The organism is Paenibacillus glufosinatiresistens (genome assembly GCF_031470375.1).
Classification (GTDB): Bacteria; Bacillota; Bacilli; order Paenibacillales; family Paenibacillaceae; genus Paenibacillus_AQ; species Paenibacillus_AQ glufosinatiresistens.
The window spans coordinates 1-461,373 of the sequence record NZ_JAVFHT010000001.1; the positions used below are offsets into that span (position 1 = coordinate 1).

General features: G+C 58.0%; 410 protein-coding genes, 7 tRNA genes, 1 other RNA gene, 1 pseudogene and 1 riboswitch (1 of these 420 only partly in view). Of the genes and pseudogenes, 313 read left to right on the plus strand and 106 right to left on the minus strand.

Annotation, left to right across the window (positions count from 1 at the left end; genetic code table 11):
• The first annotated feature begins 202 nt into the window (after positions 1–202).
• Positions 203–2,077, plus strand: coding sequence for a peptidoglycan D,D-transpeptidase FtsI family protein (locus RBI05_RS00005; protein ID WP_310549687.1), 1,875 nt, complete (start codon positions 203–205; stop codon positions 2,075–2,077).
• Between the two features lie 162 nt (positions 2,078–2,239).
• Here the strand turns inward: RBI05_RS00005 and RBI05_RS00010 are convergent, their stop codons facing one another.
• Positions 2,240–3,445 (minus strand): AI-2E family transporter, encoded by a 1,206-nt coding sequence (locus RBI05_RS00010; protein WP_310549688.1) that lies wholly within the window; start codon positions 3,443–3,445, stop codon positions 2,240–2,242.
• A 174-nt stretch (positions 3,446–3,619) separates the two neighbouring features.
• On the opposite strand from RBI05_RS00010, the gene RBI05_RS00015 reads away from it, so the two are divergent.
• Both RBI05_RS00015 and RBI05_RS00020 read left to right on the plus strand, forming a co-directional pair.
• The gene (locus RBI05_RS00015) at positions 3,620–5,011 is read left to right on the plus strand and encodes a polysaccharide deacetylase family protein (RefSeq protein WP_150457682.1); all 1,392 of its coding nucleotides are present in this window, start codon (positions 3,620–3,622) and stop codon (positions 5,009–5,011) included.
• Positions 5,012–5,223: 212 nt separating this feature from the next.
• Positions 5,224–6,567, plus strand: coding sequence for a GH1 family beta-glucosidase (locus RBI05_RS00020; RefSeq protein ID WP_310549689.1), 1,344 nt, complete (start codon positions 5,224–5,226; stop codon positions 6,565–6,567).
• A gap of 581 nt (positions 6,568–7,148) precedes the next feature.
• Here RBI05_RS00020 and RBI05_RS00025 read toward each other — a convergent pair.
• From RBI05_RS00025 to RBI05_RS00035, 3 genes are all read right to left on the minus strand, one after another.
• Entirely contained in the window at positions 7,149–8,165 is a 1,017-nt protein-coding gene (locus RBI05_RS00025; RefSeq protein ID WP_310549690.1) for a S66 family peptidase, read from the minus strand.
• Between the two features lie 111 nt (positions 8,166–8,276).
• Positions 8,277–9,965 (minus strand): dihydroxy-acid dehydratase, encoded by a 1,689-nt coding sequence (gene ilvD / locus RBI05_RS00030; protein ID WP_310549691.1) that lies wholly within the window; start codon positions 9,963–9,965, stop codon positions 8,277–8,279.
• A 189-nt stretch (positions 9,966–10,154) separates the two neighbouring features.
• Positions 10,155–11,252: an acyltransferase family protein gene (locus tag RBI05_RS00035; protein WP_310549692.1), complete on the minus strand. Its 1,098-nt coding sequence runs from the start codon at positions 11,250–11,252 to the stop codon at positions 10,155–10,157.
• A 199-nt stretch (positions 11,253–11,451) separates the two neighbouring features.
• Between RBI05_RS00035 and RBI05_RS00040 the strand changes: the two genes are divergently transcribed.
• Together RBI05_RS00040 and RBI05_RS00045 are read left to right on the plus strand one after the other, a co-directional pair.
• Positions 11,452–12,219, plus strand: a complete 768-nt coding sequence (locus RBI05_RS00040; RefSeq protein WP_310549693.1) for an HAD family hydrolase — start codon at positions 11,452–11,454, stop codon at positions 12,217–12,219.
• Positions 12,220–12,258: 39 nt separating this feature from the next.
• A complete protein-coding gene (locus tag RBI05_RS00045) occupies positions 12,259–13,008 on the plus strand; it encodes an NAD-dependent protein deacylase (protein ID WP_150457831.1) in 750 nt (249 codons plus the stop codon).
• Positions 13,009–13,021: 13 nt separating this feature from the next.
• Here RBI05_RS00045 and RBI05_RS00050 read toward each other — a convergent pair whose 3' ends face one another.
• A complete protein-coding gene (locus RBI05_RS00050) occupies positions 13,022–13,879 on the minus strand; it encodes an AraC family transcriptional regulator (protein WP_150457677.1) in 858 nt (285 codons plus the stop codon).
• 145 nt (positions 13,880–14,024) lie between these two features.
• Here RBI05_RS00050 and RBI05_RS00055 point away from each other — a divergent pair, with 145 nt between their 5' ends.
• The 4 genes from RBI05_RS00055 to RBI05_RS00070 all read left to right on the plus strand — a co-directional run bounded on the left by RBI05_RS00055 (position 14,025) and on the right by RBI05_RS00070 (position 19,161).
• On the plus strand, positions 14,025–15,206 hold the full coding sequence (locus tag RBI05_RS00055) for a galactokinase (RefSeq protein ID WP_310549694.1): 1,182 nt from the start codon (positions 14,025–14,027) through the stop codon (positions 15,204–15,206).
• A gap of 69 nt (positions 15,207–15,275) precedes the next feature.
• Positions 15,276–16,265: a UDP-glucose 4-epimerase GalE gene (galE, locus tag RBI05_RS00060; protein WP_150457675.1), complete on the plus strand. Its 990-nt coding sequence runs from the start codon at positions 15,276–15,278 to the stop codon at positions 16,263–16,265.
• A 24-nt stretch (positions 16,266–16,289) separates the two neighbouring features.
• Complete coding sequence (locus tag RBI05_RS00065; protein ID WP_310549695.1) at positions 16,290–17,879, plus strand: UDP-glucose--hexose-1-phosphate uridylyltransferase; 1,590 nt, start codon at positions 16,290–16,292, stop codon at positions 17,877–17,879.
• Positions 17,880–17,997: 118 nt separating this feature from the next.
• Positions 17,998–19,161 carry an iron-containing alcohol dehydrogenase gene (locus tag RBI05_RS00070; RefSeq protein ID WP_310549696.1) on the plus strand — a complete coding sequence of 388 codons (1,164 nt, stop codon included), beginning with the start codon at positions 17,998–18,000 and terminating at the stop codon, positions 19,159–19,161.
• 154 nt (positions 19,162–19,315) lie between these two features.
• Here RBI05_RS00070 and RBI05_RS00075 read toward each other — a convergent pair whose 3' ends face one another.
• Positions 19,316–19,840: a hypothetical protein gene (locus RBI05_RS00075; protein WP_310549697.1), complete on the minus strand. Its 525-nt coding sequence runs from the start codon at positions 19,838–19,840 to the stop codon at positions 19,316–19,318.
• A gap of 417 nt (positions 19,841–20,257) precedes the next feature.
• Here RBI05_RS00075 and RBI05_RS00080 point away from each other — a divergent pair, with 417 nt between their 5' ends.
• The 7 genes from RBI05_RS00080 (at position 20,258) to pulA (ending at position 30,403) form a co-directional block, all read left to right on the plus strand.
• On the plus strand, positions 20,258–20,800 hold the full coding sequence (locus tag RBI05_RS00080) for a protease (protein ID WP_310549698.1): 543 nt from the start codon (positions 20,258–20,260) through the stop codon (positions 20,798–20,800).
• 2 nt (positions 20,801–20,802) lie between these two features.
• Positions 20,803–22,335, plus strand: coding sequence for a flotillin family protein (locus tag RBI05_RS00085; protein WP_310549699.1), 1,533 nt, complete (start codon positions 20,803–20,805; stop codon positions 22,333–22,335).
• 233 nt (positions 22,336–22,568) lie between these two features.
• Positions 22,569–23,444 carry a glucose PTS transporter transcription antiterminator GlcT gene (gene glcT / locus RBI05_RS00090; protein WP_310549700.1) on the plus strand — a complete coding sequence of 292 codons (876 nt, stop codon included), beginning with the start codon at positions 22,569–22,571 and terminating at the stop codon, positions 23,442–23,444.
• 235 nt (positions 23,445–23,679) lie between these two features.
• Positions 23,680–25,743 carry a glucose-specific PTS transporter subunit IIBC gene (gene ptsG / locus RBI05_RS00095; RefSeq protein ID WP_150457669.1) on the plus strand — a complete coding sequence of 688 codons (2,064 nt, stop codon included), beginning with the start codon at positions 23,680–23,682 and terminating at the stop codon, positions 25,741–25,743.
• 39 nt (positions 25,744–25,782) lie between these two features.
• Positions 25,783–26,058 (plus strand): HPr family phosphocarrier protein, encoded by a 276-nt coding sequence (locus tag RBI05_RS00100; RefSeq protein ID WP_310549701.1) that lies wholly within the window; start codon positions 25,783–25,785, stop codon positions 26,056–26,058.
• Positions 26,051–27,763, plus strand: a complete 1,713-nt coding sequence (gene ptsP, locus RBI05_RS00105; protein WP_310549702.1) for a phosphoenolpyruvate--protein phosphotransferase — start codon at positions 26,051–26,053, stop codon at positions 27,761–27,763. The genes RBI05_RS00100 and ptsP (RBI05_RS00105) overlap by 8 nt, the downstream gene beginning before the upstream one ends.
• Positions 27,764–28,039: 276 nt before the next feature.
• Positions 28,040–30,403, plus strand: a complete 2,364-nt coding sequence (gene pulA / locus RBI05_RS00110) for a type I pullulanase (protein ID WP_310549703.1) — start codon at positions 28,040–28,042, stop codon at positions 30,401–30,403.
• 44 nt (positions 30,404–30,447) lie between these two features.
• Here the strand turns inward: pulA and RBI05_RS00115 are convergent, their stop codons facing one another.
• Positions 30,448–32,040, minus strand: a complete 1,593-nt coding sequence (locus tag RBI05_RS00115) for a sensor domain-containing diguanylate cyclase (protein WP_310549704.1) — start codon at positions 32,038–32,040, stop codon at positions 30,448–30,450.
• Positions 32,041–32,768: 728 nt separating this feature from the next.
• On the opposite strand from RBI05_RS00115, the gene pheS reads away from it, so the two are divergent.
• The 4 genes from pheS (at position 32,769) to RBI05_RS00135 (ending at position 40,118) form a co-directional block, all read left to right on the plus strand.
• Positions 32,769–33,800, plus strand: a complete 1,032-nt coding sequence (gene pheS / locus RBI05_RS00120) for a phenylalanine--tRNA ligase subunit alpha (RefSeq protein WP_150457664.1) — start codon at positions 32,769–32,771, stop codon at positions 33,798–33,800.
• A gap of 32 nt (positions 33,801–33,832) precedes the next feature.
• On the plus strand, positions 33,833–36,277 hold the full coding sequence (gene pheT, locus RBI05_RS00125) for a phenylalanine--tRNA ligase subunit beta (RefSeq protein WP_310549705.1): 2,445 nt from the start codon (positions 33,833–33,835) through the stop codon (positions 36,275–36,277).
• 226 nt (positions 36,278–36,503) lie between these two features.
• On the plus strand, positions 36,504–38,765 hold the full coding sequence (gene zapA / locus RBI05_RS00130) for a cell division protein ZapA (RefSeq protein WP_408638278.1): 2,262 nt from the start codon (positions 36,504–36,506) through the stop codon (positions 38,763–38,765).
• 306 nt (positions 38,766–39,071) lie between these two features.
• On the plus strand, positions 39,072–40,118 hold the full coding sequence (locus RBI05_RS00135) for a GGDEF domain-containing protein (protein ID WP_310549707.1): 1,047 nt from the start codon (positions 39,072–39,074) through the stop codon (positions 40,116–40,118).
• An 82-nt stretch (positions 40,119–40,200) separates the two neighbouring features.
• Here the strand turns inward: RBI05_RS00135 and RBI05_RS00140 are convergent, their stop codons facing one another.
• Complete coding sequence (locus RBI05_RS00140) at positions 40,201–40,548, minus strand: phage holin family protein (protein WP_150457660.1); 348 nt, start codon at positions 40,546–40,548, stop codon at positions 40,201–40,203.
• 172 nt (positions 40,549–40,720) lie between these two features.
• Here RBI05_RS00140 and RBI05_RS00145 point away from each other — a divergent pair, with 172 nt between their 5' ends.
• From RBI05_RS00145 to RBI05_RS00160, 4 genes are all read left to right on the plus strand, one after another.
• Positions 40,721–43,084: an endonuclease MutS2 gene (locus RBI05_RS00145; protein ID WP_310549708.1), complete on the plus strand. Its 2,364-nt coding sequence runs from the start codon at positions 40,721–40,723 to the stop codon at positions 43,082–43,084.
• A gap of 41 nt (positions 43,085–43,125) precedes the next feature.
• A complete protein-coding gene (locus RBI05_RS00150; RefSeq protein ID WP_150457658.1) occupies positions 43,126–43,545 on the plus strand; it encodes a DUF350 domain-containing protein in 420 nt (139 codons plus the stop codon).
• Between the two features lie 21 nt (positions 43,546–43,566).
• Complete coding sequence (locus tag RBI05_RS00155; RefSeq protein WP_310549709.1) at positions 43,567–44,109, plus strand: hypothetical protein; 543 nt, start codon at positions 43,567–43,569, stop codon at positions 44,107–44,109.
• Between the two features lie 91 nt (positions 44,110–44,200).
• On the plus strand, positions 44,201–45,463 hold the full coding sequence (locus RBI05_RS00160) for an MFS transporter (RefSeq protein ID WP_408638279.1): 1,263 nt from the start codon (positions 44,201–44,203) through the stop codon (positions 45,461–45,463).
• Positions 45,464–45,563: 100 nt separating this feature from the next.
• On the opposite strand, the gene RBI05_RS00165 is transcribed toward RBI05_RS00160, so the two are convergent.
• Positions 45,564–46,790, minus strand: coding sequence for an NAD(P)/FAD-dependent oxidoreductase (locus tag RBI05_RS00165; protein WP_310549711.1), 1,227 nt, complete (start codon positions 46,788–46,790; stop codon positions 45,564–45,566).
• A 152-nt stretch (positions 46,791–46,942) separates the two neighbouring features.
• Between RBI05_RS00165 and RBI05_RS00170 the strand changes: the two genes are divergently transcribed.
• From RBI05_RS00170 to RBI05_RS00220, 11 genes are all read left to right on the plus strand, one after another.
• Positions 46,943–47,179, plus strand: a complete 237-nt coding sequence (locus RBI05_RS00170; protein WP_310549712.1) for a spore coat protein — start codon at positions 46,943–46,945, stop codon at positions 47,177–47,179.
• A 33-nt stretch (positions 47,180–47,212) separates the two neighbouring features.
• On the plus strand, positions 47,213–47,608 hold the full coding sequence (locus RBI05_RS00175; protein WP_150457653.1) for a spore coat protein: 396 nt from the start codon (positions 47,213–47,215) through the stop codon (positions 47,606–47,608).
• Positions 47,609–47,894: 286 nt separating this feature from the next.
• On the plus strand, positions 47,895–49,589 hold the full coding sequence (locus RBI05_RS00180; protein WP_310549713.1) for a type 2 periplasmic-binding domain-containing protein: 1,695 nt from the start codon (positions 47,895–47,897) through the stop codon (positions 49,587–49,589).
• A gap of 112 nt (positions 49,590–49,701) precedes the next feature.
• Positions 49,702–50,679 carry an ABC transporter permease gene (locus tag RBI05_RS00185; protein WP_150457830.1) on the plus strand — a complete coding sequence of 326 codons (978 nt, stop codon included), beginning with the start codon at positions 49,702–49,704 and terminating at the stop codon, positions 50,677–50,679.
• Positions 50,680–50,692: 13 nt separating this feature from the next.
• A complete protein-coding gene (locus RBI05_RS00190; protein ID WP_150457651.1) occupies positions 50,693–51,604 on the plus strand; it encodes a carbohydrate ABC transporter permease in 912 nt (303 codons plus the stop codon).
• A gap of 88 nt (positions 51,605–51,692) precedes the next feature.
• Complete coding sequence (locus RBI05_RS00195; protein ID WP_310549714.1) at positions 51,693–53,243, plus strand: response regulator transcription factor; 1,551 nt, start codon at positions 51,693–51,695, stop codon at positions 53,241–53,243.
• A 1-nt stretch (position 53,244) separates the two neighbouring features.
• Positions 53,245–55,062, plus strand: a complete 1,818-nt coding sequence (locus RBI05_RS00200) for a cache domain-containing sensor histidine kinase (protein WP_150457649.1) — start codon at positions 53,245–53,247, stop codon at positions 55,060–55,062.
• A complete protein-coding gene (locus RBI05_RS00205; RefSeq protein ID WP_310549715.1) occupies positions 55,049–56,572 on the plus strand; it encodes a response regulator transcription factor in 1,524 nt (507 codons plus the stop codon). The genes RBI05_RS00200 and RBI05_RS00205 overlap by 14 nt, the downstream gene beginning before the upstream one ends.
• 101 nt (positions 56,573–56,673) lie before the next feature.
• On the plus strand, positions 56,674–57,714 hold the full coding sequence (locus RBI05_RS00210) for an endo-1,4-beta-xylanase (protein WP_150457647.1): 1,041 nt from the start codon (positions 56,674–56,676) through the stop codon (positions 57,712–57,714).
• Between the two features lie 5 nt (positions 57,715–57,719).
• Positions 57,720–59,840, plus strand: a complete 2,121-nt coding sequence (locus RBI05_RS00215) for a glycoside hydrolase family 52 protein (RefSeq protein WP_310550066.1) — start codon at positions 57,720–57,722, stop codon at positions 59,838–59,840.
• Complete coding sequence (locus RBI05_RS00220; protein ID WP_310549716.1) at positions 59,840–60,496, plus strand: polysaccharide deacetylase family protein; 657 nt, start codon at positions 59,840–59,842, stop codon at positions 60,494–60,496. Before RBI05_RS00215 ends, RBI05_RS00220 begins: the two co-directional genes overlap by 1 nt.
• A gap of 207 nt (positions 60,497–60,703) precedes the next feature.
• Here RBI05_RS00220 and RBI05_RS00225 read toward each other — a convergent pair whose 3' ends face one another.
• A complete protein-coding gene (locus RBI05_RS00225; RefSeq protein ID WP_310549717.1) occupies positions 60,704–64,858 on the minus strand; it encodes an endo-1,4-beta-xylanase in 4,155 nt (1,384 codons plus the stop codon).
• A 219-nt stretch (positions 64,859–65,077) separates the two neighbouring features.
• Between RBI05_RS00225 and RBI05_RS00230 the strand changes: the two genes are divergently transcribed.
• The 10 genes from RBI05_RS00230 (at position 65,078) to RBI05_RS00275 (ending at position 73,413) form a co-directional block, all read left to right on the plus strand.
• Positions 65,078–65,569 (plus strand): Lrp/AsnC family transcriptional regulator, encoded by a 492-nt coding sequence (locus RBI05_RS00230; protein ID WP_408638280.1) that lies wholly within the window; start codon positions 65,078–65,080, stop codon positions 65,567–65,569.
• A gap of 16 nt (positions 65,570–65,585) precedes the next feature.
• Positions 65,586–66,806: an aminotransferase class I/II-fold pyridoxal phosphate-dependent enzyme gene (locus RBI05_RS00235; protein WP_310549718.1), complete on the plus strand. Its 1,221-nt coding sequence runs from the start codon at positions 65,586–65,588 to the stop codon at positions 66,804–66,806.
• Between the two features lie 166 nt (positions 66,807–66,972).
• Positions 66,973–67,215, plus strand: coding sequence for an aspartyl-phosphate phosphatase Spo0E family protein (locus RBI05_RS00240; RefSeq protein WP_150457642.1), 243 nt, complete (start codon positions 66,973–66,975; stop codon positions 67,213–67,215).
• 203 nt (positions 67,216–67,418) lie between these two features.
• Positions 67,419–67,988, plus strand: coding sequence for a cob(I)yrinic acid a,c-diamide adenosyltransferase (locus RBI05_RS00245; protein ID WP_310549719.1), 570 nt, complete (start codon positions 67,419–67,421; stop codon positions 67,986–67,988).
• 2 nt (positions 67,989–67,990) lie between these two features.
• Entirely contained in the window at positions 67,991–69,073 is a 1,083-nt protein-coding gene (locus RBI05_RS00250; RefSeq protein WP_310549720.1) for an RluA family pseudouridine synthase, read from the plus strand.
• A gap of 32 nt (positions 69,074–69,105) precedes the next feature.
• Positions 69,106–69,474 (plus strand): arsenate reductase family protein, encoded by a 369-nt coding sequence (locus RBI05_RS00255; RefSeq protein ID WP_310549721.1) that lies wholly within the window; start codon positions 69,106–69,108, stop codon positions 69,472–69,474.
• A gap of 3 nt (positions 69,475–69,477) precedes the next feature.
• A complete protein-coding gene (locus RBI05_RS00260; RefSeq protein WP_310549722.1) occupies positions 69,478–70,440 on the plus strand; it encodes a 5'-3' exonuclease in 963 nt (320 codons plus the stop codon).
• Between the two features lie 125 nt (positions 70,441–70,565).
• Entirely contained in the window at positions 70,566–71,447 is an 882-nt protein-coding gene (locus tag RBI05_RS00265; RefSeq protein WP_310549723.1) for an ROK family protein, read from the plus strand.
• Between the two features lie 160 nt (positions 71,448–71,607).
• Positions 71,608–72,633 carry an HRDC domain-containing protein gene (locus RBI05_RS00270; RefSeq protein WP_310549724.1) on the plus strand — a complete coding sequence of 342 codons (1,026 nt, stop codon included), beginning with the start codon at positions 71,608–71,610 and terminating at the stop codon, positions 72,631–72,633.
• 354 nt (positions 72,634–72,987) lie between these two features.
• Positions 72,988–73,413 (plus strand): hypothetical protein, encoded by a 426-nt coding sequence (locus RBI05_RS00275; RefSeq protein WP_150457635.1) that lies wholly within the window; start codon positions 72,988–72,990, stop codon positions 73,411–73,413.
• A 115-nt stretch (positions 73,414–73,528) separates the two neighbouring features.
• Here RBI05_RS00275 and corA read toward each other — a convergent pair whose 3' ends face one another.
• On the minus strand, positions 73,529–74,464 hold the full coding sequence (gene corA, locus RBI05_RS00280; protein WP_310549725.1) for a magnesium/cobalt transporter CorA: 936 nt from the start codon (positions 74,462–74,464) through the stop codon (positions 73,529–73,531).
• A 412-nt stretch (positions 74,465–74,876) separates the two neighbouring features.
• Positions 74,877–74,988: riboswitch (SAM riboswitch) on the plus strand.
• An 89-nt stretch (positions 74,989–75,077) separates the two neighbouring features.
• Here corA and metA point away from each other — a divergent pair.
• From metA to mqnC, 3 genes are all read left to right on the plus strand, one after another.
• Positions 75,078–75,995: a homoserine O-acetyltransferase MetA gene (gene metA, locus RBI05_RS00285; RefSeq protein WP_150457633.1), complete on the plus strand. Its 918-nt coding sequence runs from the start codon at positions 75,078–75,080 to the stop codon at positions 75,993–75,995.
• A 17-nt stretch (positions 75,996–76,012) separates the two neighbouring features.
• Positions 76,013–77,197 (plus strand): aminotransferase class I/II-fold pyridoxal phosphate-dependent enzyme, encoded by a 1,185-nt coding sequence (locus RBI05_RS00290; RefSeq protein ID WP_310549726.1) that lies wholly within the window; start codon positions 76,013–76,015, stop codon positions 77,195–77,197.
• 176 nt (positions 77,198–77,373) lie between these two features.
• Complete coding sequence (mqnC, locus tag RBI05_RS00295) at positions 77,374–78,510, plus strand: cyclic dehypoxanthinyl futalosine synthase (protein WP_310549727.1); 1,137 nt, start codon at positions 77,374–77,376, stop codon at positions 78,508–78,510.
• Between the two features lie 83 nt (positions 78,511–78,593).
• On the opposite strand, the gene RBI05_RS00300 is transcribed toward mqnC, so the two are convergent.
• A complete protein-coding gene (locus tag RBI05_RS00300; RefSeq protein ID WP_310549728.1) occupies positions 78,594–79,241 on the minus strand; it encodes a hypothetical protein in 648 nt (215 codons plus the stop codon).
• 147 nt (positions 79,242–79,388) lie between these two features.
• On the opposite strand from RBI05_RS00300, the gene RBI05_RS00305 reads away from it, so the two are divergent.
• The 18 genes from RBI05_RS00305 to RBI05_RS00390 all read left to right on the plus strand — a co-directional run bounded on the left by RBI05_RS00305 (position 79,389) and on the right by RBI05_RS00390 (position 97,991).
• The gene (locus tag RBI05_RS00305; RefSeq protein WP_191089603.1) at positions 79,389–79,559 is read left to right on the plus strand and encodes a hypothetical protein; all 171 of its coding nucleotides are present in this window, start codon (positions 79,389–79,391) and stop codon (positions 79,557–79,559) included.
• 171 nt (positions 79,560–79,730) lie between these two features.
• Positions 79,731–80,576, plus strand: a complete 846-nt coding sequence (locus RBI05_RS00310) for an SPFH domain-containing protein (protein WP_150459063.1) — start codon at positions 79,731–79,733, stop codon at positions 80,574–80,576.
• Positions 80,577–80,590: 14 nt separating this feature from the next.
• Complete coding sequence (locus RBI05_RS00315) at positions 80,591–80,764, plus strand: toxin-antitoxin system HicB family antitoxin (protein WP_150459064.1); 174 nt, start codon at positions 80,591–80,593, stop codon at positions 80,762–80,764.
• Positions 80,765–81,161: 397 nt separating this feature from the next.
• Positions 81,162–83,099, plus strand: a complete 1,938-nt coding sequence (thrS, locus tag RBI05_RS00320; protein WP_310549729.1) for a threonine--tRNA ligase — start codon at positions 81,162–81,164, stop codon at positions 83,097–83,099.
• A 158-nt stretch (positions 83,100–83,257) separates the two neighbouring features.
• Entirely contained in the window at positions 83,258–83,998 is a 741-nt protein-coding gene (locus tag RBI05_RS00325) for a 3D domain-containing protein (RefSeq protein ID WP_191089604.1), read from the plus strand.
• A 94-nt stretch (positions 83,999–84,092) separates the two neighbouring features.
• A complete protein-coding gene (locus RBI05_RS00330; protein WP_263406134.1) occupies positions 84,093–84,221 on the plus strand; it encodes a hypothetical protein in 129 nt (42 codons plus the stop codon).
• A 256-nt stretch (positions 84,222–84,477) separates the two neighbouring features.
• Positions 84,478–85,689 carry a cell wall-active antibiotics response protein LiaF gene (gene liaF / locus RBI05_RS00335; protein WP_310549730.1) on the plus strand — a complete coding sequence of 404 codons (1,212 nt, stop codon included), beginning with the start codon at positions 84,478–84,480 and terminating at the stop codon, positions 85,687–85,689.
• Between the two features lie 3 nt (positions 85,690–85,692).
• Positions 85,693–86,724: a sensor histidine kinase gene (locus RBI05_RS00340; protein ID WP_150459066.1), complete on the plus strand. Its 1,032-nt coding sequence runs from the start codon at positions 85,693–85,695 to the stop codon at positions 86,722–86,724.
• Entirely contained in the window at positions 86,721–87,371 is a 651-nt protein-coding gene (locus RBI05_RS00345) for a response regulator (protein ID WP_150459067.1), read from the plus strand. Before RBI05_RS00340 ends, RBI05_RS00345 begins: the two co-directional genes overlap by 4 nt.
• A gap of 258 nt (positions 87,372–87,629) precedes the next feature.
• Positions 87,630–89,255, plus strand: coding sequence for a S1C family serine protease (locus RBI05_RS00350; protein WP_310549731.1), 1,626 nt, complete (start codon positions 87,630–87,632; stop codon positions 89,253–89,255).
• Positions 89,256–89,363: 108 nt separating this feature from the next.
• Positions 89,364–90,053, plus strand: a complete 690-nt coding sequence (locus tag RBI05_RS00355) for a response regulator transcription factor (protein WP_150459069.1) — start codon at positions 89,364–89,366, stop codon at positions 90,051–90,053.
• A 1-nt stretch (position 90,054) separates the two neighbouring features.
• Positions 90,055–91,512 (plus strand): sensor histidine kinase, encoded by a 1,458-nt coding sequence (locus RBI05_RS00360; protein WP_310549732.1) that lies wholly within the window; start codon positions 90,055–90,057, stop codon positions 91,510–91,512.
• Between the two features lie 69 nt (positions 91,513–91,581).
• Positions 91,582–92,541, plus strand: coding sequence for a 4-hydroxy-3-methylbut-2-enyl diphosphate reductase (locus tag RBI05_RS00365; RefSeq protein ID WP_310549733.1), 960 nt, complete (start codon positions 91,582–91,584; stop codon positions 92,539–92,541).
• Between the two features lie 231 nt (positions 92,542–92,772).
• Complete coding sequence (gene aroF / locus RBI05_RS00370) at positions 92,773–93,819, plus strand: 3-deoxy-7-phosphoheptulonate synthase (protein ID WP_310549734.1); 1,047 nt, start codon at positions 92,773–92,775, stop codon at positions 93,817–93,819.
• A gap of 222 nt (positions 93,820–94,041) precedes the next feature.
• Positions 94,042–95,466 (plus strand): type I glutamate--ammonia ligase, encoded by a 1,425-nt coding sequence (gene glnA, locus RBI05_RS00375; protein ID WP_150459073.1) that lies wholly within the window; start codon positions 94,042–94,044, stop codon positions 95,464–95,466.
• Positions 95,467–95,912: 446 nt separating this feature from the next.
• Complete coding sequence (gene serC, locus RBI05_RS00380; RefSeq protein WP_310549735.1) at positions 95,913–97,022, plus strand: 3-phosphoserine/phosphohydroxythreonine transaminase; 1,110 nt, start codon at positions 95,913–95,915, stop codon at positions 97,020–97,022.
• A 118-nt stretch (positions 97,023–97,140) separates the two neighbouring features.
• Positions 97,141–97,605: a tRNA (uridine(34)/cytosine(34)/5-carboxymethylaminomethyluridine(34)-2'-O)-methyltransferase TrmL gene (gene trmL, locus RBI05_RS00385; protein WP_150459075.1), complete on the plus strand. Its 465-nt coding sequence runs from the start codon at positions 97,141–97,143 to the stop codon at positions 97,603–97,605.
• Between the two features lie 131 nt (positions 97,606–97,736).
• Positions 97,737–97,991: an AbrB/MazE/SpoVT family DNA-binding domain-containing protein gene (locus RBI05_RS00390; RefSeq protein WP_150459076.1), complete on the plus strand. Its 255-nt coding sequence runs from the start codon at positions 97,737–97,739 to the stop codon at positions 97,989–97,991.
• A 239-nt stretch (positions 97,992–98,230) separates the two neighbouring features.
• On the opposite strand, the gene RBI05_RS00395 is transcribed toward RBI05_RS00390, so the two are convergent.
• Together RBI05_RS00395 and RBI05_RS00400 are read right to left on the minus strand one after the other, a co-directional pair.
• Positions 98,231–99,298, minus strand: coding sequence for a phosphodiester glycosidase family protein (locus tag RBI05_RS00395; RefSeq protein ID WP_310549736.1), 1,068 nt, complete (start codon positions 99,296–99,298; stop codon positions 98,231–98,233).
• Entirely contained in the window at positions 99,295–99,702 is a 408-nt protein-coding gene (locus RBI05_RS00400) for a hypothetical protein (RefSeq protein WP_310549737.1), read from the minus strand. The genes RBI05_RS00395 and RBI05_RS00400 overlap by 4 nt, the downstream gene beginning before the upstream one ends.
• A 211-nt stretch (positions 99,703–99,913) precedes the next feature.
• Between RBI05_RS00400 and RBI05_RS00405 the strand changes: the two genes are divergently transcribed.
• Positions 99,914–100,570, plus strand: a complete 657-nt coding sequence (locus RBI05_RS00405) for a response regulator transcription factor (RefSeq protein ID WP_310549738.1) — start codon at positions 99,914–99,916, stop codon at positions 100,568–100,570.
• Between the two features lie 73 nt (positions 100,571–100,643).
• Entirely contained in the window at positions 100,644–101,864 is a 1,221-nt protein-coding gene (locus RBI05_RS00410; RefSeq protein WP_310549739.1) for an aminotransferase-like domain-containing protein, read from the plus strand.
• On the opposite strand, the gene RBI05_RS00415 is transcribed toward RBI05_RS00410, so the two are convergent.
• A complete protein-coding gene (locus RBI05_RS00415) occupies positions 101,861–102,862 on the minus strand; it encodes a DUF2161 family putative PD-(D/E)XK-type phosphodiesterase (RefSeq protein ID WP_310549740.1) in 1,002 nt (333 codons plus the stop codon). The two genes, RBI05_RS00410 and RBI05_RS00415, sit on opposite strands and share 4 nt — an antisense overlap.
• Positions 102,863–103,065: 203 nt before the next feature.
• Here RBI05_RS00415 and RBI05_RS00420 point away from each other — a divergent pair, with 203 nt between their 5' ends.
• The 5 genes from RBI05_RS00420 to RBI05_RS00440 all read left to right on the plus strand — a co-directional run bounded on the left by RBI05_RS00420 (position 103,066) and on the right by RBI05_RS00440 (position 109,502).
• The gene (locus RBI05_RS00420) at positions 103,066–104,961 is read left to right on the plus strand and encodes a PrkA family serine protein kinase (RefSeq protein ID WP_310549741.1); all 1,896 of its coding nucleotides are present in this window, start codon (positions 103,066–103,068) and stop codon (positions 104,959–104,961) included.
• A gap of 215 nt (positions 104,962–105,176) precedes the next feature.
• Positions 105,177–105,536, plus strand: a complete 360-nt coding sequence (locus tag RBI05_RS00425; RefSeq protein WP_150459082.1) for a GntR family transcriptional regulator — start codon at positions 105,177–105,179, stop codon at positions 105,534–105,536.
• A complete protein-coding gene (locus RBI05_RS00430; protein WP_310549742.1) occupies positions 105,533–106,429 on the plus strand; it encodes an ABC transporter ATP-binding protein in 897 nt (298 codons plus the stop codon). Before RBI05_RS00425 ends, RBI05_RS00430 begins: the two co-directional genes overlap by 4 nt.
• Positions 106,426–107,115 (plus strand): hypothetical protein, encoded by a 690-nt coding sequence (locus RBI05_RS00435; RefSeq protein ID WP_310549743.1) that lies wholly within the window; start codon positions 106,426–106,428, stop codon positions 107,113–107,115. Before RBI05_RS00430 ends, RBI05_RS00435 begins: the two co-directional genes overlap by 4 nt.
• 149 nt (positions 107,116–107,264) lie before the next feature.
• Positions 107,265–109,502, plus strand: a complete 2,238-nt coding sequence (locus RBI05_RS00440; protein ID WP_310549744.1) for an LTA synthase family protein — start codon at positions 107,265–107,267, stop codon at positions 109,500–109,502.
• A gap of 157 nt (positions 109,503–109,659) precedes the next feature.
• Here the strand turns inward: RBI05_RS00440 and RBI05_RS00445 are convergent, their stop codons facing one another.
• Positions 109,660–111,138 (minus strand): SpoVR family protein, encoded by a 1,479-nt coding sequence (locus tag RBI05_RS00445; RefSeq protein WP_310549745.1) that lies wholly within the window; start codon positions 111,136–111,138, stop codon positions 109,660–109,662.
• A gap of 194 nt (positions 111,139–111,332) precedes the next feature.
• Between RBI05_RS00445 and RBI05_RS00450 the strand changes: the two genes are divergently transcribed.
• The 5 genes from RBI05_RS00450 to RBI05_RS00470 all read left to right on the plus strand — a co-directional run bounded on the left by RBI05_RS00450 (position 111,333) and on the right by RBI05_RS00470 (position 116,473).
• Positions 111,333–112,109 carry a response regulator transcription factor gene (locus tag RBI05_RS00450; RefSeq protein ID WP_310549746.1) on the plus strand — a complete coding sequence of 259 codons (777 nt, stop codon included), beginning with the start codon at positions 111,333–111,335 and terminating at the stop codon, positions 112,107–112,109.
• Complete coding sequence (locus RBI05_RS00455; RefSeq protein WP_310549747.1) at positions 112,106–113,074, plus strand: sensor histidine kinase; 969 nt, start codon at positions 112,106–112,108, stop codon at positions 113,072–113,074. The genes RBI05_RS00450 and RBI05_RS00455 overlap by 4 nt, the downstream gene beginning before the upstream one ends.
• A 102-nt stretch (positions 113,075–113,176) precedes the next feature.
• Positions 113,177–114,100 (plus strand): ABC transporter ATP-binding protein, encoded by a 924-nt coding sequence (locus RBI05_RS00460; protein ID WP_310549748.1) that lies wholly within the window; start codon positions 113,177–113,179, stop codon positions 114,098–114,100.
• A complete protein-coding gene (locus tag RBI05_RS00465; RefSeq protein ID WP_310549749.1) occupies positions 114,093–114,779 on the plus strand; it encodes an ABC transporter permease in 687 nt (228 codons plus the stop codon). The genes RBI05_RS00460 and RBI05_RS00465 overlap by 8 nt, the downstream gene beginning before the upstream one ends.
• A gap of 89 nt (positions 114,780–114,868) precedes the next feature.
• On the plus strand, positions 114,869–116,473 hold the full coding sequence (locus tag RBI05_RS00470) for an ATP-binding protein (protein ID WP_310549750.1): 1,605 nt from the start codon (positions 114,869–114,871) through the stop codon (positions 116,471–116,473).
• A 70-nt stretch (positions 116,474–116,543) separates the two neighbouring features.
• On the opposite strand, the gene RBI05_RS00475 is transcribed toward RBI05_RS00470, so the two are convergent.
• On the minus strand, positions 116,544–117,392 hold the full coding sequence (locus RBI05_RS00475) for a DegV family protein (RefSeq protein WP_150459091.1): 849 nt from the start codon (positions 117,390–117,392) through the stop codon (positions 116,544–116,546).
• A 191-nt stretch (positions 117,393–117,583) separates the two neighbouring features.
• Here RBI05_RS00475 and RBI05_RS00480 point away from each other — a divergent pair, with 191 nt between their 5' ends.
• Positions 117,584–119,065, plus strand: coding sequence for an ArnT family glycosyltransferase (locus RBI05_RS00480; protein WP_310549751.1), 1,482 nt, complete (start codon positions 117,584–117,586; stop codon positions 119,063–119,065).
• A gap of 129 nt (positions 119,066–119,194) precedes the next feature.
• Here RBI05_RS00480 and RBI05_RS00485 read toward each other — a convergent pair whose 3' ends face one another.
• The 4 genes from RBI05_RS00485 to RBI05_RS00500 form a co-directional block, all read right to left on the minus strand.
• Positions 119,195–121,510, minus strand: coding sequence for a glycoside hydrolase family 65 protein (locus RBI05_RS00485; protein ID WP_150459093.1), 2,316 nt, complete (start codon positions 121,508–121,510; stop codon positions 119,195–119,197).
• Between the two features lie 44 nt (positions 121,511–121,554).
• Entirely contained in the window at positions 121,555–122,217 is a 663-nt protein-coding gene (gene pgmB, locus RBI05_RS00490; RefSeq protein WP_310549752.1) for a beta-phosphoglucomutase, read from the minus strand.
• 107 nt (positions 122,218–122,324) lie between these two features.
• Positions 122,325–123,362: a LacI family DNA-binding transcriptional regulator gene (locus tag RBI05_RS00495; protein ID WP_150459095.1), complete on the minus strand. Its 1,038-nt coding sequence runs from the start codon at positions 123,360–123,362 to the stop codon at positions 122,325–122,327.
• A 231-nt stretch (positions 123,363–123,593) separates the two neighbouring features.
• The gene (locus tag RBI05_RS00500) at positions 123,594–125,342 is read right to left on the minus strand and encodes an alpha-glycosidase (protein ID WP_310549753.1); all 1,749 of its coding nucleotides are present in this window, start codon (positions 125,340–125,342) and stop codon (positions 123,594–123,596) included.
• Between the two features lie 630 nt (positions 125,343–125,972).
• On the opposite strand from RBI05_RS00500, the gene RBI05_RS00505 reads away from it, so the two are divergent.
• The 4 genes from RBI05_RS00505 to RBI05_RS00520 all read left to right on the plus strand — a co-directional run bounded on the left by RBI05_RS00505 (position 125,973) and on the right by RBI05_RS00520 (position 131,819).
• A complete protein-coding gene (locus RBI05_RS00505; RefSeq protein ID WP_310549754.1) occupies positions 125,973–127,304 on the plus strand; it encodes a sugar ABC transporter substrate-binding protein in 1,332 nt (443 codons plus the stop codon).
• 117 nt (positions 127,305–127,421) lie between these two features.
• The gene (locus tag RBI05_RS00510) at positions 127,422–128,735 is read left to right on the plus strand and encodes a sugar ABC transporter permease (RefSeq protein ID WP_150459098.1); all 1,314 of its coding nucleotides are present in this window, start codon (positions 127,422–127,424) and stop codon (positions 128,733–128,735) included.
• Complete coding sequence (locus RBI05_RS00515) at positions 128,732–129,574, plus strand: sugar ABC transporter permease (RefSeq protein WP_150459099.1); 843 nt, start codon at positions 128,732–128,734, stop codon at positions 129,572–129,574. The genes RBI05_RS00510 and RBI05_RS00515 overlap by 4 nt, the downstream gene beginning before the upstream one ends.
• A 115-nt stretch (positions 129,575–129,689) precedes the next feature.
• Positions 129,690–131,819, plus strand: coding sequence for a methyl-accepting chemotaxis protein (locus RBI05_RS00520; protein WP_310549755.1), 2,130 nt, complete (start codon positions 129,690–129,692; stop codon positions 131,817–131,819).
• A 118-nt stretch (positions 131,820–131,937) separates the two neighbouring features.
• Here the strand turns inward: RBI05_RS00520 and yhbH are convergent, their stop codons facing one another.
• From yhbH to RBI05_RS00535, 3 genes are all read right to left on the minus strand, one after another.
• On the minus strand, positions 131,938–133,101 hold the full coding sequence (gene yhbH, locus RBI05_RS00525) for a sporulation protein YhbH (protein WP_310549756.1): 1,164 nt from the start codon (positions 133,099–133,101) through the stop codon (positions 131,938–131,940).
• A gap of 82 nt (positions 133,102–133,183) precedes the next feature.
• Positions 133,184–134,854: a hypothetical protein gene (locus RBI05_RS00530; protein ID WP_310549757.1), complete on the minus strand. Its 1,671-nt coding sequence runs from the start codon at positions 134,852–134,854 to the stop codon at positions 133,184–133,186.
• Positions 134,851–141,570 (minus strand): DUF7507 domain-containing protein, encoded by a 6,720-nt coding sequence (locus RBI05_RS00535; RefSeq protein ID WP_310549758.1) that lies wholly within the window; start codon positions 141,568–141,570, stop codon positions 134,851–134,853. The genes RBI05_RS00530 and RBI05_RS00535 overlap by 4 nt, the downstream gene beginning before the upstream one ends.
• Before the next feature lie 135 nt (positions 141,571–141,705).
• On the opposite strand from RBI05_RS00535, the gene RBI05_RS00540 reads away from it, so the two are divergent.
• Both RBI05_RS00540 and RBI05_RS00545 read left to right on the plus strand, forming a co-directional pair.
• Positions 141,706–143,304, plus strand: coding sequence for an amidohydrolase (locus RBI05_RS00540; protein WP_310549759.1), 1,599 nt, complete (start codon positions 141,706–141,708; stop codon positions 143,302–143,304).
• 112 nt (positions 143,305–143,416) lie between these two features.
• Positions 143,417–144,583, plus strand: a complete 1,167-nt coding sequence (locus RBI05_RS00545) for a copper amine oxidase N-terminal domain-containing protein (RefSeq protein ID WP_310549760.1) — start codon at positions 143,417–143,419, stop codon at positions 144,581–144,583.
• Between the two features lie 81 nt (positions 144,584–144,664).
• On the opposite strand, the gene RBI05_RS00550 is transcribed toward RBI05_RS00545, so the two are convergent.
• Positions 144,665–145,120, minus strand: coding sequence for a hypothetical protein (locus tag RBI05_RS00550; protein ID WP_310549761.1), 456 nt, complete (start codon positions 145,118–145,120; stop codon positions 144,665–144,667).
• 182 nt (positions 145,121–145,302) lie between these two features.
• Between RBI05_RS00550 and RBI05_RS00555 the strand changes: the two genes are divergently transcribed.
• Positions 145,303–145,689: a DUF423 domain-containing protein gene (locus RBI05_RS00555; protein WP_310549762.1), complete on the plus strand. Its 387-nt coding sequence runs from the start codon at positions 145,303–145,305 to the stop codon at positions 145,687–145,689.
• 72 nt (positions 145,690–145,761) lie between these two features.
• Here the strand turns inward: RBI05_RS00555 and RBI05_RS00560 are convergent, their stop codons facing one another.
• Positions 145,762–146,349 (minus strand): hypothetical protein, encoded by a 588-nt coding sequence (locus RBI05_RS00560; RefSeq protein ID WP_310549763.1) that lies wholly within the window; start codon positions 146,347–146,349, stop codon positions 145,762–145,764.
• Between the two features lie 215 nt (positions 146,350–146,564).
• Here RBI05_RS00560 and RBI05_RS00565 point away from each other — a divergent pair, with 215 nt between their 5' ends.
• From RBI05_RS00565 to sufB, 8 genes are all read left to right on the plus strand, one after another.
• Entirely contained in the window at positions 146,565–146,867 is a 303-nt protein-coding gene (locus RBI05_RS00565; protein WP_310549764.1) for a YunC family protein, read from the plus strand.
• Between the two features lie 284 nt (positions 146,868–147,151).
• Positions 147,152–147,616, plus strand: a complete 465-nt coding sequence (locus tag RBI05_RS00570) for a Dps family protein (RefSeq protein WP_150459110.1) — start codon at positions 147,152–147,154, stop codon at positions 147,614–147,616.
• 185 nt (positions 147,617–147,801) lie between these two features.
• Positions 147,802–148,407, plus strand: a complete 606-nt coding sequence (locus RBI05_RS00575; RefSeq protein ID WP_310549765.1) for a DUF1802 family protein — start codon at positions 147,802–147,804, stop codon at positions 148,405–148,407.
• A gap of 134 nt (positions 148,408–148,541) precedes the next feature.
• The gene (gene sufC, locus RBI05_RS00580; protein WP_150459112.1) at positions 148,542–149,324 is read left to right on the plus strand and encodes a Fe-S cluster assembly ATPase SufC; all 783 of its coding nucleotides are present in this window, start codon (positions 148,542–148,544) and stop codon (positions 149,322–149,324) included.
• 25 nt (positions 149,325–149,349) lie between these two features.
• Positions 149,350–150,651, plus strand: a complete 1,302-nt coding sequence (gene sufD, locus RBI05_RS00585; RefSeq protein ID WP_150459113.1) for a Fe-S cluster assembly protein SufD — start codon at positions 149,350–149,352, stop codon at positions 150,649–150,651.
• The gene (locus tag RBI05_RS00590; protein WP_150459114.1) at positions 150,648–151,871 is read left to right on the plus strand and encodes a cysteine desulfurase; all 1,224 of its coding nucleotides are present in this window, start codon (positions 150,648–150,650) and stop codon (positions 151,869–151,871) included. Before sufD ends, RBI05_RS00590 begins: the two co-directional genes overlap by 4 nt.
• A complete protein-coding gene (sufU, locus tag RBI05_RS00595) occupies positions 151,858–152,292 on the plus strand; it encodes a Fe-S cluster assembly sulfur transfer protein SufU (RefSeq protein WP_310549766.1) in 435 nt (144 codons plus the stop codon). Before RBI05_RS00590 ends, sufU begins: the two co-directional genes overlap by 14 nt.
• A gap of 47 nt (positions 152,293–152,339) precedes the next feature.
• The gene (sufB, locus tag RBI05_RS00600) at positions 152,340–153,737 is read left to right on the plus strand and encodes a Fe-S cluster assembly protein SufB (protein WP_150459116.1); all 1,398 of its coding nucleotides are present in this window, start codon (positions 152,340–152,342) and stop codon (positions 153,735–153,737) included.
• Between the two features lie 141 nt (positions 153,738–153,878).
• On the opposite strand, the gene RBI05_RS00605 is transcribed toward sufB, so the two are convergent.
• The 3 genes from RBI05_RS00605 to RBI05_RS00615 all read right to left on the minus strand — a co-directional run bounded on the left by RBI05_RS00605 (position 153,879) and on the right by RBI05_RS00615 (position 156,193).
• Positions 153,879–154,115, minus strand: a complete 237-nt coding sequence (locus RBI05_RS00605; RefSeq protein ID WP_150459117.1) for a translation initiation factor 2 — start codon at positions 154,113–154,115, stop codon at positions 153,879–153,881.
• Positions 154,116–154,277: 162 nt separating this feature from the next.
• On the minus strand, positions 154,278–155,318 hold the full coding sequence (locus RBI05_RS00610; RefSeq protein WP_150459118.1) for an HD-GYP domain-containing protein: 1,041 nt from the start codon (positions 155,316–155,318) through the stop codon (positions 154,278–154,280).
• Positions 155,319–155,518: 200 nt separating this feature from the next.
• Positions 155,519–156,193 carry a molybdenum cofactor biosynthesis protein gene (locus RBI05_RS00615; RefSeq protein WP_150459119.1) on the minus strand — a complete coding sequence of 225 codons (675 nt, stop codon included), beginning with the start codon at positions 156,191–156,193 and terminating at the stop codon, positions 155,519–155,521.
• A 132-nt stretch (positions 156,194–156,325) separates the two neighbouring features.
• Here RBI05_RS00615 and RBI05_RS00620 point away from each other — a divergent pair, with 132 nt between their 5' ends.
• From RBI05_RS00620 to RBI05_RS00640, 5 genes are all read left to right on the plus strand, one after another.
• The gene (locus tag RBI05_RS00620) at positions 156,326–157,762 is read left to right on the plus strand and encodes a bifunctional metallophosphatase/5'-nucleotidase (RefSeq protein WP_310549767.1); all 1,437 of its coding nucleotides are present in this window, start codon (positions 156,326–156,328) and stop codon (positions 157,760–157,762) included.
• 61 nt (positions 157,763–157,823) lie between these two features.
• Positions 157,824–158,648, plus strand: coding sequence for an undecaprenyl-diphosphate phosphatase (locus RBI05_RS00625; RefSeq protein ID WP_150459121.1), 825 nt, complete (start codon positions 157,824–157,826; stop codon positions 158,646–158,648).
• Positions 158,649–158,765: 117 nt separating this feature from the next.
• Positions 158,766–159,842 (plus strand): HD-GYP domain-containing protein, encoded by a 1,077-nt coding sequence (locus RBI05_RS00630; RefSeq protein ID WP_150459122.1) that lies wholly within the window; start codon positions 158,766–158,768, stop codon positions 159,840–159,842.
• Between the two features lie 213 nt (positions 159,843–160,055).
• Positions 160,056–161,192 carry a radical SAM/CxCxxxxC motif protein YfkAB gene (gene yfkAB, locus RBI05_RS00635; protein WP_310549768.1) on the plus strand — a complete coding sequence of 379 codons (1,137 nt, stop codon included), beginning with the start codon at positions 160,056–160,058 and terminating at the stop codon, positions 161,190–161,192.
• A 19-nt stretch (positions 161,193–161,211) separates the two neighbouring features.
• Positions 161,212–162,576 carry a hemolysin family protein gene (locus RBI05_RS00640; protein WP_310549769.1) on the plus strand — a complete coding sequence of 455 codons (1,365 nt, stop codon included), beginning with the start codon at positions 161,212–161,214 and terminating at the stop codon, positions 162,574–162,576.
• 43 nt (positions 162,577–162,619) lie between these two features.
• Here RBI05_RS00640 and RBI05_RS00645 read toward each other — a convergent pair whose 3' ends face one another.
• The gene (locus tag RBI05_RS00645) at positions 162,620–163,129 is read right to left on the minus strand and encodes a hypothetical protein (RefSeq protein WP_150459125.1); all 510 of its coding nucleotides are present in this window, start codon (positions 163,127–163,129) and stop codon (positions 162,620–162,622) included.
• Positions 163,130–163,308: 179 nt separating this feature from the next.
• On the opposite strand from RBI05_RS00645, the gene RBI05_RS00650 reads away from it, so the two are divergent.
• From RBI05_RS00650 to RBI05_RS00660, 3 genes are read left to right on the plus strand one after another with little or no spacing between them, the layout of a single operon-like run.
• On the plus strand, positions 163,309–163,515 hold the full coding sequence (locus tag RBI05_RS00650; RefSeq protein ID WP_150459126.1) for a spore coat associated protein CotJA: 207 nt from the start codon (positions 163,309–163,311) through the stop codon (positions 163,513–163,515).
• A gap of 13 nt (positions 163,516–163,528) precedes the next feature.
• Positions 163,529–163,795 carry a spore coat protein CotJB gene (locus RBI05_RS00655; RefSeq protein ID WP_150459127.1) on the plus strand — a complete coding sequence of 89 codons (267 nt, stop codon included), beginning with the start codon at positions 163,529–163,531 and terminating at the stop codon, positions 163,793–163,795.
• 58 nt (positions 163,796–163,853) lie between these two features.
• Positions 163,854–164,423 carry a manganese catalase family protein gene (locus RBI05_RS00660; RefSeq protein ID WP_150459128.1) on the plus strand — a complete coding sequence of 190 codons (570 nt, stop codon included), beginning with the start codon at positions 163,854–163,856 and terminating at the stop codon, positions 164,421–164,423.
• Between the two features lie 107 nt (positions 164,424–164,530).
• Here RBI05_RS00660 and RBI05_RS00665 read toward each other — a convergent pair whose 3' ends face one another.
• A complete protein-coding gene (locus RBI05_RS00665) occupies positions 164,531–165,397 on the minus strand; it encodes a nitroreductase family protein (RefSeq protein WP_310549770.1) in 867 nt (288 codons plus the stop codon).
• A 259-nt stretch (positions 165,398–165,656) separates the two neighbouring features.
• Between RBI05_RS00665 and RBI05_RS00670 the strand changes: the two genes are divergently transcribed.
• Positions 165,657–167,750 carry an alpha-galactosidase gene (locus RBI05_RS00670; RefSeq protein ID WP_310549771.1) on the plus strand — a complete coding sequence of 698 codons (2,094 nt, stop codon included), beginning with the start codon at positions 165,657–165,659 and terminating at the stop codon, positions 167,748–167,750.
• A 116-nt stretch (positions 167,751–167,866) separates the two neighbouring features.
• On the opposite strand, the gene RBI05_RS00675 is transcribed toward RBI05_RS00670, so the two are convergent.
• On the minus strand, positions 167,867–168,712 hold the full coding sequence (locus tag RBI05_RS00675) for a polysaccharide deacetylase family protein (protein WP_150459132.1): 846 nt from the start codon (positions 168,710–168,712) through the stop codon (positions 167,867–167,869).
• Between the two features lie 229 nt (positions 168,713–168,941).
• On the opposite strand from RBI05_RS00675, the gene RBI05_RS00680 reads away from it, so the two are divergent.
• The 6 genes from RBI05_RS00680 to RBI05_RS00705 all read left to right on the plus strand — a co-directional run bounded on the left by RBI05_RS00680 (position 168,942) and on the right by RBI05_RS00705 (position 175,173).
• A complete protein-coding gene (locus RBI05_RS00680) occupies positions 168,942–169,988 on the plus strand; it encodes a CapA family protein (RefSeq protein WP_408638281.1) in 1,047 nt (348 codons plus the stop codon).
• 233 nt (positions 169,989–170,221) lie between these two features.
• Positions 170,222–170,476: an AbrB/MazE/SpoVT family DNA-binding domain-containing protein gene (locus RBI05_RS00685; RefSeq protein ID WP_150459133.1), complete on the plus strand. Its 255-nt coding sequence runs from the start codon at positions 170,222–170,224 to the stop codon at positions 170,474–170,476.
• Positions 170,477–170,561: 85 nt separating this feature from the next.
• On the plus strand, positions 170,562–171,482 hold the full coding sequence (locus tag RBI05_RS00690) for a LacI family DNA-binding transcriptional regulator (protein WP_310549772.1): 921 nt from the start codon (positions 170,562–170,564) through the stop codon (positions 171,480–171,482).
• A gap of 260 nt (positions 171,483–171,742) precedes the next feature.
• On the plus strand, positions 171,743–173,590 hold the full coding sequence (locus RBI05_RS00695; protein WP_150459135.1) for an alpha-glycosidase: 1,848 nt from the start codon (positions 171,743–171,745) through the stop codon (positions 173,588–173,590).
• A gap of 129 nt (positions 173,591–173,719) precedes the next feature.
• Complete coding sequence (locus RBI05_RS00700; protein ID WP_310549773.1) at positions 173,720–174,445, plus strand: HAD family hydrolase; 726 nt, start codon at positions 173,720–173,722, stop codon at positions 174,443–174,445.
• Between the two features lie 92 nt (positions 174,446–174,537).
• On the plus strand, positions 174,538–175,173 hold the full coding sequence (locus RBI05_RS00705) for a LysE family transporter (RefSeq protein ID WP_310549774.1): 636 nt from the start codon (positions 174,538–174,540) through the stop codon (positions 175,171–175,173).
• 27 nt (positions 175,174–175,200) lie between these two features.
• Here the strand turns inward: RBI05_RS00705 and RBI05_RS00710 are convergent.
• The 6 genes and pseudogenes from RBI05_RS00710 to RBI05_RS00735 form a co-directional block, all read right to left on the minus strand.
• Positions 175,201–175,401, minus strand: a pseudogene (locus RBI05_RS00710) (amino acid permease); the annotation flags it as partial.
• A 113-nt stretch (positions 175,402–175,514) separates the two neighbouring features.
• Positions 175,515–176,642, minus strand: coding sequence for a YheC/YheD family endospore coat-associated protein (locus tag RBI05_RS00715; RefSeq protein ID WP_310549775.1), 1,128 nt, complete (start codon positions 176,640–176,642; stop codon positions 175,515–175,517).
• A gap of 6 nt (positions 176,643–176,648) precedes the next feature.
• The gene (locus RBI05_RS00720; RefSeq protein WP_150459137.1) at positions 176,649–177,773 is read right to left on the minus strand and encodes a YheC/YheD family endospore coat-associated protein; all 1,125 of its coding nucleotides are present in this window, start codon (positions 177,771–177,773) and stop codon (positions 176,649–176,651) included.
• A complete protein-coding gene (locus RBI05_RS00725) occupies positions 177,770–179,143 on the minus strand; it encodes a YheC/YheD family endospore coat-associated protein (protein WP_310549776.1) in 1,374 nt (457 codons plus the stop codon). The genes RBI05_RS00720 and RBI05_RS00725 overlap by 4 nt, the downstream gene beginning before the upstream one ends.
• A 19-nt stretch (positions 179,144–179,162) precedes the next feature.
• On the minus strand, positions 179,163–180,275 hold the full coding sequence (locus RBI05_RS00730; protein WP_310549777.1) for a YheC/YheD family endospore coat-associated protein: 1,113 nt from the start codon (positions 180,273–180,275) through the stop codon (positions 179,163–179,165).
• A gap of 8 nt (positions 180,276–180,283) precedes the next feature.
• Positions 180,284–181,654 (minus strand): YheC/YheD family endospore coat-associated protein, encoded by a 1,371-nt coding sequence (locus RBI05_RS00735; RefSeq protein ID WP_310549778.1) that lies wholly within the window; start codon positions 181,652–181,654, stop codon positions 180,284–180,286.
• Between the two features lie 136 nt (positions 181,655–181,790).
• Here RBI05_RS00735 and RBI05_RS00740 point away from each other — a divergent pair, with 136 nt between their 5' ends.
• The 6 genes from RBI05_RS00740 to RBI05_RS00765 all read left to right on the plus strand — a co-directional run bounded on the left by RBI05_RS00740 (position 181,791) and on the right by RBI05_RS00765 (position 188,351).
• Positions 181,791–182,138: a YlbF family regulator gene (locus RBI05_RS00740; RefSeq protein WP_150459141.1), complete on the plus strand. Its 348-nt coding sequence runs from the start codon at positions 181,791–181,793 to the stop codon at positions 182,136–182,138.
• Positions 182,139–182,215: 77 nt separating this feature from the next.
• On the plus strand, positions 182,216–182,497 hold the full coding sequence (locus RBI05_RS00745) for a hypothetical protein (protein WP_150459142.1): 282 nt from the start codon (positions 182,216–182,218) through the stop codon (positions 182,495–182,497).
• A gap of 190 nt (positions 182,498–182,687) precedes the next feature.
• Positions 182,688–184,022 (plus strand): DRTGG domain-containing protein, encoded by a 1,335-nt coding sequence (locus RBI05_RS00750; RefSeq protein WP_310549779.1) that lies wholly within the window; start codon positions 182,688–182,690, stop codon positions 184,020–184,022.
• Between the two features lie 203 nt (positions 184,023–184,225).
• Entirely contained in the window at positions 184,226–185,401 is a 1,176-nt protein-coding gene (locus tag RBI05_RS00755) for a polysaccharide pyruvyl transferase family protein (RefSeq protein WP_310550067.1), read from the plus strand.
• Positions 185,391–186,935, plus strand: a complete 1,545-nt coding sequence (locus tag RBI05_RS00760; protein ID WP_310549780.1) for a lipopolysaccharide biosynthesis protein — start codon at positions 185,391–185,393, stop codon at positions 186,933–186,935. Before RBI05_RS00755 ends, RBI05_RS00760 begins: the two co-directional genes overlap by 11 nt.
• Positions 186,936–187,031: 96 nt before the next feature.
• Entirely contained in the window at positions 187,032–188,351 is a 1,320-nt protein-coding gene (locus tag RBI05_RS00765) for a glycosyltransferase family 2 protein (protein WP_310549781.1), read from the plus strand.
• A 203-nt stretch (positions 188,352–188,554) separates the two neighbouring features.
• Here RBI05_RS00765 and RBI05_RS00770 read toward each other — a convergent pair whose 3' ends face one another.
• Positions 188,555–189,058 carry a hypothetical protein gene (locus tag RBI05_RS00770; RefSeq protein WP_310549782.1) on the minus strand — a complete coding sequence of 168 codons (504 nt, stop codon included), beginning with the start codon at positions 189,056–189,058 and terminating at the stop codon, positions 188,555–188,557.
• 3 nt (positions 189,059–189,061) lie between these two features.
• On the minus strand, positions 189,062–189,385 hold the full coding sequence (locus RBI05_RS00775; RefSeq protein WP_150459148.1) for a YtrH family sporulation protein: 324 nt from the start codon (positions 189,383–189,385) through the stop codon (positions 189,062–189,064).
• Positions 189,386–189,539: 154 nt separating this feature from the next.
• Between RBI05_RS00775 and RBI05_RS00780 the strand changes: the two genes are divergently transcribed.
• The 6 genes from RBI05_RS00780 (at position 189,540) to pyk (ending at position 197,798) form a co-directional block, all read left to right on the plus strand.
• A complete protein-coding gene (locus RBI05_RS00780) occupies positions 189,540–193,196 on the plus strand; it encodes a DNA polymerase III subunit alpha (RefSeq protein ID WP_310549783.1) in 3,657 nt (1,218 codons plus the stop codon).
• Between the two features lie 74 nt (positions 193,197–193,270).
• Entirely contained in the window at positions 193,271–193,759 is a 489-nt protein-coding gene (locus RBI05_RS00785; RefSeq protein ID WP_150459150.1) for a phosphatidylglycerophosphatase A family protein, read from the plus strand.
• Positions 193,760–193,937: 178 nt separating this feature from the next.
• Entirely contained in the window at positions 193,938–194,126 is a 189-nt protein-coding gene (locus RBI05_RS00790; protein ID WP_150459151.1) for a glutamate decarboxylase, read from the plus strand.
• A gap of 75 nt (positions 194,127–194,201) precedes the next feature.
• Entirely contained in the window at positions 194,202–195,095 is an 894-nt protein-coding gene (gene accD, locus RBI05_RS00795) for an acetyl-CoA carboxylase, carboxyltransferase subunit beta (RefSeq protein WP_310549784.1), read from the plus strand.
• Between the two features lies 1 nt (position 195,096).
• Positions 195,097–196,098, plus strand: coding sequence for an acetyl-CoA carboxylase carboxyltransferase subunit alpha (locus tag RBI05_RS00800; protein ID WP_310549785.1), 1,002 nt, complete (start codon positions 195,097–195,099; stop codon positions 196,096–196,098).
• Between the two features lie 275 nt (positions 196,099–196,373).
• On the plus strand, positions 196,374–197,798 hold the full coding sequence (gene pyk / locus RBI05_RS00805; RefSeq protein WP_310549786.1) for a pyruvate kinase: 1,425 nt from the start codon (positions 196,374–196,376) through the stop codon (positions 197,796–197,798).
• 84 nt (positions 197,799–197,882) lie between these two features.
• Here the strand turns inward: pyk and RBI05_RS00810 are convergent, their stop codons facing one another.
• Positions 197,883–198,728 carry a G1 family glutamic endopeptidase gene (locus RBI05_RS00810; protein WP_310549787.1) on the minus strand — a complete coding sequence of 282 codons (846 nt, stop codon included), beginning with the start codon at positions 198,726–198,728 and terminating at the stop codon, positions 197,883–197,885.
• A 118-nt stretch (positions 198,729–198,846) separates the two neighbouring features.
• Here RBI05_RS00810 and RBI05_RS00815 point away from each other — a divergent pair, with 118 nt between their 5' ends.
• From RBI05_RS00815 to RBI05_RS00825, 3 genes are read left to right on the plus strand one after another with little or no spacing between them, the layout of a single operon-like run.
• On the plus strand, positions 198,847–200,025 hold the full coding sequence (locus RBI05_RS00815; RefSeq protein ID WP_150459155.1) for an MFS transporter: 1,179 nt from the start codon (positions 198,847–198,849) through the stop codon (positions 200,023–200,025).
• A gap of 52 nt (positions 200,026–200,077) precedes the next feature.
• Complete coding sequence (locus RBI05_RS00820) at positions 200,078–200,551, plus strand: acyl-CoA thioesterase (protein ID WP_310549788.1); 474 nt, start codon at positions 200,078–200,080, stop codon at positions 200,549–200,551.
• 13 nt (positions 200,552–200,564) lie between these two features.
• Positions 200,565–200,966: an FxsA family protein gene (locus RBI05_RS00825; protein ID WP_310549789.1), complete on the plus strand. Its 402-nt coding sequence runs from the start codon at positions 200,565–200,567 to the stop codon at positions 200,964–200,966.
• A 57-nt stretch (positions 200,967–201,023) separates the two neighbouring features.
• Here RBI05_RS00825 and ytvI read toward each other — a convergent pair whose 3' ends face one another.
• Positions 201,024–202,139 (minus strand): sporulation integral membrane protein YtvI, encoded by a 1,116-nt coding sequence (gene ytvI, locus RBI05_RS00830; protein WP_150459158.1) that lies wholly within the window; start codon positions 202,137–202,139, stop codon positions 201,024–201,026.
• Positions 202,140–202,484: 345 nt separating this feature from the next.
• On the opposite strand from ytvI, the gene RBI05_RS00835 reads away from it, so the two are divergent.
• The 9 genes from RBI05_RS00835 to RBI05_RS00875 all read left to right on the plus strand — a co-directional run bounded on the left by RBI05_RS00835 (position 202,485) and on the right by RBI05_RS00875 (position 211,183).
• Positions 202,485–203,597 (plus strand): citrate/2-methylcitrate synthase, encoded by a 1,113-nt coding sequence (locus RBI05_RS00835; protein WP_310549790.1) that lies wholly within the window; start codon positions 202,485–202,487, stop codon positions 203,595–203,597.
• Positions 203,598–203,755: 158 nt separating this feature from the next.
• Positions 203,756–205,051, plus strand: coding sequence for an NADP-dependent isocitrate dehydrogenase (gene icd / locus RBI05_RS00840; RefSeq protein WP_150459160.1), 1,296 nt, complete (start codon positions 203,756–203,758; stop codon positions 205,049–205,051).
• Positions 205,052–205,110: 59 nt separating this feature from the next.
• Positions 205,111–206,055: a malate dehydrogenase gene (gene mdh / locus RBI05_RS00845; RefSeq protein WP_310549791.1), complete on the plus strand. Its 945-nt coding sequence runs from the start codon at positions 205,111–205,113 to the stop codon at positions 206,053–206,055.
• 125 nt (positions 206,056–206,180) lie between these two features.
• Complete coding sequence (locus RBI05_RS00850; protein WP_310549792.1) at positions 206,181–206,612, plus strand: hypothetical protein; 432 nt, start codon at positions 206,181–206,183, stop codon at positions 206,610–206,612.
• 214 nt (positions 206,613–206,826) lie between these two features.
• The gene (locus RBI05_RS00855) at positions 206,827–207,450 is read left to right on the plus strand and encodes a hypothetical protein (RefSeq protein ID WP_310549793.1); all 624 of its coding nucleotides are present in this window, start codon (positions 206,827–206,829) and stop codon (positions 207,448–207,450) included.
• A gap of 215 nt (positions 207,451–207,665) precedes the next feature.
• Complete coding sequence (locus tag RBI05_RS00860) at positions 207,666–208,061, plus strand: hypothetical protein (protein ID WP_310549794.1); 396 nt, start codon at positions 207,666–207,668, stop codon at positions 208,059–208,061.
• 529 nt (positions 208,062–208,590) lie between these two features.
• Positions 208,591–209,040, plus strand: coding sequence for a hypothetical protein (locus RBI05_RS00865; protein WP_310549795.1), 450 nt, complete (start codon positions 208,591–208,593; stop codon positions 209,038–209,040).
• Positions 209,024–209,926 (plus strand): S8 family peptidase, encoded by a 903-nt coding sequence (locus RBI05_RS00870; RefSeq protein WP_310549796.1) that lies wholly within the window; start codon positions 209,024–209,026, stop codon positions 209,924–209,926. Before RBI05_RS00865 ends, RBI05_RS00870 begins: the two co-directional genes overlap by 17 nt.
• A 387-nt stretch (positions 209,927–210,313) precedes the next feature.
• A complete protein-coding gene (locus tag RBI05_RS00875; protein ID WP_310549797.1) occupies positions 210,314–211,183 on the plus strand; it encodes an SDR family oxidoreductase in 870 nt (289 codons plus the stop codon).
• A 101-nt stretch (positions 211,184–211,284) separates the two neighbouring features.
• On the opposite strand, the gene RBI05_RS00880 is transcribed toward RBI05_RS00875, so the two are convergent.
• A complete protein-coding gene (locus tag RBI05_RS00880; protein ID WP_150459165.1) occupies positions 211,285–212,280 on the minus strand; it encodes a MerR family transcriptional regulator in 996 nt (331 codons plus the stop codon).
• 253 nt (positions 212,281–212,533) lie between these two features.
• On the opposite strand from RBI05_RS00880, the gene pnpS reads away from it, so the two are divergent.
• From pnpS to RBI05_RS00925, 9 genes are all read left to right on the plus strand, one after another.
• Positions 212,534–214,327 carry a two-component system histidine kinase PnpS gene (gene pnpS / locus RBI05_RS00885; RefSeq protein WP_310549798.1) on the plus strand — a complete coding sequence of 598 codons (1,794 nt, stop codon included), beginning with the start codon at positions 212,534–212,536 and terminating at the stop codon, positions 214,325–214,327.
• Positions 214,328–214,416: 89 nt separating this feature from the next.
• Complete coding sequence (locus RBI05_RS00890; RefSeq protein ID WP_310549799.1) at positions 214,417–215,151, plus strand: response regulator transcription factor; 735 nt, start codon at positions 214,417–214,419, stop codon at positions 215,149–215,151.
• Between the two features lie 217 nt (positions 215,152–215,368).
• A complete protein-coding gene (gene pstB / locus RBI05_RS00895) occupies positions 215,369–216,124 on the plus strand; it encodes a phosphate ABC transporter ATP-binding protein PstB (RefSeq protein WP_150459168.1) in 756 nt (251 codons plus the stop codon).
• 25 nt (positions 216,125–216,149) lie between these two features.
• Entirely contained in the window at positions 216,150–216,809 is a 660-nt protein-coding gene (gene phoU / locus RBI05_RS00900; protein WP_150459169.1) for a phosphate signaling complex protein PhoU, read from the plus strand.
• A gap of 165 nt (positions 216,810–216,974) precedes the next feature.
• On the plus strand, positions 216,975–219,638 hold the full coding sequence (polA, locus tag RBI05_RS00905) for a DNA polymerase I (RefSeq protein ID WP_310549800.1): 2,664 nt from the start codon (positions 216,975–216,977) through the stop codon (positions 219,636–219,638).
• A 53-nt stretch (positions 219,639–219,691) separates the two neighbouring features.
• Positions 219,692–220,525, plus strand: coding sequence for a DNA-formamidopyrimidine glycosylase (gene mutM / locus RBI05_RS00910; protein ID WP_310549801.1), 834 nt, complete (start codon positions 219,692–219,694; stop codon positions 220,523–220,525).
• 158 nt (positions 220,526–220,683) lie between these two features.
• Positions 220,684–221,406 carry a manganese efflux pump gene (locus RBI05_RS00915; RefSeq protein WP_310549802.1) on the plus strand — a complete coding sequence of 241 codons (723 nt, stop codon included), beginning with the start codon at positions 220,684–220,686 and terminating at the stop codon, positions 221,404–221,406.
• Between the two features lie 23 nt (positions 221,407–221,429).
• A complete protein-coding gene (coaE, locus tag RBI05_RS00920; protein ID WP_310549803.1) occupies positions 221,430–222,026 on the plus strand; it encodes a dephospho-CoA kinase in 597 nt (198 codons plus the stop codon).
• Positions 222,023–222,586 carry a lytic transglycosylase domain-containing protein gene (locus RBI05_RS00925; RefSeq protein ID WP_150459174.1) on the plus strand — a complete coding sequence of 188 codons (564 nt, stop codon included), beginning with the start codon at positions 222,023–222,025 and terminating at the stop codon, positions 222,584–222,586. Before coaE ends, RBI05_RS00925 begins: the two co-directional genes overlap by 4 nt.
• An 82-nt stretch (positions 222,587–222,668) precedes the next feature.
• On the opposite strand, the gene RBI05_RS00930 is transcribed toward RBI05_RS00925, so the two are convergent.
• Positions 222,669–222,899 carry an alpha/beta-type small acid-soluble spore protein gene (locus RBI05_RS00930; RefSeq protein WP_150459175.1) on the minus strand — a complete coding sequence of 77 codons (231 nt, stop codon included), beginning with the start codon at positions 222,897–222,899 and terminating at the stop codon, positions 222,669–222,671.
• A 101-nt stretch (positions 222,900–223,000) separates the two neighbouring features.
• On the opposite strand from RBI05_RS00930, the gene nrdR reads away from it, so the two are divergent.
• From nrdR to RBI05_RS00955, 5 genes are all read left to right on the plus strand, one after another.
• Positions 223,001–223,477 carry a transcriptional regulator NrdR gene (gene nrdR / locus RBI05_RS00935; RefSeq protein ID WP_150459176.1) on the plus strand — a complete coding sequence of 159 codons (477 nt, stop codon included), beginning with the start codon at positions 223,001–223,003 and terminating at the stop codon, positions 223,475–223,477.
• Positions 223,478–223,613: 136 nt separating this feature from the next.
• Positions 223,614–223,689: transfer RNA gene (locus tag RBI05_RS00940), tRNA-Ala, on the plus strand.
• A gap of 11 nt (positions 223,690–223,700) precedes the next feature.
• A tRNA-Lys gene (locus tag RBI05_RS00945) sits at positions 223,701–223,773 on the plus strand.
• A 150-nt stretch (positions 223,774–223,923) separates the two neighbouring features.
• A tRNA-Ala gene (locus RBI05_RS00950) sits at positions 223,924–223,999 on the plus strand.
• 11 nt (positions 224,000–224,010) lie between these two features.
• Positions 224,011–224,083, plus strand: a tRNA-Lys gene (locus RBI05_RS00955).
• A 55-nt stretch (positions 224,084–224,138) separates the two neighbouring features.
• Here the strand turns inward: RBI05_RS00955 and RBI05_RS00960 are convergent.
• Positions 224,139–224,507 carry a VOC family protein gene (locus tag RBI05_RS00960; protein ID WP_310549804.1) on the minus strand — a complete coding sequence of 123 codons (369 nt, stop codon included), beginning with the start codon at positions 224,505–224,507 and terminating at the stop codon, positions 224,139–224,141.
• A gap of 24 nt (positions 224,508–224,531) precedes the next feature.
• On the minus strand, positions 224,532–225,419 hold the full coding sequence (locus tag RBI05_RS00965) for a fructose bisphosphate aldolase (RefSeq protein ID WP_150459178.1): 888 nt from the start codon (positions 225,417–225,419) through the stop codon (positions 224,532–224,534).
• A 513-nt stretch (positions 225,420–225,932) separates the two neighbouring features.
• Between RBI05_RS00965 and RBI05_RS00970 the strand changes: the two genes are divergently transcribed.
• The 6 genes from RBI05_RS00970 (at position 225,933) to RBI05_RS00995 (ending at position 232,580) form a co-directional block, all read left to right on the plus strand.
• Positions 225,933–227,609 (plus strand): peptide ABC transporter substrate-binding protein, encoded by a 1,677-nt coding sequence (locus RBI05_RS00970; RefSeq protein WP_310549805.1) that lies wholly within the window; start codon positions 225,933–225,935, stop codon positions 227,607–227,609.
• Positions 227,610–227,748: 139 nt separating this feature from the next.
• A complete protein-coding gene (locus RBI05_RS00975; protein ID WP_150459180.1) occupies positions 227,749–228,690 on the plus strand; it encodes an ABC transporter permease in 942 nt (313 codons plus the stop codon).
• The gene (opp3C, locus tag RBI05_RS00980; RefSeq protein WP_150459181.1) at positions 228,683–229,711 is read left to right on the plus strand and encodes an oligopeptide ABC transporter permease; all 1,029 of its coding nucleotides are present in this window, start codon (positions 228,683–228,685) and stop codon (positions 229,709–229,711) included. Before RBI05_RS00975 ends, opp3C begins: the two co-directional genes overlap by 8 nt.
• A 12-nt stretch (positions 229,712–229,723) precedes the next feature.
• The gene (locus RBI05_RS00985; protein ID WP_150459182.1) at positions 229,724–230,821 is read left to right on the plus strand and encodes an ABC transporter ATP-binding protein; all 1,098 of its coding nucleotides are present in this window, start codon (positions 229,724–229,726) and stop codon (positions 230,819–230,821) included.
• Positions 230,822–230,844: 23 nt separating this feature from the next.
• Complete coding sequence (locus RBI05_RS00990) at positions 230,845–231,735, plus strand: ABC transporter ATP-binding protein (RefSeq protein ID WP_408638282.1); 891 nt, start codon at positions 230,845–230,847, stop codon at positions 231,733–231,735.
• Between the two features lie 164 nt (positions 231,736–231,899).
• Positions 231,900–232,580 carry a protein kinase family protein gene (locus RBI05_RS00995; RefSeq protein ID WP_310549806.1) on the plus strand — a complete coding sequence of 227 codons (681 nt, stop codon included), beginning with the start codon at positions 231,900–231,902 and terminating at the stop codon, positions 232,578–232,580.
• 32 nt (positions 232,581–232,612) lie between these two features.
• Here the strand turns inward: RBI05_RS00995 and RBI05_RS01000 are convergent, their stop codons facing one another.
• The gene (locus RBI05_RS01000) at positions 232,613–233,755 is read right to left on the minus strand and encodes an acyltransferase family protein (protein ID WP_310549807.1); all 1,143 of its coding nucleotides are present in this window, start codon (positions 233,753–233,755) and stop codon (positions 232,613–232,615) included.
• An 809-nt stretch (positions 233,756–234,564) separates the two neighbouring features.
• On the opposite strand from RBI05_RS01000, the gene RBI05_RS01005 reads away from it, so the two are divergent.
• The 16 genes from RBI05_RS01005 to RBI05_RS01080 all read left to right on the plus strand — a co-directional run bounded on the left by RBI05_RS01005 (position 234,565) and on the right by RBI05_RS01080 (position 259,602).
• Positions 234,565–235,983, plus strand: coding sequence for an NAD(P)/FAD-dependent oxidoreductase (locus tag RBI05_RS01005; protein ID WP_310549808.1), 1,419 nt, complete (start codon positions 234,565–234,567; stop codon positions 235,981–235,983).
• A 124-nt stretch (positions 235,984–236,107) separates the two neighbouring features.
• The gene (locus RBI05_RS01010; RefSeq protein ID WP_310549809.1) at positions 236,108–236,902 is read left to right on the plus strand and encodes a TIGR00266 family protein; all 795 of its coding nucleotides are present in this window, start codon (positions 236,108–236,110) and stop codon (positions 236,900–236,902) included.
• Between the two features lie 209 nt (positions 236,903–237,111).
• Positions 237,112–237,591 carry a DUF6530 family protein gene (locus tag RBI05_RS01015; protein ID WP_310549810.1) on the plus strand — a complete coding sequence of 160 codons (480 nt, stop codon included), beginning with the start codon at positions 237,112–237,114 and terminating at the stop codon, positions 237,589–237,591.
• Between the two features lie 102 nt (positions 237,592–237,693).
• Positions 237,694–242,091 (plus strand): PAS domain S-box protein, encoded by a 4,398-nt coding sequence (locus RBI05_RS01020; RefSeq protein ID WP_310549811.1) that lies wholly within the window; start codon positions 237,694–237,696, stop codon positions 242,089–242,091.
• Positions 242,084–243,172 carry a response regulator gene (locus RBI05_RS01025; RefSeq protein WP_150459190.1) on the plus strand — a complete coding sequence of 363 codons (1,089 nt, stop codon included), beginning with the start codon at positions 242,084–242,086 and terminating at the stop codon, positions 243,170–243,172. Before RBI05_RS01020 ends, RBI05_RS01025 begins: the two co-directional genes overlap by 8 nt.
• A 206-nt stretch (positions 243,173–243,378) precedes the next feature.
• Positions 243,379–244,404, plus strand: coding sequence for a LacI family DNA-binding transcriptional regulator (locus RBI05_RS01030; protein ID WP_310550068.1), 1,026 nt, complete (start codon positions 243,379–243,381; stop codon positions 244,402–244,404).
• Positions 244,405–244,546: 142 nt separating this feature from the next.
• A complete protein-coding gene (locus RBI05_RS01035) occupies positions 244,547–247,882 on the plus strand; it encodes a cellobiose phosphorylase (RefSeq protein WP_310549812.1) in 3,336 nt (1,111 codons plus the stop codon).
• A gap of 131 nt (positions 247,883–248,013) precedes the next feature.
• The gene (locus RBI05_RS01040; protein WP_310549813.1) at positions 248,014–250,764 is read left to right on the plus strand and encodes a GH36-type glycosyl hydrolase domain-containing protein; all 2,751 of its coding nucleotides are present in this window, start codon (positions 248,014–248,016) and stop codon (positions 250,762–250,764) included.
• A gap of 398 nt (positions 250,765–251,162) precedes the next feature.
• A complete protein-coding gene (locus RBI05_RS01045) occupies positions 251,163–252,179 on the plus strand; it encodes a glycosyltransferase (protein WP_310549814.1) in 1,017 nt (338 codons plus the stop codon).
• 69 nt (positions 252,180–252,248) lie between these two features.
• Positions 252,249–253,337 carry a glycosyltransferase family 2 protein gene (locus RBI05_RS01050; protein WP_310549815.1) on the plus strand — a complete coding sequence of 363 codons (1,089 nt, stop codon included), beginning with the start codon at positions 252,249–252,251 and terminating at the stop codon, positions 253,335–253,337.
• A gap of 44 nt (positions 253,338–253,381) precedes the next feature.
• Positions 253,382–254,917 (plus strand): lipopolysaccharide biosynthesis protein, encoded by a 1,536-nt coding sequence (locus RBI05_RS01055; RefSeq protein ID WP_310549816.1) that lies wholly within the window; start codon positions 253,382–253,384, stop codon positions 254,915–254,917.
• 146 nt (positions 254,918–255,063) lie between these two features.
• On the plus strand, positions 255,064–255,357 hold the full coding sequence (locus tag RBI05_RS01060; RefSeq protein WP_310549817.1) for a hypothetical protein: 294 nt from the start codon (positions 255,064–255,066) through the stop codon (positions 255,355–255,357).
• A 178-nt stretch (positions 255,358–255,535) separates the two neighbouring features.
• On the plus strand, positions 255,536–256,501 hold the full coding sequence (locus RBI05_RS01065) for a WD40/YVTN/BNR-like repeat-containing protein (protein WP_310549818.1): 966 nt from the start codon (positions 255,536–255,538) through the stop codon (positions 256,499–256,501).
• Between the two features lie 174 nt (positions 256,502–256,675).
• Positions 256,676–257,434, plus strand: coding sequence for an NADPH-dependent oxidoreductase (locus tag RBI05_RS01070; protein ID WP_310549819.1), 759 nt, complete (start codon positions 256,676–256,678; stop codon positions 257,432–257,434).
• Positions 257,431–258,342 carry a LysR family transcriptional regulator gene (locus tag RBI05_RS01075; protein ID WP_310549820.1) on the plus strand — a complete coding sequence of 304 codons (912 nt, stop codon included), beginning with the start codon at positions 257,431–257,433 and terminating at the stop codon, positions 258,340–258,342. The genes RBI05_RS01070 and RBI05_RS01075 overlap by 4 nt, the downstream gene beginning before the upstream one ends.
• 111 nt (positions 258,343–258,453) lie before the next feature.
• Positions 258,454–259,602 (plus strand): 5-methyltetrahydropteroyltriglutamate--homocysteine S-methyltransferase, encoded by a 1,149-nt coding sequence (locus RBI05_RS01080; protein WP_310549821.1) that lies wholly within the window; start codon positions 258,454–258,456, stop codon positions 259,600–259,602.
• A gap of 177 nt (positions 259,603–259,779) precedes the next feature.
• Here RBI05_RS01080 and RBI05_RS01085 read toward each other — a convergent pair whose 3' ends face one another.
• Entirely contained in the window at positions 259,780–260,793 is a 1,014-nt protein-coding gene (locus tag RBI05_RS01085) for a glycosyltransferase family 2 protein (protein WP_310549822.1), read from the minus strand.
• A 409-nt stretch (positions 260,794–261,202) separates the two neighbouring features.
• Here RBI05_RS01085 and RBI05_RS01090 point away from each other — a divergent pair, with 409 nt between their 5' ends.
• Both RBI05_RS01090 and nspC read left to right on the plus strand, forming a co-directional pair.
• The gene (locus RBI05_RS01090) at positions 261,203–262,402 is read left to right on the plus strand and encodes a saccharopine dehydrogenase family protein (protein WP_150459203.1); all 1,200 of its coding nucleotides are present in this window, start codon (positions 261,203–261,205) and stop codon (positions 262,400–262,402) included.
• A 10-nt stretch (positions 262,403–262,412) separates the two neighbouring features.
• A complete protein-coding gene (gene nspC / locus RBI05_RS01095) occupies positions 262,413–263,552 on the plus strand; it encodes a carboxynorspermidine decarboxylase (RefSeq protein WP_150459204.1) in 1,140 nt (379 codons plus the stop codon).
• 50 nt (positions 263,553–263,602) lie between these two features.
• On the opposite strand, the gene RBI05_RS01100 is transcribed toward nspC, so the two are convergent.
• From RBI05_RS01100 to RBI05_RS01110, 3 genes are all read right to left on the minus strand, one after another.
• On the minus strand, positions 263,603–264,964 hold the full coding sequence (locus RBI05_RS01100) for an ABC transporter substrate-binding protein (RefSeq protein WP_150459205.1): 1,362 nt from the start codon (positions 264,962–264,964) through the stop codon (positions 263,603–263,605).
• The gene (locus tag RBI05_RS01105) at positions 264,961–266,826 is read right to left on the minus strand and encodes a GGDEF domain-containing protein (protein WP_150459206.1); all 1,866 of its coding nucleotides are present in this window, start codon (positions 266,824–266,826) and stop codon (positions 264,961–264,963) included. The genes RBI05_RS01100 and RBI05_RS01105 overlap by 4 nt, the downstream gene beginning before the upstream one ends.
• A gap of 169 nt (positions 266,827–266,995) precedes the next feature.
• Positions 266,996–268,516, minus strand: a complete 1,521-nt coding sequence (locus RBI05_RS01110) for a stalk domain-containing protein (RefSeq protein WP_310549823.1) — start codon at positions 268,514–268,516, stop codon at positions 266,996–266,998.
• 221 nt (positions 268,517–268,737) lie between these two features.
• Between RBI05_RS01110 and RBI05_RS01115 the strand changes: the two genes are divergently transcribed.
• From RBI05_RS01115 to RBI05_RS01140, 6 genes are all read left to right on the plus strand, one after another.
• Positions 268,738–269,361 carry a deoxynucleoside kinase gene (locus RBI05_RS01115; RefSeq protein WP_150459208.1) on the plus strand — a complete coding sequence of 208 codons (624 nt, stop codon included), beginning with the start codon at positions 268,738–268,740 and terminating at the stop codon, positions 269,359–269,361.
• A complete protein-coding gene (locus RBI05_RS01120) occupies positions 269,358–270,011 on the plus strand; it encodes a deoxynucleoside kinase (protein WP_310549824.1) in 654 nt (217 codons plus the stop codon). The genes RBI05_RS01115 and RBI05_RS01120 overlap by 4 nt, the downstream gene beginning before the upstream one ends.
• 192 nt (positions 270,012–270,203) lie before the next feature.
• Positions 270,204–271,472 carry a stalk domain-containing protein gene (locus tag RBI05_RS01125; RefSeq protein WP_310549825.1) on the plus strand — a complete coding sequence of 423 codons (1,269 nt, stop codon included), beginning with the start codon at positions 270,204–270,206 and terminating at the stop codon, positions 271,470–271,472.
• Between the two features lie 88 nt (positions 271,473–271,560).
• Positions 271,561–272,511, plus strand: coding sequence for a radical SAM protein (locus RBI05_RS01130; RefSeq protein WP_310549826.1), 951 nt, complete (start codon positions 271,561–271,563; stop codon positions 272,509–272,511).
• Between the two features lie 61 nt (positions 272,512–272,572).
• Positions 272,573–273,196 carry a hypothetical protein gene (locus RBI05_RS01135; protein ID WP_150459212.1) on the plus strand — a complete coding sequence of 208 codons (624 nt, stop codon included), beginning with the start codon at positions 272,573–272,575 and terminating at the stop codon, positions 273,194–273,196.
• Positions 273,197–273,407: 211 nt separating this feature from the next.
• Positions 273,408–275,441: a methyl-accepting chemotaxis protein gene (locus RBI05_RS01140; protein ID WP_310549827.1), complete on the plus strand. Its 2,034-nt coding sequence runs from the start codon at positions 273,408–273,410 to the stop codon at positions 275,439–275,441.
• Here the strand turns inward: RBI05_RS01140 and RBI05_RS01145 are convergent.
• Entirely contained in the window at positions 275,438–276,079 is a 642-nt protein-coding gene (locus RBI05_RS01145) for a LysE family transporter (RefSeq protein ID WP_310549828.1), read from the minus strand. The genes RBI05_RS01140 and RBI05_RS01145 overlap by 4 nt on opposite strands.
• The gene (locus tag RBI05_RS01150; RefSeq protein ID WP_310549829.1) at positions 276,076–276,546 is read right to left on the minus strand and encodes an Lrp/AsnC family transcriptional regulator; all 471 of its coding nucleotides are present in this window, start codon (positions 276,544–276,546) and stop codon (positions 276,076–276,078) included. Before RBI05_RS01150 ends, RBI05_RS01145 begins: the two co-directional genes overlap by 4 nt.
• Positions 276,547–276,837: 291 nt before the next feature.
• Here RBI05_RS01150 and RBI05_RS01155 point away from each other — a divergent pair.
• The 3 genes from RBI05_RS01155 (at position 276,838) to RBI05_RS01165 (ending at position 281,395) form a co-directional block, all read left to right on the plus strand.
• Positions 276,838–276,922 (plus strand) — tRNA-Leu (locus tag RBI05_RS01155).
• 254 nt (positions 276,923–277,176) lie between these two features.
• Entirely contained in the window at positions 277,177–280,677 is a 3,501-nt protein-coding gene (locus RBI05_RS01160; protein WP_310549830.1) for a PAS domain S-box protein, read from the plus strand.
• A gap of 46 nt (positions 280,678–280,723) precedes the next feature.
• Entirely contained in the window at positions 280,724–281,395 is a 672-nt protein-coding gene (locus tag RBI05_RS01165) for a class I SAM-dependent methyltransferase (RefSeq protein ID WP_310549831.1), read from the plus strand.
• A gap of 46 nt (positions 281,396–281,441) precedes the next feature.
• Here the strand turns inward: RBI05_RS01165 and RBI05_RS01170 are convergent, their stop codons facing one another.
• Positions 281,442–282,029, minus strand: a complete 588-nt coding sequence (locus tag RBI05_RS01170) for a helix-turn-helix domain-containing protein (protein ID WP_310549832.1) — start codon at positions 282,027–282,029, stop codon at positions 281,442–281,444.
• A 171-nt stretch (positions 282,030–282,200) separates the two neighbouring features.
• Here RBI05_RS01170 and RBI05_RS01175 point away from each other — a divergent pair, with 171 nt between their 5' ends.
• The 9 genes from RBI05_RS01175 to RBI05_RS01215 all read left to right on the plus strand — a co-directional run bounded on the left by RBI05_RS01175 (position 282,201) and on the right by RBI05_RS01215 (position 287,560).
• The gene (locus RBI05_RS01175) at positions 282,201–282,488 is read left to right on the plus strand and encodes a Dabb family protein (RefSeq protein ID WP_150459219.1); all 288 of its coding nucleotides are present in this window, start codon (positions 282,201–282,203) and stop codon (positions 282,486–282,488) included.
• 15 nt (positions 282,489–282,503) lie between these two features.
• Complete coding sequence (locus RBI05_RS01180) at positions 282,504–282,944, plus strand: DUF86 domain-containing protein (RefSeq protein WP_150459220.1); 441 nt, start codon at positions 282,504–282,506, stop codon at positions 282,942–282,944.
• A 57-nt stretch (positions 282,945–283,001) separates the two neighbouring features.
• Positions 283,002–283,655, plus strand: coding sequence for a helix-turn-helix transcriptional regulator (locus RBI05_RS01185; protein WP_310549833.1), 654 nt, complete (start codon positions 283,002–283,004; stop codon positions 283,653–283,655).
• A gap of 89 nt (positions 283,656–283,744) precedes the next feature.
• Positions 283,745–284,095 carry a YtxH domain-containing protein gene (locus RBI05_RS01190; protein WP_310549834.1) on the plus strand — a complete coding sequence of 117 codons (351 nt, stop codon included), beginning with the start codon at positions 283,745–283,747 and terminating at the stop codon, positions 284,093–284,095.
• A gap of 192 nt (positions 284,096–284,287) precedes the next feature.
• Complete coding sequence (racE, locus tag RBI05_RS01195; RefSeq protein ID WP_150459223.1) at positions 284,288–285,121, plus strand: glutamate racemase; 834 nt, start codon at positions 284,288–284,290, stop codon at positions 285,119–285,121.
• A gap of 161 nt (positions 285,122–285,282) precedes the next feature.
• Complete coding sequence (locus RBI05_RS01200) at positions 285,283–286,485, plus strand: M14 family metallopeptidase (RefSeq protein WP_310549835.1); 1,203 nt, start codon at positions 285,283–285,285, stop codon at positions 286,483–286,485.
• A 140-nt stretch (positions 286,486–286,625) separates the two neighbouring features.
• Positions 286,626–286,898, plus strand: a complete 273-nt coding sequence (locus RBI05_RS01205; protein WP_310549836.1) for a hypothetical protein — start codon at positions 286,626–286,628, stop codon at positions 286,896–286,898.
• Positions 286,899–286,977: 79 nt separating this feature from the next.
• Positions 286,978–287,280 (plus strand): iron-sulfur cluster assembly accessory protein, encoded by a 303-nt coding sequence (locus RBI05_RS01210; protein WP_310549837.1) that lies wholly within the window; start codon positions 286,978–286,980, stop codon positions 287,278–287,280.
• Between the two features lie 37 nt (positions 287,281–287,317).
• Positions 287,318–287,560 (plus strand): DUF1450 domain-containing protein, encoded by a 243-nt coding sequence (locus RBI05_RS01215; protein ID WP_310549838.1) that lies wholly within the window; start codon positions 287,318–287,320, stop codon positions 287,558–287,560.
• A gap of 93 nt (positions 287,561–287,653) precedes the next feature.
• Here RBI05_RS01215 and RBI05_RS01220 read toward each other — a convergent pair whose 3' ends face one another.
• Positions 287,654–288,067, minus strand: coding sequence for an NUDIX hydrolase (locus RBI05_RS01220; RefSeq protein WP_310550069.1), 414 nt, complete (start codon positions 288,065–288,067; stop codon positions 287,654–287,656).
• Between the two features lie 139 nt (positions 288,068–288,206).
• On the opposite strand from RBI05_RS01220, the gene RBI05_RS01225 reads away from it, so the two are divergent.
• Complete coding sequence (locus tag RBI05_RS01225; protein ID WP_310549839.1) at positions 288,207–289,037, plus strand: aldo/keto reductase; 831 nt, start codon at positions 288,207–288,209, stop codon at positions 289,035–289,037.
• Between the two features lie 115 nt (positions 289,038–289,152).
• On the opposite strand, the gene RBI05_RS01230 is transcribed toward RBI05_RS01225, so the two are convergent.
• Complete coding sequence (locus RBI05_RS01230) at positions 289,153–290,310, minus strand: THUMP domain-containing class I SAM-dependent RNA methyltransferase (RefSeq protein ID WP_150459271.1); 1,158 nt, start codon at positions 290,308–290,310, stop codon at positions 289,153–289,155.
• A gap of 55 nt (positions 290,311–290,365) precedes the next feature.
• Here RBI05_RS01230 and RBI05_RS01235 point away from each other — a divergent pair, with 55 nt between their 5' ends.
• Entirely contained in the window at positions 290,366–291,031 is a 666-nt protein-coding gene (locus tag RBI05_RS01235; protein WP_310549840.1) for an O-methyltransferase, read from the plus strand.
• 28 nt (positions 291,032–291,059) lie between these two features.
• On the opposite strand, the gene RBI05_RS01240 is transcribed toward RBI05_RS01235, so the two are convergent.
• Complete coding sequence (locus tag RBI05_RS01240) at positions 291,060–292,283, minus strand: MFS transporter (RefSeq protein WP_310550070.1); 1,224 nt, start codon at positions 292,281–292,283, stop codon at positions 291,060–291,062.
• 221 nt (positions 292,284–292,504) lie between these two features.
• On the opposite strand from RBI05_RS01240, the gene hemE reads away from it, so the two are divergent.
• The 15 genes from hemE (at position 292,505) to RBI05_RS01315 (ending at position 310,165) form a co-directional block, all read left to right on the plus strand.
• On the plus strand, positions 292,505–293,578 hold the full coding sequence (gene hemE / locus RBI05_RS01245; protein ID WP_310549841.1) for a uroporphyrinogen decarboxylase: 1,074 nt from the start codon (positions 292,505–292,507) through the stop codon (positions 293,576–293,578).
• A 22-nt stretch (positions 293,579–293,600) separates the two neighbouring features.
• Entirely contained in the window at positions 293,601–294,557 is a 957-nt protein-coding gene (gene hemH / locus RBI05_RS01250; protein WP_150459232.1) for a ferrochelatase, read from the plus strand.
• Entirely contained in the window at positions 294,554–295,987 is a 1,434-nt protein-coding gene (gene hemG, locus RBI05_RS01255; protein ID WP_150459233.1) for a protoporphyrinogen oxidase, read from the plus strand. The genes hemH and hemG overlap by 4 nt, the downstream gene beginning before the upstream one ends.
• A gap of 372 nt (positions 295,988–296,359) precedes the next feature.
• Positions 296,360–299,896: an alpha-amylase family glycosyl hydrolase gene (locus RBI05_RS01260; protein ID WP_310549842.1), complete on the plus strand. Its 3,537-nt coding sequence runs from the start codon at positions 296,360–296,362 to the stop codon at positions 299,894–299,896.
• A gap of 130 nt (positions 299,897–300,026) precedes the next feature.
• Positions 300,027–300,578, plus strand: coding sequence for an SdpA family antimicrobial peptide system protein (locus RBI05_RS01265; protein WP_310549843.1), 552 nt, complete (start codon positions 300,027–300,029; stop codon positions 300,576–300,578).
• A gap of 20 nt (positions 300,579–300,598) precedes the next feature.
• Complete coding sequence (locus tag RBI05_RS01270) at positions 300,599–301,522, plus strand: sporulation-delaying protein SdpB family protein (RefSeq protein ID WP_150459236.1); 924 nt, start codon at positions 300,599–300,601, stop codon at positions 301,520–301,522.
• A complete protein-coding gene (locus RBI05_RS01275; RefSeq protein ID WP_310549844.1) occupies positions 301,519–302,160 on the plus strand; it encodes a sporulation delaying protein family toxin in 642 nt (213 codons plus the stop codon). The genes RBI05_RS01270 and RBI05_RS01275 overlap by 4 nt, the downstream gene beginning before the upstream one ends.
• 40 nt (positions 302,161–302,200) lie before the next feature.
• The gene (locus RBI05_RS01280) at positions 302,201–302,515 is read left to right on the plus strand and encodes an SdpI family protein (protein WP_150459238.1); all 315 of its coding nucleotides are present in this window, start codon (positions 302,201–302,203) and stop codon (positions 302,513–302,515) included.
• A gap of 89 nt (positions 302,516–302,604) precedes the next feature.
• Positions 302,605–303,981, plus strand: a complete 1,377-nt coding sequence (locus RBI05_RS01285) for a CapA family protein (RefSeq protein ID WP_310549845.1) — start codon at positions 302,605–302,607, stop codon at positions 303,979–303,981.
• 57 nt (positions 303,982–304,038) lie between these two features.
• On the plus strand, positions 304,039–304,776 hold the full coding sequence (locus RBI05_RS01290) for a glycerophosphodiester phosphodiesterase (RefSeq protein ID WP_150459240.1): 738 nt from the start codon (positions 304,039–304,041) through the stop codon (positions 304,774–304,776).
• 33 nt (positions 304,777–304,809) lie between these two features.
• On the plus strand, positions 304,810–305,433 hold the full coding sequence (locus RBI05_RS01295; protein ID WP_310549846.1) for a fumarylacetoacetate hydrolase family protein: 624 nt from the start codon (positions 304,810–304,812) through the stop codon (positions 305,431–305,433).
• Positions 305,430–306,257 carry a DUF92 domain-containing protein gene (locus RBI05_RS01300; protein ID WP_310549847.1) on the plus strand — a complete coding sequence of 276 codons (828 nt, stop codon included), beginning with the start codon at positions 305,430–305,432 and terminating at the stop codon, positions 306,255–306,257. Before RBI05_RS01295 ends, RBI05_RS01300 begins: the two co-directional genes overlap by 4 nt.
• Positions 306,258–306,333: 76 nt before the next feature.
• On the plus strand, positions 306,334–306,942 hold the full coding sequence (locus RBI05_RS01305) for a TetR/AcrR family transcriptional regulator (RefSeq protein ID WP_310549848.1): 609 nt from the start codon (positions 306,334–306,336) through the stop codon (positions 306,940–306,942).
• Positions 306,943–306,994: 52 nt separating this feature from the next.
• Positions 306,995–308,944: an ABC-F family ATP-binding cassette domain-containing protein gene (locus RBI05_RS01310; RefSeq protein WP_310549849.1), complete on the plus strand. Its 1,950-nt coding sequence runs from the start codon at positions 306,995–306,997 to the stop codon at positions 308,942–308,944.
• A 42-nt stretch (positions 308,945–308,986) separates the two neighbouring features.
• Complete coding sequence (locus tag RBI05_RS01315) at positions 308,987–310,165, plus strand: MalY/PatB family protein (RefSeq protein WP_310550071.1); 1,179 nt, start codon at positions 308,987–308,989, stop codon at positions 310,163–310,165.
• 87 nt (positions 310,166–310,252) lie between these two features.
• Here RBI05_RS01315 and RBI05_RS01320 read toward each other — a convergent pair whose 3' ends face one another.
• The 7 genes from RBI05_RS01320 to RBI05_RS01350 form a co-directional block, all read right to left on the minus strand.
• Entirely contained in the window at positions 310,253–310,519 is a 267-nt protein-coding gene (locus RBI05_RS01320; RefSeq protein ID WP_310549850.1) for a SunI/YnzG family protein, read from the minus strand.
• Positions 310,520–310,559: 40 nt separating this feature from the next.
• Complete coding sequence (locus RBI05_RS01325) at positions 310,560–311,480, minus strand: hypothetical protein (protein WP_310549851.1); 921 nt, start codon at positions 311,478–311,480, stop codon at positions 310,560–310,562.
• Positions 311,464–312,513, minus strand: coding sequence for a M42 family metallopeptidase (locus RBI05_RS01330; protein ID WP_310549852.1), 1,050 nt, complete (start codon positions 312,511–312,513; stop codon positions 311,464–311,466). Before RBI05_RS01330 ends, RBI05_RS01325 begins: the two co-directional genes overlap by 17 nt.
• Before the next feature lie 69 nt (positions 312,514–312,582).
• A complete protein-coding gene (locus RBI05_RS01335; protein ID WP_310549853.1) occupies positions 312,583–312,927 on the minus strand; it encodes a LapA family protein in 345 nt (114 codons plus the stop codon).
• Positions 312,928–313,052: 125 nt separating this feature from the next.
• Entirely contained in the window at positions 313,053–314,843 is a 1,791-nt protein-coding gene (gene pepF / locus RBI05_RS01340; protein WP_150459276.1) for an oligoendopeptidase F, read from the minus strand.
• Between the two features lie 196 nt (positions 314,844–315,039).
• Entirely contained in the window at positions 315,040–315,216 is a 177-nt protein-coding gene (locus tag RBI05_RS01345; RefSeq protein ID WP_310549854.1) for a hypothetical protein, read from the minus strand.
• Positions 315,217–315,219: 3 nt separating this feature from the next.
• On the minus strand, positions 315,220–315,453 hold the full coding sequence (locus RBI05_RS01350; RefSeq protein ID WP_310549855.1) for a hypothetical protein: 234 nt from the start codon (positions 315,451–315,453) through the stop codon (positions 315,220–315,222).
• 171 nt (positions 315,454–315,624) lie between these two features.
• Here RBI05_RS01350 and RBI05_RS01355 point away from each other — a divergent pair, with 171 nt between their 5' ends.
• On the plus strand, positions 315,625–315,822 hold the full coding sequence (locus RBI05_RS01355) for a cold shock domain-containing protein (protein WP_150459248.1): 198 nt from the start codon (positions 315,625–315,627) through the stop codon (positions 315,820–315,822).
• A 209-nt stretch (positions 315,823–316,031) separates the two neighbouring features.
• Here the strand turns inward: RBI05_RS01355 and RBI05_RS01360 are convergent, their stop codons facing one another.
• Both RBI05_RS01360 and RBI05_RS01365 read right to left on the minus strand, forming a co-directional pair.
• Positions 316,032–316,679: a nitroreductase family protein gene (locus RBI05_RS01360; RefSeq protein ID WP_310549856.1), complete on the minus strand. Its 648-nt coding sequence runs from the start codon at positions 316,677–316,679 to the stop codon at positions 316,032–316,034.
• A gap of 58 nt (positions 316,680–316,737) precedes the next feature.
• Positions 316,738–317,985, minus strand: a complete 1,248-nt coding sequence (locus RBI05_RS01365) for an MFS transporter (RefSeq protein ID WP_310549857.1) — start codon at positions 317,983–317,985, stop codon at positions 316,738–316,740.
• A gap of 174 nt (positions 317,986–318,159) precedes the next feature.
• On the opposite strand from RBI05_RS01365, the gene RBI05_RS01370 reads away from it, so the two are divergent.
• Both RBI05_RS01370 and pfkA read left to right on the plus strand, forming a co-directional pair.
• Positions 318,160–319,242: a tetraprenyl-beta-curcumene synthase family protein gene (locus RBI05_RS01370; protein WP_310549858.1), complete on the plus strand. Its 1,083-nt coding sequence runs from the start codon at positions 318,160–318,162 to the stop codon at positions 319,240–319,242.
• 98 nt (positions 319,243–319,340) lie between these two features.
• Entirely contained in the window at positions 319,341–320,312 is a 972-nt protein-coding gene (gene pfkA, locus RBI05_RS01375; protein WP_150459251.1) for a 6-phosphofructokinase, read from the plus strand.
• A gap of 93 nt (positions 320,313–320,405) precedes the next feature.
• Here pfkA and RBI05_RS01380 read toward each other — a convergent pair whose 3' ends face one another.
• The 4 genes from RBI05_RS01380 to RBI05_RS01395 all read right to left on the minus strand — a co-directional run bounded on the left by RBI05_RS01380 (position 320,406) and on the right by RBI05_RS01395 (position 324,602).
• Positions 320,406–321,770: an MATE family efflux transporter gene (locus RBI05_RS01380; RefSeq protein ID WP_310549859.1), complete on the minus strand. Its 1,365-nt coding sequence runs from the start codon at positions 321,768–321,770 to the stop codon at positions 320,406–320,408.
• 102 nt (positions 321,771–321,872) lie between these two features.
• Positions 321,873–323,174 carry a putative glycoside hydrolase gene (locus tag RBI05_RS01385; protein WP_310549860.1) on the minus strand — a complete coding sequence of 434 codons (1,302 nt, stop codon included), beginning with the start codon at positions 323,172–323,174 and terminating at the stop codon, positions 321,873–321,875.
• A 228-nt stretch (positions 323,175–323,402) separates the two neighbouring features.
• Complete coding sequence (locus RBI05_RS01390) at positions 323,403–323,591, minus strand: hypothetical protein (RefSeq protein WP_150459254.1); 189 nt, start codon at positions 323,589–323,591, stop codon at positions 323,403–323,405.
• 189 nt (positions 323,592–323,780) lie between these two features.
• Positions 323,781–324,602, minus strand: coding sequence for a YitT family protein (locus tag RBI05_RS01395; RefSeq protein ID WP_150459255.1), 822 nt, complete (start codon positions 324,600–324,602; stop codon positions 323,781–323,783).
• Positions 324,603–324,916: 314 nt separating this feature from the next.
• Between RBI05_RS01395 and RBI05_RS01400 the strand changes: the two genes are divergently transcribed.
• Positions 324,917–326,539, plus strand: a complete 1,623-nt coding sequence (locus RBI05_RS01400) for a DEAD/DEAH box helicase (RefSeq protein ID WP_150459256.1) — start codon at positions 324,917–324,919, stop codon at positions 326,537–326,539.
• 95 nt (positions 326,540–326,634) lie between these two features.
• Here RBI05_RS01400 and RBI05_RS01405 read toward each other — a convergent pair whose 3' ends face one another.
• Positions 326,635–326,736 carry a dihydroorotate dehydrogenase gene (locus RBI05_RS01405; RefSeq protein ID WP_150459257.1) on the minus strand — a complete coding sequence of 34 codons (102 nt, stop codon included), beginning with the start codon at positions 326,734–326,736 and terminating at the stop codon, positions 326,635–326,637.
• 174 nt (positions 326,737–326,910) lie between these two features.
• On the opposite strand from RBI05_RS01405, the gene RBI05_RS01410 reads away from it, so the two are divergent.
• The 3 genes from RBI05_RS01410 to RBI05_RS01420 all read left to right on the plus strand — a co-directional run bounded on the left by RBI05_RS01410 (position 326,911) and on the right by RBI05_RS01420 (position 328,587).
• A complete protein-coding gene (locus RBI05_RS01410) occupies positions 326,911–327,744 on the plus strand; it encodes a YesL family protein (RefSeq protein WP_310549861.1) in 834 nt (277 codons plus the stop codon).
• Positions 327,745–327,849: 105 nt separating this feature from the next.
• Positions 327,850–328,043, plus strand: a non-coding RNA gene (gene ssrS, locus RBI05_RS01415) — 6S RNA.
• Positions 328,044–328,197: 154 nt separating this feature from the next.
• Positions 328,198–328,587, plus strand: coding sequence for a DUF1499 domain-containing protein (locus RBI05_RS01420; protein WP_150459259.1), 390 nt, complete (start codon positions 328,198–328,200; stop codon positions 328,585–328,587).
• 94 nt (positions 328,588–328,681) lie between these two features.
• On the opposite strand, the gene tpx is transcribed toward RBI05_RS01420, so the two are convergent.
• Complete coding sequence (tpx, locus tag RBI05_RS01425; protein WP_150459260.1) at positions 328,682–329,200, minus strand: thiol peroxidase; 519 nt, start codon at positions 329,198–329,200, stop codon at positions 328,682–328,684.
• A gap of 119 nt (positions 329,201–329,319) precedes the next feature.
• On the opposite strand from tpx, the gene RBI05_RS01430 reads away from it, so the two are divergent.
• Together RBI05_RS01430 and RBI05_RS01435 are read left to right on the plus strand one after the other, a co-directional pair.
• Complete coding sequence (locus tag RBI05_RS01430; RefSeq protein ID WP_310549862.1) at positions 329,320–329,946, plus strand: rhomboid family intramembrane serine protease; 627 nt, start codon at positions 329,320–329,322, stop codon at positions 329,944–329,946.
• A gap of 21 nt (positions 329,947–329,967) precedes the next feature.
• Entirely contained in the window at positions 329,968–330,882 is a 915-nt protein-coding gene (locus RBI05_RS01435; RefSeq protein ID WP_310549863.1) for a LysR family transcriptional regulator, read from the plus strand.
• A gap of 31 nt (positions 330,883–330,913) precedes the next feature.
• On the opposite strand, the gene RBI05_RS01440 is transcribed toward RBI05_RS01435, so the two are convergent.
• Together RBI05_RS01440 and RBI05_RS01445 are read right to left on the minus strand one after the other, a co-directional pair.
• Positions 330,914–331,579 (minus strand): zinc metallopeptidase, encoded by a 666-nt coding sequence (locus tag RBI05_RS01440; protein ID WP_150458259.1) that lies wholly within the window; start codon positions 331,577–331,579, stop codon positions 330,914–330,916.
• Positions 331,580–331,617: 38 nt separating this feature from the next.
• A complete protein-coding gene (locus RBI05_RS01445) occupies positions 331,618–332,043 on the minus strand; it encodes a MerR family transcriptional regulator (protein WP_150458260.1) in 426 nt (141 codons plus the stop codon).
• 243 nt (positions 332,044–332,286) lie between these two features.
• On the opposite strand from RBI05_RS01445, the gene RBI05_RS01450 reads away from it, so the two are divergent.
• From RBI05_RS01450 to RBI05_RS01460, 3 genes are read left to right on the plus strand one after another with little or no spacing between them, the layout of a single operon-like run.
• Entirely contained in the window at positions 332,287–333,684 is a 1,398-nt protein-coding gene (locus RBI05_RS01450) for an ammonium transporter (RefSeq protein WP_150458261.1), read from the plus strand.
• A gap of 37 nt (positions 333,685–333,721) precedes the next feature.
• Positions 333,722–334,804 carry a DUF294 nucleotidyltransferase-like domain-containing protein gene (locus RBI05_RS01455; protein ID WP_310549864.1) on the plus strand — a complete coding sequence of 361 codons (1,083 nt, stop codon included), beginning with the start codon at positions 333,722–333,724 and terminating at the stop codon, positions 334,802–334,804.
• Positions 334,801–335,544 (plus strand): exonuclease domain-containing protein, encoded by a 744-nt coding sequence (locus RBI05_RS01460; protein WP_150458263.1) that lies wholly within the window; start codon positions 334,801–334,803, stop codon positions 335,542–335,544. The genes RBI05_RS01455 and RBI05_RS01460 overlap by 4 nt, the downstream gene beginning before the upstream one ends.
• Here the strand turns inward: RBI05_RS01460 and RBI05_RS01465 are convergent.
• Positions 335,526–336,032, minus strand: a complete 507-nt coding sequence (locus tag RBI05_RS01465; protein ID WP_310549865.1) for a M67 family metallopeptidase — start codon at positions 336,030–336,032, stop codon at positions 335,526–335,528. The genes RBI05_RS01460 and RBI05_RS01465 overlap by 19 nt on opposite strands.
• 131 nt (positions 336,033–336,163) lie before the next feature.
• Between RBI05_RS01465 and RBI05_RS01470 the strand changes: the two genes are divergently transcribed.
• On the plus strand, positions 336,164–336,814 hold the full coding sequence (locus tag RBI05_RS01470; protein ID WP_310549866.1) for a TlpA family protein disulfide reductase: 651 nt from the start codon (positions 336,164–336,166) through the stop codon (positions 336,812–336,814).
• A 68-nt stretch (positions 336,815–336,882) separates the two neighbouring features.
• Here RBI05_RS01470 and cimA read toward each other — a convergent pair whose 3' ends face one another.
• Positions 336,883–338,499 (minus strand): citramalate synthase, encoded by a 1,617-nt coding sequence (gene cimA / locus RBI05_RS01475; protein WP_310549867.1) that lies wholly within the window; start codon positions 338,497–338,499, stop codon positions 336,883–336,885.
• Between the two features lie 189 nt (positions 338,500–338,688).
• Here cimA and RBI05_RS01480 point away from each other — a divergent pair, with 189 nt between their 5' ends.
• From RBI05_RS01480 to RBI05_RS01490, 3 genes are all read left to right on the plus strand, one after another.
• Positions 338,689–339,981, plus strand: a complete 1,293-nt coding sequence (locus RBI05_RS01480) for a DNA polymerase IV (RefSeq protein ID WP_310549868.1) — start codon at positions 338,689–338,691, stop codon at positions 339,979–339,981.
• A gap of 132 nt (positions 339,982–340,113) precedes the next feature.
• Entirely contained in the window at positions 340,114–340,350 is a 237-nt protein-coding gene (locus RBI05_RS01485) for a ferredoxin (RefSeq protein WP_150458268.1), read from the plus strand.
• A gap of 116 nt (positions 340,351–340,466) precedes the next feature.
• A complete protein-coding gene (locus RBI05_RS01490) occupies positions 340,467–341,900 on the plus strand; it encodes a L,D-transpeptidase (RefSeq protein WP_310549869.1) in 1,434 nt (477 codons plus the stop codon).
• A 19-nt stretch (positions 341,901–341,919) separates the two neighbouring features.
• On the opposite strand, the gene RBI05_RS01495 is transcribed toward RBI05_RS01490, so the two are convergent.
• On the minus strand, positions 341,920–342,060 hold the full coding sequence (locus RBI05_RS01495) for a hypothetical protein (protein ID WP_310549870.1): 141 nt from the start codon (positions 342,058–342,060) through the stop codon (positions 341,920–341,922).
• Positions 342,061–342,266: 206 nt separating this feature from the next.
• On the opposite strand from RBI05_RS01495, the gene RBI05_RS01500 reads away from it, so the two are divergent.
• The 6 genes from RBI05_RS01500 to RBI05_RS01525 all read left to right on the plus strand — a co-directional run bounded on the left by RBI05_RS01500 (position 342,267) and on the right by RBI05_RS01525 (position 347,944).
• Positions 342,267–343,358: a quinone-dependent dihydroorotate dehydrogenase gene (locus RBI05_RS01500; protein WP_310549871.1), complete on the plus strand. Its 1,092-nt coding sequence runs from the start codon at positions 342,267–342,269 to the stop codon at positions 343,356–343,358.
• Positions 343,359–343,400: 42 nt separating this feature from the next.
• Positions 343,401–344,213 (plus strand): GTP pyrophosphokinase, encoded by an 813-nt coding sequence (locus RBI05_RS01505; protein WP_150458271.1) that lies wholly within the window; start codon positions 343,401–343,403, stop codon positions 344,211–344,213.
• Positions 344,191–344,670 carry a DUF309 domain-containing protein gene (locus RBI05_RS01510; protein WP_310549872.1) on the plus strand — a complete coding sequence of 160 codons (480 nt, stop codon included), beginning with the start codon at positions 344,191–344,193 and terminating at the stop codon, positions 344,668–344,670. Before RBI05_RS01505 ends, RBI05_RS01510 begins: the two co-directional genes overlap by 23 nt.
• Before the next feature lie 97 nt (positions 344,671–344,767).
• The gene (locus RBI05_RS01515) at positions 344,768–346,348 is read left to right on the plus strand and encodes an RsmB/NOP family class I SAM-dependent RNA methyltransferase (RefSeq protein ID WP_310549873.1); all 1,581 of its coding nucleotides are present in this window, start codon (positions 344,768–344,770) and stop codon (positions 346,346–346,348) included.
• A 4-nt stretch (positions 346,349–346,352) separates the two neighbouring features.
• Positions 346,353–347,120: a pseudouridine synthase gene (locus tag RBI05_RS01520; RefSeq protein WP_310549874.1), complete on the plus strand. Its 768-nt coding sequence runs from the start codon at positions 346,353–346,355 to the stop codon at positions 347,118–347,120.
• Between the two features lie 23 nt (positions 347,121–347,143).
• Positions 347,144–347,944: an HAD family hydrolase gene (locus RBI05_RS01525; RefSeq protein ID WP_150458274.1), complete on the plus strand. Its 801-nt coding sequence runs from the start codon at positions 347,144–347,146 to the stop codon at positions 347,942–347,944.
• Positions 347,945–348,066: 122 nt separating this feature from the next.
• On the opposite strand, the gene RBI05_RS01530 is transcribed toward RBI05_RS01525, so the two are convergent.
• Positions 348,067–349,503: an RsmB/NOP family class I SAM-dependent RNA methyltransferase gene (locus RBI05_RS01530; RefSeq protein ID WP_310550072.1), complete on the minus strand. Its 1,437-nt coding sequence runs from the start codon at positions 349,501–349,503 to the stop codon at positions 348,067–348,069.
• Positions 349,504–349,690: 187 nt separating this feature from the next.
• On the opposite strand from RBI05_RS01530, the gene RBI05_RS01535 reads away from it, so the two are divergent.
• Positions 349,691–350,830 carry a glycosyltransferase family 4 protein gene (locus RBI05_RS01535; RefSeq protein WP_310549875.1) on the plus strand — a complete coding sequence of 380 codons (1,140 nt, stop codon included), beginning with the start codon at positions 349,691–349,693 and terminating at the stop codon, positions 350,828–350,830.
• 494 nt (positions 350,831–351,324) lie between these two features.
• Here RBI05_RS01535 and radC read toward each other — a convergent pair whose 3' ends face one another.
• On the minus strand, positions 351,325–351,933 hold the full coding sequence (gene radC, locus RBI05_RS01540; RefSeq protein WP_310549876.1) for a RadC family protein: 609 nt from the start codon (positions 351,931–351,933) through the stop codon (positions 351,325–351,327).
• A gap of 183 nt (positions 351,934–352,116) precedes the next feature.
• Between radC and RBI05_RS01545 the strand changes: the two genes are divergently transcribed.
• From RBI05_RS01545 to RBI05_RS01560, 4 genes are all read left to right on the plus strand, one after another.
• Positions 352,117–353,316 carry an ABC-three component system protein gene (locus RBI05_RS01545; protein WP_310549877.1) on the plus strand — a complete coding sequence of 400 codons (1,200 nt, stop codon included), beginning with the start codon at positions 352,117–352,119 and terminating at the stop codon, positions 353,314–353,316.
• Positions 353,313–353,828 carry a three component ABC system middle component gene (locus RBI05_RS01550; protein ID WP_310549878.1) on the plus strand — a complete coding sequence of 172 codons (516 nt, stop codon included), beginning with the start codon at positions 353,313–353,315 and terminating at the stop codon, positions 353,826–353,828. The genes RBI05_RS01545 and RBI05_RS01550 overlap by 4 nt, the downstream gene beginning before the upstream one ends.
• The gene (locus RBI05_RS01555; protein WP_310549879.1) at positions 353,791–355,740 is read left to right on the plus strand and encodes a DUF3732 domain-containing protein; all 1,950 of its coding nucleotides are present in this window, start codon (positions 353,791–353,793) and stop codon (positions 355,738–355,740) included. The genes RBI05_RS01550 and RBI05_RS01555 overlap by 38 nt, the downstream gene beginning before the upstream one ends.
• Positions 355,741–355,821: 81 nt before the next feature.
• Positions 355,822–360,846: a sacsin N-terminal ATP-binding-like domain-containing protein gene (locus tag RBI05_RS01560; RefSeq protein ID WP_310549880.1), complete on the plus strand. Its 5,025-nt coding sequence runs from the start codon at positions 355,822–355,824 to the stop codon at positions 360,844–360,846.
• A 326-nt stretch (positions 360,847–361,172) separates the two neighbouring features.
• On the opposite strand, the gene RBI05_RS01565 is transcribed toward RBI05_RS01560, so the two are convergent.
• Complete coding sequence (locus tag RBI05_RS01565; RefSeq protein ID WP_310549881.1) at positions 361,173–362,288, minus strand: YkvI family membrane protein; 1,116 nt, start codon at positions 362,286–362,288, stop codon at positions 361,173–361,175.
• A 189-nt stretch (positions 362,289–362,477) separates the two neighbouring features.
• Between RBI05_RS01565 and RBI05_RS01570 the strand changes: the two genes are divergently transcribed.
• The 3 genes from RBI05_RS01570 to RBI05_RS01580 all read left to right on the plus strand — a co-directional run bounded on the left by RBI05_RS01570 (position 362,478) and on the right by RBI05_RS01580 (position 363,791).
• Positions 362,478–363,050 (plus strand): xanthine phosphoribosyltransferase, encoded by a 573-nt coding sequence (locus tag RBI05_RS01570; RefSeq protein ID WP_310549882.1) that lies wholly within the window; start codon positions 362,478–362,480, stop codon positions 363,048–363,050.
• Positions 363,051–363,156: 106 nt separating this feature from the next.
• Entirely contained in the window at positions 363,157–363,474 is a 318-nt protein-coding gene (locus RBI05_RS01575; protein WP_310549883.1) for a hypothetical protein, read from the plus strand.
• Between the two features lie 89 nt (positions 363,475–363,563).
• Positions 363,564–363,791 carry a hypothetical protein gene (locus RBI05_RS01580; protein ID WP_150458282.1) on the plus strand — a complete coding sequence of 76 codons (228 nt, stop codon included), beginning with the start codon at positions 363,564–363,566 and terminating at the stop codon, positions 363,789–363,791.
• 92 nt (positions 363,792–363,883) lie between these two features.
• Here the strand turns inward: RBI05_RS01580 and RBI05_RS01585 are convergent, their stop codons facing one another.
• Complete coding sequence (locus RBI05_RS01585) at positions 363,884–364,318, minus strand: hypothetical protein (RefSeq protein ID WP_310549884.1); 435 nt, start codon at positions 364,316–364,318, stop codon at positions 363,884–363,886.
• A 180-nt stretch (positions 364,319–364,498) separates the two neighbouring features.
• Here RBI05_RS01585 and RBI05_RS01590 point away from each other — a divergent pair.
• The 7 genes from RBI05_RS01590 (at position 364,499) to RBI05_RS01620 (ending at position 373,888) form a co-directional block, all read left to right on the plus strand.
• Positions 364,499–364,583 (plus strand) — tRNA-Leu (locus tag RBI05_RS01590).
• Positions 364,584–364,779: 196 nt separating this feature from the next.
• Positions 364,780–368,940 carry an Ig-like domain-containing protein gene (locus RBI05_RS01595; RefSeq protein WP_310549885.1) on the plus strand — a complete coding sequence of 1,387 codons (4,161 nt, stop codon included), beginning with the start codon at positions 364,780–364,782 and terminating at the stop codon, positions 368,938–368,940.
• A gap of 42 nt (positions 368,941–368,982) precedes the next feature.
• Positions 368,983–370,872: an S-layer homology domain-containing protein gene (locus RBI05_RS01600; protein WP_310549886.1), complete on the plus strand. Its 1,890-nt coding sequence runs from the start codon at positions 368,983–368,985 to the stop codon at positions 370,870–370,872.
• 161 nt (positions 370,873–371,033) lie between these two features.
• Positions 371,034–371,834, plus strand: coding sequence for a class I SAM-dependent methyltransferase (locus RBI05_RS01605; RefSeq protein WP_310549887.1), 801 nt, complete (start codon positions 371,034–371,036; stop codon positions 371,832–371,834).
• A gap of 10 nt (positions 371,835–371,844) precedes the next feature.
• Complete coding sequence (locus RBI05_RS01610) at positions 371,845–372,192, plus strand: hypothetical protein (RefSeq protein ID WP_310549888.1); 348 nt, start codon at positions 371,845–371,847, stop codon at positions 372,190–372,192.
• Between the two features lie 147 nt (positions 372,193–372,339).
• Positions 372,340–372,810 carry an aminoacyl-tRNA deacylase gene (locus tag RBI05_RS01615; protein ID WP_310549889.1) on the plus strand — a complete coding sequence of 157 codons (471 nt, stop codon included), beginning with the start codon at positions 372,340–372,342 and terminating at the stop codon, positions 372,808–372,810.
• A gap of 130 nt (positions 372,811–372,940) precedes the next feature.
• The gene (locus RBI05_RS01620) at positions 372,941–373,888 is read left to right on the plus strand and encodes a divergent polysaccharide deacetylase family protein (protein ID WP_310549890.1); all 948 of its coding nucleotides are present in this window, start codon (positions 372,941–372,943) and stop codon (positions 373,886–373,888) included.
• Between the two features lie 4 nt (positions 373,889–373,892).
• On the opposite strand, the gene RBI05_RS01625 is transcribed toward RBI05_RS01620, so the two are convergent.
• Positions 373,893–374,624: an N-acetylmuramoyl-L-alanine amidase gene (locus RBI05_RS01625; RefSeq protein WP_310549891.1), complete on the minus strand. Its 732-nt coding sequence runs from the start codon at positions 374,622–374,624 to the stop codon at positions 373,893–373,895.
• A 182-nt stretch (positions 374,625–374,806) separates the two neighbouring features.
• Here RBI05_RS01625 and RBI05_RS01630 point away from each other — a divergent pair, with 182 nt between their 5' ends.
• Positions 374,807–374,989 carry a YqzE family protein gene (locus RBI05_RS01630; RefSeq protein ID WP_310549892.1) on the plus strand — a complete coding sequence of 61 codons (183 nt, stop codon included), beginning with the start codon at positions 374,807–374,809 and terminating at the stop codon, positions 374,987–374,989.
• Between the two features lie 104 nt (positions 374,990–375,093).
• Here the strand turns inward: RBI05_RS01630 and RBI05_RS01635 are convergent, their stop codons facing one another.
• From RBI05_RS01635 to RBI05_RS01645, 3 genes are all read right to left on the minus strand, one after another.
• Positions 375,094–376,125 (minus strand): hypothetical protein, encoded by a 1,032-nt coding sequence (locus RBI05_RS01635; RefSeq protein WP_310549893.1) that lies wholly within the window; start codon positions 376,123–376,125, stop codon positions 375,094–375,096.
• Between the two features lie 112 nt (positions 376,126–376,237).
• Positions 376,238–377,317, minus strand: a complete 1,080-nt coding sequence (locus RBI05_RS01640) for a YqhG family protein (protein ID WP_310549894.1) — start codon at positions 377,315–377,317, stop codon at positions 376,238–376,240.
• Positions 377,314–379,104, minus strand: a complete 1,791-nt coding sequence (locus RBI05_RS01645; RefSeq protein WP_310549895.1) for a DEAD/DEAH box helicase — start codon at positions 379,102–379,104, stop codon at positions 377,314–377,316. Before RBI05_RS01645 ends, RBI05_RS01640 begins: the two co-directional genes overlap by 4 nt.
• A 344-nt stretch (positions 379,105–379,448) precedes the next feature.
• Between RBI05_RS01645 and RBI05_RS01650 the strand changes: the two genes are divergently transcribed.
• A complete protein-coding gene (locus RBI05_RS01650) occupies positions 379,449–382,097 on the plus strand; it encodes an adenosylcobalamin-dependent ribonucleoside-diphosphate reductase (protein ID WP_310549896.1) in 2,649 nt (882 codons plus the stop codon).
• Positions 382,098–382,206: 109 nt separating this feature from the next.
• Here RBI05_RS01650 and RBI05_RS01655 read toward each other — a convergent pair whose 3' ends face one another.
• The gene (locus RBI05_RS01655) at positions 382,207–382,857 is read right to left on the minus strand and encodes a TetR/AcrR family transcriptional regulator (protein ID WP_310549897.1); all 651 of its coding nucleotides are present in this window, start codon (positions 382,855–382,857) and stop codon (positions 382,207–382,209) included.
• 179 nt (positions 382,858–383,036) lie between these two features.
• Between RBI05_RS01655 and RBI05_RS01660 the strand changes: the two genes are divergently transcribed.
• From RBI05_RS01660 to RBI05_RS01675, 4 genes are all read left to right on the plus strand, one after another.
• Entirely contained in the window at positions 383,037–383,477 is a 441-nt protein-coding gene (locus RBI05_RS01660; protein WP_310549898.1) for a VOC family protein, read from the plus strand.
• A 120-nt stretch (positions 383,478–383,597) separates the two neighbouring features.
• Positions 383,598–384,473 (plus strand): beta-1,6-N-acetylglucosaminyltransferase, encoded by an 876-nt coding sequence (locus RBI05_RS01665; protein ID WP_310549899.1) that lies wholly within the window; start codon positions 383,598–383,600, stop codon positions 384,471–384,473.
• A 142-nt stretch (positions 384,474–384,615) separates the two neighbouring features.
• Positions 384,616–385,194 (plus strand): TetR/AcrR family transcriptional regulator, encoded by a 579-nt coding sequence (locus RBI05_RS01670; RefSeq protein WP_150458296.1) that lies wholly within the window; start codon positions 384,616–384,618, stop codon positions 385,192–385,194.
• Between the two features lie 17 nt (positions 385,195–385,211).
• Entirely contained in the window at positions 385,212–386,057 is an 846-nt protein-coding gene (locus tag RBI05_RS01675; protein ID WP_310549900.1) for an SDR family oxidoreductase, read from the plus strand.
• Positions 386,058–386,248: 191 nt separating this feature from the next.
• Here RBI05_RS01675 and ahpF read toward each other — a convergent pair whose 3' ends face one another.
• Together ahpF and ahpC are read right to left on the minus strand one after the other, a co-directional pair.
• Complete coding sequence (gene ahpF, locus RBI05_RS01680; protein ID WP_310549901.1) at positions 386,249–387,778, minus strand: alkyl hydroperoxide reductase subunit F; 1,530 nt, start codon at positions 387,776–387,778, stop codon at positions 386,249–386,251.
• Between the two features lie 27 nt (positions 387,779–387,805).
• A complete protein-coding gene (gene ahpC / locus RBI05_RS01685; protein WP_310549902.1) occupies positions 387,806–388,369 on the minus strand; it encodes an alkyl hydroperoxide reductase subunit C in 564 nt (187 codons plus the stop codon).
• A 248-nt stretch (positions 388,370–388,617) separates the two neighbouring features.
• On the opposite strand from ahpC, the gene hprK reads away from it, so the two are divergent.
• The 7 genes from hprK to RBI05_RS01720 all read left to right on the plus strand — a co-directional run bounded on the left by hprK (position 388,618) and on the right by RBI05_RS01720 (position 394,260).
• Positions 388,618–389,535 (plus strand): HPr(Ser) kinase/phosphatase, encoded by a 918-nt coding sequence (hprK, locus tag RBI05_RS01690; RefSeq protein ID WP_310550073.1) that lies wholly within the window; start codon positions 388,618–388,620, stop codon positions 389,533–389,535.
• Between the two features lie 84 nt (positions 389,536–389,619).
• A complete protein-coding gene (locus RBI05_RS01695; protein WP_191089559.1) occupies positions 389,620–389,793 on the plus strand; it encodes a hypothetical protein in 174 nt (57 codons plus the stop codon).
• Between the two features lie 155 nt (positions 389,794–389,948).
• Positions 389,949–390,146 (plus strand): hypothetical protein, encoded by a 198-nt coding sequence (locus RBI05_RS01700; protein ID WP_310549903.1) that lies wholly within the window; start codon positions 389,949–389,951, stop codon positions 390,144–390,146.
• Positions 390,147–390,321: 175 nt separating this feature from the next.
• The gene (locus RBI05_RS01705) at positions 390,322–390,867 is read left to right on the plus strand and encodes a putative ABC transporter permease (RefSeq protein ID WP_310549904.1); all 546 of its coding nucleotides are present in this window, start codon (positions 390,322–390,324) and stop codon (positions 390,865–390,867) included.
• A 187-nt stretch (positions 390,868–391,054) separates the two neighbouring features.
• On the plus strand, positions 391,055–391,927 hold the full coding sequence (locus tag RBI05_RS01710) for an SDR family oxidoreductase (protein WP_310549905.1): 873 nt from the start codon (positions 391,055–391,057) through the stop codon (positions 391,925–391,927).
• Positions 391,928–391,985: 58 nt separating this feature from the next.
• On the plus strand, positions 391,986–392,492 hold the full coding sequence (lepB, locus tag RBI05_RS01715) for a signal peptidase I (RefSeq protein ID WP_191089560.1): 507 nt from the start codon (positions 391,986–391,988) through the stop codon (positions 392,490–392,492).
• Positions 392,493–392,667: 175 nt separating this feature from the next.
• A complete protein-coding gene (locus tag RBI05_RS01720) occupies positions 392,668–394,260 on the plus strand; it encodes a sensor domain-containing diguanylate cyclase (protein WP_310549906.1) in 1,593 nt (530 codons plus the stop codon).
• 102 nt (positions 394,261–394,362) lie between these two features.
• Here the strand turns inward: RBI05_RS01720 and RBI05_RS01725 are convergent, their stop codons facing one another.
• Together RBI05_RS01725 and RBI05_RS01730 are read right to left on the minus strand one after the other, a co-directional pair.
• The gene (locus RBI05_RS01725) at positions 394,363–395,358 is read right to left on the minus strand and encodes an acrylyl-CoA reductase family protein (protein ID WP_310549907.1); all 996 of its coding nucleotides are present in this window, start codon (positions 395,356–395,358) and stop codon (positions 394,363–394,365) included.
• An 86-nt stretch (positions 395,359–395,444) separates the two neighbouring features.
• Positions 395,445–396,254 carry a 4Fe-4S binding protein gene (locus RBI05_RS01730; protein ID WP_310549908.1) on the minus strand — a complete coding sequence of 270 codons (810 nt, stop codon included), beginning with the start codon at positions 396,252–396,254 and terminating at the stop codon, positions 395,445–395,447.
• Between the two features lie 108 nt (positions 396,255–396,362).
• Between RBI05_RS01730 and RBI05_RS01735 the strand changes: the two genes are divergently transcribed.
• Positions 396,363–396,923 (plus strand): PadR family transcriptional regulator, encoded by a 561-nt coding sequence (locus RBI05_RS01735; RefSeq protein ID WP_150458308.1) that lies wholly within the window; start codon positions 396,363–396,365, stop codon positions 396,921–396,923.
• A 111-nt stretch (positions 396,924–397,034) separates the two neighbouring features.
• Here the strand turns inward: RBI05_RS01735 and RBI05_RS01740 are convergent, their stop codons facing one another.
• The gene (locus RBI05_RS01740; protein WP_150458309.1) at positions 397,035–397,952 is read right to left on the minus strand and encodes an AraC family transcriptional regulator; all 918 of its coding nucleotides are present in this window, start codon (positions 397,950–397,952) and stop codon (positions 397,035–397,037) included.
• Positions 397,953–398,077: 125 nt separating this feature from the next.
• Here RBI05_RS01740 and cysK point away from each other — a divergent pair, with 125 nt between their 5' ends.
• Positions 398,078–398,998 carry a cysteine synthase A gene (cysK, locus tag RBI05_RS01745; protein WP_310549909.1) on the plus strand — a complete coding sequence of 307 codons (921 nt, stop codon included), beginning with the start codon at positions 398,078–398,080 and terminating at the stop codon, positions 398,996–398,998.
• Positions 398,999–399,026: 28 nt separating this feature from the next.
• On the opposite strand, the gene RBI05_RS01750 is transcribed toward cysK, so the two are convergent.
• On the minus strand, positions 399,027–400,370 hold the full coding sequence (locus tag RBI05_RS01750; RefSeq protein ID WP_150458311.1) for a sugar efflux transporter: 1,344 nt from the start codon (positions 400,368–400,370) through the stop codon (positions 399,027–399,029).
• A gap of 108 nt (positions 400,371–400,478) precedes the next feature.
• On the opposite strand from RBI05_RS01750, the gene RBI05_RS01755 reads away from it, so the two are divergent.
• From RBI05_RS01755 to RBI05_RS01770, 4 genes are all read left to right on the plus strand, one after another.
• Positions 400,479–401,102 (plus strand): SGNH/GDSL hydrolase family protein, encoded by a 624-nt coding sequence (locus RBI05_RS01755; RefSeq protein ID WP_150458312.1) that lies wholly within the window; start codon positions 400,479–400,481, stop codon positions 401,100–401,102.
• 186 nt (positions 401,103–401,288) lie between these two features.
• Positions 401,289–402,035, plus strand: a complete 747-nt coding sequence (gene map / locus RBI05_RS01760) for a type I methionyl aminopeptidase (RefSeq protein WP_150458313.1) — start codon at positions 401,289–401,291, stop codon at positions 402,033–402,035.
• Between the two features lie 20 nt (positions 402,036–402,055).
• Complete coding sequence (locus RBI05_RS01765; protein WP_310549910.1) at positions 402,056–402,892, plus strand: hypothetical protein; 837 nt, start codon at positions 402,056–402,058, stop codon at positions 402,890–402,892.
• A gap of 222 nt (positions 402,893–403,114) precedes the next feature.
• Positions 403,115–403,972, plus strand: a complete 858-nt coding sequence (locus RBI05_RS01770; RefSeq protein ID WP_310549911.1) for a VOC family protein — start codon at positions 403,115–403,117, stop codon at positions 403,970–403,972.
• 48 nt (positions 403,973–404,020) lie between these two features.
• Here the strand turns inward: RBI05_RS01770 and RBI05_RS01775 are convergent, their stop codons facing one another.
• Complete coding sequence (locus tag RBI05_RS01775) at positions 404,021–404,779, minus strand: MBL fold metallo-hydrolase (protein WP_310549912.1); 759 nt, start codon at positions 404,777–404,779, stop codon at positions 404,021–404,023.
• 239 nt (positions 404,780–405,018) lie between these two features.
• On the opposite strand from RBI05_RS01775, the gene RBI05_RS01780 reads away from it, so the two are divergent.
• Both RBI05_RS01780 and RBI05_RS01785 read left to right on the plus strand, forming a co-directional pair.
• Entirely contained in the window at positions 405,019–407,034 is a 2,016-nt protein-coding gene (locus RBI05_RS01780) for a Na+/H+ antiporter (RefSeq protein ID WP_310549913.1), read from the plus strand.
• 116 nt (positions 407,035–407,150) lie between these two features.
• Positions 407,151–408,017 (plus strand): DegV family protein, encoded by an 867-nt coding sequence (locus tag RBI05_RS01785; protein ID WP_310549914.1) that lies wholly within the window; start codon positions 407,151–407,153, stop codon positions 408,015–408,017.
• Between the two features lie 114 nt (positions 408,018–408,131).
• On the opposite strand, the gene RBI05_RS01790 is transcribed toward RBI05_RS01785, so the two are convergent.
• Positions 408,132–408,560: a threonine/serine exporter family protein gene (locus RBI05_RS01790; protein WP_150458318.1), complete on the minus strand. Its 429-nt coding sequence runs from the start codon at positions 408,558–408,560 to the stop codon at positions 408,132–408,134.
• 27 nt (positions 408,561–408,587) lie between these two features.
• Positions 408,588–409,346, minus strand: coding sequence for a threonine/serine exporter family protein (locus RBI05_RS01795; protein ID WP_150458319.1), 759 nt, complete (start codon positions 409,344–409,346; stop codon positions 408,588–408,590).
• A 179-nt stretch (positions 409,347–409,525) separates the two neighbouring features.
• Here RBI05_RS01795 and RBI05_RS01800 point away from each other — a divergent pair, with 179 nt between their 5' ends.
• From RBI05_RS01800 to RBI05_RS01825, 6 genes are all read left to right on the plus strand, one after another.
• Positions 409,526–411,754, plus strand: coding sequence for a chemotaxis protein CheA (locus RBI05_RS01800; RefSeq protein ID WP_150458320.1), 2,229 nt, complete (start codon positions 409,526–409,528; stop codon positions 411,752–411,754).
• 5 nt (positions 411,755–411,759) lie between these two features.
• Positions 411,760–412,263, plus strand: a complete 504-nt coding sequence (locus RBI05_RS01805) for a chemotaxis protein CheW (RefSeq protein WP_223879861.1) — start codon at positions 411,760–411,762, stop codon at positions 412,261–412,263.
• Positions 412,260–413,981, plus strand: coding sequence for a HAMP domain-containing methyl-accepting chemotaxis protein (locus RBI05_RS01810; RefSeq protein ID WP_310549915.1), 1,722 nt, complete (start codon positions 412,260–412,262; stop codon positions 413,979–413,981). The genes RBI05_RS01805 and RBI05_RS01810 overlap by 4 nt, the downstream gene beginning before the upstream one ends.
• Positions 413,982–413,984: 3 nt before the next feature.
• Positions 413,985–414,803: a CheR family methyltransferase gene (locus tag RBI05_RS01815; RefSeq protein ID WP_310549916.1), complete on the plus strand. Its 819-nt coding sequence runs from the start codon at positions 413,985–413,987 to the stop codon at positions 414,801–414,803.
• Positions 414,804–414,838: 35 nt separating this feature from the next.
• The gene (gene cheB / locus RBI05_RS01820; RefSeq protein ID WP_310549917.1) at positions 414,839–415,906 is read left to right on the plus strand and encodes a chemotaxis-specific protein-glutamate methyltransferase CheB; all 1,068 of its coding nucleotides are present in this window, start codon (positions 414,839–414,841) and stop codon (positions 415,904–415,906) included.
• Positions 415,907–416,111: 205 nt separating this feature from the next.
• Positions 416,112–416,312, plus strand: coding sequence for a hypothetical protein (locus RBI05_RS01825; protein ID WP_150458325.1), 201 nt, complete (start codon positions 416,112–416,114; stop codon positions 416,310–416,312).
• A gap of 111 nt (positions 416,313–416,423) precedes the next feature.
• Here the strand turns inward: RBI05_RS01825 and RBI05_RS01830 are convergent, their stop codons facing one another.
• Positions 416,424–418,859 (minus strand): GH36-type glycosyl hydrolase domain-containing protein, encoded by a 2,436-nt coding sequence (locus RBI05_RS01830; protein ID WP_310549918.1) that lies wholly within the window; start codon positions 418,857–418,859, stop codon positions 416,424–416,426.
• 198 nt (positions 418,860–419,057) lie between these two features.
• Positions 419,058–420,131, minus strand: a complete 1,074-nt coding sequence (locus tag RBI05_RS01835) for a LacI family DNA-binding transcriptional regulator (protein WP_310549919.1) — start codon at positions 420,129–420,131, stop codon at positions 419,058–419,060.
• 215 nt (positions 420,132–420,346) lie between these two features.
• On the opposite strand from RBI05_RS01835, the gene RBI05_RS01840 reads away from it, so the two are divergent.
• Positions 420,347–420,991 carry a YdhK family protein gene (locus RBI05_RS01840; RefSeq protein WP_310549920.1) on the plus strand — a complete coding sequence of 215 codons (645 nt, stop codon included), beginning with the start codon at positions 420,347–420,349 and terminating at the stop codon, positions 420,989–420,991.
• A 131-nt stretch (positions 420,992–421,122) separates the two neighbouring features.
• Here RBI05_RS01840 and RBI05_RS01845 read toward each other — a convergent pair whose 3' ends face one another.
• Together RBI05_RS01845 and RBI05_RS01850 are read right to left on the minus strand one after the other, a co-directional pair.
• A complete protein-coding gene (locus RBI05_RS01845) occupies positions 421,123–421,593 on the minus strand; it encodes an ImmA/IrrE family metallo-endopeptidase (RefSeq protein WP_150458336.1) in 471 nt (156 codons plus the stop codon).
• A gap of 12 nt (positions 421,594–421,605) precedes the next feature.
• Complete coding sequence (locus RBI05_RS01850) at positions 421,606–421,959, minus strand: helix-turn-helix transcriptional regulator (RefSeq protein WP_150458337.1); 354 nt, start codon at positions 421,957–421,959, stop codon at positions 421,606–421,608.
• A gap of 172 nt (positions 421,960–422,131) precedes the next feature.
• On the opposite strand from RBI05_RS01850, the gene RBI05_RS01855 reads away from it, so the two are divergent.
• The 28 genes from RBI05_RS01855 to RBI05_RS01990 all read left to right on the plus strand — a co-directional run bounded on the left by RBI05_RS01855 (position 422,132) and on the right by RBI05_RS01990 (position 441,933).
• Positions 422,132–422,716 (plus strand): hypothetical protein, encoded by a 585-nt coding sequence (locus RBI05_RS01855; protein ID WP_310549921.1) that lies wholly within the window; start codon positions 422,132–422,134, stop codon positions 422,714–422,716.
• Entirely contained in the window at positions 422,713–423,276 is a 564-nt protein-coding gene (locus RBI05_RS01860; protein WP_310549922.1) for a sigma factor-like helix-turn-helix DNA-binding protein, read from the plus strand. Before RBI05_RS01855 ends, RBI05_RS01860 begins: the two co-directional genes overlap by 4 nt.
• Positions 423,277–423,364: 88 nt before the next feature.
• The gene (locus RBI05_RS01865; RefSeq protein ID WP_150458339.1) at positions 423,365–423,784 is read left to right on the plus strand and encodes a hypothetical protein; all 420 of its coding nucleotides are present in this window, start codon (positions 423,365–423,367) and stop codon (positions 423,782–423,784) included.
• Positions 423,777–424,076 carry a hypothetical protein gene (locus RBI05_RS01870; protein ID WP_310549923.1) on the plus strand — a complete coding sequence of 100 codons (300 nt, stop codon included), beginning with the start codon at positions 423,777–423,779 and terminating at the stop codon, positions 424,074–424,076. The genes RBI05_RS01865 and RBI05_RS01870 overlap by 8 nt, the downstream gene beginning before the upstream one ends.
• Positions 424,077–424,079: 3 nt before the next feature.
• Positions 424,080–425,525 carry a phage tail sheath family protein gene (locus RBI05_RS01875; protein ID WP_310549924.1) on the plus strand — a complete coding sequence of 482 codons (1,446 nt, stop codon included), beginning with the start codon at positions 424,080–424,082 and terminating at the stop codon, positions 425,523–425,525.
• A 14-nt stretch (positions 425,526–425,539) separates the two neighbouring features.
• Complete coding sequence (locus RBI05_RS01880) at positions 425,540–426,067, plus strand: phage major tail tube protein (protein WP_150458342.1); 528 nt, start codon at positions 425,540–425,542, stop codon at positions 426,065–426,067.
• 17 nt (positions 426,068–426,084) lie between these two features.
• Positions 426,085–426,420, plus strand: a complete 336-nt coding sequence (locus RBI05_RS01885) for a phage tail assembly protein (RefSeq protein ID WP_150458343.1) — start codon at positions 426,085–426,087, stop codon at positions 426,418–426,420.
• 20 nt (positions 426,421–426,440) lie between these two features.
• Positions 426,441–426,566 carry a hypothetical protein gene (locus RBI05_RS01890; RefSeq protein WP_263406099.1) on the plus strand — a complete coding sequence of 42 codons (126 nt, stop codon included), beginning with the start codon at positions 426,441–426,443 and terminating at the stop codon, positions 426,564–426,566.
• 33 nt (positions 426,567–426,599) lie between these two features.
• The gene (locus RBI05_RS01895) at positions 426,600–428,603 is read left to right on the plus strand and encodes a hypothetical protein (protein ID WP_310549925.1); all 2,004 of its coding nucleotides are present in this window, start codon (positions 426,600–426,602) and stop codon (positions 428,601–428,603) included.
• Complete coding sequence (locus tag RBI05_RS01900) at positions 428,600–428,806, plus strand: tail protein X (protein ID WP_150458345.1); 207 nt, start codon at positions 428,600–428,602, stop codon at positions 428,804–428,806. The genes RBI05_RS01895 and RBI05_RS01900 overlap by 4 nt, the downstream gene beginning before the upstream one ends.
• Positions 428,807–428,812: 6 nt before the next feature.
• Positions 428,813–429,847, plus strand: a complete 1,035-nt coding sequence (locus tag RBI05_RS01905) for a phage late control D family protein (protein ID WP_310549926.1) — start codon at positions 428,813–428,815, stop codon at positions 429,845–429,847.
• A 1-nt stretch (position 429,848) separates the two neighbouring features.
• Positions 429,849–430,253 carry a phage baseplate assembly protein V gene (locus tag RBI05_RS01910; protein ID WP_310549927.1) on the plus strand — a complete coding sequence of 135 codons (405 nt, stop codon included), beginning with the start codon at positions 429,849–429,851 and terminating at the stop codon, positions 430,251–430,253.
• On the plus strand, positions 430,250–430,810 hold the full coding sequence (locus RBI05_RS01915) for a phage tail protein (RefSeq protein ID WP_310549928.1): 561 nt from the start codon (positions 430,250–430,252) through the stop codon (positions 430,808–430,810). Before RBI05_RS01910 ends, RBI05_RS01915 begins: the two co-directional genes overlap by 4 nt.
• The gene (locus RBI05_RS01920; RefSeq protein ID WP_310549929.1) at positions 430,807–431,151 is read left to right on the plus strand and encodes a GPW/gp25 family protein; all 345 of its coding nucleotides are present in this window, start codon (positions 430,807–430,809) and stop codon (positions 431,149–431,151) included. Before RBI05_RS01915 ends, RBI05_RS01920 begins: the two co-directional genes overlap by 4 nt.
• Positions 431,145–432,290: a baseplate assembly protein gene (locus RBI05_RS01925; protein ID WP_310549930.1), complete on the plus strand. Its 1,146-nt coding sequence runs from the start codon at positions 431,145–431,147 to the stop codon at positions 432,288–432,290. Before RBI05_RS01920 ends, RBI05_RS01925 begins: the two co-directional genes overlap by 7 nt.
• Positions 432,283–432,834 carry a phage tail protein I gene (locus RBI05_RS01930; protein WP_310549931.1) on the plus strand — a complete coding sequence of 184 codons (552 nt, stop codon included), beginning with the start codon at positions 432,283–432,285 and terminating at the stop codon, positions 432,832–432,834. The genes RBI05_RS01925 and RBI05_RS01930 overlap by 8 nt, the downstream gene beginning before the upstream one ends.
• A 25-nt stretch (positions 432,835–432,859) precedes the next feature.
• Positions 432,860–434,959: a phage tail-collar fiber domain-containing protein gene (locus RBI05_RS01935; protein WP_310549932.1), complete on the plus strand. Its 2,100-nt coding sequence runs from the start codon at positions 432,860–432,862 to the stop codon at positions 434,957–434,959.
• A 12-nt stretch (positions 434,960–434,971) separates the two neighbouring features.
• Positions 434,972–435,301: an XkdW family protein gene (locus tag RBI05_RS01940; RefSeq protein WP_310549933.1), complete on the plus strand. Its 330-nt coding sequence runs from the start codon at positions 434,972–434,974 to the stop codon at positions 435,299–435,301.
• A 98-nt stretch (positions 435,302–435,399) separates the two neighbouring features.
• On the plus strand, positions 435,400–437,373 hold the full coding sequence (locus tag RBI05_RS01945) for a phage tail-collar fiber domain-containing protein (RefSeq protein WP_310549934.1): 1,974 nt from the start codon (positions 435,400–435,402) through the stop codon (positions 437,371–437,373).
• Between the two features lie 13 nt (positions 437,374–437,386).
• Complete coding sequence (locus tag RBI05_RS01950; RefSeq protein WP_310549935.1) at positions 437,387–437,797, plus strand: hypothetical protein; 411 nt, start codon at positions 437,387–437,389, stop codon at positions 437,795–437,797.
• 2 nt (positions 437,798–437,799) lie between these two features.
• Complete coding sequence (locus RBI05_RS01955; RefSeq protein ID WP_310549936.1) at positions 437,800–437,937, plus strand: hypothetical protein; 138 nt, start codon at positions 437,800–437,802, stop codon at positions 437,935–437,937.
• A gap of 566 nt (positions 437,938–438,503) precedes the next feature.
• Positions 438,504–438,875, plus strand: coding sequence for a hypothetical protein (locus RBI05_RS01960; protein WP_310549937.1), 372 nt, complete (start codon positions 438,504–438,506; stop codon positions 438,873–438,875).
• A gap of 93 nt (positions 438,876–438,968) precedes the next feature.
• Positions 438,969–439,277: a hypothetical protein gene (locus tag RBI05_RS01965; RefSeq protein WP_310549938.1), complete on the plus strand. Its 309-nt coding sequence runs from the start codon at positions 438,969–438,971 to the stop codon at positions 439,275–439,277.
• A gap of 74 nt (positions 439,278–439,351) precedes the next feature.
• Positions 439,352–439,708 (plus strand): hypothetical protein, encoded by a 357-nt coding sequence (locus RBI05_RS01970; RefSeq protein WP_310549939.1) that lies wholly within the window; start codon positions 439,352–439,354, stop codon positions 439,706–439,708.
• Positions 439,709–440,458, plus strand: coding sequence for a M15 family metallopeptidase (locus RBI05_RS01975; protein ID WP_310549940.1), 750 nt, complete (start codon positions 439,709–439,711; stop codon positions 440,456–440,458). It abuts the gene before it with no gap.
• The gene (locus RBI05_RS01980) at positions 440,455–440,736 is read left to right on the plus strand and encodes a phage holin family protein (protein ID WP_310549941.1); all 282 of its coding nucleotides are present in this window, start codon (positions 440,455–440,457) and stop codon (positions 440,734–440,736) included. The genes RBI05_RS01975 and RBI05_RS01980 overlap by 4 nt, the downstream gene beginning before the upstream one ends.
• Positions 440,737–440,958: 222 nt before the next feature.
• Positions 440,959–441,030: transfer RNA gene (locus RBI05_RS01985), tRNA-Val, on the plus strand.
• 216 nt (positions 441,031–441,246) lie between these two features.
• A complete protein-coding gene (locus RBI05_RS01990; protein WP_310549942.1) occupies positions 441,247–441,933 on the plus strand; it encodes a zinc ribbon domain-containing protein in 687 nt (228 codons plus the stop codon).
• A gap of 175 nt (positions 441,934–442,108) precedes the next feature.
• Here RBI05_RS01990 and RBI05_RS01995 read toward each other — a convergent pair whose 3' ends face one another.
• Positions 442,109–442,222, minus strand: a complete 114-nt coding sequence (locus RBI05_RS01995; protein WP_191089562.1) for a putative holin-like toxin — start codon at positions 442,220–442,222, stop codon at positions 442,109–442,111.
• 107 nt (positions 442,223–442,329) lie between these two features.
• Positions 442,330–442,764 (minus strand): hypothetical protein, encoded by a 435-nt coding sequence (locus tag RBI05_RS02000; protein ID WP_150458357.1) that lies wholly within the window; start codon positions 442,762–442,764, stop codon positions 442,330–442,332.
• Positions 442,765–442,905: 141 nt separating this feature from the next.
• Here RBI05_RS02000 and RBI05_RS02005 point away from each other — a divergent pair, with 141 nt between their 5' ends.
• Entirely contained in the window at positions 442,906–443,586 is a 681-nt protein-coding gene (locus RBI05_RS02005) for an HD domain-containing protein (protein WP_310549943.1), read from the plus strand.
• 13 nt (positions 443,587–443,599) lie between these two features.
• Here RBI05_RS02005 and RBI05_RS02010 read toward each other — a convergent pair whose 3' ends face one another.
• A complete protein-coding gene (locus RBI05_RS02010) occupies positions 443,600–444,526 on the minus strand; it encodes an AEC family transporter (RefSeq protein ID WP_310549944.1) in 927 nt (308 codons plus the stop codon).
• Positions 444,527–444,668: 142 nt separating this feature from the next.
• On the opposite strand from RBI05_RS02010, the gene RBI05_RS02015 reads away from it, so the two are divergent.
• The 5 genes from RBI05_RS02015 to RBI05_RS02035 all read left to right on the plus strand — a co-directional run bounded on the left by RBI05_RS02015 (position 444,669) and on the right by RBI05_RS02035 (position 446,976).
• Positions 444,669–444,920, plus strand: coding sequence for a hypothetical protein (locus RBI05_RS02015; RefSeq protein WP_310549945.1), 252 nt, complete (start codon positions 444,669–444,671; stop codon positions 444,918–444,920).
• Positions 444,921–445,034: 114 nt separating this feature from the next.
• Entirely contained in the window at positions 445,035–445,478 is a 444-nt protein-coding gene (locus RBI05_RS02020) for a GNAT family N-acetyltransferase (protein WP_310549946.1), read from the plus strand.
• Positions 445,479–445,619: 141 nt separating this feature from the next.
• Positions 445,620–445,856 (plus strand): DUF3892 domain-containing protein, encoded by a 237-nt coding sequence (locus RBI05_RS02025; protein WP_310549947.1) that lies wholly within the window; start codon positions 445,620–445,622, stop codon positions 445,854–445,856.
• A 153-nt stretch (positions 445,857–446,009) separates the two neighbouring features.
• Entirely contained in the window at positions 446,010–446,570 is a 561-nt protein-coding gene (locus RBI05_RS02030; protein WP_310549948.1) for a copper amine oxidase, read from the plus strand.
• 79 nt (positions 446,571–446,649) lie between these two features.
• Entirely contained in the window at positions 446,650–446,976 is a 327-nt protein-coding gene (locus tag RBI05_RS02035) for a DUF1292 domain-containing protein (RefSeq protein WP_150458364.1), read from the plus strand.
• A 261-nt stretch (positions 446,977–447,237) separates the two neighbouring features.
• Here the strand turns inward: RBI05_RS02035 and RBI05_RS02040 are convergent, their stop codons facing one another.
• Positions 447,238–448,713 (minus strand): aminotransferase class I/II-fold pyridoxal phosphate-dependent enzyme, encoded by a 1,476-nt coding sequence (locus RBI05_RS02040; protein WP_150458365.1) that lies wholly within the window; start codon positions 448,711–448,713, stop codon positions 447,238–447,240.
• 89 nt (positions 448,714–448,802) lie between these two features.
• Here RBI05_RS02040 and RBI05_RS02045 point away from each other — a divergent pair, with 89 nt between their 5' ends.
• Entirely contained in the window at positions 448,803–450,095 is a 1,293-nt protein-coding gene (locus RBI05_RS02045) for an MFS transporter (protein WP_310549949.1), read from the plus strand.
• Positions 450,096–450,224: 129 nt separating this feature from the next.
• On the opposite strand, the gene RBI05_RS02050 is transcribed toward RBI05_RS02045, so the two are convergent.
• The gene (locus tag RBI05_RS02050; protein WP_310549950.1) at positions 450,225–450,848 is read right to left on the minus strand and encodes a DUF1054 domain-containing protein; all 624 of its coding nucleotides are present in this window, start codon (positions 450,846–450,848) and stop codon (positions 450,225–450,227) included.
• 187 nt (positions 450,849–451,035) lie between these two features.
• On the opposite strand from RBI05_RS02050, the gene RBI05_RS02055 reads away from it, so the two are divergent.
• The 3 genes from RBI05_RS02055 (at position 451,036) to RBI05_RS02065 (ending at position 454,015) form a co-directional block, all read left to right on the plus strand.
• The gene (locus RBI05_RS02055; protein ID WP_310549951.1) at positions 451,036–451,632 is read left to right on the plus strand and encodes a hypothetical protein; all 597 of its coding nucleotides are present in this window, start codon (positions 451,036–451,038) and stop codon (positions 451,630–451,632) included.
• Between the two features lie 202 nt (positions 451,633–451,834).
• Entirely contained in the window at positions 451,835–453,259 is a 1,425-nt protein-coding gene (gene gndA / locus RBI05_RS02060) for an NADP-dependent phosphogluconate dehydrogenase (RefSeq protein WP_150458368.1), read from the plus strand.
• 216 nt (positions 453,260–453,475) lie between these two features.
• Entirely contained in the window at positions 453,476–454,015 is a 540-nt protein-coding gene (locus RBI05_RS02065) for a shikimate kinase (protein ID WP_310549952.1), read from the plus strand.
• A gap of 6 nt (positions 454,016–454,021) precedes the next feature.
• Here RBI05_RS02065 and RBI05_RS02070 read toward each other — a convergent pair whose 3' ends face one another.
• Positions 454,022–454,327: a rhodanese-like domain-containing protein gene (locus tag RBI05_RS02070; RefSeq protein WP_150458370.1), complete on the minus strand. Its 306-nt coding sequence runs from the start codon at positions 454,325–454,327 to the stop codon at positions 454,022–454,024.
• Positions 454,328–454,402: 75 nt separating this feature from the next.
• Here RBI05_RS02070 and aroA point away from each other — a divergent pair, with 75 nt between their 5' ends.
• The 4 genes from aroA (at position 454,403) to ptsP (RBI05_RS02090) (ending at position 459,939) form a co-directional block, all read left to right on the plus strand.
• Positions 454,403–455,695, plus strand: coding sequence for a 3-phosphoshikimate 1-carboxyvinyltransferase (gene aroA / locus RBI05_RS02075; RefSeq protein ID WP_310549953.1), 1,293 nt, complete (start codon positions 454,403–454,405; stop codon positions 455,693–455,695).
• Positions 455,696–455,730: 35 nt separating this feature from the next.
• The gene (locus RBI05_RS02080) at positions 455,731–456,165 is read left to right on the plus strand and encodes a CoA-binding protein (RefSeq protein WP_310549954.1); all 435 of its coding nucleotides are present in this window, start codon (positions 455,731–455,733) and stop codon (positions 456,163–456,165) included.
• 148 nt (positions 456,166–456,313) lie between these two features.
• A complete protein-coding gene (locus tag RBI05_RS02085; RefSeq protein WP_150458373.1) occupies positions 456,314–458,194 on the plus strand; it encodes a glucose PTS transporter subunit IIA in 1,881 nt (626 codons plus the stop codon).
• Entirely contained in the window at positions 458,191–459,939 is a 1,749-nt protein-coding gene (gene ptsP / locus RBI05_RS02090) for a phosphoenolpyruvate--protein phosphotransferase (protein WP_310549955.1), read from the plus strand. Before RBI05_RS02085 ends, ptsP (RBI05_RS02090) begins: the two co-directional genes overlap by 4 nt.
• A 132-nt stretch (positions 459,940–460,071) precedes the next feature.
• On the opposite strand, the gene RBI05_RS02095 is transcribed toward ptsP (RBI05_RS02090), so the two are convergent.
• Positions 460,072–461,373 carry the 3' portion of a lipopolysaccharide biosynthesis protein gene (locus RBI05_RS02095; protein ID WP_310549956.1) on the minus strand. 102 nt of this gene lie beyond the right edge of the window, so only the last 1,302 of its 1,404 coding nucleotides appear in the window; the start codon falls outside the window, past its right edge — the gene reads right to left on this strand; it ends in the stop codon at positions 460,072–460,074.

The following is a 461,373-nucleotide window of genomic DNA, read 5'->3' on the forward strand; positions in this document are numbered from 1 at the left end:
GGTTTCTTTTTGTATTCCACCAGCAAAAAAACGGGGCTGTCTCTCAGGTCATTTTATGACCCTTTTGAGACAGCCCCTTTTTGGTGAATGGAGCTGGGTAACGGAGCTGAAGGCGAGCCGAACGAGCCGTATAAGAAAATCATGTATATTTTCCTCTTCCTGGGTCAATCTAGGGGCAGACTCGATCGGATGGGGGACAGCTATGGGACAGTCAGAACGAAGACATATCGCCGGATTGGTCATTTTGGTAGGATTGGTGGGACTTCTCGCGGTCCGTCTGGCCTGGGTGCAGTTCGTCCTGTCCCGTCAAGTTGTGCCGGGGGGACGCTATACACTGGCCAAGACCGCCAAGGTCCAGAGCGAGCGGGAGGTCGTGCTGGACAGCGGCCGGGGGCGGCTTCTGGACCGCAGCGGACGACCGCTGGCCGGAGAGACGATCTGGACGGCGGTCTTCTTCCCGGAGAGCGGGGCAGCGGCCGGCGGACCGCAGGGGCCGGATCGGGCGGCAGCGGACCGGAAGGAGGCGCTGAAGCGGCTCGCTCCGCTGCTCGGTACGACGCCGGCAGAGCTGGAGAAGCGGCTTGCGGAAGAAGAGCGGCCCTATGTCTGGCGAGAGAAGGGCGGCCGGGAGCCTCTGGCGCTGAGCCCGGAACAGGCGTCTGCCATCTGGCAGAGCGGCTTCGACGGCCTTGCCGTGCTGCCGTGGACCCGACGATACGGCGGCGAGCCCGTCGGTCGCCAGTGGCAAGGCTACCTATCCGAAGCGCCCCGCACAGACGGGAGGGGTGCGGACGGAGGACTGCGTGTTCCGCTGAACGGAAGCGCCGGACTGGAGAGGACGCTGGAGCCGCTGCTTCGGGGCGTCGGACACACGGAGGTCTATGCCCGGGTCGATGCGGAAGGGAAGCGGATTCCCGGTACCGGTCTGACGGTTCGGACGCCGGCCAACCCTTATTATCCGCTCTCCTTGTATACAACCATTGACCTTGAGTTGCAGGAAGAAGTAGAGCGGCTGGCCCGGCAGGCCGGCGTCCGGGAGGGCGCGGTTGTGGTGCTGGATGCTGCCACGGGCGATATCGCGGCGATGGCGTCGCTGCCCCTGTACAACCCGAACGAGGTCTCCCCTGAAGGCGGGGAATGGAACAACCGGGCGCTCCAGGCGGCGGTTCCCGGCTCGATCTTCAAGATCGTCACCGCCGCTGCGGCGCTGGAAGCCGGGCTGGCTTCGCCCGGCGAAGTCTTCTCCTGCGCCCCCGGGCAGGAGAAATACGGCCTGAAGTGCCCGCCCTCGGCCGGGCACGGCGCGTCCATGACGCTGGAGCAGGGCTTTGCCCGCTCCTGCAACCTGGTGTTCGCCGAGCTGGCGGACCGGCTCGGCGGGGAGCGCCTGGAGGCCGCTGCGCTGGCGCTCGGCCTCGGGCGGGACATCGGCTGGCGCGAGCCGCATGCGCTCGGCCTGCCGGAGCTGCGGCCGCTCGGCGGCGAGCAGGCCGGCCGCATCTTCGCCGCCGGCTCCCGGCGGGACGCCGCCGCCTGCGCGCAGACGGCGATCGGGCAGCGCGACGCCGCCGTTACGCCGCTTCAGGCGGCGAATCTCGTCGTGACGCTGCTGCACGGCGGCGAAGTGACCGCGCCGCGCATCCTGCGGCGCGCCGTATTCGCCAGCGGCCAGACACTGGCCGAGCTGCCCCGCCACGGCACCCCTTCTCCGGCGGGGCGCATCTCCCCGCGCACCGCTTCGCAGGTGCTGCGGATGATGCGGGCCGTCGTCACCGAAGGAACGGGCCGGTCGCTTCGCGGCGCGGCATGGCCGCTTGCCGGCAAGTCCGGCACCGCCCAGACGACGGTGAAGGGCGCGCCCCGCAACAATCAGTGGTTCGTCGGCTACGGCCCCGCCGACCGGCCGAAGTACGCCGCTGCGGTGCTGGTGCAGAACGTCGCGCCGGACAGTCCGCCGGCTGCGGCTCCGCTGTTCGGCCGAATCATGGACTTCCTGGCCGAACGGGAGAAGACAGCGGTTGCGGCCGAAGTCCAGCCAAGGGCCCGTCGGTTCTTCTCCGCGGAGCCGAAGGCATAACCGGGGCCCATTCCGGCTCCCGCATCCCTGATGGGATAGACAAAGGCCCGATGTGCAGACGGGGGAAGTTCATTCCCCGGAAGCTGCGCATCGGGCCTTTCCGGTCAAGCGGAAGCGGAGCGGATATAGCGCTCGCCGGAACAGGAACCGGCCGCCGTGCTGTTACTCCGGACGGTCCGGCGTGTCGTCGGATGCGGCCGGCTTCTCGGCCCTGCGCAGCCAGGCCAGCTTGTCGTCCGGTTCGGCAGGCTCGGGCGGCGGCGTATACGCGAACGGCGAGACCAGGAATTCTTCCTGGGGCAGCGAAATCCAGCGCTGCAGATAACCTTGCTGAAGCAGCTCCTTGAGCAGAATCAGCAGAATCGGCGACAGAATCAGACCGGCCACCCCGAAGGCGGAGGTTGAGATCAGCACGAAGCTCAGCATCAGAAAAGCTGAGGAGACGCCGATGGAATTGCCGGTGATTTTGGGCTCCAGCAGCTGTCTCACGACCAGGACGACCGCCAGCAGAATAATAAGGCCGATAGCGACGGAGGTATGTCCCACAATGAACAGATAGATGATCCAGGGGACGAGGATCGTCGTGACGCCGAGCAGCGGGAGCAAGTCGAATACGGCACAGATCAGGGCCATCGTCAGCTCGTTGCCCGTGCCGATTATGTATAGTCCGGCCAGCACCAGCACGAAAGTGATCGAGATCAGAATAAGCTGGGCCTTGAAATAGGAGCCGATGGCCCGGAAGACATTGCCTTGAAGAAACGCGTATGCCGTCTTGAGTGTTTTGGGCATTTTATCATGAGCGATTTGGCGCCAGTCCTTGATCTCCATGCTGAGGAAGAAGGCGAGAATGATCGCAACCCCGAAGTTGCCCATGAACGAGGAGAACGAGCCCAGCAGGTTGATCAGATAATTGAAGAAGACGACCAGCCAGTCGGACAGGACATCGGTGCCTTTGGTGAAGTATTCATTCAGTTTGACGGTAATATCGGGCGGAAGCGCATCGACCTTGTGCTGCAGGTAGATCGTCATCTCCCGGAAGTTCTCCTGGACAATGCGGGTGTAATACGGAAAATTCTCTTCCAGCCGCATCGCCTGGGTGGCAATCAGCAGTCCGGCGCCGAACAGGGCGCCCAGAAGGAGGGTCAGGAACAGCAGCACGGAGATTGCCGATGCGAACGGCTTGGCCATGCCCTTGCGGTTGAGGAACCGCGCCAGAGGCTCAATCAGCAGGAACACGAAGAACGAGAGAAAGACAGGAGCGGCCAGCTGATACAGCTTGCTGAAGACCAGCATGATCAAGTAGACGGTAAGAATCACCAGCCCGATGTCGAAGAAGGTGCGCCCGTACTTTTTGTAAAACGGCAGCATAAATCGTAACGACTCCTTTGCTTGAGAGCTTTATATTCCATTATTGTAACCGATTTGGAGCGGGGGCCGACGGTTTCTTTTCATAAAAAAAGTCTATTTGTCCGGCGGCTGTGTTAGAATAAGGGGTAAACGCCGTCCGGGCGTTTCTACTTTGACAAAGCGGGGAAATGCGAAATGGAGACTTTGCTGCTCTGGTTATTCTACATCACAACCTTTTATGCCTTCATACCCGGTCTTATCACCCGGATTTTTGGATATCGGGTCTTCCGCCGCGGCGTCGGCGTGAAGGATTACGCGCTGACTTTCGATGACGGGCCCGATCCGGAGTACACGCCAAGGCTGCTGGATCTGCTGAAAGAGCATGATGCCAAGGCTACCTTCTTCGTCGTCGGCGCCCATGCCGAACGCCATCCGGAGCTGATCCGCCGGATGCACGACGAGGGCCATCTGATCGGCATCCACAATTATGTGCATAAGAGCAACTGGATCATGCGGCCGGGAACGGTCCGCAAGCAGATTCAGCGTACCGACGATATTATCCATTCCATTACGGGCCAGCGCAGCATCTACTACCGGCCGCCGTGGGGGATTGTCAACCTGTTCGACTTCTCCAAGCGGCGCCAGGTCCGGATTATTCTGTGGTCGGCCATGTTCGGCGACTGGAAGGAGAAGCTCGGCGCGAAGAAGCTGACCGCCAAGCTGCTGTCCCGGCTGAACCCCGGAGAAGTCATGCTGCTGCATGACTGCGGCCGGACGCTTGGAGCGGACCCGAAGGCTCCCGCCAATATGCTGACGGCTCTGAAGACCATGCTGGAGGAGGCCGACAAGCGCGGTCTGAAGAGCATCCGGGTCGACGAGATGATCCGCGCTTCCGAGAAAGCCCGAGAGGGTCGGCTCTCGTTCGGCAAAATGCTGCTCGTCTGGTGCTGGCTGATGTGGGAGAAGGCGTTCCAGTTCATGTTCCGCCTGAAGACCGTATCGCCCGAGAACCCGTTCTTTCATTACCGGCTGCGCTCTTATTCCGGTGATACGATCGAAATGGGCGAAGGTTCCGTCCTGAAGAAAGGCGACCGCATCGTGGAGCTGCATTTCGATAACCGCCGACTGTTCGAGCTGGGCGTAAGCTCCCGCTCCGAGGCCCAGCTCGCGATCCGGATGATCCGCTATACGCAGAAGGAATTGCCGGATCTGGCCGAGATTATCGCGTCAAGCGAGGAGCTGGCCTCCGCCAAGGCGCTCTACGGAGTCAGCATGATTAACCGGGGACCGGAGAAATTCGGCTTTCTCGTCACGGACCTGCCGGATGGCCTGTTCGCCAAGTCCACACGGGTGTACTTGCGGATTCTGCTCAGCGTAATTCACCCGAGCGGCGGGAACCGTCTGAAGCGGCGCGCCGATGCGCTGGTGCCCAAGACAATGCTGATGCCGATTACCGATCTGCTGCGGTCCTACGGCAAGCCGCATCCGGGTTCCCTGACGAAGTCCGTCAAGCACAGCGAGGAGGACGCCGAGCTGTCCGTTACTCTGTCCGATGCCGATCTGCCGGGGGTCCACGCCGTTCATTAGCCCCTAATAATGAAATGTCTACCGCTATTATTCCCTCAAGCTCCCTTGTCCGAAGAAATCCGCCTGATGCGGCATTTCAAGGCCAAGGGAGCTTTTTTGAACAGCGATAAAGCGAGCGGGAAAGGGTTTTCTTTTGATTGCTTTTTTGGTATCATCGTTAGTTAGTAAGTGCAAATTTTCCTAACAATAATAACAATTCGGAGGTTCATCATATGGGGAGTGTGCAATATCCGGCTGATTTTGTATGGGGGGCGGCAACGGCCGCGTATCAGGTAGAAGGCGCTTATCAGGAAGGCGGAAGAGGGCTGTCGATCTGGGATACCTTCTCCCGGGAACCGGGCAAAGTCTGGAACGGCGACAACGGCGATGTCGCCTGCGATTCCTATCACCGCTTCCGCGAGGATATCGCGCTTATGAAAGAACTGGGACTGAAGGCGTACCGCTTCTCGGTGGCCTGGCCCCGTATTTACCCGAACGGCCGCGGCGAGGTCAATGCCGAGGGCCTGGCCTTCTATGATGCCTTTATTGATGAGCTGGTTGCCGCCGGCATAGAACCGGTCTGCACGCTCTACCATTGGGATCTTCCGCAGGCGCTCCAGGATGAGGGCGGCTGGGAGAACCGCGATACCATTGCGGCGTTCGCCGACTATGCCGAGACGCTGTTCCGCCGCTACGGCGACCGGATTGCCAAATGGTTCACGATCAATGAGCCGTGGTGCGCCTCGTTCCTGTCCAACTATCACGGCGAGCATGCTCCCGGCAACCGGAATCTGCAGACCGCTGTCACGGTCAGCCATCATCTCATGCTGGCCCACGGCGCAGCCGTGCGCCGGTTCCGCGAGACCGGCATTTCCGGCGAGATCGGCTGCGCTCCGAATGTGACCTGGATGGAGCCGTACAGCACGCGGGAAGAGGACAAGGAAGCCTGCCGGCGGGAGAACGGCTGGTTCATTGAATGGTACTTCGATCCGATGTACAAAGGTGAATATCCGGAATTTCTGGTCGAGCGCTTCCGCGCCCACGGCGCCGAGGTTCCGATTCAGGAAGGCGACATGGAGCTGATCAGCGAGCCGGCGGATTTTGTCGGGATCAACTACTACAACGGCTCGGTAGCTCGGTATGAAGAAGGCGCCGGCATTATGGAATGCAGCCGGATAAACATGGGGTATGAGCATACGGATATCGGCTGGCCGATCTATCCGGAAGGCTTTCACAAGGTCCTCAGCTATCTCCATGAACGCTATGGAGACATTGCCATTTATATCACCGAGAACGGAGCCTGCTACAACGACGGGGTAGAAGAAGGAACCGTTGCGGACATGAAGCGGATTGACTATCTGCACAAGCATCTGCTGTCGCTGCACCGCTGCATCGCGTCCGGCATTTCGGTCAAGGGCTATTTTGCCTGGTCGCTGATGGATAACTTCGAGTGGGCCTACGGATACAGCATGCGGTTCGGGCTGATCCATGTCGATTACGAGACGCTGCGGCGCACGCCGAAGGACAGCTACTACTGGTATCAAGACGTCATCAAGCGGGGCGGGGTAGAACTGTAGAGCAGGGCCACAAGAGAGAACAGGTTTCAATCGGTTCAATAAGACAGGTAAAGGGTCGTCCCAAAAGACGGCCTCTTTCTTTTATTTAGGAGTTTAAGTGTTGTTCTAAAGGCTCCGAGAACGACCATTGCTCCCATCGCTGTTGTATTCGGATATAAGAAATGATTGCTAGTGGAAGATATCCGAATACAAAGGCGACCGCTACCGCTTGTCCGCAATCGTTCGTCTCTCCGCAGGAGTCAGCGAAATTTCAAAACCCAACAACAAGAGAAGGATTTTCCAAAATCTTTAAATCATCGTGAATTGACTTTATACTGGAGCTCATATTCAGGGCACCGACTAAACGAATACCAAGTTGTTCATTTGTCAATGAGTGTAATTATTAATCGAAATGAGAAGAAGGTAGGAGAGGGATGATTATATCCCTCTCCTTTGTCTGTGAAAGGACCACAATTTGCTGAAAAAGCACACCGCAGACCAAAACTGCAAAGCGGCCGTCCAAGGATAACCCCTTGAACGGTCGCTTTTGCTTACTTTTTGGGGAAGATGCCCCTTTTAACATGATTCCTCCACGGCCGCCGTCAGGGACGAAAAACCTGTTCAACGATTCCCCGGCCATTCCGGGCTTCAATCCGGGCATAGGCCCCGTTCACGAAGGTGAGCTGGGGCGGAACATGCCCGCAATCGGCATCGTAGACGACGGGAATTTGCAATTCCTCATGAAGATCCCGGTAGACGTCTTCAGCCGTGTAGCCCTCCACAGGCCGGTTCGCGGGACTTCTCCCGAACAATATCCCCGAACAATGGCGGAACCAGCCCGCAAGCTTCATCTGTACGAGCGAACGGCGCAGGTCCGCTGTGGACAGCTCGCAGTTCTCCAGATACCAGAGAATCGGTTCGGCGCCAATCCGGTCCTGCTGGAAGCCGGCCACATCGCCGTAAGGAGTGCCTGCCAAATGCCGAATCACATCGATGCATCCGCCCAGCAGCCGGCCTTCCATGGCGACAGGGTTCCCGTGCACCGTCTTCCATTCGGTCTTCTCCGTCAGATGAAATACACACGGCGAGGGAGAGGCGTGATTCCACTCCTTCTGGTAGCGTTCCGACGAATGCTGGAGTACGGACTCCCCTTCCCGGGTGTGCAGGACGGAGAACCACCGATCGGTTACGGGGTCCGAATAGTTGCCCCGGAGATCAATCAGGTTGGTGCCGTGCGCGGTTGCGATTCCGGTCCGGAGGGTGAAGGCCAACAGAAGCAGGCTGATGTCGGAATAGCCGAGCATCCATTTACAGCCGAATCGGTTCCACTCGAGTTCTTCCAGAATTTCAATCAGCAGCTCTCCGCCCCAGGGCGGGATGACGGCTTCGATGGCGTCGTCTGTCATCATGGCATCCAGTTCAGCGGCCCGTACGCGCGCCGGAGCGGACTTCGCCTTATGCTGGGTCCACGGGGTCTCTCCGCAGACGACCTGGAAGCCGCGCTGTTCCATGCGCCGGATGGCCGAGTCCAGCAGGGGCCGCCACTCCTCCCCGGTCCCCGATGAGGGAGCGGTAACGCCGATCACGGCGCCTTCGTGCAGCAGAGGATATCGAATCATAATTGTGCCTCCTTGGTTGTGGATTTATAAGGATGTAAAAAGGCCCCGTGCCCGCTCATCAAGCGGGACGGGGCCGGGAATTAACGGTTGGACAGCTTCGGATTCCGCGTCCTAGATCTTCAGCACGCCGCCCTTGCTGGCGTTCGTGACAAGCTTCGAGTAGCGGGCCAGGTAGCCGGTCTTGACCTTCGGCTCGAATTCCTTCCACTCGGTGCTGCGGCGGTGGGCCAGCTCTTCTTCGTCGACGAGCAGTTCGATCTTGCGGTTGATGAGGTCGAGTTCAATCATATCGCCGTCGTGGACAAAAGCGATCGGTCCGCCCTCGGCGGCTTCCGGCGAAATATGCCCGATGCTGATGCCGCGGGAAGCGCCGGAGAAGCGGCCGTCCGTAATCAGGCCGACCTTGGCGCCAAGGCCCATGCCGACGATCTGGGAAGTCGGGGCCAGCATTTCCGGCATGCCGGGGCCGCCCTTCGGTCCTTCGTAGCGGATGACCACAACGTGGCCTTCCTTGACCTTGCCGTTCGCAATGCCTTCCAGTGCTTCTTCCTGGGAGTCGAAGCAGATGGCAGGACCCTTGTGGTAGCCGCCGACGGACGGATCTACGGCGCCGACCTTAATGATCGAGCCTTCCGGCGCAAGGTTGCCGTACAGCACGGCGAGGCCGCCGACTTCGGAGTAAGGACTATCCAGCGGATGGATGACGCCGGTATCCAGAATCTCATGGCCGCGCACGTTCTCGGCCAGCGTCTTGCCGGTTACGGTCATGCATTCGCCGAACAGAGTGCCTTCCTTCTTGAGCAGTTCGTTCAGCACGGCGCTGACGCCGCCGGCCCGGTCCACGTCTTCAATGAAGATGTCGGAAGCCGGAGCAAGCTTCGACAGGTAAGGGGTACGGTTGGCGACTTCGTTGATCCGTTCCAGCGGATAATCGATGCCGGCTTCCTGGGCCAAGGCGAGGGTATGCAGTACGGTATTGGTCGAGCCGCCCATCGCCATGTCGAGCGCGAAGGCGTTGTCGATGGATTCCCTGGTTACGATATCGCGCGGCTTCAGATCCAGCTTGATCAGCTCCATGAGCTGCTTCGCGGATTTGCGCACGAAGTCGCGGCGTTCCTCGGCGACGGCCAGAATCGTGCCGTTGCCCGGCAGCGCCAGACCGAGCGCTTCGGCCAGGCAGTTCATCGAATTGGCGGTGAACATGCCGGAACAGGAGCCGCAGGTCGGACAGCCGTATTGTTCAAGCTCCAGCAGCTCGGCGTCGTCGATCTTGCCGACCTGGTGGGCGCCGACGCCCTCGAAGACGGAGGTCAGGGAGAGCTTGCGGCCCTTGCTGTCCACGCCGGCCTTCATCGGGCCGCCGCTGACGAAGACGGTTGGAATGTTGACGCGCAGGGCGCCCATCATCATGCCGGGGGTAATCTTGTCGCAGTTCGGGATGCAGACCATGCCGTCGAACCAGTGGGCGTTGACGACCGTCTCCAGCGAGTCGGCAATGATCTCCCGGCTCGGCAGGGAATAGCGCATGCCGATATGGCCCATGGCGATCCCGTCGTCGACGCCGATGGTATTGAATTCAAAAGGCACGCCGCCCGCTTCGCGGATGGCTTCCTTGACGATTTTGCCGAATTCCTGCAGATGGACATGCCCCGGAACAATATCGATGTAAGAATTGCACACCGCGATAAACGGCTTGCCGAAATCCTCTTCCTTAACGCCGGCCGCCCGCAGAAGACTGCGGTGCGGAGCCCGGTCGAAGCCCTTGGTGATCATGTCGGAACGCTTTTTCGTGCCTGCCATTTGCTGGTTTCCCCCTTATGTGAAATCGGTGCCGGAACATCGGTTCCTTGTACCGCTTTAAAGCGCTGATAAGCCGCTTTTATATTATCTGACAGTCTACCACATCAGCCCCGTTTTTTCTACCGCAGGATGGAAGTTTGCAAGAAGCAAAAAATCCGCCCGGAGGCGGATTTCAAGAGAAGTGGAAGCCTAGCGGGAACGCGGACGTCCGGGCTGCGCCGACAGGCGGGGCAGCGGACCTTGCTTGGCTTCTGCGCTGGCGAGCCGCTGCCGGAGGTTCCACAGCCAGCCGACCTGGGGTTCGACGGCGACATGCAGGCAGGCGCGGACTTGCTTCTGCGCCAGGATTACGGCAAGAGACAGCGAAGCGGCCAGAACGGCGGCATAGCCGCCGGGACGGTCCAGATGCGCATAGATTCCGGAAACGACGGCGAAGCGGATGACGAGCCCGTGAAGAAGGAAGACGTAGAGGGTGCGGCGTCCCCAATCGGTCATGGCGCTTGCGGCGTAAGGAACCCAGCCGAGAAAGGCGGCAGCCGAGAGAACCTGCAAGCCGTACATGCCGAGACGATAGAGTCCGGCATACCCGTGCGCGGTCCCGAGTTCACCGAAGGTCATGCTGCCGTACAGCCAGCCCGGAGAGGGCATCGGCAGCGCTCCCGCCATGAAGAGAACGAGCAGCGCCAGCGAGAGCAGCGCGGCGATCCGGCGGCGGCTGCCGCGCAAGAACCGGGCAACGGCACTGAACGGGAGGTGATAGCCGGCGACAAAATAGGGAAGGTAGACGAAGGTGCGGCTGACGCTGAGCCAGACGCCGTCCAGCGGCAGGTAGCCGACGAGCACGCCGGCTGCGGCAGCGGCCGCAAGCTGCCAGAGCGGGTTCCAGCGGCGAACGGCAAGAAGCAGAAGGCGCCAGCAGGCGTGGCTGGCCAGGAACCAGAGCAGCAGATAGGGGGCGAAGAAGGAACGGTGGATATGGGCCACCTGGAAGAAGCAGGCGTCAAGGACCGAATAGAGGGACTGAAAGATTACATATTGAAGCCCGATCTGGGCGAGCACGCGCCGTCCGGCCTCACCGGTGAGGGACAGGCGGGCAAAATAGCCGGTAACCAGCACGAACAGAGGCATATGGAAGCTGAAGATCCAGGTGAACAGCCCGTGCATGGCCGAACTGGAGGTGATCAGCGGCTCGATGGCATTCCCGGCGATGACGGTCACAATGAGCATGAACCGCAGATTCAGAAAGAATGTTTCGCCCCGCTCGTCAAGGTGTGTGCTGCTGGTCATGAGCCTGCCTCCCTGTCTTATTATTTTAATTTTAAAATAACGGATTCTCCTATTGGCAATTGTGAATTAAATCACACTTGCAAGCGCTGTCAGTTCCCAAAGTTATGGCGAACTGATGAAGGTTGTGCCCTCCGGATCGTTCTACTATAATTTTGGTAAATGTACAGGCTGCTGCATGCAGGAGAAGAGGAGAAATGCGATGGCTGAATTGAGGATAAGAAACGGCAGCCCGGTTCCCTGCCGCGCCGTTCTGTTCGACAAGGACGGGACGCTTCTGGACATGCTGCGCATGTGGGGAGCCTGGGCGGAAGAGGTGCTGGACGGCCTTGAACACAGGCTGAATCATGAAGGGGTGGGCTGGATCGGTCTCCGGGACAGCGTGCTGGGAACGGTAAGGGGAGCGGAGGGCCGAATCGCCGCTTACGACCCGGCCGGTCCGCTGCCGATGGCGACGGAGGAGCAAGCCTACGGACTGCTTGCCTGGCAGCTATACGCGGCTGCGGGAATGCCTTGGAACGAGGCGCTTACGGAAGTGATGGCGATTTGCGGTAGGGCGTCAGAAGGCGTTCGCCGCCGCCGGCTGGCGTATCCGGTGCCGGGGCTGCTGCCCTTCCTGGAGAGCTGCCGGGCTGCTTCCATCCCGCTCGGCGTCGTGACTTCCGACGGATCGGCTGCAACCGCCGAGCATCTGGACTGGCTCGGCGTCGCCGACCGCTTCGCCGCAGTTGTAACCAGGGACCGGGTCCGCCTTGGCAAGCCCGATCCCGAGATGGCGCTTATGGCCCTCCGCGAGCTGGGCGTCTCTGCCGACGAGACCGTGTTGATCGGAGACAGCAACGCGGACATGCAGATGGGCCGGCACGCGGGCCTGCGCTGCTGCATCGGACTCTCGCCTTCGGGCGAACGGGGACCGCTGCTGGATGCGGATGTGATCGTGAAGGACTATACCGAACTTGATCTGCAATAGGCGCGGCGCGCAAGGACACAAGAGAGGGGAAGGGAACCTATGGATGCTGTGGATACGCTGGCGCAGTGGGTGAAGGAGAGCCGGCGGATTGTCTTTTTTGGAGGGGCCGGAACGTCGACGGAGAGCGGCATACCCGATTTCCGTTCGGCGGCCGGACTCTATGTCACCGAGCAGGACTCGCCCTATGCGCCGGAGCAGATTCTGAGCCGGTCATTCTTCATGGCCCGGCCCGAAGTTTTCTTTGATTTCTACCGGGGTAAAATGCTGCACCCCGAAGCCCGTCCGGGCAGCGCGCATCGGCTGCTCGCCCGGCTTGAGGCCGACGGCAAGCTGACGTCGGTCATTACCCAGAACATCGACGGGCTTCACCAGCTTGCTGGGAGCCGGCGGGTGCTGGAACTGCACGGTTCGGTGCACCGGAACCGCTGCATGAAGTGCGGCCGCTTCTTCACGCTGGAAGAAGTGCTTGCGGACACGTCTGCCGTGCCCCGCTGCCCGGACTGCGGCGGCATCGTCAAACCGGAGGTCGTGCTGTACGAGGAGCCGCTGGACAGGGGCGTGCTGGAAGCGGCAATATCCGATATCTCGGAGGCGGATCTGCTCCTGATTGGCGGGACCTCGCTGACCGTTCAGCCTGCGGCCGGGCTGGTGCGTTATTTTCAGGGACGGCACGTTGCCGTACTGAATATGGAAGCAACCGGATTTGATCCGAGAGCGGATCTGCTCATCCAGGAGAAGATCGGCAGCGTGATGGAAGCGCTGGAAGCGAGACTCTACCCGGCGGAATGAAGCCTGCGGAGCCCTATCGGCCGGCCGCGGAAGTTCGGTACTGGCTGGGCGACTCTCCGCAGAACCGCTTGAACTGGCGCGAGAAGTAGAGCGGGTCGTTGAGCCCGACGGAGGCAGCCACCTGCTCGATCGACAGCTCGGGACGCTCCCGGAGAAGCCGCCGGGATTTGTCGATCCGCAGCTTGAGCAGGTAGGTGACCGGAGAATAGCCGGTCTCGGCCTTGAAGATTCGGGACAGATGGGCTCTGCTGTAGCCCAGGCTGGCGCTCATCCCTTCGATGGAGACCGGATGGGCATACTGGGAGGACATATAATGAATCATTTGCATAACCGTCCGCTTCGCCTGGGAATCCGGTCCGGCGGGACGCTCCTCGGGGACAAGCCGGGAAGCGGCCTCTCCGAGCGTCAGATACAGGCAGCCGAGCGCCGTCAGGACGCCGCTCTCACGGCCTGAGCCGAAGGCTTCCATGATGCCGGCCAGCGCCCGGGGAATGATGCTGCTCTTCCCCGCGGAGACTACAGGATCAGCCGGAGTGAAGCCCGCGCCGGCGACCAGCCGGTCCGCTTCGGCGCCGGCGAAGGCCATCCACCGGTAGCGCCAGGGCGTCTCTTCGTCGGAGACGTAGCTGACGAGCCGGGCGGGATGGATCAGGAAGAGGTCGCCCGCGCCAAGCGAGTAAGTGCGGTGCTCCGTGCGGAAGATTCCCCTTCCGGATTCGATATAATGCAACAGGTAATAATCGTAGATCTTGGGTCCGGCCTGATGCAGCGCCCGGGTCTGGCTGCGTCCGGCGAAGAGAACGCTGAGGGCATCCTTCTCGTTGTACAGCGGATTGGAGGCGACAGCGTAATCGGGTTCGGGCAGACTCATAAGCTCACCGTCCATTGTCACATTTGTCCATGAGTAACGCACATGATTGCATTATCGGCGCGCACCTGTTTTTATTATAATATAGCCATAAAGAAGCCGGAAGGGCGAGATTTCGCTGGAACGGCGAAAGGATGGCGCATCATTTATGAGCATATCGGATTTGCAGGAGAGCTTTATCGCCAAGCATGGGGACACCGGCGCGGAGACGCGTGTGTTCTACGCTCCGGGACGGGTTAATCTGATCGGAGAGCATCTCGATTACAATGGAGGCTACGTGCTTCCGGCCGCGCTGGAATTCGGCACAACGCTGCTGGCCCGTCCGCGGGAGGACGACCGGGTCCGGTTCGTCTCCACGCATTTTGAGTATGAAGCGGATATCCGCATTCCCGACATTGGTCTTGCGAAGACCGGCGAATGGGTGGATTACCCCGTCGGCGTACTGGTGGAGCTGGCCAAGACAGGAATCGCGCCGACCCGGGGCTACGACCTGCTCTTCCACGGGGATATTCCCAACGGAGCGGGCCTGTCCTCATCGGCCTCGATTGAGGTCGTGACCGCCTTCGCCTTCCTGACACTCGAGGGCGGAGACACCGATACCGTAGAAATTGCGCGTCTGTCCCAACGGGCGGAGAACGGCTATGTCGGCGTCAACTCCGGCATCATGGACCAGTTCGCGGTCGCAGTCGGACGCCGCAGCCATGCGATTCTGCTGATGTGCGACACGCTGGATTACGAGCTGGTGCCGTTTGAGGCCGGGAACTATAAGCTCATTATCGGCAACACCAACAAACGCCGCGGCCTGGTTGATTCCAAGTACAATGAACGCCGCTCCCAGTGCGATGAAGCGCTTGCCGCGCTGCGAACGAGGGTGTCGGAGCTGGCTTGTCTGGCCGGACTGACGCCTCAAGAACTGGAAGCGCACAAGGATGCGCTCCGGGACGAGACGGTGCTGCGGCGGGCGCAGCACGTTGTAACCGAGAACCGGCGCGTGCTGGATTCGGTCGAGGCGCTGCGGCGCGGGGACCTCCGGACGTTCGGGACGTTCATGAACGCCTCGCATGAATCGCTCCGCGATCTCTACGAAGTAAGCTGCCCGGAACTCGACGTCATGGTGGAAGAGGCGCAGCGCATCCCGGGCACGCTCGGATCGCGCATGACCGGCGCCGGGTTCGGCGGCTGCACCGTATCCCTGGTTCACGAAGATGAGGTGGAACGGTTCATTGCGGAGGTCGGAGCGGCCTATAAGGAACGCACCGGTCTTACCGGCGATTTCTACGTCTGCGGCATCGGCGACGGTGTTCGTGAGCAGAGCGCCGTCAAGCGGTAAATCAAGCGATCAGTCAAGCGATACGTAAGGAATGACCTGTTGGACCATAACGAGAGGAGTGGAGAGACAATGGCAATTCTTGTAACGGGCGGAGCGGGGTATATCGGCTCCCACACGGTAGCGGAGCTTTTGGATCGGGGAGAAGAGGTGGTTGTAATCGACAGTCTGCTGACCGGGCACCGGGAAGCGCTGTTGGGCGGCAAGCTGTACGAGGGAGACCTCCGGGACAAGGAGCTGCTGAAGAAGCTGTTCGCCGAGAATGAGATTGACGCCGTCATCCACTTTGCGGCCAGCTCCCTGGTCGGGGAGAGTATGAAAGACCCGGCGAAATATTACGACAACAATGTCTATGGAACGCTCTGTCTGCTGCAGGCGATGCAGGAGGCGGGCGTCGATAAAATCGTCTTCTCCTCCACCGCCGCCACCTATGGCGAGCCCGAGAAGGTGCCGATCGAGGAGAGCGACCGCACCGAGCCGGCCAACGTCTACGGCGAAACCAAGCTGACGATGGAACGGATGATGTCCTGGTTCGATAAAGTGCTCGGCATCCGTTATGTAGCGCTCCGCTACTTCAACGCGGCGGGCGCGCATGCCAGCGGCAAGATCGGCGAGGACCACCGTCCCGAGAGCCATCTGATTCCGCTCGTTCTGCAAGCGGCGCTGAAGCAGCGCGAACATATCGCCATCTTCGGCGAAGACTATCCGACAGAAGACGGAACCTGTATCCGCGACTATATCCATGTCAGCGATCTGGCCGACGCCCATGTGCGGGCGGTGAATTATCTGCGCAGCGGCAGCGGGAGCAATGTGTTCAACCTGGGCAACGGCCTCGGCTTCTCCGTGAAGCAGGTGATCGAGACGGCCAAGAAGGTGACCGGCCTCGACATCCCGGTGGCGGTCCAGGAACGCCGCGCCGGCGATCCGGCCGTGCTGGTCGCTTCCTCGGACAAAGCGCGCAGCGTGCTCGGCTGGAACCCTTCGCGGGCCGATCTGGAGGGCATCATCGCCAGCGCATGGAGCTGGCACTCCAGCCATCCGCAGGGCTACGGCGACAAGTAATCAGATCAGCTAAGGAGACGGACCATGAACAACGAGACCGAGCACCACGCACCCGCCGGAGGCGAACGGGCCCTGCTGGCGATCGAAGAGCTGCTGCTCTTCGCCGCCGCCAAGCGCTTGATCGAGCCGGAGGACATCGACTACAGCCGCAATGTGCTGCTGGAGCAGTTCCGCTTCGATGAGCCGTACGCCGGACTGGCGCCGGAAGAGGCGGCTGACAGCCCGCAGTCCATGCTGGACGCCCTGATTGACTACGGCTATGAGATCGGGCTGATTCCGGAGAATACGGATACGTACCGGGATCTCTTGGACGCGAAGATTATGGGGCTGCTGCTGGCCCGTCCGTCCGAGATTATCGGCGAATTCGGGAAGCTGGCCGGGGAGCAGGGAATTTCGGCGGCGACCGACCGCTTTTACCGGCTCAATATCGACTCGAACTACATCCGGATGGACCGGATTTCGAAGAATCTGTACTGGCTGTACGCCTCGGCTTACGGGGACATCGAGATTACGATCAATCTCTCCAAGCCGGAGAAGAATCCGAAGGAGATCGCCATGGCGCGGCTGCTGCCGCCTCCGGTGTATCCGAAATGTCTGCTGTGCCGCGAGAACGTCGGCTATGCCGGGCGCCTCAACCACCCTGCGCGCCAGAATCTGCGGACCCTTCCGCTGAAGCTCGCCGGGGAGGACTGGTTCTTCCAGTATTCGCCTTACGTCTATTACAACGAACACTGTATCGTATTCCATCACGATCATGTGCCGATGAAGCTGACGAAGAAGACGCTGGAGCGGCTGCTGGATTTTGTCGGCCAGTTCCCGCACTATTTCCTCGGTTCCAATGCCGATCTGCCGATTGTCGGCGGTTCGATTCTGACGCACGATCATTTCCAGGGCGGACGCCATACCTTCCCGATTCAAAAAGCGGCCCGCGAGAGCAGCTTCGCGCATCCCGGGTATCCCGGAGTGACGATCAGCATCGTCAACTGGCCGATGTCGGTCCTGCGCCTGAGCGGCGCGGACAAGGAAGCGCTGCTGGAATGCGGCAGCGCCGTCTACGAAGCCTGGAAGAGCTACAGCGATCCGGCGGCGGAGATTCACGCCTTTACGGAGACGGATGGAGAGCGCCAGCCGCACAACACCGTTACACCGATCGTGCGCCGCAGCGAAGACGGCGGCTATGAGATGGATCTGGTGCTGCGCAACAACCGGACGAGCGAAGAGCATCCCGAAGGGATCTTTCATCCGCACCGGGAGATGCACCATATCAAGAAGGAGAACATCGGTCTGATTGAAGTAATGGGACTGGCGATTCTGCCGGGCCGTCTGAAGACCGAGCTCGATGAAATCGCCGGAGTCCTGAGCGGCGACAGCGGCCTGCTCACGGCGATCCGCGGCGGCGGGCATCCGCTGGCCCAGCACGGACCCTGGTTGGAGGAACTCGTCGCCCGCTTCGGCACGGAAATGCAGCGCGATGACGCGGTTCAGGCGATTCGGACCGAGGTCGGCGCCAAGTTCACGGCCATTCTCGAGCAGGCGGGTGTCTATAAGACGACGCCGGAGGGACGCAAGGCGTTCGCCCGGTTCGTCGAAGCCTTCGGGGCCTCTCGCATTTAAATCCGACATCCGGCTTGTCTCCAGCAGGGGAGAGCCGGATGTTCGTTTTTTATCCGTTACAGGGGTATAATGTTATATTGTACGCAACTATCTTGTGAACTGGAGGGTTAAAACGCATATGCGCAACTTTGAATTCTACAATCCCACCAAGCTGATCTTCGGCAAGGATACCCTGGAGGCCCTCAAGACCGAGGTGCCCAAGTACGGCAAGAAGGTGCTGCTCGTCTACGGGGGAGGCAGCATCAAGCGCAACGGCTTGTATGACCGCACCCTGTCGCTGCTCTCGGAGATCGGGGCTGAAATATCCGAACTCGCCGGCGTCGAGCCGAACCCGCGGCTGTCCACGGTACACCGGGGCGTCGAGCTGTGCCGGGAGAAGGGAATCGAGCTGATTCTGGCCGTCGGGGGCGGAAGCGTTCTGGACTGTGCGAAGGCCGTTGCGGTCGGCGCGAAATACGAGGGAGACATGTGGGATTTCGTGGACCGCAAGGCGGCTCCCCAGGGCGCTCTGCCGCTCGGAACCGTGCTGACCATGGCGGCGACCGGCTCGGAAATGAACAACGGATCAGTGATTACCAACGAGAAGACGCAGGAGAAAATGGGCTGGGGCAGCGTGCACGCCTACCCGGCCTTCAGTATTCTGGACCCGGTGAACACCTATTCCGTTCCCCGCGACCAGACCATTTACGGCGTCGTCGATATGATGTCGCATGTGCTGGAGCACTACTTCCATCAGGATGCCAACACGCCGGTGCAGGACGGCTTCTGCGAAGCGCTGCTGCGCACGATGATGGAGGCCGGATCGAAGCTCGTGAATGATCTGGAGAACTACGAACTCCGCGAGACGATTCTCTACTGCGGCACGATGGCGCTGAACGGTATGGTCAGCATGGGCTTTGCCGGCGACTGGGCGACCCACAATATCGAGCATGCCGTATCGGCGGTCTACGATATTCCGCACGGCGGAGGGCTCGCCATTCTGTTCCCGAACTGGATGAAGCATAATCTGGATGTGAATCCGGCCCGATTCCGCCAGCTCGCGGTCAACGTCTTCGGCGTGGACGCAGCAGGCAAAACCGACCGCGAAGCCGGTCTGGAAGGCATCGAGGCGCTGAGCCGCTTCTGGACGTCCATCGGCGCACCGTCGCGGCTGGCCGATTATGACATCGACGACAGCCAGATCGGCGCAATGGCCGACAAGGCGGTCAAATTCGGCCCCTTCGGTAACTTCAGCAAGCTGCAGCGAGAGGATGTCATCGAGATTTACAAGATGTCGCTCTAAGAAATCAGGCCAAAAGCTGCGGAGGCAAGGCATCTCGCCACCGTCATTCTGCATTAGCCGTCCGGGCGCTTCCGGGCGGCTAATGGCGCTGTCCAGCTGAACTAAAAGCACCGGGACAGAAAATAAATTACGGATGCTTTCTGTAATAAGCAAATTAGTTGAAGTCGGAATACTGAACATTGAATCCTCTTGCGATTTTACCTTGATCTGATAAATCAATACCAAACGAAAAGTCTGCTGAGGGACCCAATCCTATTTGTGATGGGATCAGACGTTGGTGGTCCGAAGTGACAAGCAAAAATTCCTCTTGTGGCGTCGAAAAAAAACCATTTTGCTTCAGGTCGCCGGGGAAAATAAATCGGCCTTCTTCCTGAAGGTTCAACGATGTATGAAAGCTGAAATAAATATCTCTCTCCCGGTAGACAACGTCACTAAGAAAAATTTCGGATTCCCCTACTTTAAAAACCTTGACGTTTAAACGTTTGGATTTTTTGGTAATCCACTCAGGCTTAATAGTAAAATGAATAGCTAAATTAGCTTCAACTTTATTTACAATATAATTTTTTTTCGTTACTATTTTTTGCAGTTTTTCTTCATCAGATTGTTGGTTGGATCTCAACATAATAATTGATACACCAACTATGAACAATATAACAATAAAAAAAGTTTTTAATTTCATGCCGTAATCCTTTCAAGTAAATTTAGCAAGGCTGTCCTACTATCAGGACAGCCCTTGTTTAAATTAAATTAGCACCTTTTTATATCAGTCGACTTGCCAAAGGGATCAGCTATCAATTTTTCTACAAAATCATTATATCATCCATTAATGGAAATCTATAGATAAAATTTGTTTTTATTCTTTTTTCTATATAATTTTTCGGTAGATTACAGAATATATAGTTTTCCGATAGAGTAAACCATGTTAAGACTCCATTCCAAATACTTTGCTTTCGACGTTGTCTATCCCTTTTGGTGCTCTGGCACTAAACTTGACCCCATTTATTGGGAGAATTTCTCTGGAAATCCGAAACCATCCGCAATGATTTACGTTAAACTAAGAGAGGCCGCATACATATGACAACGGAGGGAAAGCGCAATGCAAACGCTCTATATGGCCGCTCTGACGCTCGGAGTTCTGTTCGCTCTGGTCAGCCTGCTGGCGGGAGACATTATCGGCGATGTTCTGCACAGCTCACTGGGCTTTCTGTCGGTTGACTTCTTAAGTCCGGCGGTGCTGGCGGGCGGCGTTACCGTGTTCGGCGGCGCCGGAATTCTCCTTGGCCGATACAGCGGGCTGGGCTCGGGAGCGGTGGCCGCCCTGTCGCTGCTGGCCGCTCTGGCGGTGGCCGCCGCCTTGTATCTCGGCGTGGTGAAGCCGATGGAGCGCAGCGAGGTATCATCGGGCTTCTCGATGACCGAGCTGCCGGGAAGGCTCGGCGAAATTACGGTGCCGGTCCCGGCAGGCGGCTTCGGCGAAGTCATGGTGAGATTCGGAGCGTCGAACAGCCTGCATACCGCGGCAAGCTTTGACGGTAAGCCGCTCCCGGCCGGGCTGCGCGTCGTAGTCGTGGAGGTCAGGGAAGGCGTGGCTTATGCGGCCGGACTGGATGAGGAAGAGCTGAAGAGAGGGGATTTGTGAACATGTCAGGAATACCGGATTACCTGTTGATTCCCGTGGTTGTGATCGCTGTGCTGCTGGTGCTGGCGCTCGCCTTCTGGGCGCGTTACCGGACGGTGGGACCGGATGAGGCGATGATCGTTACCGGGTCCTTCCTGGGCAGCAGCCATATTTCCGACGATGGATCGGGACGGAAGATCAAGATTGTCAGAGGCGGGGGCGCCTTCATTCTGCCTGTGTTCCAGAAGGCGGAGTTCATGTCGCTGCTGTCCCATAAGCTGGATGTGACTACGCCAGAGGTCTATACCGAGCAAGGCGTGCCCGTTATCGCAGATGGCGTGGCGATCATCAAGGTCGGAAGCGCCATCGAAGATGTCGCGACAGCCGCCGAGCAATTCATGGGCAAGCCGATCGAAGCGCTGAAATCGGAAGCGCAGGAAGTGCTGGAAGGCCATCTGCGCGCCATTCTCGGAACGATGACGGTCGAGGAAGTGTACCGGAACCGGGACCGGTTCGCCCAGGAGGTGCAGGGCGTGGCTGCCCGGGATTTGAAGAAGATGGGCCTGCAGATCGTGTCGTTCACGATCAAGGATGTGCGCGATAAGCACGGCTACCTGGAAGCCTTGGGCAAGCCGCGGATTGCGGCCGTCAAGCGCGATGCCGAGATCGCCGAAGCCGAAGCAATGCGGGACGCCCGGATTCAGAAAGCCAGCGCCGAGGAGCAGGGGCAGAAGGCGGAGCTGCTGCGGGACACGAATATCGCGGAAGCGTCCAAGGAGAATCAGCTGAAGGTAGCGGCGTTCAAGAAAGACCAGGATACCGCCAAGGCCGAAGCGGACCAGGCCTATCATATCCAGGAGGCCCGGGCGAAGCAGATCGTGGTCGAAGAGCAAATGAAGGTCGAGCTTGTCCGCAAGGAGCGGGAGATCGACCTGCAGGAGAAGGAGATCGCGGTCCGCGAGAAGCAGTACGACGCGGAAGTGAAGAAGAAAGCCGAAGCCGACCGTTACGCGGTGGAACAGGCGGCGGAAGCCGACCGCGTGAAGCGGATGCGCGAGGCGGATGCCGTGCAGTACAGCATCGAGACCCATGCCAAGGCAACGGCGGAGCAGAAGCGGCTCGAGGGCCAGGCCATCGCAGACGCGGAGCGGGCCAAGGGGACGGCGGAGGCGGAAGTCATCCGGCTGCGCGGTCTGGCGGAAGCCGAAGCGAAGGAGAAGCTGGCCGAGGCGTTCCAGAAGTTCGGCGAAGCGGCGGTGCTGGACATTATCGTCAAGATGCTGCCTGAACTGGCGGGCAAGATTGCCCAGCCGATTGCTTCCATCGACAAGCTGACGGTCGTTGACACCGGCAAGGGCGAGGGCGCGGCCCGGGTCAGCAACTATGTGACCGAGCTGATGGCGACCGCACCCGAAATGCTCAAGAGCGTGTCCGGCATCGACGCCCTGTCGCTGATCCAGGGCCTTACCGGCAAATCGGTGCCTTCGAAGGCGCCGGTCGCGGCTGCTGCGGCGCCGGTCGGGCCGGAAGGACTGCCGGGAAGCGCGGGTCAATAAGCGGAGCCGGCTTCATGAAGCGGCTGGACGACAGCCGCACGGGAAGGAGGACCGTCAGGGATTGGGGCCTGACGGTTTTTTTTGGGATCGGCAGAAAGTTCGAATGAGGCACATTCATATATTGGATGGCTCCAGGAGGCCGCCGGAGCTTCCCGTCATCTTGCGGGCGGTCGGCCGCCCCCGTATAATAGAGCGATATCGTTTTTTTTGATGAAAGGTAAAGAGGTGTAGATGTGAGCAGCCTAACCGTCGCGAAGGTGCTGAACAACAATGTCATCATCGCCGACCATCCGCAGTATGCCGAAGTCGTCGTCATCGGCAAGGGCATCGGCTTCAACCGCAAGAGCCGCGACAGAATTGACCTGTCCGCTGTGGAGAAGATGTTCATTCTGCGCAGCCAGGCCGAGCAGGAGCAGTACAAGCAGCTGATTCCCCAGGTTGACGAGAAGCTGATCGAAGTGATTCAGGAGATTGTCCTGCACATCATGAGGCAGACGGGAACAACGCTCAACGAGCATATTCATATTGCGCTTACGGATCATATCGCCTTCGCTATCCGCCGCATGGAGCAGCATATTATTCTGCACAATCCGTTTCTGTATGAGACCCGGGAGATCTATCCGAAGGAATATGCGCTGGCGGAATATGCCGTGGGACGGATCAACGAGACGATGAATGTCCAGCTTCCTGTCGATGAGATCGGGTTTGTGGCCCTGCATATTTACAGCGCAATCAGCAACCGGCATATCTCCGAGGTCAAGGAGCATTCCCAGTTAATCGGAGACTTGGTGGGGCTGGCGGAGAACGGACTGGAGTACCGGGTCCCCCGGGATTCCCTCGATTATTCACGGCTTGTCACCCATCTGCGGTTCGTGCTGGAGCGGCTGCGCCGTGGCGAGACGGTCCGCCAGACATCATCGCTGGACAATCTGATGAAGCGCGAATACCCTGAGATGTATATGCTGGCCTGGAAGCTGACGAAGGTGATGGAGAAACGTCTGAAGCTGCCCGTATATCCGGCGGAAGTGAGCTATCTGACCGTTCATCTCCAGCGTCTGGCCCAGAAGAAAGCCGAAGAAGAGGAGCCGCTCGTGGACCCGGAAGTTTAGGTATTGCCACCGGTTGCAAACGGTGTTATACTGGCAGCAAGTTGTGGCTAACTGAATATAACGTGTAACTGATTCGATCAGGCATGAGTGATTTACAGGTTTATGGTTGTCTTTTTCCCTCTTGGGGTAATCTAACTTTAGTGTTGGATAGACGACCATGCATCTGTGATTGCTTATGCCTTTTTTGCGCTGTGTTCTGCTAGCTATCCATTTCAAGAAGGAGTGAAACCTCTACATGTTCAAGAAACTGTTTGGCGTCTTGCAGCGTGTCGGCAAGGCGCTGATGCTGCCGGTAGCTATCCTTCCGGCGGCGGGGCTGCTGCTGGGGATCGGCAATATGCTGGTCAATCCCGACTTCCTGCAATACGTACCGGCTCTTGAGAATGATACGGTTCAAGCGATCGCGAACGTTCTCATGAACGCCGGCCAGATCGTATTCAGCAATCTGTCCCTCCTCTTCGCGGTCGGGGTGGCCATCGGCCTTGCAGGCGGCGAAGGCGTGGCCGGTCTTGCGGCCATTATCGGCTTCCTCGTCATGAACGTGACGATGGGCACCGTGCTGGGGATCAACAGCTACGTGCTGACCTGGGGCGACTTCTCGTACGCCAGCGTCCTCGGCATTCCTACGCTGCAGACCGGGGTATTCGGCGGTATTCTCGTCGGTATTCTGGCGTCTGCGATGTACAAGCGGTTCTTCAAAATCGAGCTGCCGTCGTATCTCGGCTTCTTCGCCGGCAAACGCTTCGTTCCGATTATGACCGCTGTAACCTCGCTGATCCTGGGCTTGATTCTCTGCCTGGTCTGGCCGCCGATCCAGCATGGACTGAATTATCTGTCCCAGAACATGATCGACACGAACAAGACGCTGGCCGCCTTCATCTTCGGCGTCATCGAACGTTCGCTCATTCCGTTCGGCCTGCACCACATCTTCTACTCGCCGTTCTGGTATGAGTTCGGCAGTTATGTGAGCAAGTCGGGACAGCTGATCCGCGGCGACCAGAGTATCTTCATGGCGCAGCTGCGCGACGGCGTGCCGTTCACTGCGGGTACGTTCACGACCGGTAAGTATCCGTTTATGATGTTCGGTCTGCCGGCAGCCGCCCTGGCCATTTACCATGAAGCGAAGCCGGAGAACCGCAAGGTAGTCGGCTCCCTGATGGTATCCGCTGCACTGACCTCGTTCCTGACGGGGATTACAGAGCCAATCGAATTCTCGTTCCTGTTCGTGGCTCCGCTGCTGTTCGCCGTTCACGCCGTATTTGCCGGTCTGAGCTTCATGACGATGCACATCTTGGATGTCAAAATCGGGATGACGTTCTCAGGCGGCTTCATCGACTATGTGCTGTTCGGTATTATTCCGAACCGTACGGACTGGTGGCTCGTCATTCCGGTCGGTCTCGTCTTCTCAGTGATTTACTACTTCGGCTTCCGCTTTGTTATCCGCAAGTTCAACCTTAAGACGCCGGGCCGTGAAGAGGAGAACGCCGATGAGGACAATGCCGGAGCGGACGCCGCTGCCGTATCGACGGCGGGCGACGATCTGCCGCGCAACATTCTGGCCGCCCTTGGCGGTTCGCCGAATATCGTCCATCTGGATGCCTGCATCACGCGTCTGCGGGTTGAGGTTAAGGATAAAGCCGGCGTCGACAAGAACCGGCTGAAGAAGCTCGGCGCTTCCGGCGTGCTGGAAGTGGGTAATAACGTACAGGCGATCTTCGGAACGCGTTCGGATACCATCAAATCGCAGATCCAGGATGTCATGGCCGGACGGACTCCTGCCGCCGCTCCTGTGGCTCCGGCTCCGGAAGCCGAGAAGCAGGCGGGCGAGGAAGGCCAGGCAATCGTTCCGGAAGATATCGTATCTCCGGTCAACGGCGAGCTGATGGATATTACGCTGGTTCCGGATGAAGTCTTCTCCCAGAAAATGACGGGCGACGGCTTCGCCTTCCTCTCAAGCGACGGCAAGATCGCTTCGCCGGTCTACGGCAAGGTGTTCAATGTCTTCCCGAGCAAACACGCGGTCGGCATCATGTCCGACGGAGGCAAGGAAGTTCTGGTGCACATCGGCGTCAATACCGTCAAGCTGAAAGGCCAGGGCTTCAACGTACTGGTTCAGGAAGGCGATCTGGTCGCAGCCGGCCAGCCGATTATGGAAGTTGATCTGGAATATGTCCGGGCCCATGCGCCTTCCGTCATTTCTCCGGTCATCTTCTCCAATCTGCCGGAAGGTTCGGCCGTTACGCTGAAGAAGCCGGGCGCTGTCCGCATCGGCGACCGGGATATTATCGAGATCCGTTAATTTAAAATCCAATTACCAACAGAAAGCGAGTGGGATAACATGCAACAAACATTCCGTATTATCGACGAAGACGGCATTCATGCACGTCCGGCTACCGCGCTGGTGAACACGGCAACCAAGTTCAAGGGCACGGAAGCTTTTGCCGAAGCCAAGGGTAAGAAAGTTACGCTGAAATCCATCCTGGGCGTTCTGTCCTTGGGACTGGAAACCGGCGATACGCTGACCCTGATTACGGAAGGCGCTGAGGAAGCCGAAGCGTTGAACGCACTGCAGGAAGTGATGGTTAAAGAAGGGCTGGGAGAAGTGCATGAGTAAGCTGACCGGAATCGCGGCTTCGGCCGGGATTGCGATCGCCCGGGCTTTCATTCTGGAACATCCCGATTACAGCATTGCCCGGAAGACGATTGCCGACCCGGAAGCCGAGGTTGCCAAGCTGGAAGCTGCCCTGGAGAAATCCAGGGCGGAGCTTCAGGCAATCAAGGAACGGACGCTGGCGGAGCTGGGAGAGAAGAAGGCGGAGATCTTTGAATCGCATCTGCTGATTCTCGATGATCCCGAACTGATCAGCCCGGTAGCCGACAAAATCCGCGAAGAGTCCGTCAATGCGGATTATGCGCTCCAAGAGGTTGCCGGCCAGTTCGTCACCATGTTCGAGAATATGAAGAGCGCGTACCTGCAGGAACGCGCCTCCGATATGCGCGATGTGACCAAGCGCGTGCTGAACCATCTACTGGGCATTACGTACATCAGCCCGGCCGAAATCAGCGAAGAGGTTATCGTCATTGCGGAAGACCTGACGCCTTCCGACACGGCCCAGCTCAACCGCAATTATGTCAAAGGCTTCACGACGAACATCGGAGGCCGGACTTCGCACTCCGCCATCATGGCCCGGTCGCTGGAAATTCCGGCAGTCGTGGGAACCAAGACAGTGCTGTCCGAAGTGAAGGCAGGCGATCTCGTCATCATCGACGGTTTGAACGGCGATGTGCTGGTTAACCCGAGCGATGCGGAGATTGCCGAGTACACGGCGAAGCGCGAAGCTTACCAGCAGCAGATTGCCGAATGGCGCAAGCTGCGGGACGAGCCGACGGTATCGGCGGACGGCAAGCACGTGGAGCTGGCCGCGAATATCGGGACACCGAACGACGTTGCCGGCGTTATCGAGAACGGCGGCGAAGGCGTCGGCCTGTACCGGACCGAATTTCTCTATATGGGCCGCGATAAGCTGCCCTCCGAAGAGGTCCAGTACAATGCGTACCGGACGGTTCTGGAGAACATGAACGGCAAGCCGGTGGTCGTGCGCACGCTGGACATCGGGGGAGACAAGGAGCTTCCTTATCTCGATCTGCCGAAAGAGATGAACCCGTTCCTGGGCTTCCGCGCTATCCGGCTGTGCCTGGACCGCCAGGACATTTTCCGAACCCAGCTTCGGGCTCTGCTCCGGGCCAGCGTGCACGGCAATCTGCGGATCATGTTCCCGATGATTGCAACGCTGGCTGAATTCCGGGCCGCTCGCGATCTGCTGCTGGAGGAGAAGGCGAAGCTGAAGGCCGAAGGCCAGGAAGTCTCCGACCAGATTCAGCTTGGCATCATGGTCGAGATTCCTTCCACCGCCGTACTGGCGGACCAATTTGCGAAGGAAGTGGATTTCTTCAGCATCGGAACCAACGACCTGATCCAGTATACAATGGCCGCCGACCGGATGAACGAGCGGGTGTCTTATCTGTATCAGCCGTACAATCCGGCGATTCTCCGGCTTATCAAGAACGTCATCGACGCCGCCCATGCTGAAGGCAAGTGGACAGGAATGTGCGGGGAGATGGCCGGTGATTCGACGGCGATTCCGCTGCTGCTCGGTCTGGGCCTCGACGAATTCAGCATGAGCGCCACTTCGATTCTTCCGGCGCGGAGCCAGATTTCCAAGCTGTCCGCTGCCGAGATGAAGGAACTCGCGGCCAAGGCGCTGCAGATGGGTACGGCCGAAGAAGTGGCCGCTCTGGTTCAGCGTACCGCGCAATAATTCACAACCTTATTATGCTTGTCCAACCGCACTTGCCGGCCCATTCGGGCCGGCTCTTTTTGTGCAGTCTCCCGTTCTTCAGAGCGGGCCGGATGTTACAAATTCAGCGAAACCGTCAGCGGGATAACCTGCGCTGCCGATATAAGAACTATAGAAGCGTTCTCCGGCATAGACCCGGTCTTGCTTGGGAGAAGGAACATATTCTATGAGGAAAGACTCGGCTGCCGAGTATGCCTGTCCGCCAAAGCGGACATATCTGGATGTAACGGGAAGGTGATGAACAAGATGATTAGCGCAGTGAATGCGGAGTGGGTCATAGAGGAGTACAGGGGCAGGGATTTGGGATTAACGTATACGAAGGAGGAGAGTCTGTTCAAGGTATGGGCGCCTGCGGCTTCCGCGGTATCGCTCGTGCTGTATGAATCCGGCGGTGTGCCGGGCGAGAGTGCCGAAGAAGCCGGCGATGCGAAGCTGGCCCTGATGAGCCGCCAGGGATCGGGCCTGTGGGAAGTGCGGATAGCCGGAGACCTGGCCGGTCTCTTCTATATGTTTCGGGCGGTCTATGAAGACGGTACTGTTAAAGAATGCCCGGATCCGTATGCCTTCGCCGTGTCCGCCAACGGTCTTCGTTCGGCCATTGTGGATCTGCGGGAGACCGATCCGGAGGGCTGGGAGGCGGATGAATCGCCCCGACTTGCCCATCCGGTAGATGCCGTGCTGTATGAGCTGCATGTCCGGGACTTCTCCATTCATGAGAGTCTGGGGGCGGCGCATAGAGGCCAATACCTGGCATTCACCGAAGGAGAGCTTCGCGATGATGCAGGGAATCGGCTGGGCGTCGATCATCTGGCCGAGCTCGGTATTACCCATGTGCATCTCATGCCGGTGTTCGATTATCAGACCGTCGATGAACTGGACCAAGGCGGACCTCGTTATAACTGGGGCTACGATCCCCAGCACTACAATGCGCCGGAAGGGTCATACAGCACAGACCCTGCTGATCCGAGGGCCCGCATCCGCGAGTTCAAGAAGATGGTCCAGGCCCTCCATGCCCGGGGAATCGGCGTCGTGATGGATGTGGTCTATAACCATACGTATGCTGTGGATACGGGGCCTTTTGAAGGATTGGCTCCGGGCTACTTCTACCGGCGGGACCCTGCCGGACGGCTGACCAACGGCTCGGGCGTAGGCAACGAACTGGCGACAGAGCGGCCGATGGTCCGCAAGTACATCAAGGATTCGCTGCGCTACTGGCTGACGGAGTATCACATCGACGGCTTCCGCTTCGACCTGATGGGCGTCATCGATACCGTAACGATGCGGGAGATTGCGGAGGAGCTGCGGATCGATTTCAGGCCGGACCTGCTGTTCTACGGCGAGCCGTGGACGGGCGGAGATTCGCCGCTGATGAACAAGACGCTCAAAGGAGCGCAGAAAGGCAAAGGATACGCGGTCTTCAACGATAATTACCGTTCGGCGATCAAGGGCGATAACGACGGATGGGGCAGAGGCTATGCCACAGGCGAATGGGGAAGAGAAGGCGCGGTGGCGGCCGGCATCAAGGGAGCGATCCATGACTTCGCCGATTCTCCCCGGGAGACGGTCAATTATGTGTCGGCCCATGACAATCTGAACCTCTGGGACAAAATCCTGACCGTACAGGGCCTGCGCGGCCACTGCCGGTTCCCCGATTTAGCCGACGGCCGCCTTGTGGGCGGCGGAGATGCCGAAGAAGCGATAGCGAAGGCCGATCCCTACGCCGTCCTGGAAGAAGGCGAATTGCTTCAGGATGAGACGGTCCGAAGATCGCTGCTTGCGAGCGCTCTCGTGCTGACTTCGCAGGGCATTCCGTTCCTGCAGGCGGGCGACGAGCTGCTGCGCAGCAAATTCGGAGACCATAACAGCTACCGGAGCAGCGATTCCATCAATGCGATCCGCTGGGGGAACAAAGCGCGCTTCCGGCAGGTATTTGATTACTACCGCGGCCTGATTGCCCTTCGCAAGCAGCATCCGGCGTTCCGCCTGCGCGGACGGCAGGAGGTGGAGCGCGCGCTTCATTTCACACGGTGTGACGGAGGGGTGGTCTCCTACCTGCTGAAGGATCACGCGGGAGGCGACGCATGGCGCAATATCGCCGTTCTGTTCAACGCCAATCCGTGGCCGGTGACGGCCTGGCTGCCGCCGAGCGAAGAAGGATGGCAGGTGGTGGCCGATCATACCGGCGCCGGCACGGAGACTCTTCGCAGGGTGGAGGGCCCGGAGATCACGGTTGAAGGCTTGTCCCTGATGATTCTCTATGACCTCTGCGAAGAGCCCCGTCCCCGTTCCAGAACGATCGAGATTCATTACGAGCGGGAAGACGGCGATTACCGGGGCTGGAACTTGTGGGTATGGGGAACAGGCATCCAGGACGGGCAATGCGACTTCACCCGCCTCAAGGACGGACGCGCGGTCGCACTGCTGGAGGTACAGCCGGAGACCGCTTCCGTCGGATATTTGTTGCGGCTCAATGACTGGGAAGCCAAGGACGGCAGCGCGGACTGCTATATCGACTGCTCCGGCGAAGAAGATTTAATTCGTGTTCGGATTCGCGGAGCAGGCGGAATGCAGCCGGATTCCTCTCTTGGACTGACAAGCTGAACCCGGAGTTTTCGGGATAATCGGCAGAGACCTAAAGAGTGCTCCTAATTACGGTTCGCCGCCCGCTCCTCCCGTCCCGGATCACCGTCCATGGCCGGCGTGTACAGGGTCGCCTCATTCCCGCCGTGGTCCTTGGAGCGGTACATGGCCAGATCGGCGGCGCGGAGAAGTTCGTTAATGGTCTTGCCGTGCTTCGGATAGAGCGCTACGCCAATGCTCGCAGAAGTATGGAAGCTGGAGCCGTTGTTGATGGACCAGGTCTTGTTGAACAGTTTCAGCAGCCGGTCCAGAATCTCTTCCAGCATCTCCGGAGAAGAGAAACGGTGCAGCACAACGGCGAATTCGTCTCCGCCGATCCGGAAGGCTTGTCCAACGCCCTTGACGGTCTGCTGAAGCTGGCCTGAGAGCAGCTGCAGGAATTCGTCTCCGGCGAGATGTCCCAGCGTATCATTCAGTTGCTTGAACCGGTCGCAGTCCAGAAGCGCAAGGGCGATCATGGTCTGATTGCCCTTCGGCTGGGAGAACAGGTTCTCCATGTACATTTTGAAATGCGCCCGGTTCGGAATGGAAGTCAGATGGTCATAGAATGCCAGCTTGTGCAGCCGTTCTTCGTGCTGCTTGCGCTGGGTGATTTCCCGCGAGACCAGCATGAACCGGGCGGGATAGGACTCCGACCCCGTTATGGCGGATACTTTGGTCTCCATCCAGACCCAGTGGCCGTCTGCGCTTCGCATGCGCAGCTCCGAGGCTTTGGAAGCGGAAGACCCGGAAGCGGCGTTCTTCAGCTTGGCCCAGGCAATGTCCGGTTCCCGGATATATTGCGAGAGCGGAGCGCCGGTCTTCGGCGTGTAGCCGAGAACGGGCAGATGGGACGGCGAAGCATACAGAATAGAGCCGTTGGCATCGGTCAGCAGAATAAAATCGGTCATGGATTCTCCGATGAGCTGGTACATGCCGCTCTCTTCCTGCCGCTGCTTCTGAAGGAAGAGCATCCGGCGGCCCAGATAAAAGATAAATAAGAAGAGCACAATGAGCATGAGGGAATAGACAGCGAACAGGGAGCTCTTCCGCTCTTTGAATATGTCCATCACCTGATCGCCGTAGCGGGAGAGCAGGTCTTCCGAACGGTCGAGGTGCCCGCGGGCATTGTCCAGCAGCTTGTTCAGCGATGACGGAGGGGTAGCGGCGGGATCGCCGGAAGCCAGCATGTTCCGGCCTGCTGCCAGCCACTCGTCCCGGGCGGCGGCAAACCCGGCAAGCTCGGAGCGGATCTGCTCCAGCACATAGTCATTGGAACGCAGGCTCTCATACGGCTTGCCTCCCGACAACCGGCCGGCGGCGGCATTCACACGCCGGGAAGCTTCCTCTACATTGTTCTCGAATTGGCTTCCCGCTAGCAGGCGGTCGCGGCCGTCCGAGGTATAAAGCGTGTACAGGGCGAGCGAAGACTGGTACAGGTCGCGATCCGCATTCAGGATCAATTCATGGCTCTTGTCAACGTCTTGAAAGAGTACACCCGAAATCCGGTCGATGGAATAGTTGAGATAGATAAGGACGGCGACACTGGCGCCGACCAGCACAGCTGCAATTGCGGCAAGCATCAGAATGAGACGCTTGGTCGTTTGGGTCTCGGTCACGTGCATCTCCCCCTGAAAAACCTGATGGTAGCGGCTAAGCCGGTGAGTTCAATCTTGCTCCCGCAGCGGGCATGAACCTGCTCTCGGGCCGGATCGCGGCGGGCGGGGGTTAAGTACCTATGCGGGCAGGCAAGCGCATACAGCTGCAGTGTGGATGCGGAGCAAGAAGCTCCGAAGTGCAATTATGTATGTACAGATTGTACCAGAGCAGTAGGCTTGAGACTTATTACCCATTGCCGACGCAAACGATTCAGACGGTTCGGGAATTTTTTTTGGCGCCTGTTCTGCGGCTGATTCCTCCGTTCATCCGGCCGGATGCGCTTCTGGCGGCTTGCCAAACGCCGGAGAAGCCCCTATAATTAAACGATGTATAATTGATGAATAACCAGCAAATGCAGCGATGGAGAAGAGTAAGCAGCCAAGGCCCACAGGGAGAAGCCGCCGATGGATTGAGAGCGCGCTTCGGGAACCGAATCTGCTGAAGTTCACTCCGGAGCAGTACCCTGAACAGCTGCGACAAGCAGCCTTGCGTAGGGGTCAACCGGCCGCAGCCCGTTACCGCTGCACGGAGTGAGACAGAAGGCGCGGAAGCATGAAGCCGGCGCGGAGCAATTCTGTCTAACAAGGGTGGTACCACGGTCTTCTCGTCCCTTTTACAGGGAGGGAAGGCCTTTTTTGGTATTTTGGTAGGGTATGGCGAAGCAAAGTGAAGGAGGATGGCTCAAGCCATGAAAGAAAAACTGGAAGCATTGAGAATCGAAGCGCTGGCGAAGCTGGCGGAGGTGAACGATCCGGGAACGCTCAACGACCTTCGGGTTAAGTATCTCGGCAAAAAAGGCGAGCTTACCGAAGTGCTGCGGGGCATGGGCTCGCTCAGCGCGGAAGAACGGCCGGTTATCGGCCAAGTGGCCAACACGGTCCGGTCAGCCATCGAAGAAGTCATTGCAGCCAAGCAGGAAGAATTTCAGCAGCGGGAGACCCAATCCCGGCTTCAAGCCGAGACGGTGGACGTCACGCTGCCGGGACGGAAGCTTCCTCAGGGCGGGATGCATCCGCTGAGCCGGGTCATCGAGGAGATCGAGGATATCTTTATCGGAATGGGCTATGAAATTGCGGAAGGTCCCGAAGTGGAGACCGATTATTATAACTTTGAGGCGCTTAATCTGCCCAAAGACCATCCGGCCCGGGATATGCAGGATTCGTTCTACGTTACGGACGAGCTGCTGGTCCGCACCCAGACCTCTCCCGTCCAGATCCGGACGATGCAGGCGAAGAAGGGCGAAGCCCCGGTCAAGGTTATCTGCCCGGGCCGGGTGTACCGGCGCGATAATGACGCCACGCACTCCTTCCAGTTCCATCAAATCGAAGGCCTTGTCGTTGCGCCGAATGTGCGCATGTCCGATCTGAAGGGAACGCTGCACGAATTCGTCAAGAAGATGTTCGGTCCGACCACCAGCATCCGGCTGCGCCCGAGCTTCTTCCCGTTCACCGAGCCGAGCGCGGAGGTGGATGTAAGCTGCTTCAAATGCGGCGGAAGCGGCTGCCGGCTCTGCAAGGGCACGGGCTGGATCGAGGTGCTCGGCTCCGGGATGGTGCATCCGAAGGTGCTGCAAGAGGGCGGCTACGATCCCGAAGTATACAGCGGATTCGCTTTTGGCATGGGCGTCGAGCGGATTGCCATGCTGAAATACGGCGTGGACGACATCCGTTACTTTTTTGCCAACGACATGTCTTTCCTGAAGCAGTTCCGGGGAATCTGACGATAAATTACGGTTAAGGACGTGAGAGAAGGATGAAAGTATCAACCAGCTGGTTGAAGGATTATATTTCGCTTGAAGGCGTAACGGCCGCCGAACTGGCGGAGAAGATTACGGCTGCGGGCATTGAAATCGACGGCATCGAGAACCGCAATCAAGGGCTGTCGGGCATCGTGGTCGGCTTGGTGAAATCCAAGGAGAAGCACCCCGATGCGGATAAGCTGAATGTATGCGTGGTCGATGCCGGCCAGGGCGAAGATCTGCAGATTGTCTGCGGAGCGAAGAATGTCGCGGCCGGACAGAAGGTGCCGGTGGCGCTCGTAGGCGCGGCTCTGCCGGGTCTTACCATCAAGAAGGCGAAGCTGCGCGGCGTGCTCTCCCAGGGCATGATCTGCTCCGCCAAGGAGCTCGGCATGAACGACAAGCTGCTGCCGAAGGAACAGCAGGAAGGCATTCTGGTGCTGCCGGAGGAGACCGAGATCGGTCTGCCTGTCACCCGTGTGCTCGGTCTGGACGACGAGGTCTTGGAGTTCGACCTGACGCCGAACCGTTCCGACTGTCTCAGCATGATCGGCGCCGCCTATGAGGTCGGGGCGATTCTCGGCCAGGAGCCCCGGCTGCCCAAGCCGGAGGAAGAGCTGATTCAAGCCGGCGGGCCGGCTTCCGATGCCGTAACCGTATCGGTGGAAGACGAGTCGCTCTGCACGCACTATGCCGTCCGTTATATTTCGGGCGTTAAGCCCGGGCCGTCGCCGCAGTGGATGCAGAACCGGCTGATGGCGGCAGGCATCCGTCCGATCAGCAACATTGTGGATATTACAAACTATGTCATGCTGGAATACGGGCAGCCGCTGCATGCTTTTGACGCCGACAAACTGGCGGGAGGCCGACTTGCGGTGCGCTTGGCCCATGAAGGCGAGAAGCTGGTTACGCTGGATGGACAGGAGCGTACGCTCGGCGCGCATATGATCGTAATTGCCGATGCCGAGAAGCCGGTCGGCCTGGCCGGCGTCATGGGCGGCCTGGACTCGGAAGTCACCGATGCCACAGTGAACATTGCGCTGGAATCGGCCCGCTTCAACGGATCGCTTGTACGCAAAACCGCGCGCCAGCTCGGTCTTCGTTCCGAAGCCAGCCTGCGCTTTGAGAAGACGGTCGATCCGGGTTCGGTTCTCCCGGCTCTGGACCGCGCCGCTTCGCTGATCGCCCGCTACGCAGGCGGCGCGGTTCTCGAGGGGGTTGTCCAGGCGGGGAATGCAGCCGCCGAACCGATTGTTCTCACCCTCTCGCTGGATAAGGTCAACGCGCGGCTTGGAACCGAGCTCTCCCTGCTGGAGGTCAAAACGCTGCTGCTTCGCCTGGGACTCCCGTGCGGAGACGCCGCCCACGGCCTGCTGGAAGTGCGGGTGCCGACCCGACGCGGGGATATTACGCGCGATGTGGATCTGATTGAGGAAGTCGCCCGGCTGTACGGGTACGACAATATTCCGTCCACTCCGATTGAAGGACCGACGACGCCGGGCAGTCTGACGCGTCCGCAGGCGCTGCGCCGCGAGCTTCGCCACCTGCTGGCGCACGGCGGCTATCAGGAGACGATGGGCTATTCGTTCATCCAGCCGGACCGGACCGGTCTGTTCCCGGCCCTGCAAGGCGGTGCCTTCGCCGTCAAGCTGGCGATGCCGATGAGCGAGGACCGCAGCGTCCTCCGCACCAGCCTGCTGCCGGAGCTGCTCAGCATCGCCGAATACAATACGAACCGCCGGCAGAGCGATCTGGCGCTGTTCGAGATCGGCAATATCTTCCTGGCCGACGAAGAGCGCTTGACCCGGCAGCCCCGCGAGCTGCCGGTGCTGGGAATGCTGCTCAGCGGCAACCGGTCCTCCAAGCAGTGGAACCGTCCCGCCGAACCGGTCGATTTCTTCGACCTGAAGGGTGCGCTGGAGACAGTGTTCGACCAGTTCGGACTGTCGGACCGGATCGTCTATGAAGCCGACCGGCCGGAGGGCTTCCATCCCGGGCGTTCCGCTTCCGTCTATCTGCTGGATGGAGACGCCCGGAACCTGATCGGGACGCTGGGCCAGATTCATCCCGAGCTCGCCCGCAGGCACGACCTCACGGATACGTATGCGGCCGAGCTGCTGCTGGAGCCTATGTATGCAGCTGCCCGCACAGCCATTCAGTATACCGAACCGCCGCGGTTCCCGGGAATGGAGCGCGATATCGCGCTTGTCGTGGAGCGCAGCGTCCCTTCGGCGGACCTGCTGAAGACGATTCGCGAGCACGGCGGCAGCCTGTTGCAGACGGCGCAGGTCTTCGACGTCTATACAGGCGGCCGACTGGGCGAGAATCAGAAGAGCATCGCCGTATCGCTGCTCTACCGTCACCCGGAACACACGCTTACGGAAGAAGAAGTGACGGAAGTGCATGACCGTGTGCTGGCCGCCCTTCAGCAAAGTTTTGGCGCCGAACTTCGAAAATAGAAGGAAATGAACAAAGCCGCAGCGAATCCATTACTTAAGGGGATCGTCTGCGGCTTTTTCTCCATGAAGCGCCCGGATATCCCGTTCAATTTCGGTCCTTCGAACGAAGAATCAGGGGCCGAGAGCGCAACACTTGGTACGTTATCAGGTTATATTATATAGATTTCTTTATTCCACCCCTTACAGGATGCAGGCGTACTAACAGAAGGAGGGCACCACTGTGGCAATGGACCGGACACGCGTCGCCGTAGAAATCTACGGCACTTCCTATAAACTTGTCGGAAGCAGCACCGAATATATGAAGCAGGTCGCCCGCTATGTCGATGAGCACATGAAGGCGATCTCGAAATCCCATAACCGGCTGGATACGCCCCGCATCGCGGTGCTGGCCGCCGTTCATATGGCGGAACAGGCGATTCAGGCGCAGGATCTGCGCAACGAAGTCAATATGCTCACCGGCGAACGCAGCGAGCTGCGCGCTGAAGTCTCGCGCATGCTGGAGGTGCAGCGGGAACGCCAGGAGGAATGGGAGCGGACAAGCGCAGCCGCCGAAGCCGAGACGAAGCGGCTGATTGCGGAAGCCGAAGAGGCGCGGCGCTCCCACCTGGAACAGCTGGAACAGGAGCGCGCGGCGCAGGCCGAACGCGTTCGCGAAGCCGGTGAGAGCACAGCGGCGGTCCGCCGCGAACTGGAAGCGGAGCTTGCTCGCAGGGAAGACGAGATTGCCGAGCTTCGGACGGCCCGTGAACTGGAAGCAACCGAAGCGAGGGAGCAGCTTCGTTCAGAGCTTGCAAGAGCCGAAGCGCTGCGCCTGGTGCAGATCGAAGAGCTGAAGGCCGCGCATGCCAAGGAGCTGGAAGAGCTTCGGGCTGCACAGGCGGCCGAGCTGGAGGAGGACGTCTCCCGCCTGCGCCGCGAACTGGAAGAGACGAAGGCGATGCATTCCGGCCAATTGGAAGAGACGCGGGCGGGATTGAATCTTCAACTGGCAGAGAGCCGTGAAGCTTCGGCCCGGGAGTTGGAAGCGGTCAGAGCGGCGCTGACCAAGGAACTGGAGGCCGGGAAGGAAGCTCTGGAACGCGAGCTGGCCCGCAATAAGGACATGCGGCAGAGCATCGGCAATCAGGAACAGCGGCATAGAGGGCAGCTTCAAGAACTGGAGAAGCAGCTCGCCGAGATGAAGGGGACGGTCAGACAGCTTCAATCCCGGCTGCGTGCCGAGGAAGCGGCCGTGCGAGGCGAACGCGAGGCGCGCAGCGAGCTGCAGACCCGGCATGAAGCGGCGCTTGCGCTGGAGTCCGGACTGCGCGAAGAACTGGAAGCCAAGACGGGGCAGGCGGCTCTGCTGGAAGCCCAGCTGGATGAGCTGCGGGGACTGGAGGCGGCGGCCCGCAGCGAGGCGGCTGCGGCGGAAGCCTCTCTGGCGGAATGGCAGCGACGGACGCAGAACCTGGAGTCGGAGCTGGCGGGTGCGCTGGCGGAGCGCGAGGACTGGAAGGAGCTGGCCGCGAAGCGGCAGAACGAACTCGGCGAGCTGGAACAGATGGTGCTGGAGAGCGGCGAAGCGCTGGAACGCGAGCATCGTTCCCGTACGGAGCTGGAATCCGCGCTCGAGACGCTGCGCGGCGAAGCTGCGGCTGCGGCGCAAGAGGCAGGCCGCAAGGAAGCGGAGCTGGCCGGTCTGCGTCAGGAGCTGGAGCAGACCGCCGGAGAACGCGAAGCGTTCCGATCGGAACTGGAGCGCCTGCGGCATGAGCGCGAGAAGCTCCGGGAGGAGATCGGACGGCGGGACGAAGAGCTGGCCGGTCTCGGGGAAGAGCGGACGCGCCTCGGCGAAGCGCTGGAGCGGGAAGCCCGGCGGCGCGAGACGGCGGAAGAGCGTCAGGCGGAGCTGCTGGAGCTCGGACGCCGGAAGGAAGAGGAACTCGCGGCGCTGCAGAACCGCTATGAAGAGCTGATTATCCAGTATGACGATGTGCTGCAGAATGGCGACAGCCTGCAGGAGCGCTGCCGTCTGCTGGAAGAAGAGAAGGAAGAGCTGGCCTTCCGTCTGGACGAACTGTCGGAGGCGGCAAGAGAAGCCGCCGCAGCGGCAGCGATGCAGCAGGAAGGGCTGAACGACGCCCGCCGCGAGACCGAGGCGTGGAAATCGAAGTACGAGGAACTCAAGCGGGCCCAGGGCTCCTGGGCAGAAGCGGAGCGCAGTCTCCGCGAAGAGATCGAGCTCTGGCAGCAGGAAGTGGAAGAGAGCGAGAAGGTGCGCTCTTCGCTGAAGCTTGAGCAAGAGGAGCTTCGGAGCCAGCTGGATGACGTCGCCGGCCACTACGAACTGTCGCAGGGCCAGCTCCGGCTGCTTCAGGCCGAGTTCGGAATGCGGCAGGAAGAGCTGGAGCAGATGACGGATGCCTTCCAGAAGCTGCAGGCCGAATATGCCAAGCTGCAGACGGAATATAATGAATGGATTCAACTGATCGAGCAGGACAGCTAGAGCGGCCTAATGACGGATGAAGGAGCTTAAGGGGCGGAATTGCGGAGGACGGCGAGCAGCCGAGCCGCGGTTGCGCCTCTTTTGCCGTGCGCACGGATCGTCCGGCTCCGCCGATTATCCGCGTGGAGACGGAACAGGCGGACATTCCAGAAAGGGGATGCAAACCCGGGGGTTATTGATTATAATAAAAAGCATTATATCCGGGGACAAAAGTAGGGGATCCGCATTCGAAGTAAGGCCGCTTCACTGGAAAAAGAATCCTGGCACCGCAGAGTGATGAAGGGGTATTGGGCGGTTATCCTCATCATGATCGTTATTCAGATTTCGTTCTTCTGGGCAGGGGTCAAGCCTGCCTGCGCTCTTGCCGACAGCCGGGATTGCGGAAGACTGTATCTGCTCAGCAATGGCGCCGTTGCGGCCGCCATCGGCTCGGCCGAGCTCTGGCTGCGTGTGCGCAGCCGCTACCACAAGCAGGTGGTAACGGGCTGCGGCTTTGTGCTGTCCTGCCTGCTCTATTTTATCGTCGAACCCTTCGCCGACGGAGCCCAAATGGCCTGGATTGTGCCTATCGTGGTTCCGCTGGTCTACTTTGACCGCAGGCTTCTGCTCATAACGGGCGGCATGACATCCGTGTCCTACGCCGGCGTCTATCTGCTGCTGGAGCGGCCGGTATTCGACAAGCCTCTGCTAGAATTTCTGCTCGTCGAGGCGATGATTGCGCTGTTCGTCTTCATTGCGAACGGGGTCATCGTCCGGGCCTATGAAGCCAGCATGGAGCTGGAGCAGCTGACCAAGTCGGAACAGAGCCTGCTCGTCGAACGCGCCATTTCGGACCGGCTGCTGAAGATCGACGCGCTAACCGAATTGTACAATCACAAGACATTTCACGAATATCTGGATTCCCTGCTGGAGCAATGCGAGAAGAATGGACTTAAGCTCCAGCTCGGCCTGCTGGATATCGACAACTTCAAGCAGGTCAACGATACGTACGGTCATTGGATCGGCGACATCGTACTGAAAGAGGTAGCGGCCCGGCTCCGCGAGACAATTGGATTGAATGACTTTGCCGCCCGCTACGGGGGAGAAGAGTTCGCCGTTATCTTTACCGACAAGACGCTCGAAGAGTCCAGAGAGATGGTGGAGAAGCTGCGCGAAGCCGTGGAACGGATGGAGCATCCGTATGCCGGGGACAAGCCGATTACCGTCAGCATCGGACTCTGTGAGTATGAGCGGGGCGACGCGAAGGAGATGCTCTTCCGCAAGACGGACGACGCGCTCTATGAAGCCAAGCGGACCGGCAAGAACAAGGTCGGCCTCTGCACCGGCGCCTATGCCTCCCTATCCTCCAAATGATGAAGCGCAAAAGCCGTCGCCTTCCCGAACGGGAAGACGGCGGCTTTTGGCATTGAGCGGCGGTCCGATCCGGGTACCGGCCTTATTTGCCTGCGTCAAAAGGGGTAGGCACAGGCAGGAACAGGTCGATGATCCCGATCACCAGCGCAGCCAGAAGGGCGCCGATAATGGATACGTCAACGCCGCTGACGACGAATTGGGCGACCCAGATCACGAGGGCGCTCACCAGGAAGCCGACGATGCCGCGGCCGAAAGGCGTCGCTTTTTTGCCGAAGATGCCCTCCACAACCCAGCCCAGCAGGGCGATGACCAGTGCCAGCACCAGGGCGCTCCAGAACCCGCCCACCGTGAACTGGGGAACGATCCAGCCCACAATCAGCAGGACGATAGCCGACACGATAAAGCGGACTACATGACCGAGAAATTTCACGGTACAGCCTCCTTTACGCTTTGAAATTGCGGGATTTGTGCAAGGTATAGGATACCCGGCAGGCAGCGGGATTATGCGAGATCGGGAAAATTCATGCAGGGAGTATGCAAATGGCGCAGGTGAGGCTTATCCGGTATAATAAGAAAAGATGTGAAGGGAGTTGTGACTGGTCTTGGACGACAAAATTCTGCATACGCTGGAGTATCGCAAAATTCTAAATAAATTGGCAGCGTATACGCAAACGCCGATGGGTACGGAGAAGGCGGAAGGCCTGAAGCCGATCGGCGATCTGGAAGGCGTGAAGCTGCTTCAGCAGGCTACCGACGAAGCTTCGGACGTAGACCGGCTGAAAGGAATCCCGTCGCTCAGCGGCGTCACGGACATTCGCCCTGCGCTGAAACGGGCTTCCATCGGCGGAACGCTCGGTACGCATGAGCTGCTGGCCGTAGCCCGGACCATTCAGGGCGGACGGCGGGTCAAGCGCTTCCTGGCCGCGCTGCACGAAGAGAAGCCGGTGCCCATGCTCTATGAGCTGAGCGATCTGATCTCGGAGCAAAAGGACGTCGAGGATGCGATCCTGGCCTGCATCGACGAGAACGCCGACATTCTGGATACGGCGAGCCCGGAACTCGCCGCCATCCGCCGGGAACTGCGTTCCGGCGAGAGCCGGATCCGCGAGAAGCTGGATTCGATGATCCGCTCTTCTTCGGTGGCGAAGATGCTGCAGGACCAGCTGGTGACCATCCGCGGCGACCGGTTCGTCATTCCGGTCAAGGCCGAATACCGCTCGCATTTCGGCGGCATCGTCCACGACCAATCCGGTTCGGGAGCGACGCTGTTCATCGAGCCGGAAGCCATAGTTGCGATGAACAACAAGCTGCGGGAGACCCGGCTGCGCGAAGAACGGGAGATCGAGGTTATTCTGCAGAAGCTGACGGCCCGGGTGGGCGGGATTGCCGAAGAGACGGGCTATGACATTGATGTGCTGGGCCAGCTCGATTTCAACTTTGCGAAGGCCCGTCTTGCCCGCGAAATGAAGGCTTCCCAACCCCGGATGAACGACCGGGGCTATCTGAAGATCCGCAAGGGACGGCATCCGCTCATTCCGGCGGAATCGGTCGTGCCGCTCGATGTGGAGCTCGGCAATCAGTACAGCACCATTCTTGTCACAGGCCCGAACACGGGAGGCAAGACGGTTACCCTCAAGACCATCGGCCTCCTGAGCCTTCTGGCCATGTCGGGGCTGTTCATTCCGGCGGAGGAAGGCAGCCAGATGTGCGTCTTTGACGCCATTTATGCCGATATCGGCGACGAGCAGAGCATCGAGCAGAGCCTCAGCACGTTCTCCAGCCACATGACGAACATCATTACGATTCTGCGGCGGATGACGCCCAAGAGTCTGATTCTGCTGGATGAAGTCGGTGCGGGCACAGACCCGGCCGAGGGATCGGCGCTGGCCATCGCGATCCTGGAGCATATTCACCGGGCCGGAACCCGGATGGTTGCCACCACGCATTACAGCGAGCTGAAGGCCTACGCCTATGAACGCAAGGGCGTTATCAACGCCAGCATGGAATTCGATGTCCAGAGCCTGAGCCCGACATACCGGCTGCTGGTCGGGGTTCCGGGCCGAAGCAACGCTTTTGCCATCGCGGAGCGTCTCGGCCTGCCGGGACCGATTCTGGAACATGCGCGCGGCGAGGTCAAGGAAGAGGACCTGCGCGTCGAGAACATGATCGCTTCGCTGGAGGAGAACCGGCTCGGCGCCGAGAACGAGCGCGAGCGGGCCGAGCAGATCCGGGCCGAAGCCGAGGAACTGCGCGGACGCCAGAAGCGCGAGCTGGAGAAGCTGGAGGGACAGCGCGACAAGCTGATCGGCAGGGCGGAGACGGAGGCGGCTGCAATCGTCGAGAAGGCGCGCAAGGAAGCCGAGACGATCATCGCCGACCTGCGGCGTCTGGCCATGGAGGAAGGGGCTTCGGTCAAGGAGCACAAGCTGATCGAAGCCAGACGCCGGCTCGACGAGGCGCAGCCTGCGCCGCGGAAGAAAGAGCCGGCCCGCAAGGCGAAGGCGCCCCGGCAGATCGGGCCGGGCGACGAGGTTCAGGTATACAGCCTGAACCAGAAGGGGCATGTCGTGGAGCTGAGCGGTTCCAAGGAAGCGCTGGTGCAGCTCGGGATTTTGAAGATGAAGGTCGCTCTGAGCGATCTGGAGCTGCTCTCTCCGGCGAAGCCGCAGGCGCCTGCGCCGCTGCGGCAGGCCACGACGGTCAAGCGGACACGGGACGAGAACGTGCGCACCGAGCTGGATCTCCGGGGAGCGAATCTGGAGGAAGCCCTGATCGAGACAGACCGGTTCATCGACGAAGCCTTCCTGGGCAATCTGGGCCAGATCTACATTATTCACGGCAAAGGAACAGGCGTCCTGCGCACCGGGATTCAGGATTATCTGCGCAAGCACCGGCACGTGAAGAGCTACCGGCTCGGCAATTATAATGAAGGCGGCGCGGGCGTAACGGTGGCGGAGCTGGAGTAAGGCCCTCCGCGCGATACGCTTCGTCCAAAGGAGAACGATCGATGGAAAATGCGGTGGATTCTTTGCTGGAGCACCCGCTCGGGGCGATGCTCGGCAATTTTACGGTCGCCATTCTGGGCCTGGTTCTGTTCTTGGCCGTATTTGAAATGGTAACGAAGTACAACTGCTGGGACGAAATCCGCAAGGGCAACGTGGCCGTCGCGATGGCTACAGGCGGCAAAATCTTCGGCATCTGCAATGTGCTCCGCTTCAGCATCCAGGCCAAGGTCTCCATCTACGAGACGATGAAATGGTCGGTGGTCGGGTTCGTGTTGCTGCTGGCGGCGTATTTTATGTTCGAATTTCTGACCCCCGTGTTCTCCATCGACGATGAGATTGCGGCGGACAACCGGGCGGTCGGGCTGACAGCGATGCTGATTTCGGTCTCGCTGTCCTACGTGATCGGAGCATCTATTTTCTAAGTGAATGAAGGAGCGATTGGAATGGATACAACCATCTGTCCCTGGTGCCATACGGAGATTGTGTGGGATGAGGAATTGGGTCCCGAGGAGACCTGTCCGCACTGCGACAACGAGCTGAGCGGGTACCGGACGGTCAGCCTGAGCGCGGATGAACTGGATGAGGAAGAAGACGATGATTTCGGAGAAGAAGAGGAGACCGAAGAAGACGATCTGTGGGGCGAGGAAGACCGCAGCAGCGTAGTTCCGGTGTTCAACGGACTCGACAAATACCGAGATGCCTACGATCTGGACCGGTATGACACGGCTCTGGCTTCCGTCCTGGACGGACAGGAAGAGGTACCGGAATGCCCGCAGTGCCATGAACTGATGGTCCTGGCCGGCACGCGTACGGTGGAAGCGGAGCAATTCCGCGGCATCCGGCCGGCAGGGCTCGGAACCGAGCTGCTGACAGCGCCGTTCGCCCTGAACCTGCATGTCTGCCCGTCCTGCTTCCTGGTTCAGGAGAGCCTGACGGAAGAATTCCGGTCCCGGTGGATTCGGAACATCGGCGGCACCCGCAAGTAATTCGGCGCTAAATCACGCAGCATTCGGAATCCAACCGGCATAGGAATCCCCCCGGACCGGGCATCTTAAGCGAGAGCCTGCGAATGGGGGGATTTGTGTGAACAAGGAGCCGCTGGGGAAGCAGGCCTGGCTGCTGCTGGCGGTCGACGGCCTTTTCGTGCTGTCGGGCGCGTTGTCGGGCACGTTCCTGAACATCTATCTGTGGAGAAGCCGGTCCGATTACGCGATGATCGGCTGGTTCACGGCCGCGCAGCAGGCGGCGCTCGGCATCAGCTTCTGGATCGGCGGAAGGTGGGTGAAGGGCCGCGGCAAAATGAACGCCCTGCGCGTCGGCATCGCGCTGTCCGGGCTGTTCTATCTCCTGGTGCTGCGGCTGGGGCCGCGGTCGGTGGATTACATCTGGCCGCTCGGCGCGCTGCTGGGCGCTGCGCTGGGCCTGTTCTGGCTCTCGTTCAACGTGGTGTATTTCGAGATCACCGGCCCCGGCAACCGGGACCGGTTCAACGGATGGACCGGACTGCTCGGTTCGCTGACCGGCATTGTCGGTCCCTGGACCTCGGGGGCGCTGATCAGCGCCATGAAGGGAGAACGGGGCTACCGGGTAGTGTTCCTGGCGTCTCTGTCGATCTATGGGGCTGCGGCGGCTCTCAGCTTAGCGCTGCGGAGAAGGAAGGCGGCCGGGAGCTACAGGTGGCTGGAGCCGGTCCGCCGTCTGCGCGTGAGCGAGCAGTGGCGGTGCATGGCGGGAGCTCTGTTCTTTCAGGGTCTTCGGGAAGGGGTCTTCTCGTTTCTGGTCGGGCTGCTGGTCTATCTGGCGACCCGGGAAGAGAACCGGCTGGGGCAGTTCACGCTGATGACCTCGGCGATCGCCCTGGTCAGCTACGGAGCGGCGGGCCGGTGGCTGACGCCCCGCCGCCGGCTGCCGGGAATGCTGGCGGGAGCCGTGCTGCTGACGGCGGTCACGCTTCCCCTGCTGGCCGGTACCCGGTACAGCACCCTGCTGCTGTTCGGAGCCGGCACCGCGCTGTTTCTGCCGCTCTACATGCTTCCGATGGTCTCTTCGAGCTTCGATCTGATGGGCGACTCGGAAGACAGCGTCGGCAAGCGGGTGGAACTGATCGTGTTGCGCGAGCTGAGCCTGATGGCGGGCAGGCTGACCGGAACGCTGCTCTTCGTCTCGCTGCTGCCGCTGGGACCCAAGCTTCGGCTGTTCACGCTGCTGCTGCTTGGCCTGGGGGCGGCCCCGTTCGGCAGCTGGTTCTTTCTTCGGCGGAGCTCACAGGCGCTTTCGGCGGCCGGGAAGCCGAAGCCGAGGAGCCTTCACGGATATGTGCGGAACCGGCGGGAGCGCTGAAGACCACCCATTACGCCAGATTACAGCCGTCTATGCATACAGGGACGCCCCGACGGGGCGTCCCTGTGGCCGTTTATCCGGCTGAAGCCTGATGAAGGTCTTATCCTGCCGGAGCCGGCTTGGGCGACCGGGTCAGCGAGAACAGATCCAGCTCGGGCCGGGTCCGGCCGGCCACGGTATCGGTCACGAGCTCGGCTCCGATCATGCTGCATACCGTTCCGTTGCCCCCGTAGCCTTCAATAAAGTAGCAGTGCGGGTAGTCCGGATGAGGACCGATGAAGGGCAGACCGTCCCGGGAGAGGCCGAACACCGCTCCCCAGGCGAACTCCGCGCGCACTCCCTGAAGCTCGGGGAAATGCTCCGCCAGCTTCTCCAGCAGCTTGTCCCGGCGCGAGAGCGACCGGACCTCCCGTTCCTGCGGGTCGGTCAGCGGCTCATCCAGGCCGCCGGCAATGATCCGGCCCTCCGGCGTCGTCCGGAAATACAGATACGGCCGGGCCGTCTCCCAGATCAGGCAGCGCTCATGCCATTTCGGCAGAGACGGGACCGGCTCTGTTACAATGGCGTAGGAGTTGACCAGATCGGCGCCGCGGTCCCGCTTGATCTCCTGGGTCTCGTAGCCAGTTGTGAAGATAACCTGCCGCGCCGAGATGCTCCCGCGCTTCGTCCGGCAGAAGACTCCATCCGGCAGAAAGTCCAGATGCAGAGCTTGGGTGCCGCTGCAGATTCGCACTCCCGCCGAAGCGGCCCCGGCCAGAAGTCCGTGCACGAACCGGTAAGGGTTCACTTCGGCGTCTCCGTGGGTATACAGCGCGGCCGAACGCGAGAAAGGGAAGCGGGCGGCAATGGTCTTCTCGTCCCAGAGCTCGCATTCAATTCCCACCGAGCGGAGAAGCTCGCCCTCTTCGCGGAGCAGATCCGCGTCCCGGGGCGTGCTTGCATAGTACAGGCTGCTGCGCGGAATGAATTGAGGATCGATCGCAAGCTCTCCGGCGGCCTGCCGCAGGTTCAGGAGAGCGTCTTTCGAGAGGCGGTAGAATTGTTCGCCTTTCTCCTTGCCGAAGGTGTGAATGAACGAGCCAAGCCGCTTGTCGCTGCTCGCTTGCAGCAGGCCGGTGTTGGCGTGCGTGCTTCCGGTGCCGACTGCCCTCTTGTCGATCAGGACGGTGTCCGCCCCAAGCTTCGACAACCGGTGGGCGCAGAGCGCTCCGGCCATGCCGCCGCCGATAATCAGCACGTCGCAGACGGCATCATTTTCGAGGGGGGGATAGGACGGGGGATCAGACAGAGTGTGCTCCCAGAAGGTAGATCCGGCGCTTAACTTCATCTTCAGTCCTCTCTTTCAATTATAGGCTGTTATGCAGTATCCTCCGATTGAAGTTCCCTCATTCATGGCGCTGCTCCGGGCACATAAACGCCGTAAACCTGCGGCATACTAGATTTGCCAGGCACTATTTCCAAGGAGGAATCCACCCAGACATGCAATCTACGCACATGCAACCGCTCAGCGCGAAGGAACTGGAGTATATCTCCGATTCCATCTCCAACGAAGATTTGCTTCTGAAGCAATATGCCGCCACCGCAAGCGTTACGCAGAACCCGACCGTCCGCCAGCTCTGCCAGCAGCATATCCAGAGCCACCATCACCATATGGGCATGCTGATTGATCTGCTTCAGCAGCATCAGCAATATGCCCCAACGCAGCCGCAAGCATAGAAGAATGACTTCAACGAGGAGGGATTATCTAACATGAATGCATCGAACAACTCCGCTTTTATGCCCGACGAGGATCTGCTGACGACCGTTCTGTGCGACCTGAAGCGTACGGTCCGTGAATATACAACAGCGGCTACAGAGTCCAATTGCCCGTCCGTCCGCCGGGTATTCAACGACCTGACGATGGATACGCTTCGCCTTCAGGGAGAGCTGTATCAGCAGATGGGACAGCTTCATATGTATCAGACGCCGGGCAAGGCGCTGCGCCAGACCGTGGATCAGGCGATTCAGAGCGGGCAGCAGACCCAGCAGAAATGCCAGCAGTTCGTCCAGCAGAAGCTGGGCGGCCAGAATTCGGCCCAAAGCCAGGGCTTTGATCCACAAGCTTCCATGCAGCAGCAGAACGGACAGAGTCCCTACTATATGTAAGCACCCTCTGCAGGCAGGCATCCACCGGCCTATATGTAGAATACCCCTTGCGCTCCTCACATGAAGCAGCGGGCGGGCATCCGAGGGTTATCAGGCGTTCTCCGCTCCGGCGGAGAACGCCTGTTTGAGCAATGCCGCCCTTGGGGCAGAGCTTCATAATTCAAGGGGGGTAGAACTTTACTTTATGAATTGTAAGCGTATTCTTAAAAGGTATAATTTAACTATCACCAGGTGAGATAAGAAGACAAGAACCAGTTCGGCACGATAAAAGGGAGGGCATTGATTTATGAACAAGACAACAAAGCGCACGGCTACGACGGCATGGGCAGCCGTGTGTGCGCTGGCATTGGTTCTAAGCGGCTGCGGCGGCAACAACAGCGGGAACAATGCAGCCAAAGAAAGCACCGCGCCTGCGGCTTCGGGAGCGCCTGCCAGCCAGGCGGCGGCTGCGAAGGAAGAAGTGAAGCCGGTTACCCTGTCGGTCTTCATCGACAGCCCGTATCAGCAACCGACTTCGGATAACAAGATCTACAAGATGCTCAAAGAGAAGACCGGCGTCAGCCTGAACATGGAATTCCTGGTCGGCGACCTTCAGCAGAAGCTGGGCGTCATGATTGCCGGCGGCGATTATCCCGACCTCATGACAGGCAACGACAAGCTGATTGCAGCAGGCGCCTTCATCCCGCTTGAGGATCTGATCGAGAAATACGCTCCGAACTTGAAGGAACATTACGCTGCGGTCTGGAACCAAATGAAGGACCCGGCCACCGGACATATCTTCGTTCTTCCGAACTTCAACGTCTTCACAGGCAAATTCAATGAAACCGCATACGAAGGCCCGGGCTTCTACCTCCAGAAAGACGTTCTGAAGGAAATGGGCTATCCGACGCCCAAGACGCTGGACGAATACTTCGACATTATTGCGAAATATAAAGAAAAACATCCCGATATGATCGGATTTGAAACCCTCAATTTCGACTGGAGAACCTTCCCGCTCCAGAATCCGCCGGAGCATCTGGCCGGACATCCGAACGACGGCGGCGTAATCGTAGAGAACGGCAAAGCCCAGATTTTTGCAGACAAGGACATTGCGAAGAACTACTACAAGAAATTGAACGAGATCAATGCCCAGGGACTGATGGATCAGGAAGCGCTGGTTCAGAACTATGACCAATATCTCGCGAAAATCGCCAGCGGCAAGGTCATCGGCATGTTCGACCAGCACTGGAACTTCTCCGACGGCGAGAAATCGCTGATTTCGCAAGGCAAGACCGGCAGCACCTATGTCGGGTTCCCGCTGGTGTATGATGGCGCTACGGAGTACTATCGCGACCGCCCGTCCGTCAATATTAACCGCGGCTACGGCATTTCGGTGAAAGCCAAGGACCCGGAACGCATTATTAAATTCCTGGATTCCCTGATGACGGAAGAATGGCAGAAGACGCTGCAATGGGGGATTGAAGGCGAAGACTATATGGTCAAGGAAGACGGGTCTTTCTACCGGACCGCCGAACAGCGGGCCCATGCCGACGACAATACCTGGAAGCTGGCGAACAAGGCTGAAGCCTTCTTCTATAACATGCCGAAGATGCAGGGCACATACAGCGACGGCAATGCGACCGATCCCGGAACGCAGCCGCAGGAATTCTTCGACAGCCTGAAGCCGCAGGACCAGGAAATTCTGAAGGCCTACGGGCATAAGACCTGGGCTGAGTTCTTCAAGGAACCGGGAGAGAATCCGGTCTACTATCCGGCATGGAGCATCGACCTGGTGGACGGATCGCCGGCCAAGCTGGCGAATACGAAGCTGAATGACCTTTCGGTCAAATATTTGCCGAAAGCCGTTATGGCCAAACCGGCCGATTTCGAGAAGGTCTGGCAGGAATATGTGAACAAGATCTCCAAGATCAACATCAAGGCCTATGAAGACCGCATCAACGAACAGATTCAGTGGCGCATTGATAACTGGTCCACCAAGTAATCCGGATACGGCGCGGGCGAAGAAGACCTTCTTCTTCGCCCGGTCTGCCCTTGAGTCAGATTTTGCATAGGAGGGAACATCTGTGGCCGAAACAACCGTATCGGAACCCGTTATGGAAACCATACCGACCAAAAAGATCAAGGTTCGCAAGAAACGCAAAGTGGACCCAGAGATCGGCGTCGCACTCAGCTGGAAAACCATTAAGAGCCAGAAACAGTTGATCTTCATGTCTGTCCCGCTCTTGATTTATCTGATCGTCTTCAACTATATCCCGATCTGGGGCTGGCTGATGGCCTTTCAGAATTACCGCCCGAATCTGTCGTTCTCCCAGCAGGACTGGGTCGGTCTGCAGCAGTTCAAATTTCTGTTCCAGGACGATACCTTCATGCTGGTGCTCCGCAACACACTGGCGATGAGCTTCATCAATCTGGTGCTGGGCTTCGCAACTGCAATTGTGCTGGCGCTGCTGCTGAACGAGATCAAAGTCCGTTTCTTCAAAAGCGCCGTGCAGACGATTTCATACCTTCCCCACTTTCTGTCCTGGATCATTGCCGCCGGAATCGTCTCCACCTCCTTGTCGGTTGACGACGGGATTGTGAACACCCTGCTGATGAAGCTGCACCTGATCCATTCGCCGATTATGTGGCTGAGCGAAGGCAAATACTTCTGGGGGATTGTAGGCGCGGCCAACGTCTGGAAAGAGGTCGGCTGGAATACGATCATCTATCTGGCCGCCATCACTTCGATTGACCCGTCGCTGTACGAAGCGGCGTCCATCGACGGCGCGCGGCGCTTCCAGAAGATGAGATATGTGACGCTTCCCGGGATCAAGGCGACGTTTATCATTCTGCTGATTATGAATGTGGGACATATTCTGGACGCCGGGTTTGAAATCCAGTACCTGCTCGGCAACGGGCTGATTGTAGACTGGTCGCAGACGATTGACATCTTCGTGCTGAAATACGGAATATCCATGGGCAACTACTCGCTGGCGACAGCCGCCGGCATCTTCAAGACGGTCGTCAGCGTGGCGCTGATTCTGATCGCCAATTCCATCGCGAAGCGCCTTGGCGAAGAGCGGCTCATCTAAGGGGGGAACGACTATGGAGCGCACTGAAATCCGAAGCAAACGGCTGGAGCCGGTTGTCTTTCACACCTTCAATACTGTGTTCATGCTTCTGCTGGTTGTCGTGACTCTCTATCCTTTCCTTCATACGCTGACCGTCTCGTTCAACGAAGGCAATGATACGCTTCGCGGCAACCTGTATCTCTGGCCCCGGGCATGGAGCTTGCAGAACTACAAGGCCGTCTTCATCTCCGGAACGATCTACCACGCGGCATTCATCTCTGTGGCCCGGACGCTGCTGTCCACGGTGCTCGGGGTGTTCCTGACCACGATGCTGGCCTATACACTGGCGCAGCCGCATTATATTTTCCGCAAAATTATCGGCCTGCTCTTTATCCTGACCATGTACTTCAATGCCGGACTGATTCCGAACTACTTCCTGATCAAGAGCCTTGGCCTTCTCGGAAGCTTCTGGGTCTACGTGCTGCCGACGCTGGTCAGCGCGTTCAACCTGATTGTCATCCGGACGTATATCCGGTCGCTGCCGGGCAGTCTGGTGGAATCGGCAAAGATCGACGGCGCCGGGGATTTCCGGATCTTCCTGCGGATCATTCTTCCGCTGTGTCTGCCCGTTCTGGCAACGATTGCGCTGTTCATCGCCGTCGGTTCCTGGAACGCCTGGTTCGATACGTTCCTGTATGCTTCGTCCGACATCAAGCTGAGCACGCTCCAGTATGAGATGATGAAGCTGCTGGGTTCGACGATGAATACGAATACCGATCCGGCTCTGCTGGCCGGGACGAAGATGAACCAGTCGCAGGCGATGGTTACGCCGGCTTCGATCCGTGCAGCCATCACAATTGTGACGGCGGTGCCCATCCTGTTCGTCTACCCTTTCCTGCAGCGGTACTTTGTGGTAGGTTTGAATCTGGGGAGTGTCAAAGAATAGCCGATTCCCATTCGGGAAGAGACCGTTTCAGCCTGTGGCTGGGACGGTTTTCGCCTGTTTCGGAAGCAGCAGGGAGGCGATTGAAGAGATGCGGAAGGTGCTGTTCGCCGACGACGAGCCGATGATGCTGGAAGGGCTCCGGCTGATGATTGACTGGGAACGGTTCGGCTTTCAAATCTGCGGCGAGGCGCTGGACGGGGAAGATGCGCTTCTGCTCATGGAAGAGCGGAAGCCGGAGCTGGTCATCACCGATGTCCGCATGCCGGTTATCGACGGTCTGGAGCTGATCCGTGAGGCGTCGGAACGCCGTCTCGGGGCGGAATTCATCATCCTGAGCGGGTATGCCGACTTTCAGTATGCGCGCCAGGCCATGGAATATGGAATCTGCAATTATTTGACGAAGCCGCTGGATGAAGCCGAACTGGAGAATGCGGTGGCCGGCGTGGCGGCCAAAATCCGGCAGAGGGAAGAAGAACGGAACCAGCAGCTTCTTATGGAAGAAAGGGTCCGGAGCGAGGCGCTGGTGCGGCTGCTGCTCGGCGAAGGCAGTCCGGTCCCAGCAGCCGGCAGAGAGGAGTCCCTTGCCCTCTTGCCGGAACTGGGGCGGTTCCGCTGCGTGCTGGTGGATGGCGGCTCCGGGCCCGGAGGCGGTCCCCCGCTCCGCGACCGGCTTGCCGCTCTGGCCCAGGAGCATCCTTGGCCGGAGGCGGAGCTTATGCCGTTCGCCGTCGGGCCGGGGCGCTGCGGCTTCCTGCTGGCATCGGGGTCCCCCCGGCATCCGCTGCCTTCCGGACTGGTCGAAGCGGCGGCGGGGATGATCGCGGAACGCTTCCTGCCCGGAGCAAGGCTATATGCGAGCCGGGAGCATGAAGGTCTTCCTTCCGCTGCGTTAGCCTACCAGGAAGCCGCAGCCGTCAGGAATCTCGATTCTGCAAGCGCTACCGAAACCGCTTCCGAACGGATTCTCTACTATGACAACCGGCTTCCGGCCGATGCGCCGCTACCGGCGGAGGCGATGAACCGGCTGCAGCAGGCGGTTCTGGAGGGAGACCGGGAGGAGGTTGTCCTCCAGAACCGCCGCCTCTTTCACTTGCTGCGGGCGAACGGGGTGTCGGCGGCCTGGACGGCGGCTTGTCTTGCTACCTTCAAGCTGAAGCTTCTGCGCGCAATCGAGCGGCAGACGGGGGACAGCTCGGAATGGGAAGCCCGCTGGTTCCCGGCCGCCCCGCTGCCGACGGAGCAGGCGACGGCCGAGGAATTGCTGGAGACGGCAGACTGGTTCGCGAAGCGGGACGATAAGCGGGAGCATGCGCTGACCTTGGCGGTAGGGGACTATATCCGGGAGCATTACCGGGAGAAGCTGCAGCTCCGGCAGGTGGCGGAGCAGTTCCATATCAATCCGGCCTATCTGGGGCAGCGGTTCAAGAAGCGGTTCGGCTTGGCCTTCAATGAATATTTGCACAGCGTGCGGATTGAGGAGGCCAAGAAGCTGCTCAGACGCACCGATTACGCCGTATCCGATATAGCCGGACGCGTCGGCTACACGGTCACCGACCATTTTACCGAGAAATTCAAGGCCCTGAACGGCATGTCGCCATCGGCATACCGCAAAGGCGGAAGCGGAGGCCGGGAGGGCTGACATGAGGAGCAAATGGAATCTGTTCGGTCTCGTCAACGATATTCCCATCAAGCAGAAGTTCCTGTTCATTTATCTGCTCTGTGTGCTGGCGCCGATTCTGAGCATCAACACGCTGTTCTACCGGCAGATCGGCCATAATGCCCAGGTGCAGGAGCAGGAGAACCTGCAGATTTCAGTCGACCGGGCCAGCTATGATCTGCTGCAGATGGTCGACGAATGCGTGGCGATTGGCAATACGATTGCAGCGGACCGGACATTCAATGAACTGCTGGACCGGGATTATGCCGATTTCTCGGATTACTACGATACGTACAACGACATTCTGCGCGACAAGCTTCGCCAATATACGAATCTGCATTCCTACATTTCGTGGATCGGCGTGTATACATCGAACACGACGATCAGCAGCGGGGGAAGTTATTTTGCCATCAAGCCGGAGGACGCCGGGAGCGGATGGTACCGCAAAATCGCGGCCAGCCGGGACAAGGCCATCCTGGTCTCCTACCTGGATGCCAACCCGATGAATCCGCAGCAGCAAATGGTGTATGTCAGCATTATCCGCAAGCTGGACAATTATCCCGATCTGTTCAATCATACGCAATATCTGCGGATTGACCTTCGCCTGGACAACCTGATGGAGCTGTTCCGGAAGGAACGGAGCTACCTGAAGCTTCGGCTGGTGGACGACGATAACCGGGTGGTGCTGGAGTCCGGCCGTTCGTATTATGCAGTCAACGGCCTCCTGACTCCGCTCGAAGAAGGAACGGAGGAGTCGAGACACAACGGGAAGGAGTTCTCCGCGCCTCTTGGCTCGGCAAGCTATCTGCAGGGCTGGCGTCTGATCGGCGTGCCTGAGAGCGAACAGGCCGACCAGGCGCAGCGGTCGGCGTGGCGGCTGTTCATCCTGCTTGCGCTGGCGACCATTATTGTCCCGAGCGTGCTGATTACTATCATCTTCCGCTCATACAATACGCGGGTGAGCCGGCTCTACAAGCATATGAAGCTGGTCAAATACGAGCGCTTCGAGCCGATTGCGATGTATGAGGGCAAGGATGAGATCGGAGGACTGCTGCGCAGCTTCAATCTCATGACCGAGAAGATCAAGAATCTCATCAACGATGTCTACAAGCTGGAGATACAGAAGAAAGACCTGGAGCTGGAGCAGGTCCGGGCAGAGCTGAAGCTGCTGCAGAGCCAGGTGGACCCGCATTTTCTGTTCAATACCTTGAATGCGGTGCTCGTCGTCTGCAAGAAATACCAGTATGAGCAAGTCACCGATATTATCCGCAATCTGTCCCAGATTCTGCGCCGGCTGCTGAACTGGAAGGATGACATGGTTACCATCAGCGAGGAGATCGAGCTGATCGAGATGTACCTCCAGATCGAGAAATTCCGCTTCCAGGACCGGTTCAGCTATGAGCTGAATGTAGATCCCGGCGTGCTCAGCGGCCGGATTCCGAAGATGAGCATCCAATCGCTCGTCGAGAACTCCTGCAAGCATGGGCTGCAATCCGTCAAGGGGCTGCGGCGGATTGCCATCGGAGTCTACGCGCAAGGAGAAGAGCTGCGGATTGCGGTCCGGGACAACGGAATCGGACTGGACGCGGAGAAGCTGGAGGAGATTGAACGGCATCTGCGAAGCGACGAGAATTCGGGGCGGAATATCGGACTGCGCAACGTGTCCAAGCGACTGGACCTCTATTATCAGGGCCGGGCCGAGCTCCGCATCGAGAGCCGGATTCATGAAGGAACCACAATACGGATCCGGATTCCGCTGGAATTGGTCATAACGAAGGAAGAGGAGAATGGCGATGTATAAGGTCGTGCTGGCGGACGATGAACTTATGGCGCTGGAAGGACTCCGGCTTATGGCGGATTGGAAGGAAGAAGGCTTCGAAATCTGCGGAATGTGCGAGAACGGAGAGGAGGCTCTCTCCCGGATTCTCGACTGCCGTCCGGATCTCGTGATTACCGACATCCGGATGCCGGGAATGGACGGCCTAGAGCTGATCAGCCGGGTGCGGGAAGCCGGCGTCTGCGACCCGCTCTTCGTGATCTTAAGCGGGTACGGCGACTTCGACTATGCCCGGACGGCGCTGAGACACGGGGTGCGCTCCTATCTGCTCAAGCCGGTGATGGAGCCCGAATGGGAAGCAACGCTTGCGAAGGTTCAGCGGGAACTGAATGAACGCTCTCTGCGGAAGCAGCAGCAGAGCCGGATGAACGAGCTGCTGCTGTCCGCGGCGATAGCCGGTTCTCTCCGGGGGGAGAGCCTGGAGGCTGCGGACAAGGAGGCAGCGGCGCTGGACCGGATCGACGAGCAGACCCCCGGCTGGAGATACATCCATCTGGAGGGCGTCACGGAAGCGGATATGCAGTGGTGCCGCTCGCTTGAGCTTCCGGCAGGAACCTGGTTCATTGAACTGTATGCGAATCAGGCGGGCTTGGCGTCGGCCGACCCGGACCAGGCCGGACCGCTGGCCCGTCGGATTCACGCGGGCCTGCGCAGCCGGGGTTCCCGGCGTCCGGTAACCGTCGGACCGCAGGTACGCTCCTGGCGGGAGCTTGCCGCCTCCTACGCGGGAGCTGCGGATACGGCGCTCCGCTTCTTTTTTCATACCGATCTGGACGGTCCGGTCGATTACGCGCAGAGCATTCCGCCCTCCTTCAGCTACGACCTCGGATCCTTCGGCATTGCCGATGAGCTGATGGCCCACGTCGAATGTCTCCGGGAGGAGGAGGCCGGGGAGCGGATGAGACGGCTCTTCGACCGCTTCCGCGAGGAACGAACCGCCCCGGAGGTCGTCTATATGGTCGGCATTAATCTCGTGCTCCGCAGTCTGGAAGCGCTCCGGGAAATGGGCGACTCCTCCGATTTGGGAAGAGATTTCATTGCTCTGGTGCGGAGCGAGCCGAAGTCGCTGCACGCGCTGGAGGAGTCGCTTCATGCCTTTCTGCTTCAGGTAATGCGCCGCATCCGGGACCACCGGGAGCAGGACTCCCGGCATCCGCTGACGCAGATCGAGCGGTATTTGCAGCAGCATTTCCGGGAGCCGCTGACCGTCAAGGAGCTGGGGGAGCAGTTCTTTATTCATCCGGTCTATCTCGGCCAGGCGTTCATCAAGAAGAACGGAATCAGCCTGCTGGAATATGTGCATGATCTCCGGATCGAAGAGGCCAAGAAGCGTCTGGGGGAATCGGAGGAGACGATCCGGCTGATTGCGGAAGAAACGGGGTACCAGCATTATCACCATTTTCTGAAGGAATTCGAGAAGCGCACCGGCATGAAGCCGGCGGCTTACCGGCAGCTTCAACAATCTAAAGGATGAGGGGGAGATTGCTTTAATCTATGGATGGCGGCGGATTTGGAGAGCGCTATCATTAGAGTAGGCCCCGTGCGGGCCACAGCGATCTTTGAGGAGGAACAGACATGGAATTGGATATCCGACAAGCAATGCCGTCGCTGAAAGAGACGTTCCGGAAGCACTTTAAGGTCGGCGCGGCTGTAAGCACGCGCATTCTGGAGGCGCAGGGCGACTTCATAGCCGGGCACTTCAGCAGCGTCACCGCCGAGAATGAGATGAAGCCGGAAGAGATTCATCCGGAGGAAGAGCGGTATGATTTTGCGGCGGCGGACCGGATTATTGACTGGGCCGGGAAGAACGGGATTGCCGTCCGGGGACATACCCTGGTCTGGCACAATCAGGTGCCGGCCTGGATGTTCCTGGAGAAGGACGGGACGCCGGTTGCCCGGGAGCGGCTGCTGGAACGGATGCGGGAGCATATCCGGACGGTCGTGGGACGCTATAAGGGCCGGGCTTACGCCTGGGATGTCGTCAACGAAGCCGTCGACGACAAGACGGACCGGGCGCTTCGCCCGTCGCCGTGGCTGGATATCATCGGCCCGGACTTCATTCAGGCCGCCTTTGAAGCCGCCCATGAAGCCGACCCGGAGGCGCTGCTCTTCTATAATGACTATAACGAGACCGACCCGGTCAAGAGGGAGAAAATCTACGAGCTGCTGCGGTCCCTGCTGGAACAGGGCGCGCCGATCCACGGCGTCGGCCTTCAGGCGCACTGGAATATCTACGAACCGTCTCTTGCGGAGATCCGGGAGGCCATCGAGCGTTACGCCTCGCTGGGACTGCGGCTGCATATCACCGAGCTGGACCTGTCGATGTACCGGTTCGAGGACCGGCGCAATGACCTTGACTTCCCGTCCGTAGAGATGATGTCTCTCCAGCGGCAGCGGTACGAGGAAATCTTCGGGCTCTTCCGGGAATATGCCGATGTGATCGATTCCGTCACCTTCTGGGGAGTCGCCGACGATTATACCTGGCTGGATTATTTCCCGGTGCGGGGCCGCAAAAACTGGCCGTTCCTGTTCGACGAGAAGCTTCGGCCAAAAGCTTCGTTCTGGAGCGTAACCGACGCAGCCCGTACGGGTACAAAAGGAGAAGAAGACGAATGATCAAATTGCCTGCCAATCGAATGTTCAATGCCCATCATGCGCCGATCGGCGCATTCTCCAGCTTCACTCTCGGCTCTCCGGGCCGAAGCGGCGGTCTGGATCTCGAACTGGGAAGGCCGCCGCGCCAGAACCTGTTCATCGGGCTGGAACGGGCTGACCGGCCGGGTCTCTATGAGACGCTCCCGTTCTTCGAGAGCCAGGCCGACGAGAGCTCCCGCTACGACATCGAGAACCCGGACCCGAATCCGGTCAAGCCGAGGATTCTGCTTCCGGCGGACCCCGATGCCATCGAACGGGATTTCCGGCTTGGAAGCGATACCTGGACCTGCGGCGATCTGAGCCTGTCGCTCTATTCGCCGGTCCGCTCGGTTCCCGATCCGGACACCGCCGGCGATGATGAACTGAAGGAAGTGCTGGTGCCTGCGGTGTTGGCCGAGCTTGTCATCGACAATACCCGCGGCAAGTCGGTCCGCCGCGCCTTCTTCGGCTACCAAGGCAGCGATCCGTACACCGCCATGAGAAGACTGGACGATACGGATGAGCGGCTGACGGGGATCGCCCAGGGACGGATCACGGCCATTGCCGCCCGCCGGGGCAGCTGCCGGTCGGCCATGCACTTCAGCCTGGAGAATATCATCACGGCAGAGCTGAAGGAGAATTGGTCCTTCGGCCTGGGGCCGGTCGGGGCCCTGGTCATGGATGTGCCGCCGGGAGAATCGCAGACCTTCCGGTTCGCCGTCGCTTTTCACCGGTCGGGGCTGGTCACGGCGGGGCTGGACACCCGCTATTACTACAACCGCTACTTCGCCAGTCTGGAAGAGGTGGCCGCCTTCGCGCTTGACCGCTTCGATGCCATCAAGTCGGCGGCGCTGGCCTGCAACGCGATTATCGACGAAGCGCCGCTCTCGGATGACCAGAAATTCATGATGGCCCACGCCATCCGCAGCTATTACGGCTGCACTCAGCTGCTGGAGTCGGACGGGCGGCCCCTCTGGGTTGTCAACGAAGGCGAATACCGGATGATGAATACGTTCGACCTGACGGTGGATCAAATGTTCTTCGAGCTGAAAATGAACCCTTGGACTGTGCGCAATGAACTGGACCTGTTCCTGGAGCGCTACAGCTACGAGGACCGTGTCCGCTTCCCCGGCGACCCGGAGGTGTATCCGGGCGGCCTGAGCTTCACCCACGATATGGGCGTCGCCAATGTGTTCTCCCGGCCGGGCTATTCCGCCTATGAGCTCTATGGTCTGAACGATTGCTTCTCGCACATGACGCATGAGCAGCTCGTGAATTGGGTGCTGACTGCGGCGGCCTACATCGAGCAGACGGGAGACCGCGGCTGGGCCGCCCGCCGTCTGGACACCTTCGCCTCCTGCCTGGCCAGCATGCAGAACCGGGATCATCCCGATCCCGGGAAGCGAAGCGGCATCATGGGGCTGGACAGCACCCGCTGCATGGGCGGGGCAGAGATTACGACCTATGACAGTCTCGATGTCTCGCTGGGCCAGGCCCGGGGCAATATTTATCTGGCCGGCAAATGCTGGGCCGCCTATGTGGCGATGGAACGGCTGTTCCGCGAAGGGGGGCGCCCCGAGGAAGCGAAGGCGGCTGCGGAACAGGCCCGCCGGTGCGCGGATACGCTCGTTGCCCATGCTACGGAGGAAGGCTACATCCCCGCCGTTCTCGGAGAAGGCAACGACTCCCGGATTATCCCGGCCATCGAAGGTCTCGTCTTCCCCAAGTATACCGGCTGCGCCGAAGCACTGGAGGAAGAAGGCCTCTACGGCGCCTATATCCGCATGCTGAAGACGCATCTGACTACGGTGCTGAAGCCGGGGGTATGCCTGTTCCCGGACGGAGGCTGGAAGATCTCCTCGACGAGCAACAATTCCTGGCTGAGTAAAATCTACCTCTGCCAGTATATTGCCCGCGAGCTGCTGGGTCTGGCCTGGACTGAGCAGGGAAAGGCCGCAGACGCCGCCCATGCCGCCTGGCTGACGCATCCCGAGCTGTCGGTCTGGAGCTGGAGCGATCAGATCATCTCCGGGGAGATCTCGGGCAGCAAGTACTATCCGCGCGGCGTAACCAGCATTCTGTGGCTGGATGAACGGAGAGGACGCTGATGGAGACGGGAGACGCTGGAGAGAAGAGGACGGAATCCTTCCTGGTGGACCGGGTTCCGGTACGGAGGCTGGCGGTTGCCCTGACCTTCGACGACGGACCTGATCCGGCCTATACGCCGGAAATCGCGGACATTCTGCGCCGGAACGGCGGCAGAGCCACCTTCTTCGTGATCGGACAGGAGCTAGAGCGCAGCGCGGACATCGCCCGGATGCTTCATGTGGAAGGGCATGAGCTCGGCAACCACACGCAGACCCATGCCAGTCTGACCGCATTGACCGAAGCGGAACGCCGGGCGGAGCTGGAATCTGCGGACCGGCTGCTGGAAGCCTTGACGGGAAGAAGACCCCGGCTGTTCCGTCCTCCGTATCTTGCCATTGACGCGGAGACGGCCCGGACGGGCGCGGCTATGGGCTACAGAGCCGTAGGCGCCGCCAATCTGGAGGCCGAAGACTGGAGAATGCCGGGGACGGCGCATATTCTGGAGCATACGCGCAGCGAGGTCCGGCCCGGCAGCATCCTGATCTTCCACGACGGCCTGGGGGATCGGTCCCAGACAGTCGAAGCGGTATCGGTGCTCGTTCCCGAGCTGCGAAAGCAGGGGTATGAACTGGTGACGGTAAGCCGCCTGCTGGAGATGGCCGAGCAGGGACTGTAACTACAGAGCTGGCCGAACACAAGAAAGAGCCTTCGCTGGAAGGCTCTTTTCTTATGCCGACTTGGAGGGACCGGGGAATCTTGCCAATCCTGGGGATGCCCTCCGCAATGCGGCGGGCAGCCGGGGCAGCAATCCGGCGGCCGTGCCACGGCCGGGAGGCGGTTCGCCGCCCTTTTGGCCGCGGTCAGTGCCGTGTGCCGCCCAGGCCTAGGACTGCGGGAGCAGTCCGGCGACGAGCACGGCGGCCTCGGCGCGCGACGCGGCCGCTCCCGGCCGGAGCGTGCCGTCGGGGTAGCCGCTCAGCTTGCCGGAAGCAAGAAGCGCGGCCAGCGGGGCCTTCGCCCAGGCGGAGACTGCCTTGCCGTCGCGAAAGCTCAGCAGGTCCGGCCCGGAAGCGCCGGAGGAGAGCTTGGCGGCGCGGGCGGTCATGACCGCCATCTGTTCGCGGGTAAGCGGGGCGGCCGGACGGAAGGTTCCGTCTTCGTAACCCTCTGTAATGCCGAAGGCCGCCGCCGTTCCGATGGCCGCTTCAGCCCAGTGGCCGCGCGTATCCGTGAAGGCCGCTGACTGCGCAGCGGACAGCTTGAACGCCTGGACCAGCAGCGATGTGAATTCGGCGCGCGTGATAGCGGCATCCGGCCGGAAGGTGTGGTCGGGATAGCCATGCAGGGCGCCGCGCTCAATCAGCCGGGAGACGGCTTCGGCGGCCCAGTGGCCCTTCAGGTCCTTCAGTTCCGGCGCGGCGGGAACAACCGCAGCCGACGGGGCCACCGCCAGCACGGCGTACTTGGAGAAGTGATAGACGGCAGCGGTCACGGTGGCGCGTTCCGGATTCACTACGGCCTTCTCCAGCGGACTCCAGGTCCGCGCCGTTTCGTCATAGGTGTAAAGGCCGGCCTGCTCGCCCTTGCTCAGCCGGGAAGGGTCAAACGGAAGCGTAAGCGTTACCGGCTTGACGAAGTTCCCGGTCCGATCCTTGGACAGATCATAGACGTCGCCCGCGAGCTTCTGACCGGCGGCCAGAACAAGGTTACCGGTGTTGGTGACTTTCGAGACCGTAACCCGCAGGACGCCGTTGTCCATGGCTCCTGCCGGGAATACCAGAGTTGCGCCGTTAAGCGTCAAGGTCCCGCCGGAAGCCAGCTGAATTTCGCCGGTATTGGCCGGTCGGGAAGCCGCCGGCGCCGAAGCGGAAGGGGCCGGGCTTGCCGTCTCGGAAGCGGAAGCCGGGGCCTTCAGCAGAAGGGTGCCCCACTTGGAGGTGTTCTGCCAGGACTGTCCCGACGGGTCGCTCCAGATCATGACATGATCGCGGACGCCGTCCCCGTCGCCGTCATCGTTGACCTGAAGGTCGAAGCCGATCAGCTGTCCCGCCGCAGCGGCCGAAGGAAGCTGAATGGCGGCTTCGACATCGTACCCGGCATCGGTCACCCGGGTCTTGGCCGTGAAGTTGGAAGCCGAAGCGGCTCCGCCATAGCTCTGTTCATTGTCGAAGTTCACCCGGTACTGGCCGTCCTCCGCACCGTAATACGAAGTCTTGCCGTTGTCGGGATCGACAAAAATTTCGATCGAGTCCTGCTCATAGGCATTCGCGCTGGCCTTGCTGAGATGGCTGTCCTGAACATGCGCGAAGACGTACAGCCGGTCGGCGTTCCAGAGAACCTTGAAGGAAGCGGCCGCTCCGTCTGTGCCTTGAACCGGTACCGCCGTGCGGTATTCCGGAGCGGCGGCCCAGGCGGCGTCTTCTGCGCCGTCTACTGCGGGCGCAGCCGGCGCAGCCTCGCCGAGCTTCAGGGCGTCGCCATAGACCAATGTCCCGAATTGGGACGGGTCCTGTTCCTGGCGGCCGGTAAAATCATTCCACGAAGCGGACGCGCCGGTGCCGGCATTCGTCATCCGCAGATCATAACCGATCTTCTTGCCGGCTGCGCCGGCCAGCGGAATCTTCGCCTCGACCGCGTAGCCGCCGGAACGCTCGTAGACGCGGTACACGATGCCGTCCGTTCCGCTGCCCGAACGGTTCAGCGTCAGGCGGCGGTCATTGGCGTCATAGCTCTTGCTCTTGGCATTGTCGGCGTCAAGGAACAGTTCAATCCGGTCATTGGACTGGTAGGAGGCATCCTCCGCTTCCGCATAGACATACAGATTGCCCTCATCCCACATGGCCTTGAAGGCGCCTGCGGAGTTCCCGTCTTCCGTCTGGACGGATACAGGGCTTATCGCATCCCACAGCGTCTCCGTCCGTCCGTCGACGACCGGAGTTCCGCGGCTGATGGTGAGCGTGCGGTTCAGCACCGGGAGCTCGCCGGGGGCTGCTACCCCGTAATAGGCAGGCTTGGCCTGAAGCTGATGGTCGAACAGCAGCGGATAATCGGTCCGCTCCGGCTTCGACAGCCAGGAGTTGTCGTCCGCCATTCCCCAGAGCGTGACGCCGGTCAAATGGGCCGTAGTCTTCAGGGTTTTGAAGGTCCGGAACATATCGCGGTAATAGTAGGCTTGTCTGAGCGCAAGCTCTTGCGGGAGCGAACTGTAGCCGCTCGCGCTGTCGTTCGGATAGACACTGACATCGAGCTCCGTCACCTGGTTCTCGACCCCGAGGCCGGCGAACATTTCCATGGTCTGCCGGATTTCGGCAGGCGAAGGGCCTTCCACGGTGTTGTGCATCTGATGGCCGACCCCGTCCACCGGAATGCCGCGGGCTTTCATGTCTTTGACAAGGTTGTACAGGAACTGGCGCTTCTTCACGTTGGTGGTGCCGTAATCGTTGATAATAAGCGTAGCGCCGGGCTTGACATATTTCTTGGCATAGAGAAAAGCATCGTCGATGTATTCCGGTCCAAGAATCTGATACCATTTGCTCCGGCGGAATCCGTCGGGCTGGGTCTCGTCGATGACTTCGTTGACGACGTCCCAGGTGTAGACGACGTCGTTGAAATGCTGAACGACATGCTTGATATGGTTCTCCAGACGGCTCCGGAGCAGCGCCTTGTCTTCTTCGGAGCCGGTCAGATCCGTGCCGTCGGCATGCTTGAACAGCCAGTCTGGCACCTGCTGGTGCCACAGCAGCGTATGGCCGCGCATGCCGATGCCGTTCGCTCTGGCATAATCCGCCAGAACGTCGCCCCTGCCCTCGAACACGAACTGGTTCTCCTGCGGCTCGGTGGCATCCCATTTCATGGAGTTCCCGGCCACGATGCTGTTGAAATGCAGCGCCAGCAGCTTGCCGTGCTCGCCGGTAACTTCGCCGGGCTCTACTTCCACGCCCACCGGGAAATAACCGCTGTAGGCCTGATAGACGGAAGCCAGCGAAGTCTGGACGGGCAGTGTGGTGAGAGAGTCCAGCTCAAAATGATCCAGGTAGAAGGAGTCCGTGCCGCTGGCCGACTCTACATAGATTGACAGCGTATCGAACGCGGCGCTAATGACATAATCGCCGGTCAGATGAACCCACTGCGCACCGGTTACGGTCGTATTGCCGACGGCGGTCAGGTAGGACGTCTTGCCGCCGCTGTCCGCCTGAAGGCTCAGACGAAGCTCGGCGGAAGCGGCGGGATCGGCGAGCTTGGCCCAGGCGGAGATCCGGTACTTGGAGCCGGCATGAACCCGGTCGGTCAGATCCAGAGCCGGTCCGGCGTAGCTCTGGGGCCGTTCGGTAATCAGCAGGCTGCGGGAACCGGATTGAGCGGTGTCCGCAACGACCGCAACCTTCTCGGTTCCGGTGCGGCTGGCCCAGCCTTGCAGAGTGCCGTCTTCATAATCCGTGTGGATCGCCACGGCCTCGCCTCCGCCATTGCCCGGATCTCCCCCGGGGGCCGGGGCCGCAGTCTCTTCGATCCGGACATCGTCGATCAAATAAGGCGCGGAGGCCTGATCGCTCTCGATGTACAGAAGCAGAGAGGAGGCAGCGGAATACGTATAGCTGCCTTCAAGCTTGACCCAGCCGCTCCCGGCGACGGAAGCCGCATCGGTAACCTGGTCATAATGATCGGAGCCGTCTGCGGTACGCTTGACGGTGATCTTAAGCTTGCCGGCGTCCGCAGGCAGCGCAGCCCGGACATAGGCGGAGATGGAATAGACGCCTCCGGCTTTCAGCAGGGGTGTGACATTCAGGCTCGGCGCATTCCAGGCGGCGGTGCGTCCGCTTGTGAGCAGACTGTAGCTCCCGCCGTGGGACGCATAGACATCCTGGCTCACTGCCGCGAGAGAGCCGCTGCCCATCTGGGACCAGCCCTGGGCAGTATTGTTCTCGAAGCCGTAATCCGCAATGACCACGGAGGCGGCCGAAGCGGCCGGCGGCGCCATCAGGCCCGGCCAGCTGAGCAACAGCAGGCAGGTCAGCGCCACATTCCAAAACTTCCTCATAAACATGCTTCCTCCTTGAACTTTATGGAATCGCTTACAATTTCGAAGCGTGTTTATCTTATCGCTTCCGGGAACCGGTTAGCGATAATGAAATTAAAGGAATACCCCCCTGAAATTATCCTTCTTGCTGCCGGTTCAGACCCGGATTTTGTTTGCAGAGATCCCCCTTTCATGTCATATTAGTAATAAACTCTAACCCGGAGGGAAGGCGTGGAAGCGATGGACGAACTGAAGAGGAAAGTGCTGGAGCTGCTCAAGGAGGATTCGAGACGGACCCCTGCGCTGCTGGCAACACTGCTCGGTGCGGAGGAAGAAGAGATCAAGGCCGCCATCGAACAGATGGAACAGGAGCATGTCATTGTGAAATACGCGACGGTCGTCAACTGGGACAAGGTGGACGACGAACGGGTAACCGCACTGATCGAGGTACAGATCACGCCCGAGCGCGGCCGCGGGTTCGAGGGTATCGCCGAGCGTATTTATTTATATCCGCAGGTGAAATCGGTCTATCTGATGTCGGGCGCCTATGACCTGCTGGTCGAGGTGGAGGGCCGGAATCTGCGCGAGGTGGCGAATTTCGTCTCCGAGAAGCTGTCCCCGATCGACTCCGTTCTCTCGACCAAGACCAACTTTACCCTGAAGAAATACAAGCAGGACGGCATTATCTTTGAAGAGCACGAAGAAGATAACCGCCTGATGATCTCCCCGTAAAGGATGAACTGAAGCCATGATAACGAACCAGACCCCATCCGCCGGGGAACAGGGCGGCCGGTCGATGGGCTCGTACCTGTCGCCGCTTGTACAGCAGATCCAGCCGTCCGGAATCCGCAAATTCTTCGACCTGGCGGCTGGCAGCAAGGACATCATTTCGCTCGGCGTCGGCGAACCCGATTTCAAGACGCCATGGCATGTCCGGGAAGCCTGCGTCTATTCGCTGGAACGCGGCTTCACGGGCTATACCTCCAATGCAGGCATGCCGGAGCTGAGAGAAGCCATCGCAAGCTATCTGCACCGCCGCTTCTCCGTCGATTACAACCCGGCCAATGAAATTATCGCAACCGTCGGAGGCAGCGAAGCGATTGATCTGGCGCTTCGGGCCCTGATTGCTCCGGGAGACGAGATTCTCATTCCCGAGCCTTGCTATATTTCCTACTCTCCGATTACTTCGATCGGAGGAGGGGTTCCGGTCGGCATCGAGACCTTCGGCGCCGACGAATTCAAGCTGACGGCGGCTGCTCTGGAAGCAGCGGTTACGCCGCGGTCGAAGGTGCTGATTCTCTGCTATCCGAGCAATCCGACGGGCGCGATCATGACCCGGGAAGACTGGGAACCGATCGCGAAGGTGGTCGAGAAGCATGATCTGATCGTCATTTCCGACGAAATCTACGCAGAGCTGACCTACGGTTCGAATCATATCAGCTTCGCTTCGCTGCCGGGCATGCGGGACCGGACGATTCTCGTCAGCGGCTTCTCGAAGGCTTTCGCCATGACCGGCTGGCGGATGGGCTACGCCTGCGGGCATCCCGAGCTGATTGCCGCAATGCTGAAGATCCATCAATACACAGTGATGTGCGCGCCTTCCATGGGACAGGTTGCGGCGCTTGAAGCGCTGACGAACGGACTGGAAGAGAAGGACCGGATGGTGGATTCGTATAACCAGCGCCGCCGGCTGATCGTCAAAGGGCTGCGGGAAGCGGGTCTGGAATGCCATGAGCCGCAGGGAGCGTTCTATGCGTTCCCCAGCATAGCGGCCACTGGCCTCTCCTCCGACGAATTCGCCCGGCGGCTGTTGCTGGAATATCGCGTGGCGGCGGTCCCCGGTAATGTATTCGGTCTGGGCGGGGAAGGCTACCTCCGCTGTTCGTATGCCACTTCCGTGGCGCAGTTGAACGAAGCGCTGGAACGTATCGGCTCTCTTGTGGAACAGCTCCGCATAGAAGGCGCATAATCCGGCACGACACGGGTTTTGGTTTAAAACTTAAAATTTTAAATTTTCGCGATAACAGGTAAAATTAGGTTAGAACTTTTAAAAATTGAATGTTATAATTTTACTTTGAAGTATCGTGAATTTTAAGGCTTTTGAACCGATAACTGGATAAGCTGGAGGGATCGAGATGCCGGATGCTTATGATTACAGCCGCATAAGCGGACCGTGGTACACGGCGGGGGACGGCTCCGCCGACTGCGGCAGGTCCGCTTTGCCGAATCTGTCTCTGGAAGATGAAATTCTGCTGCTGCGCAGCCGGATGGAACAGTTGTATATCCAAGAACAATCCCTGACTGCCGATAAGGTGGTTCGGGCCAGCGGTATGCTGGATCTGAAGATTAATGAATATATGAGGCTGCGCCGGAAGTAATGTTCCCGGCGCCTCCTCCTGCTATCCTTGAATCCCCGCTGGCGGGGGAACGGCTTTTGAGCCGGTCGTACCCTGCCTTGCGGGGATGTTTTGCGCTAAAGGCCCATCCGGGAGAAGCGCTGGAAAGAAGACCCCGCCTTACAACCGGCGGCGGATATGATAAAGTAAGAGAAGTCTTAGGAAATGACGGGAGGAAGACGAAGATGGCCATATATACACGTTCCGGCGACCGGGGCGAGACGTCCGTAATCGGCGGCCGCGTCTCCAAGGATGATGCCAGAGTGGAAGCGTACGGCACCATCGACGAACTGAACAGCCTGGTCGGTCAGGCGCACAGTCTGGCGGATTCCGAACACTTTGCCGATCTTCGGGAGCAGCTGCTGGAGATCCAGCATGAGCTGTTCGACTGCGGGTCGGATCTCGCCTATGCGAAACCGGAAGACAGCGGCATGACGCCCAAAGTCACGTCCGCTCTGGTGGAACGGCTGGAGAAATGGATCGACGCGCTGCAGGCGGAGAATCCGCCGCTTGAGAAATTCATTCTGCCTGGAGGAACCCTGCTTTCCAGCACGCTACATGTCTGCCGGACGGTCTGCCGCCGGGCGGAGCGGCGCACGATTACGCTGGCCCGGGAGACGGCTGTCCCGCCGGAGTCGATCCGGTATCTCAACCGGCTGTCCGATTATTTCTTTGCCGCCGCCCGAACGGCGAATGTGCGGTCGGGAGTAGCCGATGTAGAATATGTAAGAGGAAGCCGGGTGTTCCGCAACTGACAATGGACAATTCCTACTATGACCCGATCGTCTATACGATCCCGGAAGCGGACGACGGGCTGACTCTGAAGACCGTTCTCCACAAGCGCATGAATATTTCGCGGAAGCTGCTGTCCCGGCTCAAGCTGACCGAGCGAGGGATTATGCTGAACGGCGAACGGGTCTACATCAGCGTCTCCGTCAAGACGGGAGATGTGGTGGAGCTGCGGATGGAGACGGAGACGTCGGACGACATCATGCCCCAGCCGATTCCGTTCGACATTCTGTACGAAGACGACCATCTGCTGGTGGTCAACAAGCCGGCGGGGCTGATCGTACATCCGACGCACGGACATTACACGGACACGCTGGCCAACGGCGTGGTCCATTACTGGGCCGAGCGGGGCCAGCGGTACCGCTTCCGGCCGGTTCACCGGCTGGACCAGGAGACGTCCGGCGTACTTGCCATCGCCAAGAATCCGTACAGTCACCAGCAGATTTCGGAGCAAATGCTGGCGGGAACCGTGGACAAGTCCTATCTGGCCTTCGTCCACGGCACGGCGCTGCCGGATGCGGGCGAGCTGGATGGCCCGATCGACCGGGACCCGCTGGAGCCGCACCGGCGGATCGTTACGCCGGACGGCTATCCGTCCCTGACCCGGTACGCAGTCCGGGAACGCTTCGCCGCCGGAGCGGCGGTGGAGCTGACGCTGCTCACGGGACGCACGCATCAGATCCGCGTGCATCTGAGCGCGGCGGGCGCGCCGCTGATCGGCGACCGGATGTACCGGCATCCGTGCTACGGACGGGCGGAACGGGCGGAGCTGCCGGATGCGGGCGGGGCAGCCTCTGCGGCTGCGGCGGAAGCCGCGGCAGAGGGCGCCGCACCTGAGGCGCACGGCGGCGAAGCCGGAGACTGCGCCGCCGTGCGGGCGCTGGACGCGGCCATCGGCCGCCAGGCGCTGCATGCCGCCCGCCTGGCGCTGACGCATCCGGCGCTCGGCAGCCGGATGGTCTTCGAGGCGCCGCTGCCGCCGGATATGGCGGCGCTGGAAGCGCGCCTCTCGGGGAGAGAGAAGGACGCCGGAGACGACCGGCGTCCTTGATTTTGGAAGAAAGAAAGTGGAGGAGAATCCGCATGGCACAACTGAAAGTGTATCATTATCCGCCCTGCAGCACCTGCCGCAAGGCAATTAAGTGGCTGAAGGCGCACGGGCATGAGCTGACGCTGGTGAACATCGCCGAGCAGCCGCCGGGCGTGGCGGAATTGAAGGAAATGACGTCGCTGAGCGGTCTTGCGCTCCGCAAGTGGTTCAATACGAGCGGCGAGGTCTATAAGCGGGAGAACCTCAAGGAGGTGCTGCCGAATCTCGGCGAGCCGGAGCAGCTGGAGCTGCTGGCGGGCAACGGGATGCTCATCAAGCGTCCGGTGGTCTGCAGCGGCGATGCGGTCACGGTAGGCTTCCGCGAGGAAGAATACGAGCAGATCTGGGGACAGGAGGGATAGCGAATGGGAACAAGCGCCGCGGCGGGAGGCCGCGTTCTGATTGTGGATGGAATGGCGCTGCTCTTCCGGGCGTATTATGCCACTGCCTACGGCGGGTATATCCGCAAAACCAAGGCAGGACTGCCGACCAATGCGGTCTACGGGTTCCTGCAGTATTTTTTTGACGCGGTCAGCCAGTTCGAGCCGAGCCATGTCGTCTGCTGCTGGGATATGGGCAAGGGGACGTTCCGCACCGAGAAGTTCGACGGCTACAAGTCCAACCGCTCCGAGCCGCCGCTGGAGCTGATTCCGCAGTTCGATCTCGCGAAGGAGGTTGTGGCGGAGCTCGGCGTGCCCAATATCGGGCTGGCCGGCTATGAAGCCGACGATTGCATCGGGACGCTGGCGGGCTGCTTCGGCGGGGATGCCGACGTCTACATTCTGACCGGGGACCATGACATGCTCCAGCTGGTGGACGAGCGGGTCCGGGTTATTATTATGAAGAAGGGCCGCGGCAATTACAAGGTCTACGACCGGGACGTTCTGCTTGAGGAAAAAGGGCTGACGCCCGCCCAGATCATTGATCTGAAGGGCTTCATGGGCGACGCCAGCGACAACTATCCCGGCGTTCGCGGGATCGGGGAGAAGACGGCGCTGAAGCTGCTGACCGAGTTCGGCAGCGTGGAAGGCGTTATCGAGAACCTGCCGCAGCTGCCCAAAGGGGTTCGCGCCAAGATCGAAGCCGACCTCGACATGCTCCATCTCTCGCGCGAGCTGGCGGAGATTCGCCGCGATGTCCCGGTCGTCTGCACACTGGCCGAGTGCCAGTGGGCCGTTCAGCGGGAGTCGGCGGCCCGCAAATTCCAGGAGCTGGAATTCGGCAGTCTCATGTACCTGATCGCAGCCGCCCGGGAGGAATCGGCCGACGAGGAAGGCATCGTGGAGATTCTGCTACCGGACGATTCCGGATTCAATCCGTTCGCCTGAGCGGACCGCAGCACCCGGCCCAAAGCAGCCCTGGCCGGCCGGTTGTCCCTCCCGGGAAAGCGGTTTATAATGGAGCGGAAATCAATTGTCAGATGCCACTGGAATGCATCGGGGAGGAATTGCGCTTGAAGCTGCTGGGAGCGATTGAAGCCGGAGGCACCAAGTTTGTGTGCGGGATCGGTTATGAAGACGGAACGATACTGGAGAGAGCGAGCTTTCCGACAACGACGCCGGAAGAGACGATGGCTCTGGTGTTCGAATACTTCAGGGACAAAGCGGTTGAAGCGGTCGGTATCGGTTCGTTCGGGCCGATTGACCCGGTTCCGGGAAGCCCGACTTACGGGTATATTACGACGACCCCCAAACCGCATTGGGGCGGTTATAATCTGGTCGGGGCGGTGCGTGCAGAGCTGAATGTGCCGGTCGGCTTCGACACGGATGTGAACGGAGCCGCGCTCGGCGAATCGCTGTGGGGAGCGGCCCAGGGCCTGGAGAGCTGCCTCTACATTACGGTTGGAACCGGCATCGGTGCAGGAGCCGTGGTTCACGGCGAGCTGATTCACGGACTTTCGCACCCGGAGATGGGCCATATCTATGTGCGGCGTCATCCGGATGACCGTTACGAAGGATTCTGTCCGTACCACGGAGACTGCCTGGAGGGCGTAGCCGCCGGACCGGCCATCGGAGCGCGCTGGGGCAAGCCGGCTGCCGAGCTTGAGGCCGGGCACCCGGCCTGGGAGATGGAGGCCCATTACCTGGCCCATGCCCTGATGAATTATGTGCTGGTTCTGTCCCCGCAGCGCATCGTGATGGGCGGCGGGGTCATGAAGCAGAGCCATCTGTTCCCGCTGATCCGCACCCAATTGCAAGAGCTGCTCGCCGGTTATGTGCAGCACACTTCGCTCAAGGACGGAATTGACCGCTACGTGGTTCCGCCCGGACTCGGAGACAATGCCGGTCTGGCCGGCGCGCTCGCGCTCGCCCGGATGGCCGCAGAAAAGAATTGACAGAACGCAATTATCTGGTATTGTAGGAAATAACAGTATAGGTGTTCGGCCATGAGGAAGCGCCTCTTTCACGTTCAACGTGGAGGAGGCGCTTTTGTGCTGTCTTGGCCCGGGAAGCCGTACTGACCGTCCCGTTGTAACGGAGAGGAGAAGATTGAGGATGCAGATTGTATTTATGAACCGGCTGACCAAATGGATCGATGACACGGAGGAGGCTTCCGCCGTGCTGTGGATCGGCGAAGAAGAAGGCGTATGGCGTCTGGGCTGGCGTTCTTGCGACGCGGACGAGAAGGATGACGACCTTCTCTGGTATGAAGGCGGCTCCTGGAACGAGCTGCTGGGCGTCTACCGACAGGAGCTGGCGGCGAGAATGGGCGAGGGGTACCGTCCGATTATCGGCGGCGTCTTTCACGAGGAAGAGACCTTCGCGGCCCGAACCCGGGAGCAGCTGAAGCTTCAATATTACAGCGAGCAGTATGCCGATGAGAGGATCTATGAAGAACTCTGCGGCTGGCGCCGCCGCAGGTCGGGTGCGGAGCGCAAGGCTCCGTATCTGCTGGCCAGCAACCGGCTGTTGAAGCTGCTGAGCGCTTTTCTTCCCCGAACGCAGGAGGAGCTGCTGCAGATTCCCGGCGTCGGAGAAGCCAAGGCCGCCCAGTACGGTCCCGAACTGCTGGCCATTACGGGCGCGGCGGAGCGGGAACGCGGCTTTCCGCTGGACTGGGTAGCGGAGGAGGTGGCGGACGACGCTTTTGCCTGCTGGATGTACAAGCGGCGGGAAGAGAAGTACCGCAAGCAGCTGGAGCAGATGCGGCTCCGCCGGAGTCTGCTGCAGGGAATTGCCGACGGCAGCGGCATTGCCGCACTGGCCGCCGATTCCTCCTGCACCCGCCGCGAAGTTATCGAAGCGCTGGAGGAGCTGGAGCGGGAGGGCTATCTTATAGATCCCCTTCTGGACCGGGAGCTGGAGCCGATGCCGCAGGCGGAATGCGAAGCGGTGCTGGGAGCCTTCCGCGCCCTGGGCACCACTTTCCTGAAGCCGGTGCTTCATCAGGTATACGGACAGGGGTTCGCGCCTGAAGGCGGACTTGATCTCTACTATGAGCGTCTGCGCCTGCTGCGGATCATTGTCCGCCGTGAGCAGACGCCCGGAGCGGAGAGCTCCGGTGCCGCCTCGGGGATGTAGGAAGAGAGAACAGGGACCGGGCGCTGCTCCGCCGTCCTGAAATGCGAAGCCCCTGTCCGCTTTGGTCAAGCCCCATTGGAGGCGTTGTCCAGGCAGTTGCCCGGCGAGACATGCTGATTTGGACGCCAACCTTTGGCAGCATGTCGTGGTTAGGGCGTGAGATGTGTACTGGATTTTATATGAAAGTATTACCAACGGGTTCTCCAGACAAAAAAGGCCGTAATCTCTGCAACTGTAGAAATTACGGTCTTTCCGTTGTCCTAATGTATTCTTGTACCGCCTACGCAGGCAAGTTCATCATTTTCAAAAAGTAAAACAGGGTATAATATTCCTAAAAATAGGAGGAAAAAGAATATGAAGATTTTAAAATGGTGTTTACTCTTACTACTCGCATTAACAATAATGGCTTTTTCAGGTTGTAGCAAAAAAACAGATATAAATCAAAAGGAAGTACTAAAATTACAAGGGAGTAGTGCCCATTGGAACGCTGAATATATGATCAAGGAATCCAATTCAGAATCAAAGTATCTCCTTCAATGTTATATAACTCCGTTGAATCAAGATGAGCAGATTTATAGCATATCCTATGACATTGAAAGCCCGGGTTCAGTATCTCAATTAAGTGGAACTTTATTCTCTAACAAAAACAGTTCAATCTTTCCTACTAATACCATTTCACCTTCCATTTCAACCGATTCACTACCACCAAAAGGTGAGGACATTGTTATAACAATTAAATGGAATGAACAGAATGAGGAGAAAATAAAGCTTAACCCATAAAATCTTCTTTACTCTATCTCGCCATAAAAAATACACCCCTTAGATTTCATCGGAATAACCAAGGGTTCTTCCAATGTCGATTCTAAGGGGTGCACTTCACCTTGCATGTCGGGGACTACAGCCATTCTTTCTTGCGGAAGACATACAGCATGGCGCAGCCCAGTGTAATCATGACGGCAATGACGCCGTAATACCCGTACCGGGAATGCGTCTCCGGGATGTTGTCGAAGTTCATGCCGTAGATTCCGGTAATTACAGTGAGCGGCATGAATATGGTGGTTATAGCGGTGAACACGCGCATGATTTCGTTCGCGCGGTTCGCAATACTGGACTGGTAGGCTTCTCGAAGGTTGCCCATCAGGTCGCGGTAGGTTTCGAACGTTTCATAGACCTTGACCGCATTCTCGTAAATATCGCTGAAGTATTTCTGAAGCTGGTCGTCAATCAGGCGAAGGTCTTTCTTATTCAGGGTATTGATAACTTCCTTCTGAGGTCCCAGCATTTTCTTCAGCCAGAGAATTTCGCTTCGCAGACCGATAATTTCGCTTAAGTGGCTCTTCTTGGTGTGCATCAGAATGTCCTCTTCCAGCTTCTCGATGCGGGCTTCGATCCGGTCGCCGACGGCGAAATAGTTGTCGACGACCAGGTCGGTCAGCAGATAGAGGAAACGGTCGGGTTCGCTGACTTCCTGTTCCCAAAGAATAGGCTTCAGAATGCGCAGCTCGTTGATCTTCTGCTTCGTAACGGTAATGATATAATGCCGCCCGAGGAACATGTTGAGCGCCCGCAGGAAGATTTCTTCATCGTCGAACCGGATGCTGTTGACTACGATAAAATAATGGCTCTCGTAAATCTCGATCTTCGGCCGCTGCTCCTCGTCGCTGAGGCAGTCCTCCACGGCCAGATCATGCAAATTGAATAAAGGTTGAAGCACGCCGAGATCCTCGACGTCGGCATCTATCCAGTAGAATCCCTCTGCCGGAGGGGTAAGGGTCATTTCCAGGTCGTCGACGGGCGTGAAGACTCCCGTGTTCACCAGCCGAATTTTCATCTGATTTCCTCCTTCTCGCCCCTAGTGTTCCCAGGGACCTGCTAATGAAAGCACAGAGAAAAAATCAGCAGCCGGCCATCTCCAACAGCCGGTAGGCTGGTCACTGAGACCGTACAAGGGCGCGAAGAAGAAACGCTCCCGCGGCCGGCAAGCTGATCGTAATCCTGTGCGGTTGTTGCTCCTGCTCGGCGCTGCTGCGCTTGCTCGGGTCGCCTTCCATTCTTCGTCTCACCTCTTCTGGGTCTTCAGGTTCAAATACTTGTTTAGTATAACGCCCGCCCTGACGCCTTACAAGAATAAATGTTGTCAGTTTCAGGACTTTCAGGGGCCTGCAATCAGGGTATGGGCTTGACGAATCGAGGGTGCATGATTTAAAGTAATTTTTAAAGAATTTCAACTGAATATTTGCAAAATCTTATCAAGAGCAGGTGGAGGGACTGGCCCGATGAAACCCGGCAACCGGCGCGAAGCGCACGGTGCTAATTCTTGCAGATACGCTGGAAGCGTAGTCTGGCAGATGAGAGAGCATCATATGGCTAATGGATATGACCTTTCTCGCGTGCGGGAAAGGTTTTTTATTTTATACAGGAACAGAAGGAGAGAGGATAGCATCATGCCGATCAAAGTGCCCGACAGCTTGCCCGCGAAGGAAGTCCTGAGCGGAGAGAACATTTTTGTAATGGACGAGAGCCAGGCCTATCACCAGGATATCCGTCCTCTGCGGATTGCCATTCTGAATCTGATGCCTACCAAGGAGACCACGGAGACGCAACTCCTGCGTCTGGTCGGCAACTCTCCGCTGCAGGTGGATGTAACGCTGCTGCACCCCCGCTCGCATACGTCGAAGAATACATCGGCCGAGCATCTCCGCAGCTTCTACAAGACCTTCGACGAGATCAGCGACCGCCGGCTGGACGGTCTGATTATTACCGGAGCGCCGGTGGAGCAGCTGGAATTCGAAGAAGTGAATTACTGGGAAGAGCTGACCGAGATTCTGGACTGGAGCAAGGCAAATGTCACGTCGACCATGCATATCTGTTGGGCCGCCCAGGCGGGATTGTACCATCATTTCGGGGTCCGCAAGGTGAGCCTTCCGGACAAATGCTTCGGCGTGTTCCCGCACCGCCCGGTCTCCGGCCATGTCAAGCTGCTGCGCGGCTTTGATGAACAGTTCTATGTGCCGCATTCCCGGCACACGGACGTCTCCCGGGAGGACATCGAGAAGACGCCGGAGCTTCGGATTCTGGCGGAATCCGAAGAAGCGGGCATTTACCTGGTCGCGACGGAGGACGGACGGCAGATCTTCGTAACCGGCCACTCCGAGTATGATCCGCTGTCGCTGAAGTGGGAGTACGACCGCGATGCGGCCAAGGGGCTGGACATTGCCCTGCCGAAGCATTATTACCCGAACGATGACCCGGCGCAGACGCCGCCCGCGGTATGGCGCGCCCACGCCAACCTGCTGTTCTCGAACTGGCTGAATTATTATGTCTATCAGGAGACGCCTTACGACATCGGTCCAATGATCTAAAAGACGGAGGGATAATAATGGAAGGAAAATTCAGAATCGAGAGCCGTCTGGCTCAAATCGGCTCCATGGAAGACCCGGCGACGGGCGCAGTGAACGCTCCGATCTATCATTCCACCGCCTACCGGCATCCGCGGCTCGGACAGAGCACCGGCTTTGATTATATCCGGACGAAGAATCCGACGCGTTCGGTTCTGGAGCGCTCGGCGGCAGAGCTGGAAGGGGCGGACGCCGCCTTTGCCTGCAGCTCCGGGATGGCTGCGCTGCAGACGATCTTTGCGCTCTTCAGCCAGGGCGATCATCTCATTGTATCGCTGGATCTCTACGGCGGTACATACCGGATGCTGGAGCGGATCATGAAGCGGTTCGGGGTAGCGGCTTCCTATGTGGACACGAACAACCCGGATGAGCTGGAAGCCGCGCGCCGGGAGAATACGAAGGCGGTCTTCATCGAGACGCCGACGAACCCGCTGATGATGATTACGGACATTGAGGCGGTCTGTACATGGGCCAAGCGGCACGGCCTGCTGACCATCGTGGACAATACGCTGATGACGCCGTTCTTCCAGCGCCCGATCGAACTCGGCGCGGATATTGTGACCCACAGCGCGACCAAGTATCTCGGCGGCCACAACGACGTCTTGGCCGGACTTATCATGACGAAGGGCCATGCGCTCTCGGAGGAAATGGCGGTGCTGCATAACTCCATCGGCGCGGTCCTCTCGCCGGCGGATAGCTATCAGCTGATGCGCGGCATGAAGACGCTGGCGCTGCGGATGGAACGCCATGAGTTCAACTCGCTGGCGATTGCCCGCTTCCTTCAGACCCATGAAGCGATTGCCGAGGTGTTCCATCCCGGCCTGCCGGAGCATCCGGGCCACGAGATTCAGAAGCGCCAGGCGAGCGGCAACACCGGCATCTTCTCGTTCAAGGTGAAGGATGCCCGGTATGTCGAGCCGGTCCTGCGGCATATCCGGCTGATCGCTTTTGCCGAGAGTCTCGGAGGCGTCGAGTCGCTGATGACTTATCCGGCTGTGCAGACCCATGCCGACATCCCGGCGGAGATTCGCGATGCGGTCGGCGTCGATGACCGGCTCCTGCGCTTCTCCGTCGGAATCGAGCATATCGACGACTTGATCGCCGACCTCTCGCGTGCGCTGGATGCGGCCCGTGCGGAAGTGGAAGCGCAGGAGCCGACGCTATAGCCCTTGTTCCCCGAAAGCATAAGTGCCGGGGAATAGGAAGGATTAACCCCGGACGGAAGCGTCCGGGGCTTTTTCAACCCGTCCGGTTTGTGGTACGATGATAGAATCAATACGGTCCGGAATATCGCAAATTTGCGTGAATGGGCTCCGCGGCCGGTCATGGGGAGGACACAAGAGTGAGTGCAATTGATTCGATTCTGGAGAAGGCGCTGCGGGGCGACCGCTTGGGGCTGGAAGATACGATAACGCTGTTCGAGAGCAACGAGATTGAGAAAATGGGGGCGGCGGCAGACGTTATAATGAAGCGCTGGCATCCGGACCCGCTGGCAACCTTTGTCATCGGGCGGAATGTCAACTATACGAATGTCTGCGATGTCTACTGCCGGTTCTGTGCGTTCTATCGGCGTCCGGGCTCTCCCGAAGGATACGTGCTGCCCGATGAGACGATCTATCAGAAGATCCGGGAGACCATCGCGGTGAACGGTACGGAGATTCTGATGCAGGGCGGAACGAATCCGAATCTGCCGTTCAGTTACTACACGGATCTGCTTCGGAATATCAAATCCCGGTTCCCGGACATTACGATGCACTCGTTCTCGCCTGCGGAGATTATGAAGATGAAGGAGCTCTCCGGGCTTACGCTGGAAGAGACGCTGAGCCAGATTCACGCCGCCGGTCTGGATTCGCTGCCCGGCGGCGGCGCCGAGATTCTGGACGACCGCACCCGTCGCCGGATCAGCCGGCTCAAGGGCTCCTGGCGGGACTGGATGGAAGTGATGCGGACCGCTCACCGGATCGGCATGAATACGACCGCGACCATGGTGATCGGTCTCGGCGAGAGCTTGGAAGAACGGGCGCTTCACCTGCTGCGCGTGCGGGAGGCGCAGGATGAATGCATTGCCGGCAACTATAATTCGGAAGGCTTCCTGGCGTTCATCTCCTGGACCTTCCAGCCTGACAATACGAATCTGAAGCTGGAACGGCAGTCGCCGGAAGAGTACCTCAAGACGGTGGCGATCAGCCGGCTTGTGCTGGATAATATCAAGAACTTCCAGTCCTCCTGGGTGACGATGGGACCGGAGATCGGCCGGCTGTCGCTTCAGTACGGCTGTAACGATTTCGGCAGCACGATGATCGAGGAGAATGTCGTCTCCTCCGCAGGCGCTACGCACAAGGTCAATATTCAGGAGACGCTGGATATTATCCGGGCGGCGGGCAAGGTTCCGGCGCAGCGGAATACGCGCTACGATATTCTTCGCGTGTTCGACGATGTGAACGCGAAGGTGGAGCATGATTTTGTGATGCAGAATTAGGACTGGACTATTCAGAACCAGGTTATACAGAAACAGGGCGTCCGTAATGGAGGCCCTGTTTCTGCTTGGGGCTTAGCCGTTATTTATAGAGCTGATTTTACAGCGGGAGACGGAGCGATCGCATGTGGTTTCATGCTCTCCGTGAGAAAATCAACCAACTCTTTAGAAGTTTCCCCGGTAACAGCGATGAATTGGCTTTCTTTAACTCCCTCCGAGTTATTCCACACAATATGGACATATATCCTTTGGTAGAGGTTCAAAAATTCCTGGTCGATAGCTTTCGGATCAATGATAAAAGCGCGAAAAGCCGTAGTTCCTTTTAGTTCTCCGTCAGGGGACAAATCGCTGAGCGTCTTGACGTCACCATTCAGGTTCGTAAAAAAAACATCATTTGTTATTAATTTTACATTCATTTTGTCCTCTAAGAGAAAACTGACAACCACATCATCCATTGCGACCTTGGGATGGTCCACAATCACATTGTAAACGATCCTTAAATCGTTATTTTCCTGATCTAACCCAATCTCCGCGCGGATTTGATAATCATCTATGGATTGCGCTGAAGAGAAGGAGTCTGCATGGTGCATTTGATCTTGTAAAATGGTCAACTCCGATTGCCGAAGGGCGGTAAACTTTTCGCCAGTTTTAGTGTCATTGCTAGGTGTCGTGGAACATCCGCTTATCAGTAAGAGTATTAATCCGCTTATTAGTATGGTCGCTTGCTTCATCATTATTTCGCTCCTTATCAGATGTAAATTAATTATACCCGCATGTCAGAAAGGGAGTAAGTTATAAAAGATATATTTGTACGAACCAGCGTTCAAGCATAACAATGATTTCGGATGGACGATACTAGCCGTACAACGGAGGTGAAATCCATGCACAAGACCAATCCCGACCCCAAGCTGGACCGGGCCGACAACAAGGCCGACGTCAAGGACAGCCAGCAGAACCGATCCAGCATTCTGGAGGAGCCGCAGATGCTGAACAGCTTGAAGGCGGCCGATTATCCGCCCAGCCTGAACGGCGTGACGAAGAACGAGACCTAAGCGTTCAGCGTTCGTGCATAGGGCGGCATACAGGTTAACCCCGCAGGCTGCCTTCCCATCAGGACGATGGGGAGGCGGCTTGTTTTGGATAAAACTCATTTACATCAGTTACCAAAAGTGATATCATGAATATATCAAATACATATCCACTTTGAAGGAGTGCTGATGAAGATGAAGGAACGGATTTTGCACCCGATTAACGGCTTTTGGGTCATTGGGCTGGTTGTGCTGTTGTGCGGGGCGGGGATTTACCTGGGGCCGGTGAAGGAGTATGTCGCAGTTCCTGCCCTTTTATTTCTTCTGGCTGGTCTGCTGCTGACAGGCATCACGATTGTCCAGCCGAATAAAGCGGAGGTCGTAACGTTCTTCGGGAAATACGTCGGAACCATCAATAAGAGCGGACTCTGGGCGGTTATTCCGCTCAGTCTGCGGAAGACCGTATCGCTGCGGGTGCGCAACTTCAACAGCGTCAAGCTGAAGGTGAACGATGTCGAGGGGAATCCGATCGAAATTGCAGCCGTCGTGGTATTCCGGGTCGTCGATTCGGCCAAGGCGCTGTTCGACGTGGACAACTACCGGGGATTCGTGGAGATTCAGAGCGAGACGGCGCTGCGCCATGTAGCGAGCAAATACCCGTACGACAATTTCAATGAGACCGGGCTGTCGCTGCGCGCCAATTCCGATGAGATTGCCCGTCAGCTTACGACAGAGCTTCAGGACCGGTTGTCCATGGCGGGGGTAGTGGTGCTGGAAGCCCGTCTGACGCATCTGGCTTACTCCACCGAGATTGCCAGCACCATGCTGCAGCGCCAGCAGGCATCGGCGATTCTCTCGGCCCGGCAGATTATTGTGGAAGGAGCGGTCGGCATGGTGGATATGGCGATCAAGCAGCTCAAGGAGAGCGGCGTAGTCGATCTGGATGAAGAGCGCAAGGCGGCCATGATTAACAATCTGATGGTGGCCATTGTATCCGAGCGCGGGGCGAGCCCGGTCATTAACGCCGGCTCGCTCTACTAAGGGGTCAGACCCTAATGGCGGCCAAGAAGAACTTCCCGCTGCGCATCGATCCGGAGCTGCATGCTGCGCTTGAGCGATGGGCGGCCGAAGAATTCCGCAGTGTCAACGGGCATATTGAGTACCTGCTGCGGGAAAGCTTGAAACGGGCGGGCCGCTTGCCCGGACGCGCAGCGTCCGAAGACGAATGAAGCGTAATGACCGGACGAACCGGGCGGCGGCGCACGCCTTACGGCTTGACTCCCGGAAGCATTCGGAATTATAATTACTCATGCCAAAAGCAACGACAAAGATATGAACCGAATGTACACGGACCGTACAGAGAGAGGAAAGTTACGCTGCAATTTCCTCCGGAATCCCGGCTTCGGTTTACCCCTTTGTAGCTGCGGCTCCCAACGTTCCTTCAAGGCGCGAGGCCTGGAGTGAACCAGTAAGAACCGCCGGTCCATGGCCGTTACCCCATGCTGATGAAGGATTTCCGCCTCCGGCGGCAATCGAATTTGGGTGGAACCACGGGTGATCTGACGCTCGTCCCTTTGCGGGACGGGCGTTTTTTGTTGTTTCCAAGATGAGAAGGAGGATATGAACATGGCAGTAAGCATCAAGCTTCCGGACGGCTCGGTCCGGGAATACGCAGAGGGCAGTACGATTGACGATGTCGCAGCGTCGATCAGCAGCGGTCTGCGCAAGAACGCCGCGGCGGGCAAGCTGAACGGCATTCTGGTCGATCTGTCCGCGCAGGTGGGTGAAGGCGACCTGGTGGAAATTGTAACGCTTGATTCCAAGGAAGGGCTGGACGTGATGCGTCACAGCACCGCCCACCTGATGGCCCAGGCCGTCAGACGTCTGTTCGGCCAGAAGGAAGTCTTCTTCGGGGTCGGTCCGGTCATCGAGGACGGGTTCTATTATGATATAAATCTGGATCATCCGCTGAATCCCGAAGATCTGCTGAAGATCGAGAAGGAAATGGAGCGCATCGTATCCGAGAACCTGCCGATCGTCCGCAAGGAAGTCAGCCGGGAAGAGGCGCTGGCCATCTTCAGCGAGCTTGGCGACCCTTATAAGAAAGAACTGATTGAAGCGCTGCCCGACGGCCAACCGATCACGATCTACGAGCAGGGCGAGTTCTTCGATCTCTGCCGCGGGCCGCATGTGCCGTCAACCGGTAAGATCAAGGTCTTCAAGCTGATGAGCGTAGCCGGAGCGTACTGGCGCGGGGATGCGAAGAACAAAATGCTCCAGCGTGTCTACGGCACCGCCTGGCTGAAGAAAGCCCAGCTGGACGAGCATCTGCGCCTTCTGGAAGAAGCGAAGAAGCGCGATCACCGGCGTCTCGGCAAGGAGCTGGAGATCTTTACCTTCAATCAATTAGTAGGCCAGGGTCTGCCGATCTGGCTGCCGAAGGGTGCGAAGCTCCGCAGCATTCTGGAACGCTATATCGTGGATCTGGAAGCAAGCCTCGGCTACCAGCATGTCTACACGCCGGTACTGGGCAACGTGGAGCTGTACAAGACTTCCGGCCACTGGGATCACTATCAGGAAGACATGTTCCCGAAGATGACGATTGATACGGAGGAGTTCGTGCTTCGGCCGATGAACTGCCCGCATCATATGATGATCTACAAGAGCAGCATGCACAGCTACCGGGACCTGCCGATCCGCATCGCCGAGCTGGGTATCCAGCACCGCTATGAAATGTCCGGCGCGCTTACGGGTCTGCACCGCGTACGCTCGATGACTCTGAACGACTCGCATATCTTCTGCCGCCTCGACCAGATCAAGGGCGAATTCACCCGCGTGCTGGAGCTGATCAAGCAGGTCTACAGCGACTTCGGCATCCATGATTACCGGTTCCGCCTGTCCTACCGGGATCCGCAGGACACGGAGAAATACTACCAGAACGACGAGATGTGGACGACGGCCCAGCGCATGCTGCGCGAAGTTGTAGAAGAAGCCGGCCTGCCGTTCTATGAGGCGGAAGGCGAAGCGGCGTTCTACGGTCCGAAGCTGGACGTGCAGATCAAGACCGTCCTGGGCAAGGAAGAGACGCTCTCGACCGTACAGATCGACTTCCTGCTGCCGGAGAAATTCGAGCTGGAATATGTCGGTGAAGACGGTCAGAAGCACCGTCCGGTCGTGCTGCACCGCGGGATTCTGGGAACGATGGAACGGTTCGTGGCCTTCCTGCTGGAGAACTTCGCCGGCGCTCTGCCGCTGTGGCTGTCGCCGCAGCAGGTCAAGGTTATCCCGGTATCGAACGCGTTCGACGACTATGCGAACGAAGTTGTGGACCAGCTTCGCCGCCGCGGTCTCCGCGCGGAAGCGGATCTGCGCAACGAGAAGCTCGGCTACAAAATCCGCGAAGGCCAGCTTGAGAAGCTGCCGTATATGTTCATCGTCGGCGAGAACGAGAAATCCTCCGGCACCGTCTCGGTCCGCAAGCGCGGAGAAGGCGACATCGGCGCGAAATCGCTCGATGAAGTGCTGGGCCTGCTGACCGAAGAAGTAGCCAACCGTACGATCTGACGGTGATCTGCCCGTAGCGATATATCGCTGTACCTGATACCGCCGCGTCTGTCCTAACGGGACGGCGCGGCTTTTTGACGCGGGACGCTTGTTTCACTAATTCGGGTATAAAATGTTCCAGATCGGGAAACCCTCGCTAGTAAGGGGGAGGTAATGACATGATTTCATTTCGATCTGGATCACGAATTTGGTGCGCACTCGTCACTGTGGCGGTCGCGTTCTTCTTGATGCATAAGGAACAACCTGCGCTCGGCCGCGCAATCGAGGGCGATCCGCCCCGCATTGCCGTTGCCGCCGCAGCGGATGATGCGGCGCCTGAACGGGGCGTCGGACGCCGGGCGGAATACCGCGAAGCGGCACGGGCCGCTGCGGAAGCGGCGCAGGCCAAGGCCGAAGAGCAGGCCCGGCTCCAGGCAGCCGAGCGGCTGAGAACGGCCGATCCGGCCATTCCGGTGTCGGCTCCGGAGCCGGAGCAGATCATCCGGACGTTCACGGTTACGGCGACCGGATATACCGCCGGGTATGAATCGACGGGCAAACGGCCGAACCATCCCGAATACGGAATTACGTATTCCGGCGTCAAGGTTCGCCGGGACAAGAATGCCGTCTCCACCATAGCGGCAGACCCGAAGGTGTTGCCGCTCGGAAGCATTCTGTATATCCCGGGATACGGCTATGCCGTCGTCGCGGACACGGGGTCGGCGATCAAGGGACAGAAGATCGATCTTTATTTTGCCACCACGAAGCAGGTTTATAACGAATGGGGCAAGAAGAAGGTCGAGGTGCAGCTTATCCGCCGCGGCAGCGGCAAATGCTCTGAAGCCATGCTCCGCGACCTGGCCAGAACGATCCGCACGTATGACTTTGTCCCGCAGTCCAAGCTCGATGAGCTGATCTGACGGGCTTCCGGAATCCGGCAGGCTCCTGCAGGTTCAGCGCCGCATAATTGGACTGGCTCCTTCCCATACTACATGTCGAGGGAGGTGACCATCCATGGCCAAGAAACCGAAAGTCCAGGAGAACTACCAGACACCGAACGAGAAGTACAACGCCGAGTTTGCCGTAGAGAACGACGGCGCAACGAAGGCTGCCGCCAAACCGGCAATGAAGCCGTCCAAATAAGGAGCTTCCGCCGACTTATGCGGTCCGAAGGCACCTGCGTCCACAAGGACGCAGGTGTTTTTGCGTGGACATGGAACGGATCGGAAGGCAGGCTGTGCCAAGAAAGCTTGGGCCCTCCCGTTTCCCCCGTCGTTCTCGGTCCCTGGACCGAGTCCGCATTCATTCCGCCGCCGCTGTCGGGTCACCGGACTTTCCGTTAAACTGAATTCATAAAGCCAGTGAGTGTGTTACAATATGGCAGAAGGAGACATGAGGCATGAAGAGAAGAGCATCCAGCCAAGCGTTTGGCGGTCTGGTCCTGATCGGAGTCGGGGCTCTGTTTCTGGCCCGCCAACTGGGATATATAGATTTTTCAATAGGAGAACTGTTCGCGAATTTCTGGCCGGCCATCTTAATTTTGTGGGGCGTGCAGCAGATCCTGGGGGTCCTGGAGGGCCGCCAAGGTGCAGGTTCCATGTTCAGCGCCCTGATCTGCACCGGACTCGGCGTATTCTTCCTCGGGAATAACCTGGAGTGGTTTGCTCTTACTTTTGGGGATTTGGTCAAAATGCTGCTCCCCGCCGCACTGATTATCGGCGGACTGAGCGTCATTCTGCGGCCCCGCCGAAACGACCCTCCGGCTCCTCCGGTGCCTCCGGTACCGCCGGCTCCGCCGCAGGGCCCGTCGTTCTACGAGCCGGCCTCCGGCTCATCCGCCGGACCTGAAGTGCCGCCGGCCGCGCCGCTGGCATCGACGCTCGACGAGGAGTTCGAGCGCAAGTTCGGCAAGCTGGGCGGACCGGGAGCGGACTCTTCAGACGGACAGGGGACAACCCTCGGCGCGCAGAATGCTGCCGATCCGGGTGCCGCCGGCAATTTCGGACCGTCGCTGGCCTCTGCGCCGCGCCGGAGGGAGACCGATGACAGCGAGGATCGGGACGAAGAGGACTTTTACGGCGATCATGGCTCCCGGGACCGGCACCAGCGCCGCCGGGAAGAACGCCACGAACGGCACATGGAGCGCCGCCGGGAACAGGCGGAACGGCATCGCCGCACCTGGGAAGAACGCGGGAGACACGGGGGCGGTCACAGTTCGCACGACAACGAGCATTCGACCAACCGGTCCACGTTCATTGGTGATGTGCATCTGGGCCGGGAGTATTTCCAGCTGAAGCATACGAATATCTCCCAATTTATCGGAGATACCGTGCTGGATCTGACGAATGCGCAGATTCCATACGGGGAGACGAAGATCAACATCAGCGCTTTTATCGGCGATCTGAAGATCTACATTCCCGACGATATGGATCTTGGCATTTCGGTCAACAGCAGCTCGTTTATCGGAGATATGGAGGTGCTCGAGCAGGCCCGAAGCGGATTCATGAGCAGCGTACAATTCAAGACGCCGTACTACAAGGAGGCGGGCCGCCGGCTCAAGATCAACATCAGCGCTTTTATCGGCGACATTAAGGTCAAAACGGTGGGGTGAGACATGGGGACGATGCTTAAGAATACGAAATGGGTGCTGCTTCTGTACTTCCTGATTTCGGGCAGTATGACAGCTCTGCTGATGTATGCAGGCACCTGCTTCGGGTACATCCGGGTCGCGGATTACCGGATGTGGGTCTATCTCACCGCCTCGATTGTGCTGTTCACGGTTGTCATCGGCTATATGGCGGTCCAGCGCATCCAGCGCCGGATCGACCATCTGGACCTCAATATGCTTCAGGTGGCGAAGGGAAATCTCTCGGTCCGCATGCCGGACAGCGACGACCCTTCGTTTGCCCGCGTCTACCATGAGTTCAATATGATGATGGATACGGTCGAGAATAAAATGAAGCTCCTGCAGCGCCTCGGCGAGCAGGATGTAATCGAGAAGGAGAAGGCGACGGAGAGCGCCGTGCTGGAGGAGCGCCGCCGGATGGCGCGGGATCTGCACGACACCGTCAGCCAGCAGCTGTTCGCCATCCACATGTCGGCCTCCTCGCTGCCGAAGGTGCTGGAAGTCAACCCGGCGCAGGGCCGTACAGTCATGGGCCAGCTGATTACGATGTCGCAGATGGCGCAGAAGCAGATGCGGGCCCTGATCGCCCAGCTTCGTCCGGTGGAACTCGAAGGCCGCAATCTGTATGAGGCGCTGGAGAAATGGTTCCCGGACTACTGCCGACAGAACGGGCTGAAAGGCATCAAGGAGCTGGAGCTTCAGGGGGGCTTGTCCGAGGCGATTGAGTATCAGCTCTTCCTGATTATCCAGGAGGCCATGGCCAATATCGTCAAGCATGCCGAGGCGAGGCTGGTCAGCCTGTCTCTCCGCGAGACGCCGCGCCAGGTGGCGCTGAGCATCAGCGACGACGGCCAGGGCTTCGAGCTTGGAGGACAGAAGCAGGGCTCATACGGGCTCAGCACGATGCGGGAGCGAGCCGAGAAGCTCGGCGGCCAGGTCGAGATCATCAGCCGGTCCGGGGCAGGCACGACAATCCGCGTACATATACCGAAATACTCGATGGAGGAGGCGACTTCATGAGCGCCATACGTATTCTGCTGGTGGACGACCATGACATGGTCCGGATGGGGTTGAAGACCTATCTGATGCTGGAGCCAAGCTTCGACGTAATCGCAGAGGCCGCGAACGGGAAGGAAGCGCTGGAATTGCTTCGGAGCCGGGGAGAGGAGCAGCTTCCGGACCTTGTGCTGATGGACCTGATGATGCCGGTCATGAACGGCGTGGAGACCACCCGGGCCATGCTGGCAGAATTTCCGGGCCTGAAGATCGTGATTCTGACCAGCTTCCTGGAGGATGACCTTGTGGTCGATGCCATTGAAGCGGGCGCGGTCAGCTATGTGCTGAAGACCGTCTCGGCGGAGGAACTGATCTATGCGCTGCAGGGGGCCTACCGGGGAATGCCGGTCATGACCGGCGATGTCTCGCAGGCGCTGACCCGCGGCATCCGGCAGCGGACCGTGCAGGGCGATTCCTCGGGCCTGACCGAGCGCGAGAAGGAAGTGCTGCTGCTCATTGCCGAGGGCAAGAGCAACAAGGATATCGGCGAAGAGCTGCATATCAGCATCAAGACCGTGAAGACCCATGTCAGCAATCTGCTGATGAAATGCGAGCTGGAGGACCGCACCCAGCTGGCCATCTACGCCCACCGCAAAGGCTGGGTGGGATAGAGACAGAGGCGAGGCGCCTGGAACGGGACGCCGTATGGATGGGCTCCAAGCAGAGCTTTCTCGGCAGAGAAAGCTCTGTTTTTATTTTTAATAACAGAAGAAACAGGGGCAGCTCCCGCCATGTTTTATCTCCACTTAAATTGTTTTTAATGTGGACTTAAGGTTTAAAGTCCATTATAAAGACAAGAAAAGGAACAAACTTACACCTGCCGCAGGCGAAATGCGAAGCGGCAGAGATGCGGGAGGTTGAAATAGATTATGGAAGACAACAACAAATTCAATGGGGAAGAGACTCCTAACCGCAGCAGCGATTACAATACCAGCCGGGACGGAGCGGGAAGCGAAGCTTCGGCCGAACCCGGGTCGTCCTATTACTATTCGTACGGTCCCTTCAAATCGGTGAATGCGGACAGCGAGCGGGAGCCGGAACGGGTGGAGGTCACTCCGCCGCAGCCGGTTAAACCGCTCTCCTCGTTCAGTCCGGCGGTTCGTCCGGGCGGCGGATACGACGGAGGCAGCGGCTCGGGCGGACGCGGCGGAGCGGACGGCAACTGGCAGTACAACAACAAGAAGCCGAAGAGCGCTTTGAAGACAGGAGTTCTCTCCTTTCTGGCCGGCATGCTCGTCCTTGGCGGTTCGATGTTCGCGGCGGACCGGGGCAACTGGTTCACGTCAAACGACGCCAAGGCGACAGTCGTCGCTACCACTACGGCGAAGGCAGCCAACGAGAGCGCGAAGGTAAGCCCCAGCACGACGACCACTTCCCTGACCTCGGGTTCGGGCGATGTCTCTTCCGTGGTGGATCAGGCTGGTCCGGCCGTCGTCAAGATCGAGACGCTGGTCAAGAGCAGTTCGCGCGGCAGCCAGTCCAGCCCGTATTCCAATGATCCGTTCTACCAATTCTTCTTCGGCGACCAGTTCGGAGGAAGCAGCGGTAATTCGCGCAATAATAACGGAAAATCCAATTCGAATTCCAACTCTGGTTCGGATGCTCAGCTTACGCCTTATGGGATCGGTACAGGTTTCATCTATGATGCCAACGGCTATATCCTGACGAACGAACATGTTATCGAAGGCGCTGACGTCATTCAGGTTACGGTTGACGGAACAACCAAGCCGTATGAAGCGAAGCTGCTGGGCAAGAGCAAAGACCTGGATCTGGCTGTGCTGAAGATTGAAGGCACGGACTTCCCGACCGTACCGCTCGGCGATTCGGATTCGATCAAGGTGGGTTCCGAAGTGGTAGCCATCGGGAACCCGCAGGGCTTTGACCACACCGTAACGGCAGGCGTGCTCAGCGCGAAGGACCGCAGCATCGACATTAATGAAGAGGACGGCAGCGGCACGCGCAACTATAAGAACCTGCTGCAGACCGACGCTTCCATTAACCCCGGGAACTCCGGCGGCCCGCTGCTGAATGCGGACGGCCAGGTCATCGGGATGAATGTGGCGGTAAGCACGGATTCCCAGGGCATCGGCTTCGCCATTGCAGTGAACACCATCAAGGAAGTCGTCGATAAGCTGGAGTCGAACCAGGCTATTCCGAAGGAACCGGTGCCGTTCATCGGCGCCACACTGATGACGATCACGGATGAAGTGGCCAGCCAGATGGGAACCAACCTCAAGGACGGCTCCGTTGTGGCCGAGATTATCTATAAGTCCCCGGCTTATGTCGCCGACCTTCGCCCTTATGACATCATCACCGGGGCGAACGGCAAGAAATATGCGACCAGCCAGGATCTGATTGATTATATTCAGACCCTGAAGGTGGGCGACAAGATTACGCTGAATGTCGTCCGGGACGGCAAATCGCTGGACCTGCCGGTAACCATCGGCAACAAGAACGACTTCAATACAGGCAGCTCGCAGAACTCGAACCGTTAATCCAGGCGGACGGGACGGGAGAAGAGGCGGGAGGGGCATCCCTCCCGCCTTCTCTCGTATGATACAATATAGACAATTCTTGAAGAGTAAAGGGGCGGCTCTACACCGATGCGACCGAGTATTCTGATTATCGACGACGACGACAAAATTATTTCCATGCTGCGGCGGGGGCTCGCTTTTGAAGGCTACGAAGTCAAGACGGCTTCCAACGGAGCGGAGGGCTTGCGGGCGGTGCTGGACAGCGAGCCCGATGCGGTCATTCTGGACGTGATGATGCCGCAGGTGGACGGATTCGAAGTATGCCGGCGTCTGCGGGAAGGGGGCAGCAGCGTTCCGGTCCTCATGCTGACGGCGAAGGACGAAGTGGAGCACCGGGTCAAGGGTCTCGATCTCGGAGCGGACGATTATCTGGTCAAGCCCTTTGCGCTCGAAGAGCTGCTTGCGCGGGTGCGCGCGCTGCTGCGCCGCAAGAGCGAGCAGGCCGGCGGGGGCGAACAGGGTCTGGTCTATGAGGATCTGATGCTGGATGTCGATTCCCGCGAAGTGACCCGGGCCGGGAAACGCCTGGAATTGACGGCGAAGGAATTCGAGCTGCTGCATCTGTTCATGCAGAATCCGAAACGGGTGCTCTCCCGCGATCTCATTATGGATAAGATCTGGGGATATGACTACAGCGGGGAATCCAACGTGCTGGAGGTCTACATTGCGATGCTCCGGCAGAAGACGGAGGAGCATGGGGGCAAGCGTCTGATTCAGACGATCCGCGGTGCCGGCTATATCCTAAGAGGAGATAACTGACATGTCGATCCGGTTGCGGCTGACCGCCTGGTATTCGGGAATATTGGCCGTCATGCTGCTGGTCTTCTCGGGTGCGATTTACGTTTTTTTCTATATCAACACCTATGGCGATTTGAAGGACCGGCTGCGGGCGCAGGCCGAGCGGCCCGAGCTTCTGCAGCCCACGCTCAATTTCGACGGATCGCTGGATCTGTCGTTCAATAACAGGCTGGACGCGCAGTACATGTTCGGGCAGATGTATATTTATGATTCCCGCAAGCTGACGCTTAGCGGCAATCTGCAGGACCTTGGATTACAGTTTGATGTGCCGAGCCGCGAGCAGGTGAAGAACAAAATGCAGTTCGTCCAGGGGACGTACGGAGGCTACCATTTCCTGATTTATCAGGTGGCGGTCAACGCCGAGAACTATAACAACAACCCGGTCGGAGTGCTTCAGATCGCCTCTTACACGGGGGAGCAGGACAAGCTTCTTCACCGGCTCAAAACCATTCTGATTGCAGGGTCCTTCGCCACCCTGCTCGCCGCCTTTACCTTCGGGCTGTTCATGGCCCGCAAGTCGATGACTCCGATCGGCAAGGTTACCGAAGCCGCCGAGAGCATTCAGACCGGCAACGATCTCAGCGTGCGGATCGAATATGACGGACCGCCGGACGAGATCGGACGGCTGATCCATACGGTCAACGGCATGCTGGCGCGGATGGATGGCATCTACAAAGACATGGAAGAGGCCTATGCGGTACAGCGGCGGTTCGTGTCCGACGCCTCGCACGAGCTGCGGACGCCGCTGACGACGATCCGCGGCAATATCGACCTGCTCCGCAAGATTTGGGAGCTGGAACCGGGCAAGGATCGGGGCTTCAGCGAAGCCGACATCCGCCAAATGTCCGTCGAGGCGATCCAGGATATTGCGGATGAAGCCCAGCGGATGACCCGGCTGGTGGCCGATATGCTGACGCTGGCCCGTTCAGACACCGGACGGACGTTCGAGAAGGAGCCGGTAGCTTTGGAGCCGATGATGAACGAGGTGGCCCGCCGGGCTGCGCTTCTTCCGAGACAGGCGGATTGGTCCGCCGGCGATCTGTCGGTGCTGAACGGCAAATATGTCGTCGGCAACAAGGATTACCTGCAGCAAATGCTGTTTATTTTTATCGACAACGCCTTCAAATACACCCCCTCCGGAGAAGTCCGGTTCGATGCAGTGCTGTATCAGAACCAGGTCGGGCTGCGAATTGCGGATACGGGCATCGGAATGGCCAAAAGCGAGGTTCCGCATATCTTCGACCGGTTCTACCGGGCCGACGAATCACGTGGCAATACCGAAGGCATCGGCCTGGGGCTCTCGATCGCCAAATGGATCATTGAAGAGCACGGGGGCTCCGTGGAAGTGGTAACCCGTCAGGGCGAGGGGACGACCTTTGTCGTCTGGCTGCCGCTGCTCTTTGCTCCTCCGCTGGAATAGCGGTATAATAGGACGGATTCGATTTCATTCTTACGCCCGTTAACAGGCAGAAAGCACGGTGATAGAAGCATGGAAGTCATCAAGATTTCTCCCCGGGGATACTGCTATGGAGTCGTCGATGCCATGGTGCTGGCCCGGCAGGCCGCCCAGAACCTCGATCTTCCCCGGCCGATTTATATATTGGGCATGATTGTCCACAACAGCCATGTGACCCAGTCCTTTGAAGACGAAGGCATCGTTACGCTCGACGGGCACAACCGGCTCGATATTCTGGATCAGGTGGAGAGCGGGACGGTGATCTTCACGGCCCACGGCGTTTCTCCCGAAGTGCGGCGGATCGCCCGCCAGAAGGGTCTGACGACCGTCGATGCCACTTGCCCCGATGTGACGAAGACGCATGATCTGATCAAGGAGAAGACGGGGGAAGGCTGCGAGATTATCTATATCGGCAAAAAAGGCCATCCCGAGCCCGAGGGCGCGGTCGGCATTGCCCCGGATCACGTCCACCTGATTGAGAGGGAGGACGAGATCGACTCGCTGTCGCTACCGGAAGGCTCAAGCATCGTCATTACCAACCAGACGACGATGAGCCAATGGGACATTCGGCATATCATGAAGAAGCTGCTGGAACGGTTCCCCGGAGCGGAAGTGCACAATGAAATCTGCATGGCGACGCAGGTCCGCCAGGAAGCCGTGGCGGAGCAGGCCGGCCAGGCCGATCTGGTCATTGTCGTCGGCGACCCGCGCAGCAACAACTCTAACCGGCTGGCCCAGGTCTCGGAGGAGATTGCCGGCACGCCGGCGCACCGGATTGCCGACCTGTCGGAGCTGAAGACGGAGTGGCTGCAGGGAATCTCCAAGGTGGCCGTGACGTCCGGCGCCTCGACGCCCACGCCGATCACGAAGGAAGTCATCGCTTATCTGGAGCAGTACGACCCTGCGAAGCCGGAGACCTGGGAGATCAAGCGTACCGTAAATATGGCGAAGCTGCTTCCTCCGGTGAAGAACAAGACCGCAGGCCGAGCCTGAAATCCGCGTCCGATACAGCCTGAAATGTTATCATTCGGGAAGCCGTCTCCTTCGGGAGCGGCTTTTTTGATTTGCCGGTTGACGGCAGGGAGGAATTCGGGTAAAATTACTTTAGTGGATAAAAGCACAAAAGCTTAAAAGCAGCAAAGTAATAATCATCACGGATTCCAGCCTTTGAGCGACTGTTCTACATACAACCCAAGCCCTGTACAAGGAAAGGAAGGATTGCAAATGATCGTCATTACATCGAATCATACTCCCGAGGAACAGCTTCAGGATATCATTTCCGTTATTGAGAAGGAAGGGCTTCAGGCGCATGTCTCCCGCGGCGCGGACCGGACGGTTATCGGACTAATCGGAAGCGTGAATCCGCAGCTTGCGGCGCATCTGCGGCAGATGAAGGGGGTCGAGAACGTAGTGAAGATCTCCAAATCTTACAAGCTCGCCAGCCGGGATTTCCATCCGGACGATACGGTCATTGATATCCGGGGCGTCAAGATCGGCGGCGGGAACCTGGTCATCATGGGCGGACCCTGCGCCGTCGAATCGCCGGAGCAGATCGACGAGATCGCCCGGCTGGTCAAGGCTTCTGGCGCCCAGGTGCTCCGCGGCGGCGCCTTCAAGCCGCGCACGGGTCCGTACAGCTTCCAAGGAGTCGGCGTGGAAGGACTGACCATGATGCAGGAAGCGGGACGGCGTCACGGACTGCTCACCATCACCGAAGTCATGACGCCCGAATACGTCGATATCTGCGCCGAGCACGCCGATATTCTTCAGGTCGGCACGCGCAATATGCAGAATTTCGATCTGCTCCGCAAGCTCGGAACCTGCGGCCGGCCGGTGCTGCTCAAGCGCGGCTTCAGCGCCACCTATGACGAGCTGCTGAACGCGGCCGAGTACATTCTGGCCGGCGGCAATAAGGACGTCATGCTGTGCGAACGCGGCGTGCGCACTTTTGAGACCTACACCCGCAATACGCTGGATCTGGCTGCCATTCCGGCGCTGCAGAGCCTGAGCCATCTGCCCGTGATCTCCGATCCTTCGCACGGAACGGGCCGTCGCGAGCTGGTCGAGCCGATGTCCAAGGCATCCGTGGCGGCAGGGGCAGACGGTCTGATTATTGAAATGCATACCGATCCGGACAACTCCATGACGGGCGATGGCGTTCAGTCCCTGTTCCCGGACCAGTTCCACAATCTGGTTCAGGATCTCGGCAGGCTGGCTCCGCTTGTGGGCAGACAAATGTCTCCCCAAGCCCGCGATGCGGTGACGATCTAGAGGCTGCCGAAGGCCGTGAAAGCCGCGATATTACGCGGCTTTTTTGCCATTCGGCCCCGTTCACGAAAGCGTCAGAATATCTCACATTAGCATAAAAAATACCTGACATAAGGATTGACGATGTCAGGTATGAGTTTTATAATGACGACAGTAAAAAAACAAAACAAGAACATTGGAGATGTGGGATTGGCTTAATGTTCGGAACTTGGGGAGGAAAATTTCATGTCGGTTGAAAAAGTATTGCAGACGATCAAAGATAACAACATTGAATGGGTAGATTTCCGTTTTGTTGACCTGGGCGGTCGGGCCCACCATATCACTTTGCCGGCTGCAGCCGTCGAGGAAGAGACATTCGAGAACGGCGTGGCTTTTGACGGCTCCTCGATTGCGGGCTTCCGCGGAATTGAAGAATCCGACATGGTCATGATGCCGGATCCAAGTGCTACATACATTGATCCATTTACCGCCCATCCTACGCTTAACGTTATGTGCGACATCTTCACGCCGGACGGCGAACGCTATGACCGCGACCCGCGCGGCATTGCTATCAAAGCCGAAGAGTACCTGCAGAAGAGCGGAATCGGCACGGCGGCTTTCTTTGCTCCGGAATCCGAATTCTTTATCTTTGACGATGTCCGCTACGAGAGCGGAATGAATACGTCCTTCTACTCGGTAGATTCCGAAGAAGCGGCCTGGAATACAGCCCGCAAGGAAGAGGGCGGCAACCTGGGCTTCAAGGTAGACGTCAAGGGCGGTTACGTGCCGGTAGCTCCGGTGGATACCCAGCAGGATATCCGCAGCGAAATGTGTCGTCTCCTGGCTGAAGCCGGTCTTGTGATCGAGCGTCATCACCACGAGGTGGCAACGGCCGGACAGGCGGAGATCAACTTCCGCTTCGACACTCTCAAGAAGACGGCTGACAATCTGCTGACTTACAAATACATCGTGCACAACACGGCCCGCCAGTATGGCAAAGTGGCCACTTTCATGCCAAAGCCGCTGTTCGGCGACAACGGAAGCGGAATGCACGTTCACCAATCCATCTTCAACGGTTCCGAACCGCTGTTTTATGAGAAAGGCGCCTACGCCAACCTGAGCGAAATGGCCCTGCATTATATCGGCGGCATTCTGTATCATGCTCCGGCCCTGATTGCGCTGACGAACCCGAGCACCAACTCGTTCAAGCGTCTGGTTCCGGGTTATGAAGCGCCGGTTAATCTGGTCTTCTCCAAAGGCAACCGTTCCGCTGCGATCCGCATTCCGGTCGCTGCCGTAACGCCGAAGGGCTGCCGTATCGAGTTCCGCACACCGGACTCCACAGCGAACCCTTACCTGTCCTTCTCCGCTATGCTGCTGGCCGGTCTGGACGGCATCAAGAAGAAGATCAATCCGGTTGAACTGGGATACGGTCCGCTGGACAAGAACATCTATGAACTGCCGGATGCCGAGAAAGCGAAGATCCGCAGCGTACCGGGCAGCCTGAACGAAGCGCTGGACGCTCTGGAAGGCGATTATGAGTTCCTGACAGAAGGCGGCGTCTTCTCGAAGGACTTCATCGACAACTACATCGCACTCAAACGCGGCGAAGCTCAAGCGGTAGCGATCCGCGTTCATCCACATGAATATTCCCTCTACTTCGATGTATAATTATTAGTTTATCCGGATGCGGAGCTTCGGCTCCGCATCCTCGGTCTACGGCCGGCTGCACCTTCTGGGGTGCGGCCGGTTTTTTTTGGAAGGAAAATAAGAAGCAAGGGGCCTAGAGGCCAGCGAAGCAAGCGGGAGAAAGGGAGTGTCCGTTGCCAAGTGTGCTCTGCAAGCGCCCGGAAGGCCCTCTGAGGCCGTTGTTTTATTGATGTGAAGGAATAACGCGGTTCAGCGGAAAAATGTCTTAGAAGCTAGTTCAAGCGCCTCTCCCCGAGCGTCCGTCCGTGACTGAAGGTCTGTTGGCTCCGGACGGAGGACAAACAGACAGCTGCATATTTATCGGGAACAGGAACTTTGGTCCGTTCAACGCGCTTTAGTTGTGAATATTTATACTTGCTGCCATGTCAGATACTTGCTATCATAGCAGATATCCATTGTGATGAGAGATGAAAGGGTGGGGAGTTCATTTGAGCAAAAGAGCGTACAACTTCAATGCGGGCCCGGCCGCACTGCCGCTGCCGGTTCTGGAACGCGCACAGTCGGAATTTGTAGATTTCCGCAACAGCGGAATGTCGATCATGGAAATGTCGCACCGCGGGGCGATATACGAATCTGTGCATAACGAAGCGCAGGAACGGCTGCTTGGCCTCCTCGGCAATCCGGCCGGATACAAAGTACTGTTCCTCCAGGGAGGGGCTACGACCCAATTTGCGATGGTACCGATGAATTTCCTGAAGGAAGGCCAGGTCGGAAGCTATGTCATGACCGGCAGTTGGGCCGACAAGGCCTACAAGGAAGCGAAGCTGCTCGGAGGCGCTCATGTGGCAGCCAGCTCGGAGGAGCAGAAGTTCCGGGCCATTCCGGATCTGAATGCTATTGTTCCTGCGGAGAACGCGGCCTACCTGCACATCACATCCAATGAAACGATCGAAGGCACGCAGTATTTCAAGTTCCCGGATTCGGGCAAGCTGCCGCTGATTGCCGACATGTCCAGCGATATACTGAGCCATGACTTGGATATCAACCAGTTCGGGCTGATCTATGCCGGGGCGCAGAAGAACCTGGGCCCGTCCGGCGTCACCGTTGTGATCGCCAAGGAAGAGCTGCTTGCGGAATCGCCTTCCCATATCCCGACCATTATGCGGTACAGCACGCATTACAAGAACAATTCGCTCTACAATACGCCGCCTTCCTTCTCCGTCTATATGGTCAATGAGGTCCTGAAATGGGTGGAAGAGCAGGGCGGTCTTGCAGGCGTCGAAGCGAAGAACCGCGAGAAGGCCGGGCTGCTCTATCAGACCATCGACGGAAGCGGAGGCTTCTACTGCGGGGTCGCCGAAGAAGCAAGCCGTTCCATTATGAACGTTACGTTCCGGATGGAATCCGAGGAATTGGAGAAGAAATTTATCAAAGGCGCCGAAGCGGAAGGCTTTGTCGGTCTGAAGGGCCACCGAAGCGTCGGAGGACTGCGCGCATCGATTTACAACGCGGTGCCTTATGAGAGCTGCAAGGCACTGGCCGATTACATGACGCATTTCCAGAAGACGCAGGCTTAATAATCTGTTCCCGATTCGATCGAACCGTCCGTCCTCAGCCTTCCGCCCTGCCGGGTGGAGGGCTGAGGCGTTTTTGTCTGGAAGATGGCGTATAATACAACCAGAGGAGGAATTCATCATGGCGCTTCATATCGTATTGGTGGAACCGGAGATTCCGGCCAACACCGGCAACATCTCGCGGACCTGTGCCGCAACCGGCACCCATCTGCACCTGGTCCGTCCGCTCGGCTTCCGGACCGACGACGCTGCCCTTAAGCGGGCGGGACTGGATTATTGGCCGGCAGTCCATATCGAGTATCACGATTCTTTTCAGGAAGTAAGACAAATGTACCCGGAGGGCCGTTTCTTTTACGCAACGACGAAGGCCGACAAACGGTATACGGATTATTCCTTCCGGGACGGAGATTTCCTGGTCTTCGGGAAGGAGACGAAGGGATTATCCCCCGAAATTCTGGAACAGGGCAAGGATTCGCTCATGCGAATGCCGATGAGCGGGGATGTCCGTTCGCTGAATTTATCCAATTCCGCAGCCATTATCGTCTACGAGGCGCTTCGGCAGCTTGATTTTCCGGGTCTTACCTAAAGAAAATTTGAGAAAATATTGAAAAGTCATAATTTTCAGCAGGATTCGACAGAAGCTTTAGCGAAAAGTATGAATATGGCAACAGGAATAAAGATTCAATATTCGTATAACAGGAGAGGTGTAAGCAAGAAATGAAGCCTGCTGGTGTAGTCCGCAAAGTCGATCAATTGGGCAGAATTGTACTGCCAAAATCCTTGCGCAAAAGGTACCAGATGAATGAAGGAGACCCTGTCGAAATTCTGGTTCAGGGCGATCACATCATTCTGGAACGGTATCGCCCGAAATGCGTATTCTGCGGCTCGATGGAAGAAGTCAGCGAGTACAAGGAACGCTATATTTGCGGACAATGCCTGAATGAAATGACCCAGCTCCAGCGCCACGCGTAAGCAGGGACATTCTTCGGCTTGCACGAAGCGCCTGACGGCGCAGTCCGTTAAGGACCGTGACCTGGCTTACAACCCCACGGCCTGAGGTCCTGCTGGATACATAGCCCCTTCCGGTCGGTTACCGGTGCGGCAAGCACCGCCTAAGCGGCAGGAAGACACACGTAAACACACAGAAGCCCTGCATCCATTCGGATGCAGGGCTTCTGTGCATGCGCGGGGGATTCATGCGCGGTCTTCAGTTATTTGAAGAACAGAAAATGGGTAGGCACCTGCCGCAGCCTTCCGTCCGAAGGACGGTTCAGCACGGTTCCGTTCAGAATAAGCGAGGAAGAGCCGCCCCCGTCCAGATTGTAGGCATCGACAACGCCGAGCGCCCGCAGCTTGTTCTGCAGCTCCGCCAGCGTCGCGCCGGAGTTGCCTGATTCATTGTAGCCGTTGACGACAAGGACGAGAAGCTGATCGTCTTTATAATTCCCGATTACGGTACGCGGAGCGCGGGTCGGCGATGTTCTCCATTTCTCCGGAATCGGAAGCGGAACGCCGCCGCGCAGAAGAACCGGGACGAAGGTAGCGCCGAAGGAAGGCTGGAGCCGGTCCAGCTGGCTCCGGGAGGAGAACGCGCCTCCAATCAGTCTCCCCTTCTTGTTCAATCCGACAAAAGTAAGGTTCTTGGAGCTGGGCTGGAATCCGTCCACATACTGCCCGCCGATCATGGTAGTGCCGAGCGGGTAGCGCTTGCCGCTCCGGTCTGCAAATCCGCCGGCATTGATTCCGGCCACCGCTCCGCTACGGAGAACCGCCTGCAGGGTCGTCTCGGAGCTGCCCGGACTGCCGGTTCCGAGACTCATGGCCATGGCGGAAGGGTCCTTCAATTTCACCTTCAGGGCATAACCGTTATAGCTGCCGGGGTTGATCCGGTACAGCTCGAGATTGATCCGCTGGCTGTCGACGATCTTGAGCGGCCACCCCAGACGCGTCTGGATGCGCCGGTTGTATATAGAAGCCGGACGTCCGGCCTGAGCCTTGGCCTGAACGACGATGCCGTTCATTACGGCCGTGGTCCGGTTGTACAGCTTGACGCTGTCTCCGATCGTCCGCGCGGTCTCTGCGGCCGTATGCCCCGCAGTCTGCAGCTCGCCCTTCAGCTTGGCGGTCTCGGCCAGCGGCCCGTCCGCGGGAGAGTACAGCTCTGTCTTCAAATCCAGTTCCAACGCCGGTTGAACAAGCATCAGACAGAGCAGCAGCCCGAAGAAAGGAGCCGTCGCGAGAAGAAAGAAGCGGTTCACGCGTTTGACCGGCGTCATCATTTCAGCAGATCCATTTCTTTCTTCAAGGCATCCAGCTGCTTGCGGACTTCGGCAAGCTGCGTATAGAGCTTGTTGCTGTTGTCTGTCTTGGCGTTGGCGTTGTCTTTCGTGAACGTCAGCAGTTCATTGAACGTCTGGACCTGGGTCTGAAGCTCCCCGATCTCGGCGGTCAGAGCGGACAGCTTCCGGTCGTAATCGGCCTGAACGGCAGCGAGCTGCTGCTGGCTCTGGACGGTGAGCTGCTCCAGGACCTGGCTCTTCAGTTGATGCGTGTACCGGTAGGTGCCGTAGCTTCCGGCCGCGATGACCAGAACCCAGAACAGCAGAAACCATTTGACGGAGGAGCCGTTTCGTGCAGTATTCCGGCGCGGGTAGACACCGGACGGTTCCGTTGACGGTTGCATGCCTCAATCACCTCAAATCTAAAGATCAAGTTCCCATTCTAGCAGATCATGATAGGTTTCGCAAAATTACAGGAGGAAAAAACAGGAAGAAAATCATTGCGCTTTTGGAAACGGATGTTATACAATTTCATCTATACTGAAAAATCAGGCATAGCTCTTTCACACGGAGGCAGGATTTTTATTCTAGATCTAGCAGGAGGTTCAGGCACGGATGAACAACGTTTGGCGGGTTGTTATTATGGGCAATTACCCTACGGGGATGCTGGGAACAAAGCTGATTTTGGAGGAAGACGGAGATTTGGAGGTGGCCGGAATGCTGCCCTGCGGTTTTGCTTCGGCAGCGGCTGTGCAGGAGCTGTCTCCGGATGTGGTGCTGGTGGACGGAGAACTGAACCGGGAAGAGCTGGGCGCGCTGCTCCCGGGGCTGAAGAAGGCCTGTCCGACTTCCTATTACATTCTGATAGCCGATTTGGAAGAGGGAGAAGGATTCTATCCGCTGATCGAGCAGGGAGCAAGCGGAATTCTTCCGCGGGAAGCCTCTCCGCAGCAGCTGCTCCAGATGATTCGGGGACTTCGGCAGGGGTTTCTCTCCATGCCGCTGGATTGGCTGTCCCGGGGGCCTTGGAACCCGGCGGCCCACAAGAGAAACGAGAAGCTGATGAAGCTGAACCCGACGGAAATCTTCATTATGGAGCGAATCGTTCAGGGGATTACATACGACAAGATTGCCGTTGAGCTGGATGTCAGCCGGCGTTCCATTGACAATTACCTGCGCAAGATTTATGTTAAACTCGACGTTTCAACACGGGCCCAGGCCATTGAGCAGTTCGCGCTCTACTCCCGGGGCGGCGCTCCCGTCTATGCCTGAAGCCGGGCGGTCCCGGCCCGGAGCATAAAGCCGCCGGAAACGGAATAGGCTGGTGCAAGAGAGGGGGGCGGACATGAAGTACGAGTTTTCCGAAAGGGCTTATACGCTGCTGCGTTCACCGCTGCTTGGCATTCGAATGCAGGTGCGGCGGGGATCGCTGATTTCGCTGGCCGAGGAACTGCCCGCCGAGGAACTGTTCCCGCTGCCGATGCTGGCCGAGGCCGCAGCCTCCGTCATTTCGGCGGATGCCCAGGCGCTGCAGTACGGTGATCCGGAGGGCTATGCGCCGCTTCGGGAATGGCTGATCGGAGATTGGCTGAAGAGCAAGGACGTCCATGTCGGCGAAGGAGGGGTGCTGCTCACCACGGGCAGCCAGCAAGCCGTCGATCTGTTCGCGAGGGTCTACATCGACCCCGGCGACCGGGTGCTCGTCGAGAATCCGACCTCTCCCGGCGTATTACAGGCGCTAAGGATGCAGGGAGCCGTCATCATTGCCGCCGAAGGGGACGGGGAAGGTCTTCATCCCGAGCATCTGCGCCAACTGCTGGACCGGCATCGGCCGAAAGCTCTGTTCGCGGCGCCGAACTTCACGAATCCGAGCGGCATTCTCTGGAGCGTTCAGCGCCGCAAGGAAGTGCTGGAGCTGTGTCTGGAGCGGGATGTGCTGATTGTGGAGGATGACTCCTACGGGGATCTGCATTTTCATTCTTACAGCCAGCCGCCGTCTGTCCGCTATCCCTCGCTGTACGCCCTGGAGAACAATGCGGTCTCGGGGCATGTGCTGTATATCGGTTCGTTCAGCAAAACGGTCGCTCCCGCGCTGCGGACGGGCTGGGCGGCCGGGAGCCGGGAAATCATCGCCATGATGGCAGCGGCGAAGGGCATGGCGGACTGGCAATCGAGCTCGCTGAATCAGCGGCTGCTCTATCATCTGCTGGATGTGACCGCGTTCGATCTTCGCGACCACATTGCCTTGCTGAACCGGGAATACCATACCCGGCTCAAGCTGATGGCGGAGCTGCTGAAACGCAGCGCCTGGAAGGAGGCCGCTTACCGGTATCCGGGAGGCGGCATGTTCCTGTGGGTCTGCCTGCCGGAAGGGCTGGATGCCGAAGTGCTGCTGAAGGCGGCGCTGGCCAAAGGCGTCGCCTTCCTGCCGGGCCCTCTGTGCAGCCCGGACGGGGGCAGCCGGAGATACATCCGGCTGAACTTCAGCCACCCGGGCCGGGACGAGCTGCTGCTTGGGATGAACCTGCTCGGCGAAGCCGTGGCAGAGTTCACGGCCCGCAGCTAGAGCGGACGCCCGGGTCCGGCCTCGCCGCCCCGGCCGTCCGGGGCGGACGACTCGCCGTGCGCTGCGGCAGCGAATCTCTGCCGGACCGAGACGGCGGCATATTCCAGCAGCGCGGCCTGCCCCTGGGCCGTCAGCTCGTAGCGGCCCCGCCCGGTCCGGCGGAACCAGCCGTAGTAGTTCCGCTGCAGGATGTCCGCTGCGGCGGGCACCCCGCTGCGCCGGCGAAGCTCCGCCGGCGTGATGCCGCCGGGCTGAGCCGCCCGGCTTCCGCCGCCTTGCGCCGCTGTCCGGCCTTCCGCCGGAGAGCGGCGTTTGTTATGCCGCGGCGCAGCAGCCTCCGCCGCGGCGCTATCGCCCGGCGCGTCCCCTTCGGCCGCAGCCGGGGACGCCGCGCTGCCGGCGCGGGAAGCCGCTCCGGCTGTACCGGCAGCCTCGGCAGTCTCGGCGGCCTGCAGGGCGGCTTCCCGCGCCGCCGCCTCCAGGGCGCTGGCAACGCGCAGCGCCTTCTCTCGGTACGCCGTCACCAGCTTGACGCGGGTGCTGCCGCCGACGTTGAAATCGCCGCTGCGTTCCTGGAATTCCCGCAGCAGCCGCTCCTGCCGCCGTCCGGGACGGCGGACAGGCTGGGCGTTCTCCGGCTCGGCGAGCACCTCGACGAGCGGAGCTTTTGTCTTGTAGAAGATGACGGTTACCAGACCCAGACCGAGCCGCCGGCACAGGCCGGTAATCTCGCCCCAGCGCTGGTTCGCGGCACCCTTCTTGGTCCGGTTGCGTTCTACCGCCAGGTAGACAACCGGACTGAGCTTCTGGCGTTCAAGTCCCTGCAGCAGCAGCGGCAGATTGAACGTCTTTTTCATTTCCACGATGAGCGGCGGCCCCCCTTCCGGCGGGAGACCGACCAGATCGCACGACCGCACTTCCCCCTTCACTTCGTACCCCCTGGCCTCAAAGAAAGCCTTCAATGGAGCGTACAGCTCCGTCTCGTGACGCACCGCCATCTTCGCCTTCCCCTTTCTTGAATCCCTATTATAGCACAGCAAAAAAGTGGTCAACTACGCGATACCCGGCGCATAGGTATGTAATACACTTTTTTCAGTGCTAAAAGAGCGAGGCGGGGCGGCGGGAACGGACAGAAGCACGGCACGGCGCGGGCAGTCGGCCGGGCCGACGAGAAGAGCGCAAGGTGAGGAGGCAGCAAGCAATGGACATTTTTGAGCGTATCGCATCGTATCGGGCAGAGAACGACCGGTTGGCTTGGAGCGGAACTTTTAAGGAATATATCGAATTACTGCATCAGGACCCCTCTCCCGCCAAGACGGCCCATGCCCGGGTCTATGACATGATCCAGTCGCACGGAGTGGAGGAGATGGGCGGGCGCAAGCGATACAAATTTTTTGAACAGGAGATCTTCGGTCTGGACCGGGCCATCGAGAAGCTGGTGGAGGAATACTTCCATTCTGCGGCCCGAAGGCTGGATGTCCGCAAACGCATTCTGCTGCTGATGGGACCGGTCAGCGGCGGCAAATCGACGATTGTGACGCTGCTTAAGCGGGGGCTGGAGCAGTATTCCCGTACCCAGCAGGGAGCGGTCTACGCGATTGAAGGCTGCCCGATGCACGAGGAACCGCTGCATCTGATCCCGCATGAGCTGCGGCCCGAGATCGAACGGGAGCTGTCGGTGCGAATCGAGGGCAATCTCTGCCCGTCCTGCCAAATGCGGCTGAGAACCGAATACGGCGGCGATATCGAACGCGTGAAGGTCGTCCGCGTGCTGCTCTCCGAAGAGGACCGCATCGGCGTCGGCACGTTCAGCCCGTCTGATCCGAAATCGCAGGACATCGCCGACCTGACAGGGAGCATCGACTTCTCGACGATTACGGAATTCGGCTCGGAATCCGATCCGCGGGCGTACCGGTTCGACGGCGAGCTGAACAAAGCCAACCGCGGCCTGATGGAATTTCAGGAAATGTTGAAATGCGACGAGAAATTCCTGTGGAACCTGCTGTCCCTGACCCAGGAGGGCAATTTCAAGGCCGGACGGTTCGCGCTGATCAGCGCCGATGAATTGATTGTGGCCCATACCAACGAGACAGAGTACAAATCCTTCATCGCCAACAAGAAGAACGAGGCGCTCCAGTCCCGGATGATCGTCATGCCGGTCCCGTACAATCTGAAGGTGTCGGAAGAGGAGAAAATCTACGCCAAGCTGATCGCGCAGAGCGACATGAAGCATGTGCATATCGCGCCCCACGCGCTGCGTGCCGCCGCGATCTTCTCGGTACTGACCCGGCTCAAGGAGAGCCGGAAGCAGGGCATGGACCTCGTCAAGAAGCTGCGGATGTACGACGGCGAGGAAGTGGAAGGCTACAAGGAAGCGGACCTGAAGGAAATGCAGAACGAGCATCTGGATGAAGGGATGTCCGGCATCGACCCCCGCTATGTCATCAATCGCATCTCCAGCGCATTAATCAAGGGCGACCTGCAGTGCATGAACGCGCTCGATGTGCTCCGGGCGATCAAGGACGGGTTGGATCAGCATCCGTCGATCACGAAGGAAGAACGGGAGCGCGATCTCAATTTCATCTCCATTGCCCGCAAGGAGTACGACGCGCTGGCCAAGAACGAAGTCCAGAAGGCGTTCGTGTACTCATTCGACGAATCGGCCAAGACGCTGTTCGAGAACTATCTCGACAATATTGAAGCATACTGCAACTGGACCAAGATCCGGGACCCGCTTACCGATGAAGAGATGGAGCCGGACGAACGGCTCATGCGGTCGATCGAGGAGCAGATCGGTATTTCCGAGAACGCCAAGAAGGCGTTCCGCGAAGAGATTCTGATCCGGATTTCGGCGTATTCCCGCAAGGGCAAGAAGTTCGAGTACAGCAACCATGACCGGCTGCGGGAAGCGATCGAGAAGAAGCTGTTCGCCGACCTCAAGGATATTGTGAAAATCACCACCTCGTCCAAAACGCCCGACGAAAGCCAGCTCAAACGGATCAACGAGGTCAGCCGCCGCCTGATCGACGATCACGGCTACTGCCCGACCTGCGCCAATGAACTGCTGCGTTACGTCGGGAGCCTGCTGAACCGCTAGGAATCTGCGGACTGCCCGCCAGGAATCCGGCGGCCTGAACCGCCGCCCGGCTTTCTTTTCGCTGATGGTCCTGCCCAACGGGCAGGGCCTTTTTGGCGTAAGATCCGGGGGATTCGGGGAGAAGCTGTGCCCGCCTGTTGACAGTTCGCTTCTTTGGTTGTATGGTTAGTTACATGAGTAATTAACCAATGAACCGTGGGACGGAGAGGTGAAGCATGGACGACAACCGGCCGATCTTTCAACAAATTGCCGAGAAAATCGAGAACGACATCCTGGAGCTGCGGCTGCCGGAAGAGGCCCAGGTTCCATCGACGAACCAGTTCGCTTCGCTCTATCAGATCAACCCGGCGACAGCGGCCAAAGGGGTCAATGTGCTGGCAGATGAAGGCATTCTGTATAAGAAACGGGGGATCGGAATGTTCGTGGCGGAAGGAGCGAGAGAGAAGCTTATGGAGAAACGGCGGGAACAGTTCTATCAGCTGTATATCAACACGCTGCTTCAGGAAGCCAGAAAGCTCGGCATTACCACCGAGCAGGTATGCGATATGATCGCGAAGGGGGCGAGAGAGCTATGACAGAGATCGTGAGGGCCGAGGGTCTGAGCAAGCGTTACGGCCGGACGGCGGTTGTCGAGAAGGTCGGCTTTGCTCTGGAGGAAGAACGAATCTACGGCCTAATCGGCCGCAACGGGGCGGGGAAGACAACGCTGATGCGCATGCTGACGGCCCAGCTTCAGGCAACGGAAGGCAAGATCCGCATCTTCGGGGAACATCCCTACGAGAATCGCCGGGTGCTGGAGCGGATCTGCTTCATCAAGGAGAGCCAGCAGTACCCCGACTCTCTCAAGGTCCGTGAAGCGCTCGACATTGCGGGAGCCGTATTTCCGAACTGGGATGCGGCATTCGCCGAACAGTTGAGGGAAGAATTTGAGCTTCCGGCCAGCCGGCTCATCAAGAAGCTGTCACGCGGCATGCTCTCCGCTCTCGGTGTGGTCACCGGCCTTGCCAGCCGGGCGCCCCTGACCCTCTTCGACGAGCCCTATCTGGGCCTGGACGCCGTGGCCCGCAGTCTCTTCTATGAGCGCCTGCTGGAGGACTACAGTCTCCATCCGCGGACGATTCTGCTCTCTACGCATCTTATAGATGAAGTCAGCCGGATTCTGGAACATATTCTGCTGATCGACAAGGGCCGCCTGATCCTCGATACCGACGCCGACGAACTGCGCGGCAGCGCTTATACGGTCATGGGACCCGCTTCAAAAGTGGAGGCGTTCCTCGCAGGCCGCAAGGTCATGAGCCGGGAAGCGATCGGAGGCTACCTCAAGGCGACGGTGCATGAACGGATGGATGCCATGGCTCGTTCCAAGGCCGGGCAGTTCGGCGTGGAGCTGTCGGCGGTATCGCTGCAGGAATTGATGGTGCAGATGACAGGCCCGGCGGTTGCGGCCAAGGAGGAGGAAGCGGTATGAGCGGATTTCAGGGAGCCTGGAGGCTCCATGCCAAAGGGTTCAAGGGCTATCTCAAGACACCGTGGCTGGTGATGGCATCCATCCTTGTCATCACGCTGCTTACAGGCAAATTCGGGGATGCCGGAACCGGGGAACGCTACAACGGCTCCATTTCAGTTCTGCTGATCTTCGGCTTTGTCTACAGCATTCTGCTCATTGCCCAGACCTTCCCGTATGCCATTGGCATCAGTCTCCGGCGAACGGATTTTTTCCTTAGCAGCACGGCTTTTCTGGCCTGCGCAAGCGCCGCAACGGCCGCTGTCTATCTGGCGCTGAGCTTTATCGAGAAGGCTGCCGATTACTGGGGACAGCACCTGCATTATTTCAATCTGCCGTATCTGAGCGGCGCCAATGCAGCCGAGCTGTTCTTCATCTACTGGCTGTTTCTGATGAATTTCAATGCCTTCGGTTATTTTCTCGGAAGTCTGTACCGGCGGTTCGGCGGAAGAGCGGTCTGGATCTTTTTCGGCGTGCTGGCTGCGGCGGCCGCTCTGGCCGGAGGACTGCCGGACGTTCAGAACGGAATAACAGACTGGTTCGCGGCGCATGAGTCGGATACGGCGCTGCAGTGGACGCTGCGGAGCCTGCCGCTGCTGCCGGCTTTCCTGCTGGGTTCCTTCCTGCTGCTTCGCAGAGCGGAAGGATAAGCGGACAGCCGGATAGAGGATGCCATCCCTGAAGCTTCGCAGGGAGGCATCCTCTTTGATTTTCAACAAATATTAAGACCGGGCGGGGACAAAGTATTATATAATAGTAAACGATTGTTCAATTTGTGTTAAATGTCAGGAGCGAGAACATGAAGAAGCGTTTACTTTATTTGATACCGCCCGTACTTTTTATTGCGGTGTTCGGCTATGGACGCACCCTGCTCTATTCCCAGAAGAACCTCGATGCGAGCTTGTCGGGACTTGCGCTGCCTTTCCTGAAGGATGCCTTCGCCGGGCTGCTCGTGCTGGCGCTGCTCTATGCTGCCGGCAAGCTGCTGCGCGTTCTGCCTTATCTGCTGGCCGTCGTCATCGGCGTCTTTCATCTGGCCAACGTGGAATATATCTATGCCCTGGACCATGTCATTAACATCAACGACATCAAGATGGCTTCCGACGCGGAATTCATCAAGGGCACCTTGTTTCATGTCAGCTTCCCGCTGTACACGACGCTGCTCGCGGTTACTCTGCTGGCGTCGGTGTTCTGCCTTAACCGGCTGCCGGGCATTGCCCGCCGGGCCCGCTACCGGACCGCTGCATTCGCAGGCGTACTTTTGCTCTACGCCGTAGTCGCGGTCAACTCGGGCGGGGACTGGAAGACCGGCAACTTCGTGTCGGCTTCGATCAGCAACTCCGTGGCTCTGATGACCTTCAATGCGGACAACCTGACTGATTATCCGCCCGACATCGAGCAGAAGATCGATACCTCGCAGAAGCTGGAGGACGGCGAATACCTGCTGGAGAACCACACCGGCGGCAAGAATGTCCTGATGGTGGTCATGGAAGGCATTCCGGGTGCGTATTCTCCGTTCAATCAGGAGCTGCTCGGCGTCAAGAACGATATCCGGATGGACAGCCTGGAGAAGATCAAGAATCACAGTCTGGTCGTTCCCAACTACATCACGCACAACAACCAGACGATTCGGGGTATGTACTCGCTGATCAGCGGCGACTACCCGAAGCTGGACGCTTCGACGCCGAAGGCGTACGAGTATTTGCAGCAGGACCCGGCTACCCGGGCGGCGCTGCTGCCGCAGCTGCTGAAGGACCGCGGGTACGCGACGGAGTTCATCCAGGCCGCGAATCTGGATTACATGTCCAAAGGCGACTTCATGACCGCAGCCGGGTTCGATACCGTTATCGGAGGCGAGAGCTTCAAGAACGCTTATGTGCCGTTCGGGTGGGGGCCGGACGACAAAGCTTTCTTCGAGCAGAGCCGTACCCATCTGAACGAGCTGAACGCCAAAGGCAAACCGTGGTTCGCCGCCATGCTGACGGTCGGCACGCATCATCCTTACGCGGTAACGGATTCCTATGCCGCCGACTATCCGAGCCGGAAGGCAGCCGCGGTCGCCTATCTCGACGAAGCGCTGTCCGACTTCATTGATTATATCAACGCCTCGGAGTGGGGCAAGAACACGCTGGTGCTGTTCGTCTCCGATGAGTCGCACGGCGTCAACGATCAGCCTTACGGATCGAACTGGGGCATCTTCGCCGCCTACTCGCCGGATATCCAGGGCCAAGTGGTCAATGAGGGCGTCTACGGCCAGAAGGATGTCCTGAACTCGGTGCTCGACTACGCCGACCCTTCGCTGGACACGGCCCTGACCGGCCGGAGCCTCTTCCGGGACTATTCCGGGGAATCGCCGATTCTGTTCGCCTCCCACTATAACGGGGATGTCTTCTATTCGGTCAAGAAGGGCGAAGTCTATCAGGTCGACAACAGCGGCCAGCTCTACCAATTGACGACCGACAACGGCGAAATGTTCGGCAATGATTACACGAAGACCTCCATGAAGGACAGCGAGCTGAAGAAGAGCATTCTGACCTACAAAAACTACATCGACAAGTCTTCCTCCGGCGACAAGTCGATCGTGGTGACCAGGAATAAGGACATGACGCTTAAGCACGCCGTCACCAACTTCATTACCGACGGGCAGTTCCTGTCCCTCCCGGCCAAATCCTATGTCACCATCAGCTTCGAGTACGACGCCTCGTCGATCGGACCGGACGACCGGCTGACCGTGGAATTCCAGGACTACACCACGCACGACATCAAGGACGTGATTACGCCGGAGAACCGCACCGGCGTGCTGAAGTACCGCTTCTACAACGAGCACGCCGTCAGCGGCTTCTCGTTCCGGATGACGTCGCTCTTCCAGGCTTCGGATGCCGCCGATACCGCGAAGAGCCTCAAGGTGAAGGCGATTACCGTCGATTATGCCAAGGCGGACGCCTCGCCCGCGCCATCCGGCTCGCCTGCGCCATCCGCCTCGGCCGAGCCGGTGAGCGTGAAGGTGCACGAACTGGACACGGACGAGAAGAAGTAGACCGTCCATAGCACCTATGGCGCCAAGGGCGCGGCGCTTTCCGCTGCCGGCCAAGCGGCGGCGTGATGCGGAGCAAATAGCAGAGGGTTCCAGTCCGCCGTACAGGCGGCCGTGGAACCCTCTTTTTTGGCGGAATTTCACGAAATCTCAGAGACTTTCATTGAAGGAACTTGCGGATCACCTTCTTGCCGTCGTAGGAGAACAGCGCCTTCTTGTCTTCGATCACCGTCTGCAGATGCACGGTCCGGCCCCAGAGCGTATGGAGATAAGGCAGCGTCCGCTCCAGGTATTTCAGGTCCAGCTCAATGCCTTCATAGCGGTGCGCGATGTACAGCTCGCTGTTGCGGTCATAATCGGCGTCTTCGACCACCAGATAGGGATTGCCCCCGTTGATGCGCGCCTGCACCAGCTGGTCGCGGACATTCTCCCAGGTCTTGTCGGTGATCTTCCATTCCGGGCCCTTCTTCTCGAAGACGTACAGATCAAGGTCCTGCACCAGCTCCTTCGTCAGATAGCTGCGGATGAACGAAATATCGGAGTCCAGCTCGCGCACCTCGAAGATTTTGTCCCGGTCGAAGCGGCGTTCGATGTCTTCGAAGATTTTCAGGCCGAGATAGTAGGGATTCAGGCTCTGCCGCGACGGCTGCACGACCGCCGAATTCAGCTTGGCGTATTCCACGGTCTCCTCGGAAGTGAGGTCCAGCTCGCGCATGATCCGCTGATGCCAGTAGGACGCCCAGCCTTCGTTCATGATCTTCGTCTCCATCTGGGGCCAGAAGTAGAGCATCTCGTCGTGGAGCATCGTCATGATGTCGCGCTGCCAGTCGGCGAGAACGGGGGAGTACTGCTGGATGAACCAGACCAGATCCTTCTCCGGCTCCTCGGGAAAAGAGCGCCGCTCCCCCGCCTTCTCCTTCGGGGCGGGGGAAGGCGTTCCGTCGAGCTTCCACAGCTCGTCGTAGGGACCGGGGGGCGCGGCAGGCGGGTTCGCCGCGCCTCCGCGGGCCGCTCCCCCGCCGGCGGCCGTCCTGCCCGGGCTGCCCGGAGCCCGGCTGCCGGCAGCAAGCCGCCCGCCGTCCGCTGCGCCCGGCGGCTTGCGGACGGTGCTCTGCCGGCCGGCTGTGCTGCCGGCCCGCAGGAGGCCGGGATCGATGTGCTCCTGAATCGCCAGCACGGCGTCGATGAAGCGTTCCACCTCGTCGATCCCGTACTGGATGCTGTACTCCGCCACGCGGTCGGCGGTGGAGGACATGCTCTCCACCATGTTGCGGTTGGAGGCGGAGAAGCGCATGTTGTTCTTGAAGAAGTCGCAGTGGGCAAGGACATGCGCGACGATGAGCTTGTTCTGGACGAGGCTGTTGCCGTCCAGGAGAAAGGCGTAGCAGGGGTTGGAGTTGATGACAAGCTCATAGATTTTGCTGAGGCCGAAGTCGTATTGGGACTTCATCTTATGGAACGTCTTGCCGAAGCTCCAGTGGCCGAACCGGGTCGGCATCCCGTAGGCGCCGAACGTATAGATGATGTCCGCCGGACAGATCTCATAGCGCATCGGATAGAAGTCGAGGCCGAAGCCGGTCGCGATCTCCGTAATCTCGGCAATCGCCCGCTCCAGCGCGGCAATCTCACTGCTGGGCACGCACCCATCCCTCCCGTCTGTGCAGGACCCGCCATAGAGCAGGCGGCAGGCCGCTTATCTAGGATGTATATGAGGCGGGGGCATGAGGTATGCCATTTCAACCGGAAGCCCGCCCTTTGTCTCACACCGCAGGGAGAATCTGCTATACTTACATTTAACTTGAGATAGAGCCCTGCGCACAAAGGAGAGGGAACATGACGGAACGGCATATATTGCTGGTGGAAGACGATGAGGCGATCAGCGGGATGGTCTCGTCCTATTTGTCAAAAGAAGGCTACGCGGTCACCCCCGCGTATGACGGAGAGGCGGCGGTCGAGGCCTTCCGCCGGGAGCGGGGCGGCTTCGATCTCGTCCTGCTCGATCTGATGCTGCCGAAGCTCGGAGGCGCCGAGGTGCTGCGCCTGATCCGCGCCGAGAGCCTCGTCCCGGTGCTGATCCTGTCCGCCAAGGACGGCGAACTGGACAAGGCGCTGTCGCTCGGCTTCGGGGCGGATGATTATATCACCAAGCCGTTCTCGATGATCGAGCTGACGGCCAGAGTCCAGGCGGCCATCCGCCGGGCCGGCTATGCCGCCGCTTCGGCCGCCATGGCCCCGGGATCGGCGGCTTCGGCCAAAGCGAAGACGGGGGACGCTGCAGCCGATCCCGAACAGCCGGAGCCCCGGCTGCTGTCCCTCGGCAGCCTGACCGTCGATCTCGACAATTACAGCGCCGTGAAGAACGGCGAACCGGTCCGGCTGACGGCCAAGGAATTCCAGATTCTGAAGCTGTTCGCCGAGCATCCCGGGCGGGTATTCACGAAGGCCCAGGTCTACGCCGCGGTCTGGCAGGATGCGTATTACGGGGACGAGAACGTCATCAATGTGCACATGAGACGGCTACGGGAGAAGATTGAGGAGGACCCGTCGAAGCCCGAGATCATCAAGACGCTGTGGGGCATCGGCTACCGCTTGGGAGAATCGTTCGCATGACGATGGCCCCGGGAATATACATAGCCGCTCTGGCGCTGCTGGCCGCGGCCGCCGGGCTGGCCGCCCTGTGGCAGCGGCGGAAAGCCGGCAATTTGGGCCGCCAGCTCGATTACATCCATGAGAAGCTGGGGATGATCATCGACCGGAAGACGAACGAACGGCTGCTGCTCTTCAGCGAAGAACCGGAGATGCGGCGGCTGCTGACTGACATTAACCGGCTCCTGGACCACAACCACAGCGGCAACGTCGAGCGCGCCCGTCTGGAGCAGTCGCTTCGCCGGATGCTTGCCAATGTCTCGCATGATCTGAAGACGCCGCTGACCGTCATTCTCGGCTATATCGAGATGCTGGAGCGCGGCGGAGAGAACGGCATCCCGGAGGAAGAGCATCTGCGGATGCTCGGGATGATTCACCGCAAAGCCGAGGAAGTCATCGCGCTGATGAACCGCTTCTTCGACCTGGCGAAGCTGGAGGCGGGGGATACGGAACTGCCGCTGTCCCGAACCGAGCTGAATGAGGCCGGACGGCGCGGAATTCTGGCTTTCTACGAGCTGCTGGAGAGCCGTGGACTCCGGGTAGAGATCGAGATTCCGGAGGAGCCGTATTACTGCCTGGCCAACGCGGAGGCGCTGGACCGGGTGCTGGCCAATCTTCTCTCCAACGCCATTGCCTACGGCAGCGACGGCGGCGTAGTCGGCCTTCGGGTATATGCCCGGGAGAAGCAGGTGTGCGCCGTGGTCTGGGACCGGGGCAAAGGCATTCCGGCCTCCGAGCAGAACCGGATCTTCGAGCGGCTCTACACGCTGGAGGATTCGCGCAACCGGGGCTACCAGGGAAGCGGACTCGGGCTTGCGATTACGAAGCGGCTGACGGAGCAGATGGGCGGGAGCCTGTCGGTGGACAGCGTTCCCGGACAGGGCGCGGCCTTTACGGCGGCTTTTCCGAGAATGCGGGAGCGGCTGTGAGCGGCTTAAGATTTTCGTAAGAATCGGTTAAGAAAAAAGCAAAATCCGGTCTGTACAATAAAGACATGAAGCATACAGCGTACAGCAAAGGAGAGGGAAGACATGACAACCCTGCTGCGAACCGACCGGTTGATCAAAACCTTTGACGGCAAGGAAGCCGTGAAGGACATCAGCATGACGATCAGACAAGGTGAAATCTACGGATTTCTTGGCCCGAACGGAGCCGGCAAAACGACAGTCATGAAGATGATAACCGGACTCGTGCGGCCCTCGGCCGGAGAGATCGAATTTCTGGGCAATCCCGTCCGGGCGGGACAGTCGCTGGAGCTGCTGAAGCGGATGGGCTGCATCATTGAATACCCCGTCTTCTATGACCGGCTGAGCGGCCGGGAGAACCTGGAGCTGCATGGCGAGTATATGGGATATTACAATCCCGAAGCGGTCGACAATGCGCTGTCGGCGGTGGGACTGGATCTGCGCGATTCCCGGCCGGTGAAGCAGTACTCGCTCGGCATGAAGCAGCGCCTGGGTATTGCCCGGGCAATGATGACCCGGCCTGAACTGCTCATCCTGGATGAACCGATCAACGGTCTGGACCCCGTCGGCATCCGGGAGATGCGCGAACTGTTCCGGCGTCTGAGCAGAGACTATGGCATGACACTTCTGATCTCCAGCCATATTCTCGGCGAAATCGAGCAGATTGCGGATACGATCGGCGTTATTCGAAGCGGACGGCTTGTCCGGGAAGTGGCGATGGAAGAAGTCCGAGGCCGCGATGCCGATTATATCGAGCTGGTCACCCCGGATACGTCCAGAGCGCTGGCCGTTCTGGAACGAAAGCTGGGACTTGGCTCATACAAACTGGCCGGAGAACGGACCATCCGGATTTACGATTCCGCAACGTCGCTTCAGAGCATCAACCGGGCGCTTGTGGAAGCGGACGTTCCGCTTGACAGCTTCAGCCGCAAGTCGCAGTCGCTGGAAGACTACTTTATGGAATTGATCAGGGGTGGAGACGTTGCGTAAACTCATGTCGCTGGAATGGCGCAAGCATCGTCTGGGCGGATTGTTCAAAGGCGTGCTGATCGCCAATCTCTGCATTCTGGGACTTATGGTCGGCCTGCTTCTTAGTGCCGAGGACGGAGACTTCTCGACCTGGACGGAAGCCATGCAGGGTCTGTTCCTCTTCTGCAAGGCTACCTTCGTCGTCTTCGCTTCCGTTGTCATCAGCCGGCTGGTGATCGAGGAATACCGGAGTCAGACCATCTCGCTGCTCTTTATGTACCCGATTCCCCGCCGCACGATGATGCTTGCGAAGCTGATGATCGTCTTTATCTTCACTTTTGTGAATATTCTGCTCTCGGAGCTGGTGCTGGGCGCTGCTTTGGCAGCAATTATTCACGGAACCCATCACTTCGCGGAGCCGCTGACGGGGGAACTGGTCCGAAATCTGTTGGCCCAGGCCGGACTCAATGCTGTATACGCTTCGGGAATTGCCATGATTCCGCTCTTCTTCGGAATGCGGCGCAAATCGGTTCCCACAACGATTGTATCGTCGGTTCTCATCATCTCGCTGACCTCCTCCGGGTTCGGGAGCCTGCGGCTGGAGAACTTCGCGAGCATCTCGATTGCGCTCTGCCTGGCCGGTCTCTTCATTGCCTGGCTTGCCATCCGGCGCGTGGAGACCGACGATGTAGTCGGATAAGCCAAATGGATTAAATTTAACGAAGTTACCTGCCCGGATGTGACAAACTTTGCTATAATGAAGGCAGATACGGCGCAGGGGGGAAGTGGATGGTGCACAAGGACAAGACTGCTGTGCTGAAGCGAATGATTGCCGGGGCCGGGATCTTCCGTGATCTATATGCGGAACATCCCGATCCGATCTACATACTGAGCCTGGACGGACAGCTGATGGATGCGAACCGCATGTCGATCTGCGGCCGGGCGATTACCTCCGGAGACGTCGGCGAATGGATCCGGAGCTTTCTGCTGTTCGATAGCCGGAGTGAAGCCCGCCAGTGCTTTGAGCGGGCGCTGCAAGGAGAAGCCTCCCGGATGAAGCTTGCCTACAAGGAACCGGACGGACTTCTGCAGTACGTGGATTTAAGCTTTGCCCCGATTCGCGGCGAAGGAGAAGTTGTCGGCGTCTTTGCCATTCTCCGCAGACCCGAAGCAGGGCCCGGTGAATCGGAACGGAACGGGGGAGGCTGGCACGGACGGATACTCGATTCCGTGACCGAGGGGATTTTCGTACTGGATGAAGAGGGCGGCATGGTCTTTGCCAATCCGGCGGCTCTTGAGATGCTCGGCTATACGTACAGGGAAGCAATGGGCCTCCACAGTCTAAGGCAGGTTCATCATACCCGGCCGGACGGATCGCCCTACTGTTCCCGGGAGTGTCCGATTACCCGGACGATTGCGGACGGGGTTACCCGCCGGATGAGCGAAGAGATTTTCTGGCGCAAGGATGGGACCAGCTTCTTCGTGAATTACCAAGTATCGCCGATACTGAAGCAGGGACGCGTAGAGGGCGTCGTGGTTGCGTTCAGCGATATTACCGGAGAGCGGGAGATCATCCGCGCCAAGGAGATGGCCGAGCAGACCGCGAGGCACAAGTCGGAATTTCTGGCGATGATGAGCCATGAGATCCGCACTCCTATGAACGGCATCATCGGGATGGCCGACCTGCTCGCCGACAGCGAGCTGACCGAAGAACAGCGGGCGTACGCCGAGATTCTGCGAAGCAGCAGCTACAGTCTGCTCGGCATCCTGAACGATATTCTCGATTTCAGCAAGATGGAAGCCGGCAAAATGCAGCTGCAGTCCGACTGGTTCGACCTTCGAGGGGTGGTCTCCGGCGTCATTGATCTGTTCATGCCGAAGGCGGAGGAGAAAGGGCTTGCGCTTCGCTGGTGGGCGGATACGAGCGTGCCGGAGCTGGTCGAGGGGGATGCCGTGCGGTTGCGGCAGGTGCTGGTGAACCTGGTCGGCAATGCGCTGAAATTCACCGAGAAGGGCAGCATTAACCTGTCCGTCAAAAGCATTCCGCTGCCCGGCTCGGAGAGCGGCCTTCTGGAATTCTCGGTCCGCGATACCGGTGTCGGGATTGCCGTGAACAAGCTGGACCTGCTCTTCACTTCGTTCTCGCAGCTTCATCCCTCCATTACCCGCAAGTACGGAGGGACTGGCCTGGGACTGGCCATATGCAAGCAGCTGGTTGAGCTGATGGGCGGGACCATTTTTGTCGAGAGCGAGGAAGGAATGGGATCGGCCTTCCGGTTCCTGCTCCCGGTCAGCCGGCTGTCGCTGGACTCCGAGGATGAGGACGAGGATGAAAATGAGGATGAGAATGAGGATGAGGGTAAGGATACCGGTAATAGGAACAGCTATGTCTAGAAAGGCCAAAGGCCGTGGCGGCCGGTGCTTGCGCACCGGAGCCACGGCCTTTGCTTATGGGGCCGGAAATTTAGGATTTAAGAAACATCAGTCCGACCGTGTGCGGGCCGCAGTGGCTGCCAATGACGCAGCCGGCCTCAATCACGGCAATTTCCCGGGCTCCGGTTGATTCCTGGAGCGCCCGGCGCAGAAACTCCGCATCCTCCGGGGCCTGGGTATGGGCCACAATAATCAGTTCGCGGTCGATCACGTCCAGATTCTCCAGGGCATGGTTCAGCATCTGCTCCACGGCCTTCTCTTTCTTGCCGCGAATCCGGCCGATCGGAAGAATCTTGCCTTCCACAAGCCGAAGGACGGGACGAATCTTGAGCAGGCTTCCGATAAAATTCGCCATACCGGAACACCGGCCGCCCATATACAGATAATCGAGTGTATCTACAACAAATTCGGTGCTCAGGCGTCGGCGTTCATCTTCCAGCGCCGAGACAATGCTGGCCGCGCCGGCGCCGTTCTCGGCGGCGCGTGCTGCCCGGACGGCAAGCAGGGCAATGCCCCCGCAGAGCGATTCGGAGTCCACCACATGAACGCGGCCCTCGGGGAACTCCCCCGCAGCGATCAGGGCGTTCTGGTATGTAGAAGACAGGGACGACGAGAGACTGAGATAGACGACATCGCGGCCCTGTTCAACAGCCGGTGCGAACGCTCGAATGAAATCCGCCGGCGAAGGCGCCGCAGTCTTGGGCAGCGCTCCTTCGGCGGCAACCTGCCGGTAGACGTCATCCGGCGTAATTTCGATCCCGTCCCGGCGGGTATCATTGCCGAACACGACATACAGCGGGATGACCCCGATGTCATAGCGGTCTTGCCAATATCCGGGCAAATCGGACGTGCTGTCGGTAAATATTTTTACAGTGGGCATGTGCTTCTCCTTCGCCGATGATCAGGTACGTCCTAATTATACCAAGCTTGGGGCGAATCATAAACCTTGAACCCGAATTTAGGCATGTTTCCAATCCGTCCCTCTCGGGGTAATGGTTCGTAATCGGGAATGTAACGGCATCCGGAGAGCAGAGCCCGGAAGAATAGAGACGAAGGGGAAGAGGAGAAAGAATGAGAAACCGGGAAGGGATGTCCGATCGTCTGTACCTGCTGCTGGCTCTGCTGCTGCTGGCTGCGGCCTGCTTCAACCTGTTCATGAATCTCGGCGTCAAGCCGATTGAGGACTGGGATGAGGCCAGACACGGAGTCAGCGCCTATGAGATGCTGAAGAGCGGAAATTATGCGGTGAATACATACAACGGGGAGACGGATTACTGGAATCTGAAGCCCCCGCTGAGCTTCTGGGCAGTGGCGCTCGGCTACAAGCTGGCCGGCTTCAATTTGCTCGGACTTCGGCTCGTGTCCGCTATCGCAGCTCTGCTGACGATAGCGGCGACTGCCGGATACGCGCGCTACCGCTACGGGAATGCGGCCTCGCTGGTTGCGGCTGCCGTGCTGATAACCAGCACGCAGTTTATCTTTCACCATTCCGCCCGGGCAGGCGACGCGGACGCGCTCTTCGTGCTGTGGCTGACTGTCGGGATGATTGCCCTGCTGATGACCGAGCGCCGTCCGGGCTGGATAGCCCTCACCGGCCTGATGTTCGCCCTGGCCTTCCTGACCAAGAGCTGGCATGCAGGCATCCTGCTGGTCATCGCCGGATTGTACACTGTCTTCACGCGCCGGTACCGGGAGATGAAGCCCAGGCATCTGGCCGGATTCGGGCTCGCGGCATCCCTGCCGGTTCTGCTCTGGCTGGCGCTTCGGTATCCGCACGACGGCTTTCGGTTTGTGCGGGAGATGATCCGGTACGATCTGCTGGCGCGTTCCTCTACGGCGATTGAGCAGCATGCCAACGGCCCGACCTACTATCTCCACATTCTGAAGCTCTATCACTTGGAATGGAGCGCAGCGCTGCTCGCGCTTGCCGTCGGCACTGCATTCGTCATGCTGCTTCGGCGGAACCGGGACATCCTTCCGCTGGACAGCGACATGCTGGGTCTCATTCTCTGGATTGCGGTGCCCTTGCTGCTGTTCTCGGCCGTCTCCACCAAGATCCGCTGGTACATTATGCCGGTCTACCCCGCACTCGCTCTGGCTACCGCCGTCCTGCTGGCCGCTCTCCTTCGGAATGTACGGCGAAGGGAGGGAAGGGCCGCTCTGGCCGGCGCCTTTGTCCTGCTCTTTCTTCTCATGGAGAGCGGCGCGGTGCGGACGGCGTCTTCGCCGGACGCGCCCGATGCGGGGCCGGAGCAGGCGCTGCTTCGGAAGCTGCCGGCCGGAGACTCGCTGAGGGAATATACGTTGTACTATTACGACCATCCGGGCGAAGACATGCCGCAGAGCGTAGTGCTCGCATCCAAGCTCTACGGCGGAATGAGAGCGGCGGAAGAGGGGAAGCTCCAGGAGTTCAGGAACCATCCCCGATCGCTGCTGCTGCTTCCAAGGAGCCCTGCCAATGAGTCCTTAATTGCCGATGACAAGCTTAAGATCGTGGAAGCTTCCGACTGGGGATATCTGGTCAGTTCGGAATATGTGAAACCTGCTCCGTAATCTGCCTGACCGTCCGACCAGGCAGCACGGCAGTAGGACAGTAGGACAGCATGACAGCACGACAAAGGCCGCCCCTTTCGGGACGGCCCTTTCTGTATGAAGCTGGTATTGGACGAGATTCTGCTCCTCTTAAGCAGAGACGGTCTGCTGAACAGTCACGGAGCTCAGTCCGCCTACCGTCAACTCTTCGCCGTATACTTTCAGCTGTGCCGGAACGTCGGTCTCGTTGGCCACGATCACTTCGCGGTCCGTTACGCTGATCTTGAGGCGGGAGCCGCGGAATACGATCTTGAAGGAATACGAGGTCCAGTGGCCCGGGTTCGAAGGCTGAAGCACCAGGCGTCCGTCATGAACGCGCAGTCCGCCGAAGCCGTGTACGATCGACATCCAGGTACCGGCCATGCTGGTCGTATGGCAGCCGTCTTCCGTGTCGTTGTTGTAGTTGTCCAGGTCCAGACGCGAAGTGCGCAGGTACATTTCGTATGCTTTCTCCCGGTAGCCCAGTTCGCAGGCCAGGATGGCATGGATACAAGGGGAGAGGGAGGACTCGTGAACCGTAATCGGCTCATAGAAGTCGAAGTTGCGCTTCTTGGTGTCCAGATCGTAACGGTCGCCCAGGAAGTACAGACCCTGCAGCACGTCGGCCTGCTTGATGTAGCAGGAACGCAGAATGCGGTCCCACGACCATTTCTGGTTCAGCGGGAGGTTCTCCGGAGCCAGATCCTTCACCGGCACGATTTCCTTGTCGAGGAAGCCGTCCTGCTGCAGGAAGATGCCGCGCTCTTCATCAGCCGGGTAGTACATCTTGGCAATCATGTCGGCCCAGAGAGAAGTCTCGGATTCTTCCAGACCGAGCTTGTCGACCAGCTCTTCGTAGCGGGAAGCTTCGTTCTCCTTCAGGTAGTTCAGCGTTTCCAGCGTATACTCCATCGTCCAGGCGGCCATCCGGTTCGTATACCAGTTGTTGTTGACGTTGTTCTCGTATTCGTTCGGGCCGGTTACGCCGAGCATTACATACTTGTCTTTATGGGCGACATAATGAACGCGCTGCTCCCAGAAGCGGGAGATTTCAACGAGCACTTCCAGGCCGTACTGCCCCAGGTAGGACTTGTCGCCCGTGTAGTTGACATAGTTGAAGATGGCATGCGCGATGGCGCCGTTGCGGTGAATTTCCTCGAAGGTGATTTCCCATTCGTTGTGGCATTCTTCGCCGTTCATCGTTACCATCGGATAGAGCGCACCCTTGGTGAAGCCGAGCTTGCGGGCGTTCTCCTTGGCTTTCTCCAGATGCTTGTAACGGTAGATCAGCAGGTTGCGCGAGATCGACGGATCGGCCGTACTGAGGTAGAACGGCACACAGTAGGCTTCCGTATCCCAGTAGGTGCTGCCGCCGTATTTTTCGCCGGTGAAGCCCTTCGGTCCGATGTTGAGGCGGTCGTCTTCGCCGGTGTAGGTCTGGTTCAGCTGGAAAATGTTAAAGCGAATCGCCTGCTGGGCGGACACGTCGCCCTCGATGATAATGTCGCTTTCTTTCCATTTGTCTCTCCATGCCTCGGCATGCTCGGACAGCAGAGCGGCAAAGCCCGCTTCGCGCGCGGAAGCAAGCGCCGTCTGGGCAGCTTCGACAAGTTGGCCCAGTCCGTGATTGCGGGAGGTCACATTGGCGGCGTATTTATAGATAACGAGCTGATCGCCTTGGTTGAGCGATACCTGAACCGTACTGGAGACGTATTTGTCGCGCAGCTCGGATGCCGCTTCCGGTGTCAGCTTCTCGCCGTTCAGCGTCAGATCGTAAGCAAAGGCAGAGGTAACATGGAAGTCCAGCTTCTTGGTCTTCAGCGTCAGGAAGCCGCCGTCTGCCGTTTCGCCTTTCTCCACCTCGTTCCAGAACTTCTCGTCGTAGTTGGAGTCCTTGTTCTTGACGTCGCCGTCGAGATAAGGGGTAACCGTAACGTTGCCGGAGAAGTTAAGCGCCGTTACCGCGTAGCGGATTGCGCCGATTTCGCGGCGAACCATGCTGACGATCCGGATGCTCTCGACCTTCACTTCCTTGCCGTCCTCCAGACGGGCCACGAAGCTGCGAGACAACGTGCCTTCCTTCATGTTCAGGACGCGGCGGAAGTCGGACACCGTGCAGGTTGCCAGATCAAGCGGCGTGCCGTCGATTTCGATATTGATGCCGATCCAGTTGGTGCTGTTGAGAACTTTGGCAAAATATTCAGGATAGCCGTTCTTCCACCAGCCTACCCGTGTTTTATCCGGATAATAGACGCCTGCCATGTAGCTGCCCTGCAGGCTGCGTCCGCTGTATTGCTCTTCAAAGTTTGCGCGTCCGCCCATATGTCCGTTTCCGATGCTGAAGATACTTTCGGAAATTTCATGGTTATGCGGATCAAAGGATTCTTCAATAATGGACCATTCATCAATTTTCAGATACTGTTTCACTTTCAATCGGCTCCTTTATCATAGACACAGATTTGGAAGACAACTTATTTGGAAGCAAAATACTCGCCAAGCCGCTGGGTGCTCATCTCTTCGAGTGAAGAGATAACGAGGTCGGCTGCGCCAAGAGTTTCCGGCGAACCGATGCCTACGCTGCGCATTCCGGCCCGCTGAGCCGCTTCGATGCCGGCTTCGGCATCCTCGAACACGATGCATTCTTCCGGACGGGCTTCAAGCGCCTGCGCGCCCAGCAGGAACACTTCCGGGTCGGGCTTCGCCGCCGAGGTCTTGTTGCCGTCGATGATGGCATCAAAATATGGCGTCAGTCCCGTGTTGTCGAGAATCATCATGGCATTCTTGCTGGCGGAGCCGAGGGCGACTTTGATTCCGGCGCTGCGGCATTCCTTGAGGAAGTCGAGGGCGCCGGGCAGAATCTCCGAGCTGTCCATTTTGGTGATATATTCGACATAGCGGTCGTTCTTGCTCTGGGCGAGCTCGGCTTTCTTGGCATCGTCGAAGCTGAGGCCGCCGATTTCAAGCAGAATATCGAGCGAAGCCATCCGGCTGACACCCTTTAACCGCTCGTTGTCCTTCTCGGTGAATGTGAAGCCGAGAGAGTCGGCCAGTTCCTTCCAGGCGATGTAATGATACTTGGCGGTATCGACCAGGACGCCGTCCAGATCGAACAGACAGGCTTTGATGGTAGTCATAATGTCCTCCTTCTTGATTTGAAGCGCAAACGTTTGTACAATCTTTGAAAAAATAAATGAAGCCGGTAAACCGCTTCATTTATTTTGGTGAAACCGTAGTCTGGCTTTTACTTTCTGCCCGGCGAATACATGGAAGATTCGCGCACAATCAAGCGGTGCGGGATAATGAACCGGTTGGTGTAACCGATATCCTTGTCCGGCTGCTGTATAGCCTGAATCAGCACCTGCGATGCTGTGTAACCCAAGTGGTAAATGCCGATGTCAATACTGCTGATTGGCGGGCTGGACAACTCGCTGAGCGGGATGTTGTTGAATCCGACGAGTGCCAGATCCTGCGGGACGGTATATTTCAGTTCATTCAGCCCGCGAAGCACGCCGAACGATATCATGTCGTCCACAACAAGCAGGGCGGTTGGCCTATTCGGGAGGTTCATGAAGAACGACATCGCCCGGTAGCCGCTGTCCTGAAGGAATTCGCCTTCTACAATCCATTCGGGCCGAATCTCAAGGCCGCTTTCTTCCATCGCTTTTTGGTAACCGGCGAGCCGGTCGCGCGATACAATCAAATTCGGCGGTCCACTGACAAAGCCGATTCGCTCATGTCCCATGGTAATCAGATGGTTGGTGGCATCGAAAGCCGCCATTACATTGTCGTTGTCGACGGAGAGAATATTCTCGTAACGGTCGCTTCGTCCTACCAGGACAAAAGGATAGCCGTTCGATTCCAGGAAGTCGATGACGCTGTCGTCCTTGCGGGAATACAGCAGAATGACGCCGTCTACCCGGCGGCCTTTAAGCAGCCGAGATACCGCTTCCAGTTCTTCTTTCTCGTTGGCGCCCGAGCTGATCAGTACATCAAACCCCGAGCGGCCGGCCTGTGTAACAATGCCTCGAATCAGTTCCATGAAGAACAGATTGGAGAAGAGTTCCTCCGCAGGCTTCGGCAATATAATGCAAATGCTGTTGGTGGTTTTCGAGACCAGACTTTTGGCCATCATATTCGGGTGATAGCCCATTTCTTCCATGATTTCCTTAACCTTGCGAGAGGTTTCCAGGCTGATTCTTGGATGATTGGACAATACCCGGGATACCGTGGAAGGAGAGACACCAGCTCTCTTCGCCACATCCTTGATGGTTACTGTCATAGAAACCTCCTCATGAAACCGTTTGTATTACAATCGTAATATTAATCGAACCCGCTGAAATTGTAAATAGAGAAAGGGATAGGCCCCCTCATAATTTATGTAAAATCATGAATTAGGCCCCCCCTCTATTGGAGGAACCTCCAATTCCCTTCAAGCCATAAGGAAGCTTGCCCGGCCGGGCGCCGTTCGCGCTCTGGGCCGGGCTTTTGCCGCAGGCTATTCAGCTTCGGTTTACAGCGACCGGGCTTTGAGAATGGCATACCCGTAGGACGGAAGCTTCGCATGCAGCACACCGCGATCAGTCCGCAGCTTCTCCCCGGTTAGAAGGTTCTCCCATTCCTGCTCCTGAACCGGAAGCCGGAACGATTGTCCGCAGTCTCCGGTGTTCATCAGTACCAGAATGGCTTCATCGCCCAGGCGGCGCTCATAGGCCAGCTTGCTTCCCTTGACGGCCGCTTCCAGGAAGCGGATGGAGCCTTTGCGGAGCGCTTCATGGTTGCCGCGGATCCGGATCAGGTCCTGATAGAACCGGAACATGTCCCGGTCCTGAAGCTCCGGTTCCCATACCATACACTTCCGGCAGCCGGGATCTTCTCCGCCGTCCATACCGAATTCGCTGCCATAATAGATGCAGGGAGCTCCCATATAAGTGAACTGGAAGGCAACAGCCTGCTTGAATTTCTGCTTGTTGCCGTCGCAGAGTGTCAGCAGCCGGGCGGTGTCATGGCTGTCCAGCAGATTGAAGGCGGCTTCGTTAACCTGCATGGAGTAGCGGGAGAACTGGCGGCCGATCGAATTGGCGAAGCCCGCAGCGTCCAAATCGCCCCGGACGAAGAAGTCGATGACGGCGTCGGTGAACGGATAGTTCATAACCGCATCGAATTGGTCGCCTTCCAGCCAAGGGGCGGATTCGTGCCAAATTTCGCCGAGTATGTAAGCTTCCGGGTTGGCTTGCTTCACAACACGCCGGAAATCCCGCCAGAATTCATGGGATACTTCGCTGGCTACGTCCAGCCGCCAGCCGTCGATTCCGACTTCCTTGATCCAGTATTCGGCGACTTCCAGCAAATATTTTTTGACTTCCGGATTTTGAGTGTTCAGTTTGGGCATTTTAGGTTCAAAGGCGAAAGTGTCATAGGTCGGCACATCGTCCTCAATCTCCAGCGGGAAGCTGCGCACATGGAACCAGTCTTTATAGCGGGAGTTCTCGCCGTTCTCAAGCACATCAACGAACGGGGCGAACGTGCGGCCGGAGTGATTGAACACGGCGTCCAGCAGAACGCGGATTCCGCGCTTGTGGCACTCTCCGACCAGGCGCTTCAGCGTCTCGGTATCCCCGAACTGCGGATCGACCCGGAGATAGTCTTCGGTATCGTATTTATGATTCGTAGTGGCAGCAAAAATCGGCGTAAAATAAATACCTGTAATGCCGAGTTCGGAGAGATGATCCAGGTGATCGATGACGCCCTGAAGGTCTCCTCCGAAGAAATTCTCCGGTGTCGGAGCAGCTCCCCAAGGCTCTGCGCCTTCCGGATCGAGAGAAGGATCGCCGTTGGCGAACCGTTCCGGGAAGATTTGATAGAAGACGGTGTCTTTGACCCAGGCCGGAGGCGCGAAGACGTCGCTCAGATTGAGGTAAGGGAACTCGAACAGGCGGTTCGGGTTGGCCGGCTGCTCCTCCTGGTAACCGTTCTCGGTCATCCAGATTTGTTCATCGCCCTGAAGCAGCAGAAAACCGTATTTCAGCCGGCGGTAAGGAGGGACCGACTCGCATTCCCAATAATCGAACATGGAATCGGATGTCAGCAGCGTCATGGGAATCAGCTCTTTAGTTCGGTCCCAGGCATATTTGTCGCCTGCCCAGGCATAGGCTTCGGTCAAATCGCCTTTCTTGGAACGAAGACGAAGATGAATGGTGTTCTCATCGTAAGCATAGGACCAGTTCATTCGTGGCCGGTGATAGATGGCTTCCAGCAGCATTGGTTTTTCCTCCCGTTAGATCGTGATTGGTGTACCGCGTCCCAACAAAAAAGGCACAGCCTGGCTCTGAAATCTGCCGAGGTTGTACCGTATAGACGATAGCATTGCCTTTAAATTGTTGTTTCAAACGTCCGCGGTTGTGCATGTTTCATGAACATTGCTTCGCATTATAGCACGGAAGAAACGGTCTGAAAAGCGATTCTGTACAAACCATTGCATGGGCTGCGTAGAGGCAAGGTGACAAAATGCTGCGCTTCAATAAAGCGGGAAACCGGTTTTTTGAACCGCCTATAACATCTTGGTAATCCGAAGAAGCGGATTAAAGGAGGACCAAGAGACCAATATGGGCGAAAATTAGAGTAAATCTGCGATATATTGAGTAATCCAAAGAAAAGGTTATATATAATGATCAAAATGGGCATATTAGACCTGTGCAAACGTTTTTGCAAAACGGAGAATCTGTTGTATGATTGGTTCAGCAATAAAGCGCTTTCCGAAGAGAAGCCAACCGAAATTGAAAAGTCGCACAGAAAGAAAGCACTTTCATTTTCGGCCTTTTGAAATCGTTTGCGCAACTTTTCTGAAAGCTTTGCTAAGCTTAGTTTTATTAAACAGGAGGGGTTATTAGTAATGAGCATGAAAAAATGGATGGCAGTAACCGCTGTTGCCTCTATGGCCGTGTCGATCACAGCCTGCGGCGGCAACAACAACAATAACAACGGCAACGCCGCTTCTTCCGCGGCTCCGGCAGCAAGCACAGCGCCTGCAGCCAGCACGGCTCCTGCAGCCAGCGACGCCGCTGCCTCGATCACTCCGGAAGATGGCGCATCCCTGGTTGTTTGGGAAAGTAAAGAAGAAAGAGCCTTTGCAGACGCAATCTCCAAAGAATTTACGGCGAAATACAATGTGCCGGTTAAAATCGAAGAGCTGAGCCCGACCGACCAGGTAACGAAGCTGTCCCAGGACGGTCCTTCCGGTCTGGCCGCAGACGTTATCCTGATTCCTCACGACAACCTGGGCCGCGCAGCAGCCGCTCAGCTGGTTCTGCCGAACGACGTGTTCGAAGCTGAAACCAAAGCCAACAACACTGAAGCCTCCATCACGGCTGCCAGCTACGACAACATGCTCTACGGCTACCCGCGCGCTGCTGAAACTTATGCCCTCTTCTATAACAAGTCCCTCGTGAAAGAAGCTCCTAAGAGCTTTGATGACGTAATCACCTTTGCCAAGACGTTCACGGACAAATCCAAGAACAAATACGGCATCATGTGGGAAGTTGGCAACATGTACTTCAACTATCCGTTCATCGCTTCCAACGGCGGTTACATCTTCGGTGAGAACGGCACGAACAAAGATGATATCGGCATCAACAACGAAGGCGCAATCACTGGTCTGAAAGAGTACATGAAGCTGAAAGAAGTGCTGCCGATCAAGAGCGGCGACATCACAGCCGACATCAAGCGCAGCTTGTTCAACTCCGGCGACGTAGCCATGGACATCAACGGTCCTTGGGAACTGGCCGGATACAAGAAAGCCCTCGGCGACAAACTGGGTATCGCTCCGCTGCCGACAATTGGCGGCAAGACAGCTATCTCCTTCGCCGGCTTCAAAATCTTCGCAGTCAATGCTTACACGCAGTATCCCAACGCTGCTAAGCTGTATGCCGAATTCGCTTCCAGCAAAGAATCTCAGCTGAAGCTGAATGAACTGGTTGGTTCCATTCCGACGAACAACGAAGCTCTGGCCGATCCGCAGATTTCCGGCGACCCTTACATTTCCGCTTTTGCTGAACAGACAAAGAACTCCCAGCCGATGCCTTCCATTCCTGAAATGGGCAACGTATGGAGCCCTGTGAACGCAGCTCTGCCGGAAATCTGGGACAAGGGCGTAGATCCGAAGACTGCTATGGATAAAGCGGCTCAACAGATCAAGGACCTGAACAACGGTGCTTCGGCCCAGTAATAAGCATAGCGTATAGCTCTGCTCTAAACAGTAAGCACGTGAAATCAAAATCGCCCGCCGCTCGGTTGCGGCGGGCGATTCCCTGATTTTGCTCGAGGAGAGGAGAACGGAAGGGAAATGAAGCGACACCGCACGATAGCCGCTATACTGTCGACGATTTTCATGGGATTGGGACAGATATATAACCGCCAATTCATTAAAGGCCTCATTTTCTTGGCTGCAGAAGCCGGATCGTTGGTTTATTTCATCAACAAACTCGGAGATGCGTTCTGGGGTATGAGAACGCTGGGCGAGAAGACCCAGCACTTTGAGAAGGTCAACGGAATCGCCAAGCTTGTCAAAGGCGATCACTCGATCTTTATTCTGATTCAAAGCTTGATTGTCCTGATCTTCTTTGTTCTGTTCCTGATTGCCTGGTACATGAACATTAAGGATGCCATGAAGACTGGCGCTGCCCGTGACAAGGGAGAACAAGCCGGCGGCTTCAAAGCCAGCATCCGTTATATTCTCGACTACAAGTTTGCGCAGACTTTCCTGATCGTGCCTTCTATCGGTATACTGATGTTCACCATCATGCCGATTATCTTTATGATTTTGCTGGCTTTCACGAACTACTCTGCGCCTAACCATATGCCTCCGGCCAAGCTGGTGGACTGGGTCGGATTCGAGACATTCCGCAATCTGCTCGTTCTGAAGTCGTGGAGCCATACGTTCTACGGCGTCTTGACCTGGACGATTATTTGGGCGATTCTCTCTACGATTACCACCTACTTCGGCGGTCTGCTCGTCGCACTGCTGGTCAGCCAGCAGGGAATCAAGTTCAAAGGAATGTGGAGAGCCATCCTCATTATTCCTTACGCCATTCCGCAGATGATTTCGCTGCTGCTGATGCGCAACCTCTTTAACGGACAGTTCGGCCCGATCAACCAGTATTTGAAATACTTCGGTCTAGGTCAACTGCCGTGGCTGACGGACCCGTTCTGGGCCAAGTTCACTGTTATTGTCGTTAACATGTGGGTCGGTATTCCGGTATCCATGCTGCTCATCATGGGCGTTCTGACTACGATTCCGCGGGATATGTATGAAGCGGCGGAAGTGGACGGCGCTACCGGTTACCAGAAATTCCGCATTATTACGCTGCCGATGGTGCTGTTCTCGACCGCGCCTACGCTGATTGCCCAGTTCGCGGGCAATATCAACAACTTTAACGCCATCTTCCTGCTGACGAACGGTAACCCGGTTAACGGTAACTATCAGTATGCCGGTTCGACCGACTTGCTCGTTACCTGGCTCTACAAGCTGACGCTCGACCAGAACAAGTACAACATGGCTTCGGCGGTCGGCATTATTATCTTCATCATTGTAGCCGGGTTCTCGATCTATAACTATCGCCGGACGAAGTCGTTCCAAGAGGAGGATATGATCCAATGAGCCTTAAGCTTAAGAAGAATATACGCCTGACGCTCAGCTACGTTATGCTGGTAATACTCGCCGTGGCGGCCCTCTATCCGGCTCTCTGGATTCTGCTGTCGTCGCTGCGTCCCGGCAAATCGCTCTACAGCAAGACCTTTATTCCGGAGACGTTCACGCTGGAGCATTACCGTCAACTGTTCACCGATAACACGCTGCTGTTCCAGAACTGGTGGCTGAACACCTTCAAGATCGCCATCTTCTCGATGATTCTGGGTGTCTTTCTGACCCTGCTGACAAGTTATGCGGTCTCCCGTTTCCGCTTCAAGACGCGGAAGACGACGATGTCCGTGCTGCTCGTACTGGGCATGTTCCCCGGCTTCATGAGTATGATCGCCATCTATCTGCTGCTCAAGGAGTTCGACCTGCTGGATACGCATATGGCGCTCGTTCTCGTCTATGCGGCGGGAGCGCCGCTCGGCGGAACGCTGATTGCCAAGGGCTTCCTCGATACGATCCCGCGTTCGCTGGACGAGGCGGCGCGTATCGACGGCGCCAGCAACTTCGGCATCTTCTGGAGAGTCATTCTCCCGCTGTCCAGACCGATGATTACCTACATGGCGCTGACGCAGTTCGTCGGCCCTTGGGTAGACTTTATCTTTGCCCGCCTTATTCTGCGAACCAAAGATAAATGGACGGTGGCCGTGGGTCTCTATGACATGGTCAACTCGAATCAGAATACGAACTTTACGACCTTTGCGGCCGGTGCGGTTCTAATTTCGATTCCGATTATGATTCTGTTCGGCTTCCTGCAGAAGCTGCTGGTAGACGGTCTTACGGCCGGGGCAAGTAAAGGCTGACGACGCTGCCGAACCCATGTGAATCTTGGATTTTGGGCTCCAGAGGGGCACAATCTTTACCCTTATGGTGAAGATTGTGCCCTCTTTTATTAACTATCAGAGGATGATGAATGTAATGAAGGGCATGGTCTTCAAATCGGTAGGTACCAAGCTGTTTGCCGCCTTGTTCTGCACCACCTTGCTGTTGACTTCCGTCCTCGGTCTCACTTCTTACAATGCTTCCAAGCGTATCATCACCGATCAGGTTGCGTCGGCTTCCGAACAATCCGTCACCCAGGCGGCAGACAAGCTGGATTTCCTCCTGTCCCAATACGAATCCTTGTCCAGACAGTATGCCGTCGATGCAACGCTTAAGGCTGATCTGGCCGTTATACATAATCGTGCAAGCGCTCCCGCCGATATCAGTGCCGCAGAGGAACGCATCAAACAGAAGCTGACTGCCTTGACCGCTTCGGATGAGCGGCTGGTGGGTGTGCGCCTGGTTGCTAAATCCCTGATTGATTCGGAATCCTATAAATCCGTAGGCCTCAATAATCTGCGCTCCGACGAAGGGGTGGAAGAGCGGCTGAAGGCTGTAGAAGCTGCCAAAGGCAATCCGGTCTGGTTCCCGACACGGACCCGGGGTTTCTTCGATATCAATCCTGACCCTTCCTTTGCCATGGGCCGGCTCCTGCGGAATCTGAAGAACCCGGAATTGGAATATTACCTGATTATCGAGGTGAAGGGCCAGGCGCTTGGCGATCTGCTGGCGAACTTCCATATCGGAGACAAGGGGCAGATCCGGATTGTGACGGCAGACAACCGGATTGTCTACCCGGCGGATAAAGACTCTCTGGGACAAGAGTTCTTTGTCGCCCTGCCGAATCAGAAAGACAATAAAGAGAGCAGCAAGGAACAGCAGTCGATTACGGCTGCCGACCGCAGCGGGAACGATCAGCTCGTGGTCTATCACGGCATCCGGTCGGCCGACTGGACCCTGGCGGGGTACGCGCCGGTGAGTGACTTTACCCATTCAGCCAAGCGGCTGCTGTATATTACGCTGATCGTGGTAGCCTGCGCAGCGCTGATTGCCCTGCTGATTGGCTATCTGCTCGTCCGAATGATCGGCCGGCCGCTTGGTATGTTAGCGAAGCTGATGGAACGAGGGGAGAACGGGGACTTAACGGTCCGCGCTTCCTTCGGCGGCAGGGATGAGATCGGCAGGGTCGGCCACAGCTTCAATCAAATGATGGAGCAGCTTGGCGGGCTTGCCCGTCAGAGCGGACAAAGCGCGCAGGACGTGCTGACGACTTCGGCGAAGCTTGTTGTCGCATCCGGCGAAATCTCCGTGAATGCGAGGGAGGTGGCTGCCGCTTCCGAGGAAATTGCCAACGGAACGGCCAGTCTCGCGGAAGAGGCGGACAAGAGTAGCCGGAACGTGCAGCGCATGGGCGAGCAGATGAAAGAGGTCGCCGGAATCAATCAAGTTCTGGACCGTTCCGCTGAACGGCTGCTCGGAGTCAGCGGACAGGGCGGGAAGCTGATGGAAATGCTGGTTGCGAAGAGCGAATCCACGCTGGATATGATGAACCGGATTGAGCAAAATTCCGCACGTCTTCAAGAGAGCCTGCGGTTGATTGCCGGTCTGCTGGCTCCGATGATCGCCATTAACAAGCAGACCAATATTCTGGCGCTGAACGCCTCTATTGAAGCAGTACGCGCAGGAGCGGCCGGCAGAGGCTTTATCGTCATCGCCGATGAAATCCGCGGTCTGGCCAATCAGTCCGGCCGGTCTATTGAGTCTGTGTCCCGGATTGCCGATGAAATCGGACTGGATATCGGGAACATGGTGGAAGCGGTACAGGCTGCCGTTCCGCTGTTTCAGGAGCAGATTGCAGCAGTGCGGGATACCTCGGAGACGTTTGCCGATGTCAAAGCCGAAATGGAGAAGTACATGGAGCATCTTCAAAAATCCTCGCAGGCGGTCAGCGACCTGCTTGCCAGTCAGCAGGAAATGGGAGAGTCGATCAACAGTGTGAGCGCCGTGGTGCAGCAGACGGCCGCCTCCACCGAAGAAGTGGCCTCGATGTCTTCCCAGCAGTTCCGGATCAGCGAGCAGCTGGTCCGGCTGTCGGGTCTGCTGGAGAAGCTGGCGGCATCGCTCCAGGATTCGCTCGTCTCCTTTCACACCGGAGAAGAAGCCGCACCGGAAGCCGATGCCGCTGAAGGCCAGTCCGCTGAAGAGAACTTGCAGCAGAGCGCATAAGCCCTGGGCCTCTCAGCCTGGGCTGGAAGAGTGAAAGCATGCCGGCAGGGCCGGCCCGCAGTCGGAAGACGACCGGGTCGGCCCTGTCTGCATGGAAGGGAATGGGGGGCGGAGGCGATCAGCGCGCCGCCGGTTCTTTTGGCGCAAAAAAGGTGCGAAGGGCTTGGTACACTTCCTTCTTGTCCTTGATGACGTAGTGCATGAAGCGCTCGTGCTTCAGGTTCTTGTAGGCCGACATCAGCGTGCTGCTGCGGTTGTACTGGTTGACTTCGCCGTAGCCGAACAGGTTGCAGCGCTTCAGCAGCTCGCCGATCAGCTTGACGCAGCGCTCGTTGTCCGAGCTTAGGTTGTCTCCGTCGGAGAAATGGAAGGGATAGATGTTGTATTTCGACGGAGGGTAGCGGGTATCGATGATCTCCAGCGCTTTCTGATAAGCGGACGAACAGATGGTTCCTCCGCTCTCGCCCCGGTTGAAGAAGTCGTGTTCGCTGACCTCCTTCGCCTCGGTGTGATGCGCCAGGAAGACGATCTCCACCTTCTCGTACTGGCGGCGCAGAAACCGGGTCATCCAGAAGAAGAAGCTGCGGGCACAGTATTTCTCGAAGGTACCCATACTCCCCGAGGTATCCATCATGGCGATAATGACGGCGTTCGAGTGCGGGATGGTGATGTCGTCCCAGGTTTTGAACCGCAGATCGTCCGGGCTGATGCTGTGAATGCCGGGCTGTCCCCGGCCGGCGTTGCGCCGAAGGTTCTCCAGCAGCGTCCGCTTCTTGTCGATGTTGGACATCATGCCTTTTTTGCGGATATCGTTGAAGACGATGGAACGGGTCTCGATTTCTTCCTCGGTTTTGGGTTTCAGATGGGGCAGTTCCAGCTCCTTGAATAAAATATCCTCCAGATCCTCCAGATCAATCTCGGCTTCGATCAAGTCCTGGCCGGGCTGGTCCCCGGCCTTCTCGCCTTTGCCGTGGCCGGAGGAGGCAGGCTCCCTGCCCAGAACATCCCCGACCTGGCTGTCGCCGTCGCCCTGGCCGACGTGTTTTTGCTTGCGGTAATTGTAGATGATCCGGTATTCGTCGAGGCTGCGGATCGGGACCTTCACGAGCTTGCGGCCGTCGGACATAATGATATTCTCTTCCGTAACGAGATCGGGCAGGTTCGCCTTGATCGCTTCCTTGACCTTCTGCTGATGGCGCTCCTGGTCCTGATGGCCTTTGCGGTGCAGCGACCAATCCTCCTTCGATACTACAAATGAATAAGGAAGCTCGGATTCCGGCATGGCGGTCACCTCCTGGTTCAGTTCTTTCCATATATATTCCGCGGAAGAAGAGATATGTGCAGGCCGCTTGTTAGCCCTCCTCCTATTCGTCGTCTCCTTCCACGGTGACGGTATATTCGTTGGAGCGGGCTTCGGCCGTGTAGGTCTGTCCGCCGGACTCATAGCGGCCGGAGGCGGCGGCGTAACCGGACAGCACGGTCCCTGCGGCGTCCTGCCGGATTCGGACCCGGCAGCGGATGATCCGGCGTTCTCCGGGACCTACGACGCCAAGCGACAATCCGCCGCTGCCGTACGACGCCGGGGCTCCGTCGATACTCAGGCCGTCCGGCACAGCTTCCATGCCGGGCAGCGGCAGAGAGCCGAGCCGCACCTCTGCCGGGAGGCTGCCGCTGTTGGCCAGCGTCACCGCGATGACCGCTTCGTCGCCCGGATGGACGCTGGCCGGCTGAGCCGCTGCCGTCAGAGACAGCAGGGGCGCAGCTAAGCGCACGGAGACGGAATTTGAGCGGACAGTCTGCCGGACGGACCGGCCGTCGGGCAGCAGGGTGATGTAGCGGGCTGAAGCATAGTTGATCATTTCGGTCAGCCCGCCCTTGCCCGCAAGGGGATCGACCCGCGCGCTGAACTGCACCTTCACGAACTCGCCGGGACGAATCATCCCGAGCGGAAGACCCCGGTCGGGGAGCAGCTCGGGATAGACGGCGCCGGCTATCGTGACGCTGCCCGGCACCCAATCCGTCCCGAAAGGCGGCGAATCCTGCAGTACCACCTCGGCGGCCAGCGCGCCGGGGTTGCCGACTTTAACGGTATAGCGGAGTTCCGCTCCCGGAGCGGCGGAGACGGCATTGACCGTCTTAAGGAGGGTGAGCCCGGGCGCGAGGAGAGCGGTGGAGACGCTGTTGCTGCTCTGGCTGCGCCGCAGCGTCTCTCCTCCGACGGAATAGGAGACGACCGACTGAACGAGAATTTCCGTTGCGCCGGGGATATAGAGGGAGCGTGCCCGGAATATGACTTCCATTGACTGGCCCGGCGCAAGATCGTTCAGGAGAAGGCCGGTCTGCGGGTCGGCGGCCGGGTCATAGACGCCGTCCGCGATGACGCTTCCCGGAATCCAGCCGGCAGCGGCCGGGAGCCGAGCGGCGAAGATCGGCTCCCGGATCGCTTGAAGTCCGCTGTTGCGCAGGGTCGCGGTGTACGTCAGCACGTCCCCCGGGAATGTGGCCGCGGTATTCACGGCCAGGGAGATTTCCAGCAGGTAGGCGCGCAGAGCGACCGTCACGGTCCCGGACTCGGCACTGCCGCGCACCTGCTGTCCGTCCGGCCCGGTGAAGAAATAATCGGCCCGGGCGCGGTTGCGATACTCCAGCGAAGGCGGGAGCGCCACCGACAGCGCCTGGAATACGATGGAGGCTTCGCTGCCGGGAAGGAGGAGGCCCGCCGGAATGCCGGCAGCCGGATTGGCCCCCGCCAGCGGAAGGCCGCCTGCAAGAACGCTGTTCGGCACAAAGGCCAGGCCTTCCGGCAGCGGATCGTACAGGAGGACCTCGGCAGCGGCGTTGCCGGTATTCCGGACGGTCATCCCGAATACCAGCGTATCGCCGAGGCCGGCGCTGTCACGGTCGGCATGCTTGTGCAGGGAGATGGACGGCCCCAGGACCGGGGTGCGGACGATATTGGAGAAAGCGATGGCCTCGGCGCCCGCCGCTCCCTGGAACAGAACCAGGGACTGGTTGACGATCAGCGGCTCGGTCATAGAGCAACGACCTGCACCTGGAACGTCACGTTGACGGATGCTCCGGCAGCGATGGTACCGATCGGAACGCCGGTTGCCGGACTCTCTCCCGGCATCGGCGTGCCGTTAACCGCCACGCTTCCGCCGACGAACTGGCTGCCTGCCGGAATCGGGTCGATCAGTACGGCGTTGCTCACCTCTGCCGTGCCGTTGTTCGTTACGGCGATGGTATACGTAATGATATCTCCCACCACGGCATTGGAGACCGAGGTATTCTTGACGACCGTCACATCGGGAGAGGAGAGCGGAACGGCCAGTGAATTGGAGACGGCGGAGCCGTTGAGGAGCCGGCCGTCCGGCGGGCTGTACGTGTAGCTGGACGAAGCTTGATTCACGAGCTGCTGCGGCGCTGGCGACGAGTCGGCGGCCAGAACCGTCAAGGTTACCGTCGCCGGGCTGCCCGGGGCAACCGGTCCGACGGCGATTCCGCCGGACGGATCTACGCCGGGGAGAGGAACGTTGTTAAGCAGCACGCTGTTGGGCACGAAGGTCGCTCCGGCCGGTATGCTGTCGAACAAGGTGACATCGGCCGACAGGTTCCCTCCATTCGTAATCAGAATGCTGTAGGTGAGCGTGTTGCCAATGGTGACGTTGGCAACGCTGGCGGTTTTGGCTAGGGTGAGGATAGGCTGATAGACCGGGACGGCAACAGTGTTCGAGTAAGAAGCTCCCGAGAAGGCGCCCGAAGTGAAGCTTACCGAAGCCTGATTGTTCAGAACGGCGGGGCTCGGAAGCGACGTGACGTTCAGGTTGAAGGCAACCTGTACCGTTGCGCCCGGCGCCAAGGTGCCCAGAGAAATGCCGGCTGCCGGGTTGGCAGACGGGCGGGCCGTACCGCCAACCGTTACACTGCCGGGGACCAGAATCGTCCCGGCCGGAATCGGGTCGCTCAGGACGACATTGTCCACCGCTGCAATTCCGTTGTTCGTGACCGCAATCCCGAAAGTGAAGGTATCTCCGACTACGACGTCGGCAACGGCTGTAGACTTCACAACCGTCACATTCGGAGAGGATACCGAAATCAGAACGGTGTTGGAAGCCAGGCTTGCCGTGAACGGGCGTCCGTCCGGCAAGGTATAGGATAAGGATACCGCCGCCTGATTGGCAAGCTGCTGACTGGGCGGGAGCGTCTGGATGACCGCCGAGAAGATGACGGGCAGAGAGGCTCCGGGAGCGATGCTTCCAAGCGGTATACCGGCTGCCGGGTCCGCTCCGGGAACCGGAATTCCGCCGACCAGAACGCTGTTGGGGACCAGGACGGCGCCGGCGGGAATGGTGTCAGTCAGCGTCGCGGATGCCGGATAATTGCCTGTGTTGGCGACATTCACCGTGTAGACAACCGTGTCTCCGACTGTGGCGATGGACAGGCTGCTGCTCTTGGCCGCCGACAGAATCGGCCGATAGACCGGGAGGCTGACCGTGTTGGAGAAGGTGACGCTGGAGAGCGTCCCGGATGTGAAGCTCACCGAGGATTGGTTAGTCAGCGTGCCGTCCGGAGGCAGGGCCGTTACGCTTACGCTGAAGGCGACCGTAACGGAGGAACCCGGCGTCAGGCTTCCAAGCGGGATGCCCGCCGAAGGACTGGCCGAAGGTCTCGGTTCGCCGGCAACGGTAACGGAACCGGGAATGAACGTCGTCACGGCCGCCACCACATCGCTGAGGACCAGATTATTGACGGCAGCAATGCCGTTATTGGTGACAATCACGGAATAGATAAGGGTATCTCCGACCGTAGTCGCCGAGGTGCCGGTGGTTTTGACAACACTGACATTAGGGCTGGATACCGGCAGCGACACGCTGTTCGATGAACTGGCGCCCGATGCGGTTCTTCCGTCCGGGAGGGTGTAGGTATACGAGGCGAGTCCCTGGTTCACCAGAAGCTGAGGTACGGGCAGGCTGGTAATTTCGACGGAGAAAGTAACCGTTACGATGCTTCCGGGGGCAATCGAACCGACGGCAATGCCGCTAGCCGGATCGGCTTGGGGCAAAGGCAGTCCATTCACCAGCACGCTGTTGGGGATAAATACGCTGCCCGCCGGGAGCGTATCGGTCAGCGTGGCCGAGGCGGCATAGTTGCCGGCATTCGACACGGTCAGCGTGTAGCTGACCGTGTCGCCTACGGTGGCCTGGGCGGTGCCGGCGCTCTTGACGACGTTGAGAACCGGCTGGTAGACCGGTATGGCGATCCGGGCGGACAGCGCTGTAGCCGAGACTGCTCCCGAGGTGAAGGCCACCGAAGCCTGGTTGAGCAGTTCGGCCCCGCTCGGAACGGCGTTCACCCGGACGTTATAGGTTACCGTTACAGAGGCGCCGGGCGCCAGAGAGGAGAGCGGAATCCCAAGCGACGGATTGGCCGATGGAACCGGCGTTCCGGCCACGGTGACGCTTCCGGTCACGAAGGCGGCCTCGGGAGCCAGCGGATCGGTAAGCTGAAGATTATTGACCGCAGCAATGCCGTTGTTAAGAACAATGACGGAGTAAGTGATCACATCGCCTACGGTGGCCGCCGTCGAGCCGGTGACTTTGGTGACGGACACATTCGGAGCCGAGACGGAGATCGTGATCGTGTTCGACAGGGCCGACCCGCTGAGCGGGCGTCCGTCCGGCGTGGTGTAGGTGTAGGCAGCCGAAGCCTGGTTGTTAAGGAACTGCGGTGTTGGCAGCGAAGTGATAACTGCGCTGAAGGTGACGGTTACCGCGCCCCCCGCCGGGACAACGCCGACGGCGATGCCGGAGTCGGGTGAAGCGCCGGGAAGGGGAAGACCGCCGACAATGACACTGTTGGCGCTGAAGGTGGTGCCGGACGGAAGCGGGTCGGTCAGCGTGACGGAAGCTTCCAGGTTGCCGGTATTGGCGACCACAACCGTATACACAATCGTATCGCCGACGGTGGCGACTGCGGCGCTGGCGCTTTTGACCAGTCCGAGCTGCGGTTCAATAATCGGGGTTGCGGTGACGTTGGAGGCCGAAGAGCTGGAGAAGACCCCGGAAGTGAAACTGACCGAGGACTGGTTGCTGATGAGCGTAGGATTAGGCATATGGACTCTCACCTCGAAGGATACGGCGACTGCTCCGCCCGGAGCGAGACTGCCGATCAGAATGCCGGAGGCTGGAACAGCGTTCGGAAGAGAAGCCCCGTTCACCGTTACCGTACCGGGAAGGAATGTGACATTCGGGGGCAGCGGATCGCTGTAGACCAACTGGCCTGCCGCTGCGTCTCCCGTATTCGTGATCACGCTGGTTATTGTCAGAACGTCGCCCGTTACAGCCGCTGAAGCGCTGATGCTGTTGACAACCGATACTTGGGGAGAAGAGACTGGAACCGACAGCGTGTTGGACGCCGCGGTTCCGCCGAGCCGCCGGCCGTCCGGAAGAAGGAAGGTGTAGGCGGCGCTCGCCTGATTGACGAGCCGCTGCGACGGAGGCACCGCGTTCACCGTCACCAGGAAGCTCACCGCTGTACTGTCGCCCGGGGCGAGCGGTCCCACCGGAATACCGGAGGCGGGATCGTACCCGGGGAGCGGAACGCTGCCGATCTGGACGCTGTTGGGAATAAACGCCGCCTCGGGCGGCAGCAGGTCGGTCAGGGTCGCGGAGGCGGAGATATTGCCGGTGTTGCTGACCCGGATCTGATAGCTCAGCGTGCTGCCGGCTGCAACGGGGGAGGTCCCCGCGCTCTTCAGCAGATTCAGGACCGGCTGATAGACCGGAGTCTCCGCCAGGGGAGAGACGGCCGAGCCGGAGAAGCTTCCCGAGGTAAAAGCTGCGCTTGCGCGGTTGCCCAGCACGGCGGGACTTGGCAGGGACGAGACGTTCACGGTAAAAGCAACGGCGGCCGAGGCCCCGGCCGCCAGATTCGGCAGCCGGATGCCGGCGGCCGGACTGGCGCCGGGTACCGGCGTGCCGTTCACCAGTACGCTGCCTGTCACGAAGGTCGTTCCAGCAGGGAGCGTGTCGGACAGAATGATGTTCTCCAGAAGCGCTGCGCCGGAGTTGGCGGCGGTGAGCGTATACGTCAGATTCTCGCCGACGGCGACGGCAGCCGTTCCCGCTGTTTTGGTCAGCGTCAGATTGGGTGCAGACACCGGCGTGGATATCGTGTTCGTAAGTGCAGAGCCTGTGAACGGCCCGCTCCCGCCCGGAAGCTGATACCGGTAAGCGGCCGTGCCCTGGTTCACCAGAACGGCCGGAGACGGCAGGCTGTTGACGGATACGGTGAAAGCGACCTCCGTGTCTGCGCCCGGCGCAACGGTTCCAAGCTCAATGCCGCCAAGCGGGGAAGCGGCAGGGCGGGCCACTCCGCCTACAGTTACACTGCCCGGGACGAAGGTGGTGCCGGAAGGCGGCGTATCGCTGAAGGTGACCTCTGCGCCCAGATTGCCGGTGTTGGCGATTCGGATTCTATAGACCAGCATCCCTCCCACCAGCGCGGAGGCGGCTGATGCGCTCTTGACGGCGGTAATGACCGGCAGATAGACTGCCGTCGTTACGGTGTTCGACTGAGCAATGCCGCTGAATGCGCCCGAATTGTAGGCGGCCGAGGCCCGGTTGTTCAACTGGCCGGACGAAGGAACGGCGGCGACAGAGACGCGAAAGACGGCGGCAGCCGAGGCGCCCGGCGCAAGGGTGCCGATCGGAATGCCGGTAGCCGGATCGGCTGCCGGAAGCGGCGTACCGGACAGGGATGCGCTTCCGGCGACGAAGGTGCTGCCGGCGGGAAGCGCGTCGGTCAGTGTCACCGCCGTGAGCGGCGAAGCGCCGTTGTTGGCGACAACGGCGGTATAAGTCAGCGTCTGGCCGACGGCGGCCTCCGACTGGCTGACGCTTTTGACTACAGAGACATTGGGAACCGAGACGGGGAGGGTCAGCGAATTGGAAGCGGCGTTTCCCGAAAGGGTCCTTCCGTCCGGCACTTGATAGGTGTAAGCGGCAGTTGCCTGGTCGGTCAGCGCGGGCGGGGAAGGAAGGCTGCTGACGAGAACAGAGAACCTGGCGGTTACCGTCTGTCCGGACGCAACGGTTCCGATAGCGATGCCTGCGGCCGGGTTCCCGGCCACCGGCGTACCGGAGACGGTGAAGCTTCCGGGAACATAGGTGCTCCCCGAAGGGATGTTGTCGGTCAGCGTGACCGAAGCGCCGATATTCCCGCTGTTGGAGACCGAGAGCGTATAGGTTACGGTATCGCCGACCACGGCGGCGGTCTGGCTGGCGCTCTTGGATATGGCAAGAACCGGGGAATACACGGGTAGAGTGACGGTATTGGAGGGGACGACGCCGGTAAGAACAGGACCTCCGCTGACGCTCTGGAAGGTAAAGGCGGCGCTGGCCGTGTTGGCGGCCTGCTGCGGGCTCGGGAGCGATGACACTCTGGCCTGATAGACCACCGTGACGGAAGTTCCGAAGTTGACGGTTCCCAGCGGGACGCCGGCGACGATGTCGAATCCGGGGCGGGAGACGCCGGCGACGCTTACGCTGCCACCTGCAAAGACCAGTCCGGCCGGAAGCGCGTCGGTCAGGACGGCGCTTGTGGCGTTGGCGGTCCCGGTGTTGGCAACCGTCACCGTGTAGGTGAGAAGATCGCCGACGACCGCACCGGCAGCGCCGGCGCTTTTGGTTACCGTAATCTTGGGAGCATTGATATCGACCTGTATCGCATTGGCATTGACCACATAAGCGTCGCCCGAGGTCGTCAGCGTAAGGACTGCGGAGGCCTGGTTATTGACCAGGCGCGGAGAGATATCCACATTCGTAATATCCCAGCCCTGACGTCCGCCGGAAATGTTGCTTCCCGGGCTGCCGTTCGTCTGGTTCCGGCTGCCGAAGGTGCCCGTGGTGTCGATCAGACCGGCGTCATTATTGATCTGGGAAGCGAAGAAATTGTTCGCAAAATTGTTCGGTCCCGACAGCGCGGCCAGCGAAGCGGCGTTCGGACCGAACAAGGCCTGGTCGCCGGCACGGTTCGCGTCGCCCTCCTGGGCGCTGAACAGCGCCCGGCCGCCCAGCGCGCCGGAGACCGGCGTGGCAAATCCGGTGAGCGTTGTGGTCACCGGAGCGGAGGTCGATTGAACGAGCACGGCCCCCGCCCGAAGCGACATATTCCGGAAGGGGAGCGACGGATTCTGATAAATGACGCCCAGTGTCCAGCCGGCGTGGTTTGCGGTGGGATCGCCGCTGATGACAATGGTCCCGGCTACCCCGCCCGTAATATAGCGTCCTGCCCCCCCAAGCTGGATGTAGGAGGTCACGTTGGCGGACCGGACGTAAGCGGAGGCCCCGTTGCCGAGATCCACATTGTTGCTCGTCGCCGAATCGGGCGATACGCTGATAACGGTTCCCGAGGGCAGCGTCAGCGAGACCGGATTGTTAATCTGGGCGCTCAAGTTGACGGTTCCGTTAATGTAGGAGCCGCCCCAGATTAATTCCGCGTACAGAACGGTGCTGCCCGGCGGAAGATTGAGGATGGCCGCTGAGCTGTTGGCGGTGTACAGGCTTGTCGTTCCGGCGGGATAGGAATTGTAGACGGAAGCGGTGTTGACCGTGGTGAAGGCGCCGATACTGTCCTGAGTGCCGGGAACGCCTGCTGTGTCAGACCGGCTCAGACCGAGCGTGTTGCCCGTGAACGTAACGGCGCCGGTGGCATTGATCGTTGCTCGTACGACGAGAGGAATCGTGCTCACCTCCTGGGCCGGCGTCCCCGGTTGCGATGGCCTGCCTGCGGGTTGCCGGGAATTGACGGAAAGAATGGCGTTAGGTAAGCTTATGTGCAGCAAGGGTTCCATTATGACTGCTGCGGAGGAATGGAGGAGGAGCGCATGGCGGGTACGCTGTATGCGAACGGACGTTTATACGGATACCCGGACGATGGTCCGGGCCGGCTGTTGTCGGTCTATACCGAGGAAGGGCGAATCGCGGCCATCGGGAGCGAAGAGGAACTGAGGCTCCAGCTCGCGGGCCGCAGCTACGGCACCGTGGATTGGGAAGGCGCGGCGGTGCTGCCGGGGCTGGTCGATGCGCATATGCACCTGGCCATGACGGGGATGAAGCTGGACATGCTCGATTTTACGGGATGCGCTTCCCGGGAGCAGATGCTGGAAGCGATCCGGGAGCGAGCTGCGGTCACGCCGCCGGGAGAGTGGATTCTCGGACTCAACTGGAATGAAAATGATTTTGCGCCGGCCGAGGCGCCGCACCGGCTGGAGCTGGATGCCGTAACGGACCGGCATCCGGTCTTCCTGACCCGCACCTGCTTCCATGCGTATCTCGGGAACAGCGAAGCTTTTCGCCGGGCCGGCGTTGCGGCGGATACGCCGGACCCTCCGTCCGGCTCATATGGAAGGGACCCGGACGGGTCTTTGAACGGCTGGATCTATGAGGATGCGTCCCGGCCGTTCTCCGCCGTTCAGCCGAAGCCGGACTATGCCGCCCTGAAGGCGGCGGTCCGCCGGGGCGCGGAGCACGCCCTGTCGCTCGGTCTGACCGGCGTGCATACGGAGGACCTGCGCCTGATCGGCGGAGCGGAGACCATGCTGCGCATTCACCGGGAACTGAGCGAAGAGGGTCTTGCCTTCCGGACGCATCAGCTGATGTACCATGAGTATCTGCCCGAGCTCGCCGAGCTGGGCCTGCGCGCCGGCAGCGGGGACGAATGGCTGCGGATCGGAGCCGTCAAGCTGTTCGCGGACGGCGCCATCGGCGGACGGACGGCACTGCTGTCTGCTCCTTACAGCGATGCGCCGGGCACCTCCGGCATGGCGGTCCACACGCCGGAAGAGCTGGAGCGCATCTTCGCAGAGGCGCGGCGGATCGGCTTCCCTGTGGCGGTTCACGCCATCGGGGACGGAGCTGCGGATCTGACGCTGACGGCGATGGAGCGGGTGCCGCTGCCGCAGGGCTGCCGGCTGCCCGACCGGTTCATCCACGCGCAGGTGCTGCGCCGGGACCTGGTCGTTCGCATGAAGAATCTGCCGCTGATTGCCGACATTCAGCCCCGGTTCGTGGCGAGCGACTTCCCGTGGGTGCTGGAGAGGGTGGGGCCGGAACGCACCCGCTGGCTCTACGCGTGGAAGAGTCTGCTGGAAGCCGGAGTGGTCTGCGCAGGGGGAAGCGACGCGCCGATTGAACCGGTCAGCCCGTTCCTCGGGATGCACGCAGCCATAACCCGCCGGAAGCCGGGCGAGCGCCACGCCGGCTATGTGCCGGAGGAGAAGCTCACGGCCGGTCAAGCGCTTGGATTGTTCACTTCGGGCAGCGCGGCTGCGGCCGGAGAGACGGCGGAACGCGGCAGTCTGGAGATCGGCAAGCGGGCCGACTTCACGGTCTTGGACCGCCCGCCGGGCAGCGACCCCGATGATCTGCTCGCCGCGCGCGTGCGCATGACGGTAGTCAACGGTACGGTGGCGTACAAGCTGTAACCGGCTTGTTAATAAACGGTAACCCAATGGAGAGCGTCCTGTGGTAGATTGATCCAAGTACCTTATGGATGGGTACCTTAATCCCGTATATCCCTGCGACAAGGAGATTTCTATGTTGAAGCCGATTTATCGAACAGCGCTTGGGGCGGCGCTCTCGCTGCTGCTGGCGGCGGCGCCCCTGGCCCCTCTTCCGGCAGGCGAAGCCCGGGCCGCCCGAACGGAAGCGGTCCCGACGGGGCCGGCGGCTGTCGCCGCAGCCCTTGTCTCCCCGGCAGCTTCTGGCCGGACCGCGGGCCATGCCGACGTCTCTGTCCGCTGGAATGGCCAAGTGTTGAACTTGTCCCCTGCCCCTTATATCAGCAACGGGGTCACGATGGTTCCTCTGTCCATGATTCAGAAACTCGGGAGCGTGTCGGCGCACTGGCAGCCCGATGAGGGCCTGGTGCGCATCTGGATGACCCGGGGAGGCGTCTATGATTTCAAGCCGGGAGAAAGGGAAGTGAGGGAGACGGCGGAGGCGGGTCGCTATCCGCTGGCTGCGCCGGTTGCCGGGCAAGGCAGCGAGACCATGCTTCCGCTTCGCTTTATCGCGGAACTGGCGGGAGCGGATGTCCGCTGGAACGCCTCCGGCCGAAGCGCAGAGGTCGTCACGGGACGGACCGTGCTGGCGGCGGTGCCCGGCGGCGGTCCGCGGCTGTTCCGCATCGGCAAGAAGGCGGATACCTTTGAAGGCATGCGGCTGGAATGGGATGGCTGGGTGAAGTCGTTCCCGAACTGGAAGAACCCGGTCGATGCGTCCCATGCTCCGGTTCTGGAGACAGGCGATATCGGCGGGGATCAGAGTCCCGAAGCCGTGATCCGTCTGAACGCCGGATGGGGGACGGGGCTTCATCTGGAGGAGGTTCATGTCATCGAACGCCGTTCCTTCAAGGAGATACCGGTCGATGATCCGGTCGAGGCGGCCCGCAATCGGATCGGCAGCTCGGTATCGCTGCGGGGGGATCAGGTCATTATCCGGGCGGAAACGCCCGGCGGCGGGGATCAAATCAGCCGCAGCGCTTCCTCTTACGGAACGGAAGCCGCAGCGCTGGACCGGCAGAAGATCGCCTTCGGGTCCATTATCTATTATGGGATCGAAAGGGGACGGCTGACCGCGAGGCTTGGCGGGGCTATCGGGAATGCCGATTTTGTAGGGGAGGCGCGGATCGTCTACCGGTATGAGGAGGGACGCTACAAGGCGGACCAGGCCACCTTCTCGTTCTATCCGTCCCGCCCTTAACCCCGGCCGGCTCCCATCAACTGGCAGCGCCCCTGACTGGCGGATCACAGATCCGCCGGACAGGGGCGCTGCCGATTGCGTCTAGGACGCGCCGACATTAGCCAGACCGACTGCAATTACCAGAATGAACAGCAGCAGAATCAGACCGTTGATGAGGGTGCCGATGACCGCCAGAGCTTTCTTGCGGTCCCGCAGGGCGATGCCGATAATGCCGGTGATTACTCCGATCAGATTCAGTGCCGCCAGGCCGAGAACCGACATGCCAAGCAGGATGAATGCCTCGCTGGAGTCGCTGCGCAGTTCCCCGATCTCGTCGATCAGAGGGGCAATGATGGCGCCCGCGGCGGCCAGAGCGGCGATATAGCCGACAACCGTGACCAGGCCAATGACGAAGGAAGCGATCCCCGGGCCTGAATGTCTGCGGTCTTGCAGGTTCTTATAGTCTTGCGCTTCCGCGGGTTCGCTCATTCCGTAGCCGGATGGCGGTTGGGCGGAAGGCGATGGGCCTTCCGGCGGATTGACTTGTGGCTCGTCCATAATCGAACTCCTTCAAGATGAGTAGTGGTGAATCCAATGCTGCTTCTCTTACTCTTCCATAAGGGGGCGAGAAAAGCAAGCACATCCCGCACTCCTGGTGGAAAAGACTTTCCGCTTGCGATAAGATGAATCCGTGCCGCCGAACAGGCGGCCAAGACCAGCGGATCGAAGGAGAGAAAGACATGCAGCGTTTCTATGCGGGCTGGGGAGCTCTGCTGCTGATGCTGGCCGTTGCCATTGGCGCATTTGGCGCCCATATGCTGAAGACGGTAATCAGCGCGGATGATCTGACAGTCTATGAGACCGGTGTGCATTATCACATGGTACATGCGCTCGGGATTTTGGCCATTGCTCTGGCAGCCGGACAATGGGGTGAGAGCGCCCGGCTGCGCTGGGCAGCCCGGCTGATGCTGACCGGCATCGTCCTCTTCTCGGGCAGCCTCTACGTGCTCAGTATCTCGGGAATCAAGGCGCTGGGCGCCATTACGCCGCTTGGCGGCGTGGCGTTCATGGCAGCATGGCTGCTGCTGGCGCTTGAAGCTTTCTCGCGGCGCGAATCCCGGCGCTGACCGCAGATCGCAATCGCGCAAGAACGCCCCGGCACAGACCCGATATTCGGGAAGGCCGGGGCGTTCTTTTCCCTACATGAACTCGTCGATTTCGTTGAGCTTGAAGGTATAAACCTGCTTCTCATCCACATGGTAGACATTGATCGTATTCGTGGCCTCATCCAGATTCAGCACCCGGCACGGAATGGAGAGCTGCTTGCCGTAGCGGTTCGCCCGGATGCGGATCAGCTGATTCTTGCGGATGAATTCCCGGATCTGGATATAGATCGGACCGAACGGATGGGCTTCGCCTCCGGTTCGGGGGGCGGCAGCCGCTCCGCGCCCGGCTTCTGGTCTGGCGGCCGGTGGGGCCTTGGCCTCTACCGAAGGTTTGGCCTCCGCAGAAGTCTTGGCGGCAGTCGATGGCTTGGCGGGTTCCGCTGCGGCCGCGTCGGCGGCTCCAGCCTTGCCCTGGGACAAATTTCGCTTGGCGTTCTGAAGCAGCTCGTCGATGGTTCTTCCAAGCTGCAGGTTGGAATTAATCTTGAAGTCGGTTACATACTCGCTTCCATTCAGCAGTTCAAGCAGATACTGCAAGGCAAGCGGGTTGGTCTTGGCATTTATTAAAATGTCAAGATTAAACAGAAATTGACCTTCCGTGCTTCGCAGTTTGTTGTTCATAAGTCCCCCAGCCTGTTCAATATAGCGCTTCTTTTGCGTATTTACACTATATCATTATCATTGAAAGAAGAACAGCGGGGGAACAGATCGAATTGGGACTATCGGCCCGGGAACCTTGATGCGCAACCGGGACATTTGTCCGCACCCCTGCTCCCTGAAGGGCATACATTTAGATAGAGCATGACGGGAAGCAAGAAGAAAGGCGGTGTGCAGCAATGGTAACACTGAAACCGATTGTGATCGGCGGACATACGATGCTTGGCGTAGTGGTGCAGCTCCCCAAGACAACTCTTCTAAGCGTCAGCACGGACAAGGGATACATCATGTGCGGAGCGCTGGATGTCGGACTGCTGAACGACAAGCTGAAGGACCGCGGTATTATTGCAGGCCGGGCGGTAGGCGTACGAACGCTGGAGCAGCTGCTGGACTCTCCCCTGGAGTCGGTTACGCATGAAGCCGAGAAGCTTGGCATTGCGGCGGGAATGTCCGGGCGGGAAGCGCTGCTGCGGATGGTCTAGGAACGCTGGCACAAAGCGGCCATACAGGTGTAAAATGGAGGAGCGGAAGCGAAATTCCGCTCCTTTTTGCCCGTTCGCGAACCCTCAGGCATAACCCTCCTTCCGTTCGTCCATCCTACAATTGATCTTTGGACGGCTGTGCGCAGCCGCACGGTCGGGAGGAAGACGCCGCTTTGTTTCGGCGGAACGGGGCTAGGGTAATGTGACAGTAGACGACGACAAGGCCGGCACGACGGATCAGACACAGCCGGTCAAATTCTAAGTGGACAAGGAAGGGATCAACGATGGCCAAAGCAACCAACAAAACGAACACGACTTCCATCGAGCAGGTGCTCAACAAAGAGGTGGCGAATCTCAACGTCCTCTATGTGAAACTTCATAACTACCACTGGTACGTGAAGGGCGAGCAGTTCTTCTCCCTGCATGTGAAATTTGAGGAACTGTACGATGAAGTTACGCTGAAGATGGACGAGGTGGCCGAGCGCCTGCTGAGCATCAAGGGCAAACCTGCGGCTACGATGAAGGAATATCTGGAGCTCTCCACCATTCAGGAAGCTTCCGGCAACGAAGATACCCGCGGCATGGTTCAGACGCTGATTGAGGACTTCTCGACGGTAGCGGAAGAGCTTAGCGAAGGGATCGAACTCGCCGAGGAGAACGGCGATCAGCCGACGGCCGATCTGTTCATCAAGATCCGTACGGATCTGGAAAAACACGCCTGGATGCTTCGCTCGTTCCTGGATAAGTAAGGTTGATGTTAAGCATATGAACACCCTCATGTGAGAGGGTGTGACGAATGGTTGAAGAAGAGCCCGTTTTGGGCTCTTTTTTCATTCACCATGTCGATTGCCTACATGAGTTGTTATAATATAGATATCAAATTCGGAACGGCCGGACGGCGGGAGCCGCGAGGCCAGGAGAGGAGAGCAGCCCCATGAAGATTGAACCGACGGCTCTGAAGGAATGGGCCGCAGCCGCCGAACTGTTGGGGGAGGGAGAGAGCATCCTTCTTCTCCGCAAGGGCGGAATCCGGGAAGAAACCAAGCGGTTTGAACTCCGCAGCTCTTCCTTCTATTTCTTCCCTACGTATGAGCACCAGAAGCCCAGGTTGTTCAAGGAACCTTACCGTCCGCTGGTCGAGAAATCGCTGGCCGAGGCCCATCCCGGTGCTGACCGGATTACGCTATTCTACTGGGCGGAGGCGGCGGACGATCTGGAGATCCGGACCGAGGAAGAGCTGGAGGCGCTGTATCCTTACCATATTTGGACTAAGGAAATGGCTGCGGAGAGACTCCGGTGGAAGCCGCGCGAGCCGCTGCATGCCCTGCTGCTTCGGGTCTACCGGCTGGATCAGCCGCTAGAAATTCCCGTCCATCCGGAATATGGAGGCTGCCGGTCCTGGATCGGTCTTCAGGATACGCCCGAACCCGGGAAATCCGTGCCCGTGCTGGATGAGGAGAGTTTTGAAGCCCGGCGGCAGGAAATCCGACAATGTTTGATAAAGCTGAGGGATTATAATAAAATGAGTGATAATCATTGATAATCATTGATTATACAATTTATAATGATTATAATTTAATACAGAATCTAAATAGTTCCGCTGGCGTGTTACAGGGTCATCCCCTGCAGACGGATACAGGCTAGGCAAATCGATTATTGGAGGGAATTCACGTTATGGCAGCAGATTTCGTCATTTCTGGACTCAAGGCAACCATTGAAGGCAAGGAGATTCTGAAGGGTATTGACCTGCAGATGAAGGGCGGAGAAATTCACGCGATCATGGGACCGAACGGTACCGGCAAGAGTACGCTGGCTTCGGCTCTGATGGGGCACCCCAAATATGAAGTGACGGAAGGCGCGGCTACGCTGAACGGCGAAGACCTGCTGGAGATGGCCGTTGATGAGCGCGCACGGGCAGGCCTCTTTCTGGCCATGCAGTACCCGAGCGAAATTTCCGGCGTAACGAACTCCGACTTCCTGCGCAGCGCCATCAACGCCCGCCGCGAAGAAGGAAGCGAGATCTCGCTGATCAAATTTATCCGTCAGATGGAAGGCAAGATGAAAGAACTGGAGATGAATCCGGAATTCATGCACCGCTACCTGAACGAAGGCTTCTCGGGCGGCGAGAAGAAGCGGAATGAAATTCTCCAGATGATGATGCTGGACCCGAAGATCGTCATTCTCGACGAGATCGACTCCGGCCTTGACATCGACGCGCTGAAGATTGTAGCGCAGGGCGTGAACGCCATGCGCAGCGAAGAGCGCGGTTTCCTGGTTATTACCCACTATCAGCGTCTGCTTAACTATATCAAGCCGGACTTCGTCCATGTCATGATGCAGGGCCGCATTGTCAAATCCGGCGGTCCGGAGCTGGCGGAGCGTCTGGAAGCCGAAGGTTACGAATGGGTCAAGGAAGAGCTGGGCATCGAGGACGAAACCGTCGGACAAGAAGCGTAACCGGACTGGAAGGAGGAGAATAGAGATGACGACGCAAACCATACTTCCGGTTGAAGCCGGCACGCTCGGCGAATGGTCGGTGCGCAGCGGGGAACCGGACTGGCTGACAGAGAGCCGCCTGAAGGCGCTGGAGCTCGCAGCCGGCCTGGAGCTTCCGAAGCTGGAGAAGACCCGGATCGACCGCTGGAATATTCAGCAGTACGGGAAGAACCAAGAGAGTGTGCGGATCGGGCAGCTGGCTGATGCGCCCGAATCCATCCGCAGCCTGATCGAAGGCGCGGGAGAAGGAAATCTGCTGATCCAGCACAATTCCGGAGTGGTCTACGCCAAGCTGGCTCCCGGACTTGAGGAGCAGGGGGTAGTCTTCACCGATCTTCAGACGGCCGCCAAGGAACACGGCGAACTGGTTCGCCGCTATCTCGGCAAAGCGGTTGCCGCGGACGAGAGCTCCGTAGCGGCGCTGCACGCGGCGCTGTGGAACGGCGGGGTATTCCTCTACGTGCCGAAGAATGTAGTGATCGACGCGCCGATCCAGGCCGTCTATCTCACCGATGATGCAGAGAGCGCATTTGTGCCGCATGTGCTGATTGTAGCCGAACGCGGCAGCGCGCTGACTTATGTAGACAATTATGTGTCCGCCAAGACGGAAGCCGGGCTCCACAACGGAGCGGCGGAAGTGTTCGTCGGAGCCGGCGCTCAGGTGCGGTTCGCTTCGGTGCACCAGTTCGGAGCGGATACAACCGATATTACGTACCGCCGCGCCGTCGTGGACAACGACGGATCAATCGAGTGGATTATCGGCGAAATGAACGACGGCGATACCGTCGGCGACACGAAGTCCTTGCTTCAGGGCAACGGCTCCACCTCGAATGCGATGATTATCGCCGTGGGATCGGGATCGCAGCGGCTTAACTACTCCTGCCGCGCCCAGCATTTCGGCAAGAATACGCCGAGCGACATGATTACCCGGGCGGTTATGCGCGAGAACGCCTCGTCCATTATCAACAGCATTACGAAGATTGAGAAGGGCGCTACCCGCGCTGACGGACAGCAGACAGCCAAAGTGCTCATGCTGAGCCCCAAGGCCCGCGGCGACGCGAACCCGATTCTGCTGATCGACGAAGACGATGTATCCGCCGGCCATGCCGCTTCCGTAGGACAGGTCAATCCGGAGCAGATCTATTATCTGATGTCCCGCGGAATTTCGCGCAGCGATGCGGAAAAACTGATTATTTACGGCTTCCTTGCTCCCGTTGTCTCGCAAATTCCACTGGAGGGGCTGCGCGATCAGCTTCAGTCTCTTGTGGAAAGGAAGTTGGGTCAATGAATGCCTCCATCCGGGAGCAGTTCCCGATTCTGAACCAGAACGTCAACGGCCATCCGCTCGTGTACTTGGACAGCGCCGCGACTTCCCAGAAGCCGCGGCAGGTCATCGAGGCGATCAAGGCTTACTATGAGCACGACAACTCCAATGTTCACCGCGGCGTACACACGCTGGGCAGCCGGGCAACCGACGCCTATGAAGGCGCGCGGGAGAAGGTGGCGCGCTTCATCGGCGCCAAGAGTACGAAAGAGATTGTGTTCACCCGGGGTACGACCACAGCCCTGAATCTGGTCGCTTCCTCTTACGGGCCTTCGGCCGTGGGAGAGGGAGACGAAATCGTCGTAACGCAGATGGAGCATCACAGCAACTTCATCCCGTGGCAGCAGCTTGCCAAGCGTACCGGCGCGACGCTGAAGTTCATTCCGCTGCAAAAGGACGGCCGGATTACGGTGGAGGATGCGGAAGCGACCATTACCGACCGCACGAAGATCGTCGCGATCGCCTATGTCTCGAACGTCATGGGCGTTACCCATCCGGTGAAGGAGATTGCGGCCATCGCCCACAGGCACGGTGCCGTTATCGTGGTGGACGGCGCGCAGAGCACGCCGCATATGAAAGTAGACGTTCAGGACCTCGATTGCGATTTCTATGCCCTGTCCGCCCACAAAATGTGCGGACCGACCGGCATCGGCGCTCTCTACGGCAGACGGGCGCTCCTGGAGAAGATGGAGCCGGTAGAATTCGGCGGCGAAATGATTGACGATGTCGGCCTCTATGATTCCACCTGGAAGGAGCTCCCCTGGAAGTTCGAAGGGGGAACACCGATTATAGCCGGTGCGGTCGGGCTTGGAGCCGCGATTGATTTTCTGGAAGAGATCGGTATGGATGAGATTCACCGCCATGAGATCAAGCTGGCCGCGTATGCGGAGCAGCGCTTGTCGGAAGTGGAAGGTCTGACGATCTTTGGTCCCCGGGGCCGCGAGGTCGGACTCGTTACCTTCAATCTGGGAGACGTTCACCCGCATGATGTGGCGACGGTGCTTGACTCGGAAGGCATCGCCATCCGGGCCGGACATCATTGCTGTCAGCCCCTGATGCGCTGGCTGGAAGTCAGCTCGACGGCGCGGGCCAGTCTGTATCTGTACAATACAGAAGAAGACATCGACCGGCTGGTCTCGGCACTAATCCGCACAAAGGAGTATTTTGCCGATGCAATTGGATGATTTATACCGCCGCGTCATTATGGATCATTACAAGAACCCCCGGAACCGCGGCCTGTTCGAGGATGATTCGCTCAAGGTAGAGCTGAACAACCCGACCTGCGGAGACCGGATTACCCTCCAGCTGAAAGTCGAGGACGGACGGGTGAAGGATGCGCGCTACGCAGGCGAGGGCTGTTCGATCAGCATGTCGTCGGCCTCCATGATGACCGAGTCCGTCAAGGGCCGGACCGTGGAGGAAGCGCTGGATCTGGCCAGCCGCTTCTCCAGACTGATGCAGGGTGAAGAAGTGAATTTCGACGACTACGAAGATATCGAGGCACTGGCCGGCGTCAACAAGTTCCCGGCGCGGATCAAATGCGCCACACTCGCCTGGAACGCGCTGCGCAAGGGGATCGACGAGGAAGAGCGTCAGCACAGCTAGAAGAAGGCCGGCAACGGCAGGGTGAACTATAAGGAGGCGAACGACCCATGGCTAAGAAAGCGCCTGAAATGGAAGAATACAAGTACGGGTTTCGCGACGAGCACAAGGCGGTGTTTCAGACCGGCAAAGGACTGACGCCCGAGATCGTCAAGGAAATTTCCAAGATCAAGAATGAACCGGAATGGATGCTGGAGTTCCGCCTGAAATCGCTGAAGCAGTTCGAGAAGATGCCGATGCCGCGCTGGGGCGGGGATCTGGACGAACTGGATTTTAACGACATTCAGTATTATGTGCGTCCTTCGGAGAAGCAGGGCAAGACCTGGGAAGAGGTTCCGGCCGAAATCAAGGAGACGTTCGACAAGCTGGGCATTCCGGAAGCGGAGCAGAAGTTCCTGGCCGGCGTGTCGGCGCAGTACGAATCCGAGGTCGTCTATCACAGCATGCAAAAGGACCTTGAAGAACAGGGCGTTATCTTCATGGATACGGACACCGCGCTCCGCGAGCATCCTGAGCTGCTGAAAGAATACTTCGGCACCGTAATCCCCCCGGCGGACAACAAGTTCGCGGCGCTGAACAGTGCGGTCTGGTCCGGCGGTAGCTTCATCTACGTGCCGAAGGGCGTGAAATGCGAAGTTCCGCTGCAGGCGTACTTCCGCATCAACTCCGAGAACATGGGCCAGTTCGAACGGACGCTGATCATTGCCGATGAGGACAGCTTTGTCCACTACGTGGAGGGCTGCACCGCTCCAATCTACAGCACGAATTCGCTGCACAGCGCCGTTGTAGAGATTATCTGCAAAAAGAACGCCCGCGTTCGTTACACGACGATCCAGAACTGGGCGCCGAACATCTACAACCTGGTCACCAAGCGCGCCGTTGCCGAAGAGAATGCGACGATGGAATGGGTCGACGGCAACATCGGCTCCAAGCTGACCATGAAATATCCGGCCGTTGTCCTCAAGGGACGCGGCGCGAAGGGCTCCGTGCTGTCGATCGCCGTTGCGGGCAAGGGACAGCACCAGGATGCCGGCGCGAAGATGATCCATCTGGCGCCGGACACCACTTCGACGATCGTCTCCAAGTCGATCAGCAAGCACGGCGGCAAGGTGACGTACCGCGGTCTGGCTTCCTTCGGCCGCCAGGCGGAAGGCGCCAAGTCCAACATCAAGTGCGATACGCTCATTCTTGACAACCAGTCGACGTCCGACACGATCCCGTACAACGAGATCATGAACGACAATATCATGCTGGAGCACGAGGCCACGGTCTCCAAAGTATCCGAAGAGCAGCTCTTCTATCTGATGAGCCGCGGCCTGTCGGAAGCCGAAGCGACGCAGATGATTATCATGGGCTTCATCGAGCCGTTCACGAAGGAGCTGCCGATGGAGTACGCGGTTGAGATGAACCGGCTGATTAAGTTCGAGATGGAAGGCAGCATCGGTTAATCCGGCAGACCCTTCTGAAATATATCCCGGTGATGGTTAAATACAATACGTGTCCGCAGTGAGCTTGACACTCTGGTGTCAAGGCGCTCGGGCACGTATTTTAGGTTGAACGTCCGTTTCGGGCAGTGGACGTAGACAAGGTTATCCCACCTTATTTCTGATCTTTACCAACTCGTTAATAAAATAATTCAGTTGAGTCTTCGTGGATTTAATAGAAACGGTGGGGTTTTTCTTTTTGGCTGCATAATCCTGTTTCAGAGCGTCCAAGGCTAACCCGGCTGCAAGTGCGGCGATTCCATCCCCGATTGCAGCAATGGATCCACCTATAAACGCCAGCTTGGCAATTTCAATATCACGCAGATCCTTGTTATTGGCCAATCCCGGTACCTCCTATATTCACATATGTACTAATATATGCGATCGTTGGCCAATGGTTAAAAAGGCATCCGGCAAGGAGCGTCCTTTCGAGGCCTGTCCAGCGGACATAAAAAAACAGGCAGCGCTCCAATGGAAGATTGGACTGCTGCCCGTCTGCTCGGGCTATTCCATATAAATTTCTACAATTCCAACGTTGCGGTCGCGTGCCAGATCAAAGAACCGGCCCTCGCTCTGCACAAGCGGACGGAACATATCCGTCGGGTTGTTCATAATAATTACGCCCATGTCGCCGGAGCTGAGGAGAACGCGCTTGCCGATGAAGTTCGGCATCATATGCTGGATGAAGGCCTGAACGGCTTTGGCGTTCAGCTTGCCGAAGCTCAGATTATGTATTTCCCGGAGAACTGCAATCAGCTCCTGCTTGGATTGATAGACTCTCGCGGTGGTCATGGCGCTGTATACATCGGCGATGGCGGCGATCTGGGCGTACGGGTGAATCTCCGGCTTGCGGAGTCCGTTCGGATAGCCTGTGCCGTCTTCCCGTTCATGATGCTGCAGAGCGACCAGAGCCGTATGCTCGTCCGGCATGGAGTTCCGGATAATCTCGTAACCATGCAAGGTATGTTTCTTCACTTCTTCAAATTCCTCGGGGGTGAGCTTCTGCGGCTTGCTCAGAATGGAGGCCGGTATCCGGCATTTGCCGATATCGATCAGAAAGCCGGCCTTGCTGATTTCGTAGCATTCCTTCTTGCCGTATCCGAGCCAGCTGGCCAGGAAGTAGCTCAGCATACCGACCTGCAGGGAATGATTATACGTATAATCGTCTTCCCGGTCCAGAAGCAGCAACAGCGTTACAACGTCTTTGTGCCGGTCGAGAGACTGGAGCATGGGCTGCAGGACATCATCCACCATGGACTGATTGAAACTGCCTTTGGTCAACGCTTCCAGATAGAGCGATTCAAAACCGATGATCGTGTTGTCAAAATTCGTGGTGACGGCCTGGATGGCTGAGGATCTTCCGGCGCTGACAGGAGAGGGGGAGACCGATTCGATATCGACGTAATCGACACCGTGCTGAATCAGCCGGAATATCTCGTCTGTCTGCAACTGCGTACCCTTGGGGAGGACATGAAGACCGCGTGAACTGAACGTATCTTCTTTCAGATAATCCCCCGGTTTAAGATCTGTGACATGCACTCTCAAGTCTTTCTTCCACCTCTGCTTGCAAATTGACTAACCTCAATCCATGCAAGGCGAATCTTGTCAAAATAAACGGTTGGAACGACCGCCGTTGCTTCTAATCTGAAGCATAGCAAAAAAAGGCATTGTTAACAATGATAAAGTCATAGTCTGATACAGGAGCGTCCAAGCCGGACGGACTGCCTCCCAAGCTGCGTCTGGCTTCAGCTCACCCAGTGCTGCCCGGATTCGCCGACGTCTTTCTTCCAGATGGGCACCATTCGTTTCAGCTCTTCGATGGCATATCGGCTGGCTTCGTAGGCGGCTTCCCGGTGGGCGGATGCAACCGCAATCGCGACACTGGCTTCTCCGGGACCGACCGGTCCGATCCGGTGGGAAATGGCGCAGCAGGCGTTCCAGCGCGTCTCGGTCTCCCGTCCGATGGATTCAAGCTTGGCGAGCGCCATCGGAAGGTAAGCTTCGTATTCCAGGAGAACGGTCCGTTCCTCGCCGGTCATTTCCCGAACGGTGCCCAGGAACAGCAGAGAGGCGCCCCGGTTGCGGTCCTGGACCTTGTCCAGGATGTCCTGCGGGTTCAAGGGCAGCTCGGTGATCGCATAGCGTCCGTCGACGGAAGCCGCTGTCAGCGGTTCGCCGCCGGAGACTGGAGGAATGAGCGCGACCTCGGAGCCTTCGGCAATGACGGTATCGTCTCCTGCATACTCGCGGTCGACCGCCGTCATCGAGACGGCAATCTGGGAAGCGGCGTCGGGATAGGAGGCAGCCAGCAGTTCTTTCAGTCTGCCCGCCGTAACCGGGGGCTCCGCAATGTGAAAGGACAGGAGGGAAGAGCCGATAACCTCTGCCAGGCCGGCGAACAGCCGGATCTCTACGTGCATATCATCACCTCGGGGCGTATTTAGAATGACTACAATATACCATATCAGTCTTGAAAATGTTATGCTATCCTCTGTAAAGTCCGACTCCGCAGAGAGCCGGATTATATACCGGCCGGGAAGGGAGTTGAGCGCATGGCCGCTAAGACACAATCCGTAACGATCCTGCACACGAACGATATTCACAGCCATTTCGAACGAATGAGCCCCATCGCCGCACTGATGGATGGACAGCGGGCCGCAGCAGAGGGAGCGGTGCTGATGCTCGACATCGGCGACCACATGGACCGGGCCGCTGCGGAGACGGAGGGCACCCGCGGACAGGCTAATATTGATATCCTGAACCTTACCGGATACGATGCCGTCACCATCGGCAACAATGAGGGACTCACCTTCTCCTCCGCCGAGCTGGAGAGACTGTACGCCGGACTTCATTGTCCGGTGGTCTGCTGCAACTTCCTGGAATCTGCCACCGGAGAACCGCCTGTCTGGATGAAGCGGAGCACGGTCATCGACAAAGACGGGGTACGCATCGGCATTACCGGGGCAACCGCTCCGTTTCATACGTATTACGCCCTTCTGGGCTGGGAGGCGCTGGAGCCGGAAGAAGCGCTGCGTGAGCAAGTGGAGCAGCTCGCGCCCCAGTCGGATATTATCGTCATTCTGTCCCATCTGGGACTGGCCGCGGACCGCGAGCTGGCCGCGAAGCTGAACGGGGTTCATGCCATTCTGGGCGGGCATACCCATCATGTCCTGGAGGAGCCTCTTCTAATTAATGGAACGGCGGTATGCGGAGCCGGCAAGTTCGGCCGGCTCGTGGGCAGCATCCGCTTTGAGCGGGAGCCGGACGGCGGGCCCTTCCGCTATGCGGGGGGGCGCTGTCTGCCGGTTGATCCCGACCGCCTCAATGAGCGGGTCGCACTGGCCGGCGGTATTCTGCTCGACCGGGCACGGGAAGCCCTGGACGAGACGATAGCAGTTACCGACCGCGAGCTGCCGCTTGATCTGGCGGGAGACTCCCCGTTCTCCAACCTGCTCGCCCAGGCAGTACGCCGGTTCACCGGAAGTCAATTCGCCCTCGTCAACGCCGGTCAGCTCCTGGGCCCGCTGCCGAAAGGGCGCGTCACCGCCGGCATGCTGCATGCTCTTTGTCCTTCGCCCATCAATCCCTGCACGATGAAGCTGAAGGGCTCCGACGTTCGCCGGGCGCTGGAGCAGAGTCGCACGGCGGAATACCGGGACAAGATTGTATACGGATACGGCTTTCGCGGGGAACGGCTGGGCGGACTGGCCGTGGACGGATTAAACATCTTGTCCGAGCAAGGCCCGATGCCGTATGATGAACGTATTGCGGTCTTTGTCGACGGACAGCCGCTGGAGGATGAAGCGGAATACACGGTTGGAACCCTGGATATGTTCACCTTCAGAGCGGGGTACGAGACAATCGGGAACGGCCGGGAAGTGGCCTTTATGCTTCCCCACTTCCTGCGCAGTCTGCTGGCTATGGAGCTGAAGCGGCCCGGAAGTCTGGAGACATGCGCCGAGCCGCGCTTCAGGAGCGCGCTGCGCTGAAGATTCAAGCAGGGATTGGCGGTAAGAAGATTTAGACTATTTGTCTGTTGGGGAGGAATTTATGGATATTATTACAGCGATCATTCTCGCCATTGTCGAGGGCATTACTGAATTTATCCCGGTCTCTTCGACCGGCCACATGATTCTGACTACGAAGCTGCTGGGCTTCAACGAGCAGGATAACCTGATGAAGACCTTCGAGATCGTCATTCAGCTCGGCGCGATTCTGGCGATTGCCATTGTCTACCGGACCCGGATTATCGACCTGCTGGGTCTGGGGAAACAGCGTTCGGACGGACTGGCCCCGCGCTCCCGGCTCAATCTGATACATATCATTCTGGGGATCGCGCCGGCGCTTGCCGTAGCTTTCTTCGCCAGGGACTTCATCAAGGGGCTCTTCAGCGCGAATACCGTGCTGTGGGCGCTCGTTGCCGGCGGCATTCTGATGATCGTAGCCGAGCAGGTCAACAAGCGCCGCGCCCGCAATACGGCTCAGGAATTGGATGATCTGTCGTACGGGCAGGCGCTGGCCATCGGGCTCTATCAGATCATATCCGTGCTCTGGCCGGGCTTCTCCCGTTCGGGATCGACGATTTCGGGCGGTATGCTGAGCGGGGTCAGCTATAAGGCTTCCGCGGATTTCTCGTTCATTATCGCAATTCCGATCATGTGCGCGGCTTCGGGCTATGAACTGCTGGATTCCTACAAGGAGTTCACCAGCGACACAATCGGCATTTTTCTCGCGGGCTTCGTCATTTCGTTCATCGTGGCCTACGTAGTCGTTCTTCTCTTTATGCGCATGATTCAGCGAATCCGGCTGACCCATTTTGCCATCTATCGTTTTCTGCTGGCGGCGGCGTTCTGGCTGTTCGTTATGCGTTCGTAGGACGGTAGGGAACAAATTCGGGTAAGCCATCCGTCAGCCTGACCGGCATGACACCGGAAAGCGGGATAGGAAGACAGGCAAAGCAATTTTACCGTGACGGTCAGGAGTGAACCCAAATTGCGTTTACTAGCTGTGAACCGGCTGCAGCCGGGGATGAAGATTGGCAAGAAAATTTACAACGACGAAGGGCTTATTCTGCTCGCCGAGGGCATGGAGCTGACCGATGCGCTGATCAGCCGTCTGCTTCGGATGGATATCGGCTACGTGTATGTGCATGATCGGGACACGGACGATGTGGACATTCCGGCCATGCTCCATGATGAGACCCGGAATCAGGCGCTCAAGGCTATCCGGAGCCAGTTCCAGGAAATGTCGGGCGCTTCGGGCATCACCAAGGGGTTCTACCATTTAGACAAGAAATTCTCCAGACTGATGGAGAACATTCTGGACGACCTTTCCAATATGGAGTCTCCCATGATTATGCTTCAGGATATGCACACGACGGATAATTACCTTTATGTGCATTCGCTGAACGTCTGTCTCTACACTCTGGTGCTTGGCATCGCCTACGGTTACAGCAAGCAGGAGCTGAACGTGCTGGGAATGGGCGCTCTGCTCCATGATATCGGGAAGACGCAGATTCCGGTTCGGATCGTCCAGAAGCCGGGCAAGCTCAGCGACGAAGAGTTCCGGCATATGCAGGCCCACACCGAGATCGGTTACCGGATCCTGAAGGAAGAGCCGAATATTCCGCTGCTCGTGGCCCACTGTGCGCTTCAGCATCACGAACGGATCAACGGTACCGGTTATCCGCGCGGCCTGAAAGGCGACGAGATTCATGAGTACGGTAAATGGCTGGGAGTAGCGGATTCCTACGACGCTATGACGTCCAACCGGGTATACAAGAAAGCCATGCTCCCCCATCAGGCTGTCGAGGCGCTGTATGTCGGTTCGGGCACGCTCTATGAGCAGAAGCAGCTTGAACTGTTCCGCGACCGGGTAGCCATCTACCCGATTGGAATCAGTGTCAACTTAAGCAACGGAGAGAGCGGGATTGTCGTCAAAATCGACCCGTCCGTCCCGCACCGTCCGGTTGTCCGTGTGCTGAATGGACCCGAGGGCGAGAAGGTCGCCCCTTTCGAGAGGGATTTGGGAAAGACGCTGTCTCTTGTCATCACCGGCGTCAGCGAGTGAGCGGCAATCGACTCTTTTCCCTGTGGCAGTGCAATCGCGGTCCCGCTGATGCGGCGGGGCGGATTCGCGCTGTTTTTTTGTGCCCTTATGCAGGAATGAACCGACGTTCGGACGCCGGAGTTCGGTTTTGACGAAGTTCATGTTATGATAAAGGATGAATCAATCGGGTTAATAATAGGGATAGGCCATACAACTTTGAAGGAGTCTATAGGAATGACAGGAATTCAACCAACCACCATGAGGCTGCGGGCGATCTCGCCGAGCTATGATCCGTGGGACCCGCTGCTCTCTCTTCGCGAGCATGGACGGCATGTGCTGACCAGCGTCGAGATGACCGTGACCAATCTGTGCAATATGCGCTGCGAGCACTGTGCGGTGGGTGACAGTCTTACTATGAAGGAGGGCGATCTGCTTCCGCTCGAACGGATGCTGGAGGCGCTCGATCGCGTAGAGCATCTGCAGACGATCAGCATCACCGGAGGAGAGCCGATGTTCCGGGCTTCCACGGTGGACGGGATGATTGTTCCGCTGCTGAAATATGCCAGAGAACGGGGAGTCCGCTCCCAGATTAACTCCAATTTGACGATGCCCTACAACCGGTATGAGAAGCTGCTTCCGTACCTGGATGTTATGCATATTTCGTTCAATTACTTGAATGGCGATGACTTCCATGAAGTCGGATTTGCGAACAGCGGACACCCGGTATCCAAAGAGGCCGCTTACCGGCTCTACGACACGATGCTGGAGAACGCGCAGCGGCTCAGCCGGGACGGCATGTTCATTTCGGCCGAGTCGATGATTAACTACCGGACCCATACGAAGCTGCCCGGCATTCATGAGCTGATCCGGCAGATGGGCTGTCTCCGCCATGAAGTGCATCCGATGTATGCGTCGAATTTTGCGGCTTCCCTCCCGGTGTTGTCTCTTGAGGAAATGGCTTCCGCCATTCACGGGCTGCTGGACGCCCGCGATCCCGAGATGTGGATGCTGCTTGGCACCTTGCCTTTCTTCGCCTGCAGCGCGGAAGAGCGCGACCAGAAGCTGCTGGAGCGGCTGAGAAGCGAACGGAATGTAACGGTCCGCAACGATCCCGACGGACGCAACCGCGTCAATGTGAATTTGTTCAACGGCGAGGTCTTTGTGACCGATTTCGCGGACATTCCGGCTTTTGGCAATATTGCAGAATCGGGTCTGGACGAAATATTCGGGCGATGGGTGAACGAGCATCCGCTGAATCGGAAAATCGACTGCTACTGCGAAGCGGCTGCCTGCTGCGGCCCCAACCTGCTGGTTGCCGACATGTACTATTCCGATATCGACTTTAAGTCTAGGAAAGCGATCATTCTGTAGAAACGGGGCGTGTGTTATCGTGAATACTCACTTCGAGTTCGGAAGCCTGCTGCTGAATCTGGCGCTTGTGCTGGTACTCGTCTTCTTGAACGGGGTGTTCGTGGCGGCGGAGTTCTCGCTCGTCAAAATCAGGCAATCCCGTCTGACGCAGTTGGTCAGCGAGGGCAACAAACTGGCAGGCTATGCCTTGAAGGTCAACAAGAAGCTTGACGCTTATTTGTCCGCTACCCAGTTCGGCATTACGCTGGCGTCGCTGGGCTTGGGCTGGATCGGGGAGCCTGCCATATCCGAACTTCTGATCGAGCCGCTGATGTTCAAGCTCGGGATTACCGATCATGGGCTGATCTCCACTGTATCGGTAGTCGTCGGATTCTGCATCATCACGTTCTTACATATCGTTCTCGGAGAGCTGGCGCCGAAATCGCTGGCCATTCAGAAGACGGAAGGATCTGCGCTGCTGCTGTCTGCACCGCTGATGTTCTTCTATAAAGTGTTTATGCCTTTCATCTGGGTGCTGAACGCTTCCGCCAACGGTCTGCTGCGGCTGGTCGGCGTAGAGCCGGCGAGCGAGTCGGAGGCCGCCCACTCCGAGGAAGAAATCCGGATTCTGATGAACCAGAGCGCGAACAGCGGGGTTATCGACAAGGAAGAAATGAAGCTGATGGACAACATCTTCGAATTCTCCGACCTGCTGGCCCGCGAGGTAATGCTGCCCAGAACCGACATGGATGTCCTCTATACGAACCTGACGCTGGAAGAGAACCTGAAGATTGTCTCGGAGACCAAACATTCGCGGTATCCTGTAGCGGTGGAAGACAAAGACCGGATTATCGGCTTTGTCCATATCACCGATCTCCTCCTGGCTCCGACCGATCAGCAGAACGATCTGGCTACGCTGGTCCGGCCGATTCTCAACGTGCCCGAATCTATCGAGATCAGCCATGCGCTGCGGCTGATGCAGAAGAATCATGCGCAGCTTACCCTGGTGGTGGACGAGTACGGCGGAACGGCGGGTCTCCTGACCGCCGAAGAGATTCTGGAGGAGATCGTCGGAGACCTGCACGACGAATTCGAAGACGAGCGGCCTGAGGTCGAAGTGAAGGGCGAATACATCTCGGTGTCCGGCCGCATGCTGATCGAAGAAGTATGCGATCTGGTCGGCGTTGAGATCGAGGACGATGAAGTGGACTCCATCGGCGGATGGCTGTTCAAGGAACTGGAAGGAAGCCCGTCCAAAGGCAAGAAACGTATCGTGGACAATATAACCTTTGAGGTGGAAGAATCAACGCGTCTGCGCATTACGCGCGTGCTGATTCATAAGCCGATGCCGGCCCCGCCGCAGGAGAGCGAGCGGAAGGATTCGGATGAGAGGGAAGAAGAATAGAGAGCATTGAAGATCCCGGCCGCGGAGATGCGGCCGGGATTTTTTAGTGGTGTGGTCTAAGCGAGGGCTTCTCTGCCGAAGGTGCTGAATCGCCCTGATTCGTGTTCTCCCGAATCGCCTCTTCAGTAGACGCAAGTTTAACCGTTAGTAAGGCATTGACCGCATACCCTTGGCTTGGGGTGGCGCTGACGACGTGAGGACCGGTAGACCAAGGACTCGAGGCGATTTTGTATGCCATTTTTCCCGGGGGGACCTTGAACTGCATTTTAATCGGTCCGGCTTCCGTTCCCTGAGTCACGGTGACTGTGATGGTATCTTCTCCTTTATTCTTCACCCAGACTTTAACCCAACCATAATGGGCAGGAATGGTATAGGCGGGAAGAATAACGGAAGGGGTGCCCAGCACAGCATGATTATAGTACGGATAACGGGTATGGGAGTCTGACTCGGAGAGAAGGCTTCGTTCCGGATTTACCGCCATGGCAGGTGATGCAGAGAGAACGATTGCCGTACTTAATAAGGATGTTAACACCATTTTTGCAGCAAACTTCATGATTCGCCTCCTATGGATTCGGTTGGTTATTTTACACTTTATATCATATCATCCAATAGAATGGAAGAAAACGAGGTGCCGGTTAAATTTTGTCTGCTTCCTTCTGATCCCCCGTTTTGCCGCATATAGTGATACGGAAAATATGCCCGGGTACGTCCGGGCCGGAGGAGGACTCGACTTTGAACTCGCAAATCCGATCCTATGTGCCCTTCCGGGGCCCCTTTGATCCCTGTCCGCCACTCCCTTGCAAAACGTATGTCATTCCGCCGAATCAGTATCTGGGCTTTCAGCCGCCCGATCTGCCACAATTCAGCCTGCCGGAAGCGCTGAGAGCCGGAACACTGTGGCCGGCCTTGTTCAGTCCCTACGAGCCGAAGAAGTGTTAGGAGGAGAGGAGTCATGGAGACCCAAGCGTGCGATGCCCAATATTACGAGATGCTGGAGCAGCTTCAGACGCTGGACTTTGCGCTGGTAGAGCTGAATCTGTTCCTGGATACCCATCCGCTGGACCTGCGCGCCATCCAGCAGTTCAATCAGTTGACCCAGGAGCGGACCCGGCTGGCGAAGCAGTTCCAGGAGCTGTACGGACCGCTGCAGAATTTTGGCCGCGCCTATTCCAAGTGTCCCTGGGAATGGAGCCAGAGTCCCTGGCCTTGGCAGGTTTAACCGGTAGCGCGGAAGGGTGGATGGAGGCAAAAAAGCAGAAGCGGGAGGGAAGCGGGCAATGTGGGTGTATGAGAAGAAACTGCAATACCCGGTCCGGGTTGGCAAGTGCGATCCGCGCATGGCCAAGTATTTGATGGAGCAGTACGGCGGGGCCGACGGAGAACTGGCAGCGGCGCTGCGTTATATGAATCAGCGGTATACGATTCCGGATAAAGTCATCGGGGTGCTCAACGATATTTCAACGGAGGAGTTCGCCCACCTGGAAATGATTGCTACCATGATCTTCAAGCTGACCAAAGATGCCACGCCGGACCAGTTGGTGGAGGCAGGACTGGGCGCGCATTTTGTGAATCATGACAGCGCCCTTTACTACGAGAATGCCGCCGGAGTTCCTTGGACTGCGACCTACATTCAGGCCAAGGGCGACCCGCTCGCCGATCTGTACGAAGACATTGCCGCCGAAGAGAAAGCACGCGCTACATATCAGTGGCTGATCGACATCACCGACGACGTGGACCTTCAGGACGGACTGAAATTCCTGCGTGAGCGGGAAGTCGTGCATGCCCAGCGCTTCAAGGAAGCGGTGGAGATCATCAAGGAAGACCGGGAATATAAGAAAGTGTATTGAAGAGGGGGGTTACCCCAGCCGATCTGAAGGTGACCCCAATAAAAAGGCGACTCCGCTGCCGATTCCGGCAGCCGGGTCGCCTTTTCTTGCGGCGGAGACGCGGTGGCTTAGAGCATCCGCGTGTACAGGTATTCCGTTCCGCCATCCGGCGCAGCCGGAGCGGAATCGGCAATGATCCAAGCCCCGGGCAATTCCAGAGCGCGGCAGGCCTCCTCGAAATGCCGCATGGCAATGCCAAGGTCGATGCGCTGCATGGTCTCGCTGTAGCCGGGGGTGCGGCGCAGGAAGAAGTGGACCGCCCGCCGGTCTTCGGCCAGCAGCAGCCGCCAGGGCTGCTTGTTGGAAGCGGAAGGGCCGCGCCGCACCGACTCGAACGCTTCCGCGAGCCTGCCGGCGGCTGCCTCCGTCAGCGGCTGTCCGAAGGCGCCGTCCATGAACAGCTCGCTCCACTCTTTGCGCCGGTTCGCTCCTACGGCCTGGCGTATCACGCTGCGCAGCAGACCTTCGCCGTCCGCGGGATAGCCGACCGGACTGACGCACGGAATCCATTCGTCCGCCCCGATGTTCAGTTCTTGGCCAAAGGTGCTGCGGGTGAAGCTGCCGCCGAGCCAACAGGTGCCCACACCCTGATGGGTCAGATGCAGCACCAGTCCTTCAAAGGCATAGCCAAAATCGGCAAGTCCGAGCGGATCGTCCTTGCGGACGGAGCCTGCGGCATATCCTTGGGGATTCCGGATCATGCCGTAGGTGCCAAGCTTGATGCCCTTGTCCGTCCGCTTGTCCTTCACCGGAATCCATTGGGGCCGGACTGTTCTTCCCCAAGGACCGGTCCAGTTGGCCGGATCTGCTAGATAAGCTTCCAGAGTAAGGAGATCTTCACTGCGCAGCGCCTCGGTCCTGAAGGTTCGCACCGATCTTCTGATCTTGATTGCTTCGTACAGGCTGCCGGCAGCAGGAGATGTGTCGGTAGTCATGGGATCGCTTCCTTTCTGTTCGTTCGCTGGATGATTCGAGTATATAAGGCCCCCGGGCAGAAAGGTGTGAGAAAAGGCACCGAATCTCGAAGGCTGGCGTATAGGCGGTTGCCCGGGGAGGAAGAGAGAGGAGAGGATTTTTTATAAGGTGCTTGGATAGAACAAAGGATTTTGATATGATGTTTAGAATAATGTTATTAAGTTATCCTAACAAAAATAATGAAGAACCTACAAGAAGCTACATGAAGCGGAGGATGACATGAACCAATTAATCCAAGTGGAAGAGAATGGCCTTGAGCTGCGAATCGAAATTACAGCAGAGGGCGATGTGCGCCTGCTGCACTTCGGCGCTTTTCGTCCTGAAAGCGAAATCAACGAGAAGGCGAAGCCGGGATTTCGGCTGATGGAAGTCCAATTATCCGGTGAAGACCGGGCGGAGTACCATGGGCGGTCGCATCGGGCTTCCTATCCCGGCCTGCGGCTTGTCTATAACGGGCATCGCGACTACGCCGGAGAGAAGGGACGGAAGCTGGAAGTTATGCTCCGCGACCCCGCTACCGGGTTGCAGGCGGTCCAGCACTATCAGTTCTACGACGGACTTACGGTGGTTCGATGCTGGAATGAGCTGAGCAATGAAGGAGCCGAGGCCGTTGGAGTCGAATACGTCTCCTCCTTTGCCCTGACCGGCTGCGACCGGGAGGGCCAGGGAGATCGCAGCGACAAGATGGAGGTCTATCTGGCGCACAGCGGGTGGCAGAGCGAACTGCAATGGCGCGCCTACACTCTGCCCGAGCTTGGCATGTCGCATCTGACGGACCGCGGGTCCAAGCGGATCGCCGCATCGAATACCGGCTCCTGGTCGTCGGCCGAGCTGCTGCCGATGGCCGTCATGCTGAACCGGGAGCACGGTTCGGCGCTGTTCTGGCAGATTGAGCATAACGGGTCCTGGCACTGGGAGCTGATCGACCAGTACGATCAGCTGACTCTGCTGGCGAGCGGACCGACCGAACATGACAATCACTGGTGGCTGCGGCTGGAGCCGGGCGAGAAATTTGTATCGGTGCCGATAGCGGTCGGATCGGTGATCGGCGGATTCGAGGAAGCGGCCGGTCAGCTTACCCGCTATCGCCGGACCATCCGGCGGACGAATGACGATAACCGGCTGCTGCGGGTCATTTTCAATGACTATATGAACTGTCTGTGGGGCAGTCCGACGACGGCGAAGCTGCTGCCGCTTATCGACGCCGCCGCCGAGATCGGAGCGGAATACTTCTGCATCGACGCCGGCTGGTATGCCGAAGGGGAATGGTGGGACGGAGTCGGGGAATGGCTGCCTTCGCTGGAACGGTTCCCGGAAGGCATCGTCTACGTTCTGGATTATATCCGGAAGAAAGGGATGATCCCCGGACTGTGGCTGGAGCTGGAAGTCATGGGAATTCACAGTCCGAAGCTGAAGGATACGGATGATTCCTGGTTTTTCATGCGCCACGGACGGCGGGTGATGGACCGCAGCCGCTATCAGCTCGATTACCGCAATCCGAAGGTTCGCGCCTATGCGGATTCGGTCATTGACCGGCTGGTTCGGGAGTATGGAGTCGGGTATATCAAGATGGATTACAATATCAACGCCGGTATCGGGACCGAGACGGATGCCGACAGCTATGGGGACGGCCTGCTCGGACATAACCGGGCTTATCTGGAATGGCTCGACGGCGTGTTCGCGCGGTATCCCGAGCTGGTCATCGAGAACTGCTCGAGCGGCGGGATGCGGATGGATTACGCCATGCTGAGCCGCTACAGCATTCAGTCCACCAGCGATCAGGACAACTATGTCCGTTATGCCTCCATTGCGGCCGGTTCCCCTGCGGGACTGACGCCGGAGCAGTCGGCGATCTGGTCGTACCCGATGCGCGAGGGAGATGACAATGAAGTCATCTTCAACATGGTGAATGCGCTGCTGCTGCGGGTTCATCAGAGCGGTCACCTGGCGGAGCTGAGTCCGCGGCGGCGGGCGCTGGTGAAGGAGGCGCTGGATGTGTACAAAAGAATCCGCTCCGATATCCCCGAAGCGCTGCCCTTCTGGCCGCTGGGTCTGCCGGACCCGGCTTCGCCTTGGGTCAGTCTGGGCCTTGCCCGCGGCAACAAGCGCTATATCGCCCTGTGGCGCACGGCGGGCGATGAGCCCGGCACGGTACTCCCACTGCCGGCGCTGGCCGGGCGCGAAGCCGACGCCGAGTGCCTGTATCCGCGCGGGGCGGGATGCGAGCTCGCGTGGGACGCCGCCGCGGGCACGCTGTCGGCCCAGCTGCCGCCCGGCGTGACGGCCCGGCTCATTGCGCTCACGGTGCGCTGAGCCGAAGGCCGCGCCGCCGCGGACGGCTTCAGGCGGGGTATCACCGCCCCGCTTTGAAGCTGCGGGCAGACAGGAAGAGCCGTCCGGCAGTCAGCCGGGCGGCTCTTCCTGTTCTTCTATTCCTGTTCCAGTCCGCGCTCAGAAACCGGGTCCTTCCCCAGGGCTCCGCGGCTCTCTCGCACCGGATCGGGAATCTGCGGCGGCGAATCCGAGCCTTCCGCCCTCTGCCGCAGACCGTGCACCGGTCGATGCTGCAGAAGCTCGGAGACCGTAACGAAGCGGTAATGCCTGCGCTGGAGCTCCGGCAGAATGATCCGCAGCGCTTGGACCGTCTGGGAGCTGCCGGGAACATAATCGTGCATCAGCACGATGTTGCCTCCCTTGACGCCGCGCAGCACCTTGGTAACGATATGGTTCACGCCCGGCCGGGCCCAATCCCAGGTATCCTGGTTCCAGGACCAGAGAACAAGCTGCATCCGGTTCCGCTTGATCAGTTCGACGACCGCTTCGTTGTACCAACCTCCCGGCGGGCGGAAGAGCACCGGCTTCAGGCCGGTTGCCTTCAGCACCGCTTCCTGGGTGCTGTCAATTTCCTTTAGCATGTCTCCCGCAGAGACGGCCTTCAGCGAGGGGTGGTGATAGGTATGATTGCCGACCTCGTGTCCTGCAGCCAATTCAGCCCGGACGAGGTCCGGGTACCGGGCGACCTTGTCGCCAACCACAAAAAAGGTAGCCTTGGCGTTGTACTGCTTGAGCAGCGCCAGAATCTCCGGCGTATGGGAGCGGTCCGGCCCGTCATCGAAGGTCAGCGCCACGAGGGGGTCCTCCGTCGGAACCTCCCAGACGATCTCGCCGCGCTGCTCGTAATACTCGCGCCCCTTCGGAGAGGCTTCCGCGAAGCCGGAAGCAGAAGGAAGCAGCGCAATCAGAGCCGCGCATCCCAGCAGGCGCAGTGCATTCATCCTCTGTCGCTCCTTTCCTGACAACGCCTATAGCTTGCCATTCAGGACGTTTTATTATGCGGGAATAGGAAGGACGGCATCTGTTAACGGCAGCGGGCCATATAGTAGAATGATAGGATGAGAAGAGAGGAGATTCCTACAAGTGTACAGATTCAGCAAGCATTGGCTCTACAAGACAGGCGGCCGCGCAGCCGCCGTTCTGCTGGCAGGCGCCCTGGCGCTGCCGGCGATTGTGCCGGCGAGAACCTCGGCAGCGGCCTCGCCGGTTCCATCCGCCGCGGTATCCGCTTCTCCGGCTTCCGTTCCCGCGAAGCCCGGGAAGTCTGCAGAGCCGCTGACCATGGCCTTTGCGGGCGATATTCTGCTGGACGGCTATGTCGGGAACCAGATTGCCCGCTACGGAACGAAGTATCCGTTCCTCAAGACGGCTCCGCTGCTGAAGCCTGCCGATCTGGCATTCGCCAATCTGGAGACGCCGGTCTCCATCCGCGGGAAGGCCTCGCAGGGCAAGACCTTTGTATTCCGTTCCAAGCCCGAGACGCTGGAGGGGCTGGTCTATGCCGGGATCGACGGCGTAACCTTGGCGAATAACCATATTCTCGACTATGGACAGCAGGCGATGCTCGACACCCTGATTCATCTGGACCGCAACCGGATCGGGCGAACTGGGGCCGGAGCCAATATAAAGGAAGCGTTTCGTCCGTATGTGAAGACGATCGGCGGGAAATCCGTCGCGGTCCTCGGAGTCAGCCGGGTACTGTCCGGCCCTGCCTGGTATGCCGGAGAGAAGACGCCGGGAGCGGCGTCGGCGTACACGGATGAGCCGATGCTCAGCGCCGTCCGGGCCAGCGCGAAGACGCATGATTTTACCGTCGTCTATATTCACTGGAACCAGGAGTTCAAGGACTACCCGGAAGCGTATGCCCGCAAGCTGGCCCGTTCCCTGATCGACAGCGGAGCCGATCTCATTATCGGAGCCCACAGCCATTGTCTGATGGGCGTGGAATACTACAAGCATAAACCAATTTACTATTCGCTCGGCAACTTCGTCTTCAACCGCTCCACAAGAGGAGGCGACAAGACGCTCCGCTCGATGATTGCCACGTTCAAGCTCGACCCGGCGGGCAAGCTGACTTCCCGGGTTGTGCCGGTGCAGATCAAGCAGGGGCAGCCGACGCCGATGGATCCGTCATATAACCGGGTCACCTACAATCTGTTGAACAAGCTGTCCTACAACGCCGTAGTGGACACTTCGGGCAACGTGAGGGAGAAATAAGAACCGAAGGCCGAAAGGCCTTCTTTTTTTAGAAGAAAGATGTCGAAAGCGAAAGCGAATCAACGGAGTCATTTGTCGATAAATATCGAAAAATGTAAAAAATAATTTGACATAAAACTTGCAGGACCTTACAATTTGATAGAGAATGCTAAGTTTTACTCTACGCTGAGTAAATCGGTACGTTCAACAATAGAAGAACATTATACGAAGGGCCATACGGGAGGATGTTGACGATGAAAGCAACAGGTATTGTAAGAAAAGTGGATGAGCTGGGACGGATCGTAATTCCGATCGAGCTGCGCAGAACGATGGGCATCGACATTAAGGACCCGCTTGAAATTTTTGTCGATGGCGAGAAGATTATTTTGCGCAAATACGAGCCTACCTGCATTTTCTCGGGAAGCTCGGAGAATCTGATTAACTTTAAGGGAAAAATGGTCAGCCGGGATATTCTGGACGAGCTGCTGGAGAGCTTCGACCGGGCCTAAGACGGCAAGCCCGCATATAGAGACGAGCGAACGGGGTGCCCGACAGGGCCCCCGTTTGTTTTGTTAAGAGAGGAGGAGAAGCGCTGTGCAGAACGGACACCGGAGAGTGACCATGCGGGACATTGCGGCCGAAGCCGGCGTATCGTCGGCGACGGTCTCCTATGTGCTGAACTACTCCGAGAAGGAGAAGATCAGCCACGAAACAAGGCTCCGGGTATTTGAAGCGGCCCGCAAGCTGAACTATGTGCCCGATATGACCGCCAAGACGCTGGCGAACCGCCAGAGCCGGATGATCGGACTGATTGCAGGCGGCAACCGCTCCCGGGGCCGAAGGCTGGAACAGTATGATCTGGTCGATGCGCTGCAAAAGGAGATGGGCCGCAGAGGCTACGATACGCTGCTGCTCTCGGCCGGAGATCCCGCTGAACAGATTCGGATCAGCCGCAGCCGTTCGCTCGACGGGGCTTTCCTGATCGATGTCGATACGGAGACGCTGAAGCAGCGGGTACAGCAGTTCGTTATTCCGCTTGTATTTATCGACAGCCATCTGGGCGACCCGCTTTTTCACGAGGTTCTCGGGGATTACGAGACGATCTTTTGCACCGCAGCACAGGAGAAAGAGCCGTTCTTCGTGGTGATGGAAGACGGCCCGGAAAGTTACGTCTACCGGCAGGCCGAGCGCGTATGCGGACGGGAGCATCTCTACGTGGAGGACGGCACCCGTTCCATGGAAGCGTTTCTCGGCGAAAGACGGGGCATGAGAGGCATCGTGCTGGGCGAAGCGCTTGGCGTACGGGCCGAGCGGCAGCTTGGGAGTGCCGATCTGACGGTCGTAGTCGGCAGCGCAGAAGGCGGACTGCTGGCCCCGGGAACCCGCCGGATTCTGATCGACAGCGTCGTCAAAGCCGAAATGGCTGCCGATCTTCTGGCGGAGATTTCACAAATGCACACCGACCGGCCGTTCCCGCCGGCGATTACGCGGGTCTCTCCGGTTCCGCTCGACTGACCGGTCACAAAAATGTCGAGCCCTGCGCGCCCGGCAGAAGCTGCCGCTTAACCGTCTGCCGGAGAAGGTCGGAACAGGCTTGACAGGAGAGGCTTGCAGCCTCGCCGGCGGTTACTTAACGCCGAGGAGAGAAAGCTCGGATAACGGCGGAAATTGGCGGTGCGAGCGTTCGTTCCCTCTTGACACCATCGCTTCAAAAGCTTACGATTTGAGCTGACTTAAGCGCATAAGTTCATGCGCCAACCCGAATAGTGAAAGGAATGAGAGAGTTGGAACTGGCCTCTGTTATTCATGAACCGAAAGGCCCACTCTGCTATGCCGTCGATGCCCGCACGCTTCATATTCGTCTCAAGACCCGCAAGGGAGATGTCTCGGGGGTTACGCTGCTTGCCGCCGATCCGTTCAACTGGCGTCCTTCGCCGGAGACGGGGATTTATGAGTATGCGACCGAGACGATGCAGCGGGTCGAAATGAAGAAGGAATACGTAACCCGGCTGCATGACTGCTGGTTCGCCGAAGTAACGGATATTCCTTGGGGCCGCGTGAAGTACGGATTTGTGCTGCATGACGGCGAGACTTCCTGCTTTGCAGGCTGTCATGATTTCACGCCGATGGGTGAGAACGGAGAGCCGCCTGCCGATCATTCCAACTATTATATGTATCCTTACATCCTGGAAGAAGATCTGTACAAGGCCCCGGCCTGGGTCAAGGATACGGTCTGGTATCAGATCTTTCCGGATCGCTTCAGCCGGGGAGGCCGGGAAGACGAGGCCGGGTTGCCGGAGTGGGGAAGCGAGGATGCCGACAGCTACGACCGCATCTACGGCGGCAACCTGGAAGGGATCGTTACGCGGCTGGATTATATCAAGGAGCTCGGCGCTTCCGGAATTTATTTTACGCCGCTCTTCGTCTCCCCGAGCGCGCATAAATACGATACCAAGGACTACTTCCAGATTGATCCGCTCTTTGGCACCAACGAGATCTTTGGCACCCTGGTAAAAGAAGCCCACAAACGGGGCATCCGGGTCATGCTGGATGCGGTGTTCAACCACTGCGGCTACGAGCATCCGTTCTGGCAGGATGTGCTCAAGAACGGACGGGACTCCAAGTACTACGATTACTTCTATATTGTCGATCCCGAGCGACCGATTGCCCCGGAATCGCAGGAAGGCAAGTTCTACGGCGAGCATTTGAACTACCGGACCTTCGGTTTCACGGAATTTATGCCGAAATGGAATACCGCCAACCCGGAAGCGCGGGAATATTTGCTGAGCGTCGCTGAATTCTGGGTGAAGGAGTACGGCATCGACGGCTGGCGCCTTGACGTTGCCAACGAGGTGTCGCATGAATTCTGGAGAGAATTCCGCAAGCGGGTCAAGGTCCTCAACCCGGATATCTATATCCTGGGAGAGAACTGGCTGAACTCCAACCCTTGGCTGCTGGGCGACCAGTTCGACGCCGTTATGAACTATGAATTCACAACTCCTGCGGTGCGCTTCTTCGGGACGAACCTGCGCAATCAGGAGCCTTATGCTCCGACCGAGTTCATGCATGCGATCAACGAGCTGCTGATCGCCTATCCCAAGCCGGTTGCATCGAGTCTGTTCAATCTGCTGGACAGCCACGATACGGCGCGCATCCTGACCCTGTGCGGGGACAATCCGGATATCGCGGCTCTGGCCTATGTGTTCCAGCTGACCTATGCAGGCAGCCCGAGCATTTATTACGGCGGCGAAATCGGTCTCGGCGGAGACGAGCGCCACAACCGGCGCTGTATGCCCTGGAAGCCGGAGCAGCAGAACCGGAAGCTCTACGAGACTGTGCGCCGGCTGATTGCGCTGCGGCAGGAGCATCCGTCTTTCCGGGAAGTGGACATCGAATGGCTGCAGGCCGACGATGACAAGCGGACCTTGATCTACCGCAAGAACGCGCCTTCCGAGACGCTGTATGTCCTGATCCACCACTCGGCGGAGCCGCAGTCGGCTGACGTTCCCGAGGACTGGAAAGGCCGCAGCCTGACCGATTTAATGACGGGAGAGACCGTCGACGGAGATGCTCCTCTGAAGCTCGGGCCGTACGGCTTCCGCCTGCTGCTCGACCGTAAATAAAGCCTGCGTAAGCGCGGATTGCCCGGCCTCGGCCTTGGCGCCGCGCTTTTTTGGAAGACAGGGCTGGCAGGCCGCGGTCCCATTCGATAAGATGGAAGGGTCAGGAATAGAGAGAAGGAGGAGATCATATTGAACCTCAATCAAGAGAATTGCCCCGAAGCGGGCACCGGCGTCTCCGGGCTGCCGAGACCGGAAGCGATCATCTTCGACATGGACGGCACGCTGTTCCAGACGGAGAGTCTGCTGCTGCCGGCGTATCACAAGATGTTCGACATTCTGCGGGAAGAAGGCTTGTACCAGGGGCCAACGCCTCCCGATGAGCGAATTCTTAGCGGACTCGGGATGCTGCTCAAAGACATCTGGATGAAGGTCATGCCTGAAGCGGACGAATCCGTTCACCGCCGGGCGGACGAAGTGCTCCTGAAGCTGGAGATTGAAGGGATCGAATCCGGCGCCGGGAAGCTCTATCCGGAAGTGGAGTCTACACTCCGCGCGTTGAAGGACAAAGGCTTCCGCCTGTTTGTCGCCAGCAACGGGCTGGAGAATTATATCCACAGCATTGTGGTGGTGAACCGGATGGAAGACCTGTTCGACGGGCTCTACAGCGCCGGGAAGCAGGGAACCGAGACGAAGGTGGAGCTTGTTCGCATGCTGCTTGAAGAGAACGGCATTACGCGGGCCTGGATGGTCGGCGACCGGTCCTCCGATGTGCAGGCAGGCCAAGAGAACGGCCAGACCGTCATCGGCTGCGCGTATGCAGGTTTTGGCAAGAATGACGAGTTGAAGGGCTCCGATGTCATTATTCATTCGTTCTCCGAGCTGCTGGAGCTGGCAGACCGCAGTCTTCAAGAGTAGAGAGACGAAATAACCGGACGCCCGAATCATTTCTTGTCCCGCTTTCTCATAAAGTGTACAAGTCTGTACCTTTGGCATGGGAGTGAGGAAGCTTGAGCGTCCAAATGCTGTTCAGCTACATGATTTTGGGATTGACGCTGGCCGCGCCGATCGGGCCGGTGAATTCGGCAAGGCTGGATAAGGGAATCAAGCACGGATTCTGGAACGCCTGGATCGTGGGAGTGGGATCAATGACGGCTGACGGCATTTTTATGCTGCTCATTTTTTGGGGGCTGGTCAGCTTTCTCAACATTCCCGAGGTCCAGGTTTTTCTGTGGCTGTTCGGAGCACTGGTGCTGGTCTATTCCGGCATACAAGGCATCGGTTCGGCTCAGGAGGTGGACTTCCGGCATTCGGATAGGAGGCAGGAGCCGCTGTTCCGCAGTTTCCTGGTAGGATTCATGGTGTCCATTTCGAGTCCGCTGTCTATCCTGTTCTGGCTCGGGATTTACGGGTCGATTCTCGCCCGGACGGCCCATTCCTACGGCACCACTCATTTGTTGATTTACAGCAGCATGATCTTTCTGGGGCTGGCGCTGTGGGATGTGGCGGTCGCCTCGTTGACGACAGGGCTCCGCCGGTTTTTGAGCCGGAGAATGCTGACCGGTATTTCAGTGCTCTCCGGCGCTTCGCTCATCGGCTTCGGCATCTACTTCGGTATTCAGGCCGTTAAAGCGTTGTGGGGATAAAGATTTCTTCAGACGGAAAAATACCGGATAGGCCGCATAGGTTCCGGCCGCCAGAAGAAACGAGAGAACCATAAAAGGCCCGGCATTGCGGATGCCGATGCCTGCCCCCAGAAAATATCCTGTTCCGATGGTACAGCCCACGCCAAGCAGTGACAGCTGCCACCAGGCCAGACGGCCTGTCCCTTCTTCAGGGTCAGGCCGTCTGCCGGTCTGTGAAGCATTGCCCATATTCCCACCTCCGAATGGCTAAGGTGCGCAGCCGGGCGGTATTCTATTCCTGCGCAGGCTGAACCGCCCTTCCGGGGCTCCCCGGGAAGGCGGTCATCAATCAGAAGAAGATGCTATTCTTCCGCGCTCTTGGGCGCTGCGGCTCCCGTTCGGTTCTTGTGCAGCCACAAGGCGTATTCAAGCGGGCGGACCAGCGCCTTGCGGTAGGTCCCGCTGTCGCCCGAGCGGGCGAATACTTCCCGTGCCGGCTTCGGATTGACCTCCAGAATATAGATGTTGCCGCTGCGGTCGATGGCCAGATCCAGCGCCAGTTCGCAGAGCGCCCCGAAGGTCCCCTCCAGATAAGCGGCCGCGTCCAGGCCGAGCCGTTCCGCCGTCTTCATCGTCCGTTCGGCCGCTTCCGTGCTGCCTAGCCACTCGCGCAGCAGCCGGGAAGCGCGGACTGCGCGCCCCCCGCCGTGCAGATTGGAAGTGACGCTGCCCGCCGGCCCGACCCGCCCGGCCATGCCGGTCAGCTCCCAGGCGCCCTGGCTGTTCTTCTGCACGAGCATCCGGTAATCATGGACGCGTCCGTTCGGAAGGCGCAGCGGAATGCCCTCCTGAATCAGAAAGCGCCCGCCGAGACACCATTGCCGGACTACCGATTCCAGCCGGGACAGGGTAACCTTCCGCGGGGGAATCATCCGCCGGTTCTGCCGGCGTCCTTGGATGTCGTACTGCCCTCCTCCGGAGAGGCGCTCGATGCGCAGAATGCCCCGTCCCCCCGTCCCGTTGATCGGCTTGAGATAGAGCACCCGCGCCTTTCCGAGCATACGCTTCAGGTCTGCGGAGGAATGGTACAGCACCGTCTCCGGCAGATGCGGCCGGAAACGGCTCTTGTTCCAGAACGTCTGATGAATGGTCCACTTGTTCCGCAGAGGACGATTCAGGAAGGTGAGATGACCGTAGCGGGAGCGGAATCTTAGCAGCTGCTGGAAGCGCTCGGAGCGCTGGATGCGGCAGCGGTCGTAGATCATATCGGGAAAAGCCCGCCACCGCCGGGTCCACTGGCCCGTGGCCGGGTCTACGGTCAGGGCATGAATCTTGTCGCCGCCGGGGTTTACATCCATCGGCGTGAAGACATAGACGTCGAGCCCCAGTCTGCGTCCCTCGGCAATCATTTTGCGGTAGACGGGTTTCTCCTCAAGTTGTCTGGCTTGGTTCAAATAGAGGGTCAGAATGCCCAATACAGGTTGCGGCATCGCAATTCACCTTCTTGCTTCTATAGGATGGCCGGCCAGATGGCGGGAATACTGGATGATCCGTTCCAGCGAGAGCCTGCGGATCGGCGGTTCGTCGAATTTCATGGGCCGGGAATTGGCTTCAAAGAACCAGAGGCCCCCTTCCCGGTCCACGCCCAGGTCCATCGACATTTCACCCAGTGCGGAAGCGCTGGCCCGCTCGATCTGCCGGGCAATGAGCAGCGCGGCCGCAGGCACGCTTCGGAGGATGGCGGCGCTCTTCTCGGCTCCGAAGACGTTGTCCAGCAGCTTCCCGGGCTCCTCGATGCTGCCTCCGCGCGGCACATGGGTAGTAATGCTGCGCGCGCCAGCCAGCCGGGCGCCGATGCCGGTCACGCCCCAGACCCCGCGTCCGTTCTTCTGCACAAGCACGCGCAGATCGAACGGACGGCCCCGGTAGGAGGAGAGGTCAATCGCCTGCTGGACAATATAGCGTTCCTGGCCTCTCTCCCGGCTGATCCGGTTCCAGAGCCGCTCCATCGATGCGGCCTTGTACGTTAGATGCCGCTGCCCGGACTGTACCTGAAGCCGGTAGGGCAGAGGGTGGTCGGGAACATATTTCAGCCGCATGATCCCTTTTCCGGCTTTGCCCGCTTCAGGCTTGAGATAGAGGGAGGAATGATTCTTCAGCAGAGCCTTCAGCGTAGCTGCGCTCCGGAGCTTGCGGGTCTCGGGGACATGCCGGGCGGTCGCCCGGGAGCCCTTCAGCCACTCGAACAGATCCCATTTATTGAAGAAACGCGGATTGAACAGACGGATGGAGGGATGCTCCAGCAGCTCGCCGATTTTGCGGAGCACCGCCGGCTTGCTCTCCTGTTCCCGGCTTGGAATCCGGTTATAGACGACCTGCGGCAGCGGCATAATCTCGGTATTCCAGTTCCGGCGCCCCGGGCCCGGCACATAGCCGATGATGTCCGTCTCCTCCAGCCGCAGATCGCGGACGGTTACCACATACACGAGGCAGCCGAGCTCGCCTCCCGCCCGGATCAGATCCCTGAAATTGCGCCGGTTGCCCCGGAACTGCTTCACCGGATGGCTTGTCGTCAGAATGGCGACAACCGGCCGTCCCTCGGCTGAAGTCGAATGGATCACAGATCATCCCTCCTGCGGAACTTGCTGAGGTACAGGCAGTGTTCCAGGATATGCTCAACGGAAGCTTTGCCTTCAGCGCGCAGGGAGGGGTGGCGGAAGATGGAGCGCCCGGGCTTGGCGTTCGCTTCGAACATCCAGATGTTCTCTTCCTGATCGATGCCGAGATCGAACCCGATTTCCCCGATCAGATGGCGGTGCTGGGCTTCCAGCGCTTCCGCCAGACGGATCGCGGTCGCCTTGGCCTGCTGGAGCACCTCGTCGGCCCGGGCGCCGAAGACCCGGCCAAGCGCCTGCTGCGGCGTCATCAGCGAGCCCCCGTTCTTCAGATGCGTCGTCACGCTGCCCCGCCCGGCTTTCTTCGCGCCGATGCCGACAACGACCCACTGGTTGTTCCCGTTCTTGTGCATATGGAAACGGAAGTCGATCGGGCAGCCGTCGATTTCGATCAGACGGATGCCCTGCTGTACCACATAATTCTGCAGGCTGCGTCCGTGGCGGGACTCCAGCATCCGCATGAGGCTCTCGAAGCTGCCGAAGCGCAGCAGCACATTCTTGCCGCCCCGGCGGTAGCGGGCGAAGTAGCCCCGCTTGGGCAGATAGGTCAGCCGGTAGATGCCCATGCCCAGGCTCCCGGCCGACGGCTTGTAGTAGACAAAATGGTGCCGCTCCAGCATCTCCCTGATGAGCTCGGGAGCAGGATTGCTGTGGGTCTCCGGCACATAGCGGACGGCGGCGGGATCATTCTCCATCAGCCGGTAGATGTCGGATTTATTGAAGAAGCTCCAGTTGAAGAACGGGATTCTCCTGCGGATGAACCGTTCGCGGAGCTGGCTGATCGCCTGGGACGTCTCGGCCCGCCTGCTCGGAAGCCGGTTATAGACGACATCGGGCAGGGGAACGAGCTTGCGCTCGAACCGTCCGGCGGCATTCAGGAAATACCCGTTCACCCGTTCCTGCTGCCAGTCGATGTCGCGCGGGGTGAAGGCGAAGATGTAGCACATGCGCCCGCCTTCCCGCAGAAGCTGCTTGATGAACCCGGTGCGCGAGCCGAACGGGTTGGCGGAAGAGAGCGGACCGTCGGAGAGAATTCCGACCAGCGGCCCGAGCTGAACCTCATCGTTCTGCAGGTTGCGCAGGTAGACGCCCCCGGTCTTGGGCACCTTGATGGCATGCTGGACGCCGGAGGCGAGGAACAGATGCTTCCCGGCGCGTTTGATCGGCTTGATCACCGCCGGGATGGTATCCTTGCCGAGCCGGACCCGGATGCTGCGTTTGCCGGACAGCTTCAGACTCTTCATCAGCGAGCCCGAGATGTAGACGACCCGTTCAGGCTTCTTGGTGAAATGGATGTTGCCAAATGTAAGACCCATTTATGAATCCTCCTTAGGATCATTGTCTAGGAAAAGCCGCCGGCCGCCTGGATTGCAGCAGGCAGCGCGCGTACCGCAGCGGATTCTCGGCCGCCCGGCGTTCGGCTTCGGTGTCGCCCGTCAGCCGGAAGACCGTCCGCCCCGGCTTGGAATTGGCTTCGAGCAGCCAAATGCGGCCGCCCGGATCGATGCCAAAGTCCAGGCCAAGCTCGCCCAGCCTGCCGAATCCGGCTTCCAGCAGCGGCGGCAGTCCGGCCGCCGCTTCGCGGACATCGCGCAGGACGGCGGCGGCCGCCCCGGGCCCGAACTCGGCCGCGAGGAAAGGCTCCGGCGGCACGGCGGTTCCGCCGCCGTGCAGGTTCGAGGCCGCCGTGCCGGGCCGGCCCAGCCGGACCGCCATGCCGCTGATCGTCCAGCGGGCCCGGCCGTCCTTCTGCGCCAGCACGCGCAGATCGAACGGCCTTCCCGCCGAGTCGCACAGCGGCAGGCAGGGCTGCAGGAGATACGGTCTGCCGGCGGTGAACCGGCGGACCGTATCTCCGCCTTCCGCTTCGTCCGCATAATCGCGGACGAAGGAGCGGTTGCCGGCGTCCCGGCCGGCGAGGCGGAGCCCGCCGCCCGGGAGCCGGACGGCGCGGAGCACGCCCCGGCCCTGGGAGCCGGCCGCCGGCTTCAGGAAGACGCCGCCCTCGCGCTCGGCCAGCATCAGCGCGAAGCCGCGCCCGCTGTAGAGGTGCGTCTCCGGGAGCAGTCCCGCCGCCGGCGATGCGGCGAGATGCCGGTGGACGCGCCACTTGTCCGGGAGGCCGCGGGACAGGGGAACGGCTCCCCGCAGGGCGTTCAGCGCGGCGCCTGCGGCGCGGCGCTCCCTGGCGTCGGCGGGGAAGAAGCGGTTGTAGAGCACGCCGGGAGCCGGAGAGGCGCATTCCTTCCAGCCCGACGGCGTCCGGACGTAGCCGTGCGGGATGGAACCGTCGGAGGCTACGCCCTCCGGCGGGAAGAGGATCAGCTCAAGGCCGAACCGGGGGGCAAGCTGGCTGAGCCGGGAGACGAACTCGGGCTCGGTGACGGGTGCGGGTCCCTGGCCGCGTCCGGTGAGGACGCCAAGCCTTCCGATCATCGTATCGCTCATGACGCCACCTATAAATTGGCCAGATAGCGGCAGTATTGGATCATTTGCTTGACGGAGGGACGGATCTTCTGATCGGCGTTGAGCGGCGTGTTGTCGTTCTTGGACGGCTTCGAATTCACTTCCAGCAGCCAGACCCGGCCGGATTGGTCCATGGCGAGGTCAATGCCGAGCTCCCCGAAATGGGCGGGAATATAAGTCTCGATGCCGCGGGCGATGGCGAGCGATGCCTTCGTAAGCTGGAGAGTGGCGTTGTCCCGCGTCCCTGCCGGGAGATTGCTCTTGCTTACCGCTTCTTTTACCGTACTGAGACTGCCCCCCCGGGCCAGGTTGGAGACAAAATGGTTATTGCCTGCGGTCCTGGCGACGATGGAAGTCACGCCCCATTTGCCCGTTCCGTTCTTCTGCACCAGCGCCCGGAAATCGACCGGCCGCCTGCCGACTTCGATCAGGGACAATCCCTGCTGGATCTGGTACCGTGTGGTGCGCATCTTGGGGGCGACCGCCCGGAAGAGCTTGGCGAGACTGGGATAGCTGATGGTGCGGGTCCCGAGCGTCGTGGTGGTCTGGAGACGGTAGCTGCCGCCCTCCTCGCGGGAGATCCGCAGAATGCCCTTGCCGAGGCTGCCGCGCACCGGCTTCAGAAAGACGACCGGATAGTGGGCGCACATCCGTTTGATGAGCGGGAAGCCGCTGAGGGCATGCGACTCGGGAAGGTAGCGCTGCAGCGCGGGTTCCTGTCTCAGCGCCTCGAACACTTCGGTTTTGTCGAGGAACTTTTCATTGAAGAAGTGGGTGCCGTACCGGGATTTTACTTCGGCAAGAAATTGCTGTACGCTAGGCTTATTCTCTGCTTTGCGCGAGGTGACGCGGTTATTGATGACGTCGGGCACGGGAAGCTTGCGGCGCTTCCAGCCTCCGTCGTAGATCCAGCCGACGATGCCGGAGCCGGCCGTCTCGAGCGCTTCGGGCGTGAAGAAGCAGACGAAAGCGCCCTGGGCGTGACAGGCGTTCGTCAGTTCGCGGCAGAAGAGAGTGATCGGACCGAACAGGCGATCCGGATGGTCGGGATACTCCCGGCTGACCAGAACGCCGATCAGCGGTCCGAGCCGGATCGTGCGGGTGCCGGGAACATAGGACACATTCAGCAGGTTTCGGGAATCCCAGCCGGCCCGGCGGGCCAATCCCTCGCTGACGCGCAGATTATCGGACTTTGGAACCGGTATGACGGTGACATCCTGACGGAATGAACCGAAGGCGAGCTGAAGCGGACCGTGAACCGGAATCCGGAGCTTTCGGACGTACTTGTCGCCCAGCATGATGGCGTTCTCCTGAAGAATGCCGGAGTGTACGGTGTGAACCGGGATTTTGAGCTTTGACATCTTGAATCTCCTTCCGGTGAGCAGCATGATGCCGGTTGCCTGCTGTCAGGGGGTTCATATCATTCATCATATGGAGTCGTTTGCCCCTTGGTGATTGGCCTTGGCGGCCTCCATAGAGAAACGGAGGAACGAAGCAATGAATATTTACGACAAAGCGCATGAACTGGCGCAAGCCATCAAGGAGAGCACAGAGGTGGCCGACATCATGGCGGCGATGAAGCTGGTAGAAGCGGATCCCGCGAGCCGGGAGATGCTGGACAACTTCCGCACCAGCCAGCTGGAGCTTCAGCAGCGGATGATGGAAGGCGATATGCCGGCACCGGAAGAAATGGAGAAGATGGAGAAGCTGTTCGAGGTGCTGAACCTCAATCTGGGCATCCGCCGTCTTTTTGAAGCCGAGCGCCGCCTGAGCGGTGTCATCGAGGACGTGAACAAGATTATTGCAGAGAGCCTGCAGCATCTGTACGGACCGGAACAGGCGTAAGACTTGTCTCATATTACGCTGCACGCTCTCATAGACTAGAGCATAGACTTCCGATATGAAGGAGATGCTTAAGTACAATGAAGAAACGCAGCAAAATCAAACACGCGCTCAGCCTGACCGTTGCCCTTGGAATGCTGCTCTTTGCCATCCCCCAGCTGTCGGTCCGGCAGTCCGGCCCCGTCTTTGCCTTCGGTATCGCCTGGGCGGTATTCGCCCTGATGGTTATTGCCGCCCATCTGCACTTTCTGATCGGTGTCGATGCCGAACGGGCGAAGCGCCTGGAAGCCGTCCGCCGCGCGAAGCTCTCGCGCTGGGAGGACGATTGGCGGAGAGAGAGAAGCGTGGCGGGCAAGCTGTAGACCTGCCGCCGACACATCATACGACCCGCAGATCGGCACCCTTTAGGGGCCGGGTCTGCGGGTCGTTTCTATTTCCGATGAAGCGCGGCCGGACGGCAGCTGAAGGAGACCGTCTGCGCTTGTATCGGGCGTCTGCACCTGTGTATAATGAATACAGAGTAGTACAGATCGGATAGTGGAGGTGTAACAGATGGAGGGACAAGGCGATGCCGTTACCAAGCACGAACAGCTGCTTCAGCATATCGAGACGCTGAAGGTCGGCACGAAGATCTCCGTCCGCAAGCTTGCCCGGGAGCTGAACGTGAGTGAAGGGACGGCGTACCGGGCCGTCAAGGAAGCGGAGAATTTGGGAATCGTAATTACCAAGGAGCGAATCGGCACCGTTCGGATCGAGAAGAAACCCCGCAACATTTCAGAACAGCTTACGTTCGCCGATGTTGTGGAGATTGTGGAAGGCCATGTGCTGGGAGGAGCGGCCGGCCTGGACAAGCACTTGCACAAATATGTAATCGGTGCGATGAAGGTGGACGCCATGATCCGTTATATCGACGCGGACAGCCTGCTGATCGTCGGCAACCGGGACGATGTGCACTCAATGGCCCTGGAACAGGGGGCCGGAGTCCTGGTAACGGGCGGGTTCGGCACAAGCCGGGAGGTCAAGGCATTCGCGGACGAGCTGTCGCTTCCTGTCATTTCTTCCCGGCACGATACCTTCACCGTCGCCTCGATGATCAACCGGGCGATCTTCGACCGGCTGATCAAGAAGAAGATCATGCTGGTCGAGGATATCATGGGCCGCAAGCCGCGCCCTGAGCTGCTGAAGATCACCAGCACGGCCGCGGAGGTCCGGCGCCTCTCCCGGGAGAGCGGAGACACCCGGTTCGCGGTGACGGACGAATGGAACCGGGTTATCGGAATCGTCGGCCGCCGGGATGTGGAGGAGCTGGAGGACTCGGCTTCGATCGAGAAGGCGATGGTCCGCGGGCCGGTGACGGCCGGACTTTCTACCTCGCTGGCTTCGGCCGCCCAGATCATGATGTGGGAAGGCATCGACTTTCTCCCGATTGTAGACCGCAGCCGCAAGCTGGTCGGCGTCGTCACGCGCCGGGAAGTGATGCAGAGCCTCCGGGATGCCCAAGGGCAGCCGCAGCTTGGGGAGACATTCGACCATCTCATCTGGAACGGATTTGCGGAGGACCGGGACGAAGAGGGACGCTTGTTTTTTCACGGCCTGATTACTCCGCAGATGGCGACCGACCTCGGGACGATTTCGGAGGGAGTACTGTCCACACTGATGACCCAAGCCGCTTTTCGGGCGGCCAAGGACAGAACGGGAGGCGACTATGTGCTCGACAGTCTCTCGACATACTTCGTTCGTCCGGTCCAGATCGAGGATCCGATTCTGATCCGTCCGCGGCTTCTGGAGAGCAGCCGGCGCACCTGCAAGCTGGAGATCGAGGTGCTGCATCTCGACAATCTGGTGTGTAAAGCCGTTATGCTGCTTCAGTCCCTGGATCACGGTTGAAGCCAGAAGCCGCCCTGGAAACGGAATGGTACTTTTGCGTTATATATGTGGTTCCTTAGTTTACATTTGATCCATTTTCATTGCTATTGAAAAATCGTTTCTTTAAAATTGCAATTAAGTAAAGGGGTTTTCTGAAAAGACCCCGTTTTTTTCTTTTCCGGGAGATAACGCTCAGAGAAAGGAAGGATGCAATTTTGAGGAAAATGATGATCCACGCTTATGCCAAGCTGAACCTGGGCGATGATCTGTTCATCAAGATGCTCTGCGAACGATATCCGGAGACGAGGTTCGTTCTTCCTGCCGAGAAGGCGTACAAAGAATGTTTCCGGAACCAGGCCAATCTCAGCGTGCGATCGGTGGAAGCCATTTGGCTGCGCGCCATCAAGAAGGTGCTCAAGCGCTTCCGAAGCCTTGAAGTGGAGAAGCTGTATATCAAGTGGCTGGCTCTCCGCTGCGACGGCGTTGTGCAGATTGGCGGATCGGTGTTCATGGAGACGCCGGGATGGGAAGAGCATCTGGAATGGAAAAGGGAGGTCTACGGCCGGCGGAAGCCGTACTTCATACTGGGAGCGAACTTCGGCCCCTGGAAAGACCCGGCCTTTCTGGAGCGGCACCGCGAAGGGTTCGCCGGCTGCACGGATATCTGCTTCAGAGACCGGCACTCCTTCGAGCTGTTCCGCGATCTCGGGAACGTGCGGGTGGCGCCGGATATCATCTTCGGCTATCCCGTTCAGACCGTTCCGTCCCGGCCGGAACTTTCTTCCTCAGCCGGCAGGACAGCGGTCCTGTCCGTAATCCGTCCCTCCGACCGGGAGAGTCTGAAATCGCTTGACGAACGCTACTACGACAAATTTCGCGATCTCTCCGTTGCTCTGATCGAAGCGGGATACCGCGTTGTTCTGATGTCGTTCTGCGAGCATGAAGGCGACGAAGAGGCTGCGGAAGCGATCAGCGCCCGAATTCCCGTCGGGTATGCCGACCGGGTGTCCTGCTTCAAGTACCGGACGAATCTCGACGAGGCTATCGCCTGCCTGGCCGGAGCGGATTTGATCGTCGCCACCCGGTTCCATGCCATGATTCTCGGATGGCGCTTCGGCAAGCCGGTCTATCCTGTCGCCTACAGCGACAAGACGCTGCATGTGATGGATGATGCCCGCTTCAGCGGCGGCTACGGCGATCTGAGACATCTGGAGGATATGGTTCCGACGGACGTCGTGCGCAGCGCGGAGACCGGACGGCTGAATGTGTCGGGACTGGCGCGGCGGGCCGAATATCATTTTGAACGGCTGGATCATTATCTCGGGCGCAGTCCGGGAGAAGAGGAATCTGCGGAGAACGCGGGCCGCCGGGTTCTGGCAGGGAGGAACCATGAGAACTAGACGGAGCCTTCTCAATCTCGCGCTCGGCCTCGGCAGCCAGCTTATCACCATCGTACTCAGCTTCTTCATTCCTCGTCTGCTGATGGTCAATTACGGATCGGAGGCGAACGGGCTCGTCTCCTCGGTGATCCAGATCATCGCCTATCTCTCCCTGCTTGAGGCGGGAGTCGGTTCCGCGTCGCTGCAGGCCCTCTACAAGCCGATTGCCCAGGGAGACCGTTCCTCGATCAACGGCATTCTGTCGGCAACCGCCCTTTATTACCGCAAGACGGGATTCTATTACATGCTGGCCGTTATCGGCATCGCTCTGGTCTATCCGCTTGCCGTGGAGTCCGGTTTTGCCGCCTGGCAAGTCATGGGCATCGTCCTCTTCAACGGCCTGGGCGGCGCCATCAACTATTACTATCAGGGCAAATTCCGGATCTATCTCATGGCTGAGGGCAAGAGCTATATCGATACCTCGGTCGTTACGGTGGGCAACATTCTGAACAGTCTGCTGCGGATTGTTCTCCTGATGCAGACGGCGGATATAGTGCTGGTACAGGCCGTATTCTTCGCGGTCACGCTGCTGCAGATGGTGGTCTTCCATCTCTACAAGAAGCGCCATTACGGCTGGATGGAGTTCGACCGCACGCCCGATCTGGCATCCATCGGCCAGAAGAATTTCGTGCTGCTGCATGAGCTCTCCTACATGATTTTCCGCAATACGGATGTGCTGATTCTGACGTTCTTCACCAATCTGAAGGTAGTCAGCGTCTATGTCATGTACAATATGGTCTTCAACATTGTGGACAACATCGTGAACACGGTGAACGGAAGCGTCAAATTCGCCCTGGGACAGAGCTTCCATGAGGAGCGAAGCCGGTTCCTGAAGCTGTATGATGCGTATGAGCTGTATTTTATGTCCTTCGTCTTCTCGGTGCTGACGGTCACGTACGTGGTTATGCTTCCGTTCATCACGCTGTATACGGCGGGCGTCAACGATACGCAATATGTGTTGTACTGGCTGCCGGTCCTTTTTGTGGCCCAGAAGCTGCTGGTCAACGCCCGGTCTTCGGCGAACAATGTCATCAACATTGCGGGTCATTTCAAAAACACCCTGAGCCGCTCCCTGCTGGAGTCCGGCATCAACCTGGGCGCTTCGCTCGTTCTCGTGCATTTCATGGGCATCTATGGCGTGCTGCTCGGCACGATTCTGGCCCTCGTCTACCGTTCGGCGGACATCGTCATCTATGCCAACCGGCGTCTGCTGGATCGCAGCCCCTGGATTACCTTCCGCCGCTGGCTGGTCAATATCGCGCTGTTCGGGGCCATGGTCTTCGCCGCCGACCGCATTGACTTTGCCTTCGATTCCTATCTCTCGATTATCGCCGGAGCCGTGCTTCTCGGCTGTGTGGTGCTGCCCGTGTACGCCGGGGTCGCATCGCTCTTGGAGCGGGAGGTCTTCCGCTACAGCCTCGGCATGTTCCGCGGGATCGGGCTGAAGCTGAGAGCGAAGCTGATGCCGGGCAAGCCTTCGGCCGATGCGTCCTGAGGCGGCGCGGCATCGGAGCTCGGCTGCCGCTAAGCCGCTGCTGTCCGCCACTGAGCCAACCCAAGATTTATTACCTGTACATGGAGGGATGCGCATATGATACAGCAGGAACAAGGGGCCGCCGGAGCCGAAAGGCGGCTGATGGATGCCCTGGCGGATGAACTGTCCGCAGGCGGGGGACGGCTGCAGAGCGGGGCGCTGAGCGGAGAAATCCGCGCTCTTGCGGACAGGGAAGAGACGGAATTCCGGGAATCGCTGGATACGCTTGCCCGGCTGGCGATTCGGCAGGCGGACGGCAGGGATGCGCCCGGTGCGCTGGCCCTGTATCTGCGGAGCCGGCCGGAACTGGACGGTACGCCCGAGGCGGAGCGTCTGGCCGGGGTTCTGGCCAAGCTTCGCACCGGCGGCTCTGCCTTCCGGGAATCCGCCGGTTCGCAGGCCGCCGGAGAGGAGGCAGCGCCCAAAGTCAGCGTCATCATTACGACTTACAACCGCCGGGACTTTCTGAAGCAGGCGGTTGAGAGCATTCTGGCGCAGGATTATCCGAACAAGGAAGTGACCGTTATCGACGACGCCTCCACGGATGGAACGGACACGCTCATGCGCGGGCTATCCGGCGGCGATGAACGGGTATTCTATATGCGCAACGAGGCCAACCGGGGCCCCGGCGTCAACCGGCTGGCCGCCTTCGAGGCGCACGGCGACGGAGAATTCGTCCTGTTCCTGGACGATGACGATTATCTGATCGACCCGGGGTATTTCAGCCGGGCGGTCGCTTTTCACCGGGAACACCCGGATCTGTCGTTCGTCGCCGCCAATGTCTTTCTGGAGTACACCGCGGAGCGGCGGCTGGATTTGCAGGAGCTGGGACTGGCGGAGGTTACCGGGCGGCGGGATTTCTTCCTGAACTTCGAGCGGCCGGGCTACGGCAAGCCCGCCTCGACGCTGACGACGGTCTTCCGGCGTCAGGCCCTGATCGACATGAACATCTCGCAGATGAACATGGTGAATGACTCGTCCATTTATCTCCGCTCGCTGCTGGTTGGAGACGCCGGATTCATCGACTGCGTCGCCGGAGTCTACCGGATTCACGGCAGCAATATCACCTTCAGCCTCAGCCGCGACTTCCTGGTGCGCAATCTGGAAGAGAAGCGGAGCATCCGCCAGCTTGCCCTGGATCGCTACGGCTACCGGAACCAAGAGCTGACCCCCTGGTTCGAGAACACTTCCTATGATACGATCGTCTACTATCTTAGAAATTCCGCGAAGACTTCGGAGGATTACAGCTACATGTTCCGCTGGACCCGGGACCACTGCCCGGGGGTATACGGCCAAGTGAAGCGGGAATTCGGCCGCAAGCGGATCAAGAAGCAGATCCTCCAGGTGCCGCTGGTGCGGATGCTGGTGCGGCGCTGAAGACGGGGCCGTGCAGGCCGAAGCAGGCCTCTTCATAGCAACAGAAGCAGAAGCCGCCGGGGCTAGCGTCCCGGCGGCTTCTTGGCAATGGATGTTTATTTCAGACGGATGTTTCTTTCTGTTGAAGGTCTCTTGTTGACGGCTGAACTTTCTTTGGAGTCCAAGGCTGGATCTTCTTGGACGGATAGCCGTCCCGGAGGCCGCTACGGGCGGCGCGCCGGCCCGATCTCCACCCAAATCTGCAGCACGCCTTCCATGACAAGCATCGTCCGGATTGTGACAGCATACTCCTTGTCCCGGACGATATAGACCTTGCCGCCGAGCAGCAGGCGGGCCATCTTGGCGTCGGTGTCGATATCGAACACGCTCCGTCCCCGCATCGGGGCGAGATCGGCCCCCAGCCGGTTGACGATATCCTTGACGGTAACCGCATCCGGGACGGATGTCTCGCCGCGCGCGGAGGCGTCTTCGGCGCGGATTTTGATCTCCTTGATGACGGAGCTGCTGTTCTTGTATTTCTTCAGCGTAACGATGTCTTTCTCGTATTGGGAGAGCCGGACCCGCAGGTCCTGATTGTCGAGCCAGAGCGCATTGTACCCGGCGTGAAAGACGGAATTATAGAATACGCTGCCGAGCACCATGCCGAGCACACAGGAAGCGGCCAGCTGCGAGAACCGGCGGAACCGGCCGAAAGGAGGAATCCGCATGGTCTACCCCCTGCCTGCAACCCATTTGACCAGCTCGCTGCCCATATGCGCTCCAAGGAACGCGAACACCAGGTACAGGATCTGCTTGATGGCCGGCGAGAGGTTCCCCCCCAGCATGTTGCTCTCGATTACCCGCATCGGGTCAATCGTCCCCCCGACGGCAGCAGCAAGCGCCCAGATCTTGATGCGGTCCGCCACGTCAAGCATGGTGACCGTCGGCGGCTGCAGCGAGAAGACCGCGCCTATGCCCCCAAGCATGGCCCCGCCCAGCACAATGCCGAAGGCAATGAAAAAATCAAGGATGGCCTTGCTCAGAAAAGTGCCCATCCGAATCCTCCTTTCGCCGGAAGCGGGGCTGCCGCCAGCAGCCGCTTGCGGCCTGTCCCCGCTCTCTTCCCATTGTATGGGCGGCTCCCCCGGCAATATGATAAAATGTAGGGAAGGAATTCAAGTCAGGCGAAGGCCGGAAGGAAGTGGGAGCATGACCCCTTTCGTGCATCTGCATGTGCACAGCGAATACAGTTTACTGGACGGGGCCGCGCGCATCTCGGAACTCGCGCGCCGCGCCGCCGATTACGGCATGACCTCGCTGGCGCTGACCGATCACGGCGTCATGTACGGGGCCATTCCCTTCTATAAAGCATGCCGCGAACACGGCATCAAGCCGATCATCGGCTGCGAGGTTTATTTGACGGCGGGCTCCCGGAAGGAGCGGGGGAGCCGCAAGGATCAGCCGATTTATCACCTCATTCTGCTCGCCAAGTCGGAGACGGGTTACCGGAACCTCATGAAGCTGGTTTCGGCCGGCCATCTCGAAGGCTACCATTATAAACCGCGCATTGATATGGAGCTGCTGGCGGCGTACGCAGAGGGGCTCGTCTGCCTCAGCGCATGTCTGGGCGGCGAGGTGCCGCAGCATCTGCTGCACGGCCGGGAGGAAGAGGCCCGGCGCGCCGCCCTGCGGTACCGGGAGATTTTCGGAGAAGACTTCTATCTGGAGCTGCAGGACCACGGCCTGGTGGAGCAGAAACGGGTCAATCCGAAGCTGATCGCGCTTGCCGGGGAACTCGGCATCGGGCTTGCAGCCACCAATGATGTCCACTACCTGTCCCGGGAAGACGCCGCCATGCAGGATGTGCTGATCTGCATCGGGACCGGCAAGACGGTGGATGACGAAGACCGGCTGAAGATCGGCACCGACCAGCTCTATCTGAAGAACGACGCCGAGATGGCGGCGCTGTTCCCGCATGTGCCGGAGGCGATCGCCAACACGGCGGCCATCGCGGAGAAATGCAATCTGGAGCTGGAATTCGGCAGACATATTCTCCCGGCGTACGACCCGATTCCGGATGGGCTGGACGCCCCGGCTTATCTTCGCCGTCTCTGCCTGGCAGGGCTGGAGGAACGGTACGCGGGCACGGCGCGCTGGGAAGAGCCGAGTTCCCGGCAGGAAGCGCAGGATAGGCTGGAGTATGAGCTTGGCGTCATCGAGAGCATGGGCTTCAGCGATTATTTTCTGATTGTCTGGGACTTCATTGCCTACTGCCACCGCCAAGGCATTGCGACCGGACCGGGGCGCGGCTCGTCGGCGGGCAGTCTGACGGCGTATTGCTTGCGGATTACGGATGTCGATCCGCTGAAGTACAATCTGCTGTTCGAGCGCTTCCTGAACCCCGAACGGGTAACCATGCCCGATATCGACATCGACTTCAGCGACGAGCGGCGCGATGAGGTGATTGCCTACGTTGCCGCTAAATACGGCGAATCGCATGTCGCCCAGATCATCACCTTCGGCACCATGGCCGCCCGCGCCGCCGTTCGCGACGTCGGACGGGCGCTGAATTTGCCGTACGGCGAAGTTGACAAGGCGGCGAAGCTGATTCCCGGCCAGCTCGGGATCAGCATTGCGCGCGCGCTGGAGAGCAGCCCCGATCTCAAGGCGCTCTATGAGGGCAGCCCCCGGGTCCGGGAGCTGCTGGACATGGCGATGAAGGTCGAGGGCATGCCCCGGCACGCTTCGACCCATGCGGCGGGCGTTGTAATCTCGCGCGGTCCGCTGACCGACGCGGTGCCGCTGCAGGAGGGCAATGAAGGAACGGCGCTGACGCAGTACTCCATGGAGCATCTGGAAGCGATCGGATTGCTGAAGATGGACTTCCTCGGGCTGCGCACCCTGTCGATCATCGAGCGCTGCACAGACTGGATCGCGCAGCTTGCCGGCTCGGCCCCCGACTTCCGCGGCATTGCCGACGATGATCCGGCGACCTACGAGATGCTGGGACGCGGCGAGACAACCGGCGTCTTTCAGCTGGAGTCGGCGGGCATGAGAAGAGTGCTCAAGGAGCTGCGGCCGACGGCCTTTGAGGATATCGTCTCCGTCCTGGCGCTGTACCGTCCGGGACCGATGGAGTTCATCCCGAAATATATTCAGGGCAAACACGGGCTGGCGGAGGTGGAGTATCCCCACCCCGATCTCATCCCGATTCTCGCCGATACGTACGGGATTATCGTCTATCAGGAACAGATTATGCAGATCGCCTCCCGCATGGCGGGCTTCTCGCTGGGCGAAGCCGATCTTCTGCGCCGCGCCGTCTCGAAGAAGAAGCGCGAGACGCTGGACCGCGAACGCGGGCATTTTGTCGCCGGCAGTCTGAAGCAGGGTTACCGGGAGGCGGACGCCAATGCCGTCTATGATATGATTGTCCGCTTCGCCGACTACGGCTTCCCCCGGGCCCATGCTGCCGCCTACGGCGTTCTGGCGTTCCAGACGGCCTATCTCAAGGCCCATCATCCGGTGCCGTTCATGGCCGCCATGCTGACGGCTGTCATGGGGGTTCACCGCAAGGTGGCCGAATATGTGCTGGACTGCCGGAGAATGGGCATCTCTGTCCTGCCGCCGGACGTCAACGGCAGCGGGGTGACCTTCACGCCGTCGAGCGCCGGAGGCGGGGAATCCGGCAGCGGGCATATCCGCTTCGGGCTGGCGGCGATCAAGAACGTCGGCACGCTGGCCGTTGAAGGCATTCTGGAGGCCCGGAAGGAGCGGCGGTTCGACAGCCTGCTCGATTTCTGCCGCCGGGTCGACCTTCGCGTCTGCAACAAGCGGGTCATCGAGTCGCTGATTCAGGCCGGAGCCTTCGACAGCCTGCCCGGCCACCGGGCCCAGCTCCTGGCGATGCTGGACGAGACGGTGGATGCCGCCGTGAAATGGCGGAAGGAGCGGGATGAACTGCAGATCCAGCTCTTCGACGATCTGATCGAATCGCCGAACTGGGACATCTCCTATCCGGACATTCCCCGGTTCTCGGCCGCCCAGCAGCTGGAGCTGGAGCGGGAGCTGCTCGGCCTGTATTTGTCGGGCCATCCGCTGGACGATGCCGAAGAGCTGCTGGAGGAGCCGGGCGTGCAGCGTCTGGTGGAGCTGGAGGAGGCCCCTGACGAGAGCATGGCCGTGACGGCGGGGAGAATCGTGTCCATCAAGGAGATTATGACAAAGGCCGGCAAAGCGATGGCCTTTGTCGAGTGGGAGGACCAGATTGACCGCTGCGAGGTCGTGCTCTTCCCCGAAGTGTGGAAGCGCAGCCGCAGCGCCGCCCAGAAAGGCGCGCTGCTGGCGCTGCGCGCCAGGGTCCAGCAGCAGGACGAAGGCTTCAAGCTGCTGGCCGAAGAGCTCGCGCCGCTCACGCTGGACGCCGTGCGCGCCCTGCTGCGGCGCCGGGAAGCTGCGGCTTCCCGGCCGCGGGGGGGCGCCGGGCCTGCGCAGGCCGGCGGCTTGACGGCCGCGCCGCGTCAAGCCGGCGCGGCTCCGCGGTCCGCAGCGTCCCCGGGGCGTCCGCCGGGGACGGGCACGGGCGGCGCAGCCCGCGCTTCGTCCGCCGGAGCCTCAGGGGACGGCTCCCCAACGGGCGCCGGGCTGCGCGCGTTCATCAAGATCACGCCGCAGGCCGAAGAGCAGGGTCTCCTGCCGGGCCTGCAGGAGCTGCTGCGCCGCCATCCGGGCAGCGTGCCGACGCTGCTCTTCTACGAGAGCCGACAGAAGCTGCTCGCGCTCAGCGACAGCTACCGGGTCGAGCCGGTCCCGGAGCTGGTCCGGGGCATCGAGGCGATGCTCGGGGAGGGAACGGTCGTTATCAAATAAGAACGTTTTGCCTTTTGCGCGCATAGAGTAGGAGACGGCCGGACTTAACCGGCGCAGCAAAGGGGAGAACGCGGATGTCATACCAAGTCGCGGCGGACATGCTGGAGCGCAGGGGCGTCTCCATCGAATCGATTGCAGAGATTGTCCATGCCCTTCAGTCAGTCTATTATCCGGAGTTGAAGCAGGAGGAATGCGCGGCGAGCGTCCGGGCCGTCCTCGGCAAGAGAGAGGTGCAATATACGCTGATGACGGGGATCGCCCTGGATGAGCTGGCCGAGCGGAAGCTGCTGCCCCAGCCGCTGCAGGCCGTAATGGAGGCGGACGAATCCCTCTACGGGGCGGACGAGACGCTGGCGCTCGGCATCACCGGCGTATACGGCATGATTGGCCTGACCGGCTTCGGCTATCTCGACAAGAACAAACCCGGCGTTATCGGCATGCTCAACGACAAAACCCGAGGCATTCATGTCTTTCTCGACGATCTGGTCGCCAGCATCGCGGCGGCCGCATCGGCGCGGATTGCCCACCGGCATGAGGGAGCAAGGCAATATTTCGATGCCTGAACGGGGCGTTCGCGAAGCCTTTTATTCCGCACCGCAGAGCCGCTCTGCGTCCTTCCGGGGACGCGGCGCGGCCCTTTGTCCTATGCCCGGACTCTGTTGCAGGAAAAAAGTAAACTGTGTTATCATGGTTCCAACGTACGGGTACGGCTGATTGAGGAAGGGGAGGACTTGTCGGGACATGTGGACGGTCATCTATATTGCGCCTACCGCCAGGATGGCGGATATGATCAAGAGTAAGCTGACGGAAGAAGGATTTCTGGTCCAGAGCCGCCCGGTCAATATGTCCAAGCAGCAATTTGAAATTCTCGTTCCTTCCGGAGAATTGGAAGAAGTCCAGGAAGTGCTTAACCTGATTCTGCACCCGTAGCCCGCCGACGTCGGGAACGGGAGAGCAGTGAACGGCAGGCTGCATAACGCCAATAATGTGCTGAGAGGTGCGGTTGTGTTCAAAGACTTATTTCAGAAAAAACGGAAATACGCGACTATTCCATCCCAGCGCGCGCTGCGCAGCGGCGAGCCGGAACCCGGTGAACGCCCGAAGCGGGAAGTTCCCGAAGGATTGATGAGCAAATGCGCCAAGTGCGGCTCTATCCAGTACAGCAAGGAACTGGAGAAGCACCTGAAAGTATGTCCGGCCTGCGGCTATCACATGCGGCTGAACGCCGCCGAGCGGATTGCCATCACGCTGGATGAGGGCAGCTTCGTGGAATTCGACGCCGGCATGACTTCGGTCGATCCGCTGCAATTCCCGGGCTACGCCTCGAAGCTGGAGCAGCAGAAGCTGAAGACCGGCCGCGAAGAAGCGGTCATCACCGGCATAGGGACCATTGACGGACATGCCGTCATGATCGCCGTTATGGATTTTGAATTCTTTTCGGGCAGCATGGGCTCGGTCGTCGGAGAGAAGATTACCCGGGCCGTCGAGGAAGCGACCGTGCAGCGTCTGCCGCTGCTGATCTTCTCGACCTCGGGCGGCGCCCGGATGCAGGAGAGCATTCTCAGTCTCATGCAGATGGCGAAGACGAGCGCCGCTCTCGCCCGGTTCGGCGAGTCCGGAGGCCTTTATTTGTCGATCATTACCGACCCGACTACAGGCGGCGTATCCGCCAGCTTTGCAAGTCTGGGCGATATTATCATTGCCGAGCCGGGAGCGGTATTCGGCTTTGCCGGACGGATTGTCATTGAGCAGACGATCCGGCAGAAGCTGCCGGATGACTTTCAGACGGCGGAGTTCAATTTAAAGCACGGACAATTGGATCTTGTGGTTCACCGCAAGGAAATGCGGTCCAAGCTCTCCAGGCTGCTGGAGCTGCATGACACGAAAGGGGGCTGCTGAAATGGCGGGCGAATTGCCTTTTGAGACCCCTCTGGCGGAAATGCGCAAGAAGATCATGGAACTGCAGCAGTTCGGCGCAGAGAAGGGCATTGATTTCAGCGAAGAGATTGCCAGGCTGGAAGAACGCTACCGGCTGCTGGAAGATGAAATATACGCCAATATTACGCCTTCGCAGAAAATGCACCTGGCCCGCCATCACGGCCGGCCGACCTCGCTTGATCTGATGAATCTCATCTTCGACGATTTCCTGGAACTGCACGGCGACCGGCTCTTCGGCGACGATCTGGCCGTAGTCGGGGGCATTGCCAAGCTGGACGGGCAGCCCGTTACGGTAATCGGGCAGCAGCGCGGGAAGGACACCAAGGACAATATTGCCCGCTTCTTCGGCAGCGCTCATCCCGAGGGCTTCCGCAAGGCGCTGCGGCTGATGCAGCAGGCGGACAAGTTCCGGCGCCCCATTATTACTTTTATTGATACCAAGGGCGCTTATCCCGGCAATACGGCCGAGGAGCGGGGGCAGTCCGAGGCCATCGCCCGGAATCTGCTGGAGATGTCGAAGCTTCGGGTTCCGGTCATCTGCGTTGTCATCGGCGAAGGCGGAAGCGGCGGAGCGTTGGCCATGGCCGTCGGCAACCGGGTGCTGATGCTGGAGCATGCGATCTATTCCGTCATTTCTCCGAACGGAGCCGCTTCCATTCTGTGGAAGGACGCCACCAAAGCCGACAAGGCGGCGGAAGCGATGAAGATTACGGCCGCCGATCTGCTGGCCATGGAAGTCGTCGAGGAGATCGTGCCCGAGCCGAAGGGCGGAGCGCATGCCGATTATGAAGCGACAGCCGGACATATTAAGGAAGCAATTATCCGTCATCTGCAGGAGCTGTCCGTCATGGACGCCGACGAGCTGCGGGAGGACCGCTACCTGAAATTTCGCAAGATCGGCGAATATGCCGAAGCCCGCGAAGAAGAGGCGCTTCCCGAAGAAGCCGCCTTGAGTCCGGAATAGAGGAATAGCCATAGCGGCCTGCTCCCGCCCAGCGAGAGCAGGCCGCTTTTTGCCGATCAGGGTCTCTCAATCTATCAAATTGCTTTTCGTATCTGTGTACTGTTTTTCACAAATTACATATGAGTTTTACATGAAATCACCCCGGAATCATTGATTTTGTCTAGCGGTTGCAGTAATATTCATAAGGGCGCAGTTAACCTGCCAATTCATAGGGTATCAATATTAACGGTTGGATCAGCCACACAGAGAGAAACAAAAAAACGGAGGAAAACCTAATGCGGAAAAGTAAAATTGTATGTACGATCGGTCCTGCAAGCGAATCGTTGGAGAACATCAAAAAATTGATTTTGGCCGGAATGAACGTGGCCCGTCTGAACTTCTCCCACGGCGATTATGAAGAGCACGGCAACCGGATCAAGACGATCCGTCAGGCTTCCCAGGAACTGGGCAAGACTGTAGCCATCCTTCTGGACACCAAAGGACCCGAAATTCGTACAGGCAAGCTGGAAGTAGAGCCGATCGAACTGGTTCAGGATGAGTACCTGACCCTGACGACCGAAGAAATCCTGGGCGACAAGAACCGGATTTCCGTGACCTACACCGATCTGCCGAGCGACGTTCAGGTAGGTTCGACCATCCTCATCGACGACGGTCTGATCGGACTGACTGTTGTTGACATTCAAGGCACCGAAATCAAGACCCGTATCGTCAACGGCGGAACGATTAAGAGCAAGAAGGGCGTTAACGTGCCCGGAGTTGCCATTTCCCTGCCGGGCATTACGGAGAAGGACACCAACGACATTGTTTTCGGGATCGAACAGGACATCGATTTTATTGCCGCTTCCTTCGTTCGCAAAGCCAGCGACGTGCTGGAAATCCGCGATCTGCTCAAGAAGCACAATGCGGAGCATATCCAGATTATTTCCAAGATTGAGAACCAGCAGGGTGTGGACAACCTGGACGAGATCCTGGCTGTATCCGACGGCCTGATGGTTGCCCGCGGCGACCTGGGCGTAGAAATTCCGGCGGAAGATGTGCCGCTGGCCCAGAAGCTGATGATTCAGAAGTGCAACATCGCCGGCAAGCCGGTAATTACGGCTACCCAGATGCTGGATTCCATGCAGCGCAATCCGCGTCCGACCCGCGCCGAAGCGAGCGACGTGGCGAACGCCATCTTCGACGGCACCGACGGCATCATGCTGTCCGGCGAAACGGCCGCAGGGAAATACCCGGTTGAGTCCGTGTTGACGATGTCCCGCATCGCCGAGAAGGCTGAATCCGCGCTGAACTACCGTGAAATCTTCCTGAAGCAGCAGATTGCCCAGGAAACGACGGTAACGGAAGCGATCAGCCAATCCGTCGCGATCTCCGCGCTGGACCTGAACGCCAAAGCGATCATTTCCTCGACGGTCAGCGGCCACACGGCTCGCGTCGTATCGAAGTATCGTCCGAAGTCGCCGATCATCGCGGTAACGACCGAAGACCGCACGATGCGTCAGCTCGCGCTGGTATGGGGCGTGTTCCCGGTTCGCGGCGAGCAGGCTTCTTCGACCGATGAACTGCTGGAGACAGCCGTTAAGGGCGGCAAGGCTTCCGGCCTCGTGAAGGGCGGCGACCTTGTCGTAATCACTGCCGGTATTCCGCTGGGCCGTTCGGGCTCCACGAACCTGGTGAAAGTTGAACAAATCGCGAACGACTAAGCACCTGCTGCCTTAGGTCTGAAGACCCGGCTCTCGCAGGAGTGTTACGCATGAATAGAGCATCGAACAAGAAGCAATGGCGTTCTAGCCATTGCTTTTTGTATGAGGTGAAGGATGCCGGCAGGGCTTCCGGCGGATAAGCCTTGCTGCGAGACGGAGCTTTCCGAGCGGCGGACCAAGGCGGCGCACTGCAAAGGCGTCTCCGCGAGCCGAAGGGGCGGTAGGGACGGCATAGACCCGGCCGTTCTGAATGAGAATGCCGCCGTCTCTCAGGCGCAGCCGGGGATTGCGGCCGTTCACCCGGCAGCGGAAGAAGCAGACGGGAGTCAGCGCGGCAAGGCGAGTGGGCGCCCCGTCGACGAAGGGGGGCTCCAGAATCCATTCGGCCGATGTCATGGGACCGCTATAGGAACGATCGGTGCAGAAGCTCCAGCCGCGGGTAAGGTTGCAGAGCGCAATTCTCCATAAGCCGGAGGACTGGCGGCGGATCGAAGCGCGCATCCGGTCCCCGGGTAAGACAGGATAGGGAATCGGGGTCTCCGCTGCCGGAAGAATCTCCCACCAGGCATAATAGCGGGCTTTGCCGTCCACAAATTCATGGGCGGTCCCCGTCTGGATCAGGCTGGAATTCCGGAATCCGTCGATTCCAATCCAGGCGGAGGAATAAGAAGGCTGTCTCGTCGGTCGGACTATCGGGACGCGCCACTCGGCTGAAATGCTGCGGAAGCGGCCCTTACGGCCGGAGAGGGCATACCCGCTCCAGTTCGAGGAAGCCCAGCCCAGGCGTTCTCTGCCGGAAGGCGAATGGCGCCCGGTTATGGAACAGGGCCGGTGGCGGTGTCTGCCCGGCAACGGTCTTCGGGTCGAAGTTGCCGGCGGGCCTGAAGCGGGCATTCGGCGGTTGGCGTGGGACCGCTTGCGTTGAATCATAGGTATTCTCCTCCTTGATAAAGCTGGCTGTTCGGTGGTTATGACAGTAGATGCACAGCCGAAGGGCGGGGAATGGGCATTTAGACAATTTGGATGGTGCGGGAGGAAGCAAGGCGCGATGTGGACCAAAATGCTTAAACTTCGGTTGTTCTATCTGTTTCTCGGCTTATCGGGCGGGCTGTTCGGCCCGTATCTGACCCTTCTGCTCTCGCATAACGGGCTGGACAGCAGCCGGATCGGTATGCTGATGGCGCTCGGGACGCTGGTGGCGATTCTGCTCCAGCCGGTCTGGGGCATTATTTCCGACCGCTACCGCCAGACCCGGCTTGTGCTGATCCTCAGTGTTGCGGTTCCGGCGGCGCTCGCTGTACTGTACCGCTCCGATCTCTATCTGGTGCTCACGCTGGTCTATATGGTATCGACAGTCTTTTCCTCTACCCAGGCGCCGATCTCGGACTCTTACGCCATCGCGGCGGCCCGGCAGGCGGGATCGACCTATGGCAGCATCCGGCTCATGCTGAGCTTTGGAGCGGCGGTGGGAGGCTATGCCGGCGGACGGTATGTATCGGCCTTCACGGTATCGAGCATCTGGCTGCCTTATCTGCTGCTGGCCGCAGCCGCCGTAGCGGTGGCGCTGACCCTGCCGCGGGAAGCGGAGGAGAACCATATGATGCCGCAGTCGCTCTCGCGGGGCATCCGGGAGCTGATGGGCAACCGGATGTTCCTCGCCTTCCTGGGAGGCAGCTTCCTGGTCAATCAGACGATGACGGCCTTCGGTACCTACTTCGTGCTGGCCTTCAAGTCGGCGGGCGGCTCGACTGCCCATGCGGGCATCGCGCTGCTGATAGCTTCGATCACCAACGTGCCGTCCATGCTGATCGCTTCCAAGGTCATGGCCCGGTGGGGCATTGAACGGACGATGCTTCTGGCGGCGCTGGTCTATGTGCTGCGCTGGGGTATCCAGGTTGTCCTGCCCGATCCGTCTGTCATGATCGGAGTCCAGTTCCTTCACGGGCTTTCTTTTGGCTTCTTCTATATTGCGGCGGTGGAATACGTGTCCCGAATCACGGCGGCGGACATGCAGGCTACCGGACAGAGCGTCTTCAATATGGTCTTCTCCGGTCTGGCGGGAATCGTGGGCAATCTGCTGAACGGGTATCTGCTGAATCAGGGCGGCGTTGCGGCGATGAACATCTCCTGTATGCTGAGCGCAGCCCTCGGTTCGCTGCTTCTGCTCATCGTGGCGCGGAGCTCGCGACGCCGGAAATTTGCCGCCCCGGTGCAGACGGGCGTATAATGAGTCAACCGGGTAATGATGAAGGATTGTATGACTCAAGGAGGAAGACCAAATGAGAAAGAACGCTGTTGCGCTGCCCGGAAGCTGGCACGGGACCCCGCTCAGGGTCCGCTACCAGGAGACCGACGGCATGGGCGTCGTGTACCATTCCAATTATTTGAACTGGTTCGAGGTGGCGCGAACGGAGATGCTCCGTGAGCTCGGCTTCGCTTACCGTATGCTTGAGGAGCAAGGCGTAATGCTGCCTGTGACCGCGGCAGAGCTGCAATATAAAAGTCCGGCCCGTTATGACGATCAGATTAGGGTATACACGCGGGTATCGGCGTTCTCGCCGCTCCGCATGGCCTTTGAGTACGAAGTCCGGCGGAGCGATGGCCTGGACGGGGAGGAGGCTCCCGCCGGCAGCGGCGATCTGCTTGTAACCGGGAAGACCGAGCATGTCTGGGTGGACCGGACCTGGAAGCCCTGCCGGCTGGAACGGGTGCTTCCGGAGCAGTTCGCGGCTTTGACCGAGGCGCTGCGGTAGAAGGGAGAGCGTAATGGTTATCAGGGGAAAATGGTTGTGGGCCGCGATCTTTATTGTGCCCGCTGTGGAATTATTCGGTTTTCTGCTCGTGTCGGAGCACATCGGCGTCTCCAAGGCGCTCCTGCTGCTGCTGGCCACGTCGGTCATCGGACTTGTGATGATGCGTTTTGAGGGCAAGAAAGTGCTGCAGGACAGCAAGGCGCTGCTGGAATCGGGCCAGCCGCCCGGCCGGACCATGCTGGACGGCCTGTGCGTTTTTATGGGCGGCATGATGCTGATTCTGCCCGGATTCGTAACGGATCTGATCGGCTTTACGCTGCTGTTCCCGCTGACGCGGCCGGTGTACCGCTTCTGGATGATGAAGTGGATTCAGAGAAAGATGAAGAACGGAACCTTCACGTATTACCGCAAATAGAAGCTGATAAGCCGCTTTTGCCCGCCCGCCGGCAGGAATTAGCGGCTTTTGGCATTCTTAACGGGGTCTCCCGGTTGCGATGTAGCTCCGCAGGCTGCGGAAGACGCCCGCCCGGTGCAGCGCCCCCAGCACGACGAGCGCAACGGGGCCGAAGAGCAGGCCGACCGCGCCGAAGAGCTGAAGCCCTGCGAACATCACGATCAGCATGGCCAAGGGATCGACGCCGATGCTGCTTCCGAGCACCTTGGGCTCCAGGAGCTGACGCGTAATCAGCACGACGGCGAAGAGAGCGGCCAGCCCTGCGGCAAGGCCGGTCTGCCCCGACATATAGGAGAGCAGGGCCCAGGGAATCAGGACGGCGCCGACGCCGAGGTAGGGCAGCAGATCGACAACGCTGATCATCAGCCCGATCGCGAAGGCGGAATCGACGCCGAGCAGCGCCAGACCGAGAATGACCAGGGTTGCCGTGATCGACAGCAGAATGAGCTGGGCGGTGAAGTAGCCAAGCAGCGATTTGCGGAGCTCCGCCCAGATGCCTTCGGCCGTATCCCGCCAGGTGGCCGGGATGATCCCGGCCAGCATCCGGTTGTGCCGCTCCCAGCCGGTTGCGAGAAAAAAAGCGGCAAGAACGACTACCCCAAGCACCGTACCGAAGGAAGGGAGCGAGGAGATCAACTGCAGGATTGCGTTGAAGAAGCCGCCGACGACGCGCGTAGCCAGGGCGCCGAGCGTGCCGGTCGTCCGGCTGATGTTGCTGTCGATGGTCGCATGATAGCCGGGATTGCTCTGGTAGAACGCTTCGATCTGGCTGATAATGTTCCGGATGCTCCGGCTCTCGCTCCAGGAGAGCAGCAGACGGCGCCATTCTTCGGTATGGAGACTGAGCGTCTGTGCCAGCACAATCAGTTCCTTGACCAGCTTGGTTATCAGTGCGGTGATGACAAGTCCGGCGCTGCCGATATACAGAATCAGCGCCAGACACACGGCCAGCCAGCCCGGCAGGCGCCAGACCTTCAGCCGCAGTACAAGCGGGTGAATCAGAAAGGCGAGTAGCCAGGCGAGCAGAAGCGGGTAGACGAGCGGCATCAGCAGATACAGAGCGGCCAGCAGAGCCGAGCCGCCCAAAAGGACCCAGAGGGCCCGCAGCAATCTTTTGACGGTTAGGGATTCCATGGAATTCTCCTTCCAGGGGTTCTTCGCGCTTCCGCCGGAGAGAGCGGTCTACTCTCAATCTATTCCCGGAGTGCGGCTGTCAGACATGCTTACGGAGAGCAAATGCTAACCAGCAAGCGCTTACATGAAACAGCGGCGAAGAATGGATTTTTCTATCCGGCCGATAAAATCATTTGATGCCAAGCGAAGCTCCCACATTGTTCACATAACCGTCAATATCCGGTATGATGATTAAAGGTTAAGAGCTCCCTCCTGAAACGGAATTTCGGAAACCTCAAATTTGTAACGGTTTTCACGGGAATGAGGCTGCATTAAATCCCTGTTGGCAAAGGAGAGATGTTAATCATGACAGTTACCAAAGGCCTGGAAGGCATCGTAGCTACGACCTCTTCCATTAGCTCTATCGTAGACGGCGTGCTTACGTACCGCGGATACGATATCGATGATCTCGCCCGGAATGCCGGCTTTGAAGAGACGGCCTATCTGCTCTGGTTCGGGAAGCTGCCGTCCACAGCCGAGCTGGAGAAGCTGAACCGCGATCTCGGAAGATTCGCGCCGCTTCCCGCCGAGCTGCTGGAGCAGATGAAGCTGTACCCGAAGAACGCCAACACGATGGCGGCCCTGCGTTCGGCGGTGTCCGCGCTGGCGCTGTACGATTCGGCCGCCGACGATATGAGCCGTGAAGCCAATGAGATTAAGGCGGTCAAGCTGCAGGCTCAGCTGCCGACGATTGTGGCTGCGCTGGCCCGCATCCGCCAGGGTCTGGAGCCTGTGGCTCCGAAGAGCGAAGCTTCGATTGCGGAGAATTTCCTCTATATGCTGTGGGGAAGAGAACCGGATGCAGTCTCCGTAAAAGCGCTGGACGCCGCGCTGGTGCTTCATGCCGACCATGAGCTGAATGCGTCGACGTTCGCCGGACGGGTGACGGTGGCGACGCTGTCGGATATTTATTCGGGCGTGACTTCCGCCATCGGAGCGCTGAAGGGACCGCTGCACGGCGGAGCCAATGAAGCGGTGATGAGAATGCTGGAAGAGATCGGCAGCCCGGATAACGTCGATTCCTATATTTCGGGCAAGCTGGAGCGCCGGGAGAAGATTATGGGCTTCGGCCACCGGGTATACAAGAACGGCGATCCGCGGGCGAAGCATCTGATGAAGATGTCGCACGAGCTCGGCGTCATGAAGAACGACACCTCCCTGTATGACATGTCGGTCCGGATTGAAGAACTGATTACGAGCCGCAAGGGCCTCAAGCCGAATGTCGATTTTTATTCCGCTTCCGTGTATACTCAGTTAGGCATCGAGCGGGAATTGTTCACGCCGATCTTCGCCATCAGCCGGGTGTCGGGCTGGACCGCCCATATTCTGGAGCAGTACGAAGACAACCGAATCATCCGTCCGCGCGCCGAGTATACCGGGTTGATCGAGCAGAAATACGTGCCGGTCGACGAGCGTTAAGCGGCAATAGCTTTAATGACCCGTGCATTCCTTCGGGCCGTCCCGTCCTTTAACGGTACGGATCTGCCCGATGAAGGCGCGGATTGAGGTTGAATCAGGCTTTATTCTGTCAGGCTTTACCGCCTGCGACCCCCATTTTTGAGGAGGAATACGGACCCATGTTGAAATTGACGAAATTTGAGCTTCCCACCGAAGGCCAACCCATCCAGATCGAGAACGGCAAGCTGCAGGTTCCGGACCGGCCGATCATTCCGTTCATTGAAGGCGACGGCACCGGCCGCGACATTTGGAGAGCTTCCAAGCGCGTGCTGGACGCAGCGGTTGACAAGGCTTACGGCGGCGCGAAGCAGATTGCCTGGTACGAAGTTTTTGCCGGAGAGAAAGCCTACAATACATACGGCGAGTGGCTCCCCAACGATACGCTTGAAGCGATCCGCGAGTATATCGTTGCCATCAAAGGCCCGCTGACGACGCCGATCGGCGGCGGCATCCGTTCCCTGAACGTGGCGCTGCGTCAGGAACTCGACCTGTACGTCTGCCTGCGTCCGGTCCGTTACTTTGACGGCGTTCCGTCGCCGGTGAAGCATCCTGAGCTGGTGGACATGGTTATTTTCCGCGAGAATACGGAGGATATCTATGCCGGCATCGAGTACCAGGAAGGCTCCGAGCAGGTGAAGAAGGTTATCGAATTCCTTCAGAACGAAATGGGCGTCTCCAAGATCCGCTTCCCGGAGACCTCCGGCATCGGCATCAAGCCCGTCTCTTCCGAAGGATCGAAGCGCCTTGTCCGCGCCGCCATCGAGTACGCCGTGAAGCATGGACGCAAGAGCGTGACGCTGGTTCACAAGGGCAACATCATGAAGTTCACCGAAGGCGCCTTCAAGAACTGGGGCTATGAAGTGGCCGAGCAGGAATTTGGCGACAAGGTCTTCACCTGGAGCCAGTACGACCGCATCAAGGATGCCGAAGGGACGGACGCGGCGAACGCGGCCCAGAAGCAGGCCGAAGCCGAGGGCAAGATCATCATCAAGGATGCCATCGCCGACATCGCGCTGCAGCAGGTGCTGACCCGTCCGACCGATTTCGATGTCATTGCGACGCTGAATCTGAACGGGGACTATCTCTCCGATGCGCTGGCTGCACAGATCGGCGGCATCGGCATCGCTCCCGGCGCGAACATCAACTATGTGACGGGGCATGCGATCTTCGAGGCGACCCACGGTACGGCTCCGAAGTATGCGGACAAGGACGTTGTCAATCCGGGTTCCGTCGTTCTCTCGGGCGTTATGTTGCTGGAGCACCTGGGCTGGCAGGAAGCGGCCGATCTGATCTACAAGGGAATGAGCACGGCGATCAACAACAAGACGGTAACCTACGATTTCGCCCGCCTCATGGAAGGCGCTACCGAACTGAAGTGCTCGGAATTTGCGGACGAAATCATCAAGCATATGTAAAATGGCTCTGAACGCTGGGCCCCACTGACAGTGGGGCTATTTGAGGAGGTTCTGCCGTCTTGGCTATCCAACGTTCCAAAATTACCATTGTAGGCGCCGGCTTCACCGGCGCTACGACCGCTCTGATGCTCGCCCAGAAGGAACTGGGCGATGTGGTGCTGCTCGATATCCCGCAGCTGGAGAATCCGACCAAAGGCAAGGCGCTGGACATGCTGGAAGCCGGTCCGGTGCAGGGCTACGACAGCCGGATTGTCGGCACCTCGGATTACGAAGAGGCAGCGGACTCGGATATTGTCATTATCACGGCCGGCATCGCCCGCAAGCCGGGCATGAGCCGCGACGATCTGGTCAATACCAATGCGGGAATTGTGCAATCGGTCTGCGAGCAGATCAGACGGCTCGCTCCCGAATCCATTGTGATTATTCTGAGCAACCCGGTCGATGCCATGACCTGGGCTGCCTACCGGACGCTCGGGTTCCCCAAGAACCGGGTGATTGGACAATCGGGTGTACTGGATACGGCCCGTTATTGCACTTTCATCGCCCAGGAGCTGAACGTCTCCGTCGAGGATGTGCGGGGCTTCGTGCTGGGCGGCCACGGCGACGATATGGTGCCGCTGGTCCGCTATTCCAGCGTCGGCGGCATTCCGATCGACACGCTGATTGAGCCAGACCGCATTGCCGAGATTGTGCAGCGGACCCGGGTCGGCGGCGGCGAGATTGTCGGGCTCCTCGGCAATGGAAGCGCCTATTACGCTCCGGCGGCGTCTCTGGTACAGATGGCCGAGGCGATCCTGAAGGACAAGAAGCGCGTGCTGCCGGTTATCGCGCTGCTGGAAGGCGAATACGGATACCACGAGCTGTTCATGGGCGTTCCTGCGCTGCTCGGGGGGACCGGCATTGAGCGAATCTTCGAACTGGAGCTTACGGCCGAGGAGAAGGCGGCGCTGGACAAATCCGCCGATTCGGTACGCAGCGTAACCGCAGTCCTGAGCCCTCAGTAACGGGCAGCAATCAAGGTCTTCCTTTTCGTAAGAAAAAGGGGGGCTTTTTTGCGTTGAGGGCGGAAGAAATCGTATAATGGTTTTTGGATATAACGAATATCACATAGGAACGGAGGCAACAGGTTATGGATTGGAGCGTATTGATGTTCCTACATATGATCGGCACTCTTGCAGTCGGCTTCTATCTCGTACTGCCGTTTGTGCTGGGACGGACCGAGAAGCTGTCGGCATCCGCACGGGAAGGAACGATGAACGTGGTGGGGTCTCTGAACCGATTGGCCCAGTACGGTCTGGGCATTCAGCTGCTGACCGGCGGCTACCTGATGGCCAAGGGCGATGACTATTCGCTGGCCTGGAAAATTATCGTTCCCGTTCTGCTGCTCGCGATGTTCGCGGTAGGCGGGATGATGGCCAAGCCGCTGCGGCTGGCCGCCGCGGGATTCCGCGACAACGGCAACGTTGCGGCTGAGACGGGGAAGGTCAAGACGCTGAGCGCGCTGCTGGCGGTTCTGCTTCTGGTGATGGTGTTTCTGATGGTGTTTAACGACATTTTTTAGGCTGGACTCGAAAATCCGGCGTATTCGGAAAGTATTCCGAATACGCCGGATTTTCTTTTTTTATTTTAAGAATTAGTTGAAAAATGAACAATATTTGTATTTTTAAACAGTGAGAAGAGAATAAATGCTTAATATAGACTTAAAGAATTTACAGATGATCACTTGATGGGTTATCATTTCCTTGTACCAAAATACATTTTATGGATGAAATGAAATGTTGAGAAAGATAATGGGTTTATTTGTGTTTTATTTATTGCTTTTTAGTTCATCCGTAGGTGTGGCGTTTGCTGAAACAGAAAAAGGTAAAGGGAGCGTTCAAGGAACTATAAATGCCAATATTGTGTTTAAGAATTATACTAAAGAGATGATGAAACAAGCAAAAAACCTAGAATCCTTGAAGGAAGAAACCGGAAACGCTTCTGCAGACTTTTTTACAGTAAGTGCAACCAATAAAGGTTCTAAGATTAAAGAAAAAGATTTAGTATATTATAGAGGACTCGGCGGTTTGTTAGTTACGGTTGGCCAGTATGCTACTACAACAGATGCTGATGGTAAGTTTAATCTTTTAGAAATTCCTGTTGGTCACTATGAATATTCTATCGTTCTAGCTGATAAGATCATTGATAGTGGAACAATTAAGATCAAATCAAATGAGACATCTACTATCGACTTTGACCTTTCTGTTTCTGCTGAGCAAGCAGCCATCAACATGGGAATTAATGATGAAGATGCTTTTGAAGATGTGATAACACAACATCATACACATGGAGGAGCACCGCATTGCAATAAGAGCGGCAGTGGACCTGCTTTTCCTTTAACGAAATTAGCCGACGGATAAAACATATTCTTGAATTTGGAGGGGACATAGAAAAAACTTTAAGTGAGGAAGATTTAGAAAAAGAAGTTAAAGAAAGTATCCTTCTGGAGAAAATATATTTAAGCCAAGTTCCTTTGGGAGAAAATGGCTATAAGAGATATTATTTTTCAAATTCAGCTAAGTATACAAAAAACATTTTTGAAATAACACGTATACATGCTGAAGGAAAAGAAAACTTGATCGCTGAGGATTTATACAATAAAATTCCTATTCAAACTATAATGAAAAAATATGCTAGTGTTTCAGAAATCTCGGAATATCAGATCGAAGAAGATGACTTACAGGATCATGATCGTTTTTTATTAGAGAAAATTATGCCTGGCGGTTTTGTTTTTGAAGAAAATGGAGCCTTACTTTATCTAAAAGCAATAAAAACTAAACAATTGACTTATGAAGAAGTAAAAGAGAGAGTTAAGCAAGACGCAAATATTGAAATATCATCCCTTATTAGGGAGGAATATATTAAAACGCTGGAACAAAAATATCCATATACAATTAATTCTGAATATTTTCAGGGAAAGTCGAATCCTGAAGATAAAAAGGACTTCTCTGATGACCATCAAGATCACTAGAAATACATTTACTATTGGAAAACATAGGCTGAGTTTGTATAGGCTTAATTATGACTGTCTATCATTTGGAATTATTTTTAGGCCCATGTGCCAAACTTAGCAAGCCATACCTTATAAAAGTCCAGGAATAATAAGTCTTTACATTTGTATCTTGCAACCGATTATAGAGTATTTGCCGTTGCCTAGAATAAAGCGCAGAAGTCATTAGCATGCCATAGAACATGCAATCGCTTGCTTAAGGCTCCCCCATTGCGCACTCTCTCTGCTATCTTAGATCTATCATGACGTATTTCTCAATCGGCATCAGAAAACATGCAGCAACATATAGTCTGGATTTTAGAGACCCACCAGCGGCGAAACCGAACCGAGAGTTACAAAAAATTCCGGAAGTTGCTTTAGGGTCTCTTGTGTATCCATCCTCACAATATAGTATTCAGCGAATTGTAAAAGTATATTTAATGTCGTTGACAATTCCTCATTTCCCTAGATTGTTAATTATAAACTTAAGTTATTTTAAAGGGGATATTTTATGAAATTACTCAAAAAGCTCAGCATTATATATGTCCCACCTATACTTTTATGTCTTTTTCATTTTCTTGCATTGGCAGGATTCATAGTAATATTTGGAATGTTAAGGTTATCAGAATATAATACTATATACACTTGGTTTTTTATGGCATTTTTTATTATTATCACTCAAGTTTTATTCCTGATTAAATGGTACCTACCTTTATTTAAAATGAATACTTTGAAACTTCTTAATCCATTTATATATTATTTAAAAATAGGACTTTCTATATATGCGTTTGCTTTAGTAATGAGTTTAACATTATGGATAGTAGGTAATATAATTTTGGAGCTGACCGGCCCAGCAATTGTTGGAAGTATAGGATCGGTCTATTTTTCAATTTGTTTTGTTGTTTTTCTAATAACCACAAAATTTTATGAGAAGAATAGCAAAAATGCCAAGACTTTTTAAAATTTTATTATTGATTGTTACTTTCACAGTTATTACCATCACGATAAAATCTGCAGATTCGCAAAAAAAGAGTTCTTCGATTAGAAAGTTAACTGGAAGAAATGTTAAGGTGGCTATAATAGATAGTGGGTTGAATTTAGGCAGTCCGTTGTTGTTTTCCAATGTTGTTGCTACACGAAATTTTATTGACGATAGTGAAAGTGTCCTTGATGATGTTGGTCATGGTACTCAAATCGCTTCTATTATAGCTGCAAAACCTAATACTATTGGATCTTTTTCTGGGATTGCGCCAGAAGCAGATTTACTGATCGCTAAAGTTTTAAGTCATGAAAATAATAATATCGACTATGTGACAGAAGCTCTATATTGGGCCGTTAATAATGGAGCAAAATTAATAAATATTAGCCTTTACTATAGGAAGTATAATTCTGAATTGAAAAAAGCAGTTGATTATGCAGTGAAAAATAATGTAATAGTTATAAGTTCTGCAGGCAATTTTGGTAAGAATAATATAGGTTATCCAGCTCGTTTTACTGAAACACTTAGTGTTTTTGCTACAAACAGTCATGGTAACCTTGTTGATTTTTCATCTTATTCACCGAAATCTGATGTTGGTGCAATAGGTTTAAATGTAAAAGTCGCTTCTTATACAAACTCGAAGTGGAATTTATTATTCGAAAATGGAACATCTTATTCAGCAGCTATAGTTACAGGTTATTTGTCTCTTCTCTGGCAATATTACCCAGAATGTTCTGCCCAATCTATACTTGAGTTATTTTATAACCATCTAACATATTCAAATAAAGATAATAATTACTATTTTTGGCTTAATTTCAAAGGCTCCTCTTTCTTAACTGATTTATTGGGTTCTGAATTATCTTCTTAGTGTCTAACGGACATCTGTTTTACAGGATGGAAACATGTCCTTAATTGGATTGTACCGATCATTTCTTGGTTGGTACCATCTTGGATTCGAAATTGATGCTTAAAAATGTTTTTCAAATTTTACCATGTATTTCAATTTTAAGACACGACTCAGTAGCTGTTTTTATAGCGGATTGGACTGTATATTAGATACTTGGTTTAAAATACTTATCTAAGAACATAAATTGGCTTAACCTATTCCGTTTCCGTTTTGTTTGACCTTCTTTCGTAGGTGGTAAGTAAGGGCGTAAGGCGCATAATCCCGGACGCCGGGACTCATCCTAGAGGAATGAGTCTGCAAGCCATACTCTCAACAAGCCATACTCTCAATCGGAAGGAGAAATGCAACATGTCTGACAGCAAGCAAACGGAGAAGACACTGCCGCCGCAGCACCAGGACCGCCAGCCGGGACTGGAATCGGAAATGACGCCGCGGCCGAAATATGAACCGGCCGCCTACAAAGCGGCCGGCAAGCTGACCGGCAAAGCCGCCTTGATTACAGGGGGCGACAGCGGAATCGGCCGCGCCGTCGCTGTCGCTTTTGCCAAAGAAGGCGCCGATATTGCCATCGCTTATCTGAACGAGCATTCGGACGCCGAGGAGACGAAACGCCAGGTGGAGCAGGAAGGCCGCAAATGTCTGCTGATCGCCGGCGATCTGGGCTCGGAGACATTCTGCCAGGATCTCATCAAGCAGACGCTGGAAGGTCTCGGCAAGCTGGATATTCTGATCAATAATGCAGCGGAGCAGCATCCTCAGCCAAGTCTGACAGATATCACGGCCGAACAGCTGGAGCGCACGTTCCGGACGAACATCTTCTCGATGTTCTATCTGACCAAAGCGGCGCTTCCGCATCTGAAGGACGGCTCGGCGATCGTCAACACGACGTCGATTACGGCTTACCGGGGGAGCCCTCAGCTCCTGGATTACTCGTCCACCAAGGGTGCGATTCTGAGCTTCACGCGCTCGCTCTCCATGAATCTGGCCGAGAAAGGCATCCGGGTCAACGCCGTTGCCCCGGGCCCGATCTGGACGCCGCTGATCCCGTCGACCTTCGACGAGAAGAAGGTCAGCGAATTCGGCACGACCCAGCCGATGAAGCGTCCGGGACAGCCGGAAGAACTGGCTCCGGCTTATGTCTATCTCGCCTCGGGCGACTCGTCCTACGTTACGGGGCAGGTCATCCATGTTAACGGCGGCGAGATCGTGAACGGTTAACGAGACGCAGCCTGAACGCAGTCTGAACCATGAAGAAGCCGGCTCTGCTCTGCAGGGCCGGCTTCTTCTAACGGGAATTCAGGGACGGGAAAATCAGAATGTCAGTGAAAAGGGACAGCGTATACAATATAAATCATCTCGCTGACCCGCCGGTGCTTGGCCATATAGCCCCGCTCTTCGAACCGTTCCAGCAGACTGCCGAGGGAAGGGTAGAAGCCGTCCTCCCGGGGGAGTTCCTTGTCCCCGAGGTCGTCCATCATGAAATCGGTAATGCAGATCCGTCCGTGGGGCTTCAGCACCCGCCGCATTTCTTCAATCGCCAGGCCCTTCTGATCGTCGGTCAGATGATGCAGCGCGAAGCTGGAAGCGGCAAAGTTGAAGCTGCCTTCCGGATAGGGAAGAGCGAGGAAGTTGCCGAGTTTGGTCTCCAGCCGGGGGAACCGCTGCCGGCACTGCTTCAGCATCTCGCGCGACTGGTCGATTCCGCTCATGACCGCTCCGACCTCCATCAATTTGCCGGCAAGATTGCCGGTCCCGCAGCCGATGTCGATGCCCCGTTCGCCGGGAAGGGGAGCAAGTGAGCGCACGGTAAAATCCAGCGCGTCGCTGTAATCGGCGTAGTCCGTTGCGCCGCCCCGGGCGCGGGGATCGGCGGCCGCGCCGCGCCGTTCGTAATTCCATTGGTCCTCCCACTCCCGTTGGCCGCGGATGCGGCGGGAGTGTTCGGCAAGGATATACACTTCGTCGGGCGGAAGCCTCTTCTCTTTCTTGACAATTTCAATAATCCGTTCAATGGATTCGATCATGCTGCGAATCTCCATCCGCTTGGAGAACAGCGCCGAACGCTGAATCTCCAGATAATACAGCACTTGTTCGTAATCGTGTCCGTCTGCGCTCCGGAGCGAATCCATCACATCCGCCACTCCCAGCCCGGCTTCGCGAAGCGCGATAATCGTCTGCAGACGCCAGATATCCTCTTCCTCAAATTCCCGGTAAACATTCATTCCCTTGACGGGCGCCACCAGACCCCTCTCCTCGTAGAACTGGATGGTCCGGGCCGAAATACCGAGCAAATCCGCCGCTTCCTGAATTTTCATATCCCATTCCCCTGTTTAATAATCGTGGTCAATCGGATATTGCCTTCTATCTATCATATATCATGAAAGTATCGGCTGAAAAGAGATTTCCTGCGTTTAATGGGTCTGAATGCAAGAAGTTAGTCCTTTTTTGTCCCGGCCGGGCTTTGCAGGTCCCTCTATTTTGGGTTGCTTGCTGGCATTTTGCCGCGAAACCCGCTACGATGGACGTGAAATCTATCTTTCCGAAAGAAAGTGTGGTTGGAGCCTGGATATGAAACCTTTTCGCATGCGTCTGACTCTGATTATGATCGCCCTGATCGGCATCTCGATGCTGGGCGCGGGCCTGACGATGGCCCATTTGTTCCGGAGCACCCATGTAGAGGCACTGGAGCAGAATATGTCCCGGGAGATTAATCTGCTGAAGGGAACGATGGCTTTCCGCTCGATGGCGGGAGAGGAAGCGTACGCCTACTATACGGAGCAGGCGCGGGACATCGCCGCTCTGACCGGCTCGCGGGTAACCTTCATCGCCCGGGACGGCCGGGTGCTCGGCGACTCCGAACGCGATCCGCATACGATGGACAACCATTCGGACCGCGAGGAGGAACTGCGCGCAGCCAAGAACGGGACGGGCCGCGCTATTCGCTACAGTGCAACGCTGGGCCGCGATATGCTGTATGTCGCTTCCTCGGTTGCCTCCAAGGACGGCGTCTTCGACGGATATATCCGCCTGTCGATGGGCCTTGCGGCCATAGACGAAGGACTGAAGCAGGCTTGGCGGATTATGGCCGGAGGTCTCGTGCTGCTGTTCGTGGCGGCCATGCTGGTCAGCTACCGGGTCGCGCTGGGACTCACGTCGCCGCTGGAGCAGATTACCCGGGTTGCCCGAAGAATTACCGACCTGGATTACGACGCCCGCGTGCCGCTGCGCCGCAAGGATGAGATCGGACAGCTCGCCGGAGCGATCAACGTAATGGCCGACAGCCTGCAGACCCAGCTTCGGACGATCCGCGACAATGAGAATCTTCTGCAGAGCGTATTGGATAATATGACCGGCGGCATTCTGCTGATCGAAGCCGACGGGGCGATCGCGCTGCTGAACCGGGCGGCGGAGACGATGCTGGATGTGAAGGCGCGTGATGTGACCGGAAGGCCGTACACGGAACTGAAGCGCCATTACGGGTTGACGAAGCTGATCGAGAACGGCCTTTCGGAACAAGCAGTCTTCCACGAGGAACGAAGCTTCTATAATCCGGGCGAGCGGATTGTGAGACTGGACGGGGTCCCGATGACGCAGGACGGAGAATATACAGGCATGCTGTTCCTGCTGCAAGAGGTGACGGAAATCAGGCGTCTCGAGAAGATGCGCAGCGAGTTCGTCGCCAATGTCTCGCACGAGTTGAAGACTCCGGTCGCGGCGGTCAAAGGGTTCGCCGAGACGCTGCTCGGAGGCGTCGAGGACGAGAAGACGGCGCGTTCGTTCCTGCAGATTATCCATGATGAGAATGAACGGCTGAACCGGCTCATCGGCGATATTCTGGAGCTCTCCAAGATCGAGTCCAAGCGTTCTCCGCTGGAGTGCTCTCCGGTGCATCTGGCGACCTTCTTCGGTTCGGTGTTTGATACGATGAGTAAAGTGGCCGAGAAGAAGAACATCCGGCTGAACTCGCAGATTCCGGATGAACTGTTCATGGAGGCGGACGAAGACAAGCTGCGGCAGATCTTCCTGAATCTCCTCTCGAACGCCGTCAGCTATACGGGCGAGGGAGGAAGCGTAAAAGTGACAGCCGCGCCTGACTCCAATCCCGACGGTTCGGAGAATGTGATCTTCACGGTCAGCGACACAGGCATGGGCATTCCGAAGAAGGATCTGCCTCGCATTTTTGAACGCTTCTACCGGGTAGACAAAGCCCGCTCCCGCAGCTCGGGCGGAACCGGACTTGGACTGTCGATCGTTAAGCACCTCGTCGAGCTGCACCACGGAACGATTTCGGTCGAGAGCGATTTGGGCATCGGGACTTCATTCATCATCCGGCTGCCGCTGCTGCAGGAGGAATCGGATTAGAAAGGATTATTTTTACACTCCGAAAATATTCCGGTGATATAATGGGCTTGTTCATTCCACGATAAGAAGACGGGGGTACGCATAAGACAATGGCGCAACGATTGCTTGTAATCGAGGACGAGCCGACGCTCGGTCGGCTGCTGTCGTACAACCTGGTGCAGGAAGGCTACGAGGTGGTGCTGGAAGACCACGGAACGGCGGGCTACGACCGGGCGCTGAAAGAGCATTTCGATCTGATTGTGCTCGATCTCATGCTGCCGGGCATGAATGGCATCGACATTCTGGACAAACTGCGGGGGCAGGGAGTCCGGACGCCGGTCATTGTGCTGACGGCCAAGAATACCGAAGACGATGTCGTCCGCGGGCTGAAGTCGGGAGCCGACGACTATATCACGAAGCCGTTCGGCGTATCGGAGCTGCTGGCGCGGGTAAGCGCGGTGCTGCGGCGAATCTCGGGCATTGCGGAAGAGCCCGCACGGACGAACGATCCCGAGGCGGCGTCCATTATTCTCGGACAGCTGGAGATCTATCCCGACCGGTACGAGGTCTCGCTTGGCGGACAGAGCATCAATCTGCGTCCCAAGGAATTCGAGGTGCTGCTGTATCTGGCCCGCAAGCCCGGCGTAGTGCTGACGCGCGACGATCTGATGAATGCTGTGTGGGGCTTCGATTACATCGGCGGCCAGCGGACGGTGGACGTGCACGTCAGCTCGCTGCGGAAGAAGCTGGAGCTGGACCCCGAATCGGTTCATATCGACTCTATCCGCGGCGTCGGCTACAAACTGGTTGTCAACAAGAAGAGAACTTCGGTCCTGGGACAGTGACCGGAGTTCTTCTGTTATTAGGGGAGCCGGAAGCCGGGCGGGCCGGGGAAATTTCGCGCGGGCCGATCGAGCGGACGGCGGAACGAGCGCTGGACATTCAGGCCCAGCTCGGCCGGATGGGCGATTTTACACCGCGTTAACAATTCGTCCTACGTGCATTTACATTGGCCCGGTATGATGAGAATCGAAGAAGAAGCGAAGGAGCCAGCCCAAATCCATGAAATCCATCATTGATATAGAGAAACTGAATCTCTACTACGAGTCCTTTCATGCGCTGAAGAATGTCGATCTGCAGATTCCGGAGAAGGCGGCTACCGCCTTTATCGGCCCTTCCGGCTGCGGCAAATCGACGCTGCTGCGCACGCTCAACCGGATGAACGATATGATTCCCGGTACCCGCATCGAGGGGAAGGTGGCCATCGGCGGCAGCGATATCTATGACGGCAGCGTCGAAGTGGAGTCGCTTCGCAAGACGGTCGGCATGGTGTTCCAGCAGCCCAACCCGTTCCCGAAGTCCATCTATGACAACGTGGCTTATGGTCCGCGCCTGCACGGCAAGCCGTCCAAGGGCGAGCTGGATCAGCTGGTGGAGCAGAGTCTGCGCCAGGCCGCCCTATGGGACGAGGTGAAGGATTTCCTGCGCAAATCGGCGCTGAGCCTCTCCGGCGGCCAGCAGCAGCGGCTGTGCATTGCCCGGGCGCTTGCGGTGCAGCCCGACATTCTGCTGATGGACGAAGCGACCTCGGCCCTTGATCCGGTCTCAACCCAGAAGATTGAAGAGCTGGTGCAGGAGCTCAAAGGCAGCTACACGATCGTCATGGTCACCCATAACATGCACCAGGCCGCCCGAATTTCCGACCGTACCGTCTTCTTCCTGAACGGCGTTATCGTTGAGGCGGAGGATACGGACCGGCTGTTCTCGAATCCGCGGGATTCCCGCACCGAAGACTATATTTCCGGCCGGTTCGGTTGATATCAAAGGAGGAGCATTTCCAGAAATGATTCGCAGAAAAGAATTCGACAAAGACTTGGAAGAGCTTCGCCTTCTGCTTCGGCAGATGGGCGAGCATGTGACGGACGCCCTGGACGGCGCCGTCCGTTCGCTGCAGCAGCAGGACGCCGCCAAAGCCCAGGAGATCGTGCAGGCCGATGCCAGGCTGAATGCGATGGAAGAGAAGATCATGGACATCGGTTCGCGGCTCATCGTCACCCAGCAGCCCGTCGCGAAGGATCTCCGCCGCATTATCGTAGCCTTCAAAATTTCCAGCGATCTGGAGCGCATGGGCGATCTGGCGCTGGATGTGGCCAAGGTCACGCTTCGTCTCCAGGACCAGCCGCTCATCAAGCCGCTGGTGGACATCCCGCGGATGGCGGAGCTGGTTCGGGTCATGACGGATGAAGCGATCACGGCCTACCTCGATGAGAATACCGACCTTGCCTGCAAAATGGCCCAGGACGACGACCAGGTCGACCATCTCTACAGCGAGATGATCAATGAGCTGTACGGCTACATGGTGGAGAAGCCGGAGACCGTCGCCCAGGCGATGCTGTTGACCCTGGTTGGCCGGTATATCGAGCGGATCGCCGACCACGCAACCAATATTGGCGAGAGCGTGGTCTACCTGGTTACCGGCAAGCGGCCGGACCTGAACGCGTAGAATCTAGCGGGTTGTTACGGCCCATCAAGAGAAGGAAAGCGAACGGACGCTGGGGCGTCCGGCACTTTCCTTCTTTTTTTTGACCGGCCTATGGTAAGATGGAGGCAAGCTATAGGCAAGTACAGGCAAGTACAGGCAAGCAATTCTTGAGGCGAGGTGCTATTCTTGGACAAACTGATTCTTATAGATGGCAACAACATCATTTACCGCGCGTTCTTCGCGATGCCCCCGCTGACGAATGCTGCCGGACAGCAGACGAACGCCGTGTACGGGTTCACCACCATGCTGCTCCGGCTCATTGAAGAGCATAAGCCGACCCATATGATCGTTGCATTCGACGCGGGGAAGACGACCTTCCGGCATGAGGGCTACCAGGACTACAAGGGCGGCCGCCAAAAGACGCCGCCGGAACTGTCGGAACAGTTCCCGCTGCTCAAAGAGCTGCTGCGCGGGCTCGGCGTCCCGCAGTTTGAACTGGAGACGTACGAAGCGGACGATATTATCGGCACCGTCTCCCGCCAGGCGGACGAAGCCGGCCGTTCCGTCATGATCGTCTCCGGGGACAAGGACATGCTCCAGCTCGCCTCGGCGCATACGACTATCGCGCTGGTGCGCAAGGGCGTCACCGAGATCGAGCTGTACGGACCGGAGCAGATCCGGGAGAAATACGGACTGACTCCGGAGCAGATTACCGATCTTAAAGGGCTGATGGGCGACGCGAGCGACAATATTCCGGGCGTGCCGGGCGTCGGTGAGAAGACGGCGCTCAAGCTGCTGCATGAATTCGGAAGCGTCGAAGGCGTGCTGGAAGGCGTAGAGAGCCTCAAGGGCAAGATGAAGGAACGGATCGAGACCCATGCAGAGGATGCCCGGATGAGCAAGAAGCTGGCGACCATTTACCGCGAAGTGCCGCTGGTCCACACCTGGGAAGAGATGGCCTTCCCCGGACTGAACCCGGATACGGCGGGACCGGCGCTGGCGAAGCTGGAGTTCCGTTCCCTGCTGGAGCGTCTGAACCTGAGCGGCAGTTCGGCCGGAGGCGAAGAAGCGGCGGAACGGCCCCCGGCCCCCGAGCTGGAGATTGTGATTGCGGATGAGGCGAAGCTGCCTGAAGTCGCCGCAGCGCTGCCGGACGTGCAAGCGCTGCATGTTGAGACGTACGGCGAGAATCCGCACCGGGCTGAAGTGATCGGCCTTGCGCTCTCCACCTCCGGGCGTCACTACTATGTTCCCTTCGAGCTGCTGAAGCAGGAGGCGGCGGCTCCGCTGCTGGAATGGCTGGGCGACCCCGGCATTCGGAAGACCGGCTACGATCTGCACCGGGCGGACCTGGCGCTGCACTGGAAGGGCATCGCTTTTGCCGGGGCCTATCACGACACGCAGCTGGCCGCCTATTTGCTGGACCCGACCGAAGCCAATCAGAGTCTGAGCGATCTTGTCGCCAAATACGGCCTGCCGCGGCTTGCCCCGGACGAAGAAGTGCTGGGCAAGGGGGCGAAGTACCGGCTGCCGGAGCTTGCGAAGCTGGGCGCCCATGTCGCCGGGAAGAGCGCGGCGCTGCTCGGCGTTGCTGCCAAGCAGGAGCGGGAGTTGGCCGATACGTCAATGAGCGGCCTGTTCCATGATCTGGAGATGCCCCTCTCCCGGATTCTCGCGGATATGGAGAAGCAGGGCATCGTTGCGAGCACCGGAGACCTCCGGGAACTGGGCAAGGAATTTGAATCCCAGATCGCCGGACTGGCGGAGAAGATCTATGCCATTGCGGGCACGGAATTCAATCTCAACTCGACGAAGCAGCTCGGCGAAATTCTGTTCGTCAAGCTGGGCCTTCCTGTCGTCAAGAAGACGAAGACCGGCTATTCCACCGATGCCGAGGTGCTGGAGAAGCTGGCCCCCTATCATGAAATCGTACAGCTTATTCTCCAGTACCGGACAATAGCGAAGCTGCAATCTACTTATATTGAAGGATTGCTTAAGGAAATTTCGCCGGAAGACGGCAAAGTCCATACGTACTACCGGCAGACGATTGCCGCTACCGGCCGTCTGAGCAGCCAGTTCCCGAACCTTCAGAATATTCCGATCCGGCTGGAGGAAGGCCGCAAAATCCGCAAAATGTTCGTTCCGTCGGAACCGGGCTGGTCGATCCTGGCCGCCGACTATTCCCAGATCGAGCTGCGGGTGCTCGCGCATATTTCCGACGATGAGCGGCTGAAGGAAGCTTTTGTGCTTGATATGGATATTCATACGAAGACGGCCTCCGATGTGTTTGGCGTGCCGGCGGAAGCGGTGGATTCAAATATGCGCCGTTCGGCCAAAGCGGTCAACTTCGGCATTGTCTACGGCATCAGCGATTACGGTCTGTCGCAGAACCTGGGCATTAACCGCAAAGAAGCCGCCCAGTTCATCGACCAGTATTTCGGGATCTTCCAGGGCGTACGCCGCTATATGGATGAGATCGTCCTTGAGGCCCGGAAGGCCGGTTATGTGACGACGCTGCTGGGCCGGCGCCGCTACCTGCCGGATATCAATGCGAGCAATTTCAATCTGCGCTCGTTCGCCGAGCGGACGGCGATGAATACGCCGATACAGGGAACGGCCGCCGATATCATCAAGCTGGCGATGGTGGAGATGGACCGGGAGCTGGCCGGACGCGGACTCAAGAGCCGCATGCTCCTGCAGGTGCATGACGAACTGGTATTTGAAGTTCCGCCGGATGAGCTGGAGCAGATGAAGTCGCTCGTTCCGGAAGTTATGGAGGGAGCGCTGAAGCTGTCGGTGCCGCTTAAGGCGGAAGTCAGCTATGGAAGTAACTGGTACGAGGCCAAATAGGGGTCCCGCCGCCGGGACATATCCGGTATAATGGGACATGAGGTGAAGACATCATGCCGGAATTGCCGGAAGTAGAGACCGTCAAGAGAACCCTGAACGCCTTGGTGCAAGGCAAGACCCTGTCCGATGTCACCGTCCGCCTGCCGCGCATTATCCGGCGGCCGGACGATATAGAGGCTTTTCGGCTGATGCTGAAAGGCCATACGATACAAGCCGTGGAACGCCGCGGCAAATTTCTGCGTTTCCTGCTGGACGGGCTCGTGCTCGTGTCGCATCTCAGGATGGAAGGCCGGTACGGCATGTACCGGCCGGAAGATCCGCTGGACAAGCACAGCCATGTCATTTTTCACTTTACCGACGGGACGGAGCTGCGTTATACCGACGTCCGCCAGTTCGGCACGATGGATCTGTTCGCCGAAGGGGAGGACCTGGAGCTGCCGCCGCTGAACAAGCTCGGTCTGGAGCCGCTGGACCCCGCTTTCACGCCGGAACGGTTCCGGACATTGCTTGCCGGCAAGCCGACGAAGATCAAGCCGCTGCTGCTCAATCAGGAATATGTCGTCGGCATCGGCAATATTTATGTGGATGAGTCCCTGCACCGGGCCGGCATTCATCCGGAGACCAGCGCGGGGGCGCTGACTGCGGAGCAGGCGGAGCGGCTGCACCGGGCCATTGTGGACACGCTGAGCGAAGCGGTCGAAGCCGGAGGCTCCTCCGTGAAGTCCTATGTCAACGGTCAAGGCGAGAGCGGCACCTTCCAGCAGAAGCTGCTCATTTACGGCCGCAAGGACGGGGTCTGCTATACATGCGGCAGCCCTGTCGAGAAGAGCCGGGTCGGCGGGCGGGGAACGCACTTTTGCCCGAACTGCCAGCGGCTGACCCCTTAACGGGTACACGCGTTTTCGTTCTTTTCATTCCGGCTGGCACCCCCTGCTGAGAGCGCCCATATACTGTGGAAGAGGTTTTATCACGGCTGCCGCTAAGCATCCCGCGCGTTCCTTCGGACACGCGGCGCCCGGCGGCTCTCCACGGGAGGGGATTGCGGGTGCTCAGCCCTTTATTTTCACTGCTGCTGCTGGCCTTTGCCCTGAGTCTGGACGGTTTTGGCGTCGGAGTTACATACGGCTTGCGCAAGCTGAAGATTCCTTTGCTGTCGATTGTCATTATTTCATTGTGTTCGGGCATTGTCATTTGTGTGTCTATGCAGGTCGGAGTGCTGTTGGCCCGGATTGTCTCGCCGCATGCGGCATCCGAAGTCGGGGCGGTGATTCTGCTATTGATGGGCGGCTGGTCGCTCATTCAGACTGCGATGCAGAAGAGGGATGACGGGGAAGCGGATGGGAAGCCGGACGAGATGAAGTCCGAAAGACCGGAGGCGGAAGCGGAAGCCGCTGCGGAGACGCAAGCCGCTGCGGAGGCGGAAGGACGCTCCGTCTTCGTTCTGGAACTCCGCCGCCTCGGCATTGTGATTCAGATTCTGCGCACGCCTTCGTCGGCCGATATGGACGCTTCGGGCACCATATCGGCCAAGGAAGCGATGGTGCTCGGCATCGCGCTCTCGCTCGATGCCTTCGGCGCCGGTCTGGGCGCGGCGCTGCTCGGCTTTCAGCCTGTGCTGACTTCGCTGACTATTGCGCTGTTCAGCGGCACTTTTGTCGTCATGGGCATGAACACGGGACTCCGGTTCGCCGGCACCTCCTGGATGCAGCGCGCTTCCGCGCTGCCGGCCCTTTTATTGATCGTCATGGCAATTATTAAGCTGCTGTAAGTACTGGTTATGAGGTGAACAACATGATTATGGGCTTAACCGGCGGAATCGCCTCCGGCAAAAGCACCGTGTCCGCCCTTCTGCAGCGCCGCGGCGCCCGGCTGGTGGACGCGGATGTCATTGCCCGGGAAGTTATGCTTCCCGGACATCCGGTTCTGGCGGCTGTCGTGGAACACTTCGGAAGAGACCTTCTGCTGCCGGACGGGAGCCTGAACCGGGCGGCGCTCGGAGAGCGGGTATTCGGGAACCCGGAGGCTCTGCATACGCTGAACGGGCTGACGCATCCGGCGATCCGGGCGGAGATTCGGGAGCAAATGCAGAGACTGGACTCGGAGCAGCCGTCCGGATTGGTCATTGTAGATATTCCGCTGCTGTATGAATCGGGGCTCGAAACGATGTTTAAATCGGTTCTGGTCGTCTACGTGCCGCGAGCGGTACAGCTGGAGCGTCTGATGGCCCGGAACGGATTGACCCGGGAGCAGGCGGTCAAGCGCCTGGATGCACAGATGGACATTGAGCAGAAACGGCTTCGGGCCGACTATGTAATTGACAACAGCGGGAGTCCGGAGGCTGCGGAGGAGCAGGTCGGACTTTTATGGGACAGGCTGGGCCTGTCATGAAGTGGCTCGTGAAGAAGAGAGTGCTGCTTGTCCTTCTGCTCGGATTCATCGGGGTGCTCTTCCTCAGCACCAACTGGATGTCCTGGTTCTATCCGATTCATTATAAGGATGATATTCGCAGACACAGCGTCACCTATCAGGTCGATCCGTTCCTCGTCGCGGCGATTATCCGGGTGGAGACCAACTACAAGCCGGGGCGCGAATCGAGAAAAGGCGCTATCGGCCTCATGCAGCTCATGCCGGATACGGCCAAATGGGCGCTTGAGAAGGCCAAGCTCCCCGATGTCTCGATGGACAGGCTGAAGAAGGAGCCGTCCGCCAACATCGAGCTCGGAGCCTGGTATCTCGGCTCGCTGCTGCAGCAGTTCGACGGGAACCGGACGGCGGTCATCGCTGCATACAATGCGGGTCCCGGCAAGGTGCAGAGCTGGATAGACGAAGGAACCTGGGACGGCAGCTTCGACACCGTCAAGGACATCCCCTTCGGCGAGACGCGCCATTATGTACAGCGGGTCATTTATTATTATAATCAGTATACGGAGATTTACGGCACCTTCTGAAGGCGGGAGGAAGGAACCGGAAGAAGAGCCGGACATTCTTTCGAATGTACCGGCCCTTTCCGGGCAAGCTTATAACGGCAGATTATTTGAAGCTTCCTGCCAGCTGTTGTTCGGCGATGGTTACAAGACGCTTCGTGATGTAACCTCCGATCGAACCGTTCTCGTAGGAAGTTTTATTGCCTTGGTATCCATCCGGGGAAAGAGTGATACCAAGCTCCTGGGCAACTTCAAATTTCAGTTGTTCCAGAGCGGCGTTGGACTTCGGTACAACCAGGTTGTTGGAGTTGGAGCTTCCACTGCTCGACTGTGCCATTTCTGTTCACCTCCTATCGGGTTGGTAACTGTATTATGTACCGCATTCCGCCCGTTCATGAGTTCATATTATCAGGTGTTTTTTGGAAAGGAAGTGAATCGATGAAATGCCCCTACTGCGACCATACCAATACGAAGGTGCTGGATTCCCGGCCGGCCAATGAGAATAAATCGATCCGCCGCAGGCGGGAGTGCGAGAACTGCAGCCGCAGGTTCACGACGTTCGAGATGGTGGAGGAGACCCCGCTAATTGTCATCAAGAAGGACGGAAGCCGGGAAGAGTTCAGCCGGGACAAAATTCTCCGTGGGCTGATCCGCGCCTGCGAGAAGCGTCCCGTATCCGTCGAACGGCTGGAGATGATTGTGTCCGAAGTGGAAAAAGCGCTGCGCGGCATTGCCGTCGCCGAAGTCGACAGCCAGCAGATCGGAGAGCTGGTTATGGAACAGCTCTACCCCGTGGACGAAGTGGCCTACGTCCGCTTCGCATCCGTCTACCGTCAGTTCAAGGACATTAACATGTTCATGAAGGAACTGAAGGGCCTGTTGTCCCGAAATCCGAAGGAGACCGACGCTCTGTAGGAGACTTCTGGCGCTTTCGGCTTGCGGTAGGGAGGGACCGGACGGGCATTGTTCGGTCCCCTCAAAAAAAGGGTTGCGTTTTGGTACAAGACCCTGTATAATCTTTTCTTGTGAGCGGTTGAGAAATTGTCGCTGTGGGGCCTTAGCTCAGCTGGGAGAGCGCATCGCTGGCAGCGATGAGGTCAGGGGTTCGATCCCCCTAGGCTCCACCATAATCGAATATGGACTCTTAGCTCAGTTGGTAGAGCAGTTGACTCTTAATCAATTGGTCCAGGGTTCGAGTCCCTGAGAGTCCATCAGGAGAGGAACGGCAGCAATGCCGTTTCTTTTTTTTGGGGTGTTCAGGGGTTGTTATCGTCGTTTGTATGATCGCAAAAAAAGTGTTGCAAAGACCCGGGAAAGCCTGTATAATCTTTTCTTGTGAGCGGTTGAGAAATTGTCGCTGCGGGGCCTTAGCTCAGCTGGGAGAGCGCATCGCTGGCAGCGATGAGGTCAGGGGTTCGATCCCCCTAGGCTCCACCATAATCGAATATGGACTCTTAGCTCAGTTGGTAGAGCAGTTGACTCTTAATCAATTGGTCCAGGGTTCGAGTCCCTGAGAGTCCATCGCGAAGAAACGGCAGCAATGCCGTTTCTTTTTGCTTGTCTGCCAAAAAGCAGCTTACCCGTGATGGGCAAGCTGCACTTCAAAACCGTCGGGGTCCAGCACGTAGAAGAAACGCAGGTCCGGACGCGGCGCGATGGGCCCGCGCGAGACAGGGACGCCGCAGCCGTTGAGCCGTTCCATGGCGCCCTCCAGGGATTCCGTCTCAAATCCGATGGAGATGCCGCTGCCGGGGCGAAGAGCCGCCTCGGAGCCGGTCTCGATCAGCTCCAGCTTGGGCTGACCGGGAGATCCGAGCATGGCGATCCGGCGGCCCCGGCTCTCGAATCGCCGTTCAACCGTAAGTCCCAGAATACCGTGATAGAAGGCCAACGAAGCCTCCAGATCGCGCACTCTCAGCGTTATCCAGTTCATTTGTAGATTCATATCAGGGGATAGCTCCTTCTCATCTCAGGTAATCGAAGCCTCGTAGATGGCCTGAATCGAGCGCTCCAGCGCCGCGTTGAAGGCTTCATCCGTCTGAGCGGCTCCCAACCCTTCCGAGAGGGCGCGGGAGAAGCTGGCGATCAGGCCGTGGTTGCGTGCCAGGCGCTGGTTCGCTTCCTGCTGCGGATACCCGCCCGAGAGGGCGACAATGCGCAGAACATGAGGGTTGTCCATCAAATCGCGGTAATAATTGTCCTCGCTGGGAAGGGAGAGCTTCAGCATCACCTCAACGCCTTCATCCAGCGCATCGAGCTGGCGGGCAAGTTCGGCTTTCAGCAGACGCTCCGAGTCGGCTTTGTCGGGCTGACGAATATCGACTTCGGGTTCGATAATCGGCACGAGGCCTGCGGCTGCGATTCGTCTGCCGAGCTCGAACTGCTGCTCGACCACCTCGCGGATACCCTCAGGATGAGCCGCGGCGATAACCGACCGCATCTTCGTGCCGAAGATCCGTTTGTCCGCTGCCCGTTGCAGCAATTCATCCAGGCGGGGAATGGGCTTCAGAAGCTGTACCCCGCCGCTTGGAGCGGCCAGCCCTTGATCCACTTTCAGGAAGGGCACAATTCCTTTCTTCTCCCATAAATAATCTGCAGTAGGCATGCCGTCAATACTCCGGTCCATCGTATTCTCGAACAGAATAGCGCCGAGAATGTACTCGGACCGGAAGGCCGGACTCTTGATGATCCGGGTCCGCATTTCGTGAACAAGCTCGAACATTTGATCTTCGTTCGAATACCGGTCTGCGGCGATGCCGTACAACCCCAGCGCCTTGGGGGTGCTTCCGCCGCTCTGGTCCAGCGCGGCGATAAATCCTTGTCCGGAACGAATCCGATTGCGTTGTTCTTGGTTCATGACACTTCTCCTTTCGCTTTCAGCGGATAATGAGGCAGTTGCCCTCCACATTATAGCACCCTTAACAGGACGTTCCGAAACCGCAGAGAACCGAGGTGAGGATACTTGGCCGCTGCATAACGGCATGACGGGAGAAATGTCACAACCCGTCCGATAAAATTGTGATACACTAAAGCGGCGCAACGCCAAATCTTCACCCCCTCTTTCATTGCCCCTCTTTTTTTGTCCCTTTGATTCACCGCAATAACGCGTCATTGCTTAACGAGATGACGCGACAGTATGGAAAATGTGAACTAATTAGACATTGTTCGCCCTCCTTTATCCTCTTTTTTCTGATATATTTCATTTATTCGTCATAAGCTCCCTATCTCGATAACTTTTATGCTTTTATGTGGAAGGTATATTGACGCATTCTGGCTTGCTTTGTATAATGCTCACAAGGATGAATAAATAACCATCGGTTAAATCCTTAGAGCGAGACAGATCCACATACATAATTAGGGGGGATTGGATTTGAGAAGAGGTAAATTCATGTTGGCCGTCAGTATGGTAATGGTTCTGCTTGCAGGCTGCGGCAACTCCGGCAACAATGCAGCGGATAAGGCTCCTTCAGGTTCGGCTCCGGCGGCTGCCAGCTCGGCTCCGGCCAAAACGACCGGAAGCAAGATTCTGAACCTTGGCAAGGATGTGGAGCTGGCTTCCATGGACTCGGCCATTGCGACGGACGGCCTGTCCTTCGAAGTGATCGCCGATACGATTGAAGGCCTGTATACCGTCGATGAGGCGGGCGTATCCCAGCTTGCGATGGCCGAGAAGGCTGATGTCAGCGCAGACGGGAAGACCATTACCTTCACCATCCGGGATGCCAAGTGGTCCAACGGCACCCCTGTAACGGCGCATGATTTTGAATTCGCGTGGAAGCGGCTGGTGAGCCCCGAAACGGCGAGTGAATACAGCTTCATTATGGGGGTGGCCGGCGTCAAGAATGCAGACGACATCGTCGCAGGCAAGAAGGGCATCGATGAACTCGGCGTGAAAGCCACCGACGACAAGACGCTTGTCGTGGAACTGGATCGCCCGGTCGCCTTCTTCAACTCCTTGATGGCATTCCCGCCCTTCTATCCGATCAACGAAGCCTTCTATAAAGAGAAGGGCACCGAGTACGCGCTGACGGCCGACAATCTGCTGGCCAACGGACCGTTCAAGATGGACAAATGGGATGTCGGCGGGACGACATTCTCCCTCGTCAAGAACACCGATTATTACGACGCCGGCAGTATCAAGCTGGATGGACTGAACTATCAGGTCATCAAGGATACCCAGCAATCCATCCTGGCTTACGAGAACGGCGATCTGGATTATGTTCAACTGTCGGGCGAACAGATTTCCAGCTACCAGGACAGCCCGGAATACCACAGCATCGTTGCCGGATACCTCTGGTACCTGTCTCCGAATATGAAGGTCAAGGGACTGGAGAACGTCAATCTGCGGAAGGCGCTGTCGCTTGCTTACGACAAGCAGGCCATTGTGGAGGAGATCCTGAAGGACGGATCGATTGCGGCTGACTTTGCGGTTCCGACCCAGCTAGCCACCGGACCGGACGGGAAGGACTTCCGCGAAACGGCGGGAACTTATCCGACCACCAACAAGGAAGAAGCGGCGAAATATTGGGAGCAGGCGAAGAAGGAGCTTGGCGTGGATTCCCTGAAGTTCGAGCTGCTGTTCGAGGATACGGAATCGGCTACGCTGGTTGCCCAGTTCATTCAGTCCGAGATCGAATCGACGCTTCCCGGCATCACCTTTGAACTGAAATCCCAGCCAAAGAAGAACCGTGTCGAGCTGATGCAGAAAGGCGACTATCAGATCGGTCTTACGCGGTGGGGCCCGGACTATGCCGACCCGATGACTTATCTGGATATGTGGGTAACCGGAAGTCCCAACAACTACGGCTTCTGGTCCAACCCGGAATATGACGCGCTCATCAACAGCGCGAGCAAGGGCGACCTGGCTTCCAAGCCGGAAGAACGCTGGGAAGCGCTGAAGAAGGCGGAAGGCATCGTGATGGATCAGGCTGTAATCTTCCCGGTCTACCAGAAGGGGAATGCCGTTCTCATCAAGCCGAACGTAACCGGTCTGGAGTTCCATTCCGTGGGCGTCAACGTCTTCTACAAGCATGCTGACAAGAGCTGATTAAGTTAGCGGCACAAAGGGTTGTTAACCGGATTACAGCAGGGAGCCCCCTGCTGTAATTCCATATTCGGGACGGGAGAAGCTTTCTTCCGTCCCGGTCTATGAACGCTAGAGCCTACCCGACTTGAGGTGAAATCATTTGAGAAGCTATGTGCTGAAAAGGCTTGGCATTGCTGTGATAACCATTCTGGTCATTCTGCTGTTCCTGTTCCTTATGCTGGAGTTCATGCCGGGTTCTCCGTTCAACGATGAGAAGATTACGGCCGCGCAGCGGGCGGTGCTGGATGCCAAATACGGTTTGGATCAGCCTGTATTCATTCGTTTTTTTCATTACATCAAGAATATGCTGACCGGGGATTTCGGCGTCTCCTATGTGATCCAGAAGAACATGCCCATCTCCGCCATGCTGGAAGCCCGTCTTCCGGTGTCCCTGCAAATCGGCTTTCAGGCGGTCGTACTCGGCGCGCTGATCGGACTTGTGCTCGGAATCGTCGCTGCACTGAAGCATAACAGCTTCATTGACAGTCTGACGACCTTTATCTCGGTCATCGGCGTCAGCTTTCCGTCCTATGTATTTGCGCTGGCCTTATCCTTCTTCCTGGGCTCCAAGCTGAAGTGGTTCCCGATCCTGTATACCGACCATAAGCCCTTCGTTTCGACCGTACTGCCGACCATTGCGCTGGCCATGTTCACCGTCGCCACGGTCGCCCGCTTCGCCCGGTCGGAGATGATCGAAGTGCTCGGCTCCGAATATATGCTGCTGTCGGAGAGCAAGGGCGTGCCTCGCCGGCGTCTGATCTGGGTTCATGCGCTCCGCAATGCGCTGATTCCGATTATAACCGTATTGGCCCCGCTGATCGTCGGTCTGATGACAGGGAGTCTGGTCATTGAACAGATCTTTGCCATCCCCGGCATTGGAAGCCTGCTGGTTACCGCGATCCAGGTCAATGACTATAATGTGATTCTTGCGGTAACCTTCGTCTACAGCCTGATGTTCATTCTCGTTATGCTGCTGGTCGATATTCTGTACGGCATCATCGATCCGAGAATCCGGCTGGCAAAGGGGGAGAACCATGGCTGATCTGACACCGGCAAGCGATCTGAACCGCTTCGACCAGGGCGATTTCCATCTGGCGGATAACAGTCTGCGCGCCCGGATCGACCGCAATTACTCCAGTCAATCATACTGGAAGGACGCCCTCGTCCGTTTTCGGGCCAACAAGGGAGCGGTCTTCGGGCTGATTATGATTATTCTGATTGCCGCACTGGCCATAATCGGACCGATGATGAGCGATCATACGTACAAATCCATGAATATCCGACATAAGAGTCTGCCTCCGCGGATTGAGGGCTTCGACAACACCTTCATCTTCAACGGGGAAGTCAAGGGCGTTAATCTGTATGAGAAGCGCAAACTGGACGATGTCTACTATACCTTCGGCACCGATACGCTGGGCCGGGACCTCTGGACCCGAACCTGGCAAGGGACCCGGATCTCGCTCTATATCGCCGTGATCGCCGTGGCCATCGACATGATAATCGGCATGACGTACGGACTTATCTCCGGCTACTTCGGCGGAAGGGTGGACAGCCTGATGCAGCGGTTCATCGAAATCCTGAGCGGTATTCCCAATCTGGTTATCGTCACGCTGCTGATTGTCGTTCTCAAGCCGGGGCTGGTTACGATTACGCTCGCCCTTATGATCACAGGGTGGATTGGCATGAGCCGGGTCGCCCGGGCCCAGATGCTGAAGCTGAAGGAGCAGGAATTCGTGCTGGCTTCGCGGACGCTTGGCGCGCGGAACTTCGGCATTATCTTCCGCGACATTCTTCCGAATATCTTCGGCCAGATCATCATTATGTCCATGTTCTCGGTGCCGAGCGCCATTTTTACGGAAGCGTTCCTGGCCTTTATCGGACTTGGAATTCCGCAGCCCATGGCCTCACTCGGATCGCTCATCAGCGAGAGCTTCAAGTCGATGACGATTTACCCGTACATGATTGTGCCCCCGGTTGTCGTGCTGGCTCTGCTGATGCTCAGCTTCAACCTGCTGGCCGACGGACTGCGCGATGCCCTCGATCCCAAGATGAAGGAAATGTAGGAGGATAACCCTATGAGCGAACCGGTACTATCCATACGCAATCTGTCCATTTCCTTCCGAACCGGCAACGGCATGGTCAATGCCATCCGGGGCGTGGATCTGGATCTGCACAGAGGCGAGACGGTAGCCATCGTCGGCGAGTCCGGCAGCGGCAAATCGGTTACCGTCAAAGCGATTATGCGCATTCTGAGCGGCAACCAGACGATCAATTCGGGTACCATTGCCTTCCGGTATGAACGGGAGGGAAGACAGGTCACGGAAGATCTGCTGAAGCTCTCCAAAAAAGACATGCGCAGCCGCATCAACGGCAAGCGCATTGCCATGGTTTTTCAGGACCCGATGACGTCCCTGAACCCGACCATGACCGTAGGCAACCAGATCATGGAAGGCATGATGATTCATCTCAAGAAGAGCCGGGCGGAAGCCTACAAGCGGGCGCTGGAGCTGCTGCAGCTCGTCGGCATTACCGATCCGGAGAAGCGGATGAAGAGCTACCCGCACCAGCTGTCGGGCGGGATGCGGCAGCGGGTCGTTATCGCCATCATGCTGGCCTGCGATCCCGAGGTGCTGATCTGCGACGAGCCGACAACGGCCCTGGACGTTACGATCCAGGCCAAGATTCTGGAGCTGATTAAAGACATCCAGAAGAAGACGGGCATCTCCGTTATCTACATTACGCATGATCTTGGCGTAGTGGCGAAGGTGGCGGATTATGTAGCCGTCATGTATGCCGGCAAAATCGTGGAGCGCGGCAGCGTGAACGATATTTTCTATGACCCGCGCCACCCGTATACCTGGGGCCTGCTCTCCTCCATGCCGGATATCGAAACGGAGAGCGAGAAGCTGTTCTCCATTCCCGGAAGCCCTCCGAACCTGCTGCATCAGGTAGAGGGGGATGCCTTCGCTCCCCGGAACGTATATGCGCTGAACATTGATTTCAAACAGGAGCCGCCGATGTTCCGGGTATCCGATACCCATTATGCGGCGACATGGTTGCTGCATGAGAATGCGCCTGCCGTGCAGATGCCGCAGACGCTGCGGGATCGGCTGGACAAGGTCATGAAGGAGGTGGGGGACCCGTGGAAGACAGACGCCCTCTCTTGCAGGTAGACGAGCTGAAACAGCATTTTCGCATGAGCGCCAAGTATACCGTGCATGCCGTCAACGGAGTATCCTTTGAAATTGGAGAAGGCGAGACCTACGGTCTCGTGGGTGAGTCCGGATCAGGCAAGTCCACGATCGGCCGCTCCATTATCCGCCTGTACGAGCCGACCTCGGGCCGCGTGACTCTGGACGGCGTCGAAATCTCCGGCAAGCTGAATGCGAAGGAGCAGAATCTGCTGCGGACGAAGGTACAGATGATTTTTCAGGACCCGATGGCTTGTCTCAATCCCCGCAAAAAAGTGATTGATATCATCGCCCAAGGGCTGGATATTCACAAGCTCTACCGTTCCCGGCAGGAACGGACAGATAAGGTGCACCGGATCCTGGATAAAGTCGGGCTCTCGCGCGAGCATGCGAACCGCTATCCGCACCAGTTCTCCGGCGGCCAGCGCCAGCGCATCGGGATTGCCCGGGCGCTTATTATGGAGCCGAAGCTGATTATCGCCGACGAAGCAATCAGCGCGCTTGACGTATCCATTCAGGCCCAGGTCGTCAATCTGATGAAGGATATTCAGGAGGAGACCAAGACGGCTTATCTCTTCATCGCTCATGATCTCTCAATGGTCAAATACATCTCTGACCGGATCGGCGTCCTGCACCTTGGCTATATGGTAGAGACCGGCACAACCAAGGATATCTTCGAGAATCCGGTTCATCCCTATACGAAATCGCTGCTGTCGGCGATCCCGCATGCCAACCCGATCAAGGAGAAGCAGCGCGTGGCCCTGAGCTATGATTACCGCACGAGCGGCATTGATTACAGTAAAGGGACCCAGCAGATACTGTCGGATACACACAGGGTGCTGGCGACGGATACGGAACGGGCAGCCTGGACTGCGGCAGAGAGGGCCGCCCTCTAAGCGAACCGGCCGCAGGCGCTGTCCGCCGGAAATAATCCCGGCCCACCCATTCGGGAAGAACATCCGCGCCTTCCGGGCAGCGGATGTTCTTCTTTTTGGCAATGGAAAAGATCGTTTAACCTTTGGGCCTTGGAATGGTATGATAGAGGGCGGGAGGTTGAATGATGAATAACGAGAAGAATATTAACGATACAACGGAAGATACAACTCTGGAGACGCCGGAGGGGACAAGCCAGGAGAACGCCCCGGAAGCCGGCCAGGAGAATGAAGGCAATCCAGAAGCGCTCAATGAGCTGGTGAAAGCGGTTCATCATAACGGGCTTGTTGCCCTAGGCATGCATTTCAAGGATGTGGAGGGCCGGGTAGTCGGTTCGGACTTCTATGGTCCGGTCTTTATCTTCCGCGTCAGCGACAAGAATGGCGACCGGTATGCCTGCGGTTATTTCCTGCGCGAGCTGGTCAATCGCTTCCAGTCCGGGAACGACCCGGCAGGCTGGATGGCTTCTTTCTTCTACGAACTGATGAAGATCGAAGGAGGCAAGGAGCTTCCGGAACCGCCGTCGGGCGAAGAAGAGGCCAAGGCGGTTATCGACAAGGTGCTGGTTCCTCAACTGATGGAATCCATCCGCGACGAGTTCGACCCGGAGCCGATTCATGCGGGTCTGGCGCTGAATGAGGAGTACGGCCCGGTCTTCGAAGCCGGATTCCCGTCGATTACCGAGGGAAACAACGTCTGCGCATTCCCGCTCCATCTGCTTCTTACCCATCTTCAGCTGAACCGCGACCCGTCGGAGCTGCTCATCCAGGGGATGTACAGCATCCGGCGCGAACACGGTCTGGAATAGTCCCGGAGCGCACTCGGACCTTGCGGCCCGTCTTATCCCGCGCGGCGCAGCGGCGGCGCTTCGCCGCCCTCGGCGCGGGTCAGGCGCTGTCCGACCATTCGCCCGAGACGGATAGACGGAATTTCGATGGTGTAATACGCCGCGGCAGCCAGCGCAATACTGCCGAGAACGGCAATCAGGGCATAGAGCGGTCCGGGCAGCGGCTCGCGAAGCGCATAAGCCAGCGTGAGAATCAGAATGAAGTGATACAGGTAGAGGCTATAGGAGATTCTGCCCAGAAAAGAGAGGACGCTGCCGTTCAGTACGCGAATGGTCTTCTCCGAAGTTAGCGCCATGACCAGGAAGACCAGAATGGCCAAAGTGGTGCCGCCATCTTCCAGCAGGCGTCCGGCCGGTCCGCCCAGCTTGTCCGCGCCATACTTGGAATAGCCGTACAGCAGCACCGCCGCGCCGAAGGCCAGCCAGCGGGTCCGGGTCGTTACTCCGAGATACAGAGCGATCAGCAGGGAACGATGTTTGGCGGCGAGAGCGCCGATGATAAAGAAGGAAGCGAAGTACACGGTGTCGGAATACGAGGTGTGATAGCCTTGGCCCGCTCCAAGCGGCAGCAGGTCGCCCAGGCTTCCAAGAAAGGCAAGCACCAGACAGAGCAGCAGATTGAATCCGATTCTGCGGCGGGCAACAGCCAGCATGAGCAGCGGGAAGATCAGCGAAATCCGCATTTCATGAACCAGTGACCAGAAGACGGTGTTGTAGGCATAGGTGTTGAAGTCGGCAACCAGCGAGAGGTGTTCCAGGATAAGTCCGGGGGCGAAGCCGCTCTGCCAGAAGGCCTGGAAGAACGAGGCGTTGAATGCCGGCGAATGGCCGGACAGGCGGTAGGCGAGAAGAAGGGCGACCGTCAGTGAGATTACATAGGGGATGTAAATTCGGCATACCCGTTTGAGCAGATAGGACAGATAGGAAGGGCCTTGGTCTGCAAGAAAAGGCAGAGCCAGCACGAATCCGCTCAGAATGAAGAAGAACAGAACAGCCTGATGGCCGCCAAGGGCGATCCGGACGGGAGAGTAGACGAACAGAAGCGGAAGCAGCGGGGCGGAGAGCCAAAGGTGATGGAGCAGTACCGACAGGGAGGCCAGTCCTCGAACAGAGTCGAGCTGGTGGAGACGCCTCAATTTCATCACTCCTTGCTATTATTAGGATACTTAGCTAGGATGATAGCGGATGAGAACGCTTACTGACAATACCCGAAATACAAAAAAAGTAAATTATTTTAGCATCAGGTCCCAAGAAAACGCTTTTTTATCCATTTGGCAGCAAAAGGCCCAAATCGGCAGAAATAATCCGATTGTTCCGGGCTCTTTTTCCGTTTCGCGGGGATACGGGGAATAACCGCCCGTAATCCGGCGTCAGCAAGGTTTCCTCAAGCGCAGCAATCCGTTATGATAGAGACATCACCTGATCCAAGGTGATAGGCAATCTCACTTCTTAAAGCAAGTTCGCCGAAAGGAGCGTGATTCCGTTGAAACGGGTTAGCGAAGCGTACTGAGGCTTTTTCACGCAGGGAGAACGGATGTGACAACGTTCTTCGTGAAAAATGCGTACGCGGGAACTCACCCCATATGCGAAGGACAAGGTGAATGACAAGTCTCCCGGAAGCGGAAATGGGAGCATGGAAAGGGTAAAAAAATCTGAGACAATCAGCAAGTGCGTGAAATGGAAGTTGCAAGTATGCAAGCGGAACCATGTCAAGCATATGGATTGTTGCCTGGAGGAACGGTTAAAATTGAATAGCCTAACGGATTGGTAAACCCCGCTGCCTGGGACGCTCAGGCGGGCGGGGTTTATATGTGTTTACAATCCTTTTTGGTCGGAATGAACAAGAATGCGATTTATTTTTAGACATGATGACAATTAACCTTACATATACTTTAAGGCGGTACTTCCTCACGTTATACTTATTCCCACGAGGGAGCTGAGAGACATGAGCCTGGAAGCGTTGAATGATCGGGTGCGAACCGAATTGGATTATCTGGCATTTGGCCGAGCGGATTGGGTGAAGCCGCGAACGTCGCCGGAAGGACATGTATACGATGCCGTCATTGTCGGTGGCGGCCAGAGCGGACTGGGCGCGGCTTTCGGATTGCTGAGGGAACGGGTGTCCAACATTCTGGTGATCGACGAGAACCCGGAAGGGCTTGAGGGGCCCTGGGAGACCTATGCCCGGATGGTCACGCTGCGGACGCCGAAATGGCTGACCTCCATTGATCTCGGGGTGGCAGCTCTGACCTTCCGTTCCTGGTGGGAAGCCCAGCATGGACCGGAAGGCTGGGAAGCGCTGGACAAAATTCCGCGGGGCGAATGGATGAGCTATCTGCGCTGGTTCCGCCGGGTGCTTGGGCTCCCGGTCCGCAATGAAGTCCGGCTGAAGCTGATCGAGAAGCTGGATGATGGTCTGTATCGCCTTCATACGGAAGGGGAAGGGTCCGCCGAGCCCGCCTTGCTTGCCCGGAAGGTTGTACTGGCCACCGGCATTCAGGGCGGAGGGGAGTGGCATGTGCCGGAGCTGGTCTCAAGCCGGCTGTCCGGCCATCTGTACGCCCATACCTCGCAACCGATTGATTTTGCGGGACTCCGGGGAAGACGGATCGGCATCCTGGGCGGAGGGGCTTCGGCGTTCGATAATGCGAACTATGCGCTGGCGGAAGGCGCGGCGGAGGTTCATGTATTTGTCCGACGCGAGGAGCTGCCGAGCGTTAATCCCATCCGGCAGATGGAAGTCTCGGGCATGATCGAACGTTTCCACACCTTGAGGGACGATGAGAAGTACGCCGCGATTTCACATTTCTTCCGGTTCAACCAGCCTCCGACCAACGATACATTCCGGCGCGCCGCCTCCCGTCCCGGCTTCCGTCTTCACCTGGGCTCACCGTGGCTGGATGCCGAGGATTTAGGCCGGAAAGCACGGATTTCGACGCCCAAGGAAACATTCGAGTTTGATTATTTGATCATCAGCACGGGCCTGATGAGCGATCCGGCGCTGCGGCCCGAGCTGCGTCTGCTTGAGCCCCATCTGGCGCGCTGGAGCGACCGGTATCAAGCGCCGGCCGAAGCCGCCAATCCCCTGCTGGATGCGCATCCTTATCTGACGGGCGGATTCGCGGCAACGGCCAGGACGGAAGCGGACGCGGAGGCGGTGTACGGACTGTTCATCTTCAATTACTCCGCTCTGGTCAGCTGCGGACTGTCGGCTTCCGCGATTTCGGGAACCCGGCATGCGGTTCCCAAGCTGGCTTCCGCCGTGGCGGACCAGCTGTTTCTGGATGACAAGGCGTCCATCCTGAACAGCTTTTTTGCCTACAGCGAACCGGAGTTTCTCGGCGAATGGCCGCAGCGGGCATAAGAGGCGCAAGGAAATCCCCGTGTTCCGGCGGCAAGGGCGAAACCAACTGCTTCCGAACCGCGTAATAACGCTCACAGGGCCGGATTGACCGGCTACATGAGAATTTGGGAGGCGTTCGGACGAGATGGCAGCGCATGAGATCGATTATGTCATTATGGGCGAAGAAATGCAGTGTGTGGAGGTTCAGCTGGACCCCGGCGAGAGCGTCATTGCCGAAGCTGGCAGCTTCATGATGATGGACCCGGAGATCCGGATGGAGACCATCTTCGGCGACGGCAGCAGCGGAAGCGGCGGCGGGGGGTTGTTCGGGAAGCTGATGGGGGCTGGCAAGCGTGTGCTGACCGGCGAAAGTCTGTTCATGACCGTATTCACCCATGGAGGTTACGACGGCCGCAAATCGGTAACGTTCGCAGCCCCGTATCCCGGCAAGATTATACCGCTTGACCTCTATCAGTATCACGGCAAAATCATCTGCCAGAAGGACGCCTTCCTCTGCGCGGCCAAGGGCGTATCCGTCGGCATTGAATTCCAGCGCCGGCTGGGCGCAGGCTTCTTCGGCGGAGAAGGATTTATTATGCAGAAGCTGGAAGGGGACGGTCTGGCGTTCGTCCATGCCGGCGGCTATGTCATGGAGAAGACGCTCCAGCCGGGGGAAGTGCTCCGCCTCGATACCGGCTGTCTCGTCGCCATGACCTCGTCGGTGGAATACGACATCGAAATGGTCAAAGGCATCAAATCCGCCCTCTTCGGGGGCGAGGGTCTGTTCTTCGCGACACTGCGCGGCCCCGGCAAGGTCTGGGTGCAGTCCCTGCCGTTCAACCGGATGGCGGACCGGATTCTGTCCGCTTCCGTCGGCACGGGCCGGAAGGAAGAAGGCAGCATTCTCGGCGGGCTCGGCAATCTGCTGGACGGAAGATAACCCGGGCGGAACCGGAAGCAGGCCATCCGCAAGCTTCAAGAGTCAGGGCAAGCAGCGGCGCGTTCCTTGCGGAACGGCCGCTTTTTTTGTGCGAGCCATTGCGGCCGGTTTGACAAACCGGAGACGGATAGAGTACGCTGTGGAGAAAATTAATTAGTAATTTAGTAATTTAGTAATTCCAACTTAAATCCGGAAGGGAATGTTATGGAATGAAGATACCGACAACGCTCAAGCATAAACCGGTGCTGGTCTCCGAGAACTACGAGAACGTCGACGGGCGTTATGCGCATAACAGCGACGCGAAGGGGCTGTCGCTTGGCTTGGCTCAGTGGAACGACCGAGGCAAAGTGGACATTTCGGCTAAAGTCTGGCGGTATACCGGGGAGAAATGGTCCCGTCAGTCGGAGGAACTGCCGCTTCACCGGGTGCTGGATCTGGCGATCCTGGTCGCCTCCGGCCTGTCCCATTTTCGGGAGGCCTACCGGTATCCGAAGCTCTATGATCCGGAGCAGCCGATCATCGACCGGATCGGTCTTCAAGGAGATGCCATGACGGTGGCAGTCGCTACCGGAAATGAACGGATTGAAGAAGATCTCAAGCTCTTCAGCCAGGCGCTGAGCGAGGACGGCGAACTGCTCGGAGAGCGCCTGCGAACATTGTCGACGATTCTCAAGGAATTAGGATATTAGTCGTAGAAAGTCCTAAGTATTTTCCCGCCGGATGACGATGTAATCAGTACGGATACGCAAACAGGAAGTACAGGCTCGCGGTCCGGCGGGGTGGATGACAAGATGAAGACGGCTTTGAACCGGAGAATGTGGGGCTTCATCCTGCTCTATATTCTTCTATATTCTCTATCGCTGGTATGGAACAGCAGGGGACTGTTCGTGTGGATAACGCCTGTGGCGCCATTATCCGCCTGTATCGCCTGCTGTTTGCTGTACCGTTATATGTCACTCTTTCGCGGCGCTGTCGTCTGGATTGCCGCAGGTCTGCTGCTGTGGGTGGTGAATGATCTGCTCTGGATTACCGCGCCCTATGCGCTGAATCCGGATTTCCTGAAAGGGACGGCTGCGGAGAATACGCGCCTGGTGATGGCAGGCATCGTCAAGCTGCTGCTGATAGCGGGCATGTTCCGTTGTTACCTCGTGAATATTCGGGGTGTAGCCCGGTTGCATATGCTCCTGGATCAGCTCATGAGCCTGGCCTGTGTGTCCGGCGCGCTGTGGTTCCTCTATGGCGAAGGGCATATCTCCCAATTGGCCGCCATGGAGCCGGAGGCGATGCTTGACCTGCTGCTTACCGTCTCTCCGCTTGTGATGCTGTCGCTGCTGATCCTCGTGTGGGCCTATATGGAGCGGGAGTCCCGGACCGTCTGCTTCTTTCTGCTGCTGGGCGGACTTGCGCTCTGCAATCTGGGGGATCTGTTCATTCATTTCTACGATGGCGGTGTGCAAGCGGCGGGAATGGACGCCGTCTATAAAGCGGGCCTCATGGCCATTGCCGCTTCCGTTCCGGCCGTCATGTCGTTTCCTCCCAAGGCCCTTCCCCGCGAAAGCGGAGTCTGGGGGCTGGGAGACCCGACGCTGCCCCCAAGCCTGCTATACCTGCTGTTCCCGCTGCTGGTTCTCGGTTTTCACGGATTCTCGCTAATGAGCGTTCTGTTCTTCGCGCTGCTCTTCCTCGTCTATCTGAGTGTCCGTCTCTACGGCAAGCAGATCAGAACCGTCCGGCGGATGCTTGCCCGTGAGAAGGAATACAATGACCGGCTGCGCCTGTATGAAGACGTAATCGAACAGTTGCCGCTGTCGATTATGATTTTTGATACAGAAGGCCGGATCGAGTACGTGAACCCGTATTACTCCGAGGTAACGGGCTTTGCTGCCGAGGAAGTCGTCGGACGGAGGCCGATTGAATTGTGCGGCCGGATGAGCAGGCAAGCGTTCTACTATGATCTCTGGGAGAAGGTCTGCCTCAAGGGAAGCTGGCAGGGTGAACTGACCAACGTGAAGAAGAGCGGCGAAGAATATGACGAGAGCGTGCTGATCTCCGCCATTCGGGACGGGGAAGGCCGGATGGCGCATTTTGTGGGCATCAAGGAAGATGTATCTGAATACAAGCGGGTACGCCGCGAACTGTCGGACCAGCTTTATTTTACCTCTCAATTGATTGACTCGATTGCGCTTCCGCTGTATTACCTGGACATCAACGGGGATTTTCTCGGGTGCAACCTGGCGTATACCGAAGCCTTCGGCGCGCATGAAGAGGAATTGCTGGGCCTGAATGCCCGGGCGATCCGGACGATCTCCGCCGAGCATTACGAAATGCTCAAGGGAATGTGGGAAGAAGTCCGCGCAACCGATTATGTGGTTACCCGGCTGGTCGAGAATATGGAATATGCCGACGGAACGAGGCGCGATGTGCTCTATTCGGTGTCCGGTTACCGCCGTTCAGACGGAGCGGTCGGAGGCTTCCTCGGCATCATTACGGACATCAGCGCTCTGGCGGACAAGGAGCGGGAAATCGCCTCCAACCGCAACTTCCTGAATGTGCTGATTAATCATATTCCGTCCATGATCTATGTCAAGAATGCGGAGACGCTATCCTATGAGATGGCGAATTCGGGATTGCTGCAAGCCTACGGCCTGACAGCCGAAGCTTTTCAGGGAATGACGGATTTTGACCTGTTCCCTGCGGAGCGGGCCAAGCGGTTCCGGGAGGTGGACCGGCGGGTGCTGACCGAGGGACAGCTTTACAGCGAGATCGAAGTGGAAGGGGACGCGGGAGGCGGCGACGCCGTGCGTTATGTGCGCACCTCGAAGCTGCCGATTCTGGGTACGGACGGCAAACCGCAGTTTCTGCTGGGACTGGGTGAGGATATTACCGAGTCGGTGGAAAAGGAAGAGAAGCTGAAGCGGGCGCTTCAGCTCGCAGAAGAGGCAACGGCGGCCAAGTCGCAGTTCCTGGCCAATATGAGCCACGAAATTCGGACGCCGATGAATGCCATCCTCGGGATGGCGCATCTGGCGCTGAAGACGGATCTGAGTCCGAGGCAGCGCGGTTACATTTCCAAAATACACAATGCCGGCACATCGCTGCTCGGAATTGTGAACGAGATTCTCGACTTCTCCAAAATTGAAGCCGGCCGGCTGGAGCTGGAGGAAATTCCTTTTCATCCGGCGGATGTGCTGGCGCGGGCCTTCGAGCTCTTCAGTCAGGCTGCCTACGATAAGGGGCTGGAGCTCTCCTTCGACCTTGCTCCGGCGGTGCCGCTGATGCTGAGCGGCGACCCGCTCCGCCTGGGGCAGGTAATGACCAATCTCGTCGGCAATGCGGTGAAATTCACCGACCGGGGCGAGATTGCGGTCCGCATCGAGAGCGGCGGCATTGTGGATCACCGGATCAAGCTGAGAATCAGCGTCAGCGATACCGGCATCGGAATGAGCAAGGAGCAGGTGAGCCGGCTGTTCCATGCTTTTACGCAGGCGGACAGCAGCACAACGCGCAAGTACGGAGGAACGGGCCTCGGGCTTGCGATCAGCCGGCGTCTGGTCGAGATGATGGGCGGCAATCTGTGGGTGGAGAGCGAGCCGGAGCGGGGCAGCCGGTTCACCTTCACGGCCTGGTTCGGCATTCTCTCCTCGGAAACCGGAGGGCAGCGGATGCTCCCGGCCGGACCGCGGCCGCTGAAGATGCTGGTGGTGGACCGCAATCCAGGAGCCCGCGAACGGATGGCGAAGGCGCTGGAAAGCTTCGGCTGCAACGTTGCGACTGCGGCCGGTGCGGCGGAAGCGGTAGAAGTGCTGGAGAACGGGTCCGGAGAACGGTTCGACGCCGTCTTCCTGGACGAAAGAGCCGACGACTCGGGAGGAAGCGGGACCGTGCGGCGAATCAAGCGCCATTCCGAGCGGAGACCGTCTCCCGCCGTGGTGCTGATGACTTCTCGGGACAGGGAGGAGTGGCTGGACCCTGCGGATACGGCCCGGGTGGATGAGATTCTATTCAAACCGGTCAATCCGTCCGCGCTGTTCGATACCATCATGCTGCTGTTCGGCCAGGGCCGGGGCCGTCTGCTTCATTCAGTCTCGCCGGACTCGAACTTGGGTCTCGCGGGCATCAAAGTGCTGCTTGCCGAAGACAACGAGATCAATCAGCAGATCGCGGCCGAGCTGCTGCGCGGTCAGGGCATTGAAGTGGAGATTGCAGGCAACGGAGCAGAGGCGCTGGCACGGTTCGAGGAGATGCCGCCGGACGACCCGTACCGGCTGGTGCTGCTGGACCTTCAGATGCCGGTGATGGACGGCTATGAAGCGGCTTCGCGCATACGGGCGAGAAGCTGCTCCGTCCCGATCATCGCCATGACCGCGAGAACCCTGCCGGAAGAGCGGGAGCGCTGTCTCATGCTCGGCATGAATGACCATATCGCCAAGCCGATCGACCCCGATATTCTGTTCGGTGCGATTCGGCGCTGGGTTCCCGGAGGAACGAAGGCTGTTCCCGAGCCCCGCGTCCTGCGGGAGTCTGCTTCGGGCTTCGGGACTGGAGCGCTCGGGATGCTCGCCACCGCCGGTCTCGATACGGCCGGCGGCCTCCGCCGCGCGGGAGGGCGGACGGAATTATACCGGAGCCTGCTGCTGCAGTATGCCGAGAACCAGCTCGGCATCGTCGAAGCGGTCTCGGCCGCGTTTCGGGCAGGAGACCGAACGGAGGCCGGTCGGCTTGTGCATAATCTGAAGGGCGTATCCGGCAATATCGGTGCGACAGACATTCGGGAGCAGACCGCTCTTCTTGGACGTGAGCTGTCGGCCGATAAGAGCGGCGCGTTGACGGAGGCGCTTCTGCTCCGGCTGGAGGAATCGGCGCTGCACCTGTCGCATCGCATTCGCGCCGCCTTCGGAGGGGAGCTCGGAGAGGCGTCCGCTTCATTGTATCCGGCAGAGGAGACGGGGAGCGGGCAGAATGAGCAGGAGCGGCTCGGGCTGCTAACCGCGCTATTGCGGGACAGCGACAGCGAAGCGGTTGCCGTCTATGCTTCGCTGCGGAGCTGGCTTCGAGAGCGGGTCGGCCCGGAGGGCGAGACGGAGCTGGACAGGGCCGTCCGCACTTTTGAATACGACCGCGCTCTGGAACTGCTGGAACGTACGCCCGTTGCAGCCGGGCTGCTGAAGAAGGAGGATAGCGATGGATGAGATCAAGCCGGTTATTCTGGTGGTGGATGATATGCCGGACAACATCGCCCTGCTCGGCGGGCTTCTAAAAGACCTTTATAAGGTCAAAGTCGCCACGAATGGGGAAAAGGCGTTGGAGGTAGCCGAACTGTTCCGGCCGGACCTGATTCTTCTCGATATTATGATGCCGGTAATGGACGGCTACGAGACTTGCCGGCGGCTGAAGGGGAAAGAGGATCTGGCCGATATTCCGGTTATATTTCTGACATCCAAGGAAGAAGTGGACGAGGAGAATTTCGGATTCGAGCTGGGGGCGGTCGATTATTTGACGAAGCCGATCAGCGCGCCCGTGCTGCTGGCCCGGGTGAAGAATCATTTGGCGCTGAAGGGAACCCGCGATTTTCTCAGGGACAAAACGCAATTTCTGGAGGCCGAGATCGCCCGAAGAATGAAAGAACTGACCCAGATTCAGGAGATGTCGATCATGTCTATGGCAGCGCTCGCGGAAATGCGGGACAACGATACCGGCAACCATATTCAGCGGACGAAGCTGTATATCGAAGTGCTGGCGAAAGGGATGGCCGAAACGCCGGGTTACGCCGACAGTCTGTCGCCCGAGACTATCCAGCTTATTACGCTGTCAGCGCCGCTGCACGATATTGGCAAGGTCGGCATTCCCGACCATATTCTGCTGAAGCCGGGCCCGCTGACTCCCGAAGAGTTCGAGGTGATGAAGACGCACACGACGCTTGGACGCGAAGCGATTCTGCGGGCCGAGAAGTTGATGGACAAGCCGGAGACTTTCCTGCGTTATGCCAAGGAGATCGTCTATTCGCACCATGAAAAATGGAACGGAACCGGCTATCCGCTCGGCCTGGCCGGAGAGGACATTCCGCTGTCGGCCCGGCTGATGGCCGTGGCTGATGTCTACGACGCGCTGACAAGCAAGCGCGTCTACAAAGAGGCCATGCCGCACGAAGAAGCGGCGGCGATTATCGAGAAGGAAGCCGGGCGGCATTTCGACCCGGCGATCGTGCGGATCTTCCTCAAGTTCCGGCATAAGTTCAGGGAGATCTTCGAGCGCTACAAGGGAAGCGTGTAGTTCCGCACGCGGCTGTCCGAAGGCGGGACCAAGTACAGGCAGAGAAACTGCGCACAGAAGAGGGAGTCGTCCAAGAGGCGGCTCCCTGGTTCGCGTGTCAGGGTAGTTCAGAGGAGAAGGTCTTGTGAAGGGAAAGACGGATCAAACTTCATTGACAATCATAATGCAAGCCTTTACAATCAATACCGAACCGAAACCGATTTCGAATAAGGCGGGATGAGCTTTTGATAACCATCTATGACATTGCCAAACGGACCGGCTTGTCGCCGACAACCGTATCGAAGGTATTCAATAATTATACCGATGTCAGTGCTAAGACGCGAACCCGTATTCTTGAAGCGGCCAAAGAGATGGGCTATCTGCCGAACGCGAACGCCCGGAGTCTGGCGACCAAGCGCTCCTGGACGCTCGGCGTGCTGTTCACGGAATCGTCCGGCTTGGGTCTGCGCCACCCGTTCTTCGGCGGCGTCATTGAGAACTTCAAGGCTTCAGCCGAAGCCAAAGGCTACGATCTCATGTTCATATCGCGCGACATCGGCGGCAACAACGGAACCTATCTGGAGCATTGCCGGTTCCGGGGGATCGACGGCGTTGTTGTCATCTACGCCGATCCGAATCAACCGGAAGTCGCCGAGCTGCTGGCCAGCGATATTCCGTGCGTGCTGCTGGATTTCAACCGGGCGAACGTAGCGACAATCTGCTCGGACAATGTCGGAGGCAGCGAACAGGCCGTGCGGTATCTGTACGAGCTCGGCCACCGGACCATTGCTCATCTCTCGGGCGGGCGGGACACGTTCGCCGGCCGGCAGCGGCTGCTCGGCTATGAGCGGATGCTGGAAGAACTGGGGCTGTCCGGACGTGAAGAGTGGATTTCGGACAGCGGAGATTTTTTCTCGATTCAGGGCGGCTATGAGGCGATGACACGGCTATTGAAACAGCCGGAACTGCCGACCGCTGTGCTGGCCGCGGGAGACAATCTCGCAATCGGCGCCATGAGGGCGATCCGGGAGCACGGCCTGTCGGTGCCGGGCGATATCTCCGTCGTAGGCTTCGACGATATCGAGTCGGCCGAGCTGGTAACGCCTCGGCTTACGACCGTTCGCCAGAATATACGGGAGATCGGAGGACGGGCGGCGCAAATGCTGATCGGGCTCATTGAAGGGGTGGCCGGGGCGGAGGCGGTCGTGCTGCCGGTCGAGCTGGTGATCCGCGAATCGTGCCGGAAGGTGTAAGACGCCGTCCGGGCAGACCGCAACAAGAAGAACTCGCCGTCCGGCGTGTTTTTCGCCCATTTTCGAAATCGGTTTCGTTATCCATCAACAGCGATCAAAACTGCGCAGAGATTTATTGATTCTGCTCCGGAGGTATTCATTTATGCCCACCTATTCCTATGAAGCGCCCTTCTTCGTGATCGAGGATTACGACCGGGCTGCCCCGTTCTCCAGCTTCCTGCCCGGCCTGGCCGGACGCAAGGGGATCCCGCTCTGGACCTTCTACGTGAACCGCGGACAGGCAATCGCCGGCTTCGGCATCCGCGACAAGAACAGCCCGATTATGGAGTTCTCCCCGGCGAGCATCAGTTATAAGAATGTCTCGGCCGGCGGCTTCCGCACTTTTGTCAAAATCGCGGACACCGCGTCCGGCAGTTCCCGCCTGTCCGCCTCTTCCGTCTATGAGCCGTTCCACAGCTTCGCCGCCGAGCCCGGCGTGAAGCGCACCATGAAGATCGGGCGCAACGAGCTGTCGCTCGAGGAAGAGAATCCGGCGCTTGGCCTCGTCTTCCGGGTCGTCTATTTCCAAGTTCCGGGCGAAGATTTCGCGGCGCTGGCCCGGCAGATCGAGATCGTCAATACAGGGGCCCGGCCCGTCGAGCTGGAGGCGCTGGACGGTCTGCCGGAGATTCTGCCTTACGGCACGGAGAATGCCGCCTACAAAGAGATGGGAAATCTGCTGCGGAGCTGGATGGATGTCTTCAACCTGGAGAACGGGATACCGTTCTACAAGCTGCGGTCCAGCACGCACGACGAGGCCGAGGTGACGGAGATCGCGGGCGGCCATTTCTATCTCTCTTTTGGGGGGGACGGAGAGCTGATTGCGCCGCTGGTCGATGCGCAGACCGTATTCGGCGGCAACACCTCGCTGCTCTATCCCGAGCGGTTCGCGGAGACGCCGCTTGCCGAGCTGTTCCGGCTTCCGCAGGTCACGGCGAACAAAGTGCCCTGCGGGTTCACCGGCAAGGCGGCCCGTCTGGAGCCCGGCGGCAGCCTGAGGCTGCATACGCTGATCGGCCATGCGGGCGACCTTGGCTCTCTCAACCGGCAGAAGGAACGCCTTGCTTCCGCCGGTTATCTGGCCCGTAAGCGGGAAGAAGCATCCCGGCTAGCCGACGTCCTAACGGACCGGATGGCCACTTCAACCTCATCGCCGCTGTTCGACGCTTACTGCCGCCAGAGCTACCTGGACAATCTGCTTCGCGGCGGAAGTCCGGCCGTGTTCGGACAGGGGGAGGAGGCCAAGGTATACCACCTGTTCTCCCGCAAGCACGGCGATCTGGAACGGGACTACAATTTCTTCTCGATTGCCCCTGAGTTCTATTCGCAGGGCAACGGAAATTTCCGGGATATGAACCAGAACCGTCGAAGCGACGTGTTCTTTCACCCCGAGGTCGGGGCGTTCAACGTCTATATGTTCTTCAGCCTGATTCAGGCGGACGGATTCAATCCGCTCCAGGTCAAGGGCAGCACGTTCATCGTGCCGCCGGACCGGATGAAGGAACTGAAGGCGCTGATTCGGAGCAAGACGGCCGGGATGGAGGAACCGTCCGGCCCGGCGAAGGAAGCGGAAGAACGAACGGGAGAATACGGGGAAGAACTGGCGGAGGCATTGGCGGAAGAACTGGCTGCGCTGTGTGCGAAGCCGTTCACACCAGGCGGCGTGGCGCATCTCCTGCACGACCGCGGCGTCCGGCTGGCGGAGGCGGAAGAAGAGTTCCTCGGCCGGCTGCTGGCGCTGTCGGAGCAGCGGATTGAGGCCGGCTTCGGCGAAGGCTACTGGATCGACCACTGGACCTACAACCTGGATCTGATCGAGAGTTACCGGGCGGTCTATCCGGACCGGATGGAGGAGCTGCTGCACGCTCCCGGGACCTGCCTGTTCTTCGATAGCCCGGTCGGCGTGCTGCCTCGTTCCGAGAAGACGGTACTGAAGGACGGCAAGGTCCGCCAGTACGGCGCCACCTGGACGGACAAGGAGAAGATGAACCGGCTCGGCATCGGCCGGGACGATACGAACTGGCTCCGTACGGACCACGGCAGGGGCGAGTTGTACCGGACCGACCTGTTCGTCAAGCTGGTGGCGCTGTCGCTCTGCAAAATGGCCTCGCTCGACCCCTGCGGCATGGGCATTGAGATGGAAGCGGGCAAGCCGGGCTGGAACGATGCCATGAACGGGCTGCCGGGCTTATTCGGCTCCGGCATGGGGGAGACGTTCGAACTGAAGCGGATCGTCCGGTTCGTCGCCGAATGGCTGGAGACGCTGCGGAGGAAGGAGCGGCTGGAGCAGCGCACGGCGCTGCTGCCGGAGGAGCTGTACGGGTTCCTCGCGGCGGTCAATGAGGCGATCGCTTCGTCCGGCGAGGACGACTTCGCCTGCTGGAGCCGGCTTGCAGAGGCGCGGGAGCGCTACCGCGAGAAGATACGATTCGGCATCGGCGGCGCCGAGCGGGAGATCACGTTCGCGGAGCTGCTGGGCGTCTTCCGACGGTTCATGCAGAAGCTTGACCGCGGCATCGCCAAAGCTACCGCCGCCGGGAACGGTTTAGTGCCGACATACTTCGTCTATGAAGCTGCCGCGTTCGAGCCCGAGCTGGACGCGGAAGGCCGTCCGGTCATCGGTGGGTACGGACTGCCCAAGGCGGTGGTGACCGCCTTCCGGGCCGAGCCGCTTCCGGCCTTCCTGGAAGGCCCGGTGCATGCCCTGAAGACGGTTGAATCCAAGGAGGAAGCTGCGGCCATCTATGACGCCGTCAGGTGCAGCGGACTGTATGACGAGAAGCTGCGCATGTACAAAACCTCCGTTCCCCTGGACGGCCAGCCGATGGAGATCGGCCGCATCCGGGCGTTCACGGCAGGCTGGCTGGAGCGGGAGTCGGTCTTCCTGCACATGTCCTACAAGTATTTGCTGGAGCTGCTGAAGTCAGGGCTGACGGACCGTTTCTACGAGGAATTCCGCCACGGCCTGATTCCGTTCCTGGACCCGGCCGTGTACGGGCGCAGCACGCTGGAGAATTCCTCGTTCCTGGCGACTTCGGTCAACCCCGATCCGGCCGTCCACGGGCGGGGTTACGTTGCCCGCCTGAGCGGATCGACGGCGGAGTTCCTGAGCATGTGGATCGCGATGATGGCCGGGCGGGAGCTGTTCCGGCTAAGCGGTGACGGCGAGCTCACGTTCCGGCTGGAGCCGGCGCTGCCCGGCTGGCTGTTCGACGGGCATGGGGAAATCAAGTTCCGGCTGCTCGGCCAGGTGGAGGTCACCTACCGCAACGGTCGGCGGGCCGACACCTTCGGCGCCGGCGCTGCCCGGGTGCGGCGGATGACGCTGACGGGCCGGGACGGCTCGGTCTGGACGACCGAAGGCGGCGCACTGACCGGCGACGATGCCCGCCGTCTGCGCGAAGGAGCCGTGGCGGCGATTGTCGCGGAGCTGGAGTAGGAGACCGAAGTGCGGGAACGAATCCGCAGAGTAGAGCAGGAGAACTGGAGCAGGTAACGGAGGATTACGCGGGGGCGAGGAAGGGACGCGCCTCCGCCGCTCATTTTGCCAATAATGGAGGTTCAATTCAAATGACCCAGCAGACCCGTAAATGGGAGTTTATCGGCGCGGACGGCGATTTTCGGATCGCAAGTCCGCACCTTACCAGCTATCTGTACTTTCCGCTCGCCAACGAGGCGGGCCTCATGTCATCCGTCACGCCGACGCTGCACGGCGACATCAAAACCGGACACAATGCGTTCCTGAACGAGCCGGTCTGGGCGGAGAATCTTCACAATTCCCGGGCCTCCCGGAATTTCTGGATCTATACGGAGGAAGCGGGCGCCTGGTCCTGCGCCGGCAATTCGGCCGCCCAGCACAGCCGCCGCTACGAGGCGGGAGGAGAAGAGGACGCTGAGGTGGAGGCCGGCTTCCTCTGGCACAAGCTGACGCGCCGGCATCCCGCACTGCCGCTGACCGCCGAGACGATCAGCTTCGTTCCGGCGGGGGACGACACCGCCGAACTGATGAAGGTCACGCTGACCAATACCGGAGACCGGCCGCTGACGCTGACGCCGACGGCGGCGATTCCGCTGTATGCCCGATCCGCCGACGATCTCCGCGATCACCGGCAGGTCACCTCGCTGCTGCACCGGATCTATACGCTGCCGGCCGGCGTCGAGGTTCAGCCGACGCTGTCTTTCGACGAGCGGGGACACCGGGTGAACCGGATGTCGTACAGCGTGCTCGGCCGGGAGGGGGACGGGGCGGCGCCGGAAGGCTTTTTCCCGCTGAGCGACGGGTTCATCGGCGAGGGCGGCACGCATGACTGGCCGGAGGCTGTCGTCCGCAATCTGCCGCCGGCGGATACGGCGGGCGCCGAGCGGGAAGGCGGCGAAGCCGTCGGCGCGATCCGCTTTCGCGAGGTTACGCTGGCCCCGGGAGAAGCGCGCAGCTACGTGCTGGCGATGGCGATTACGGATGGCCGAACCGATGCGGGGCGGATTGAAGCCGAATATTTAAGCGCGGAGCGGTTCGACGCCTGGCTGGCGAAAACCTCCGCCTTCTGGCAGGCCAAGATCGGCACCGTCTCCTTCCGTTCGGCAGACTCCGAATTCGATACCTGGATGAAATGGGTGACACTTCAGCCGGTGCTGCGCCGCCTGTTCGGCAACTCCTTCATGCCGCACCACGACTACGGCCGCGGCGGCCGCGGCTGGCGCGATCTGTGGCAGGACTGCCTCGCCCTGATGATTATGGAGCCGGAGGAAGTGCGCTCCCTGCTGTTCAACAACTTCGCAGGCGTGCGGATCGACGGCAGCAATGCGACGATCATCGGTGCGAAGCCGGGCGAGTTCGTCGCCGACCGCAACAACATCCCCCGCGTCTGGATGGACCACGGCGCCTGGCCGTTCCTGACGACGCAGCTCTACATCGACCGGAGCGGGGATCTCGATTTTCTGCTGGAGGAGCAGACGTATTTCCGCGACGCTTTCACCGACCGCTGCAAGCGCCGCGACGAGACGTGGACGCCGGAGAGTGGAACGCTGCTGAAGACGGCCTCGGGCGAAGTCTACCGGGGCAGCATTCTGGAGCATATTCTGCTCCAGCAGCTGACGCCGTTCTACCTCGTCGGCGAGCATAACCATATGCGGCTGGAGGGCGCCGACTGGAACGACGGCCTGGACATGGCCGCAGACCGGGGCGAGAGCGTCGCCTTCACGGCCTTCTATGCCGGGAATCTGCGGGAGATCGGCAGGCTGCTGCGCGAGCTGAAGGAACGGACCGGCCGGCCGACGGCAGAGATCGCTGAGGAGATGCTTCTGCTGCTCGACACCCTGGGCGGCGAGCCGGTGGATTACGATTCCGTGGAGGCGAAGCATGAGCGGGCGCGGATGTTTTTTGAAGCGGTTCCGGGCAGGGTTCGAGGAGGGAAGGCGGCAGTCGATCTGATCGCGCTGGCTGAGGACCTGGAACGGAAGGCCGACTGGACGGCGCGGCATATCCGGGAGCGGGAGTGGATCGCGTCGAAAGACGGCAGCCGCTGGTTCAACGGGTACTACAACAACGACGGCGAACGGGTCGAGGGCGACTGCGGGGAAGGCGTGCGGATGACGCTGACGGGTCAGGTCTTTCCGGTGATGAGCGGCGTCGCGGCGGAGGAGCAGGTGCGAGAGGTCATTCGGGCCGTAGACCGGCATCTGCTGGATGACCGGATCGGGTACCGGCTTAATACGCCGTTTGGCGGCATTCAGCCCAATCTCGGCCGGGCGTTCGGCTTTGCCTTCGGGCACAAAGAGAACGGCGCCATGTTCAGCCACATGACGGTGATGTACGGGAATGCGCTCTACAAGCGCGGCTATGCTGCGGAAGGACGGAAGGTGCTGGATTCCATTTACCGGCTGTGCCTCGATTTTGAGCGCAGCCGGATTTATCCGGGCATTCCCGAGTATATCAGCGAAGAGGGGCGCGGCATGTACCACTATCTGACCGGTTCCGCAAGCTGGCTGCTGCTGACGCTGCTGATGGAGGTATACGGCGTCCGGGGCCGCTTCGGCGACCTGCTGCTGGCGCCGAAGCTGGCCGGCGACCAGTTCGATGCCGAAGGCCGGGCTGCGGTGACGACGCTGTTCGCGGGCAGAACGCTGGAGATCCGCTATGTGAACGCAGGCCGCAAGGACGCGTGGAACTGCGCGGTTGCCGGTTGTACGCTGAACGGCGCAGCGGTTGAGACCAAAGCGATGAACGCGCCGGATGCGGCGGGCGGCGTTGTACTGCCCCGCGAGTGGATCGAAGCTCTGCCCGCCGGCGGCGTTCACCGGCTGGAAATAACGCTGGAGTAGGAGTAAGGTTCTGCGCGCCGCACAGGTTGGACGTCTATACAAACAAAGAAGGCTTTCGCACATCCGGTGAACGGAATGGCGAAAGCCTTCTGTGCGCTTCCGGTCGGGAAATGCACCATGCCAATGCCGGACGCTGCTTCCCGTCGGCTGCAAGCCCTGCTTATTCCGGTATTTCTGCGGACCGTGAAACGGCCGATCCTGATCGTAACGGGACCGTCCGCTTGTGCTGCTCCGAAGCCATCCGGCAGTGCAGCTTTGGGGGAGAGTTTGGCACCAGGAGAGTAGGACCATCTACTCCGTTCGAGCCATTTTTGCTGTGTTTTCTGAAAGTACATTGACCTTTCCTTCAAGGGTGCCTATATTGAGGTAAAACAGGTGGAAGCGGAGGGGTGTGGCAGGTGGAAAAGCCGGAAATCAGCATTATCGTGCCCGTGTACCGGGTGGAGGCCTATATCCGCAAATGCGTGGACTCGATTCTGGCGCAGACCTATACCCGGTATGAATTGATTCTGGTCGATGACGGCTCGCCGGACGGCTGCCCGGCCATTTGCGACGAGTATGCGGCACGGGATGCCCGGGTGCGGGTGATTCACAAGACGAACGGCGGACTGTCGGATGCCCGGAACCGGGCGCTCGACCAGGCCAAGGGAACGTATATCGGCTTCGTCGATTCCGACGACTGGATTGCGCCGACGATGTTCGAGGAACTGCACCGGGCTGCGGAGACGAGCGGCGCGGATATTGCCGTCTGCTGCCACTATGAAGCTGCCGGAGACGAGCTGAAGCGGATCAACGACTTCTCCGGTTACCCGGCAGTCTTAAGCCGGACGGAAGCGCTCGGCGAGCTGCTTCTTGACCGCCGCATTCAGAATCTGGCCTGGGATAAGCTCTACCGCCGGGAATTGTTCGAGGATGTCCGCTACCCGGCGGGCATGGCGTTTGAAGACATTCCGACCACCTACCGCTTGTTTCTCAAGGCGGATCGGGTCGCGCTTGTCGATCGGGCGCTCTATTATTATGTCCAGCGCAAGGAAAGCATCTCGGGAACTTATACGCTCGCCAAGCGGGTGGACAAATTCAACGGCACGAGCCGCAAATACGCCGACATTCGCCGGGATTACGGAGAGGCGATTCCGAAGGAGAAGTGGGACTATTTTATCTTCCGCATGGTTGATGAAGGCGTGGGCCTGTACAATGATCTGCTGCGAGAGTCCAAGAGCCGCCGTTATGCGGTGGATACCGAGACGATCAAGCGGTTTCTGAAAAGCAACCTGCCGGCCATTCTGTCCGCCAAAACGGTCAGCCCGAGGCTGAAGACGGCCGCTTTTGCGCTCTCGGCCAATGAGTGGCTGTATGACCGCATTTTCGGAACGCTTCACGCCCTGACAGGCAGGGACCGCAGCCGCGTTTCATAGGAGAACGGGAATGATTCGGGAATGATTAATGAAGGATTCATGATGATTATGAAAGAGAGAAGGGATCGGATGAAGCTGAGCATCATTATTCCGGCGTACAATGTGGAAGCGTATATTCCGCGGACGCTGGAATCGCTGGCGGCCCAGACCGTGCCGGACTTCGAGACGATTGTCGTCAATGACGGCTCGACCGACGGGACGGAGGAGACGGTAAGACGGTTCGCGGCGGCGGGGCGGCTGAACCGTATCCGGATCGTCTCCCAGGCGAACGGGGGTGTCAGCGCCGCCCGCAACCGGGGACTTCAGGAAGCCTCCGGCGACTATGTGCTGTTCCTGGACGGAGACGATTATACGGCTCCCGACCTGGTCGAATCGATCTTCGGAAGCCTCGGAAGCGAGCCCGAGCCCGATCTGCTGTTCTGGAAGTGGAAGCTGGTCAGCGAAGAAGGCAAGGTGCTGAAGGACTTGTACGGACCTGCGCCGGGCCTGCCCGCTGTAATGACTTCCGCAGAGGTGCTGCGCGGCGTGCTGGTCGAGCAGCGGCTGGAGCTCTGGACCGCAAGCGTCGCCTATCGGCGGGAGCTGCTGACGGTGCAGGGCATCCGGTACACGGAAGGCTGCGTCAACGGCGAGGACCAGGAATTCACTTACAAAGCGCTGGCCCGGGGAAGAACGGCGGCTTTTATCGACCGGTATCTGTCCTTCTATCTGGAGCGCAACACCTCGATCTCCGGTGTGTACAATGTGAAGAAATTCGGATTCGCGGACGCCTTCGCCCGCGCCGCGGCGTTCATGCAGGAACGCCCCGAGTTGAAGGAGGCGTCGGAAGCGCTGCTTCTTAGACACATGCTGGACAACTACTTCTACAACCTGAAGACCTGCCTGCGCAGCGGCGGCAAAGTGTCGATCCGAAGACTGCTGCAGGACATCGACCGCGCCTACCCCGGACTCAACGGCCGCATGAAAGAGCGGATGCAGCACTGGAGACAGGAGAACCGCGGCATCAAGCCTGATATTCATTCTTTCCTAATTGCGCCGGAGCTGCTGCAGATGCTGCTGGCCTGGCAGCTTGCCGGAATCCGCTTCCGCTCGGCCGTATCCGCCCGTTTTCCCGCTGTCTCGCGCCTTAGGGGCAAGGAGACGGCCGCCGGGTCCTGAGTTTTCACACCACGTTTGGAGTACACTTCGAGAGGAGCCGCCTAATGATCGCTAAACGAAGCATGCTGAATATTGGAATCGGACTTTTGAGCCAGGCGGTTACCATTGCGCTCAGTTTTTTTATCCCCCGGCTGATTATGTTGAATTACGGCTCCGAAGCGAACGGTCTGGTAGCTTCCATCACCCAGATCATTGCTTACCTGGCCCTGCTGGAAGCGGGAGTGGGGGCGGCCTCGATCCAGGCGCTCTACCGTCCCATCGGACAGGGAGACCGCTCCAAGATCAATGAGATTCTCGCCGCAACTTCCGTCTATTACAAGAAGACCGGCATTTATTATTTCGTAGCGGTGCTGCTGATTGCCGGCGTCTATCCGTTCGTGGTCCATTCGGGATTCGACGCGGCGACCGTGATGCTGATCGTCTGCCTGAGCGGCCTTGGAGGCGCGGTAAATTATTACCTTCAGGGCAAATTCCGCGTTCTGCTGATAGCCGAAGGCAAGAATTACATCGAATCCTCGGTCGTGACGATTGCCAATGTGGTCAACAGCGCCGTTCGGATTCTGCTGCTGCTTCAGGGTGCGAACATAATTGCCGTACAGGCCGTCTATCTGGTGATTGTGCTGCTTCAGATTGCCGTGTACCGCATCTATATCCGCAGGCATTACCGGTGGATCGATCTCAGCCGGAAGCCGGACTTCGAGGCGATCAGCCAGAAGAATTCGGCGCTGGTCCACGAGTTGTCCTATCTGATCTTCCGCAATACGGATATTATTGTCCTCTCCCTGTTCACCAACCTGAAGGTGGTCAGTCTGTATGTGCTGTACAACATGATCTTCAACGCGGTTGACAATTTGGTGCTCATGCTGAGCGGGAGCGTCCGGTTCGCACTGGGACAGAACTTTTTTGACAACAAGCCGAAATTCATGCGGATCTTCAATCTCTACGAGACGTATTACATGGCGTTCATCTTCGCGACAATCAGCGTGGTGTACGTGATGGTCCTGCCGTTCATGTCGCTCTATACAGCCGGCGTCACCGACCAGAACTACATCGACTACACCCTTCCTCTGCTGTTCGCCGTCTCCAAACTGCTGATCAACGCCCGCAGTCCGGTAGACAGCGTCATTGACGTCGCCGGCCATTTCAAGAACACCCAGGGACGCTCCATTCTGGAATCGGCGATCAATCTCGTCTGTTCCGTCGGCTTTGTGCTGATGTTCGGAATTTACGGAGTCCTGATGGGAACGATTGCGGCACTGCTCTATCGCTCGATCGACATGATTCTGTACGCCAACGGCCGTCTCTTGGAGCGCAGTCCGTGGTTCACGCTGCGAAAATGGGGCATCAACGGCGCCCTGTTCGCCTCCGTCGTCGTGCTGGACCGGCATATAGATCTGCCCGTCCATTCCTACGGCAGCTTCTTCCTGTGGGGAATCTCCGTGGCGGTCGTCCTCTTTCCGGTCTACTTCGCCGCTGTATCGGCTGTGGAGCGGGAGGTCTTTGTTGAGCTGGCCGGTCTGGTCCGCTCGAAGCTGGGCCGGTTCCTTCCGGGAGGCAAAAGAGTGGTTCGGCAGCCTTAGGCCGCCGAAGCCCGCTGCGCGCCGGCATGAGACAAGCCGCCTTTCCGTATAGGGGAGGCGGCTTTGCTTATGCTGCGGCAGAAGTGAAGAGGAGCGCGGCAGTCTGGGTAATGAAAGATAAGAAGACAAGCCGGGAGGAGATCCGCATGAAGAATCCGATCAAGGGATGGACAGACAGCATACAGAGCCTTAAGCAGTCGCTGGACGGCGTGAAACAATCCGCGAACGAGATGAAGGCCAATCTGGATGAGGTGAAGCAGGGCATTCAGGCAACGAAGGATCAGGCTATGGAGCGCAGCGAGTTCGTCCAGGCGGAGTGGAGCCGGGCCAAGGCGTTGATCGAAGAGAGCAAGCTGGCGGTCTCCGAAGCGAAGGAGTCGGCAGCGGCGGAAGCGGAGCTGCTGCTTCACGAGAAACGGCTCGCGAACAAGAGCCTGTAAAGTCGGCGCTTGGGTCAGCCCGGTAGTTTGGGTCAGCCCGGGCGCTTTTGTCAATTCGGCAGCTTTTGTCAGAATCGTAACGAAAGAACAGCGGAAATGTTACTTTCCCCCGCCTGAATTCAGGTAAGCTGATAGGCGCGGGAGGTTACCGCACTTTCATTGCGAAGGAGAGACCAGAATGAAGCGCATACCATCCAAAATAAGCCGGATCTTCGGTGCGGGACTGGCCTCCGTGCTTCTGGCCGCCGGATGCGGCGGCTCGCGGTGGGACTTGGCCGGCCGCGAAGCGCTGGCCGCACCGGGCGCAGCCGCCGGGAAGATCACGGCATTCCGGCAGGGAACGGTGTATGGCTTTGACTCGGCCTCCGCCCGGAGTATCGCTTACGATGCCGGACATGCCTTCCGGCTCGGAAAGGACGGGCAGGTGCTGCTGTCCTATAACCGGGGCCGGTTGGAGGCAGCGGCTCCGCTGCATCTGTTCCCGCCGGGAACAGGAGACGAGGAGCGGCAGAGCGACCAGTCGGGCTTCTACCTCTCGCCGGAGCTGACTGCCATTGCCTACAGCACGGCCAGGGGAGCGGACGGGACAGCGCCGATCCAGGCGCTGATCTCGAATGACGCCGGGAGAACCTGGACGACGAATCGGATTGACGGCAGCCAGGCGGGTTCCCCCCGATTCATCGGATTCCGCAACAGCCGGGAGGGCTGGACGGTAACGACGGCGTTTCAGGGCATGGGACGGGAGGAGCATGCCGTGTATCTGACCTCCGACGGAGGGCGGACTTGGCGGAGAGCCCCCGGGAATATGAACGACGTCTACGCCCGGGTGATGACCGGAGCGGGTTTTGTAAGCCGGACGACCGGATTTGCAGGCTTCCGCTACGAATTTGCGGATTTTCAGCCGGCAATTCTACAGACCCGCGACGGGGGCCGGACCTGGAGCAGGCTTCGCGTGAAGCTGCCCGGCGAGTTCTCCGCGTATGGCCTGACGCCGCTCTCTCCCGTGTTCTTCGGAGCCGAGGGACGATATCCCGTGCTTATGAGCCGGGACGGCGCGAGCGATATTGTCGGAACGCTCACGCTGGTGAGCCATGACTACGGCCGAAGCTGGGCGTATGACGCTGGCCGGGTTCGCTGGAACTAGGCAAGTCCGGAGCCGGCTCAAGAATCTGCCCGGGAACCGGCCCGTCATCTGTCCGGCCATCCGTTCAGGACCGTCCCTCTGGCCGGAGGTGTCCGGCGGATGCTAGAATAGAGGCATACCGCCGGCAGAGTGGATAGAGCCGGACAAATCAAGCAGGGGAGTAGAAATACAGCCATGAATGATACCCTTCGCACGTTATTCAACCACCGATCCCACAAAAGCTTCGCCGACCGCCCCGTATCGGCGGAGACGGTCCGTACCGTGGCGGAAGCGGCCCGTTCGCTGCCGTCCTGGGTCAACGGCCAGCATGTCACCATCATCGAAGTCCGCGACGAAGCGGTCAAAGGGGAGCTGGCCGCGCTGAGCGGGAATCAGGCCCATGTAGCAGCAGCGCCGGTCTTCCTGGTCTTCTGTATGGATCTGGCCCGCGCGGCGTATGCCGCCCGGCAGGAGGGCCAGCCGTTCGAGGCGGACAACGACGCCGACGCGATTCTCGTCGGAGCGACCGATGTCGGCATCCAGCTCGGCGGAGCGGTGGCTGCGGCGGAATCGCTGGGACTCGGCACGATTCCGATCGGTGGCATCCGCCGTCATACGGCCCGGGTGATCGAGCTTCTGGAGCTGCCCCGGCATGTCTTTCCGCTGGTCGGGCTCTGCCTAGGGTACCCGGCCGGGGAGCCGGCGCAGAAGCCGAGACTGCCGCTCGGTCTGGTGCTGCATGAAGGGAAATATCAGGGGATTGACCCGGAGCTGATGGAAGCGTACAACGCCGAGTACCGGACGTATACCCGGGAGCATGAGCGAACGGAGCGGAGCTGGACGGAGATTATCGCTCATTTCTACGGACTCAATCCCCGTTACGGCGATGCGCAGGATACGCTTCGGCGGCAGGGGTACAGCTGGGGCGGCGCCCAAGAGGATGAGCAGCGGTGACCCTGCAGCAGTTAAAATATGTGCTGGAGATTGCCGGCAGCGGCTCCATGAACGAGGCGGCCAAACGGCTGTTCATCTCCCAGCCGAGTCTGTCCAGCGCGGTCCGCGATCTGGAAGAGGAGATCGGGGTCACGATCTTCGAGCGGACGAACAAGGGCATTACGCTCTCGAAGGAAGGAGCGGAATTCCTCGGCTATGCCCGCCAGGTGGTTGAGCAGGCGGAGCTGCTGGAGAGCCGCTATCTGAATGCGAAGCCTTCGCCGCAGCATTTCAGCGTATCCGCGCAGCATTATGCGTTCGCAGTGGAGGCTTTTGTCCACCTGGTCCGGGAATACGGACAAGAGGAGTACGAGCTGGCGCTGCGTGAGACGAAGACGTATGAGATTATTCAGGACGTCAAGACGATGCGCAGCGAGATCGGGGTTCTCTACCTGAACGATTTCAACGAGAAGGTCGTCGGGAAGCTGCTGAAGGAGGCCGGACTTCAGTTCACGAGCCTGTTCACGGCGCAGCCGCATATATTCATCAGCATCTACAATCCGCTCGCCCGGCAGGACCGGGTGACCATTGACCAGCTTCAGGCCTACCCTTACCTGAGCTTCGAGCAGGGAGAATACAATTCGTTTCATTTTGCCGAAGAGATTCTGAGTACGCTGTCCCACCCCAAAAGCATTGTCGTCAACGACCGCGCGACGCTCTTCAATCTGTTGATCGGGTTGAACGGCTACACGATTTCGACCGGCGTGTTGAGCCGGGATCTGAACGGCAACGAGATTATCCCGGTACCGCTGGAATGCGACGAGACGATTCGCGTGGGCTGGATCAGCCACCGGAAGGTTCCGCTCTCCAGGCTTGCCGAGGCCTATGTCGAAGGACTGAAGAAGGCTACAGCGGCCGGTATAGTCTAAAGCTATAACCAGCTATAGAAATTGGACGTTACCGGCTCTTCTGCGGAATGTGCTATCTTTCTTGTAACGCAAGGCAAGGCAAGAGATACCATCCCGGAGGAGACGATAGCGATGAGCACAGTGACGAACGGAACAACACGGCGGACCCGTACCCCATACCGGCATGATATGGTCGGCAGCTTCCTGCGGCCGCAGGCGCTGAAGGACGCCAGAGAGAAATGGGCCCGGGGAGAGATCCCGGCTGAAGAACTGCGCGCGGTGGAAGATGCGGAGATTATCCGCCTGGTCGAGAAGCAGAAGAGCGTTGGCCTGAAGGCGGTGACGGACGGCGAGTTCCGGCGTTCCTGGTGGCACCTGGATTTCATGTGGGGGCTGGACGGCGTAGTAAAGGCGGAGAGCGGGCAGGGCTACCTGTTCCACGGAATCGAGACGCGGGCGGAGACGGCCCGTCTCACCGGCCGCATCCGGTTCACGGCGGATCATCCGTTCCTGGATCATTACCGGTTCCTGCACCGTCTGGCAGGGGATGACGCGGTTGCCCGGCAGACGCTGCCTGCGCCGGCGCAATTCCTGGCGGAGCTGCAGCGTCCGGAGAACGCCGCCTCCACGGCGGCGGTGTATGCCGATGCCGATCGTCTGCTTACGGATATCGCCGCGGCTTACCGGGAGGCGATTCTCGCCTTCTACGAAGCCGGCTGCCGGAGCATCCAGCTGGATGACTGCACCTGGGGCATGCTGTGCGACGCGGGCTTCCGCGAGACGCTGGAACGCAGCGGAGGTTCTGCGGAAGACGCTGCGGCAGCCTATGCCCGCGTCAACCGGGAAGCTATCCGGGGATTGCCCGAGGATCTGGCGGTAACGACGCATGTGTGCCGCGGCAACTATGCCTCAGCCTGGGCTTCTTCCGGCGGCTACGAGCCGGTAGCCGATACGCTGTTCGGCATGGAGGAATACGACGGCTACTATCTGGAGTTCGATACGGACCGTTCGGGCGGATTCGCCCCGCTGTCCGCCCTCGGAGACCGCCAGGTGGTGCTGGGTCTGATTTCCTCGAAGGATGGGGAACTGGAAGACAAGGACGCGATTGTCGGCCGGGTCCGGGAAGCTGCCCGGATCGTCGGCCTGGACCATATCTGCTTAAGCCCGCAGTGCGGCTTCGCCTCCACGGAGGAAGGCAACCTGCTGACGGAGGAGCAGCAGTGGCGGAAGCTTGAGCTGATCAAGGAAATCGCCGACGAGCTGTGGACGGATGAACCATAAGCCTGAAGTCTGAACCGGCAGGGCAAGAGACGGCCTGGCCTTGCTCCGAATGTTCCATAGACAAACAGCCAGACCAAGAGCCGCCCGGAAGAGAAGCTTCCGGGCGGCTCTTGCTTGCTTGTCTTTAGGGAAGAAACGGGGAGAGGGTTTAGGAGACCTCGGCGGAAGCCGGAAGGTCTACTTGCCCGTTTTGCGAAGGAAGGTAAAGTTGCTGTACATATAATGATAGAAGGACTTGTTCGTGGCGATGAGCAGTGCAAAGGCCTTGGCGCGGAGGTCGATATTGCGGGCCGAGACGATGACGCCCAGATTCCGGCGGATAAACGCTTCTACTTCCTTAGCCGAGCTGCTCTGGTCGGGAAGAAGCTTCTCGCGCAGCAGATAATTATAGAGATCCATGCCTTCGCTGACGATAATGTTGATGGATGCATTCCAGACGGAAGGGGAGATGATGTTCCGGTACTGCTTCAGAAGCGTATCGTGCCGTTCGTTGACGGCGTAGAACTTCTGGCGCAGCTTCCGCACGCTGCTGTTCCCGGTAATGCTGTTTCCCCGCTTCACGTAGTAATAGAGAGGACGGTCTACGAGCGCCACCCGGGATGCCTTGATGAAGAGCTGGTAGACGGTGAGGATGTCTTCGTAATCAATGCCTACCGGATAGCGGACGCCGTCAAAGAGCTCGCGCTTGAACAGCTTATCCCAGGCGTAGCTCTTGATCCGCTGGTCGAGGATGATCTCGGTAACGGCTTCGACATTGCCCAGTACGGCATCGCCTCCGAATGTGTTGATCCGCTCGGCCCGGCCGTCCTCTTCCGAGTAGTGGCAGCAGACGGCGATATCGGCGTTCTGTTCGGTGACGGCGCGGTGAAGCTGCTCCAGCATATCGGGGGCGATCCAGTCGTCGGAGTCGATGAACGCGATATACCGGCCGACCGCGATGTCCAGGCCGAAGTTGCGGGCGTCGGAGAGGCCGCCGTTGGGTTTGTGCAGCGCTTTGATGCGGCTGTCCCGCTCCGCATAGGCGTCGCAGATGGCGGGACAGTTATCCGGAGATCCGTCGTCAACCAAGATCAGCTCGAAATTCGCGAACGTCTGTCCCAGAATGGATTCGACGCACTTCTCCAGATAATCCTCCACTTTATAGCAAGGAACGATGATGCTGATTTCCGGACGCGGCACGATGGTCTTCACCCTTTCGCTTCAGTTTCTGATACCCCAAATAATAGGGAAGGGCCGGAGAAAGGTCAATGCACTTTCAGAAAACACGGCAAAAATGGCTCGAACGTAGTAGAGATCCCTACTCTTGAAGTGGCAGCGGAGTGCCGGATTAGATGTAGAAATCCGTTTATTTCGTGAAGAAACGGGTATAGCTAAATCGAACACTCTCTATGGCCGTTTAGAGTGTTAAAGCATGGAAAACGCAGGATTACGGTGGATTTTGGAGAATTCCAGAGAAAACCCAGAGTCCCTTTCAACTTTTTGCGGAATTCGTCGATTTTTATTGATTATTTACGGCCATTTCTGTATAATCAGCGTTGTCGTTTTCAGGACGGGGTACCCCTCCGGGGCTTGCCCACAAAACTTTGAGGAGGTCATCATTTTGGGAAAAGCGTTAATTATCGGCGCCGGCGGCGTGGCTAGCGTTGTGGTCCATAAGTGCGTGCAGAACCCCGACGTGTTCGAGGAAATCTGCATTGCCAGCCGTACGGTCGAGAAATGCGAAGCTTTGAAGAACAAACTGGACGGAGGCCGCACCAAGATCAGTACGGCCAAGCTGGACGCCGATAATACGGACGAGGTCATTGCTCTGATCGAGCGCTTCCGTCCGGACGTCGTGATCAACGTCGCGCTTCCGTACCAGGATCTGACCATCATGGACGCATGCCTTGCGACCAAGACTCATTATCTGGACACGGCCAACTACGAGCCGCCGGAGACGGCCAAGTTCGAATACAGCTGGCAGTGGGCCTATAAGAAGAAATTCGAGGAAGCCGGCATCATGGCCCTGCTGGGCTGCGGCTTCGATCCGGGTGTAACCGGCGTCTTCTCGGCTTATGCCGTGAAGCATTATTTTGACGAGATTCATACGATTGACATCGTTGACGCGAATGCCGGCGACCACGGTTACCCGTTCGCTACGAACTTCAATCCGGAGATCAACATCCGCGAAATTACGGCCAACGGCCGCTACTACGAGAACGGCGAATGGATCGAGACGCCTCCGCTGTCGGAGAAGAAGGTGTACGATCTGCCGGAGATCGGTCCGAAGGATATTTATCTGCTGTATCATGAAGAGCTGGAGTCTCTGGCTAAGAACATTCCGGGCATCAAGAAGATCCGTTTCTGGATGACGTTCTCCCAGAATTATCTGACTCACCTGAAGGTGCTGGAGAATGTCGGCATGACTTCCATCGAACCGATTGTCTTCGAGGGCAAGGAGATTATTCCGCTCCAGTTCCTCAAGGCGGTACTCCCGGACCCGGCCTCGCTCGGACCGAGAACCAAAGGCAAGACCAATATCGGCATCATCGCCCAGGGAACGAAGAACGGCGAGCCGAAGACCTACTATGTCTACAATGTCTGCGATCACCAGGAATGCTACCGTGAAGTCGGCTCCCAGGCCATCTCCTACACGACAGGCGTTCCGGCGATGATCGGCGCCATGCTGATGATCCAGGGGGAATGGATGAAGCCGGGCGTGTACAATGTTGAAGAGATGGACCCGGACCCGTTCATGGACCAGCTCAACAAGCAGGGATTGCCTTGGCAGGAAGATTTCTCGCCGACGCTGCTCGACTAGGAACCGCTTCATGAAGCCGATTGATTTCAGCGCGGTTCCCTCGCCGAGCTATGTGGTTGACGAACGTCTCTTAATTCAGAATCTGGAGATTCTGAATTCGGTGCAGGAACGCACCGGCGCCCGGATTCTGCTTGCCCAGAAGGGATTCTCCATGCATTACCTGTATCCCCTTGTCGGGAAGTATCTGAAGGGCGTGACCTCCAGCTCCCTGTTCGAAGCGCGGCTCGGCTACGAGAAGATGGGCAAGGAGACCCATGTCTATGCGCCGGCCTATGTGGATTCCGAATTCGACGAGATCATGAAGTACAGCGATCATATTGTCTTCAATTCGTTCTCGCAATGGCGCCGGTTCAAGGACCGCGTGCAGAGCGCGCCGAAGAAGATCAGCTGCGGCATTCGCATCAATCCGGAATATTCCGAGATTGAAATTCCGCTCTATGATCCCTGCTACAACAACTCGCGGATGGGCACGACGCTGGAGAACTTCCGTCCCGATGAGCTGGACGGCATCGACGGCTTGCATTTCCATACAATGTGCGAGCAGAATTCCGACACGCTGGAGCGGACGCTCCGGGTAGTGGAGGAGAAATTCGGACCGTATCTCCACGGGATGAGATGGCTCAACTTCGGGGGCGGCCATCATATTACGCGTCCCGATTACGATCTGGATACGCTGTGCCGCTCCATCACTCATATGAAGGAGACGTACAACGTCGAGATCTACCTGGAGCCGGGCGAAGCGGTGGCGCTGAACGCCGGCTACCTGGTAGCGACGGTGCTCGATACGATGAAGAACGGGATGGACCTTGCCATTCTGGATACGTCCGCCGAATGCCATATGCCCGATGTGCTGGCCATGCCGTACCGGCCGAATATTATCGGCTCCGGTCAGCCGGGCGAGTTCCCGCACACTTACCGTCTCGGGGGTCTGACCTGCCTGGCGGGCGACATCATCGGGGACTATTCGTTCCCCGAGCCGCTGAAGCCCGGCGACCGGCTTGTGTTCACCGATATGGCGATCTACAGCATGGTCAAGAACCATATGTTCAACGGCGTCAACCTGCCTTCCATCGTCAGCTACAACGACGAGGAGGGTCCGCGGGTGGTGCGGAGCTTTGGTTTTGAGGATTTTGCCGGGCGGCTGTCCTGAGACTGCCTTGTCCGTGATCTGTATATGTTAAAGAAGCAGCCAGCCAAGAGTCATTCTTGGCTGACTGCTTCTTTGCGTTCTGCCGGGGATTCGGCCGCCGCGCTCTGCCGGGAGGCGGCATCCAGGCGCATCAGCAGGCTGGTGCGGTCCTGCTCGGTCTGCGTCTCGAAGCGCTCTCCGATATCCTGCCACTGCTGCTTGGCGGGAAGATCCGATTCGACGGCCTCCCGGACCGAGTCTTCCCACAGAGCATTCACGTTGCGGTCCAGTGGTGTCGGAGTCAGATGAGTCAGATGCGGAAGATCGGCCAGAATCATCGACAGCGTATTCTGTCCGCCGAGATAAGGATCGGCTTGGCCCTTGTCCCCCAGATTGACAATTCGTTTGAGATACTGGGCGGCCAGGTCTTTATGGGCGCTCTGCTTGGTGATGGCCGCCACTGCTCCGCCGCTCGTCCCGTAGAGCCCCAGAGGAAGGCGGGTTGCCCGCCATTTGCCGCTCTGCTCCGGGACCCAGCTCTTCAAGTCATTGCTTCCCCATTGGCCGGTAACATACATCGCGAGCTTGCCGCTCCGCAGCGCTTCCTGGCCCCATTGGTCCCAGACGGTGGCTCCGAGGGCGAGTTCCTCCTGCTTGACGGAACGGGCCGTATTCAGAGCGTCGATGAAGCCGGCGCCATCGCGGTTGAATTCCAGGTTCTCACTGAACATACTCGCGGAAGCGGCGGCGATATCCAGCGGATCGCTATTCTTCTGAAAGATATAGATACCCTGCCGCTTCAAGGTTCTTGCCATGCTTAGCCATCCTTCGGGAGTGCGGAGAAGGGCGGCGACCTGGCCGGGTTCCGACGGCAGCCCGCTGCTGCGAAGCAGGTCTTCGCGGTAGAAGGTCAAGGCTTCGCCATAGCTGGCCGGAACAGCGATTAACCGGCGGCGGTCGAAGCTGGTCAGCATCGGGAGCAGGTTATCGGGAATGCCTGTGATTACCGAAGCCAGGCCAAGCGCCGGATCGTTCAGATCCACGAAGACGTCCAGTCCGTTGAACTCGCCCAGAATCCCGCTGTCCAGAATCATAATGTCGGGGACGCTGTCCGAGGACAAAGCAGCCATATAAGCGGAAGAGACGTTGTTATAATCAATGACCCGGGTCTCCAGCCGGACATCGGGATACCGGGATTGGAACAGACTGTTGGAGCCGCTCATATCGTAGTAGGACCAGACGACCAGCTTCTGCGAGCGTGAGGCGTCCCCGGCGGAATCCGACGCCCGGGCACTGACCGGAAGCTTCTCCGCCGGATACTCGTTAAGTCCCGGATAACGCCCGGAACAGGCCGTCAGCAGCAGGAGGGCTGCAACCAAAAGAGCGCCCAGGAGACGCCGGATGAAGCGGTGCATACCGCGCGGGGTTGTCATTCACTCTCCTCCTTCTCGCGGATCTTGGCGTACCATACAAAACGGCTGCCGCCCAGCTGTTTGGCCCGGTACATCGCCTGATCCGCCAGCTGAACCAACCGTCCGGGGTCTCCGGTATCGGCCGGACTGACCGCGATGCCGATGCTGGTTCCAAGCGGCAGATCCGCATCCTTGAAGCGGACCGGTGCCCGGAACCCGTCCAGGATCGCCTGGGCGGCCGCTTCGGTCTGGAGCAGCGGGGCATTCTCCAGAACCGCGACGAATTCATCGCCGGCGATCCGGCAGACAAAGCCTGTCCGGCAGGCTTCGCGCAGCACACGGGCGGCATGGATCAAGACGGCGTCGCCCGCATCGTGGCCATACGTGTCATTGATGTGCTTGAAGCGGTCGAGATCCAGGAACAGCAGCGTCAGTTCGGGAACCGACTGCGCAGGCAGATCCCGGAGACTGTTGAGATACTGGGTGAAATAGAGGCGGTTCGGCAGACCCGTAAGCGGGTCGGAGAACGCCATCTGCCGGAATTGGCCTTCCGACTGCTGCAGCTTGGCAGTCTGTTCTTGCAGAAGCTTGTTCATATGCTCCCTTTCCCTCAGCATGTCGCCCAGTTCAACCGACATTTCATTAAAATTATCCGTCAGCCGGTTGAATTCAACAATTCGTCCCTTGGAAATGACATGGGTGTCGCCCCCCTGCGACAATCTGGCGGGAAGGCCGCTGGTGGCTTCGACGAGCCCGTTCATGACGCGCTGAATCATTCGGCCGAGGAACAGATTTCCCATCAAGACGAGCAGAATGAAGAGCAGCGAGAAGCCCAGAATGAGGGAGTAGATCGACTTGACGTCGGATAAATACTCATGGGCCGGCACAATGACGAGAATATGCAGGGAGCTGCGGATTTCCACCGGATCATCCAGGTAATAAAGCGCTTTATTCCAGCGGGACAATTCATACAGACTGTTGTCCGGCGATAAGGCAAGCCATAGCTTGTCGTTATACCGGTAGTATTGTCCGTCCGGCCATTCCCATCGTTCTTCGGCGGATGCCTGCCGGGTGTCTGCATAAATATACCCCGTCTCATCCAGAATCAGAATCCGCGCGCTGCCGGATTGCTTGGCCAGCACAAGCTGCTCCAGTCTTCCGGCTTGGAGGTCGGCATGAAGACGGAGCATCCGGTCATCCTCCAGCGTCCATTCATTCAGATCGTCCCGGATGCCGCTGCTAAGGGAATGCGAGAACTGATAGGCCCGCTGATGCATCGTCCGGTCGAGATATTGGCCGGTAATGACCAGAATCAGGATAAAGGCTCCGAGCATGCCGGTGGCCGACAAATGGAAGAGCAGGGATTGAAACGGAATATCCCCGCGGCGAGGTTCGGCCTTCTGCGGCACAAAGTCGGGCAGCAGATAAGTCGTCGCCAGTTCAGACAGCAGGGTGTTGGCCATTCCGTTCAGAACCGGAAGCGTAGTGAGCAGCACCATGTCGGTCAGAGAGACCTGACCTTCCGCATAAGCCATCACATAAAGGAGCGGCGCGCCGATCAGAATCCAGAAGATCAGATCGCGCAGCAGCATCCGGTCCCGCATCCTTCCTCTATGCAGGGCGAGGAAGAGGATTTCCAGGAAATACAGCGTATGAAAAGCGGTACCATCCCAAAAAAGCCACTGAACAGTCAGAACCGTCAGCGAGATCAGGATACCGTGCCGGCGGCCCAGCAGCCGGATGGCCAGAATGGGGAACAGACTCTGGAATGAGAATTGAAGGCTGGCCAGCATGGGGACGGAATACCTTCCCGAGAGCAGCGCCAGAAACAATAGAACCAAGCCGAGCAGCGGGTTGGCGAATCGGGATTGAGCAGCTTTCATCGTTGACCTCTATTCCGGCAGTAATTAGGTAATCGTCTTCTTTATCTATTTCGGTATAACAGACGCATGTTGTTAGCGTAAATGTGCATTTTCGACATAAAAAACAAGGGAACAAAGTAAATTTCACAACTTTGTTCCCTTGTTTTCTTTTTATTGCAAACCTTTAGACCTAATTTAAAACGATATCAATCTGCTGGGTGCCGGGACTCCAGGCGACCGTGGCGCCGAGTTGCTCGCTGATGAACCGGATCGGCAGGTACAGGGTGCCGCTGACGATAAACGGCTCGTTCAGTACTTTGGCTTCCTTTCCGTTGAGAGTAATTTTGCCTGTCTTGCCGCTGGCTGCGATGGTCAGCGCGGGGCGTCCGTCTGCCGACGGGCGGGTGACCGTGGCTGTCTTCGTTGTATTGTCGTAACCGATCGAGGCGCCCATCCGGCCGAACAGGGCGCGCATCGGCACGAAGTTCTGGCCGTCTTTGGTGACAACGCCGGAGGTGAAGGCCACGTTCTCGCCGTTGAGCGTAACGCTGATCGGCGATTGGACCGGAACCGGCTTGAAGTTCCAGAACTCGTCCGAAGCGTTGCCCAGCGCATAATCCTTGCCTACGCCCCAGCCCCAGAGGGAACCGTCGTTCTTCTGGAACAACAGGTCACGATAGCTTGCCCGGGCGGTTGCAATGTCCGAGGCGATCAGGCCAAAAGGAGCCGAAGGAGAGAGGGTCTCCGTCTCGATGGAAGTCTCGTAGAGCTTGCCGTCCCGGGTCAGCGCCAGCAACGAGCGCTCGATCACAAAAGCATCGGCCACTTGGGAGACGCCGGTAAGCCGGATCGGCTTCTGGTCATGATACTGGGTTCCGTCCGACCAGCCGGTTATGGTGCCGCCCCAGAACCAGAGCCGGCCCTGTCTGTCCACCGCAACGAAAGATTGGTAGCCGTCCTGCTTGACGACGGCGATATTGGACAGCCCGGGAACCTGACCCGGGGCTTGAGGGGCGTCCGATAAGGCCCGGTGCTCCGTCATCGACCAGACCGTGCCGTCTTTCCGAAGCGCGACATCATTGTCCAGCTCGACCACATCCTGCAGTCCGGGAACCTGGACTAGGGAGGAGACGGAGTCATTCCGGCTGTCGGTATCTTTCCAGACCGTGCCGTCCTTCTTCAAGAACATGAATTCGACCTCATACCCGTACTCGCTCGTGTAAACTTTGTACGCGGCCATATCGGTGACATCCGACAATCCTTCGATCTTGTTGAAGCTGGTGTCGTCCCAGCCCTGATCGGTTCTTTCATTCATATAGACCCGACCGCTTCCGTCCCTCGCCAGGGTGGGGCCGTAATAGATGACCTGCTGAACGTCGGAGACGCCGCTTGCCGTCCGGACGCTCACGGCTGACGGATATCCGGTCCGGGTAATAACTCCCAGCGATCCGTCCGCTCCCCGGACGTAGCCTTCGCCCAGCAGTCCCGCCGGAGCCGGATAATCGCTGACCTGCGTAGGCACAGGCTGGCTGCCTCCCCAGGTCCAGAGAGTTCCGTCTGATTTAATCAGCGCACCGGGGCCGAACTCCTTGACGACCGGCGTCTTCTCCGTCTCACCCGCAGCGGAGGCTCCCTGCGTCAGCGGGCCGGTGCCCCCGAGCAGCAGGATGGCAAGGCCGAACGGCAGGATACGATTCTTCCATTTCATCATGATTTCCCTCGTTTCTTCTGTTAGAGTAGCGGATTCATAGCGGACTGAGAGCCGCGCTACAGCATTAGACGCTGAAAGGGTGCTAAAAGTTTCCACTTCAGACGGAGTCTTGGGTGTGCCGGTTCCGCCTGCATTTAGGCGTAGGAAGAAAGGCGGGGCTGTGATACAATAGGCTGGTTCTGCTTTTGTGTCGTCTAGAAGAAAGGATTGTCGCTAAATTTATGAGACCTGGTCATTTTATTGCAGTAGAGGGGCCAATCGGAGCCGGCAAAACGACGCTGGCCGCCATGCTGGCCCGGGAGCTGGGAGCTCCTGTCGTCAATGAGATCGTCGAGGAGAACCCGTATCTCGGCAAGTTCTACCAGAACATGGAGGATTGGAGTTTTCAACTGGAGATGTTCTTCCTCTGCAACCGGTTCAAGCAGCTTGAGGATGAGGCGCGCCCTCTTCTGGAGAGCGGCCGAACGGTTGTGGCGGACTACCATATGTACAAGAACCTGATCTTCGGGGAGCGCACGCTGAACGGATCGAAGCGGGAGAAATACCGTCAGATCTACCACCTTCTGATGGACGATCAGCCCCGCCCGGATATTGTGATCTACATCAAGGCTGACCTGCCCACTCTTCTCCGCCGGATCGGCATGCGGGGACGGGAGATCGAGCAGGCGATGGATCCGGGCTACTTAAGCCGGCTGATCGAGGATTACGAGGAGGCCATGCCGGCGCTGGCCCGGAGAGAACCGGGCACGGCGTTTGTGACCGTGGACGGAGGAGAAATTGATTTTGTCGAGAACCCGGCCCAGTTCCGGGAGATTCTATCGCAGGTAAAGGAGCATATGCAATGAATACGTACGACATCCCCAAGCAGGCCGTGATTACGGTAGCCGGTACCGTCGGTGTCGGCAAGTCGACGCTTACCGCCGCTCTGGCGCGGCAGCTCGGCTTCCGGACTTCGCTGGAATCGGTCGATCACAATCCGTATCTGGAGAAATTCTACGACGATTTCGAGCGCTGGAGCTTTCACCTGCAGATCTATTTCCTGGCGGAGCGCTTCAAGGAACAGAAGAAGATGTTCGAGCTCGGCGGAGGCTTCGTGCAGGACCGGTCCATCTACGAGGATACCGGGATTTTTGCCAAAATGCATGCCGACCAGGGAACGATGAGCGCGGTCGATTACGAGACGTATACCAGTCTCTATGAAGCGATGGTGATGACGCCTTACTTCCCGCATCCCGATGTGCTGATCTATCTGGAGGGCAGCCTGCCGTCGATTCTAAGACGGATTCAAGAACGGGGCCGTGAGATGGAGCTTCAGACCGACACCGGCTACTGGGAGACGATGTACGGCCGCTATTCCCGATGGATCGGCGAATTCACCGCCTGTCCGGTTCTGCGCCTGAACATTGACGATTATGACGTGAACGATGAGCGCTCCATGGCGGACATTCTGACGCGCGTGGGCGGCATGATCGGCAGCCGCCCCGTGCGGATCTAGCCGGGAGAGCAAGAAGAACGGGGACAATCAGGGTTTCCGCAGGCCACAGGGCTTGCGGAAACCTTTTTTTGATGCAGCCGCGCCTTGGAGTTGGAACATGCGTACGCTTCCGATTTCGCTTCTTTACGCAACTTCCGGGTTCTTTCCGGCGTTTAAGAAGTTGGAAGGATGAGGAAAGAAGGGGAGACAACGATGAAGAAATGGACCCAGGCGGCGCTTGCCGTCTCCCTCCTGCTGGGAGGAGCCCAGCTCGGCGGTGCGTCCGCCGTTCAGGCTGCGGGAGATGTCACCATTATTTTGGATGGCTATCCACTGCCGTTCCCGCAGCCGCCGGCGGTCGTGAACGGAACTACGATGGTCCCGTTCCGCGCCATTTCCGAGGCGCTGGGTATCGGCGTCGTATGGAACCAGTCCAAGAAGACGATTACCGCAGTGAGCGGTGCAGGGGAAGACAAGCTGGAGGTCGTGCTTGCCGTCGGCAGCAAGACAGCCAGGGTCAACGGAAATCCGGTCCAACTGCGGGAAGCGCCCCGGATGACCAAGGGAACGACACTGATCCCGCTGAGCTTCTTCAGCGAGCAGTTCGGGGCGAACGTCTCCTGGAATCAGACATCCAAGACAGTAAGCATCCTATCGCCGAAATCCGATCTTTACACACTCGGATTCTACGCCATATCCTCTTATGACGAAGCTTCGCTTATGCCGGCGTTCGACGACATCGCTTTTGGCTGGGCGCGTCTGGATGACAACGGACACTACACGACATCCGGCTCGGGCGGAGACAGCTTCTATTGGCCGAAGGCAAGCGGCGACGTTACACCGGAATCCCTGGTCGGACAGGCTTCGGCTTCCGGAACCTCCTATCTGATGGTCGGCTCCGGCGACAAGAAGCTTCAGGTCACGAAGAATTTGGAGGACCCGGCGCTGCAGGCCGAGACGATCGAAGGCATCATGGAGACCGCGGTCGGCAAAGGCTTCGAGGGGGTGATGCTGGATCTGGAAGGGATCGGCATGACCGGAGACAAAGCCCGGGCGCGGGCCGATTTCAACGCGTTTGTGCGCAATCTGTCGGTGAAGACCAAGGCCCAGGGCCTCAAGCTTGGCGTGGCCTTGCACCCGATCAACAGCTCTTATACCGGTTACGACTACAAGACGCTTGGCGGACTGGCCGATGAGCTTGTCATTATGGCGTACGGCTACGGAGACGAGAAATCGCCCGAGCCTGCCGCCAAGGTCGATGAAGCGATTCGATTGGCGCTGGGGCAGACCCCGAAGGACAAGCTGGTGCTCGGCATATCGACGGCCAGCGAGAACGCGGCATCCATCGGCACGAAGATCGGCCTTGCCAAGCGCTATGGCCTGAAGGGCGTTGCTTTCTGGCGGCTCGGTCTGATCGGCAGCGACTGGCAGGGGATCGACGGGTCGCTCAAGCTGAATGCGGTCTACCCACAAATATCATAGGTTCTCCCGCCGGGAAGCGATATAATCAGTAGTCTGTGGCAACCCGGCACGGTTGCCTATTTTTTGCAATCAGGGGGATTCGACCGAAATGACGTATAAATCGCTGGAACTGAACAAGCCGCTGACCTGGGAGCTGGAGGGCCTGGAAGTAGGCGTGACTTCCAACTGCAACTTCCGCTGCGACTACTGCTGCGCGTACAACCGCAATGACGGCCAAGGATTGGCCGGGAGCGAAGTCATCCGCATCCTGGAAGAGCTGCCTCATCTGAAGCGCGTCCGTCTGTCGGGAGGCGAGGTTACGCTCCGATATCAGGACTGTCTCGAGATTGTCGCTTACTGCGCATCCCGGGGCATTCAGACCCAGCTTAATTCCAACGGCAGTCTGCTGAACGGCGAACGGATCGAACAGCTGGCGCAGGCCGGTCTGACGACCATTCACATTTCATTTAATTTCACGACAGCGGAGAAATTCTCGGACTACTATGGCATTCATCCTTCCGTCTACCGCAAAATCCGGGAAAATATCGCGCTGTTCGCGAAGACTTCCGTCGATACGGTGCTTGAGACGCTGCTCTTCAGCGAGACCGAGCATCATATGCGCGAGATCAGCGACCATGTCTACGATCTGGGCGTGCGCACCCACGAAATCCAGAACAGCATTGTGATGGATCACAGCGGCTGGAGAGCGATCGCGGCCCGCGAGGCGCTGAAGGCGGCGGTGGAAGATCTGATTGCCCGCCGCAAGGAGGATATGACGCTCTATTTTACCTGCATGGACCGGTTCATGGATGCGCTCGGTTTCACTGAACAGCCCGGCGTCTATTTCCCGCATTGCATCGAGGGCAAGAAGCAGCTGCATCTGCACGGCAACGGCGATATTCTGATCTCCGAGCTGTGCCATCCCGTAATTATCGGGAACATTTACAGCGGCACTTCCCTGAAGGATATTTATCAGCCGATGCCCGAAGCATTGGCGGATTTTCTGGAACGGCAGCCCTGCCCGGCGCTGGATGCGCTGTTCCCGGCGGATGTGAAGTAAGCAGGAAGGCGCTTAACTTCCTCCTCCCGGTGTTAATGAATAATTGAGGAAGGAGAGGATCATGTTGAAGAAAAAATGGTTCATCGCAAGCGCAGCCGCCGCTCTGCTGGCAACCGGTTCGGCAGGCGTGGTGGCCGGCGCCAATCTGCAGCAGATCAAGGCCTATCTGAACAACGGCCTCCGCCTTGAGGTGGACGGCGCTCCTTACACGCTGAAGGACGGCAACGGCAAAACGTTGGCCCCGATAACGTATGAGGGCCTGACCTACCTGCCGACCCAGGCGCTGGCGCGCGCCCTGGATGTTCCGATCGCCTATGATCCGGCGGCCAAGAAGATCGAGATCGGCGAAGGGGCAGGGCAGCCCAAGCAGCGGCCGCAGAATATGCCGTCGGACTTCCCGATTCCGCAGGATGCCGAGATCACTGTCTCCAGCGATACGGACGTCGGCGGAGTGCTTCAATCGAAGCTGGTCTATCTGACGCAGGAGAGTCTGGCCACAATGGGAATGGTCTACTCGGAGTATGGCCGGATCAAGGGGTTGGGCAACGCTACCCAGATGGTGACCTCAAGCAAGGTAATCGTCAAAGGCCGTCTCGGCGGCAGCAGTCCGCTGTCCGTTACAGGGGCACCCTCTGCCGAGAAGAAGGGCTATAACGAATTCACAATCACCTACTCCGAACAATAAAGCGCATTTGCGCAATACACGTCCACTGAAACCCGGGACGTTAGAACCCCTTTGGCAGCTGCCAAGGGTTTTTTTTTGATGTTCGGGCTTTTTTCGCCGGGCGAACGGGGAGAAGAAAGCAGAGAAAGAGTGTCGAAATATGTAACTTGTGTACAATTAATCTCCGATAAAGAGGCATGAGCCAAATTTATCGGAAGAAGGTGCGAAGCCAATGTCAATTCGCCTGAAAATTTCAATGATTATGATCGCCTTAACTACACTATGTATCGCCGTTATGGGGGGATTTACCTATTTCAAATCCTCGGATGTGCTGACCGGTATGTCGGAGGAAGCCATGTTGAGCCTCGCATCCAGCAAATCGGAGACGATTGCCGCTATGATTGACAAGGAGCAGCGCAGCGTTGAGATGCTTGCCGAGCAGCAGGAGATTCGCGATTTGCTGGCCGAAGACGGGAAAGGCCGGCTTGAGAGCTCCAAAGATCTCCAGAACCGGGTGAATGCCAAGCTGACGACCTTCACGAAGCAGGCGGGGAACTGGGAACATGCCGTGGTCATGGGGATGGACGGCCAGGCGATTGCCGACAGCGATATCAAGACCGTCGGCAAGGACTTCAGCGACCGGGCCTATTTCAAGACCGCCATGTCCACCGGCGCCCCCGTGGTCAGCGAGACGCTGAAATCCAAGGCGACCGGCGCTTATATCGTTGTATTCGCGCAGCCGGTCCAGGCGGACGGGAAGACCATCGGCCTGGTCGTCTCGGCCGTCTACGCCAACAGCCTGATTACTTATTTGAAGGATACCGGAATAGCGGGCGCGGATTCCAGCTATGCGTATCTGGTGGACGAGAAGGGCGTCATGCTCTACCACCCGGTTGCGGAGAAGATCGGACAGCCGGTAGAGAACAGCCGTATCAAAGCCGTTGTCGACCGGGTCATGAAGGGTGAAATGCCGAAGAACGCCGTGGTTCAATATTCGTTCGAAGGCGATTTGAAGAAGGCGGCCTATACCGTTCTGCCCGAGACGCACTGGACGCTGGTGCTCTCTGCGGATGTGGGCGAGATCGTACAGCCGGTCAGCGAGATGACCCGTTTCCTCGCTCTCTTGGGGGCAGGCTGCCTGGTTCTGTCGCTGCTGGCCGGACTCTTCTCGGCGAACCGGATCGCCGCTCCGATTCAGAAGCTGACCCGGCTCATGAACAAGACGGCCGAGCTGGATCTGCGGGACGAGCCTGCTTATGAATCCATGCGAGGACTTAAGGACGAGACAGGAGCCATCGCCCGGTCCATCTTCGAGACGCGCGAGGTTCTTCGGACTACGGTAAGCCGGCTTGCCGATATCTCGGGCAGCGTGCTGGACAATGCGGGCAAGCTGGAGCAAGTGGCGCTGGAGATCCGGGAAGACTCCCATGACAACGGAGCGACGACGCAGCAGCTGTCGGCCGGCATGGAAGAGACAGCGGCATCGGCAGAGGAAATGACGGCCGCGATCCACGAGATCGGCGGCAATGTGCAGCAGATTTCCGGCCAGGCGAGAGAAGGAGCCGCCCTGTCGGCGGATATCCGGGACCGCGCCGAGCATCTTCGCCTGGAAGCGCAGGCATCGGCGGACAACGCATCCGCCCTGTACGATTCCGTCCGCAGCAATCTGGAGCATGCCATCGCCGAATCGGAGGCGATCCGCGAGATTCATACGCTGGCGGACACGATTCTGGCCATTACAGCCCAGACGAATCTGCTGTCGCTGAACGCGGCGATCGAGGCCGCGCGGGCCGGGGATGCCGGCAAAGGCTTTGCGGTCGTTGCAGGCGAGATCCGCAAGCTGGCCGACCGGTCCTCGGCGACGGCGGCGGGCATCCAGGAAGTCGTCCACAATGTCTATTCGTCGGTCGAACAGATGAAGGGCGGCTCCGAGAATCTGCTCGGATTTATGGACGCCCAGGTGCTGCCGGATTATCAGCGGCTGGTCGGAGTCGGGGAGCGCTACAGCGAGGATGCGGCCACCATCAGCCGGCTGATGGAACGCTTCGAGACCGAAGCCGATCATTTGAACGACACGGTCTCGGCGATTACAATCGCTGTCAGCGAAGTGGCGGCAACGGTAGGCGAGAGCGCGGCGGGCGTGCAGGATATCGCGGAGAAGACGTCGGATATCGTCGAGAAGACCCTCCAGGAAGCGGACATGGCCGATCAGAATATGCGGAGCGCGAGAGAACTGGAAGAGCTGGTGGAGAAGTTCAAGATCTAGAGACGGTTCAGCGAAGCCAAGAGGGTCCAGGCGGCGAGCAGCAGGAGCAATAGGGAGGAGACGGCGCTCAGACGCCGGAGAACCGAGCCGGTGAGCCGCCGCCGGACCTGATGCAGCAGCAGACAGAGGAAGCTCCACCACAGTAGCGAACCGGCGAAGACACCGGCGGCGGGCAGCAGCGGAGAGCTTGCTTCGGAGCCGAGAGCCGCGGACAGGGACAGGAAGGCGATCAGAGTCTGCGGATTGGACAAGGTTAAGGCAAAAGCGCTGAACAGCGCCGCGGCGGGGCTTATCCCGCGCTGCGGCATCCGGCCGGGCGCGGATTGCCCGGCTCTTCGACTCGCCTGGAGGCTTCTCCAGGCAAGCGCGGCCACAGCCGCGGCTCCGGCTGCGCGCAGCATGGCGGCGGCCGGACCGGCCGCCGCCTCCGCCAAGATGCGGATGCCGGCTGCCGCAGCCAGCGCGTAGAGTCCGTCGGCTGCGGCAATGCCGCAGCCCGTGGCCAGTCCGACTGGCAGGCCGCGGGTAAGCGTGCGGTTCATCACCAGCAGCGAGACCGGTCCCACCGGAGCGGCAACCAGCAGACCGAAGATCAGGCTGCCGGATAGAACCCCGATTCCGGATAGAACTCCGATCATGATGCGGAAGTTCCGGCCGCTGGAAGCGGAATATTGGGGGTCTCTTTGACGGTTCCCAGAATGATGGTTGTCCGGGTTCGGATAATTCCCGGCAGGCTCTTGATTTCTTCGCTGATGATCCGTTCCAGATCGCGGGTGTCCCGGCAGCGGACTTTAAGCAGGTAATCGTCGTCGCCTGCGGTATGATGGCACTCCTGAATTTCGGCCGTTTCCCGGACATAGTCCAGGAAACTCTGCCGGTGTTCGGGCCGCTCCAGGGACACGGCGATCAGCGCCGCCAGCGGGCAGCCTGCGCGATCAGGGTCGATTTGGGCGCAGTAGCCCCGGATCACGCCCTGCTCCTCCAGACGCCGGACCCGCTCGGCCGCCGCGGGAGGAGACAATCCCAACCCGGCAGCAAGGTCGGACCAGGTCATGCGGCCCTGCTTCATCAGCGACTGGAGAATTCTTAAATCGGTAGCGTCCATAAAAGCCTCCTTGAGTAGAGTGTTGGAAGTTTGTATTTGTTAGTGAATATAGCTCGATTCAGATTATAATAAAGTGATATATATCATTAGGTTTATTATGTGAATTCAATTCGAGTAAATGGTGAAGTGACTTGACCCTATAGGCCAGACGGTGAGACAGCCCGGGCAAGTTCGGGCTTCTTCGGCTGGCGGTCATCTTCTTGTGCCGTCATTCTAACAATTAAAGCTTGCTAACTCTTTCCGCCTGTGATATATTCTTAATCACGGTGATTTAATCACCAACCCTAATTTGCGGTCGTGGCGGAATTGGCAGACGCGCACGGTTCAGGTCCGTGTGGGCTAACCCCCCGTGGAGGTTCGAGTCCTCTCGACCGCATCATAAAGCAAAGGCTCTTCTCAGGAAGGGCCTTTGCTTTTTTTGTATCAACGGAAGCAGGAAGGAATGGGAAGCAGGGCGAATGAAATAGACAAGAAAAAGACAAAATTTCCAGCTTCACTTCCAGAATTCCGGCCTTGTTCTCCCGCCCTTCTTCCTTGCGGGGCATGCGCCCGGACGATACCTTTAAGAATGATGCCGAAGATACAGGCTTGCGCACGACGGAATACGAGTCGAATTAAAGGGGGATCAGCGTGTCCAAGATTTGGTACGAGCAGTTATATATGCGTTCATCGGTCGCTCTAGCGATCCTGTCACCCGAAGACGGCGTTATTCTGCAGGCTAATCCGGCCTTATCCCGGATGCTGCAGTGCGAAGCTGGCGAACTGGAAGGCATGCGGTACAGCGAAGCGCTGAATCTGTCCGACCTCTCCAAGCTGGAGCTGGAAGCAAGGCTGCCTCTGCCGTTCGGCAGGGAGATGGAACCCCAGACGCTCATTCTGCAGGGAGCCCGCAGGAACGGGCTTCTCTTTCGGGCAGAGCTGAGTCTGTTCCTGGTCCCGGGGGACTCGGACCAGCCCTCCGCCGCTGTCGTGGCGGAACTGATCGACAAGACGGGAGATATCCCGCAGGCGGATCTCCGGGAAGGGCGTCTGCACTTATACCGGCTGATTACGGAGAATACGCCCGACCTGATCTCCTATTCTTCCCCGGATGGGGAGCTTCTCTATGTTTCGCCTTCGGTAACCCGCATTCTCGGCTACCGGCCGGATGAACTGCTGGGCCGGCATCGCTCGGAGTTCTATCATCCGAAGAGCGCGGCCGAGGTGGACGGAGAGAACCGAAGGCTTCGGGATACCGACCGTTTTACTCGTCAGGTGCGTCATAAGAACGGCCATTACTTATGGATCGAGAATTCGTTCCAGATCGTCCGCGACCGCGACGGGAATGTGGAGCGGGTGCTGACCTTTGCACGGGACATCACGGAACGCATGAAGTATGAAGAGATGCTGGCCAAAGCCCAGCGTCTGGGCCGGATGGGTTCCTGGACATGGGAGAGAGAGAAGCAGCTGCTGACGGTGTCCAGAGAGACGTATCGTCTGTTCTTCGGTGAAGAGGAGATCGGGAGCGGCGGCAATATCGCTTGTCCGCCGGAACGCCTCCTGGGAATTCTGGAACCGGAGGAGGCGGAGAACTGCCGGAAGATTATCAGCGAGAGTATGCGGGACGCCCGGGGAGGGCGTCATATGCTGAGAATCGGGACCGGGAACAGCCGAAGGTTCATCGACTGCCACTGGGAGACGGTATGCGGCGAAGACGGGAAGGTCCAGTATGTGGACGGAATTGTTCAGGATGTGACGGAACGGCATCTGATGGAGCGGCAGATTGAGATCAGCGAGCGCAACTACCGCTTCCTGTCCGATCACTCCCTCGACATGATCTCCCGCCATGCGGCGGACGACGAAGTGACTTTCCTGTTCGTCTCGCCCATCTGTCAAGGGATGCTCGGCTATCTGCCCGAAGAGATGGTCGGCCGCTCGGCGATTTCTTTTATTCATGCGGAGGATGCCGGGCGGGTGCGGAAGCATTTGCAGTATACCCGGGAGGGCATGATCTCGGAACCGGTGCTCTTCCGTTTCCGGAGGAAGGACGGGAGCTTCCTGTGGGCCGAGACGGTGCAGAAGTATATCCGGACCGAAGAAGACGGCCAGTTGGAGGTGGTCGCCGTCACCCGGAACGCGACCGAGCGGAAGCAGTACGAAGCCGAGCTGGAGGAGAGCCGGACGATGTACGCCTCGCTCTTCGAGCACAACCCTTCCGGAATCAGCGTCATGGACCTTTCGGGCCGGACGCTGTCGGTCAACGCCAGTCTGATTTCGCTTACCGGGTACTCCCGAAATGATCTTATGCAGTCGGGCATGGAGGAGATTGTGGCGCTCGAAGAGCTGGAGAGAACCGAACTCCGCTTTGCCCTGGCGGCCGAAGGCCGGGCCCAGTCTTTCGAGAGCCGTGTTCTTCACCGGGACGGACATCTGATGGACGTCAGTCTGGTGCTCGTTCCGATCCGCATGGAGGGAGAAGTTACCGGCGTCTTCAGTATGGTGAACGATATTACGGAGCATAGGCGCCACCAGCGCCAGATCGAGAAGCTGAGCTATGAGCATGCGCTGATACTCAATTCGGTCTCCGAGGGCATCGTCGGTCTGGATACGGACGGCACCATTATCTTCATCAATCCTGCGGCCGGAACCATGCTGGGCTACGGAGAGAAGGACTGGAGCACGAACCGGCGGCTGGACACCATCCATGAAATGTGGTCCGGTGGTGACTGGCTGGCCGGGGGTTACCCCAATCTGGCGCTGGCAACGGCGGAAGATCTGATGTACGCGGAACAGGAAGGCGTCTTCTGGCGCAGAGACGGATCCAGCTTTCTGGTTCGCTATCATGTGACCCCGCTCTATGACGGTGGATACCGCAAAGGAGCCGTCGTCGTCTTCCGCGACATTACGGAAGAGAAGGAGATTGTAAGGGCGAAAGAATCGGCCGAACGGGCAGACCGCGCCAAGTCGGAGTTCCTGGCGATCATGAGCCATGAACTGCGGACGCCGATGAACGGCATTATCGGCATGGCGGATCTGCTGACGGATACGGAACTGGACGAAGATCAGCGAAGCTACACGGAGATTATTGCCCAGAGCGGACGGACGCTGCTGCACATTCTGAATGAGGTGCTGGATTTCAGCAAAATCGAGGCCGGCATGATGACGCTGGAGCCGGGGGAGGTCAAGCTGGGGAGCCTGATTCGCAGCGTGACGGATTTGTTCCTTCCCCGAATGGCCGAGAAGCGGCTGGAGCTGCGCAGCGAGATTGATAAACGGCTGCCGCTGCTCCTTGTCACCGACGAATCGCGGCTCCGCCAGATTCTGATCAATCTGGTCGGCAATGCCGTGAAGTTCACAGAGTCGGGCACGATTACGATTACGGCCGAACGGGAAGCTCTGCTTCCCGAAGGCGGGCTGATTGTCCGTTTTACCGTCACCGATACGGGCATCGGGATTCCGCTTAACAGGCAGAAGGAACTGTTCCAGTCCTTCTCCCAGCTCCATCCTTCCATTAACCGCAAATACGGAGGCACCGGCCTTGGGCTCGCCATCAGCAAGAAGCTTGCCGAGCTGCTGGGCGGGACGATCGGTGTGGACAGCCGGGAAGGCAAGGGTTCGTCGTTCTATTTCACGATCGAGGCGGGGGTGTCTGCACCTGAAGAGCAGGAGAACGCCGAGGCTGTCCAGGCGCGGACAGATGCCGAAGCGGCCGCGGGAGAAGCCGCAGTCCGGGAGTCGGCCGCGGCGGTATGGACGGAGGACAAGTCGGGCCGCTTCGGACCGCTCTCGATTCTGGTAGCCGAAGATCATCCGGCCAACCGTCAGCTGATGCGGGCGTACCTCAACCGGCGCGGGTATGAAGCGGTGGTGGTGGAGAACGGCCGGCTGGCGGTCGAAGCCGTGAACGAAGGCGATTTTGATCTGGTGTTCATGGATATTCAAATGCCGGTTATGGACGGGCTCGAAGCGACGCTGGAGATTCGCCGCCGGTATCCCGAAAGGCCGGTAATCGTAGCCGTGACGGCGTTTGCCCGGAAAGATGACCGCGATATGTGTCTGCGGACCGGCATGCAGGACTTCATTTCGAAGCCGGTTCGGGTGGAGGAGTTGGACCGGGTGCTTAAGGAGCATGCCGGGAAGAGACCGGTCTGATCGCAGCAAGCCATCCGGGAGGCAGAAGCTATAAGGAGAGTGCGGAATGCCCGAAGACAATCAAGAGGCGGAAGCAGCCGCTTCCTACTGGGAGCGGCGTTTTGCCGCAGAAGGAATGATTTGGGGAGGAGCTCCCAGTCCAACGGTCGCGCATGCGTTGGCGTTGTTTCGCTCAGAAGGAGTACGGACGGTGTGGGTGCCGGGAGCCGGGTACGGACGGAACACGAAGGCGCTCTCGGAGGAGTTTCAGGTATCCGGCACAGAGATCAGCGCGTCGGCGGTCGAACTCGCCCGGGATTGGGACCCGCGGAGCGATATCCGTCAAGGTTCCATCCTGGAACCGCAGGAGGGTGAACGGGAAGTGGACGGCGTCTTCTGCTATGATGTCATTCATCTGTTTCTGGCCGGGGACCGCGGCCGGCTGGCCCGGCAGATCAGACGGAGGCTCCGGCCGGGCGGAGTGCTCTATCTCACCTGCTTTTCCGATGAGGATGTGAATTGCGGGCGCGGCGAGCAGCGGGAGCCGGGGACTTTTGTCTACAAACCGGGCAAGACGGCCCATTTCTTCGCCTTCGGAGAGCTTCAGGAGCTCTTCCCGGGTTTTGAGGTGATGGAAGAGGCTCACATTACGGAAGCCCTTCCGGGACCGGAAGGGCTTCATTCCTATCGGCTGCGCATTTGGGCGGCCAGGGCGGGAAGCCGGTCTGCTGCCGAATAGAACGGAGCGGTGCCCGGGCAGGGCCGGAGAGAGGAACGGTTCCCGCTTATCCGCTGCGTTCGCAGTCGGCGAACAGGATCAGGCGGGGAATCCGGAAGAAGGCTTCGGCTTTCTCCTGCATGGCTGCGGAAGGCAGATAACTGTGATGCAGCCACTTGCGGAAGGTGCCGGGATGGACGCCAATCCAGCGGCTGGCATCGGTCACGGAAATATCGTGAACCATGCAGAGTCCGGTGAGGATGTCGCTCCGCTTGGGGGCCTCCCCTGCGGCCTGCTTCATGAAGCGGGAAGGGGCGGGCTGGCAGAGCACCGGACTCTGGCGGATCAGCGCTTCATTGAACAGAACATGGGCCGGGTATCCCAAGTAGCGGCAGGTCTTGTCCAGATTGGTCTGGGACGGAATGCGGCCCTCGTAGATCCAGGCGCTGACGCTTCGGGAGGACACGGACAGTTCCTCAGCCAGTCGGGACAATTTGATATCTCTGGACATCAGTACGGCCAGCAGAACCCGGTTGCGGATCTGGCTTCGCTGGGGACGGCGGAAGCGCTTTACCCGGACGCCCTTGCCCAGGTATTTGCGGTTGATCTGCGACCAGGCCTGAATGCTGTGGTTCGCTGGCTGATTAGTGGACATACGGCCTCCAAATCGTTACGGAATGTGTAAATAATTCACGATTATACTACAATAAGCGAACCGGGCGAGGCAATGGATATTCTTGTAATCGTTTGCGCTTCTTTTCGCCCGGTGCGGGCTTGTGTTAAAATACAACAGATAAGAATCCTATGCGGATGGAGGCAGGAATCATTGATTAGACATTTGGTTTTGTTCAAGCTGAAGGACGGATCGCCGGAGAGCGTGGCCCGGACAGCCGCTGTGCTGCGGAATATGGAAGGGCGTATTCCCCAACTGCTGTCGCTTGAAATCGGAACCGACGTGCTGCGGTCCGAACGTTCCTATGATCTTGCCCTGACCGCAACGGTTGCCTCGCTTGAGGATCTTCAGGCTTATCAGGTTCACCCGGCGCATCAGGAAGTCATCGCCCACATCAACGAAGTCAAAGAGCAGTCGATCGCGGTGGATTACGAAGTGTAGGAGGCCCAATTAGCGATGTATTATGTCAACCGCAAGCAGATTGGCCGGATCCTAGACCAGATTCCCGTTATCGCCGACGGATTGCGTCAGGCAGCGGGCTCCTGGGACGGAAGCAGCCTCTGGGGACTTGTGCAGGAGCGCTGTCTGCATCTGGCCATCGAAGTTGTCACCGACGCCGGGAGCTGCCTGATCGACGGGTTCATTATGCGCGATGCCGGCAGCTATGAGGATATCATAACGATTATATTTGAAGAGCGGGTGTTCGGCGGGGAGAAGCTTCACCGGATTCTGATGGATCTGGTCGCCCTCCGCAAGCCGCTCGTTCAGGATTATGCCGATTGGGAGCGGGGGCGCCTGCATCCGTTGACGAAGGAGCTGCCTGAAGCACTGGAGGATTTTGCCCGGCAGGTGCAGAGCTACCTCGATCAGGAGCTCGGAGCGGAGACGGCTCGCTAACGCGACGGAGAGATTCCGGCCGGAATCCGTGAAATGAACCAAGGAGGAGGACCGGCGATGAAGAATGCGCAGGAGAGCGGATCGACCCGTCAGATGATTATGACCCTGCTCAAAATGAAGGGACCGCAGCCGATTGCCGCGCTGGCCGGTCAACTGGGGATTACGGAAATGGGCGTTCGCCGCCATCTTCTGACGCTGGAGCGGGAAGGACTGGCCCGAACCAAGGTGGTTCGTCAGGCTATGGGCCGCCCGCTTCATTTATATTCGCTGACTGACCACGCGGATGATTATTTTCCGAAGAATTACCATCATTTGACGCTTGATCTGCTCCGCGAGCTGGAGCTTTCCAGCGGACGCGAGGCGGTCCACGGGCTGTTCGAGGGCCGCCGCCGCCGTCTGCTTGCCCAGTACGCGCCGACGATGGAGCGCCGGACGCTTGAGGAGCGGGTTGCGGAATTGACCCGGGTCCAGAACGCCGGCGGATACATGGCCGAGTGGAGCGCCGGAGAAGACGGCACCTACGAAATCCGGGAATACAATTGTCCGATCCGCCAGGTTGCCGTTCAATACGGCAAGGCCTGCCAGTGCGAACAGCATCTGTTCGAGGAGCTGCTGGACGCTAATCTGTCGCGGACCGAGTGTATGGCGGAGGGCGGCCACTGCTGCCACTATACGATTCGCCCGCGCACCCGGACGAACCCGGAACAATAATGCAATTCTTCTGTCACCGGACGGCCTGAAGCTGCTTATGATGAAAGCAAGAGATAGGCATTCGCCCGTGCCAAAGGAGAGATGAAGAAATGAAGAAAGACACGAAGAAGCTGCTGTGGGGATTTGCGGCGGGGAGCGCCGTCGGGTCTGCGCTGGGTCTGCTGCTGGCGCCGAAGTCCGGCAAGGAGCTTCGTCAACAGATTGCGGAAGAGACCTCTGCGGGGCTGGAGAAGGCCCAGGATCTTGCTGCCCGGGTCGAAGAGAAGACCTCCGACTGGTATGCCAGAGCGAAGGACTCCGCCCTTCAGATTCGCGACGAGCTGGCCGAGTGGAAGAACCGCCGCTGCGCCGAAGACGGCCGGGAGATTCAGGCCGAGGTCAGCGGCCAGGCTGAGGCGGAAGCCGGAACCGCAGCTTCGCCGGAGGAAGAAGAGAAATAAGCCGGAGCCAGCCGGAGCCAAGCGGGCCGTTCCCTGCCAGGGGAACGGCCCGCTTGGCATGCACGCGCGCGGCAGATCTTGAACGCGGCGGGCGAATGGAGTATGATCTGCAATTGTGGACGGATTGCCCGGTACCTCTGGTCGGCGTTCTACATAAGCTAATGAAAACATAATAAAGGAAGCGGTGTGTTTGTGCAGCAAGCTATAGCCATATTGGACTCGGGGGTAGGAGGACTGACGGTCGCCAAAGAAGTGATGCGGCAGCTTCCCCGGGAGAAGATCATCTACTTCGGAGACACCGCGCGAGCGCCCTATGGTCCACGTTCGACAGAGGAAGTGCGGACGTTCACCGAGCAGATTGTCGATTACCTGATTCAATTTGATCCGAAGATGATCGTCATTGCCTGCAATACGGCGACGGCGGCAGCGCTGGATTATATAACGGACAAAGTGTCGGTACCGGTTATCGGAGTGATCCATCCCGGAGCAAGGGCGGCGATCAGCGCGACCAAGACCGGGAGAGTGGGTGTCATCGGGACAGTCGGCACGATCCACAGCGGCGCCTACACCTCTGCATTGAAGCAGCTTTCTCCTTATATTGAAGTGGTGAGCCAGGCTTGTCCGGCGCTGGTGCCGATTGTCGAACAGGGCGTCTTTCGTTCGTCGGAGAGCTACAGAGCCGTGGAAGAATCGCTGAACGGCATCAAGCACGCGCCCATTGATACGCTGATTCTGGGCTGCACGCATTATCCGTTCCTGGTGGAGCCGATAGGCCAAGCGATGGGGCCCGGAGTGAAGCTCATCAGTTCAGCGGACGAGACGGCCCGGGAAATCAGCACAATTCTGTATGATAAAGGCAAGCTCTCCAGCGGAGACGAGACGCCGGTGCACCAGTTCTTCTGCAGCGGCGATCCCGAAATGTTCCAGGCCATCGCCAGGGACTGGCTCGGAGAGCAGATACAGCGGACGCCGGTTGTCTGGCAGGTGTCCACGCTGGGGGGAGCGGTCGGCCCCTCCGCTCCTTAACCCCGCGCAAGCCCCGCAGGCGATGAAGCCTGCGGGGCTTGTTATGTTGCGGGTTGCGTCAGAGCCGGATTTCCGGCAGGAAGAACAAGGTTCATGTCGGACAAATGCCCCTGCATAGACTAGAGCAACGGTCCAGACTTGCGACAAGGGAGACGATGCTTATGCTGCAGCACACGGTTCGCCGGGGCGATACGGTCGCCCGGGTGGCGGCCGTCTACGGACTGACCCCCGGCCATGTGATTCAGGGGAATCCGTGGGCCGCCGGGCAGGAGTACCTGATACCGGGCCAGGTTCTGTTCCTGCCTTCCGCTCCGCGCGCCCGGTATGCCCCCGCCGAGGGCGAGAGTCCGGAAGAAATCGCCGGCAGGCTTGGCGTCAGCCTGGAAGAGCTGGAGCGCTTCAATCCGGGGCTGTCCCCGGGGAGCGGGGCGGCTCCCCACCCACTGTGGGTCATGCCGCCCCCGGCAAGCCGATCTATGGTCCGGCTTCGGGGAGAGTACGGGCCGGCGCATCTGGAAGAGGACCTGGAGCGCCTGGCCGGCAAGTATGCCGCAATCCGTGTCGAAACGATCGGAACCAGCGTAATGGGCAAGCCGCTTCGCGCGGTGCGGATCGGCAAGGGGCCGCGTCTGCTCCATGTGAATGCGGCGCTGCATGCCAATGAATGGCTGACCGCGCCCGCGCTGCTCGCCTTCATCGAGCAGTATGCCGAGGCCTTCGCGGCCGGAGGAAGCTGGAACGGCCGCCCCGTCCGGCACTGGTATCGGAACTGGACGCTGTGCGCCGTGCCGATGGCCAATCCCGACGGGGTCGAGCTGGTGCAGGAAGGCGCAGGCGAGGACCATCCGAGGCGTGCGGAGCTGCTGCGCTGGAATGGGGGAAGGCGCAGCTTCCGGCACTGGAAGGCCAACGTCAGCGGAGTGGACCTTGGCGACCAGTTCCCCGCTTACTGGGAGGAAGAGCGGAAGCGGCGGGGGCGGATCGGACCGGCGCCGAGCGACTATGGAGGCGCCGCGCCGCTCTGCGAACCGGAGGCCGCCGCGCTTGCGGCGCTCTGCCAGTCGGCGCCGCCCGACATTGCGGTCTCCCTTCACAGCCAGGGGCGGGAGATCTACTGGAATTACCGCGGCATGGAGCCTGGGGAGAGCGCAGGTCTGGCGAACCGGCTGGCCGCGGCCAGCGGCTACCGGGCCGTGGAGCTGACCGGCAGCGACGCGGGCTTCAAGGACTGGTTCATTCTGAAGTTCGGCCGCCCCGGCTTCACCGTGGAGCTCGGGCTGGGCCGCAATCCGCTGCCTCCGGAGGAGTTCGAGGATATGGTGCTGGAGACCGGCCAGATTTTGGCGGAGCTGATGAAAAACTAAAAAATAAGGGAATTTAAACTTAAAAATTTGAAACATTTTCTGAAATCCTACGTAAGATACAGCAAAGGGTATGGCCGCAGATTCAGCAGACCCCTGGCATAGGCGGTCATGCCCTTTTTCAAGCCCGAAAGGAGACCGCAATGAAACTGAGAAAACTGCTGTCGCTGAAGGAATGGTCCCATGTGCTGCGCGGTGCGCTGAGACATCTGCTCTCGCCGAGAGTGGCAACGAGGGACAAGCTTCTGTTTATCATACCTGCCCTGCTGTATTGGGTGCTGCCCGACGTCATGCCCTTCATGCCGATCGACGATATCGGGGTGACGATGCTGCTGATGAACGCGTTCGTGGCCCGCATGGACCGCAAATACGGAGAGCAGCCGCCGCAGGCCGCTTCAATCGTGCAGGAACGGTAGTTGCTTTTCCGCCCGTTCATCCTATACAATATAAGGCACTGGCAATTCAAATTCTTGTAGTATGGGAGATGCGGCGGCAATGAACGTCAAGATTACCCGCAATGCGGCGAAAGTGATAAAGAAACAGATGGAACTGGCAGGCAACAGCGAACTGAAGCTGCGTGTGCTGATTACCCATTCCCATGGGGACCACGCCCACTATGGCCTTGATTTGGACATGCCGGGCGAGAACGATGTCGTCGTTCCGACCGATAAGGAGATCGACGTGGTCCTGGAACAGGGACAGCCTCTGCTGGACGGCGTGAAGATCGATTATCTGTATTTCCCGCAGGAAGGCTTTGTCATCACTAATCCGTCCCAAGGGAACCATGGCGATCATTAAAGCGCCGGTCCTGCGGACTTGAAGAAGGGTAAGTAGAATGGCCAATGTAATTCGCATCTGCGACAAATGCAATCATATCAGCCGCAAGAGCCTGATTCCGAAGCTCCGCAAAATGGCGCCGGACGCCGAGATCCGTCAGGAGAGCTGCATATCGTATTGCGGCCCCTGCGGCAAGCGGGCCTTCGTCTCGATCAACGGACGCTATGTCAGCGGCCCGTCCGAGGAAGAAGTGCTCAAGAAGGCGGAGGCTTTCGTCAAGCAGCCGGCATCCCGGCCTTAATCCTTAAGAACCGTCAGACCTCTGTCTGACGGTTCTTTGGTCTTGTGCAGGAGGGACTGTATGGAGCGGACGTCCCGAACCGCCGTGTCCGTCCTATCCGAAGCCGAGCCGGCGGGCGGCTTCCGAAGAGGCCAGTTCGGCGAGAATCGGGGCAGGCAGCCAGTCGCCGAACTCTTCCGGTGAGACCCATCGGTATCCGCTGTGCTCCGGCGACAGGGCGACCGGCATGAAATCTCCGATAATCCGGCACGCGTAGGTCAGAAGCACAACCTGGCGTTCCGGATTCGTAAGGAAGGTGGCTGCATAGAGCAGTTCGCCGGCTGCGGTGCGCAGGCCGGTCTCTTCTTCGATTTCGCGGGCGAGCGCGTCCTCCAGCTTCTCGCCGAATTCCAGCTTGCCGCCCGGGAATTCCCACGTCCCGGGACCGGTCTCATCCGTGTCGGAACGGCGGAGGAGCAGCGCTTGTCCCTCATGGAGAATAAGTCCTTTCAAGGCAACGACAATCATCGGGTTCAATCCTGCCTTTCCTGCCGGCGGCCGCGATGCCGCCGGGCATATTTGGGGGTTACAGGGCCAGCATGCTATAATTAGACTTGCTGTGCAAGGTTATTTTATTATCTGGGGTACATAGAAGGGTGGCAGGACAATGAGTTATGGTCACATCGCGGACTATACGGCGCTGAACAACGGAGTTACGATGCCGCGGTTCGGGCTTGGCACATACAAGGCGGCCGGAGAAGAGGTGGAACGGGCGGTGGAAGCTGCGCTGGAGATGGGATACCGGAGCATCGACTCGGCCGCGCTCTACGGCAATGAGGCTGAAGTGGGGCGGGCGATCCGCAACAGCGGCATCGTTCGCAAGGAGCTGTTCGTCACCACGAAGGTGTGGAACGACGATCAGGGATACGACGAGACACTGCGTGCTTTTGAGAAGAGCCGGGAAGCGCTGGGACTGGAAGTCATTGACCTGTACCTCATTCACTGGCCGGGTCTTCACAAGTTCAAGGATACCTGGCGCGCCATGGAGCGGCTCTATCAGGAAGGAAGCGTCCGGGCAATCGGCGTCAGCAACTTCCAAATTCATCATCTGGAGAGCCTGATGCAGACGAGCGAGACGGTTCCGGCCGTCAATCAGGTGGAGCTTCATCCCCGCTTACAGCAGCGCAAGCTGCGCGATTACTGCGTCCTGAACAACATTCAGATCGAAGCGTGGGCCCCGCTGATGAAGGGAATGCTGAACGAGGACCCGGTGCTGAAGGCGATCGCGGGCAAGTACGGCAAGGCGGTACCGCAGGTTATTCTGCGCTGGAATCTGCAGCATGACATCGTTACCATTCCCAAGTCTGTGACTCCGTCGCGGATTCAGCAGAATGGCGAGATCTTTGATTTCGAGCTGACTGCGGAAGAGATGGAGCGGATCGACGCCATGGATGCGGACGAGCGCATTGGCCGTAATCCCGACGAAGTGCTGTTCTAGCCGTACAGACTCCGAGCCTCTGCCGCTATGCCTGTCTTGAAGGCCTGAAGCCAAAGGCAGCCCGTCCGGAATTCCGGACGGGCTGCCTTCTGTCTGGGCGGAGCGGGCGGGACGGCTATTCCGCAGCGTCCCCGCTCTTGGGCGCGCGCGGCGGGAGCGGACCGAAATACTGATAGTACTGGCATTCGATCCGTCCGTTGAACAGCTTGCGGCGCTTGTCCGCCTTGCGGCCGAAATAATGCTCGAACTGCTTGGAAGGACTCAGCGCGAAGAACGACCAGGTCGGGAGCTGCTTGGACAATCCGCCGAGCTGGCGGATCAGCCGTTCGACTTCCTCCTTGTCGCTGAGCCGTTCGCCGTAAGGCGGGTTCGTGATGATGCAGCCGTACTCGCCTTCCGGCCGGGCCTTGGCGGCCGGAAGAACCGAGAAGGCAATTTCTTTGGCGAAGCCTGCGCTCTTCGCGGCCGCTTCGGCCACTTCGATGGCCTTGGGGTCGATGTCGCTTCCCGCAAGCTGAAGCGGCACATCGTCGCGCACGGCGTCGAAGGCTTCCTCCCGGGCTTCCTCCCACAGCTGCTTCGGAAGCAGCGGCCAGTGTTCCGAGGGGAAGGAGCGGCGCAGGCCGGGGGCGATGTTCCAGGCGATCATCGCGGCTTCGACGAGCAGCGTACCCGAACCGCAGCAGGGATCGTAGAGGGGACGGCTGCCGTTCCAGCGGCTGAGCTGGATCAGGGCGGCGGCCATCGTCTCCTTCAGCGGTGCCTCTGTAATCAGCTTGCGGTAGCCGCGCTTGTGGAGGGCAGGACCTGTCGTATCGAGCGTAATCAGCGCAACGTCATTCAGCAGAATGACTTCGATGACAAAACGCGGGCCGTTCTCCGGGAACCATTCGGTCCGGTAGGTGCCCTTGAGCCGTTCGACAACCGCCTTCTTCACAATGCCCTGGGCCGCCGGGACGCTGGTCAGGAGCGATTTGTGGGACCGGCCCTCCACCGGGAATTCTCCGTTCTCGGGAATCCAGTCTTCCCAGGCGATCGCCTTGACGCCTTCGAACAATTCATCGAAGGTGCGGGCCGGGAACTGCGCCATCTTGACCAGAACCCGGTCCGAGGTCCGCAGCCAGAGGTTGCAGCGGCAAATGTCCGCCAAGCCGCCCCGGAACACGACTCTGCCGTTCTCCGTGACGGTCTCGTATCCAAGCTCGTTCAGTTCGCGCGCCACAATGGCCTCAAGGCCCATCGGCGCAGTTGCGATCAATTCCAGATTATCCAAATTCACTTCAACTCCGTTATCTAGTATTCATCTAATCCGAAAAGGAGATTAACCGATGACCCAACCTTCATCTCCATCCCCCGAAGAATTTGCCGCCCAGGAGCGGTACAGTGAAGAACGCTACCCGGAAGACGGGCTGCTTCGCTCCGTCCGGCAGGCGATTGCAGAGGCCGGCATGCCTGAAGTATCCGTTGCGCCCGGGTACGGCCGGCTGCTTACGATGCTGGTAAGGCTGTCGGGAACCCGGCAGGCGCTGGAAATCGGCGCTCTGGGCGGGTACAGCGGCATCTGTCTGGCCCGGGGACTGCCGGCCGGAGGCCGGCTTACCTCGCTCGAGCTGAAGCCTGAGTATGCGGCTATGGCCCGTACGCATCTGGAGGCCGCCGGGTTCGGCGCAGCGGTGGACTACCGCATCGGCCCCGCGCTGGAGAGCCTGAAGCAGCTCGAGGCGGAAGGCCGGAGATTCGGCTTCTTCTTCATTGACGCCGACAAGGAGAATTACCCGGATTATCTGGAGGCGGCCATCCGCCTGGCCGAGCCCGGCGCGGTCATCGCCGGGGATAATCTCTTCCTGCGCGGCCGGACGCTGAACCTTGCCAAGAACGGGCCTGCGGTTCAGGCGATGCGCCGGTTCAATGAGACCATCGCCGGCGATCCCCGGCTGGAGAGCACGATCCTTCCGGCCTACGACGGACTGGCGCTGGCGATCGTGAGGGGCTGATCCCCTGCGGCGCGGCCTTTGGGGCCGTCTAGCGGAACAGCCGCAGCGGCGTCTCCCGGTACAGCTTGAAGCGCACCCAGACGGTATTCAGCAGCAGCAGCCCGCCGGATACGATGAACAGCCCCTCGATGCCGATATAGCCGGAGAGCACGCCGCCCAGCAGGGCTCCCGTCATATTGCCGAGCGCAAGCGTGCTGCTGTTGAAGCCGAAGGCCCGGCTCTCCTTGCCGTCAGGCGTATAGGAGCGGATAAGCGCGTTGACGCTGGGCAGCAGGCCGCCCATGAATACCCCCATCAGGAACCGGACGACAATGAGCTGCCAGACGGACGTTACGAAAGCCTGCGGAATCAGGAACAGCGCGGCGCCGATAAGCGCGTAGGTCAGAATCCGGTGCGCTCCCATCTTGTCGCTGAGCCTGCCGAGAATCGGCGAAGCGATCATGTTGGAAATGCCCGTCACGGCTGTTACCAGACCCGCCCAGAAGGCGATATCCTCCGGCGTGCCGTGCAGCTTCTCCACATAGATCGGCAGCAGCGCCATCGGACTGATCATCGCGAATTGCAGCAGGAACGTGACGCCGAAGAGAGCCGGAAGCTGGGGAATCCGGGCGAGTTCCCGGAAGCCCTGATAGACGGATACCTTCGGCTGATGCAGCGCCTCTTCGCGGTTGAAGTTCTCTTTGACCAGGAAGAGGGCCAGCAGCGAAGCGACGAACAGAAGCGCCCCCACAACGTAGAATATCGGCCGGAAGCCGATATAGTCGGCCATCAGGCCGCCGATCAGCGGACCCAGAATCGTGCCGGCGACCGAGCCCGACTGCATCATGCCCATCGCGAAGCCCGTGCGGTGCTTCGGCGTGGTGCCGGAGACGAGCGCGATGGAAGCCGGGTTGAAGCCCGAGATGGTGCCGTTGAGAAGCCGCAGCAGAAGGAGCTGCCAGGGCGTCTGGGCGAAGCCCATCAGAACGATGACAATGGCCATTCCGAAGCCGGAGCGCAGGAGCATGATTTTACGTCCGTATTTGTCCGCCAGAGAGCCCCACAAGGGCTGAAAGATGAACGAGGTCATGAAGTTGGCGGCAAAAATCAGACCGGCCCAGACCCCGACCGCGTCGCCGCGGACGCCGAGATCCTGGGCCAGATACAGCGACAGGAACGGGGTAATCATCGTCATCCCCGCGTTGACCAGGAACTGTCCGAACCACAGCACAATGAGATTGATGCTCCAGGTCTCGAGCGTTCCCCATTTCATCTTCTTCAATGTGCCCCACTTCCCTTCTCTAACCATGATGTCCGGTAAAAGATGCCATGAAGCAGTATACCACAAATCGACAATCGGCGTTGAAACGCCCCCGGATGTGACAGATGTCACAGGAATGTCAACTCTCCGGGCAGTTGTGACGGTTGTTACAAACTTTTAAAACAGGCATAATATAAAGATGACAATCCGATCAAGAAGATGGAGACCTTATCATGACCTATAACGATACTTTTATCCGGGCGTGCCGCCGGCAGGAGACGGATTATGTGCCCGTGTGGTACATGCGCCAGGCCGGCCGCTACGACCCCGAATACCGCAAGATCAAGGAGAAATACTCGCTGCTCGAGATTTGCCGGCAGCCCGAGCTGGCGGCGGAAGTGACGCTGATGCCGGTGAAGAAGCTGGGCGTCGATGCGGCAATTCTGTATTCCGACATTATGAATCCGGTAGCTTCGCTGGGCGTCGAATTTGATATTGTCAAAAATATCGGCCCGGTCATCGAGAATCCGATCCGAAGCGCGGCCGATGTAGACCGGCTGAAGCCGATCGACGTGGAAGGCGATCTCGGCCATATCCTCGAGACGATCGCCATTCTGGACCGGGAGCTGGACGTGCCGCTGATCACATTCGCCGGGGCTCCGTTCACCATCGCCAGCTATCTTGTAGAAGGACGGCCGTCGAAGAGCTACATTCGGACCAAGGAGCTGATGTACGGCCAGCCGCAGGTCTGGTTCAAGCTGATGGACAAGCTCGGCGATATGGTCATCGCCTATCTGCGCAGCCATGTCAAGAGCGGCGGGAAGGCGTTCCAGCTGTTCGACAGCTGGGTCGGGGCGCTGGCGCCGGAAGATTTCCGGACGTACGTTCTGCCTACGGTCACCCGTATTTTTGCCGAGCTGGCCGATCTGGATGTGCCCAAAATCTACTTCCCGGGCGTAGCCTCCGGCGAACTGCTGCCCGAGCTGTCGGACTTGCGTGCCGATGTGATCGGGCTGGATTGGCGGGTGTCCATCGCCGAAGGACGGCGGCGCACCGGCGGACGGTTCGCGGTTCAGGGCAATCTGGACCCGTATCTGCTGACGGCGCCGGACGAGTTGCTGAAGGAACGGGCCAAGCGCCTGATCGACGAAGGCGTGAAGGAGCCCGGTTATATTTTCAACCTGGGACACGGCCTGTATCCGGAAGCTTCTCTGGACAAGCTAAAGGAACTGACGGACTGCATTCATGAATATTCCCAGGAACTTCTTGCCGGTACCCGACCGTCCGGCGCCGTTCCATCCAACTAATAATCGTATGAGGTGAGGATTCGTGACAACCCAAATCGGTGTACTGGTCATGTCGTACGGAACCCCGGACAGCCTGGAGGGCGTTGAGGCTTATTACACACATATCCGCCGCGGCAATCCGCCGAGCGAAGAACAGCTCCGCGAGCTGAAGGACCGCTACGAAGCCATCGTCGGCGGGGTCTTCCCGCTCAGAGAGAATACGGACCGCCAGGTAGCGGCTCTGCAGGAGACGCTGGACCGCGAGAACCAGGACCCGGCCGTCCGTTATGTCTGCTATCAGGGACTCAAGCATGCCCATCCTTTCATTGAAGACGGCGTGGACAAGATGGCAAAAGACGGGATCAAGCGGGCCGTCGGCATTGTGCTTGCGCCGCATTACTCGTCGATGAGCGTGGGCGGCTACATCAAGCGCGCCCGGGAGCGCGCCCAGGAACACGGTATCGAAATGGCATTCGTCGAGAGCTATCATCTGCATCCGCTGCTGATTGATACGCTCAGCCGCCGGGTGTCGCAGCGGCTGGACGAATATGAGGAAGCCGGCGCGAAGCGGGAAGAGGTCAAGGTGCTGTTCAGCGCCCACAGCCTGCCGGAGCGGATTCTCGCCATGGGCGATCCGTACCGCGACCAGCTGCTGGCGACTTCGCAGGCCATTGCCGAGCGCACCGGCGTGACGAACTGGGAATTCACCTGGCAGAGCGCCGGACGGACGTCGGAGCCGTGGCTGGGTCCCGACATTCTCGATACGCTGCACCGCCTGAGCACGGAGCAGGTGGAAGATGTGCTGTCCGCGCCGGTCGGCTTCGTATCGGACCATCTTGAAGTGCTGTACGACCTGGATATTGAAGCCCAGGCGGTTGCGCGTGAACTGGACATGCGGCTGATGCGGATCGAATCGCTGAATAGCGATCCCGCCTATATGTCGGTGCTGAGCGATGTTGTGCGCAGCAAGGCGGGCGAGTGGAAGGCGGATCAGAAATGAGCGCTGCTCCGCGGAATGTAGTCATTATCGGCGGCGGGCTGAGTGGACTCAGCGCCGCCTTTTACGTGCGCAAGCATTACCGGGCAGCGGGAGTGGAGCCGCACATTACCGTTGTGGAACGGGACCGGGTGCTTGGGGGCAAGATTGAAACCTTGCGCAAGGAAGGCTTCGTCATCGAGAAGGGCCCGGATTCCTATCTGGCCCGGAAGCAGGAGATGACCGACCTGGCTGCGGAGCTGGGCGTGGACCGCGAGCTGACGACGACCAATCCGAATGCCAAGAAGACGTATATCCTGCAAGGCGGCCGGCTCCATCCGATGCCGGCCGGGCTGGTGCTCGGCATTCCCACCGAGTTGAAGCCGTTCTGGAAGAGCCGGATCGTCTCGCTGCCGGGCAAGCTGCGGGCGATGATGGATTTTGTCATCCCGCCCCGAAAGAGCGGGGAGGACGAATCGCTTGGAGCGCTTGTGGAACGCCGGCTTGGACGGGAAGTGCTGGAGAAGATGACCGAGCCTCTGCTGGCGGGAATCTATGCAGGAGACATGCATGCGATCAGTCTCCAATCCACCTTCCCCCAATTCGGCGAGGTGGAACGCCAGTATGGCAGTCTGATCCGGGGAATGACAAGCGGCCGGAAGCCTGCCGAGACCCATACGGGAACGAAGAAGAGCGCTTTTCTCACTTTCAGACAGGGACTCCAGACGCTGACCTCGGCGCTGGTTGAAGACCTCAAGCGGGATGCGGACCTGCGGACAGGGAGCGGCGCTGCCGCCATTGTCCGCAATGACGGAATTTCGGCGGGCAGCAGGTATACGGTCATCCTCGAGAACGGTGAACGGCTCCCGGCGGACGATGTTTACATTACTGTGCAGAACTTCGCGGCGGCGGAGTTGCTCCGTCCGCATGTCGAGGTCTCGGCGCTGGATGCCGTGAACTACGTAACTGTAGCCAATGTGGTCATGGCCTTCTCCGGCCAGGAGCTGGACGGCGGATTCGACGGATCGGGCTTTCTGGTGCCGCGCACGGAGGGGCGAGGCATTACGGCCTGCACCTGGACCTCCGCCAAATGGCTGCATACCGCTCCAGAAGACCGGGTGCTGCTGCGCTGTTACGTGGGCCGGGCCGGAGACGAGCAGAAAGCGATGCTTCCGGACGGAGAACTGGAAGAGCTGGTCCGCAAGGATCTGAGGGAAGTGATGGGCGTGACAGCCAAGCCGTTGTTCACGGAGATCACCCGTCTGCCGAAGTCGATGCCGCAGTATCCGGTCGGTCACCCGGCCGGCATTGCGGCGCTGCGGAACGAACTTGGGACCGCCCTTCCGGGCGTGCAAGTCTTCGGGGCAGGCTATGACGGCATCGGCATGCCCGACTGCATCAAGCATGCCAAGCTGGCGGCGCAGAAGGCTGCGGAACAGCTTCGTCAGGGATAGCAGGTGAAGCGGCGACCGAGAGCGGCTATACCGTCTTGTACTAAAGCACCGGCCGTTTTGGGGGAGTTCCCTTATACGGCCGGTTTTGTTATTCCGTAAGGGAGGCGAACGTCCCGGGTCTTTGGGGGCAACCGATTGCTGGCATCGGGGAGCAACTGAACGAAATGGTGGATTGACTGGAAAAAATGTCTATAATATAATCGGCCTGTAAGCGCATTCAGCCTTGTCCTGGTTCATGCAAACGAAAGGAGGTCTTCTTTTTTAACTGAAATTGCAAACGTTTGCACCAACACTGTGTCGCAATGTCACTTCAAGCCAATGCCGTTGGAAACGCTTGGGTATCACACTAATTTATTTCTGGGGGGAATTTGATTGGTAACGAAGCAAGCCCGAAGAATACTGTCTTTGCTGCTGTCCGCAGCCTTATGCATCAGCCTGCTCATCGGCCTGTCGGGCGGGGCTGAGGCCAGCAGCACGACGTATGCGGTATCGTATACGAATTCGACTGCAACGGCAGTCAAGCTGCACTGGACAACGAATAACTGGTCCTCATATACCGACACCGCCATGATTAAGAGCGGAACGTCCTTCACTGCCAATGTTGCCGTGGACGAGGGCGCTACGCTGACTTACTGTTATCACATCACGGCTCCGACAGACACATGGGACAACAACGGCGGCAAGAACTGGACAGTCGTTGTTCCCGTCAAGGGCAAGTATGAAGCCGAGAATTCGGCGCTGAGCGGCGGCGCGAAGGTCAATACCGACCATACCGGCTACACCGGCACCGGCTTTGTCGACGGGATGACCGCCGTGAACGCAGCGGCCGCCTTCACGGTTCAAGCCGACACCGCAGGTTCCTACAATGCGGCGCTGCATTATGCCAATGCCACGGGCAGCGCCAAGAACCTGTCTTTATACGTGAACGGCTCCAAGGTCAAGCAGGTCAGTCTCGCCACCCTTGCGAACTGGAATACATGGGCAGACCAGACGGCATCGGTCACGCTGAACGCGGGCAGCAATACGATCGCCTACAAGTATGACTCCGGCGACACCGGCAATGTCAACCTGGATTATCTGCAGGTTTCGGCGGTTACAACGCCTTCTCCTACGCCTACAGCAACTCCTACAGCAACTCCTACAGCAACTCCTACAGCAACTCCTACAGCAACGCCGACCGTGACGCCGACCGCGACGCCGACCGCAACGGCTACGGCAACACCGACGGCTACGGCAACGCCTACCCCGACCGCTACGGTAACGCCTACCCCGACCGCTACAGCGACCGCTCTGACGGTTCACTTCAAGAAGCCTTCCACCTGGGCATCCACAGTTCGGATTCACTACTGGAATCCGACGCCTTCCACCGTTCCGACAAGCGGAGCATGGCCGGGCGTGCTGATGACAGCAGAAGGCAACGACTGGTACAAGTACACGATTTCGGGTGCAACGGCAGCCAGCGTCATCTTCAACGACGGCAGCAAGCAGACCTCCGATCTGGTCCGCAGCGCCAAAGAAGGCTGGTACTATACAGACAATGCCTGGTATGACGCGAATCCTGAGGCTCCGCAGGTGCCGGTCATCAAGGCTTCTCCGGCTCCGGGAACCTATGACACGGCGCAAACGGTCGCACTGACCGGCAGCAATGCGGGAGACAAAATTTATTACACGACCAACGGTTCCACGCCGACCACCTCGTCGACGCTGTATACGGCGCCGATCCCGGTCGCTTCATCGATGACGATCAAGGCATTCGGCGTCAATTCCGCGGGGCAATCGGGCACTGTGTCCTCCTTTGCCTATGTCATTGACCTCAATGCGGATCTGCAGGCGCCGACAATTACGGCCAATCTGCCGGTCAAGACCTCCACATCGGTAAGTGTATCCTTCAATCTCAAGGATAACAAAGCCGGTACCGTATCCGCTTATTACACGGACAATGGAACGGAGCCTACAACCAGCTCCAAGCTCTACATCAGCGGCAACGCCCTGTCGGGTCTGGCCGGACCTGCCATTGTTCTGACCAAGGCTGCCACGCTGAAGTTCCTGGTTGTGGACGCGGCCGGCAACAAGACGACGCAGAGTTACTACTACTCGGTCGGCGGCCGTGGAGATTTCCGCGAAGACTCCATTTATTTTGTCATGACCTCCCGGTTCTATGACGGCGATCCCAGCAACAATAAGCATGCCTGGGATGACGCCAAAGCTGGCAATCCGGATGCCGATCCGGCCTACAGGGGAGATTTCAAGGGCCTGATCCAGAAGCTTGACTACATCAAGGCGCTAGGCTTCAGCGCCATCTGGATTACGCCAGTTGTGCAGAATGCCAGCGGCTATGATTACCACGGCTATCATGCAATCAATTTTGCCAAGGTAGACCCCCGTTACGAATCGGTGGGAGCTTCCTATCAGGATCTGATTGCGGCCGCCCATGCCAAAGGGCTGAAGATTATTCAGGATATTGTGGTGAACCACACCGGCAATTTTGGCGAGGAGAACCTGTTTCCGATGTTCAAGAAGGACCCGACGAAGGCGGATACCTCCGCGAATCTGGTCAAGATTACCGACAAGCTGCCGGCGAACTATGATACCATGACGCCGGATCAGCAGTATCAGGCCCGGATCAACCTGATGAAGAATGCCGATACGAACAACAATATTTACCACACCGAGAAGAGTCTGTCTTGGGAGTCCTATACGGTGCAGACCGGCCAGATCGCCGGCGACTGCGTGGACCTCAACACCGAGAATCCGGTGGTGGACCAGTATCTGATTGATACGTACAACAAGTACATCGACATGGGCGTTGACGCGTTCCGCGTGGATACGGTCAAGCATGTCAGCCGTTACATCTTCAACCGCTACTTCATCCCAGCCTGGAAAACGCATGGCGGCTCCGATTTCTACATCTTCGGCGAAGTGGCAACCCGCTACCGCGATGTCTGGAACAGCGGAATTCCGGCGATTTCGACTCCGTTCTATACCTGGAAGGAATCCAAAGCCTATCCGGGAGATACGGTGAACGACTATGCCGCCAACAAGCTGTCCGTGGAACAGAACTGGGCCGACAACCAGAACGTAGCAACCCAGCCGACCTCGAACAATGCGTTCCTGGAAGGCAACAACTACCATACGCCGGATTATTCCAAGAAGTCCGGTATGGATGTTATCGACTTCCCGATGCATTGGTCGTTCAAGACGGCGCAGGAAGCCTTCGGCATGCGCAGCGGCGACAAGTATTACAATGACGCCACCTGGAATGTAACCTACGTCGATTCCCACGACTATGCGCCGGACGGTGCGCCGGAGAACCAGCGTTTCGCCGGCACCCAGGATACCTGGGCCGAGAATCTGGACCTGATGTTCCTGTTCCGGGGCATCCCGGCCATCTTCTACGGTTCCGAGGTTGAATTCCAGAAGGGCATGCCGATTGACGTCGGTCCGAACGCTCCGCTCAGCACGACGGGCCGAGCATACTTCGGAGACCGCATCGAAGGCAGCGTAACGGTGCAGGATTACGGCAGATATACGAATGCGACCGGCAAAATGGCCGAATCGCTGAACTATCCGCTCGCCAAGCACATCCGCCAGCTTAACCTGATTCGCCGCGCCGTGCCTGCGCTCCAGAAAGGCCAGTATTCGACGGAGAACGTATCCGGCGATATGGCGTTCAAACGCAGATACACGGATGCTTCCAAGGGCATTGACAGCTTCGTGCTCGTGACCATCTCCAGCGGAGCCACTTTCACCGGCATCCCGAACGGGAAGTACGTGGATGCCGTTACCGGAGACGTCAAGAATGTAACGAACGGCACGCTGTCCATCTCTCTGTCCGGCAAGGGCAATGCCCGTGCTTACGTGCTGAACGGCACCGGCGGCATCGGCGAGAGCGGTACGTACCTGAAATAAAATAGAGAAGCCCAGTCCTATTCCAGGGAAACTCTTGGAACGGCACTGGGCTTTTTTTATTTTAGGAAGATTGTAATTTATAGAATATGTTTAAATAATATACAAAAATATCTAAACAGGGGGATGGTAAATGAATTCAGATGCAAGAAATGGGATTGTTTTTTATTTTACTTCCTTACTATTGGCGCTATTATTCGTCTTCTCTTTATTGAACGCGACTCCTTCTAACCCCTTGGATGCTTACAAATTCACTATACTTCAAAAAATATTTCCACAAGGATGGGGCTTTTTTAGCAAAGCTCCCCAAGACGAAGTTATGAAGATTTACAATACGGACCTGCACTCTGCGACGGATTGGCCCAATAACTCAATGAATAATTTATTCGGCATCAACAGAAAAGGCAGAACACAAGGAATCGAATTAGGGCTCTTGTATACACAAGTTGCTGCCCAGCCTTGGAAAAGCTGTAACGAGAAAATGGGTCAATGCCTTAAAAGGGATGAAAAGTCGGCTGCCGTCAAGCTTGAAAACATTACACCGAAGCCAAACTTGTGCGGAGATTACTTTATTGTTTCCCAAAAACCAGTGCCTTGGGCATGGGCTGATTTGATCCAACCGGAAGATATGCCTTCAAAGTATATAAAAGTGCATGTCCTCTGTACAAAGCAAACAAGGAATTAGGGAGAAGTAGGAGGCCGTAGATGCTAAAAAGATTAAATTCAATCCCAACCTTAGTGATAAGCGGTACTCCGCCATGGACGAATGTTTATGGATTGGCGAGAACTTTGATTGCACTGTCGCTTCTGCTTACCTTAATCACGAACGACGTAACGACTTTATTTAAACCGGCGGCGGGAATAAATGAATATCCGTCATGCTCCGTTTATGCGGTGAGCATATTCTGCGTACTGCCAAATAATTATCCTAATCTAGAGTTGTTAAAGTGGATCTCTGTCTTGATTCTGCTTATTGTCGCCTCTGGGTGGAGGCCGAGGTTCACGGGAATCTTGCATTGGTGGGTTGCCTCATCCCTTCAAAATACCGGGATAACACTGGATGGAGGAGAGCAGGTAGCCACTGTACTCACACTTCTGCTTATCCCGGTTACCCTTTTCGATCATCGGAAATGGCATTGGCTTCCGCCGCGTTCAGATAACACAATGACAAGTACAGGCATACCCCATTTGATATCTTTTTTGTTCTTATTCTCCATTCGTGTGCAAATGGCCATTATCTATTTCAATGCAGCTCTTTCCAAACTGAAGAATAAGGAATGGATTGATGGGACGGCTATTTATTATTATTTTCATGATCCCATGCTGGGGTTGAATTCCTTCTTGCTCTCTTTGCTTAACCCCTTAATTGAAAGTTCTTTTGTGGTTCTGTTGACTTGGGGTACTATTATTGTCGAATTGCTTTTGGGAAGTGGAATTGTTGCCCATAAAGAAAAACGATTTTTCTTCCTTTACCTGGGGCTGGCTTTACATACGTTGATTGCAATCTGCCTCGGACTATACTCCTTTTCTTTGGTAATGTTTGCAGGTCTGATTTTGGCCTTTCGTCCGTTTGAGCATAGCTTTGGAAAGAAAATATCCATGGATTCTCTAAAGGAGGTTCACCAATGAAAAAAATTGTCGCGTTTGTATTGGTCTTTTCTTTGGTCCTGATGAATGGCTTCACCAGTGATGGCGGTGCAGAGGCAAGTTCCAAGGAAGCCTATTCGGGGGAAGATCTTTTTCGAGGTTTGTTTTTTGTTCAAGGCGAAGTAGCCAAGCAGCTTTCATCCGAAATTTATACCCATGATCTTTATCAGACCGCCAATACAAAAGAAGCGGTTGGTCAGGTCGACAAAATCGTAGCTAACGTAGAAAAGCTTGAGCCCGGATATTTCAACCGGTTGAAGGGCGCTGTCGATTCAAAGAACCCGCTGGAGCTGGAACGGGCTTTGGGCAAAGGATCAGAGCTGATTTACTCTGCCCTAAAAAGCGATGGTGTAAACGTAACTTCCATTGACTCCAAGCAATTAGGCTATGCAAGCGGTCAATGTGCCGTTGCTGCTGTTGTATTTGTGGCCGGACTGGCAGTCGTTTGGTATGCTGGAGCTGTTGCGCAAGTTGTAGGCGGGGGCGCATATGTATTGGTAGATGGCGTATATTTCTATCATGCGGCAGTCCAAGTTAAAACGGTTGCGGTTTCTTATTCACGGGAGAACGATCTAACAAGAGAGATGTATATTCGTAATGTGATTAAGGGTTTAAAGTAGAATACCGCTAAGAACTAAAGGAGGAGAAAGGAAACCAACCATGTGGAGCTTGACATTTGGCTTGTTTCTTCTTGCAGTCGGATGGATTCTGAAGAGATTTCCTCCCCGCTCGATCAACTCGATTTACGGCTTTCGCACTTCTCTGTCTATGAGCACCGAGACAAGGTGGAGAGAGGCGAACCGTTACTGCGCAGTCCTGTTCATGATCTGCGGGGCGGTGCTGCTGGGAATCGGGATGATATTGAATTTGTTTTTGCGTACGGAGATCAGCGTAATCCTACTCGCTATCCTGATGTTAGCCAGCTTCATTGTCATTATTGCGCGGGTGGAACGAAGAATTAAGAAGATAGAATGAACGGCCTGACCCCCGGATTCCGGGGGTCTCTTGGTATGCGGGGCTTATGCTATAATGGAACGAGTTTATCAGGTAAAGGAGTTATTGCATTGTATCCTCCACGATCCGACAGAAACCAAGTCTCTAAGCGCAAGCGCAGCCGCCGTCTGCGGCTGCGGATCAATCTGGCGCTGCTGCTCTTGATTGCGGGGGCGCTTGCCCTGGCGCTGGGCCAGCGGGATGGCGGCGGACCCGATGCGGCCGGACCGGCTGTTCCGCCGCCTTCTGCGCCGGCCGCGCCGTCCTCTGCGCCGGCCGAGACCAGGCCGCCAGCGTCGCCGAGCCTGCCGCCTTCGGCCCCGCCGGCGGCATCGCCTTCTCCGGACGCCCCGGTACCGGCGTCCGCAACCCCGCCGCCTTCCGGAAGCGGCGGCGAAGAGGGCGGCGCTCCGGCTGCGCCGCCCGCGGCACCCGCGGCCTCTGGAGAGGCCGCGCCGGAGGCTCCCGGCGGCGGGAACGCCGGCACGCCGGACGGCGGCTCGCCCGAGGTGTCCCTGAGCTTCGCGGGAGACACGATCTTTGCCGGCAAGGTCGGCGAGCTGCTGGAGAAGCAGGGGTACGACTATGCTTTCAGCCGGCTGGACGGGATGTTCCGCAGCGACGATCTGACGGTCGTGAATCTGGAGACGCCGGTAACCGAAGGCGGAACGGGCGCGGCCAACAAGCAGTTCGTATTCCGCTCGTCGCCGAAGGCGCTCGGCGCCATGAAGAGAGCGGGCATCGACGCCGTCAATCTGGCCAACAATCACTCGCTTGACAGGGGACAGGAGGGGCTGTCCGATACGCTCTCGCTGCTGGACGAGGCCGGCATCGCGCGGGTCGGCGCCGGACAGAATGCGGCGGAAGCCTATACGGTCCGTTACTTTGAGCGGAAGGGTATCCGGATCGCGCTGCTCGGCTTCACCCGGGTCGTGCCGGAGACTTCCTGGATCGCCACGGCCCGGACTCCGGGACTGGCGTCCGTCTATGACAGCGCCCAGGCGCTGAAGGCCATAGCCGACGCCCGCCGGGAAGCCGACCTCGTAGTCGTGATGGTTCATTGGGGCAAAGAGCGGCAGGAGGCCTTCAGTCCCCAACAGCAGGAGCTGGGCCGCAGCTTCATCGATGCGGGGGCGGATCTGGTGATAGGCAGTCATCCGCATGTGCTGCAGGGCCTTGAGCCTTATAAAGGCAAATGGATCGCCTACAGCACCGGCAACTTTGTATTTACGCGGTCCGCGACCCCTTCCACCTGGGAGACGGCGGTATTCCGGGCGAACTGCAAAGTGAACGGACAGTGCAGGCTGACGCTGAAGCCGATGGACGCCGAACTGGGCCGGCCGGCGCCGATGGCGGCGGAGCAGGGGGCGAAGCTGCTGAAGCGGATGGAGGCTCTGTCGGAAGGCCGCGTCTCGATCGACGAGGCCGGCCAGGTGACGGTTCGCTAGGAAGCGGCCGGAATCCGGCCGCCCGGTTATTTTGTCTGAGATTCAGGAGGGGCGATTATGTCTGACAACAACCCGTGTGTCGCGCATCGGGGCTTCTCCGGCAAGGCGCCGGAGAACACGCTGGCTGCCATCCGCATGGCGCTGGAGCTGCCCTATGTGACCTGGCTGGAGATTGATGTGCAGTTGTCCCGGGACGGAGTCCCCGTCGTCATCCACGATTACTCGCTGGACCGGACTACGAACGGACACGGCCGGGTGAAGGAAATGGACTATGCGAACCTGCGCCGGCTCGATGCCGGGAGCTGGAAATCGAAGTCCTACCGCGGAGAGAAGATTCCCTCTCTGGAAGAAGTGCTGGAGCTGGCGGCAGGACGGGCCAAGCTGAATATTGAGCTGAAGAACGTAGGGCGGCCGTACCCGGATCTGGAGCGCCGGGTGACGGAGCTGATTGCTTCCAAAGGAATGCGGGAAGAGGTCGTGCTGACTTCCTTCGATGCTCCGACCCTGCGGCGTCTGCGGGACTCGGCGCCGGATTTCAGGACCGGGCTCATCTTCGATGCCCGGTGGAGCAGCCCGGTCCGCCCGATGCAGCAATTGGGCTGCTCCTTCCTCTCCATTAAGGGAGCGCGGCTTAACACGGCGCTGGCCCGCTTTCTGACGCAGCGCGGCGCAGAAGTCATGGCCTGGACGGTGGACAAGCCCGAATCGATGCGTCGCCTTGCAGACATTCATTCTGATATAATGATATGTACGAACCGCCCGGATCTGTGGGGCGAGACGTTCTGGCGTCAATAGACCAATTTAAGAGCGAAAGAGAGCTGAATGCCCATGTGCGCTGCCGTTAACAATTTGTACTGCGTCGGTAGAAATTACAGACTTCATGCCGAAGAACTCGGCAATCAGGTGCCGACCGAACCGCTGATCTTTATGAAGCCGTCGCATGCGGCCGTTCCGCTGGACAAGGCCGTCATCCAGCTGCCGAAAGATGCGGGGCTCATTCATTACGAAGGCGAGCTGGTGCTGCGCATCGGCCGCGACTACGCTCCGGGGATGACCGTGGAGAAGCTGGTGGATGTCATGGCGCTTGGCCTTGACTTCACGCTGCGCGACATTCACAACGATCTTCAGAAGAGGGGCCTGCCCTGGACGGCAGCCAAGGGATTCCGCAACGCGGCTCCGCTGACGCCGTTCATTGCTTTTCCCGACAAGGAAGAGCTGGAGGCGACCGACTTCACCGTCCGCAAGAACGGGGAGGAGGTCCAGCGCGGCAATGTCAAGAACATGATCTTCTCTCTGCAGACGATCATTGACTTCATCGGCACCCGGTACGGTCTCGGCGAAGGCGATGTGATCTTCACGGGAACGCCGGCCGGGGTAGGCCCGGTCGTTCCGGGCGATTCGTTCGAGCTCCGCTGGGGCGACCGGCTGCTGGGGACCTGCCTCATCGGATGATTCTTCTTGTGCTTAAATGGCTCTTTGGCGCGGCCGGCGCGCTGGCCGTCTCGGCGGCAGCCTTCTGGAAGCGGTCGCTCAGCTTCTCGGGCCTAATGGCCGCCTTCGTCATGGGCACCGTCTATTTCGGCGCCGGAAATGCGTTCTGGTTCGGCATTCTGCTGCTGTTCTTCATCACGTCCAGCCTGCTGTCGAAGATGAAGGCCGGGATCAAGGAAGAACTGGAGCGCGATTATGCCAAGACGGGCCGCCGCGACGCCGGACAGGTGCTGGCGAACGGCGGCGTGGGCATGCTCTTCGTGCTGGCCCACGCCATCCGGCCGCTGGACGTCTGGCCGGTGCTCTTCATCGGCGCGATGGCGACCGTGACGGCGGATACCTGGGCCACGGAACTCGGCACGCTGAGCCGCCGCCCTCCGCGCTCCGTCCGGACGGGACGGGTGCTGAGGCCCGGCCAGTCCGGGGGCGTGTCCCTGCTTGGAACGGCCGCCACGGCCGCCGGCGGACTGCTGATCGGCGCCGCCGGCTGGCTGCTCGCGCAGGCTGCGGGGATGGACGCCGGGAGTCTCATCGCCTGGTCGACAGCAGGACTTGTCGGCGGTCTGGCCGGAGCATTCGCCGATTCGCTGCTCGGTGCGACGGTGCAGGCGATGAACCGCTGCGAAACATGCGGCCGCGAAGTCGAGGCAGCCTTCCACCACGGCAGGCCGACGCTTCCCGGCCGGGGCTGGCGGTGGATGAACAACGATGCCGTGAATGCAATCAGTTCGCTGCTGGGTTCGGCTGCGGCGCTTCTGGCCGCCGCGCTGCTCGGCGGAATTTGAACCGGGCCGGCGTCCGCTGGCCGGATGCCGGACTGAATTCTAACAGAACCTGCAACAGAAAGAAGGGACCTGACACTTGAGTGGAGGGAGCAACGAGAGAGAGGGCAAATCCGACAGACCGGATAAGCAGAGGGCCATTTTGGACGCCGCTTTTTCACTGTTTGGCTCCAAAGGCTTCTATGAGACCCGGATCGCCGAGGTGGCGGAGCTGGCGGGCATTGCCAAAGGCACAGTCTATTTGTATTTTCGCAACAAGGAAGAGCTGTTCCTCGCCGTCTCACGGCGAGACTGCGAACAGTTCATGACCCAGTTGGCCGCCCGTCTGAAGCGGGAGGAGACCCCTGCCGGGAAGCTGGCGGCGATTGCGGAGCACCATCTGCTCTATTATTACGAGCGCAAGCAGCATACCAAGCTGTTCTTCCGCGCGCCCACCAACCATCCGGAGCTGATGGCCTTCATGCAGCAATTCATGGAAGCCTACACCAACCTGGTGCAGCAGGTGCTTCTGGATGCGGACGCAGCGGAGGCGCAATTGTTGTCACAGGCGTACATCGGAATGCTGGACCGGCTAAAAATGGACATCCTGTTCGACCCTGCCTTCACGGAGGCGGATGCCAGGCACCGGATTGCGTTCGCGGCGGATCTGTTCCTGCGGGGCGCGGAATCCGGGAAATACAAGCACTGACTGAACGAGAACTAGAGGCTTCAAGGAAATCCAATTAGGCAGGCGGTAACCCATGAATATTTTGACGGTAGAGCATTTGACCAAAAGCTATGGAGAGAAGGTCCTCTTCCAGGACGCTTCCTTCGGGATGGACGAGCGGGATAAAGTAGGCGTCATCGGCGTCAACGGCACAGGCAAATCGACGCTGCTGCGAATTATCGCGGGCGTCGAGAAAGCGGACGAAGGCACGATTGCCATCGGGAACAGCGTCCGGGTCCAGGTAGTGACGCAGAATCCTGCGTACGACCCGGACGCGACGGTGCTGCAGCAGGTTCTCTCGGGCGATGACCCGGGTCTTGCGGCCATGCGCCGGTATACGGAGCTAGCCGACCGGCTGGCCGCCGATCCCGGCAATGCTGCGCTGGAGGCCAAGCTGGCGGCGGCCGGACATGAGGTCGATGCCGCCGGGGCCTGGAGCCTGGAGAGCGAAGCCAAGGCGGTGCTCGGCAAGCTGGGCATCACGGGATTCGACGCCCGCATGGGCACGCTCTCGGGCGGCCAGCGCAAGCGGGTCGCACTGGCGGCGGCGCTCATTACGCCGTCCGAGCTGCTCATTCTGGATGAGCCTACCAACCATATCGACACCGGCTCGGTCGCTTGGCTGGAGCAATACTTGCAGAAGCGCCGGGGCGCGCTCCTGATGGTAACGCATGACCGCTACTTCCTGGAGCGGGTCTGCGGCGTCATGCTGGAACTCGACCAGGGCCGGATGTTCCGCTATGAAGCGAACTACTCCCGCTTCTTGGAACTGAAGGCAGACCGGGAAGAACGGGAAGCCGCCGAGGAGCAGAAGCGGCGAAATCTGCTGCGCAGCGAGCTGGCCTGGGTCCGGCGGGGCGCCAAGGCGCGGACGACGAAGCAGAAGGCGCGGCTCGACCGGTTCGAGCAGCTCAAGGCGCAGACCGGCCAGTCGTCCGGACCGTCGCTGGAAATGTCGGCGGCCTCCACCCGGCTGGGACGCAAGATTCTGGAGCTGGACGGCCTGACCAAATCGGTCGGCGGGCGCACCCTGATTCGGGATTTGAGCTATATCGCCGTTCCGTTCGACCGTGTCGGCATTGTCGGACCCAACGGCAGCGGCAAGTCTACGCTGCTGAACCTGATTGCAGGAAGGCTTGCGCCCGACAGCGGCGTGGTGGAGCTTGGGCCGACGGTTAAGCTCGGTTACTTCATGCAGGAGCATCAGGATATGGATGAGAACCTGCGAGTCATTGAATACATCAAGGAAGAAGCGGAAGTCGTGCGCACGGCGGACGGCTCGGCCATCACGGCTGCCCAGATGCTGGAGCGTTTTCTGTTCCCTCCGGCGATGCAGTGGACGCCGATCTCCCGGCTCTCCGGCGGAGAGAAGCGGCGGCTGTATCTGCTGCGCGTGCTGATGGGCGCGCCGAATGTGCTGCTGCTGGATGAACCGACGAACGACCTCGACATCGGCACGCTGGCGATTCTGGAGGACTATCTCGACGGCTTCCCCGGCGTCGTCTTCACGGTCTCCCATGACCGGTTCTTCCTGGACCGGACCGTGGACAAGATTCTGGCTTTCGAAGAAGGCGGCATTCGGGTCCATGTCGGCGATTACAGCGAATATGAAGAATGGCTGGCCGAGAATGTACCGGCAAGCGGAGCGGCGGGACAGAGCCCGGCGCGGAGCGGAAATGCGGTAGCATCCACAGGCGGGAAGGCCGAATCGGCGCCTTCCTCTTCCCGGACTTCGCCTTCTGCGAAGGAGAAGGTCAAGTTCACCTTCAAGGAGCAGAAGGAATATGAAGTGATCGACCGTCTGGTCGAGCAGGCGGAGCAGAGAATTGCCGAAGTCGCCGCGGCGATGGAGGCGGCTTTTGCCGATTCGGCCCGCCTGCAGGAGCTGATGAAGGAGCAGGCAGAGGCGGAGGCGGAGCTGGAACGCCTGATGGAACGCTGGACGTATCTGAACGAGCTGGCAGAGAGAATTGCGGCGCAATAGCCGAAGGGCAGGCCGTATAATATGGAGCAGGGAGTGACGGCAGTGCGCTATGATTTTGACCGGGTTGTGAACCGGCTGGGTACCCACTCGTACAAATGGGATCAAATGGAGAAGCTGTATGGAAGCAAGGAAATTCTGCCGCTGTGGGTGGCCGACATGGATTTCGAGAGTCCTCCGGCTGTCAAGGAAGCGATTGTGCGGCGGGCGGAGCTAGGCATTTATGGCTACAGCTTCGGCGAAGAGGGCTACCTGGACGCCATCGTGGATTGGCAGAGCCGCCGTCATGGCTGGGACGTATCCAAGTCCTGGATTGCCCAGTCGCCGGGTATTGTCACGACGCTGAGTCTGGCGGTCGAACTCTTCAGCGAACCGGGAGCCGACGTCATTCTTCAGTCTCCCGTGTATTATCCGTTCTTCGATGTCATTCGGATGAACGGCCGCCGGGTGGCCGACAACCCGCTCGTGATCCGCAATGGCCGCTACGAAATGGACTACGGTCATCTGGAGAGCCTGATGCAGGGCGGCGCCAAGCTGCTGCTGCTGTGCAGCCCGCATAACCCGGGCGGCCGGGTGTGGGAACGGGAAGAACTGCTGCGGGTGGGCGAGCTCTGCCGCCTCTATGGCGTCACCGTCGTATCCGACGAGATTCATGCCGACCTTGCCTTGCCCGGACACACGCATATTCCGTTCGCCTCGCTGTCGCCGGAGATCGCCGATCTTACGCTGACCGCGCTTGCAGCGACCAAGACGTTCAATCTGCCAGGGCTTCAGTCTTCGTATGCGATTGCCTCGAATCCCGAGCTGCGCCGCACGTTCGAGACCCGAATCAAGACGCTCAGCATTCATATGTTCAATCATTTTGCCCAGGACGCGGTGGAAGCGGCTTACCGGGAAGGCGGGGAGTGGCTGGAGCAACTGCTGGCCTATATCTCCGCGAATCTGGATTTTGCCGCCGCTTACTTGGAGGAGCATCTGCCGCAGGTGAAGGTAATGAAGCCGGAGGCTTCTTATCTGCTCTGGACGGACTGCCGCGAGCTCGGGCTGGATATAGCGGGGCTCAAGCAGCTGATGTACCGCGAAGCCGGGGTCGCCTTCAACGAAGGTTCGATCTACGGCGCCTCGGGCGAAGGTTGGCTGCGGATCAACGTGGCCTGCCCGCGCTCCATCCTGGAGCAGGCGCTGGAACGCTTCTGCGCGGCGGCCGCCGCTTATGTGAAATAGACGGAGGGCAGAAAGGGCGTGTTCCTCCGTGCAACCCAAAGACCGGAAGCGCCGCAAGGCGAATCCGGTCTTTTCTTGACACCTTATTCAGCGCGTCGCAATCAGCGTCTCGATTTTCTTTCGGATCGAATTTCCGTTGGTCGTGAACAGCAGGTAGGTCCGCGTGTCGGTCCGGATTACAATCCGGTCCGTTGTGCCGTATGCGGCTCCGATTCGAATCGCGGCAGGGTCTTCGCCTCCGTACGTAGGATCTTCCGCTACCTCCCGAATCTCCGCAACCGGAATTTCAATCCGGGACAGCTGCCAGACCAGGATCAGCTTATCGCCTGCCCGTTCAACTTGAACTCCTAACATTAGGTACGCCTCCCTTAATAGAAATGGACGGTCCGCCGCTTCACTCCGCTTCCTTCACAATCGCCGGCTTCACGGCGATCATCTGCATCACCGGCCGCCCGTCACCCGTCAGCACCGCCTCATCGGCATTCATCTGGGAAGAGCCGTCGCCATCGAGGTAGATTCCTTCCCGTCCTTCGCCCGGGACCGCCTCCAGCACTGCCCGGCGAAAGGCTTCGCCGGTGCACAAAGTCGAAGAGACAATGAGCCGCAGCTCGCCGGCCGCATTGTACACCATCCCGGAACGCAGCCTGCGTTCTTCGGAGAAGGGCAAGCGCTGGGCGGCAGCGGCGGCCGTCCACCCGGCTTCATCGCCGAGGTTCATGCTGATGCCGCCTTGCGCCCAGTAATGCCCGCGGTCCAGTACGGCGATTTCGTCGCCGGAAGAGACGACCTGGACGGAGAAGAGGCGGGAGGCTCCATCCCATACCAGCGTTCCGCGGGCATACTTGGCATTGAACCAGCCGGAGCCGGGTCCGCGTTCATCGCCTCCCGCCGGGCGGTCGTTCATAATCGCTATGGACAGCAGCGCTTTCTCGTAGAAGAAGCCGCCGTTGATTCCGTAGGCCGCGGTCTCTTTCAGGGGGACGCCGGCTGCGCGAAGTTCAACATCCTCGGGCGCGACGCGCATCAGATGGAGCCGGACGCCTTCGTTGCTGACGTATTCCTCGTACCTGTAGGCGTGAGGCTGACCCTGAAAAAGCACTTTGCTGTCCGGCCGCTTCACCGACCAGATCAAGAGAGCCGCGCTCAACAGCAGCAGACCGCTGAACAGGGCGGCGGTCCGCCTGACGGCCGGCCGCCCGGTCGTCCGGGCTGCGCCTCCAGACCGGGGCGGCCGGCCTGGGCCCGGTTCCGGGCTGCCGCTCTCCCCGGGTGTCTGCCCGCTCTCCCGGGGGTTGGACTCACCGTGCGCCGGCATAGGCCGCCAGCAGGCGGGTGGTATTCAGGACGGCCTGCTTATGCGTCCGCTCCATGGAGTGGGAGGCGTGCACGCCGGGACCGATCAAGGCGGCGCGGATGTTGTGCCCGCCGTGGAGGGCGGCCGAGGCATCCGAGCCGTAGTGCGGATAAATATCCACGGCATGCGGGATGTCCAGTTCCCGCGCCAGTTCAATCAGCCGGCCGGTCATGGCATAGTCGTAAGGACCGGTGGAGTCCTTCGCACAGATGGAGACATCCGTCTCTTTGCACTCCAGATCATTTCCGATAACGCCCATATCGACTGCAATCAGCTCGCTGATGTCCTGCGGAATCCAGGCGGCTCCGTGGCCGACCTCCTCATAATTCGAGATCAGCAGCTTCAGATTGTAGAGCGGCTTCCAGCCTTCGCGCTTCATGCTCTCCAGCAGGCCGAGCAGAGCCGCCGTGCTGGCTTTGTCGTCGATATGCCGGGATTTGATGAACCCGCTCGGGGTGATGACCGGACGGGCATTGAAGGAGATGAAGTCGCCGTTCGCGATGCCGAGCTTCAGCACATCGTCTTTGCTGTGAACCAGCTCGTCGATCCGAATCTCCATATTCTCTTCGGTACGCTTGGCATCCTGCTCGTCACGGGGATAGGCGTGAGCGGAAGGACGGGTGGAGAGGATGGTACCCGTGTAGGCCGCGCCGCTGCGGGTATGGATCACACAGTATTCGTTCTCGATGCTGTTCATCGTGAAGCCGCCGACCAGGGTGAAGCGGAGCGTTCCGCCCGGCTTGATTGCTCTTACCATCGCGCCGAGGGTGTCGACATGCGCGCTGAGCCCGACCGTCCGCGAGCCGTCCAGACCGGCTACGCCCAGAATCAGGCCGCCTTTCTCGTTCCAGGACAGCTCCGCTCCGAGCGCCGCCGCCTCTTCTGCCACATAGCGCAGCACCTCATGGGTATAGCCGCTCGGGCTTGGCGTCTCGAGCAGCTTCATCAGTACGCGAAGAATATAGTCTTCATTGGGTTGAATCGTCCGTGTCATTTGCGGATACCTCCTATAAATCGTTCCGTATTCTTCAATAACAAGTTCCGGCCGCCCGAATTTCTTCCTCTACAGGGAGGAGGGGGGCATGTCCGGCACATCTCGGGATGCGGCCGGGGAGTGCTCCATCGACGGCACGGGAGCCGTCTCAAGCCCGGCAATCAGGGCCCGAGCTTCGTTAAGCTCGCCCGTCAGCGTCTTGATTCTCTTCTGAAGCTTGAACTGCCGCACAATGCCGAATGCGCCGACAATCAGCCCGCCGATCAGCGTGCAGCCGATAATGACGACGATCAGCGGCAGATCGACCTCGCTGAAGCCGAAATCGACCGGAACGGAACCTACGTTAAATACAGCGAAGATAGCGATAAGCAGCGCAAAAATCAAGCCCAGGATAATCGTCCATTGCGTCCTCATTCTTACAGCCTCCTTAAGCGTCCTGTTGTCATAATAAAATCCCTTGCCCGTCCGAGCAAGAAAATAGACCTTCGAGTCCGGTTTCCTGCTGCGCCAAGCAAGGGATGCCAAGTAGCGGCTTTCTCTTATTTCGTCAGTTCTTCCATCTGTTCGATGACGTTCTCGAAGACGCTCATCGCTTCGCGGATCGGCTGCGGCGAGGACATATCGACGCCCGCTTTTCTCAGAATATTGATGGAATAATCGCTGCCTCCGCTCTTGAGGAACCCGAGGTAGCGGTCTACCGCCGGCTGGCCTTCCTCCAGAATCTGTTTCGAGAAGCTGGTCGCCGCCGAGAAGCCCGTTGCATATTTATAGACATAGAAGCTGGTGTAGAAATGCGGAATCCGCGCCCATTCCATCTCGATGTCCTGGTCCACGACCATGTTGCCGCCGTAATATTTCTTGTTGAGGTCGTAGTAAATGGCCGACAGATCCTGCGGCGTCAGCGATTCATCGCTCTCGGCCCGCTCGTGGACGATTTTCTCGAACTCCGCGAACATGGTCTGGCGGAACACGGTCGTGCGGAACTGATCGGCGTAGTAGGTGAGCAGGTACATTTTCTCCTTCGGATCGGTCGATTTCTTCAGCAGGTAATCCATCAGCAGCGCTTCATTGGTCGTAGAGGCCACTTCGGCGAGGAAAATGGTGTACTGCGCGTCCCGGTATTTCAGCGCGTTGTCCGAATAATAGGAGTGAAGCGCATGGCCCATTTCATGAGCCAGCGTGAACATGCTGTTCAGGTTGTCGTTGTGGTTCAGCAGAACGTACGGATGGGTGCCGTAAGCGCCCCAGCTGTATGCGCCGGTCCGTTTGTTCTCATTCTCGTAGACGTCGATCCAGCCGTTGTCGAAGCCTTCCTGCAGCACCCGGGCATAATCCGCGCCGAGCGGCTTGAGGCCTTCCTTGATGATCTTCTTGGCTTCCGCGAACGGAATGTCCAGCTTATATTCATCCACCAGGGGAGCGAACAGATCATACATATGCAGTTCGTCCAGCCCCAGGAGCTTCTGGCGCAGCTTCATGTAACGGTGCATCAGAGGCAGGCTCTCGTGGACCGTATCGATCAGGTTGGTGTACACTTCCTTCGGGATATTGTCGCCGTAGAGGGACATCTCCAGCACGGAAGGATATTTGCGCACACGGGAATAGAAGACGTTCTTGTTAACGTTGGCGCCCAGCGTAGCGGCGATCGTATTCTTCTGCTTGGCGTACGTGTCATAGACGGCTTTAAAAGCGCTGCGCCGGACATCCCGGTTCGGGCTCTCCAGGAACTTGATGTAGCTGCCGTGCGTCAGCTCCACTTCCTTGCCGTTCTCGTCCTTGATCTTCGGGAACTTCAGGTCGGCATTGTTGAGCATGCCGAAGATGTTCTGGGGAGCCTGGGACAGTGTGCCGACCTGTGCCAGCAGAGCTTCCTCGGCCTGGGACAGCACATGCGCCTTCTCCCGTTTCATTTCGGTCAGCGTGAACGTATATTCGGAGAGGGCCGGATCGGCAATGAAGGCGTCCAGCGTCTCATCCGGCAGCGAGAGAATCTCCGGCGTCACATAGGAGAGAGCTTCTCCCGCGTCGATGCTGAGCTTCTTCGCTTTTTGCGTAAGCGCCTGGGACTTCGGGTTGGCCGTGTCTTCATCCTGGCGCATATGGGCGTATACATAAAGACGTTCCGTCAGCAAGGACAGCTTGTCGTCGAACTCGAAGCATTCCTTGAGCGCGGCGGCATCGGTCAGCTTGCCCCGGAACTTGGAGGCTTCCTTGATCAGCGATTTGGTCTCATCATAAGTGCGGTCCCATTCCTGCTGAGAGGCGAACATATCCTCAAGCTTCCAGCGGTTCTCGGCCGGAACTTCACTTCTCTTCAATAATTGTTCCATGGGAATCCTCCTCGTATCGTGGGATAATGGCGGCTCGGGCCGCAGCTGCCGCCCGGACGCGCCGGAGACGTTCGTAACCAGCAGGCCGAGCGCGAGCGCAGCCAGGCCGGTTCGGAAGGGGAAAGGCATAGCGTAACCTCCTGACGCTTGTCGTAGGTTCGCCTAGTGTTCCCCGCATCTCCGGTTGTATGAAAGATTATGAAGCGTTCAGTATGGCGATGACGACCAGCACAAAGGCTATGGCAATCATGACCACCGCGGCAAGGGCCAGCGGTCGCCGCAGCTTCGGCTCCAGGCGGTCGCGCATAAGAATCAGAACGCCGCCGAGGCACAGCACCGCGATGATATAGATGACCAGACTGTCATTGTTCATCCGTCACACCTGTTTGAATGCGGCGATAATGCGCTCGTATTCCTCTTCGTTATCCTTGAAGGATTCTCTCGTGAAGCGATTGTTCACCCATTGCATCATAGCCGGGCGGCTGATAAACGTATGCGTATCCTCGCCCCACTGGTCGGAAATTTCGCGGAGCACAATGTACCGTCCCTGCACTTCTACGGTCATCATGTTCCATTTGTCGGTTTTGTAAATTTCGTGTTTTTTGATCATGTTGGTCCCACCCTGGCGATAATTGGCTTTTGGGTTCATGATAACGCACCGGGGAAGGCAAATGCAAATTAAATCCGGTTAAATCGGATTTCATCCATTGCGAAGTCGCAAGGGATGGAGTATAATGCAAATATACGCCATATATGGCGGTATTTTTAGGAGGTTGTTCATTTGAAAGGTACAGTAAAATGGTTTAACGCAGAAAAAGGTTACGGCTTCATTCAAGTTGAAGGCGGCGAAGACGTATTCGTTCATTTCTCCGCAATCCAGGGCGACGGCTTCAAGACTCTGGAAGAAGGCCAATCGGTTGAATTTGACATCACTGAAGGCAACCGCGGACCACAGGCCGCTAACGTTAACAAGCTGTAAGAATTGATATTAAGAAAGTGCCGAGGGGACATCCCCCAGGCTCATATATATGCTTGAATGATAGGCTTGAACAAGCGTTATCCGACAAGACATAACTCAGGGCGCATTCCTTCCGGAATGCGTCTTTTTAATGATTGCAGGGTCCGGCAAAAGAAGAAGCCGTCTTCCGGTTCTGCGGGTGCTGAACCGGAAGACGGCTTGCGTATGTCTTATTCGATAATCGTCAGAATTTCATCCAATCCCTTCCGGGCAATCGCCTTCGGCTGGACCGACGGATGGCCCAGCGCCAGAACCATATTGACCTGCCGTTCTTCGGGGATGCCGAGATAGTCGCGGAGCTCGCGTTCGGCAAGAAGCACGGGGCCGGTCATCGGACAGGTTGCCAGCCCCTTGGCGTGGGCGGCAAGCATCAGATTCTGGACAGCCAGACTGCTGCTCTTGATTCCTTCCTCGGCCCAGATCTCCGGACTGCCGAATCCGAGCGGGTCGAAGATGCGCTCGCGGAACTTGGACGTATAAGGGGTCGCCAGACAAAGGAAAAGGGCAGGCGCCCCGCCGAACGCAGTGGCGTAGGGACCGAAGGATTTAAGCATCAGTTTGGCCTCTCTGGCGAGTCCGTTGCTCTCGGCCTCGGCTGCAATCCGGCGCAGAGCTTCCCAAGTGAAGGTCTCGATCTGCTTGATCCGCTCCCGGTCGAGCAGGGCAATGAATTCCCACGTCTGGGAGTTGGTGTCGCTTGGCGCGAAGCGGGCGCAGTCAATAAGATCGCGGATATCTTCCGGGGAGACCCGCTCTTCGGTGAAGTCGCGGATGCTGCGCCGGGTCAAGGCGAGTTGTTTGAATTCCTCAAAAAGCATGGAAGCGCCCCATTTCAATAAATTGATACCTGGTACTAATGCCTGGTGATGTCTGTTATTATACCGTAATTTCAACCTTCTGAGAAGAGTCGGATTCCGCAGGAGCCGCCGGAAGGGCGGAGAGCTGGACCGCCGGGCGGTCGGGAAGCAGATGCTTCAGCAGGAAGCCGAAGCTTGCAGTCAGCGCGAGCGCCGATGCGGTACGGAAAAATACGGTCCGGCCCGCCTGGTCATACAGAAGCCCGCCGAAAGCTCCGCTCAGCAGTCCGGAGGCGCTGGACCAGGCTACGGTGTAGAGAGCCATCCCTGTAGCCCGAAGCCGGTCCGGGATGAGACGGGTAATATAGCGGATGGCTGTTACATAGTAAAGGCCAAAGCTGACGCTGTGCAGCGCCTGAATCGCAACGATATGCATCGGCTGGCTGGCCGCAGACATTAAGAAGAAGCGGAGCGCGAACATCAGGCTGGCCAGCGCCAAGAGAGGCAGTTCCTTGAACCGCTCGCCGTACCGGCCTGCGAGGAACAGGATCGGTATTTCGCTCAGCGCGGAAGCGAGCAGGGACCATCCTACCAGTTCTTCGCCGGCTCCAAGGTCCCGCAGACTTACAGTCAGGAAGGCTTCATTCATCCGGTAGCTGATCGCCATGATGAACACACAGCCGAAGAACCAGAGCACCTCTCGGCTTAGGAAGACTTCCTTCCAGCCGCCGGACTCTTCCGAACGGTCCGATGTCTTCACCGGAGGGGACTTCTTCGTGTCTTCCAGCCGGAATGTAATCAGCAGAGCCAGTGCCGCTACGACGACGCAGGCCGCTACGCTGTATGAAGCTCCGATGCGGCGCAGCAGATACCCGGCAGTGAGGGCGAAGAAGGAGTACCCGATTGAACCGAATACCCGAATGACAATGAAATTTCGTCCAAGCCGCTCGGCTGTCTTGATGGCAAGGGTGTCTGCCAGGGGAAACACCGGATAATAGAAGAAATAGAAGAAGGACAGGATAAGCATGGCGGACGGAAAATCGCGCGCGCCCGCAAGCAGAACGCCGGTTGCGATCTGGCCTGCCAGCAGCGCATACAGGATTTTCTTGACGGTTCCGAACCGGTCGCTGAGCATGCTCCAGAACAGATTGGACAGCATGGAGATCAGTGGGCCGATAGCATAGAGCATGCCGAGCTGGGCGTTGCTGAAGCCGAGCTGGCTGTAGAACAGCGGGAAATAGGAGACGGCGAGGACGCTCGTTCCATAGATGGTGAACATGAAGGAACGGAGCCAGTTCTGCTCCGCTCCGCTTCGGTCTGAATTCATCGGTGCACACTCCAATAGCTGTTTGGTGTTCAGGTAACGCGTCTAAGTATACCATGACGGAGCCGTGATTTTTCATGAAGCCAAGAGTGAATTTTGTTGTTTGTGCAAACGGATGGATCATATTATAATAAGGTTTGATTTGGACAAGGAGACAACTATGTGGAGGCACCGTCATTGAGTGAAATTGAGCAAGGCCGGAGAGTCAGTCCGCGGGGCCCCATTGCCTTGATGAGCCGGGTCTATAAATATGTACTTCCCGAGGTCCGGCAATCGCTGGACGTATGGCGGCAGCGCGCGAAGGACATTCCGGACCCCGAGCTTCGAAGACAGGCGATTGCCAGCATTGACACCAAGCAGTTCCACTGTGAAGGCGGAGGTGTATATGCGGCGGGCAATCTGTCAATGCGGCATATATTGGTTCCATTGATCGTAGCCTATCAGACGATTAGCGATTACCTAGACAATCTGTGCGACCGGAGCACTTCTCTTGACCCGGATGATTTTCGCCTGCTGCATCAGTCGATGCTGGATGCCGTGACGCCGGACGCCGAGCTGCGCGATTACTATGCGCTTCGCAGCGAGAAGGATGACGGCGGCTACCTGCACAGTCTGGTCCGTACCTGCCAGAGCATGACCGCCCGGCTGCCGGGCTATGCCGCAGCGCAGGAAGAGATTCGGGAACTGTCGAGGCTATACGGCGATCTGCAGGTCTACAAGCATATTGATCCCTCTCTCAGGGAGAAGGCGCTGAAGACCTGGTGGGAGCAGGAGGGATTCCGGGCCCCGCATCTTTACTGGAATGAATTTGCCGCCGCTACGGGATCGACGCTGGGCATCTTCATGCTGTTCCTGGCTTCCTGCGATCCCGCCCTCACCCGCAAGGACGCTGCGGCCATGCGCGCAGGCTACTTCCCCCATGTATGCGGTCTGCATATCATGCTCGATTATTTGATCGACCAGGATGAAGACCGGGAGGGCGGCGATCTGAACTTTTGCAACTATTATGAGAGTGCGGATGCCATGCTCGGCCGGATTGCTTCTATAGTAGAGTGGGCGCGCAGCGATGTCCGGCAGATTCCCGATACCCCGCTGCACCGGATGGTGATTGAGGGACTGCTTGCGCTGTATTTGTCCGATCCCAAGGTGAGCGAGCAGAGCGAAGTGAAGAATGTGTCCCGCAAGCTGATGAAGGGCAGTCCGTTGACCCGGCTCTTCTTCTTTGCCAACAGCCGCTGGATACGCAAGCACCTGTATTAGGGTAATGATTGTGAAACCGGTTTATGCGCCTGATTTACTTCTGCCGCAGCACATGGGCAAGCATAAGCCTTGTTAAATTTTGAGGAGGAATTATCACTATGTCTCAAGTCAAAAAGATCGCAGTACTTACCAGCGGAGGCGACTCGCAGGGCATGAACGCCGCGGTTCGCGCCGTTGTGCGCAGCGCCATCTATTTCGGAATCGAAGTATTCGGCATTCAGCGCGGCTACCAGGGCCTTCTGAACCGCGACATCTTCCCGATGGATCTGCGCAGCGTAGGCGACATCATTCAGCGCGGCGGCACGATCCTGCAATCGGCCCGCTGCCTGGAGTTCGTGAAGCCGGAAGGGCAGCAGAAAGGCGCTGAAATTCTGCGCGAATTCGGCATCGACGGTCTGGTTGTAATCGGCGGGGACGGTTCCTACAAGGGAGCCCAGAAGCTGAGCCATCTCGGAATCAAGACCATGGGCCTTCCGGGCACAATCGACAATGACGTATCCTTCACGGATTACACGATCGGCTTCGATACGGCTGTCGGCGTTGTTGTGGATGCCGTCAACAAGCTCCGCGACACGATGTCTTCCCACGAGCGCTCCTCGATCGTAGAAGTTATGGGACGCCACTGCGGCGACATCGCTCTGCATGCCGGTCTTGCTTCGGGCGCAGAGACAATTCTTGTACCGGAAGTTCCTTACGATCTGAATGAAGTGGCCGACCGCATGCGAGACAACTTCTTGAAGGGCAAACGCCACAGTATTGTCATTGTAGCTGAAGGCGTTGGCAAAGGCGAAGACATCGCCCAGGCGCTGAAAGAGCGCCACTCCAGCCTGGATGCCCGCGTAACCGTTCTGGGTCACATCCAGCGCGGCGGCAGCCCGACTCCGTTTGACCGCAATCTGGCCAGCCGGCTCGGCGATTTTGCCGTACGCAAGCTGATTGAAGGAGAATCCGGCAAAGCCTGCGGCATTATCAAAGGCGAGCTGACGCTTACCGACATCGATCAGGTCGTCAACACGAAGAAAGATTTCGATATGGAAATGTACAATCTCGCTCTTCGGTTGTCCCAATAATCCGGAAGACAGCATACATGAAAGCCAGGCTGGAAGAATCCAGCCTGGCTTTCTGCTGTCGGGAGGACATATCGCCATACGTAAAGTTAGGGTTTATTCCGCTCCATGCCCGCTTGCGGAGAAGCGGCGTTCAACCCGGACGAGGCGTCCCAGCAGCAGAGCCGCTCCGATGGCCAGCCCGGCAATCAGTCCGATCCAGTAGCCGTAAGCGCCCAGATCGGTATGGACGGCGAGAATATAGCCAAGCGGCAGTCCCAGCACCCAATAGGCCACGAAGCAGATCACAAACGCCGGATTAACGTCCTTGTACCCGCGAAGCACGCCTTGGGTTGGCGTGGCGATGGCATCGGATATCTGGAAGAAGATGGCGTAAATCAGGAAATGCTGAATCAGCTCAATGACCTTGGGGTCCGTGGAGTACAGCCCGGCGACATGTTCGCCGGCGAGCAGCAGGACAAGCGCGGTAACCAGGGACATGGCCACTGCCGAAGAGATGCCGAGCCGGCTGTACTGGCGGGCGTCGCGCTGCCGGCCGGCGCCGTTCTCGAACCCGACCAGAATGGTCAGACTGAGGCAGATGCTAAGAGGAATCATATACAGCGTCGAGGCGAAGTTGATCGCCGCCTGATGCGCGGCAATCGTTATGGTGTCGAACCGGCTCATCAGCAGGGTGACCGCGGAGAATACCGCAGTCTCGAAGAAGATCGAGAATCCGATCGGAGTGCCGATCTTGAGCTGTTCCCGAAAAGCCCGCAGCGACGGAGCATGGAACTTCCGGAACAGTCCCAGTTCCGCAAACGTCTCGGCGCGCGTAACAAAGAGCAGCGCTACGCCGGCAATGATCCAGTATGTGATCGCCGAGGCGACCCCGGCTCCAGCGCCGCCCAGCTCGGGGAATCCGAATTTGCCGAAGATCAGCAGCACGTTCAGCCCCACGTTGATCGGCAGCGCAATCAGCGTAATGAACATGGAGATCCGTGTCTGGCCCAGGGCGTCAATACAGCTTCTCAGCACGGTGTAGCCGAAGAGCGGGATAATCCCGCAGCCGATGGCAATCAGGAAGCGGCGGGCGATCTTCTCCACTTCGGGTTCAAGATTCATGAAATTCAGTACGGGCGAGAGAAGCAGCGAGCCGGCCGCGATGACCAAGACCGATACAAGGAGGGACAGCCAGATGCCCTGCATCACTTTGGAGGCGACTTCATTTTTGCGGCCGCTGCCCAGGAGATGGGAGACAATGGGCGTGATGCCCATCAGGATGCCGCTGAGCCCGGTCTGAATCGGAACCCAGAGGCTTGTGCCGATGGCGACGCCGGCCAGATCGTCGGTGCCGTATCGGCCCGACATGTTCGTATCGAAGAAAGCGATAAGCGACAGCGCGATCTGGGTAATCAGGATCGGGAACAGAATGCGCAGGAACTGGCCCGTCTTTTGCTTGAGATTCTCGGTTGAATTCATGGGAGCAGCGACCTCTTCTTCATAAGATACGCCCGAAGACCCGGCAGGCGCCGGGTCTTCGGGCATGAATGGATGGATGAGTTCTGACATAGAGATGATTCTTTAATATTGCACGCCTGCGGTGTAACGGTTATTGGCGTTCCAGAGCAGGAATTCATCGACATTCTGCTCTTTCAGCGCCCGGATCTGATCCTGGACCTGCTGTTTGCCGTATTTGATATAGTGTCCGCTGCCGAGCCAGCTTGCTGTAAAGTCCTGAATCCAGGGACGAATCAGCGGCTTGTAGCTGCCCAGCGGGTCCAGCTTCTTGTGGGTGTCGACCATAGAGCCTTTGATGGTCGCGTACGGGTTCTTGTCCGGGTCCTTGACGTTGAACCAGCCGGTGGAATAATGGCTGGGATAGACCATGGGACTAATGACATCGACGTTTTTGGAGATCTTCACAAAGTCCTGACCGATGCCCTCGGCAGCCGGTACGGAAGCGGCGTAGCCGAAGATATCAACCGAGACGCGGGCGCCCAGCGGGGTCAGCTCTTTTTTGGCATACTGCACAAAATCGGAAACGACTTCCGTCCGGCTCTTGTCGGACTTCGTGTATTTCAGGGAGTCGGCCCGCTTCTCGAACCCTTCGGGGAACCGGACGTAGTCGAACTGGATCTCCTTGAAGCCCAGCTTCACCGCTTCCTTGGCAATTTCCACATTATACTTCCAGACCTTCTCATTATAAGGATTCACGAAGCTGTCCCCGCCGCCGTTCGACCACACGGAACCGTCGGACTTCACGAACGAGAGCTCCGGGTGCTTCTTGGCGAGCACGGTATCCTTGAAGACAACGATCCGGGCGATGGGATAGACGTTGTGCTTCTCGAGCCGGGCCATCAATTCGTTGATGTTGCCGATGAACTTCTGCGGGTTGCCCATCTGCTGCAGTTCGGGATTCTCTGTCTTATAGGTGATGTAACCGGCATCATCCTTGATGTCAATAACCATGGAATTGAGTTCGGTCTTATCGAGCAGGTCCAGCAGGGTAGTCATTCTCGAGCCGCCGGCGCTGTAGGCGGTAACGTAGATGCCTTTGACCTTGGGGGCATCCGGCTGCGGGTCGGTATGGACGGCGGCACCGTCGGCGCCGGGCGACGCTGCTGGCGCTGAAGCGTCCGGCAGCGGGGAACCCGACGGAGCCGGCGAACCCGGCAGGGCGCTTGCCGAAGGCGAAGCGGCCGGGGCCGACGCGGAGCCGGACGGAGCCGGGGAAGCGCCACTTGCTCTCGGGGTTCCCTGATCTGCCTGCAATGCAATTCCGCTGGCCGACTGCAGCACAGCGGCTACTTCTGTCTGGTGGTGCTCCTGGTGGACACCGACGCCTCCCAAGGCTAGCATGAGTATAGCCCACGTGATGTTCATTATTCTCTCTCCTTTTATGTACGCTAATGCTCATTATATAGGAACGGGTATACGCAAAAAGAACAGGTTTGTAATGTCATCCGCTCTCCAAGCGATAAGGGGGGCCGTCCCCTTTGTTAAATAAACGGGATGGGACCGGGATAAACGCCCTTCTACAAAGTAAATGCCGCCAGGTCCGTCAAAAAGCCCGGAGAAGGCGGCAATCCGTAAAGCTAGGTCCTTCGCAACTCATTGAAGATACGCAGAATCCTGATGCTCGCAAATGCTGTGCCGGATAATATCCATGGCATCGGCAGGGTCCAGTATGCCCAGTCCGTCCCGCAGAACGATAACGGAATTGAGCTCGGTCTGCTTCAGGAAGGGGAGCATATCCGGATACCATTTCATGACGATTGTCGAGAGTTTTACCGTTTCCATTTCCACAGAAATCACCCTTTCCTTTTTCAGCGAATGGTCTGAACAAGCATTCAGTCAACACCCGGAAAAACGGTCAGTGCCTGGAAAAGAGGGAAAGCCAACCTCATGAAACGTTGGTGCGGGTCTGCGCTCCTTCAATATACCATAATTTTAAAGTATGTGCATCCCTCGACAAGCGGACAGCGGGCCTTAGCGCTTGCGGAAAGACCCCATCACGCCGACGGTCTCGACAATGTTGACAAAAGCCTGGGGATCGCTGTCCTTGATAATCCGCTTCAGCTCCGCCAGCTCGTATCGGGTGGTCACCGTCATCAGCATGTCCCGTTCCACATGGGAATACGCGCCTTCGGTCTTAATCCGGGTTACGCCCCGCTGGAGACCAAGGAGATGCTTCAGCATCTCGTCGGTCCGGTTGGTAATGATGTAGACCGTGACTTTGATGTGGCTGACATGGATGAAATCGACGACGCGCCCGGTGACGTACATCGACAGCATGGAGGCCAGGGCGACATTCCAGTTGTCGTCAAAATAGCCTGCGGACAGAATGACGAGAGCATTCAGCGCCACAAGCACATTGCCAATCGGGAAATCCCGGTATCGGCTAATAATGGAACCCAGAATATCGAAGCCCCCTGACGATCCGCCGACCCGGAACGAGATGCCGCTTCCGATTCCGACCAGGACGCCGCCGAAGACGGCGGCCAGCAGCATGTCCGAGACGACGGCTTTGACGGGCACGACTTCAATCAGCCAGGTGGCAACCGCTACGGACAGGATGCTGTACAGAATAAAGCGCCGTCCGAGCTGGAACCAGCCCGCAATGAGCAGCGGAATGTTCAGGACCATGTACATTACGCTGATGTTGAGCGGTGTGAAATAGCCGATCAGCATGGACAGGCCGGACACGCCCCCGCTGAGCAGGCGATGCGGAATCAGGAAGAGATTGAAGCCGACGGCGATAAAGGCGCCGCCCAGAACGATGGTCAAACTGTGCCAAAATGAGCGTAACAAGTGGATTCTCCTTACCGGATGTAATTGTAAATCGTGAAAGAAAGGAATACACTGGTATTCCTCCAGGAGCTTGTGATATAATGTATAGGATATTCTTGAGTAGAGCGATACAATGAACGTTTTTGCATTGTTTCGGATGTAAAGCTACGATGTGTTCGGGCGGGGTAAACGCCCGATTAGATGGGCGGTCATCGCCCCTTGCACGAAACCATGCAGAGATTCAGGCAGGTTGGGACAGTCTAATGAATGTTTGCCGCTACTTAAGAATACAGACAAGCATGTGGAATGTCCACTGTAGAAGGAGCATGAATAATTTGAAAACATTCGCAGAATTCGACCTGGAGCCCAAGGTTCTCCAGGCCATCACGGAACTCGGATTTGAAGAAGCCACTCCGATTCAAGAGCAATCCCTTCCGATTGCGCTGTCAGGCAGCGACATGATCGGACAGGCACAGACGGGTACAGGCAAGACCGCCGCTTTCGGCATCCCGCTGATTACCAAAATTCCGCGCGAAGAAGAGAAGATCGTTGCGCTGATTATGACGCCGACACGCGAGCTGGCTATCCAGGTCGCCGAGGAAATCGGCAAGCTGAGCCGCTTCAAAGGTCTCCGTTCGCTGCCCATCTACGGCGGACAGGATATCGGCCGGCAGATCCGCGGACTGAAGAAGAAGCCGCAGATCATCATCGGTACGCCGGGACGTCTGCTCGACCACATCAACCGGAAGACAATTCGTCTCGACGACGTGAAGACGGTGGTACTGGATGAAGCGGACGAAATGCTGGACATGGGCTTCATGGAGGACATCCAGTCGATCCTGAAGCTGGTGCCGGAAGAGCGTCAGACGATGCTATTCTCCGCAACTATGCCTCCGAACATTCAGCGCCTGGCCCAACAATTCCTGAAGAACCCGCAGCATGTATCGGTGATTCCGAAGCAGGTCAGCGCGCCGCTGATCGACCAGGCTTACATCGAAGTGCCGGAACGCCAGAAATTCGAAGCCCTGAGCCGCCTGATCGATATGGAGTCTCCCGATCTTGCGATCGTATTCGGACGCACGAAGCGCCGGGTCGATGAGCTGTCGGAAGCGCTCCAGAAGCGCGGTTATTCGGCAGACGGTCTGCACGGCGACCTGTCCCAGAACCAGCGCGATGCCGTTATGCGCAAATTCCGCGACGGCAGCATCGACGTTCTGGTCGCTACGGACGTAGCGGCACGCGGTCTCGACGTGTCCGGCGTATCGCATGTCATCAACTTTGACCTGCCGCAGGATCCGGAGAGCTATGTTCACCGGATCGGCCGTACAGGCCGGGCGGGCAAGGAAGGCACGGCCTGGTCGTTCGTAACGCCGCGCGAGATCGATCACCTTCGTCTGATCGAACGCGTAACCCGTCACCGGATTACCCGTAAGCCGCTTCCGACCATGGCCGAGGCCATTGAAGGCAAGCAGCGCATTACGGCCGAGCGCCTGCTCGACATGGTCGAGAACGGCGAACTGAACGAGTACAAGGGAATTGCCATCCAGCTGCTGGAGCAGTACGATTCCGTACAACTGCTGTCCGCAGCCATGAAGCTGCTGACCGGCGAGAAGAAGGATTCGGATATCCAGCTGACGCCGGAAGAACCGATCCGCGTGAAACGCCGCGGCGGCAAAAACGATATCCGCAGCAGCGGCCGCAAGCCTAACGGCGGTTACGGCGGCTCGCGCGGCGGCTACTCCGGCAACCGCGAAGGCGGCAGCGGCGGTTACCGCGGCGGCAACCGTGAAGGCGGCAGCCGCAGCGGCTACGGCAGCAACTACGGCGGCGGAAGCAGCAGCGGCGGCTATAAGGGCAACCGCGACAACGCCGGCTCCCGCAGCGGAGACCGCAAGCCTTCGCGTCCGGCAGGCGAACGCCGCCCGGCTGCGAAGAGCGACGATTCCTACGATATTTAAGTTCGGCCGGGGGCGGATGTCCCCGACAACTTGCAGCAAAAGACGGAACGCGGATGCGTTCCGTCTTTCTTTTTGTCCCATTTAAGGCAGCGGTATTAGATGAAGAAAGTACGGCTGATAATCACAAGCAAAATGAACAGAACGAGAATGGTGCCGGTGGAAGTCCAGAGGCCGCCGTATCCTGCGGGTGCAGACATGAATATACCTCCTTCAAAGTCTGGGATGGGAAATGACAATGGTACTATATGGTCTTGAAGAATCGGCGGATTGGATGGCCGCCTACTTCCGGCAAGTTGGGCTATGGCGCTGTCCCCGGGAAATAAGGTATAGTTAGATTACGCGGTATGCGCAGACAGACAGGAGGAAGGAAAGTGGAGTTTAAAGGTGCAATGGGCGGTATTTACCGCATTACGGAATGGATTTCGAGAATTGCGTTCAGCAATATTCTGTGGGCGCTCTGTTCGGTTCCGTTTTTGTTCGTCGTTCTGCTGAAGTTTATTATGCTGGCCAGCGATACGGGGGGCGCCAACGAGCAGGTGCTGCTGAACTGGGGGCTTGGCATTACAGCACCGTTCACGCTGTTCCCGGCGACATCGGCGCTGTTCAACGTGGTCCGCAAGTGGGTCATGGGCAATACGGATGTCGGCACGTTCAGGACTTTCTTTAAGGGGTATAAGGAGAACTACGTCAAGAGTATGCTTGGCGGACTGATTTATACGGTTCTTTCGGTGGTGATGTATGTCGATGTCACCGTTTATATGAATCAAATGAAGGATTTTCAGATCGTGGGCATTCTGATGCTTGTTCTGATGATCATCCTGTTCGTCTCGATGTTCAATTTCTTCTCAATTGTGGTTCACTATGAAATGAAATTCAAAGAAGTGATCATCAATTCCCTGCTGATTACGATCGCCCGCCCGTTTCGGGTGTTCTCGTCGCTCGTATCGGCTGCGGTGCTGGCCTATATCGGAATGCACTACCCGGTATTGTTCGTTCTCTGCATCCCGACGCTGATTGCCATGGCGGCATTCTTCAATTTCTACGCGACCTATAATAAGCTTCAGGCGCAGGCGGAAGAGAAGAAGCGGAAGGAAGAGGAAGCGCGGGAGAAGGCGGAAGCCGAGGAACGCGAAGACAGTGAAGACGGTGAAGAAGAGAAGGACGAGGATTTCCTGGAGTCGTCAGAGGAGCCGAAGAGAAGCTAGAAGGCAGGGGCCGAGAATAGTCCGGACAATATTGGAACTGAATAAGGCTAAATAAAAGCGCATACATGGTTTACTTTTTCGCACAAACACACTATAATAACAATATAAATCCTGCGATGTTCGTTATCGGCTGTTCGTTGTTTTGAACCAATGACAATGTCTTGGGAGACCAATTACGGATCGTGGCTGAAAGGCCCTGTCTATATGACATGGGGACTTCAAAAGCGTATTCTGCGGTCACCCACCTGCTGGTGCAGGTTCAGAAGACACTTCAGCCGGACGGCATAGGCGGGTTTCCCAAGCAATGCATAAGGCGCCTTGTTCCCATATCGGGACAGGGCGCTTTTCCATAACGGGGATCTTGCCTTCGCGTTCACGCAAAGGCTTTTGTTCGGGGAGGAAGAATGTTACACTATAGAATAGGAATGAAGGATATACAGAGGGGGAAGAATTTTGTCGTTTAAACGAACATTGGTCGGCTTGTTTCGCAGCTACGACGGAACGAGCGACCGTGCCAAAGATCCGGCTCTCAAGACTCGTTATTACAGTCTCAGCAAGGACAAAGCCTGGGCAGAAGTTTCTTCGACGCTGAAGAAGGTTCCCGGGTTCAAGGTGCTTCACGAGGTCCCATCCGTCGGTGAGATTACGCTGGAGAAGAAGACGGCTTTTGGACGGACCCTGGACATTACAGTATCCGTGCTCGGAACAGGCCCCATGCGCAGCGCCGTTGACATGTATTCGGCTTCGCGCGGCTCACTGGGCGATCTCGGCGCCAATTACCGGGTGATTCAGCGCCTGTACGGCATACTCGATAAGAAGCTGTCCAAATACAAGACCGACTGATTATCGGCGGAACGCCCCTATTCAAGCGACAAGCGGAAGAAGGATTCCTTCTTCCGCTTGTTCTATGACCGGGGATGCCCAAAGGGGAATCCTTCTAGAGGAGCTTGCGAACAGCCTCGATGGCGGCCTCGAAATTCGGAGGTTCCGTCATTTCCGACAAGTATTCGACATAGGTGATTCTATCGTCCCGGTCCAGGACGAAGATCGAACGCATATCGAGAGCGAATTCCTTAATAAGTACGCCATAGGCCTCGCCGAAGGAACGGGTCTTGTAGTCCGAGAGGGTGACGACCCGGTCTACGCCGGCAGCTCCGCACCAGCGCGCCTGAGCGAAGGGGAGATCGGCGCTAACCGTCAGAATAACGACGTCTTGCCCGAGCTGTGCGGCTTCTTCATTGAAGCGCCGCGTCTGGGCGTCGCATACTCCGGTATCGAGCGAAGGGACCACGCTGATGAGCTTGATTTTGCCTGCATAATCCTTGAGGGTCGTTTCTTCGAGCAGGTTCAGGTTCACGGTGAAATCCGGCGCCTGATCTCCCGGCTGGAGCTTGGGACCGACCAGAGTGATCGGGTTGCCTTTAAAGGTTGCTTCGCCTGTCCGTTCTTGAGCCATGAGTATAATCCTCCTTCAAATTAATTCGTACCACATTGGATTGTTGTTGGCCTTCTAAATTATAATCATAAAGACAAGACCATGTCCAACCGGACCTATCGGAAGGAAGGATGGAAAGTATGCTGTTTATCCGTTATGAGAATTGGAAGAGCTATCTGCGGTACTATCCGGTTACGACGCTGATTGTAGCCGCGAACCTGGTCATGTTCATCATTTTGTCCCTGAACGGAGGGTCCACCGACCCTTATACGCTGCTTCATTATGGCGCCATGGTCGATATCGGCCCCGAGCGCACGGAGTGGTGGCGGCTGGTCACTTCGATCTTTCTTCACAATGGAATCTCACATCTGCTCTTCAACTGTTTTGCCATTCTTGTATTCGCTCCGCCGCTGGAGCGGCTGATGGGCTGGGCGCGCTATGCCGTTCTCTATATCCTTGGCGGCGTGGTCGGCAATCTGGTATCAATGGGAGTGTCCGGAGAAGCGGTCTATGCGGGAACGGTATCCGTCGGAGCCTCGGGAGCTATCTATGCGGTCTACGGCGCTTTCCTGTATATTGCGCTGCTGCAGCGCTTCAAGCTGGATGAAGGCTCCCGCAAAACGCTGTACAGCCTTCTGCTGCTCGGCGTGATCACGACTTTTGCCATGCCGAACATCAATTGGGCCGCGCATCTGGGCGGCTTGGTCGGCGGATTCTTCCTGTACGGTCTGATCGTCCGGATTGCGCCGTCAAGAACCATGCGTTAGCCGGAAGGAGAGGATCGACCCGTGGAGCTGAGACAGCTTCAGTATTTCTTGAAAGTAGCGCAGAAAGAGCATGTCACCCGGGCGGCGGAGGAGCTGCACGTGGCGCAATCGGCGGTCAGCCGCCAGATTCATCAATTGGAGCAGGAGCTGGGCGTGGATCTGTTCATGCAAAAGGGCCGTAACCTGCACCTGACCCCGGTCGGTCAGCTCTTCTGCAAGCGGGTGGAGACGATCCTGAAGGATCTGGACCGCTCGGTGGCCGAGGTCCATGAATTCCTGGACCCGGAGCGCGGGGAGATCCGCATCGGATTCCCGCACAGCATGGGCACCCATCTCATTCCGACCATCGTTGCCGAGTTCAAACAGCATTATCCGCATGTCCGCTTTCGCTTCAAGCAGGGAACGTATTCTTCGCTGATCAAGGATGTCCTGTCGGCGGAGGTTGATCTGGCCTTCATTTCGCCTTGTCCGGAGAGCAGCGGCCAGCTGTCGGGCGACGTTGTAATGACGGAGGAGCTGTTCGCCATTCTTCCGCCGGGCCATCCGCTCGCCGGGGAGTCGGTGCTTCGACTGGAGCAGCTTAGGGAAGAGCAGTTCGTCCTGTTCAGTCCCGGCTACTCGCTTCGGCCGATTGTCTGGCAGGCCTGCCTTCAGGCGGGGTTCACGCCGGAGATTGCATTTGAAGGGGGAGAGACCGATACGATCCGGGGGCTCGTTGCTGCCGGAATGGGGGTCAGTCTGCTGCCGGAGATGGCGCTGTTCCAGACCGGACGGCTTCAGCCCGCCCAGGTCCGCATCTCGGAGCCGCAGGTTACACGCACGGTGGGACTGATCTATCGTTCAGACGGCAAGCTTCCGCTCGTAGCGCGCTCCTTCCGGGCGTTCCTGCTGACTTACTTCAAATCCAGGCAAAATAATACCCCGGTCGGCATGTAGCCGACCGGGGTTGTCTTGTCTATGGAAGCCGTTAGTCTCGATTGTTGAAGATGCCGATCAGACGGATGAGCTCCAGCAGGGAGACGAGAGCGGCTGCCACATAGGTCAGCGCTGCCGCGTTCAGCACCTTCGCAACTCCGCGTTCTTCCTCGTTGCGGATATAACCCTGTTCCACCATCACCTGGCGGGCCCGGTTGCTGGCGTTGAACTCGACCGGGAGCGTAATCAACTGAAACGCAACGGAAGCGGAGAAGAAGATGATGCCGATTCCGATCAGGTTGAAGTAATTGAACATGAACCCGGCAAGCAGCAGGAACGGAGCAATCCCGGAAGCAAAGTTCACGAGCGGGAAGATCCGGTGACGAAGCACCAGCATCGGATAATGCACTTTGTGCTGGATGGCGTGGCCGACTTCGTGGCAGGCAACCGATACGGCCGAGATGCTGCGCTCGTAGTAGACCGGCTCCGACAGGCGGACGACGCGGTGAATCGGGTCGTAATGGTCGGACAGCGTGCCGGGAACCGGCTCGATCGGGATATCCTGCAATCCGTTGGAGTCGAGCATATGGCGGGCGGCCTCATAGCCGCTTAATCCGTTCTCGTTCGGTACCTGGGCATAACGGTTAAAAGTGCTCTTCACTCTGAACTGCGCCCAGATCGTCAAGATAAAGGCGATAATTATGAGCAAATAAATCATAAATAGTGTCCCTCCACTGTAAGTATGCAATAGCGGTATTACATCGGCGGCCCCTGCGACAGCAGCAGCCGAATCGCCTCCATGCAGGCCGCTCCCTGCGGAATCAGCCCTGCGAGCGCCCTGCGGGCCTGACTGGGCTTAAGTTGGCTCAAGAAAGGCTCCAGCGCTCTGACATCGCGTTCCACGCGCTGCATATGCGCTTCCAATTCGGCCAGCTTGGCGGAGACGGCGGGATCGGGCGCTGCCGGACTCCACTTCTCCAGCATGGATCGGATTTCTTCCAATGAATACTTCTCCTGCTTCAATTGATTAATACGCTCGAGAGCGACCAGGGTTTCACGGCTGTAGAGCCGGTAATTCTTCTGGCTGCGCGATTCGGGCGAGATCAGACCGAGCTTCGTATAATAATCGACCGTCCGCTCGCTGATGCCCGCCGCTCTGGCCAACTCGCCGATACGGTACAGGACGGTATCCCCAAGCGATCACCCCGTTTCTGTCATGTCCTATACTCATCATATCAACCCGAAACCGTACAGTCAAACGTCATGCTTTAGCGAAAATGTCTTCGGAAAAAGGCTGCCGGAAAGCACACCGCATTTTTTTTGGCTTTCCTGAAAAATATTCTTGTCAAGTTTGCTGCCATTGCTTATAATGACAATAAGAATTTCATCATTTGTCAGATTACATAACATAAGGAGTGGGGATCAATGAAAAGAAAATGGTTGTGCTTCATCTTAGCCATGATTACCCTCATGGTGTATCCGGTAAGTGCATTCGCGGCAGACGGACCGACAACGCCGGATTTGCAGATCGGTCTGGATACGGCGTTCACGTTCCTGGCCTTTATCCTCGTCTTCTTCATGCAGGCAGGCTTCGCGTTGCTTGAAGCAGGTTCGGTACGGATGAAGAATGCCGGCCACGTTGCCGGCAAGACGGTGCTGACGCTGGCAATCGCGTCGCTGTGCTTCTGGGCAGTAGGCTTTGCCTTCGGCTTCGGCAACGGGAACGACTTCTTCGGCACCACCGGCTTTATGTACAGCGGGGATTCGATGGTCAAGGATTTTGCAGATGCGCTGGGCTTCTCCGATGTGACAACGAATGTTAAATTTCTGTTCCAATTGGCCTTCGCCGCTGTATCGCTGGCCATCGTATCAGGCGGAATGGCCGAACGCGCCAAGCTGAGCGTCTACATTATCTTCGGCATTCTGTTCTCGGTCTTCATCTATCCGGTAGTGGCCCACTGGGTATGGGGCGGCGGCTGGCTCGCCGACCTCGGCATGCAGGACTACGCCGGTTCGACAGTCGTCCATCTGACAGGCGCAACCGCGGCGGTCGTAGCTACCATTCTGCTTAAACCCCGGCTCGGCAAGTTCAACAAAGAAGGCAAGCCGGTTATTATCCCGGGTCATAACCAAGTATTCACGGTTCTCGGCGTTATCATTCTCTGGTTCGGGTGGTTCGGGTTCAATCCAGGCAGCGCGCTGTCCCCGATGGGCGGATTCTTCGGCCATGTTGCTCTGACAACGAACATTGCAGCTGCGGCAGGCGGTCTGGCCGCTCTGATCGCTTCCTGGCTCTACTTCGGCAAATCCGATATTCCGGCTATGCTGAACGGGGTATTGGCCGCTCTGGTTGCCATTACCGGCGCCTGCGCCTTCGTTGAGCCCTGGGCAGCCGTCATCATCGGTCTGGTCGCCGGCGCTTTCACCTTCATGACCTCCCAGTGGCTGGAGCGCGCCGGTCTTGACGATCCAATCTACGCCTTCTCTGTTCATGGTATTGCAGGGATGTGGGGCGCCGTCTCCACAGGCTTGTTCGCAGACCCGGATCTCATCGAGGCCAATGCGCTCGTCGGCAAGGCAGGCTTGTTCTACGGCGGCGGCTTCCATCAGCTGGGCATCCAGCTGCTCGGCGTTGCCGGATCGTTCGCCTTCGTAGCCGTGCTGTCCTTCGTCTTCCTCTATATCATTAAAGTCGTCAACGGTCTTCGCGTAACCGAAGAAGAAGAACTGATGGGCCTGGACCTCAGCGAACACGGCACTTACGGATATCCGGAACAGATGAAGCTTGTGACGGATTCCGAGTCCAAGACGCTGGGCAACTGATCTGAAGCATTCACGGCTTACACGGGAGGCGGACCATATGCTACTGCCGGATACGAAGGATTGGGACGGACAGCCGGGGCTCCGGGGTCTGCTAACAGCCGGTTCGCCTTCGGAGTTAAGGCGCAGGCGCATGGAATGCCAGTCGATTCTGCTGGAACAGCTTCACACGCTGCCGATTGAAGTCTGGATGCAGCGGGTTAACCGAATGCACGATGCCGTGCAGGGCAGGGCGGTGGAACTGTGCGAAATGCAGATGGAAGAGGCGGGCCATGGCCCGCCTCCCTGTGCTTATTCCTTCGTTGTCTTCGGCAGCGCAGGGAGGCAGGAAGCGACTCTGTGGAGCGACCAGGACAACGGGCTCATTATGGAAGGGCCGGAGTCGGAGGAGCTGAGCCGGTATTTTGAGAATTTCGGATTCCGGCTGTCCCGCTTGCTGGCTGAGGTCGGTTATGAGAAATGTCCCGGCAAGGTCATGTGCTCGGAGCCGATGTGGAGAAAGACGCTGCCGGAGTGGAAGAGGCAGCTGGAAGAATGGAGGGCACGGTTCGAGTGGGAAGCGGTCCGCTATCTGATTATCGCTTCCGATCTGAGGCATATTGCAGGAGACCGCGCTTTGACCGAAGCGTGGCTGGATCATTTTCACGAGGGATTCCGCGACAACGAGCGGCTGCAGGTTGCCGTTCTGCGCAACACGGTGCGCCACAAGGCCACCTTGAATCTGCTTGGCCAGGTGATGACCGAGCGCTTCGGCGACCATGCCGGCGGATTCGATGTCAAATACGGACTGTATATTCCGCTGGTCAACAGTGTCAGACACGTATCCTTGTCCCGGGGCATTCGGGCCACCTCCACGCTGCAGCGCCTTGAACTTCTGGCGGAAGGCGGAGAGGAAGCTTGGACGGGCAGAGTGAAGGAAGCCTTCCTGACGGCGCTGGGCATGCGGGCCAAGACCGCCTATACGGTTCAGGAAGGAATGCTGAGCGGGAGCGATTACGCTTCGGAAGAAGCGCTTCAGGATAAACGGCTCCTGTCGGAGCTTCGGGACAGCCTGCTGCTGGTCCGGCGCATTCACCGCGCCTTGCAGCGCCAGCTTCGGTCAGCGGAAAGGAGACAGCTATGAAAGAACCGAAAGCGGGGGGATTCTGGAGTACACTGCGGCATGGAGGAATGCCCTCTGCCCTGGCCTCGATGCGCGGGGGGGCGGCTTCGCAGCAGTCGGCCCAGCAGATGGCGTTTCTGCGGTCGCTCATGCGGGAGAAGCGGCGTCCCGAAGTGCTGCATACGCCGCTGTCCCAACTGGAGACCGTCGTATTCGATCTGGAGACGACGGGGTTCTCGCATCAGGGCGGCGACGAGATTATTTCCTTCGGAGCCGTTAAGGTCATCGGGCAGGAGATTCAGGAGGAGACCTTCTATACCCTGGTCAACTGTACCTGTCTGATCCCGGCGTCCATTACCGAGTTGACCGGCATTTCGGCTGAAATGACCCGGGAAGCTCCTCCGCTCATCGAATGTCTGCACCGCTTCCTGTCATTCGTCGGCCAGCGGGTGCTGGTCGCTCATGCCAGTGCCCATGACAAGGCGTTCCTGAACACGGCGCTGTGGAAGACCTCCAAGGTCCAGCTGACGCACCGGGTGCTCGATACGATGATGCTGGCCCGCTGGCTGGAACCGAGCCGGAGCAGCTATACGCTGGATGAGCTGCTGGCCATTCACGGCATTCCGATCCGGGACAGGCATAACGCTCTGGCGGATGCGCGCATGACCGCCGAGCTCTGGGTTAGCTACCTCAGAGATATCGCCCGGCGGCGCCAAGTGGAGACGCTGGGAGACCTGTACGCTTATCTCAGCAGAACGTGAACCGGAATCGGAACCAGTTCAAGTGGAACCAGTTCAAGTTCCGCCCCCATGCCTGAAGGAATGCTGCCGTCCCTGTCGCGGCTGGACAGACGGTAGCCTCTCCAGACCGGCAGCTCGCCCTGCTGCGCGGGCGGGGAACCGATCAGACAGACGGCAAAGAGGGATTGCCATCCTGCCAGCCCGCGAAGATCCGCCGAGGAAGGCACCGGAGGAGAAGCGGGATGGGAATGGAACAGGCCGACAGGAGAAGGGGTCCGGCACACGGCCCGGACCCAATCGGCGGGATGCGGAACGAAGGAATGCAGCGGGTCAGGCGCTACGTTGCGCATCGGCATGTAGCCGTCGATGCGCATGCCTCCCGCTGCGGCAGCGCCCAGCAGGACGCCGCAGGCTTCGTGCGGAAGACTGGTCAGCAGATGCTTCCCCAGCTCTTGCTGTACGGCGGGCTTCAGCCGAATGGCTGAAATCCCGCCCTGGAAGGCTGTCATCGCTTTACCCCTCTCTCTTCTTGAGGATTTCGCTCCGGCGAAATCCTCTTTTTTTGGTGCGCTGCCGCCTGTGCCGTTTGAAACCCGGCGCGGCCGGGGACACTGGAACGACAAGGAGGGATGGTGCGCCAATGAACAGGAACCGGAAGACAATGCGCGGCTGGCTGGTCCTGCTGACGGCTCTGGCCGCAGCGGCGGGCGTGCTGCTCGGCCGCAGTGTATCGGAACGTCCCGGAGCCGGAGCCGTTCCGGCGCTGGCCGCCCGGCCGGCGCAGGAGACGGCAGCGGCGGCGGCCGAAGAGGTAAGGAAAGAGCTGAAGACCGGACCCGAGCCGGGGATGCGGGCTCCCGCTTTTACCTTGCAAGGAAGGGACGGCTCCGAATATCGCCTGGGCGGCGAGCGCGGGAAGGCGGTGCTGCTGAACTTCTGGGTGTCCTGGTGCGGCCCGTGCCGGGACGAAGCGCCGGCGCTGAACCGGATTGCCGAAGCCTATGCCGGGAAGCTGGACGTCTATGGGATCAACGTAACCGGATATGACGACCGCCGAAGCGCCGAGCGCATGGTGCGGAAGTACGGATTAAAATTCCCGATTCTGTACGACACGGACGGTTCGGTATACAGGCTGTACCGGGGGACGGTCTTTCCGACAAGCATCCTGATCGACAGGAACGGCGTCGTGACCGAGGTGATCGTCGGCGGCCTGAATGAAGAACGCCTAGGGCGGGCGCTTGGCCGGATGGAGCAGACGGTAGAGCAGAGCGCTCCAGGGCACTCCCGATAGCTGGAAAACAAGCGAAAAAGCCGCATCCGCGGCTTATTATGCAAGCAGGGCTGAGGCTTGAGAAAGGATTAATGGTTGACGAGGCCGCGCTGTCCGAATTCGGTCCGCACCGGCTGCGGCGAATGGAGACCGAGAAGAGCGTAGCGCATACTGTCCACCAGCGCTTCCCAGCTCGCTTCAATCACGTTACCCGAGACGCCGACGGTGCTCCAGGCTGTGCGGTAGTCCCTGGATTCGATCAGGACGCGGACCTTGGCCGCCGTCTGGTCCTGCTCATCCAGCACGCGAACTTTGTAGTCGGACAAGTGCATATCCCGCAGCGACGGAAAATACGGAATGAGCGCTTTGCGCAGCGCATTGTCAAGGGCGTTGACGGGACCGTTGCCTTCGGCCGCCGTATACAGGCTCTCGCCCGCGACATTCAGCTTCACGAAAGCTTCAGAGACAACGCTGCCGCCGGCGGTCTTCTCTACGAGCATTTTGAAAGACTCAAAGGTGAACAACTCGTCGATCTCGCCGGTCGCTTCTCTAAGCAGCAGCTCCAGCGAAGCGTCGGCTCCTTCGAACTGGTAGCCCTGATGCTCCAGCTCTTTGATCCGGTCGATAATCTTCCGGGCCTGTTCGCTGCTGGGGTCCAGATGGAGTCCGATCTGCTGCGCTTTGGAGAGCACGTTGCTCTGCCCCGCGAGCTCGGAGACGAGCACCCGCTGCTTGTTGCCGACCTTCTCCGGCTCGATATGTTCATACGTACGGGAATCGCGGAGAATCGCCGACACATGAATGCCGCCCTTATGGGCAAAAGCGGCCGATCCGACATACGGCTGGTTCACCGGCATGTTGACATTCGCAATCTCGCTGACGTAGCGGGCCGTATTCGTCAACTGGGCCATAGATTCAGGAGGAATACAGGTATAATCCATCTTCAGCTGAAGCGTCGGAAGGAGAGAGCAGAGATTGGCATTGCCGCAGCGCTCGCCGTAGCCGTTGACGGTGCCCTGAATATGCCGCGCTCCCGCCTGGACGGCGGCCAGCGTGTTCGCCACCGCAAGCTCACAGTCATTGTGCGTATGCACGCCAAGAGGCGCTCCCGGAAGGGTCAGACCGACGGCGGTGACGATCTCATGGACTTCGCCCGGCAGCGTGCCTCCGTTCGTATCGCACATGACGAGCCAATCCGCGCCCGCTTCCCGCGCCCGGGACAGCACGGCGGCGGCATACTCCGGGTTGTGCTTGTAGCCGTCAAAAAAATGCTCCGCGTCAAACACGACCTCCAGTCCGCTGCGCTTCAAATAGGCGATGGAATCGCCGATCATAGCCAGATTCTCTTCGAGCGTAGTCTGCAGAGCGGTATGCACATGAAAATCCCATGCCTTGCCTACCAGCGTGGCAGCCGGCACGCCTGCGGCCAGGATGCGCTGCAGGTTCTCGTCCTGTTCGGCGAGGGAATGCTTGCGGCGGGTGCTGCCGAAGGCGCTGATCTTGGCGCGAAGCCCGAGCGACTGGACCCTCCGGAAAAATTCAATGTCCTTGTTGTTGCTTCCCGGGATGCCACCTTCAATAAAATGCACACCCAGATCGTCAAGCTTTTTGGCGATCTTCAGCTTGTCGTCTGCGGACAGGCTGATACCTTCGCCTTGGGTGCCGTCGCGCAGCGTGGTATCGAAGATGGTGATGGACGTAGACATTATGAATCCTCCTTCAAAGGGAATGAATTCATCCATTATAGCATTTAACGCGGGAGTGTAACAGAGTGAACCGGCGGGAATAAGGAGCAGAGCAAAAGGGAAGTTCTGAATCCGCCGAGCCGCCTGCTGTGGTATAATAGAAGGTATCGATTTAATCGGATCTGCGAGGGACCGGAAGAAGGTGAGACCATGACGGAGGACGATGTTAACCGCTACTATCCGTTGAACGGCAGAGTCATTCTGCATGTTGATATGAATGCGTTCTACTGCTCGGTCCATGAAGCGGAGCAGCCGGAGCTCTATCGGGGCAAGGCGACGGCGGTGGCGGGCAGCGTAGAGCTGCGCAAAGGAATTATTGTAACCTGCTCCTACGCGGCCCGGCGGCTTGGAATCTCCACCGGAATGCAGGTTCAGCGGGCACTGCGGATCTGCCCGGAGCTGCTGGTCATCCAGCCGGATTTCCGGCTCTACCGCAAGTATTCTTCGGCCTTCATGAAGATTGCCTACAGCTATACGCCCCAGCTTGAAGCGGTCTCGATTGACGAATGCTATCTGGATATTACGGGCTCGAAGCAGTTCGGCACACCGCCGCAGATCGCCGAGACGATTCAGCGGCGAATCCGCGAGGAGCTGGGCCTGCCGTGCTCAATCGGCATCGCGCCGAACAAGCTGCTCGCCAAGATGGCCTCGGACCTCAAGAAACCAAGCGGCATCTCGGTGCTGCGCCTCCGGGACGTGCCTTCGGTTCTGTGGGAGCGGCCGTGCGAACAGCTCTTCGGCATCGGCGCGAAGACGGCGGAGAAGCTCCGGCGGCTCGGCATCTACAGCATCGGCCAGCTGGCGGCTGCCGACGAGAGCCTGCTGCGCGACGTCTTCGGCATCATGGGCTCCTGGCTCAAACGGGCGGCGAACGGTCTGGACGAATCGCCGGTCAATCCCGAGCCGGAGCAGAGCAAGTCAATCGGGCACACCATTACGCTGCCCGGCGACATTGCGGGACTCGCAGAGGCCCGCCCGGTCCTGCTCGGCATCTGCGACCAGGTCGCCCGCAGGCTGCGCCGGCAGGGACTGATGGCTTCGGGCGTGCAGATTACGATCCGCACGCCGGACATGAAGACGATTACCCGGTCCCGGCAGCTCGATACGCCGACCGAATCCGCGGAGGATGTCTACAAGGCGGCTTGCGGACTGTTCGGGAAACACTGGAAGGAAGACAAGCCGGTCCGTCTGCTCGGCGTTACGCTGCACGGTCTGCGGCCCAAGGAGGAAGCGGCGGTTCAGCTTGATCTGTTCGAGTACAAACGCCAGCCGAAGAAGGAATCGCTGAACAAGGCGATGGACATGCTGCGCAACAAGTTCGGCGAGAACGCCGTGCTGACGGCCGGCATGCTGGCCGATCCGAAATCCGCTCTTCTTCGGGACGACAAAGTCCGGGGAACGTCGCTTCAGAAAGATAATCTCCATCATCCCGGAGAGCGTTAGAGCACGGCAGACTGGCGTGCGCAAAGCGGCGATCAAGCCGTAAGGTTCGCCAGAATGTCGTTGAAATCGGGCGCTAATTAAGGTATGATGGACCATACATGATTTGGCGAATAACAGGAGGCGTAATAGATTATGGCGAAGTATACCTGGGTCGAGAAGGACACCTGCATCGCATGCGGCGCATGCGGCGCGACGGCCCCTGACATTTATGACTACGATGACGAAGGCCTGGCTGAAGTCATCTACGAGAATGACGGCAACCGCGGCGTAACCGTAATTCCGGACGAGCTGTTCGAGGATCTTCAGGATGCCTGCGACGGCTGCCCGACCGATTCGATCAAGATTGCGGACGAGCCTTTCAACAAGTAAGATTCCTTTTGCCTCGCCCGGCAAAAGGACCAATAAGAGACATCCCGTATCCGCAGGAAGTGCGGCGGGGTGTCTCTTTTGCTGTTACCCCTTGAGAGCGGAGGGCAGAGGACGCCATGAAGAATTCGCAATACCTCAAGCAGTATGTGCAGAATCATCCCGAGAACAAGATGGCCTGGTATTTGCTGGGCAAGGAATATTTGAAGAGCGGGCAGGAGGGCAAGGCGAATTACTGCTTCAACCAGGCGGGGGGCGTCTACGAAGCGTTCGAGCACAGCAAGGTGCCCGCCGACCTGCTCCGCGATTACGAGGAGCGGCTGCTCGAAGCCGGGCGCGAGAAGGAGCGCCGCCGGCTTCGGCTCCGCCGCTCGTTGCTTGCGCTGATCCTGGCGCTGCTCGCGCTGATCCCGGCGAACGCGGCCGCTCCGGGCGGCGGCCCCGCGGCGCGGCCGGTCGCCGCGGTCCCGGCGGCTGCGCCGGCTGGCGAGGCTGCGGCAGGCACTGACGGCTCCGCCGCAGCGCCTGCGCCGCAGAGCGCTCCCGCGTTCACGGCGCGGGAGGCCGGCGCAGCGGGCTTCGCGAGCGCGGCTGCGCAGCTCGCGGGCCCGGGGACCGGGCCGGGACCGCAGACGACGGCGGTCCTCGGCATGGAGCGCGCCGGGCGTTGGCTGCTGTGGCGCGAGAAGCTGCCCTTGTCCTTCTCGGCCGAGAAGGACGGGCGGGGCAAGACCACGATCACGGCGTACGATGCCGCCGTGTGCTCGTGCACGCCCGGCCGTCCGGACGCCGGGCTCGCCGCCGCGGCGGCGCAGTGGCAGGCGCGCGAGGAGGAGCGCGCCGTGCTGGCGAGCGCCGTCGCCGCCTTCCGGGCGGCGAAAGGGCGCCTGCCGGCGGGAGCCGGGGAATTGGCCGGGGACTACCCCGGCAATTGGCTGACCGGCCTGACGCCGGCGATGGAGCGCGAGCTGACCGGCCTGCTGCGGGCAGCTGCGTCTGCTTCCGGCGGCGGGAACGCCGCGCCGCCGGGAAGCGCGGCTCCGGGCGGAGCCGGAGCGGACGGACAAGCCGGGCCGCCGGGCGCCGGAGGCGGATCGGGGGCGCTTTTCAGCCAACCGCTTGAGATCATTGTGGACAAGGCGAATCACCGTCTGGCGCTGGTCAGCGGGAATGTGATTCTGCGCAACTACAAGGTGGGGCTGGGCGGAGAACGAACGCCGGAGGGGCGTTTTGTGCTGACGGACAAAGTCGTGAATCCGAACGGGAAGGACGACGGGGATTTTGGCAGCCGGGGCATGCAGCTCTCGGATACGAATTACGCCATTCACGGAACGAACGAGCCGGACAGCATCGGCAAGGACGAGTCGCTGGGCTGCGTGCGGATGGGCAGGGCGGACATCGAGGAACTGTTCGATCTGGCGCCCCGGGGTACGCCGGTGAGCATAACAAAAGGGGTTCTGCCCGATGAGCCGCTGCATCCGCAGAACCGTCTGGATCTGCCGGATGCAGGGAATCAGACCAACCCCCGCAAAGTATACCGCTGGCTGAATTAGCATGCAGCTTGTCTACAATTCAGCTTCCCGTGACGACCAGAAGAACGCCGACGGCAATGACAATTGCAGCAAGGGTGAGACTGATCCACAGAATGGCGCCGCGGTTGACCTCTTCCTTCTTCTGCTGCAGGGTTGGGGGCTTGCGTTTGTTGGCTGACATAGGACTCGACCTTCCTTTTCTCATAAATCGGATAAGACGCCGTGTACGCCCTCTATTGTAATGCGTTTTCAACAAAAATACTATACTCCCGGTCATACCGCCGGGCCGCTCCGCCGAAGGGCGCGAGGCAGACAAAAACTTTTCTTTTGGGGCGGAAACGGCTAGAATTAAGAAGAAACCCTGGAACCCCAAGAGGAGCGAGAACGGTGCTGTATCCCTATGTAGCGAAACCTTTATTCTTCAAGATGGACCCGGAAAAAGCGCATCACCTCGTCGTCGGCGGACTTGCGAAGACCGGCGGAGTGCCGGGCGGCTCATCCGCGCTGCGGCTGATGTACGGCGTGCCGGAGACACCCGAGCTTGCGGTCGATCTGTTCGGCCTGCATTTTCCGAGTCCCGTCGGCCTTGCCGCCGGCCTCGACAAGAACGCGCAGGCGGTCGAAGGCTTCTCCAGCATCGGCTTCGGCTTCATGGAGGTCGGTACGGTTACGCCGCGGCCCCAGCCGGGCAACGAACAGCCTCGGCTGTTCCGTCTGCCGGAGGATGAGGCGCTGATTAACCGGATGGGCTTCAACAACGAAGGAGCGGCCGCGATGGCCGGCCGTCTGAAGAAGGCGCGCCGCCGCATCCCCGTCGCCGTGAATATCGGCCGCAACAAGACGACGCCCAACGAGGCGGCCCATGACGATTACCGCGAGTGCATCCGTACGCTGTATCCGTACGGTGATTTTTTTGTCGTGAACATCAGCTCCCCGAACACGCCGGGGCTTCGCAGCCTTCAGCACGGGGAAGAGCTGGCAGCGCTGCTGGCGGGCGTGCGGGAGGAGATGGAGCTGCAGCGGGACAAGAGCGGCCGGCCGAAGAGCCTGCTGGTCAAGATTGCGCCCGACCTGTCCTCCGAAGAACTGGAAGGCATTGTACATACCTTGACGGAGGCCCGGGTTGACGGCGTCATTGCCACGAACACTACGATTTCAAGAGAGGGTCTGACCCACCGGCATGCCGGAGAGACAGGCGGGCTGAGCGGCCGGCCGCTTGCGAAGAGGTCGACGGAGATCATATCGGCGATTTACCGCCAGACGGGCGGCCGGCTCCCGATCATCGGATCGGGCGGCATTTTTACGGCCCGGGACGCTTACGATAAAATCAGAGCCGGCGCGAGTCTGGTTGAAATTTATACCGCGCTGATCTATGAGGGGCCGGAGGTGAACCGGCGCTTGCACGCCGGGCTGCGGAATCTGCTCCGGCGCGACGGCTTCGGGCATATCTCGGAAGCGGTCGGAGCGGATCACCGCTAAAGAGCGGCGCCCGGGAAGCAGCTACAGACAGGAGGAAGGACGATGGACGGCAGGGATTGGGGCACTTTTTTGCTCCCGTATGAACAGACGGTGGAAGAGCTGAAGGTCAAATTCAAGACCATGCGCTCGGAGCTGAAGAAGCGGGAGGAATACACGCCGATCGAATTCGTTACGGGCCGCGTGAAGAAGCTGTCCAGCATTCTGGAGAAGGCCAAGCGGCTCAATGTGAAGATGGAAGATCTGGAGACGGGCATCGAGGACATGGCGGGCATCCGCATCATGTGCCAGTTCGTCGAAGACATCCGGCGGGTCGCGGAGATGATCCGCGCGCGCAAAGACCTGGAAGTGCTGTACGAGAAGGACTACATTACGAACTATAAAGAAAGCGGCTACCGCAGCTTCCATATGATTATCAAATATCCGGTGCAGACGGCGCTGGGCCAGAAGATCGTGCTGGCCGAGATTCAGATTCGCACGCTGGCGATGAATTTCTGGGCTACGATCGAGCATTCGCTCAACTATAAATACCGGGAGAGCCTCCCGGACGAGATTCGGCTGCGGCTGAAGACGGCGGCCGAGGCCGCTTCGATCCTCGACGCCGAAATGTCCAGCATCCGGGAGGAAATTCTGGATGCGCAGAAGACGTTCGAGGAGAACTCGAATACGACGACCCAGGTGCTGCACGCCATTCACCAGCTCTATTTCTACCACCTGGTGAACGAAGCGATCGCCAGCCAGGAGCGGTTCAATGAAATCTGGCAGGCGCAGGACATGGAAGCGATGAAGGAGCTGCTGACAGAGGTCCGCGCCCTGATCTCGGCGGCGAAGAAGAATGGCAGTCCGGATGGCCTATGAACCGCTGTACGTCGCGTACCTGATCTACTTCAACCGGGACCGCGACTACTTCGAGTGCCATGAGGTGCTGGAAGAGCTCTGGCTGGCCCGGGAGCGGGACCCGCTCTACAAGGGGCTGCTCCAGGCTGCGGTCGGACTCTACCATTACCGCAGCGGCAACGTGCGCGGAGCGCGGATGATGCTGGCAAGCTCGGCCGGGCGGCTGGAGAAGTACCCGGCGGTAACGCTCGGCATCGACCTCGGGAAGCTGAGAGCCGAATGCGCGGCGTACGCACAGCGGCTGGAGGCCGTGGAACGGGGCGCCGAAGCCCCGTTCGCCTATTACGATCTCGACATCGAGATCGTGGACGGAGCGCTGGCCAAGGAAGTGTCGCTGCGTTCCCGGACGCTGGCGCCGAATGTTCCGCAGCAGCGCGGACCCCGCCGCCGGAAGAACCCGGCCGGCAAGCAGGATTAAGCCGGATTGAATGCATAGCAAGCCGACGACACCCGCAAGGGTGTCTGTCTTTTAACAGGATCAAGAAAGCGAAGCAATTAGAATCAGGAGGACGGGTATGGCAGCACAGCTTCCCCCATCATTTACGGCCCGCATGCAGGAGCTGCTCGGCGAGAGCTACGAGGCATTTGCGGCCACCTACAGCCAGAAGCCGTACAGCGGCATCCGCGTCAATACGCTGAAGGTGCCGGCCGAGACGCTGGCGGCGATCAGTCCGTTCCGGCTGGAGCCGATTCCGTGGTGCGCCGCCGGATTCTATACGGAAGAGAGCGCCCGTCCGGGCAAGCATCCGTATTATCACACGGGCCTCTATTATATCCAGGAGCCCAGCGCCATGGCGCCGGTGGAGCTGCTGGATGTGCAGCCCGGCCACCGGGTGCTCGACCTGTGCGCTGCTCCCGGCGGCAAATCGACGCAGATTGCGGCCAAGCTGGCCGGAGAAGGGCTGCTGGTCAGCAATGACCTGCACCCCGACCGGACGAAGGCGCTGGCGAAGAATATCGAGCTGTGCGGCGTGCGGAACGCCGTAGTGCTCAACGAGAGTCCCGAGCGGATCGCAGCGGCGTTCCCGGCGTTCTTCGACCGCATCCTGATCGATGCGCCCTGCTCGGGCGAAGGAATGTTCCGCAAGGACGAGGACATGGTCCGCCAGTGGAATGAAGAGTCGCCGGACCGCTACGCCGGGATGCAGCGCGATATTCTGGAAGCCGCCGCCGGAGCGCTGGCGCCGGGAGGAAGACTCGTGTATTCCACCTGCACCTTCTCGCCGGAAGAGAACGAAGGCAGCATTGCGGGCTTCCTGGCGAGACATCCGGAATTCCGGGCGGTGCCGGCGCTTGGCGCGGAGGGCTGGATGCCCGGCTTCCCGCCTCTGCCGGAGGCGGCCCGGCTGTGGCCGCATCTTATCAAGGGCGAGGGGCATTTTCTCGCGGTGCTGGTTAAGGATCGGGATGGAGCAGCTTCCGCGGCGCCTTCGGAACTTCCCGCTGCCGGGGCAGGCGCCGCTGGCGGAAGCGGAACGGGAGCCGGGAATGACCGCGGAGCAGACGACGGCCGTTCCCTGGCCGTCCGTCCGCTACGGGAGAACCGGCGGAGCGGAGGCGGCGGCAAGGGCCGGGGGGCCGAGGCCGGTCCCCGGGGCGCTCAGCTGGGCAGCGTCCGTCGCGCCGGAAGCGGAGCGGGAGAGGTGGCTGGCGCCGCCGATGCCGCCGGGCTTTTTGCCGCCTTCGCTGCGGGGCAGCTGACCGCTGTTCCAAGCGGTGAATTTATCCGCTTCGGCGGCCATCTGTACCTGTCTCCGCTGCCCGCAGAAGCGCTGGACGGATTGAAGACCGTCCGCCCCGGCTGGTATCTGGGCGAAGCCCGGAAGGGCCGGTTCATTCCCGGCCATCCGCTGGCCACAGCGCTGAAAGGGGAAGAGAGCCGACGCAGCCTGTCGCTGGACAGCGGCAGCCCGGAGGCGGTCTCGTACCTTAAGGGCGAGACGCTGACAGTCCCGCCGGAACGGCTGGCGCTTGCAGACGGAGCGGAGCCGAAGGGCTATGTGCTCGTCTGCATCGACGGCTACTCGGCCGGATGGGGCAAATGGCAGGACGGCGTGCTGAAGAACGAATATCCTGCCGGATGGAGGTGGACGTAAGACGATGGCGAGCAAAGAAACGGCCGGAGGCCGGGGGCGCACCCAACGGCTGGACAAGATTCTTGCCCATATGGGGCACGGAAGCCGCAGCGAGCTGCGGAAGATGGCCCGTCAGGGCGCAATCCGGGTCAACGGTCTGGCAATCAAGGATTCGTCGGTGCATGTGGACCCCGCGGTCGATGTAATTGAAGTCGGCGGGGAACGCGTGCTGTACCGTGAACATATTTATCTGATGATGAACAAGCCGGCGGGCGTGCTGTCGGCTACCGAAGATGCGCGGGACCGGACCGTGCTGGACCTGCTGGACCGCAGCTATACGGTCTTCGAGCCTTTTCCCGTGGGAAGGCTGGACAAGGACACGGTCGGGCTGCTGCTGCTCACAAGCGACGGTCAGCTCGCCCATGAGCTGCTGTCTCCCCGCAAGCATGTGCCGAAGACCTATGAAGCGGATGTGGAGGGCGACGTGGGGCCGGAGGATGTCCGGGCTTTCTCCGAAGGCGTAACGCTGGAGGACGGCTACCGGACGCAGCCCGCCGAGCTGACGATTCTCTCCCGCGAGCGGCGCGGAGACCAGACAATCAGCCGCATCTCGCTGACAATCACCGAAGGGAAATTTCATCAGGTCAAGCGGATGTTCCTCTCGGTCGGCAAGAAAGTCGTCTTCCTGAAGCGGGTGGCGATGGGGAGGCTAATGCTGGACGAGGCCCTGCCCGCCGGCGCCTGCCGGGAACTGACTGCGGAAGAGATGGCGCTTCTGCTGCCGGAAGACTAAAGAGAGCAAGGGGATGGTGGAGCATGACATACAAACTGATTGCCCTGGATGTCGATGGAACGCTGCTGAACGACGAGCATCAGCTCAGTGAAGCGAACAAGGAAGCGATCGCCGAGGTGACCCGGCGCGGAAGCCGGATCGTGCTGTGCACGGGCCGCAATCCGAAGAATGCGATTCCGATTATGAAGGAAATGGGACTGACCGGCTACGTGCTTGCCGACAACGGCGCGGTTACGGTGGCGGTCGAGGACAGCCAAGTGCTGCATCAATACGGAATGGATGCCCGGGGACTGGACCCGTACATTGCGTACTGCCGGGAACGGGGCATTCATTTTGACGTCAATACGGCATTCGATCTCTATGTGGACAATGTCGAGCATCTGGCCCAGGAAGCGATGTACATGTACGAGCATCTGGAGCTGGTGCCGGCGACGCTGCCCTCCTGGGAGGAGGTCGCCGAGCCGATTGTCAAGTTCACCGCCTTCGCCCAGCGCGAGGTGATTGAGCAGGCGATTAAGGATTGGGGGCTGTGGGACCCGGTCTTCACCGTTACCCGCAGCGGGGAGTTCTTCATCGACATTATGCATCCGCAGGCTTCCAAAGGCAACGCGCTGAAGGAGCTTGCCGCCCGGCTGGACATTCCCCGCGAGGAAGTGCTGGCCATCGGGAACTATTTCAATGACATCTCCATGCTGACGTATGCGGGACTCGGAATTGCCGTCGATAATTCGCCGGTCGAGGTCAAGGCTGCGGCCGATGCGGTTACGCTCAGCAACAACGAGAACGGGGTGCGGGCGGCGCTGCTGGAGTATGCGCTGAACTAAATGTCTCTCTTCTCACAGGTACGCGCAAAAGCCCGGCGATTCTTCGCCGGGCTTTTGCGCGTGAATAAGGCTTTCGCACGGTCCGGGGGACCTGTGCGGAACTTCCAGAGCAATCATCTGCCTCAGGGAATGCGCAGCCCCTTCGGCAGATGATTCTTGAGCTGGCCGCCGCTGGCCTTGCCCCAGCCGAGCGGCAGCCCGTCTACCGTGACCAGGCACCAGCCGCGCAGGCTGGCCTCTACGGGCAGACTCTCGCCGCGCAGCCAGGCCGCCGTCTCGGAAGCGTCTGCGGCCAGATTGAACGTGCGGGCGGCCTGCTCCGGCGACATCGCCATCGCCAGGGCATGGGCCGGCTCGATCCGGTTCTTCTTGAGCTGGGCGACATGCAGACCCGGCCGGGGAGTCTTCAGGCCGTTGAGCTGCTCCGGCGCGAAGCCGGATCGGGGATCGGCGAAATCCTCCGGCAGCAGATACAGCGCCTCGCCGAAGAGCAGCGGCACGCCGGACAGCTCCAGGCCCGGCGCATCCTGCGCCGCCCACTCGCGGACGGCGCGCAGCGCTTCCGCCGCCTGGCCCGGGACGCGCGGGCTCCCGGCCCGGCCCGGCTTGCCGCCGCGCTGGCCGCGGCGCTCCGCTTGGGCCGCTGCCGGATGTTCCTCGGCGGCGCGCTCGTACGCTTCGGCGTCCGGGTCTTCTTCAGGGCCCTTGCGCAGCAGCGCAATGAAATGCCCTTCGCCCTTGATCCGGTGCGGCCACAGCCGGTGGGCTTCGATCAGCTCCATCCCCGGGCAGCCGAGGATAATGCGGGCGACCAGTTCTTCATTCTCGGCCCGGTTAAAGGTGCAGGTGGAATAAGCGAGCGTTCCGCCCGGCTTCAGCATCCGGCAGGCGTCCTGCACGATGTCCCACTGGCGCGCCGCGCAAAGCTCCACATGCTCCGGCGACCATTCTTGAATCGCGCCCGGGTCTTTGCGAAACATGCCTTCCCCGGAGCAGGGAGCGTCCAGCATGATCCGATCGAACCGCTCGGGGAACCGGCGGGCCAGCTCGCCCGGGGTCGCGCAGGTCACGACCGTATTGGCGATGCCGAGCCGCTCGACATTCTCGGCGAGAATGCGGGCCCGCTCGGGGTGAATCTCGTTGGAGACAAGCAGCCCTTTGCCCTCCATGCGGGCCGCGATGGCCGTCGTCTTGCCTCCGGGCGCGGCAGCGAGGTCCAGGATCCGTTCGCCCGGCTGCGGGTTCAGCAGTACGGCCGCCGACATGGCGGAAGGCTCCTGGATGTAGTAGAGCCCGGCGGCATGGTAGGGATGCTTGCCCGGCCGGACCGGGTCTTCGTAGTAAAAGCCTTCCGGGCACCAGGGCACCGGTTCCAGCCGGAACAAATCCGCAGCGCGGGCCGCGGCCGCCGCGCCGGCGCCTCCGGCGCTTTTGAGCGTATTCATCCGCAGACCCTGGGTTCTCGGCTCTGTGTACGTATCGAGCATCGCCTCGGCTTCGGGTCCGAGCAGTTCGCGGACGGCGTTGACGAAGGCGGGGGGCAGCAGTGGCGTATTCATGTTCATATTCTTGGCAGTCTCCTTAAGCAAGGGTACGGATGACAGTGTCATCATGTCTATTGTGCAGTGTACCATAACTCGGAGGCAGCCGTCCCGAAAAGGACCGGGTTACGGTTTTGTCGGTTGCCGCCTGCCGGTTATCCCGGTAATATGAAATCAGACGGCTATCGAAAAGGGGACTTACCGTATGAATCTGCTGCAAGCGCTCTTCTTTCCGCCGGAGCAGCCCGGCGGCGTCTCGTCCATGATACCCTATCTGCAGGAACGCTTCCGCTCCGGACGCTGGGAGATGGATCTGTTCTGGCTGCCCAAGCGGATTCGGGGAAAAGGCAAAGACGACATCGTATTCGAGACCTTCGACTGGACCCTCTATGGGGATAGCCCCGTGGTCCGGAAATATATCCAGACGTACCGGGATTACCTCTGGTGGACGCGGCTCCGCCTGCTGCAGGGCAAGCCGTATGACCTGGTTCATGCCCATCACCCGATTGCCGGTATGGCCATGAAGAAGATCTTTCCGCATATTCCGCTCATTCAGACTGTCCATTCCAGCTATGAGCGCGAGCTCATTCTGAACGGCGCCATTCAGGAAGGCGGGATTGAGCATCAGTTCCTGACCTGCATCTATCGGGAACTGGAGCAGATCAGCGACCGGCTGCTGACCGTGTCGTCCGCTTTTGCCGGCTATCTCGGCCAGTATATCTCCGATCCGTCGCGCATCGGCATCATCCCGAACGGCTTCGACGAGAAGCGGTTCAAGCCCGTCGCCCACGACAACGACGTTCCGCAGCTCGTTACCGTCACCCGGCTTGTACCCGCCAAAGGGCTCGACGTGCTGCTCGAAGCCTGCGGCGAGCTGAAGCGGCGCGGCCATGAATATGTGCTGCATATTATCGGGGACGGCCCGTTCCGGGGGCAGCTGGAGAATCAGGCCCGCGCGCTCGGCATCTACAACGAGACCATCTTCTACGGCTACACCCTCCATCCGGAGGAGTTCATGCCGTTCTTCGACATCTTCGTGCTGCCCTCCCGGGCCGAAGCCTTCGGCTCCGTGTTCGCCGAGGCCGCCTTGAGCTGCCTGGCGCTGGTCGGCACCGACGTCGGCGGCATTCCCGAGCAGATCGACGACGGCGTCAACGGCCTGCTCGTAAAGCCCGACGACGTCCCGGCCCTGGCCGACGCGCTGGAGAAAGTCATCTCCGACCCGGCCTACCGCTACGAACTCTCCCGCTCCGCCTGGGAGAAAGCCAAGACCCTGTATTCCCTGACCCGCGTTGCCAATGAGTTGAAGAAGATTTATTTGCAGTATCAGGTGGGGGCGGTGTAGGGGGAAGAGACATATTAAGAGGATTTAAGAAAGGCAGTCGTTACGGCTGCCTTTTTTCTGTGTCGAAAATCAATATTGTTTTTTTAAAAGACAAAAGAAGGGATCGGCTTCGTGGAACATGAATAAATTTGTGACTAAAATTCACGTTTGCGATACGAATCATAACTCGGTTATTTCTAATTTCAGGAGTGGTATACAATTGCTGATTAAAAAGTGACTCCTGCATTCAAAGCCAGCTGTTCCTGGCTCTGTCCTTTACCAGTGCGCAGAATTCGGATTCTTTCTCTGATAAATTCCATGTTGTTCAATTTCCCCTCACCCCTAACAAAACGATAGAATTTTTTGGAAGGATGCTCAACAGGATATAGTGAGGATTTAAGTGGTTATAACCATGAATTAATACAGGGTATGGCAATTCAAATGCCAGAGGTATTTATGGAGAGGTTTTTAGTAAGAGGAACATACATTAACAAATTAACAAGGTGAAGATAGGATTATATCAAGTCGTGCTCCTTCAAACTGTAAAAGCGATTTCCGCCAATAATTATATGATCAAGGACTTGTATTCCAATGATTTCCCCAGCGGCTATGAGCCGTTTTGTTAGATTGACGTCTTCAATTGACGGCTCCGGGTCTCCGCTCGGGTGGTTGTGAGCGCAAATGAGCGAGGCGCTACAGCGTTTGATTGCTGCATGGAATACTTCTCTGGGATGAACGATGGCGGCGTTCAGAGAGCCTATGGAGATGACTTCTTTGAAGATGAGACGGTTCTTGGTATTGAGGAAAAGGCAGATGAAGTGTTCTTTTTGTTCAAAACGGAGTTCGGGTTCTAGGAGATTATAAACGTCTCTGGGATTTCGGATAGCATTGTTAGACTGCTCCGGGTATGTGAGTGCCTTAGCAAGCTTAAGCATAGCAGTAATTTGCCGGGCTTTTCCTTTGCCGATTCCTTTTATAGATACTAACTGTTGCTCGGATACATCCATTAGTTCTGAAGCCGTAGGGAAGCGCTCGAAAAGCTCTTGAATTGTGTAGCTGTCGTTGCTTTCTCTTAGTGATTCGGATACTAATTGCCTCAGATCATTCTCCCCAGCTTTCTGCATAATGTTTAACCTCCCAAAAGATTTCTGGTTATCGTATGTATAATATAGATTTGAAATTTTCAAATTTACGCCATATTTACATAATTCCCTTAAATAGAACGCGTGTTTGGAAGGAGATGGTAGATTATTGACGAATTATGTATTTTGACTTAGTTCTAAAGTCTATCCATGGTTCTTTAGGAGGTGGCTAACCTGTCAACAAGTATTCACTCTGCTCAAGCCCCTTACTTAGGTTATCGATTTGAGCCGTTTTATGCCTTGATTGTGTTATGGAATGAATCAGTAGATGATTTGGATGAGGTCTACATAGAAGCTGATGATGATATTGTTTTGAAAGGAAGAGATACTACAAAGCTATATCAGTTAAAACATTCAACGAATCGTCCTTCTTCTCTTACAATCAAAAATGATGGTTTCTGGAAAACAATAAGAATTTGGTCTCGATTTGCTTCCATAGACAAACATGAGTTGTTTTTTGTAACGAATGATACAGTTTCTGTTGATAGTCCATTAGAGAAATTAGTAAAAGGTAAAGGACAAAGACAGGACATTGTTGATTTGATGGCTGAGGAAGCACAACGAGTGATCGATATAAGAGAGAAGGCAGTTTTAGCTAAAGCGGAGATCCTGCCGTTTGAGACAAAGATACATGGGTGCCAATCCTTTATGGGGTTATCTCCGGAGGATCGTCTCTCTTTAATTGATAGAATAACAATTCGCTCAAATAATTTTCACATTTTTCAGGTTTACAGCGAAGTTATTAAAAAATTAGAAGATATGGTAGGGAATAAGTTAAGATCGAAAATAGCTAATCGATTACTGGAATGGTGGGACATGAGGTCTTTAAATCCTAAACAACCTATTCGTAAAGCTGAATTATTATTTCAGTTGCAAAGTTTGATAGGACAATTTCAGGATAATAATCTACCTGATGATTATTCTAAGCAAACACCTATCAGCCTTGAACCCGAATTTGGTGGTTTTATGGAAAAACAAATTGACATTGTTAATGGAGGTTTCAGTCGGAAAAAGCGTGCTGCACTTGCAAGATGGCGGGCAAGGAATCAAAGAGAAAAATGGATTACGGATGACATTTTAAATGTTTTCGAACTTGAAGAATACGACAGTGTCTTACTGGAAGCCTGGTCTGATAGGCATGGCCCTATGCAGGATGACTTGTTGGAAGAATCTGAATCTTTATGTAAGAAAAAGGGGTTAGAATTGTTAGAATGGGTGTATTCTGATGCACATCTACATATCAATCCAATTCGGAGTGAATGGAAACAGCACTTTTTAATTCATGGATCATATCAACAGATGGCTGAGGAGTTAAAGGTGGGGTGGCACCCCAAATTCAAAGAAATGTTGAGTGATGAACAATGATCTCCTCGGATACTTATTCAATCACTAATCCGGCATTAGGTTCATTTGTATTGTGGTCTTTTTTACAGGGATATGAGAGCAATAATAAGCAAGGTTGTCCATATCTCTTGCTTTTTCTTCCCCTTCCTTTGATGTTGTCAGAAAGCATACGAAAAGACTTCAGAGGGACTAATTCAGCTACGGGATTACATGCATGGGTTTCTAGAAATCAAAAAACATTACTGCGTTTCAGCGAGAGAGTGGAAAAGACAAGTTCGATCTCAAAAGAAGCTATTATTTTTGGAGTAAGCAATAAAATCTTACAGTTCCAAGATGACGGTACTTTAACTACGCTTAATAAAGGACTCATCATGAAGAAAGTAAATAGTCTTTCTGACGAGCTTAAAGAAATAGCATCAGCATCAAAAAAACTAGGTAATTGGATGTCTCAAATGGAATCTTCATCAAGTATCTTAATTAGTCTGGGGTTATTTTATGAGAAGATGGAACATTCAGGGAGTATTTTTATATAGTCATGATAACAGACGAAGTGAAATAACCTTTGATTTAGAAAAGGTAAACATCATTACCGGGGATTCGCAGACGGGTAAATCCGCCCTACCTGAGATTATTGACTACGTTTTGGGTTCAAAAGAATGTCACATTCCTTCTTATGTGAGACGTAGTGTCTCTTGGGTTGGAGTGCTTTGGAGAAAAAATGAAACCCAATTTGCAATGTTTAGAAAGGTTCCTCGTGCACCTCAGAAATCTTCCGTTACTATGCATTGCTTAAAGGGAAAGAACTTGACCATCCCAGATACAGCAGATAGTATACCAGAATCAACCAATTTAGAAGGGGCACTTAGGCAGTTTGAACGTCTTTTAGGAATTGGAGACGTGAAAAGTGAGATTTATGATAGTGATAGAGACAGTAAGACAATTAGCTTGAGAAGTGCAGTCCCATATTTGTTACAGGATGACAATATTATCATTAATAAAACTATATTGATTCGTGGAACAGAGGATTATGAGAAACGACAGACGATTATTGATGCTTTACCATACTATCTCGGGTTGATTAATGAAGAAACAATGGCTAAAGAAGTTGAGTTGAAGAGTCTACAAAAAGAGCTTCGTCGTTTAGAAAAAAACAGTTCTGAAGATGAACGAATATCAAGTAGTTTAAAGGCTAATACATTTTTATATGAAGCTGCGGAACTTGGTTTAAGCTCTTTACCCAATTTAGGTATGTCTGAGTTAAAGATTAACGAGATGCTTGAAGAGGTCAGTAAATGGACTCCATTGTCTCCAAGTACAGAAGCAGAAGACACCCTTTCGTCTTTATATGATCAGCTTTCACAATCTCAGAGTGAGATTATCTCTATCAAAAGACGCATTAATTATGCAAAAAAATCCATTGATGCAGCTTCACATTTTGAAAACACAACACATAGTCAAAAACAAAGACTTGAAATAATCAATATTTTTAAAAATCCCGTTGAACCAGAGTCCTGCCCATTATGTAATCAGGCTTTGGAAAGAAAAAACGAATCTATTAAAAAAATCAATGAATCTGTTGAGAAGGTTCGCTCAGATATAAGTTCTATCGAAAAAGAACGGCCTAAACTTGATGATTACATTAATTGGTTAAAAGAATCTCTAGCAGTTGCAGAAGAAAATATGAGTGTTATTCAAGCTGAGATTTCAGCACTCATTAAAGATAATGACTCCTACGAGTTGGGGCTAGGTTTAAATGACCGAAGAAATCGTCTGATCGGGAAAATAGAATTGTACTTAAATTCTGTGCGTCAAGTTGCTTCTAAGAAAACGCAAGGATTTAAAACAAACATCCCTAGATTGAAAGAAAGAATTGAATCGCTAGGAGAAGAGCTTAATATTGACGCAAGAAAAGAGGCCCTTGAAAATGCCGAAAGAAGGATAGCTGATATTGCAAAAACCATAATATCGAAATTACCCTTTGAGCAAAGATATAAAGACAACCCTCTTTATTTAAACTTAAGAGATTTTAAAGCAGGCGTATCACTTCCCTCTCGCATAGAGTACATGAGAGATGTAGGATCAGATGAAAACTATTTAAGTCTGCATGTATCTATACTTCTTGCTTTACATAGACACTTTTTTGAACGGGATCGACCTGTTCCGGGAGTTTTACTGATCGATCAACTTAGTCGACCATATTTTCCATCAGATAAAGAGCCTTCAATGGTTGAAATAGCTGATGAAGAAATGGACAGGGATAGGGAGGCGCTCTTACAGTATTTTGAACTCCTTTTTAAAGAAGTGGAGCGTGGAGAATCATTGCAGATTATTGTTATTGAACATGCATATTTTAAAAATTATCCTGAATATGTTAACGCGGTGAAGAAAAAGTGGAAAAAAGGGATTGATGGGTTAATTCCGTTGGGGTGGCCCGAGAAGGATTAATTTAACAGTTTAAACGATCAATTATTAATTCATATTAGGTGAACTCTAACGCGTAAGCAAAAGAATGAAAGGAACATTCAAATGAGTTTAAAAGAAGATGTTGAAAAAATTTTTTCAGAAAACACTAATTATGCAAACCCTAGTCAAGCAGTAAACCAAGCTAGTTCACTTAATGCATTATCAGGTGACTTATATACTGATTCTAAGCGATTTATTTATGAACTTTTACAAAATGCAGATGATTCTTCTAATGAAAAAGGGAATGTGAAAGTTTGGATAAAGATTTTTGGTGATAGTTTAGTCTTTGCTCATTCAGGTAAACCATTCACTACTCGTGATCTTCAAGGAATTTGCAACGTAAATAATGGAACTAAAAAATCAGATATAACGAAAACTGGCTATAAAGGAATTGGTTTTAAATCGGTTTTTGGACAATCTGATAAAGTTACGATATTTACAAAAGGCGAATATTTTAGATTTGACTCTTCTTATTCATTTGAATGGAAATGGGAAGAACCAAAACTAACATGGGAGAAAAATAATGACCGAGAATTTCAATTTCCTTGGCAAATAATACCTATATTTACAGAGTCACATGAAGTTTTTGGACCTATCAGTAAATTTCTTGAATATATTGGTGCGAATGTTGCGACAATAATTCAAATGAAGAATGTAAACGAGACGAGTCAAGCTGTTCAAAGCCTATCTCAGAACTTAAACATGTTCTTATTTCTTAAAAATATCTCTGAAATTAATTTTGAAATAACAGAATTAGTTACTGTTAAAATCGATAGAACTATTGAGGGTAAAATCACTTTGCAAAAAGGTAATAGTCCAAAGGTAGAGTGGTTAATAAATACAATTAATCTAACGGTTCCTAATGATTTAAAAGCTGTACTGCAGGATGAACGGAATATCCCTGAAAAATTACTTAAGGCTGATTCTGTAGAGTTGTCTTTAGCTGCTAGAATTGGGCTTGATGGTATTGCTAAACTTTCAAATCAAGAAAAACTTATATATTCATATTTACCAACTGGTGAGACAAAATACAATTTCCCAGTACTTGTGAATTCAAGTTTTCTAACCACTTCAAATCGTGAATCTCTGCATGTAGATTCAAAATGGAACCAATGGCTTTTTAAAACAATTGCCATTGAGATTTTTAAGTGGATTTCAAATTTAGTGAGTACTCAGATTCGATTTCAAGCATATCAATTAATACCTAAAGATAGTCATTTAGATAGTCATTCTAACGAGTTGGGAAAGAAATTTAATGAGGGTATTAAGTATGCCCTGAAAAATATTCCATTTGTTGTTTCTAGAGAAGGGCAGTTAATTAAAATTGAAGAAACGATAGTTGATTTCACCCATTTATCTGAGAAGTCCTTTATAGGAGAAGAACCTATTAAGAAATATATTGATAAAAATAATGCGAAAAAATTCGCTGGAAATTCTAATTATTTTCTTGAGTTTAAAAGGCTTGGTTCTTCATGCTTTGAATGGAAACAACTCAAGGCGTTCCTTTCTTCAACGTATTTTACTGATACACATACTATTTCAAATAATATTGAACTTATAAAGCACTTTAAAAAAATCTGTGAAATTGATCAGGGAAATGACATTTCGAAAGTTGAACTTACTAAAATGCCTTTTCTTTGGGATCATAAAAATTGCATTAATTATCCATACCAAGTATGTATTCCTACAGCAGATGATCAAAACTGGGATAATCCCAATAGTGACTTATCTTTTTTGCATCGAGATCTACAGAATTGGCTTTTCGAAGATTTAGAAAGTAGACATTGGCTTGAGAGTTTAGGAGTAAAGGAAAAAACAGATATTACCTATATAAGCCAAACCATATTGCCAAAAATCGATGAATATATAACACCCGAGAATGCCTTACAAACAGTTTGGGATTTGTTTAGTTTATATAGAAAGGGAACCCTTAAAGAAGAATTGATAAGGCAACTATCAAGACTAAAGCTACTAACCCAAAGAAATTCTTTGTGTCCAGCCAAAGATTGTTATCTTTCTGATTATTATAAACCACGGTTGGAAATTGAGAAAATTTTAGAAGAAGATATTTTTGTTCAAGAATCATATTGTACAAATGTCCTGGAAAAAGATGAATGGAAACGTTTTTTAAAAATTCTTGGGGTTCAAGAAGGAATTAAACCGTTATCATATTCACAGAAAACGTCAAGAGCAGAATTAATTAAGGAGGATTTTAATGATAAATATTTTGAAACTAAGGATAAACGGTTTACCCCTGCATATAGTACTTTTATAGCAGATGTTTTTAGTAATATGTTAACTATGAATTTTATACAACTTACAGAAAATAACTCTACCTTTGCTTTGAAATTTTGGTCTGACTGTATAGAAAACTATTCGCCTGATATAATTAAAGCACCAGCAACTGCATATTGGGGATACGAGGGTAGAGATGGGCGAATAACTGGCGATAAAATCGAAAACTTTATCCCATGGTTTGTTAAAAATTTAAAATGCATTCCTACTCTTTCAGGAGAATGTGAAGCTTCTTCTTCTGTGTTTCTTAATACCGAAGAGATAAAAGGTATATCAGGAAAATACTTAAAAGTGTTCAAAGGTCCGGAATTATCTGCGGATTGGAAATCATTCTTTAATTTTAAAACAAGCCTGGAATTGTCGGATTATTTAACTTTACTTACTAAAATTTCAGCAGATGTTGATAATAATGGATTCCTTAAAAATGAGAATTACAATAAAATTCAATCTGTTTATTCCGCATTATTAGCTCAATGTGCTAATTGGAGCACAGATGATATTTCAAAAGTTGAAGAATGGGCAGATGCCGGTTTTTTATTGAATACCAAGAGGCAATTCACTGAATGTAATACTCTTAAGTATTTCTTAGATGGCAACGAAGTTATTTTTCAAGATCAGTATTATTTTATATCGCTCAATGCTGAAAATAAAAAAAATCCTAATCTACAAACATTTTTAAAGCATTTAAAAGTAAAGTTATTGAGACAAAGTGAGTTTGAGTTAGTCCACACTCAAAAGGAAGAGTGTTCGGACTTAAGAACTCAATTGAATAGTATTATTCCATTTTTTAAAATATGGATTGAAAATGAGGATATTGATGCTAAAACAAGAATCAGTATAGAGAATATACAATGCAAAATTGAAACCTTAAATTTTTTTCAGGCTGAAGATCTTAAAATTACGTATCAAGGTATTAATTTTATCAAGAGCGTTAATGTTCATTTTAATGAAACTAGCCTTTATGTAACAAACCCTTGGAACTCTAATAGTGTATTACTAAGGTTATCTGAAGTTTTGTGCGTTTGTTTTGACCTAGTAGGTCATGATAAAAAATTAGATTTTTTACTTAGATCTACTGTCAACGAGATTCAAAAGTACTTTATTCAGGAAGAGTTGAACATACCGGAGGGAATTCTAGACGCAGGTGGTAATTTCATAGCTGAAGAAAAAAATCAAAAGATAAATTCTTTTGCAGATATTGAGATTGCAATTAATGAAAAACAGATATCCCCAGAGTTTTTTCATATTACAAAGCACGAATATAGTAAATTACAGTATATCCAACAACGTATTCCAAGAGCAGTAGCTAATGTAATAGAACATTTGAAGAGATTGCCGGAATACGAGTGTTCATATTCTTATATTATTGCAGACAGCATTATTGGTGGAATTACGAAAAATGGTAACGAGATAACTGTAGTAGCTAGACCTTCAGATAATGATCATGTATTAATTTATTCGACCTCCGAATTTGATGTTCTTGAATATGTGGACGCTGAACTTTGGTGCGAAGATGGTATAAATGTCCCTAAACAAATAACGTTAGGACAGTTCCTAAGAAAAACTGAAGTCAATAGAATTCCTATAAGAAATATAGATATCACAGAATCGGAACTAGAAACAATTCTTAATGATTCTAAATCTGAAGTATTAGAATTTAATGCTGTACCATATGTTCCACAAAAAATAGCGAAGATAATTGCTTCATTTGCTAATACAAATGGAGGAACATTGATTTTTGGAATTAGAGAAAAATCAGCGGTTGTAAATGAAATTGTTGGATTGAGTAATGATTTTCAAATTGTTGAAATTACAAAAAAAGCAATTTCTCTTCTTTCACCTATTCCAATAGTAACTTATAATTGGTTAAAAAGTCGGGGAAAGTCCATTTTCGTAATTAAAATAGAAAAGGCAAATGAAGATATATTATTGGAGAGCCAAAAATACATCAGAGAAGAATCAAACAGTGTCTTAGAAGAAAAGATATCAGAATATAAACCTAAACTGAATGTTACTAGGCCCCAAAAAACCATAGCGATTATAATAGCAATAGAAAACTATGCTCCAAGAGACGAGAATCAAGTATCAAGGGTGAAGTATGCTATTAATGATGCACTAAAATTTAAAGAAACATTAAAAAATACTATGAATGTCGATGAAGATGATATCTATATGTTTATGGATGAGAAAGCTTTAAAAAGTAGCTTGGAATACGATTTGAGGGGCTTATTCAATTATTTAACAAGAGAAGATCGCTTAGTGTTCTATTATGTTGGCCATGGTTTCCACAATGGTATTACAAATTACTTATCAACTTACGACATGCATCAATATCATATTGCAGAAACTGCAATTTCTTTACGTAAGCTTCTACTTGATCCTTTAAAAAAATCAAATTGCGAAAATGCACTTATATTTATTGATGCTTGTGCACAAAGCTTTCAGGATGAAAATGAACGTAGCCAAATTACTGATATTAATGATGAAGAGTTAGTATTACTAACTAATGAATTTCCGTACTATGCAACATTCCTATCTTGCCAACCAGGACAAAGTTCTTATTCAAGTGATACCTTAAATAATGGAATATGGACTCATCATTTAGTTAAAGCATTAAGTGGTGATGTATTAGAAGTCCTGCGTAATAATAAATATGTTACGGATAGGCTATTAAAAGACTATCTTTCTAGTAGTGTACCTATATATACAAAAGAAGAACTTGGGTACAATCAAAACCCCAAAGCGATCCTAGATTCGAGCTATGAAAATGTCATTTTAGAAGTGGAAAAATAATAAGAAATGTTTGGTTATTCAATATTGTAGGAGAAGCATGCTTTCCTGTCCAATCAGTTTGCTAACATTTTTGCTAACATGGCTCCATATCCAAATCCTCGAACATAGAGAGTATGGAACACCAAAAAGAGCCTTAAACCCGCATGGATAGAGGCTTTTTGCCCGGTCTTCCCGTCATGTAGAAGAGGGGCCAATATAGCCGTTTCAGGACTTAAAATCCTATGAAGAAAAAGCACTAATCTTCCCGTTTTACAAACCCTATATCCTCAAAGACGGCCATCCCCCCGGATGGCCGCCTTTTTTAATCCCCTTCTTCTACGCTCCTCTTACTTCTCCCTCTCCCGCACCACCGGCACAGGCATCACCACCCCTTTACTGCTGCCTCCCCCTGCATAATCCTCACCGCCCGGCGGAACGGGCGGCGTCAGGATCAGCTTGAACGCCCAGACCAGCGCCAGAGCGCCGAAGAGGGGGTAGAAGACGGACAGCAGCGAGCTGAAGCCGAACTGGCTGAAGATGTAGCAGATCAACATCAGCAGCGGAGTGACGAGTCTGGCGGGGAGGGGGAGCCGCTGCTGGAGCTGGAGGGAGACGCCGTAGATGTCGGCGACGAAGGTGCTGAAGATTTCCATGAAGATCAGTGCCAGGTAGATGAGGCGGACGACCGGGCCGAGGCTGAAGGCAATGCTGCCCATCGGGATCTCGAATTGGAGGATGCCCGGCATCTGGGCGCTCATGGCAAAATGCGCCGCCATCAGCATGAAGCCGATGCCGAGTCCGCCGATCAGGCCTCCGAGCTTCAGCGTCCGCTCGTCCTTGCACTCTGCCGCCAGCGGCACGAGTACGGCCTGGGCCATACCCAGGTTGAAGGCGGTGTAGAGAAGCGGCGAGAGCCAGGCCATCCAGGGGCTGCGCTCGGTATCGAGCAGCATATAGCGGAGCGGGTCCGGGGTGCCGAAGGTGTTCAGGATGATGACCAGCGACAGGGTCAGCATGAGCGGCACGACGATGCTGTTCATCTGCATGATGCCGGATATTCCGCGCTGGAGCAGCAGGTAGGAGCCGACGACGGTCAAGATAAGGCCGGTCTGGGTATGCAGACCGAGATGCTCCTGGAAGATGGCTCCGGCTCCGGCGAGCATGATGCTGTTGACGCCAATCAGAATCAGCAGGGTGAACAGGCTGATAAGGCTGCCGGCGCCTTCGCCGAACAGGTGCCGGTTGAAATCCTCGTAGGAGCGGGCCTTGATCCGGTGGGCCAGCAACATCATTTTGCAGCCCAGCCAGACGAATGCGGCCGTCGAGAGAACGATGGTCAGAAGGGCCCAGCGGCCGTATTGGGTGAAGAACTGGAGTATTTCCTGACCCGTCGCGAACCCGGCTCCGACGATGGTGCCGATGTACGTAAAAGCGATTTGCAGCGAGCGAAGAGTCGATCTCATGGCAATCCCTCCAAGGCGTCTTGGCGCAGGCCGGCCAGCCGGCGAATGCCTGTCGGAATGGCTTGTGCACCGCATATAGTACAGGTTATGATGGGGATCAGAAGGACATGACTCCCGCGACTCCGGCAGAAGCCGGAGAACGGGCGGGGGAGAACGCAAGCATTTTGGAATAAATGGAGGCAGAGGGTCATGGAATTATTGAAGAAGCGGATATTGGAGGAAGGAATCGTCGTATCCGATCAGGTGCTGAAGCTGGACGGTCTGCTGAACCACCAGGTGGACCCGCAGTTGACGATGGAAATGGGACGGGAGTTCGCCGCCCGGTTCGCGGATCAGGGAGTGACCCGGATTGTGACCGTGGAATCTTCGGGTATTGCCGTGGCATTTGCAACCGCCTATGAGATGAACGTACCGTTGGTATTTGCCCGCCGCAAAAAAACGCTGCTCGCCGACCCCGACGCGCTCTGCGAACGGGTGCCTTCCTTCACGAAGGGGATTGTGACGGACATCATGATCTCCCGCCAGTACATTTCGCCCGAGGATAAAGTGCTGTTCATCGACGATATTATCGCGAACGGCGACGCGGCGCGCGGCATGATTAAGATCATTAACCGTTCGGGAGCGGAGCTGGCCGGATTCGGGGTCGTGGTGGAGAAGTGCTTTGAAGCGGGGGCGCGGACGATCCGCGAGCAGGGGGTTCGCGTGGAATCGCTGGTGCGCATCCGGTCGCTGGCCGGCGGCCAGATTGCTTTTGAGGAATGAAATTTCTGACGAATTCGGGAACATTGCCTAATTTTTTAACATCGACTTTCCAGCCTATGTTTTTTCCATTATAATTAAAGACAGACATAGGAGAGGAGGCGTCACAATGGGGAAAGAACCGGTGACAGAGCAATTCTTTATTGATAAACTAACCGAGGCCAAGGATCACTTCGAGCGGGCGCTCGACTGCAAGCATACGGACTTTGATGATCTGTACCCCTATATGATCGAACATCCTCAATTCTTCTGGTATAAGCGCTATGTAGCCTGGTCCGAGCTGCTGACCATTGCCGGTCTGTGCGAAGAACTGGATTACGCTTGGCGGGATCTGTTCACGACCAACCAGGTTCAATATGTGGAAGAACGGGTCATGTCCGCGAAAGTGCTGGACTACTGGTTCGAGAAGAACGAGGCTTTGATCTAATTCGTGATCGTTCACGTTCGTGTTATATTAACAAGACCTCAATGACCTTCATTGTGGTCTTTTTTAATCGTGCGGAGAGGGGGAAGCTTATGATCAGCGATGAAGAGTTGAACGCCTACCGGCTTTCCGGCGAGAAGGTGCGGGTGGTCCGGGACGGTCTGGATAGCAATGATGTCCGGGGAATTGTGCTGGCTTGGAATGACAAGGAAGTCATGATCCGCCGCCCGAACCGGAACGTCGTCAAGCTGAGCCGGGACTATCTCATTATGCCGGCCAAGGAGCCGAGACCGAACCTGATCGAGACCGACTCTGATTGAGGAAGCAGCAGCGCCGAGAAGCAAGAATAAGCCGCCCGGGATCGAAGGCTCGATCCGGGCGGCTTGTGTTCTGTCTTCCTATATAATGGGGCTTACAGGCTCACGGCCAGCTGTGTCTTCATCTCGTCGCGGGCAAGAATGGAGTATTCGCCCGCCAGTCCCAGATACGCCCGCATGCGCAGGGTCATTTCCTTGCGGAAGCTCTGCCAGTCAATCTTCATCTCGCCGACATAACCGCGGCATTTGTATTCGGCTTCAACGCCCCGCTGATCTTGGCGGATCGTGGTGATGCTGATGTTCTGGGAAGCCAGTTCCCGGTTCACTTCCTGCAGCATGAGGGCGGTCTTCTTGGCTCCGACGGAGATCAGCTCCATATACAGCTGGGGCATCTTGAACAGACCGCTCTTGCCGATGGTCCGGCAGTCGCGTTCAAATACTTTATGAATAAACGTCAGAAGCAGGTAACTGCGAACCAGAGCAAGTTCTTCCCGGGTTGTCTCGGGCTCGAATTTCGCGATCATCGCCATGGATATCACCTCAATTGTAGTATGCGAACCTTTGTTCTTATTATACATTTTCCTGCAATTGAAAGCAATAAATATCCAGAAAATTAATCAAATTTATCTGTATAAATTTAAGGTTGACGTCTCGCTTGGGCAGATGGTATGATATTTTTTGTGGCCGGTTAACCGGAATCACTATGATACGCGGTCGTGGCGGAATTGGCAGACGCGCACGGTTCAGGTCCGTGTGGGCTAACCCCCCGTGGAGGTTCGAGTCCTCTCGACCGCATTCCGAAAGAAGCTTCAGTCCTTGGACTGGAGCTTCTTTTTTGTTGTCCGGAGAGGGCGGAAAATTAATTTTTTACATCATAAAATTGGCTATAACATTTGTCACACGATCTGCCGACAAACAACGTTACGGATGGGAATCTCCGTAATCAATCCTTCATCACCGAGGGGAATTCGGAAGGGAAAGTGGGCAGTGGATGAAAGACACTAATCAACGCTACAAATCTCCGGGATTCAGAGTGAAGCTGCTGCTGCTCTGTGCCCTTGTGGCCGCAGCGCCGGCCGGAAATACAGGATTCGCTGCTGGATCTCCGGCCTCGTCGATTCTCACGCCTGTCCGGAATGTGGACATTGGCTGGCTGAGCGCCAGCGGCACCGCCATCCAGACCGGCGGAACGACGATCCGCGTGGACCTGAGCGAACACCGGGCCTGGAATTTCGACAGCTCCAGAGCTTGGTCGGCCATATCGAAGAGCAGTTCCGTTACAGCCTCCGTTGAAGGCCGGGAGCTGGTATTGAATATTCTGGCAGCCGGCAAGGCGGAGATTGAGCTGCGGGCCGGGAAGCCGGGCGCGGAAGCACTGGTTGATACCTGGATGGTCGATGTCAGCAAGACCGGCGACATCAACGGTGACGGTCAGATCACATCGGCGGATGCTCTCTATATTACCAAGCTGGTGAACAGCAAAACGCCTTTAACGCCTAAAGAAATCAACCTCTACGATATTAACCGGGACGGCGTGGTCACATTGGCGGATTCTACGGCTCTTCTGACCGGATATGTGGGCAAGAGCAGCTCTGTTGCCCCGACTTATATCGTGAATCTGCTGGAAGTCAACGATGCTCCGGGCATCGCGGACGGACGGCTGGAAGGCGAACTGAAGGTTACGGGAACACTCACGGCGCAATATCGTTATTATGACGCCGAAGAGGACGCAGAGACGGCCGCTTCTTACCGGTGGTACCGGGGGAGACAGGCCGACGGTTCGGATAAAGCCCTGATCGGGAACGCTTCCGGGAAGTCCTATAGAATCGGGGAAGCGGATCTTGGCTTCTATCTGTTCGCAGAGGTGACGCCGCGGGCGGCCGGCGGCAGCGCGCAGGGAGTGCCGGTTACCCTGGCTTCGGCATCCTTTGTACCGGACACCGCTCCTCCGGAGCTGGCCTTGGCTCCGTCGCCTTCCGGCGCTTTGACGAAGCAGCAGGCCGGGGGAGAGCTTGCGCTTGAATTTAACGAACCGGTCAAAGCCGGCAGCGGCGTTATCGCTCTGTACACTGTTAATCATACGCTGGTCAAGGAATACCGGGCGGACGATGCCGCCCATATCGGCTTCAGCGGCAGTCGGGTTACGCTGCGCAACCTGGATCTTCAGGAGTTGACCGACTATTACATTACGGTTGAATCGGGCGCCCTTGTCGATCTGGCGGGCAATCCGTTCGCGGGCTGGACGAATGCCAATGACTGGCGCCTGACCACTCCGGATATGAACGGCCCTCTGGTCTCCTCGCTGCTGCCTCTGGCCCATTCGAAGAAAGTGCTCCCAGACAGCAGTCTGGTGCTGACCTTCAATGAACAGGTTCAGGCGGCAGCGGGCGGAACGGTGGTTCTGCACCGTGCCGACGGCAGCGTTGCCCAGACCCTCCCGGCAGACGACGCCTCGCGGGTCACGGTTCAGGGTGCGGTTGTCACGATCAAACCGGATGCGCTGGAAGAGTTGGAGACGTACTACGTCACGATGGCGGAAGGGACCTTCACGGATTTGGCGGGCAATGCGGCCGAAGGGTTGACCGGGTCCTCGGACTGGGACTTTACGGTAGCGGATGTCACGCCGCCGGCCCTGACCGATTGGACCCCGTCCAATCACGCGCAGCAGGTTCTTCCGGGCAGCGACCTTGTGCTGACCTTCAGCGAGACGGTAGAAGCCGTGTCCGGCAAGACGATTACGGTCTATGATATGGCGAGCCAGACGGCAGCTGCGGCGATTGACGCGGACGACGCTGCCAAGGTGACCGTTCAAGGCAATCAGGTCACTGTGAAGAACCCGGGTCTTAGCGCGGACAAGCACTATCAGGTCAATATTTCTGCAGGAGCGTTCAAGGACGCCTCTGGCAACGGATCAGCGGCGCTGGACGGCAGCACCGATTGGAGCTTCGCGATGGTGGATACGATTCCGCCGCAGCTCGCTTCGACACTGCCGGTGAACGGAACCGCTGCCGCCGGAGTCCAAGAACCTCTGAAGATGACGTTCAGCGAACCGGTTCAAACGGTAGCGGGCAAGAAGATCATCATTCATCTGAAGGATGACGACAGCGCGGTCTTTGAAATGGATGCGGCGGATTCTTCCCGCGTGGCGGTCGCAGGAACTGCGGTTACGCTTACCGGTCTCCAGCTTCAGGAGAAGACGGATTACTACGTAACGGTTGAGCCGGGAGCATTGACGGATAAGGCCGGGAATGCTTTTGCCGGAATCGCGGACAACAGCGGCTGGCACTTCAGCGTTCCGGATCTTACAGCGCCGACGGCGGCGAGCTTCAGTCCCGTACGCGGATCGGCCGCCGCAGGAAGAACGGCCCCTCTCGTCCTGGAATTCAGCGAGAAAGTAACCGCGGCGGTGAATAAGCAGATCCGTATTATGCGCGCGTCCGATCATACGGTTGTGGCGACCTATAATGCCAACGATCCGGCTGCCGTTCAGATTGCGGACGGTGTCGTGACTCTCGCCAATCCGGGTCTTGCCGACGGCACGGGCTACTATGTAGAGGTGGATAGCGGAGCGTTCAAGGATGAAGGAGGCAACGTCTTCGCCGGACTGTCCGGGGAGGGCGCCTGGAGCTTCTCGACGCCGGATACGATCGCACCGGTTCTGTCCGGAACGCTCCCGGCTGCATCCGCGACCGGAGTTGCCCTTTCGGCGGCTCTGACCGCGACATTTAATGAGCCGGTACAGGCGCAGGCGGGCAAGAAAATCATTGTGCGCAATCTGGACACCCAGGCTGTTGTAGCCGAATATGCCGCCGATGATCCCGCGAATATTCTTGTGAACGGCGCCAGTGTAACGATTGCGAACCCGGGGCTTCTGGAACTGTCCCGCTACGGCATCGAGATCGAGCCCGGAGCGCTGACGGACACAAGCGGCAACCCGTTTGCAGGATTGACCGAAGGGGCCTGGAGCTTCGCAACCCCGGACCCGCGCGGATTCACGGCTGCGAATACCGCCAGCGAATTCTCGGCCGTGCAGATGATGCACGACGGAGGAGCGGTTCTGCTGCTTGAAATAACGGGAGACGCCTTCAAGGATACGCTGGGCAGCGGCGACTTTGAGCTGAACAACGCTCCCGCCGGAGTGACCGTGATGGACGCGGTCTATGCCGACGGCGGCAGTGCTTACCTGATGCTGAACTATGACGGCACGCCGTTCGACGAGATTGTCCCGAACTTCAGCGTCACGGCCAAATCCGGCGCGCTTCAGAGCGGCAAGCCGGCGCAGTCGCCTGCAATGGCCGTGATTGGCGAGAGCGGTCCCAAGGTTGTGACTCTGTCTCCCGCCTCCGGCGAGGCGGCGGCGGACAAGCGCGGGGCGCTGACGGTCTCTTTTGACAAGACGATTACGGCCGGATCCGGCAAGAATATCTCGATCTACCGTAGTTCGGACGACAGTCTTGTGCAGCAGATCGATGCGGGCGACAGCTCGAAGGTAACCGTATCCGGCACCGCTGCGACGATCCGGCCGAATGTGCTGGCCGACGGCACGTCGTACTACGTGAAGATGGATGCCGGCGCATTCATCACGGACCGTGGCGCCGACAGCTCCGCCTTGGACGGAAAGAACAGCTGGACCTTCACGACCGCCCCGGCCATACCGGGACCGTTCTTCTCGGAATATTTGAATGCGGGGGACGGCCGGCAGGCGCTCGAAATCTACAGCTCGGTGCCCAATGCCAATTATGTCGGCTACAAGCTCGTGCTGTACAAGTACATGAAGGCTACGAACAAAGTGGAGACGACTTCCATAGAGCTAAATCCGCATTCCTGGCAGAACAACATGCTGTATATCATGCTGGACCGCAACTTCTATGACGCCATGGACAGCACGGGCATTACGTATTTCAACGAAGAGTTCTACGGCTATGATCCGGCTGTCTTCACCTTGAATGCGCTGGTCATTACCGATGCTTCCGGGAAGGTCATTGATGTGCTGGGCGATCCGACCGCTACTGGACAGAATCCCTTCATGGCTTCGGGCGGAACCCTTGTGCGCAAGCCGGGTTCTTATGGCGGTTCGTCCGTATTCCGGCTCAATCAGTGGAATTCCTATCCGGCGGGAACCTTCGTGTATTTGGGCAATCACACCAACTAGTCTTCAGGGACTCAGTGAACGAGAATCAGGAGGAATTCATTCATGCCAAAAATACTTCGTATCCTCAAGGGGCTGCCCTTGATGCTGCTGGCGGCTGCGCTGCTTCTGGGCAGCGCTTGGACCCCGCCCGCCGCAGCCGCGGCGGCGGGAGAGCCGGACGTCAGGCTGATCCTCGGAGACACGTCGCTGTCTCCGGGAGAGGCGGCTTCCGTGCCGGTGAAGATCGTCGCGGCCCGGGGCGTCTCTTCCTATAATGTTCAGATCGAGTATGATCCGGCCCGCATTCAGGTAACCGGCATCACCCCGATCTACGGGAATGCGGACCCGGCGCTGGGCGCTTCGGACCCCAAGGGCTATTTCACTTCCCGAATCGACAGCAAGGAAGGAACCGTCCGCGCCGCCTGGCTGGACACGAGTGCGGGCAGCGCTGCGGAGCATCCCCTTGCAGGTGAACAGGTGCTGTTCATCGTTGAAGTGAAGGCGGTTGGCCCGGTCGGCGGGACCGCCCTGAAGCTGCCGGCAGGCAATTCCGAAGAGCTGCTGTTCGCAGGCTCCGCCTTCGGCGAGAATGCTCTTCCCGATATTCTCTCCGTCCTGGTTACCGGGGGGAATGTCAGCGTCATCTCGGCCAGCAGGGACAATGGGCCGGCGGCCACCCCGAAGCCGGCCGCAGTCAAGGTATATCTGAACGGGCAGGAGCAGCCATCGTATGCCGAAGCTTCGAGCAAGGCGGATGGATCGCGTACGGTCACCCAGATTAAGGTGGACAACACGAAAGCGCTGGAGCTGATTGAACAGGAGAATCAGAGCCGGTTGACGCTGGCCCTGGAGAATTCTTCGGCGGACCGTGTGGTCGGCGTGTTGAATGGAACGCTGGTCAAAGCAATGGAAGGCAAGGGAGCGGAAGTGGAAGTAAAGACCGCTTTTGCTTCCTATGTGCTGCCTGCGAAGATGATCCGGATCGACAAGGTAGCCGAGCAGCTGAAGGCGGCGGATTCGCTCTCCGACATTGCCATCTCCGTTGCGATGGAAGAAGCGGACGCGGCTTCGGCGTCGAAGGCGGGAGCGGCCGCCGGGAAGCAGGGCGTAGCATTGGCGGCAACGCCGGTGGAATTCACGGTCGCAGCGGAGTATGGCGGCCAGCGTGTCAATATTGACCAGTTCAGCGGTTATGTGGAACGGAGCATTGCCGTTCCGGCGGGAGTCGATGCTTCCAAGATCACGACCGCAGCTGTTCTGTCGAAGGACGGCGTGCTGAAACATATTCCGACCCGGATTGTCCGCGAAACCGACGGCAGCTATACGGCGATCATCAACAGCATGAGCAACAGTCTCTATACGCTGATCTGGAATGAGGCTTCGCTGACGGATCTGGCTAAGCACTGGAGCCGGGCCGATGTCTCCGACCTGGCTTCGCGGATGATCGTTCAGGGCGATGTTCAGGGCCGCTTCCAGCCGAATCGCAGGATCAGCCGCGCCGAATTCGCGGCGGTGCTGATGCGCGGACTGGGGCTCTATAACGGAGAGAGCGATGGAAAATCCGCCGCTCTGCCCAAGGACGTTCCGTCAGCAAGCTGGTATGCGGCCACTGTCCGCTCCGCCCAGGCGTACGGGCTGGTAAGCGGGTATGCCGACGGCAGCTTCCAACCGGCGGCTTCCATCAGCCGCGCCGAAGCGGCGGCGATTCTGAACCGGGCGGCGGCACTGCGCGGCGGCGTGCAGGAGCAGGCGGGAGCAGCCAATGTGCTGAAGGCATACCGCGACGGCGGGCGCGTCGGCGCCTGGGCGCAGCAGGCGGTTGCGTCTGCCGTGAACGCCGGCTGGATTAAGGGCAGCGGCGGCGAGCTGAAGCCGAATGCGGATCTGACCCGCGCCGAAGCGGCAGCTATGATCCGCAGGCTCTTGGTACAGAACGAACTGATTAATTCCTAACGATCTGCTCTAACTATCCTTAACAGCAGGAAGATCCCCGATCCCGTGAGAGAGATTGGGGGTCTTCTTCTCGTTTCAGCGAAGAACAGGAAAGGATAAAACTGGACAATGTCGAATGGATTCATGTGAAAGAGAAGAAGGAACTTGGGGGGAGAATACGAATGAATGCGGTGACGGAGTACTATGAACGCTATAATGAGGCTGATAGACTGACCGGGACCAATACAGGAAGGTTGGAGTTCATGACCACCACGCATCTGCTGGACCGGCATCTTGATCCGGGCGCTTCCATTCTGGAGCTGGGCGCGGGTGCGGGCATTTATTCTCTGTATTACGGAGCCCGCGGCTGCCGGGTGACGGCTACCGATCTTTCTCCGAAGCATGTGGAACAGATGGTCTCCAGAATCGCTGCAAGCGGCCTTGAAGGGAGAATATCCGCCGAGCAGGCCGACGCGACCAACCTGTCGCGTTATGAGTCGGAGAGCTATGATGCCGTGCTCTGTCTGGGGCCGATGTATCATCTGACGGAGACGGAGGACCGGCGGCGGTGCGCAGAGGAAGCGCTTCGCGTTCTGAAGCCCGGCGGCGTCCTGGCGGTGGCCTATATTAACCGGTCTTTTATATTCCCTTATCTTGTGAAAGAAAGCACGAGCTATCTGACCGAGAGCTGGATGGCCCGTATTGCGGAGGAGGGGAAGATCCGCTCGGCTGACGAAGATTGCTTCTGGACCGACGCTTATTTTCACACCCCCGAGGAGATGGAGCGCATGTTCGCGGATGGGAAGACCGTGATGCTGGCGCATGCGGCCGCGGACGGCGTCGGCATGATGATGGAGGAAGTCATTGACGGTCTGGATGCGGCGCAATTCGAAGTCTGGAGCCGGTATCACCTGAAGACCTGCGAAGAGCCGTCGCTGCTTGGAATCAGCAACCATGCGCTCTATCTGGGCCGGAAAATCTGAACGGAACCGGATGAAGATAAGGAGACGAACGGCAGCCCTGCTGCTTCTTCTGACCGTACTGATGGCAGCGGGCGGGTATGCCGTCCATACGCGTACCGGACCCGACCGTTACGAGAAGAAGGGAAATCTGCTATGGCGTGACGGAAGGGTCTACCGGCTGGTCGGCGTGGTGGAAGACTCGGAACGGAAGAGCATCGGCAATACGGTCGGAATTGCGGTTGAAGGCCGGCGCACCTGGATGGACTGGGTCTTCCCTACTTGGATCATGGAGTTCAAGCAGGACCCTGGGCATGAGCGTCTTTTTGTCCGGGGCCTCATGGATAACGGCGCGGTGTACCGGCTGGAACAGAAGGAATAGAAGGGGGCTGCCAGAATGAATGGGATTGAGGCGGTGAGTCTGGATCTGTTCCAGACGCTGGTCCGGGCGATGATCCCGGCCTGGTGCGAGGCTTATGGAGAATGCCTGCTGGTCTCGCAAGTTAACAGGAAATGAGGAGAATAAACGGTGAGCGACGATAAAGACAGCCGGTTGGACCGCCTCCGGGCCAAGCTGGACGCCCAGGGAGCGGACTATGCGATTATCCGACACGAGAAGCCGATCCGAAGCGCGCGCGAAGGCGCGGCCTTCTTCGGCATTGAGCCGGGACAGACGGCTCCGACGCTGATCGGAGTAAGTTCGGAGGGCTATTTTGCTCTGATTGTTCCGGGGGATTGCGGGCCAATCGACTGGGATCTGCTGAAGCCGGTGCTGGGAGCGGAGACGGTGCAAATGGCTTCTCCGGCCGAAGCCGAGACGGCGACAGGCAGCAGGGTAGGCGATATATCCCTGATTCAAGCCGGCCTGCCCGTCGTGCTGCATCGCGGCTTGTTCCGCTATGAGGCGGTATACGGCGGGACGGGAGTATCCGGGTCGACGCTGCGCATCCGGCCGGAAGATCTGGAACGGGCAGTCAAGGTCGCCGGATATCTGGAATAAAAAGGGTACCGGATGAGGAGACCTGTCATTACTTGGCCGTAAGGGCCCGTACATATTTCCTTCGCCGAAATCAAAGAATGAGCCTTACAGGCAGAACATTCTTCACTTGAGGCAGAAGGAGGAAGACGGGATGACGAGCAGAGACGAAGGAAGGGGACGGGGCTTGCGGCTTGGGGCCAAATGGACGGCGGCGCTGCTTCTGGCCGCCGCGGTTATGGGGATGGGGCCGGCGGCTTACGCGCTAGGCCCGGCAGACCGTGCAGGCGTTTCACAGGAGAGTACGGTTGAGCTTGCTTCGGCGGCGGCTGCGGCCCCAGGCCGGGATCAGGCGAAGCCGGATTCGACTCCGGTTCCGGGAGAGAAGCGGCCCGCCCCTAGCCGGATGGCGATCATCATTGATGATCTCGGTAACGGCATGAAGGGCACCGACGAGATGTTCGAGCTTCCGGTGAAGCTGACGGTGGCGGTCATGCCCTTTCTGCCGACCACCCAGGCCGACGCCGCCCGCGCGCACAAGCGGGGCGACGATGTGCTGCTGCATCTGCCGATGGAGCCCCGGCAGGGCAAGCCGGAATGGCTGGGTCCCGGGGCGGTGCTGGCCCGCATGAGCGACGGCGAAGTGCGCAAGCGGGTCGAAGCGGCGCTGGACGATGTGCCGTATGCCATCGGCATCAACAACCATATGGGCTCGAAGGTCACCGGCGACGAGCGGGTGATGCGGATTATTTTGGACGTATGCCGGGAGAGAGGCCTGTTCTTCGTGGACAGCAAGACCAACTACCGCTCGGTCGTCGGCCGGATGGCGCTGGAGATGGGGCTGCCGAAGGTGGAGAACCAGATCTTCCTCGACGATATCCATACCGCCGGCCATGTGTCGAAGCAGATGTCGCTGGCGGGCAAGATGGCCCGGGACAACCGGTTCTGCATTACGATCGGACATGTAGGGGTTCAGGGGCGGCAGACGGCTGCCGGCATCCGGACCGGATATGAGTCGCTTAAGAACCAAGTGGTCTTCGTGGGCATTTCCGATCTGCTGCGGGAAGAGTGGCATTGGACGCCCAAGCCGCTGCTCCCCTAGAGCGCTACAGCTCCATCAGATAGGCGGCGATGCCGGTCGCAATGGCTTCGGCCAGCGCCTCCTGCCCCTTAGGCGTCGTCAGCTTCTCCCGGTCTGCGGGGCTGCTGACGAATCCGGCCTCTACAATGACGGTCGGCGCCGAAATCCGGTTCAGCAGGTAGAAGGGCTTGCCCTGTACCGGATCGGCCTGGGTGCCGTACAGCGTATTGAGCTGCTCCTGGATCGCTTCGGCCAACATGAAGCTTCGGCCCTCTTGGCGGTAGAGGACCAGCGGACCGTGCTTGGCCGGCGACTTGGCCCAGTTGACATGAATGCTGACGACCAGGGAGGCGGGCAGCGTCTCGGCCAGCTCTTTGCGCTGGGCCAGGTCCCGCATATGCCGGGAACGGCTGCGGAGCCACCGGTTGTCTTCGCTGGGCGCATAATCCCCGAACCGGTTCAGCACGGTGTCGAAGCCGTCGCTGCGCAGCAGCAGGAAGAGCTTGCGGGAGATGGCGAGCGTGATGTCCTTCTCGAGAATTTTGCCGTGGGATGTGCCTCCGTCAATGCCGCCGTGCCCGGCGTCGATCAGGATGATGCGGTGGCCGTGGCCGATCAGCGTCTCCCGGTGTCCCGATTCCGGAGAGGCGGCGTCGGCGGTTCCGAAGGGCGGCAGAAGCAGGGTCGTCAGCAGAGAGGACGCAAGCAGCAGCGTCCGTCCGATCGGTCGAAGCGGGACGAGAAATCGGTCACTCAAGGCGGGTTCCCTCCTGGAATATAGAGTGGGAGCGGTTCCGTCCGGTCCGCTGGCCGCTTCGGAGCGCTTCTGTTAGATTGTTCCCCGGCAGGCAGAATTATTCGTGTCTCTCCCGAATGAACCGGGTCCCCGACGGACATCCTTATTGTATAGGAAGCCGGAAGCGGATGGAGGGATGAGACATGGCTTCGGACGGAGAAGAACTGGTCCGGTTCATTACCGAGAAGATGGTGGTCGCCATGGACCGACCGCGCACCGCGGAGCGGGAGCGGCCGGTCCGGCAGCCCTGGAGCCAGCGGTGGTTCGGCATGCTGCCGCTGGGCTGGTCGGTATGGAGGGCAAGCAGAGAAGAACGGCGCCGGTAGCCGTACGCCCTCTTCGCGGAGGGCAGATGCCCAAGCCAAGAAGCACCAAGAAGGCCCCCTGATTCCCGTTAACGGGCAGGGGGCCTTCTTATGTCCATAGTGGATCAGGGCTGCGCCGCGTAAGCCTGCAGGGTTCCGGCCCGAAGCAGCGAAGCCAGCGGCAGCATCCGCTGACCGCCGGGTCCGGCAGCGGCGTATAGAACCTCCGCTCCGTCCGTGGGCTGCCCGGCGGGGGTCCACGCCTGGCAACCTGTAACTGCCAGCGGTCCGCTGCCTGCCCCATTCGTGCCCGAAGCCCGGAAGACCAGGGCAGGCGAAGTGCGAAGCAGCGCACCAAGCTCGGCTGCCGAGGCCGGCCGCAGACGGGGAGCGGACAGCCAGAGCAGATTGTCGTAAGGGTCCTCAGCCGGCGCTGAAGCTCGAATGACGGTCTGCGGCGAGTAGCGGTCTGCGTTCCCGGAAGTGAGTATCCCGGTCAGAACCGGTGCGTTCGCCGCCTCGCCGGAACCGGGAGATGGAGCCGCCGCAGAGACGGGAAGGAGTTCCGGCTGAACAGCGCTGACGAGCAGCTCGCCGGAGCCGTTGTCCAGTCTCCAGTAAGGCAGGATTCCATTGTAGCAAGGCGTCAGCCGCCAGCTTCCGGAAGAGAGGGAAGAGAGAAGGAGTCCGTTCCGCGCGGAGAAGGCGCGGAGTGCTTCCAGATCGTAGGGCAGGCCGCTGCTGCCCGCTCCGTATTCCGAGAGCGCATAGCCGCCGTCCTCTGCTGCGGTGACGATAAGATAGCCGACGCGCCGGCCGTCCGCCGTCAACTGGACAAGCCAGCCGTGCGTGCCGGGTCCAAGCGGGTAGACGGAAGGCTTCGCGCCGATCCAGGAACCATATGGCTCCTGCTGCGAGAGCTTGTCCACAGCCGCCTGCACGAAGGCAAGCAGCCGGACGGAAGGGGCGGCATCTGCGGTCGGCGCCGGAAGCGAGACGGGAGCGGGATGGACGGCGGCCGCCGCAGGCGGCGCGCCAACGGCCGAGACGGGACCGCAGGCGGCGGCCAGTCCCGCAAGCAGTGCAAGTCCGGCAAACGCGAGACGAAGGCTGAAGCCGCAAAGGCCGTCCTTGGGAGGATGCGGATGGATAGGCAAGGGATCACCGACTTTCTAAGTTCTGTTATCCAGTGTAGAACAGCGCAGTCAAAAAGACTGTTGCTTGCTGTCGCGCGGCCGGACCTGTACCGGGCGATCTTTTTGACCGGATTTAGCGAGCGGGGTCGGACCAGGACTTTCTCAGGTAGAACAGCCCGCAGACCAGGGCGGTAACGTCGATATGGGGCTCGTACTGCCACAGCGTCTCCCGCCGCCGCCCGTCGTACTGTTCCTGGACCGCCGCGCGCTTCTCCTCGTCGGGCTCCTTCAGCAGCTCGGCATAATACCCGTCGATCAGCTCCAGCTCGGCGGCCAGTCGGCTTCTCGCCGCCTCCGCCCAGCCGTAGTCCAGTCCGGCGAGCCGGTCCGTCAGATGCTGCTCCAGCACCTTCGCGCCCTCTTCCAAGGTGAGGCCCGCCGGTTCGATATGCACATTCTCCGGAAGCCTGGGCGTCAGCTCCAGCCGGTTCAGCCGTTCATCGAACGTTTCGGCTACGCGCCCGTCCAGCAGCGACACGCCGAGCATATGCAGCTCTTCCCGCTTCAGATCGCAGCGGAATCCGACCTTGAAGCAGACGGCGAGCCAGGGCTCGTAAGCCGCCGAGAACAGCGTGGTTCTCTGCCGGACCCCGGGCTGCTCGAACAGCTGGAGCATCCGGCCTTCCTCGCGGGAGGCGGCCCAGATCTGACGCAGCCGGCGGCTGCCGAAGGTGACATCCTCCCGGCGGATCAGCCCGGGGCCGAGACGGGGCACCATCGGCGCTACGCCGAAGTACCGGGCCAGGATGCCCTCCTGCGGCGCGGGTTGCGGCTGCTCCTGCATTCCCTCGTGCGGCTCCCTCTCCTGCTGCTCCTCACCCGGCGCGGTCCCGAGCGTCTGCTGCACGGCCGGTGCCCGCTGCGTCTGCTGCGGAGTCCCGGGGGCATTCCGCGGGGGAACCTGGGGAGCCCCCTCCGCCGCCATCCGGTCGTACTTCTCGGGATCGAACACGAAGGTGAAGGAGAGGGTCTGGGGCTCGGCGCCGGTCCGGTCCACGAACCCCCAATAATAGGGGCGGTCGGTCAGCATCCGGTCGGCCCTCGGAGACAGCTTGACGGTAACATGGGCGGGCGATTTCTCCAGAATTATGCATTCGGTCGCCGCCAGATAATCCAGCACCTGCCGGGCGACTTCGCTTGAACTCATCGTCATGGCGTCATCCTCCGTTCCGCATCCCCGCCGGACCGGCGGAGCTTCTCCAGTTCGTCTCCGATGGAGTCCACCCGCTGGCGGATCTCATCCTCGCTCCGGGCTTCCAGCATAATCTTGTACAGGCTCTTCTCCAGCGATTCCCGCTGCTCGAACCGCTCCAGAATGTCGTCGAGCCCTCCGATTACCATCTCGAACAGATTGATCTTCTCATGCAGCAGATGCAGAATATGCTCTTCAATTGTGCCGAGTGTAGAGAGATTGTGGATGCAGACATCGCGGAGCTGTCCCAGCCGGTGCACCCGGCCGATCCGCTGCTCGACCCGCATCGGGTTCCAGGGCAGGTCGAAATTGACCATCTGGTGGCAGAATTGCAGATTGATGCCCTCGCCGCCGGCTTCAGTGGCGATCATGACCTGGGCGCGGCCCCGGAACAGGTCCATCATCCAATCCTTTTTGCCGCGGTTCATTCCGCCCGAATACGGGACGGCGACGACTCCGTTGTCCCGGAAATACTGAAGCAGATATTCCTGGGTCGCCCGGTATTCGGTGAACACAATCACCTTCTCGTTGATGTCCCGGATCAGCGAGAGCGTCTTCTCGGCCTTGGTGTTGGTCTTGACGGCCCGGATCAATTGCAGCAGCTCGATCATCCGTTCGCGCCGCGGGGAGTCGGGCGGGAGCTTCTTCATCAGGTTGACCAGAGTCACGAAGACGGCATCCCGGCTGCTGCATACCTCGCGCTGGAGGGTGACAAGCGAGAGCATGCTGCTGAGGTTGCCGCCCGCCTGTTCATACTGCTCCTTCACAAAAGCCGTCACGCCGTCGTACAGACTCCGTTCCTCCTCCGACAGCGACAGCGGCACATTCGTGACGCGCCGCTTCGTGAAGGAGACCTCGCCTTCGCCGCGGCGGTTGCGGATCATGACCTTGGCCAGCTCGCCGCGCAGCCGGTCCTCGTTCTTGGGCTGCCGCTTGCCTTCGACGTAATTGGAGGCGAATTCCCCCGAATGGCCGAGCCGCCCGGGCTTCAGCAGCGTGATGAGGTTGAACAGCTCGTCCAGATCGTTCTGGACGGGCGTGGCCGTGAGCAGAAGGCAGTATTTTTTGCGAAGCAGCTGAACGAACTGATAATTGGTCGTCTTCTTGTTCTTCAGCTTGTGGGCCTCGTCGATAATCAGCATGTCGTATTCCCGCCCGAGCAGCAGCTCGCGGTGGGGATCGCGCTTGGCCGTGTCCATGGAAGCGACGACAATCTCATTGTCCCAGGAATAATGCTTCTTCTGGGCGACGGCGGGGATGCCGAATTTGGCATTAAGCTCCCGCACCCACTGGAGCACCAGCGAAGCAGGGACCAGAATCAGCGCCCGGGTCACCAGCCCGCGGACGAGGTATTCCTTCAGCACCAGGCCCGCTTCAATGGTCTTGCCGAGTCCGACTTCATCCGCGAGAATGGCGCGGCCGGACATCTCCAGCAGCACCCGGCGGGCGGTCTCGCTCTGATGGGGCAAGGGAGACAGGCTGCTCAGCTGTTTGAGGCATTGAAGTTCGTCGAAGCTTGTGACCAGGGTTGCGGCCTCTCCTTCCACCGCAAGTCTTGCAAGCCGCCAGTCTCCCCAGGGCCCGCCCCGGTCCAGCCGTTCCGACAGCTCGCCTTGCCAGCTGCGGTCGATATGGAGAGGGACGGGAAGGGGAGAGGGCGCGGCCGGAATGCCGGGAAAGGGCAGGTCTGCGGGCTGCGGACCGGTTGAATCGGCAGTGATGGATGCGTTCTCGGCGTTGGAATTCATGCGGCGGCCTCCTCCGGCGGTTCTGTGGAACACAGTTGACTAGTAGTATGGCTCGGATTCAAAGATTTCATAACCGTGTCAAGCGCGATCCGGCGCGGTTTATGGGGTCCCCGGGTCCGAAAAACCGAGCTATTGCCCCCTCCGGCCCAGCGTTTGGCCAAAAAAAGGGAGATGGAGGACGGATTTTGGACTAAACTTTTTGATACAATATGTGGTATAGTTGAAAGGCTGAACCCCACTACATATTGTGAAAAATATGGGAACTCGGCGTTTGACGCGCTTCCTTGAGGGGTTATTGGATAGTGACAACAATCGGATTATGGAATCAGGAGGGGTTATTTTATATGAGTACGGTGCAGCGCAATCAGCGCCTGGAGGGCCTGAGCGAGAAAATCTTTTTGGACCGCTATGCCTGGAAGGATGCCGACACGAACAATGCCAAGGTGGGCGATGTCGTGCTGGTGCTCACGAAGGACGATCCGAAATTCCCGACGAAGGAAGTCGGCGAAATTGTCGAACGCAGCGGCCGGACGGTGACCGTCAAGACGCGCAGCGGCCAGCTGGTAGAGTCGGACGTAGAGAAGCTGACCCTGAACATCGAGAAGACGCCGGAGGAAATGTGGGACCGGCTCGCGGCGGCGATGGCTTCGGTCGAGAAGACGCCCGAGCTGCAGGAGCAGTGGACCGAGAACTTCCGCTCCATTCTGGACGACTGGAAGCTCGTCCCGGGAGGCCGGATCGCGGCCGGCGCCGGTGCAAGCGATGAACTGACGCTGTTCAACTGCTATGTCATTCCTTCGCCGAAGGACAGCCGGGGCGGCATCATGGAGACGCTGTCCGAAATGACCGAGATTATGGCCCGGGGCGGCGGCGTCGGCATCAACCTGTCTTCGCTTCGCCCGCGCCGCGCCATCGTCAAGGGCGTCAACGGATCGTCGAGCGGCTCGGTCTCCTGGGGCGGCCTGTTCAGCTACACGACGGGACTGATCGAGCAGGGCGGCAGCCGCCGCGGCGCGCTGATGCTGATGATGAACGACTGGCACCCGGATGTGCTCGATTTCATCACCGTCAAGCAGACGATGGGCCAGGTGACGAACGCCAACCTGTCTGTATGCGTCAGCAACGATTTTATGAAGGCTGTCAAGGAAGATCTCGACTGGGAGCTGGTCTTCCCGGATACGACCGATGCCGACTATGACGACGTCTGGGACGGCGATCTGGCCAAGTGGAAGGCTGCGGGGCGCAAAGTCATTCCGTACCGCACAGTCAAAGCGCGCGAAATCTGGCAAATCATTATTGAATCCGCCTGGAAGTCCGCCGAGCCCGGCGTGGTCTTCATGGAATACTACAACCAGATGTCCAACAGCTGGTACTTCAACCCGATCATCTGCACGAATCCGTGCGGCGAACAGGGTCTGCCGGCATGGGGCGTCTGCAACCTGTCGGCCGTGAACCTCTCCAAGTTCTATGACGAAGAGAAGCATGACGTCGCCTGGGATGAACTGAGCCGGGTTACGCGCTATTCGGTGCGCTTCCTGGACAACGTGATCGACAAGACGCCGTACCATTTCCCGGAGAACGAGGCGAACCAGAAGAAGGAACGCCGCGTCGGACTGGGCACCATGGGTCTGGCCGAGCTGATGATCAAGCTGAACGTCCGCTACGGCAGTCCGGAATCGCTGGAATTCCTGGACAAGCTGTACGGCTTCATGGCCCGCGAAGCGTATCTGGCATCCGCCGACATCGCCGAGGAGAAGGGTTCGTTCCAGGCCTTTGACGCCGAGCTCTACATGCAGAGCGGCTTCATGGCCAACATGGAGAAGGTGTATCCGGAAGTTGCCGAAGCGATCCGCGCCAAAGGCATGCGCAACGTGACCGTCATCACCCAAGCGCCGACCGGCAGTACCGGTACCATGGTCGGAACGTCAACCGGCATTGAGCCTTATTTTGCGTTCAAATATTTCCGCCAGAGCCGCCTTGGCTTCGACGAGCAGTTCGTGCCGATTGCCCAGGAATGGCTGGAAGCCCATCCGGGCGAGGAGCTGCCGGACTATTTTGTGACCTCCATGGACCTGTCGGCGAAGGATCACATCCGTGTTCAGGCGGCGATCCAGCGCTGGGTGGACAGCTCCATCTCGAAGACGGCGAACTGCCCGAGCGATTTCACTGTCGAAGAGACGAAGGAACTGTACGAGCTGGCCTTCGATCTCGGCTGCAAAGGCGTAACGATCTACCGCGACGGCAGCCGCGACACGCAGGTGCTCCAGACCGAGAAGAAGGACGACAAGAAAGAGACTCCCGCTGACCAAGCTTCCGCAGGAAGTGCGGCGTCCGATGTCTCCGCCGCGAATACGTCTTCTGCGGCCCCGGCTGCTCCGGCCGCCATTCCGGCTTCGCCGGCGGCCGGCGACATGGACCGCCAGTACAAGAAGCGTCCGCAGGTGCTGCGCGGTGCGACGTACAAGATCAACACGCCGTTCGGCATGGCGTATATCACCATCAATGACCTGGACGGCACGCCGGCCGAGATCTTCCTGAACGTCGGCAAAGCCGGCTCCGACGTGTTCGCCATGGCCGAAGCGCTGGGCCGCGTCTGCTCGCTGTTCCTGCGCTACGGCGACCACGGCAACAAGGTTGAGCTGCTTATCAAGCACCTCAAAGGCATCGGCGGCTCCGGCGCGATCGGCTTCGGCGCGAACCGCGTCGAGTCCATCGCCGACGCCGTAGCGAAGGCCCTGGAGACGCACGCGCAGAACAACGCGGCCGAAGAGCACGCCCATGCGCCGATCGCCGCGACGCTGGCGCTTGAGGTACCGGAGATCGCTCCGGCGGCTGCGGCTCCGGAAGCGGGCAGCGGCGATCACGGCGGCCACGGCCACAACCATGCCGCCGCGGCCTCTCGGGACCTGTGCCCGTCCTGCGGCTCGGCCTCGCTGATTAACATCGAGGGCTGCAAGTCCTGCAGCAATTGCGGATACAGCAGATGCGGGTAAGTTAATACCGAAACAAAAAGCACTTCGCTGAGTGTGATGGATTATGGAAGTTCATTTTATTCAAATGGTTTCTCCTATGGACAGCTGCGTTTATGCAGCTGTCCATTTTTCAATTCAAGTATGTTCCAGTCCCGGATTCTTGCACTGGAATTGTTGTAGGACTCAAGCCGGCAGAAGCAATTACACCCTGACTAACAATTCGAGTGATTATTAAAGCAAGTTCAGTAGGTGTTTCTTTTAAGCCCATCGCAAACCAATGTTGAAGGATTCCCATATTGGCTGATATTACAAAGGTTATCAAATAGCCGAGGGGGACGATGACTTTATTTTGTTGAGGCTGCCACTCCGGAATCTTCTGTGATAATTGGTTTTGCATAAAACGGCTTATTTGTTCCAGAAATGATGGATCTCCTTTGGGTCCCAAAATGACTTTAAAAAATTCGCTGTGAAATTTACAAAAATCAAAAATTCTTGTAATTTTTGGATACGGCTCATCTTTAGAAGCATAGTTAAATAATTCAAGAAAGCTCAATTGAACAATAATCTCTCTTAGTCCTCCATAAACCTCTGATTTATTTTGTTCTAAAAGGTCGCTAACATCTTGATAATGTAAGTAGAAAGTTCCACGATTGAGTCCGGCTCGTTTGGTAATATCACTAACTGTGATAGCGTCCACGCCTTTTTCCTCGATTAGTTCCAAAAGAGCTTTGCGAAGTAAGTTTTTCGTGCGAAGTTTTCTGCGATCCATTTTCTCTGACAAATTATCCGCCCTTTCAGTAAACTGTGATTGTGATGATTAATGAACAGACTATGGATTCATTGATTATTGTATTAACTTTGGAGTCTATTATAATAAGTATTGTGGTAGTTAATCAACACTAATCAACACTTTATAGCGGCTAGTCCAGCGATTCTAGAAAATAAGGAGAGATGAAATTTATGAAAAATTCAATTTTCCAAGGAACCATTGACCATTCGGGATTTGTCGTACCTAACATTAATGTAGCAGTTGATTTCTTTGAAAAAACATTAGGTTTTGAAGTGCTATTTCGACCAGGTAGGCTGCAATTTGAAGACGATAGTTTGAAAAGATATTTTGGGGTTCACGAAAATTCAGTGGTTGAAGGAGCAGCCTTTTTGCAATATGGAGGTCGAAAAATCGAGTTGGTGCAATGGTCGGCTCCAGATCAACAGAATGTTCAACCAAAACCAAGTGATACCGGGGCTTCGCATCTAGCTTTAACAGTTACCGATCTGGATGCTGCTTTAAGTTATTTTAAAGAGCAATCCGATGTGGTCGTTAGAGAACTCAGCCCTCTTGGTTTCTTTTATATAACCACTTCTTGGGGAATGGAGATTCAAATTATGAAACATCAGTAACATTCGTTGGAAGTTGCTGTTTTATAAGAAAGATAGTGCGTTTTTGTACTTAAGAGGGTTGCCCCGGCCCCTCCCTTCCTCTATAATCGACCGAAAGGAAATGAAAGGAAGGTGGGCGTCGTGAAGCGGTTCAAGATGGCTTATGTGGTTCTCTGCCACAAGAATCCGCAGCAGATTAATCTTTTGCTGGAATCCTTGAAGGATGAGCATGTGGAGTTCTTCCTGCATGTCGATGCAGAGAGCGGGATTGAGCACGAAATCCGGCACCGGCCGGATATTCATTTTGTCCGGGAGCCGGTCGTGGTGCAGTGGGGGCATTACAGTCAAATCGAGAGTGTGCTGAAATGCTTCAAGCTGATCCGGGAGACCGATGCCTACGATTATGTTCATCTGATCAGCGGGCAGGATCTGCCGCTTGTTCCGAACCGGACGATCGCCGAATTCTTCAAGGCCGCCGAGGGCAAGGAATTCGTCAAGCATGTGAAGCTGCCGAACAGCACGGAGATGTGGGGGTGCCTCTACCGGGTGTCGGTCTATTATCCGAGATTTCTGATCTCCAAAGACAGACGGATAACCCGCCTTCGCGACCGGTACACGAATGTAGTCATGAGAGTACCGTTTCTGAGACGCAAGCTGGACGCACTCCCGGCCGAGCTGTACAAGGGGTCGAACTGGATGTCCATCACGGGAGCCTGCATGGAGTACATTCTGGACTACATCGGCGGCAATCCGGATTACGACCGGCTGTTCCGGCATTCCTTTTGCGGCGATGAAGTCTACTTCCATACCCTTATTCTGAACAGTCCCTACCGGGAGAATGTCGTGAATGAGATCAAGCGGTATACGGACTGGGACACCGGGCCGGATTATCCGCGTACGCTCCGCTTGGAGGACTACAGCCGCATCCGGGAGAAGGGCCAGGGCTGCTTCTGGGGACGCAAGTTCGACCTTGACGTGGACCGGGAGATCATCGACCATCTGCTGCTGGAAGCTTGAAGAGAAGGCGCCCCGACCGGGGCGCCCTTTAATGTTCCGGGCTGTGCCGGGGGTATGCCTATACAAAACGGAGCGTCATCCTGTATAATCGAATTATAGAGACTGGTCTACAGATTAATCACAAAGGAACGGAAGGTGCGCAATGGACAAGCCGACGGAGAATACCCGGCAGAAGTTTATACAGACGGCTTCCCGCCTGTTCCGGCTTCAAGGGTATCACGGCACCGGAATCAACCAGATTATCAAGGAGAGCGGGGCGCCGAAGGGCTCGCTCTATTATCATTTTCCCGGAGGGAAGGAGCAGCTTGCGGCAGAGGCGGTGGAGACCAATGCAGCCTTCGTCGGGGAGCTGCTGGACCGGCATTTGTCGGGAGCGGAGAGCCCGGCGGAGGCGGTCGAAGCGCTGATCGAAGAGATGGCGAAGCACTTTCCGGAGGACCGGGGAGGCCTGGGCATTCCGATTGCCTCGGTTGCGCTGGAGACCGCGCTGACGAGCAGCCGGCTGCGGGAAGCCTGTGTGCAGGCCTACGCAGGCTTCGAGCAGCGCTTCGCGGAGAAGCTGAGGCAGGCCGGCAGGGAAGACGAGCAGGCGCGGCTTCTGGGCGCCGCCGTCAACGCCTTGATTGAGGGCGCCTGCCTGGTCTCTTTTGCCAAAGGAAATGCGGACCCCCTCCGCGCCGCTAAGGCAGCCGTCCGGCTCATGCTGGACTCCACTTCATGAAGAAAGAAGGATTGGCAATGAGCATTCTGGTTACCGGCTTCAACGGTAAAGTCGGCCGGGAAGTCGCGAATAAGCTGGAGCATGATGAATATGATTTTGTGAACGCGGTCCGCAATGTCGAGAAAGCCCGGTCCGCCTACGGAGACCGTTACCGGTTCGTACGGCTGGATCTGTCCGATTCTTCGACGTTTCGGCCGGCGCTGACGGGAATCGACCGCATCTTCCTGATGTATCCGCCCGGCGACGCTGTGGATTTTGCCGGCTTTATCGAAGCGGCCAAGAAAGCAGGCGTTCGCCACATCGTCTATTTGTCCCTGAAAGACATTCAGTATCTGCCGTTTATCCATCATTACCGGAACGAGAAGCTCATCCGCCGTTCGGGAATCCCGTTCACTTTTTTGCGGGCCGGGTATTTCATGCAGAATCTGAATGATTTCCTGCGGGGCGAGCTGGTGAAGAATAACCGGATCTTTGTGGCGGCGGGCAAAGGGCGGACCAGCTTTGTAGATGCCAGAGATCTGGCCGAAGCGGCCGTGGAGGCGTTTAACCATCCCGACCGGCATCAAGGCCGGGCCTATGTGCTGACAGGGGAGGAGGCACCCGACTTCTACGAGGTGGCCGAGGCCATGACCGGCGTATTGGGGCGGCCGATCACCTACGCCAATCCTTCGGTGAAGGATTTCAAGGCGTATATGCTGAAACAAGGGACCGACCCGGCCTTCGTGAATGTCGTGGTGGGCATTCATATTCCGACCAAGCTGGGGCTGGCCAAGGGCATCCGCCGCGATTATGAGACGATGACCGGCCGCAAGCCGACGAAGCTGAAGCAGTATCTGGAGGACCACCGGGACTCCTGGATGTAGGCGTTCCTGCGCGGTACAGGAGCTTTCTGAAGAAAGCGTGCAGCGAAGAGAGGGCAACCCGCCTTTCTCTGCCCGCAAGAAGCTGGCTTCTGTCTGGCCTGGGACAAAAAAGAGACAAAAAGACAAAAAAGACATCCTTCTCCATGGGAGAGGATGTCTTCTTCGTTACAGGAACCGCGAGGCATCGCGGGTTAATTGCGGATCAGATAATCGAATGCGCCCAGGGCGGCGGTAGCGCCGGAACCCATGGAGATAATGATCTGCTTGTAAGGACTGTTAGTGCAGTCGCCCGCGGCGAAGACGCCGGGGATGCTGGTTGCGCCATGGTTATCGACGATGATCTCGCCGAACCGGGTGCGGTCGAGCGAATCGGCCAGCCAGTCGGTATTGGGAACCAGACCGATCTGGACAAATACGCCTTCGAGGTTGATGTGCTGTTCAGCGCCGGTGTCGCGTTCGACATAGGTAATGCCGTCCACTTTGTCGGTGCCGGTGATTTCCTTGGTCTGCACATTCTTCAGAACCGTAACGTTCGGAAGGCTGTACAGACGTTCCTGAAGTACAGAATCGGCCTTAAGTTCAGGCAGGAACTCCAGCACAGTCACGTGCTTAACGATACCTGCAAGATCGATGGCCGCTTCGATGCCGGAATTGCCGCCGCCGATAACGGCGACATGCTTGCCGGCGAACAGCGGTCCGTCGCAGTGCGGGCAGTAGGCCACGCCTTTGTTCTTGAACTGTTCCTCGCCGGGAACGCCGACATTGCGCCAGCGGGCGCCGGTGGAGAGGATCACGGTCTTGCTCTTCAGCACCGCGCCGTTCTCCAGCTCGACTTCGATGAGGTCTTTCTTCTCCAGACGAACGGCCCGCTGGAGCTTCATGATGTCGACCTCATATTCCTTGACATGCTCTTCCAGGCTTGCAGCCAGCTTCGGACCTTCCGTGTATTTCACACTGATGAAGTTCTCGATGCCGACCGTGTCATTGACCTGGCCGCCGAAGCGTTCGGCCACAACGCCGGTGCGGATGCCTTTGCGGGCCGCATAAATCGCGGCGCTGGCGCCGGCCGGACCGCCGCCGACAACAAGCACATCAAATGGCTCCTTGTCCGAGAAGTCGGAGGCATCGGCTGTGCTGCCGAGCTTCGCCAAAATTTCTTCCACCGTCATCCGGCCGCTGGCAAAGAATTCGCCGTTCAGATAGACAGAGGGAACGGCCATAACGTTCTTGCTCTCCACTTCGCTCTTGAAGGCGGCTCCGTCGATCATGGTATGCGATACATCCGGGTTGAGCACGCTCATCAGGTTAAGCGCCTGAACGACGTCAGGGCAGTTGTGACAGCTCAGACTGATGTACGTTTCGAACCGGTAATCGCCTTTCAGCGCCTTGATCGAGTCGATGACGCTCTGCTCCGCCTTGGGCGCCCGGCCGCTGACCTGCAGCAGCGCGAGCACGAGCGAAGTGAATTCATGTCCGAGCGGAATCCCGGCGAATACGATGCCGGTCTCCGCGTCCGGGCGGTTCACGCTGAAGCTCGGCGTGCGTTCCAGCACGGCCGGCTCCACCGTAATCCGGCCGGACATTTCGGACAGCTCATTCAGCAGGGACATCATCTCATGGGAGACATCGTCGGTCCCCGCGCTGGCCTTGATCCGGACTTCGCCTTCCAGAAGCTGAAGATATTGATTTAATTGTGCTTTGATATCCGCGTCCAGTGCCATTCAGGCTCAACTCCTCAATGAATACAGTTAGATCTTGCCTACGAGATCGAGGCTCGGTTTCAGGGTCTCGCTGCCTTCTTTCCATTTGGCCGGGCAGACTTCACCCGGGTTCTTGCGAACATATTGGGCAGCCTTGATCTTGTCTACGATGATGCTGGCGTCGCGGCCGATGCCGTCAGCGTTGATTTCTACCGTCTGGATCACGCCGTCCGGGTCGATGATGAAGGTTCCGCGGTCGGCCATGCCCGATGCTTCGTTCAGGACGTCGAAGTTGCGGGAGATCGTGTGCGAAGGGTCGCCGATCATAACGTAAGTAATTTTGCTGATCGCTTCGGAGTGATCGTGCCAAGCTTTATGTGTAAAGTGGGTGTCGGTCGATACGGAATAGACTTCCACGCCCAGGCTCTTCAGCGTTTCGTATTCGTTCTGCAGGTCTTCCAGTTCAGTCGGGCAGACAAACGTGAAGTCGGCCGGATAGAAGCAGACCACGCTCCACTTGCCTTTGAAATCGGCTTCGGACACTTCGATGAAGTTGCCGTTGTGGTAGGCGTTGGCTTTAAAAGGCAGGACTTCTTTTCCAATCAGAGACATATACAGGTTCCTCCTAAGATTAAATGGTATATAGCCGCCATAGAAGATAGCGGTTATTTATTGATAATGATTATCATCTAGTTATTATTATTTGTCAAGGTACGAAGTTGGTATTCACAATTCGTTCAATAAGCCGACCGTTTCTCCTAAGGGGCAGGAATCGGAATCGAATCCTCGAAATCATTAATTAACAGCCAAAACGCGCATGCTGTAACCACCTTATCCCACTTGCAGGAGGAGAAATGATTATGAAAGTGGTCACCGTTCAGACCCTGATGAACCAATTCAGGCTTGAGCTGCTTGCCGGAGAAGCGGGGCTTGCTCGCGCTGTCACCCGGCCCCGGGCGCACCGTCCGGGTCTTGAGTTTGTCGGGTACTTCGACTATTTCCCCATGAACCGGGTTCAGGTGCTGGGACGCAAGGAGATCACCTATCTGCTTAAGCAGGATCTGGACGAACGTGAGCTTCATATCGGCAATATCGTCAAATACCACCCCCCTTGCTTTATTGTAACCTCTGGGCAGCAGGAAATTCCATATCTCACGCTGTTCTGCGAGCAGGAAGGCATCCCGCTTCTGCGGACAGAGGAGACCACGACGGAATTTATCTCCCGGCTGGACGGATTTCTGACGAAGGCGCTGGCGCCGGAGATGTCGATCCACGGTGTATGCGTCAATGTGTCGGGCATCGGGATTCTGCTGAGAGGCCGCTCAGGCATCGGCAAAAGCGAGACGGCGCACACGCTGATCCGCCGGGGGCACCGGTTCGTCGCCGATGATATCGTCGTCCTGAAGAAGCTGGGGCCGGCGACGCTGCTCGGCACCCATAATGAAACCACGCGCGAGTTCCTTGCCCTCCGCAGCATCGGGCTCATCAATGTGGTGCGGCAATACGGGCGGCGGGCCTTCCAGGACGAGACCCGGATTGTGCTGGATATCGAGCTGGCCCCGTGGCAGGATCAGGCGCTGAACAACCAGCTGGAGGTGGTGCCGCAGGATACGGAATATTTGGGCGTCCGCATTCCCCATATCGAGGTTCAGCTCCAGCCGGGGCGGGATGTCGCCGGTCTGATCGAGGCGGCGGCCAACAACTGGTACCTGAAGCAGCTCGGGTACAGCGCGGCCGAGGATTTCATGAAGCGGATCGAGGAAGGGATGGGAAGCTGACAGACCGGGAAGCCCGGAAAATGTTTGTAAACCGGTCCATCGGGTAACTATATGTTATGAATCCAAGCCAAGGAGGAATTGACGATGTCCGATTACAAACAGAACGAAGCGGAAATCCGCAACCGGGAAGACAAAGACAGCGACTCCCTCGCGGAGCAGAAGAAGATGGAGAACGGCGTCGACATTGAGCCTGAAGCCGACGAATGGGTAGCCAAGCCTGCCGAATCCGCCCATCCGGACCCGAATCCCAAATCCTGAGGAACGGATAAACGGATATCCGGCCAAGCGCAGGGCTTCCGCAGCGGAAGCCCTGTTTGTCGTGCAGCGGCCCTTGGGAAAGGAAGGATATTCAAGTATACTAAGGGACAAGCCGGACAGCCGGCACCCATCCCAGGAAGGCAGGAGGAATGGCGATGCGAGATCGGAACCGGGGCGTTCGTTCCCGCCAGAACCGGGAAGAAGCCGCTGCAAGTCAGGAAGAGAAGGCGAACGGGCCGGAACAGACGCTTCGAAACGCCCTCAAGACGGAAGCGCTGCGGAATCGCGGAGACAGTCCCGGATACGGGCAGAATGGCCGGGAGGACGGAGCGAATTCGTCCGGACAGGCCTAGGGAAGAACGGAAGAGGCGCTCGGAACGGAGCGCCGGACAGGGTGCCCGGCCGGCAATCGCGGTTTCAGCGAAGCCGGCGGGCTTTTTGGCGCGGATTCTCCAGGATTGGTTCGGCATAGGACGTCCGGTTTATAGCCATACTAAAGCTCAATCTATTTCGGAGGGAGGGCTGCTGATGGCAGGCGGGAGTGATTGGCGGGAGTATGCGTTCTATTTTCTGGGATATGCCGTGCTCGGATGGATGCTGGAGTCGTTCTATAACCGTTACAGCGCCGGAACGTTTCTGAAGGAGAATTTCCTGAAAGGGCCCTACAAGCCGATGTATGGCTTTGCGCCCGCGGTGCTGGTTGCAGCCGGGGGAACCTCGCTCTCCTGGTACCTTTTTGCGCTGCTGACCCTCATGGTTCCGTCTGCGGTCGAGTATGCCAGCGGAGTGTGGCTGAACCGGTGTTTCGGGCGTGGCTGGTGGCATTACGGCAACCATCGTTTTCAGTGGGGAGGCCATATCTGTCTTCGTTTCTCGATGTATTGGTGGGCACTCTCAGCCGCCGTACTCTTATGGCTCCAGCCGTTCATGAGCAGCCTGTACGCCGGGGGCGCCCCGCTCTGGAACACGCTTGTGCCAATGGTACTGGTCCTGCTGGCTGCCGATTTTGCCTGGACCTGGCGTATGCGGCGGCGGCCGGCGGCAGAGTTTGGCGGCGATCTGCAGAAGGGATAGCATAAGGAAAGGATAGGAGGCCTTCGCCGCTTCAATGCGGCGAGGGCCTTTTTAACATCGAATTCCTTTGGTTAACTATCAAAAATTTGGAAGACTTCCCCAGAGAATCTATGCTAGAATGGAACGAGTGTAAGGCCGGATGACGGATCATGCGCCGTCTGGCGCATCAGGCAGGGGAGGTCACACCATGAAGGATACGGCGCTGGTCGCCGAAGAGCGGGTAGCTCTCGTTACCGGAGCGTCCAGCGGATTCGGGGTCCGGATTGCGGTAAAGCTGGCGGAACGGGGATACCGGGTAGCCGCCTCCATGCGGGACCCGGTCAGCCGGGGAGAGGAGCTGGAGAGCCGGGCGAAGCGCGCAGGGGTCTGGAACCGGATTGTTGTTCTGCGCTTGGATGTAACGGAGTCCGGCAGCATCGAAGCTGCCGTCTCGTTCCTGCTGAAAGAATATGGTAGAATTGATGTGCTGGTCAACAATGCCGGGTACGCGGCGGGCGGCTTCACGGAGGAGGTTCCGCTGGAAGAGTGGCGTCTGCAGATGGAGACGAACTTCTTCGGGCTCGTCGCCGTCACCCGGGCCGTGCTGCCCGGCATGCGCCAGCGGCGGAGCGGCCGAATTATCAACATGGGGAGCGTCAGCGGAAGAACGGCATTTCCGGGGTTCGGCCCCTATGCGTCATCCAAGTTCGCTCTGGAGGGCTTCAGCGAGAGTCTCAGGCATGAGATGAGTCCCTGGGGAATTCAGGTGGTGCTGATCGAACCGGGATCTTACCGGACGGCCATTTGGGAGAAAGGGATGGATACGGTCTCTGCGGTTCCCGATTCTCCTTATCGGCGGCAGCTGGATGCCGTCCAGGCCTTCGCGAAGCAATCGGCGGCCGGAGCGCCCGATCCGCAGGAGGTGGCGGATCTGGTCGGCCGGCTTGTCGATCTCCGCTCACCGAAGCTTCGCTACGCGCCCGGCCGCGCCGCCCGGCTGCTGCCTTCCGTCAAGTCTCTGCTGCCTTGGCGGCTGTATGAACGTTTGGTCCGATTTGCCTTGAGGCGGAGAACGCCTTAGAAGAACGCTTTGAGAGAAGCTGGATGGACTCAACGCGATTATGAAGGAGGTAAGCTTCTTGTACAAATGGCTGAAACAGTGGGTTCCTACCGTATTCATTGCCGTGGTGCTGTCTCTGCTGATCCGTAATTATGTGGCTGAAGCGATGAAAGTTCCAACCGATTCCATGGTCCCGACCATCCAGGTGGGCGACCGCGTCCTGGTAGAGAAGATGCTCTGGCTGACGACGCTGAAGTTCGGCGATCTGGTGGTCTTCAACCCGCCGGTCGAACATGGGCACACGCCGTATGTGAAACGGCTGATCGGTCTGCCGGGCGACATTGTGGAAGTCAAGGACGGCAGTCTCTACCGCAATGGAGCCCAGGTCGAAGAGCCCTATCTGGCGGTGACGATGAATTACAGCTTCGGGCCGGTGACGGTGCCGGAGAACAAGTATTTCTTCCTGGGCGACAACCGGAATATCAGCTATGATTCCCATTTGTGGCCAACTACTCCATTCGTGGACAAAGACGAAATCATCGGCAAAGTCATTCTGGATATCCCGGTAGGACGCTTGACCCGCTAGGCGGCTCCGCGCGCAGCCGAACCGATAATCAGCGCCAAGCGCCATACATAGCAGCCGTGCCCGCGAGGGCGCGGTTTTTTTATGGGACCAAAAGAGGGATTCTCAAGTTTTGGTATACGTTTTTGCGAAAAATTTTCGATATAATGGGATATAAGATGTTAAAAGGGGGGACCTCATGAACCGGCTTCTGTCCCGGGTGTTCGGGCGGCGCAGAGTCAGTCTGACCACGTTGCTTACTCTTCTGGTGCTCGTCTCCACCGTGTTCTCCTCGTTGATTCTTCTGGCCGCCACCTACCAATCGAAGAAACAATCGCTGATTAACGCGACCTTAACGATAAACGCTTCCAATTCCGAGAAAATGGCCTTTACGATGAGCCGGCTCTTCCGCTCCATGGAAGAAACCTTGAAATCGGCCGCTTCCGGCATCGGCCGGGACCCGGCTGACAATGAAGTGATTCGCCGGCACCTGGAGCTGGCGCGGAGCAGCAGCGGGCACTTCAATTCGCTGGTGCTGATCAACACCGAGGGCGTCATTCAGGCGGCGGCCCCAATTAATCTGAAGGCAGAAGGAAGCAAGGTGCCCCTGCTGATCCAGCAGACGGCCACTGTCCAGCTGCTCGAGCCATTCGTCTCGCGCCCCTTGTTCTCCCCGCTCGCCGAACGTCTGATTGTGTACATGAGTTACCCGGTGTACGACAAGCACGGGATTTATGCCGGAGCTGTAGGCGGTTCGATTTATCTGGATCAGGACAATGTGCTGAGTCTGCTCTTCGGAGCGGGCCGGGAGCGCGACGGTTCCTATTCCTATGTGGTTGGGACGGAAGGGGAGCTGTTGTTCTACCCGGACAACAAGCGGCTCGGCACCAGCGCAGGCGAAGGGGAGCTGATTCAACGGCTGAAGAATCTCCAGAGCGGGCAGATGAAGACGCTTGATCCGGATGGCCAGGAAGTGCTGGCCGGGTATTCCAGTGTTCAGGCCAACGGCTGGGGGATCGTAGTTGTCTCTCCCATGAGCCTGGTGTACGAGCAGCTCAACGGGAGTATACGCGACGAATTGAAGAGCATGATTCTTCCGTACGCCTTGCTGGCGGCCGCCGTGGTCTGGTGCGCGCGGAGACTGGTTCGCCCCCTTGTTCTCCTGGCGAATCTGGTCGGGCGGATCGGCGACGAGCATCTGGAGGTCCCGGGACGAAGAGTCCATCTGATCCGGGAGGCCGATCTGCTGGCCCGGGCGCTGCGCGTTGCGATCCGCAATGTGCGCCGCCAGCGGGAGGAGCTGACGCACGCGGCGATGACCGACCCGCTGACCGGGCTCGTTAACCGGCGGGTGATGGAAGCCTCTATGGAGCAGTGGATGGATCTGCAGATTCCGTTCTCCCTTATTGCGCTGGATGTGGATAAATTCAAGGATATCAATGATGCTTACGGTCATCAGACCGGGGATGCGGTTCTGCAGCTGGTGGCCGGCCGAATGTCGTCCATGGTACGGCCAGGAGACATTTGCTGCCGCTACGGAGGTGAAGAATTCGTTATTCTCCTGAGAGGGACCGGGGGAACGGAGGCGTATGAGGTGGCCGAGCGGATTCGGCGGTCGATCGGGGAATCCAAGGACGGCCAGGCGGTTCCTGTAACGGTCTCCCAAGGCATCGCCGAGTATCCGCTGCACGCGGAGACGGGCGACGAGCTGTTCCGTCAGGCGGACGCTGCGCTCTATAGTGCCAAGGATGCGGGACGCAACCGGACGGTCCGCTCCGGAACCGATTTCTAAAACGAGGCATCATCAGACGGGGTTTTCACGCAAATAAGCCTCCTTTCCTGCTCAAGGAACGGAGGCTTATTGGTCATTTCGAGCTGTCCATGACCGGTCTGTCTACAGCCGCACCAGGGTGCGGCCGCGCATTTTGGCGTTCCGAATATCGCTGAGCGCTTGGGGCAGTTCGCTTAGACCGATTTCCCGGTCAACGAGCTTCTCCGGCTCGGCAGGCTTCAGATCGGTGCCCAGACGGCTCCAGACACGGCGGCGAAGCTCGGCCGGGCACTCTACGGAATCAATGCCAAGCAGGCTGACGCCGCGCAGAATGAAGGGCATGACGGTTACCGGAACCGCCGCGCCTCCGGTCAGGCCGCTGACGGCCACCGCGCCTCCGTAGGCGATCTTGCTCAGGATCGAGGCCAGCTGCGGTCCGCCGACCGGATCGACGGCGGCCTGCCAGCGCTGCTTGTCCAGCGGGCGCTGCTTGGCTTCCGGGTCGTAGACGTCGGTGCGGGAGAGAACCTCTGCCGCTCCAAGGCTGTGCAGAAATCCGGATTCATCCGGCTTGCCTGTGCTGGCCGCCACATGATAGCCCAGGCGGGCGAGCATGGCTACGGCCGAACTGCCTACGCCCCCGGTTGCGCCGGTCACCAGAACGGTGCCCCGTTCGGGAACGATGCCGCTCTGCTCCAGCGCTTGAACCGACAGCGCTGCCGTAAATCCAGCAGTTCCCAGAATCATGGCTTCCCGGGCGGTGAGACCCTCCGGTATTGGAACAATCCAGTCCGCCGGAACGCGGGCATACTCGCTGAAGCCGCCGAAGTGTGTGACGCCCAGACCGTAACCGGTGACGAGGACGGCGTCGCCCTGCTTGTAGCGATTGTCTTCGGACGAGACGACCTCCCCCGCCAGATCAATGCCGGGAATGAAGGGATACGCCTTGACGATCGTGCTGTTCGGAACGGACGCCAGACCGTCCTTGTAATTGACGCCGGAGTATTGTACCCGGATCAACACTTCGCCGGCGGGAAGATCGCCGGTCTCGAGGCGCTGTACGGCTAGAGAGAAAGTCTCGGCCTGATCGGCCACCAAAGCTTGAAATGCGGTTTCCATCGTTAGTCGTTAGGCTCCTTTGCTGTGCTGCTGTTCTTCTATAGGTCTATTAACCCCATTATTCTGCGCTTGCACAGCGGTCCGTGTCAATGAAGCTTGCCGCTTGGCGCAGCGGAGGGGGATTCGGCTGCCGGGTGAGGGCGCCCCTCTCCTGCGGAGTTCCGGGACGGAGTCTGAAAAGCGAAGGACAACACGCCTCGGGAACAGCCATCTGCGCAGACGCCGCAGAGAATGCAATCCGGGTGATCGTTCCGGCCGGATCGAACCATCCCGGCTACTTCCAGACTCATGGGACAGTTGCGGGAGCAGGTCCCGCAGCCGGTACAACGGGAGGGATCGGCGACAAGGCGCAGGGATGGCAGCCCAAGACGATTCCGGAGCCGGACGCCAAGTATCATAAACGGCGCCATCCAGCAGATAGAGCGGCACATGGCGCGGCGTCCGGTAATCATCGCCAGCCCGGCTATAAGGGCGACCACGGCGAAATAAGTGGCCAGACCCGGCAGATCGGCGGCGGAGAAGCCGTGATTCGTCATGTAGAACGGATGGACCGAGCGGATGCCGCCGGCGTGGACAAAGGCAGCGGCGATGCCGATCAGCCAGGGGACCCAGATCCAGAACTTGATCCGGTCCATCCGTCGCCCGGGAAGGCGGGTATCCACGACCGTCCGGCAGCATTCCTGCAGGCCGCCGGCCGGACAGAGCCAGCCGCAGAAGGCGCGCCCGAAGACCAGCGATCCGAGAAACAAGGCGGCGAACATCAGAAAGCTGCCGCTCACAACGCCTGCGGCTCCGCCCGTAAGGATGAGATAAGGCGAGAAATAGTACAGGGTCGCCGGAAAAAACAAGAACGATACGAACAGCAGCAGCCTGCGAATTTTCTGTCGTCTGGGCATCTGTTATCCTCCCGCAGCGGCCTGATCCGGCCGTTTTTTTGTCTTAACTATATCATCATGATATAGTCAAGGGAGTGAGATTTATCGCTCTGAACGGGAGGGGTCTGTATGGCCAAAATGAATCATACGATTTACATTATTCTCGGCTTGCTGAACCATGAGGAGCTGAGCGGCTATGATATCAAGAAGAGGATCGACGGCATGATCCGTCATTTCTGGGAGATCGGTTACGGTCAGATCTATCCGACCCTGAAGACGATGGAGGAAGACGCGTTGATCGAGCGCGCCGCCGCGAAGAGGGGGAGAGGGCCGGAGCGCAGCCTGTACCGCATAACGGCGGCCGGGCAGGAGGAGCTCCGCCGTTGGCTGGGGCTTCCGGAATCCCGGGAATATGTCAAATACGAAGTGCTGGTCAAGCTGTTCTTCGGCGCCGCCGTCCCGGCCGAAGAGAACCGTCGGCGGATAACAGCGTTCCGGGAGCGCCATGCGCAGAATGCGGAGCTGATGGGAGTTTTTGCGGGCAATCTGGAGCGGGTCCTGAAGGAGAGCCCGGATCATTTGTACTACTACTTGACGGTGCTGTTCGGGGAAGAGATCTACGGCGCTTACCTGCGCTGGGCGGACCGGGCGTTGAAGCTGCTGGAAGAAGCGGGGGAGAAGGAGAAGTAACCGGCCGCGGAGGCCGGACCTCCCTGGACCTGACAGAAGGCGGGGAATTCAGCAGCAACCGCAAGCCGCCCGGCAGGCTTCTAACGCCTGCCGGGCGGCTTGCCGGCAGCGTCAGTTGGCCGCGGTCTCCTTCTTGGGAGGAACGACGGGCACATAAATATCCATCTCCAGCTGCTCGTTCCGGTCGCGCCAGCAGCGTTCGTCGTAATACTCGAAATCCGCAGCCTGAGCGAGTTCATAGCCGGAGTGGGGCAGCCACTCGCTGTAAATGCTGTTCCAGGTCTCCTGAATGGAAGCGGTGAACTGCTCTGCCGGAACCCGGGGAGTCGTGAAGACGGCGTAGGTCTGCTCGGGGAAGCTCCGAACCGCAGCGCCCTCCGGAGGCTTCGCGTCCGGCTTGCACTCGACGCCGATGACGTAGGCGAAATCGCCGGTGTCCAGGTTGTGATCGGTGCAGATGCCGTATTCCGCCGTGGATACCGCCTGGTCCATCAAGGTCTTTCCGAGTTCCTCCTGCATGTAGCGCTGCCAGAAGGCAGGGATCTCCCGGTTGTTCTGTCCGTTATCGCTCCGGGTAGTCAGACTGTACCCCAGGATGTGAAAAGCAGGTTTCACTTCGATCCGATAATTCATGCGAATTCCTCCTAAATAAGAATGGATCCGCTTCCGCTGCAATTCGGCTTTGCCGTAGGCCGGAGCGTGAATTCCCCGCTTCCGGTAGTCTCCGGGGGTCATGCCGAACAGCTTGCGAAAGGCGCGGATAAAGGTCTCCGGCGAGCCGAAACCGCAATCGAGCGCAATTTCAATCAGCTTGTCGTCCGTATGCGCGATCCGGAATGCCGCCATCACCAGCCGCCGCTTGCGGACATAGTCCATGACAGGGACGCCAGCCATCGCCTGAAAGACGCGGTGGAAATGAAAATCGGAGAAGCCTGCCAGCCGGGCCAGTTCCTGCAGCGTCAGCTCTTCGCAAAGATGCTCCTCGATATAATCCACCGCCTGCTGAATGATCGCTTCGTAAGTCGAAATCGTTCTCGCCTCCTTCGTAAGTTATTGTACCGATACGGGAACCGGTGTTCTTGACGATTCTTGCGGTTCTCCGCCCGCATTCGTTACAATGAATGAATCTTAGTTCATGAAAGCGGGGAAATCGGATGGGAATTCAAGTAGCGCAATCCATTCTGGACCTGATCGGCAACACGCCTGCCGTGCGGCTGAACCGGCTGACGGGCCCGGAAGACGCCGAGGTGCTGGTGAAGCTGGAACGCTTCAATCCCAGCGGAAGCGTCAAGGACCGGGCTGCCTACAACTTGGTTCGGGAAGCGGAGCGCCGGGGACTGCTGCGGCCGGGCGGGACAATTATCGAACCGACCAGCGGCAACACCGGCATCGGACTTGCGATGAACGCGGCGGCCAAAGGCTACCGGGCCATTCTCGTGATGCCGGACAATATGACAACCGAACGCATCAATCTGCTGAAAGCCTATGGAGCGGAGGTCGTGCTGACCCCGGCGGCGGAACGGATGCCGGGGGCCATCCGGCAGGCGCGGGAGCTGGCGCAAGCGATCCCCGGCAGCTTCATCCCGCAGCAGTTCGAGAACGAGGCGAATCCCGCTATCCACCGGACGACGACCGCGCCGGAAATTCTGGCGCAGACCGAGGGGCGGCTGGATGTCTTCGTTGCCGCTTCGGGAACGGGCGGAACCATTACCGGAACGGGCGAAGCGCTGCGCGAGCAGCTGCCGGACTTGCGGATTGTCGTCGTGGAACCTGAAGGTTCTCCGGTGCTCTCCGGCGGGAAGCCCGGTCCGCACAAGCTGGTGGGAACCAGCCCGGGATTCGTGCCGGCCATCCTGAATACGGGCATCTACGACGAGATCGTCCGTGTCGCCGACCTCGAGGCCATAGAGACGATGCGGGCGCTGGCCGCCCGGGAAGGGCTGCTGCTCGGGCCTTCCGGAGCAGCGGCGGTATGGGCGGCGCTGCGCGAAGCCCGCCGTGGAGGACCGGGACGAACCGTGCTCTGCATCGCTCCCGATTCGGGGGAGCGTTACTTGAGCATGGATCTGTTTTGAAGCAGCGGGAACGAAGCGGGGCGGGGCGTCAGGAGAGAGGAAGCGCAGGCTGCGCCTCATCGGTCTTCTCCCCGCGGCCGGCGCGCGAGAGCAGCGCCAGCGATACGGCGACGAGTCCCAGGCAGAGCCAGTAGACGTTCCGGTATCCGGCAATCTGGGCCACCAGGCCGCCGGTCAGGTTGCCGAGCAGTGAGCCGAGCGTCGAAGAATTGGAATACAGAATCGTGGCCAGGCCCGGCGTCGCCGGCAGCAGATCCTGAAAGTAGCTCAGGCCGATCGCAACGACCATCGAGACGAAGGAAGCTTGAAGCAGCTGCCCGGCGATCACCTGCCACAGCCCGTCCGCATTCAGCAGCAGAATATGATAAATGCCGGCCAGCACACAGCCCGTCATCATCAGCTTGCGGTTGCCGAAACGGGAGGCGAGGCTTCCGAGTCCGATCATCAGCGGAATCTCAAGCCCGGCGCTCAGCGCAATGATGATCCCTGCCTGCGATTCGGTGCCTCCGAGCTGGTTGACGACGAAGAGCGGAATGTTCAGGTTATAGGTGGTATTGCACATGCTGAGCAGAATCATGGCCAGAAAAGGCAGCAGAATCCGCCGCTCGCGCAGGGATACGGTCCGTTCGCCGGCTGCGGGTCCGATCCGCTTCAGGTTCAGGACGGGCGAGGCTTCCTGCTTGGAATGCAGGAAGAAGAAGACGCAGCAGCCGACCGCCGCAAAGAAGGCGGAGGTGCCGAGAAAGACCCCCCGGTACCCCAGCTGAAGCAGCAGGAAGCTGCCGATTAAGGGCCCGATGAGAAAGCCGAGGGAGAACAGCGAGCGCAGAAGGGAATTGGCGAAGGTGCTGTCCGTCCGTCCGCTGGCGCTGACGGCTTCCCGGGCCGAGGCGAAGATCTGCGGAACGGCAGGCGCTCCGAAGCCGACCAGCAGCGAGACGGTAATCAGCATCAGCATATATTCATGAAACACGAGATACGACGCATATCCCAGGGCGGAGCAGGCGGTGGCGGCGACAATGACAAGCTTCCGGTTCAGGCCGCTGTCGGCATATTTGGCGAGAATCGTATTGACGAGTACCCCCGTGAGGGATACGCAGGCCATGAAGAGGCCGAACAAGCCAGTGGACATGCCGATTACCCGGGTACAGTACAGGCTCAGATAAGGGCTGGTTACGGAGACGGCAATGCCGATCAGCATCATGCCGGCGACGAACAGGGTATAGTTAGGGATACGGAATAAACCGCGTATGCGGGCGAACAAGTAACATTCCTCCAAATGAAATTGCACCAAGGCAGCAGAGGCCTGGATGTACAACGTCTTCGATTTGCGGACTTCCGCCCCTGCGGAAGCCGACTCCCATTCTATCATATTCAGCCTTCCCGGGCAGCGGATTTGAGGGTTGATAAAGCCGGAACGGAGGTATAGAGTGAAGAAGATTCGGCGTAAATCCGCTAGTGAAGAACAGGAGGATCATTCATGCTGCTGCAAGATCATGACATTATTGTATTCCAGGGGGACAGCATTACCGATGCAGGACGCGACCGCACCGATTCGGAATCCCTGGGCCACGGATACCCGCTGCTTCTGGCCTCCGCACTGGGCCGGCTGTATCCGGAGAAGAAGCTGACCTTCTATAACCGCGGAATCGGCGGAGACCGGGCAACCGATCTTCAAAGCCGCTGGGAAGAGGATGCGCTGGCGCTAAAGCCGACAGTGCTCTCGCTCTATATCGGGATTAATGATACGTGGCGCCGTTATGATGAAGGGGAAGAAACGACAGCGGAAGCGTTCGAACGGAGCTACCGCGATCTGCTGGACCGTACGCTGGCCGCCGGCGATGTCCGGCTGATTCTGCTGGAGCCGTTTGTCCTCCAGGTCCCGGGACTCGACCGGGAATGGCGCAGCGACCTTGACCCCAAGATTGCCGTCGTCCGCAAGCTCGCCCGGGAGTACGGCGCCCGGCTCGTTCCGCTTGACGGCCTCTTCAATGCGGCCGCGTTGGCCGATCCGGCCTATTGGGCGGCCGACGGCGTTCATCCGACTCCGGCAGGCCATGCCCTGATTGCCGAAGCCTGGATGAAGGCTGCGGGCATCCGCTAGGCCGCCCTGCCAGGCAAGCAAAGATGCTCCGGTCCGCCGACGCGGCACCGGGGCGTTTTTTTTGCGTGCGGCGAGCACACTGGTATAATAGAGAGGAGTTCAAGTCCGGCCATAATACAGCGGTAACCCCTGCAGAGAAGGCTGCACATGATAGCAGTATCGAAACCGAGAGAGGGATGGAGCAGCATGATATGTAATAATGAACGGGACCTGGAAGGCTTGAAGGCGGCGGGCCGCGTGGTGGGCATGACCATTGCCGAAATGCGGAGCAAGCTGGAGCCGGGAATGACCACGGCGGAGCTGGATGCTATCGGCGCTGAATTTCTGACGCGGCACGGGGCCGTATCGGCTCCGATCAAGACGTATGATTTTCCGGGAAGCACCTGTATCAGCGTCAATGAAGAGGTAGCCCACGGCATTCCCGGCAGACGGGTGATTCGTGCGGGCGATCTGGTGAACATCGATGTCTCGGCCGAACTGAACGGATATTACGGCGACGCAGGCGTCTCCTTCCAGCTCCCGCCTGTAACCGACCGGCTGACTCGGCTCTGCCAGAGCGCCGAAGAGACGATGATGGCGGTCATTATGAGCCTGCGGGCAGGCATGAAGGTGAACGAGATCGGGAGAAGGATGGAGCTGGAAGCAAGCAAGCGCGGCTATCAGGTCATCCGCAATCTTTGCAGCCATGGAATCGGCAAATCGCTGCATGATAAACCCCACGAGATTCTTCCGTTCTATGAACCGCGGATCACGACCGTACTGAAGGAAGGGCAGGTCATTACGGTGGAGCCTTTTCTCTCGACGGGCGCGCAGTACGTGGACCAGCAGAGCGACGGCTGGACACTGACCGTGCCGGACAACAGCCGGGTTGCCCAGTTCGAGCATACGATTATCGTAACTTCGGGAGAACCGATCATTCTGACATCGGCCTAAGGGGCGAGGGAGAGAAGAGCATGGGATCAAGCGCAGAAGCCGAGGAGCTGAAGGAAGCGTTCCGCAGCCGCCGTTCGGCTGCCGGAATCGAAGAGCTGCTGATGCGGGACAGCGGACTTCCCGGGCCGCGGATCAACCTCCGCATGGCGGGCGAATTCGCCCGCCTGACGGCGTTGTCCGCATGGCGGGAGCTGGACGAGGCCGTCGCGAAGTGGTCGCGCATCGGCCCGGATGACGCGGGCACGAACGAGCCCCGCGTCATCCTGCCGTTCTGCGCCATGCTGGCGGCGGGAACGGGGCTTGCGGCGGCTTCGCCGGAAGGACAGCGAAGCCGCCGCGAGCTTCTCCGCCGGGGAATGAACGATGAGCGGTGGCGGATCCGCGAGGCGGCTGCGATGGGGCTCCAGCTGGCCGGTGAGGCGGACTTCGCCCTGCTCCGCGAGACCGTGGAGCTCTGGCTGGAGGAGGCGAACGAGCTGGAACAGCGGGGCATCATCGCCGCGCTGGCGCATCCTCCGCTGCTTCGCGTCAAGGAACAGGCGCATTTTGCGCTTCGGACGGCCGAGTCGGTGCTGACCCGGCTGGCGGGGCGTGAAGCGCAGCGGCGCTCTGAACCGGAACGCGTGCTGATCCAGGCGCTGGATTATGCGGTAAGCGTTCTGGCGGCGGCGGAACCCGAGGAAGGCTTCGCCTTGCTGGAGCGCATGACAGAGGCGGAAGACGCGCGCATCCGGCGGATTGCGGCGGCCAATCTCGGCAAGGCGCGGCTGGCCAAGCCTCACGCGGGCCGGGTTAAGCGCCTGCTGGAAGGGTTGGACCGAGTTGACCGGGCAGCGAACGGAGACGGCAGCGATTAGGTCTGCTTAGGTTGGTCTATAGGAACTGTTCATTCAGCGAACGAAGTCATTCTGCGGAAGCAGGGGGGATTTCGGCCAGCGGGAAGGACAGTTTTTTTGTCGCTATTTACAAACAAAAAGTAATAAACTATAATAAATATAGTTGAATGACGATGATGAATGATTAACGAATGCAGGAATGAACACATTCATACAAGTACACATGAATAGGGAGGATTTCCGATGTCTGCTGCTGTATTGCCTTCGGCATTGAAACTGGGAACGGTCCAACTGCGGGTCGCCAACCTGGACCGTTCGCTGAATTATTATCAGGACATGATCGGTCTTCGGCTTTTGAAGCGGGAAGCCGGCTCTGCCGAACTGGGAACGGCCGACGGTTCCGCGCTGCTGCGTCTGCGGGAAATGAGCCGGTCCCCGCGTATGCCCCGCCGGCCCGCAGCCGGACTGTATCATTATGCGCTGCTTCTCCCCGACAGAGAGAGCCTGGGACTGGTACTGCGTCATCTGGCCCGGAACGGAATAGATGTCGGGCAAGGCGACCATCTGGTCAGCGAGGCTCTCTATATCCAGGACCCGGACGGCAACGGAATTGAGCTGTACCGGGACCGTCCCCGGTCGGAATGGACCTACGACCCGGAGGGCCGTGTCGTTATGACGGCCGACCCTGTAGATGTGGAGGGACTGGTGGAGGCTTCTTCCGGGCTAGTGTGGAACGGGCTGCCGGACGGGACTGTCATGGGACACGTTCATTTTCATGTGGGTCATCTGGAACAGGCCCGGCAGTTCTATTGCGAAGTTCTGGGGTTCGATCTGACGGCCCGCTACGGCCGCTCGGCTCTGTTCGTCGCGGCCGGGGGCTACCATCACCATATCGGACTCAATGTCTGGGCAGGCGAGGGAGCAACGCCTGCGAACGAGGATGAGGCCGGAATCGACTTCTTCACTCTGCTCTTGCCAACGAAGAAGGACCGGGATGAGCTGATCAGCCGTGTTCGAAAAGCGGGCTGGCCGGTGGAGGAGGGCCAGGATATGCTGCGGGATCCTTGGAATATCGGCATTCGGCTGATTGCAGCAGGCTGACCGCTGCAGGCTAATCGCCGCCTGACTGACTGAATGATCCCGCCTCTTCTACAAATTCGGTCTCTGCTCAACAATTGCCGAGATTGCCTCCCTCACATCGCCCCGGAACAAGCCTCCGTGATAACAGATCACGGCTTCCGGCTCCAGAGCTTGATACTGCCGCAGGGAAACGATTGCCGCCGCCATATCCGGAGTAGCATCCGGATCCGGGCCGCAGAGCGCGCCGCCGCGGACGGTCAGGCTGTCGCCGGCGATGAGGGTTCGGCTGCCCGGGTGGAAGAAGGCCAGATGGCCCGGACTGTGCCCCGGAGTCCAGACCGTCTGGAGTCCGCCTGCGAACGGCAGCGTTTCCCCGCCCCTCAGCACCTGATCTACCCGTCCGCGCGGCGGATGAGCCAGTGTATGGAGGAAGGCCCGGCGCCACTTCTCCGGTACGGAAGACGGGAGAGCCGATTCTGCGGCGGCCAGTGCTTCGGGCGTATGCTTCAGCAGCATTCGTTCCCCCTGAATATGGGGGATCTCAAGTTCATGGGCGTAGACTCGGATGCCGGAACCGCCCTCAAGAAAGTCGGGGAGGCTTCCGATATGATCGAGATCCTGATGAGTCAGCAGGATGGTATCCAACCGGTGGGGATCGGCTCCGGCCGCCGCAATCGCTTCCCGAAGGCTTCCGTATACGCCCGGGTAGCCGGTGTCGATCAATACCGTGTGATCGGAATCCTGGAGAAGAACCGGATAAATGGTCTGCGCTCCCCCCATTACGGATACCGAAATTTCAAGCAGGAAGAGTCCCGGTGCAAGTTGCATACTTATACAGCCTCCTTCAACTGATGTCAGCCGCTCTGAAGCACGGCCGAATGCTTACCAGCATAGAAGAAAGCCAATGGATATTCAATAAAAAAATATAATATTATAACACAAAAATATTATTTGTCTATATATCATTCGTGAATGATGTGTGAATTTTTGGCCGAGTATCGGCCTATTTTTGCGATGAAAAGGACGGGTCGTTATAATGAGGTAAAACGGCATCTGGAGTTGAAAACTTGGAAACCTTAATTGCAGTACTGGTGCTGTTGTCCTTAATCGCACTGTCCAATATCCTGAACCGCTTCATTCCGTTCGTGCCGGTTCCCGTTATCCAGATCGTGCTGGGCGCTGCTGCGGCGGTATGGCCGGGAGGCATTCACCTGACGCTGGAGCCTGAACTGTTCTTCGTATTGTTCATCGCGCCGCTGCTGTTCAATGACGGTCGGCGGACCCCGCGCGACGAGCTCTGGAAGCTGCGCGCTCCGATTCTGATGCTGGCTCTGGGTCTCGTATTCATCACGGTCCTCGCCGGAGGTTATGCCATCCACTGGATGATCCCGTCCATTCCGCTGGCTGCGGCGTTCGCCTTGGCCGCCATCCTCTCGCCGACCGACGCTGTGGCGACCTCGGCCCTGGCCGGCAGGGTACATCTGCCGGGCAGCATCCACCGGATTCTGGAGGGGGAATCCCTCATGAACGATGCGTCCGGTCTGGTCGCTTTCAAATTTGCGATTGCCGCAGCCGTCACCGGCGTGTTCTCCCTGCCCCGGGCCATCGGGAGCTTCTTCCTTATTGCCGCCGGCGGCCTGATCGCCGGAGCGGTGCTGGCCTGGCTCTTGATCCGGCTGAGCGTGTTCATCCGCCGGTTGGGGATGGAGGATGTTACCATTCACATGCTGCTGCAAATGTTGGCGCCCTTCCTGATCTATCTCATCAGCGAAGAGATCGGCGTATCGGGCATTCTGGCCGTGGTAGCCGGCGGGATGATCTACGCCGTAGAGAAGGACCGAGCGGTAGCGCCGCAATACAAGCTGCAGCTCGTATCGGCCAGCACCTGGTCCGTGCTGCTGTTCATTCTGAACGGTCTGGTCTTCCTGCTGCTCGGCCTGTCGCTTCCCGATGTCTTCTCGGTGATCTTCCGGGATACGGCGATCGACAACCTCCGGGTGATCGGCTATGTATTTGCCATCACGGCGCTGCTAATTGCCATTCGCCTGCTCTGGCTGATAATCTCCGCAGCCTCCGGGCTGTTCTTCTCCCCCGGAGAGAAACTGGGATGGAAGCCGCTGCTGCTGACGGCGGTATCGGGTGTGCGCGGCGCCGTTACGCTGGCGGGCGCATTCTCGATTCCGCTGACGCTGGGCGACCATTCGCCGTTCCCCGAGCGGGATCTCATCCTGTTCCTGGCCGCCGGCGTCATTCTCGTGTCCTTGCTGACCGCAAGCATACTGCTGCCGCTGCTCGCGGACGAACAAGAGGAGAAGAGCAGCGAGCGGTCCGCCATCGGACGGATTACGGAGACCGGTCTGAGCCGGCTGCGGGATTTGGCTGCGGCCAGCGGGACGGACGCGCTGCCTGCCGTCCGCCAGTTCGCCGAGGGCGCGCGTGAGCTGGCCCTGGAGCATGAGCACGCTTCTCCGGACGGCCGGGAGCATGAGCTGCGGCGGCAGATTGCCGAAGCCCGGCTGACCGGTCTGCGCGCAGAGCGCAGGGCGCTGGAGCATCTCGTCGCATCGGGCGAGGTGCCGGAGCAGGCCGGCCGTCGGCTGCTGGAGATGCTGGACCGGTGGGAGACCTTCTTCACCGGCCGGCTGAACTCGCAGCTTCGGCTGTCGGCCGGTGAAGTGGGACGTCTCCTCGCGACGATGTTCTCGGGCTGGCGTTCCGGGTCCGCAGAAGGCCGGAAGCCGGATTGGAATTCCGATGAGGCAGAGAATCTTTGCAGGGCCAGAGCAGTCATGATCCGAGCGGCGGTCGCTGCGCTGGAAGAGAGAAGGAACGGCGGGAATGACGCCGTATACGGCCGGGCGGCAGCGCGTTACCGGCAGATGCTGGCCCGTCTGGAGAGGAATGAGGAGACCGATCCTTCGGGACTTGCCGAGGACCGGGCGCTGGAGCTGAAGCTTGAAGCCATTCAAGAGCAGCGCAACGAGGTCCAGACGATGTACCAGGACGGTGTCATCAGCCGGAGAACGGCCGGCAAGCTCCGCAAGTTCGTCGATGAACTTGAAGCGTATATTTGGGAGAATTAAGCTGCTAATGCGATCTCTTTTTCAAGGAAATATGTCGAATACGGTCGACCGGGCAGGGGCCGTTCATGTATAATGAAAACGCCTTGCGAAAGAAGCCAAACACACGAAGAGAGAAGTTGATAGACATCAAACCCATTGCCTGGATTACCGACAGCACAAGTACGCTGCCTGAAGAATTCATTCAAGATCCGAACAACCATGTCTATGTTGTACCCCTGCGCCTGATCGTGGACGACACCTGCTACAAGGAGAACATTGATATTACAGCGGATGAGTTCTATGAACAGATGCGTATTCACGATAAAGCGAGCAGTTCGCAACCGCCCATCGGCGAATTCATTGAACTGTATGAATCCCTCAAGGACCGCTACGAAGAAGCGTTTGCTGTTCACTGCTCGTCGTCGCTGAGCGGGACTTACCACTCTTCGCTTCAAGCAGCCGAGATTGCCGGAATGAAGGTGACGGGAATTGATTCGAAAGTCGGCGCCTACCCGCTCCGCGAGATGATTATGCGCGGCATCCACTGGCAGAACAGCGGCTGCTCGGTGAAGGAGATCAAGGAGAGAATCGAACAGATCATTCGCAATATGTCCTTCTACATGCTGCCGTCCAGTCTGACCCAGCTGCACCGCAGCGGCCGTGTGTCCGGCCCCCAACTGATGCTCAGCCAGCTCCTGCGCATTCATCTGCTGCTGAAGTTCGATGACGGCAAGGTGTTCGTGGAGGAGAAAATCCGCACCTTCCGCAAAGCCAAACAGCGGCTGCTTGATATTCTCAAGAAGGACGTCGAGCTGATTAAGGAAGTATGCATTATGCACGCGAACAATATGGAAGAGGCGCTTAAGCTGAAGGAAGAAATCCTGAAGATGGCGCCTGCCCTGCGGACCGAGATTATGTCGTTCATTCCCGTAGCCGGCATTCATGCCGGCGAAGGAACGCTTGCGCTCTCCTGGATACGCGGAAGCCACACTTCGATGGCGTAGTCTCTCTAAGAGGAATGGAATCAATGGAATCGGTGTATTTCAAAAAAGCCCCCATCCGCTTCATCATGCGGATGGGGGCTTGTTCGTTATGCGCCGCGATGTACGACGCTTGTCCTATCGCAGCGGCGTGCGCCGCCGGCGGAGCTGTCCGAGCACCTCGCTCAGTACAAGCCCGGTCGCGATCGCGCCCGAGAGAAGCAGCGTCTGGGTAGCGATCTGAACGGCTTCGCTGTAGTCGTTCTCGACGAACTTGCGCATGGCGTCGTAGGCCATGCCTCCGGGAACGAGCGGTATGATCCCGCCGATGCTGAAGACAATGACCGGCATCCGGAACCAGCGGGCGCAGAATTGGCTGATGACCCCGACGACGGCCGCGGCCGTAAAGGCGGCGACCATCGGCTTCCATTCCGGATTGAGCAGAAGATAGATGTACCAGCCGACCATCCCGACGAAGCCGCTCTGGATCAGCGCCCGCTTCGGGGCCTGGAACAGGATACAGAACGTCGCGGAAGCGACGAAGCTGGTAATAAGCTGAAGCAGCATGCTGGAAGCAACCTCTTTTCCGTATCGTTATAAGAAAGACAGAACTAGTCCGATGCCTGTCCCGATGGCAAAGGCGGTCAGAAAAGCCTCGGCGCCCTTGGACAGGCCCGAGATTAAATGACCGGCCATCAGATCCCGGACCGCGTTCGTAATCAGCAGTCCCGGTACAAGCGGCATCACCGACCCGATAATGATCTTGTCGATCTCGCTGCCCGCCCCCCAATAGACCAGCGCATAGGCCAGCAGTCCGATCAGCAGAGCGGCCGAGAATTCGGCAAAAAACTTGACCTGGACCAGCCGGTGCAGCCAGGTTGCGGCAGCAAAGCCGGCGCCGGAGACAAGCAGCGCCGCCGCGGCGTCGTCCAGTCCTCCGTTGAACATCACGGTGAAGCAGCCGCCGGTTGCGGCGCCTGCGAGGACCTGCAGCCACAGCGGATAGATATGGCCGTCGTCATCGACGGCATTTAGCGCCTGCAGCGCCTCCTCCGAGGAAATCTGCCGCTGGCTGAGCTTGCGCGAGATGTCGTTGACCCGGGTTACTTTCTCCAGATCGGTGGTTCGTTCCTCAATGCGGTACAGTCTGACCGGCTCCGTCCGGTTAATGGTGAACATAATGACCGTCGGCGTGACATAGCTGTGTGCGCCCGGGAAGCCGAGCGCTGCGGCCATGCGTGTCATGGTATCCTCCACCCGGTAGGTCTCCGCTCCGTTCTGGAGCATGATTTTACCTGCCAAAAGGCATAAATCCACGATCTCTGCATTCAATTGCTGTCGTTCCCTTCCCATCGTTGTGATATATCCGATTGTCGCCTTCCGGCGCCAAAAAGGCAAGTCCCGGGGATGAATATGTCAATTTGAAAAAATTTTAATAAAAGTATTTCAAAATCAAACCAAATGTTCGATATACCATATGAATGGACGTCTATACTTAATATGTTAAATTACCATCAGGAAGGGAACTGCCAATGACTGACTATAGTCCGGGCGAATCGCTGCTGGATCTATTTCTGTTCGAGACGGAGCAATCGCTGCAGCAGTTGGAAGAATCCATTCTGGCTTGCGAGCGCAACGGCGGATTTGCTCCTGACGACATTCATTTGATTTTTCGCATCATGCACACCATCAAGGGGTCTGCCGCAGTCATGGGTTTCAATCAAATTTCGCTTCTGGCCCATGCTATGGAAGACCAGTTCTATTATATGCGGGAGCAGGGAGCTTCGGCTTGCTGCGATTGCAGCAGACTGTCGGACCTGATTCTGCAGAGCGGGGACTTCATCCGGCTTGAGCTTATCAAAATCCGCGGCGGCGATCAGGCCGACGGCGAGGCGGCGGAACTGATTGACGCCATTCACGCTTTCCTTCAGGACATGAAGGAAGGGGACAAACGCCGGATCGAAGAGCCGGTTGCCTCCTCCGCAAGCGCTGCGGCGGAGATTGCCGCAGGCGACCCGGAGCAGGAGGAGCAGACGGAAGCGTGCGGTCTCCCGTCGCCGGGACATTACCGCATCGAAGTCCGTTATGCCCCCGATTGCGAAATGGCCAACATCCGGGCCTTTATTCTGGTGCGTGAACTGACGGAGTATCTCTCCTGCCAATGCCGGTATTCACCGGCGGATATTGCCGAGAATCCGGACAGCAGCGAAGTCATTCTTCGGGAAGGCTTCCATCTGGAGCTGGAGACGGACGTAGGGGCGGAATGCGTGGAGTCACTGATTCTGGGCATGCCGTTTGTCGAACGGGTCGCTATCCGTGCTCACGAAGCCGCTGCCCCGGTGAAGGAAACGGCGGCTGAACTGCCGGCGATGCCGGCTGCGGGTCCGGTGCCGGAATTCCCGGCGGAACCGGCGCCTTCCGGGAATGCGGCGGGTCGGCCGACGATAGGTATGCCGGTATCCGCCCCCGGCGAGGCTGCGCCGTTACCGGCTGCCAAAGGTTCAACGAATCCGTCCGCGTCCCCTGCTTCTTCCCAGGCGACCGTGATGATTCAGGTTAACGTCTCGCGGCTGGACAAGCTGATGGATCTGGTCGGCGAGCTGGTTATTGCGGAGGCGATGGTCGCCGGCCAAGCCGGCCGGCTCGGCCTGGAAGAGGAATTTGAGCATTTTGTCAAAGCAACCCGTCAGCTTCGTAAAATCACCTCCGAGGTTCAGGAGACCGTCATGTCGATGCGGATGGTGCCCCTGTCGGCCACTTTCCGCAAGATGAACCGGGTTGTCCGCGACATGAACCGCAAGCTGGGCAAGGAAGCCGAGCTGGTCATCGTGGGCGAGGAGACGGAAGTCGACAAGAACGTCATTGAACATATCTCCGATCCGCTGATGCACGTGGTCCGCAACGCACTGGATCACGGGATTGAGACGCCCGAAGCCAGAAAGGCCGCCGGAAAGAGCGGAGGAGGAAAGATTACGCTGGAAGCCCGCCATGCCGGGGGCGATGTGGTAATTGCCATTCGCGATGACGGCAAAGGGCTGAACCGCGAGGCGATTCTTCGGAAGGCGTCCGCCAATGGCCTGATTGCCGGCGACCCCGCCCAAATGTGCGACAAGGATGTCTTTGCCTTTATTTTTCACCCCGGATTCTCGACGAAGGAGACGGTATCGGAATTCAGCGGCCGCGGCGTCGGGATGGATGTTGTGGTCAAGGAACTGGAGAAGATCGGGGGAACCGCTTCGGTGGACAGTATGCCCGGCGAAGGCTCCGTTATCAGCTTCCGGATTCCGCTCACGCTGGCCATTATGGACGGCATGAACGTTCGGGTCGGCGCTTCCCGCTATACGCTGCCGATCACCGCAATTGCCGAATCCTTCCGGCCGGGTCCCGGCGACGTGCTGGCCGAGCCGGGAGGCGCCGAAATGATAGTGGTGCGGGGGCAGTGCCTGCCGGTTGTGCGGATGCACCGCCTGTATGCCTCCGAACCGGACACGGAACGGATGGAGGAGGGCGTCCTGATCCGTATCGAGCAGGACGACCGCAGCTTCTGTCTGTTCGCGGACGAACTGCTCGGCCAGCAGCAGGTCGTGATCAAGGCGCTTCCGGGCTATATTCGCCGGAGCGCCCGGCGCAGCCACTTTCTGGGCTGCACCCTGCTGGGCGACGGAGGTGTCAGCCTGATCCCGGATATCGGGCGGCTGGCCGCCATGCTGCAGCCGGGCGGGAGCTGTGCCCCGACCGCAGATTTTGCCAAGAGGAGATGAGATCGTTGTCAACATGGGAGACCGTCGAGCATGAAGAAGAAGACACCCAAAGGGATAAGTACTTGATTTTCTCGCTGGACCACCAGCACTACGGGATTGATATCCAGAATGTAACCGAGATTATCGGCATCCAGCCGATTGCGGCGGTTCCCGAGCTGCCGACATATATCAAGGGCATCATCAATCTCCGGGGAACGGTCATTCCCGTTATGGATATTCGGCTGAGATTCGGAATGGAGCCGAAGGCGTACCATGACCGGACCTGCATTATTGTTGTGGAGTGCGAAGATACCATCATGGGATTGATTGTGGATCGCGTCTCCGAAGTCATCTCGATTCCGGGCGAGAATGTCATCTCGGCCCAGGACGGAGGGTTCGAGGGCGGCGGTTACGTTACGGGCGTCGGCAAGAGCGCCGGCGGAGGAATGAAAATGCTGGTAAGCTGTTCCAAGCTGCTGGATGGAGAATATATGCCTCAGAATAGACGAACGGGGGAAAACGGAGTATGAGCAAGATCTGGAACAACATGAGAATCGGCGTAAAGCTGGTATGCAGTTTTGTCGTAGTAGCCCTGCTTGCAGCGGTTGTCGGCGGCGTCGGGATTGTCAATCTCAAGAAGGTGGACCGCAATTATACGGAGCTTTATCAGGATTACGGGATTTCACTCGGCTACATCGGCAAGGTAGGAATGGATTTCCATGCGATCCGGACGATCACCCGCGATATTATTATTGATCACCCGAACCGGGATTTGACCAAGCTGAAGAGCCGGATTCAGGAACTCGACAGCCGGATTGCGGAGAATCTGGCGCTGTTCGAGGGAAGCATACATTCGGACTCAACGCGGGCGACGCTGGAGGAATTGAAGAAGTCCTTAAGCGAATACAACGGAGTCCGCGACAAAGCGATCTCCTATGAGGAAGCCGGCCAGCCGGAGCAGGCGCTGAAGGAACTCTACGGAAACGGGTCGGTGCCCGTGACCGACGCCACCGAGGCGATTGACGCCCTGTTCGCCACCAAGCAGGACACAGGGATGAAGAAGTCCGACCAATATTCCAATGAGAGCAACACCGCTATTACGACCATGTTCATCGTGCTGGTAGCGGCTGTCGTGCTGGCGGTCCTGCTCGGCGTGCTGATCTCCCGGATGATCGGCAGACCGATCCGCCAAATGCTGCATGCGGCGGACCGGATTGCGGACGGCGACCTGGATGTGGAAATTTCTTTTAACAGCACCGATGAAATCGGCATGCTGGCCGCTGCCTTCCGCCGGATGTCAACAAATCTGGATGAAGTCATGTCCAATATCCGTTCGGCTTCGGAGCAGGTGGGAGCCGGCTCGCAGCAGATGGCCGAGTCCAGCCTGGCCCTGTCGCAAGGAGCGGCCGAGCAGGCCAGCGCCATCGAGCAGCTAACGGCATCTATTGAGGAGATTTCCGCCCAGACGACGCAGAATGCGCGCAATGCGGAGCAGGTGAACGGTCTGACGCGCGGTGCTATGGACAATGCCGAGCAGGGCAACGCCCAGATGCGCGATATGCTCGCGGCTATGGAAGAGATCAATGAATCGTCGGGCAGCATTTCCAAAATCATCAAGGCGATCGATGAAATCGCCTTCCAGACGAACATTCTGGCCCTGAACGCCGCTGTGGAAGCTGCCCGGGCCGGCCAGCACGGCAAAGGCTTCGCCGTCGTAGCCGAAGAGGTCCGCAACCTGGCCGCCCGCTCGGCCAACGCAGCGAAGGAGACGACGGCCCTCATTGAGAACTCGGTCAAGAAATCCGAACAGGGCACACGCATCGCGGCGGATACCGCCGCCGCGCTCGAACGGATTGTCACCGATATTGCCGGTGTTGCGGCGATCATGGGTGAAGTAACTCTGGCTTCTGCCGAACAGGCGGCCGGCATTACGCAGATCAATCAGGGCGTGAACCAATTGTCCGAAGTGGTTCAGCTCAACTCGGCCACTTCCGAGGAGAGCGCCGCTGCCAGCGAAGAGCTGGCCGGCCAGGCGGAGCTGCTGCGCGAACAGATGGAGCGCTTCCGGCTCAAGGGCGAGAAGGACCGGTATGCCGTCCGACCGCAATCCGGCGGAGGCGACCTCCGGTTCGCCGAACGCGGCCGCCGGGGCGGAACGCGTCCGGCTGGACGGGCAAAGCAGGCATCCGGAGCCGAGTCTCTGACCATTGCGCTCGGTGAAGGCGACTCCGGCAAGTACGGGCTGTAAGCCATGACGCCTATGAGCGACCGGGAGTTCCGCATGCTGTCGGATTTCATCCGCAAGCGAAGCGGAATTGAACTGAAGCCGGAGAAGCGGGCCATGCTGGCCGGCCGGCTTCAGCAGCGATTGTCGGCGCGCGGTCTGGATCGTTATGTGGATTACTACCATATCGTGAGCTCCGGGGACGAGGCGGAGATCAGCCGGATGCTGGATTGCGTAACGACCAATTACACGTATTTCATGCGGGAGAAGGAGCATTTCGGCTTCTTCCGGGAGACGGTTCTGCCCGAGGCGATTGCCCGGGCCCAGGACCGCGATCTCCGCGTCTGGAGCGCCGCCTGCGCCACCGGCGAAGAGCCGTATACGCTGGCGATGCTGATCGACGAGCATTTTGCCGGAATGAAGAAGGGATGGGATACCCGGCTTCTGGCGACCGACATTTCCCGGCAGGCGCTTGCGGCGGCACAGGCGGGAATGTACGGGGAGGAACGGATCGAAGAACTGCCCGAACGCTGGAAGAAGCGTTATTTTCAGCCCGCCGGAGCCGGTCAGTACCGGCTGAATGACCGGCTGCGCGCCGAAGTGGTCTTCCGCCAGTTGAACCTGACGGCAGGCGAGTTTCCGTTCAAGCGCCGTTTTCATGCGATCTTTTGCCGCAATGTAATGATCTATTTCGACGCCCGGGTTCGGCGGGCGCTGATCGGCCGGCTGGCCGACTGGCTGGAGCCCGGCGGCTATCTGTTCGTCGGCCATTCGGAGTCGCTGGTTGAGGGACACCCGGGCCTGCGTTATGTGAAGCCGTCGGTCTACCGCAAGCTGGGCTCATAGATTTATGGCTGCTGCAAATAGAAAGGATCTGGATCATGAACCGAAATGCCAAAATACGGGTGCTGCTGGTAGATGATTCCCCGCTGTTCCGGGAATTTCTGCGCCGCGGACTGGAGAGCGATGCGGCCATTGAGGTGGCCGCCCTGGCGGCGGACCCTTTTGAGGCGCGGGATGCCATCCTGCGCGTCAGACCCGATGCGATGGTCTGCGATGTACAGATGCCCCGCATGGACGGAATTGAGTTCATCCGCAGACTGCTGCCGCAGTACAGCATGCCCGTCATTGTGGTCAGCAGTCTGCCGGAAGCCGTGCTGGATGCGCTGAATGCCGGAGCGATTGATTTTGTGGTCAAGCCCGACCCCGGCTCGCCGGGCAGCCGGACCCGATTTCTGGAGCAGCTGATTGTCAAGGTGAAGAACGCCCCGGCAGCTCGCGTGCTTCTGCCGCAGGGCCCGGAGAAGCGGACGGCTGCGGTTCGACCGGCCTCTGCGCCGCTTGCCGCGCCGGGTACGGGCATATCCGCTGAAGCCGGAGAAAGGCTGATTGCCATCGGCGCTTCAACCGGAGGGACCGAAGCTATCGCCGCTCTGCTGAAAGGCCTTCCTCCTTCACTTCCGGGGATCGTGGTTGTGCAGCATTTCCCGCCGAATTTCTCGGCCATGTATGCCGAACGGCTGGACCGGCTGCTTCCCTGGAAGGTGAAGGAGGCGGCGGGCGGCGAAGCCATCGTTCCCGGCACCGTGCTGATCGCTCCGGCCGAGCGGCATCTGGCCGTCCGCAAGCTGGGCGGCGGTTTCCGCACGGAGCTGATTCAAGGCGAGCGGACCAGCGGGCATTGTCCGTCCGTAGACCGGCTGTTCGATTCGGTTGCCCGGGCGGCCGGGGAGCGCGCCGTCGGCATCCTGCTAACCGGAATGGGCTACGACGGGGCCAAGGGCCTGCTCGCCATGCGGCGCAGGGGCGCGCGCACCATCGGCCAGGACGAGGCTTCATCGGTTGTGTACGGCATGCCGAAGGCTGCCTACGAACTCGGAGCCGTCGAGAAACAAGGCTCTCCGGCTACCATTCCGGGGCTGCTGCTGTCGCTGCTTGGCAGACCTTGAACCTTGAACACCCAATGAACCCGTGCCGGGATGGCGCGGGTTCATTGGCATTCTTTGGAATGAAAGCGGGATATTCATCGACTTCTTGGAATAACACAGCCTTATAAAAAACCGATCCGAAACGGGTCTGCCGAACTTGATTTGCGAACAAATGTTTGCCATAATAAGATTATGAATGCAAACACTTGTTCTGGAGGCGAGGCAGATGCCGGTCAAATATATCGGGCGGACAGTAGAAGTCATCTACATGGACGGAAGCGGCAAATTGACCCAGCGGCGCATTGAAGTGCGGGGAATTCGGGGCGGACTTGTGCATGCCGTCTGCCTCGTGAGCGGCAGCCCGCGGACCTTCCGGGAGGACCGGATTCTGGCCTGCCGGCCGGTGAGCGGAGCGCGGGCGTCTTAGGGCCGGTTGGCCCGGGAAACAAGAATAAGCACCAGACCAAGGGTATCCCTTGGCTGGTGCCTTTGCATTGTGCAGGAATGCGGGTACATGGAACTCTTAGGGTGTGGGGCTTCAGCCCAGCACGACTACGACTTGGTGTTCGCCGCCGTCCATCACCGGTTTGATGACATTGCCCTCTACAGGCGCTCCGTTAAGCGTCAGACTGGCTACGCCTTTGCTGACATGATTCGGGTTCTGAATGTCGATGACATAGGTGTCGCCGCGGAAGACGCGGGTAATGCGGAAGCCGTCCCATTCGGATGGAATGCATGGATCGACCTTCAGACCGTCGTAGTCCGGCTGAATGCCGAGAATCGACTGGGTGATCGCCACATAGTTCCAGGCGGCCGTTCCGGTCAGCCAGGAGTTCTTGGCTTCGCCGTGGCGCACCGCGTCGCGGCCTGCGATCATCTGCGAGTATACATAAGGCTCGGTGCGGTGAATGTCGCTGATCTCCTCCAGGTAGGCCGGAGCAATCTTCGCATACACCTCGAAGGCGCGGTCGCCGTGGCCCAGCACGGTTTCGGCGATCATGATCCACGGGTTGTTGTGGCAGAAGATACCGGCGTTCTCCTTGTAGCCCGGCGGATAGGTCGAGATCTCGCCCAGGTTCAAATAATACTTCGAGTAGGCTGGCTGCTGAAGCACAATGCCATACTTCGTATCCAGCCGTTCCTGGGTGGAAGCCAGCGCCTTGGCGGCGCTTCCGTCTTCTACGCCGATGCCGGCCATGACGCACATGCCCTGCGGTTCGATGAAGATCTGGCCTTCTTCGTTCTCCTTGCTACCGATCTTCTCGCCGTAATGGTCATAGGCGCGCAAGAACCAGTCTCCGTCGAAGCCGTGGGTCAGGGTCGTCTCGGTCATGGCCGCAATCGCCTTCTCTGCGGCGTCGGCCAGCTCATTCTCGCCGCGGGTACGGCAGAGGGAGACATAGTCCGGGCCTGCGAAGACGAACAGACCGGCGATAAAGACGGATTCGGCCACCCGGCCTTCGATATTGGCAGTCGTCTGGAACGATTCGCCCGGCTCCTTGGAGAAGCAGTTCAGGTTCAGGCAGTCGTTCCAGTCGGCGCGTCCGATCAGCGGCAGGCCATGCGGACCGAGGTTGTTCGTGACATGCTCGAAGGATACCTTCAGATGCTGGAACAGCGTTGCGGCGTTGTCCGGGTTGCTGTCGAAGGTGACCCTTTCATCGAGAATGCTGAAGTCGCCGGTCTCCTTGATGTAGGCGGCAGTACCCACGATCAACCAGAGCGGATCGTCGTTGAAGCCGGTGCCGACTTCGTTGTTGCCTTTCTTGGTGAGCGGCTGATACTGGTGATAGGCGCTGCCGTCCTCGAACTGGGTGGCGGCGATATCGAGAATGCGCTCTCTGGCGCGTTCCGGAATCTGATGCACGAAGCCGAGCAGGTCCTGGTTGGAGTCGCGGAAGCCCATGCCCCGGCCGATGCCGGATTCAAAATACGAAGCCGAACGCGACATATTGAACGTCACCATGCACTGATACGGGTTCCAGATGTTGACCATCCGGTTCAGCTTCTCGTCGCCGCTGTCGATCTGGTACTTGGATAGCAGGCTGTCCCAATGGGCTGCGAGTTCTTTCAAGGCGGCGTCTACGGCTTCGTCGGTGGAGAAGCGGGAGAGCACTTCCAGCGCCGGCGCTTTGTTGATGACGCTCGGAGCGGCCCATTTGTCTTCTTCCGGAAGCTCGGCGTAGCCCAGCACAAAGATGTAGCTGCGCTCTTCGCCCGGAGCAAGGTCGATGTCCAGCTGATGGCTGCCGATCGGCGACCAGCCGCTGGCAACCGAATTGGTGGCCTGACCGGCGGCGACGGCCTGCGGCGCATCCGTGCCGTTATAGAGACCGATGAACGATTCGCGGTCTGTGTCGAAGCCGGCGACCGGCGCGTTAACGGAATAGTACGCGTAGTGGTTGCGGCGCTCGCGGTACTCGGTTTTGTGATAAATCACAGAGCCTTCGACTTCGACTTCGCCCGTGCTGAAATTGCGCTGGAAGTTGGTCATATCGTCCTGAGCGTTCCAGAGGCAGAACTCGGCAAAAGAGAACAGCTTCACCGACTTCGCTTCGGTTCCCGTATTCTTGACCGTCAGCTTGTGGACTTCAATATTCTCGCCCATCGGCACGAACGCCAGCATATTGACCGAAATCCCGTTGCGTTCGCCGGTAATCGAGGTGTAGCCCAGGCCATGGCGGCATTCATAGAAATCCAGGTCGCGCTTCACCGGCATCCAGCCCGGCGTCCAGAAGTCGCCCCCGTCGTACAGGTAATAGTAACGGCCGTTGGAATCCAGCGGCACGTTGTTGTAACGGTAGCGGGTCAGGCGGCGGAGCCGGGCGTCGCGGTAGAACGTGTAGCCGCCGGCGGTATTGGAGATCAGGCCGAAGAACTGTTCGTTACCCAGGTAGTTGATCCACGGATAAGGCGTCTGCGGAGTGGTAATGACATATTCTTTGCGTTGGTCGTCAAAAGAACCGAATTTCATGGATAATTGCTCCTTTCGGATTGTGAACGCGCGTTTATAGGGGGCAAAAAATGATTCTCCCGTCTGTCTTCCGCCTGCGCGGTTAACGGGAGAAAAGCGGACAGGCGGCTGCCGGGACAACCGGCGCCGCCTCCCGGCTGCTGCGGTCTTCGCCCGGAGGCTCTGCCGCAGCAGATCCCCGGGCGGCTGGGCTGAACGTCAGTGCAAGCCGTTCTGCCGGGGAGCCGGGGCGCCGCAGGACTCTCTGACGACCAGGCGGGACGGGAAACTGACGGTGCTGAAGGTCGGCTGCGCCGAGTCGCACAGCTCCAGCACCTTCTCGACGGCCGCCTTGGACATGTCGTAGATCGGCAGCCGGACGGAGCTCAGCTTGGGGCTGATGCCGGAAGCGAGCGGAATATCGTCGAAGCCGATCAGCGACATATCGCCGGGAACCGACAGGCCGTTCGCGGCCAGCGCTTCCATGGCGGAGATCGCCATGTCGTCGCTCGCGCAGAACAGCGCGGTCGGACGCGGGCCTCCGGCAGTAAGCATGGCCTCGACCGCCCGGTAGGCCTCACGCTTCAGGAATTCGCCCTGAAGGACCCAGGCCGGCTCAATCGGCAATCCGTGCCGGTTCAGCACATCCCGGTACGCCAGGAAGCGCTCGCGCCCGGAGTAGGTATTGTCGCGGCCGCACAGCATGCCGATGTCCCGGTGACCGAGAGCGATCAGCGACTCCACCGCCTCGGCCGCGCCTTCATAGTCCTTGGAATTGACGACCGCCAGATGTCCCCGGTCCAGACGCTCGGCCATGATCTCGGAGATATCATAGTCGATCAGTACAACCGGCGCCTCCAGCTCCGCCATCTCGCGGACCATGCCGACGTCTTTCTGGGTGCCGACGAGAATGCCTCCGTCGATCCGCTTCTGGGCGAAGGCGGTCTTGACCTTCTGGAAATCGTCCGGCGAGTAGACGGTATGAATCAGCACATAGCAGCCGCGTGCATTCGCCGTATCGACGACGGCGTCGACGAACGGAGCGAAATAGCTGTTCTGGTAGATGCGATCCGCACCGGGCCGTTCGTTCATGCTGATGGCGAACAGACCGATCGTATCCGTCTTCTTGCCGGCCAGCGCCCGGGCGAAGCTGTTGGGCTCGTAGTGATGCTGCTGAATGACCCTCAGCACCTTGGCCCGTGTCTCCTCCGGCACGTTGGCATAATTGTTGATAACACGGGATACCGTGCTGCGGGAGACTCCCGCAAGCTTGGCAATATCTTCGCTGCGCATAGCTCCCCCTTGAACCGGCGGGTTCGGCCCGGAAGAGCTGCAGGCCGTCGCCGTTATATTGTAAACGCGCGTTTATGCTTCTATCATAAAATGAAAACGGTTAAAAAGCAAGGACGCAGAAAAGGCGCCGGTTCTCTGTTTTTGATTGATATATACCCCTATTGGGTATAATGAAGAAGAATGAACCCAACACCGAGTTAAGGGAGAGAAGCGAGATGAAGAGAAGAATGCAACCGGGCAAGGCCAAGCAGGCGGCGCTTGTGCTCGGAGCAACGGCCGTTCTGGCATTGAGCGGCTGTTCGGGGAACGGGAACAACCATAACGGCAATGGAGGGGCCAGCGCCGCTCCCGCTGCGAGCCCCGCGGCCGGGGCGCACGCCGGCCATTCTCCGGCGGCGACGGATATGGCGGGTATGACGGGTATGGCGGAGCACGGGACTTCCGGCGAGATTCCCGCCGGTCTCCAGGATGCTGCGTCTCCGAAATTTCCGGTAGGCAGCCAGGTCGTCATCAAGGACGGCCATATGCCGGGGATGAAGGGGGCAGCCGCGACCGTATCGGGCGCTTTTGACACCACGGTCTATGCAATCTCCTACCAGCCTACGACCGGGGGAGAGCGCATAACCAACCACAAATGGATCATTCAGCAGGAGATTGAGAACGCCGGAACCGAGGATATCCAGCCGGGTAAAGAAATCACCATTAAAGCCGACCATATGCCGGGCATGATGGGCGCCAAAGCGGTCGTCGATTCCTTCAAGCACACGGTGGTCTACATGGTGGACTATACGCCGACTACCGGCGGGGAACCGGTGAAGGGGCATCAATGGGTGACCGAGGATGAACTGGAGGCCCGGTGAGAAGATGAATAAGGATGGAACCAGGGTATAAAAAAGAAGGGAGCGCCCCTGGAGCGCTCCCTTTTCTTTTGGACCCCTATCCTTGTCAGGCTTCAAGTTCCCCTCCGGCCGCCCTCCGGCTGCTGCGTCGGTTACCGGATAAGCTTCGTGACACCCAGCGGATCAAAGCTGATAACATAGCCGCCGACCTGCACGCTGAGACCGTAGACTTCCTGGTAGTGGACAATCGACGCTTCGAGAAATTCCTCGGTGACGCCGATCAGCTCGGCGAATTCATACCGGTTGCGGGCGTTGGCGTGGAAGGCTTCGATAAAACAGGCGAACGGCACCAGCCGTTCATAAGCCCAGTTCCGCGCCCGTTTCTCCTGCTTGCGGTTGCGGATGTCGCTCTGGTCCAGGATGTTCCCGGCCGAGGTGTAATAATGGCCGATTTCTTCGGCCAGCACGCAGTATTTCTCCGACAGCAGCGGAATGGATTTGTTCAGCAGAATCGCCTGCCGGTTGGTGGTTTCAATGTACAGGCCCTTGATGTCCTCGGGCAAATCCGCATTCTCGTGTACGGGAATGGGCGCCTTCCGGCGTAAGGATTCATAGCTCCCCATAGACGTCCTCCGCTAACTGTTGTCTTTGGCCAATGCGATCCGAAGCGCCAGCCTGATCTGCGCCAGCTTCTCGGGAGTCATCGGCTCGGTATGGCCGCCGACCTGATGGGCCGCCAGCGTCAGAATCTCCTCATCGGACAGGTCGGGATGGGCATGGGCCGCCGGTTCATCCTCTTCGACAAGCTCATCGAGCGTCTTGCCGAAATAGGCGGCGAGCTTGCGCATGGTGGACAGCTTGATGTTCTCCGCGCCCTTCTCGAATAAAGATACGATCGTCGTGTACGGGATACCGGCGCCTTTCGCCAGCTCCGACCGGTTGATTCCCCTCTCGTTCATCAGCCGGGCCAATCGGTCCGTTACCGTCAATCGAGCTTCCTCCCTTCTTTCACATCGTCTCCCTCCATCATACGGACTGTCAAATACGATGTAAAGTAGATATATTACGACAAAACGTAAAAGTGCATTGACTAACTACGTTGTATCGTATATTATTCTAGCATAAACTACCATATGTCGTAGATTTCAGGGAGGAATATCCATGTATACATCGAACGGCGGCCTCTCCCCCAAAGGGCTGTGCGCGCAGATTAAAGAAGATAAATCGGGGTTGGTCTGGTCGTTGCAGGCAGGGAGGCATACGATCAGCAACGGACGCTGGGCAATCCGTCTGGACGAACTGCCCGCGGAGGTTCGCGCCGTGCTGCACAGCCGGTTCGCCGCCGAGCCTTCTGAAGGCACTCATCTGTCCTTGCTTCGGGGAAAGGTCGGCACCGGCTGCGGAACTCCGGGACTGGATCGCTTCTGGGAACGGGAAGCCGGAATGCCGGCGCAGCAGACTGCGCTCCTGATGGAGACGGAGGGCGAGCGTTACCGGATTTTCCGCTGTGGAGGCAGCTTCATCTATGTTGCCGAGCGGCATCTGAGAGGGCTTGCCGCTCCGTCCCTTGCCGAAGCGGATGCTTCCGAATGGAAGGGAATCTGGCGTCTCCGCTTCCGGGAAGCGGATTACCTGGTTGCCTCCCGCGCTCCGGCCGAGGCGGATGAGACACAGGAAGGGTTCATGCGCGAGCTGCTGGAACCCGGTATGATCGGGGCTCCTTCGAAGCTGCGGGGTGAAGCATGATGCGGTCCGGGATTTCTTGTCTGTCCCGCCCGGCAGCGGCAGCTCCTGGCGAAGCCTCTCTCCCGAATTACCGCGAGGCGCTCGGCATTGTCCGGAAGCTGTACCGCTCTGCCGGCGACACCGATAAGAGAATCATCGCCGGCATGGTCTCCGACTGCGAGTTCGTCGTGGAATGGATGGAGACCGGACGGCGTCCCGGCAGCCGCCGGGGCATCGAGCGGCGCGCCGGCTACGAGCGCGAGGTGCCGCTGGAGCCGGAGCGGATGCAGCGGTTCGCGGCTCCTTCTCCGGCAGATCCGGCGCTGCGGGAGGAGGAAGGGAATAGCCTCAGCGGACGCCGGCTTTTTCAACTGGAATATGCCTTAAGCCGCCTGAGCGCCCGGGAACGCGAATGCTATGAACTGGCCTATGGACAGGGGCTGTCGCACGGGGATATTGCGGTCATGCTGAGGCTGACGGCGGGAAGCGTCGGCGAGTATCTCCAGCGGGCGCAGCAGAAGATGGCGGAATTGGTTGCCGATTCTCTCTTTTATATGGACGATCAGGAAGAGAACGTTTGATCGTGTTTTTTGTCTAGTAAAAGCCCCTTAATAGTGTAAGGTATAATTAACCTTATCTAGCAAATAAATCAAATAAAGGAGGTGGATAATGAATCTCGTTACCTTGATGCTCGCGCTGCAGAGCTTTCTGCAATCCCGGCTGTCGGAGGAAGGCGCGCTTGTGCCGGCCGTATATATCGGCGATGCTCCGGGAGAAGAAACGGCCCGTCCGGTTCTCCTCATTCGTCCCCATAAAGGACACAGCGATGAAGAGGAGGCTACGGCGCGAATTCGGCTGGAAATTTCAAGCGATGCGCCCGGCGAAGCCGGATACGCCGACATGATGAATCTATTGGAACGGGTTCGCGTCCTGCTGCTGCGGGAACGGACACTGGAGCGGAGATTCCGGCTGGACGCCAATTGGAAGTGGTCGGTGCATCGGCGCAGAAGCGATTCCCGGTGGGTGGCCCGTGTCACCACGAGCTGGACTTATCCGCAAATCAGACAGGAGGCAGCTATTCATGAGTGAACCAACCGTAATGAATTCGTTTAACAACGAAGAAATGAATAAGAAATCAGCATCCAAGGAGTCCTTCTCCAAAATCTATCTCGGACCGAATCTGGCCGGCGGCCGGCTTCTGCAATCCACGGTATTCCGGAATGAGCTTCCGGACTATCTGCAGCCGCTGCTCGATGAGCAGCCGGAGGCGGCCGAACTGATCGTGCCGATTGCGCATATGGCCGAGGTGCAGGCTCGTCTGACTCAGCAAGGAACGGCGGAATTTGCCGCCTACAAGAAGCTTCTCGGGAAGGGGAACTAAATAATGGCATATCAACACGGCATTTATGTCAATGAACAGGCGACTTCCGTTCTGGCGCCGAACGAGGCGGCCAGCGGCATTCCATTCGTGGTCGGTACGGCTCCCGTGCATCTGGCGGACAAAGCCGCTCCCGCAGGGACCCCGGTGCTGGCGTATACTTACGCCGACGCGGTCGCTGCGCTGGGTTATTCCGATGACTGGTCGAAATATACGCTGTGCGAAGCGATGTATACGCATTTTGTGCTCTATCAAAAATCGCCGATGGTGCTGGTGAACGTTCTGGACCCGGCCGTTCACAAGACGGTGGCGGCGCCGGCAGCGGTTCCGGTATCGAACCGCGTCGCCAAGCTGGCAGCCGACGGCGTCCTGCTGTCTTCGCTGACCGTGAAATCGGCCGACGGCAACACGACTTATGTTAAAGGGACGGATTATACGGCAAGCTTTGACGACAAGGGCAAAGTCGTCATTACGACCAAGGCCGGCGGCGCCATCGCGGCCGGAGCCGTCTCGCTCCAGGTCGGTTACACGGCACTGAATCCTTCGGCCGTCGATGCGGACGATGTGATTGGCGGCGTCTCCGCTTCCGGGGAATACTCCGGCTTTGAACTGGTGCATCAGGTCTTCCCGCGCTTTGGCGTGCTGCCGGATCTGCTGATGGCTCCCGGCTGGTCCCACCAGCCGGCGGTAGCGGCGGTCATGGCCGCGAAGGCTTCCAATATCAACGGAAACTTCAAGGCGATTGCGCTGACCGACCTGGACCCGGCGGTGGACTATACGGCAGCGGGCGAATGGAAATCGAGCCATGCCTATACCGGCGCGCAGCAGATTGTTACCTATCCGAAGGTGACGATGGGCGGCCGCACGTACTGGCTGTCGAGCCACCTCGCCGGACGCATCGCCACGACCGATTCGCAGAGCGACGGCATCCCGTTCGTCTCGCCCTCCAACAAGAACCTGAGCATCGACGGCGCAGTGCTGGCCGGCGGCAAGCCGCTCTATCTCGGACTTGACCAGGCCGCCTACCTGAACAGCCAGGGCATTGTCACGGCGTTCAATCTCGGCACCGGAGGCTGGAAGGCTTGGGGCAGCCAGACCGGCGCCTATCCGGCCGGAACCGATCCGAAGGACGTCTCCATTCCGGTGCGCCGGATGTTCAACTGGGTATCCAACTCGCTCATTATGACCTATCTGCAAAAGGTCGACGATCCGATGAACAAGCGTCTCACCCAGGCGATCACCGACAGCCTGAATATTTGGCTGAACGGACTGACCGCCGCCGGAGCCCTGCTGGGCGGGCGCGTCGAATTCCGCGCAGCCGAGAACCCGTCCGAAGCCCTGATGGCCGGCAAGGTCCAGTTCCATCTGTTCCTGACGCCGCCGACCGCCGCTCAGGAGATTGATTTTGTGCTGGAATACGATTCGTCGTATCTGTCCGCACTTACCGCCTAAGGAGGAACTTATTCATGCCTATTAAATCCGAACGCGTCATTGACTACTCCGTCTATCTGGAGGGCGACACCTACCTGGGGACCGCCAAAGCCACACTTCCCGAAATTTCCTATCTGGCGGACACCATTAAAGGCGGCGGAATCGCCGGCGAGATCAACGCCCCTTCGATGGGCCATACCGGCGCCATGACTCTGACGCTGAACTGGAGAACCGTCGAGCCGCAAGCGGTGCAGCTGCTGGCTCCGAAGATTCATCAGATTGATCTCCGCGCGGCCATCCAGGCCTTCGACCCGGCTACGGGCGAATATTTGGACCGTGCGCTGCGGATCACGGTACGCGCCCGTCCGGTCAGTCTTTCGCTCGGCAACCTGGAACCGGCGGCAGCCATGGACAGCAACAATACGTTCTCCGTCTCTTATATCAAGATTGTCAAGGACAATGATCTGGAGCCGCTTCTGGAGATCGACAAATACAACTACGTGCATAAGGTGAACGGCGTGGACCATCTGGCTCATGTCCGGAATACCTTGGGCATTAAATAAGGGAGAAGAGAATCCGTATGAACGAAGAGAACGTAAACGCAGCTTCCGTCGCGGAAGAAGAAGGGGAGGACAAGGCTTACGCCTTGTCCCGCCCTGTGGTGCATGAAGGCGCGACCTACGAGACGCTGACAATGGATTTTGACGCCATGACCGGCAGCGACATCCTGGCCGCAACCCGCCAGTACAAGGCCGAGAACAGCCAATCCATCAACTGGGCGATGGAGCTGGACAAGGATTACCAGGCTTATATCGTCGCCAAGGCGGCGCATGTCCATGTGGGACTCATCCGCGCGCTGCCAGCCAAGGATTTCACGCGCCTTACGCTGCGGGCCCAAAATTTTTTGCTGCTGTAGGCCTCGGCGGCGGCGATCTCATGGAGACCGTCGCCGCTCTGGCCATGCTGACCTACACGCCCATTCCCTTCTACCTCGGGCTGACGCTTGCGGAGATCGGCGAGTGGGCCGACCGGGCGGCTGAACTGCGGCATTTGAGGGAGTAACGCCCGGCACGGGCCGGGAGAAAGGAGGGGGTTATGGCTGACAGTGTCAAGGCAAAACAGCAATTTGAGGACTCTTTCAATCAGTCAAGTCAATCCGACTTTTTGAAATCATGGAACACAGCAATTGAAAATATGAATCATACCAATCCGAATTTAAAAGTTTTTAATGAAGAAATACAAAAAGGTTGGGAATATATCCAGAGTGGAAGCAAACTGGTCACTGACGAGGCGAAAGATGCTGTATCTGAAATTCAGAATCAGCTTAAAGTCCGAACAGAAGAGGAGAGGAGAGCTCGGCTTCAAGCCCAGCAGGATGCTCAGCGGAAGCATATTGAACAGGTTGAGGCCACTAAAAAGCTATTCTCGGAAATTTATCAAAAACAAAAGAGGGCAACAGATACAGCAGCAGCTATCGTATCGCCCCAATCTCAATCTACTAATAGAATGGTTTGTTGCTCTGACGAGAACGGCCACGGTTCTTCAGAAAGAGAAAATGCAGATCAAAAACCGAAGCAGAAGTCTGTATTGGAGATCGTAGAGTCAGCTGTTGAGCAAGTCGCTAACTTTACTAATATGCTGTCAGGTGCCTCCGATATCATAGAGACCTTGTTTGGAAAGAACTTAACGGATGTGGTTCTTAATTTTCTTAAAGTTTCACCAACTTTAAGAATTGGAGGTGCATTAACGATCCTGGCAGGCGCCGGGGTTTATATTAATAAGAAGATGGAGGACGCCGAGGAAGCCCGACGACAGGATCTTATTCATTCTGGTGAATCAACAGAGAAGATGGAAAAGAACTATAAGGACTCAGCCCTTAACTATAAATCTACGAATGATATGGCTTGGCAGTACGAAACGATCGTGAAAAAGATGAATGATCCTTCATCTTTACCCGATGATCCTTTAAAAGCAAAAGAAATTACAAACGTGCGTAAAAAAATGCTTCTCAACTTAGGAACCGCTCTGCAAAAGGCTTATCCCGATTTGGTTAACTCAGAAGATATTGGGTCGGGAAAGTTGGATACAAAGCTCCTTAAGAATACAGCGCACGCAGATCGGTCAGTAGCTGCAAGCTCGTTCAATACCGATTACTCCCAGAAAAATTTGGAAAAACTCGGAGCAGAAATGTTGGAGCAGGAAGCTGCGATTAAGACATTGAGAGAGGATAGAAGTAAGCTCCCTGAAATCAGCAACCAATATAAGGAATTTTTTGCCAGATTTCAAAACATTGACTTGGGGAAATACGGTGATAAAGATGCAGCTATGCAGCAACTATTTGATGAAGTTAATAATTTTCAAAATGACAACAACACTGTTTTAGCTAAATACAGTTTATTTAAAATATCAAATAAGGGTCAGTTATCAAGCCTTCAAACCTTGGCCGAGCTAGCGGATAAAAAGCGTTCTAATCAAGGAAAAGAACTAAAAACCAAAGAAGCAGAGTTTGCGACTGCAAGTAAAAGTTACAAAACGATTTATGACGGTTATAAAACCAAGCTTGAGATTGATATGGGGCAAACGTTTGAGGAAGGAGGTAAAAAATACTCTGCTAGCAGTCCTGCCGACCAAAAGAAATATTATGATTCAGTTATGAAATTGATGAATTTTGCTCCCAAAACGGATCTGCTTCCCCCAGAGCTAAAAACGAATGTTCTGCGATATTTATCCATGACCAATACACAGCAAGATATTAACGAAGCCAACAGAAGGGTTTCCAGACCTAAAATTACACCAGGGATATATGGAAGAGATCTGAATTTCAAGGCCAATCATGACCCTTCATATTCTGAATCCAATCGAATTAACAGTATTAAAAAAGATCAACCCGGATTGGGAGACAAGTTGACTTCAATTCTGAAAAGTAGAGACTTTGGATCGAAGAACTATAACAATCAAATCTCATGGTCTCCTAAAATCGTTGTCCAGAACACAGATTCTGATCTAGCTACAAGGCTTAATGAGGTATTGAAGAATTCGAGAATAGATTTTGAAAAGAATTGGAAGCAATTCAAAGAAAGGGTGTCGATGGCCCAATGACCCAATACCGAACCATTCAGGGCGATACTTGGGATGCCGTCGCCTACAAGCTCTATGGAGACGAGAATCTGATGACGCTGCTTCTGGAGGCGAACCCCGAGCAGGCCGACAAGGTGATTCTGGACGGCAATCTGCTGCTTCACGTGCCCGTAAGGCCGGAGCAGACGTCGGAGGATCTTCCTCCCTGGAAGCGGGAGGGGTGAGGCCAGATGTCCGAGATGACGCAGACAGCCCGATGGGCTGAGCTGGAATTGACCTACAACGGAAAAAACATCAGCGAATCCATTGCGGATTCGCTGCTTGATTTTACGTATAACGACGCCGCTTCGGGCAGTCTGGACGACATCGACCTCCGGCTCGAAGACCGGAAGCTGAAATGGCAGAACGCCTGGGCCGCCCAGGAGGGCGATGTCATCAAGGCGACGATCCGAACCCATCACTGGAATAAACCCGGCGAGAGCCAGAAGCTGGCCTTCGGCGAATTCGAAGTGGATTCCGGGAGCGTCGGGGGTCCTCCGGACACGGTGTCCATCAAGGCGACATCGCTTCCGGTCAAGGCGGGCGTCCGGTTCGAGAAGCGGACCAAGGCATGGGAGAAGACGAAGCTGAAGACGATTGCGGCCGAGGTGGCTGCCAAGGCGAAGCTGAAGCTGCTCTACGAAGCGACCGACAACCCTTCCTACGACCGGATTGACCAGACGGAGATGTCCGATCTGGCTTTTCTGCTGGATACCGCCACGAAGGAAGGCATCGCGATCAAGGTGGCGAGCGGCCGGCTGGTGCTGTTCGACGAGTTTGAATATGAGAAAAAATCTCCCGTCGCCACAATCGTACGCGGCCGGGACCCGGTGCTGGACTTCTCGTTCAACTGGTCGATCGCTTCCAAAGCGTATCGAAGCAGCGTGCTGACGTATACGGATACGTCGAGCAAAAAGACCTACAAAGCCGCGTTCACCCCGCCGGGCGCTCCCGTGAGCGGTCCGGTGCTGAAGCTGAATGAACAGGTCACTTCCCAGGCCGAAGCCCAGCGGCTGGCCCGCATACGCCTTCGGGAGAAGAACAAGGAGTACGGAACAGGCAGTCTGACCCTGATGGGCGATGTCCGGATGGCGACGGGACTGACGATTACACTCAAGGGCTGGGGCCGTTACGACGGCAAATACCTGATCGAGTCCTGCTCGCATACGCTGGGCTCCGGCGGGTATACAACCGCTCTGCAAATCCGAAAAGTTCTGGGGTGGTAAAATGATTCGCATTGGTCAGGTCTCGGCCGTGAACCACGCGGCCGGAACGGTCCGCGTAGCTTTTGCGGACCGGGACGACGCCGTCTCCGCCGATCTTCCGGTCGTCGTGCCGGGAGGAGGGGCGCAGGGGAACCCGCTGCCGCTTCCCGGTCAGACGGTGCTGTGCGCCTTTACCGCGGCCGGCAGCTCCGCCGGTTTCTGTCTGGGCACATACTACGGCGGGGGCGAGAAGCCCCCGGGAACGGAAGAGCAGCGCGGTGTCTGGTTTGAAGACGGCAGCTATGTTTTTTATGACCGGAAGCAGCACAGTTTGAATGTCAAGGCGGCCGGAGCGGTGAACATTGAGGGAGACCTCACGGTAACCGGCATTGTCCGGGCCGCTTCGATCAAGGAGGCAGGAGAATGACATGGATTCAGATTATCGACAGAGGCGATAGGCTGATGACAGAGGCTTTGATGATGGCGAAGAAAGCGGAGAAGGAAAAGCTGAAGCTGGTCGAGGAGTTCAATCATCCGTACGGCAATTCCAAACAGATTCAGATGTCCATTCTGGGTTCCTTGGGGGAGATCGTGTTCGAGACGGTGGAGACCGGGGTGAAGAATGAATGGCAGCCGGTGGTCCGCACCTTTGACGATTTCAGCCGGTCCTCTTCCGGCCGCTGGGCTCAGCACGATGTGATGGGACAGAAGCCGAAGAAGCAGTGGCTGGGGCCGGGTCTGGACAGCATATCGATGTCCATCCGTTTCTCCGCGTCGCTCGGCATGAACCCGCGCAAGGAGCTGGACCGGATCTCGAAGCTGGAACAGACCGGCAAGGCGCTTCCGCTCGTAATCGGCGGCAAAGGCATCGGTACCGGGCTGTGGGTCATTACGAATGTGTCGCAGAACTGGGAGCGGATTGATAATAAGGGCCGTCTGCTTGACGCGACCGCCACGCTGTCTTTGGAGGAGTATGTAAAATGACAACGATGAGCATTGATATGATGCAGCCTTCGGGCATTGATTTTGCGCCGTCTTCGCGGGCTGCCGAGATCCGGCAGAATATCCGCACTATTCTCTCGACGCCGCTCGGCAGCGTGCCGATGCAGCGGGGAATTGGACTGGATGTGGAGGTGCTGGACCAGCCGCTCGCGGTAGCCCAGGCCCGAATGGCCAGCTCGGTGCTGTCGGCGATTGCCGAACAAGAGCCGAGGGCGAAGGTCACGGCTGTAGAGTTTATTCAGACGGATGAGGCGTCGGCGATGTGGGGGACCCTGCGGCCGGTTGTGCACATCCAGTTTGAGGAAGAGGTGAGCGAATGGTAGAAAGGTTGGAACTGCCGGAGATCGCGTTTGCGGACGAGGATGCGACTTCCATTAAGCAGAATATCGTCTCTGTGTATGAAGGGCTGACCGGCCGGACGCTTGCTCCGGGAGATCCGGTGCAGCTTTTTTTGATGTCGCTGGCCTCGATTCTGATTCAACAGCGGGTGCTGATTAACCGGACGGCCAAAGGAAACCTGCTGCGCTACGCCTCCGGCTCGCTGCTGGATCATATGGGCGCCTTCCAGGGATCGGCGCGTCTTCCGGCTGCGCCGGCGATTACCACGCTGGAATTTACGCTCTCGATTCCGCTGTCGTCGGTAACCCCGATTCCAGCTGGCACGCGGGTTGGACCTACGGGCGGCGACGGCTCAATTTATTTTGAAACCAATGAATATATGGAGATTCCGGCCGGTTCTGTGAGCGGCCGCATCTCGGCTTCATGCTCCGTGCTCGGAATCGCCGGCAACGGGTTTCTTCCGGGCCAAATCAATGTCCTGATGGACCCGCTTCCTTTTGTCCAGTCGGTGGCGAACCTGACGTCTTCGAGTGGCGGCGCGGCGGCGGAGTCGGATGACGACTACCGGGAACGCATCCGCAGCGCGCCGGAGTCCTACAGCACGGCCGGTCCGCAAGGCGCTTACGAATATTGGGTCAAAGCCTCGTCGTCTGCGGTACTGGATGTCCATGCCTTTGCACCGGAGGGAAGCGCCGGCGGAGAAGTGCAGATTGTTCCGCTGCTGACCGGCGGACAAATCCCGGACCGGGATGTGCTGGACGCCATCGCAGCGGCGCTGGAAGACCGCGGCATCCGTCCGCTGACCGACAAGGTAACCGTCACGGCGCCGAAGCCGGTACCCTATGAGATTAGACTCACGTACTATATCGCCCGCAGCCGGGCCGCCGAGGTGACGGCCATTCGAGCGGCGGTCCAGAAGGCGGTTGCTAACTACCAGCTGTGGCAGAAATCCCGGCTCGGCCGGGACATTAATCCTTCCGAGCTGGTTGCGCGGATCATGCAGGCCGGAGCGCTCCGGGTAGAAGTCGAGGCGCCGGATTATCTGGAACTGACGCCGACGGAAGTCGCCCAGGAGTCCGGGGAGCCTGCTGCCGCCGAATATGGGGGGCTGGCCGATGATTGACATCCGTTCGGTTAGCTTGTACGACCTGCTGCCGCCCAATCTTCAGCAGGATTCCGCCACCGCCGCCGCGGCTCAGTCGCTGGACAACGAGCTTCATGAATTGGCTGCGGCGATTGACGCCCTGGATATATTCGGACGATCCCAGGAGTGGTCGGATGAGGAGACCGATGCTCTTGCGAGCCAATACCTTCCCCCATATTACGACCCGAACCTGCCGCTCGAACAGCGGCGGGCCCTCGTCCGTAGTGCCATTCCATTCCACCGGCGCAAGGGAACGGCGGCGGCGGTGGAAGATCTCGTGGCACTGCTCTTCGGCTACGGCTCCGTCGAGGAATGGTGGCAGTACGGCGGGGCGCCGTATCATTTTCGGGTGGTGACCAACAATCCTGACGTAACGACTACCCGGGCCAAAGAGTTTATTCAGGCAGTTAATTCCGTCAAGCGTCTGTCGACAGTTCTGCAAAAAGTGCTTCTCTCGCAGGCGGGAACGCTGTCTTTGTATTACGGAGGATATCTCCACTTTGGCGAGACAATTACCATATGACGATTACCCGATAGGAGGGAACGAGGTGGCAGCTTTTGGCGGCATGACTTTAACGAATAAAGGCTTGGTTTTGCAGGGCAAAGCGCAGGCGGGAACCCCGCTGAATTACACCAGAATTGCTGTGGGCGATGGCTCGCTCAGCGGGCAGTCCATCCCGGCATTGAACAGCTTAATCTCACCAAAGAAGAGTCTTCCGGTAATCCGGCTGCAGATCCAGCCGCCGAATAAAGCGGTTATCGGGACGGTGCTGCGGAATGCCGAGATGACCAGCGGTTTTTATTTCCGGGAAGTCGGGGTATTTGCTCAGGACCCGGACGCGGGAGAGATTCTGTACGCCTATGCCAATGCAGGCACCAGCGCCGAGTATATTGCGCCGGGCGGCGGCAGCGATGTGATCGAGAAGGCGTTTAACTGTATTGTGGCGGTCGGTACAGCAGCGAATGTGACAGCGGTAATCGATGAATCGCTGGTATTCGCAAGAGAAAGCGAGTTCACGACCCACCGTACAGCCGCAGAGCTGGACCACCCGGACGGGTCGGTAACGGCTGCTAAGCTTGCGCCGGCAGCGGCCACCGATGCCGCAATCGGGAGCCGCACAGTCAGCGATTCGACCGCCCCAACCGGCGATGCCGGGACCTTGACGGGCATCCTCGGCTGGCTGGCGAACATGGTGAAGGGCATTACCGGCAAAACGTCGTGGCGGACGCCTCCCGCCACAACGCTGGAGGCGGCCAGCGGGCATATGAAGGATACGACGGTTCACCTTACTCCAGCCGAGCGGACCTTATGGAACGCCAAAGAGACGACGACCGGCGCGCAGGCCAAGGCAGACGCCGCGCAGGCGGCGGCCATTGCGGCGGCGGCAGCGGATGCAGCGGCGAAGGCCAATGCGGCCGCGGCGGCTTCGATTCCGGCCTCGCAGAAGGGGGTGGCCAACGGCTTAGCCACTCTGGACGGCACGACTCGCCTGCCGGCGGGTCAGCTGCCGGCGAGCGTGCCGCAGCAGACTACGGCCGACGTCACTTATTACGTCCGGACGGACGGGAATGACGGCAATAATGGGTTGGCTAATACGGCCGCAGGGGCGTTTAGGACGATTGGGAAGGCGATTAGTGTTTTGCCTAGGGTAATTAATCATGCTGTTGTTATTAATGTGGCTGCGGGGAGCTATGCTGAGGAACTCCTTTTTGATGGATTCAATGGAAGGGGTTCTCTCTATGTGGTGGGAAGCAGTACACTCGCTGGGGCTACGAATTATAAAATCAAAAATGTTCACGGCTCTCGTAATACTATTCGGATTAATATTAATGGCTTTGAATCCACAGATGCGCCCTTGGGAAGGAATAGTGCGTCTGCTAACATTATAGAGAATCCCGGATTTTTTGAGTTCGCTCAATTCCGGAGTGTTTTTGTGGACACGACAAAGACAGGGATATGCGCCGTAGGCAGTCCGGCAGTGAGCAGTTATCAATGCGAGATTAGTGGAAAGAGTTATCAATGCTTCGCGGCTTATATGGGGCGAGTAAATGCCCAAGAGTTAAGCGGCAGCGGTAATACCTACCGTTTTCGGGCTATAACCGGCGGAATAATATCCTACCTTGGCGTCACATCAACCGGAACAGACGTAGCTTCTGACGGGGCCATAATCATTCCGGGAAGCGGAATTCTCAATCCGTGGGGAGATAATACGTTGACAAGTCGCAGCCGGGTGCGAAGTGGACCATCTGGAGCACAAACAATTACATCTGGGACTTTTTCAAAACTTGTGGCTCCATTTGCTTCTGAATATGTCGATGCCTTGGGAGAGTATACACCATCACAAGCAAAGTTTGTTGCGACTCAGACAGGGGAATATTTCGTGCGGGCTGTGATTGAGATGTCGATTGGATCCGCCGCTGCGGGTACTGGCGCTCACCTTCGTCCCTCTGTGAATGGAACTTATTGGCCGATAGCAGGGAGCGTGACTGTATTGGGACCAGGCACATATCGGATAGAGGCCGTATGTCTGATTACACTTAATGTAGGAGATGTTCTGGAATGGTATATGTATCAGAATTTTGGAGCGAGCGTAACTACGAATGCAGATAGCAATTTCACTTATCTTAATTTAATCCGAGTCGCTTAAGGGAGAGGAACTATGCATCTTTCATCCGCCATTCAGCATCTTTATCCGAAAGCTAACCCGTTTAGAGATTTTCTCGTACAGGACGATACCGACGGTCGAGGCCCCTATATCGCCTATTGGGGTCTGGACGCCCCTCAACCTACAGATGAAGAATTGCAGCACGCCTGGGATGAATATCAGAAGTCTAACGACTTTTCCGCGAAGCCCGAGTCTCTGGAACAGCGTATTCAAATACTCGAACAACAGAACGCCTCTCTATTACTATTAATGTCAGAAATTCAAGGAGACAAGCGCAAGAAGAGCAACGTCTTGATGTCTTTCTGGGGAAGCGGAAAGAAATAGAGGAGGCAGAACGGGGGAACAAAGGCATGAGTAAAGAACTGAAGACCCGAAAGGTCTTCTTTTTACTGTGACCGAAAATTATGTAAGGAGGAAGTACAGTGGCAGATTTTGGCGGCATGACTTTAACGAATAAAGGCTTGGTTTTGCAGGGCAAAGCGCAGGCGGGAACCCCGCTGAATTACACCAGAATTGCTGTGGGCGATGGCTCGCTCAGCGGGCAGTCCATCCCGGCATTGAACAGCTTAATCTCGCCAAAGAAGAGTCTCCCGGTGACCCGGCTGAAGATCCAGCCGCCCAACCGAGCGGCAATCGGGACGGTATTGCGGAATGCCGAGATAACCAGCGGCTTTTATTTCCGGGAAGTTGGGGTTTTTGCCCAGGACCCGGACGCCGGAGAAGTCTTGTATGCTTACGCCAATGCGGGCAACACCGCGGAGTTTATTGCAGGGAGCGGCGGCAGCGATGTGATTGAGAAGGCGTTTGATTGTGTTGTTGCGGTCGGAACGGCAGCGAATGTCACGGCGGTGATTGATGAATCGCTGGTGTTTGCAAGAGAAAGCGAGTTCACGACCCACCGTACAGCCGCAGAACTGGACCACCCGGACGGATCGGTTACGGCTGCCAAGCTTGCGCCGGCAGCGGCCACCGATGCCGCAATCGGGAGCCGCACAGTCAGCGATTCGACCGCTCCAACCGGCGATACCGGGACCTTGACGGGCATCCTCGGCTGGCTGGCGAACATGGTGAAGGCCATTACCGGCAAAACGTCCTGGCGGACGCCTCCAGCCACGACGCTGGAGGCGGCGAGCGGGCATATGAAGGATACGGTTGCCCATATCACGGCAGCGGAGCGTACAGCATGGAATAACGGGGCTACTGCTGCTAGCGTAGCCATCCCACTCGCCCAGAAAGGCGCAGCCTCCGGCGTTGCCACCCTCGGTAGTGATGGCCTGATCGCACCGACGCAGTTACCTGAGACTGCCAAGGCAACGGACTATGTACGTCAGCCTGGGTATGCGGCTGACTCCGGGACGGCCAACGCTAAAGTAGTCACTCTCAGCCCCGCGCCGACCGCTTATGTAGACGGTATGGCTGTGTCCTTTAAAAATTCGATTCTTAGCACAGCGGCTGTGACGATCAACGTAAACAACCTTGGAGCCAAGTCCATTGTTAAATCCAACGGCAACGCGCTTGCGAGCAGCAACCTCAAGGCCGGTAGCATTTATACGGTCCGCTACAATGCAACTACCGGAAATTTTATCTTACAGGGTGAAGGGGGTGAGTACGGAACGGCCGGAGCTGCTCAAGTGCTGACTGGCTATAACGTAGGCACTGAAGCCGGCCTCGTGTCCGGGACGATGGCCAATCGGGGGGCCGTCACGATCACGCCGGGTCAGTCCGCGCAGGTAATTCCTGACGGGTATCACAATGGCGGTGGCGTCGTGCCGGCAGTGGTCTTTGACGCTGCGAAGGTGCTGAACGACACGACGATAGCAGGCAAAGCGGGTACGATGCCGAACCGGGCGAACGATCAGCAAGCTACGCAAGTCTGGACTGACGGAGTGGGGAACCTTTCACTCGGATTCCCGACAGGCGGGTATGTGACGAATAGCGGCTTCGGCGCGGGGTATGCGTCGGTTGCCAAAAATGATCCAGACTTCACTGCATCTAATATTCGTAGCGGGGTTAATATTTTCGGATTGACTGGAACCCTCTCCCCAAGGTTCATGACAACGACGCGCGTGGCCTCAACGATAATTACGTCTTCTACGTGGGGGGACGGTTCCTCGTTTAATGGCTCTTATCCTGCTATCGTAATAAATACTGCATCTTTGGGATTCGTACCTGCTTTTATTGTCGCCAGTTACCCAGAAACGAACGGTCAACCTACGGTTGGGACATGGAGCTATTCCAATCTCACTGAATTCAATTCGTGGTTTGGTAACTACGTGTATGCGTTCCCTAATGTCGGCTCCTATCTTTTTAGAGTGCCTTATAATGCAAATTCAATAATTCTACCTATGCCCGGTCCTACTTACGGAGCAGGTGCCGTTGTTTCGATTTATGGATAAAGGAGGGGCATAAATGCCATTTGGAAAACGCATTTATTACGATAAAGCTTCCGGGAATGTTTTGCTTGTAGCTCCCCAAATGAAGCATCCAGAAGCGGTTGACACAGGAGTTGATTTCGACTTCACGATTTATCCTGTTTTGATGAATAGGGTGAGGGAAAGTGTTGGTGTCGTGGAATTAGAGATCGACCAATATCAGGAGGAGTTTTCGATAGGCTCGGATTTTAGAGTAAATACCGAAACTGGCGAGCTGGAGTTCGCTTACCGCAACCCGGGCGAAGAGTCGCAACCGGAACCTATTTATCAGCCGCCGCTTTCCGAACAGGTAGCTGCCCTGAAAGTCGAGAACGCAGATCTGTTGGCCCGGCTGGGCGACATCGAGCTCGCTCTAGCTGACGTGTTCTCAATGGGAGAAGGTGAATAGTCATGGCAATCCCCTACTATATAATCCGTATCATCGCCTCTACCTGCTTGATCCGGCATGACGCTGGCGAGCGTGAGATCGAGGACATCGTAGACAGCTACGCGCTGGCCGGAGTGGACTGCAACTCTGTGTTGGCTTAAATCTATGCCAACGGCCGGAACTGGGGGAGCAGACGGAAGAAACGACGGAATGATTCCAAGCGTCCAGTAAGCGTATTTTATTTTGCTCTCGGATCTCCGAGGGCTATCTTTCAGACCAAGGAGGGGTCCAGATAGCCCTTAAAATCAGCGAAAATGCTGGAGTGACGGATATCGTCACCGACGCTAACCCCATTACTACCGAACACGACATCGCTGGTGAGGCCAAGGTCGTACAACTATGCTCTTCAACGATTCTGCTGCGAAGCGGTACACTGGAATCACGATTGATCCTACGGACGCGGTCAGCACCGACGAGTCCACCTGGGTACAGCTCGCGCCGGACGCCTCTGGATAGGCCGGAGCATACCTTTCTGGCGGGGCCGCGCTGGCCGTGGCCGACATCAGCGACACGGTCGGGCATCCATTTTGGTTGCGGGTAACGACGCCGAGCTTACCGGATACCCAGAATAAAAACGACATCAAGCTGACGGTTTCTGGGAAAGAGTACGCAACGTCATGAAGTACAGCATCCGCGGCAGCGTAAGGACAGCCGACGGCGGCGAATTGTGGCGGACATCAATCGGTATACCCTCTGGAGGTTGAACACCGCCCAGAGGGAAGACGAAGAGGGATACCAGCGGTTTGAATTTGAGGCTTGGCTTGCCACAGACTCTTCCCACGCCGCGCTTTGGGACCGTCTCAAAGTGTACGTCGATACGTATACTGGCTCCATTGACTGGCATGTCTGTCTCGATCGCTTCGGCCGCCCCGCTCCGGATCATCGTCACGGCGGCCCGTGCCGCCCCGGCCAGTACCCGGCAGGTCATTACGGCGCAGCGGGCATTCCCGGCGACAATCCGCCAAAGGCTGTATGCCGGACGGCAATGTTCGTTCGTACCCGGTCAATCTCCTGTTTTACGACGGCGTCACGGTTATAGCGACTGGCGCGGCCATCAAAGGTCAGCGCCTATTCACCATGCCTGTAGCTGGCCGACTGTCTTGGAGAATTACCATACGAGGGAGGGTAGGCGATGATTAATCAAGACATTACGATTCCGGCCTGCGATAGTATCCGCTTCCCGCTGGAGCTTACAGATGAAGACGGTAGCCCCTTGGTTACGACCAGTGGGCAGTTATCGTTCGAGGCGCGGCAACTCGGGCAGGTCCCGATCAGCAAGACACTGCCTCCCAGGGCGGCCTATATGGATCTGCTGCCGGTGGACACGGCGGGCCGCACCGGGATATACAACTATGCTCTTAAATTTACGGACGCATCCGGTCAGGTTTCCACGCTGACGGCCGGGCGGCTAACGATCAAACAAATGCTTCGTGGACAATAGAGAGACAGACAACAAGGGAGATGGATCAAATGGCAGACGGGGGAGCATCACAAGCGGGAGGGACTGACGATGTAATGGAAAAGCGGATTGAGCAAGTAGAATTGGGGCTTGCCAGCATGAAAAATGAGTTCGTCCGGCTCTCTGGGGAAGCGATCGCGGCGGATAAACGCTTGAAGGTGTTGGAGGAAAGTGTGCGCCGGCACGAAGAGAGCATCGCGCAGCTCAAAGAAATGACCATTAAGATGGAATCCGGCTTCGGTGAGATCAAGGCCATGTTGGGAAATCTGGATACCAAAATCTTTAGCCTGCTTCGTGACACACGAAAGGATAGTCTGTCCGAGCGCAAGTTCTGGATGGACCTTCTTAAGTGGGTATTGGCTGGGACCATCTTTGCCATTATCGGATACATCTTCGTAGGGGGAGTTAAGTAAATGCTGACAGTGGAGGCCGTGAAGGCCAAATCAAATAGTAAGCTGGTCGGTTTGCATCCGGCCGTGCTGGCGGCGACGCTAACGCTGATCAAGCGGTGTTATGCGACCGGTATACCGATTGTTATTACCCAGGGACTGCGTACGATTCAGGCGCAGAATGAGCTGTACGCCCAGGGACGCACCCAGGCGCAGCTTCAGGCTGCGGGAATTACGGGAGTAACCGCCCGGCCGGATCTGCCGGTCGTTACGAATGCACGCGGCGGGTACTCGTATCACAACTTCGGGTTAGCGGTGGATTTTGCGCTGCTCGCGAATGACGGGAAGCAGGTCTCCTGGGATCTGAACCGGGACGCCAACGCCAACCGGCGGAAGGACTGGGACGAGGTGGTCGAAGCTGCGAAGAAGCTCGGCTTTGAGTGGGGCGGCGATTTTGTCTCGATCCACGATGCGCCGCATCTGGAGATGACATTCGGACTCAGTACAGCGGAACTCCGCGCAGGCAACTTGCCCAAGACGTCGCAGACCCAGCCGGTGTACCGGCAAATGATGAAGATGGAGGAGGAGCAGAGGGTGAACAAGGACACTCATGTGACGGTTCGGGTCAATGGCGCCCGGATCGGCGAAGGGATACTGGACGGCGGCATCACCTATGCGCCCGTACGAGCCGTTGCGGAGGCGCTGGGAGCATCGGTGGTCTATGACAGCAAGACGCTGACGGTTAACGTGACCGGCAAGGAGGCGGCGAAATGAACAACCGTATTTCCTGGAGGCAAAAACTTGCCAGCCGCAAGTTCTGGGCGCTGCTGGCCGCCCTTGCCGTATCCATTCTCGGAGCTTTTGGCTTCTCCGAAGAGACCACGCTGCGCGTGACCGGCATCCTCTCGGCTGTCGGCGCCTGCGCCGCCTACATGTTCGCCGAGGCATTGACGGACCAGGCGTCCGGTAGTGCGGGAGCCGGAACTGCGCAGACCCGGGTAGAACCGGAAGCGGAAGCAAGCGGGTACGAGGACTCCGCAGCGGGCCGTTGAGAGTGAACCTGGAGCGGTGGCGTATCCGGGTCGGCTGCTCTGGATTTCCGTGCGGAAGCCGGAACCGATCCGTCTTTGGATCTGCTGCTCCGGGTTTACGCGAGCAAGCCGGAATTGTTCGCCGCGTCCGGTTCACCGGTGCGGCGGATGCAGCCGGCGGAACATTTTTATAAAAAATGCTTGCAAGGTCTCTTCATCCTATGGTATTATAAATCTCGTTGCAGGACGGTAGCTCAGCGGGAGAGCACTATCTTGACAGGGTAGGGGTCATGGGTTCGATCCCCATCCGTCCTATATGATTTACGTCGAAGAAGCCTTGATAATTAAGGCTTCTTCTTTTTTGTCCAGACAAGGATCCGCCTGAAAGTCCCAGTAAAGAAGCAGGAGCCACCCCAATTCACCAGCGTAGCATTACTCTTAGCCCACAATTATATAATAGACTAATTCCATAGACCCATTCCCGGTTTTGTGGTAGAATTTAGGAAATAGGGTGGGGAGAGATTGGTATAAATGAAAACTTGCAGCGGCTGCGGCCAACAATTGCCGGAAGAGAGCGTATTTTGTAACAAATGCGGCACGCAAATGGCTCCGACACAGAAGGAACAATCCTTCTCTTCGGGTAATAAACGAGGAAAGACTTCAACAGTGATGAAGAAGTATAAATTTATGTTTGCAGCAGCGGGGATTATTATTGTGGCAGCCGCAGTTGTGGGTCTGATCCGATACAACGCCAATCAATCCAATTATCGGGATAAAATAGAAAGTGCCCAATATAACGTAGAACAAGGGAATTTCGACGGTGCCTACACGGATATAATGGATCTAAGTCCCAAGTCCAAAGATAAGGAACTTTTCGAAAGAATCCAATTGGTGAAATTTGCTGAATTGTATTCTCCGATGGATTATCAATTATATGAAGAAGCGAATTATGAATCTATCCTTGATCGGTTACTAGACGGCATTGCGTATTGTAGGAATAGTATGGACAGGGCCAATGAGCTGGGTGTCGGCGAAGACTTGCAAACTGTACAAATGCAGCTCGCCGCAGAGCTGGACGAATATTATGGAATAAATGAGAATGAGATTGAACAGTTGGCATCCATGAATGAAACGGTTAGAGCGGACACCATAACGGAATTGGCACAACAAGCCAAGCCGCGAATAAAGGACGCCATACAGGAAGATTCAAATCCCTAACTTATAGAACCTTATATTTGCACTCCTAGTATGGTATACTCAACTCATAAACAGCGTACCATGCTGAAGAGAGCCGTGCGCCAACACGACTCTCCCTAGCAGCAGCCGCTTGAAAGGCGGTCAGCTTCAATCAGGTACTACCCAGATGAAATAGGTCGCATCCTGGCAGGGCGGCCTATTTCTTTGTGTTCCGGCCAAGTGCTACGACGAGGGTCACGACGAGCGTCATCAGCGCAACCAGCAGCGCGCCGAAGCTGATCATGAGCGTCAAAGCGTCTTTAACCTCCACAGCATCACCTCCCTTCCGAGAAGTGAGCCGACCGCCCTTGCAAGCCTCTTACTGCTCCCTCTATTATACCAGAATGCGAACGTATAGTCGCCTTTTTAAAGCGCTTCTTACTTGGTTTTTTCGATGCGGAATACGAATTTCCATGTCGCGGTATGGCCCGAATAACGGCCGCGGTTCTCGGTGACGGTTACGTTCAAGGAAGAGGTCTTGGCCGATTTCAGCCCGGCCGTTTGAAGGGTCAGGGACGCCGTTCCGGATTCCGGAATCTTGTCCTGTTCCTCGGCAACAGCTTTCAGCTTGATGGAGCCCGAACTTCCCGCGCTCAGGGTAACCGAGGACCCTTCCTCCAGTTCTTGACCGTTGACATAGGCGGCATAGGCCCACTCATTGCCGACATGATTGTTCTCGGTCAGCTCTGCGCGGACGAAGGTGACTTGAACGTGCGGCGTCTTTCCGGCCGCCGAGACCGGCTGCGCGGTCAGGGTCAGGATCAGCAGCAGAACCAACAGCAGGGATAGCCGGGGCTTGTGTAGTTTTTTCATATAAACCGTCCTTTCAAATGGTGAATCTTCCATTAATCTACCATTTCATTCGCAATTCCACCATTCCTTCTGGGTAATTTACATAGAAATGTCATTTTTCGCGCGGAATAATCTGCATAGAGACGAAAGCGGGGATTCGAGATGAAAGAGAATTCAAAGGCAGGAATCAGCGAGACGGTTTTGAGCGAGGCGGAGGCTTTTGTTCGTCAGCGGCTGCTGAATGAGGGAACCGGCCATGACTGGTGGCACATTTACCGGGTCGTCCGGCTGGCGGACAAGCTGGCGGAACGGGAAGGGGCGGAGACCGGCATTGTCCGGCTGGCTGCGCTTTTTCATGATCTGGCGGATGACAAGGTGGTGGCTTCCAAGGAGCAGGGCATGGCGGAGATTGCCGCCTGGCTGGAAGATCACGGCGTGGGAGAGGAAGACCGGAAGCAGATTCTGGAGATTATCGCTACGCTGTCGTACCGTGGGGGCGGGGGCGCTCCCATGACAACACTGGAGGGTCAGGTCGTCCAGGATGCGGACCGTCTGGATGCCATCGGCGCGGTAGGGATTGCCCGGACGTTCTCTTATAACGGCAGCAAGGGGAACCTGATTTATGATCCCGGGCTCCCTGTCCGGGAGACGATGACGGAAGCCCAGTACCGGCAGGAGCGGGGGACGGCGGTCAACCATTTTTACGAGAAGCTGCTGAAGCTGAAGGACCGGATGAACACCGCTTACGGACGCAAGCTGGCCGAGAAGAGACACCGGGTCATGGAACAGTATCTGGAGCAGTTCTTCCGGGAATGGGAGGGGGAAGATCTTCAGGAGCTCTAGAATGCTACAATTCTCACACTCCCACGGAGCGGGCAATGGTTATCAGGGCAGTAATGGTCACGACGTTGACCAGCGTGGACACAAGAACGGTCTGAGCGGCAAAATCCGGCTCGTTCCCATACTCCTCGGCCAGCAGCGAAGCGTTCACGCCTGTCGGCATGCCCGAGGCGATGATGAGAGCTTGTCCCGGGATGCCGTCGATGCCGAGACCGAGAACGAGCAGAAGACCGATGCAGGGCGCGATGATAACCCGCAGAACCAGGCTGAGATAAATATCGGTCCGGTCCAGCCGCAGCGGGTATTTCACGATCTGCGCGCCGAGCGTAAGCAGGGCCACGGCCACCATCGACTGCTGGGCGTACGTCAGCGGCTTGCCGATGAAGTCGGGCAGAGGCACGGAGAAGGCCCGGAGCAGCAGGCCGATGGCAAGCGCATACGGCACCGGCATCTTCAGGAAGCCGATGAGGACGACCCGGTAGTTGCCCTTCAGCTTCGCGCTCTGGATGGACAGGACGCCGTAAGTGAAGGTCAGCAGGCTCTGAAGAGACATGATGAGCGACTGGAGCGACGCGGCGAGCGGATTGCTGTGAAAAGCAAGGTCGTTGACCGGCATGCCGTAGTTGCCGGCGTTGTCGAGCAGCACGCTGTTGGTGAACGCGGCGCGCATGCCGCGCCGGTATTTCAGTCCCCGTGTCAGCGCGAAGGACAGCGCATACAGGATGGCGATATAAAGCGCGTAGAACAGGACGACGGTGCCGAGCAGAGAGGCCGACATCTCGGAATGATACATGCTCATGAGCACGGCTGCGGGCGTGATATAGTAGAAGTTGATTTTGGCCAGCGTATAGAGATCGAGGCGGAACAGCCGCTGCAGCAGCGAGCCGGCGCCGATCAGCACGAAGACCGGCAGCACCACCTGTAGCAGAATTGAACCGATCATGAACGTATCGTCCCTCTCCTTCTTGGCGTCCCTTCATTATAGCATGGGGATCTGTGTGCGGGCAGAGTTATAAGATACGCCCTCCCCGTCCACACTGTTATCAGCGTGACAGGCAAGCAGGAAGGGAAGGAGACGCGAAGACATGATTGGAAAAAAACTTGGGACCGCGGCAACGCTCGCCGTCCTGGCGCTAGAGCTGTCCGGCTGCGCCCGGAACGCGGCTGCCCTGCAGCCGCAGAGCGCTCTGGAGCCGCCGGGTGCTCTGGAGCCGCTGGTCCAGCCCGCGGGTGCGGGCGCGGAACCCCGGCTGGGTGAAGAGCCGGATGCCCTCCCGCCGGTAATCAACGACGTGTATGACAAGTCCATTCCCGAGGATGTCTACAGCGCAGATTGAACGGGAGTCTGTCCTGACCCGAAGCCGCCGCTGTACAGCCGCGGGACACTTCGGGTATAATAGCTGGCATATTGCCGCCCTGGCGGCATGCGGACTATAGAGAGGGAGAGACAGATGGCAGCAGAGATTATACGAATTCAGACGGAAGAGCAGCTTCGGCAGGCTCTGGATATTCGGATCAAGGTATTTGTAGAGGAACAGCAGGTTCCGCAGGAAGAAGAAGTCGACGAATATGACCGGCTGGATGCGAAGGCTCATCACCTGCTTATTGTCGAGCAGGGAGTGCCCGTTGCGACCGGCCGTCTGACTTATTACCGCGAAGGCACCGCCAAGATGCAGCGGATTGCCGTCCTGAAGGAATATCGGAGCGGAGGCTATGGCCGGGTGCTTATGCTGGCCCTCGAAGAGCTGGCGAGAGAGCTGGGTCTGACTTCATCCGTGCTGGACGGTCAGTGTCAGGCGGAGCCATTCTACCGGAAGCTCGGTTACGAGGTCATTTCCAAAGAGCCGTTCTACGACGCGGGCATTCTCCATGTCCGCATGCAGAAGGAACTGTAAGTGCACTGAGTGGCGCTTAAGACCTTTTGCTTCGCTTCTGTGGCCGCGAGTTTCGTCGCTGTGCATAGCCCTCCCCGCTCCCGAGCACGATAAGAAGGCCGGTCAAGGCAATTTACCAAGAGTCCAAGGAGGCAGCGGAGAATGGCGGATAGACAGCGGGAACAGTTCGAAGCGGTTCAAAAGAACGGCGACGGGGATCTGACCGCCTTTCGCACAACGGAAGGTCGCGTCCTGAGCTATGAGCAGGCGCTGGAGGAAGTCCGGGCAGGCCGCATTGCCGGCGTGAACGTGTTCAAGGGGAGGGACGGCGCGCCGCATATCCGGGGCGATGCCGACGGCGACCCTTCCAACAACCTGGACCAGCTTCCAATCTTTTGAACAGGACTGCTAAGTTTTTCATGGCCTTCCGTATATCGGAAGGACTATTCGTGTCTATGCAAAAAAAGTTGAAAATGTTGCCTGTGTTACCGCAACTTGCCCCTTCCCCGTTAGTATATATTAACAGCATGAATTAGTATGGAGGGGCGGGCTATGATAAAGAAAACGTGGAAGAGAATCGCGCTGTGCGTGTGCGTCTTTTCCCTGATGGGCGGATCGCTGCTGTTCGCGGATTCGGTCACCCAGAAGATTCGGGTATGGAATAACGGCAAGGAGCTTGCCGACGGCGGCTATCTGATTGACGGCAAAACCTACATACCGGCTAGAGCGGCCGGAGGGCTCGTCTCCTGGGACAACTCGGGCCGCGTGACGATCGTCAAGCCGAATGTGGATATTATCCTGCTGAACGGCGACAAATTGTTCGGCAATGTCAACGCCGGCAAGCTGAAGTTGAAGGTGCTGTGCCAGGTCGACAGTCTGGCGGCCCCAGTATCGGCCGTCAAGGTAACGATTAGCGACCCGTCAGGCAACGAGAAAGACCTCGGCAGCGATCAGGACGGTTCGCAGAAGGACAATTTCTGGTTCGCCACCAAAGAGACAACTTATGATTTCAAAGAAAGCGGCGGCAAATATACAATCAGCTTCTATATGAAGGGACTGCGCGACAGCGACTATACGCTGATTGCGGAGAAGGTCGTTACCGTTCTGAATTAAGAGGTTCCAAAATTGACCTGCTTCGTCCTGCGTGGTACGATACCGGAGTAGGATATTTCAATTAAAGCGAGGTATTTCAATGAGCGATCACAAACATGAGCATGGCCATGAACATGGCGAAGCATGCGGCTGCGGACATGATCACGACCATGAGCACGAGGAGTTTGTGCTGACTCTGACCAACGAGCAGGGTGAAGACGTGGAGATGGTGCTGGTCGAAACGTTCGATGTGGGCGAGAAGCTGTACGCGCTGCTGCTGGAGCGCGAGAATCCGGAAGCCGACGGCATCATTCTGCGGATGGAAGAAGAAGACGAAGAAATGGTGCTCTACAATATTGAAGACGAAGCAGAATGGAAGGCCGTGGAAGAGGCCTACAACCAGCTGCTTGCTTCTTCCCAGGAATAAGAGAGGGCTTCGGGCATGGGGGACAAGCTTCGGCTTCTCCTGACCCATTTCCCTTCCGTGTTCCATATAGCCCGGTATCTCTGGAAGGAGGTGCCGGGTTTTTTGAGCTGCGTTGGGAGGAAGCGGATACCCTCTCGCCACGGACTCGGAGCAGCAAGCGTATGGCAAGCGCCAAAAAAAAGCGCCTCCCGCAGGAGACGCTTGGGTGTATGGGGAGACCATGCGGCCGGGCCGCTTAGCTGAAGGCGCAGCGCCTTCGGTTCAGAAGATGGGTTCGGCTTCAACGATGACCTTGACGTTCGTAATGCTGCGGTCTTCCGGACCTTTGACCGGCAAGCCGATCTCGACATGGTCCAGAATATAGTCGATGTTGTCCTGAGTAATGACTTCCCCCGGCAGCAGAATCGGAATGCCCGGCGGGTATACATAGATAAACTCGGCAATAATCCGGTCGGCGGATTCCTTAAACGGAACCAGTTCCGTATCGGCATAGAAGGCATCGCGCGGAATCAGCGCGAGCTGCGGAATTTCGGGTACCTGAACCTTCAATTCGTAGATATCGCCCTTGCCGTAATTGACGGCCGACATGACCCGGAGCGCGGAGAGCAGTTTGTCTACTGTGGTCTTGGTATCTCCCGGCGTAATCAGGCAAAGAATGTTATACATATCGCTCATTTCGACTTCGATATTGTGTTTGTCCCGCAGCCAGTTCTCCGCTTCCCAGCCGGTAATGCCGAGATGGCGGACGTGAATGCTCAACTTGGTCGGGTCCAGATCATAGGTGGCTTCGGTTCCGAGAATCTCGTTGCCGAAGCTGTACAGGCCGTCGATCTCATTGATCGCTTCCCGGGCGTAGCGGGCAAGCTGGATGCACTGCTCCGCCATATCGTGGCCGTTCAGGGCAAGGTTGCGTCTGGACGCGTCCAGCGAAGCCAGCAAGATGTAGGAAGTGGAGGTTGTGGTCAGCATGCTCAACATCGTCTGAACGCGCTGCGGATTCACAAGTCCCGTCTTGGCGTTAAGATTGAGTACCGAGCTCTGGGTCATGGAGCCGCCGAGCTTGTGGACGCTCGTCGCCGCCATATCGGCTCCGGCCTGCATGGCCGACATCGGCAGTTCCTCGTGGAAGTGAATCAGCACGCCGTGCGCTTCGTCCACGAGTACGGGGACGCCGTAGCTGTGCGCCAGCTCGACAATCGACCGCAGATCGGCACAGACGCCGAAGTAAGTCGGGTTGATTACGAGAACGCCTTTGGCATCGGGATGGCGCTGCAGCGCTCTTTTGAGGGAGCTGGTCGTAATGCCGTGGTCGATTCCGAGATTCTCGTCCTGGACGGGCGAGACGAAGATGGGCTTGGCGCCCGAGAAGATAATGGCAGACATAACGGATTTATGGACGTTGCGGGGCACGATGATCTTGTCTCCAGGCGAACATACGGATAAAATCATCGTCATAATGGCACCGCTCGTGCCTTGGACGCTGAAGTAGGTGTAATCGGCGCCGAAGGCTTCGGCCGCCAGATTCTGGGCCTGCGCGATGACGCCTTTGGGCTGATGCAGGTCGTCTAGGGGCGCAATGTTGATCAGATCTATGGAAAGGGCGTTGTCGCCGATGAATTCACGGAATTCCGGATCGGTCCCTTGGCCTTTTTTATGACCTGGAATGTGAAACTGCACCGGGTTTCCGGCGGCATGTTTTTTCAGAGCGGTGAAGAGAGGGGTAAGCGATTGGTCCATTAATACTCCCACAACCTTTCCTAAGTGAAGTCGCAAACAAAATTGAGTATAACAAAACCATCACCATATTACTAGGATGTGATCGAAACGTGTCGAAACCCGAGCAACGCATGCATATTCGCCTCTCGTCGCCGTTCATGCTGGAGATGTGGGTGATTATTTTTCTGGTCGAATTCGTCAAAGGTTCCCTGCTGGTTGCCCTCCTGCCGGTTTATATGGAGCATACGCTGAACCTGTCGGTAACGGTGGTCGGCTTTGCCTTCGCCCTCCAATATCTCGGCGACAATCTGTTCCGCGGGCCGTCCGGCTGGCTGCTGGAACGCGTGGGCTACCGCTGGACGATGGCGGGTGCGCTTATATTAATTGTAGCAGCGGTCGCCATTATTATTTACGCGGATAATGCGCCCATGCTGAGTCTGGCCTGCCTAATTCTGGGGATCGGCACTTCGCCGCTGTGGCCCTGCGTCATGACCGGCATTACCGAGCTGGCGGGCTCCACGACAAGCGGCAGCAGCGGCGCCGCCATGGGCTCCGTGGAAATGGCTTCGCTGGCGGGAACGGGCATCGGGCCGATTACGGTCAATTTCCTGATGGACCACGGCCATCAGGGGTACCGCGGCGCGTTCTATCTTCTTCTGGCCGTAGCAGCAGCCGTCGTACTCGTCTCGATGCTGCTTCCCGCGAGAATCGGACGAGGCGTCCACTCCGTTACCCGCGGCGGAGAGCCCAAACGCGAGGCGGCTCCGGCGGCGGAGCCCGGCGTCCGCCGCTCCTTCCTGGCGGGCCTTGGCCATACGCTGCGTCAGGTTCGGGTCAGCCGGCTGCTGTATCCGGCGCTGTTCCTGCAGGCTTTTGCCATCGGTCTGATGACGCCGGTCGTCACGCTGTTCGCCCGGTCCGAACTGCATCTGTCGCCGACCATGTTCAATGTGCTGCTGATCGCCGGAGGAGGCGTGACGGTTATCGCGCTGATCCCCGCCGGCCGTCTCGTGGACCGCATCGGCACCTCGGCGTTCCTGAACATCGGCTTCCTGCTGGCCGCTTTCTCGCTGACGTTCTTCTCGCAGGTGCGCTTCCTGCCCCTGGTATTCGTGGCGGTGGCCCTTGTCGGCGTCAGCTATGCGTTCATTCTGCCGGCCTGGAACGCGTTCGTAGCCAAGCAGGTGCCCGAGAGCGAGCGCGGTACGGTCTGGGGGCTCTTCCTGACGCTTCAGGGCTCCGGCATGGTCTTCGGCCCGATCGTGTCCGGACGCCTGTGGGACCGGGTTGGACACTGGGTGCCGTTCTTTGCGAGTGCGCTCGTCATGCTCTGTCTCTTCGCGCTGCATCTGGTGATTGTCCGGCGGACGGCGCAGAAGCGCCTGGCCGCAGAAGCGGGCTAGAAGAGGTCTGGAAGCGGGTGGAAGAGGGCCGGCGCGGCTGCCGGTTCCCGACGCAAGGCGAAGAGCCGTTCAGGAGAAATCCTGGAACGGCTCTTTTTGATGTGTCCGGGGCTTAGGTCCCGCCTCCCGCTAGAAGGCCATCTTGTACAGCGGAAGGAGCGTGCGGAAGGTGTCCTGAATAACGCCGGTCAGCTTCTGCCCGTCTGCCAGCACCGGGTCGCCCGCCTCGATTCGCAGTCCGCAAGTAACCTCGGCTTTCTTGACCTCTTTGAGCCGGCGCGCCAGCCCGGCCAGCCGCTCCGCGTCCATCTCGGCGTGGGGCGTGCCCGAAGGGTCCAGATGGTCGGTGGACCAGAAGTAGCTCCCCGGAAGCTCCCGCAGCACGCTGCCCGATTCCCGAAGCAGGGCGTCCGCCAGAATGTCCTTGTTGCCGCTCTCGTAGATCACGGCGAAGACGATGAAGAGATGGCTGCGGAACATGCCGGTCTGGAAATGGGGAAGCGCCTTGTAGCCCCGCTTGGAAGGTCCCCAAGCCACCCAGGTGTCGGCCGGAGGGTGAATGGTGCGGCGGGCGTGCTTGGCGACATGGGGGAACATCTCTTCCCCCGTAAGCTCGGTCAAATAAGGGGCAAGCTCGTCTCCGAGCGCCGTCAGTTTGGGACGGACCCTCTCAATTAAAGCCTCCATGCGCGGCTCAAGGCCGCCGATATCGAACACTTCAAAGTCTGCCGGTTGGAATCCGCTAAAAGTCATGGTTATGGTCTCCTCGTATAGGTTGGTCCCCCGGGCCCAGAGCCCCAAAGAGTTCCAAATCCGGAATGAAGCGTTTGGGAGACCCGGGGGGAGGGTAAAAATAGTCAATAAACCAAGTTACCGCTACATAAACTGAAGTATAAAATAGAACCAGGATATCCGGCAAATGGCCTGAGGAGGGAGCGCCGTGAACAAGAACGACGAAGTGGAATACTGCAACCTGGAGCTCCGTTTTGAGCGGGATCATCTCCAGAACCTGATCCGAGATCTGATTCGGGACGGCTATTCCTTATATTGGAGCGAGAACGAACAATTATTCGTCATTTCGGTGCGGACGGGACGCAAGCTGATCAAGCTGCGCTTCCAGCGGATCGACGACGGCTACAAGCTGGTGGGCGATTATATGATCCGCGACGCGAAGCTGTCGGAACGGATGGAGAAGCTGATCGGCGATATGCGCGGGCATGCCGTCGTGAAACGTTTTCGCGACCGCCAGATCATCATCGAGAACATTCTCTTCGGCGAGGTAATCCGGCTCGTGGAGATTTCGGGCTACCAGCAGCGGGTTATCTATCAGAAGGGACCGCTTCTGTCGGATCACGAAATTACGAAGCTGTTCTATTCGGGTCTCGGCGAAGAGCGGATCGCGGAATGCCGCCGTGAAGTGGACGATGAACTGGACCGTCTGAACGCGGCTCTGCAGCGCGAGGACAGAGAGGAAGCGGAGACCTGCAAGCAGCGGCTCCAGGAGCTGACGCAGCGGCTCAGCGTACTGGAATGGTAGCGGAAGGCAAGCGTTCCGGGCACCTCTTGAGACAAGAGGTGCCTTCATTTTGCGGGCGAAGGACCCGGGGGGTTCACTTTCCCGCGCAAAAACGTTAGAATAGAACCGTTGCGATTCAATTTCGGCGGTCGGCATTTTGTCAATGAAATTGATCTCTGTGCATGGCTTAACCAAATATACAGGGCAAAGGGTGGAGAACCAGATGTCAAAACAACAAATCGGCGTTATCGGCCTTGCGGTAATGGGCAAGAACTTGGCGCTGAACATCGAGAGCAGAGGTTTTAGCGTATCCGTATTCAACCGTTCCCCGGAGAAGACGCATGATCTTCTCGGCGAGGCCGCCGGCAAGAACCTGCACGGCACGTTCTCGATTGAGGAATTCGTGCAATCCCTGGAAACGCCGCGCCGCATTCTGATTATGGTCCAGGCCGGCAAAGCGACCGACGCCACAATCGAGCAGCTCGTTCCGCATCTGGATCAGGGCGACATCATCATCGACGGCGGCAACGCCTACTTCCCTGACACAATTCGCCGCAACAAGGAACTTGAAGCCCAGGGCTTCCGCTTCATCGGTGCCGGCGTATCCGGCGGCGAGGAAGGCGCGCTCAAAGGACCGTCGATCATGCCGGGCGGACAGGAAAGCGCCTATGAACTGGTTGAACCGATCCTGACGGCCATTTCGGCCAAAGTGGACGGCGAACCTTGCTGTACATATATCGGGCCCGACGGCGCCGGACACTATGTGAAGATGGTGCACAACGGCATCGAGTACGGCGACATGCAGCTGATCTGCGAAGCGTACCAGCTGCTGAAGGACGTTGTCGGCCTGGATGAGAAAGAACTGCACGCCACGTTCGCGGAATGGAACGAAGGCGAACTCGACAGCTACCTGATCGAGATTACGAAGGATATCTTCGCCCAGTACGACAAGGAGACCGGCAAGCCGATGGTGGATGTCATTCTCGACGCCGCCGGCCAGAAGGGCACCGGCAAGTGGACAAGCCAGAGCTCGCTTGATCTCGGCGTGCCGCTGTCCATGATTACGGAATCCGTCTTTTCCCGTTTCCTGTCCGCCATGAAGGAAGAGCGTGTGGCTGCGAGCAAGGTGCTCTCCGGTCCTGCAGCTGAACCGTTCGCCGGCGACAAGAAGGCGTTCATCGAGAACGTCCGCAGAGCGCTGTTCGCCAGCAAAATCGTATCCTACGCCCAGGGCTTCGCCCAGCTCCGCGTCGCTTCCGACGAGTACGGCTGGAACCTGAAATACGGCAGCCTGGCGAAGATCTGGCGCGGCGGCTGCATCATCCGCTCGCAGTTCCTGCACAACATCACGGAAGCTTATGAGAAGAATCCGGAACTCAAGAACCTGATGCTTGATCCGTACTTCAAGAATATTATGACGAACTACCAGGACGCATGGCGTACGGTAGTAGCCGAAGCCGTCAAGCGCGGCATTCCGGTGCCGGGCTTCTCGAGCGCGCTGGCGTACTACGACAGCTACCGCACCGAGCGTCTGCCGGCGAACCTCTTGCAGGCCCAGCGCGATTACTTCGGCGCGCACACCTTCAAGCGCGTGGACAAGGAAGGCGTCTTCCATCACGACTGGATCGCCGAAGCTTCGGCCGAGTAATCCATTATATTCAAGTGGCGGACGAACGGCCGCTTGAAGACAGGAACGGGCCCGGGAATGCCGAATGCGGCGTTTCCGGGCTTTTGGCCTGTCCGGGAGAAGGAAGATGCGGCTCCCTGCAAGAGAACGGCGGAACTCGTTGTGCCTGGTGCAAGAGCATGTTAGAATAGGTGAAAAGTTAGGCCAAGACGGGCAGCAGGGGTTGAGAGAACGAAGATGGCAGAGAGCAGCAGCGGTCCCAACCTGATCCTGATCGGGATGATGGGGACCGGCAAATCAACCGTCGGGCAGTTGTTGGCCCGGGAGTTAAACTTCCGGTTACTCGATCTGGATGAACGGGTTGAGGAGCAGGAAGGGCGAAGCATTCCGGAGATTTTTGCACGGGGAGGCGAGGAAGAATTCCGGCGGATCGAATCGCGCGAGCTTCTTCTGGCGCTTCGGGAGAAGGAATTGGTCCTATCGACAGGCGGAGGGGCTGTTCTTGCGCCCGGAAATGCGGAAGCGATGGGCAAGGGCGGATACGTGGCGGCGCTCACGGCAACGGCGGAGGAGCTGGTGAGCCGGGTCGGACAGGACCCGAATCGACCGCTGCTGGCGGGTGACGCCAGCGAGCGGATCCATCGGCTGCTGCGGGAGCGGGCCGGGGCGTACGGGTTCGCAGACTGCACGATTGATACAACGGGACGGAGCGCCGCGGAAGTGCGCGATTTAATTTTAATGCACTACCGCGGTTCAGTATTTAAGCGGAATTCCTGACGCGGATCAGATCGAGTCGTACCATCCGATCATACCGCCGCTGAGATTGGCGACGGAGCGGTATCCGTGATGGCTCAGGTATTCGCATACCCGCTGGCTGCGGGCGCCGGAGCGGCAGATGAAGACGATGGGCTCTTCCTGTCCAAGCTCCTGCGCGCGATCCGGAATATCGTTCATCGGAATATGTTCTGCGCCTTCAATCATGCCAAAGACGACTTCGTCGTCTTCGCGCACATCAATCAGGCGAAGCTTATCGCCGGCTTCCATTCTCCGGCGCAGTTCGTCCGGGGTGATTTGGGGTATGGCGTTCATGTCGGACACCTCCATTATTATTTAAAGTTCAAGCATTCCTGATTTTAATCGATAGCACAGAAGGGAGTCAAAATCATGGACGCTATTGTCAGACCGACCCCGGTCCTAAGCGGGGAAATCGGAGCGCTGTCATCCAAAAACTATACGACCCGCTATCTGCTGGTCGCGGCCTTGTCGGAAGGCACGAGCACCGTCTATTATCCGGCGCACAGCGAGGACAGCGACGCTGTCCGCCGCTGCATCGCAGATCTCGGAGCCGAGCTGCAGGAAGACGGCGAGAAGATCGTGATCAAGGGTTTCGGCCGCCATCCCAAGCCTGTCAAGGAACTGAACGTGGGCAACGCGGGCGCCGTCCTGCGCTTTCTGATGGCCGTAGCGGCCCTGTGTCCGGATGTTACCTTCGTCAATACATATCCCGATTCGCTCGGCAAGCGGCCGCATGACGATCTGATCGAGGCGCTGGGCCAGATGAACGTGGAGATTGAGCACAACGCAGGACGGCTGCCGATCCGCATCCGCGGCGGGCAGCCGCAGGGCGGACGCATCCGGGTCTCCGGCGAAGTCAGCTCGCAGTATCTTAGCGCACTGCTGTTCCTGACGCCGCTTCTGGAGGAAGACAGCGAGATTACCGTGACCGGCGATCTGAAATCCAAGGTCGTTGTCGGACAGACGCTGGAAGTGCTGGAACAGGCGGGCATCGTAATTCACGCGGCTGAGGATTACCTGTCCTTCCGGGTGCCGGGACGCCAATCCTATGCGGCCAAGACCTATACGGTTCAGGGGGATTATCCCGGGTCGGCCGCCGTGCTGGCGGCTGCGGCCGTAACGGAATCGGATGTGACCATTCATCGGCTGGCGGAGAACAGCCGCCAGGGAGAACGGGCTGTCGTCGATGTGCTGAGAATGATGGAGGTGCCGCTCACCCATGAGAACGGCACGGTTCATGTTCAGGGAACCGGCCGGCTGAAGGCGGTGGAATTTGACGGCGATGCCGCGACGGACGCGGTGCTGGCCATGGTTGCGGCAGCGGTCTTTGCGGAAGGCACATCCCGGTTCTATAATGTCGAGAACCTCCGCTACAAGGAGTGCGACCGCATTACGGACTACCTGGCCGAGCTGGCGAAGGCGGGAGCCCGGGTCGAGGAACGCCGGGACGAGATCATCGTTCACGGACGCCCCGAGGGCGTAGAAGGCGGAGTGACGATCAATGCGCATTACGATCACCGGGTCATTATGGCGCTGACCGTTGTAGGTCTGCGGTCCAAGGAGCCGCTTCTCATCAAGGACGCGCACCATGTCGCCAAGTCCTATCCGCAGTTCTTCGATCACCTGCGGACGCTTGGAGCACGGGTAGAGTGGGTAAATTAACAGCATATTCCACATAGAAGGAAGGAGATGGAATCATGCCTTTTGTCAACCCGGATCAGTATACCATCCGGGATATCCTGTCCGCTTCGCGAACCATTGCCGTCGTGGGCCTGTCCGACAAGACCGACCGGACGTCGTATATGGTAGCGGGAGCGATGCAGGCGGCCGGTTATCGGATCATTCCGGTCAACCCTGCGGCGGACGAAGGAAGCATCCTTGGAGAGAAGGTCTACGCGAAGCTTGAGGACATCCCGGAGCAGGTGGACATTGTCAATGTCTTCCGCAAGAGCGAGTACTGCCCGGAGATTGCCCGCCAGACGGTAGCCATGGGGGCGAAGGTCCTGTGGCTCCAGCAGGGGGTTCACAGTCTGGAGGCGGCCTTCATTGCGGAATCGAACGGACTGACTGTCATTATGGACCGCTGCATCAAGGTTGAAGAGGCGCTGACCCGGGCTCACCGGAACAGCTAGGCAACAACGGATTTATTAAGAGCAGCAAGGCCTCCCTGAGGCCGGACAGGACTCCTGTCCGGCCCTTTTTGACGTCCGGCAAAGCTCCTTTTGACAAAACCGGAGACAGCACGTACCATTCAGTATAGAAAGAAAGGAGCGATGGTCCTTGAATTGGCTCGGATCACTGCAGCAGCTGGGAAGAGCGATTATGCTTCCGACCATGGTGCTGCCCGCGGCGGCCATTCTGCTCAGTCTGGGCAGTCTGCCGTGGTCGAACTGGGGAATGTCCACGGTAGCCGAAGTCTCAACCTATGCGGGACAAGGCATCTTCTATTTCATGCCTTATCTGTTCGCGGTCGGGGTTGCCTGGGGCCTCTCCAACCAGGCCGGACCCGCCGGACTTGCCGCGCTGGCCGGTATGTTCACTTATGATCGGGTCGTGCTGCATCTGGGCGACGGAAGCGTGCAGCCGGCGACACTGATCGGCATCCTGCTCGGCATCGTAGCCGGCGTGGCCCATAACCGTTTCAAGCATATCAAGCTGCCGGAGGCGATTCAGTTCTTCGGCGGCTCTCGTTTTGTTCTGCTGTTCATGGGTCTGTTCTCCGCCCTGTTCGCCTGGGTCATGCTGGGAACGGCTCCGCTGCTGCAGGATGCGCTGGACGGATTGTTCCGGGTGGTGGACCGGTCCCAGGGAATCGGATTGTTTCTCTACGGAGTCCTGTACCGGGTGCTTACAGCGTTCGGCCTGCATCATATTCTGAACAATATCTTCTGGTTCCAGCTCGGCAATTACACGACGCCGGACGGCGCCGTGATTCAGGGCGATCTGCCGCGCTTCTTTGCTGGCGATCCGACGGCCGGAACGTTCATGGCCGGGCTGTTCCCCATCATGATGTTCGCCCTGCCGGCCATCGCATTTGCAATTATTCAGGAAGCCCGTGAAGACCTCAAGCCGAAGATCCGGAAGACCTTTGTCCGGGCGGCGCTGGTCTGCTTTCTGACCGGTGTATCGGAGCAGATCGAATTTGCCTTTCTGTTCGCTTCGCCCTATCTCTTTGCCGTCCATGCCGTGATGTCGGGTCTTGCAATGACCCTGACGGCCGCGCTGGGCATTCACCACGGCTTCTCCTACTCGGCGGGCGCGATTGACTTCTTCCTGAACCTGCATCTGTCCCGCCGGGCCTGGCTGCTGATTCCCATCGGCATCGGGTACGGAATCGTCTATTATCACTTGTTCCGCTGGGCCATCCGGCGGTTCCAGATCCCGACGCCGGGACGCGAGGAAGGCTCGGAGCTCGGCGACTGGGCCGGCAATATTCCCTACCAGGCGCCGCTTATTCTGCAGGCGCTCGGCGGCAAGGAGAATATCGTACAGGTTCAGGCCTGCATTACGCGGCTGCGGCTGACTGTCCGCAATGACCGGGAGATTGACACGGCCCAGCTCAAGAATCTGGGCTCGGCCGGCATCATCAAGCTGGGCGGAGGCAACGTTCAGGTCGTCTTCGGCACGTACTCCGAGCTGATTCGCGAAGAGATCGACAAGCTGCTGCTGCGGGATCTGCCGCAGGTTCTGTTCAGCGCTCCGGTTCAGGGCCGGATGCTGCCGATCGAGGACGTGCCGGACCATATTTTTGCGGCCAAGCTGGTCGGCGACGGCGTTGCTTTTATCCCGGAGAAGGGAGAGCTCGTCTCCCCGGTCTTCGGCAAGGTGATGCATATTTATCCCACCATGCACGCCATCGGAATTGCTACCCCGGAGGGAATTGAAGTGCTGATACATATCGGCATTGACACTTCCCAGCTCAAAGGTATGTTCGCCGCAGCCGTGGAGGCGGGGGACAATGTGGAGCCGGGCCAGCTTCTGATCACCTTCGATCTGGACGATCTGCGGGAGCATGCGGCTTCCCTGGCAACTCCAATGGTCATTACGAACCCGGAACGGGTCAAATCCTGGAGCTATGCTCCGTTCAAGAATGTCAGAAGAGGACAGTCCTCGGTCATGTCCGTAGTGCTGCACGAGAGCAATGGAGGGGTAGAATCATGATACAAGGGATAGGCGCCGCAACAGGGGTAGCCATCGGAAAGGCATTCGTCCTTCCCAACTGGGAATGGAGCATGCCGGAGACCCAGATCAATCCGGTGGATCTGGCTAAAGAATTTGAGCGTTTATACGAAGGGATTCGGACCTCGAAGGATGAGATCGAGTATATTAAGCGGGAATTCCGTGAAGTAGTCGGGCCTGAAGAATCCAGCATTTTTGACGCTCATCTCGCCATTCTGGATGATCCCGTGTTCATGAGCGAGATTCGGGGCATCATCGAGCGGCAGTACAAAGCTGCCGAGGTAGCGGTCAAGGAAGCGATCGACCATTTTGTAGCCATGTTCGATCTGCTGGACGACGAATATATGAAGGAGCGGGCAGTGGACATCAAGGATGTCGGCAACCGTCTGCTGAAGCATCTGCTGGGTGCGCCGGAAGTAACGCTGCCGTCCGATACCCGGCCCTATATCCTGGTTGCCAAAGAGCTGTCTCCTTCTCAGCTGGCCCACCTGAATCCGTCTTATGTGCTCGGGATCGTGACGATGATGGGCGGCAAGACCTCCCACTCCTCCATTATGGCCAGGGCGCTCGGCATTCCGCTGGTGGCCGGCCTGGAAGCCCAGGGAGATACGCCGATTCAGACGGGTGACCTCTTGGTCATCGACGGAGACTCGGGCATCGTCCAGCTTCAACCGGACGAGCAGACGCTGGAGCGCTACAAGGCAATCCGCGACAAGCAGCTTCGGAAGCGTCAGCAGCTGGAACTGCTCTCCACCGTTCAGGCGGTGACGAGAGACGGAGTGGCGCTGCGTCTCTCCGCCAATATCAGTTCGGTGAAGGAGCTGGATCTGGCTCTCAAATACGGGGCGGAGGGCGTCGGGTTGTTCCGCACCGAGTTCCTGTACATGGATCGCCAATCGTTCCCGACCGAGGATGAACAATATGAGGTATACAAGCAGGTGGCAGAGAAGGCCGGAGGCGGAAATGTGGTAATCCGGACGCTCGACATCGGCGGCGACAAGCATCTGGACTATTTCCCGCTGCCGGAGGAGATGAACCCGTTCCTCGGTTACCGCGCCATCCGCATTAGCCTGGACCGCAAGGATCTTTTCCGCACCCAGCTGGCTGCCATTCTGCGGGCCAGCGTTCACGGGCGGATCAAAGTGATGCTTCCCATGATCTCCTCGGTGGAAGAGGTGCTGGAAGCAAAGGCCATTCTGGCCGAGGTCAAGGAGGACCTGGACCGGCGCGGCATCCCCTACGATGCGGAGCTGCCTGTGGGCATAATGATTGAGGTTCCCGCCGCCGTCATGATCGCCGATCTGCTGGCGGCCGAGGTGGATTTCTTCAGTATCGGAACCAACGATCTGGTGCAGTACGTGCTGGCGGTGGACCGGATGAATGAACAGATTGCCCACATGTACCATCCGTATCATCCTGCGGTGCTCCGCATGATCCGGATGACCGTCGAAGCGGCAAAGTCTGCCGGCATCGGCATCAGCGTCTGCGGCGAGCTGGCCGGGGACGAACGGTCGCTGCCGATCTGGCTGGAGCTTGGCGTGTCCGATCTCAGCATGTCGCCGCAGTCGCTGCTGAAGGTGAAGCACCGGACGCTCAACACAGCCGCAGCCGAAGCCCGCGAGGTAGCAAGACGGTGCTTCTCGGGCAGACGGCGGGGCGAGAACGAAGCGCTCCTGACCGAGTTTCTGGACCGGTCCCGGCTGGATCGGGCGGTCAAGGAAGAGTAGATTCCTCCGACGCGCGGACGTAGAACGAAGCGCCGGTCCTGCGGACCGGCGACTGGAGAATGACGAGGCCGTCCCTAGCCATAGTATGGCTTTTGGGACGGCCTCGTTCTTTTACAACCGGAACGACTGGGTTCAGGCTGCCAGCTCGCGTCCGGCCATAAAGCCGCGGATGACCCGCAGCGAACCGGCAATCCGTCTGAAATGGAGAGCCACGTACACCAACAGAATCACGGCGTACAGGAGGAAGGAATAGGAGGAATTCTGGAACCAGGCGGTCCAGACAAAACCGGCAACGACGAGGGTTTCCGCAAGAAAAGCAGTCGCGGCAGGCAGCTTCAACAGTCTCAGTACCGAATACTCGGACAGCGTACACTTCAGCGCTGAGGCAAGCAGGATGGACAATACGGCCAGGTTGATGCTCTTCAGCAGAAACAGCGACACGAACGCCAGGATCGTGCTGAGTCCTAGTGACAGCATGTTCAAGCGAAGCATCCAGCCCTCGCGGCGGAGCGTCTTAAGAAAGGTGCTGACCAGAAGGGCCATTCGCCCTTCGTACAGGCACAGAGGGAACAGAATGGCGAGATAATCGAAAGTGTCTCCGTATTGAGGGAGCCAGTCCCGAAGAAGCAGCTTTACCGGCCAGTAGAGTGTCATGATGGCAAGCATGGTTCCCACAAATAGATGACGCACAGCAGAGTACAACTGGGGATAGCGCTGCTCGCTGCTTCTGCGCAGCAGCGGAAACAGTACAAGACTGACGGCGTTGACAAACAGCATGAGCAGGTTGGAGATGCTGAGGGTCAGCGAAACTTTGCCGAAGGTCGTAACATCCCATGTCCGCTCCATTCCAATGCGGATGATGCCGATATTGAGCATGCCCGCTAGATCGGCTGTCATGAGCTTGATGCCAGCCCTAATATTCTCGCCGATTTCCCTGAGATGAAACCGCAGCAGCCGTACATCCGTGCCGACGATGTCGCGGCAGCAGTAAGCGGCGTACAGCAGCGATACGAGCTTTCCGGCCAGATCGGCTGCAATCAGCGCCTTGTGGCTGCCCAACTGGGCAATCAGACTGCCAGCGATCAGCAGGCAGTACAGCAGCCGGTCCAGGATATTGGATTTGGCGTGCTCCTCCATCCGGTTGGTAGCCAGCATCGTATAGTGCAAAAAAGCTCTAGTATTGGTAAGGAACATGCAGACCAGAACAGCATGAAGAATAAAGGGATCGTCAGTGCGGTTAAATAAGGCATATAAGACAGCAGATCCGCCCAAGACGGCCTGAAACAAAATCATGGTGTAGAATTGGGAAGCAAATCGCGGTTTGTCGAGATCCCGGTACTCCCGGCCGCCGTAGCGAAGATAAATACCGTCGTTCCAGCCGAAGTTTGCAAGAAACACATAGGAGGAATAGAAGAAATACAGCTGAAAGTAACT

Bases quoted from the DNA above. Each gene is read 5' to 3' on its own strand.
- RBI05_RS00005 (WP_310549687.1), top strand. From the start codon at position 203: ATGGGACAGTCAGAACGAAGACATATCGCCGGATTGGTCATTTTGGTA.
- RBI05_RS00010 (WP_310549688.1), bottom strand. From the start codon at position 3,445: ATGCTGCCGTTTTACAAAAAGTACGGGCGCACCTTCTTCGACATCGGG.
- RBI05_RS00015 (WP_150457682.1), top strand. From the start codon at position 3,620: ATGGAGACTTTGCTGCTCTGGTTATTCTACATCACAACCTTTTATGCC.
- RBI05_RS00020 (WP_310549689.1), top strand. From the start codon at position 5,224: ATGGGGAGTGTGCAATATCCGGCTGATTTTGTATGGGGGGCGGCAACG.
- RBI05_RS00025 (WP_310549690.1), bottom strand. From the start codon at position 8,165: ATGATTCGATATCCTCTGCTGCACGAAGGCGCCGTGATCGGCGTTACC.
- ilvD (WP_310549691.1), bottom strand. From the start codon at position 9,965: ATGGCAGGCACGAAAAAGCGTTCCGACATGATCACCAAGGGCTTCGAC.
- RBI05_RS00035 (WP_310549692.1), bottom strand. From the start codon at position 11,252: ATGACCAGCAGCACACACCTTGACGAGCGGGGCGAAACATTCTTTCTG.
- RBI05_RS00040 (WP_310549693.1), top strand. From the start codon at position 11,452: ATGGCTGAATTGAGGATAAGAAACGGCAGCCCGGTTCCCTGCCGCGCC.
- RBI05_RS00045 (WP_150457831.1), top strand. From the start codon at position 12,259: ATGGATGCTGTGGATACGCTGGCGCAGTGGGTGAAGGAGAGCCGGCGG.
- RBI05_RS00050 (WP_150457677.1), bottom strand. From the start codon at position 13,879: ATGAGTCTGCCCGAACCCGATTACGCTGTCGCCTCCAATCCGCTGTAC.
- RBI05_RS00055 (WP_310549694.1), top strand. From the start codon at position 14,025: ATGAGCATATCGGATTTGCAGGAGAGCTTTATCGCCAAGCATGGGGAC.
- galE (WP_150457675.1), top strand. From the start codon at position 15,276: ATGGCAATTCTTGTAACGGGCGGAGCGGGGTATATCGGCTCCCACACG.
- RBI05_RS00065 (WP_310549695.1), top strand. From the start codon at position 16,290: ATGAACAACGAGACCGAGCACCACGCACCCGCCGGAGGCGAACGGGCC.
- RBI05_RS00070 (WP_310549696.1), top strand. From the start codon at position 17,998: ATGCGCAACTTTGAATTCTACAATCCCACCAAGCTGATCTTCGGCAAG.
- RBI05_RS00075 (WP_310549697.1), bottom strand. From the start codon at position 19,840: ATGAAATTAAAAACTTTTTTTATTGTTATATTGTTCATAGTTGGTGTA.
- RBI05_RS00080 (WP_310549698.1), top strand. From the start codon at position 20,258: ATGCAAACGCTCTATATGGCCGCTCTGACGCTCGGAGTTCTGTTCGCT.
- RBI05_RS00085 (WP_310549699.1), top strand. From the start codon at position 20,803: ATGTCAGGAATACCGGATTACCTGTTGATTCCCGTGGTTGTGATCGCT.
- ptsG (WP_150457669.1), top strand. From the start codon at position 23,680: ATGTTCAAGAAACTGTTTGGCGTCTTGCAGCGTGTCGGCAAGGCGCTG.
- RBI05_RS00100 (WP_310549701.1), top strand. From the start codon at position 25,783: ATGCAACAAACATTCCGTATTATCGACGAAGACGGCATTCATGCACGT.
- ptsP (WP_310549702.1), top strand. From the start codon at position 26,051: ATGAGTAAGCTGACCGGAATCGCGGCTTCGGCCGGGATTGCGATCGCC.
- pulA (WP_310549703.1), top strand. From the start codon at position 28,040: ATGAACAAGATGATTAGCGCAGTGAATGCGGAGTGGGTCATAGAGGAG.
- pheS (WP_150457664.1), top strand. From the start codon at position 32,769: ATGAAAGAAAAACTGGAAGCATTGAGAATCGAAGCGCTGGCGAAGCTG.
- pheT (WP_310549705.1), top strand. From the start codon at position 33,833: ATGAAAGTATCAACCAGCTGGTTGAAGGATTATATTTCGCTTGAAGGC.
- zapA (WP_408638278.1), top strand. From the start codon at position 36,504: ATGGACCGGACACGCGTCGCCGTAGAAATCTACGGCACTTCCTATAAA.
- RBI05_RS00135 (WP_310549707.1), top strand. From the start codon at position 39,072: ATGATCGTTATTCAGATTTCGTTCTTCTGGGCAGGGGTCAAGCCTGCC.
- RBI05_RS00150 (WP_150457658.1), top strand. From the start codon at position 43,126: ATGGAAAATGCGGTGGATTCTTTGCTGGAGCACCCGCTCGGGGCGATG.
- RBI05_RS00155 (WP_310549709.1), top strand. From the start codon at position 43,567: ATGGATACAACCATCTGTCCCTGGTGCCATACGGAGATTGTGTGGGAT.
- RBI05_RS00165 (WP_310549711.1), bottom strand. From the start codon at position 46,790: ATGAAGTTAAGCGCCGGATCTACCTTCTGGGAGCACACTCTGTCTGAT.
- RBI05_RS00170 (WP_310549712.1), top strand. From the start codon at position 46,943: ATGCAATCTACGCACATGCAACCGCTCAGCGCGAAGGAACTGGAGTAT.
- RBI05_RS00175 (WP_150457653.1), top strand. From the start codon at position 47,213: ATGAATGCATCGAACAACTCCGCTTTTATGCCCGACGAGGATCTGCTG.
- RBI05_RS00180 (WP_310549713.1), top strand. From the start codon at position 47,895: ATGAACAAGACAACAAAGCGCACGGCTACGACGGCATGGGCAGCCGTG.
- RBI05_RS00185 (WP_150457830.1), top strand. From the start codon at position 49,702: ATGGAAACCATACCGACCAAAAAGATCAAGGTTCGCAAGAAACGCAAA.
- RBI05_RS00190 (WP_150457651.1), top strand. From the start codon at position 50,693: ATGGAGCGCACTGAAATCCGAAGCAAACGGCTGGAGCCGGTTGTCTTT.
- RBI05_RS00195 (WP_310549714.1), top strand. From the start codon at position 51,693: ATGCGGAAGGTGCTGTTCGCCGACGACGAGCCGATGATGCTGGAAGGG.
- RBI05_RS00200 (WP_150457649.1), top strand. From the start codon at position 53,245: ATGAGGAGCAAATGGAATCTGTTCGGTCTCGTCAACGATATTCCCATC.
- RBI05_RS00205 (WP_310549715.1), top strand. From the start codon at position 55,049: ATGGCGATGTATAAGGTCGTGCTGGCGGACGATGAACTTATGGCGCTG.
- RBI05_RS00210 (WP_150457647.1), top strand. From the start codon at position 56,674: ATGGAATTGGATATCCGACAAGCAATGCCGTCGCTGAAAGAGACGTTC.
- RBI05_RS00220 (WP_310549716.1), top strand. From the start codon at position 59,840: ATGGAGACGGGAGACGCTGGAGAGAAGAGGACGGAATCCTTCCTGGTG.
- RBI05_RS00225 (WP_310549717.1), bottom strand. From the start codon at position 64,858: ATGAGGAAGTTTTGGAATGTGGCGCTGACCTGCCTGCTGTTGCTCAGC.
- RBI05_RS00230 (WP_408638280.1), top strand. From the start codon at position 65,078: ATGGACGAACTGAAGAGGAAAGTGCTGGAGCTGCTCAAGGAGGATTCG.
- RBI05_RS00235 (WP_310549718.1), top strand. From the start codon at position 65,586: ATGATAACGAACCAGACCCCATCCGCCGGGGAACAGGGCGGCCGGTCG.
- RBI05_RS00240 (WP_150457642.1), top strand. From the start codon at position 66,973: ATGCCGGATGCTTATGATTACAGCCGCATAAGCGGACCGTGGTACACG.
- RBI05_RS00245 (WP_310549719.1), top strand. From the start codon at position 67,419: ATGGCCATATATACACGTTCCGGCGACCGGGGCGAGACGTCCGTAATC.
- RBI05_RS00250 (WP_310549720.1), top strand. From the start codon at position 67,991: ATGGACAATTCCTACTATGACCCGATCGTCTATACGATCCCGGAAGCG.
- RBI05_RS00255 (WP_310549721.1), top strand. From the start codon at position 69,106: ATGGCACAACTGAAAGTGTATCATTATCCGCCCTGCAGCACCTGCCGC.
- RBI05_RS00260 (WP_310549722.1), top strand. From the start codon at position 69,478: ATGGGAACAAGCGCCGCGGCGGGAGGCCGCGTTCTGATTGTGGATGGA.
- RBI05_RS00270 (WP_310549724.1), top strand. From the start codon at position 71,608: ATGCAGATTGTATTTATGAACCGGCTGACCAAATGGATCGATGACACG.
- RBI05_RS00275 (WP_150457635.1), top strand. From the start codon at position 72,988: ATGAAGATTTTAAAATGGTGTTTACTCTTACTACTCGCATTAACAATA.
- corA (WP_310549725.1), bottom strand. From the start codon at position 74,464: ATGAAAATTCGGCTGGTGAACACGGGAGTCTTCACGCCCGTCGACGAC.
- metA (WP_150457633.1), top strand. From the start codon at position 75,078: ATGCCGATCAAAGTGCCCGACAGCTTGCCCGCGAAGGAAGTCCTGAGC.
- RBI05_RS00290 (WP_310549726.1), top strand. From the start codon at position 76,013: ATGGAAGGAAAATTCAGAATCGAGAGCCGTCTGGCTCAAATCGGCTCC.
- RBI05_RS00300 (WP_310549728.1), bottom strand. From the start codon at position 79,241: ATGATGAAGCAAGCGACCATACTAATAAGCGGATTAATACTCTTACTG.
- RBI05_RS00305 (WP_191089603.1), top strand. From the start codon at position 79,389: ATGCACAAGACCAATCCCGACCCCAAGCTGGACCGGGCCGACAACAAG.
- RBI05_RS00310 (WP_150459063.1), top strand. From the start codon at position 79,731: ATGAAGGAACGGATTTTGCACCCGATTAACGGCTTTTGGGTCATTGGG.
- RBI05_RS00315 (WP_150459064.1), top strand. From the start codon at position 80,591: ATGGCGGCCAAGAAGAACTTCCCGCTGCGCATCGATCCGGAGCTGCAT.
- thrS (WP_310549729.1), top strand. From the start codon at position 81,162: ATGGCAGTAAGCATCAAGCTTCCGGACGGCTCGGTCCGGGAATACGCA.
- RBI05_RS00325 (WP_191089604.1), top strand. From the start codon at position 83,258: ATGATTTCATTTCGATCTGGATCACGAATTTGGTGCGCACTCGTCACT.
- RBI05_RS00330 (WP_263406134.1), top strand. From the start codon at position 84,093: ATGGCCAAGAAACCGAAAGTCCAGGAGAACTACCAGACACCGAACGAG.
- liaF (WP_310549730.1), top strand. From the start codon at position 84,478: ATGAAGAGAAGAGCATCCAGCCAAGCGTTTGGCGGTCTGGTCCTGATC.
- RBI05_RS00340 (WP_150459066.1), top strand. From the start codon at position 85,693: ATGGGGACGATGCTTAAGAATACGAAATGGGTGCTGCTTCTGTACTTC.
- RBI05_RS00345 (WP_150459067.1), top strand. From the start codon at position 86,721: ATGAGCGCCATACGTATTCTGCTGGTGGACGACCATGACATGGTCCGG.
- RBI05_RS00350 (WP_310549731.1), top strand. From the start codon at position 87,630: ATGGAAGACAACAACAAATTCAATGGGGAAGAGACTCCTAACCGCAGC.
- RBI05_RS00355 (WP_150459069.1), top strand. From the start codon at position 89,364: ATGCGACCGAGTATTCTGATTATCGACGACGACGACAAAATTATTTCC.
- RBI05_RS00360 (WP_310549732.1), top strand. From the start codon at position 90,055: ATGTCGATCCGGTTGCGGCTGACCGCCTGGTATTCGGGAATATTGGCC.
- RBI05_RS00365 (WP_310549733.1), top strand. From the start codon at position 91,582: ATGGAAGTCATCAAGATTTCTCCCCGGGGATACTGCTATGGAGTCGTC.
- aroF (WP_310549734.1), top strand. From the start codon at position 92,773: ATGATCGTCATTACATCGAATCATACTCCCGAGGAACAGCTTCAGGAT.
- glnA (WP_150459073.1), top strand. From the start codon at position 94,042: ATGTCGGTTGAAAAAGTATTGCAGACGATCAAAGATAACAACATTGAA.
- serC (WP_310549735.1), top strand. From the start codon at position 95,913: ATGAAAGGGTGGGGAGTTCATTTGAGCAAAAGAGCGTACAACTTCAAT.
- trmL (WP_150459075.1), top strand. From the start codon at position 97,141: ATGGCGCTTCATATCGTATTGGTGGAACCGGAGATTCCGGCCAACACC.
- RBI05_RS00390 (WP_150459076.1), top strand. From the start codon at position 97,737: ATGAAGCCTGCTGGTGTAGTCCGCAAAGTCGATCAATTGGGCAGAATT.
- RBI05_RS00395 (WP_310549736.1), bottom strand. From the start codon at position 99,298: ATGATGACGCCGGTCAAACGCGTGAACCGCTTCTTTCTTCTCGCGACG.
- RBI05_RS00400 (WP_310549737.1), bottom strand. From the start codon at position 99,702: ATGCAACCGTCAACGGAACCGTCCGGTGTCTACCCGCGCCGGAATACT.
- RBI05_RS00405 (WP_310549738.1), top strand. From the start codon at position 99,914: ATGAACAACGTTTGGCGGGTTGTTATTATGGGCAATTACCCTACGGGG.
- RBI05_RS00410 (WP_310549739.1), top strand. From the start codon at position 100,644: ATGAAGTACGAGTTTTCCGAAAGGGCTTATACGCTGCTGCGTTCACCG.
- RBI05_RS00415 (WP_310549740.1), bottom strand. From the start codon at position 102,862: ATGGCGGTGCGTCACGAGACGGAGCTGTACGCTCCATTGAAGGCTTTC.
- RBI05_RS00420 (WP_310549741.1), top strand. From the start codon at position 103,066: ATGGACATTTTTGAGCGTATCGCATCGTATCGGGCAGAGAACGACCGG.
- RBI05_RS00425 (WP_150459082.1), top strand. From the start codon at position 105,177: ATGGACGACAACCGGCCGATCTTTCAACAAATTGCCGAGAAAATCGAG.
- RBI05_RS00430 (WP_310549742.1), top strand. From the start codon at position 105,533: ATGACAGAGATCGTGAGGGCCGAGGGTCTGAGCAAGCGTTACGGCCGG.
- RBI05_RS00435 (WP_310549743.1), top strand. From the start codon at position 106,426: ATGAGCGGATTTCAGGGAGCCTGGAGGCTCCATGCCAAAGGGTTCAAG.
- RBI05_RS00440 (WP_310549744.1), top strand. From the start codon at position 107,265: ATGAAGAAGCGTTTACTTTATTTGATACCGCCCGTACTTTTTATTGCG.
- RBI05_RS00450 (WP_310549746.1), top strand. From the start codon at position 111,333: ATGACGGAACGGCATATATTGCTGGTGGAAGACGATGAGGCGATCAGC.
- RBI05_RS00455 (WP_310549747.1), top strand. From the start codon at position 112,106: ATGACGATGGCCCCGGGAATATACATAGCCGCTCTGGCGCTGCTGGCC.
- RBI05_RS00460 (WP_310549748.1), top strand. From the start codon at position 113,177: ATGACAACCCTGCTGCGAACCGACCGGTTGATCAAAACCTTTGACGGC.
- RBI05_RS00470 (WP_310549750.1), top strand. From the start codon at position 114,869: ATGGTGCACAAGGACAAGACTGCTGTGCTGAAGCGAATGATTGCCGGG.
- RBI05_RS00475 (WP_150459091.1), bottom strand. From the start codon at position 117,392: ATGCCCACTGTAAAAATATTTACCGACAGCACGTCCGATTTGCCCGGA.
- RBI05_RS00480 (WP_310549751.1), top strand. From the start codon at position 117,584: ATGAGAAACCGGGAAGGGATGTCCGATCGTCTGTACCTGCTGCTGGCT.
- pgmB (WP_310549752.1), bottom strand. From the start codon at position 122,217: ATGACTACCATCAAAGCCTGTCTGTTCGATCTGGACGGCGTCCTGGTC.
- RBI05_RS00495 (WP_150459095.1), bottom strand. From the start codon at position 123,362: ATGACAGTAACCATCAAGGATGTGGCGAAGAGAGCTGGTGTCTCTCCT.
- RBI05_RS00500 (WP_310549753.1), bottom strand. From the start codon at position 125,342: ATGCTGCTGGAAGCCATCTATCACCGGCCACGAATGAACTGGTCCTAT.
- RBI05_RS00505 (WP_310549754.1), top strand. From the start codon at position 125,973: ATGAGCATGAAAAAATGGATGGCAGTAACCGCTGTTGCCTCTATGGCC.
- RBI05_RS00510 (WP_150459098.1), top strand. From the start codon at position 127,422: ATGAAGCGACACCGCACGATAGCCGCTATACTGTCGACGATTTTCATG.
- RBI05_RS00515 (WP_150459099.1), top strand. From the start codon at position 128,732: ATGAGCCTTAAGCTTAAGAAGAATATACGCCTGACGCTCAGCTACGTT.
- RBI05_RS00520 (WP_310549755.1), top strand. From the start codon at position 129,690: ATGAAGGGCATGGTCTTCAAATCGGTAGGTACCAAGCTGTTTGCCGCC.
- yhbH (WP_310549756.1), bottom strand. From the start codon at position 133,101: ATGCCGGAATCCGAGCTTCCTTATTCATTTGTAGTATCGAAGGAGGAT.
- RBI05_RS00530 (WP_310549757.1), bottom strand. From the start codon at position 134,854: ATGACCGAGCCGCTGATCGTCAACCAGTCCCTGGTTCTGTTCCAGGGA.
- RBI05_RS00540 (WP_310549759.1), top strand. From the start codon at position 141,706: ATGGCGGGTACGCTGTATGCGAACGGACGTTTATACGGATACCCGGAC.
- RBI05_RS00545 (WP_310549760.1), top strand. From the start codon at position 143,417: ATGTTGAAGCCGATTTATCGAACAGCGCTTGGGGCGGCGCTCTCGCTG.
- RBI05_RS00550 (WP_310549761.1), bottom strand. From the start codon at position 145,120: ATGGACGAGCCACAAGTCAATCCGCCGGAAGGCCCATCGCCTTCCGCC.
- RBI05_RS00555 (WP_310549762.1), top strand. From the start codon at position 145,303: ATGCAGCGTTTCTATGCGGGCTGGGGAGCTCTGCTGCTGATGCTGGCC.
- RBI05_RS00560 (WP_310549763.1), bottom strand. From the start codon at position 146,349: ATGAACAACAAACTGCGAAGCACGGAAGGTCAATTTCTGTTTAATCTT.
- RBI05_RS00565 (WP_310549764.1), top strand. From the start codon at position 146,565: ATGGTAACACTGAAACCGATTGTGATCGGCGGACATACGATGCTTGGC.
- RBI05_RS00570 (WP_150459110.1), top strand. From the start codon at position 147,152: ATGGCCAAAGCAACCAACAAAACGAACACGACTTCCATCGAGCAGGTG.
- RBI05_RS00575 (WP_310549765.1), top strand. From the start codon at position 147,802: ATGAAGATTGAACCGACGGCTCTGAAGGAATGGGCCGCAGCCGCCGAA.
- sufC (WP_150459112.1), top strand. From the start codon at position 148,542: ATGGCAGCAGATTTCGTCATTTCTGGACTCAAGGCAACCATTGAAGGC.
- sufD (WP_150459113.1), top strand. From the start codon at position 149,350: ATGACGACGCAAACCATACTTCCGGTTGAAGCCGGCACGCTCGGCGAA.
- RBI05_RS00590 (WP_150459114.1), top strand. From the start codon at position 150,648: ATGAATGCCTCCATCCGGGAGCAGTTCCCGATTCTGAACCAGAACGTC.
- sufU (WP_310549766.1), top strand. From the start codon at position 151,858: ATGCAATTGGATGATTTATACCGCCGCGTCATTATGGATCATTACAAG.
- sufB (WP_150459116.1), top strand. From the start codon at position 152,340: ATGGCTAAGAAAGCGCCTGAAATGGAAGAATACAAGTACGGGTTTCGC.
- RBI05_RS00615 (WP_150459119.1), bottom strand. From the start codon at position 156,193: ATGCACGTAGAGATCCGGCTGTTCGCCGGCCTGGCAGAGGTTATCGGC.
- RBI05_RS00620 (WP_310549767.1), top strand. From the start codon at position 156,326: ATGGCCGCTAAGACACAATCCGTAACGATCCTGCACACGAACGATATT.
- RBI05_RS00625 (WP_150459121.1), top strand. From the start codon at position 157,824: ATGGATATTATTACAGCGATCATTCTCGCCATTGTCGAGGGCATTACT.
- yfkAB (WP_310549768.1), top strand. From the start codon at position 160,056: ATGACAGGAATTCAACCAACCACCATGAGGCTGCGGGCGATCTCGCCG.
- RBI05_RS00645 (WP_150459125.1), bottom strand. From the start codon at position 163,129: ATGAAGTTTGCTGCAAAAATGGTGTTAACATCCTTATTAAGTACGGCA.
- RBI05_RS00655 (WP_150459127.1), top strand. From the start codon at position 163,529: ATGGAGACCCAAGCGTGCGATGCCCAATATTACGAGATGCTGGAGCAG.
- RBI05_RS00660 (WP_150459128.1), top strand. From the start codon at position 163,854: ATGTGGGTGTATGAGAAGAAACTGCAATACCCGGTCCGGGTTGGCAAG.
- RBI05_RS00665 (WP_310549770.1), bottom strand. From the start codon at position 165,397: ATGACTACCGACACATCTCCTGCTGCCGGCAGCCTGTACGAAGCAATC.
- RBI05_RS00670 (WP_310549771.1), top strand. From the start codon at position 165,657: ATGAACCAATTAATCCAAGTGGAAGAGAATGGCCTTGAGCTGCGAATC.
- RBI05_RS00675 (WP_150459132.1), bottom strand. From the start codon at position 168,712: ATGAATGCACTGCGCCTGCTGGGATGCGCGGCTCTGATTGCGCTGCTT.
- RBI05_RS00685 (WP_150459133.1), top strand. From the start codon at position 170,222: ATGAAAGCAACAGGTATTGTAAGAAAAGTGGATGAGCTGGGACGGATC.
- RBI05_RS00695 (WP_150459135.1), top strand. From the start codon at position 171,743: ATGAGAGAGTTGGAACTGGCCTCTGTTATTCATGAACCGAAAGGCCCA.
- RBI05_RS00715 (WP_310549775.1), bottom strand. From the start codon at position 176,642: ATGCCGCAACCTGTATTGGGCATTCTGACCCTCTATTTGAACCAAGCC.
- RBI05_RS00725 (WP_310549776.1), bottom strand. From the start codon at position 179,143: ATGGGTCTTACATTTGGCAACATCCATTTCACCAAGAAGCCTGAACGG.
- RBI05_RS00730 (WP_310549777.1), bottom strand. From the start codon at position 180,275: ATGAGCGATACGATGATCGGAAGGCTTGGCGTCCTCACCGGACGCGGC.
- RBI05_RS00735 (WP_310549778.1), bottom strand. From the start codon at position 181,654: ATGTCAAAGCTCAAAATCCCGGTTCACACCGTACACTCCGGCATTCTT.
- RBI05_RS00740 (WP_150459141.1), top strand. From the start codon at position 181,791: ATGAATATTTACGACAAAGCGCATGAACTGGCGCAAGCCATCAAGGAG.
- RBI05_RS00745 (WP_150459142.1), top strand. From the start codon at position 182,216: ATGAAGAAACGCAGCAAAATCAAACACGCGCTCAGCCTGACCGTTGCC.
- RBI05_RS00750 (WP_310549779.1), top strand. From the start codon at position 182,688: ATGGAGGGACAAGGCGATGCCGTTACCAAGCACGAACAGCTGCTTCAG.
- RBI05_RS00755 (WP_310550067.1), top strand. From the start codon at position 184,226: ATGATGATCCACGCTTATGCCAAGCTGAACCTGGGCGATGATCTGTTC.
- RBI05_RS00760 (WP_310549780.1), top strand. From the start codon at position 185,391: ATGAGAACTAGACGGAGCCTTCTCAATCTCGCGCTCGGCCTCGGCAGC.
- RBI05_RS00765 (WP_310549781.1), top strand. From the start codon at position 187,032: ATGATACAGCAGGAACAAGGGGCCGCCGGAGCCGAAAGGCGGCTGATG.
- RBI05_RS00770 (WP_310549782.1), bottom strand. From the start codon at position 189,058: ATGCGGATTCCTCCTTTCGGCCGGTTCCGCCGGTTCTCGCAGCTGGCC.
- RBI05_RS00775 (WP_150459148.1), bottom strand. From the start codon at position 189,385: ATGGGCACTTTTCTGAGCAAGGCCATCCTTGATTTTTTCATTGCCTTC.
- RBI05_RS00780 (WP_310549783.1), top strand. From the start codon at position 189,540: ATGACCCCTTTCGTGCATCTGCATGTGCACAGCGAATACAGTTTACTG.
- RBI05_RS00785 (WP_150459150.1), top strand. From the start codon at position 193,271: ATGTCATACCAAGTCGCGGCGGACATGCTGGAGCGCAGGGGCGTCTCC.
- RBI05_RS00790 (WP_150459151.1), top strand. From the start codon at position 193,938: ATGTGGACGGTCATCTATATTGCGCCTACCGCCAGGATGGCGGATATG.
- RBI05_RS00800 (WP_310549785.1), top strand. From the start codon at position 195,097: ATGGCGGGCGAATTGCCTTTTGAGACCCCTCTGGCGGAAATGCGCAAG.
- pyk (WP_310549786.1), top strand. From the start codon at position 196,374: ATGCGGAAAAGTAAAATTGTATGTACGATCGGTCCTGCAAGCGAATCG.
- RBI05_RS00810 (WP_310549787.1), bottom strand. From the start codon at position 198,728: ATGATTCAACGCAAGCGGTCCCACGCCAACCGCCGAATGCCCGCTTCA.
- RBI05_RS00815 (WP_150459155.1), top strand. From the start codon at position 198,847: ATGTGGACCAAAATGCTTAAACTTCGGTTGTTCTATCTGTTTCTCGGC.
- RBI05_RS00820 (WP_310549788.1), top strand. From the start codon at position 200,078: ATGAGAAAGAACGCTGTTGCGCTGCCCGGAAGCTGGCACGGGACCCCG.
- RBI05_RS00825 (WP_310549789.1), top strand. From the start codon at position 200,565: ATGGTTATCAGGGGAAAATGGTTGTGGGCCGCGATCTTTATTGTGCCC.
- ytvI (WP_150459158.1), bottom strand. From the start codon at position 202,139: ATGGAATCCCTAACCGTCAAAAGATTGCTGCGGGCCCTCTGGGTCCTT.
- RBI05_RS00835 (WP_310549790.1), top strand. From the start codon at position 202,485: ATGACAGTTACCAAAGGCCTGGAAGGCATCGTAGCTACGACCTCTTCC.
- icd (WP_150459160.1), top strand. From the start codon at position 203,756: ATGTTGAAATTGACGAAATTTGAGCTTCCCACCGAAGGCCAACCCATC.
- RBI05_RS00850 (WP_310549792.1), top strand. From the start codon at position 206,181: ATGGATTGGAGCGTATTGATGTTCCTACATATGATCGGCACTCTTGCA.
- RBI05_RS00855 (WP_310549793.1), top strand. From the start codon at position 206,827: ATGTTGAGAAAGATAATGGGTTTATTTGTGTTTTATTTATTGCTTTTT.
- RBI05_RS00865 (WP_310549795.1), top strand. From the start codon at position 208,591: ATGAAATTACTCAAAAAGCTCAGCATTATATATGTCCCACCTATACTT.
- RBI05_RS00870 (WP_310549796.1), top strand. From the start codon at position 209,024: ATGCCAAGACTTTTTAAAATTTTATTATTGATTGTTACTTTCACAGTT.
- RBI05_RS00875 (WP_310549797.1), top strand. From the start codon at position 210,314: ATGTCTGACAGCAAGCAAACGGAGAAGACACTGCCGCCGCAGCACCAG.
- RBI05_RS00880 (WP_150459165.1), bottom strand. From the start codon at position 212,280: ATGAAAATTCAGGAAGCGGCGGATTTGCTCGGTATTTCGGCCCGGACC.
- pnpS (WP_310549798.1), top strand. From the start codon at position 212,534: ATGAAACCTTTTCGCATGCGTCTGACTCTGATTATGATCGCCCTGATC.
- RBI05_RS00890 (WP_310549799.1), top strand. From the start codon at position 214,417: ATGGCGCAACGATTGCTTGTAATCGAGGACGAGCCGACGCTCGGTCGG.
- pstB (WP_150459168.1), top strand. From the start codon at position 215,369: ATGAAATCCATCATTGATATAGAGAAACTGAATCTCTACTACGAGTCC.
- phoU (WP_150459169.1), top strand. From the start codon at position 216,150: ATGATTCGCAGAAAAGAATTCGACAAAGACTTGGAAGAGCTTCGCCTT.
- mutM (WP_310549801.1), top strand. From the start codon at position 219,692: ATGCCGGAATTGCCGGAAGTAGAGACCGTCAAGAGAACCCTGAACGCC.
- coaE (WP_310549803.1), top strand. From the start codon at position 221,430: ATGATTATGGGCTTAACCGGCGGAATCGCCTCCGGCAAAAGCACCGTG.
- RBI05_RS00925 (WP_150459174.1), top strand. From the start codon at position 222,023: ATGAAGTGGCTCGTGAAGAAGAGAGTGCTGCTTGTCCTTCTGCTCGGA.
- RBI05_RS00930 (WP_150459175.1), bottom strand. From the start codon at position 222,899: ATGGCACAGTCGAGCAGTGGAAGCTCCAACTCCAACAACCTGGTTGTA.
- nrdR (WP_150459176.1), top strand. From the start codon at position 223,001: ATGAAATGCCCCTACTGCGACCATACCAATACGAAGGTGCTGGATTCC.
- RBI05_RS00960 (WP_310549804.1), bottom strand. From the start codon at position 224,507: ATGAATCTACAAATGAACTGGATAACGCTGAGAGTGCGCGATCTGGAG.
- RBI05_RS00965 (WP_150459178.1), bottom strand. From the start codon at position 225,419: ATGAACCAAGAACAACGCAATCGGATTCGTTCCGGACAAGGATTTATC.
- opp3C (WP_150459181.1), top strand. From the start codon at position 228,683: ATGGCTGATCTGACACCGGCAAGCGATCTGAACCGCTTCGACCAGGGC.
- RBI05_RS00985 (WP_150459182.1), top strand. From the start codon at position 229,724: ATGAGCGAACCGGTACTATCCATACGCAATCTGTCCATTTCCTTCCGA.
- RBI05_RS00990 (WP_408638282.1), top strand. From the start codon at position 230,845: ATGAGCGCCAAGTATACCGTGCATGCCGTCAACGGAGTATCCTTTGAA.
- RBI05_RS00995 (WP_310549806.1), top strand. From the start codon at position 231,900: ATGAATAACGAGAAGAATATTAACGATACAACGGAAGATACAACTCTG.
- RBI05_RS01005 (WP_310549808.1), top strand. From the start codon at position 234,565: ATGAGCCTGGAAGCGTTGAATGATCGGGTGCGAACCGAATTGGATTAT.
- RBI05_RS01010 (WP_310549809.1), top strand. From the start codon at position 236,108: ATGGCAGCGCATGAGATCGATTATGTCATTATGGGCGAAGAAATGCAG.
- RBI05_RS01015 (WP_310549810.1), top strand. From the start codon at position 237,112: ATGAAGATACCGACAACGCTCAAGCATAAACCGGTGCTGGTCTCCGAG.
- RBI05_RS01020 (WP_310549811.1), top strand. From the start codon at position 237,694: ATGAAGACGGCTTTGAACCGGAGAATGTGGGGCTTCATCCTGCTCTAT.
- RBI05_RS01025 (WP_150459190.1), top strand. From the start codon at position 242,084: ATGGATGAGATCAAGCCGGTTATTCTGGTGGTGGATGATATGCCGGAC.
- RBI05_RS01035 (WP_310549812.1), top strand. From the start codon at position 244,547: ATGCCCACCTATTCCTATGAAGCGCCCTTCTTCGTGATCGAGGATTAC.
- RBI05_RS01040 (WP_310549813.1), top strand. From the start codon at position 248,014: ATGACCCAGCAGACCCGTAAATGGGAGTTTATCGGCGCGGACGGCGAT.
- RBI05_RS01050 (WP_310549815.1), top strand. From the start codon at position 252,249: ATGAAGCTGAGCATCATTATTCCGGCGTACAATGTGGAAGCGTATATT.
- RBI05_RS01055 (WP_310549816.1), top strand. From the start codon at position 253,382: ATGATCGCTAAACGAAGCATGCTGAATATTGGAATCGGACTTTTGAGC.
- RBI05_RS01060 (WP_310549817.1), top strand. From the start codon at position 255,064: ATGAAGAATCCGATCAAGGGATGGACAGACAGCATACAGAGCCTTAAG.
- RBI05_RS01065 (WP_310549818.1), top strand. From the start codon at position 255,536: ATGAAGCGCATACCATCCAAAATAAGCCGGATCTTCGGTGCGGGACTG.
- RBI05_RS01070 (WP_310549819.1), top strand. From the start codon at position 256,676: ATGAATGATACCCTTCGCACGTTATTCAACCACCGATCCCACAAAAGC.
- RBI05_RS01080 (WP_310549821.1), top strand. From the start codon at position 258,454: ATGAGCACAGTGACGAACGGAACAACACGGCGGACCCGTACCCCATAC.
- nspC (WP_150459204.1), top strand. From the start codon at position 262,413: ATGAAGCCGATTGATTTCAGCGCGGTTCCCTCGCCGAGCTATGTGGTT.
- RBI05_RS01100 (WP_150459205.1), bottom strand. From the start codon at position 264,964: ATGACAACCCCGCGCGGTATGCACCGCTTCATCCGGCGTCTCCTGGGC.
- RBI05_RS01105 (WP_150459206.1), bottom strand. From the start codon at position 266,826: ATGAAAGCTGCTCAATCCCGATTCGCCAACCCGCTGCTCGGCTTGGTT.
- RBI05_RS01110 (WP_310549823.1), bottom strand. From the start codon at position 268,516: ATGATGAAATGGAAGAATCGTATCCTGCCGTTCGGCCTTGCCATCCTG.
- RBI05_RS01115 (WP_150459208.1), top strand. From the start codon at position 268,738: ATGAGACCTGGTCATTTTATTGCAGTAGAGGGGCCAATCGGAGCCGGC.
- RBI05_RS01120 (WP_310549824.1), top strand. From the start codon at position 269,358: ATGAATACGTACGACATCCCCAAGCAGGCCGTGATTACGGTAGCCGGT.
- RBI05_RS01125 (WP_310549825.1), top strand. From the start codon at position 270,204: ATGAAGAAATGGACCCAGGCGGCGCTTGCCGTCTCCCTCCTGCTGGGA.
- RBI05_RS01130 (WP_310549826.1), top strand. From the start codon at position 271,561: ATGACGTATAAATCGCTGGAACTGAACAAGCCGCTGACCTGGGAGCTG.
- RBI05_RS01135 (WP_150459212.1), top strand. From the start codon at position 272,573: ATGTTGAAGAAAAAATGGTTCATCGCAAGCGCAGCCGCCGCTCTGCTG.
- RBI05_RS01140 (WP_310549827.1), top strand. From the start codon at position 273,408: ATGTCAATTCGCCTGAAAATTTCAATGATTATGATCGCCTTAACTACA.
- RBI05_RS01145 (WP_310549828.1), bottom strand. From the start codon at position 276,079: ATGATCGGAGTTCTATCCGGAATCGGGGTTCTATCCGGCAGCCTGATC.
- RBI05_RS01150 (WP_310549829.1), bottom strand. From the start codon at position 276,546: ATGGACGCTACCGATTTAAGAATTCTCCAGTCGCTGATGAAGCAGGGC.
- RBI05_RS01165 (WP_310549831.1), top strand. From the start codon at position 280,724: ATGCCCGAAGACAATCAAGAGGCGGAAGCAGCCGCTTCCTACTGGGAG.
- RBI05_RS01170 (WP_310549832.1), bottom strand. From the start codon at position 282,029: ATGTCCACTAATCAGCCAGCGAACCACAGCATTCAGGCCTGGTCGCAG.
- RBI05_RS01180 (WP_150459220.1), top strand. From the start codon at position 282,504: ATGTATTATGTCAACCGCAAGCAGATTGGCCGGATCCTAGACCAGATT.
- RBI05_RS01185 (WP_310549833.1), top strand. From the start codon at position 283,002: ATGAAGAATGCGCAGGAGAGCGGATCGACCCGTCAGATGATTATGACC.
- RBI05_RS01190 (WP_310549834.1), top strand. From the start codon at position 283,745: ATGAAGAAAGACACGAAGAAGCTGCTGTGGGGATTTGCGGCGGGGAGC.
- RBI05_RS01200 (WP_310549835.1), top strand. From the start codon at position 285,283: ATGCTGCAGCACACGGTTCGCCGGGGCGATACGGTCGCCCGGGTGGCG.
- RBI05_RS01205 (WP_310549836.1), top strand. From the start codon at position 286,626: ATGAAACTGAGAAAACTGCTGTCGCTGAAGGAATGGTCCCATGTGCTG.
- RBI05_RS01210 (WP_310549837.1), top strand. From the start codon at position 286,978: ATGAACGTCAAGATTACCCGCAATGCGGCGAAAGTGATAAAGAAACAG.
- RBI05_RS01215 (WP_310549838.1), top strand. From the start codon at position 287,318: ATGGCCAATGTAATTCGCATCTGCGACAAATGCAATCATATCAGCCGC.
- RBI05_RS01220 (WP_310550069.1), bottom strand. From the start codon at position 288,067: ATGATTGTCGTTGCCTTGAAAGGACTTATTCTCCATGAGGGACAAGCG.
- RBI05_RS01225 (WP_310549839.1), top strand. From the start codon at position 288,207: ATGAGTTATGGTCACATCGCGGACTATACGGCGCTGAACAACGGAGTT.
- RBI05_RS01235 (WP_310549840.1), top strand. From the start codon at position 290,366: ATGACCCAACCTTCATCTCCATCCCCCGAAGAATTTGCCGCCCAGGAG.
- RBI05_RS01240 (WP_310550070.1), bottom strand. From the start codon at position 292,283: ATGAAATGGGGAACGCTCGAGACCTGGAGCATCAATCTCATTGTGCTG.
- hemE (WP_310549841.1), top strand. From the start codon at position 292,505: ATGACCTATAACGATACTTTTATCCGGGCGTGCCGCCGGCAGGAGACG.
- hemG (WP_150459233.1), top strand. From the start codon at position 294,554: ATGAGCGCTGCTCCGCGGAATGTAGTCATTATCGGCGGCGGGCTGAGT.
- RBI05_RS01265 (WP_310549843.1), top strand. From the start codon at position 300,027: ATGAATTCAGATGCAAGAAATGGGATTGTTTTTTATTTTACTTCCTTA.
- RBI05_RS01270 (WP_150459236.1), top strand. From the start codon at position 300,599: ATGCTAAAAAGATTAAATTCAATCCCAACCTTAGTGATAAGCGGTACT.
- RBI05_RS01275 (WP_310549844.1), top strand. From the start codon at position 301,519: ATGAAAAAAATTGTCGCGTTTGTATTGGTCTTTTCTTTGGTCCTGATG.
- RBI05_RS01280 (WP_150459238.1), top strand. From the start codon at position 302,201: ATGTGGAGCTTGACATTTGGCTTGTTTCTTCTTGCAGTCGGATGGATT.
- RBI05_RS01290 (WP_150459240.1), top strand. From the start codon at position 304,039: ATGTCTGACAACAACCCGTGTGTCGCGCATCGGGGCTTCTCCGGCAAG.
- RBI05_RS01295 (WP_310549846.1), top strand. From the start codon at position 304,810: ATGTGCGCTGCCGTTAACAATTTGTACTGCGTCGGTAGAAATTACAGA.
- RBI05_RS01300 (WP_310549847.1), top strand. From the start codon at position 305,430: ATGATTCTTCTTGTGCTTAAATGGCTCTTTGGCGCGGCCGGCGCGCTG.
- RBI05_RS01310 (WP_310549849.1), top strand. From the start codon at position 306,995: ATGAATATTTTGACGGTAGAGCATTTGACCAAAAGCTATGGAGAGAAG.
- RBI05_RS01320 (WP_310549850.1), bottom strand. From the start codon at position 310,519: ATGTTAGGAGTTCAAGTTGAACGGGCAGGCGATAAGCTGATCCTGGTC.
- RBI05_RS01325 (WP_310549851.1), bottom strand. From the start codon at position 311,480: ATGCCGGCGCACGGTGAGTCCAACCCCCGGGAGAGCGGGCAGACACCC.
- RBI05_RS01330 (WP_310549852.1), bottom strand. From the start codon at position 312,513: ATGACACGGACGATTCAACCCAATGAAGACTATATTCTTCGCGTACTG.
- RBI05_RS01335 (WP_310549853.1), bottom strand. From the start codon at position 312,927: ATGAGGACGCAATGGACGATTATCCTGGGCTTGATTTTTGCGCTGCTT.
- pepF (WP_150459276.1), bottom strand. From the start codon at position 314,843: ATGGAACAATTATTGAAGAGAAGTGAAGTTCCGGCCGAGAACCGCTGG.
- RBI05_RS01345 (WP_310549854.1), bottom strand. From the start codon at position 315,216: ATGAACAATGACAGTCTGGTCATCTATATCATCGCGGTGCTGTGCCTC.
- RBI05_RS01350 (WP_310549855.1), bottom strand. From the start codon at position 315,453: ATGATCAAAAAACACGAAATTTACAAAACCGACAAATGGAACATGATG.
- RBI05_RS01360 (WP_310549856.1), bottom strand. From the start codon at position 316,679: ATGCTTTTTGAGGAATTCAAACAACTCGCCTTGACCCGGCGCAGCATC.
- RBI05_RS01365 (WP_310549857.1), bottom strand. From the start codon at position 317,985: ATGAATTCAGACCGAAGCGGAGCGGAGCAGAACTGGCTCCGTTCCTTC.
- pfkA (WP_150459251.1), top strand. From the start codon at position 319,341: ATGTCTCAAGTCAAAAAGATCGCAGTACTTACCAGCGGAGGCGACTCG.
- RBI05_RS01380 (WP_310549859.1), bottom strand. From the start codon at position 321,770: ATGAATTCAACCGAGAATCTCAAGCAAAAGACGGGCCAGTTCCTGCGC.
- RBI05_RS01385 (WP_310549860.1), bottom strand. From the start codon at position 323,174: ATGAACATCACGTGGGCTATACTCATGCTAGCCTTGGGAGGCGTCGGT.
- RBI05_RS01390 (WP_150459254.1), bottom strand. From the start codon at position 323,591: ATGGAAACGGTAAAACTCTCGACAATCGTCATGAAATGGTATCCGGAT.
- RBI05_RS01405 (WP_150459257.1), bottom strand. From the start codon at position 326,736: ATGTCTGCACCCGCAGGATACGGCGGCCTCTGGACTTCCACCGGCACC.
- tpx (WP_150459260.1), bottom strand. From the start codon at position 329,200: ATGGCTCAAGAACGGACAGGCGAAGCAACCTTTAAAGGCAACCCGATC.
- RBI05_RS01430 (WP_310549862.1), top strand. From the start codon at position 329,320: ATGCTGTTTATCCGTTATGAGAATTGGAAGAGCTATCTGCGGTACTAT.
- RBI05_RS01440 (WP_150458259.1), bottom strand. From the start codon at position 331,579: ATGATTTATTTGCTCATAATTATCGCCTTTATCTTGACGATCTGGGCG.
- RBI05_RS01450 (WP_150458261.1), top strand. From the start codon at position 332,287: ATGAAAAGAAAATGGTTGTGCTTCATCTTAGCCATGATTACCCTCATG.
- RBI05_RS01455 (WP_310549864.1), top strand. From the start codon at position 333,722: ATGCTACTGCCGGATACGAAGGATTGGGACGGACAGCCGGGGCTCCGG.
- RBI05_RS01460 (WP_150458263.1), top strand. From the start codon at position 334,801: ATGAAAGAACCGAAAGCGGGGGGATTCTGGAGTACACTGCGGCATGGA.
- RBI05_RS01465 (WP_310549865.1), bottom strand. From the start codon at position 336,032: ATGACAGCCTTCCAGGGCGGGATTTCAGCCATTCGGCTGAAGCCCGCC.
- RBI05_RS01470 (WP_310549866.1), top strand. From the start codon at position 336,164: ATGAACAGGAACCGGAAGACAATGCGCGGCTGGCTGGTCCTGCTGACG.
- cimA (WP_310549867.1), bottom strand. From the start codon at position 338,499: ATGTCTACGTCCATCACCATCTTCGATACCACGCTGCGCGACGGCACC.
- RBI05_RS01480 (WP_310549868.1), top strand. From the start codon at position 338,689: ATGACGGAGGACGATGTTAACCGCTACTATCCGTTGAACGGCAGAGTC.
- RBI05_RS01485 (WP_150458268.1), top strand. From the start codon at position 340,114: ATGGCGAAGTATACCTGGGTCGAGAAGGACACCTGCATCGCATGCGGC.
- RBI05_RS01490 (WP_310549869.1), top strand. From the start codon at position 340,467: ATGAAGAATTCGCAATACCTCAAGCAGTATGTGCAGAATCATCCCGAG.
- RBI05_RS01495 (WP_310549870.1), bottom strand. From the start codon at position 342,060: ATGTCAGCCAACAAACGCAAGCCCCCAACCCTGCAGCAGAAGAAGGAA.
- RBI05_RS01505 (WP_150458271.1), top strand. From the start codon at position 343,401: ATGGACGGCAGGGATTGGGGCACTTTTTTGCTCCCGTATGAACAGACG.
- RBI05_RS01510 (WP_310549872.1), top strand. From the start codon at position 344,191: ATGGCAGTCCGGATGGCCTATGAACCGCTGTACGTCGCGTACCTGATC.
- RBI05_RS01515 (WP_310549873.1), top strand. From the start codon at position 344,768: ATGGCAGCACAGCTTCCCCCATCATTTACGGCCCGCATGCAGGAGCTG.
- RBI05_RS01520 (WP_310549874.1), top strand. From the start codon at position 346,353: ATGGCGAGCAAAGAAACGGCCGGAGGCCGGGGGCGCACCCAACGGCTG.
- RBI05_RS01525 (WP_150458274.1), top strand. From the start codon at position 347,144: ATGACATACAAACTGATTGCCCTGGATGTCGATGGAACGCTGCTGAAC.
- RBI05_RS01530 (WP_310550072.1), bottom strand. From the start codon at position 349,503: ATGAATACGCCACTGCTGCCCCCCGCCTTCGTCAACGCCGTCCGCGAA.
- RBI05_RS01535 (WP_310549875.1), top strand. From the start codon at position 349,691: ATGAATCTGCTGCAAGCGCTCTTCTTTCCGCCGGAGCAGCCCGGCGGC.
- radC (WP_310549876.1), bottom strand. From the start codon at position 351,933: ATGCAGAAAGCTGGGGAGAATGATCTGAGGCAATTAGTATCCGAATCA.
- RBI05_RS01550 (WP_310549878.1), top strand. From the start codon at position 353,313: ATGATCTCCTCGGATACTTATTCAATCACTAATCCGGCATTAGGTTCA.
- RBI05_RS01555 (WP_310549879.1), top strand. From the start codon at position 353,791: ATGAGAAGATGGAACATTCAGGGAGTATTTTTATATAGTCATGATAAC.
- RBI05_RS01560 (WP_310549880.1), top strand. From the start codon at position 355,822: ATGAGTTTAAAAGAAGATGTTGAAAAAATTTTTTCAGAAAACACTAAT.
- RBI05_RS01565 (WP_310549881.1), bottom strand. From the start codon at position 362,288: ATGAGATCGACTCTTCGCTCGCTGCAAATCGCTTTTACGTACATCGGC.
- RBI05_RS01570 (WP_310549882.1), top strand. From the start codon at position 362,478: ATGGAATTATTGAAGAAGCGGATATTGGAGGAAGGAATCGTCGTATCC.
- RBI05_RS01575 (WP_310549883.1), top strand. From the start codon at position 363,157: ATGGGGAAAGAACCGGTGACAGAGCAATTCTTTATTGATAAACTAACC.
- RBI05_RS01580 (WP_150458282.1), top strand. From the start codon at position 363,564: ATGATCAGCGATGAAGAGTTGAACGCCTACCGGCTTTCCGGCGAGAAG.
- RBI05_RS01585 (WP_310549884.1), bottom strand. From the start codon at position 364,318: ATGGCGATGATCGCGAAATTCGAGCCCGAGACAACCCGGGAAGAACTT.
- RBI05_RS01595 (WP_310549885.1), top strand. From the start codon at position 364,780: ATGAAAGACACTAATCAACGCTACAAATCTCCGGGATTCAGAGTGAAG.
- RBI05_RS01600 (WP_310549886.1), top strand. From the start codon at position 368,983: ATGCCAAAAATACTTCGTATCCTCAAGGGGCTGCCCTTGATGCTGCTG.
- RBI05_RS01605 (WP_310549887.1), top strand. From the start codon at position 371,034: ATGAATGCGGTGACGGAGTACTATGAACGCTATAATGAGGCTGATAGA.
- RBI05_RS01610 (WP_310549888.1), top strand. From the start codon at position 371,845: ATGAAGATAAGGAGACGAACGGCAGCCCTGCTGCTTCTTCTGACCGTA.
- RBI05_RS01620 (WP_310549890.1), top strand. From the start codon at position 372,941: ATGACGAGCAGAGACGAAGGAAGGGGACGGGGCTTGCGGCTTGGGGCC.
- RBI05_RS01630 (WP_310549892.1), top strand. From the start codon at position 374,807: ATGGCTTCGGACGGAGAAGAACTGGTCCGGTTCATTACCGAGAAGATG.
- RBI05_RS01640 (WP_310549894.1), bottom strand. From the start codon at position 377,317: ATGACGATGAGTTCAAGCGAAGTCGCCCGGCAGGTGCTGGATTATCTG.
- RBI05_RS01645 (WP_310549895.1), bottom strand. From the start codon at position 379,104: ATGAATTCCAACGCCGAGAACGCATCCATCACTGCCGATTCAACCGGT.
- RBI05_RS01650 (WP_310549896.1), top strand. From the start codon at position 379,449: ATGAGTACGGTGCAGCGCAATCAGCGCCTGGAGGGCCTGAGCGAGAAA.
- RBI05_RS01660 (WP_310549898.1), top strand. From the start codon at position 383,037: ATGAAAAATTCAATTTTCCAAGGAACCATTGACCATTCGGGATTTGTC.
- RBI05_RS01670 (WP_150458296.1), top strand. From the start codon at position 384,616: ATGGACAAGCCGACGGAGAATACCCGGCAGAAGTTTATACAGACGGCT.
- RBI05_RS01675 (WP_310549900.1), top strand. From the start codon at position 385,212: ATGAGCATTCTGGTTACCGGCTTCAACGGTAAAGTCGGCCGGGAAGTC.
- ahpF (WP_310549901.1), bottom strand. From the start codon at position 387,778: ATGGCACTGGACGCGGATATCAAAGCACAATTAAATCAATATCTTCAG.
- ahpC (WP_310549902.1), bottom strand. From the start codon at position 388,369: ATGTCTCTGATTGGAAAAGAAGTCCTGCCTTTTAAAGCCAACGCCTAC.
- hprK (WP_310550073.1), top strand. From the start codon at position 388,618: ATGAAAGTGGTCACCGTTCAGACCCTGATGAACCAATTCAGGCTTGAG.
- RBI05_RS01695 (WP_191089559.1), top strand. From the start codon at position 389,620: ATGTCCGATTACAAACAGAACGAAGCGGAAATCCGCAACCGGGAAGAC.
- RBI05_RS01700 (WP_310549903.1), top strand. From the start codon at position 389,949: ATGCGAGATCGGAACCGGGGCGTTCGTTCCCGCCAGAACCGGGAAGAA.
- RBI05_RS01705 (WP_310549904.1), top strand. From the start codon at position 390,322: ATGGCAGGCGGGAGTGATTGGCGGGAGTATGCGTTCTATTTTCTGGGA.
- RBI05_RS01710 (WP_310549905.1), top strand. From the start codon at position 391,055: ATGAAGGATACGGCGCTGGTCGCCGAAGAGCGGGTAGCTCTCGTTACC.
- RBI05_RS01720 (WP_310549906.1), top strand. From the start codon at position 392,668: ATGAACCGGCTTCTGTCCCGGGTGTTCGGGCGGCGCAGAGTCAGTCTG.
- RBI05_RS01725 (WP_310549907.1), bottom strand. From the start codon at position 395,358: ATGGAAACCGCATTTCAAGCTTTGGTGGCCGATCAGGCCGAGACTTTC.
- RBI05_RS01730 (WP_310549908.1), bottom strand. From the start codon at position 396,254: ATGCCCAGACGACAGAAAATTCGCAGGCTGCTGCTGTTCGTATCGTTC.
- RBI05_RS01735 (WP_150458308.1), top strand. From the start codon at position 396,363: ATGGCCAAAATGAATCATACGATTTACATTATTCTCGGCTTGCTGAAC.
- cysK (WP_310549909.1), top strand. From the start codon at position 398,078: ATGGGAATTCAAGTAGCGCAATCCATTCTGGACCTGATCGGCAACACG.
- RBI05_RS01750 (WP_150458311.1), bottom strand. From the start codon at position 400,370: ATGATAGAATGGGAGTCGGCTTCCGCAGGGGCGGAAGTCCGCAAATCG.
- RBI05_RS01755 (WP_150458312.1), top strand. From the start codon at position 400,479: ATGCTGCTGCAAGATCATGACATTATTGTATTCCAGGGGGACAGCATT.
- map (WP_150458313.1), top strand. From the start codon at position 401,289: ATGATATGTAATAATGAACGGGACCTGGAAGGCTTGAAGGCGGCGGGC.
- RBI05_RS01765 (WP_310549910.1), top strand. From the start codon at position 402,056: ATGGGATCAAGCGCAGAAGCCGAGGAGCTGAAGGAAGCGTTCCGCAGC.
- RBI05_RS01770 (WP_310549911.1), top strand. From the start codon at position 403,115: ATGTCTGCTGCTGTATTGCCTTCGGCATTGAAACTGGGAACGGTCCAA.
- RBI05_RS01775 (WP_310549912.1), bottom strand. From the start codon at position 404,779: ATGCAACTTGCACCGGGACTCTTCCTGCTTGAAATTTCGGTATCCGTA.
- RBI05_RS01790 (WP_150458318.1), bottom strand. From the start codon at position 408,560: ATGCTGCTTCAGCTTATTACCAGCTTCGTCGCTTCCGCGACGTTCTGT.
- RBI05_RS01795 (WP_150458319.1), bottom strand. From the start codon at position 409,346: ATGGGAAGGGAACGACAGCAATTGAATGCAGAGATCGTGGATTTATGC.
- RBI05_RS01800 (WP_150458320.1), top strand. From the start codon at position 409,526: ATGACTGACTATAGTCCGGGCGAATCGCTGCTGGATCTATTTCTGTTC.
- RBI05_RS01810 (WP_310549915.1), top strand. From the start codon at position 412,260: ATGAGCAAGATCTGGAACAACATGAGAATCGGCGTAAAGCTGGTATGC.
- RBI05_RS01815 (WP_310549916.1), top strand. From the start codon at position 413,985: ATGACGCCTATGAGCGACCGGGAGTTCCGCATGCTGTCGGATTTCATC.
- cheB (WP_310549917.1), top strand. From the start codon at position 414,839: ATGAACCGAAATGCCAAAATACGGGTGCTGCTGGTAGATGATTCCCCG.
- RBI05_RS01825 (WP_150458325.1), top strand. From the start codon at position 416,112: ATGCCGGTCAAATATATCGGGCGGACAGTAGAAGTCATCTACATGGAC.
- RBI05_RS01830 (WP_310549918.1), bottom strand. From the start codon at position 418,859: ATGAAATTCGGTTCTTTTGACGACCAACGCAAAGAATATGTCATTACC.
- RBI05_RS01835 (WP_310549919.1), bottom strand. From the start codon at position 420,131: ATGCGCAGCGAAGATATTGCCAAGCTTGCGGGAGTCTCCCGCAGCACG.
- RBI05_RS01840 (WP_310549920.1), top strand. From the start codon at position 420,347: ATGAAGAGAAGAATGCAACCGGGCAAGGCCAAGCAGGCGGCGCTTGTG.
- RBI05_RS01845 (WP_150458336.1), bottom strand. From the start codon at position 421,593: ATGGGGAGCTATGAATCCTTACGCCGGAAGGCGCCCATTCCCGTACAC.
- RBI05_RS01855 (WP_310549921.1), top strand. From the start codon at position 422,132: ATGTATACATCGAACGGCGGCCTCTCCCCCAAAGGGCTGTGCGCGCAG.
- RBI05_RS01860 (WP_310549922.1), top strand. From the start codon at position 422,713: ATGATGCGGTCCGGGATTTCTTGTCTGTCCCGCCCGGCAGCGGCAGCT.
- RBI05_RS01865 (WP_150458339.1), top strand. From the start codon at position 423,365: ATGAATCTCGTTACCTTGATGCTCGCGCTGCAGAGCTTTCTGCAATCC.
- RBI05_RS01870 (WP_310549923.1), top strand. From the start codon at position 423,777: ATGAGTGAACCAACCGTAATGAATTCGTTTAACAACGAAGAAATGAAT.
- RBI05_RS01875 (WP_310549924.1), top strand. From the start codon at position 424,080: ATGGCATATCAACACGGCATTTATGTCAATGAACAGGCGACTTCCGTT.
- RBI05_RS01880 (WP_150458342.1), top strand. From the start codon at position 425,540: ATGCCTATTAAATCCGAACGCGTCATTGACTACTCCGTCTATCTGGAG.
- RBI05_RS01885 (WP_150458343.1), top strand. From the start codon at position 426,085: ATGAACGAAGAGAACGTAAACGCAGCTTCCGTCGCGGAAGAAGAAGGG.
- RBI05_RS01890 (WP_263406099.1), top strand. From the start codon at position 426,441: ATGGAGACCGTCGCCGCTCTGGCCATGCTGACCTACACGCCCATTCCC.
- RBI05_RS01895 (WP_310549925.1), top strand. From the start codon at position 426,600: ATGGCTGACAGTGTCAAGGCAAAACAGCAATTTGAGGACTCTTTCAAT.
- RBI05_RS01900 (WP_150458345.1), top strand. From the start codon at position 428,600: ATGACCCAATACCGAACCATTCAGGGCGATACTTGGGATGCCGTCGCC.
- RBI05_RS01905 (WP_310549926.1), top strand. From the start codon at position 428,813: ATGTCCGAGATGACGCAGACAGCCCGATGGGCTGAGCTGGAATTGACC.
- RBI05_RS01910 (WP_310549927.1), top strand. From the start codon at position 429,849: ATGATTCGCATTGGTCAGGTCTCGGCCGTGAACCACGCGGCCGGAACG.
- RBI05_RS01915 (WP_310549928.1), top strand. From the start codon at position 430,250: ATGACATGGATTCAGATTATCGACAGAGGCGATAGGCTGATGACAGAG.
- RBI05_RS01920 (WP_310549929.1), top strand. From the start codon at position 430,807: ATGACAACGATGAGCATTGATATGATGCAGCCTTCGGGCATTGATTTT.
- RBI05_RS01925 (WP_310549930.1), top strand. From the start codon at position 431,145: ATGGTAGAAAGGTTGGAACTGCCGGAGATCGCGTTTGCGGACGAGGAT.
- RBI05_RS01930 (WP_310549931.1), top strand. From the start codon at position 432,283: ATGATTGACATCCGTTCGGTTAGCTTGTACGACCTGCTGCCGCCCAAT.
- RBI05_RS01940 (WP_310549933.1), top strand. From the start codon at position 434,972: ATGCATCTTTCATCCGCCATTCAGCATCTTTATCCGAAAGCTAACCCG.
- RBI05_RS01950 (WP_310549935.1), top strand. From the start codon at position 437,387: ATGCCATTTGGAAAACGCATTTATTACGATAAAGCTTCCGGGAATGTT.
- RBI05_RS01955 (WP_310549936.1), top strand. From the start codon at position 437,800: ATGGCAATCCCCTACTATATAATCCGTATCATCGCCTCTACCTGCTTG.
- RBI05_RS01965 (WP_310549938.1), top strand. From the start codon at position 438,969: ATGATTAATCAAGACATTACGATTCCGGCCTGCGATAGTATCCGCTTC.
- RBI05_RS01970 (WP_310549939.1), top strand. From the start codon at position 439,352: ATGGAAAAGCGGATTGAGCAAGTAGAATTGGGGCTTGCCAGCATGAAA.
- RBI05_RS01975 (WP_310549940.1), top strand. From the start codon at position 439,709: ATGCTGACAGTGGAGGCCGTGAAGGCCAAATCAAATAGTAAGCTGGTC.
- RBI05_RS01980 (WP_310549941.1), top strand. From the start codon at position 440,455: ATGAACAACCGTATTTCCTGGAGGCAAAAACTTGCCAGCCGCAAGTTC.
- RBI05_RS01990 (WP_310549942.1), top strand. From the start codon at position 441,247: ATGAAAACTTGCAGCGGCTGCGGCCAACAATTGCCGGAAGAGAGCGTA.
- RBI05_RS02000 (WP_150458357.1), bottom strand. From the start codon at position 442,764: ATGAAAAAACTACACAAGCCCCGGCTATCCCTGCTGTTGGTTCTGCTG.
- RBI05_RS02005 (WP_310549943.1), top strand. From the start codon at position 442,906: ATGAAAGAGAATTCAAAGGCAGGAATCAGCGAGACGGTTTTGAGCGAG.
- RBI05_RS02010 (WP_310549944.1), bottom strand. From the start codon at position 444,526: ATGATCGGTTCAATTCTGCTACAGGTGGTGCTGCCGGTCTTCGTGCTG.
- RBI05_RS02015 (WP_310549945.1), top strand. From the start codon at position 444,669: ATGATTGGAAAAAAACTTGGGACCGCGGCAACGCTCGCCGTCCTGGCG.
- RBI05_RS02020 (WP_310549946.1), top strand. From the start codon at position 445,035: ATGGCAGCAGAGATTATACGAATTCAGACGGAAGAGCAGCTTCGGCAG.
- RBI05_RS02025 (WP_310549947.1), top strand. From the start codon at position 445,620: ATGGCGGATAGACAGCGGGAACAGTTCGAAGCGGTTCAAAAGAACGGC.
- RBI05_RS02030 (WP_310549948.1), top strand. From the start codon at position 446,010: ATGATAAAGAAAACGTGGAAGAGAATCGCGCTGTGCGTGTGCGTCTTT.
- RBI05_RS02035 (WP_150458364.1), top strand. From the start codon at position 446,650: ATGAGCGATCACAAACATGAGCATGGCCATGAACATGGCGAAGCATGC.
- RBI05_RS02040 (WP_150458365.1), bottom strand. From the start codon at position 448,713: ATGGACCAATCGCTTACCCCTCTCTTCACCGCTCTGAAAAAACATGCC.
- RBI05_RS02050 (WP_310549950.1), bottom strand. From the start codon at position 450,848: ATGACTTTTAGCGGATTCCAACCGGCAGACTTTGAAGTGTTCGATATC.
- gndA (WP_150458368.1), top strand. From the start codon at position 451,835: ATGTCAAAACAACAAATCGGCGTTATCGGCCTTGCGGTAATGGGCAAG.
- RBI05_RS02065 (WP_310549952.1), top strand. From the start codon at position 453,476: ATGGCAGAGAGCAGCAGCGGTCCCAACCTGATCCTGATCGGGATGATG.
- RBI05_RS02070 (WP_150458370.1), bottom strand. From the start codon at position 454,327: ATGAACGCCATACCCCAAATCACCCCGGACGAACTGCGCCGGAGAATG.
- aroA (WP_310549953.1), top strand. From the start codon at position 454,403: ATGGACGCTATTGTCAGACCGACCCCGGTCCTAAGCGGGGAAATCGGA.
- RBI05_RS02080 (WP_310549954.1), top strand. From the start codon at position 455,731: ATGCCTTTTGTCAACCCGGATCAGTATACCATCCGGGATATCCTGTCC.
- ptsP (WP_310549955.1), top strand. From the start codon at position 458,191: ATGATACAAGGGATAGGCGCCGCAACAGGGGTAGCCATCGGAAAGGCA.